Origin of the sequence: Anatilimnocola floriformis (assembly GCF_024256385.1) — a bacterium.
Taxonomy (GTDB): Bacteria; Planctomycetota; Planctomycetia; order Pirellulales; family Pirellulaceae; genus Anatilimnocola; species Anatilimnocola floriformis.
Map to the genome: position 1 here is coordinate 1,726,713 of NZ_JAMLFW010000002.1, position 461,373 is coordinate 2,188,085.

The window sequence follows — 461,373 nt, forward strand, 5'->3', positions numbered from 1 at the left end:
CACGCGGCGCGTGTAGCTACACTTACTTCAGCTTCAGTGAATAATTCCGCGTCGCCAGCGGCCGGGTGCCAGAATCCGAATCGCCGATGTAGAGCACATCTTTATCGGCAGCAACCGGTGGCGGCGCAGCGGCTTGAAACTGCGCTCGCTGAATCTGCTTGCGGATGTCGCGCACATCATAAAATAGCCCGCCCGACATCACCGCCAGCCAAACCAGCGATTGCGTCGGCATGTGCCACGAGAGCATCAGCAGAAACGGCACCGTGATCACGCCGATCCACGTCGCCGCGTAACCCCAGCCTTGCCACGTGATGGGTTTCAGCCCCCAGCCCACCGTCTTCGGCCGGAACCAATTCGGATCTCCAAACATGCCTCTGCTCCTATCGCTGCGGACGGCTCTCTGAGGGCACGTCCGATTTCATAGCCAACTCTGTCCCTCAAAGCCTTTATTCGCGTGCGGCGGGTGGATCTTGGCGGGAGTGGCGGAAATTTTTGGCATCCATCAGAACTGCAGAGACAGCTGCTATTAGTTAGGGCATCGGCTTAGGTTGGGAGAGGAATTCCGAAATGTCATCCCACGCCTGCGGCCGCACTTTCCGGTCGATCTTTTCTAGCGGCCAGAAAATTCGGCTGCAGACCGCGCTGGCCACGCGATAGTTGCCGCGATTAGCCGACCTAGTGAGCGTCACGAAAGCACTTGGCACGACCAGCGTCAAATAGCTCCCCACATACACGATCGGCAGGAGCAGCAGAGCGATAGCGACGATCAGGGGTGAGTAGGATTCGCGTTTCATAGCTCAAATGTGCCCGGGTAACGCAAATTAGTGTGCATAAATTACCCCATTTGATGGGCATGTACATCGTTTTTGGAGATTTCTGTACGAAAACCGGCGTCCGACCGCACTATTACCCTTAGACAAACGATCACAGCCCGAATCGACCGCCTGAGGCTCGACCACCATGCGACTCACATTAGCTACCCTGCTGGCCTATCTCGACAACGTGTTGGAACCCGCCGATGCCCAGGTCTTGCACGAGAAGATCGAGAAGAGCGACTTCGCCTCGGGCTTGGTGATGCGGATCCGCAGCATCAGCCGCAAGTTGCGGATGGGCGCGCCGAAGGTCGAGGGGAAGGGTCTCGGTCGCGACGCCAACTCGGTCGCCGAGTATCTCGATGGTTCGCTCGCCCCCGAACGGCTCGGTGAGTTTGAACGGCTGTGCTTGGAATCGGACGTGCAACTGGCCGAGGTTGCCTCCTGCCATCAAGTGCTGGCCATGGTGCTGAACAAGCCCGCCGAAGTGCCGGCCGCGATCCGCGAAAAAATCTACGCCCTCGCCAGCGCAGCCGAAGCAGCCCGCCTCGCCGCGCCGAACCGCATCGACGGCGCCCATGCCTCGAATGGCACCGACGTGCTGGCGACAACGGCGGGGACCGGCGCTCCGCCGCTGCCCCCCAAGCCATCGACTGCGTCGACCTCGGCTTCGATGCTTGCTGTTCCCAGCGACAACGGCAAGGCAGCAGCGCCCGAGCCCGTCGCGCCGCCCATGCCCAAGGAGCTCGAGGTTCCCGATTATCTGCGGGCCAGTCGAGGTTCTTCGACCTGGATTCGTTGGGCAGCCATTGCCGCGATCTTTCTGTTGGCGATTGCCGTGCTGCGAGCGATGGGGCCATTCGATAAGACGCATCCTATCGCGAAGATGATGGGTATGGGGCCCGAAGTCGCCGTCGCGCCGGTGAATCCCACTCCAGTTCCGAATCCAAATCCAAATCCAAATCCAGTCGTTCCCGCGACGATTCCCGGACCGCCGAAGCCGGTCCCCATGCCGAATCCAATGGACGTGCGGCCGGTTCCTGGCGAGACGCTCACGCCTGGGTTGCCGCCGGTGCCACCGGTCACACCCATGCCGCCCGAATTGCCGTCGAATCCAATTCCGCCCGAGCCGATGCCGCGGCCTGAAGTACCGCCGCTGCCGGTTCCCGTGCCAGGATCGATCCCCGGCGATGACCCGGTTGCACTCAAGCCCGTCGACCCGGTGAAGCCCACCGACAAGCCGCCGTTGCCCGTGCCGCCGCCGCCGGTCATTCCCGCCAATCCTTCGGAAATGGTCGACGTCGGCCGCTTCACTTCCGATGAGCAAGTCCTCGCTCGGCTGGCCGTCGATCCCAAGAACAACATGACCCTCTGGTATCGCCTGGCCCCGCGCTCGCTCCTCAATGCGGGCGAACGACTGGTGGTGTTGCCGACTTATCGTCCGCAGCTCACGCTCGCTTCGGGCGTGCAGGCGACCTTTGCCGGCGAGTCGGCGTTTCGCGTCGAGAAGCCTGCCAAGGCTGGTAACGCTCGCATGACCGTCGAGTATGGCCGCTTTGTGCTGACCTCGGTCGGCGCGATGGGTGGCCATGTCGAACTCGATTTGAACGGCATCACCGGCGTGGTTTCGCTCGCCGATGCCGATGCTGCGATCGCCGTCGAAGTGCGTCGCTTTCTGCCGCCAGGTGTTGCTGCCGAAAAGCCCGATGCCCCGCTGATTCGCGTCGTCGATCTGTTTGCCACCGGCGGCCGCGTGATGTGGAAGCCCAGCGAAGGACCTGCCATCGAAATTCCCGCGATGCACGTGACCACTTACATTGCCGAAGAATTTCCGCGCAACGCCGGCCCGTTCGAGCCGCCGGCCTGGACCGACGCCAAGAGCATGTCGGATATCGAACGTCGCGCCTCGCTCTCGATGGAAGCCGATCTGCGACTTGATTCGCCGCTCGATATTTCGCTCAATGAACAAGCCGCGGGGCGTCTGGTGGAAGTGCGTTCGCTGGCCGCCCGCTCGCTCGCCGCCCTCGATGAATACGCAGCCATCCTCGCCGAGCTGAACGACACCCGGCAGTATTCGTACTGGGCCGGTGACATCGATTCGCTCCGCCAGGCCATTTCGCGCAGCCCCGCCTCGGCCGGCAAAGTTTTGGCCACGCTCCAAAATCAACGGCCTCAAAATGCTCGGTTGATTTACGACATGCTGCTCGGCGCCAGCGACGAACAACTGGTCGGCGGTGTGGCGAGCATCATGGTGAAGAGCCTCGAGAGTAACGAAGTGGACGTGCGCGTGGTCGCGCTCGATACGCTCCGCCGCACCACGGGCCTCATGCTGATGTATCGGCCGGAAAAGCCCCTCGCTTCGAACACCACCTCGATTCAGAAGTGGAAAGAGAAGCTCAAGGACAACCTGATCATCAACCGCGTCGCCCCCACGCCGCAGAATGAATTCAAGGCATCGCCGAAGTAGCCTACAACTCTCCGGTTCGATCGCCGGCCGCGGCATCGAGCACGGAATCTTTTTGCACCACGGCAGCGTAGAACCAATCGTTGCCGGCGCCAGCGAACAGGCTGTCGGCGATCGAGTCGGTGAGGAAATCTGTGTTCACGGTGCCGAGTTGCGTCGGCATCGCTTGCGGCGCGGCTAGCCAGGCCGCGAGCGCCGCTGAGAGTGCATCGAGCACGCTTTGGCTTTCGGCCGACCAGGGCTTCGCGCCGACATTCGCCGCGGTGAAGGCCGGCAGGAAGTTATCGGGAGCCAATCGCAATTGCCCGCCGATCAGCAGGTCGTTGCCGACATCTCCCATGATCGAGTCCCGCCCGCCGCCGCCGATCAACAAATCGCTGCCGCCATAGCCGTAGACGTTGTCATCCCCTGCGCCGCCGACTAGCAGATCGGCTGCGCTGCCGCCGTAGAGCGTGTCGTTGCCATCGTTGCCATAGAACTCGACCGGGATCGGCAGGTTGAGGGCCATGATCGTATCGTTGCCCGCCTGGCCGAAAGCGACGACCTTAGCGACGTTCGTGAACGGGCCATAGCTCGCGCTGTTGATCCGCACCGTGACCTTGCCGGCGGAATCGCTACCGACGGAAATCTGATCGCCCGCTGGCGTGCCCGCGATCGTGAGCGTGCGCGTGGTTGCGTCGTAAACCACCGGCTGATTGACCGGCGTGGGATTGCTCGGCGGCGGATTCGTCGGCGGTGGGTTGGTAGGAGGAGGACTGGTCGGTGGTGGATCGACAACCGGTGGTGCACCGAGCGTGAAGGTCTTCGTCGCGCTGGAGCCCGCATTCGGCGCCGCTGGCAAAGCAATGCTAAGTTTCGTCACTTTCGTCGTGGCATTCCACGTCGCGCCGCTGCCGGTCACCTGGCGATTGATCTCGACCACGATCGGCGTGGTTAACTGCCGCGGATCCGCCGCCGTGATCGTCAGTTGATCGCCGTTCTGTTTGATGATCAGATTGCAAGGCTGCGTGACGGTGATCTTGGTCGTGGCATCGAGATAAAGCGAGCCCGCCGCAAAGAACGAAGCCTGTGTTTGGTTCAAACCGTTGTGCCGAACCGCTTGCAGATTCGCCGTGTTGCTAAGAACGGTGAACGGCAAGTTGTTGGTGTAGGCCTCGACTTCATCGGCCGACTTATCGGGAACCATCGCATACGCATAGGTGGCGTTTTGCACTTTCGTCCCGTGATCGATGACCGCGCTGAAAACCGGCAGCGACACGCCATCGCCAGTTTGCGTCGCGGCTTGCACGGTCAGCTTGCTCGAGCTGTCGAGATTGACATAGCCCATGTGGTCTTGCTCGATCCAGCTTTTGCCTTGCAACGTCGCCGAACCACCCAAGCCGAATGTCCGCCGGCCCGCCGCATCGGAAACGGTGACATCGCCGTCGAGCAGCACCTGATTCAGCGTGGTGAACACCGGAGACTTCGCAGCCGCATCGTCGATATCGGCGCCGAGGGCGATGATCTCGTCATCGAAGAAGAACCACGATTTGCGGGCCGTCAGCGTCACCCCCGTGCGCTTGTAATCCATCATGGCCACGCCGTACTGACCGTCCGACGCGCTGCCGACCAGGTTGCTCGAGCCCGAGCTGTTCGTGCCGCCGCCAAAGGCGTCGTAATTCGGAATCACGCCGTTGTGCTGAATCGTCGTGCCCGGCAACTCCTGCCAATCCCACGCCGGAAAAATCTCTTGCTCGCCCAACTCGCCATATTCATCACCATCCTGGAGCAGCATCAGCATGCCGTCTCCTTCGAAGTATCCCTTCTTGTTTTCACCGGCGGCGGTTTCGGGGCGCAGGCTGCGAGTCGAAATCATCTTCAGCGTGGCCGTGATGTCCTCTCGGCTGTGCAGCAGCCCATCGGTCACCCACAAACTCTTATCGCCGGCGAGAAAATTCGTGTCGTTCACGCCATGCTCGTAGCGATCGACAGCGGCCATCAACTCGGGCATTCGGCGGCCGAGCTTGAGCAAATCGACCGTGGCGTCGTACACCTGCTGCGCCCGGAGTTGCGTTGAACTGTCGCGCGTCACCGAACGCCCCATGGCTGCCACATCCATGTTGTCGCCGCGCGTGAGGTACTGCAGATGATCGAGCACAAACCGCAGCTCGGCATCGATCGAAGCCGAAGTAAAAGCAAACTCGGTGCCTTGCGTCCAACGCATCAACCGATCGACGTCGACGGCGAAGTTCGTTCCATAACTGCCGCTGGCAAAGTTCCACTTCGAGCCGCTGCCATGTTGCAGGAACGACTGATCGCGCCCGATCCCTTCGCCCGACATGCCAACGACTTCGCTCGACAGCGCACTTACCACAGTCTGTACGCGACTCGCGTTGTTGGTGAGAATGCCTTGGATCAGCGCGGGCGGCCCTTGCGAAGCCATGTTCGCGCCGGTGAGATTCGTCCACGATTGGCCGAAATACTTGGTCAGCACGGTATTGATGGTCGTCGTGCTCAGCTCGCTGTGAAACAAAATGAGCGGCGTCGCCAATACTTGCGGCGTGCCGATTTGCTTGTGCCACCAATTGGGCGCGGTCATCGGGCCGAGCGAACCCGCCGTGTAGGTCCACGCGGCCATCACTTTGGCCTTCAGCGCCGCGTCGTGGTGATACGGATTGCTGGCATCGTTCCACTTATAGGCGATCTCGAGCGCTTCGATACGAGCCGCGTGCGTGCGAAACTGCACGGCGCCGGCATCGGTCGACATGACATAGCTCAAGTCGCTGAACTTGCCATTCGCGCCGAGCAGCGACAGATCGGTCGAGATCTCGGGCATGACCCGCGGCGCTTGCTCCATCAGCTCGGCGATGATTTGCGTTTCAACTTGCGCAATCGTCGGCGTGGCGCGAATCTCGAGCGTTTCGAATTGCAGCCCGCGCGGAGTGAGCTTTGACGCCGCAGGTTTTAACGACTCGGGCTTTGCCGACGCAGGTCTTAACGACGAAGAAATCGAACGGCCCGGCAGAGGCAGTGACATGGAGCGACTCAAGATAGCGGCGCGGAATGAGTCCGTCCGTGAGTCAGAAGTCGCCACTCCTCGCTGGCGAGTTTCTCAGTCTAATTACGCGTCCAAGCGAGGCTAATGAAAGTTGACATTTTGGCCGTCAAACGTTGCGCATTCGTCATTTTCAGGCCGAATTGTCGCCGAATATTCCATATTCGGTGGTGGCGGTCACACGCCAAGAACCGCTGGAATGAGCGCCAGCGACATTCCAGCAAGTTCGGTGAGTTCAGCCAACCAGAAATCTGACAACCCGCGCCGTCACCTCGCGCCGGATCCAGAGTATCCGGCGACAAAGTCACGTAGCAGCAATTCCCAAGTGCACCGTCAGTCAGTTGTTGGTCGAACGGTGGAAGTGAACATGCTTCCAAGCGCCATTGATCTTTTGCCAGACGCGCGTTTCTTCGACCTTGGAAGTCTGCGGGCTGCCGGTTGCATCGAGCGACTGATTCAGGCGGACGTAGCACAGCACCGCGCCGCTGTCGCCGAGCAGGCGGACGTGCGGCTGGGTCATGGTCACGACCTTGGCTGGCTTTTGCGGAGTGCCGGGTTGATCAAAGTAGTACTTGTGAAATGGCATGCCGGCCACGAGTTGGCCGCGGGCTTCGGCTTCAAAGCAGGTGATCGACGGATCGCAGAGCGATTCATACGTGGCCCAGTCGCCGCTGACGATGGCGGTGAGAAGCTTTTGATTGAGGGCGAGAAGTTCTTCGGTAGCCGACATGATCTGAATCCTGCGCAATTATTTGGAAAGGCGATCGTAAATCGCAAACGTCGTATCGTACTGATTGCGGCCGTCGGCTGGGTAGCGGGTCTCTTCTTTCAATTTCCATTGCGACCAATCGACCGCGGGAAAATGGGTATCTCCGGCCGGCTCCGCTTCCACCCAGGTCCAATACAGCCGATCGGCCCGCGGCAGCGTGGTCGCATAAATCTCGCCGCCGCCGACGACGAACAGCTCGGCTGTGTCGCGGGCAAGTTGGGTCGCGGACGAAATGTCGCGCACATAAACCACTTCGCCGGGCTGATCAGCAGCAACCCGCGGCAACTGCGCCGGTGGATCGGCTGCGTTGCGAGAAAGGACCAAACTCACTCGCCCGGGTAGCGGTTTGCCGAGAGCGGCGACGATCGACTCGTGTGTCTTCCGCCCCATCAGCACCGACCGCCCGAGCGTCAGTTGCTTGAATCGCTTCAAATCGCTGCTCAACCGCCACGGCAGTTCGCCGCGCAGGCCAATCACGCCATTGCGAGCGACGGCGACGAGTAGCGAAAGGCGGAGGTTGGACATCGGGGACTCAATTTCAGGAGGAAGTCTTTCGTTGGTGATACAATCAAGCCCGCAAATCGTCGAGCCCCTGCACTCTGCGAGCGAGATTTCGATGGCCCAGGCAAAGTCGGACTTTTTTGTTTTCGTCGAGCAGGTCGTCGCCGCGGAACTCGGCGAAGTCTCTCGGCGATTGAAGGTAAGTCCTGCGCTGGCGACGGCCGTGGCCGATGTCGGCGCCTCGCGGCAGGAACCGGCCGATTATTTTTTCGCGGAGATCGCTCATTACTTCTACGCGGGCGATACCGCGCTCCATATGGCCGCGGCTGCCTTTCGGCCGTCGATCGCCAAGCTTCTCGTGAAGCACGGAGCCAATTGCCGGGCAAAGAATCGTCGCGGGGCCGAACCGCTGCACTACGCTGCCGACACCAACCATTGGCAACCGGCTGCCCAAGCCGAGACGATCGAATACTTGCTCTCAGTCGGCGCCGATCCGAATGCGCTCGACAAGTCAGGCGTGAGTCCTTTGCATCGCGCGGTGCGCACGCGTTCACTCCCCGCCGTCCGCGCACTGCTCGATGGCGGCGCTGATGCCCGCCTGGCCAACAAAGCCGGTTCCACGCCGCTGCACCTCGCCGTGCAATCCACCGGTCGCGCCGGCGGCGGCACCGATCTCGCCCGCGAACAGCAAGCCGGCATCATCACGCTGCTGCTCGAACGGGGCGCGAAACTGACCGACAAAGACGGCCGCGGCAAACAAGTTCGCCAAGCGGCGACTAGCGAGTGGACGCGATCGCTGCTGAGTAGTGCAGCCAGTGAGTGAAATCCGCGACAAGATTTGGCAGTCAGCAGCGAATCACCAGCACAACTATGAATTCGCCTGAATCTGCCGATCTCCCCACCTCCCTATCGCAGCGTCTCCAGCCGCGCTACACACTGCGCACGCTCTTGCTGATCATGACCGCGATCGGCGTGTTCTTGGGCGCATGGAACGCACCAAACTGCCTCTGGAGCGATGCCTGGCGAGCGGCTGTCACGTTTCTCGTCGTCTGTGGTCTCGCCGAACAAGCGCGCGATTGGTGGCGAGCCGATAGAACGCTGAGTCGTGCGCGGCGGAACTGGGAGATTGGCTGGCGCTGCGCGGTTGCCTTGAGTTTGATCTTTTTTGCCGGTGAGAAAATCTGCGAGCGGGTGTACCAAGACTGGTTTGGTGAATTGGAGTTCTTTTTCTTCTTTCAGAACAACACGACCTGCGGTTGGTTGCTCACACTCTTGATCGCAATCTCAGCAGCACCCGCAACCGAAGTTCAGGCCACGGAAATTCGCGCGGATCGGCGACAGAGGCTCGTTTATTCATCGCTGGCGATTCTCGCCGCGCTGATCCCTGTCTACTTCACCGTAGGAGACATGGGGCTATTGGAATATCTCGTCGCCGTCGCGATTACCGGCGTGCAGCACAACCGCCCAACGCATTGGGGCGGCCAGGCCTTTCCGCTTCAATCGCCAAACACTCAGGAGTGGGGCACATTTCACGTGATCGGCTATGTGGCGGTTCTCCTGCTGGCAACATGCTGGGTGGCAGGCTGGCTGGTTTTGAAGACTCAACATCGCGCCAGTCGTTGGTTTCTCGTCGCCTTATGGATCGCGCTGATCGGCGGATTGATTTATCTCAATCTCCAAGCCGATTCCCTGATGTGGCAAATCTATCCCCATCGCCAATCAAAATTGTTCGTTCCTTATTACATCGGTAATTTACTGTTGATCGTTGCGGTTTTCACTGCGGCAGCCGTCGTCTTCCTGTTGCGCGACTCGGGGCCGCGACCCGCGGCGGAATCGGAAATTTCACCGTTACTCCCCTTCGGCAGCTATTGGCACGAACGTCCGATTCCTCTGCTCCTCACCTTGGTGATTGCCGCCCTGCCGATCGTTGGCGTGTTTGTTCAACTGACGCAAAGCCATTTTCGTTTTGGGAGTTCTCTCTGGAACTTCGCACGCGGCCTGATGGAGATGCTGACGATGCCCATAGTGCTCCTCTCGATCGCCTGCGTGGCGCGAATCGCTCAAAACCTGTGGCGTTTACGTTGCCCACTCGCAGCCCGACAGCGGCCGGCGATCGCTGCCCGCTTGCCGGTGCTCCATGCGGGACTGCTCGCCCTGGCCATCGTCGCGCAAGTTTTCGTTACGCTCTTTACACTTTATTGGACCAGTGCGGCAATTGTTTCGGGTTGGTGACCTCCATTAGGCATCTCGGCAGGCTTTGAATAGAATCAAGCCATGCCAGCCACCGTGAAACATCTCGATATTGACGAAGCTTCTCCTTTTGTAGGCGATCGCGCCGATCGTGCGGTGCAGACGCTCTGCGGCTTGTCGCGTTCGCAGATCAACGGCCTGTTTGATCATCAGTGCGTGAAAGTCAACGGCTTGCCGTGCCCGGAAGCGGCGCGGCGACTGATGGCCGGCGATCGGATCGAGCTGACGTATCACGCCAGTCAGCGGTACCATCCGATCAACAAGCCGCGGCAGAACCTGGGCTTTGAGATTGTCTATGAAGACAAGCAGGTGATTGTCGTCAACAAGCCGGCCCACCTCCTCACCGTGCCGACTAAGAAGGGCGAAACCAACACGTTGCTCGACAAAGTGAGCGAGTATGTCCGCCACGTCAAACACGTGCGAGCGGCGTTCAACGCGCATCGGCTCGACCGCGGCGTTTCCGGCCTACTCGCGTTCGGCAAGAGCTTGGAAATCTCGCAAGCCATTCGCGATCAGTTCGCGCTGCACAAGCCCGAGCGCGAATATGCTGCCATTGTCGCCGGCCATCTGAAACGGAAGGAAGGGACGATCCGTAGCTTGCTCGCTACCGATCGTGATCTCAATCGCTTCTCGACCGACGACGAAGAAGTGGGCCAACTGGCGATCACGCACTTCAAACTCGCCGAGCCGCTGCTCGATACGTCGTTGATCACCATCTGGCTCGAAACCGGCCGGCGGAATCAGATTCGCGTTCACTTTGCCGAAGAAGGGAATCCTGTCCTCGGCGATCCGCGTTACTTGCCCGATCTGGCCGAGCACCGTCATTGGCCCGCGTCACGCATCGCGCTGCATGCTCGCAAGCTGGCCTTCGAACATCCGGAGACCGGCGAACTGCTGAAGTTCGAACTGCCGCTGCCGGAAGAGATGGTGCGGTTTATCAATGGTCAGCGAGCGAAGAAGGAAGCGGGGGCGGCGGACGGAGGCGAGAGGCGGGAGACGAGAGACGGGGGGAAGAGGCGGAAGTAGCAGCGGAGTCTATTCCACCACTGGCAACCAGATGCGGAATTGCGCGCCGTGGCTGCCGTCGGTATTTGCTTGTGGGTTGCGGGCGGCGCTGATGGTTCCTTGATGGGCTTCGACCGTGCCGCGGCAGATGGGCAGGCCCATGCCGCTGCCGTTTTCCTTGGTGGTGAAGTAGGGCTCGAAGAGTCGCTCGGCTACTTCCGGTTCCAAGCCCGGGCCAGTGTCAGTGACCGAAAGTCCCACGCCGGCGCCTTCGCGGTAAGTGCTCACTAAAATCTGCCGTTCGTCGGCGGGCGCTTCATCCATGGCTTCGGCACTGTTGCGAACCAGGTTGACGATCACCTGCTCGATGAGCGTGCGGTCGGCGAGGATCTGCGGCAGCGGCTCGGTCAGTTCGTAGCGAATGGTGGCTTCATGGCCTCGAGCGGCGACTTCGAGTAGTGGCTCGAGCGTGCGGACACATTCGGTCAGGTCGAAGGTGCTGGGATCGAGTTCGCCTTTGCGGACGAACGAATTGACGCGGCGAATGACATCGGCAGCGCGCCGGGCCTGGCGCGAAATCTCGGCGAGCCAATGCTGCGCCTTGCCGAGAGCTTCGGGCGAATCGCCGACGTGCGACAGAGCATCGGCCGACACGGTGGCAAAATTAGCGATGGCGTAGAGTGGTTGATTCAACTCGTGCGCGAGTTCGGCTGCCATCTGACCCATCGTGCTGATGCGATCGGCGTGGGCCAGATCGACTTCGCGCTGTCGCAAACGGCGAGCGGCTGCCACGCGATCGGTGGCATCGCGCACGGTGAGGAGCAGCTCGAACTCGGGTGCTTTTTGCGATGCGGTATCGACCGCTCCCCACGCCGGAATCGCCTGCAGCACGGCTTTGGCCTGCAAATCGAGCGACCGATATTCACCCGTGGCATTGCGAAACCGTGCGGTCAACGAAATCGTCTTGCCGCGCTCGGCGAGCGCTTCGCGAATGCCGGCCAGCCGCGGCGCATCGTCGGCGTGGACGCGCTCGTCGAAGATGCGACTCGACTTAATTTCCCGCGGATCGATACCAAGCAGCAGTTTGCTGGCCGGCGACGCATACAAGCACAGCCCGTCGGCATCGAGCCGCATGATCAAGTCCGACGAATTCTCGGCCAGCAGACGATAGCGCTCCTCGCTGTCTCGCAAAATTACTTCGGCCCGCTTTTGCTCGGTTACATCGCGCACAATGCCGCTGACACGATAGAGCTCGCCGCGACCGTTAAAAATCTTTGCCCCATGATCATGCACCCAGCGCAGCTGGCCATCGGGACGGCGAATGCGATACTCGACGTTGTAGTTCGATCGTTCGCCGCTCAGCCACGCGTCGAAGGCAACTCGCGTGCGCTCACGATCTTCAGCGATGATGCATGATTCGCCCACGCGCACACCATTGTAGAACACGTCTTCGGACAAGCCCCACATGCGCGTCAAGGCGGGGTTCACATACAGCAAGCGTTCGGGATTCAAACCAACCAACCAAAAGCCCTGATCGGTCGCGTCGGCCAACTGCGTGAAGCGTTGCTCGCGATCCTCCAGATCGGCCTGCATTTTTTTGCGATTGGAAATATCGCGGGCAATCATGATCGCCGATTCCACCCGCTCGCCGTCGATGATCGGGGCCAAGTGGACCGACCACCATTTCTTGCCTCCTGGTGCGCGACTCGACAACGTTTCGTAATTGCAGGGCTGACGGCCGTCGAACACTTGCTGAAAAGCCGATTCCACAATGTGTCGGTAATCCGAATCGACCCAGTCGACGCATTTCGTACCGACGACATCTTCCGGTCGCGCGGGGGGCGTGACGCGGTTGCAATACACAATCGAAGTATCGCGCTGCACTTGCAGTACCAGGTCCGGCGCAAATTGCAGCAGCGTGCGGAGTTGATTTTCCGACTTGCGGAGTAGCCCTTCGATGCGGCGTTGCTCGGTTACATCGATGTCGCAACCGAGCACGCCGATGATCGATTTACCCAAATGAATCGGCGCGACGAGGCATTGATCAACCTGCGGTACGCCCATGAAATCGTGCGATATTTCGGACTTCACGATTTCGCCGTCCAGGGCTCGCTGCACAAAGCTCTCGTGCTGCGCGGCGATCGCCGGCGGCAGCTTCATATCCTTCACTTTGATGCCGCAGACGTTGCCGAACTGCCGGAGCGAAACCGGATTCTGCAGAATCACACGCCCTTCAGGATCAGCCGCCCACAAGCGAAACGGCAAGCTCTTCATCACCGCATCGAGCAAGGCATCGCTGGCCCGCTGCGCAATTTCGGCTTGCTTGCGTTGCGAGATATCAACCAGATAGCCGCGCAGCCGATATGGCTTGCCGTCGCGACGAAAGACTGTCACGTAATCATGCACCCACACAATCTCGCCGTTCTTCGCCGGAATGCGGTACTCCGATTCGAAGTGCTCGCTCTTCTCCAAGTGCACAAAGTACTCGGCCAGGCAGCGCTCACGATCTTCGGCATGCACCAAGCCGTACCAAAAACCCGGGACGTACCAATCTTCGATCGGATAACCAAAGATCTCTTGCGCCTGCGGCCCAACGTAGGTGTAGCGATCTTCGCCGAGCTCGGCTTCCCAGGGCACGAGCCGGGCTTTTTCGGCCAACTCGCGGAATCGCAACTCACTGTGCAGCAACTGTTCGATGCGACGGCTGTTTTCGATCGCGAGCGCCGCGAGATTGGCAGCCAGCATCAACAGTTCAATCTCATCAGAACTCGGCGAATGGACCTGCAAGCGATAAATAGCGAGCGTCCCCAGCACCTCTCCCGCCGCACCAATGATGGGCTGCGACCAGACGCTGCGAATACCGGTCTCCTGCGCCAGCGATTCGAATCCCTGCATCCGCGGATCGAGATAAACATCGGGAATGATCACACGTTCGCCGAGCGCCGCCGCGCTGCCGCACGCGCCAATCGTGGGCCCAATCGGCAAGCCATTGATCCGCGCTGTCACGTGGCTCGGCAAGCTCGGCGCAGCCAGGTGTCGCAACGACTTGCGATCGGGGGCAACACCGAGCAGCGAAACGGCGGCTCCCACGTAATTGGCTTCGACTCCCTGGGCGAGTTCGCCTAGGACCTTGGTCAGCTGTTCGCCGCTGGCTAGTTGCTGCACGATGCGACTTTGCAGCGCGAGCAACTGCTCGGCCCGTTTCTGCCGCGTGATCTCACTCGCCCAGCAATGAAGTTGCGGCGGCGTCGGGCTGCTCTCGTCCGTGATTTCGATTTGCACGCGCAGCCGAAACCAACGCCACTCGTTGAGCTCCTGCCGCGCGCGAAATTCGCACACGACGGATGATTCGGCGCCGAGCAGCAGTGGATGCAAACATTGCTGCAAGCCTACGTCATCTTGCGGATGAACGATTTGCCCCTGCGACCAGTCGACTGGCAAGCTGAACCGCACGCCGTTCGATTTCGCGGACTGGCGGTGCTGCAGTGTCACCTGCCAATAGCGCGATTCCGTATTTTGCAGCAGTACCGAGAGGGGGTCGTACATGATGATTCACACGCAAGGATGCGAACTGGAGCAAGTCTGTAGTCTCTCATTTTCACGAGCCTTTGTCTCGATCCCCGTAGGACGGACCATTGGTCCGCTCCCGCGGCGGGCACTATGCCGAACGTCGCGCAATTGCGGCTTCTGACGGACCAATGGTCCGTCGTCCTGATAGAAGTTGCCGGCCTGCAAACGGAACTCCATAATCACACCACCCAGCTTTTAGCCAGGAACATTTTGGAGGCTCTTATGTTTCGCACGTTGCTTGCTTCGCTTGTGCTGCTCGGCGGCTGCTTTTCTATTTCTTCCGCACAAACGCGCGAACAGAAAGTCCGCAGCGACAAAGAAAAGTACGAAGCCACCGGCTTTTGGATCTACAATGATCTAGCCAAAGGTTTTGCCGAAGCCAAAGCAACCGGCAAGCCGCTGCTGGTCGTGCTCCGCTGCCTGCCATGCGAGCACTGCGTGAAGCTCGACGATGAGCTCGTCGAGTCCGATCCCAAGCTTCGGCCGCAGTTGGAAAAATTTGTCCGCGTGCGCGTGATCTCCGCCAACGGCCTCGATCTGTCGCTGTTTCAATTCGACACTGACCAGTCGTATGCCGTGTTCATGCTCAATGCCGACGGCACGATCTATGGCCGTTATGGCACGCGATCGGATCAAACGCTCTACGCCGACGATGTTTCGATCGAGGGGCTGAGTTCGGCCCTCGAAGGGGCGTTGACCTTACACCGCGATTATCCGGCCACTAAGAAATCGCTCGCCGCCAAGCGCGGTCCGGAACCATTGTTTGCCGCGCCGGAGAAATTTCCGCTGCTCGCCGGAAAGTATGGTTCGTCGATCAATTACCAAGGAAACGTGGTGCAGAGTTGCATCCACTGTCATCAAATCGGCGATGCGATCAAGCAACAAGTCCGCAGCACCAAGGTCGCCTTTCCCGACGACGTGTTGTTTCCTTACCCGCACCCAAAGGCCGTCGGCTTGATCTTGAATCCTCGGCAGCGCGCGACCATCACGCGCGTGGAGCCCAATTCGCTCGCTGAAAAATCAGGCTTCCTTGCCGGCGATCAGATTCATCAGATCGAAGGCCAAACGCCCCTTTCGATCGCCGATGTGCAATGGGTGCTGCACCACACACCGGCCAGCGGCGGAGCAGTGAAGACGATCGTCATTCGTGACGGCAAGGAAATCAATCTCGACCTCAACTTGCCCGATAAGTGGAAGCGGCTCGACGATATTTCCTGGCGAGCCTCGACCTGGCAACTGCGGCGGATGGGGCTCGGCGGGCTGTTTCTGAAGAAGATGCCTGATGCTGTGCGCGAAGAACTGAAACTTCCCGAAAGCAATTGGGTGCTGCGCGCCGAACATGTCGGTCAATTCGCGCCGCACAACGCCGCCAAGGAAGCTGGCGTGCTGAAGGGAGACGTTTTTGTCTCGTTTAACGGCCAGGAGTTTGCGCGCGAGACCGACTTGCTCGCGTACGCGCTCAACGAAGTCGCGCCCGGAACCGCCGTGCCATTGGTGATTTGGCGCGAGGGCAAGAAGCACGAACTGACATTGAAAGTGCCGAAGTAAATCGTCAGCAGGTCGCACTTGCGCTGCGGAGCAACCGGCTGCGGAATTGCTCGATTATAATTCTCGCTTCTGAGATCGCTCCGCTTCGTTCGCAGGTTGCTCCATGTTTCGCTGTTTCGTTGCTCTGCTGTTTTTGTTTTCCGGTGCGCTCGCTTCCTTCGCGCAAGACAATCCGCGAATCACCGAAACGACCAAGCTGGTCCAGAAATGCCTGCCTGCGGTGGTTTCGTTGCCGCTCGTCACGCCCGGTGAAAAGCCGGGGACGCAAACCGTACATTTCGGTAGCGGCACGGTGATTTCGCCACTGGGGTTTGTGCTGACCAACGCGCACGTTGTTCGCAATGCGAAGGAAGGGCCGGCGCTGTTCGTTGGCAATCGCGTGCTCAAGTATCAAACGATCTGCACGATGCCGCATTCCGATCTTGCCGTGCTGAAGTTGCAGACCGAAGGACCGTTGCCCGCGCTGCCGATCGGGCGCAGCCATGACCTGATGCTTGGCGAACCGACGCTGGTGATCGGCAATGCCGGCGAACTCGCGCATAGCGCGTCGACGGGCATTGTGAGCGGACTCGCACGGTCGACGCGGACCGAGCATTCGATTCTGCCCGATGTCATTCAAACATCGGCTGCCATCAACGGCGGCAATTCCGGCGGCCCGCTTATCAACGCTCTCGGCGAGATGATTGGCGTGGTTTCGTCGAAGAAGCAGAATGCCGACAACGTCGGCTTTGCGATTGCCGCCGATCACGTGCGCGTGATTCTGCCCGCAGTGCTAAAGCCCGAGGATCGTTACAACTTCTGGTTCGGCGCGAAGGCTGATCCGCTGTCAGCGCGCTGCCACATCAGCGATTTAGCCGCAGGTTCGCCAGCGGCCGAAGCGGGTTTGCAGCGCGGCGATGTGATCGTGAAGTTGAACGGCGCGCCATTGCAATCAGCCATCGATCTGGCCTTGTCGCTCATTCAGAAGAAGGCGGGCGATGTGTTGCAGTTGCAGGTCGAACGCGAGGGAAAAACGCTCGAGCTGAAGTGCGAACTCAAGCCGCTCGTCCTGCCCGAAGCGATCGCCGACGAGAAGGTGGTCCCCGGTCTGCTCCGCAAAGAATACGCGGGCCAATGGTCCGGCCTGCCGGACTTTGCCTCGCTCAAACCGGTCGAGGAAAAGGTCGTCGATAACATCGGCGAAGAGAAGAAGTTCAACTACGCGTTTCAATATCAGGGCTTGATCAAGATCCCCGAGGAAGGGCTCTACTCGTTCGCCATCCGCAGCGACGACGGCAGTCGCTTGCGCATCGCAAAGCAGCTAATCGCCGACAACGACGGCAACCACGCGATCCGCGACGTGAGCGGCGTCATCCGCCTGCCGGTCGGCCTGCATCCGATCGAGGTCGAGTTCTACCAAGGCGTCGGCGAGATGGAGCTCAAGTTATTCTGGGAAGGTCCAGGAGTACCGTGGCAACCGATGGCCAAGGATGTGTTGTTTACGAAGAAGGCGGAGGAAATGCAGAAGTGAGAAGGCACAAGGCAGAAGGCAGAAAAAGCGATCGATTTGATAGGCCGACGTTCAGTACGCTTCCACTTGTGCTACCGCACGTTGGTGAATCTTGAGTTCACGCGCCGCTCTCCGTCGGCTCACGCCTCGGGCTACTTGGCAGGCTCTACGTAACTTGGATCGCGATAGAATTCCCGTTTGCTGCCCTGATCATCGTGGAGTCTCAGGACGGTCCATTGCGGACTGGTTTGCGGGCTGTAGCGCACGACGGCAGTAAAAATGCAAAGGGGGCCGTCGCGGAGTCCGGGTTTGGTGGTGCGGTCGGCTTTCACCATTAGTTCGTAATTGCCGTTGTCGGTCCGATTGGGCTCGGTGAGCATTGTGAGATCGGCGAAACCTACTTCGCGGCATTTCGCGGCCACGACCTGCGGAATGGAGGCGACCGCAGCCTTCTCGGCATTCTCTTGGTTGAGCTTGTCCAGCGACTCGCCGAGTTCGGCGCGCCACTCGGGGCTGAGCACCGTCTGACTGAAGCCAATTAGCGCCACGCCGCTGCAGATGCACAGCGCGGGAATTCCCACAACGATCAGCATTACCCCGAGGATGATTGCTTTGAAAGCTGCCCGCCGTTTCGCGTGCTCCCAAAAGGCTTGCCAGAAGGAATTGGGATCTTGGGGTCGATTCATGCTGCTTCCGAGTTGAGCAAACTATGCCTTCACGCCCCGCCAGGTCCAATGACGATCGGTCGTCTGCTGCACGGCGTGCGGATCAAAACCGAGGGAGGAAACCAAACCGCGAATTTCATCCAACGATAATGCAGCGTGGAGGGAGTTGGCAAACATCTCGCGCGAGAATGGCGTTTCACTGCCAGCGTACGTTTGCACGAGTTCGTCGAGTTGCTCCTTCGTGTCGGGCCGCAGCAGGTCGCGGAAGAAGAGCAACCCGCCGGGCATCGTTACGCGGACGGCTTCTTTCAGCGCCGCCAGCGGTTCGGGGATGTGGTGGATCAAGCTATTGCTCATCACCACTCCGAATTGGCCGTCGATGTAATGCAGGCCTTTGGCATCGATCTGGTCGAGCTGAATGCGGTGGCGATGGCCACTGACTTCGACGTTGTAGAGGGCCAAGTCGAGCATCGACGCCGCCGCATCGGCGGCCATCACACGGCACTCGGCGACGCGATTGCAGAGTTCGATGACGATCAGCGCGGTGCCGGTGCCAAGGTCGAGAATATCGAGCGTCTGAGCTTCTTCATCGTCGGGCATCAACCGGCTGCGCGACAACGGCGGCGCGACGTCGGCAAAGAAGGCCAGCAGATCATCGACGAAAACGCGGTTTACGGTGGAGTGATCCATCGCGTTGTAGGACGAGGCCTCTTCGGGCGTGTCCATGACTTCGGGTTCGAGAACGCGTTCGAGTGGCATGGGTGGTTCGTTTAGTTCTGAGTTCTGAGTTCTGAGTTTTGAGTTTTGAGTTTTGAGACAGGAGTTTGAAGTTGAGTAGCTCCGTGTCCTGTCTCAGAACTCCCCAACTCAGAACTGTTCCTAGTGGTGTTCTTCAAGCGGTTTGAGATCATACCCGTGAAACTGCAAATGTCCGCCCCAGGCGGCGAGGAGGATCGCGACCAGGGCATAGCCAGAGGCGTATTGCGTGACGTACTTCAGCGGTTCACCGGTGAGGTTCCAGGGCCAGAACATTTCGCCGCTGGCCATCGGCGAATGCATCACGCCGAAGAGGGTCAGGAGTGCGGCGATGGCGAAGAACGCACTACTGCGGAACAGTTGCCGATCGATGGCAGCGGCCAGCGCCGAGGCCCAAATGACGCTGGTCACGATGAAGCCGTTCGAAAGAATTCGCACGGTATCGAGCGTGACTTTCAATTCGTGATTGGCGGCGATCGCATTGGTCACTTCCATGAAACCGAGCGGCCCGAAGAGTGCGCCCTGCACTTTACCGGCGAACATCGAGGCCAACAGCGCGAGCGCCGGTACGCAAGCGATGGCCACAGCAGGATAGTGTCGCTTCGGCGTGGCGAGAAAACTCTGCGACGAAATCTCGAGGCCGATGAAGACGAGAATCGGAAAGACCGTTGGCCGTGGAATGTAGAGATATAAAAAGGCGAAGTAACCAATTAGTCCCGCGCTGCCGATGAAGATGGCCGTGGCCAGCGTATAGGCCGCGCGACCGCCCATCGCTTTGTAGGCCGGATGGCCGATGTATGGTGTCGTTTGAATCACACCGCCGCAGAGAGCGGCGATGAGCGTTGCGCCCGATTCCACGCCGATGACAGTGGCCGTGTCGTATTCATCGCCGGCGGCTGCGGCGCTTTCAGTGCAATCGATGCCGCCCACGATCGTGCCGAGCGCGAAGGGAATCACGACGGGCAGATATTGCAACGTTTCCTGCAGCGCGCCCAGCCATTCAAATCGGAAGACCGTCAGCCACTCGGTGGGAAAGAGGGCCGCGCTGGCCTGTTCGGCTGTCAGCAGTTCGTGCGGCTGAACATAAAAGATCTCCGGCAAAACCCCCGAACCAGTCAGCCATTTCGTGACGTAGTGAAGAGTGCCAGCCACCAGCAAGGCGCCCAGGGCGCCGGGCATTTTGAACGGCAACGGCACTCGCGCGATGAGCGTGAGCAGAATGATGGCCAGCGCCACCAGTCCCACCATCGGCGCGGTCAAGGCATCGAGCAGCGGCAAGAAGCTGATGAGCACCAGCGCGATCGCGGCGAGCGAACCAAGCAGCCCCGCCCGCGGAATCAACCGGCGAATTTGATTGGAGATCAGCGCGCACAGAAACTTGAAAATCCCGCTGATGAACAGCGCGCAAATGCCAATGTGCCAGGTGCGCATCGCGGCGGCGTGTTCATCGAGCCCCGCGGCCTTGGCGGCGGTGAATGCGGGTCCGAGGACGAAGAAGACAATTCCGAATACGCTGGGCGTATCGAGTCCCAACGGCATGGCGGTGACCGTGCGGTTTCCCGTTTGTCGGGCGAGCCGAAATGCTAGCCAAAAGAAGAGTAGGTCACCTACTAGCACGCCGATAGCGGTGCCAGGGACCATGTAACGCAGGGCAAAATTTGTAGGAAATGCAAAGACCGCCGAAAGCGTCGCGACCGTCAAGAGCAATTGTGCGACGTTATCTAACATCAAGCCAAAAAAGGCGTTAACGTCGCCTGGGGCGGCCCACAGGTAGGGTTGTAAGGGCGATTTCATTGGTTCTGGCATAGCGAATGCTTTAAGTGCGTGCCGTGACTGTAACTCGCCCGCATGGCAGTTTAATCTGCTGTGTTCGGGAGGGCGAGGCTCCCGCCGAGCCGCGGTTTTCCCCCGCATTCGGCTCGGCAGGAGCCTCGCCCTCTCAGCAAACAAGGAAAAGGATGTCCTTTCTCCGCCGGTTTGCTAAAGTTAGTAAGGACGCTGACAGCGACAGTAATATCGCTGACAGCGTGGGTGAAAGCAGTCAAAAACTGCGGCGCACAACGAACTCTCGTCTCCTCTGGTTCGTAGATCATCATGAAAGCCACCCTGACCAACTTCGAAACTTCCACCGAATCGACCATCGCCACCATGACTGACGAGCAACTGCTCCTTGGTTATTGCGACGAATCGAACTCGGAACACGATCGCCGCGAATGGTTCGCCGAACTGGTACACCGCTACGAGCGGGACCTGTTCAACTACCTGCGGCGATACCTCGGAGATGCCGATCAAGCCGACGATGCCTTTCAGGCGACCTTCCTGCAAGTCCATCTGAAGCGCGATCAGTTCGAAGCCGGACGGGCCTTTCGACCCTGGCTGTATACCCTGGCAACTCACCAGGCCATCGACCTGCAGCGCCGCAACCGGCGGCACCGCATGCTCAGCCTCGACCGGCAAACCGCCGCCGATGGTGACAACGCCGATGGCAAGTTGCTCGACCTGCTCGCCAGCAGCGAACCGAACCCAGCCGTGCAGTTTACGGCTGAGGAACGGGGCCGCTGGCTCAGCGAAACCATCGCGGCCATGCCCGTTGGCTTTCGCGAAGCCATCGAGCTGGTGTACTTCCAAGACCTGAAGTATCGCGAAGCCGCGGAAGTATTGAATGTGCCAGTCGGCACCGTCAAAAGCCGCGTCCACGCCGCCGTGAACAAACTAACCGAAGCCTGGAACGAACTCTTTCCGGGCGAACCACTCGCAGCTGTCAAAGCCGACGAAACATGACCCGACTTTCTCACGAGCAATTGCTCGGCTATCTGCTCGGAGCACTAGACAGCAAGGAATGCATCGAAATCGAAAGGGCTCTCGCCGAGTGCCCGGTCGCGGCTGCGGAATTTGAAAAGATCCGCTCATCGCTCGATACCGTCGGCCTGCTCGATGAACCCACTCAAGAAGAACCACCTCTCTGCCTCGCGTCCCGCACTTGCGAATTTGTCGAAGATCAAATCGCCGCCTACCAAGCCGAAACCGTCGTGCTGCGGGCCGTGACTGCCGATGCGATTCAAGCCGCCGAAGAAACCGCACGACCAGCTGACGCCGCCGATAAGAACGCGGACAAAGTTCTCACCAAAGTCAAACTCTCTCCTGTCTCTCGGCTCGAAGCGCAAGGTCGCACCCTGCGTAAGCTCGACCTGGCCATTGCTTGCTCGGTGATTCTCACGGGCGCTGCTCTTTGCTTGCCGCTGCTGTTCACTTCGCAACTGCAAGCCAAGATCACCGGCTGCCAGAATCAACTCCGCCAGCTCGGCCTTGCTCTGCAAAACTACAGCGACCTGCAGCCCGATGGCTCTTTCCCCGCCGTCCTCGCTAACGGTCCGCGCAGCGTCGCCGGCGTGTATGCTCCCACGCTCCTCTCGAACAAACTGATCGAGAACCAACGCACATTCTTCTGCCCCGGCAATCCACAACTCGTCGCCAGCCTCGCTGGCAAACCGATTCCCACGCTCGAGCAACTCGACGCGGCCCCCGACGAACAACTCGAGATGTATCACCGCACCATGGGTGGCGGTTACGGTTACAGCCTGGGCTATCAACAAGACGAAACGCTCCAGCCGCCTCGCAACGGCCGCCGCACGAGCTACCCGCTGCTCGCCGATGCCCCGCACGATTCACAACCGGGCCGCGTGAGCACCAACCACGACCGAATGGGCCAAAACATGCTTTTTGAAGACGGCCAGGTCCGTTTCATCAAGATGAGCAACCCCGCCGAAGAAACGGCGCTCGACGATCCGTTCCACAACCGCCTGGGCGAAGTCGCCGCCGGCATCGACTTCAACGACGCCGTCCTCGGCCGCAGCAACGACCGGCCGATGCCGGTGGTGCTGCCCTAACTAAAAAGCTCCCTCGCCCCTGTACTCAGGGGAGAGGGTTGGGGTGAGGGGCTGAAGCGGGAGCAATCTTTCGACTTCGCGCGATGAGTCCGGCGCCCTCTAACACGCCCCAGCAAATCCAATGCATCACAGCCGCAAGTCCCAACATCAGCGGCGCAATCAGATTCCAGGATAACAGCCAGAATTGCGATCGCTCGTAAAGCGCGAGCAGCCCCGCCGTAATCGTCAGCAACACAAACAATCCGCGCAGCGTGAATTGAAAACTGCCGCAGCGCTGCCAGCGAATTCCACCAGCAACCGTTGCTCCAACTATCAGCGCTGCGAAACTGACATTGGCGATTGCCGGCAATAGGCGCCACCGGTCCCTTGTTATCTTCCTTGTGCGAGCGGCGAAATCGTGTAATTCCGAGTATTCTCGGCATGGCAATGGCCAGCCTTGTGAATAATCGGCTGCGACAAAACTGAGATTCCCCCCCAAGCCCGTCCATTCAGGTTCGCAATTCGCCATCACCACGCCGTACGCAACCCAAGCCGTCGCCAACCATGTGGCCGCAATCAGCAGGTACTTGAGCGCAGTCTTCATCCAGTAACCACCGGCAGCAACTTCTCTGCCGCGATGCTTCCCACTTGTTGATCAGCGACGATCACCGGAATCATTTCACCCGGCTGATAAATCCGCGGCTCGCCATAGCGAATGCCTTCCGGCGTCGCTGCCGGTTGCGAATAAACTTCGACTCGCCGCGCAGTGAGATTCACAATCCAGTACCAAGGAATGCCGGCCTCGGCGTAGATTTCGGCTTTGTAGCGATCGGTGACGAGGCTGCTCGCCGAAATCTCGACGACTAGCTGCGTATCATCCGGGCCCGGATGCCGCATTAAATATTCAGCGAGTTCGCCGCGGGCGATTGCTAGATCAGGTTCGGGCTCACTGTCGCGCAGCGTGATAGGCAACTGAGTCCGCGTGCAAAATCCTGCGGGCAGAACGCCGTCGATCAACTTCTGCAGAATCCCGATGAGCGCAGCATGCAGCGGATTGTGAGTCATCTTCTCAACCAGCACTCCTCTCAGCAATTCGATGCGGTTGCTTTGCGCGAGATGGCCGCCCGAAATCAAGCGATGGTAGTCAGCCACCGACAATCGCGCAGGCCGGTAAGGCACGACCAGCGGCAATGTTTCGGCAGTGGGATAAGCGATCGACATGCGTTGCTCCAAGTAGCTTAATTCTAACCAATGGCATGTCACGAAAGCGATGAAAAGGATGCGCCTTCCGGCAGGCCGGACCGTTGGTCCGACCAAGAACTACGAGTGCAGCAAATTCCGCGAGCGAACTCGCAGTAGAGGCTTGGTATCCGCTCTCTAGACGGACCAATGGTCCGTCCTACGGTCGTGCCGATCAGCCTTGCGAGAACTGCCGGACCATTCCTGCATATACACCGTTTTGTTCGGTTAGTTCCAAGTGATTGCCGCGCTCGATGATTCTGCCGTCTTCCAGAACTAAAACCTGGTCGGCTTTGCGAATGGTGCTGAGGCGGTGCGCGACGACGAAGCTCGTTCGGCCCGCGAGTAGTTTGGCGAGGGCCGTTTGAATGCGCAGTTCGGTGAGCGTGTCGACGCTGCTGGTCGCTTCGTCGAGGATGAGGATGCGCGGGTTGGCGAGGAGTGCTCGGCAGAAACAGACGAGCTGTCGCTGGCCGAGCGACAGCTGCGCGCCGCGCTCGCCGACTTGGGTTTCGAGGCCTTCGGGCAATGCGGCGAGCGTGTCGAGGCAGTCGAGTTGCACGCAGGCAAGCACCACATCTTCGTCGGTCGCGGTCGGCCGGCCGACGCGGATGTTTTCTTTCACCGTGCCGCTGAAGAGAAAGTTCTGCTGCAGCACCAGGCCCATTTGATGATGGAGCGAATCGCCGGTGACGCGCCGCGTGTCATGGCCATCGATCAGCACGAGTCCCTGCTGCGGCAGATAGAACCGCGCGATGAGATTGATGATCGAGCTCTTGCCGCTGCCGGTGCGGCCGACGAGTGCGATGGTTTCGCCGGGCTGCGCGGTGAGCGAAATCTCGTGCAGCACCGGCCGCTCGGCGTCGTAGCCAAATGTCACATTGCGCAGCTCGACATGCCCGACAACCGGCGGCAACGTTTCGGCGTCCGCCACATCGGTCCATTCCGGTTCGCGATCGAGCAAGGCAAAGACTCGCTCCGCGCCCGCCATGGCAGTGAGGGCCTGATTGTATTGATTGCCGAGGATTTGAATCGGGCTGAAGAAAATGTTCGCGAGAAAAAAGAACCGGATCAGCACATCGGACGGCATGTCCATATACAGCACGCGATAGCCGCCGATCAGCAGTAGGGCGACAATGAAAATCTGGCTGTTGAGTTCCAGCAGCGGCACGAGCAGCCCTTCGCGGCGGACGGCTTTCACCACGTTCATGCCGTGCCAATCGAGCAGCTCGCGAAACAGATCGGCGTTCACATCCTGCCGCACATAGCCCTGCGTCACCCGCACGCCATTGATCGACTCGGCCAGCGTCGCGGTCAGGCGGCTGAAGCTTTCCTGCACCACGCGATAAGCCACGCTTAACTTTTTGCGAAAGGCTCGATTCAGGATCCACAGAATCGGGCTCATCAACAGCACGACGCTGAACAACGCCCAGTCGTAATACAGCATGAACGTGCCAGCCACGATCATCTGAAAAATGCCGACCAGGCTGACGAACAGCACGTCCTGCACACCGACGCGGAGCGCTTCGCAGTCGCCCGTCACGCGGCTGATGATGCGGCCGATCTTCGTCTTGTTGTAAAAGCTCATCGGCATCTGTTGCAGATGCGTGAAGATCTCGCGGCGCAAATCGTGAATGACCGCTTCGCCCAGTTCGAGCGCAAATCGCTGCCGAAAGTGAAAGACAATCTGTGTGGTGAGCGCGAGCACGGCCAGTCCCAGGGCACCGAGCAAAATCGCCCGCACGGGCTGAGCATAGTCGTCGTGATGCGTGATCGGCCCGGAGATGACCTCGCCGATGGTCCAGGCAACCAGCGGCAACTGAATCGCTCGCAGCACGACGCAGACGAAGAGAATATTCCGCTTCAGCGCGTACGGCTGCATGTAACCGATCAGCCGGCGGATCAACCCAAGATCGAGCGGCCGCTTGTCGGGTTCCCGGTCCTCTTCTTTGCGCGGCGCGGTGATCGAAAGCTTGCGAATCGCGCGTTCAGGCGCAGGATGCGCGGCTGCGGTCATAGGCCGAGAACCTCGACGTAGACATTAAGCAGCGATTGATTGGGAGTGGCCATCACACCATTCTACCGTAGGCAAGCCACTTCGTGACTTGCGTCGTGGGCCGGTTCCGAGTGATTACTCATACGGCTAGCACGGTAATCGCAGCGCAGCAGATCACGCCAAAATTCACCACCCAGCGCGCCCCAAAATCGCACACCTTCATGGAGCGGTTCGTCAGCTATGTGCCTCGCTGCTTTTCCAATATGCGCATTCCCTTGATCGCGTTCGATTGCCACAGAAAGTCTGGGATATCTACTGCTATTTCACGCAGTGCTTCGAACTCTGACAACGCACAAGTGAGAACAACCTGAGAATCAATGTTCTCTGGGAACTTAGATTTTGTTCGCTCAAACCAGCCTAGGAACTCTTTCTTCCAAAACTCCACTTCAGCCTTTGCCAGGCAGCCACTAACATCGACGGGTGCATTCGCCAGCAATATACGGAACGGCAACAATGCTCCGAGCAGGCCGTCATCAGGCGTCTTACATTTTTCTAGTGATCGAACTCGCAATCGCACATCGTTGAGTATTTGCAGCACGGTCGCGTTATATGCACTCCATGCCAATCGGCAATAGATGTGCCCGGTAGGTACATTTGTGCTCACATCCAGAATCCGAACTGCCGGGGAAATAAGAAACCGATCCATACGGCAGTTGCCGTGATCAACACCAACAGCGATAGCAGCGAAAACTTGCCCTCGCGCCAAAAGCAGCGATACCAGACAATCAGCCCGGCCAGCGCTGCGAGCAACGGAGTGTAATCGGGTGCGAGTCCAAACATGGGCCGTTCTTACTGAGGCGTATTTCCATCATCGCGCAGCAGCGTCTGTTTGTGCACGATCGTGTCGATGCTGAATGGAATGTGTCGCACGCTGCCGTCGCAAAAGACCATCGAAAATCCGCCCGGATGGTTGCTGCCGAAGGCGTAGCTGTTGTCGCTCCCTTTGCGATCTCGGCTAGGCTTGATTTCGTTGCGGAGGGTGTCGCGGTCGCCGCCGATATAGGCGTTTTCGTTGTCGCCCTGATCGAGGGCATTCGTGTAGTTGTCGGGGTTGACGTACTTCTCGCCGAAGAGATACGTGTTCGTCAAACCGTCGCTTACCTCGCGCATCGCATACCACGTCGCGCGACCTGCCATGCCATCGGAATCGACTTTCGCCGGCGGCGTATTGGGATCGGCCGGACCACTATTGTCCAAGACTACCGTGCCGGCGTTCATCGCATAGTCGCCGCGGGCCACCTTCGGCGCGGTGCTGGCCAAGTACGGCATCCACATCGACGGCCCTGCTACATATGCCTTCGCCGGTCGTCGGCTGGGACAATTCATCACGGTGAACGACTGCTGCACGACAAACAGCGGATCGGTGTTGTCGAACAAATTCTTCTGCTCGATGAACGGCAGCAAGCTATACATCCAGCCCCCCGGTTGCCCCGGTCCAAGTCCCTTGCCAGGTACGCCAATGCATTGAAATCCCCAGCCCCCATGCGGAAAGGCCCCAACCGTGTCGACATGCAAATGCGCGCCGAGCCCGAGTTGCTTCAAATGATTGGCGCATTGCGTCCGCCGCGCTGCTTCGCGGGCGGCTTGCACGGCGGGCAACAACAGCGCGACCAAGACGCCAATGATGGCAATCACCACGAGCAGTTCAACGAGCGTGAACGCACGGCGCGAGCGAAGTGACCAGGAAAACAACATCCAGCACCTGGAGAGCGGTTGAGGAAGGCTGCAGCGAGTTCAATTCCGTCTCACAATGTACCTGCGGGTTCACGCAATGTCGCGTGATAGTTCGCCGCCGTAGTTTTTGGGTCGTTTTGCGCTCACTATAAACTACCCGAATTAGTGGCAATAAAGTGCGATAATTAGGGCGTGATATTGCTCTGTACTATCGTTGCTAAGCATTACATAGTAAAGGTTTGCGTCGAAACTCAGAGTCTTCGCAACTTGTTATATTCCAGGGGTACGAAAGGGGGGCGATGTCAGGGCGGTAGCCAGAGTCTAGCGCCCAAGTTACAGCAACTCAACTGTGATGGCGCCGAGCTTTCCTACGGGCGCGATAAAGCCTGAGCCGCCGTCACCATTTGCAAGAACTCATTCCGCTGACCTTGCTTGTCTTCTCCTGTGCAAGCCGACGCGATCTCGATCACGGCGCCGTAATTACTGTTGCCTTTGAATTTCGAATCTCGCAGTAGCATGCCGAAGGATGCCACTGCGGCAGCAAACTGAAAATCGGAAGAAGCTTTGCTAAAGCCTTGGCCATTGTCTTTGACGGGGAACGACAGCAGCGTGCTCTTGCCGCCGGCCGGCGGTTGGTAGCGGAGTTTCAAAGTGAGGAGCTCACCGCTTTTGGCTGCGGGGGTGAGCTCCAGTTTTTGGGCGGGTTCGGCACGTTCGACTTCGGCCTGATATTTCAGATCGTCGATCTCCGGCGAAGTAAATTCGCTATCGACCCCGGTCGGTACGATTTCGTAGAACGCCGTGACGCGATGTCCTGCGCCGATGTCGCCGGCGTCTTTTTTGTCATTGTTAAAGTCGCGGTGGGCGAGCTGGCGATTCTCGTAACCGATCAAGCGATAGGCCGCGACCTGCGCCGGATTGAACTCGACTTGAATCTTCACATCCTTGGCGATCGTCACCAGAGTGCCTGCCGCTTGTTGCACGAACACCTTGCGAGCTTCCAGGTCGGAGTCGATGAACTCATAGTTGCCGTTGGCTTTGGTCGACAATTGTTTGAGAAGCACATCATTCAAATTGCCGGTTCCAAATCCGAGAACGCTGAGAAAGACGCCCCCCTGCGACTCCTTCACGGCGAGATCGACGAGTTCTTGCGTGTTCGTCACGCCGACGTTGAAGTCGCCATCAGTGCACAAGATCACTCGATTGGTCCCGCCCTTCACAAAGTTCTCTTGAGCCAACTGATAGGCATTTTGAATTCCCTGGCCGCCATTGGTTCCACCCGAGGCCCGCAGCTCTTGTACGGCTGTGAGGATCTTGGCCCGCTCATTGCCCGGTGTCGCAGGCAGCACGCAGCCAGACGAGCCGGCATAGACGACGATCGAAACCTTATCCGTCTCGCTGAGTTGGCCGACGAGCATGCCGAGCGCTCGCTGTACCAGTGGCAACTTATTGGCTTGATCCATCGAACCAGAAACGTCGATCAAGAACACGAGATTGGCAGGCGGCCGTTTTCCCTCCAGCGGCCTCCCCTGCAATGCGCAGCGAACGAGGCGATGCTTCGGCTCCCAGGGGCAAGCTGCTGTTTCGAGATGCACCGCGAACGGATGCTCATCCTTCGGCCCCGCATAGCTGTAGTCGAAGTAGTTGATCAGCTCCTCAATTCGCACTGCATCGACGAGCGGCAGCTGACGACGTTCGAGCAACATGCTTCGCGCCTTGGTATAGCTGGCCGTATCGACGTCGACCGAAAACGTCGACAGCGGCGACTTTTTAACCGCATGAAATTCGTTGTCGCCGAAGTTGGCGAACTTGTCGCCGTTTGTGTAATCTCGCGCGCGAAGGTCTGCGCTGTAGGATTTCGAACCGCCGTAGCCTCTGATGGCTTCTCGCATGCCGCTGCCGCGGGCGCCTAAGCCCACGCCGATTTTTCCGCCGGCGCTTGACCACTCGGTAGTCGCCGTTTCATCATGAAGCTCCGCTGCCATCCCAGGTGCTTCCGTTAGCTCTAGCGTTTCGACGGTCAGTTCGTTCGGATCGAGGGGCGTTTCTGATGGTTCGAAGAACGTGATCTCCGGCTCGGAATTCGGGCTAAGACCAGCGACCGGAGTTGACTCTGCCGGTGGTGCTGTCGTTGCTGGCGGAGCAGGTTTCGATTGACAACCGACGATCGCGATCGCGGCGAACAAGAACGTAACCAGGCCAAATGCGCGGACCATAGGCGTCACCCTGAAACGAGTTGAGCGTTGGCGTCCATTCGGGACGCACCCATCGAGACCGCCGGCTGAACCAGCCGCGGCGCGCGGAAGCAACGTCGGCAAGAAATGAGCAAATGAAAATCTGGCTGCGGCGAGTCTGAAGCTCGCAGAAGCAATTGTGTACCCGTAGTTTCGCACCGCCCGGGCCAACTTATTCCCGGCGATTCCTACTGCTTAAGAAGGAAGCCAAAGTTTCGATGTGGTAGCAGAAGAAGTCGCTCCTCCTACACGACGGGCTTTGAGGCGAACGTAGGGAGCGACGAATTGACTGCGATGTTCCCACGAGCCAGGCGCTGCGTCGGCTTTGGCGTGCGCTGGCTCGACGAGATCTTCCAGCACGAAACCCGCCCGGCAGAGCAAGCCGAGAATTTCTTCCCAGCGGTGCAAGTATTCGAGCGTTCCTTCTTCGCGATGACGGCTGCCGACGACCGGCGGCAGCGGGCCGGTGCGATAATAGGGCTCGGTCAGTTCGTATCCTTTCGCCGCGGCGGTGGCATCGCACTGCAGGCTTTGCGGCGTTTTGTGCTGGCTGATGTAGAGCCCACCGGGTTTGGTAATGCGGGAGACCTCGCGATAAACGGGGCCAATCTGCGGTACGTAACAAGTGCTAACCGGTTGCACGACCAGGTCGAAGGTGCCGGCGGCAAAACAGGTGAGATCATCCATCGAGGCTTCGACGGTTTGCAGCTCCAGTCGCCGTTCCTTGGCGACCTCGCGATCGAGTTCGAGCATACCCGGGCTGATGTCGACGACGGTGACAGCTGCGCCTGCCGCAGCGTACAGCGGGCCATGCTTGCCGCCGCCGGCAGCGAGGCATAAAACGCGCTGGCCGTGAATGCTCGCGCCGAGCCAACCCAGGCCGTCGATCGTCTTCAGCGGATCGACAAAATCCTCGTCGCGCGCGGGCCTGGTAAATCGCTGGCGGTCGCGAACCATTTCGTCCCAAACGCGTCGGTTATGGTCGTGCATGAGGAGGAAGGGGCGAGGTGCAGGGGCGTGAGGCGAGGGAAATACAGATGACCGATGCAATCAGGTTTTATTCTACTGCCGATGAGTTCGGCGAGTTTTCTAACTTCGCGGGTTATCCAATCCAGCTCAAGGGGAAGAGCTGGCCGACGTCGGAACATTATTTTCAAGCGCAGAAATTTGCCGGCGAGCCCGACGAAGACGAAGTCCGCAAAGCCAACAGCCCGATGCTCGCCGCCCGCATGGGCCGTGACCGCAAACGGCCTCTGCGGCGGGACTGGGAATCGGTGAAGGTGGCAGTCATGCGCGAAGCAGTCCTCGCCAAGTTTACGCAGCATGCGGACCTGCGCGAGTTGCTGCTCAGCACCGGCGACGCCAAGATCATCGAGCACACCACCAACGACGACTACTGGGGCGACGGCGGTGGCAGCGGTAAGAACAAACTGGGCCAGATTCTGATGGAGGTACGCGAGCAGTTGCGGAAGGAGCCAGCCTAAGACATCAGGGACGTTTGCCAGTGCTGCCGGATGCCGATATTCTGTAGAGCGATTTTCCTCGTAATTTGTTGGTCATCACTATTGCGGTGATGACCGCGAAGCCTCGCTGATTTCGCCGCCAGATTTAGGCAGAATTCTCATGACGCGCTTACTCTTCCTGAGCGTATGCTTGGCCTGCGCGCAGCTCGCTGTTGCGCAAGACGCGGACAAATTGAATGCCGAAGTAGCCGCCGCTCGAAGTAGTTTGCCCGAGCATCCCAAATTTAAGAAGTATTACGACTTTCTCGCGACGAATCCGGAATCGCTGCCGGTGAATGGGCCCAAGCTGGCGGCCGTGCTCGCGGCCGAAGCGAAGTCGAGTGCGGCCATCCGAGAGCATGCCCCCTCACTCCTCGCGACCTGGCAGGAAGTGGTTCGTCTGGCCACTGCAGGCAATGATTATAAGACCGCGCTGCCGGCGATCGATGAGTTGCAAAATCATCCGAGCGCTTTGCTCACTCCCGCGGCGGCGCGGCTCGCGAAAGGGAAGCTGCTGACTGCGGTTGCCGAAGCGAACGGCGCCAAATTGACGGCTGCCGAGCGGGATGCATTATTCGCACTTGTTCGTGCGCTGCAGAAGGACGCACTGACCGCCAACGACTTGGAGGGTCTTCCCCTGCTGCTTGAATCCGATGCCAAGCTTTGCCGTTCCGTGGCCGAGAGCACCAGTTCTATTCAGTTTTTGTTACCTCTGGCGGAGCAAGCGATCGACGGCGATCGCGCTGCCGCCGGAAAACTCGTGCTGAATCATCTCGATGCCTTGGTCGTGAAAACTCCCACAGTGAAAAGTCGAAAGGATCTTGTCGAGGCAATTGCCACGGCTCGCGAGCGATTGACGCTGGCGGAAGGAGCATTGCAAGCGCAGCAGACGCTGGCGAAGCAACCGCTCGATCCGGCTGCCAATCAGGCCTATGGCATGTATTTGCTCAGCCGTGGCAACTGGCGCGAGAGCCTGACTTATGTCGCGCTGGGCAGTGACGCTGAATGGAAAAAGCTGGCGGCTGAGAGCCTCGAAGCAAAAACCGCTGCCGAGCGAGTCGGGCTCGCCGACCGCTGGTCCGCATTAGGAAAGGAGAAAAACGCCCCAAGCAAGGAACTCGCCCGACATCTCTATCGAGAAGCGCTGGCTGACACTTCGCTCGTCGGCATCGCGCGGGCGGCAGCCGAAGAAAAAGCCAAGGCGCTGGGTGAAACGAAAGTTACAGCGCCGCCTCTCGGTAGCGACGTGACGGCGAGGAAGCCTTTGCCCCTCAACCAATGGACGGAACTTCTGCCGTCAGTCGATCTCGATCAGGAACTGGTCCGAGGTTTTTTCGCCAAGGGGCCGCGCAACTCGATCTCGATGGACTCATCGCCCTGGTCGCGCATTCGGTTTCCGGTGCTCCTTACCGATTGCAGCTACGATCTGGCCGTGGAATTGACCACCGGTGCAGAAGGCCGCGACCTGAATTTGCTGTTTCCCGTGGGCAAAAAGAATGTCACGCTGATCGTCGACGGCTTTGCGAAGTCGGATGTCTGTTTCTTCGCAGGTCTGCAACAACGCGGGACGGTGACCAAGAAGCTGCTCAAGCCCAAGCAAGCCTATCGTTACGAAGTCAGTGTTCGTCTCAAGGATGATCGAGTCGCGGTGAAGTTTTTGCTCAATGGGGCAACCATTTTGGATCACGAAGGTCCCCTTTCCGCCGTTGGGGATTTTAAGGACTACTACCTCGGAACAGATGCGCAGCCTGGCTTTGCAGGTTCGGACTCGAGCGCCACGATTACCTCTTGCCAGCTTCGGCCCGTTAGCGGCACTGCGGAACTCGGTCGCGACGCGCCGATCCTCAAGCCCATACCGGCGAGTGTCATGCGGCTCAAGGCGACATCGCTGACGACTTTGAAATCGCTATCCGGCAGTTCAATCCGCCCCCTGCTAGTAAACCAGCTGGGTGGAGCCAACATGGAAAAGTGGCCGCTGGTGGGTGGCGCTCAGTGTCGCGAGTTTCTCTACGCTCATGCTCCCTCCGAGATAACCTTTGCCATTCCTCCCAAAACCAAATATTTCACCGCTGTCGCTTATTGCGTGTACAGCAACCATGTGAAGTTCATCGTCAAGGTGGACGGCCGAGAAATGTTTTCCAGCAGAGAAAGGCCGATCTCGCCCGTGCTGGTGGAAATTTCAGAAGGGGCCAAAGAGTTAAAATTGATTTGCGATTCGCTCGGGGATCCTGACACCGACCACAGCATTTGGTGCTACCCAGCGTTTCGTCAGTAGCGTCCGTAACCGTTGAGGCCGATCTTTCGTTGCGAGGAACCGATGGCGCAAAACTTCCGTCGTTACTCGGCGCATCCATTGCGAATCTTCTTTTTCATGCCGTTGCTGATGGCGGTAGCTTTTGCTCTGGCACAACCGCCGGCCGAACCACTTTCTCCGACCGCGATTGCCGAAATCAAACAGCTGATCCGCGAGCTTGACCATGAATCGTTCGCACTGCGCGAGCGCGCATCGCTACGACTAAAGCAGATGGATGAACGGTCCGCGCCGTTCCTCGAAGAAGCCAGCAAGAGCAACAGCCCCGAAGTGCGAATGCGGGCGACAGCCATTCTCGGCGTCATCTTGATCGATCCGGTTGAAAAGTTTTGCGCGCTTCCCGATGACAAACTCGATGATGAGCTGGGCATGGTCTACATCGCGCAGATTCTCAATCCGAAGGTGCGGAAAGAAGACATCGCGCGGCAGCTCGACGAAATCGCAGCCAAGGTTCGGGATCATCTGACGGAAAAACTGGGCAAGGATTTTAAAGCCGCCGATGTCGATCCGCAGGTCGGCGTGGCTGCTTTGCGCAAGGTGATCTTTGAAGATCTGAAATTCGGTGGCAACAAAGAGGACTACAGCAATCCGGACAACTGCTCACTCGAGCGTGTGCTGGTCACTCGCAAAGGGCTGCCAATCACGTTGTCGCGGCTGGTAGTGCTCGTTGCGCGGCGTGTCGAGATTCCGATTGTCGGCGTGCCGGCCACGGGCCGATATCTCGTAAAATACGATGGCGGTCAGGCGCCGAAAGGTTTTCCTGGTGATGATATTTATTTCCTTCCATTCGAAGAGGGCAGGCTGGTTACACGCGAAGATCGCCCGATGATTTTTCCCGGTCACGCTCTCGATGCAATCGAACCAACTGATACCAATCGCGAGATGCTGTTGCGGGCCCTCCGCAACTTGAGTTCCAGTCTCGATCACGACCCAACCAGATCCGCTCAGCTGACCCGCACTGTCCATATGTTGGAATGGCTTCGCGGCAGCAATCCCGGGCTCCGCTGACGAGGTATAATCGAACTAGTGCAACGCCTTCGCACCTTGTTCCACCTCTCTGGCTCTCTCGCTGCATGTCTCGCTGGCAACCTACTCCGCTGATTCTCGTCGCCTCCGGCGCGGTTGCCATTGTCGCGGCGACCATTGCCGGGCGAAATGTGCTCGGCTGGTGGCAGCTGGCCATTTATTTGGGAGTGGTTGCCGTCGTCGCTTCGGCGGCCTGGTTCCGGCGACGGCTGACGGCTGAGGAACTCGAGATCGAACGCCTGCGGCAGAATCTGGCCGGCGAAGAAGCTCGCGTCGCCCGTTTGAAAGCCGATTTTGAAGAACAGCAACAGCAGCTGCAAAAGCAGTTCGAATCGCAGGCCGGTCAACTTGATACTCGCGAAGAAGCGCTCGCCCGTCGGTTGCAAACGTTTCACGAATGGATGGAGTTTCCCGAGCCGCTCACGCTTAATGCAGCGCCGGTGCCGGCGGGAAATGTTTCGGAGCTGGTGCGCAAAGATCGGCAGTTGATGGAACTGCTGAAAGCCGAAACGCAGATTCTGTACGACAACATTACCAGTAACAAATATGTTGTCGAAGGAAAGCTCATTCCGCTGCTGATTCGCGACGATGCGCAGCAACTGGTGCTGAAAGTTGCTCGTCTGTATCAGCCGTCGGCCGAGAATCCGCTGCTGGAAGTGAGCCTCGATCAGATCATGCGGGCGGCCAGCCGAGGCTCGCTGAACCTGCTGATCGTGCTCGACGAGTTACCGCTGGCGGTGAAGGATTACAACCTTGCGAATCTGTACCAATACGTTCGCCGCGCGGTCGAAGCTTACCGTCTCTATCGCAAAACGGAGCCTTATTGGCCGTACGCCAACGCGGCTTACTATCTCAGCCGATTTGCGTTGGGAGCCAATCCGCTGACGCTCGGCGCTTGGTGGATTCTCGGTTCCTTCGGCAAGCAAGGCGCCACGGCCATCGCGCAGCAGGTGGTCAATCGACAGGCCCTCGCGCTTCTCTCCAGCGTGATCCGCGTCATTGGTTGTGAAGTCGCTTCGATCTACGGTGGCGACTTTCGCCATCGCGATGCCAACTGGATTTACGGCGCTGAATTGACCGAGCTCGTCTCGGCTTTTCCACTGTCGCGCGAAGGACTTTCTGCCGCCCTCAAAGAGATCGGCGCGCTGCAGTTTCGTAGCGAGTACGACCGCGTGTTCCTGTATCGTTGCTTGGCCGCGCATCGCAGCGCCCAGCCGGCGAAGTACAACGCGATGGATTGCCTGTTGAGCGACGAACGGCATGCAATCGCCACGCGACTCGAGAAATTTCTCGATCTGTATCTGCACGGCCGCAGCGCCGATCGGATTGCGGCCTGGAAGCAAGGCGTGGAAGCACGCCTGCAAGTGAAACTAGCCGTTGGCATCAAGCCGGCGCTCGCCAGTGTGCGTGAACAGCTGGCCGACGCGGTTCGCTCGCTCGCCAGTTACCTGGTGGGAGAAAAGGAACTCGAGGGGAACGATCTGCCGCCACTGCTGAGCACCAGTCGCACGATCATGCAGCTCCCCGCTGAACTGCGTCAGCCGTTGGTCGACAGCCTGCGCGATAATCCGCCGTATTTTTTCGAGCACCCCGATCTCGATCCCGACAGCGACCTGGTCACTATTTATCTCGACGATTTAGCAGCCCTTGAAGCGCGCATTCCGCCACATGATCCGAACCGTGATGAAGCCCTCTTTGCGGTGACGGCCTATCTGCGGAAAGATGCGAAGGTGATTGAAGGGCTCCTTAACAAACATCGCGGGGCTTACTTCGCCGATCGCTTGCATCCGGAATCGCAAACGCGGCGAGCGCCGCCAGATGTCACCCGGGCCGTGCTCGATCTGCTGACCGGCGATACCTCGCGGTTCTTTCTCTATCATCCCGTGCAACTCGAATGGCCCGAAGGAAAATCGCCGCTGACGATCAAGCAGGACGATCTCTGGTTGCTCGGCACAGCGGAACGGCTGCTCGTTTTCACGGCGGGGATCGAGCCGCAAGTGCTGTGGCGCGGCGATCCACAGGTACAAGCGACGGCCATTCAAAAGAATCTGTGGACGGCCTGCCAGTTGACCGGCGGCGAATGGCTGATGCCCGATGTGCCGCAGCCCCTTAGCATCCGTTTGCCGTTGCCGCTGATGTCGACTTACAACAACTACTTGAAGCCGCTCACCGGCATGCTGCGTCGCGGACCTGCCGAATCGCCGGCCACGTAACGCGCTGTTTCACTCGGCAATGCAGTACAGCCACTTCTTGCCGCGCAAGTAGAGTTCTTTACCGACAACCGCCGGCGAGGCATCGAATTCTTCATCGAGTTGATTCGAAGCGAGAATCTCTAACTCATCGGCATGCTTGATGACCGTCGTCACACCGCGACGCGATGTGAAATAGACTCGGCCCGCAGCGCCAATCGGTGAGCCATAAATCGTGCTGATCCCTTGCAGCCGAGTGCGCTCGATCAGAATCTTGCCGTTCGTCGCATCGACGCAGGAAAGAATCCCTTCGTTCGATTGCGTGAAGTAGAGGCGGTTGTCGTACAGCAACGGCGACGGAATGTAGGGCGTACCGCGGTCGAGCTTCCAGGCGATCTTGTCGGTGTCGGTCAGATCCCCCTTTTGATCGAACGGCAACGCGTACAGCGCGTAGCCGCGATAACCACTCATGCAATACACGAGTTTGTCATTCGCAACCGGCGACGGCGTGACGTTGGTCGCCTGGCCAGCGCACTGCCAGAGGATCTCGCCGGTGAACAGATCGTAGCTCCGCACCAGGTTTGTCGCGTTCGTGATCACTTGCGTCTTACCGGCGCGCTCGACGATCAACGGCGTGGCCCAAGCCGTTTTTTCTTCGCGATCCTTGCGCCACAGCAGTTCGCCCGTCTCGGCATTTTGTGCAGTGATGAACGATGGGCCGTCCTGATCCCAGGTCGTGACCAGAACATTGCCGTGCAGCGCCGAGGAACTCCCTTCGCCGAAGCTGTTGCGGGTCGTCAGCTTGCCGAACTCTTTCGACCAGAGTTCCTTGCCATCGAGATCGAAGGCATACACGCCGTTCGAACCGAAGTTGACAAACAGCCGTTTGCCGTCGGTCACCGGCGAGGACGATGCGTAGTCGTTATCAGGATGCACGCCTTCATGCGGCACTCGCTCGGTGGCCATCTTTTGCCACAGCGTCTTGCCGGTCGCGCGATCGAGACAGATGACAGTGAACTGAAAGTAGTTCTTCGGGAACTTGATTTTGAACGGCCCGACCGGCTCATCGATCGTCGCCGGCAGGTCGGTCGCCACCTTATCGGTCTTGATCGCCGTCAGCAGGAAAATGCGATCGCCCCAAATGATGGGCGTCGAACTTCCTTCGCCCGGAATGGCCACTTTCCATTTGATGTTTTCGGTCTCGCTCCACTTCGTCGGCGGATCTCCCTGCGGCGCGACGCCGTTGTGCTGAGGTCCGCGCCAGGCGGGCCATTGAGCCGCGAGATTGAGTTGCTGAGCGGACGAGATCGCCGGGAGGAGAGCAACGGCAATGAAGGCAAAATAACGAAGCATGAGGAGTCTCCAAGGATCGAAGGACGGCTTGATTCTACCGACTAAGAGCAATTTCCACCTTGATCGTTTCTCTCAACCTGCGAAAATAGAGGCATGAACTTCCTTCGCCACCGCCGAACCCCTCGCTGGCTCGTCTTGAGCCTGGCCATTTTGTCGCTGGCGGTGTTGCCGCCGCTACAAGCGGCCTGCGTGTGCGCGGATTGCGGTCAGACGCAGCAAACCAGTTGTTGCACGCCGAGCGAAAATGTCGCGACCGGTTCGTGCTGCTGTGCGGCGAAGACGTGCTGCTCGGTTCCGACCGCAGCTTCAGCCGATCGTTGCTGTTCCAGTGATTCCGCGGGTTGCGAATGCACTGCCGTTCCCGACAGTCGTGAACCAGCGCCCGTTCCTGCCGACTCGGCTGCCAAGCAGGCTCCCATTTCGACGGTTGTCTACGCCGATTGGACGCTTCCTGCCGCCGTTCCCACGCGGGTGGATGGAGCTGCGAAAATCAGCGGGCCGCCCTTCAAGCCCGTATCTTTGCAAATCGCCCTCTGCGTCTGGCGAAATTGAATTCCTGATCGCGCACAGTGTGATGCTGCGCGCATGTGTTTGAGTTCGTCTGTTTGCCTAACACATTTTTCAGGAATCAAGTCATGTTGAAATCCATTTCTGCGCTCGTTGGTCTCGTTACCGTTTCTCTCGCCGCGGTCTTCGCCGGCCCGGCGATCTCCTCGACCGCGAAGCAAGCGGCTTGCTGCTGCGGCGCTGCCTGTAGCTGCACCGACTGCGCGTGCGTCGAACAGAGTTGCGCCTGCACAACCGGCGGCCCCTGCGTTTGCGACGCCGGCTGCTGCGCGACAGGAGCTTGCTGCGAACCGAGCAACTGCTGCGCGAAGTAGCAGTCATTGAGAAGCGTCAAAAGCACGAAGGCGTCGCATTTCTGCGGAAGTGCGACGCCGTTTTTTTTAGCTGTGAAGTTGTGCGGTCAATAGCCGTCGCATTCGCGTTTCGCAAACTTGTCAATCGATTTGCAACTTCGTAGCGCTTTAAAAATCAAGAGCAGCAGCCAGAATATTTTCCGCAAGCATTACGATGTGCTGGCGTCGGCTTCAAGAAATCTTCGTTGGCCGTTACTTTCTGGTAGAATCATCTTGTCGGCATTCAACGCATCGCGTTAGGATGAAGAACGTCGTGGAGCTGATCACGTCCGGGTGTTTCAGCAACTCGCACGACGAGGTTGATGTCTTTCAGGGGTGGTTCGTATGCGTCACTACTCGTGTGATCGGTGCAAACGCGTGCTCGACCCGCAGGAGGATCTGCGGTATGTCGTCCGACTGGAAGTGCAAGCGGTGATGGAGCCGATTAACGACTGCGAACTGACCGACGACCGCGATCATCTGCTCGAGATCGAAGAGATTCTCGAGCGGGCCGATGACGAAGAGTGCGATGCAATCGCACCCGAAGTCTATCAAAAGAAATCTTTCGATCTCTGCTGCGACTGCCATCGCAAATTCATGCAGAATCCGCTCGGCCGCGAAAGCAAAGTCTCGCTCGACTTCAGCCAGAACTGATTTACCTCCTAACGCGCACCTGCTGCGCATCAGGAGTAACTCATGTGGGGCCGTTATCGGCGGTGGCCAAGGCTGAGGCTGTTTATCATCACGGCGTCAATTCTGGCGTTGGCGATTTATTTGCGCGCTGCCAAACATGATGCGCCGCAGCCCGGTCTGGTTGGGTTTACCGATCCTACCGTTTTGCGCAGCGGCCCCTGCGAAGTCATTGCCGTGATCGACGGCGATACACTGTTTGTCTCGCAGGGCGGGAAAGATTCGTCCGGACAATTCCGCGGCAAGGTTCGGTTGCTGGGAATCAACACCCCGGAGACGGTTCAGCGCGATATCGAACCGCAGCCGTTTGGGCAGGAAGCGACCGAATTCTTAAAAGCCAAGGTCGCGGGCGGGAATGTCCGCCTCGAACTGGATAAGCGGCGGCTCGATCGGTACGGCCGAAGCTTGGCCTATTTGTACGTGGGAAATGCCTGCCTGAATGAGGAATTGGTCGCCGCCGGCCTAGCCCGGGTGCATACCTATCCGGGCGATTCCACGACCATGAACCGGCAATTGTTGCGGGCTCAAGACGAGGCCCGGCGGCGGGAGCTGGGAATTTGGGGAAAAGAGCCCCGCACAAAGTAAGCGGATTGGCTTGGCTCTTGCGACTTGAAAAATATTCCCATTTTTCTGAATAGCCGGCCCAATATTGCCGCGGGGCCAGCGATTTACCTCTTACTAGTCAGGCCTGCCTGGGCGTTTCCAGTGAGTCTGACGCGTCATTTTCCAGATTTTTCGAATTGCTAAGGTGGCAATTGAGATGCTGAGTCGCATTGGGGAGGGCCATTCCATGGTCAAGAAGGGTTTGTTTGCGGGTGGTGCGTTGGTGTTGCTGTTGAGTCTGATGTTTGGTCGCGATGGATTCAGCTATGCCACCACGTCCCTCGGTTGGGTTCGTCAGTCGGTGAGTGATAGTGTGCCGGTGGCGTTCGAGCTGCAACGTGCTCGCGACATGATCAAGGGATTGGCTCCCGAGATTCGCAGCAACATCAGCCTGGTCGCCAAGGAGGAAGTCGAAGTTCATAAGCTGCGCGAACAGCTGGTCACCAGCGAAAAGAATCTCGCCAAGAGCAAGGGCGAGATCGATCGCCTGTCCAGCGATCTCAAGCGTGGCGAATCATTCGTCTACTGCGGCAAGAGCTACACGGCTCGCCAGGTGGAATCGGATCTGACGCAGCGGTTTGAGACCTACAAGGTCAAGGCTGCCACGATCGAGAAGTTGAATCAAATCATTTCGGCTCGTGAGCGGGGCCTGTCGGCCGGCCGCGAAAAGCTGAAGGCCATGCAAGCCGCCAAGACGCAACTCGAAGTCGATGTTGCCAACCTCGAAGCCCGCATGGAAATGGTTCGCGTCGCTCAAACGACCAGCGAATTCAACTTCGACGACAGCAAGTTGTCGCGCACCAAGGAATTGGTCAAGAACATCGGCACGAAGATCGACGTCGCCGAAAAGCTGGTGAATGCTGATACGACCTATCCCGGTCAGATCAATCTCGATGAGCCAGCCTCGTCGAACATCACCGAGCAGATCAGCAAGTATTTTGAGAGCACCGACGATAGCGTCGCGGTGAAGCTCGAATAACATTAGCTCAGAGGAGCTGATGCAAAGATTCGCGGACGAGGCAGCACACAGCTTCGTCCCTTTCAAAAACTCCCGGCAGGCGAATCCTCCCGCCTGCTTGGGAGTTTTTCATTTGGTAGAACTCGTAGCCGAGATTCTTTAACCGAGGCCCAGCTGGGCGAGAACATTCAAAGCCGAGCGGGCGTTTTCGATGCCGCCGAGTTGCTCGACCATCTTCTTGGCGGTCAGCAGTTGTTCCAATCCACCGCCAGCAGCAGCAGCTTTGCGACCGGGCTTGGGCCCACGCTTGCCGATCTTGCCGCCCTTTTTCTTGGCGTTCGAGAGGACCGTGCTCACGAATTGAGCGGAGACGACCAGGCCGTCTTTAGCCAGTGCTTCGGCGATTTCTTTGGGAGCAGCGGTTGGGTTTGCTGTCTTGTAATCACGAATTGCTGAAGACTTATTCGGTCCGCCCTTGGCTTTTTTTGCCATCTTTTTAACTCCTTGTTGATTTTAGGGTGACAGAAGATGTCACACTCAAAAACAAGGTGTAAAACTAATACATAGGTTAACACAACGCAATTGGCTGATGCCTTACGCTGGTGCTATTTGCGGAAAAGGCAACCATCGAACTAGTAAGTCCCGGAAATCGAGGGGTCCACATTACGTCTCCGACATCGAAATACTAAGTAGACGAAGTTGAGAATTGCACAGGCTGGGCCGCTGAAACTCATAATTAGGACGATTTGACATACTGAATCGGTGTCGCTCAAACGTAGACACGCCCTTCGCACCGGTCGCCGAGCCGGCGACCTGATCTGCCCGCCGGGAGCCGCAGCCCCCATTTTCCCGCAGCACGCTCGTTCGTAAAATCGAGCCCTCTGCTACGAAAACACCGTGTAATTTGATTGTCAGTCTGCCTCTTCATTCCGAACCAAGGATGCCCCATGGCCGTCGAAAAAACTTTGATCCTGCTCAAGCCTGACTGTGTGCAACGCCGCCTGATGGGCGAAGTGATCAGCCGTTTTGAGCAAAAGGGACTCAACCTGATCGCCCTCAAGATGCTCAAGGTCACGCCCGCCCTGGCCAAGGAACACTATGCCGAGCACGTGCAAAAGCCGTTTTATCCGGCCCTCGAGAAGTTCATCACGGCTTCGCCGATTGTCGCCATCGTGGTCGAAGGGCTCGAAGCCATTCGCGTAATCCGCGAAATGCTCGGCGCAACGAGCGGCCTGAAGGCTGCCCCGGGCACCATCCGTGGCGACTACAGCAGCAGCCGCCAGATGAACCTGGTTCACGCTTCGGATGGCCCAGAAGCGGCCGCCCGCGAAGTGGCCCTCTACTTCAAGCCCGATGAACTCCACTCGTACTCGCCGACTTTGACTCCTTGGTTCAAAGCCGACGACGAGTAATCTGCGTACTCGCAACTGAGAACCTCACATGCCGAACGCCAACTTCGAATCTCGCGGACGGGAACTGCTGAGCGGCCTCGCCGATGCGCGGCAACTCAAGCAGTTTCAATACCTGACCGGCTCGCTCGGTCCGACCGCGAACCTCGAAGGGCACGGCGAGGTCATTGTTCTTTGCTCCAACAATTACCTCGGGTTGGCTAACCATCCCGAGGTCATCGAAGCCGGACACGAAGGCCTGCGGCGCTACGGCGCCGGCACGGCTTCGGTCCGCTTCATCTGTGGCACGCTCACCTGCCATCGCGAACTCGAAGAAACGATCGCACGATTCGTCGGCACGCAGTCGGCTCTCAGTTATGTCGCCTGCTGGAATGCCAATGCGGCCGTGTTTCCGACGCTGGCGGGACCGGACGATGCGATCATCTCGGATGAGCTCAATCATGCGAGCATCATCGACAGCATTCGCCTCGTCAACAAAGCGACCGAGCGCGCGGTCTACAAACACAACGACCTCGCCGATCTCGAACAAAAGCTGCAAGCCACCCGCCACAAAGCCTGCCGCTGGGTGGTGACCGACGGCGTGTTCAGCATGGAAGGGGATCTCTGTCCGCTGCCGGAGATTATCTCGCTTTGCAAACAATACGAAGCGTTGCTCGTCGTCGATGACTCGCATGGCATCGGCGCGCTTGGCGCTACGGGCCGTGGTACGCCGGAACACTTCAATTGTTTTAAGCAGATCGATCTCCTCACCGGCACGCTGGGCAAAGCACTCGGCGGCGCTGCGGGCGGATATGTGGCCGCGTCGCAACTTGTGATCGACTTGCTACTGCAACGTTCGCGGCCGAGTTTGTTCTCGAATGCGGTTCCCGCCACGGTCGCTTGTAGCGCGCGAAAGGCGATTGAGATCATCGATCGCGAACCCGAACGCTCAGCTAAGTTGCGGCGAAACATCCAAGCCATTCGCAGCGGCTTTGCGAAGCTCGGCTTTGATTGTCACGACTCGCCGACCGCTATCGTGCCGATCATGATCGGCGACGAAGCCGAAGCCATTGCCAAGAGCAAACGGTTGCTCGAGCTAGGCGTGATGGTGATCGGCTTCGGTTTTCCGGTCGTGCCGAAGGGACAGGCCCGACTGCGGGTGCAAGTTTCCGCGGCCCTCGAGCCGCATCATATCGAGCAGGCGCTCGACGCGTTTGCCAAACTGTAATCTCTCATTCTTGCCGGGTCCGATTGGCGGACCGTAACCCACACGGATGTTGGTCCGCGCCGCGGCCCCAACGTTACGTGCTTTATTTGAGTTCGCACCATGTCCAGCGATTTAGCAATCACCACCGGCCAACCCACCGCCCGCGTCATTCTCAAGCCGCGCAAGGCCCTCCCGTTTTACGGCCGGCACCCTTGGGTGCTCGTCGGCGCGGTCGATCGCGTGGAACCTCTCACGCTGGCCGGCGAACACTTGGCCGAAGTCGATGGGCAGGTCGTCGATCTCTACAACGAGCGCAATAAGTTCATCGCCCGCGGCTTTTACAACGCCAATAGTCGAATCCGTGTGCGCCTCTTTACTTGGAAAGAAGGCGAGTTCCTCACCGCCGATTTCTTTCGCCAGCGATTACAAGCTGCGATCGCCATGCGCCGGCAACTTGGTTACGAACCGCATCGGGTGGCTGAGGCCCCCGCCGAGCCGAATGCTCGCAGCCAATCGGCCACTCGTCTTGTCTTCAGCGAAGCCGACGGCTTGAGTGGCCTCGTGATCGATCGCTACGGCGACTATCTCGTGGTGCAGCCCACTTCGCTTGCCATGACGCAGCGGGCCGATATGCTCGCCGAGATCCTGCAGCAAGAACTGCAGCCGAAGGGCATCGTCCTCCGCAGCGATCCGCAAACGGCGAAGCTGGAAGGAATCGAGAGTGGCGAAGAACGACACTGGGGCGAACTGCCGAACGCACCGATCGTGATTCGCGAGAATGATCTCGCGTTCGAAGTTGATCTCAGCGCCGGCCAAAAGACGGGCTTCTATCTCGATCAGCGTGAGAATCGCGTTGCTGCGGCCCGCTATCTGAAGGGAAGACGGCTGCTCGATTTGTTCTGCTACACCGGCGGCTTTGCCCTCAATGCAGTGAAGCTCGGCGCTGCCGAAGCGACCGGCATTGATGGCAGCAAGAAAGCAATCGCGCAGGCTCAGCGCAATGCGGAGATCAATGGTCTCAACGTGAAGTTCGAAGTGGGCGACGGCTTTCAAACGCTCGACCGCCTCGCCGGCGAAGGTCAGCAGTTCGATGCAATCGTGCTCGACCCACCGAAGTTCGCCAAGAGCCGCAGCGGCGTGAACTCCGCGCTGCAAGCCTATCATCGCCTGAACAAATCGGCCGTCGCGCTGTTGCCGCCCGGCGGCATCCTTATAACCAACTCCTGCAGTGGCACCGTGTCGCCGGAAGATTTTCGGCTGATGCTCAGCGGCGTCGCACAGAAGTCGGGCCGAGACATTCAGATCCTCGAACAACGTGGCGCTGCTGCCGATCATCCGGTCGCGGCCACTTGCCTCGAAACCGAGTATCTCAAGTGCTTCATCTGCCGAGTGTCGTGATCCTGTAGCTGAATTCGCCAGAATTCAGAGGGTTACGCTCAACTACCGTTTCTGAATTCTGGCGAATTCAGCTACTTTTCGGGATGCGCTGCACTTCTGCTTCCAGCAGCGCGAGTAGTCGATCGACTTCTGCTTGCGTCTCGCGATCGAGGCTCCAAGAGTTCGGCCGCCGCCGTCGATCGGTCGCGAATAGTCCGCGGCGATGAAGGATGTATTTCTCGATCGCCAAGAAGCCATCGAGCCCGGCTTGCAGCTGCAAGGCGACCAGCGCGCAAACGGGAAAATACAACCGATAAGCGGTCGCATCATCGCCGCGCTGCAATGCCTTCCACAGCGGCACGATGGCATCGAGATACTCCATTCCCGGCATAGTGCCGGCGATGCCGCGGCGGAAGCTATCGATCAGCAGGATGCCGCCGGAACCTTCGAAGACGCGCGCCTGGCCGTGTGTGTGCTTATGAAAATTCGATAGCAACGGCCCAATCGGCGAGGCCTCGGGCTTGAAGAGGATCTTCTCGTTGCCATAACGGCGGAGGAGTTCGATATTCACGTCGAGCGAGATGCTCTTACCGACGTAACCCGATGCGTCTTGCACAATCACCGGCAACGGCGAGGCATCGGCCAGGCCGCTGTAGTAGTGAATCAACTCGATGTCGGGCACGCTCCCCGAGATCGGCGGCACGGCCATCACCGCATCGCAACCAGCCGACGCGGCGCGACGTGTGTAGATCACCGCTTGCTTCACGCTCTCGGCGCCGACGCTCATCACCACGCAGCCGCGCCCCGCCGTGATGACCGGCAACTGGTCGGTCAGTTCCAAACGTTCGTCATGCGTCAGCCGCAGCAACTCGCTGACCATGCCCGTACACACGCCATCGGCGCCAGTCGCAAAGGCCCAATCGATTTGCTTGCGGAGGCTTGCGAAATCGATCGTGTCATCGGCCAAGAACGGCGTGTGAGCGATCGGCAGCACACCTTGAATCGGTCGCGGCATGTGTGGGGACCTTTCGGTGAGAAGTGATTCAATCAGGCAACCGCTCAGCCACTTTTGGAAATGCCGTCGAGCAGCGTTTCCAGCATCTGACTGTTTTCGCCGAACGCTTCATCAAATCGCCAACGTTGGCCGTTGATGAGCAGTAGTTCGAATTGATAGCGCGAGTAACCAGCGCCCCACAAGTCTTGCCAGCGAAACGCACCGCGGAGCGTATCCGAAACGTGAAAGAAAATTCCCTCACCGGTCATGATCATTCCGCGCTTGCCGCTGGCGTCGCTATTTGCCAGGACCAGGGCCAGCACACTGTGCGGATTCACACTCGGCGCGATCGAAGGGAGAGCAGTTTGCAAGATCTGCGGAGGGATGCCGTGGGCCGCCAGATAGCAATACTTATCCGGCAGGTGCTTTACCACGTGCGGCAAGGCTTGAGCAATTTGGTGCGGGGACAATGATCGCTGCCGCGGCGGTTTCAATTCCACTTTGAACAAACCTTCCGCGGGTGGTTGCGGCAGTTGCTTCAGACCGCGCGATAGTTCGTCCCAATCGCTGGCCTCGATCGAATTCTGAACCCGCTGAATCTCTCGTGCATTCCAAGTGACGCAATTGACCACTGTGGGCGAGAAGTATTCCCAGTGAGGGCACGCGTCGTCGGACGGCGTGTACAGAGCAACGGCTGCCAACCGCTGGCCGATCTGCGGTGGACCACCGGTCATGCTATTTAATGGCTGGTTCAAGATGCGGATGTAATTCCAATCGGTGTCGCTGCCGCCTTTGTTCAAGTTCGTGAGGACTGCGACCAAGGGTGGGTCGAGCGAAACGACCACGCCGGGATTGATGCAGCCAGCCACGAATTTGTTTCGCGTCACGCGCCAGTAGCCAATGTTCATCACCAGAAACAGCACGGCCATGATCCAGCCGAAGCAGGTGAAATAGCCGAGCAGGAGCGAGATGAGCAGCAGCGACATCCAGATAATGGGCCACTTGGGAAAGCTCATTAGATACTTCAGCATGCTCATGCGAAGCATGCCGGGATTCGATGCTGCCGAGTTCGTCTCGCGATTGAACTGCTCCACTTCTCGGCGAATGCCCTGGTCGGGCGGCTGTGGCGGAGCCCAGCCGCTGGGCTGAATGGCAGGTGCGTTCGGATAGGGTACGACCACCACTTGCTGACACGCAGTGCACTGCGCGGATTGTCCGGCCATTTGATCCGCGACTCGAAACCGAGCGCCACAGCGGCAGGAAAATTCGATCGGCATGGTTATTCCACTGGCGTTTGGGATAACTGGGCCGCCAGGCGAACGGCGGCGAACAAGCTGCTGGGATTCGCGATACCGCGCCACGCAATATCGAACGCCGTGCCGTGGTCGACGCTGGTCCGCACTACTGGCAAGCCGAGCGTAGTGTTGATCGCGGTGTCGAACGCGAGGGCTTTCAGCGGGATGTGTCCCTGATCGTGATACATGCAGATGAACGCGTCGGTATCGGCCCGACGCCAGGTGAGAAAGCAAGTATCGGGCGGCAACGGCCCTTCAATGTTTACACCTCGCGCGCGAGCTGCCGCGACTGCGGGAGCGATGATGCGTTCCTCTTCGCGATTGCCAAACAGGCCATCCTCGCCGGCGTGCGGGTTGAGTCCGCAGCAGATCAGTTTGGGTTCACGGCCACGAATGCGGCGCATTGCGGCGACCGTCAGATCGATTACTTCACCGATTCGCTCGGCACTGAGCAACTGCGGCACTTCGTGATAACCGACGTGCGCGGTGACGAAGCTGCAGGTGATCTCGGGCGCCGTGAGCATCATGCACCAGCGATCGACCTGCATCCGCTCGGCGAGAATCTCGGTGTGACCGGGATAATGATGGCCGGCGGCATGCAGGGCGGCTTTGTTGATTGGTCCCGTGCAAATGCCGTCGATCTCACCAGCCAGGCCGGCGGCGATTGCTCGCTCCAAATACTGAAACGCCGCGTGACCGGTGTTCGCCGCGACGCGACAAGGAATCACTTCGTCCGCAGCGACGTACTGCAAATCGAAGACAGTGCCCTGCGTCAGATGCTCCAGACCTTTCGGCCAATCGGCAGCGCGAATGATCGGCGCTGCGAAACTCCAGCCTAGATGCTTCGCGACGCGAGCGAGCACGCCTGCATCGCCGAAGACGATCGGTGTGAGCTCTTGCAGCAGCGACTCGTCTTGCAGCAAACGGACGCAAAGTTCAGGGCCGACTCCGGCGGGATCGCCCATGGTCACGGCGATCCGCGGTTTGCGGGCTGGAGAGGTAGCTGGCATCGATCTCAATTCTAGGAACGGGTCGTCAATTGCGGAGCAGTCAGCACGTGACCAATTTTAACCGAAGTACCCGCACCGCGCGGCAGCAGGCAGAGCCAGACCACTGAGGTCAATCGCAGCAATCCGCCGGCGTAGAAAAAGATCTCGAAGCGATCGAGCGACCAGCCCGCCAGGTTGAGTGCGTAATCCTTCGCGAGACTGTCGAACCACAGGCCGCAAAGGATCGAGCTCAAAGCGACGGCGAGACCACTAAGCGAGAAGTAGAGGCTGATATACGGCGGCGAGTTTTCGCCCGGCGAGAGTTTGAGCATCAAGTGAGGCAGGCAGACATTCAAGCCGGCGTAGGCAATCCAAAAACCATACGCCAGCCACATGCCGAGCGGAAACTGTTTACCGGCGAGGTTGGTGAGCACCAGCGGAAAAAAGAAGAGGGCCACCGAGACGAAAATCTGCGACACAATCATGATGCTGCGCGAGTAACCTCGATCGGCAAAGTACCCGATGAGCGGTGAGATCAAAATCTGACCGAGGTGCATGAGCGCCACCATCGCCAGCGTGGTCGACGGCGGCAGCTTGAGCACAATCAGCGGATACAACCCTTGCACCGCCTGCGACACGCCGTTCACCAGGCCCGCATAACACCAGAAGGTCAGCAGCGGCAGAAACCGCCGATCGACGACCGCGTTCAATAACTCGCGGGCATGATTCTGTTTGAGCGCACGAAAGGGAATGTCGGGCATCACTAGCAGCGGCAGCACGGCCAGCAGCATTGCAATTGCGCCCGCGAGCGCCGGCCAACTGAGAGCATCCCAGCGGACTTCGGCAGGACTCAATTGCGGATTCCACTCCGGATACTTGTACGCAAAAACTCCCGCCGCCACCAAGCCGAGGATCTGCCCGATCATCAGCCAGGCTTGCCGCACACCGATGAACTTGCCGCGCCTGCGCGAGGGAACCAAATCGCCGATCCACGACCAGAGCGCGATCGCGCCGGCGAACATGGCTAAGTGCCAACCGCCCCATAGCCCGACAAAGGCCCACAGCTTCCAAGCATTCTGCTCTTTCGCTCCCGGCTCGCAAATCTCCGGCAGAATCAGCAGCAGCAGGCAGCTCACCACAAATGTGCCGATGGAAAACCATTTGCGGCTGCCCGACCATTGCAAGATCCAGGGGGTGAAGAGTCGCAAGCCGCCGGCAATATTCTGACTGGCAAAGATGATTGCAAAGATCAAGCCAGCCGCACCGAGTTGCCGAGCCAGGTAACTGGCCAGCGTGGTGCTGACGAGGCCGTTGCCCAGTCCCCACAAGAATGCGTTGCAATGCGCTTGCCAGGCCAGCGCGAGGGGTTGTGCGGCCGTCGAGTGAATCACCGCGACGATAGGCTCTTCATTGGCCGCGAGGGCAGGCTCGGCAGGCATGGACGATCGATTCGTTTAGTACGAACTGGCAGTGAGGCTGGGAAGAACGACAGTCGAAGCTGTGTTCGTCGCAGGCTCTTTCAGATTGCGCGAGTTCGAAGTCATCAATTGGCAATACACGCGATAGTCGATCGCATCGGCGAGAAATTTTACCGTGCCATCGGCAAAGGTCACGTTAAAACCTCCCGAGTGTTGACTGCTCGGCCGGGCGTGAGAATTATTGAACGGCTCGCCGGTCTTACGGCGATTCTGATTCAAATTGTGCGTGGCCGTAGGGGGCGAAGTTGGTTCCCATACGACCGCAACATCGCGTTCGTTGTCGGCGCGGTTCCAGCCCATGACGTCGGCATTTTCCAAAAACAGCAGCGTGTTACTCGCGCCATCGCCACGGGTGAGCTCAGCCGAACTCATCGCGCGTTGACCAGAAAAGATCTCAAACGTATCGCTCGTCCCTTTCAGCCGATCGTCGAGGCAGCCGTTGGCTTGCCAATCGAGCGGCCAGTTGGCATTGGGCGCACCGTTGAAGCGCCCACCGTTTACGACGTACGAGCTGCGATTCTTGGCATTGACGTCCGAAATATCGGCTGGGCAGAAAGCGATAGCGATCCGCTGATCATCAAAGTTGGGGAGACTGCCGCTGGCAGTTTCAATCTGCTCATAAAGAGCGAGCTGCTCGATATGCGGCAAGAGCGGCATGACCCAACTCTGCGCGTTGGAATTCGACGCGGTAGCAGAAGTATCGATGTTTGTGGGCCGAGTAATGTTCGAGTTCGACGGCCAGCCGCGCGAAGCCGACATAAAATTCTGGGCCGTTTCGTAATTCCGCTCGGCCATGCCGAACTGCCGCATGTAGTTCGCGCACTGGATTCTTAGGGCAGTCCCCTTCGCCCTGATGACAGCGGCCAAGATCAAGCCCATCAGCGTGCTGATGATGGCAATCACCACCAGCAATTCGACCACCGTAAACGCAACTCGAGACTTGGCGGGAGACATGTCAACCTCCGGCAGCAGGTGAACGTCGCTCTGGTCTGAATTCGGATCTGGCGTTTAGTACGAACTCTGCGTGAGCACGGGCAACGAGACCGACGAGGCGTTGTTCGTCGAGGGCTCTTTCAGATTGCGCGAGTTCGAGGTCATCAGCTGGCAATACACGCCATAGTCGATTGCTTCGGCGAGAAACTTCACCGTGCCATCGGCAAACGTCACGTTAAAGCCATTCGCGTGAAAGCTGCTTGGACGGGCATGCATGTTGGTGAAGGAATCGCCGGTCTTGCGACGAAGTTGATTGAGGCCGTTGGTGTTCGTAGGTGGATTCGACGTATCCCACACCACGGCAACATCGCGCTCGTTGTGGGCTTTGTTCCAGCCCATCACGTCGGAGTTCTCAAGGAACAGCAACGTGTTGCTCGCACCGTCGCCGCGGACGAGTTCGGCTTTGCTCATCCCCTGTGGACCTTGGAAAATCTGAAACGTTTGTCCCATTCCCTTCAGGCGATCATCGAGGCAGCCGTTGGCTTGCCAGTCGAGTGGGTTATTGCCGCTGGGTTGGCCATTGAACCGCCCGCCGTTGGCGACGTATGAACTGCGATTGGCGGCGCTCATGTCCGAGATGTCGCTCGGGCAATACACGACGGGAATGCGATCGTTGTCGAAGAAGTTCGCCGCCAGATTGCCGCTGGCGGTTTCGAGCCGTTCGTAGAGAGCGACTTGCTCAAGGTGGGGCAGGAGCGGCGAGACCCAGCTCTGAGCGTTGTTGTTCGTGGCGCTGGCCGAGAGATCGGCAGCGGGCCGCGAAATATTTGCGTTCGCCGGCCAGCCGCGCGAGGCCGACATATAGCCTGCCGAAGTCTCGAAGTTCTGTTCGGCTACGCCGAACTGTTTCATGTAAGTCGCGCACTGAGTCTTGCGGGCGGCAGCACGGACCATGCCGACCGCGGGCAAGATCAAGCCGACGAGTGTGCCGATGATGGCGATCACCACCAGCAGTTCGACGACAGTAAACGCGGAGGCTCTTTGTTTCGCACGAATCATTTGCCAATCTCCCTCACATGCCGCGGCCTGGTTCTCTGTTCCGGTCGCTCGGTCCTTCTTATGCTCGCCGGCCCCAGTCTGTTTTATCTCGCGCAAGCATAGCCGCGACGAGTCCGCCTGGCATGCAGGGCGTGGCGGAAGACTGACGGTGGTCGAAGAGAAGAAAGATGAGCCAACTTGATTGTCGCAAAGCACGCTGGCAATGTCGAGTTCGTGTTAGCGAAAAATTCGCAAATCTTCTACGAAATGGCCTCTGTGGGCGAGCCACTATTTCTGCGCCGAACCGCTGTACGAAAGCGAACGGAAGCAAATCGGCAGGCAACTTAGATTTGATGGAGGCCCAGGGAGGTAAGCCAGGGCGCCGCTCGTGAGATTGTGCAATCGCCCCTATGACAAATCCAATTCAGCAGGCTCGCTACGAAGTGCAAGTCGGCCAGGCTTCCTATCCCGTTCGCCTCATGCTGGGCCGCCCAGGCTATTGGGGCGAGTGGCAATGCCCGCTGTGCGGGAAAGTTGGCCGGTCCATTCCAGCGGCCGACGAGCACGCTGCACGGGCCGCAGTGCTCCTCGTTATGGGATCGCATCACATCGATCAGCATTCTTGATAGCTTCCGCAGTCGAGATGTCGCGACCGTCGCCACCTCAATACCGCCGGTCTACGCCCATCCCCGCCGCTTGAAAATCCGGCGTCAGGTCCTCGCTGCTGGCGTAGAAATCGTCGTCGCCAGCGCCACCCAGAATGGTGTCAACCGCAGGATCGTCACTGACCACCGAGGGGGTCAAGACGCCGGTGGCGGGCCGGGCTGCAATCCAATTGCTAAGAATCGCGAGCAAAGCCGAATCGTATTGATCCAAGCGAGCTGTACTCGCGCCAAGATTCATGGCCGCCCCCACCAGCAAATCGTTGCCAGCATCGCCGCTGAGCTGATCGCCGCCGTTGCCGCCAATGAGCACGTCGCGACCGTTGCCACCAGCGAGCTGATCGGCGCCGGCCTGGCCATCGAGCACATCGTCGCCATCGCCGCCGAGCAAGGTGTCCTGCCCTTCGCCACCGTACAGCCGATCGTTACCGGTATCGCCGACGACGTAACTCCAGTCGCCGTTGCCGGCGTTCAAATAGTCATTGCCGCCACGGCCCAGCAGTCGATCGTTGCCGTTGCCACCCAACAGTTGGTCATCCGCAGCCCCGCCGACGAGCAAATCATCGCCGCCGTCGCCATTCAGTGCAGCGACAATCGGCAACCCGTTGATATAGGCCAGATCGTTCCCTTCACCACCAAAGAACAACACACGCGAGGCAGCCGCCGTGGTTGTACGCAAGCCGTTGACGCGGATCTGGTAGTCATCGCTGGGATTGGGTCGGGCAACGAACGCTGCATCATTTCGCCACGTCCCTTGCACCACCACGGTGTCATTGGACGTGGTCACCGGTCCATCGATCGTGAGAAGGTCCTGCTGATCGGCATTGAGCACCGTAAAGTTCGCATAGCCCGCCGCGGTCAACGAGCCGCTGCTAACCATGATGGCCGGCGTAGTCTCGGCCAGCGAAGTGATGTCCAGAAATAATTCGTCGGTATCAGCGCCGCCATCGATTCGCACTGCAGTCTGCCGGCTGGGGACAAAACGAATCGGTGCGATCCCAAAAATATCAGAACCGCTGCCGCCGTTGAGTTGTAGCGAAAGCATCCCATCGAGAGTGAGCGGGTAAAAAGTATCCTCGCCATCCAAACCATCGATGATCAGCGAACCGCGGATTTCTGAGAGCGGAATCGTCAGCTGCCGGCGGTCGGTGTTCAGTGTGGCGACTGCCGGAGCCAGATAAAATTGCTCGGTGGCATCGAGAATCGAAACCGTTGTTTCCGTGACATCAATCACGAACCGGTTATACGCGCCGAACTGATCGGCGATGATCAGATTGCCAAAACTATCGAACTCTGCCGACAAAGTTCCTGCCGCTGTATTGACCAGCCGAGCTACGAACGCATCGCCCACGTTCACGCCGGAAATGAACTCCGCATTCCTACTCTCGCCCGGATCGAAGTCGACTTCGCCGCTGAAGCTGCCCGTGACCCATACGTCACCGAGCGCATCGAGCGCGATGTTTTGGATCGTGGTGATACCAGCGGCCATGCCACTCCCCTCAAACGTTTGCACGTAGTCAAACGCTCCGCTGGTCTTCCAGCGCGCGACATAAGCACCTGAGGCTCGATTCTGTACTCCGCCGCCCGGATCGAAATCGGTTTGGCTGGAGCTTCTCCCGGTGAAATAAATGAAGCCGTCGTTGCTGAGCGCCAGGGAGACAGGCGCACCGCTCGCACGTAACGTGTTGGCCCAGGAGAACGCTCCCGCGGCATCGAGTTTGACAACGAACTGATCGCGAAAGCCGGCTGCCGTTCGCGCAGCAGTTCCGGGGCCTGGATCGAAATCGACCGTGCCCGCCATTTCGCCCACGACGTAGACAGCACCATTCGCATCGACGACGAGATCATCACTCACCGTCCAGCCGACGCCCGCAAATACCGCCGCATACATCAGGCCGCCAGTGGGGCTGAACTTCGCAACAAAACCGTCCGTTTCGCCGGCGCTGGTTCGCGACAATTGAGCGGCGCTCGGGTCGAAATCGACCGTGCCACGAAAATCGCCAGCCACGTAGATATTGCCGTTCCCATCCACGGCCAAGCCGTTGGTATCGATATCTTCGAGAGTCGGCCAGTTGATGACGAGCGTCGGCACAAACGTCGGTGAGTACTTCACGACAAACGCGTCGTAGTCGCCAGTCGCGGTGCGCGAAACTACGCCAGGACCTGGATCGAAATCGGCAGTCCCGCGGAATGTTCCCGTCCAATAAACATTGCCCAAGCTGTCGATCGCAACTTCGCCAGTGCTCCCATTTCGCAAAGTCGTCGCAGCCACGAAGTTGCCCGCAGAGTCGAGCTTCACGAGGAATGGATCGTGATCAACTCCCGCGCCGCGCAGCACCTGACCCGGCCCGGGATCCAAATCGGCCGTTCCGAAGATCATCCCCGTCACGTAAACATTGCCGCTCGCATCCACGGCCAGGCTGTTTACGTATTCCTGTTGAATGCCGCCAAAGCCGCGGGCCCAAATCAATTCTCGATTCGGGCCATACTTGGCCACGAACACATCGGGCCGCGAATTGTCGCCACCTGTCGCCGTGAGGCGAACTTCGTTCGGCCCTACATCGAAATCGACCGTCCGCGAAAACAAGCCCGCGACATAAACATTGCCAGCCGCGTCGACGGCGATCGCATCTCCTTCGTCCTGCCCCGAAAAGGGCGAGCCGAACGCGTGCGCAAACAATCCACTGCCACTCGCGGCCATCTTCACGACAAAGGCGTCGCCATATCCGAGCGCAGTTCGCAGGTTTTGAGCTCCCAGCGGATTGAGATCCATCGTGCCGCCAAATTGGCTCGAGACAACCACGTTCCCACTGCCATCGGTCGCGACCGCGATGGCTTCGATGGCGTAGTTTTGAACTTCCAGTATTTCGGCATGATCGAAGATGCCGTTGGAACTCAAACGCACAAGGAAGAATGAGTTGACGCCCCATAGCGAGCTACTCACATTCCAGCTGCCGGGTCCAGGATCAAGATCGGCATTCGTCTCGAACCGACCGGCAACCACAATGTCGCCAGTTGGAGTAATCGCCACCGACTGCGCAGCTGTGGCTCCCACGCCGCCGAAAGTTGCCGCGAAAACTAGTCCGCCAGTCGTGTTCAATTTGAGCACCACCGCATCGCTGGTTCCCACGGCGGTGCGCAGCGAAGTACCCGGGCCGAAGTCGACATCCAATTGTTCTTCGAATGCTCCCACTGCATACAGATTGCCCGTGGCATCGAGAGCGAGGCCCGATTGCAGCCCCGTCTGGAATGCGGCGTAGCCTTTGCCTGCCGAGACACCATAGGCAAAGTCCCCCTGCGGATTAAGGCGGACGATAAACGCGATCGCGTCGAAGCCAGTGCTGGTTTGCTCGCTGACTCCAGCGCCAGGATCGAGATCAACCGTGCCGTAATAACTACCAGAGAAAGCAATGTCGCCCGCCGGGCCAACGGCGAGCGCGCCCGGATAGGTGTAGGAGTTTCCGTGAATGAGATTGAGGCGCGTGAGCGTGCCGTGCGAATCGAAACGACTCACCGCCACATCATGAAAGCCAGGGTTGGTCGTAGCGATCGCGGTCGCCGGTCCCGGATCGAAATCGACCTTCCCCGCGAAGTCGCTGAGCACGTAGATATTCCCTGCGGCGTCGACCTGGGCCGCTTCGACGTTATCCACTTCGGCGTTGCCCCAAGCATTCACCCACAGAAAGTTCCCTGCGGCATCGAGCTTCAGCACATAGTTATCGGCCAAGCCTTGGCTCGTTCGCTCGGCGCGGCCAGGCCCTGGATCGAAATCGGCAGTGCGACTGAACTCCCCAGTGATGACGACATTTCCAGAACCATCGACGGCCAGCCCATCGACCTCATCGTTATCGACGCCTCCCCAATTCTTCACCCACAACAGCACTCCGCTGGGATCGTACTTGGCGACGAAGCCATCGAGCGAACCCGTCGACGTCAGCAAGCGAGTGCCAGGCCCATCGTCAAAATCGACGGTCCCGGTAAAAGAGCCCGCCAGATACGTATTCCCTGCGCTATCGGCTGCGACTCGCTTTCCCACGCTGTCAGAAACGCTGTTATCCGAACCAAAGGCGAATGACCCGCCAAACTCGCCGGCGAGCAAACTGCGGAGCTCGAACAGTTCAAAACGAAGAGGCCGAAAACGTCGCGGCGGACGTCGAGAGCGAAACGGATTTAGTACCTGGCTCACCTGGCTGATCACGCGGGGTGTAGAGATCGCTCCTAAAGGTAACCAAAACCACTCAGGCAAGCCAAGCGAAATCGGAGCTGATCAGGGCGTCTGGTAGCGATTATGCGGGCGCCGCCGGGCGATTACCGCCGGCGAAAATGCGCAACTCCCTGCCAAACAGGCCCCCCCTCGCTGGCGGTAACAAACGGCGATCTAGATTTGCCCAACGAGGAATCTGCCAACTCGCTGTGATCAGGATCGTTTCGCTTTTGGGTTGTTTGCGATGAGTTGGCTTGCGCTACTAACGAGCGGGTTCGCTGTCATCCTGGCTGGGGCCGGGTTGGGCTACGGCCTGGCCGCGATCAAGTATCTGGCCGAGCTGCGTGCGGCCCAGCGCGAACGACTCGATTTGCAGCAGCAACTGAAAACCGCGACGGTTCGCCAGGCCGCTTCAGTGGCTCGGCCAGCGCCCGTGCCAACATCAGTCGTTGAACTGCCAACCGATGTTCCAGACGTAGTTGCACCGCCGCCGGAATCACCGCTTGAGTTGGTTGCCGCGGGAGTGACAGCCGAGCCGCCGCCGAATTCCGCCTCCTGGCAGCAACTCATTCACGAAGCAGCCCAGCGTGCGCAGTCGGATGTGTTGTGCATTGTCGATATTGATTTTCTGCGACAGTACCGCGAGCGGTATGGTCAAGAGCTGGGCGACTACGTCAGCGATCACGTGCTGCGCGTGATGCAGGATTCCCTGCAAAGCTTGTTACCGGATTCGTCGACCGATGGATCGCCTGAAGGTGGCGCGCTCATCTCGCGCTACGAAGGGCAGGAGTTCATCATCGCCTGGCCTGCCGAAGCAGGTTCTGCGCAGCACCGCCTGTGGGCCGCGCGAAAGATGACCGCCAAGCTGCGGGCCGATATCGAGCGGGCCTTTTTGCAGATCGGCGCCGAACGTCTCACCATCACTGCCAGTCTCGGCCTGGCTTTGTGCGAACCGGGCCTGGCCGGTGAACACGTCATCGGCCGCGCCGACGAAGCTCTTGCGACCGCGAAGCGATCAGGACGCAACTGCGCCTATTATCACACGGGCGAAACCTGCCGACCGGTGGAACCGATCGTGGCCGAAACCTCGGCCGAAGACAAAGATGCCGCCACCAAACATCAGGCTCGCCGCGGCAAAAACGGCGGCCGCGAACGTCGCCGCCATGAACGGAAACGCTGCGACAGTATCAACCTGCTCGCTCCCTGCAGCGACGGCCTGTTGCCGTCGATGGACAAGTTTCAGCGGGTGCAGTTCTTCGATATTTCGAGCAGCGGCTTTTCGATGATCGTGCCCACGGTTCCCGCCGCCAATCAATTTGCGGTCGCCCTAATCAATAGCCAGGGCATGATCTTTCTCGCTGCCGAAGTCGCCAACATCCGCCAGGCCCACCGCCCCAGCGGCGTGTCCAAACCGCTGCTCATCGTCGGATGCCGCTTCCTGCAGCGGTTATATCCACACGACAAAAGCGAATCGTCTTCGCGGCTTCCGGGGTGCGACCTCACCAGCCCTCGGCTGGCCCCCGCCTAGCGGTGGTTATATTATAACAGGTTATTGCATTTCTGAATTGCTGCAACTAATTGCGCGGCATGAGTTTGCGAAAAAATGCACCCCCCAGCTCATAACCTTTTATAACCCCTCCGCCGCAGCTCGCTAAACTCGCACTACTCTCGGGGCGAGCGAATATTATTCGCAAATTTTTCTATGCCATCCCAACTCTTTGGTGGAGGCGCGACAAGCCTTGATGTGAATACGCCTCAAGCCTTTAGGCGGTTCTAACGGCCGCCATATCGCATTTGGTGGTGATAACAATTGCCAATTCTAATTCGCATCCATCAACATAAATAAATGGGTGGGGTGCTGACGAACTGTTGTCACCACAATTGCCGATACTCTAGCCGATTCTGCTAGGCATTTGGGGTGGCGGAGTTCGCTGCGCTGCCATAAGTTGTCACGCCTGGGGTATTAGCATTGAAGGAAGTTGATGAGCAACAAAGCCCATACGGCGGTCGTGAATCGGATTGTCACTCGCTACCAAGGAACTGCACTTAATGGCGGTCTATTTGATGTATCCGCAGGCGAATGGCTGATTGCAGTCGAAACTACGGCGACGCTCGCAACCACCTTCGCGCGCATTCAAGCTCTGACTGGTACGCACTACATTGCAGTTACCAATCAAGAATCATTAGATGAAGCGTTGCGCCTAACGGATGGAACTTCCGTGGGCGTGATGAATTCACAAGGTGATATTGTGAAAACGGCGGAGTAGCTGGACTTAATCGCCAATAAAATCGGCGCCAACAGTCACTTGCCGCGCCTGTCGCGTTTGTGGTTCGTACACACGAATGCGAACCTGAATGCCGCGGAGCGGTGACATATAAGGCGGCTGCGTCTGCCGTTCACCGGGATCATCAACGCCGTTAATGCCGTCGTCGTCGAGACCGTTCATCGCCTGGCCGTTGCCGGGACCGTTGGTTTCATAAGTTGTCGGCCAGGTGTCCCACATACCATAGCCAAAGAAGTTTGCCGCACGCGAGAAATGCGTCCAGGCACGCTGGCCACCTTCGCGATTAATACCGCTGTTGTAAAAGAGATCCACATAAGCGCCGACGCCGATCGAATTGGTTGGCATGTTGGCGATCAGTCGCGGTGGATTTTGCGTCATCGGGTCGGTTCCCTCATTGGCCGCCACGCTGCTATAGCCAGGATCGCCAGCCACCAGCGGCACGTTATTTATGGCGCCTGTACCGGAATAAACTCGAGCTTCGGGGTCCCACACGCGCACATCAAAAGCGAGGACGTTGGTCAGCATCCGCTCTTCGCCGAACCCGGCGTTTTGCATGGTATACATCGTCATCGACTGCGAGTTGTTGGGATTGATATCGAGCGGCCACGGCTGCCCGTTGTAAACGGCGGCAGCGCCATTGCCGCGCGGTGCATTGGCTGCAATTCCGCAGCCGAACCGATTTTGCCGCAACGACAACTCGGCGAGTGAATTGGCAACCGGTACGTAGTCGGTATCACCGCTCGACATTGGATCGGTGACCGGCGCCATATGCACCGAAATGTCATTGGTCTCCCAGAAATCAAACGTGTCCTCAAGCTCTTCATAGCGTCCAATCCCACCCAGATCGGGCCGGATCAGCAGCAAGCGACGGCATAGAAAACGATACTCGCCGACGTTCCAAGTATTGTCGCCGTTGGTATCGACAAACGATGTGAACCAAATCACCTCGGCATAGAGCGAGGTCGTCACACTGCCGTTGTATCGCCCTTGAAACGGTGTTCCCTTGGCGCGAATGGTGAAGGCCAGCACATCGTCGCCGTCGCCGAAGAGATTGGTGGCGTTGTTGTTCTGAATCAGATCCTTGATGTTGTCGTTGTTGCTGTCGTTTACCAGGCTGCGAGCCCCAGCCGTGATGCCCGCAGCTTCCGGATCGGCATCGTAGCCCGGCCCTTCATACACGCTGAAGTAACCCGGCGAAGTCGCCGGATTGATCCAGGGCGTGGGTCGCAGCGTGAGGCATTCCAGATCGTCGTTCAGTTGCTGCGCGGCAGCGCGCAGTTGGCCACCCATTTCGATCGTCGCGCGGCCGTCGCGCACGGCGTTGCCGATGTAGGCATAGAACTCCGCAATCGCGTAGACCAGGATCAATGTCAACGCCATCGCAATCAGCATTTCGACGAGCGTGAATGCAGCGCGAATGGATTTTGATTTGTGAGTGTGCGACTTCATAACGGATCTGCGCTTTTGATCGATGCTCTTGGTCGTTGCTTTGGAGCGGAGGCTACTCGCCCGCAAAATGTTCCGGGGCAGCAACGGCTAACTGAGGATATAGTTCGCTGGCCCAACGCCACTGAGTGTCACCTTCGCGGAGCACCTGGCTGCGGGCCGAAACCGCTCCCAGCCGCTGCCAGTAATCGAGCAAGCGGCGATCGACGGGGCCGTATTGCTTGCCGCTAAAGGTTTGCAGGTACCACTTCACGTCGTGCTCCACGCCCCCCGCATGCTCACCGGCCCAGTGCATAAAGTCGCTCACAGGTTCGCCTGCGCCGCCCGGCACGACGATGGGTGACTGGCATTGCGGACACTTGATCCGCTTGCCGGCCAGTCCGTCGTTGACGTGCAACGCATGCTGACAATGTTCGCACTGGAGCGCGATGGACATGACTTACCTCTGATTAATCCACTTGCCGCCGCAGCAAAATGCAGTTGTCGGTATTCAACTTCTGACCGGGCATGAAGCCCACGGGAATCGAACGATCGATCAGGTAGAAGCCGCGGTGCCGCTGCGCCTTGCCTTGATCGCTGTCGAGTTCCTGACCAAGTTGGAAACCATCCGGATGCGCCACGTCCGGGCCGGTCGGGACATCTTCTACTTCGAAGTAACCGACGGTTGCCCACACCGCATAGCAGTTCGACTGCGTGCCGATGATGTTCGGCAACTTCTGCAGCCCTTGATAGCGGAAGTAAGCGTTGCGTTCGCTGTCATTGGGAGCGAAGTTCGACCTGTTCTCGAACAGTGGCTCGCCCGTGCGCGTAATCGACCGCCGGAAGATCGTGGCATCGACAGGCGGAGTGTTCCGCATGCTGGTGCTACCCGCATTGGGCATCAGGTCGGCTGTATCGGCAGGGCGGAACGGATTGGCAAAAATCGTGGGGTAGCTGGCATCCATCATCCCCACCGTGCCCGGATAACCCTGACGACTGAGGAAGATCTCGTTTGCTGCCGTGGTTTGCACACCATTGAGCCCGTTGGTGTTCGTGGCGTCGTAACCGACGATCGCGCTCCAGATGGCAGGATCAAAGATCGTGTTGATGTTGATCTTGCCGGGATCACGGAACCGCGACAACTTGTTGAACGGCGGCCGATACAAGTAGGGCGGCGTGTATTGCCCCCGCAACGCCGGCGAAGGATCTGTATTCATCAGCGTGCTGGGATAATACCAACGCTCGGCGCCAACGAAGTTCGATGGCACCTCGACATAGTCGAGCATCCGGACCAAGTTCATGGCCTGATTATCGGCCTGCGAAGTTTGGAACATGTTCATCAAGTGCGAGAACGGGCGACGTAAGGCCAGGCCATCGGTCGCTGGCGCAGCATACGGATTGTTGGCGCCATTCGGGATGACCGGATTGTCTGGACCGATTTCCAACACAAGCCGATTTGGCGCACTCGTAGGCACGAGGAGTAACTCGGCCGCATTCATGTACGGCCGGTTGTGCCAAGTGATCCACGGGAAAGGCTTCCCGTTATTCGCATTCGAAGGATCTCCCGCATATGCGGCTCCGCCCGATGAATCGCGGGGTGCACCGACACTCTTATTGATGTAACCCAGCGTGTGATGGAAGCTTTGCGACAAATAGGTGGTCATCGACGTCGGTGGAGCAGGCATCAACTGCGTGTCGGTGAATGTGGGGAACCACATATTGCCGATTACCGCGCCTCGCTGGGCAGTGGCCAATTGAGTAATTCGATTACCAGCTCCTGGAGGATCACTGGGATCGACATCGATATCGGCCGAGTTCTGATCGTTTGGATTCTGTTTGACCTTCCGATTCGTATCTTCTTCACCAGTAAATACTGTGGCATCGAGCGGCGCGAAATCGACAGTAATGTAAGGATTGTCGAATGCATTCCAGGCTCGAGTAGGATCTGCAAGACGCTGGAGAAATAAGGCTGAGACGCTAGGATAAACCTTGGTTGGCAGCATCCCCTCGGTTCCGAGAAGCCTGCTGTTATCCTGCGGCGTATCAATCAGTGTGTTCAGCGGGGTTCCCGGATCGTCGTAAGCATCGATCGGTCGCTGCGTCACATTCTCCATCGTGTTGTATTCGGTGTAGTAATTTCCCGATTGCGGCAGTGGCTCGGTGATGTTCGCCCCAACCCACCAGCGGGTGTCGGCTTGCTTGTCGGCCCAGGCATCTGGCGGACGCATCATGGCGACCATCGGCAATACAGGTTGCACTTCGGCGGCGCCGACGGGCGTGGTGAGCTTCGACGTGCGATTGCCGGCCGCATCGGTAACCTCGATGCCGGTCGTGTTCGAGATGAAGATGTGCTGCGGCGAATTGTCGTGCCAATAGCCGTTGCTGGTACCCATGCCGGCGGCTTTGTTCGAGCCGAAGTGAGTCTGCTCACGCGGCCCGACTAGCATGTACTGGCCGGGACTGAGTTGCGCGTTGTAGCCGAGCTTGTTGTAGAAAACGTTGTTCCGCTTAGGATTTCCCGCGGGGTCGTTACTCGTAAACCATATGTATCGCTCGATCGCAATCGTTTTGTTGGGATCGTTATTGTCCCATTGAATTGCATAGTTCGCCTGGGTGGTGATGGTGTTGTTCACGGGATCAGAATATCCAGCTGTGGGCCATTCACCATTGTCTTGTAGGTGTGCCGCAGTCGGCAAACCCTGCTGAGGCTGACGCTTAAGCTGCGCAATTGCAATTTGCCACACCGGATTGCCGTCGGGTGCTTGTCGTCCAAGATCTAGTTTGCCAGTTGTTCGATCGTAAAGCTCAAACGGCATATGCGGGTTGTAGATCGATTCACCCGCACTCGTGTTGTAAAGCGGATGCGTCCGTGGGCAATACATTTCGAAGAATACAGATCCCTGCGGCACGCGAAACTGATCGACATCGTCGTCGGGATTCATCACCTCGCTACGTTCTTTTTGCGTGGTGTCGAACTTCGTGTCCTTCACCCGGCGATCGTGCATCGCGAAGCCTTCGGTCAAGACAAGCTCTGGCGCTTCGCAGCCCCACACCACGCCCCGTTCTGTTTCGCCGGCGGTCGTCGCAGGATTGCCGTCGACCTGCCAGCCGTTCCACGGATTCGTGTCGTATTCGAAGCAGGTCATGATGCTGTCGACATCGCGGAAGTCAACGATGTTGACCGCCCATTGAGCAAACATTCTGGCAGTGGCGGGAGAAGTGCCACCTGCGGGCCCATTCGGCGGATTGTAATTTGCCCCAGGTGCCGGACTTGCGGTATTTCCCGTGCCGTTGAGCGCGAGCATCAAGCAGTACAAATGACGCGCCAAGACTTGGCGAGCATAACCGCGGTCGTTGGTCGGTCCGGCTACGCCGTCCTGAGCGCCGTCGTTATCGGCGTCGACGCTGTTCGCGTGATAGCCACGAATCCCGCTAAAGCCGTTCGGCAGGTTGCCGCCCGAGGGAATGCTGCCATTCGTACCAAACGCGGTTTCATTTTGAATGGCTTCGAGTGGTTCGCCATTCGCAAAATTCTGCCCGTTGTTGTCATTCAAACCGTTACTCAAATAGCGATTCAGATCAATTGGTTTGCCCTGCCAGAATTCCCAAGGCAGGATTTGGTGAAGGATTCCATTGATTTGTGCCGGAGACAGCGCACCGCCACCATTTAGCTGGATCATCCGTCGGTACAAATTAATGGCGGATGGCGCATCCGCCGCTGACAGCGTGGCCGTATTGCCATGGGCACTGCGGTCGCCAAGACGAAGAATGCCCGGCACGACCGGCACATTGGAGCTCATCGTCGTCAGCATTTCGCGCACGCGCTGATAGTTGCCGCCCGATGCCGTGGGATCGCCCGAACCGCTGAACAGGTTGTTCGAGACAGTTGGCAGGCGCATTGGATAGCCCGTGATGTCGATATCGTTTGCGCGGGCCAGGCGTTCCATATCACCGGGCGAGTAGGGCGTGTCGTTGATCGCCGTACGCGAGTCCCATTGCATTTCGTAAGGATCGTCGATGGTTTCGCCCATCGGCGCGACGGCCAGAATCGACTCGCGATAGAAGAAGGGCCGGCCCGCGAAATCGACAGCTACGGCATTGCGGCCCCACACATCGGGCAGGCTGGCATACCACGAATCGTTGAGATAATTGGCTGGCACGCCGGCCATCTTCACCGTGCTGAGCGAGTCGTCGCCCGCGATGCCCGGCACGCCATCGCCGCCGTAGCGGGATGTGAGAATCGGTCCATACTCAGCCGTGAGCGAAGCCACGCCCAGCACATAGCGGAAGTCAACTTCGGCCGGGCCGAAGCCCATGCCGCGCGGCAACTGCACCGAGCCGACCGGAGTGATCGGCCCTGCTTTATTCTGCGGGAACGTCGCGGCAGCTGGTTGCACGCCGGAGCCAAACACTGGGAATGGATAGGTGATCGAATTGGTCGCGTTGACGTTGGCGTTCTGCTGGGCCAAGTTGCCGTGCACATTGAGATTGATCCGGCCGTCGAGGTCCTTGATCAAGTACGCAAACAACCGCTTGTAGCGCCGGCCCGATTGGCTGGTCATCACCGGCAAACCGATGTCGACCCACACGCTGTCGCGCACACCGTCGCCGTCGTTGTCGACATCCCAAATCGCTTCCCAATAAGGATTCGGGTTGCCGGGACTAGAAACGGCCGTCGATTGCGCCATGCGGCGCATGATCATGGGATAATCGCCGGTCCCGGTAGCGGTGAGCGATGGGTTGCTACCCGTAAAGTTCGGATGATCCCAGGGCATCGGCCGGAAGATGATCTGCCGGGCCAGATTCTTTTCCTGCGGCGTCGTCAATTGCACGTTGCCGCCAGGCCAGCGTGAATTGTCGAGCCAGTAATTGATGAGCGGCGCCGGATTGAACGAAGGGATCAGCGGCGAGGTGAAATGATTCGACGAACCCGACACACGCGAGGAGAGTAGGCCAGGCGGGACAACCGACAAGTGAGGATCCTGCGGTCCGGGAGAATCGTACGGTTCGTCGGCGCCACCCACATCGGGCGCGAGGGTCAAGGCGCCGCTTGTCGAGTAGACCTGCTGTTGCTGATAACCGGCAAAGTGCGGCAGCAGCACGACGGGACGACGAGTCGTAGCGTCGTCAACCGCATCCAGCCGATACGTTTCGGGATCGTAGCCAAAGCCCATGCCGTTGAACGGCGCGCCGTTGATGACAAACTGATCGCCGCTCTGCGGCATGACGCGCATACCGCTCGGTCCTACCAAGGGCTCGATGTAGAGTTCGGCTTGGCTAGTGCCCGGGTCGTTCGGTTCATAACCGGCAACGCGGGTGCTGATGCCCGCGGCCAGACCATTGATAAACGTCAGCACGCGGCCGTTGTAAAAGCCAGGGATGTTCGCGGCCTGGCCAGAGATCGCCGAGGTGTTCATCGGAAAGACGACGAACTGATTGTTGACCGTCTTGCGATTGTCAGTCAGCGGCGCGCCGCTGACCGTGGTGTGTACGAAATCAGTGCCGTAGAAATCTCGCAGCAACGACTGCCCACGCAACGAGCCGCGGCCCAGCGAATCGTAAACGACCGCGCCGACGCCCAATTCCAAATCGTCTGCTGCCAGGTCGCCGTAGCGCTCGATGCCGGCCTGGTTGCGGGCGGCTTCGCCGTATTGGATCGACAGAATGGCGAAGGTCACGCCCATCAACAGAAAGAGGGCCAGCAGGGCCACGACCATCAGCAGGACAATGCCCCGCCGTTTTCTGCGCTGCTTGACGAGTCGCCGCGGGAGGGGACTGCGGTCGGCGAGTGTGGTGGCCATGGACGGACCTCTTCCGCAAAAGGGAGTTGACCCCAGCCGTCTGTTCCAGAGCCGGCTGCAGTCTGAAAATCGCGAATGCTATCTATCGAAAAGTGAGACCTGCGCATCGGCCCGAGGGCTAATTGCGCGGATCCAGTTTGATGGTTCTTTCAAACACGGCGATCACGCCCTGACAAACCACGGCGCGAACCTGCTGATTGGTGTTTTCCCAGTCGGCTCCCGAGAGAGTGACCTCAACCGAGGCGCCGTTGGGTTCGTCGGCATCAATCACGCGATACCACCGGCACTGCGGCACCCGCCGACCGCTGATCAAGGTGAAACTGGCGAGCATAATCCATTGATCGCGACGCAGACTCAAACGACGAGCCTGCTCTTCCGTCGTGAGTCCAGTAGCCGTGTTTGTCAACTGCATGTCGCCGCCGCTGATGCCGCCGCCATACGTCCCACTCATACTGCTGGTCATGTTGACGGCCAAGTCCCATTCCGAGGCGTCGTAGCCGCCGGTGGCCTGCAGTTGGATCGGCCGATCGTAAAAAACCACGATCGACAGATTGAAGAGATTCTCGGAGGCTCCAGCAACTCGCTCCAGCTTGGGAGTGAGCGTCGCCATCCAGGACAAGTGCCCGTCCGACTCGCGCTTGAGCGCGTTGCCAGAACTGCCTTGCACGAAGATCGATTCCGAGTGATTGGTACGATCGACGTCGATACCATTCAAGCGGCCGGTGAAACGATGGTATGACAGGTCGTCGTCGATGCGAAAAATCGATTCCGCATGCAAGGGAGTCATGGGAGTCGTCGAATTCAGCGCGCCGTTGTTCAGCGTGACGCGGAGCATCGGACTGGTTGACTGACCGTAGGGAAAGTAATTCGCATTCGAGTCGGCGCTCATGATCGACGGCGGCGAATTGGCAGCAACGAACCGCGGATCGATGCAATAACCAAACTGCCCGTCGATGTACCACTGGCCGTCGATGCTGCGAGCAGGCATTCGCGGCAAAGGATTGGTGACTCCCGCTGTGGGCCAGTACGACGGCGGCGCGGTGGTCGAAGGCAGCAACCAACGGCCAGGCTGCTGCATGTTCATGGCGTAGAACATGTGAATGCCCGAGAGGCCGGCGGCAGCCGTCGCGTCGGCTTGCTGGCCACGCTTGATTTGCAAAAGCGCCGCGGGAAAAACCGCGATGGCTCCCATCAGGCCGATGGAAGTGATCAAGATCGCGAAGAGAACTTCGAGAATGCTCACGCCGCGGCGATTGGTCGATTGCCGAGTCATTTAGCGGCCTCCCTTTTGTTCGCGCGCGGTCGCGTACTGCCGGCATTGCTGGATGTAGCTTTGCCGAATCGCATTCATGCTCGGGTCGCCGCTAAAGGTCGGATTGGGAGCGTTTTCGTTGGTGGTCACCACGCCCGACGCTCGGCCGATCGAAACCCACAGAGCATTAAAATCGGCGATGTTCGATTTGCTCGCATCGGTGTAGGTGTACGCCCCCATCGCTTCTTCCTGACGGCCGGTTACCTTTTGCGGAACACCCACGAGGAAGTGTGCGGTGCCCAAAACCGGATTCGTTGCCGCGACGGGCGAGCCCATCATCTGGCGATTCATGCGCGTGTAATTAAGCAGGCTCCCTTCGGGCGTGAACATGATTCGCAGCGCCGACGTATCGGCAAAATCTTCGCCTTGCTGACCGATGCCGCTGAACATCATGTCGATGGCGGTTCCTCGCGGCAGTTCCACCGCATTGCCGACGCGTTGCGGCGGCCGGCGAATTTGAAACGGCGCCGAGCGGCAAAAGTTGTTCGGCGGGTTGGTCGAACTCATCACGCATGGTGGCGGATTGCCGGGAATGTCGACGGTGAAGCTTTCGGTCCCGATTCGATGACCGGTGTACCACGGGCCGCGAAAGTCGAAGCGGATCTCGAAGATGTCTTGATCAATCAGGTAGTTCGCGGTCTTCGTCGTGCTGTCAGAAGAGCTCGGCAAGCTGTTTCCAACCGGACCATCCATCAGGTAGAGCTTGTAGTTGTAAAAAGTATTCGGCGAGCGCGGCGAGCCCGATGGCGATTGCGTGTCGACATTGATCGTCGCTTGCGACAACGTCGAGTCGCCGGCATACATCGCCGGGACTTCGCACAGATACATCTGCGTGCACTGGTAAGTCGTCGGGTTCATCGTCGTGTCGCCGACGGCTTGCATGACGAACTCGACACCAGCCAAACGCGTGGTGAAGGCCGCGCGGCTCTTGGCGGTGAACAATGTCGAGTTCAAAATTCGCGACGCTTCGCGCGGGCGAGCATCGTCCATCACGGTTTTGACGACCGGCAGCGAGACCACCATCAGCAGCATGGCGATCATGATCACCACGAGGAGCTCGACCAGCGTGTAGCCCCGCCTCGGCGAGTGTTGCCTACGCATTACTCGGCCTCCTGATAGTGATTGGTGATGTTGTCGGCGGAGGCGGCGTAGGCAGCGGCATCGGTGATAGCGCCAGGAAGCGGATCTGATCCCATGTGGAAATAGGGATCATTTTTAGTTGGCGTCGTAACGGAATACTGGATGGCAGACACCGATGGCCCGGCCAATTGCCGGTCAGGGCCGTAGGAAAAAATTAACGGTTTGAGATCGTAAGGCTTGAGCGTGGAGTTGTTGGTTGGATTCCAGCGGTAATCGGCTTTGAGCAGATCGAAAGAATCGGGCGTGGTTTGATTCTGCATCGTCAGCGCGGGATAGTTCGTATCATCGCTGAGATAGCCTGCCGGCCAGCGAATGAACTGAATCGGCGTCCCCCAGGCGTCGAGAATCTCCGGCACGCCATCGTCATCGATGTCGCCAATCTCTTCCGGGCTGAAGAAATCGAGAGCTGATTTATCACCGTCACGCATCGAAGCGATGATCAGGTACAGGCATTCGGCTTGTTGCCAGGATTCGGTCCAACCGCTGGGCACGCGCCGCACGTAGCCTCGGCTAATCGCTGTCCGGGTGACTCCGGGAATCACCGGATTGTCATTGACATCCTGCTTGCTGCCCGGCAATTCCATTCGCATGATTTCGCGCAACGCGAGCAAGCGGTTCTGAGCCGAGGTGCGCACGTCCTGATTGGCGGGCGGTCGAATCGGAATGGGCCGGGTGCGGTAACCCTCATAACGTTCCATCACCAGTTGATCGAGCTTGGCGATGATCACCTTCGTCCGGCTGATTTTGGCTTGTGCGATGGCAGCCCCGAAGGCCGACATGCTGATGGCCATCAGCAGACCGAGGATCGCGATCACCACCATGAGTTCAATCACGGTGAAGGCGTCGCCTTGGCGATTTTTGAGTGAGTTTTTCATCGGCCTGTTCCCAATTCTGCCACTGATCTGGCAAAGCCTCACACGCTACTGCGGACGAGAGTCACCCAAGGTTTTTCCGCCGCTGAAGTTGGTCAGGTTGTCTTTGTCGCCAGGCTTGTAATAACCCCCGAGGTCCGTAGGGAACACCTTGGCTGGATACATGTTGCTCGCGGGCGCGGGCAGGTCGCCCCAGTCGCCATCCTGACCGGCGGTCAAGATTTGAAACGAGGTCGGGTTCATCGGTGCCGTCGGCGCGGAACCGTAGGGGAGCGTTTGAGCGTTGTTGCCGTTTGGCAACAGAGCGCGGGCATAGCAGTTCTGCCGCATGAAGCTCGTGTAGTTGCGGTTCTCGACGTAGATGAAAGGTTGTTCGCGCGTATAAGGCGACACATAAATTGGAATGCCATCGCTATCGCCGTTGTCCACCAACTGGCTTTGCTTGAACTCATAGTAGCCACTGCGAGTGGCCGTTGTTTCGAAGGGGTTCGCCGGATTGGTACTGATCAGGCTCAGCCAGAGCACGAGCGCTTCGGCTTGATCCACGTTCATCGCAGCCGTGTAGAACTGGTCCTTGAAATCGTTGGAATTCATCGGATTGTCGATGAACTTGGGATAGCACCGTTGCAAGTGACGTTCAACAACGCTGCTAGTGCGAGCGGCAGTACTATACACCAGGTTGCCACTGCTGTTGTAATCGCCGAAGCAGGGCGGAAACTCACCTCGCTGTTGCTTGTAGGTATTGAGCGCGGTGTCGAGATTCTTGATCTCCAGCGCCAAGGCAGCGTTGCGGGCAGTGCGCTGTGCATACATCACGGCAGGCAGCAGCAGCGCGATCAGCACGCCGATGATGCCCAGCACCACGAGCATTTCGACCAGCGTGAACGCTCGTCGCGAAGACCGGGTACTCCCGGCAATAAACCGGTGAGAGGTAGACATAGTAAGCTCCTGCAACCTGTGTCGTTTTTCGTAGCGATGAGATGATGAGTAGCCACGCTCGCCAGAGCGTGGCTACGACGAGAAGACTTACTTACGTCAAACCTTGGATGAGCGAGATCAGCGGCAAGAAGAGGCTCACCACGATGAACCCGACCGCCACGCCGAGGAACACGATGAGCAACGGTTCGATCAGCTTCATCAAACCATCGGTGAGCGTTGTCACTTCTTCATCGAACACGTCGGCTACCTTGTAGAGCATGGTGTCGAGTTCGCCGGTTTCCTCACCGACGTCGACCATGTTCACCACCAGTTCGTCGACCACGCGCTTGTTCATATTCAGGAAGTAGTAAGCCAGGCCGATGATGCCCGCCGCACAGGCAAACATGATGAACATGTGATAGCCGCCTGCCTTCTCGGCCACCTTGGGCAAGCACATGAGCAACAGCGGCCCGAACGCGCCGAGCGCGAACCACAGCCCCGCGGCCACCGGATGAAAACCAGGCTTGGCGTTGGCAGCCATCGGCTTGGCGATGGTATCGCCCTCGCGAATGGCGTCGCTCACCTTGCCGTACATCCGCTCGAACATGGCATTGGTTGCCGTTTCGCGAGTGATGTTGAGCGATTCCAGAATCGGCACACCGCTCGCCACCAGTGTTCCTAGTGTTCGCGATGTTCTCGCCATGATGTTCTTTTCGGTGAGCATGCCGATGATCGGCAACTTCAGCCAGAATAAGTCCCAGCCCATGCGCCCTTGTTTGAACTTGCGAATGATCTTGATGACGACAAAGACCACGACCGGGATGAGCGGCATCGACCACCAGCCGTCCTTGACCAGCCACTTCGAGAGATTGATGAGAATCTCCGTCGGCAACGGCAACTTGAGGCCGAACTCGTCGAACATCTTTTGGAACACCGGCACGATCTTGATCATGATGAACACGAGGATCATGATCGCGACGAGCACGACGACCACCGGGTAAATCATCGCGCCCTTGACCTTGGCCTTCAGCGATTCCGACCGGTCGAGGAACTCCGACAAGCGGCGAAGAATCACTTCGAGAGCACCGCCCGCTTCACCGGCTTTGATCATGTTCACAAACAGACGGCTGAAGACCGACGGGCTCTTGGCCATCGCTTCCGAAAGCGTGGCGCCACCTTCGATCTCATCGCCGACGTCCATCAGCGCGTTCTTGAGTTTGCCCGGCTTTTGTTGCAATTCGAGAATCCGCAAGCTGCGGAGAATCGGCAGGCCGGCGTCCTGCAGAATCGAAAGCTGCTTGGTGAACATCGCGAGCTGTTTGCTGCTCGCGCCACCCAAGGCCAGCGGACGTTTCTTTTTGCCGCCAGCGGTCTTCGCACCACCCGATTGCCGCTTGGCGGCGATCTTGGTGACGAAATAGCCCATCTGCCGAATGGTCTGCTGGGCTTCTTCCTCCGAAGGGGCCTCGATCACGTCGCGGATTTCCGCGCCGGTAGCGTCCATGGCTTCGAATTGATAGGTAGGCATCGGGAAACCCCCGCGGAGTAGAGGAAAACAAAAAGTTCTGAGTTCTGAGTTTCAAGTTCTGAGACAGGAGCTTTGACGTTCTGGTCTCAGAACTCAAAACTCAAAACTCAGAACTACTTCCTTACGCTTCCAAAATCGTTTCGCGCACAATCTCATCCAGCGTCGTCACACCTTCATAGGCCTTGGCCATGCCCGACTCGCGGAGCGTGGTCATGCCGAAGCCGACCGCGCACTTGCGGAGATCGTCGACCGAAGCGTTTTGCATGATCATGTCGCGGATCGTGTCGTTGACGATCATCAACTCATACAAACCGACGCGGCCTTTGTAGCCCGTGTTGTTGCAGGTCTCGCAGCCGCGGCCGCGGAAGAACCGCTTGTCGGCGACGTCGGCCACGGTCATGCCGAGATCGGACAGCAAGTCTTCCGAAGGAGCGACCTCTTCGCGGCAGCCCGCGCAAATGCGCCGCACCAACCGTTGCGCGAGAATCGCTTCGACCGTGGCCGTGATCAAAAACGTCGGCACGCCCATGTCCTTGAGACGCGTGATCGTGCTCGGCGAATCGTTGGTGTGGAGCGTGCTGAACACCATGTGCCCCGTGAGGGCTGCTTGAATGGCAATTTCCGCCGTTTCGAGATCGCGGATCTCGCCGACCAGAATGATGTCGGGATCCTGCCGCAAAATGGCCCGCAAGCAAGCGGCAAAGGTCACGCCGATTTCGTGATCGATCGGAATCTGCACGATGCCGTCGATTTCGTATTCAACCGGGTCCTCGGTGGTGATCAGTTTGTCTTCGACGTGGTTGAGCTCGGTGAGTGCCGAATAAAGCGTGGTTGTTTTTCCCGAACCCGTCGGCCCGGTCACCAGCACAATGCCGTTCGGACGATCGATGATTGTGCGGAACGTTTTGAGCATTGCCGGCTCGAAGCCGACCTTGGCGAGGCTGAGCGACACCACCGAGCGATCGAGCACCCGCATAACCACGCTCTCGCCGAACAGCGTCGGGAGCACGCTCACGCGCAAGTCGACCGGGTGACCACCGACCGTGAGCTCGATCCGGCCGTCCTGCGGCAACCGCCGTTCGGCAATGTCGAGATTCGCCATCACCTTGATGCGAGTGGTGATCGCAAATGCCAAGTGCCGCGGCGGCGGAACCATTTCAAACAACACGCCGTCGGCTTTGATGCGGATGCGGAACTCATCTTCGAACGGCTCGAAGTGAATGTCGCTGGCGTGATCCTTGATCGCGAGGAGCAACACCATGTTCAGCAGCTTGCGAACCGGCGCGCTATCGGCGAGCGACTCGAGATCGCCCAGGTCGTGCTTCCCCTTTTCCAGGGCCTTCATCGCCGCTTCGAGCTCTTTGTCGTTGCCGAGCTCGGCAACCAGGCTCGAAACCGTGTCCTTATCCGACGCGTAGTAACGGTCGAGCGTCTTTTTGATATCGGCTTCGGTGGCGATCACCGTCCGAATGTGATAGCCGAGCATCGAGCGGAGCTCGTCTTGAATCGTGATGTTCTGCGGATCGCAGGTTGCCACGGTCAGCGAGTTGCCTTCGAAGTGAACCGGCACCACGCGATAGAGCTGAGCCATCGACTCCGAGATCTTCGCGACCAGATCGACGCTGAGCGCGATTTCGCCCAGGTCGACGACCTTCATCCCCATCTGTTCCGACAGGGCCTGCGCGAGCTGATCTTCATTGACCAGGTTCAGTTCTTGCGCGATCTTTCCCAGCAACGTGCCGGGGCGGTTCTGTTGCTCTTCGAGCAACATCTCCAATTGCTCATCAGAGATGAAGCCTAAGTCGACGAGAATCTGACCGATGCGACGGATGGCCATAGGAGGAACTGGGAGCTAGGAACTTGGATCCGGGGAAAAAATTAGTGCCCACCATGGCCCTTAGGAGCGGAATTCAAATCGGGACCGCCTTGTTGCGACGGATCGTCCATGATGCCGCGCTGAGCGTTGTGAATGCGCTTGGCCAGTTCGTCCTGGTTCTGCGCTTTGCTGAGGACGTCTTCGAGCGTGACTTTTTGTTCGAGCCACAGCCGGAACAAGTGATCGTCCATCAGCTGCATGCCGAACTTCATACCGGTTTGAATCGCACTGTTGATGCGGAACGTTTTGTTCTCGCGGATCAAGTTCGCGATACCGGGCGTGACCACCAGAATTTCATAAGCTGCACAGCGGCCACCGCCGATCTTTGGCAGCAGCGTTTGAGCCACGACGCCGATGATCGACGTCGACAACTGGGTGCGGACCTGGTCCTGCAAGTTACCGGGAAAGGCATCGATAATACGGTTGATCGTGCCCTGAGCGCTGTTGGTGTGCAGCGTGCCGAACACCACGTGGCCCGTTTCGGCAGCCGAGATGGCGGCTTCGATGGTTTCCAAGTCACGCATTTCGCCGACGAGAATCACGTCGGGGTCTTGCCGCAGAGCACGGCGAATCGCTTCCGAAAAGCTCGGCACATCGACGCCGATCTCGCGCTGATTGACGGTCGACTTCTTGTGATAGTGATAAAACTCGATCGGGTCTTCGATCGTGATGATGTGATGGTCAACCGTCTCGTTGATGTAATTCACCAGGCTGGCCAGCGTGGTCGATTTGCCCGAACCGGTCGGCCCGGTCACCAGAAAGAGACCGCGGGGACGCATCACCATCTTCACGCAGACTTCGGGCAACCCGAGTTGCTGCGGGGTGAGCATGTTGTTCGGAATCTGCCGCAGCACCATCGAGACGTGGCCGCGCTGCTTGAAGATCGAAACGCGAAAGCGAGCCAGGTCGCCGAAGGCAAACCCAAAGTCGGCGCTGCCTCGTTCCTGCAGTTCGCGTTGGCAGCGTTCGGGGGCGATGCTCTTCATCAGGGCGACACTGTCTTCCGGCTCGAGAACCTTGGTCTCGAGCTTGCGCATGCGCCCGTGCAGCCGAAAGACCGGAGGCTGGCCGGTAACGATATGGATATCGCTCGCCCCTTGCTTGACGGCAGCCTGCAACAGTTTGTCGATGAGAATGGAAGCCATACGTACCTCAACCGCGTTACAGCCAAGCGCGCAGCACTAGCCGCGCGGTTCGCCTACCGCGGAAAACGTCCTTGAAAAATATGAATTCACACGGCGGGGAGAAAACGAATGCCTCTGGCCCGACTCGTGATTGGTTCCGAATTGCGAACGCTTGTCATGCCTAAGACGCCTGGAAAAAGATCCGCCTGCGTCGCCGGTTTAACAACTGTCCCTGCGTTTGTGCTCTTTGGTGATAAGACTCTGTTCCTGAGCACAACCGATTATTGATAGCGTCAGGACCCCAGGCAAAAGCCCGCGCGCGAAAAGCTGATTTTTCTGTTGAATTGACTTGAATGACTTTTCCGGCCGCCGGCTGAACTTCGTTCGCCGGCTGGCACCGATCTCAGACCGCACGACTAACTGCGAGCTCGCGATTTCGTCGTTTCGAGAACATCTGGTAATTAGTTTGCGTGCGAAATAAATGGCGGGTCGCCTGGGAGGCGACGCGCGGCGAATTACATCGAGATTACGTCCGTTTCGTTACGCTTAGCGTTGCGATAGACCTCGTCGAGCGTGGTGATGCCCGACATGACCTTGCGAATCCCGTCAACGTAGAGGGTGCTCATCCCCAAACGGCATGCTTCCTTACGTATTTCCAGGGAAGACATGTTCTTGAAGATCATCTCGCGAATCTTGCCGCTGATCATCATTAGTTCAAAGATTCCCTGGCGTCCGCGGTAGCCGCTCTTGTTGCAGTTGCCGCAGCCCTTCCCCTTCATGAACGTCGCCTTCTTGGCTAGTTCCAAAGGAATACCTGCGTCGTTCAAAACCGATTCTGGGAGCTGAATCGGGTGCTTGCACTTCGAGCAATTCAGGCGCACCAACCGCTGCGCCAGCACGGCTACCACGCTGCTCGCGACGAGGTAAGCCGGAACGTGCATGTCGACCATGCGCGTTACAGCACTGGGCGCATCGTTCGTATGTAGAGTACTAAATACCAAGTGTCCAGTTAAAGATGCCTGGATGCCCATCTGTGCCGTCTCTTCATCACGCATTTCGCCGACGAGGATCACATTGGGTGCCTGCCGCAACATCGACCGAATGATGCGGCTGAAATCGAGGCCGATGTTGTGCTTCACCTCAACTTGGTTGATGCCGGGAAGGTAATACTCCACCGGATCCTCGGCCGTGATGATCTTCTTGTCCGGCCGGTTCATCGAATTGAGCGCGGCATAGAGCGTTGTCGTCTTCCCCGAACCGGTGGGTCCGGTCACGAGGACAATTCCGTTCGGCCGTTTGAGCAGACTCTGGAACTTATTGAAGTCGGTCTCGTGCAGACCTAATTGCCGGACGCCGACTTTGATATTGTCCTTGTTCAGAATCCGCATGACCGCCGACTGACCGTGGGCGGTGGGAATGATACTGACGCGAAGGTCCAGGTCCTTGTCGCCGACGGTTACCTTGATCCGCCCGTCCTGGGGGCGACGTCGCTCGGCAATGTCCATCTTCCCCAGAATCTTGATGCGGGAGATGATCGCCGACAGCAAGCGGCGAGGCGGGCTGTCGCGCTTGTGCAAAATGCCATCGATTCGGTAGCGAATTCGAACTACTTCTTCGAACGGCTCGACGTGGATGTCCGAAGCCCGCAACTGGACGGCTTCCTGAATCATCAACTGGACCATGCGGACGACCGGCGCGCTGTTTTCGTCGACGGCTTCGTTGTTGCTGGCGACGGTCGCCGATTCGGTTTCGGTAAAGTCGATCGCCGTATCGGTGAATTCTTGGAGCACTGAGTCCGCCGATTCACCTTCTATCTGACTGTAATACTTGTTGATCGCTTCCAGAATCCGCTCGCGGGGGGCGAGGGCGATTTCGATTTTGCGGTTTAGAATGAAACGGAGCTTTTCGACCGTATCGATGTCGTACGGATCGCTGACAATCACCGTCAGCGTGCCGTCTACCTCCGAGTGGGGGAGTACCGATTGCTCGCGGGCGACCGATTCCGGCACGAGTTCGATGATCGCTTCCGGAATGTCGACCTCGCTCAGGTCGATATAAGCCCGGCCGTGCTCCTGGGCAACGGCTTGCATCACCTCTTCGCCGGTGGCATAGCCGAGCTTGATGAGCGTTTCGGCCAGGTTGGCGTTGCCGTCCTTGGCTACCTGACGGGCTTCGGTGATTTGGTCCTGACTGACGATGCGGCGGCGGAGGAGGATTTCGGTGAAGTCCCCCTTTTTCTTCGGTCCTGGTGCAGCCACGATGCGAAACTCCCAAAAGGCAACGATGCCATGAAGATGTGCGAGCGACGAAATTCGGCCGGGGCATCTTCTGCAGATGCTGCGCGGCTTTCCCAGTATGGGGCGTTCGTTTGAAGATGAGCCTGGGCAAGCGAACGTCTGTTCCGGAGCCGCGCGGGCGCAGTCAATGCGTGCGCAGCAACTTTATTCTCGGCTGGTGTGAAGGGCGTTGTCAATTCAAGGAAAATCCGGAATGCAGAGAATTTACGGATTTCACCTGCGTTATATCCCCCGGAAACCGCAAATCCGGTCCCGTACGGCCTTGGAGCAGCAAACGCTGCAGACCTATAATCGAGTGCGGCTATTTTCGCGCGTCCTGAGCAGCGCGCCAAACTGACGCACATCCCAGCGTCAGCAGACTTTTTTCGCGGAGCCCCTGAGTGGCCCGATTGTTTCGGTTTTTGGAGAAGAAGCGAGGCACCCGACGTACCGGTTCCAATCTGGCCGGCAGCGTGGGAGAAGCGCTCTTCTTCGCCGCTATCTTTTTGCTCGGCGTGGGCGTGATTGCATCGCTCATTAGTCTGCACGATCCCGCTGCGTATGGATTTGGTCTGGGGCGCTGGCTGATCATCATGGTCGCCGCTCCTTTCACCGTGCTCGGCAGCGCTGGTTTGATTTGGACCGTTCTGCGGATCGGCGTATCGGTCGAACGTCGCTCGGCAATGGCGCAAACGGCGACCGAGATCGATGCGCTCAGCGATGTCATTCCCGCCCGTCCCGAATATCCCACCATTCCCGATCTCGAAGGTTTGAAGAATAGCCCCGGCATTGAGCTGAGCTATCGTTTGCCGCGCACCGAAACGCCGGCCTGGCGATTGCTCGCGGCGACGATTTTTACGCTGGCTTGGAATGCCGTTGCTTGCGTGCTGACGGTCATTGCGGTTCGCACGCATGTTGCCCGCGAAAGCGACTGGTATCTCACCGCCGTGGTGCTGCCGTTTTTGGCCATCGGCGGTTGGTCGATCTATTACTTGCTGCGACTCATTGTGGTGCATACGGGCATGGGTCCCACCACCGTCGAGGTTTCTGATCTGCCGCTCGAAGCCGGCCGCGAGTATCGCGCGTCGGTCTGGCAGCAAGGACACATTCGCGTCTTCAAGTTCGAAGTCTGCCTGATCTGCGAAGAAGAAGCGACCTATCACCAAGGGACCGACTGCCGCACCGAAGTGCGCGAAGTCTTTCGCCGCGCTGTGTTTGAGCAGACCGATTTTCTGATCGAGCCCAGCCAGCCGTTTCAGTGTTCGTTTTTTGTTGCGGTGCCTGCCGACGCGATGCATTCGTTTCAAGGGCCTCACAACTCGGTCCACTGGCGACTAGTGGTGCGCGGCTCGGCCGAAGGCTGGCCGGAGTTTCGGCGGGCGTTTCCGCTCGTCGTTTATCCGAGCACTCAAACGCTGCAGGTGCAGGTGAGTTCCGAGCAGAGACGACAGGCCATGACACCGCCGCTTCGGGTCGTGGCCGGCGGAGCGGGGGTGCGGGCATGACCGGCACGAGCCTGCAAGATGAACCGCTCCTCAGCATTTGCCTCGGCGGGAACCGTAAGCAATACGCGGCGGGCGATGAGTTGATCTGCGAATACCAGATCGACGCCATCGATACCTCCGACATGCAAGCCGTCGAAGCCTCGGTCCTCTGGATCACCGAAGGCAAAGGCGAGGAAGACCTCGGAGTACACTACTTCGAACGTCGACTCCCTGCCGATGCCGAAGATGGCGACTTGCGGCCGTTGCGGCGATTCAAAATCTATCTCCCCAATAGCCCACTCACCTACGATGGCGCAATCCTGCGCATCCGCTGGTGCGTGCGCTTGCGACTCTTTGCTCGTCGCGGCAAGGAATACGTGCTCGAATATCCCTTTACGCTTGGCTCGGTCCCCGCCGTGCCCGTTGATCCCGCGTCTGCTGCTGCGGATGACGACGAGTAGTTCTGAGTTTTGAGTTCTGAGACAGGAGAGAACTCTTCACTCTTTCTTTTTCCTGTCTCAAAACTCAGAACCCAAAACTCAGAACTTGTCTCTCATGGAAGGCAGCAATCCTTTCGCCACGCGCTTCATCAAACCTGGCGCGCTCGATTATGTCTTTCCGTCAGGCATCACGGCAGGGAGTCTCGCCGCGGATTTGCAGTCGCAACACTGGCGCGGCTCGATCATCGGCCCTCATGGCAGTGGCAAAAGCTCGCTCCTCGCCGCGCTCCATCCTGCGTTCGAGCAACTAGGTCGCAAGATTGTGCAGCAGCAAGTGCAGGGACGCCGCGGTCTCGATTGGTCTGCGCTCGCCTGGCGAAATTGGAATGACCACACGCTGGTCATTATCGATGGCTATGAGCAGCTCAGTCTGTGGCAATGTCTGCTGTTGCGCGCTCGTTGCCGACAGCGCGGCGCGGGCCTGCTCGTCACGGCTCATCAGCCAGTTCGCCTGCCGCTTCTCTTCACCACCAAGCCCAAGCTCGAGCTGGCGCTCGACATCGTGCAACGGCTCTTGCCCGAGAGTGATGATCGCATCACGCCCTCTGATGTCGCCGAAGCTTACGTGCAACATCAAGGCAACCTGCGCGAGATGCTCCTCAGCTTGTTCGATGTCTTTCGCGCGCGAGCGTGAGAGCGACTTCGCGGCTCGAGCACTTAAGCAAAGACTTCGGTGCCAGTTAGCTTCGGTGGCGGAAACTCCACGCCGCATTCGGTGCACAACTCGCGATCGCGGGGCGACTGATGGTTGCAATTCGGGCAATCGTCGAGAACCGGCCAAGTACGATGCCAACGATACGTGAGGTAGCCCAATGGCCCGAACATTAGAACGAAGATTGCCCAGGCAATCGCGCCCGGCAGTCGATAGCTCACTTGCCGTCGATACGTGGCCCAGGCGACGCCGAGGCTGATGCACAGGATCACGACGAAGCCGGGCCAGCCGAGTGAAATTGCCCTGCCGAATGCGGTGGCGCCGGGATCTACTCCGGCTGCACGCAGGGGAACTTGCGAGAAGAAGCCGAGCATGCAGAGTTGCCAGACTGGAGCGGGAGCGACCAGCGAGCTCACCACGGCGACGGATGCCGGCTTCATCTCTCGGACCGAGCTGTTGAGCACGACCTCCTTTTCAGCAACCAACTTCCCTGCTTGATCGATCCACGCTACCGTTTGAATCGCGGGCGTTTGCCGGAACGCGAGGAGTTGGCCATCGGCCAACTGCACTCCGCCCACGAGCAGCGGTTGCAGTTGCTGCGGCAACGGGTATTTTTGCGACTTTCCCGTCTTCGACTCGACGACGATCAAAGCGTTCGGCGTCCGCAGCATGATGGCTCGCGGGGTCGTCTGGCTGCTTTGCTCCTGCGTGCCATCGGCCTTGGGTTCCGGAAGTTTAGCTGCCGTTTGCCATGCCCAACCAATGCCCACGGCCTCTGGGCAATCGAGTACTTCTTTCACGGTTTTTGTGCGGGTGTTCAGATCCCACAGCTTGCCGCTGGCCAGCAAGTACAGCGACGGCTGAACGTTCCAATAGGGTTCCCGGTAGACTCGCTCCGTCGTTCCATACGCGAGCGCGGCATTCCCCGCGAACTGAAACCAATCGTCGCGCGGCGGCAGGTGCTCGGTGAAGCCACTCTTGCCGATGTAGCCGACGACGCGCCGCGTTACGGAGCTGTAGCCCACACCGTATGCGTGCCCATCCGGTTCGCCATCATGAATCAAATACCAGTACGTCTGCGGCGAGCCGCCATCGCTGACCCAAGCTAAGCGCTGCGACCAGTCGCGGCCCGCAGGTTCCACCATCTCTCGGCCCGGTAGTGGCAAATGACTGAGATGCAGAATCTGGTAAATGTTTCCCGCCGTCGGCTGGCGGTCGAGCGTAAGTAACTGCTGTTGCACGCCGGTCGAATTCTGCTTGAGGATGACCGGTTCACCATCGGCGCGTACGGTGATTTGCTCAAAATCAGTCGGCGGTCCAGAGCGCTCGACGATGCTGATCAGCGTCGTCACGAGCATGAACCAAACGCCCGATAGGCCCGCGGCCACAACGGCGGCAAGTAAAAGCGTTCGCACTGGCGTAGAAGCAGTTGACATGTCGCACCCTTAGGCAAAATCTCTGGTTTCGGCAACGAACACGATCAACGAAATCAGTACACCGGCGACGACCACCGTACTGACCAAGCCCCACCACGCCGGCAGCATGCAAGCCACCAGCGCACAGCCAATCGCGGCGACCAGCGGCAGCAAACGCGTACCAATCCAAGCGGCAGGCCGAATGCCAGCTAACATCGCGCCGAGATAAATCACGCTCAGCGCGAGCCACGCAATCCAAGTGGGAATCGCCATCGACCATTCAAAAGGACTGGCGTGTGTTCCCGGGCTCGCTGCCCACCACGAATAAATCCCGAGCGGAACTGCAGCCAGCAGCAGATACAGCAACAAGCCAACGGCAACTTTGGTGAGATACACGCGCCGACGACTGACAGGCCGGTGCAGCCAAAACAAATGGGCCTCGCCCCACAGATCGCCCAGCGACTGCTTAAGGCCGAGCGCGATCCCCACGCTCGCGGCGGCTAAGCAATAGTTCCAGTGGAACGAATCAAACAAAAAGGGAATTCCGCCGCCGGCTCCACCACCGCGACCGAACACGAACCACAGCGGATTGCTGCCGATCGCGGCCAGCGCGAAGATCAGCAACCCGACGAAGGCCAGGGCTGCCAGGCCGGCGCTTTCGCGCAATTCTTTAAGCGTAAGTGCGCTCGACATTTCGGTTCTCCACGTTGAGCAGCGGGAGCGCGCGACGCGGCCCGCGGGTGTATTCGATGAACGCATCTTCTAGCGACAACTCGAGCACATCGGTCGACAACGGCCCGAGCGATTCGATCAGCTGTTCGTGCCTGGTTCCGTAACCGACGAGCACCACTTCCAGTCGATGGCCGACGCGCCAACTGCTCACCAGGCCGGCACACGCGGGAAACGTCGGTGGTTCGCCCGCGAATTCCAAGATCACTTTCCGCAGCGACAGCTTGAAGTATTCGGTCGGGCAATCAGCTCGCAGCACGCCGTCGACCATAATCCCGATTCGATCGGCGACCCGTTCGACATCGGCGAGAATGTGCGAACTGATCAAAATGGTTCGCCCCTCGCGTTGGATGATTTGAATCAACGATTCCAAAAAGTCGCGACGAACGACGGTATCGAGTCCCAGCGTCGGATCATCCAAGATCAGCAGTTCCGGATCGGGCGCGACCGCGAGCGCCAGCGACACTTGTGCCCGCTGGCCGTTCGATAAGCTGCGAATCTTGGCTCGTCGCGGCAGGGCAAAGTGATCGAGAATCTGATCGAGCAGTTCACTGTTCCAATGCGGATAAAAGGAACGCGTGAACCGTACCGCTTCGTCGACGGTCATCCATCGCAGAAACGGATGCCCTTCGGCGGTGAAGGCCACCCTCGCTCGCACTTCGGGCGCGAGCTGCGCAATGTTGTGGCCGAGCAAGTCAGCCGATCCTCGATCAGGGTGCACGAACCCGAGCAACATCTTGAGCGTTGTCGATTTACCAGAGCCATTGCGGCCCAGCAATCCATACACGGAGCCCGTGGGCACGTGCAGATCGAGCGAGTTGACGACGCACTTGCGTCCGTAGTATTTCGTCAATCCTTGAGTCGCAATGGCGGGTTGCATGACTATTCACTCGCGACGGATTCCGGAAATTGAAACTTCGCAATGCGCTCGGTGACGAGCGACAAAACTTCCTGCGCACTAAAGCCCAGATGGACGGCTTCGGTCAGCAATTGATCAGCGAGCGTAGCCAGCCGATCTTTCCGCGCGCGGCGCGTCAGGTCGTTGCGCGGCTGCGCGACAAACACGCCGAGGCCGGGCCGCGTATTGAGAACGCCATCACGTTCGAGCTCGGTATAAACCCGCGCGACCGTGTTGGGGTTGATAACAAGCGTGCGCGACAGCTCGCGCACGCTGGGAAGTCGCTCATCCGCGGCTAGCTTGCCGCGGGCCACTCCCTCGCGGATCTGCTGGGCCAGCTGCCGATAAATGGGCACTCGGCTGGCGACATCGATCTGAAAAATCATAACCGGCCCTCGCTTGTCCGTACTAATACTATTAGTACAGATAAGGCGAGTCAACGGCGAATTTGAGATTTGCTTGAGGCGGCCTACTTTTTCTTCGGCGTGAGTGGCGGCATGGCTGGCGGTTCGCGCCAGTCGTAGTCGCTTTGATACTTGATGTTCAAAAACGGCGTGTCGAGCCAACTACCGCCGTTCTTCTTGCTGACGAGCAGCGAATCGAGCAAGCCGCTGGTGAGATAGGTCCGCTCGGTTGACCAGGTCGGTTTGCCGGTGTGCATCATCTGCTCGGCCCCCTTCAGCAGGTTGGTGAAGTGGGCATAAGGGTGATCCTCCTGCAGCCGATACAGAAACGCATCGCCGCCGCCGTCCTGATAATTCCAGGCAGCGGCCCATTCAGCGAGGCCGTTGTCCATGGTCACGACGCTCGCCTTCAAGCCGTCGTTGTATTCGATCTGAAAAAGAGCCGGCTTCTTCGGCAACTCGCGAATCTTCTTGCCTGCCGGCAACGGCCTATCCTGAAATTTGCTCACTGCTTGCTCGAGCAGCGCGGCGCTAAACTCGCCCGCATCCATCGCCTTCCAGACTTCTTCTCCTTGCAGGCAACGAACTCGTTTCACGCCCGTCTCGCCACCCTGGCGGCGCTCGGCGAGGCACTGCAAACCTTCGAGCCCATGAAAGCCGTATGAATCGAGTCGATGATACGACGTGACGACGATCTCTTTGACGGCTTTCCCTTTTTCCAGATCGACCTGCGGAATCCGCCAAGCCTGCGGCAGCGACGAGCCGGCCATCAGCGGAATGTGGTGCTTCTTCGCCGTCTGCCACAGCCAATCGATGTCCGACCAACTCGCTTCCAGGTGCTTGTCGCTGAAAACGGGCACGACCTTTTTTGTTTTTTCGAAGGTCGCGACAATCTCGCCAAAGAGCCGCCGCTTGGGATACACCAGGCTGCCGGTGTCGTTCTCGGGATACTTCCCATGCTCGGCAATCATCAGCACGCCATCGACCGCTAGCTTATCGCCACCAAGCGTGAGCGCCTTTTCGATGGTGTCGAAAATCGGCACGTGATGTTTCTCGGCCAGCGCGCGACTTTTGTCATTCGCCGGCACTTGATCGGTGAAGATCGAAACCAGCTTAAGCTGCGGAAATTCACCCTCGCCGTTGAGGTTGTATCCCTCGAGCAACCGCCCGCCGATCACATCGGCGTGGGAGTTTGGATACCAAGCCGTGGTAATGACGGCGACGCGGGGGATTTTTTCTTGAGCGGTAGTGAATTGAATAAGGCCGATGAAGAGCAGAGCGAACAACGCGAATTGTTTCATGGTGGGCTCAGCTTCTGATTCAGTAGCAAGGCTTCTCTACGACTTTGCGCGAGTTGCTTCAAACAGTCTGATCTCTTCGAGATATTGCTTCTTCATCGCCTGATAAGAGGCCACGACTCGATGAAGATGCTCGGCGTTCAAATCGGTTCGTTGCTGAATCACCGCCAGTCGCGCGTCTAGCTGATGCAGCTTTGATTTGGTTTGTTCGTAACCAGTTTGATCAAGCAAAGTAGTCATAGGATTAACTCGACTACTGGGGAGAATTCGACGAAGAGTGGGCAACTACCAGGCTGAATGGCGCAGCATAGCCCCGTAGGACTTCGCGATCCACTACTCCACGTCAAACTTCACGCCCTGCGCCAGCGGCAGCGTCGTGCCGTAGTTGACCGTGCAGGTCTGCCGTCGCATGTAAGCCTTCCAGGCGTCACTGCCGGCTTCGCGGCCGCCGCCGGTTTCTTTTTCGCCGCCGAAGGCCCCGCCGATCTCCGCGCCGCTGGGGCCGAGATTCACATTCGCGATGCCGCAATCGCTGCCGGCCGGCGAGAGGAACTGCTCGGCTTCGCGCATTCGCTCGGTGAAGATCGCGCTCGAAAGTCCTTGCGGAACATTGTTGTGCAGTTCAATGGCCGCGTTCAGATCCTGGTACGTAAAGACGTACAGGATCGGCGCGAATGTTTCGTGTTTGACGATCTCCATCGCAGGTTTCGCCTGGACGATGGTCGGTTGCACATAGCAGCCAGGTCGATCGATGCGCGAACCGCCGCAGAGTACTTCGCCCCCTTGCTGCTTGATCGTGGCGATTGCGTCGGTGAACTGTTTGACGGCGTCTTCGCTGATCAGCGGTCCAAGCACTGTCCCTTCTTCCCACGGCAGGCCGACCTTCACGTTGCCGTAGGCTTTTTTCAAGCGCGCGATGAGTTCCTCCGCGCGCGATTCATGCACGATGAGTCGGCGGAGCGTGGTGCAGCGCTGGCCCGCTGTGCCGACGGCGGCGAAGAGGATGGCTCGTACCGCGAGATCCAGATCGGCGGACTCCGTGACGATGCAGCCGTTGTTGCCACCGAGCTCGAGCAAGCTGCGGCCGAGACGCTCGGCGACTTTCACCGCGACACTCTTCCCCATCGCGGTGCTGCCGGTGGCAGAGATCAGCGGGAAGCGAACGTCGGCTGCAATCGACTGGCCTACGTCGCGATCACCGACGATGAGATTCAGCACGCCGGCGAGGCCACGCGATTCGAGGACATCGTTGACGATGTTCTGCACGGCGATGGCAGTCAGCGGCGTGAGATGCGACGGCTTCCACAAAACCGGATCGCCGCAGACCAGCGCGAGGGCAGCATTCCAGGCCCAAACGGCTACGGGAAAGTTGAAGGCAGTAATCACGCCGACCGCGCCGAGCGGATGCCATTGCTCCATCAGGCGATGGTCGGGACGTTCGCTGGCGATCGTCAAACCATAGAGCTGTCGCGACAAGCCGACGGCGAAGTCGCACATGTCGATCATCTCTTGAACCTCGCCGAGCCCTTCACTGCGAATCTTGCCGGCTTCGAGCGTGACGAGCAGGCCGAGGTCGTCTTTCTGTTTGCGCAGTTGTTCGCCGATCAGCCGGACGATTTCGCCGCGCTGCGGCGCTGGCAACTTTCGCCAACTGGCAAAGGCCGCGTGCGAGTTGCTCGCAGCAACTTCAAAATCTGCGAGCGAACCGGTGTGCACTTTGGCAATGATCTCGCCCGTTGCCGGGTTGAGCGATTCAATCTCACCGCCGCTCGGCCGATCGAGCCAACGGCCTGCATAGACGCCGGAGTTGGTGCTGCGGAGGCGAAGACGGTTGAGGAGATCCTGCCACATGTGAAATTTCCTTCTGCTTCCGATCTCCCTCTCCCCGATACTCCGGGGAGAGGGCCGTGGTGAGGGATTGGGCTGCGAGTGGACCAAATCTTAGGCATGCTTGGAATCGGAGTTAGTACCCGCTTCGACCCCTCACCCTAACCCTCTCCCCGCGGCGGGGCGAGGGAACAGGAGGCTCGCTGCGCTCGCACTAAATTTCTCCCAGCACTTCATCGATAATCGCGACTGCTGTGTCTACTTCTTCGCGGGTCACCACGAGCGGCGGGCAGAAGCGAAGTGTACTGCTGCCGCAACCGAGCATCAGCAGGCCGCGGCGGAAACAGGCTTGGACGACGGCATCGCGCTCAGCGCTAGCTGGCTCTTTCGTCTCGCGATCTTTCACGAGTTCTGCGCCGACCATCAAGCCCAGGCCGCGAACATCGCCGATGATCGGGTGTTTTTCTTTCAGCGAATTCAACCGCGCAACGAGATGACTGCCGACGTCGCGAGCGTTGGCCATCAGCGATTCTTCGAGCAGCTCGATTGTCGTCAGCGCGGCAACGCAGCTGATCGGATTGCCGCCGAAGGTGCTCGCGTGCGAGCCGGGTCCCCAATCCATCAGATCATTTCGCGCGATGATCGCACCGAGCGGCAGGCCCGAGGCAATCCCTTTGGCGAGGCAAATGATGTCGGGCGTCACGCCCCAATGCTCGATCGCAAACATCTGGCCGGTGCGCCCCATGCCCGATTGCACTTCGTCAACGATGTACAAAATGCCGTGCTTCTCGGCGAGCTTTTTCAGCTCGCGATGAAATTCCGGCGGCGGCACGATGTAACCACCTTCGCCTTGAATCGGCTCGACGATGATGCCAGCCACTTCCGTTGGCGGCACCGTGCGACGGAAGAGATCTTCGAGTTGATTGAGCGTGTGCATACACGCGGCCGCGCCATCGCGATACGGATTGGCGTAGTCGATGTGCGTCACTTGCGGGATGAGCGGCGCGAATCCACGGCGCTGAATCATCTTGCTGCCGGTCAGCGACAGCGCACCCATCGTCCGGCCGTGGAACGCGCCGAAGAAGGCGATCATGTGTTGCCGGCCCGAGTGATAGCGGGCGAGCTTGAACGCGGCTTCGACACTTTCGGCGCCGCTATTGGTGAAGAAGACTCGCTTGTCGCTGCCGCCCGGCGCGAGTTCGGCCAATTTGCGCGCGAGGTTCCCTTGCGGGGCGTAATAGAAATCGGTCCCCGACATGTGGATCAGTTTTTTGGCCTGCTGCTCGATGGCAGCGACCACGCGCGGATGACAATGGCCTGTCGAGCAAACGGCGATCCCCGCCGTGAAGTCGAGAAAGCGGTTGCCATCGACGTCTTCGATCATCGCACCTGCGCCGCGTTCGACAGCGAGCGGGTAGACCCGCGTGTAAGAGGGCGACGTGTAGCGCTCGTCGTCGGCGATCAACTGCTTGCCGCGCGGGCCCGGCAGATCGGTGTGAATGAATGGGACTGGCCGATTTTCCCCTCCCGCTGAAGGTGCAGCGAAAAGTGGCGCAGCGGAAACTGGCACGGCCGGACTGATTTTGATCGGCGTGTTCATGGCGTCCATCTCCTCCTTTGAATACTACGTCTCGGAGGGGGAAGGGCAAGGGTCAGCCAGCAGCGTTAAGTGTCGTCGGCGACAGGTTTTCCCCAGTCTGGCGAGAGGGATGATCCGCAGAAAACGGCGAGTGCTATCGCTAGGGCTTCGATTTTTCCGCTGTGATTCGAATTGAGGGAGGGTCGCGCGTTACAATCAGCGTGGCCGCCCTTTTCCTGGTGTTCAGCGGTTCGAACGCTCGATTATCTCGGGTCCGCTTCGGCCCCTCACCCCGACCCCCTCCTGGTCGCTACGCGGAGTACGCGAGTGCCGAGGAGCGGGAGTTCTTGAAAATTGCACGGAGGACATATGTCGTCAGTACAGCGGAAAGACAAGCCGCAATTCAAAGGCTCGCAGAAAGACGACAAGCCTCCATCGCAGGGCGAGCTCTTCACCAAGCAGCCTCCCTTTGATCTGCAAGCCGAGATCGGCGTGCTGGGGAGCATCGTGCTGCTGCCTGACGTGCTCGACGACGTGATCATGATTGTGCGGCCGAGCGATTTTTATGACGAAGGGCATCAGAAGCTCTTTGAACATATGTGCGGGCTGCACGAGTCGAGCAAGAAGATCGATCCGACGCTGCTCATCGATCGCTTGAAGACGGCTGGCGATTTCGAAGCGGTTGGCGGGCAGGCCTACTTGGCCAAGATCATTAACGCGGTGCCGAATGCCGCGCACGCGACTTACTATGCGGAGATCGTCCGCGAGAAAGCGACTTATCGCGCGCTGATTACGTCGGCGACGGAAATTCTCCGCGACGCTTATGATGAATCGGCGGAAGCTGCGCAGCTGCTGGGACAAGCCGAGCAGAAAGTCTTCTCGATCCTCGACAGCCGCAGCGATAACGCGGTGAAGCCGATCAAAGACATTCTGCACGAAGCGATGGACCGCCTCGAAGCGATGATGATGGGGACGCACTCCGATGGTTCGGGCGACTATGGCTTTCGCGACATGGATAACAAGACCGGCGGCCTGCATCCGGGCGAACTGGTGATTCTCGCGGCCCGTCCTTCGATGGGCAAAACGGCGTTTGCCATGAACGTGGCCGAAAACGTCGCGCTCCATCAGAACATCCCGGTGCTGTTTGTCAGCCTCGAAATGTCGTCGATCGAACTCGCCGATCGTTTGCTGTGCTCGGTCGCGCGGGTGAACGGTTATCGGCTTCGTAACGGTACGATCTCGCAGGAAGATCGCCTGCGGCTCGTCGAGAAGGCCGCCGAAGTCGCCAAGGCGCCGTTGTATGTCGACGACTCGCCAGGCCGAACCGTTTCGGAAATCGCAGCCGCGGCGCGGCGGATCAAGCGACGTTCGGGCGGTTTGGGGTTGATCATCATCGATTACTTACAGCTGATCGAGCCCGACAATGCGAAAGATCCGCGGCAAGAACAAGTCGCCAAGATCGCGCGGCGTTTGAAAGGTATTGCCCGCGAACTAAAAGTGCCGCTGATGTGTCTGGCTCAATTGAACCGGCAAACCGAAGCGGGCAAAGACAACATTCCCAAGCTGAGCCATCTCCGCGAATCAGGTGCTATCGAACAAGATGCCGACGTGGTGATGTTTGTGCACCGCGAAGAATATTATGCTCGCGGCGAAGAGCGCGAACGGCTGTCGGGCCAGGCCCAGATCATCATCGCCAAGCAGCGTAACGGCCCGGTCGGCGACGTGAATATGGAATGGCACAAAGACTTCACGCGGTTTCAAGATCCGACACCGGAGCGCCTGCGCGAGTTTGATACATATAATGCGAACGACGATCCGCAGTTCGGTTAGGATCGTTAAATAGCTTTCGCGATCCTGCGACCACGGGGCTTGTCCCCGTGGAGCAATCACTGATGAGCTACAAGTGGTAGCGGTTCAGTGATCGCCCCACCGGCACAGGGCCGGTGGTCGCGAGAACGACGAAAAGGCCTTTGGTGGGACAAAGGCGAGTACTCGTTGCGACTACTGGGAGGGCCACTTTGCAGCCCCAAGAAGTAATCATCTACGACCAGCTCACTCCTTGTCCGTACCTGGAAGGAGAGACCGCTCGGTTGCCGCTCCGGCAACCGCTGGCCCATCTTACGCAGCGGCAAGTTGACCGGCGTTTGGATGTCGGCGATCGTCGCAGCGGCTACATGCTCTATCGGCCTCATTGTCCCAATTGCCAGGCCTGCGAACCGATTCGGCTAAATCTGGAAAGCTTCCGCCCGAATGCGACGCAGCGGCGCGTTTATCGTCGCGGGATGGAAATGCTCGAAACTCGCGTTGGCGAACCGATTGTGGACGACGAGCGGATCAAGCTCTTTAATCTGCACCGCGCGCTACGCAATCTGGAGCGCGACGACGGCCCGATCGATCAGATTGGCTACGAGGAGTTTCTCACCGATAGCTGCTGCGAAACGATCGAACTCAGCTATTGGTACGAAGACCGCCTCGCCGGCGTGGCCATCACCGATGTCGGCAAGTCGTCCCTCTCCGCCGTCTATTGCTTCTTCGATCCCACGATCGAAGGCTTGAGCATCGGCACCTTCTCGGTCCTCCGCCAAGTGGAATTCTGCCGCGCCCAGCGCCGGCAGTTCCTTTACCTCGGCTTCTTCGTGGCCGGCTCGGCGCATATGCAATACAAGGCGAAGTTCCATCCGCATGAACGGCGGCTGAATGGGGTTTGGACGACGGTGGAGTGAGAGGCGGGATGCGAGAGGCGGGATGCGAGAGGCGGGATGCGAGAGGCGAGGGAAAGAGATGAAGGGTTCAGTTTTATGCGACGCGAATCCCGCACACCGCTGATTTTGGCTGTCGTGCTGCTGATTCTGCTGGCACTTTATGTGGGGAGCTATTTGGCGTTGGTGGTGCCGCCAAGGGCGTTAATTCAGCGACGCGGATCGAGGCACATGCATCGCGAACAGGCGAAATATCACTACAAGCATCAAGAACCGCTTGCCAAATGGATTTTTTGGCCAGTGGAACGACTCGACGAGCAACTTCGGCCGGTACAGGAATGGTAGCTCCGTAAAGACTGGCTTCTTTCGCCCCTCGCCTCTCGTCCCCCGCCTCCCGCCCCCAAATTCCCCATTTTTCAAAAATCCAAGCCCCAGCGGCATTTGGAGTCGCTATGCGGGTTGTTTTCCGGCATAATACGTCCCCATAGTTTCGGCGGGGTGCGCGAATTCGGTCCTTACGATCGTGCAGCAGTTTAATCCGCCAAACTCTCGGTACCTTCTCGTTTCCCACTCACGATGTTGCCAACCTGGCCCATTTCGCTCCTTGTCCGACACACTGTGTCGGCCTGCGCGCGACCCGCTTTGCGGAGCCAGGTGGTATCGCGGCGCCTCATGCATTCGCGCAGCGGCCTGGACTCTTCGGCTGGGGAACCCGTGGTTGCCGAGGCCCGCACGCGGGCAGCCGTACACGTTGCGTTCATGTTTGTTCACAGCCCTGACGGTGATCGTGGCGAGCCCCGCGGCTTGCACGAGAACCAGTTGCAGCGCCGCCCCTTGTTCCACTGCTTGTGTCATCACAGCAATGATGTGGAACGCTTCGCATTCGATTTTCTGCCGGGATTACCCGGTAGCGACTCGACAATCGCCCGCGAAGCCACCCTCCGGCCGCACGCTGCATTTCCTTTCTCCGCGAGCCGGCAGCGATCGACGCTGCGGCCGCCACAGCCAGCACGCCAGGGCAGGCCCCCAAATCAAGAGAGAAGCTGTCAGTATGAAGAGCGAAATGTTGGTCAATGTCTCGCAGCCCGAGGAGTGCCGCATTGCCATCGTTGAAGATGGCCAATTGGAAGAGCTGTATATCGAGCGGGCGAGTGCTGACAATTACGTCGGCAATATCTACCGCGGCCGGATCGTGAATCTCGAGCCGAGCATTCAAGCGGCGTTCGTCGACTTTGGCGTCGGTCGCAACGGCTTTTTGCACATCAGCGATGTCGAAGCCCAATATTTCCGTCAGGGCGGTTTCGATCCTGCCGAAGCCATGATGGGTGGTCGCAATGCCGACATCGACACCGGCGAAGACGACAACGGCGGTGAAGAAGGAGAAGAGGGCGAAGAACGTCCTCGCCAACAACGGCAGCAACGCCATCGTCGTCCGCCCCGCGGTGGCCGGCCGCGCGTGAAGCCGCCGATCCAAGAAATCTTCCGCCGCGGCGACGAAGTGCTCGTGCAAGTCATCAAGGAAGGGATCGGCACGAAGGGTCCAACCCTGTCGACCTACATCAGCATCCCCGGTCGTTACCTGGTGCTGATGCCGGCGCTCGGCCGCGTGGGTGTTTCGCGCAAGATTGAAGACGATCAACTCCGCCGCCAACTGCGCGATACCCTGCTGGAACTCAACCCGCCGAAGGGGCTCGGTTTCATCGTCCGCACGGCCGGTCAAGATCGGGCGAAGAAGGAACTGTCGCGCGACATGGCCTACTTGCTGCGGCTGTGGAAGGTGATCGCTCGCCGGCTGAAGAAGACGAACGGGCCGGGGGTGATCTACGAAGAAAGCGACATGATCATCCGCACGATCCGCGACATCTTCACTGCGGATATCGATTCGATCTACATCGACCAACCCGATGCTTATGAGCGAGCCAAGGAATTTTTGCAGCTCGTCATGCCGCGGCACGTCAATCGGCTGCAACTGTACGATGGCCGCGAGCCGTTGTTCCATAAGTACAAGCTCGATGAAGAAATCGCCGGCATTCACAAGCGGAAAGTTCCGCTCCGTGGCGGCGGTTCGATCGTCATCGATCAAACCGAAGCCCTCGTGGCCATCGACGTGAACAGCGGTAACTTCCGCACCGGCGATGATGCCGAAACGAGCGCGTTCAAGTTGAACGTCTCGGCTGCAAAAGAAATCGCTCGTCAGCTCCGGCTGCGCGATCTCGGCGGCGTGGTGGTGAACGACTTCATCGACATGCGGCGCGAAAAGCATCGCCGCGGTGTGGAGCGGGCCCTTCGCGATGCGATGCGCCGCGACCGCGCTCGCACGAAGATTCTCCGCACCAGCCCCTTCGGCTTGATCGAAATGACGCGCCAGCGCATTCGCCCGAGCTTGAAGACCAGCGTCTACAGCGATTGCCCCTGCTGCACCGGCCGCGGCGTGGTGAAGACACCCGAGAGCATGGCCATCGAAGTGGTTCGCCTGCTGATGCTCTCCAGCCAACAGCCCAAGATCGCCCGCGTGACCGTAAAGGTCAGCGAAGCCGTCGGCGCGTACTTGAACAATAAGAAGCGCCGCGAAATCATGCGGCTCGAAGACGACGCCAACATGACGGTGCAAATCCTCACCTCGTCAAGCTTCTTCCCCGAGCACCTTGAGGTGGAACTCCGCGACGTCGAAGGCCGCGAGATGACACCGCCGGTGTAATGCACTGGTGCGTGTCACGCAGGGCGCAAGTAGCGATCTAGCTTGAGCTTCGACTCCCTGGCGGTTGCTGCCATTGCCGCCAGGGGCTAGATTGACCTGCAATTCGCCCGTGGAACGGGCGGCAATGGGAAGTTCCCGAGCAACTATGAGAGAAGCGACTATGTCCCACCCCCGTTGGCTGGTTTTTTCGTTGGTGATCGCAAGTCTGGCAGTTGCGGTCGGTTGCGATTTTGGGGGCGACGAAGAAACAACCGCGGAATTCAAGCTGGGCGACCTCGTCAAGCCTTTTGATCCGCCGCCGCTGGCTGAACTCGACGCGAAAGCCGATTGGCAAGACCGGCCGGTGCTCGATGGCTTGGTGCTGTTGCGTGAGAAGCAAGCTGCGGAACAGCCGCTGGCCACCGTCGCCGAGGCGCTCGCCTTGAAGAATGTGGGAACGGCCGAAAACGACAGGATCTTGAGCGCACTCGGTCGCTTGCCGACTGACGACAAACAAGTAAATTTCGACGCCGAAATCGTCCGGCACTCCAATTTCGAAGTGAAGTCGACGAACCCGCTCCTTTCCAGCTCGGTAACCGAGAGCGATATCAGTGGGCTCACCGGTTTCGGCTTGTTCGGTTTCGATTGGAACTTCAAGCCGTTCGCCAGCAAGGACTCGGTCGTTTCGTGGCAGACGAGCAAGGATGGGCTGTTCGAAAAGGTGATTTTGCGGAACGACCTGGTTTGGTCCGATGGCAAGCCGATCACGGCTCACGACGTCGAGTTCAGCTACAAGTTGATCATGACCGAAAAGGTCCCGGTGCCAGCCGTTCGATCGGGCACCGACAAGCTGAAGTATGTCAAAGCCTACGACGATCACACGGTCATCTTTTTCCATCCGGAATCGGCGGCCACCAACGTTTGGAACATCAACTTCCCGGTCGTGCCGAAGCATGTCTACGACAAGCCGAAAGAGCTGGCAGCTGATCCTACGCTGCAAAACAGCGACTACTGGGTCTCGACCGAAAAGTCACCGGTCGCCGGCGGTGCTTATTTGTTTTCGAAGCGCACGCTCGGCCAAGGCGCCGTGCTCGAACGTCGCGACGATTACTTCATGCACAAAGGCAAGCAAGTTCGCGACAAGCCTTACTTTAAGACGATCCGCTTTAAGTTCGTGAAGGATCCTTCGGCTTCGCTGTTGCAGCTAAAGGGCGGCGATCTGGATGAAATGATTCTCACGCCGCTGCAATGGCTGAAAGAATCGGACGACGACGAGTTCTATCGCAAGAACACCAAGGCCCGCGGGATCGAATGGACGAGCTTCCATTTCATCTGGAACATGAAGGTGCCGCTGTTTGCCGACAAACGCGTGCGCTGGGCGATGAGCTATGCGATGGATCACAAGCAGATGCTTGAGAAGAATCGTTACGGTCTCGACGAGCCCTGCAACGGCATGTTCCACCCCACTTCGCGCTGGGCGCCGAAGAATCCCCCGCAATTCATTCAGCAAGACCTGGCCAAAGCGAAGGAACTGCTCAAGGAAGCTGGCTGGGAAGATTCCAACGGCGATGGAATTCTCGATAAGGAAATCAACGGCAAACGCGAGAACTTCGACTTTGGTATCATCGTGGCCGATCGTCCCGATCGCATCGAGCTCTGCACCATTCTCAAGCAAAGCCTGGAAAAGATCGGCATTCGCTGCACGGTGAAGCCCACCGAGTTTTCGGTGCTGCAAGACAAGTTGCTGAAGAAGGAATTTCAAGCCGCGTTTGGCGGCTGGGGCACGGGCGCCGATCCCGATACCAGCGTCAACATTTGGGGAAGCACCGGCGAACGAAACTATGGCAGCTACGTGAACCCCGAAATCGATCAGCTGTTTGAAGCCGGCCGCAAAGAATTCGACGACGAGAAGCGCGCCGAAATCTACGGCAAGATTCACATGCTCGCCTGGGAAGATCAGCCTTACACCTGGCTGTATTACCAGAATGCGTATTACGGCTTTAGCAAGGAACTGCGCGGTTACATGTTCAGCCCGCGCGGCCCTTATCACTACAGTCCCGGTTTCGGCAGCATTTATCGCGCGGCGGAATGAGAGAGCAGTTGCTCACCTGATCCTTGGCCGGGATTGCCCGGTTGTTTTTTCCGCCGCCGCTCGCTGAAGCCTCATGACAAACTACCTCATTCGCCGCTTAGGATTTGCCGCGATCACGGTGCTGTTCATCACGTTCTTCGTCTACTTCCTCATCCGGATCATGCCGGGCGATCCGACGCAGAACGAAGCGGCGGCGATGAACCCCGACAAGCCGATCAGCAAGGAAGACTACGCTCGCATGCGGCGATCGTTCGGGCTCGATAAGCCCTGGTACATCGCTTATTTCCGCTGGGGAGGCAATCTGGTTCGCGGCAATCTGGGCTCGTCGTTTTTTTACAAGCGACCGGTCCGCGGCGTGATTGCCGAACACATCGGTCCCACGCTGCTCCTTTCCATCCCCTCGATTCTCATCGCCTACGTCGTCTCGATTCCCATCGGTTTGTATTCGACGGCTTACAGCGGCACGCTGCAGGAACGCGCGATCAGTGTGTTTCTCTACTTCTTATATTCGCTGCCGTCGTACGTGACTGCGCTCATGCTGCTCGTCTATTTTTACTTAAAGCTGCAAGGGACCATCTTTTCGCTCCCCTCGTCGCAAATGACCAGCGACAACTTCGAAAATCTGCCGATGTTCTCGCGCTTGTGGGACATCTGGACGCATTTGATCCTGCCCCTCACTTGCATGACGTACGGCAGCCTGGCCTACGACAGTCGCTTCACCAAAGCGAACATGGAAGAAGTCATGCGACAGGACTACATTCGCACCGCGCGGGCCAAGGGCGTGCATCCGTTCTGGATCATCGTCAATCACGGCTTTCGCAATACGCTCATTCCCTTCGTAACGCTGCTGGGCCTGTCGCTCCCTGGATTGCTGAGCGGAGCGGTCATCCTGGAAACAATTTTCAATTGGCCAGGCATGGGCAACCTGTTTTACAGCGCGATCGGCCACCGCGATTATCCACTCATCATGGGTCTGGTGTTGATGTTCACCATCCTGACGCTGGCCGGGCAACTGCTGGCCGACATCGCCTATGCCTTTGTCGATCCGCGGATCACTTACAAATAACCGGCCCACAGCGTTCATGAGCAGCGACCTGAAAACAACGCCTCCTTCCCCGCTCGGTGGACAGCCGACACAAACGCCGCACGTCGCCAAAGCGCCGCGCTCGCGCGGTTTTGCTGCCGATGCCTGGCGACGCTTCAGCCGGCGGCCGTTGGCGATGATGGCATTGTTCTTTATCGGTTTCCTGGCCGTCGTCGCTATCTTCTCGCCCGCCATTGCTGGCCGGCGACCGGTTGTTTGCAAGTACAAAGGCCGGCTCTATTTTCCCTGCCTCTATTACTTCAATGCCTCGCTCGAAAACCCGATCTTCTTCACCGATGGCTTTGAGCAAAAGTTCTACTACAATCTGAAAAACAAAGATCCCAACAGCTGGGCGATCTGGCCGATCGCTTATCAGGATCCAGCCGATCCCATTGTCGATGGCGAGTTTCCGGGCATTCCGGCAAATCCAAGTTGGTCTCCCCCCACGCGACAAAATTGGATGGGCACTACGGGCCGTGGCGTCGATGTCTTCGCTCAGATGGTGCATGGGACACAGATCGCGCTGCTTGTCGGTTTCGTTTCGACGGGCCTGGCCGCGGTGATCGGCATCGTGCTGGGGGGCATTGCCGGCTATCTCGGCGGCGTGGCCGATATGATCATCAGCCGCTCGACCGAAATCGTGATGTGCATTCCCACGCTCATTCTCATTCTCGCGCTGATGGCCATCGTCGAGAAACCATCGATCTGGTATACGATGCTGGTGATCGGCGTGACGAGTTGGCCGTCGATCTCGCGGTTGACGCGGGCCGAATTCTTGAAGCTGCGAATGGCTGAATACGTAACCGCGGCCCGGGCGATTGGCGCGAGTACACCACGGATCATCTTCTTTCATGTTTTGCCCAACGCGATGGCCCCCATCCTGGTGCCAATTTCGTTCGGCATTGCCGCCTCGATCCTGCTCGAAGCGGGCCTCAGCGTGCTCGGCATCGGCGCCCCGCCCGAAACGCCCAGCTGGGGAACCATTCTGAATATCGGCCGCGAGAGCAAATCGGCGTGGTGGATGATCGCCTTCCCCGGCGCCGCAATATTTCTCACCGTGCTCGCCTACAACCTGATCGGCGAAGGACTGCAGGAAGCGACCGACCCGCGATTGCGAGAATCGAAAAAGTAAGACGTATGACCACTGCTGCCCCACCTCCGAAACCTGCCGCGCCGTTGCTCGAAGTGCGCAATCTGGCGACGTATTTTCATACTGAGACGGGTCTGGTGCGCGCGGTTGATAATGTCAATTTGAGCCTGGACGAAGGAAAAACGCTGGGTATTGTCGGTGAGTCGGGATCGGGCAAGAGCGTCACTTCGTATTCGATCATGCGGTTGTTGGCCGGGGCGGGAAAGATTCAGCCGGGGAGCAAGATTTCGTTTCTCGGTCGTGACCTGGTGGGTTTGCCGGAGCGCGAGATGCGGCAGCTGCGCGGCAAAGATCTCAGCATGATCTTTCAAGAGCCGATGACGTCGCTCAATCCGGTCTTCACAGTTGGCGCGCAGGTGATGGAAGCGATTCGCCTGCACAACGATGTGACAAAGGCCGAGGCTCGCCAGCGGACGATCGAACTGTTTCGCGAAGTCGGTATGCCCGATCCGGAGAAGCGGGTTGACTCTTATCCGCATCAAATGTCGGGCGGCCAGAAGCAGCGCGTGATGATCGCGATGGCCCTGTCGTGCAATCCGAAGTTGCTGATCGCCGATGAGCCGACGACGGCGCTCGATGTGACCATTCAGGCGCAGATTCTCGACATTCTTCGCCGGCTGCGCGACGAGCGGGGCATGAGCGTGCTGTTCATCACGCATGATCTCGGTGTGATCGCCGAAATTGCCGATGACGTCGCGGTCATGTTGCAAGGCAAAGTCGTCGAGTACGGCAAGGTGCTCGATATTTTTTCGAACCCGCAGCATCCCTACACCAAAGGTCTGCTCGCCTGCAAACCGCGGCTTAATACGCCCTACAAAATTCTGCCGACGGTCGCCGATTTTATGGAGACGAGTGGCGAGGGTGATACGTTCAAAGTGACCGCCAAAACGATCACTCCCGAGCGATTGCAGCAACTCACCACGCAAGGCCGCGGCCGGCTGCTCCATCCACGCTCGGAACTGCAAGCCATCGGTCATCCGTGGGAAGAGAGTCAGCACGCGCCCGATACGAAGGCAGTACTCGAAGGAGAGCAGCCGCTGCTGAGCGTGAAGGATCTCAAGGTGCACTTCCCGGTGCGGAAGGGCGTGCTGCTTCGCGTTGTCGATCATGTGCGGGCCGTCGATGGGATCAGCTTCAATATTTATCGCGGGCAAACGCTGGGGCTCGTTGGTGAATCAGGCTGCGGCAAAACAACCGCGGGGCGGGCGATTCTGCGGCTGATCGAACCCGATGCCGGCCAGGTGACGTATGCGGGCGTCGATCTCAAGAAACTGAGCAGCGGCGAGATGCGGCAGATGCGCCGCAAGATGCAGATCATTTTTCAGGACCCCTACGGCAGCATGAATCCGCGCCTCACCATCGAAGCCGCCATCACCGAGCCGATGGTCATTCAAAAGATCGGCAGCGGTTCGAAGGACCGGCGCGACCGGGCTGTGGCGCTGCTCGAGGAAGTCGGTCTCAAACCCGAGCACCTCGGCCGTTATCCGCACGAGTTCTCCGGCGGTCAGCGGCAACGCATCTGCATCGCCCGCTGCCTGGCCGTCGAGCCGGAGTTTATCGTCTGCGACGAATCGGTCTCGGCGCTTGATGTTTCCGTGCAGGCGCAAGTGTTGAACTTGCTCAAGCGGTTGCAAGAGAAACGCGGCTTGACCTACATCTTCATCAGCCACGACCTGAGCGTCGTGAAATTCATGGCCGACATGATGGCCGTGATGCAGCCCGTCGAAATCGACGGCAAGATCGGCGGCCGGATCGTGGAGTTCGGCCCTTCGGAAAATATCTATGCGAATCCGAAGGAAAAGTACACTCGCAAGTTGATCGACGCGACGCCCAACGATGCGCTCGATAATATCCGAGCGCGACAAGCAGCCCGCGAAGCGGCGCTGGTGAAACGATCGAAGTGACCCATTGTCGACTTTCGCTCCGCGAAAGTTAAATGGAGGTCACGCTGCAACATCCCCGCCGAAAGAGCTTCGCGACTTTCGGCATGGTGGCGAATGTTGATCGCCGAATTCGGCGACTCACCGCTGCGACGTTCGTTCGCCGAAACCGAAACTTCGCGGGGCTCGTTCCTTGGCACGCGATAGGTTCAGCTCCACTCATCGTTCGCGGAGCGAACGACGACAATGACTATTGCAGCCGTCGACTCTGCGTGCCACGCAGTTGCAATGCATCGGCGATGGGCAAGCCGGCGTCGAGGCGGATGAGTTGCTCGATCATCCCTTGCGTGTCGCTCGCCGTGCGCGACATTCGTTCGAGCCATAGCGAACGACTCAAGCCGAAGCCGTCGAAGACCTGATCGCCGAAGCAGCCGAGCACGGCGGAGGCCACGTCGCGATTTTGTTCGACGTGATAAGTCGGTTGAGCGAGAGTTTGGAAAGAAACGCGGGCGGAAGCGGAGGCGAGGTTCCAGGCAAATTCGTTCGTCGTGCGCGAGGTGGCGAAGTCCTGCGCGAAGTCGAGTGCTCGGTCTGGGTCGAACGCTAGCGCGGCTGGATCGGTGTAGTGGGCGAGACGCCCGAGCAGCAGATCGGTCCAGCGTTCGACGCGGCGGCGAAAGCGGTTGCAATCGACGGCCGTCGCCAGGTCGGCGCCGCTGCCGCCGACCATCCATTGCAGGGCGTGATTGCGAGCTTCGAGATGCCCGACAAAAATGCTGTGGGCGATCGGCTCGAGTTCGATATTGCCGTTCAGTCGATCGTGACCACTGCACATCGAGAGGAAGACGCGGGTCAGCAGTTCGCTGGCCAGCACTTCGTGAATGACGGTCGACATCTCTTCGGCTGTGTGCGTGCCGCGGGCCTGGCGGAACAATCGATACCAACGATCCTGCCGGCATTTCGAAGCGGACCAGTATTGCTCGATAGCGCCGTGCGGCAGAGCAGCCCGGCATTCAATAAATACCGGCGCCTGTGTCGCAGTCACCAAGCCGAGCTCGAGCAAGTCGCACAATTTCATAAGGAGACGAATCAAAGCAACTGAGATGCCGCCGCGACTTTTGCCCACGGAAAACGCGAAAATGCCCTGAAAACACGGAGTTTACGTGCGTTTCGCTTTAGGCAGCCAATGTTGCCTTTCTGCCACGTGCGGCGGCGGTTTGTTGCTGCGAATCCGCAGACTGCTACACTCGAAGTGGGAACATTGGACGCAGCAGGCTCAGGAACAGAAGATGCGGATCGGCGTTGTCAGCGATACTCACGGCCATGTGCTCAATGCGCTGGCGGCGGCCCGGATGCTGGAATCTCTCGACGTCGAAGCCGTGCTCCACTGCGGCGACATCGGCTCGCCAGAGGTGCCGCCGATTTTTTCAAAGTGGCCGGCGCATTACGTCCTCGGCAACGTCGATCATTACGATGACGAACTCTTGGCCGTCGCGGTCGGCAACACTGGCGCGTCGTTTCACGGCCGTTTTGCCGATCTGAAATTAGGCGGCCGGCGGATCGCGCTATTGCACAGCGATGACGGACAAAAGTTTCATCAGGTGACAACCAGCGACGAGTACGATCTCGTTTGCTACGGTCATACGCATGTGGCGGAACAGCATCGCGAAGGGAAGACGCTGGTGCTGAATCCCGGCGCGCTCTATCGAGCGAAGGTCCATCAGATTGCGATTGTCGATCTGGCCAAGATGGAAGCGACGCATGTCTCGATTTAGACCAATGTTGATTGGCGTGCTGATTCTCGCGGCTGCGTTGTCGTTTGCGAATGCGGCGGAGAAGGAGTTGCCGCCGATGAAACTCGGCGTCGTTCGTCGCGAACCCGTCGCTGCCATTTTCTGGAACGACAAGCTCGCCGTCATCGCTTGCGCTAAAAGTGGCACGCTGATTTTTTGGAACATCGAACGCGGCGAGATCGAGCAGGAGTTTCAAGTCGGTAGGGGACTTCGTGGTGTGGCACGCTTTGATGACGAGCAGTTGTTGGCCATTGATGACAAGTCGCACGAACTGATTCTTTTGAAGTATGTGGATCGCAAGCTAACCGAACTCGCTCGCGCGGCAGTGCCGGCGTATCCAGTCAGTGTGATTGCCTGGGAAGACTTTAACGTCGGGCCGACGGCTGCGGTTGCCTCGCTTTGGTCTCGGCAGGTCAGTTACTGGTCTCGCGCTGGGCGTCGCGAATTAAGTCAGCGCGGCATCGTCGAGCTTTCCTTTGAACCCCGCCAGCTGATCCCATATCTGACTGACGATAGTCCGATTGCCCTGGCGGCATTCGGTGGTCGATCCGCCGTGGTCCAATCACCACTGAAGCGCGCAGCGGCGCTTGGAAATGCGGAGTTTTCCTCGATCGCGTTTCGCCGCAGGCTCTATGGGACACGTCAGAACCTCGATCAGAAGCTTCCTTTGACTTTTGACTATGTCAGCCAAGGGAGCATTATGCAAAATGAACTGTTGGTTGGTCTTCGGCAAATTCCTCTCGCACGAGAAGATTCTTGCGGCATCACCCACAACGATCAAAACGCCGATCCAGCCGGTATTGCGTTCGTCAACGATGGCATTCTGGTGTGTCTCGCCGGTGCTGATCAGGTTTGGTATCGTAGTTCGCTCGACGACGAACATCCGCAGCGCATCCCCGTCGGCAAACGACCGCGGACGATTATCAGCAATGACAAGCTCGCGTTTGTGCTTGGTGAACTCGATGACACGATTTCGCTGATTGAATTTAAAGATCCAGAGCGGCCCACGGTCACGACGAAGTTACTCGACCCAGCGCTCGAGAACCGCGAGCTTTCTCCCGCCGAGCGCGGCGAGCGGTTGTTCTTCTCGGCCAAGATGTCAGCCGGCGGCATGATGACGTGCAATACGTGTCATCCCGATGGTCACACCAATGGCTTGCTCGCCGATACGCTCGGCGATAACACGCACGGCACGCCGAAGCGGGTGCTCACGCTGCGGGGCACGCGGCTGACGGATTTGTGGTCGTGGAATGGCGAGATGAAGACGCTGCAGGACAACGTGCACAAGTCGCTGCGTGAGACGATGCACGCGCCGGAGATCAAGCCTGCCGATGTCGACGACATCGTGTCGTTCTTGCACACCCTGCCGCCGGTGCCGCCGCTCAAACCGGTTGCCCTGGATGCTGCCGATCGGGCCAGCGTGGCGCGGGGCGAAAAAGTTTTTGCTCGCGAAGGCTGCGTGAATTGCCACGTGCCGCCGCTGACGTTTACGTCGCACGGCGTGTTCGACGTCGGTCTGGCCGATGAAAAAAAGTTGAAGAAATTCAACCCGCCGAGCCTCCGCGGTGTGGGGCGGCTAAAGAAGCTATTTCACGATAATCGGGCCGATTCGCTCCGCGATGTGTTCGTGAACTTCGGCCATCAGTTGAATGGGCCGCTGTCGGAAGCAGACCTGACGGATCTGATTCGGTACTTGGAGAGCTTGTAGTTGCTGGTAAGACGGACCATTGGTCCGTCTGGGGCAGCTCTTGTAGCAAACCGGGCGTAGTACCCGCTTCTTGGTCGGACCAATGGTCCGGCCTACGGAAAGACGCGTCCTTTCACGGAGTGAAAGGCGACTGTGGCGACTTTACACCGTTTCGATGTACATGCCGCGGCGGCGGCGTTCGTCGCGGCGGACGTTGTCGATCATCGTGGCGATGCGTTTGGCGTCGTCGATGCCGCGGATGATGAGCATCGGGTCGGAAGTGTCGGACGAAAGAATCTTGATCGTGCCGACGCCCAGCAAGCGTTCGATGAACGTCTGATGAGTCGAGACATCGTCGACGTCGATCACTTCGATGCGGTTGGTGGTTTGGCTCAGCAAGCCGATCTTGTGAATCAGTCGCTGGCTAGTCAGTTCGTAGCTCATGCCGTAACGCAGGTACAGGTAATACAAACCCAAGCCGCCCCAGAGCGCGATCGATAGCAGACCGACGAGCAACCACACCGCGCCGGCGGTCGGCGCCGTGGCAAAGACGCCTACGATCACGCCGCCGATGGTGACGACGGCTGCCAGCAGCCAATAACCGATCATCGCCTTGGGCGAAAATCCGCCGGACCACAGTTTTGTTTCTGGTTCATCGGGCGTGGCCCGCGCTTGACGCATTTTTTCAGCAGGCCCTGGAACCGCGCCCGGCGAGTCCTGCAGCCGTTGGCCACACTTATTGCAAAAGAGGGCATCGGCTGGCATGGCGGCCTGGCAAGCGGGGCAATTCATCAGTCCGGGTCCCTGGGGAAATGGAGTCGGGCAGGTGGATATGCGTGTATTCGCTGCCGCGGCGCGATTATAGCGGTTCGCGGTTTTGGTCTACACTGGTGGAGTGGATAGCCTCAGCCAACTTCCGCAACTGATCTTTCTGAAGCACCACAACGTCCGGCCAGTCAAATTCAGCGACCGGTTCAACGAATAACAGCCGATTGGGGAACGCATTTTCTGAACGCACGGAATTTTGGGAGCTACGGGTGAAGATTCCGGCCTCGTTTGGTCAACGTGACGCGTCGACGACGCCGGCTGGAGCGCCACACCAGTTGCATCCTGGCTGGTTGTTGATGGCTGGTTCGGTGCCGGCGATCGTGGCTTACCTCGTGTTCGCGACACTGATTTGCGTCGTGATGCTGATCAGCTTCGATGGCTGGCTGATGGCGGCAGGTAGCTTGGGGGTTCTGTTCTGCAGCTATCTGACGTGGACTCATTATCGCGCGGTGTTTCGTGCCGAGCATCAGCCCGCGGTGCATCTGCTGGGTTGGCTTTGTTCGTTTTGTCTGCTGATCGCACTGAGCGTCATGGTGACCTTGGGCCTGCTGCTCAAGCCCACCTTAGCCCAGCCGTTCGTCACGCACGTCATCACGGCCAGCGTCATCGTCTTTGTGTATTTGCTGTTCCTCTGCTTATTGCTCCGGCAGTGGGTAAGCATGTTGGCCCAAGCTCGCTCGGACCAGGCGTTCTTGCAAACGAAGAAGCGCTATTCATTGCGCGAACTGCTGCTGGGCATAACGCTCGCCGGCTGCGTGCTCGGTGGGACTTCTTACTTGCTGCGAAAATGGGAGCCACTGTTGGTGGAGCATGTTACTCCGGCAGCGTGCCCCTTTTCGTTGCCCAAAGCCGCTTCGGATGTGACGTTTTGCGTTACGAGCACTGGGCGGGTGGCGTACGAGTTTTCGATCGACAAAGAAGGGGCAGCCGAATGGGCTGATGCGATGGAGTACCGGCCCCACGCGATTGCCGGAAGTTTCGAAGTGAGTCGCTTCGGCAGTCTGCATCGCCGACTCTTGCGCGACCGGCAAGTGACGATCGCCCGCGGCTGGTATGCGACACATAGCCTGCACGGCGAGAGTTTTCTCATCGCGTACGACGAAGAGAAACAGCGGGCGTATTACTTTCAAATGAAATAGACTACGACCACTGCAGCACGTCGAGCGACAGATTGGCTCGTTCGTTTTGCGCGATGGTCATGATGTCGTCGCGGGCGCTGAAGTACGCGCCGATGACTTGCGGGTCCCATTGCTTGCCGGCGCCTTCTTTGAAGATTTGATCGACGCGTTCGAAGGGCAAGCCTTTGCGGTAGGGCCGGTCGCTGCTCATGGCATCGAAGGCGTCGGCGACGGCGACGATGCGGGCGATCTGCGGCGTTTGGTCGCCGTTGAGTTTGAAGGGGTAGCCGCCGCCGTCCCATTGTTCGTGGTGATGAAGCACGGCGGGGAGGACATCGGCGAGCTGCTTGATGTCGGCGAGAATTCGATAGCCCAGCTCGGGATGTTCTTTGATGTGCTCGAACTCGGCGTCGGTCAGCTTGCCCGGCTTGCGAAGCACGGCGTCGTCGATGCCGATCTTGCCGATGTCGTGGAGCAGGCCCGACATGTAGAGCGTGTGGAGCGTTTCGGTCGAGCAGCCCATTTCCTTGGCGAGACGCACTGAAATGCGGGCCACGCGATCGCTGTGACCGCAGGTGTAAGGGTCTTTCGCATCGATGGCCGAGGTGAGGGCGCGCACCACGCTGGCGAGGAACTCGGCTTGCTCGCGATAGAGGTCGCGATTGCCGCTGTGAATGCCAAGCATCGCGCCGACGCTGTTCAGCAGGCTGGCTTCGACCGTGCCGAACTCTTCACCGGCGTTGTGATTGCAGACAGTCAGCCAGCCGAATAGTCGCGTGCCATCGCTCATCGGCGCGATGATCAGCTCACGAATTTCCGGAAACGGCCAATCGGCCCGGCCGGTGATGTTGGTGTTCAAAACGAGCGGCGCGCAGCCGGCTTCGAGGCGCAGATATTCGACCAGCTGCCGGAAGCGTTTGTCGTCGAGCGGGCAATTGCCCGCCGTGATAAAGGTCGACTGCGTGCGAGCCTTGTACGTGATGTTGCCTTCTTTGGCGACGGGCAGCAGTTGGATCGCGGCGCCGCGGGTCGGCAGGCAATCGAGAATCCAATTGGTGATCAGCGTGGCGAGTTCTTCTTCATCGCGCGAGATCCGCAAGTTCTGCGTCACACCGTGCAGCAGGCAAATTTCTTCGTAAGTGCTGGCCAGGCTGTTCGAAAGTTTTTCGACTTCGCGCGACAGGCGGCTCGATTGCCATTCGGCAGTGAGTTGCGCTTGCACGGCAGATGCCAAGCGCAGCAGCGATTCGGGAGTCCACAGCGATTGCCGGCTGAGCCATTGGCGGGCGCGGCGTTCGTCGACGGTGAGCAGATCGCAGAGGCTGCCGAGTGGTTCATCGGGGCTGAGCGAAGCGATGGCAAAGGCCGCCGTAGCGACGACGTTCGTGCCGCAGGGCAATTGAAATGGAATGCCCAACAGCAGCACGACGTCTTCGTCGGCGAGAAACTGCGGTTCGAGGCCGACCACGCCGCGGACGAGCGCGCCGCGCTGCGGATCGTTACTGCCGGGTTGTTGCAACGAGACGTGCAGCAGTTCGCCGGTGTCGCCATCCCATAGGCTGAAGGTCGCGCCAAAGGCCTTGCGCGCGGCGACTGCCACGGTCTGCAATTGCGCCGATAGTTCCGCTTGAGCTGGACCCATCGCGGCGAGACCGGCTTGGCCGGTGACCGCGGGAGTTTTCGCTGGCGTTTCCAAAATGCTCGACATGCCGTACCGCCCCGTTGCGGACGCTCGCTGGGAAAATGTCACTGCCTACTCGCAGCAACCCACTGCGTGTTCGCAGCGACCCTCAGCGCAGAGTGTCCAAACAGAACTTAGACCGCAGGTTTGCCGCAGGCGGCAAAGTCGTGGCGCCGGATGTCGCTTTTTTGCAACCTTAACGAAAGCCGTAGCGAGCGTAACGGTTGTGCGTCGCGACGAGCGAACTGGTTCGCGCGAAACAGTCATAAGCGCTCGCAGCCAGCGCGCGAGGCACGATCCTCACGACCGGCACGCGTGGCAGGGCGGGGTTGTTTTTGTCGCCCTGCATTTGCCAACGACAGATTGCCGCTCAAGCAGTCCGGCAGCGACTCCGATAAAGAAAGCACTCGGTGCACACAAGCACAACAAAACACGCCGCCGGTCTCTCGCGAAGCCGGCGGCACTACGGAGCCGTGCGGTTTGCTGCCCCAGCCGCACGGCTCTTTTTTTGCCTATGCAAGAGCTGCTGATCCATAACTGGCCGCTGCTTCTCTTCGCCGTCACTGGCGTGGTGCTGGTGATCTTGGCGCTCGCATCGCTCCGCGATGGCCCGCTGCCGTATGAACGCCGCGGCGTGTTGCTCTCGCCAGCCGAAGTCTCTTTTCTGCGCACGCTGCACGCTGCCGTGCGCGAGGATTGGTTGGTCTTCTCGATGGTCCGGCTGGCCGACATCATCAAGGTGCGGCAGAAGACGCGCAAGACCAGCTTCTGGCACGGCCGCATCCAGAATAAGCATCTCGACTTTGTGCTCTGCGATGCGGAAACGTTGGAAGTGAAACTGGCCATCGAACTCGAGGACGAAACGCCCAGCCGTCCCGACAGCAACCAGCGCGACAAGTTTCTGAACACGGCGCTCCACGCCGCCGGCCTGCCGCTGATGCGTGTCAAACCCGAAGCCAAGTACGAAACGGCGGCGGTACGCAAAGATATCGAAGACGCGCTGGGGATTCAGCGGAAGAAGAAGCGGTAACGGCGTTGCTAGCAGTTGTTTGTCTTCGCGCGTGATGTTCCTTCTGCAGCCATGGGCGAATTGGTCGCACCCCGTCGGCCATTCCTTCGCTTGCGCGTCAGGCTTGTGGGTTGTAGAGCGAGCGCTCCCTCTCTACCCATGCATCGTGAAAATCTCGGCAATAAATGCCTTGAGATCGGCAATTCTTGCCAGTTGGCCTGGGCGCGATGGGTGATTTCTGCGATATCGCTGCAGGGACTTCTATTCGACAGGGCTTCTATTCCACTCGGCGAGGCAGGCCTGACAATGCGGCGATGGATCGACGGCAACCGATGGCGGACGTGGTGTTGGAGCTGTTTGGTTCTGACCATGCTCGGCTACAGCGGTTGTGCGTGGTTCAACCAGAAGATGGAGCAGTTGAAGGGACCTGGCTTTCCTGGCTGGGAAGAAAGCGGCAGCGGCATGCGGGCGAAGAACTCCGACGCCAAGCCGAGCGGCATGTTTTTTGACAAGCGGGCAGATCAGATCGAGAAGAATCTCGGCGGAAATTTTTAGCGTGAGTCGCGCGATGGTTGCTTCCAAACTATCACACTGGTTGGCCTTGGCCCTGTGCACGTCGTTGCCGTGCGTGTTGGGCTGCGGACTCGCGGCGCGCGGGCAGAATGTCTCCGGCGTGCAGGCCTATCAGCAGGGAAATTACGCCCTGGCGATGCATCGCTTTCAATCCGCTCAGCAATCCGATCCGCGCAACGCCGACGGCTATTACAACCAAGCCGCGCTGCTGCACAAAAATGGTTTGCAAACGCGCAACTCCGTCGAGCTCTCGCAGGCCGAATCGCTCTACAACACCGCGCTGCTCTACGAACCGAATCACGTCGATGCTCACCGCGGCCTGGCCGTGCTGCTCACTGAAACGGGCCGGATCGATTCGGCCAATACACTGCTGCGAAACTGGGCAGCCACTAGTCCGAACAACGCCGATGCTCGCGTGGAACTCGCGCGGCTGAGCGAAGAAATCGGCGATCAGCGCAATGCCGAGACCTACCTGCTCGATGCCCTGCGGATCGACGGCGGCAACTGGCGGGCCCATGCAGCCCTCGGCCGGCAACGCGAACTGCAGGGCCGCTATGCCGAAGCGATTCAAAACTATCAGCGAGCGGCGACCATCAACCCGACGCAGCCGCAGCTCGCTGTGAAGATCCAAGAGCTGTCGACGCGCATGGCAACCAATGCCCTGCCAAGCACGCCCTCGCCAACGAACGTGGGAACCGTGGGAACTCTGCCGAACACCGGCAGCACGGGTTTTAATTGGAGCAATCCACCTGCTCCGAACACGATTCTCGCCAACCCTGCTGCCGCTATCGGAGCGCGGACGCCGGTGGTGCCGAATCCGAATGTTCGGTATTAAACGAGACGATCCTTCTCGGGTGACTTCGCCGAGCTGACTTTGGCCATTAATTTGCGCAAGTCGCCTTCATATTGATGCAGACGCCCAGCAATCGCATCGCGGTAGCCCTCTAAGATTGCCTCGCGAATTTCACTCGCGCTTTGCCGCTCCAGATCGTTTGAGTTGGGACTCGGAATTGATGGTTGCGGTTGGTTCATTGTGATTGCTGAATTAGCGGCGGCAATGCCAGTGGTTGAATGCTTGAATTGATGGCGTTATCTAGTATACCGCTATGATCTTGGTTCAACGATCTATGACCGATGGCGAATGCCGAGAGCAGATAAATGCCAAATGCCGTTCTTGAATTTGAGATATGCGGCACGCATCATCGCGAAAAGATCGAGACTGTTGATGCGCTGGTGCAGCGTATTGAGCAGCTGGCAGCGGATGGAGTGAAAAACGGCAAGCTGTCGGCCTTCTCGGCGAGCATTTTCCACGAAGGTGAAGGCTGGCTGATCGTGGGGGTCGGCAAAACGGAATGGCTGCTGTGCCATAGTACGCTCGATCACGAAGTGATCACGTCGGTTGGTGATCGCACGGCAACTGGATTCGAGGCTTTTTACATCGGTGACTACAGCGAGATGTCGCGAAAGTATTTGGTATCTCGCGATCTGGCCGTGAAGGCGATCACACTGTGGATTGAAACAGCAAAGCTGAGTCCAGAGATCGAATGGACTGATGAAATATTTTGGGAATAGCGTTTTGCCCTGCTAGGTTTGCGGGCGATTAGAATGCACTCGTGGTACGTCAGCAGCAGAGGGAGAAGCCCAACCCAGCAAGTGTTGCCAGAGGCCGACTTGCATGTCTTCGGGCAACCGAGACTTCGGTACTTCGCTTCCAGCGCCCTTATTTGCCTTCACGCCCGGCTAGCTGACCTGCCGCAGATTTCAAATGGCGCAATAGCCAAGACTCGGCGAGTAATCACCAAAAATCCTCGATGCCGCGATAGCCATACAGCGGCATGTGGCGGTAATAGACTTCGAGGATCATCACCGCCAGCGCGGTGTCGCACAGGCGGCCGCCGGAGACGGTGTGATAGTCGGGGGTGTACCAGCTGCCGGCTTCGTGGCCTTCTTTGACTTGCAGGGCGACCAGGCGATCGCGGAGGCGTTTGTTCCAGGCCTCCCACTGCGGGCCGTCGAAGTGATGCAGGGCTTGCGTGGCGTAGTAGGTGAAGTAGAGATCGTGCAGGTCGGGGCCGCGGGCGGCGAGGCGTTCGATGCCGAGCTTCAGTCGTTCGTCGCTCCTCGGCCAGCCGTGGTACATGCGGCAGAGCAAACCGACGGCGGACGGCGTCGCCTGGTCGCCGCTGGTTTGATAGCCGTAGGTCGCGCCCTGTTCGCCTTGCACGCGGTCGAGAAACTCGTGAGCCCGCGGCACGGTGTATTCGGGAATTTGCAGGCCGGCGAGCTTGCCACTTTGCAGGGCCATTAGTTGCCAACCGAGCACGGTGGTATCGCCCGGTTGGCCGGGAAAGTATCGCCAGCCGCCGAGCGGATGCTGCACGTTCACGATGAAGTCGATGGCTTGCTGCGCGGGCTTTTGCAATTCGCGATCGGAAGTGAGGGCGTAGGCTTCGCAGAGCGCGAGCGTGGCCAGGCCTTGAGCGTACATGGTTCCTTCTTGCAGATCGGCGCCGCGACTGCTGGGGACGATTCGCGAGCAAAGATATTCCAAACCGCGATCGACGACCGTTTGATATTCGCCGCTGCGGTGGGTTTGTCCCGCACCGAGATAAGCGAGCAGCGCGAGCGCCGTGGCGGCCGTTGTCGATTGATGAGTGCCGGCATGCGAGCATTGGCCGGCGCAGGGCGTGCCTTTGAGATCGAAACTCCAGCCGCCGTCGCTGCGCTGATGCGCGGCGAGCCAAGCCAGGCCGAGTTGCACGGCGCGTTCGCTGGCGGGAGATCCGCCGCGAGCCCCGGCAAGACGATCGCGCGCGGCGGCAGTCAGGCGACCTTCGTAGCCGCCGCCAACTTTCAGGTCGGTCGCCGTCAGCATTTGGGCGGCGCTGGGAACGGTGGATTGTGGAGAGTGTGAAGACTGACTCGCAACGGCAGCAGGTTTATCTCCCGGCGGTAGCGCGGGGATTTCGAGCGTTACCACGGGATCGCCGGGAGTTACGGCGAAGATCTCTGCCGCGTCGGGCAAGAGAGTCGGGAACGCCTGCACGTCGGGTTCGAGCGGTAAGCCAATCGGTGTTTCGGGCGTGGTGAATGCCAGCGTCATTTCTTCGACGGGCGTTTCGTAAGGTTCGTGGAAGGACGACTCGAAATTGGGTTCGAATGTCTTGGCCGGAGCGACCGGCATGTGGTGCCAGAGCGAAGCCAGCACAATCAGCAGAAGCAAGTTGGCGGGAATGGTGATGAGTGTGGCCAGCGCCGTCCGCCGAGTCGCCGGGTCGAGCCAGGGCTGACGGCGGGAAGTTGCATCGCGGCTGGTAGGACGGACCATTGGTCCGTCCGAGGGGGGCGAGTTCACTGGTTTGGCTCCCTCGCTAACGCGTCGGGCAACCTTTTCATGGCGGTACCCGCTTCTCGGCCGGACCAATGGTCCGGCCTACGGGACGCGGGGGCGCGAAACTCTACCTCACGAAACGGCTACGAGCGGGAGACTGGGGTGTGGCCGTCCCTCTTTGGGGCAGGCTGGTCGGGCATTTCGTCGTTGTTTTCATGGCGTCTTCACTCAGGAAGGAGGCCGAATCGGTAAAACCGATATAAACCCTTCCGAATATGCCAGCGATTTCGTGAAGATTGCTGCCAGTTGCTCGCATCTTTGGGAGGCCCCGGATAAAGTGGTACGGAATCGTTCCTTTTGCCGCGGTCACGCAGGGATGCCTCCGAACCTTCGTTTTCGTGCTTTTCCCGTCATGCCATCTTCCCGAATTGCTGCCATGCGAAAAAACCGCCTTTCCGTTCAAAAAGGTCGCCAATCGAGCCAAAAACCGCGCCGAATGATGCTCGAAGGGCTGGAAAATCGCCTGGCGATGGCCATCGCTGGTTTGGCGGTGGCTGGCGACTCGTGGAGCGACGAATACGCCGCCGAATCGTACAACTACGGCCGCAACTGGGCCGAATTGCTGGCGAGCCAGCGGGGTATCAACCTCGGTGCGGCTGGCAACTATACGAGCGACAACCGCGGCGCCAACGGCACGGCATTTAACTGGGCCGAGGTCGGTGCTTCGTCGATCGATCTGCTGCTGCAACTGCAGGACATTAGCATTACCGATCAGTACACCGCGGGCGACGTGAGCCATGCCGTGCTGATGATCGGCAATTCGGAATTTGCCCCCGGCAGCGAAGCCTTCACCAAGATCGCCGACGGCACTTGGACGCAATCGCAAATCGACAGTACCGTGGCCTTCACGGCAGCGAGCGTGCAATCGGCCATCGCCGTGCTCACCGGCACGCCGATCAAAGCCATCGTCACGACCATTCCCGATCCGACGATGACGCCGCAAGGCCGCACGTTGTTCACTGATGCTGGCCGGGCCAAGGTCCGGGCTGCGGTCGACTTTGTGAATACCAAGATCAAGGAACACGCAGCCACGTATCACATTCCGGTGGTCGATCTGGCAGCACTTTCGACGCAGATTCTGGGTACGCCGGCCGCGCCAGCTGCCTCGCGAACGATCGGTGGCAATGTCTACACCACGACCGGCGGCACCTCGAAGACCAATCTCTTTATCTCTGGCGGCGTGCTGCCGCACACGGTCTTTCAAGCCTACGTGGCGAACGCAATCATCGAAGGTCTGAATGTTGCTTACAACGAAAACATTCCGCGCCTGACCGAACAGCAGATCGTGTCGCTGGCGGGACAAACCTACGGCGGTTCCGATACGTTCACGGTGAACTACAGCAACCTGGTGATCGTGCCGCCAGTGACGGTCTTCTTGAGCTATGGCAACACCGGCACGCCGAACGATTCGTTCACCGAGCGGATCAACGAATGGGCCAACGGTCGCGGCATTGCTCAGCTGACCTCGGATGTCGGCAGCACTCCCGGCGAACTGTCGATTCTCAAAGCCAACATTCTCAGCCGGCTGCAAACTGCCTTCGCCGGAACCGCGGTGAACTTCACTGCCGACTTACCGAGTGACACGCGTTTCGAAGCGATCAAGTTGGGCGTGCTCTCCGACAGCGTGCCGGGCGCGCTCACCAGCCGCATCGGCCGCAGCTCGTTCGACTGGCTCAACTCGAGCGAATCGAGCACGGGCTATGTGTTTGTCGACCTGGTCGCTCGCAACGATCCTCGCGGCGTGCCGAACTTCGATAATCTCACACTGTCGACGCTGACTCGCGCCGAGCAGTTGCGCTATATCGAAAACATCATGACGTTTTACATTGGCAACGAAGTTGGCCGCGGCATGGGCCTGCAAGCCTCCGATGCTTATGGCTATTCTTCGATCACGACCGCGAACGCAGCCAACACTGGCGGCGTGCAATATCTCGACTTCATGTCGGGCGATCCGGCCTTGGGCTTTAACGTTGGCGTGTTCAATGGCACGCCGACCTTCACCTATTCGCCGCTGGCCAAGGCCAAGCTGCAGTTTGGCCATTGGTTGACCAAGCCCAGCCTGGCGACGATTGCCGAAGCGGGCGCGGCTCACGCGACGGCTGCCACGGCGCAAACGCTGGCCCTGGTCAATTCATTGGCCCCGAGCCAACGCGTTGGCCTGGTGAAGGGCGCTGCCATTTCGCTCGGCGGCCAGGTGGATCTCTACAAGATCACCGGCGCTGTCGTCGGTGACAAGATCACCGCGCAAACGATTGCGGCGGGCGTGTATGGCAACGCGATCAACACCAAGATTCGCATTCTCGCCGCCGATGGCACGACCGTGCTCGCGACCAACGACGACACGCTGCTCGGCGCCAATAGCATCGGCCAGGCCGGCACGACGAACGTCAGCACCGATTCGCTGGTGATGAACTACGTCGTTGCTACCGCTGGCGACATCATCATCGAAGTCACCGCGGGCGCTGGCCAAACCGGCAACTACGACCTGATGGTCGCCAATACGGTGGTCAACAACTTCCCCTGGCACAACGTATCGAATCCGTTGAACGTTACGGGCAACACCACGGGGACGTTTGTGACGGCCTTCGATGCCATCACCATCATCAACGAGTTGAACAATCCCCAGATCATGAATCCGATCACCAACCAGTTGCCGGTTCCCAACGGCACGACGGCCCCGCCGCCGTATCTGGATGTGAGCCCGACTGGCACGCTGACGGCCTTCGATGTGATTCCGATCATCAACTACTTGAATGCGAATCCGCTCGGCGGCACGGGCCTCGAGTTTATTCCGTTCGACGAGAGCGCCGGCGAAGCCATCGAAACAGAATCGAGCAGCCAGTCGGTCAGCACCGCAGCCGCTGTGGCCTTGCCGCTGCAGTCGAGCAGCAGCGCGAGCTCGCTCGTGGCCAGCCCTTCGTCGAGTGGCGCGGTGAGCAATGTCGTCACGAATCCGCTCACTTGGCTCCTCCTCGCTCCAGTTGTTGGTGCGAGCGCCGAGACCGAAGAATCGAGCAGCGCGTCGAGCCAAGAGCACGCCGCAGCCCTCGCTGACCTCCTCGGCCTGGAATCGTAATCATCTTACTGGTAATTCCGGCGAAGCCTGGATAAAGTAGGGCTAAAACCACTATCTGGACGGTCGCCTCATGCCTAAATCTTTCTTCTCCCGCCGGCGGAATTCGCAACCTTCATCGCAGCAGCGTCGGAAGATGCTGCTGGAAAGCCTGGAAAACCGGCTGGCGATGGCCATTGCCGGGTTGGGCGTGGCCGGCGATTCGTGGAGCGACGAATACGCGGCTGAGACTTATAACTACGCCCGCAACTGGGCGGAGTTGCTGCGCAGCGAACGCGGCGTGAATCTCGGCGCACCGGGCGACTACTCCAGCGACACCCGCGGCGCCAATGGAACGGCGTTCAACTGGGCGGAAGTCGGCGCGACCGCCAGCGACATGTTGAATCAGATCCAGGATTTCAACATCATCGATCAGTATACGGCCGGCAATGTCAGCCACGCCGTCTTTATGAGCAGCAACGCCGACTTTGCGCCTGGCAGCGAGGCCTTCAACAACGTCGCCAGCGGCACTTGGAATAAAGACAGCTTCGAAGTCAGCTTCTTTATCATGAACTTTACGGAGCTGATGATCAGCTCCATGGCCAAAGAAAATCTGAAGACCATCGTCACCACCATTCCCGATCCGACGATGACTCCGGCCGGGAGCGCCATGTCGGATCCTGTCGGGCGTCAGCGTGTTCGCGATGTGATCGACGCTTACAACACCCGCATCAAGGCAAAAGCTGCCGAGCTGCACTTGCCCGTGGTTGATCTCGCCGCGCTGCAAACGCAGTTGCTCGGCACGGCGGCAGCGCCAGTGGCGTCGCGCACCATCGGCGGCAATGTGTACAACGTTTCGGGCGGCACGGCCTCTTCGAATCTCTTCATCGCCGGCGGCATTTTGCCGCACACGGTGTATCAAGCTTACGTCGCCAACGCGATTATCGAAGGGCTGAATGTTGCTTACGGCGAAAACATTCCGCGCTTGACCGAGCAGCAGATTTCGACGCTGGCCGGACGAACCTATGGCGGCACCGATACCTTCACGGTCAACTACAGCAATCTGGTGATCGCGCCGCCGGTGACGGTGTATCTAAGCTACGGCAGCACGGGCACCCCGAACGATGACTTCACCTCGCGCGTCAGCGAATGGGCCACGGCCCGCGGCATTGCGGCGCTCACTCCCGACGTCGGTTCCACGCCCGGCGAACTCTCGCAAGTGAAAGCCGCCATCCTCGCCAACCTGCAATCTAGCTTCGCAGGCACGGCGGTGAATTTCACCGCAGCCCTGCCGGCCGATCCTCGTTTCGAAGCCATCAAGCTCGGTGTCTATTCCGATGGCGTGAACGGCCCGCGCACGAGCCGCATCGGCCAGGGAACTTTCGATTGGCTTAACGCCGGCGATCAGAGCACGGGGTATGTCTTCGTCGATCTGATCACACGCAATGATCCGGGTGGCAAACCGAACTTCGACAACATCGATCTGTCGACCCTCAGCCGGGCCGATCAGCTGCGCTATCTGACCAATGTGATGTCGTTCTACATCGCCAACGAAGTGGGCCGCGGCATGGGCCTGCAGGCCGCCGATGCCTACGGCTATCCTTCGATCACCACTGCCAACGCGGCGAACACCGGCGGCGTGCAGTTCAACGACTACATGTCGGGCGATCCGGCCCTCGGTTTCGATACGAGCGTGTTCAATGGCACGCCGACGTTCACCTTCTCGCCGCTCGCCAAGGCCAAGCTGCAGTTTGGCCACTGGCTGACGACACCGAGCCTGGCCACCGTCGCCGAAGCAGCCGCTGAACACGGCACGACCGCGACGTCGCAACTGCTGGCGTTCGTCAATTCCTCGACCCCCAGCCAGCTGGTGGGAGTGGTGCGCGGCGCTGCGATCTCGGATGTCGGCCAGGCCGATCTGTATACGGTTTCGGCTGCAGTGGGCGACAAGATCACCGCGCAGACTTTTGCTGCCGGCGTCTATGGTGCGCCGATCGATACAGTCATTCGCATTCTCGCCGCCGATGGCACCACGGTGCTGGCCTCGAGCGACAATACGTTGCTGGGCAACAACAGCATCGGCCAGACCGGCACGACCACGGCCAGCACAAATTCGTTGGTGCTGAATTACACCGTGGCGACGGCGGGCAATATCTACGTCGAAGTCACGTCGAAAGCCAACGGCACTGGCGCCTACGATCTGATGGTCGCCAAAACGGTCACCAACAATTTCCCCTGGCACAATGCCTCGAATCCGTTGAACGTGACCGGCAATACCACGGGAACGTTTGTGACCGCCTTCGACGCGATTGCGATCATCAACGAGCTGAACAATCCCCAGATCATGAATCCGATTACCAACCGGTTGCCGGATCCCAATGGCACGACGGCGCCGCCGCCGTATCTGGATGTGAGCCCGAGCGGCACGCTGACGGCTTTCGATGTGATTCCGATCATCAACTACCTGAACGCGAATCCACTCGGCGGCACGGGCCTGGAATACGTCCCGTTTGAAGACAGCGCTGGCGAAGCAACGGAACCAGCAGTAGTATCGGTCGCGCCTCCCGCGGTAGCTCAGCCCGCGCCTGTCAGCAGCAACTCGGGATCGAGCACGACTTCCATCTTGCTGCCGTATCAAGCAACGAACAGCAACTCTTCGCCGGCAACTGCCACGACTTCCGCTGCTGTCAGCAGCGTCGCCAGCAATCCGCTGACCTGGTTGTTGCTCGCTCCCATCACCTCGACCGGCGAAGAAGCCGATGCAACGAGCGGCAGCAGCGAAGAGCACTCCGTAGCGCTCGAAGAGATTCTCAGCGAAGTCTAATTACTCTTCCGCCTTCCACTCCCTCGCCCCGGTACTCCGGGGAGAGGGCTGGGGTGAGGGGCCGAGCTGCGCGACACCCTCTTCTCTGAGTTGTTCTCAAAATAACTCTCATCTCGGGATGGTGTGTTGTCAATTTGAATACGCGTCTCCCGGCGCTCTCTCAGCGGTCATTTTTGCTTAAAACGCCGCAAAAATCGCGTTTTTCACAGCCGCCAGCTCCTCGCCGCGCAAACTTTCTGCCTCTGGCACAGCCCGTGCTTTTAAGGTCCTTCGTGATCGCGACAAGGTGTTGCGATCACGCCCACCTTCACTTGTCTGCTCGAGGAGATTCCCCATGTTCCGTTTCACTACCACTCGCATCACTTCTGCTGTCGCCCTGGTTGCTGCTCTCGCTCTCGGCGGCTTGTCGGCTGCTCCCGCACAAGCTGCCAACGGCTTTGGCAACCAGTTCAATCAGCATCACCACAACGGCCAGTTCAACAACCAGCGCAACTTCTACGGCAACAACGGAGGCGGCTTCAATGGTGGCAACTGGAACAACAACAACTACTGCCAACCCAACTTCCGCCCTGTCCAACGGCCGCCGCAACACAGCAGCTTTTACTTCCAAACGCCGAACTTTGGTTTCATCTTCGGCCGGTAGTTCGATAGATCCAGTGGATCACTTCCGGAGTCGCCTGGTTGCGAACCAAGTTCGCAGCCAGTGCGACTCGCTCGTTTCTTGCCGCGCGTAAGATGCTTTCGCCGCGTCGCCTAGACCCTTTCGCAGGTCTTCGTTCTCGATCAATCGCGAGATGCACTGCGACAGCGAACCGCGCTCAGCCGTCGCATAAAGCAAGCCGTTTTTCTCGGGTGTGATCAGTTGCCGATGTTCCGGCTGATCGCTGGCGATCACCGCCATGCCCGCGGCCAGGCCTTCGCGCAGCACCGTGCTCGTGCTTGGTTGCGGGGCGGGGGCGATGAGCATATCGGCGGCGGCGAGCAGATCTTCCCAATAGTCGAACGCGCCGGGAATGACGACTCGATATCGCAAATCAAGATCGCAGATCAGTCTGAACAGCGGCTCGCGATCGGGGCCGTCGCCGAGAATCCACAGCCGGGCATGCGGCCAGCGCTGCTGAATCGGAATCCAGGATCGCACCACGTTTTCCAAGCCGCGGTCGCGCTGCAGCGGCAAAATGCAAACCGCGATCGGCGCCCCGCCCACGACATGCAAATCGTGATTCACATTCACGAGCGCTTTGCGGGCCGATTCGCGCTCTTCTTCGCTCCGCGGCAAATGTTCCTGGCTGGCAAGCGGTGGAAAGACGTGGAGCTTGTCAGCCGAATAATTCGCCGCTTGCAGTTCAGCGGCTACAAACGACGAAGCCGCGACAATCGCCTCGGCCTGCTGACACTTCGCTGCAATCCGTCCGCCGAAGCGGGCTTGCCGTTGCCAGGCCACTTCGCCGTAATCGCCCGCTTCGGTCGCGCGCAAAACGATCGGCGGGCCCTTCGCGCCGAGCGAAATCAGCGCGGCATAAGCTTCGGCCCGCAGGCCTTGCACCACCACGCCATCGAACTGCGTTTGATTCTGCCGCAAGAATCGCGACAGCGAATACAGGTATCGAAGCATGCCCCAGCCAGGAGTCGCCGGCCATGGTAAACGCGTGAGGGGAATACCGCGCAGTGTGGTTCGCTCGGACCACTCTTTTTGCCAGCGCGCGGTAACCAGCGTTGGCCGCGCACCTTGCTCTTGCAGTTCGGTCGCGAGCCGCAGCACATCGCGTTCGGCTTCACCGGCGAGCGGCCACAAACGACGGCTGACAATGGCGATCCGCGGCGCCGTTTCGGCAGCCCCATTTTCTGCAGGCTCTGCCGAGAGAGATTCGCGCGCCGCGCGAGCGGGATTTGGCAGCGTGCCGGACATTCAGTTTCGCCGTAGCCACGATCGTCTGGCGAGCATGGCTACCAGCGCCGATGCTAGGCGTGATCGACCAAGTCGCTCTCTTCGAGCGCGGCCAGGTAGGGAAGATTGCGATACATGTCACGATAATCCAAACCGTAGCCTACGACGAACTCGTCGGGAATTTCAAAGCCCACATAATCGGGCCGCATAGTCACTTCCTGCCGGCCACGCTTCAGCAGCAGCACCGCGCTCTTGATCGACTTCGGCCGGAGCTCGTCGATCATCTCGATGACTTTTTCCAGCGTATGGCCGGTGTCGAAAATATCGTCGACGAGCAATACGTCGCGTCCTTCGACGTCGAGCATCATGTCGGAGTTGATCGTCAGTGTGCCGCGGGTGGTGCCCCCTTTGTAGCTGCTGGTTTGCACCACGCCGACGCGCATCGGCAGATCGAGCTTGCGCATCAGATCGGCCAGAAATACGATGCTGCCGGTCATGATCGCGATGACGGTCAGCGGTTTGCCCGCCTCCCGCGCACGAATGTCCTCGGCAACCTTATTAATAGAGTCCTGAATCTGCTGTTCAGTGACCAGAATCTTCACGGCAACACTCTCGGCTGAGGAAAAGAAGAATGGAGCATTGTAAAGTTCGCCAGCCACGCCGAAAAGTTGCCTGCCCGGCTATCTGTGTAGCCCTCACGCTCCGCGTGGTGTGCCACTGGCCAGAGCCAGTGCTGAGGTGGCGAGGGAACGGCGGTTGCTCGGCTCACCGGTGCCACTGGCCGTTTTGGCAAGAGGTTATCTGGCGAACTAACGGTCGTTTCACGCCAGCGGCGCTGTCGCGGTGAGAGCGACGGGAGGGCGAGGCTCTGTCACGCGACATAAAGTTATGCCGTTAATCGCGACACATAGTTTTGCCGTTAATCGCGACATAAAGTTTTGCCGGGTTGTGGGATTCGGTAGCATGAGTTCGTCTCGGGCGTCTGGTGAATTCGTTGCTGCGGAGATTCGATCATGCCTCGTGCTTTGGCTTTGGCGGTTCGGCGGGCGATTTGGCGACGATCTAAGAATGGGCAGTCGGTGGCGCTCATCGCCCAGGAGTTGGAGTTGTGCGAGCGGACGGTGAGGAGCTTTTTGCAGCGGTTGCGGGCGCGGGGCGAGGCTGCGTTGGCGGCCAATTATCAGGCGTGCGGCAGAGAGCGTTCGCAGGATGCGGAAGTGGTGCGGCGGCGAACATTGCGATTGCGTGAGCAGCATCGGCGCTGGGGCGCTGAGCGTTTGCGAATTGAATTAACGCGGTGGTTTGTTGCGGCTCAACTTCCCAGCACGCGCACATTGCAGCGCTGGTTGCGGACCACGCGGCCTGCGCCGAGTGGTCGTCGCCAGGGCACGCGCGTGACGCGAGCAGAGCAGCCGCACCACGTTTGGCAGATTGATGCTGCGGAGCAGAAGCGACTGGCCAGCGGCGCGCCGGTGTCGTGGTTGCGCGTGGCCGATGAGTGCAGCGGCGCGGTGCTAATGTCGTTTGTTTTTTCCCCTCGGTCACTTCACGCAGGTTCCCGTGGTTCGCGTGCAGGCCTGTTTGCGGCAGGTTTTTAGCGAATATGGAAGGCCGCACGTGATGCGTGTCGACAACGGCGCACCGTGGGGTTCGTGGAGCGATCTCCCCACCGCGCTCGCGCTATGGCTCATCGGCTTGGGTATTGAGATGCACTGGAACACGCCGCGCCGACCGCAGGAGAACGGCGTGATCGAACGAAGTCAGAGCCTGGTGAATACTTGGGCGGAACCGCGGCAGTGCCGAACTGTGCGTCAGTTTCAATCGCGACTGCGGCATGAAGATCGCTTGCAACGCGAAGTTTATCCCGCAATTCACAAGCAGCCGCGAGTCGTGGCGTTCCCCGAGCTGAAGCATTCGGGGCGCACCTACACGGCAGGTTGGGAACGACGTCACTGGAACTGGGACCGCGTGCTTGAGCATCTCAGCACCTATTGCGTGCCCCGTCGTGTCGATCAGTCGGGCAAGATCGGGCCGTATCACCGCAAGCTGTTTATCGGCGCCCGACACGCCGGCCGCGACGTGTACCTGAGCTTCGACCCCGATCGCTTGGAATGGCTGGTGACCGATGAACCAGGCAACCAACTGCGAGCGATATACGCCTCCGACTGGACTCCACACGCCGTGCGCACTCTCCAAGTGCCAGGGCCGGCGCAGCGTCGCAAATGAAAACACTGGCGTAGACAAGTGAACATGAAAGCTAGCTAGATCGGCAAAACTTTATGTCGCTATTAACGCGGCAAAACTTTGTGTCGCGTGACAGGCTCCTGCCGAGCCGCCGAGGTGGAATTGCGAAGGCCGCCAGCGACTGCTTTCGACCGGCGCGGCTCGGCGGGAGCCTCGCCCTCCCAAAGGCAGCGACAGCGTGAGCGGTTACCCGTTGGCTCGCTGACCCACCTCCCGTCGCCGATCGGCACTGGCCAACGAGCCAGTGGCACGCGAAAAATATCGTCAAGAAACTAGTGGACAACCAGCCACTACTCTCCTCTAGTGGGACGTCGCGTCGTGGATTTTCAGTTTCCCAAACGAGGAGCAGAGTCATGGCCGAGGATCAAAAAATCGAGGGGCAGAAACCTGACGGCAAGAAGCCAAAAAAGGAGAAGGACATCCTCAAGCCGATGCATGTCAGCGAGCGCGATAAGAGGATTTTTCACGAGGTGCGTGTCGACGGCCGATCGCAGACGGAGGTCGGCAGTAAGTACGGCCTCACGCAGCCGCGGGTGAGCAAAATTATCACGCGCGTCGAGCTTTGGTTGTCGCAGCCCGTCGCGAAGGATTTTGCCGAACTGCCGCGGGCCGATCGCCTGCGAGCCGCCGCGCGCCTTCACAAGATGCGACTCGAAAAAATGTACGACGAAGCTCTCTCGGCGTGGGAGGCGTCGCGCAAACCGCGGACCATTCGCAAGACGAAAATGGTCAAGGGCGAGTCGGTTCCCGACCCTGAAGTGCAATCGCAAAACGGCGACGCTCGGCTGTGGAAGTGCGTGATCATCGCGATGAAAGAGCTGTCGGCGTTCGAGGGTTTCAATGGCCGCGGCGAGGTCGATGCCTCGACGGCAGGCCGCGTGTGGGAACCGGTGCTGAAAGACGAAGCCGTGAATCGCGAAGTGAAACGCCGCACGATGCTCGGCATGTTCGACTCGCCCGGCGATGAAGGAATTCTGGGAGCGTGGGGGAATGAGATGGCAGCGCGCAATGCGCAGCTTGCTGCCGAACCGGCTGACGCTGGTGGAATCAATCCATCGACGGCGAGCGATGATCGCGCGGAGGAATATCAATCGGCCTGCGACCACGGCTCGGCGGGAGCCTCGCCCTCCCTGAGCGACGACTGTGTAGAAGTTTGCGACCCACCCGTTAGTGGCTGTTATAAAAGGTTATACGAAAACGGCAGTGAATCGACGAAAAGTGTTGAACAACAATGCGTTACGACGAAAGAAAAAAGTGATAACCTGTTATATATAACAGGGGCAGTCGCCGGGAGGGCGACGCTCCCGCGGAGCCGCGCCGGTGAACCAGCCGCCGCCGGTGGAACCAATCCATCGAGCGGGAACGGCGATCGAGCGGAAGCAACTCGAGCGGAGGGAAATCAACCGGCATTCGACCACGGCTCGGCAGGAGCCTCGCCCTCCCGAGAAACGCCCGCCCAGGGAACGCCGTTCCGGCAATTCCCTTCGCCGGAATTCATGGCGCGAAATTCCGGCATGCCGATCGTCACCATTCGCCAAATGACGCCACCCTCGAAACGAGAATTCGGCATGCCCTATCCGCCGTCCCTTAGTGAAACGTCTGGCTGACGCGGCGCGGTTATGACTCCGATTTTGGCTGGTCTCATTAGCCGCCGGGCGCTAGCCCCCGGCTTTGAATGAGCTGTAGAGCCGGGGGCTAGCGCCCGGCGGCTGATTCGTCGGAGCGGAATTTAGGTCTAACCGGAGACTAGTCGCCAGGGGCGGTTTCACCCGCTACCTTAAGGGGCGGATTATTTACCCATTGAATGTAGAGGGCCAGATCATGATGGGCTTTGGGGCTGCTGAACTCACAATCATGCTGATGTTCTTGGGAGGCTTCGGCCTGCCGCTGGGAGTGCCGCCGGCGCCCGAGAATCCAGCCATGCATTACGTCGCGCCGGAGAAGTGCGTGCTGTACTCGAGTTGGGCTGGCATGGCCACGCCCGATGCGTCGAGCGCCAATCAAACGGAGCAGCTCTTTGCCGAAGCTGAGATTCAGGAATTCGGCAAGTCGCTCGAGAAGACCATTGGCTTGGCCGTGCGGCACTTCGCGCAGCAAAACGGCGATCCCAAAGCCGACCTGATGGCAAAGGTGATTCCCAACTGGACGAAGACAGTTATCACGCGGCCGGCGGCGGTCTTCGCCACGAAGATCGAAATGGCTGGCGGCAAGCTGGCCTTCGAAGGTGGGCTGTTGCTCGATGCCGGCGCGACCGAAGCGCCGCTCCTCGCCGATGGTCTCATTCAAATGATGAAGTCCCCCGACCATCCGCCACAGATGGTGAAGATCGGCGCGGTGCAAGTCGCGCAGTTTGCGCCGCTCAAAGGTTCGCCCGTGGAAGCCGAGATTTCGATCGGCGCTGCAGGACCGTATGTGCTGATTGGTTTCGGCAAAGGTTCGGTCGCTGGCATGATGGACCGCGTCCGCGCGAAGCAAGTGCCGGCCTGGCTGGCTGCGATCGGCACGCGCTTGCCCGTCGAGCGCCGCGCCAGCATTTCCTACCTCAATACCAAAGCGATCTCGCAGGCCTTTTTGCCACTGGCTGGTCCCGATGGCGAGAAGGTAGCGAAGGCGCTCGGCCTCGAGCAGATTGGCGAATTGGTGTCGGTCACCGGGCTGGATAAGGACGGCATGGTCAGCCGCAGCTTGCTCAAGATCGACGGCAATACGACGGGCCTCCTCGCGCTGATCGATACGGCAGGGATCAAAGCCGAGCAGGTGGCGTTCTTGCCGAAGGATGCGACGTTTGCCACGGCGTTCACGCTCAACACGCAACAGGTTTACAGCTTTGCGGCGCACCTGGTTTCGCAACTCGATCCGAACGGCGGCGAAGAATTCGAAGAGATGGCGAAAGGCTTTCGGCAGAATTTCGGCATGCGATTGCAGGAAGATGTGCTGGCTTCGCTGGGCGAAACGTGGACCCTGTCGATGTCGCCCACCGATGGTTTGCTCGGCGTGATTGCGACCGTCGAAGTGAAAGACCCGATCAAGCTGAATCAATTTGTCGAGCGCGTTACGGGCATGTTCAGCGATGGTCCGCCAGGGGCTGCTCCACGGATCGATACCGCACAGTTCCAAGGCAACGCGATTCGCAGCGTAGCCGTGCCCGGCATGCCGTTTCGGCCGGCCTGGTCGATCTCGGGCAATCGCTTGATCATCGCCCTCGCGCCGCAATCGATCAAAGCGCAGCTCGGGGCGAAGGCGACCGAAACCGGGCTGTTCAACACGCCCGCATATGCTGCGGCCTTTCAAGGTGATTCGCGCGTGATCGCGCTCTCGCATCAGGACTCGGCGAAGATTTTTGAAACGACCTACGGCTATCTGAATATGTTTTTGCCGATGATGCTCGACGCCCGGAGCCCGTTTGACGAAGGTCCACCGACACCGCAATTCTTCGACTTCGCCACGTTGCCGTCGTCGCGGTCGATTCATCGCCACTTGCGGCCGAGCACGTCGATCACCAAGCGCGCGACCGACGGCATTGAAACGGAGTCGCGACAAACGTTTCCGACGCTGAACGTCGGCACTTCGGGGCCGATCGCGGTCGCACTGCTGTTGCCCGCCGTGCAAGCTTCGCGGGCGGCGGCGCAGCGGATGCAATCGTCGAACAACCTGAAGCAGCAGATGCTGGGGTTGCTGAATTATCACGACACGTTTCTGCACATGCCGCCGGCGTATAGCGTAAGCAAGGACAAGGACAAGAAGCCGCTGCTGAGTTGGCGCGTACACATCCTGCCATTCGTCGAGCAGCTTCCGCTCTACGAACAGTTCAAACTTGACGAGCCGTGGGATAGCCCGCACAACATCAAGTTGCTCGACAAGATGCCGCAGGTTTATCGCTCACCGGGAAGCTCGGCTGCGCCGGGGAAGACGACTTACCTGGCCGTTGGCGGCCCGAAAGGCATGCTGGGCAAGCCCGACGCCATGGGTCGTGGAATCACGCTCGCCGCCGTCACCGACGGCACGTCGAACACGGTCGCCATTGTCGAAGCGGGCGATGGGCGAGCGATCGAATGGACCAAGCCCGACGAATTTGTGCCGGAAGAAAAAGATCCGATGAAGGGTTTGGCGGGGCCGTTTCCAGGCGGTTTTCTCGCCGCGTTTTGCGATGGCCACGTGCAGTTCATCAAACTCAAGATCGACCCAGTCAACGTGTGGCGTGTCTTTGACCGAGACGATGGTCAGCCGTTTAACATTGATGATTAGAAGGAATCGAGTGTGTCAGCAGGTGTAAGGGCTGCGCACGATGATGCGATCGGGTTTGCGGCGGTAGATCAAGCCGCTGGTGCGGGCGGCTTGTTCGATGGCGTCGAAGTCGCCGGCAGAGAATTCGATGTCGACGGTGTGATAGAGCTTGTAAGGGAAGTCTGGCCGGTCGAGCAGTTCTTCCTCGCCGATTTGTTCGGCGGGAGGAATGCGGAGGTCGATGAGTTGCCCGTCGGACATTTTCCAGCGGGCGGCAAGTTCATGATCGCCCGTGGGATTTAATTTGCGGAGAAACTCAGCCCATTGAGACATGCTGGCCTCGCGAAGTTCTCAAGCATTGCCACGGGCGGCGGTGATCAACTCGGTGGCGCCGCGGCTGAGCAGGTCATCGGCGACGCGTTGGCCAAGGAGCGCGGCATCGGAGGCTGGGGCAGTTCCCGTGGCGGTGAGTTTGGCCGTGCCATCGGGATGAAGCACGACGGCATCCATCTGCAGCAAGTTCTTTTCGAGCCGCGCCCAAGCGCCGACCGGCGCGAGGCAACCCGCGCGAAGAGAGTTCAGCAGCGTGCGCTCGGCAGTGATGGCAGCGAACGTAGTGGGATGATTGAGTGGCTGCAGCAGTTGGCGGGTCGTGGTGTCGTCGGCGCGTGTTTCCAAACCGAGCGCGCCCTGGCCGACGGCGGGGAGCATGACTTGGGGTGGAATGATGTAAGTAATGCGATCGGCGAGGCCGAGGCGCGAGAGTCCCGCTTGCGCGAGGACGATGGCGTCGTAGTCGCCGGCGTCGAGTTTTTTCAAACGCGTATCGACATTGCCGCGGATTTCGAGGAGTTTCAGATCGGGGCGTTGATTGAGAAGCTGTGCCCGCCGGCGGAGACTGCCGGTGCCAATGCGAGCTCCTTCGGGCAATTCATCGAGCAGCCGAAACGGCCCGACGAGCACATCGTTCACACTTTCGCGAGCAGGCACAGCGGCGATCGCCAGTCCCGGCACTTCAGCAGTCGGCAAGTCTTTCAGGCTGTGAACTGCGAGATCGATCTCATTGTCGAGTAGAGCGCGCTGGATTTCTTTGGTGAAGAGTCCTTGTCCGCCGATCTGGCCGAGCGGACCGGTCTTTACATCGCCCTGGGTGGTGATGTGGATCATCTCGACTGCGATGCCCAGCGCGGCGAGTCGCGCGGAGACCCATTCGGCTTGCCAGCGTGCGAGAGGACTCGAACGCGTGCCGAGACGAATGCGCGGCTGACTACTGCTGACTCCCATTGGATCCGTCCGACCTTCCTATGTCTTCGCGGCGCTAATCGCGCGGCGGACTACTTGCCGCATCAATTCCAGGGGCGCGGGCTGACCGGTGAACAGCTTGAACTGCAGCGCGGCCTGGCCGACGAACATGTCGATGCCGGTGATAGTATGACTGCCGATTTCGCGGGCCTGTTTGATGAGGAGCGTTTGCTCCGGATTGTAGACCGTATCGAAGACGGTCATTTCGTGCGTCACGTGCCGCGTATCGAAGGGCGTTTCGTCGACGACCGGATGCATGCCCACCGGCGTGCCGTTGACGACCAGTAGCGGCCGAATGGTGTGTCGGTTTTCCCATGGTACGCTGCGAGCTTGAAAGGCCGCAGCAAGTTGCTCGGCCTTTTCATCGGTGCGCGAAGCGATCACCACATCGGCGGCGCGGCGTTTGAGGCCATAGACCAGTGCTCGCGACACGCCGCCGGCGCCGAGGACCAGCATCGTTTTGCCGTTGAGGGCTGGGTTGTTTTCGTCACCACCGAAGGCTTGATCGATGCAGGCCATGGCAGCGCGATAGTCGGTATTGAAGCCGGTCGCGCCTTCGGGCTTGAAGACTACCGTGTTGCAGGCGCCGATTCGTTGCGTCGCTTCATCGGCTTGCTTGATGTGCTTGAGAATTTCCTCTTTGTGCGGAATGGTGACGCTCAGACCTTTCACGCCCAGCTCGGCACAATCGGCGAGGAACGACGGCAGTTGATCGCTCGAGACGCGGAACGGTAGATAGACCTTATTCAATTTCAAATGAGCAAAGCCGGCGTTGTGAATGAGCGGGCTGAGGCTCTGCGCGACGGGGTCGGCCACGACGCCGTAGAACTCGGTGTCGGCATTGATCTGCTCGTAGCGATAGATCTCTTTCATCTGCTGAAAGCTGAGTTGCCCCGGCGCGAGCGCCCGCTCGGCATGAAACGTCGCATAGGTGAACGGAGCGCCGAAGCGCTTGGCGAGCACGCGCGACGGCGTGCCGATTTCGCCCATGCCGATGGCCACGGTGGGGATCTTACTATCGCGGCAGAGCCGCAGAAGGCGAAGGTTGTCGTGGGGATGATTGACCATCGTGGCAATCTTCACCACATCGGCATCGAGGGCCGCGAGTCGAGCATGCAGACCGGCGAGATCTTCGGGCGTTTCGCGAAAATTGTGATAACTGATAATCCGCTTTGTTTTGCCGAAACGCGGAATCTTGCTGGCGATGTCTTCTTCGAGATCGACATATTCAATGCCGGCGACAATCGCTTGTCGCAGCAACATCTGTCGTTGCTCTTCGCTGTGCGCCCACTTGCCGCCATCGGCTTCGCGGCGGCAGGTGATAACAACCGGGCAAGGCCGTTCCGGCAGCAAGCGGTTGAGATTGACTTTGCTTTGGACGTAATCGAGCCGCAGCTCGACAAGCTTTGCGCCAATCTCGGCCAGGTGTTTGTGCTCGGCAATCAAGTAGCGGTGGCGGCCGCGGCCAATACTGACGCAAATCATGAAAGAAACACCCGAGCAGAGCCCCCTACGGAGAAGGGCCAGGTTGCAAATTCCAGAGACCGTAAAGTTGGATTAAGTGTACCACGCCGATCGCCTTTTTTCAGGGGATTTCGAGTTGCTGACGATTCGCCTCTCGTCGGCGGTTTGTCTCTTCCCTTAGAATGCTCGCTATGGCAACGCTGTTCGTGATGCAAGGCCGCGATCGCGGCAAACGATATGAGTTGAAACCGGGTTATCCGCAAACCTTGGGGCGGGACGAGTCGAACCGCATCCAGTTGGCGGACAACGAAGTTTCGCGCCGGCATGTCGAGGTGCGCGACCATCTAACTGCCGATGGCAAGCACGCCGGCTACGACGTTGTCGATCTGCAAAGTTCCAACGGAACTTATGTCAACGATCAACGGATCGCGCTGCATCAGCTGCGCACTGGCGATCGTATTCTCATCGGCCGTTCGCTGTTGCTATTTACGGAAACAGCATCGGGTACGCACGAACAGCTATCGAATCCCGTCGACATTGTCGGCACCGCTCGGGCGAACAGCGAATCTCGGATTGTGAAATCGATGGGCCGCGAGCAAGGGAGCATGCTCCTCTCGCCGCCGTCGGCACTCGATAGCCCTTGGCTTGCGCGGGCTCGCAGCAATTTGCAAATCATGTATCGAACGGCGCTCGCCGTTAGTCACACGCTCGATATTGATCAGCTGCTGCAGCGGATTTTGGAACTCATTTTTGAATGGGTCGAAGCCGATCGCGGCTGCGTGATGATCGTCGATCAAGAGACGGGCGAATTGACGCCCACGAGCAGCCGAAATCGGACTGGTTCGAAAAGTGACGAGCGGCTGAGCGTGAGCCGGACGATTCTCGATTATGTGATGGAGCACAAAGAAGGTGTGCTCACCAGCGACGCCCGCGAAGATCAGCGGTGGGACCAGGCCCAAAGTATCGTGCAATCGGGCGTGCGCGAAGCGATTTGCGTTCCGCTGCAAGGACGATACGGAACGGTCGGCGTCATTTATATAGACACCTACACGCCGCCGGCTCAGGTCCTGACTAAAAAATCGAACCGTTTTAACGAAGAACACCTCAAACTGATGGTCGCCATCGGCCATCAGGCGGCATTGGCGGTCGAAGATACGTCGTATTATTCTGCGATGGTGCAAGCCGAACGCCTGGCCGCGGTCGGGCAAACCATCGCGACGCTCTCGCATCACATCAAAAATATCCTGCAGGGCATTCGCGGCGGCAGTTATTTGATCGAAGAAGGGCTGAAAGTCGGCGAAAACGATGTTGTTCGTCGCGGATGGCGGATTGTGGAGAAGAATCAGGAGCGGATTTCTGCCCTGGTGATGGACATGCTCACGTACAGCAAGGATCGCGAGCCCGATTTGCAACGGGCCGATTTGAACGAAACGGTCGCCGATGTCGTCGAGCTCATGACCACGCGCTCGCATGAGGCCGGGGTCGCGCTGCAATTCAGCCCGTCGGCTGATGTGCCGTTGCTGATGTTCGATGCCGATTTAATGCATCGGGCCATTTTGAATATCGTGACGAATGCAATCGACGCCTGCGAAAAGCGGGATGCAGCCCGGGTGACGCTGCGGATCAATTATCAAAAATCCGAAAAGACGACCGACATCGTGGTCGAGGACAACGGCGAAGGAATCGCGCAGGACGACATCGAAAAGATTTTTTCGGTTTTTGAATCGCGCAAGGGTTCGCGCGGCACCGGCCTGGGGTTGCCGGTCAGCCAAAAAATCCTGGAAGAGCACGGCGGCTCGATCCGAGTCGAAAGCAATCTCGGCGTGGGCAGCAAATTTATTCTGACGCTGCCGGCCAAACTTGCGAGCCAACCCGTGACGAGCGAAACGCTCCGGGGATAAGTCTTCTTCGCTAGTTGAACTTCAAGTTCGCCTGGCAACGCTGCGAGAATCTCCGCAACGAAAGTCGCGGTCAAGAAATAAAAAAACCCGCCCAGGTTGGCTAACCTGGGCGGGTTTATCAATTCAATTTGGTTGGATTGTCAAATAGGCTCAAACGAGCTGTTTCTGACTGACCTCTCACAACATGAGTCTATGTGCACTTGTGTTATTCGACGGTAAGTACGAATAACGGATATTCCTTAGAAAGGAGGTGATCCAGCCGCAGGTTCCCCTACGGCTACCTTGTTACGACTTAGTCCCAATTACGGAGTTCGCCTTAGGTACCTTGCTCCTTGCGGTTGCGACAGTACTTTTGGGCGCCCCCCATTTTCGTGGCTTGACGGGCGGTGTGTACAAGGCTCAGGAACACATTCACCGCGGTATGCTGACCCGCGATTACTAGCGATTCCGGCTTCATGCAGGCGGGTTTCAGCCTGCAATCCGAACTGGGGCGCGATTTTTGCGATTTGCTGGCTCTCGCGAGTTTGCATCGCTTTGTGCGCGCCATTGTAGGACGTGTGCAGCCCTAGTCATAAAGGCCATGAGGACTTGACGTCATCCCCACCTTCCTCCGGTTTAACACCGGCAGTCTCCTTAGAGTCCCCGACATTACTCGCTGGTAACTAAGGACAAGGGTTTCGCTCGTTAAGGGACTTAACCCGACATCTCACGACACGAGCTGACGACAGCCATGCAGCACCTGTGCAAAAGCTCCCTTGCGGGCACTCTCTCCTTTCAGAAAGATTCTTAAGCATGTCAAGACTAGGATAAGGTTCTTCGCGTAGCCTCGAATTAAGCCACATCCTCCACCGCTTGTGTGAGCCCCCGTCAATTCCTTTGAGTTTCAGCCTTGCGACCATACTCCCCAGGCGGAGCACTTAACACTTTCGCTACGACCGAAACCCTGTGCAGAGCTCCGGTCCAGTGCTCATCGTTTACGGCTAGGACTACCGGGGTATCTAATCCCGTTTGCTCCCCTAGCTTTCGTTTCTCAGCGTCAGAAGAGACCCAGTGAGCCGCCTTCGCCTCTGGTGTTCCTGATGATATCAACGCATTTCACCGCTCCACCATCAGTTCCGCTCACCTCTATCTCCCTCGAGCCCGACAGTTTGAAGCGCAATTCCTCGGTTGAGCCGAGGGCTTTCACACCTCACTTGTCGAACCGCCTACAAACTCTTTAAGCCCAGTAAATCCGAATAACGTTTGGGCCTCTCGTATTACCGCGGCTGCTGGCACGAGATTAGCCGGCCCTTCCTCCAAGGATCGGTCAATATAATGGGTGAACCCACTACAATTTCCTCCCCTTCGACAGCGGTTTACAACCCGAAGGCCTTCATCCCGCACGCGGCGTCGCTCGGTCAGGCTTGCGCCCATTGCCGAAGATTCTCGACTGCAGCCACCCGTAGGTGTCTGGGCAGTGTCTCAGTCCCAGTGAGTGGGGGCACGCTCTCACGCCCCATATCCGTCTTTGCCTTGGTAAGCCGTTACCTTACCAACTAGCTGATAGACCGCAGGCTTCTCCTAGGGCGGAATCACACCTTTGATCCGGAGATATCATCTGGTATTACCGGCAGTTTCCCGCCGCTATCCCAGACCCCAGGGTAAATACCTACGTATTACTCTCCCTTGCGCCACTAACCATAATATTGCTACCATGGTCCGTTCGACTTGCATGCCTAATCCACGCCGCCAACGTTCATTCTGAGCCAGGATCAAACCCTTCAATTGTTTATTTGCTTACTGGATGGCATTGCAAACTTTCATTTGCAACACTTCACCAGTTTTAATAGCCAATCTTCTGTGGTTTTAGCTGGTTTTGCAACTTGGTCAAAGTTGCGATATAGCCAAAAATTCCATAGCCTCATGTAACTGCTGCTTATACAACAGCGACTACAAGAGTCATGAATTCTTTGCGTCTTTGACTCTAACGAGTCAGAAACTCAAATGAATTTTGAAGAGGTCACCAACCAAATTGTCAAAGATCAAACTTTCAAAGCTGCGAATCCGCAGGTCGCAACCGACCACGATTCACAACAGATTTCTCCACCACTGCTGAATGACCGAAGTCAAGGTTCCTCAGCGGCGAGTCACGTATCTTACTGAATCTTAGATTCAGGTCAACAGGGGTCAGAAGATTTTATTTCTTCGTCTTCGGTTCAACTCTGCGAGTTCGACTTCCCAGTGGGGCGAACTCAGTGAACCGCCTGTTGCAGGACACGTCAGGCGGAATCGAATCAACGATTCATTGCTTGACGTCTTTGCTCAGTACGTCCCGAAATCTTAACGCATCTTGGGTTTCGGAAAAGGGGGTAGCTCACGCTTTTTCACAATTCCTTTCTGGTTTGCTTCGGTAGGCCTACAAACAGGCTGTAAACCAGCGAAAACAAGCCAGTTACCCGTGATGAGGAGCCCCTTTCATCGTCGAGCTGTGCTGCATTTCTTCAGAGAAAATCCTGCGGTCGCAGGCTTTGCCTCGGTGGAAAAGTTGGCGCTTGCCGATTGTGGTCGGAGATCAAGATCCTCTCTGCACCAGCAAAAACTAGCGTAAATCACGTAAATCGCTCGCTTCCTGGTTGCAGCGCCAACTCACGCAGCGGCTCGCATAGCTCGCGGATAGAGCACGAGGATCGTTAATCGTTGAATGCTCGTTCAGTTCATCGCCACACTTTTCAGGAAACGCGTATCGCACATAGGCGAGCGTGGCTCTTTGTTGCGAGCTGCAGAGCAGCGTCCCTGCGGCACGCGAACTTTCTGTTGATTGCGTGCGTCCAGATTGCGTGGCATAATTGCCGCATCGTCTTCGCGAGTGTAACTCAGTGGTAGAGTAGTACGTTCCCAACGTACCTGTCGTGGGTTCGATCCCCATCACTCGCTCTTCAAACCCCGGTAATTGCCGGGGTTTTTTCGTTAGTGCGCGAGCTTGCGACGCTTGGCGACTGAAGGCTACTCAAAGATCCACAGCCCAAAGCCCTCGGGGCGAATGGTGGCCGTGGCGGGATGGGTGAAGGACTGCAGCGGTTGCCCGGGGATGACGCGTTGAATTCCCACGGCCCAGAGATCTTTCGGCTGCGGCGGTTGGTCGGTGAGTTCGATCCAAGCGATCGCTATTTCAGCCGTCCAGTAGTTTTCATCGCCGGCAGCAGCGACAAACCACGTAGGATTCCACGATTTGTCCCCCGCGCAGGCGTCTGTCGTAAAGCCGCGACTGTCGATGGCCAGCGTGTAGCAGGTGCTGTAATCGCGATCGAGGTCGAGATGGATCTGCACGTGATCGAAGGCCGCTAAATCGCTGTCGCGAGGCCGCGGCGAATCATCGGTGGCGTATTTCACGCCCGGCGATTTCGCGGCACTTACGGCAAGATACAAAAACTCCTTGTCCCAAGCGGCGACCACGACGGCAGCCGTGTTGGCGTCGGTTTCGGCGGTTCGCAGGGCGACGGGTTTGGCGTTTTGCCAGAGCGGATCGTCGAGCATGCCGTCGAGTTTCGGCCGTGCCGAGGCGGTCACACAGGTGAGGTGCTTTTTCGGGGGAATGCCATTTCCATGGCGACGCCATTGTTCGGCGGCGACGGCTTGCGACCAGGGATTGTTTTCGCCGAGGTTCGTCAGTGGTTCGAGCAACCGATCGGCCTGGCGATCGTTGCCAGCCAGGCGATGGGCGACTGCTAGCGGAAAGCGGACGTGTGGCTCGGCGTAGAGTGTGGGCTTTGATTTTTCCAGCAATTTGCCGATCGCAATCGCTCGGTTGGCTCGTTCGGTGGGCGAAGAATCAGGGGCTGCCGTGGTGCGCTGCGTGTCGCCGGCGACTTGTGCTTTTACGGCGGGTAACGCTCGCGGCAGCTTCTTCTTATCACCATCCAGTGAAGGTCCTTGCACGGCTTCCTCCAGCGGCGTGGTTGCGGTCGCAAGCTTCACTTCATACGACGTGGTTCGCCGATCTCGCCAGGCGATTTCGCTGCTGATCGATTGCTGAATGAGGAGCACGGCAGCACGATCGGCAAGCGGATGCTGCGGATGCCGTTCAAGCAGCAATTGCAGGGCTTCGGTCGTGGCCTGGGGACGGCCTGCTTGTTGATATTTTTGAGCCAGTTGATAAAGAACCTCGCCGGCACTTTGGCCCGAAAGTCCCTTCGTCAGGTCCTCGATCTGGCCCAGCCAGCCGGTATTGGCTGGATCGTTGTTGTCGGCTTGGGTCAGCAATTGCTGCACGTTGTGTCGCTTCTGCGCGGCTCGGCTGAGGGCATCGAGATTGTCCTGCACCACTTCGGGCAGATTGCGCCTCGCTCCACCGCCGGGCGACAGAGGAATGCCGCTGAACAGATCGCGCCGGCCGGTTTGCTGCGGCAAATGATCGAGCAACAGCGAAAGTGTGATCTGCGCCGGGCCTCGTTCGTAGTCTGCTAGCACCAGGCCACTGCCGCGCTGAGCATATTCGCCAATCGAACCGCCGAGCCGAGGCGCCCATTGAGCGGCCGAGAGCGTGACCGCGCCCGTGCGGCCGTTGTTTTGCACGCTATAGACCTTCTTCACTTTCCAGACTTCCAGGCCGGCGTGGCTCGTGAGTTCCGAGGCGAAAGTTGGATCGGCGGCCTGCTGCACGGCGGCCAAAACGAGTTGGTTAGTGAGGTGGCTCAGCGGGTTATCGCCCCGCGGACTGACGTCCTCGGTGAGGATGACATCGGGCCGCCAAGTGCGAATGCGGCGAACGAGATGGGCAATTGCATTGCGACTGGCCTGGCCGTCGCTCAGTTCATTCCAATAGGCGAGCGTGGCTTCCGCAGTTTGCGTGTCGGCGTTGCTGCGGAGCGGAAACTGCCAGGAAGTATCGGCGCCGCTCGCACCAATGGCGACCAGAGCTTCGTGCGTGCGGCGGGGCAGCGAAACATTCGTCGTGGATTGAGAATCACGATCCTGCCGGCCGAGGATTTCGCAAATCGTCAGATAACCGTCGTTGCCAGCATTGGCTGCCAGCACTTCAAACGGCACGCGTTGTGGCTGGCTGAACACGCCCATTAGCGCTGCCCGATTGCCACCGCTGCGTTGCGGACGCCACGACTTTCCGCCGTCGCGCGTATGCAAAATCGTGCCGAGCGCGCCGACGGCCCAGCCGCGGTTTTCATCGAGAAAAGTGAGGGATTTGAGGGGGGCGAACTGATCGGTCCGTTGCTGCTGCCAGGTCTGGCCGTTGTCGGCAGAGTGAAAGATAAACGTTCCCGGCGAACCGGCAATCCAGCAATGCGAGCCGTAAGTTGCGAGGGCCCGAAAATCGAAATAGGTGGCCGCCGACGGCAGCGCGCTGGGCGGCGATGTCCATGTTAATCCGCTGTCCTTCGTCAACAGCGCCAGGCCGCCGTCGCCGATCAGCCAGCCGTCGGTGGCAGTGCCGAGCTTCATGTTTCGCAGATATCGCAGGCCGAGATCGGTCGTGCGCGAGGGCCTGATTTCCACGCCCACCACCACGCCAAGTTCACCCGCTTGGCCGGCCACAGCACCGCTCCGCGCATCGCGAAAATCGCCAGCAATCCAGCCCGTGGTGTTTCCTTTCGAGATCGGCGTCCAGGTTTGGCCGCTGTCCTGCGTGCGGAAAACACCGGTCGGATACAGGCCCGACGAGTCGCCCCAAATCCAGCCGTTTTTGGCATCGAGAAATTTCACGCCACGCAGACCGGGCAGCGTATCGGTGCGGATTTCGGTCCAGCTATCGCCGCCGTTGCGGGTTTTCAGCAGCACTGCGCGGGTCAAATGCGTGTGCGGTTGCGTGATGGCACCGACCACAAAACCGGTGTTTTCATCGAGAAATTGCACCGCTTCCCAGCGACAGTTGAACGGCGTTTCTTGCAGCTTCCAGCCGCGGCCGCCGTCGCGGGTGTGCCAGATCGCCCCGCGATCGCCCACGGCCCAGCCGCGGTCGGGGTTGGCAAAAAAGACACTCGTCAGCTCGGCATCGTCCAAAAACGACAGGGCCACGGGATTGGCAGCCGAGGCGGTCGAGGCAGCGATCGTAACGATCAAAGCAAAGAGCCAGCGCGCAATTCGAGCGCGGGGGTGGGTATTCAACTCGGCAGTCCCTGCACGCATCGCCTTCTCCCTTACGTCGCCTTCCTGGCGTTTGGGAGTGTAACTGGTGGTGGCGCAAGGAACTATGTCAAATCCTTGCATCGGCCGATCCGCCGACATGAGTTTTTGGGATTCTGTGTCCCTAAGTCGATAACCGGCAGCAATTTGCAACCGGCGGTGGCAGCGGTCGCGGTTCGGCCAGTCGACGCGTCTCCGTAACCTAAACTTAAGCAGCAGAAGGGGCTGCTATGTATTCCTGCCGACGCTTTGCAGCCGGCATTTTTCTATTGGGGCGGACATGACCACGATTCGTAAACTGAACCTGTTTGTTGTCGACGACGATCCGGCGCTGACCCGCCTGGCCGATAAGTATCTCCGAGCCTCGTTCGCCGATCGCGTGACGCTCGTGACGTTTAATGATCCGCGCGACGCTCGCCAGCAGATCGAAGACACCGGCTGCGACCTGCTGATTTCGGACATTCAAATGCCTGGCCTGGGCGGCATGGAAATGCTTCGGATCGCCAAACGGCGGAACGCCTGGACGCAGGTCATCTTTATGACGGCGTTTTCGACCTGGGATTGCATCGCCGAAGCCATCGAAGCCGGGGCCTGCGATTACCTGCTGAAGCCGCTGGTCCGCGAGGATCTGCAGCGCGTGGTCGATCAGTCGTGCGAACGCCTCGCCCGCTGGCAAAAGGTTGTCCGCGAGACCTGGCAGCAACCGGCCTGCGTTTAGGCCTGCCTTAGCTGCGGCGTCAGTGGGAAAGTCCTACCCGCTTCCCCCTGGCTGACGCTGCGGGGTATGAAATACGAACAAGGGGAAACAGTATGACCACCGCCGTCGTTCTTGCAGCTGGCATGGGCACACGGATGAAGACCGACCTGCCGAAGGTCCTTTGTCCCGTTCTAGGCAGGCCGATGATCGAGTACGTGCTCGACGCACTCGAAACGGCCGGCGTCGAACGCGTCATCTGCGTCATCGGCTATCGCGCCGAAGACGTGCAGCAAGCGCTCGCCGCGCGCAAGAACCTCGAGTTCGTGCTCCAAACCGAACGTCTCGGCACCGGCCACGCGGTGAAGATGGCCAAGGACAAGTTGCAGGGCGTGAACGGGCCCGTCGTGATCGTGGCCGGCGATTCGCCGATGCTGCAAAGCTCGAGCTTGCAGAAGTTGCTCGCCTATTTCAGCGAGAAACAGCCCGCCTGTTTGCTCGGCACGCTCCACAAAGACAATCCGCACGGCCTGGGCCGAATTGTCCGCGATGCCAGCGGCGGCTTTGAAAAGATCGTCGAAGAAAAAGACGCCACCGACGAGCAACGGCAAATCACCGAAGTGAACATGAGCACTTATGTGTTCGCCGCTCCGGAATTGCTGCATGCTCTCGATCTGCTGAAGAACGAGAACCGCCAGCGCGAATACTATCTCACCGACTGCCCCGCCATTTTGCTGGGCGAAGGCAAATCGGTCGCCGCGTTGCCCGTTCTCGAGCCGTGTGAAGCCATGAGCATCAACACGCCCGAAGAATTGACCGTCGTCGAAGACGCATTGCGACCGATGCTCGCAAAATAATTACGCCGATTCGCCGTTGCTGAAATCTTGTTGCAGCCGATCGAGTGCGAGGAGCAACCGGCTCCATTCGGCAACCACCGGCAGCGTGGCCAATTGCTCTTCATCGGCTCCGCCGAAGCCGCGCTCGCTCACGGCGATGGTGTCGCCGAGAAAGTAGTGCGAATCTGCGGCTTGGAACGACCGGCCCGGTTTTTCGTCGGCTTCTTTGCCGGCGAACGGCATGGCTTCGCTCAAGCAGCGGTGCACGGCCCAGATGGCAGCAGCCCGAGCGTGGTCGGCTTCGATGACGAGGTTCAGGTTACCGGTGCTGATGTAAAACTTAGCCATGATGAACTTCCTTATTCGGATGAGATGTTGGAGTAGCGTGAGTGTTTGCCTCACACCCATCTCATCGCGAACTGTTTGACAACTCAGGTCAACGGCGACACGATCCTTTCAGCACAGGCCGGCGCGGTAAGATGTGACGTTGCTAGCGATTGTTCCGCAGGCCGGCGAATTTCCAGGATCTGATCATGAAAATGTTCGTAGGTGGCGAGTGGCTCGCCGGCACCAAACAAGCCGAGGTAAGGCATCCGTTCGACGGCCACGTCGTTGATACCGTGCCGCAAGCGTCGGCTGAGGATGTTGAACGCGCGCTGGCAGCCGCCGTCGAAGGCGCGCGAATCATGGCCAAGGTCACGGCCTACGATCGCTTTGTGATGTTGCGCAAGGCCGCCGATGCGTTGCTGGCGAAACAAAAGGAGCTCGGCAGGCTGATCAGTCTCGAGGAAGGAAAGACAATCACCGAAGGCGAGTTTGAAGTGACTCGCGCGGCGACGACGCTGGAGGTCTCTGCCGAGGAAGCGAAGCGCTTGACCGGTGAAGTGCTGCCGCTCGACGCGGCTCCCGGCGCTGCGAACAAACTGGGCTTCACGCTGCGGGTGCCGTGCGGTGTGGTGGTGGCGATCGCTCCCTTCAACTTTCCCCTGAATCTCGTTTGCCACAAAGTGGGCCCCGCGCTCGCGGCTGGCAATGCGGTGGTTCTGAAACCGGCGAGCAACACGCCCCTCTCGGCGATCCGCCTCACCGAGATCTTGCTCGACTGCGGCGTGCCACCCCTCGCGCTGCAATGCGTCACCGGCAACGGCGGCGAGCTCGGCGTGCAGCTGTGCAAAGACGAACGCGTGCGCAAGATCACGTTCACCGGCAGTGGCGAAGTCGGCAAGAAGATCTGTGCGGTCGCCGGTCTCAAACGAGTGACGATGGAGCTCGGCAGCAACAGCCCGCTGATCGTGCTCGACGATGCCGATCTGAATAAAGCGACCGACTCGATTCTCGCCAGCGGTTACGGCAATGCCGGCCAGGTTTGCATTTCGGCCCAGCGGATCATTGCTCTGCCGAAAGTCTATGACGAACTGATCGCGCGCTTGCTGCCGAAGGTCGAAGCGTTGACGTGTGGCGATCCGCTGAAATCGTCGACGCGGATGGGCCCGATGATCCGCGAGACCGATGCGGTGCGCGTCAACGAATGGGTGCATGAAGCCGTTTCGCAAGGAGCGCGGCTCGTCACTGGCGGTTCGCGCCGCGGCACGTTGCACGAGCCGACGCTGCTGGTCGATGTGCGGCCCGAGATGAAGATCTCGCGCGATGAATTGTTCGGCCCTGCCGTGGGTGTGCTGCGGGCGGCGAATGTCGACGATGCGATTCGGCTGGCCAACGACAGCCGATATGGATTGAGTGCGACGCTCTTCACGCAGGATATCGATGCCGCGATGAAGTTTGCCCGGCACACGGAATGCGGGAACCTGCACCTCAACTGGGGCCCGGCTTGGCGAGCCGATTTGATGCCCTACGGTGGTTTGAAAGAAAGCGGCCTGGGCAAAGAAGGACCCAAGTACGCGATCGAAGAAATGACCGAAACCAAGACGGTAGTGATTCACCTGCCGGCCGATCATTAGACGGACTTCATTCGACGGAACTCGTGATGCAGCGACTACGGGCCGCAATCAAACTCGTTTACAAAACGTTGAAGGAAGCGACCTTCGAATGGCTGCAGGACAACGGCCCGCGCATGGGCGCGGCCCTGGCCTTCTACAGCATCCTGTCGATCGCGCCGCTCCTGCTGATTGCCATCGCCATCGCCGGGCTCTTCTTCGACCAGTCCGTAGCGCGCGAGCATCTCGAAACGCAAATCAGCGAACTCGTCGGCAAAGAAGGAGCCAGTGCGATCAAGGTGATGCTCGAAAGTGGCACGCGACAAGGAGGTCGGTTGGCGACGCTCCTGGGCATTGGCACGTTGCTCTTCGGCGCGTCGGGCGTCTTCGGCGAACTGCAAGCCGCCATGGATGCCGTTTGGGACGTCAAACCAAAAACGCTCGGCGTGTGGGGTTTTCTGCGGACTCGCTTCCTGTCGTTCACCATGGTCATCGGCACCGGCTTTCTGCTCCTCATCTCCCTGATCATCAGCACGCTGATCGCCGGGTTGCATGAGTCGCTGCAAGGCGCCGTGCCGCAGCTCGAGTTCGTCTGGCATACGACGTCGTCGCTCATCACGCTGTTCATCGTCACGCTCCTGTTTGCCCTCATTTTCAAACTGCTGCCCGATGTCAAAATCGCCTGGCGAGACGTCTGGTTCGGCGCGTTCCTAACCGCGGCCCTGTTTTCGATCGGCAAGCTGGCCATCAGTTTGTATCTGGGTAAAAGCGGCCTGGCCTCGGGGTATGGGGCGGCTGGTTCGCTCGTGGTGCTCCTGGTCTGGGTCTATTACTCCTCGCAAATCCTCTTCTTTGGCGCCGAGATCACCCACGTCATCGCTCGCCGTCGCAATCGCCGCATCGAGCCCGCCCCCCACGCCGAAATGGCTCATTGCAAGGATTAATTCGCTGGCGAGCTATCGTCCGGAGGCCGCCGCGCTCGGCAGGTGTTATATTATAACAAGTTATATGGAATTGATTTTGTCGTAAGTTGTTTTATGGTATGGCTTTGTGTTGGCTTGGTGTTGCCAGGCCATAACCTTTTATAACCCCTGTGTTCGCCGGGCTGAAACATCTGTCTGCGAATTATTCGTGCGCGATTTGGCCTTCGACAACTCGCGACCAGCGGCGATTTTTCGACGGCCGGGCCGACTTTTCGTCCTCGGTCTGTCCGGTGACGGCGGCTAATTGCCGGGCTGCCATCATGGCCAGCTTCAGATATTGAGGGTCACCGTCGGGGTTCTGTACGGCCGTCTCCTCGGTCGTCTTCAACTCGCCATTCACCCACTTCTGCTTGATCCGCCAAGCAGGCTGTTTCGACTGCTCGAAGGCAGAGGTCGCTTCGTTCATGAGGAACTCAAGACGCTGGGCGTAGATTCGCTGCGCCTGTCGCCTGGATTCCTCGGGTGTCAGGTCCGAAACTTCCTCGGCGAGCATCCGTTCTACTCGCTGAATCGCTTGTTTGGCCCGCAGCAGACTCACGCCGTACGCGTTGGCCACTTCCTGCACGTTGCGGCCGCAGATCATCACGAGGTGAAAGATCTCTTGGTCGGTGCGGAGTTTTTGAGTGTCGGATTTTGCGTTCTGAGACAGACGAGAAGGTTCTTTTGCCACTGCCGATCCTCCGTTCCAGCGTCCATTGAAATCACCATGTAGGCCACAAAACTGACGATATCGGACAAGTGGCATTTTGTCCAGTATTTATGAAAGATTGGTGTCGCTGGATCGGATCGTCGCGTACGTTTCCGTACACTAGTTTTCCGCGGCTAAAAACGCGAAACTGCAGGGACACATCTATTCGCCGCGGGCCGCTAGAAGGATTTTGGCCCCTCGCTCCGAATTCTTTTTCCGGGAGCAAGTGATGAGCGGATCGGCCACTACCAAGCGTTTCGTTTGGCGACCATTGACTAACGATGCTGGCCAGCTGGAATTGTTCGACACCGGCACCAGCCGTCAGGTTGCGGTGATTACCGGCGAGGGAAGTCATTATCAATGGACTCGCAGCACGAGCCTGCTGCTTCACGGCGCACCGCCGGCAGCTGGCGAAGAGACCACGCTGTTGCGAGCCAAGATCGCCGTCCTCACGGGAATACCAGGCTGACACGGAAGTGCGACCCGCGGCGTGTGTGGATGCAATGGTTGTTGTTTTCTTAGCCACCAGCTTTAGCTGGTGGAGTGAACGCGCAGAGTGCCCGGCTTTAGCCATTGATGCCTGCGGTCCTCTGGAATGGCTAAAGCCGGATGCGTTGATTGGCTGACACCACCAGCTAAAGCTGGTGGCTAAGTGAGACGAGTGCCCGTTCTAGTGCCGACTCGCCGAAATATCGCGGGTGCTTAATCCCGTGGCAGCGAACAGGGGCAAGATTGTTAAGTTGTTGCACCCGACTATATTCATAGATTCTTATAAACTTCAGAGTTTTTGCCAAAGAGCCGCCGCCCCGATACGATGCGGGGATGCTTCGTTATGAGTGGAAAAAAGTCGCGGACGATCTCTATCAGCTGATCGATTCGATTTCGCGCCGGCCGATTGCCAGCGTGCAGCAGCAAGGCGAGCGCTGGCATTGGATCCGCAATACCACGGTGAAGTTGCAGGGAGCGCCCGCGGGCGAGGGTGACTGCGAAACGTTGGAATTGGCCCAGGCTGCCGTTCTCGCAGGATTGCCCAATCAACTTTAGGATGCGGTTATGAATACCAGTCAAGTCATCGAAGTGCTCGCGGCTCATCGCAACGCCCGGTTGCATGTCATGCTCCCCAGCGGCGAATTTGTGCCGGCGCATTTTCACGTCACCGAGATCGGCCGGGTGCAAAAGTCGTTTGTCGATTGTGGCGGCGTGCGGCGCGAGTCAGAGACGTGCGTCATGCAGGTCTGGACCGCCAACGACGTCGATCATCGTCTAAACGCCGGGCGATTGGCCCAGATCTTTAGCATTGCCAGGCCGGTGCTGGGCGAGCACGATCTGCCCGTGGGAGTCGAGTACGGGCCCGAGGTGGCTTCGCAGTACTTCGTGTCGGATATCGAAGTGACGCCGAAGGGGCTGTTGTTTGTGCTCGTTGGCAAACAGACAGAATGTCTGTCGCCCGATCGTTGCGGTGTTGGCAGCGGATGCTGCAGGAACTGACGTGAGCTAATCGAGAAACGCAGGATCGTTGAGTTCCTGCTCTTGGATTACCGCGAGGAGTTGTTCAACGCGGGTGATCTTCTCGGCGATCAGTGTTCCCTGCGGATTGCTACTGGTGGGATCGATATCGAGCCGGTTGCCGACATAGACGTTGCCATCTTTCCAGCGCAGCCATCGCTCCGGGCCGAAGTGGCTTTCCCACCAACCATCGGCTAGTTGATGAAAATCGTTCACCTCGAACCAACTGGGCGTGAGCGGTGTTCTTGTCATCGCCTCATCTTACGAGTTCTGGCAGAGGCGCGTGCGAGAATAGTTTGCGGCAAAGGAGCAGCGTCGGTTTCTGCGAGCTAAATGAACGCCCTGTTCGGAGCTGGTATTTCCGCGTCGCGAGTCTTCCCGGTTTACGTCGTTTGGTTGCGGTTTGAAGCAAGAATATGCGGCTCGAAAGTTCCGCCGACGAACCCAACGAATTCTGACGCAATAGCTAGATAATTGGTTCCATTTTTTGACTCGAATCATGACAAGAACCACAGGAATTCTGCCCGCTGCTAGTTGACGCGGGATACCGCCGACCGCTACCATCCTACCCAAATTGCCGGTATTTCCAGTTGTGACGATTTGTCAGTGCTGGGGACGCGGCTGTCCGCTGCGATTATCCGCACATTCTTTGAATTGGGTTTGTTCCCTGCCCGTATTACTCGGCTTAGGAGTTCTTTCGTGAGCACCCGTCAGTCCAACCGCCGCTCTTCATCTCGCCCCACCCAGCAGACGCACGGACGTGCCCGCGAGCAATTCTTCAGCCCTCTCAAGAAGCGCCGCTCGCGCACGCTGCAATTCGAAAAGCTTGATGAGCGACGAGTTTTGACTTACACGGCCACCTTGGCCGGAGCGGCCGCCGTTCTGACTGGCAACGGGACCGGTGACACGCTGATCATCGATCAGTCGGGCGGTCTGCTACGCCACAACCGGCTAGGCGACGCGGGTTTCAACAGCGCATTCGACTTCGACACTACGGTGGCTGGCGACCAGACGCTGGCCGCTTCGGCTGCGTCGTCGATCACGGTCAACACGGTTGGCGCTGGCGCCGATATCGTGCAATTCGGCACTGCGGCGGCTCCCGCCAGTACGTTGCTGGCGCAGTTGATCAACAACAACAACAGCACCGGTGCCGATCAATTGATTGTGGATGATTCGACAGGGGCAGCGAACACCTACAGCTACTCCACGTCTGGAGTCACGGGCACAGGCATCAACGTCGTCAACAACGCGGTGAGTGATGGTGGCGTGACGTTGCGGACGGGTGGAGCCGGCTCGACCGTTAACGTCCTCTCGACGTTCACCGGCGAAGCGCTGACGCTCGTCGGTTCGGCAAGTACCACCGTGAACATCGGCAACGGCGGACTGACGGCGAACATTGCTGCAGCGGTAAACATCTCGAACCCCTCGGCGTTCACGTCGGTAAACATCAACAATGGTTCCGATACGACGGCTCGGACTATTGCGGTGAGCAACGGCAGTGTCACCGGCATCTCGGCCGGTGCGATTAACTTCAGTCAAAACGACATCAGCAATCTCACGGTGAACGCAGGTAGCGGCGCCGACACGTTCAATATCACCAGCACGCAGGGACTCGGTGGCACGAACGTCAACACGTTCAACGGCGGCGGCGGCAACGATGCCTTCAACATCACCTCGACCGGACTGGCCGGGGCCAACAACTTCAACGGTGACGGTGGCGATGATGCCTTCAACTTCGCCGGTGTTCCGGCTGTCACTCCGGTGAATGTCGATGGCGGTCTGCAAACGACGGCCGATGGCGACGTAATCAGCATTCTGACGGGAACGGTCGCCAACACGGTGCGGCACTTCTTTACGAATGCCTCGTCCGGCAGCATCGAACTCGACGGCGACAACGTCGACAACGGTGGCGCTTTGGAAGCAGTGATCAACTACACCGGCCTCGAACCGATTAATGACAATACGAATGCCGTCAACCGCGTATTCACGTTCAACGGCGGCGCCGAGACGATCACATTTGGCGATAACGCGACCGTGGGCGACAACATCTCGCGGCTGTCGTCGACGCTGGCCGAACAGGTCGACTTCCTCACCCCTACGGGAACGATGGTGGTCAACTCGGGCGCTGGTCCGGACGTGATTACGCTGAATGCCCCGGACTCGCTCTTCAACACGCCGACGATCACCGTCAACGCCAGCACTTCGGCCGACACGATCAACGTGATTGCCACGCGGGCTGGCACGACGACCACGATCAACGCAGGCGATGGCCTCGACAGCGTTAACGTCGGCAACACGGGGACGGTGGGCGTGCCTGGTGCGCTCACGCCTGTCGCTGGCGCTGTAGTTGTCAACGGCCAAGTGGGCGGCGCGAATCTGGTGGTCGATGGCAGCGGCGCTGCCGTTACAGCCAACTACGCGCTCAGCGCCACGCAAATCACGCGGAGCTTGCCGGCTGGTTTCGGCGGAGTTACCTATTCGAATCTGAACACGCTGTTGCTGACGGTGGGCTCGGGAGCCAACATCGTCGATGTGACCGGCACGCCCGTAGGTGTAACGACGACGGTGAGCACGAATGGCGGCGCGGACGTGGTGAACGTCACTGCTCCCGCCTTGCAATCGATCCTCAATGTCAACGGCGGCGATGGTGACGACACTTTCAATATCACTGGGGTCGCGCCCCCGGTCGCGGTCATCAACATCGACGGCGGTTTGCAAACAACCACTGACGGCGACTTGATCAATATCGTGGCCGGCACCGTGTCGAACACCGTTCGTCACTTCCTCGATACCACTTCGAGCGGCCGGATTGAGTTCGACGGCGACGCAACCGACAACGGCGGCGCTGCCGAATCGACCGTGAACTACGTCGGTCTCGAGCCGATCAACGACAATGCCAATGCCGTGAATCGCGTCTTCGATTTCGGCACGGGGAACGACACCGATGTGGTGATCAGCGACGACGCGACGGCGGGCAACAACATTTCGCGGATTGCCGCCCCGTTGAATGCCGAGCTGGTGAACTTCCTCAGCCCAACGGGCACGCTCACGGTGAACTTGGGTGTCGGCGACGACATCATGGCGGTGAATGCCTTCGACTCGGCTTTCCCAGCCGGCGTGACGTTTAACTACAACGGCGGCGATGGTAACGACGAAATCCGCGTCGGTGTCACTACGACCACTTCGACCACGAATGTTTTCACCGACATTGGCCTTACCGACCGGACGACGATCGGTCGCACTGCGGCGGGTACGGCGGTGAGCTTTGCTCAGTTCAACCAAGTGGCGAATGGCACCACGCTCGCAGGAATCGTGGGCACTTCGCTGAACATCCACGACAACGGCTTGGGCCAGGTTTACATCGATGATTCGGGCGATGCGACCGCTCGCACGTTCAATTTCAACGCGAATGCGTCGATTCCAGGTTTCGCGGTGCCGGGCATTTCGGTGACGGGTGCTCCGTTCACCGGCTCGATCAATTACTCGACGTTCATGGAGATCGCGCAGTTTGCCGCTGGCACGGGCAGCGACACGCTGAACATCAACGCCACGCACAACAATCCGAATACCGGCAGCGATTCGTCGACGTTCTTCGGCAATGCCGGCAACGACACGTTCAATATCAACGCTGGCGCCTTGGCTGGCGAAAGCAACAACATGCAGGGTGATGCGAACGATGACACGTTCAATGTCAACCTGACGAATGCCAACCTGATTACGGCTCCGCTGTTTATTCGTGGTAATGCCAATGACTTTGGCGGCGGTGTGGGAAGCCGCGATGTGGTGACGATCAACGACCTGGCGAGCAACACGCTCAATGTGTCGATGACGTATACAGGCGCCATCGGCGGCAGCGAAGTGCTCGTCACGGGCCTGAACCAGACGCTGAACGTCAGCACGTCTGAAACGATCGACTACAACGGCTCGGCGGCGAACAACGATACCGTCACGGTCTTTGGGACCACAGCTGGCGCCGATCTCATCTCGGTCGTACCGGTGGATCCGGCTCGCGCGCTCGTCTTCAACGGCGGCAATCCGTTTGATAGCCCACCCGAAGTGAATGCTACGAGCCTGCCCGGTGTTGCCGGCGGCAGCGCTGCTCCGGACTTGGATCTGTCGGGTTTGACCACGGCCACCGGTTTGACCATTCAAGACAACGGCGCCACGACTGGCGACCGGCTGTATGTCTACGGCGAAAGCGAAGTTGGCCTGAGTGATGGCAACACGTTCAATCCGTTCGGCTTCGGCGCTGGGTTGATCACGCCAACCGTTGGTGCTGGCAATGCCTACGACGTGATTACCTCGAGCGATACTCAAACCGTCGTCAACAACTACGTGGTCGTGAATTACGACGCCGCGGACTTTGTGCAAGCCGTGCCGAATGTCGATTCGGCCATCGTGGTGAATGCCGGCTTTGAAGGAAATCCGCCGGCCACGGTTGGCATTGATCCAGCCGATCAAATTTCGCTGACCTTGTCTTCGGCTTACAAGTTTCAAGTGAACGGCGGCGATCCCGATCCGGCCACGACCGGCATCGTGCCGCCCGATGGCGACGCGCTGGCGATTGCTGGATTCTTCCCGGTCATCAATGTCTACAGCACGAAGAATCCCGGCGGTCAGCCGGTGGTGACGATGCAGTTCCCGGGCTCGGGCAACCTCGGCTTCTCGTATAGCTCGATCGAGAACCTCGGGCCGTTCTCGGCTGGTACGGTGAATCTGATCGGCGACAACAACGATCCTGCCGTCGATCAGAACGACAACTTTGTTGTCGTGGGCCGTGACGTCGATTCGCAATTCGGCGGCGATGTGGATGGCACGAACGAATTCACCTTGCAGATCAACGGCAGCCAGCCGATTGCCTTTGCTGGTGTGCAGTTCCTGAATGCATATGGTGACGATCAGAACCCGGCTCCCGGCACGCCGAGCGTTGGGCCGAATGACATCGATACGCTCGAAGTCACGCCCTATGCCGACGACACCCCGCGGGGCTGGGGCATTGATGTGGGCTTCAATGAAGGTAACCCGGTTGGCGCTGATGGCGCGCAGGCCGATTTGCTTATCCTGCACACGGCCTTGTTCGGCGGTCAGGTGAGCGAGAACATCGTCATCAAGCCCTCGGGCACCGATGACGGCGAAATCATTGTCACGAACGCCAGCTTCGGCACGCCGATCGTGGACATCGATTTTGTTGCCAACACGGACATCATCATTCGCGATGACGACGGCTTCCTGAACGACACCGATACGGTGACGCTGCTCGGTACCAATCCGAACACGGCGCAAGTGAGCGGTAACGATACGTTCACGTTCAATGCCGACGCGGATATGACGGTGGCTGAACCACTGGTGACGGTGGTCGATTCGAACGCACCGGCCAACATTCTTTATCGTCTGCGTGAATACACCACCGCGGGCAACCCAGCGGGCTTCCACGACAGTCTGACGATCAACGGCCTGGCTGGCAACGACACGATCAACCTGATCGGTGGTTCGGAGCCGCAGCAGGACAATCAATACACATTCCTCGGTGGCGATGGCGACGACGCGCTAAACATCGACATGCCGAATGGGGTCATGTTCAATGGCACGGGCTTGTTCTTCGACGGCGGCAGCGGTCGCGACTCGCTCTCGATTCGCAATTCAGCGGCGCTTAACAACGCCGTGACCTCGTCGATCTATACGGTCGGCGCGGCCGTGGGCGCGGGACAACTGCGATACATCGACGGCTTTTCGTCCGACATGGTGGTCGACTTCGTCAATCTCGAACCGGTGGTCGATACGGTTGTTTCGGCGAACCTGATCGTCAATGCGACCAACGCGAACAACGCGATCAACTATGCCGCGGGCGTGGTTGCCACGAACGGTCTGGTGTCGGTTGATGATCACGAAACGATCGAATTCAGCAATAAGACGACATTGACGCTCAACGCTTTGGCTGGCGCCGACACGATCAATCTCAACAATCCGAACGTGCCGACCGCGCTGACGACGATCAACGTCAACGGCGGCGATCCAGCCATCGGCGATACGGTGATTGTCGCGGGGACGACGGGAACCGATACGGTGGCCTTCACGGCGACCGATTTCAATACGGCCAGCATCACCGTCGCCACGCGACCGACCGTGAACATGGATCTGGTCGATCACATTGTCTACGACGCCAACGAGCAAGTCGGCTTCGATCAATTGACGGTCAACGGTACGATCATCGACGACGTATTGACCTATTACGCGGGAAATGGACCGATTTCGTTCGGCGGAACTTTCCGCTCGATCGTCAGTCCCGACTTCGATTTCCTCCGCACAGGCCGAGTGACGTTCAACGGCGGCGGCGGGACCGACACTGCCAACTACATTGGTACCGAAGGGGCGGACGTGGTGACTTCGACCGCGACTGCGGTTACGTTGGACGCCCCTTCGTCGCTCACCGTGCTGACCATGGATGCGTCCGTCGAATTGCTCAATCTGAAGCTACTCGGCGGTGACGATACGGTCGATCTCGATCTGAACCTCGGAGCGCAGGCCCGCGTGATTGATGTGGGCGCTGGCAACGACAACGTTGATTTGTCGGGCGTGCTCGACACTGGCATTTCGACAATCTACGGCGGCGATGGAAACGACAGCATCCTCGGCAGCCCGAATGTCGATTTGATCTACGGCGGTTCGGGCAGCGATTTGCTCCGCGGTGGCGGTGGCGTTGACACGATCTACGGCGAAGACGGCGACGATACCTTTGGTGTCGCTGGCGTTGGCGCTCAGGACGCCGGCAACGACTTCTTCTACGGCGGTGACGGCAGCGATCTCTTCATCTGGAACCCGGGCGACGGCAACGACCTGATCGAGGGTGGCGCCGGCGAAAGCGATCGCTTGCTGTTCCTGGGAAGTGCGGCGGCCAATACGTTCGTCATGAATCAGGTCGGCACGCGACTGGAGTTCCTCTTCGGCGCGGTCGATCTCGATCTGGCGGGCACTGAAGAAGTCGTGGTCAATACGTTGCCTGGCGCAGACAACGTCACCATCAATGATCTGTATGCCACCGATGTGCGGCACATTACCGTCGACCTCAACCCCGGCGATGCCGACATGGTCACGGTGAACGGTCGCGATGTGACTGATGCGGTGAACATCAACACGACCGCGGGCGTGACGGCGATCACCGGGCTGCGGTACGACGTGCGGATCACCACGGCGGTGCTGGCCGACAACGACGTGTTGATCTTCAATGGCAACGATGGCAACGACAACATCGTGGTCAACGAAGCCACTTCGGCCTTCTTTGCGGCGCCTAACCTCCGCGTGAACGGCGGCAACGGCAACGACTTCATCAGCGGTCACGGCTCGCTGAGCGGCGACGCTGGCGACGACACGCTGATTGGTGGCCTGCAAGCTCAAACGCTGAACGGCGGCACGGGCAACGATTATCTCAGTGGTGGTGCTGGCGTCGATCTGCTCAATGGCGATGCCGGTGAGGACACGTTCCTCGTCAACTTCGATGGCTCGACCGACGTGATCAACGGCGGCGCCGATTACGACACTGTGGTGATCCTGGGCACGGCGGCCAACGATTTGATCGCCGCCAACCAGACGGCGGCGGGCACCTTGGTGTCGTCGCTCAACGGCGTGAACGACACCGATACGATCAGCGACGTCCAGCGAGTTCGCATCGAAGCCAACAGCGGCGACGACATCATCTTTGTGCAACACCTCGAAGCGCTGAGCACTGATGCCACGGTTAATAGCGTGCTGTTCGACGTCGACGGTGGTGCGGCCTACACGGCTGACCGCCTGGTGGTGCAAGACAATGGCGCTAGCAATGTGATCATCTATCGCAAGTCGGAAACGGCGGGCGCTGGGTCGATGACAATTGCTCCAACCTTCGCCGAACCGCTGTACACGGTCTTTACCGGCATCGAGTATGCCGATCCGATCACAAGCAATCCGAACAACATCTATCTCTTCAAAGCCGATCCGTACGAATGGAACGGCAACTTCCAGAATGCCACGCACCTCGGCGCCGGCAACACGCTGAACGTCGATCCGGTGATCGATCCAGGTATTCCGAACGTCGTGCTGCCGCCGGGCTTCAACAATCCGCCAGCCGATGAAGACTACTACCGCATCGAAGCGAATGTCACCGGCACGCTCGACGTGCAAGTGTTCTTCCGCCAAAACGCCGGCTTGCCTGGCAGTGGCGACCTCGACATCAACCTGCTCGACGCCGCTGGCAATGTTGTCGCCAACGACCTCGACGTCGACGACGATGCTCGCATCCGCGTCCCTGCCGTCGAAGGCCAGATTTATTACCTGCGCGTCTTCCAAGGAACCGCCGGCGCGCTGAACACCTACAGCGTGACGATCATCAACGAAGCGGCCCCAGTGCCGTTCTCGTTGGAACTGGACGACGATCCGGTCAACGGCACGCCGAACCCACCGGGACAAACCGACAACAGCGATACCGGTCGGTCGCAAAACGACAACATCACGTACGACAACACGCCGACGATCATTTTCCGCGTGCCGGATAACAAGCTGATCAACGACGTGCCCGACAACAGCCCGGGTCAACCTGGTCTGCCGGTCGATGGCGACATCATCACCATTCCGTTCCAAGCCGATACCGGTAATGTCGCGCTGCTCGCCGGCTTCCGCGTGGCCGTCTATCGCACTGAGAACAACGTTCGCGTGCACGTTGGTTATGCCACGTCGCTCGGCAACGGCTTGTACTCGTTCACGTTCCCGGCTGCGATTCCCGATGGCTCGAACTTCATCTCGGCTCGCGTCGAAATGACCGATCCATCGCTGCCGCACAACCAAGGCTTTGGCGCGTTTGCTCAAGACCTCGAGATCTTTGTCGATACGGTTGCTCCGCCGGTGTTCTTCGGTCAACAGTCGATCGCGACGGATGGCTTGCATCCGAATAGCGACTCGGGCGTCCTCGGCCCGCAGCCGTCGAACATCGCGACCCTCAGCGATCGGATCACCAACGACACGACGCCGACCTTCTGGGGTCGCGCCGAAGCCAATTCGATCATCCGTGCTTATGTCGACGTCAACGGCAACGGTGCTGTCGATCCGGCGACGGACATCTTCATCGGCTTCACCACGGCGGTTCCTTACGACGGCACGAACCAACTCGGCAATGCAACTGGCAATGAACCGAACGGATATTGGGAACTGACCTCGACGGTCAATCTCGATTCGCAAGCGGTTCTCACCGCGCTCGGCGTGCCGGCCGGTCAATCGGGTGGTTTGCGGCGGATCCTGGTTTCGGCCGAAGACGTCGCGGGGAATATCACCAGCGGTGCTGCTCAAGTGCAGCTGCTGAACATCTTCATCGACGAACAAGGTCCGCAGGTCACTGGCGTGACCATCACGGGCAATCCGGGCTTCGACATCTTCGATCCGAAGTCGAGCAACGTCGGTCAATCGCCGACGCCGCTGGTCAACTCGCTGTCGATCGGCGTGCAGGACTTCCCGGCCCGGTTGGTTCCGCCGCCTGTGGGTGGCCCGGCCACCGATTACCCGGCGTTGCAGGAAACCATCGCTGAGATCGCTGCTCACTACGAAGTGCGCGGCGACTTTGTCGGCCTCGTGCCGATTCAAAGCGTCAACTTCATTCCGAACGCAGCCGTCAACGGCCAGCCTGCGACCGGCACGATTGTGATCACGTTCTTCAAGCCGCTGCCGGACGATCGCTTCACGTTGACGATTCACGACGACGTGGTCGATCCTGCTGGCAATCGGCTCGACGGCGAAGTGAATGCAGCTGAACCGCAAGAGAATCCGATCTTCCCCAGTGGCGATGGCGTCCCGGGGGGCGACTTTGTAGCTCGGTTCACGGTCGACACTCGGCCGGAACTCGGCACTTGGGCGGCTGGCTCGGTGTGGGTCGATACGAACGGCAACAGCATCTTCGATCCAGACAATCTCGATTTCACCAATCGCGACATTGCCTACTTAATGGGTTACACCAGCGATGAACTGTTCGCCGGTAACTTTGCCAACCTGGGCGTAGCCGACGGCTTCGACAAGTTGGCCGCGTACGGCAAGGTTGGCAACGTTTGGCGTTGGCAGATCGATACCGACAACGACGGCGTGCCGAACATCAATCTGGTCGATCCAGCGGGCATCAACGGCTTCCCGGTTTCGGGCAACTTTGCTCCCGGACTGGCCGGCGATGAAGTTGGCTTGTTCACCGGCAGCCGCTGGTACCTCGATACCAACGGCGACTTCAACCTGCAAACGGGTGTGACTCAACTCGGTTGGACGTTCAACGGCGTGCAAGTGACGGGTCACGGCTTCACCGGTGACTTCGACGGCGACGGTGTGACCGATCTGGCCAGCTGGTCGAACGACGTGATGTATCTCGACGTGAGCACGCTCTCGGGCGGTGCGCCGAACGGCATCATCGACCGCGCGTTCCGCTTCGGCTTCCCAGGCAACCGCGAACGGCCGATCGCCGCCGACTTTGATAAGGACGGTTTCACCGACATCGGTCTGTGGACGCCGGATCGCACGACGCAAACTCCGGGCGACGATGCCGAGTGGTACATCCTGGTGTCGGGCGGCACGAGCCTGCTCAACCGGATCGTGGTCGATCCGATTCCGGCGCCGGGCGCTGTCACGTCGAACATCATTCCGTTCAAGCCCACGCCGTTCGGCAACGACTTGTACTATCAATACGGCGATGAGTACTCGCTGCCGGTCGTGGGGAACTTCGATCCGCCGCTGACGCCCGTGACTCCTGCGACGCTGTCGGCGTTGCAGAATCCACGCAACGCGCTCGACGTGAACAACGACGGGCGAATCACGGCCTTCGACGCGATTGAAATCATCAATCGGCTGAATCAGTCCAGCACCGGAGCGCTCGAAGCACCGCGTTCCTCGTTCATCCGGGCGCCGTTTATCGACGTTGATGCCAACGGCTACGTCACGGCCTTCGACGTGATTCCGATTATCAACTACCTGAACCTGCATCCGACGGGTGGCGCTGCCGAAGCAGTCGCAGGCGAAGCTTGGAGCGCCGGCGAAGACGCAGGCGTCGACGAAACATTGCTGTACCTGCTCGCCAGCGAGCAAGAACAGTTGCGTAACAAGCAGGACTAACCTGTTCGCGAGTTCGCTCGCTGCAGAGTTGTGAAAATAGAAGGCTGCATCTTGAAAGAGATGCAGCCTTTTTTGTTGACGCCAGTCAGGGAGGGCGAGGCTCCTGCCGAGCCGCTTCGGTGGATTTGCGAGTGCCGCCGGCGATTGCTTTCGACCTACGCGGCTCGGCGGGAGCCTCGCCCTCCCTGAAATTGCGTGCAGCGTTGGAGTACCGAGGAGAGGGGGATTTCGACACGTGCGCAAACCGCAACATGGGCGGCATTCCCACCGTTGGCTCGTTTGGTTATAATCACTCACGCAACGTTCACGCGTTCCACACACCCACCTTTCAAACTCAACCAGGCAGCCTCGGCGATTGCAGGTGTCGTAAAAGACGCGGTAATTGTCGGCCACCCACCCGGCACTGGTTTCCTCTCCGAGCCGCACTCTCCAGATGCGTGCGTGTTGGATACTCGTTATCCAGCGGCAGGAACTCCCCCTTTGCGTTAGCAAAGATGACAGCTTCGTGAGTTGGCAATCCAACCAACAACGGCGATGCTATCAGCCTTGTGCACGAGAGCGGTGTGACCGGAGGAACCACGGATGAGCGACAAACTTTTAACGAAATACCCAGTCATTCTGGAATGGCCCGTGCAATGGGGCGACCAGGATGCGCTCGGGCATGTAAATAACACGGTTTATTTTCGCTGGTGCGAGTCAGCCCGCGTGGCTTACTTGCAGCGGCTCGGTCTAGAAGCATGGATGAAGCCGACTACGCTCGGCCCGATCCTGGCCAAGATCGAATGTAACTACAAACGGCAGTTGCACTTCCCCGATACGGTGCGAATCGGATCGCGGATCAGCCAGCTAGGCCGTAGTAGCTTGACGATGGAGCATGCCCTGGTGAGTAAAACACAAAATGCCCTGGTGGCTGAGTCCACTTCGGTGATTGTGGTGTTTAACTATCAGACGCAACGCCCCGTGCCGATCCCCGCCGAAGTGCGGGAGGCGATCGAGCGCTTGGAACAGATTAATAAATAAAGAGTTATGAAATAAAGGAGCGAGCACGGGACGAAACACAACAGGCGATTGCGTCGTTAGTTGATCGGAACAAGTTTGAGGCACGCGTCGAGGCCAGCCGCCGGAACGGCTGACCGACAGATTTTTGCTGCTCCCGGCAAATCATCTGCGCCGCAGAAAGAAGGGAATCCATCCTATGTGGGAATCGACTACATCGGCCGCCATCCATGTGCACGCTGTTGCGCTGGCTGTCGCTGCCGCCGGAATTTGCTGGGCCGCCCTGGTGGCGGGTCTCAGCCGTTGGCATTGGTTCTATCGAATCGGCGCGCTCTGTGCGCCGCTGGTGTTGCTCCTGCCGATTCGGGCTTACGAGCCCCTCGTGCTCTTGTGCCCCGTCGTGTTGGCGCTGGCAGGAACCGCCGCGCTGCTGCGTGGTAGCTGGGAACGCCAACTGAGTGTTCGCCAAGGCAAGCCGCTGCAAACGACCAGGCTGCGTTGGCGCTGGAGCCTGCGCGATTCGATGCTCGTCATCACCGTCTTCGGCGTGGCCTTGGGCGTGCTGGTGCAATTGCCCTGGCGGGGCCTGAACATCTTCTGGCCGGGCTTGGCCTTTGACGGATTGCTGTTGTATTTGATGTGCGTCTTTGCCCTCGGCGTGATCGGCCTGCGCTTTGGTTTGGTGTGGGTGGTGGCGCTGTTCGTCGCCGTTTCGACCGGCATCATTCTGGAATCGACGCTGGGCGACGGTTTGCGGGCCGCGTACTTGATCGGAGTGTCGGGGCCGCAACATTTGAATTGGCCGCCGCTGGCAGAATTCTACCTGGTGTTCACCGCGCTCCTGCTGATTGGTTTGTGGCTGGTGCGGTGGTGCTGGTCCGTGGCCGATCGTCCCGTGCAGTTGGCGCAGCGATATCGGCTGGTGGGTTCACTCGCGGCAATCACGGCAGCGCCGGCCGTCGTGCTGTATATGGCGATGTTCGTTGGGCCGCAGCCGGTTGTCACTCCCAAGATTCGCAACAACAGCCTGCCGCAGTTTGTGGCTGTTTTGCAGGAGATCGAGAAGCTGGGTTTGGGAGACATGAGCCTCGAAGAGGTTCGGCGGACTCATCCTCAGCAGCAGTTTGACCAGGCGATCGAGGGTTACTATCAGCAGGCCCTGCGGATCGTGAAGCAGCCGGGGAGTGTCTCGCTCGAAGGAAGTTTGCAGGTCAACGAACATTCGCTTTCCGTGCAAGAAAAGCAGCTGTCGCTCATTCGCATGCTCGCGCGGAAGTGGTCGAAGGAAGCAGATTATTCGATGCGTCACGGCGATGTTCGCCGGGCCGTCGACTTCGATCTGGGTATTCTCCGCGTCGGTAACTATTTGGCCCGGGGCGGCATTCGCATGCACGTGCAAGCCTCTCACGCGCTCAAGCTCGACGGCTTGACGCACTTGAGTATGCTCCGCGATCGGCTGCCAGCCGATCTGTTGCCCGCGGTGCTCGACGTGTTGCAGTTGCTCGACATGGGCGATGAAGATCCAGAGCTGACGCTGCTGCGCGATCACTACTGGACCGACGTCGCTCAGGGTTGGCGAAACCGCTTGGAAATGGTGGTGCAGCGCGTGCTGCATGTGCCGAACAGCGAAATCACCGCGCTGCAGGCCTTGAAACAACCGTTGCTGCGCGAGACCACGCTGCGGCGATTGCTGGGGACGGATCTGGCCCTGCGATCGTATCGGCAGGACACGGGCGCCTATCCGCCGTCGCTGGCCGAGCTCGTGCCGCAGAGGTTGCGTTCGCTGCCGACCGATCCTTATTCTCAGCAACTGCTGATCTATCGACCCGATCAGCAACACTTTGTGCTGTATAGCACGGGTCCCGATACCAAAGATGACGGCGGCAAGTTCAGCCGTTTCGGCGAGCACCCGACCGTCACCGGTTACGACTGGAATCTGGAAAGCCTGCTCCGCTTCGGCTGGCGCGGCAATGGCCGCGGTCCTGGCCCGAGTCGCCCCGGCTTTGGTCCTGGCGGCCCTCGTCAGCCTGGCACCTGGGCCTCGCCCGGTCGCGATGGCGGCCGGCGGTTTGACCGGCCGGGGTATATTCGGCGCGAGCGCGAACGGGAAGAAAAGCAGTAGCGCTCATCGCCCAAGTTTCCTCGAGTTCATTTGCTTGTATTGCAATTTGCAATACAATTGGATCAGGAGCTCAGCATGGCGAAGGCGAAATCAAAGGCGAAATCAAAGGCAAAAAAAACCAGCCCACTAATGGTGCGACTGGATGAACGCAGTAAATCGGCGCTGGCAAAAGCGGCCAAGTTGCGCCAGGTGAGCGTGAGCGACTATGTGCGATTGGTAACTGTTCCACAGGCTGAGCGGGAAATCGAGGCCGAGGAGCAGCAGACGATTTTACTTTCTCCAACAGAGCAGTTGGAGTTCTGGCAGGCGCTTCAAGCCACTCCTCGACGAACCCCGGCACAACAGGAATTGGGGCGCTTGATGCGAGGGAGCAAGTGAAGTCGGTTGAGTTACTTGCTTGTTATCGTTGGTCCACGCTGCACCGCGACCAGCCTCGAAAGGCATTCTCATGTGGGCAGGTCGATGTCGACGTGTGGCTGAAGACCAAAGCACTTCAACATCAAGATAAACGTCTTTCCGTCACCAAGGTCTTGCTTGCGCAGAATGCAATTGCGGGTTTCTACACACTCGCAACTGGCCAAGTCGATTTCGGCGATTTGCCCACAAGTATCGCGAAAGGACTTCCACGGCGTGCGTTGCCGGTAGCGGTGCTGGCGTGGCTTGGGATCTCCAGCCAGGTTCAAGGGCAGGGGTTGGGACGAATCTTGTTGTCTCAGGCTCTGCTCGACTGCCACACTGCTGGACAGACATTTGCATTTACTGCTGTCGTTCTCGACTGTGTAAATGATCAAGCCAAAGCGTTTTATCAGCGTTTTGATTTCCAGGAAGTTCCTGGCAGGCCCTATCGCCTATATCTGTCGGCAGCAGAACTCGCGAGTTTGTTAGAAGCGGAATCGCAAGCCTGAGCGCGACCCAGTCCTGATTCATTGAGTCAATCAATGTTGCTATGAATTCCAGCACATGGCAATCGACTCCGTTTGCTTCTGGCGTTGCTGCTGCTGTAGGTTGAGTTGTGCTTCCATAACTCGCTTCCAGCAGGAGTAACGATCATGCAGTTTCATTTGCGATTGGTATGCGCGGTTGCAATTTGTTGCGCTGGGTCTGTCGCCTTATTTGCGCAAGACGCCAAGAAACCCAAAGTCGAACTCCGCTGGGTGGAGGCGAAGAAGATCGCCGGCGTGACTGAGGACGAAGGATTTCAGACGAGTTGCGATCCCGACTCGATTATGTATCCGCACAAGAAGCCGGCGCTGGTGCTGACGGCCGAAGAAGTGGAGCGGACGACGCTGCAGCATCTCGATCTGTCGGGCAATGGCTTGTCGAGCCAGAACTATCAGGTGACCATGCATCTCACTCGCGCAGCTCGCGAGAAGTTGGCTGCGACTTACGAAGGGAAAGAGATGCGTTATCTGACGGTGCTGATCGACGGCAAGTATTGGGGGCTGCGGCGGTATGAAAAGGTCGATAAGCCCGGCGTGCCGCCGGTGACGCTGGCGGAAAACTTCACGCCCGACGTTGGTTATTTTTCGTCGAAAGGCGAAGCCCTGCTGCTGATGGATGCGCTGGCGCGGTGAGCCGATGGAAACAGTGCGTTAGTCGTCGTGTATACTTCGCCCTGGTGTTCCCCTACTGCGAACCTCGGCGGAGATGATGGACTGTTTGATTGTTGGCGGCGGCGTGATTGGGTTATCGTTGGCCTGGCAGCTGGCGCGGCGCGGGAAGAAAGTGCGCGTCCTCGATCGCCAGGAACTGGGGCGTGAAGCCAGTTGGGCCGGCGCGGGGATCCTTCCACCGGCGAATCGCGAAGCGCTCGCCCATCCTTACGATCAACTGCGCGGGATGAGCTTTGAACTGCATCGAGAATGGGCCGAACAGCTACGTGCCGAAACGGGTATCGAGACCGGCTATCGTCGCTGCGGCGGCATCTACTTGGCGCGAGCGGCAGGAGAGACGGCAGCGCTGGCGGCTTGGGCGGAGACGTTGCGCGAGGAGCGCGTCGAGGTTGAACGGCTGAGTGTGAGTGGTCGGGAGCTGGGGCGACCGGGAGCTGAGGGGCAATCAATTCCTTCCCCTATCACCCCACCGCCCCATCGCCTGCTCTCCGAACTTGAGACAGGCATTTCCCTCGCACCGCCCGGTGGCATGCCAATCCGCGCCGCCTGGCTGTTGCCCGATGAGTGCCAGCTGCGAAATCCGCATTACCTGCAGGCGCTCGTTCGCGTTTGCGAACAAGCGGGAGTCGAACTGTCGCCGAATGTTGAAGTTCAGGATTTTGTGTTAGCCGGCGATCGAGTTCGTGGCGTCGTGACTGCGGCGGGCGAGATCTCAGCCGATCAGGTTTGCGTGACGAGCGGCGCTTGGACCGGTCTGTTGTTGCAGCGGCTTGGTTTGACGCTGGGCGTGGTGCCGGTGCGGGGACAGATTGTGCTCTTTCGCGGTGAACGACCGGCGGCGAAGTGTGTCATCAACGAAGGCCCTCGCTATCTCGTGCCGCGCGAGGACGGCAGGCTGCTCGTCGGGTCGACCGAAGAAGAAGCCGGGTTCGAGAAGCGGACGACGGAAGTCGTCATCGCCGAGCTGATTGCGTTTGCCAGATCGCTGTTGCCTGTGTTGAACTCGGCTGAGATCGAAAAGACCTGGGCGGGACTGCGTCCGGCGTCGTTCGATGGGTTTCCTTATTTAGGACCGATTCCGGGAATGAGCAACGCGTTTGTCGCCTCGGGGCATTTTCGGAGCGGGTTGTATTTGTCCCCGGGAACTGCGACCGTAATGGCGGAACTGATGTGCGGGGCAGAAACGAGCATCGATTTGAGTGTGTTTCGGGTCGGGAGATAGTTAAAGTCGGCTTTCACTCCGTGAAAGCACGCGTCTTGTGGTCGTGGAGAGTGTGGCGAGATGGAAGCTCAAAAAGACGCGCCCTTTCACGGAGTGAAAGGCGACAGTAAAGGTCGACTCTCGCTGCTCGATACCACCTCGATCATCGTTGGCATCATCATCGGCTCGACGATTTTCAAAATGTCGCCGACGATTTCGTCCTCGGCGGCGAATCTCGCTTGCTGGCTGCTGCAGGACAATTCTTACTGGGTGCAGATCGCCGGTATCAGTGCGATTTGGATCGTGGGCGGCCTGATCGCGCTGATGGGGGCGGTCTGTTATGCGGAGCTCGCCACCGCGCTGCCGCAAGACGGCGGGAGTTACGTCTATCTGAAAGAAGCCTTCGGCCGGCGAACGGCGTTTGCGTTTGCCTGGACGGAATTTTGGATCGTGCGGCCGGGAAATATCGGCGCGATCGCGTTTGTCGCGGCGATTTTTGCTTTGCAGTTGCTCCCTGCTGAAGTGAAGGGCCTGCTTGGGTCGCGGCCGGAGACGGCGCTGTCGCTGATCTTTATTTGCGTGCTGACGGCGATCAATCTGCTCGGCATTCAGATGGAACGCTGGACGCAGAACTTGCTGACGGCAGCCAAGGTGCTGGGATTGGTGATCGTCGCGTTGCTGGCCTGGCTTTGGCTGACTGCTGGTGCAGGGACGAATGACGTTGCCCCGCCGAGCGAGACTAGTTTGTCGTTCGCGATGATCATGGTGATGTTTGCTTATGGCGGCTGGAGCGACATGTCGTATGTGGCTGCCGAGGTTGATCAGCCGCGGCGGAACATTTCGCGGGCGCTGCTGCTGGGAACCGGCTCGGTGCTGGCAATTTATTTGTTGCTTAATCTAGGCTTTGCCAGAGCGCTGGGTTTGGCCGGGCTATATGGCTCGCAGAATGTCGCCAGCGACGTGCTGCAGCGATCGCTGGGGGCAGTCGGCGATAAGTTCATCAGCCTGCTGGTGGCCGTTTCGTGCCTGGGGGCCATTCACGGCATGATCTTCACCGGCGCGCGGGTTTATTACAAACTCGGCAGCGAGCATCCGCTCTTTGGTTGGCTTGGTGCGTGGCATCCACGGTTGCAGGTGCCGCTGCGCTCGATCCTGGCGCAGTCGGCGGTGACCGTGGTGCTTGTCGCTATCTTCGGCGCGAATGCCGCTGCTTTCGACAGATTGGTGATGTTCACGGGCCCTTTTTATTGGGGCTTTATTTGTCTGGTGATCGTGGCCCTCGTGGCGCTGCGCTGGCAACGGCGCTTGTCGGCTGAGCGTTATCGTGTGCCGCTATATCCGCTGCCGCCGCTGCTGTTCAGCGCGGCGTGTATCTGGATGGCGTATTCCGGCATCATGTATGCATGGACGAGCGGAGGCCGTGAAGGCTACTGGGCACTCGTGGTGGTGATCGTCGGGTTGTTGATCGTGGTGAGAGATTCGCTTGTGTTAAGACGATAGAAATCGGCGCCAGATCGGTGCGAAGTGCGCTCGCAACAGCCCGCGAAGATGAAGATCATGACTTTTTTTCAAAACTTTGCCCATCTCGCCGGAATGACCATTGACAGCACGCCAGCATCCCCCTTTAATTCCGCGCTACGACGAAGTGTCACTGTCAGGGATTGCTGGCCATGGATATCCAGCGTTGACAGTTGACGGGTTCGTTTGGTCGGTCCGGTGATGAACTCCGGACTATCCCATGGTTTCTTATCAAGCCAATTCGGGTAATTCAGGATCCGGCGCCGCGGAGTGCGGAGGCGTTGCCGGTTTGAATTCCCTCGTTTACCGAGCCTTCGGTTCTAAAAAGGACTGGCCGGTGAATTTCTTGGCTGCGAATCGCCGCGTGTGCGATTCGGCGTCCCACGGCAAGGAGACCGTGCCGGGCGTATCTCTACTGGCTCCTGAGGATTACCCTCGGTATGAACAGCTCCGATTGCGAGCAGTCGTTGACGGCCGTTGACCTGGAAGAACCTCCGGGTACTTCGTACCAAAACACATCCACCAGTTACACCCTTACGCTCTCCCCACCGCAGGTCACGCAGTACAAAATCGCTGCGGGCGCGCCTTCCGCCGAGGCGAAACCTGCTGAGTCGCCGCCACCGGTTGCTTTCAACCGTCGCGCGCGCACCACGTCCAAGACTCGCGCCTTCCGGAAGCGATTCTTTCCGGATGTGCCCGACAAAGATTGGAACGACTGGCGCTGGCAAAGCCGCCATCGCATTCGCACGGCAGACAAGTTCGAGCAAATGCTGGAGCTCTCCGATGCCGAACGCGAAGGCTTGTCGAAGGGTGGCAACTTGCTCCCCGTCGGCATCACGCCCTATTACATGAGTCTGCTCGATCAGGCCGACCCGCTGCAGCCATTGCGCAAGACGGTCGTCCCCGTGAAGGATGAATTCATCCGCACGCCGGGCGAGTCCGACGATCCGCTCGGCGAAGACGGCCACAGCCCCGTGCCGGGTCTGGTCCATCGCTATCCCGATCGCGTGTTGCTCCTCGCGCTCGATTTCTGCTCGACCTACTGCCGTTACTGCACGCGTTCGCGCGTTGTCGGTCACGGCGAAATCATGCCGAACGAAAAACGGCTCGAACAAGCCTTTGAATACATCCGCCAAACGCCGACCATCCGCGATTGCCTCATCTCCGGCGGCGATCCGCTCGCTCTGTCGGATGAGAAGCTCGATTGGATGCTCGGTCGGCTGCGGGAAATTCCGCATCTCGAGTTCATCCGCATCGGCACCAAGATGCCTGCCGTGCTCCCGCAACGGATCACGCCTAGCCTTTGCCGCGTGCTGAAGAAGCATCATCCCCTGTGGATGAGCATCCACTTCCTGCACGGCGAAGAGTGCACGCCCGAAGCCTATCAGGCTTGTGCTCGGCTGGCCGACAGCGGCGTGCCGCTCGGCGCTCAGACGGTGCTGCTGAAGGGTGTGAACGACAGCGTCAACGTGATGAAGGACCTCTTTCATCGCCTGCTGATGATGCGAGTCAGGCCGTACTACATCTACCAGTGCGACCCGATCAGTGGCAGCGCCCACTTCCGCACCACGGTGAGCAAGGGCCTGGAGATCATCGAAGGGCTGCGCGGACACACCACGGGTTACGCCGTGCCGCAGTACGTCATCGATGCTCCCGGCGGCGGCGGCAAGATTCCGCTGCAACCCAACTACATCGTAGGCCGCGACGGCGACGACCTGCTGCTGCGGAACTACGAAGGCCAGGTTTATCGGTATCCGGACCCGGTGTAACGAACGGATTGTAGGGTGGGTCGAGCAGTACTCTGCGAGGCCCACCAAACCGACGTCGCACGCGGTGGGCCTCATGAGTACATTCGACCCACCCTACGTTTAGCTTCCTATGTCTGAAGAATTTCTCTGCATCCGCTGTTCCCGGCACATGAAAACCTGTTGCCAGACGGCGGATATTTACACGACGCTGGGCGACCTGCGGCGGATCGAGGAATACAACGGCCAGACGGGCTTCACCGAGTTCCGCGGGCCGAGTAACCCGGCCTACGCCGATCAGGACGACGACCCAATCTGGCGCGACAACGTCTTTCGCGCCGACGGCACGCGGCGCGTCGTCAAAAAGCAAGCCAACGGCGACTGCACCTTCCTCGGCTCGGCGGGCTGCGTGCTGCCGCTCGAAACGCGGCCACTCATCTGCCGCATCTACCCGTTCGACTACACTGCCGACGGTATTGCCGATGAACTTGCCGAAGGCTGCCCCACGGAGCTACTCCGCCCCGGCCAAGGCTTGATCGAAGCCCTCGACATGAAGCTCGACGACGCCCGCCGTTGGCACGCCCAACTCTACGAAGAACTGCCGCGCGAACGTTTGTAGTTCATGGGCCGGAACTGCGCCGAGTACAGCTTGTTCCGGCCTACTTACTGATGGCAGATTGCCGCGACTTCAGTCAGAATGAGAGGCGACCCCTCTTCATCCTCTTCTGCATCCCAACTCCATGAGTGTCGCGACCGGTTCTGCTTCTCGACCTGCTGCTGGCCCATCGCAGCAACAATCGGTCCTCAACGACCTGGTTTCGCGGCTCGAAAACAACATCTGTCAGGTCGTTCTCGGCAAACCCGAAGTCGTGCGGATGTGTCTGGTCGCCCTTCTCTCCGGCGAACACGTGCTGCTCGAGGATGTTCCCGGTGTCGGGAAGACGCTGGTGGCGAAGGCCTTGGCGAAAAGCGTGTCGGGGCATTTCTGCCGATTGCAGTTCACGCCCGATTTGCTTCCTAGCGACATTCTTGGCAGCAGTGTGTATGACGCCAAGGAATCGCGGTTTGTCTTTCATCGCGGGCCGATCTTTGCCAACATCGTGCTGGCCGATGAGGTGAATCGGGCGCCGCCGCGGACGCAAAGCGCCTTGCTCGAAGCCATGAGCGAAGGGCAGGTTTCTGTCGACGGCCAAACGCTCAAGCTGCCGTCGCCGTTTTTGGTCATCGCCACGCAGAATCCGTATGAATACGAGGGAACCTATGCTCTGCCCGAGAGCCAACTCGATCGCTTCCTCGTGCGGTTGTCGGTCGGCTATCCCGCCGCGGCCGACGAACGGCAGGTGCTGTCGAGCCATCGCTTGAAAGAGCCCGTGCAAGATTTGCAGCCAGCCGTGACCGGCGAACAGATCCTGCAGCTGCAACACGCCGTTCGGCAGGTGCGGTTCGACGACTCGCTGGGAAACTACTTGCTGGAGATCGTGCATCTCACCCGCCAGTGCGACGAGTTACGCGTCGGCGTGAGCACCCGCGGTGCGTTGAGCTTGTATCGCGCGGCCCAATCGCTCGCGCTCATCGAAGGCCGGGCGTTTGTGATTCCGGAAGATATCAAACGACTCACGCCGGGAGTTCTCGCCCATCGCGTGCTGCTCAAGGGCCTTGCGCGGACTTCGCAGCGTGATGTGGCGGAAGGAATTATTCGGCGGCTGACCGATCAAGTCGCCGTGCCACGCTAATGACACGCAACAGCCATCTCCGCGCCCGACTCACTCGCGAAGGCTGGTATTACCTCGCCGTTCTTACGTTCATCGTTGGCGGCGCGGCCCTCTGTCATGTCAACCTTCTCGTCGTGCTCGGCGGCATGATGCTTGCGCCCCTGCTCATCAATTGGCGGTTGGCGCTGGCGAGTTTGCGCGGCATTCAGATCCATCGGCTGCCGTTGCGCAGCGTGCATGCCGCGCAGCCGCTCGTGGTGGAATTCGAAATCACCAACCGCCGACGCTGGTTCGCGGCTTGGCTGGTGGTGGTTGAGGATCGTTGGCAATTGCTCGAGGAGGATCCGCCTTCCTCACGCGCGGGCTTTTGGCCGATTGTTTATCGCGGCCTGAACCGCTTGTTCGGCAAATCGTCGCTGACTAGCGCGACGACATTCGTACCGTCCATCGAACCCGGCACCACAGCGAGGACCAGCTACGAGTTGCTCATTCCCCGTCGTGGCCGTTATGCCTTGCAAGCGAGTTTCGTACGGAGCTGTTTTCCGCTCGGTCTGGTCGAAGCCATCGTCACGATCCGCGAGCCGCGCGAGGTTCTCATCTTGCCGCGCATCGGCCGACTGAGTGCTGAGTGGACGCATCGGATCACTGCCGCCTTGCAAGGTGAAGGAGAACGTCAGCTGCGCCACCGGTCCGGCGATGGCGACTTCTTTGCGGTTCGTCCCTGGCAAAGTGGCGACAGCATGCGTTGGATGCATTGGCGGACCACCGCTCGCGCCGGCAGGCCCATGGTCAGGCAGTTTGAGCGCGAATCGACTTCCACGGTGGCGCTGATTCTCGATCCCTTTCTGCCAGCCCAGCCCACCGCCGGCGAACGAGCCCGCTGCGAAGCGGCCATCAGTTTTCTCGCCACAGCGCTCGCCGATCTGGCCCAGCGCGATACGGCCCGCCTGGCGGTCTTTGTGGCGAGTGCGTCCCAGCCCAGCTGGATCGGCGGCCGGTCGCCAGTCTTTCTCGAAGAAGTTCTAGCCGGGCTCGCCGAACTTCGCGGTTCGCCGGAGGACTTTCGGGCGGCAGCGGCCGAGCAGTTGGACGAGCAACTCCCCGAACCGGCCTGCGTGCTGGTGATCAGTTCCCGACCGGGAAACACGGTGGCGAATTCGGCCAAAAATGCGGGTGAAAACGGCTCCGCGGAACTTAAACCGGCCGAAGGGCGTCCTGGATTTAACGCCGGGCAAATAATTTCTATCGCGAGTCCAGAGTTCGCTACGTTATACTCTCTGGAGTAGCGAACCCCGCACAATGGGCCAGCTGACTCCGCAAGATGGGCCAGTGGTCGGTCGCGAGTTCCCTTTCCAGTTTTCTTTCTTGTTATCCCGTTTCACAGGCGGACCAGCGGTCCGTCCTTCTCTTGGTTGGCGAGACGTCGATGAACTACTACGAAGAGCCGCCGCGGAGAATCATCAACACCCGAAAGCTGACGTTCTTTCTGATTGGTCTCGTCATTGGCGTTCCGGGGCTGTTGAGCACGGTGGGCCTGGTGCTACTGTGGGCCATCATGGGGTTCCCCATGAGTGGCCGCGCGATTCCCGGCAAGCACACCACCTGGAACGATGTGGTCGTCGAGCGGCAAGCCATTCAAGATGAGTTTGCGGGACTGATCACGAACCTGCATTCGTCTTATCCCAATGGCATTCCTGAACAGCAGGTTCGTAAGCTGCGCGGCAGATTAGCCCTGCGCACGACGAACTACATAAAATTGATCGACGCCGCTCGTGAAAACCACGGCTTGCCGACACCCGACATTCAGTTGGCGCTGCAATCGCACATCCCGTTTGAATTTCTGATCGCCAATTCGCCGGCACGCGTCGCTGAACTCAAGGCTGAACGAGAGCGACAGAAAGCCGAGTACGAACAACGAATCGCCCAGCAGAAAGTCGACCGTGAGGCTTACCTGGCTAAGCTGGAATCGGACCGTCAACTGTACGAACAAGATCGAATCAGACGCGAACAGGATCGGCAGAACCAACTGGCGGCCGATCAACAGCGGTTGCGCGACCTGGCGAACAGTCGTCCTGTGTTCAACATGCCCGCGCCACCGGTTTTTAATCCGCCAGTGTTCAATCAACCGAATCGTGTAAATCCTTCGATGCCTGGGAGTTCACCCAGCGCACCATCGCAGCCAGCCGTCGAAGAGCCGCCGCCGGGTTTTCCAGCGACGGATATCTCTCAAGTGAAACCTCGCGACATCGTCTTCGTCCAAGCCGGCGATAAGAAGTGGGTGGAAGCGCTGGTGCAAGCGAAGCGTGGCAAACTGGCTCAGGTGAAAGCAATCAACGGTGATGTCGCCACGGTCACCGTGGATCGGATCCGCTTGAAAATGGAACCATCGGCCAAACCGGAGACCGGTCGACCAGCCGCGCTGCAAGTCGCCGAAGTGCCGAAGAACACTGGCAAAAAAGAGGAAGACGAAGACGACTCGCTCTTCGTCGCCAAGCCCAACGACGATCCGCCGCCGTCAGCAACTCCCTCGGTAACCGCCGCCGTGCCGACGCAACCGCAGCCGGCTACCAAACGGCCCAATTTGCCCGAAGCTGAATTCCGCATTTGGACCAGCGACGCTGGCACCACCGTCGAAGCCGAGCTGCTCAGTTTCGAATTCGATCTGGTCCAACTCCGCCGCCGCAGCGACGGCAAGCTCCTATCCTTCCGGATCGAAAAACTCTCCGCCGAAGACCAGCAAATCGTGCGCGACAAGTTTCCGTAAGGGGCCGCCCGCGACATGCGGCCATCAATGGCGGTATGGGAATTTCTGTCGTCTCCTGCTATGAACAGGGGCGATGGCAGCCAATTCGCGACTCGTGAAAGCCGATTCTCGCCGCAGCAACAAGGACGCGCCGGCGAAGGTCGCCGCGCGCCCCGAACCAGCCGTTCCCTGGCCGCAGCGAACCTGGGTGCTGATGCTGGCCGGCTCGCTCCTCCTCTGGGCTTCCTTTCCGCCGCTCGATCTTTGGCCGTTGGCGTGGCTTGCGCCGCTGCCGTGGTTGCTGCTGATTCGCCGCGAGCAACTCGCAGGCAAGCGACCTTACTTGCACGTGGCCGTCGGCGGGTTTGTCTTTTGGTTACTAATGCTGCAGGGCGTTCGGTTGGCGCATCCGCTGCTCTATGGCGGTTGGATTGCACTCGCGGCGTACCTGACGACTTACCTGGTGCTGTTCATTGCCATCACCCGTGTCGCCGTGCACCGCCTGCGCTGGCCGTTGTTTCTCGCGGCGCCGATCGTGTGGACCGGCCTCGAGTTCTTGCGGGCGAATCTGATCTCCGGTTTTGCCTGCGGGATGCTCGCCCATACGCAAACAGCATTGCCGATCCTGCTGCAGATCGCTGACCTCGGCAGCGCGTATCTGGTGAGCTTTGTGATGCTGCTGGTGACCGCTGTGATTGCGGAACGCCTGCCCGCAAACTGGTTGGGCGAAACAAACAAACAGCATGGACCGGTGGCCGTTGTGATCGCGGTAGTCTGTGTTGCGCTGACGCTCTCCTACGGCTGGTATCGCCTGGCAGAAAAGCTTCCTGAGAACAATCGCAAGCCGCTGCAAGTCGCGCTGATTCAGGGTTCGCTCGATACGCGGTTCGATCAGCATCCGCAGGAACGCATGAAGGAAACCTTCGGCCAGTACGATCCACTCACGCGCGAGACCCTCGCCAAGTCGCCGCAGATCGATCTGGTTGTGTGGCCGGAATCGATGTTCGCCGTAGCCGAGTTTCAAACGAAGTCGGCGAACCAGCTGACCGACTCAAGCATCAATGCCGAGAAGCGACAGTTCATCAAGAGTTGGCAGGGGCTGTTTGAAACTACGCTCGGTGAAGTGCAACGCTTCCTGCCGGAGAGTCAGTTCCTCTTTGGGACGACGACGTTGCAGTTTGATCTGCGCGACGAGAATCCACAGCCGAAGAACTACAACGTCGCGCTGCTCGCCGCGCCGGGCAAGGGCTTAGTCAATCGCTATTACAAAATGCATCCGGTCATGTTCGGCGAATTCGTGCCGCTGACCGATCTCTTTCCTGCTTTGACGAGTCTCACTCCGATTGGCGAAGGAATGTCGGTCGGCAATGAGCCCGTGCTGATGGAAGTGCGTGATTACGCGCTCGCGCCGAATATCTGTTTCGAAAGCACCGTGCCGCATCTGTTGCGGCAGCAAGTGAGCCATTTGGAACAGGAAAACAAACGGCCGATCGATGCCATTGTGAACATCAGCAACGACGGCTGGTTCAAGGCAAGCGGGATTCTCGATCTCCATTTCCGCTGCAGCGTGTTTCGCGCAATCGAAAACCGCAAGCCAGTGATCATCGCAGCCAACACCGGCATCTCGGCCCACATCGACGGCAACGGCCGGGTGATCGAGCGCGGCCCGAAGCGTTCGCCGAAACCGCTCGTTGCCAGCGTCGTTCCTGACGGCCGACGAAGTCCGTATCACTCCGTCGGCGATCTCTTTGCCTGGCTCTGTGCAGGCGCGACCTGGGGCGTGGCGCTGTTCGCCACGCTGAAGCGTTGAGTGAGAATCGATTACTTCAATTCCAAGCCGATCAAATAGGTATCCAGGCTCTGCCGCAGCTTTTGTTCTTCGGCCAGCGAAGCCGTGATCTGCGTTCGCAGCCCTTCGATGGTGTCTTCTTGTTGCGTGAACTTCGTCACGTAACGGCGGAAGAGATCGGAGTCCTTCGGCAGCTGAGCCATGTTGTCGCGAATCCGCTTCTGCTCTTGATCGATGACCGTGACCTGCCGTTCGAGCTCTTGTCGTTTGGCAACGGCCTGCGCGATCACACCCTTGCGCGTGATGACTTCGCGGAGAGCCTTCTTCACGTCCTCGCCGACCACGGTGGCGTTCAGATAGTACTGAATCGTGTTTGAATCGAGATTGTTGATCGCGACTTGCTCGTTCGAAGTGTATTCCTCTTTCACATCGAGCGTCGCCGGTTTGCCCGGTTCTGCCGTCACGGCGAAGCGATATTGATCGCGGGTTTTTTCGTCGGCTTCTTTCGGCGAGACGAGCGTCCAAGGCTGTTGCAGCGGATGTTCGATGAGCACCTTCTTGCTCTTCTTGCCGCTGTTCTTCACCAGGAACGATTTGGTGCGCACGTTCTTGTGACTCGTGTAGAGCGTTCCCTTGCTGATGCGCACCGTGGTGAGCGATTGCGGATCTTGCTTGTTCGACGGCGCGACTTCGGTATCGAGATCCATTGCATAGCTGATGAGTCGTTCGGTGCCGGGCTGCAGGGCTTGGATCTGTGCGTCGCCGGCGTAGGCGTTGTCATCGAAGACCGTGATTGGACCTTGCATCAAATGCAGATCGGTCGTGTTCTTTAGTTTCAGCCCATTCAGCGGATGCTTGGCGTGCTGCGATTCGTTGTAGATCGAAACTTTGTCGCCGGCCACCGATTCGTTGACGATCGGCAGCATCGCGCTTTGACTGCGCTGCAGCTTCACTGGTGTGGCGATTTGGTAGCGGAACATTTCGCCGACGTCGCCGGCCTGCGCGACCGACTGACCGCCGCGCTGCAGATCCATCCGGTATTCGCCCTTGGCCGCCTGACCAGCATTGGCTCCGAACGCATAACCATCGCCGGGCTTTCCGGGAGCCTGCGGAACGGCTGCCGCCAACGCGGGAGCACGGCGCATTTGATCGCCTAATTGCTTGGCCTTCTCCTGCACTTCGCCAGCGCGGCGGAACTCATCGTCGGCCGAGGCCAAGTCTTGTTCGTACGTGCGTGGACGTAGCGAAGAGTACAACTCGGGCTTCACTTCCGGACGATTGACATAAAGGGGCTGATACAGATCCATCACAAACGAAATGGGCCGGCCGCTGACGAGCGTGAGCGTGACGTTGTCCCAATCGGCTTCGGTGGTGTTCTCGACAATCGCCCAGCCTTGCAGGAACGGCTTTTCGTCGTCCGACAACACGAGCCGATAGCTGGTCTTCCAGATCGGCGCTTCCTGGATGTAGCCGATGTTGACGTCGCGTTTGCCGCCGCCGAGGAACGACAGCGAAACGGTTTTCTTTTCGGAGTCCTTGCCCATTGCGAGCACCATCAGCGCTTGCCGCAGTTCGGCATCGAGCTTGGCGTTGCTCAGTTTGATGCGACCGACATTGCCGAGCGACACGCTGCGCAAACCATCGGCAGTCAGCAGGTTGACGAACTTCTCATCGACCACCTGATCGCCAGCGGGGACCTTGCGCGTTTCGACGCCGAGGATGGTGCCGGTAACTTTGGTCGGCGCGTCGATCTCGATCTGTTCGCCGCGGATCTGCTGCAGCAAATCGCCGAGCGTGGGATTGCGCGTCAGGTCGATCGAAAACGTCCCAAGGGTTCGCGTGATCGGCTCGCGGCTGCCGTAGCTGACCGTCGAGATGCGGCCGCCACCCAGATCTTGCAGCACCATGCTCTTCAGCAAGTCGTTGATGTCCTTCACATTGAACTTCATGTCGACCGAGGCATTGCCATCGACCTTGCCAGCGTGCTCGAAGAACGCCACGCCGCTGCTGAACATCACCACCCGCTTCACCGGAATGTCGGCGGCCTTGTCCTTCTCTTGTGCCGACAAACTCATTGAGCCTGCCGACAGAAACATCGGTCCCAAGCCGACAGCCACGGCAATCGCCGCCCGGGCCAGCCACCTTTTGAACGGGTTCGAAATCGCCATGACAGGAGCCTTTGGAGAGGTGAAAGATTGTTCTTTAAAATTGACGTGAGTCGTGTGCGATTCTGAGCCGATTTGGGTGATCCCCAACGATTTTAAGAGAATTACATCACAACCCTGAGCGCGCAATGTCCCATGTAAACCTAGCTCACGACCCGTGGCCGCCCCTGCCAGAGTCGGCAACCACGGCGGATTGCTGTGAATAAGACGGCCGGGCCGGGCTGTCGGTTTCGCCCATTCGGCTATTTTTTGAGCGTTTGGGAGCCGTCTGAAGCAGTGGTGTCATCATTGCTGCCATCCGGGTTTTGCGGCGGACTCAACTTCTGGGCAAGATAAATCGCCCCAAGGAGAATGCCGAGGGGCGGAAACAACACGCCGACCAGCCACGGCCAGAGGACGAAGTTACTCTTGTTGGCCATAGCCTCGCACGGGCCGACGGCGTGGATCTGAGCACCGCCATCAGGCATCGCGCAGATTGGGCATTCGACGCAGTTCGTCAGTAGGTTCGCTCCGCACTGAGGGCATTTACGCACGCTTCACCAGGCAACTAAGGTCGCGGCTCTCTTGCCTGCTGATACTTCTCGTACAACTCGCGATAGTTATTGACGTGCAGTTCGGCGTAGCCGCAATCGCCGCAGACGGTTAGCGATAACTGCCCCTTCGATGTTTCCTTAAAGAACCAAGCCTCGGGCTTGCCATGCACGGCAACCTCGGCGGGCCGGGTTTTGCTGCCCATATCACCATAGTGATCTTGCAGCGGCATGTTGTGCATTAGCTTTGGCGAACCGCAGCGAAGACATTCGGGTGTTTTCATTTTCCGCCCTCCACTCTCGATTTTCTTCTCGCTGCTCTCCTTTGCCTGGCTGGCAAATGAAGTAACAGGCCGATCGTCAGTAGAGAGCAGCGGTGGCGGCCGTACCACTCGGTGTCAGTTTTTTCCCGAGCTAAGGTAAGGGCTGCGACTGCACGCACTTCTCATACAGTTCGCGAAAGTTTTTGACGTACATCTCGGCGAAGCCACACTCGCCGCAGATAGTCAGAGAGATCTGCCCCACCGCGGTTTCTTTGTTGAACCAAGCTGCGGGGTTGCCATGAATTTCGACTTGCGCGGGCCGCGAAATCTGGCCACCAACATGATCCGCCATCGGCACGTTGTACATGATCTTTTCGGAACCGCAGCGCAGGCACTCAGTTTTCTTCATTCCACACCTTTTGTACTTTCAATCTTCTTTGCACTTGCGAAAGGCAGAGCAGAATAGAAAGCAATTCGGATAGGAAAGCGACGTATTAGGCTTCTTCCCGCGGCAAATTCACTTCAAACTCCGTTCCCTGTCCCACCGCCCGATCGCGGACCTGAATTTGGCTGCGCAGCCGAGAGAGCAACGTCCGCACGATATACAGTCCCAAGCCGGTGCCGGGCTTGTCTCTCTCTAATTCGCTGCCGAGGCGCACAAATCGGCCAAAAATCTTGCGACGCTGTTCGGCGGGAATTCCCTTGCCATTGTCGCTGACGCGCACGATCACGCGCCCCGGTTGCGTGAGATCCATTTTGATCTCGACTTCGGGCTGATCCGTCGCGGCATATTTCACCGCGTTGTCGATCAAGTTGCGGAAGACGAGTTCCAGATCCACTCGCCGGCAGCGGACGATGGCTTGTTCTAGTTCGCAGCGAACCGTTTCTGGCGGCACCTGGTGCCGATGGCAAACCTGCTGAGCGCAACTCCGCAGCACATCGTCGATATAAACGTCTTCATCCTCGCCCGGCTTGGCGACTCGTTCCAGGCGAGCGACATCGAGCAGGTGATTGATCAGCGTATCGAGTCGCTCGACGTCTTCGAGCATCCCTTTGAAAAAAGCCTCTTGTTCATCGGGAGGCAGTTGTCGGCGGTTGAGTGTTTGGATGTAGAGTTTGAGCGAGGCGATCGGCGATTTCAGTTCATGCGTAACACTGTCGATGAAGTTCGACTGCCGCTTCGTCAGATTGACTGCGCGGATCGACAAGACGAGATACATCACCACGCCGAGCAAAATGAATGTCAGCAGCGTGCTGCCGATCGCCAGCCAAGCCCAGTACCAGGCCGCGCTCGTCGGCGAGTTGAGGGCGGCGACGATCAGCGTGAGGATCGAGCCGACGAGCATCACCACGACCATTACGATCAGCACGACGCCGAGCGAGATCGGCCAGCGGAGACTTTTGCGCTCGAACATAGGTCTATTTCGCCGTGAATCGCTGGTAGAAGTACCACGCCGACAGCGTGAAGCCGATCACAATCACCAGCCAGCGAATGTAAATCGGCTTCACCTTGCGACCAAAAGCCGCGGCCAGGTAACCTCCCGCAATCGCAGAGGCCATCATCATCGCCGCGATCGGCCAATGGATCTTCTGCTTGTAAGTAAACACCAGCACCGACATACAATTAATGCAGCCGGCGAGTACCGTTTTGATGGCGTTCATCTCATGCATGTTCGACAAGCCGATGAGCGACAGCGCCGAGAGCATGAGAATGCCGATCCCCGCGCCGAAGTAGCCGCCGTAGATGGCCACCATAAATTGAAACAGCACGATGGCCATCAACTTGCCCAGCGAATGCTCCGGCACCGGTTGCGGCAGGTCCGCTTTCTCGATCGCTTTCTTTTTGGTCAACAGCGGCTGTAATGCAAACAGCAGCGACGCGCCAAAGATCAGCCAAGGGACCAGTGCGCCGAAGTATTTCGGGTTGGTGCTCGTCACCAACCACGTGCCGAGTACACCGCCGACAATGCTCGGGCCGATCAGCAACTTCAGCCATTTCCACTCTTTCATCAGGTCCTGGCGATATGCCCAGGCACTGCTGAACGACGCTGGAGCGAGCGCGACGGTGCTCGTCCCATTGGCGAGCACGGCAGCCAGATCTTCTTCGTAGCCAAGCGCTCGCATCGCCGCGATGAGCGCGGGAAACGTCAACAACGTGCCGCCGCCAGCCAGCGCATTCACGCCCCCCGCCACCGCCGCGGCCAGGCAGAGCCAGATGCATTGAGAAATGTCAGGCACGAAATATTTTCTTAACTATTGCCAGGTTGTAACTGATTTGAGTCTACCTTAATCACCAAGGGCTTTGCAGGCAGTAAGGCTCGCCGCTGGGATGTAGCTGAATTCGCCAGAATTCAGACAAATGCCACGGGTTTGTCATGCGGTTCGTTCGTTTTTTTTTAAAGCGACAAGCCTGCGGACTTCAGTGCTTGCGAGTCACGGAGTGCCTCGCCTACGTTAGAGTCACCTCTCATCCGTTCCTGCTCGCCAGAACGCTGCTCGCCAGGACTCCGCCATGATCGATCTCAAAGGCCACTCTGCTCTCATCACTGGTTCCACCAAAGGGGTCGGCCGTTCGATTGCCGAAGCGTTTGCCAAGGCCGGCGCGAATCTGGTTTTGCACGGTCGGCAGCGCGATGAAAATGCCGAGGAGGTGCTGCAGATCTGCCAGGAAACCGGCGTGCAGGTCGACTTCGTCACCGGCGATCTCGCGGCGCCGACGATCGAAGCCGTCGACACACTATTCGACCAGGCCATTCGCGTGCAGCCGAAGCTCGACATTCTGGTGAACAACGCCGGCACGTACATCGACCTGCCGTTCCTGGAAATGGATTGGCAAACCTGGGAACAAACCTGGCGACTGAACGTAGCGAGTGTTTATTTTCTGACGCAGCGATTCGCCTGGCGGTGGACGCAGAACCGCGTCGCCGGCCGCGTGCTGATGATCGGCTCGATCAACGGCCGACTCGCTGAGCCGACGCACACTTGCTATGACTCGACGAAGGGCGCCATCGAAGCCATGGTCAAGTCATTGTGCGTGGCCCTCGCGCCGCACGACATTCGCGTGAATGGCCTCGCCCCCGGGCTGGTTCGCACGCCGCTGACCAGCGTGATCGATCGCGACCAACGTTTCCGCCGTTGGATGGAACTGCACACGCCCAACGGCCAGGTGCCGCACAGCGATGTCTGCGGCGGGGCCGCAGTTTTTCTTTGTTCCGATGCCGCCGAACACGTCCACGGTCAAATGTTGCTCGTCGACGGCGGCATGAGCGCCTGGCAACAACCCGACATGCCGCCGAACTGGCAAGGGTGATTTCATCCGCAGGCCGGACCATTGGTCCAGCCAAATGCGGCGAGTGCGCCTGGTTTGGCACGGTGCCCGCTTCCGAGACGGACCATTGGTCCGTCCTACTTAAGGCGGTCCTCCGCCCGATTGACCCCTTGGCTAGCGGGCGATATGTTCAAAGCGCGAACCCAGACGAAAGATGGGTTTTCTTCGGATTGGGGCTTGTGATAAGATTCACAAAGTCCAGAAGAAACATCGCAACCGCTTGGAAGTTTTGGGGTTATGGAACTCAAACTGCTCCCCATTTTGCTGTTTGCCGTCGCGGCGGCGGGCCTCGCGCTCGTCATGCTGTTTGCCGGTTCTCTATTCGGACCGAAGCGAAATTCCGCGGTCAAACGCATGCCGTACGAAAGCGGCATGGATCCGATTCACGACGCACACAAGAAATTTGACGTCCGTTTTCACCTGGTCGCCATCGCGTTCCTAGTGTTCGATGTCGAACTCCTCTTCTTATATCCCTGGGCTGTCGCCAGCCGGAACGATGCAGGCCTTGATTCTGCCGTTCGGGCGGCGAACGCGGCCGGCGCAAGTCTTTCCCGCGGCTTGATTTTCGGCGAAGCCATGGTCTTCATCGCCCTGCTGGCGGTGGGTTTGGTTTATGCCTGGCGGAAAGGGGTTTTCCAATGGCGCTAGAGCATTCGCCCGATCTGCCCGAGAACGTCGTTGTTACCAAGCTCGATGAGCTGGCCAGTTGGTGCCGCAAGAACAGTCTGTGGCCAATGCCGTTTGCCACGGCTTGCTGCGGTATCGAGCTGATGGCCACCGGTGCTAGCAAGCACGACTTGGCCCGTTTCGGCGCCGAAGTCTTTCGCTTTAGCCCGCGGCAATGCGACCTGATGATCGTCGCCGGCCGGGTGGCGATGAAGATGCTCCCCGTTCTGCAGCGAATCTGGCAGCAGATGCACGAACCCAAGTGGTGTATCTCGATGGGTGCGTGCGCCTCGACCGGCGGCGTGTTCGACACCTATGCCGTTGTGCAGGGGATCGATCGCTTCATTCCCGTCGATATGTACATCCCCGGTTGCCCACCGCGGCCCGAACAGCTGATTCAAGCGATCATGGACCTGCAGGACAAGATCCAGCGGGAGGGGACGATCGGCGGCGCTGAGTTCGAAACCGCGGCCGCTCAAGAGACCAAGCGGGCTCTGCAAGAATTGCCCATGTACGGCCAAACGGCGTATTTCCATCCGGAGTCCGTTGTCCTCAAAAAATAGTCCTCAAGAAATAAGTCGCGCAGCGACGCAGGTAGCCCGACGCGTAAGCGAGGAGGCGGCGGGTACCAACGAACCATTGCACACAACCTCGCCAGCCTTGTTCACCTTAAATCAAAGCTCAACCACCAGTCGCCCATCCCCTCGCTCACGCGTCGGGCTACCTCCGATGCTTCGCATCGGGAATCAACAGATGCCAGCCACACCTGAAACAATCACCGCGATGGAAAGCCGCTTCGGCAAGGAGCAGGTGACCACGTTTCGCAACGAAACGCGCGTCGTCGTGCCGCGGGCCGATTTTGTGTCGACGATGCGGATGCTGAAGGAAGCTCGCTCGTTCGATCTGCTGTCGGAAGTGACCTGCGTCGACTACCTGAACTATCGCGACGCAAGCGACCGCTTCGGCTTGGTCTATATCCTGACCAACACGATCACCAACGAACGACTGATCGTGCGGGCCTTTTTGAATGAGCCCGACCTGAAGATCGAGTCGATGTGCCAGTTTTGGAACGGCGCGAATTGGCTCGAGCGCGAAGTGTACGACATGTTCGGCATCGAGTTCGTCGGTCATCCCGACCTGCGCCGCATTCTGATGCCCGAAGAGTTCGCCTCGTTCCCGCTGCGGAAGGATTACCCAATGCAGGGCCGCGGCGAACGGCATAATTTCCCAGTCATCACGAGGAATCAGGCCTAGTCCCATCCCTAGCCCCTAGTTCCTAGCCCCCAGCCCCTTCCCCCATGTCCATCGCCACCGAAAACCCGACGGCAGCCAAGCAGGACTACCTGTGGACGCTCAACTTCGGCCCGCAGCATCCGGCCACGCACACCACGCTGCGCATCGTGCTGAAGCTCGACGGCGAACGGGTCGTCGATGCGATGCCCGACATCGGCTATCTGCACAGCGGCTTCGAAAAGCTCGGCGAACACCTCGATTACAACCAATACGTCACCATCACCGACCGGATGAATTACATCTCGCCGGTTGCGAATAACGTGGCCTGGCACTGTGCGGTCGAAAAGCTGCTGGGCATCGAGATCACCAATCGCTGCAAATACATTCGCGTGATCGTCGCCGAGTTGGCCCGCATTAGCGATCACTTGCTCAGCACTGGGGCCATGGGGCTCGATACCGGTGCGTTCACGTTTTTTCTGTACGCCTTTTATCAGCGCGAAGTCATCTACGACATTTTCGAAACGCTGAGTGGCCAGCGGTTCCATCCGAGCTTTACTCGCGTCGGCGGCTTGTCGCAGGACTTCACGCCGCTCGTGATCGAAAAGATCCGCAAGTTCCTGAAGACGTTTCCCGATACGCTCCGCGATATGGAAGCGTTGCTGAATCGCAATCGCATCTACGTCGACCGTACCAAAGGCGTGGGCGTGCTCACCAAGGAAGAAGCCACCAACTGGAGCGCGACCGGCCCGGTCGCTCGCGCCAGCGGTGTGACCCGCGACCTCCGCAAGGATGAGCCATATCTGGCTTACGCTGACTTCGATTTCAATGTTTGCTGCGCGAAGTCGGGCGATTGCTTTGCTCGGTACTACGTGCGTCTTGCCGAGATGAAGGAGAGCCTGAAGATCATTCATCAGGCCCTCGAGAATCTGCCGGCTGGGCCGATCAATGTGGGCGTCGATGAGCGGACGACGTTGCCGACGAAGGCGCAGGTTTATCAAACCATCGAAGGGACGATCACGCACTTCGAACTGGTGATGCTCAATCGCGGTTTCGTCGTGCCGAACGAAGAGATTTACAGCGCGATCGAATCGCCGAACGGCGAGCTCGGTTTTTATGTGGCCGGCGATGGGAGCGACGTGGCTTATCGGGCTCGTTGCCGACCGCCGTCGTACATTCACTTCGCGCTGTTCCCGAAGCTCATTCGCGGACACACGCTCTCGGACGTCGTCGCCGTGCTCGGCAGTTTGAACATCATCGCCGCGGAACTCGATCGTTAAAGCTATGGCAGAACGCATCCTTACCGACGAAATGATCGCCGAGATCAACGAGTTTGTTTCGCGTTATCCGTCGAAGCAAGCCGCGACCGTGCCGGCGCTGCACATCGTCAACGAAAAGCTCCGCTGCGTGCCGCGGCAGGCAGTGGTCGAGATCGCGCAGATCCTCGAGCTCCATCCGTCGCAGGTGCAAGACACGCTCACGTTCTACGGCTACTTCAAGCAAGACAAGCCGGGCGGCAACTGCCGCGTGTGGGTTTGCCGTTCGATCGCTTGTGCTCTGCGCGGCGCCGATGAATTGCTCGAACACATGGAGCACAAGCTGCACGTGAAGGCGGGCGAAACGACGGCGGACGGCCGGATTTCGCTCGAATATGCCGAGTGCCTCGGCGCGTGCGAACATGCCCCGTGCATCCTGGCCGGCGACGATCTGCATAAGAGCGTCTCGCAAGAACAAGCAGACAAGTTGATGGCAGGGATTAAGTAATGGCCGAATTCGAACCAGTCCTGCTCGCCAACGTCGGCAAAGACGAAAGCTGGACCCGTCGTGTCTATGAAGAGACCGGTGGCTACCAAGCCGTGCGCAAAGTCCTCGGCAAGATCGCGCCCAAAGACGTCGCCGAAACGGTGAAGGCCAGCGGTCTTCGTGGCCGCGGCGGCGCGGGTTTTCCGACTGGTCTGAAGTGGACGTTCCTGCCGCAAAATCATCCCGGCCCAATTTATTTTTGCCTCAACGCCGACGAGAGCGAACCGGGCACCTTCAACAACCGCGTGCTGATGGAAGACGATCCGCACCAGGTTCTCGAAGGGATGATGATCAGCTGCTACGCGACGAATTGCAAAACCGCGTACTACTTCATGCGCTGCGAATATCCGCTGGCTTACAAGCGGACGCTAAATGCGATCAAGGAATGCTACGCGGCAGGCTATCTCGGCAAGAACATTTTCGGCAGCGACTATTCGCTCGATATCTTCCTGCATCGCGGGGCCGGCGCTTACATCTGCGGCGAGGAAACCGGCCTGATCGAAAGCCTCGAAGGGAAACGGGCCTGGCCGCGGATCAAACCACCCTTCCCCGCCGTCGAAGGCGCGTTCCGCAAGCCGACCGTCGTGAACAACGTCGAGACTGCGGCCTGCGTGAAGCACATTTTCGATCGCGGCGTCGATTGGTTCAAATCGATCGGTGTGCCGCCCGATCCGAACAACCCGCGCGATGCCGGCAGCTACGGCCCGAAGCTGTATTGCCTCAGCGGTCACATCAACAAGCCCGGCTGCTACGAAGCGCCGCTGGGCATCACGGTGACCGACCTGATCGAAAAATATGGCGGCGGCATTTGGAAGGGTCGCAAAGCCAAGGCTTGCATTCCGGGCGGTATTAGCATGGGCATCCTCAAGGCGGATGAGTTCCACTGCCCGCTCGATTTCAACGGCCCCGGCAAATTCGGCTGCCTCGGTCTCGGCACGGCAGCAGTCGTCGTTATGGACGAGACCGTGCAGATGGTCGATTACCTGATGAACAGCGCCCGCTTCTTCTCGCACGAGAGCTGTGGCCAATGCACGCCGTGCCGCGAAGGAACCAGCTGGGCGACGAAGCTGCTGACCCGCATCAAGGCCGGAAAGGGCCGTTTGAAGGATCTCGACCTGCTTGCCGAAATCGGCGACACGATCGGCATCATGCCGGGGACGACGATCTGCGGTCTGGCCGACGGCGCCGCCTGGCCGCTCAAGAACACGCTCAAGAAGTATCGCGGAGAACTGGAAGAATACATCAAGCGCACGAACCCCGACGGCTGGGCGAACACCGAGCCGGTGCGGGCGTTGCAGTTGCTGAGCATTCATTAATCAAAAGAACTTATGCCAGTCGTCATTGTTGATGGAAAAGAAGTCGAGATCGGCGCGAACGAGCGGCTGAACGGCATTCAGGTCGCTCGGCGGGTCGGCGCGGAAGTGCCGCATTACTGCTGGCATCCGGGCCTGTCTGTCGTTGCCAGTTGCCGCATGTGCCTCGTCGAATGCGGACAAAAAGATGCCGCGACCGGCAAGATCGCGATGCAGCCGCGGCTCGTTCCTGCCTGCCAAACGCCGGCCAAGGACGGCACGGTCTTCGTCACCAACAGCCAAAAGGTGATCGATGCCCGCGCGATGGTCGAAGAGGATTTGCTCCTCCGCCATCCGGTCGATTGCCCCATCTGCGACAAAGCGGGCGAATGCTCGTTGCAGGATTATCACTTCGAACACGGCCGCGAATCGCGTCGCGCCGACATTCAACCTTTCACGAGTCGCCGTCGCGATCTGGGCGACACGGTCACGCTGTTTGTCGATCGTTGCGTGATGTGCACCCGCTGCGTGCGATTCACCCGCGAGATCAGCGGTACCAGCGAATTGATGGTGATCAACCGCGGCGCTCACGAAGAGATCGACGTCTTCCGTTACGAGAACGGCGAGATTCATTTCCCGCTCGAGAATAAGCTATCGGGCAACGTTTGCGACCTCTGCCCCGTCGGCGCGCTCGGCGATAAGGATTTCCTTTACAAGCAACGCGTCTGGTTCATGAAGAGCCACGACAACGTGTGCGCCGGTTGCAGCACTGGTTGCTCGATCAAGGTCGAAGAGAATCAAGATCACGTCTATCGTCTCAAGCCGCGCGAGAATCCGCACATCAACACCTGGTGGATGTGCGACGAAGGTCGGTACGACTGGAAACACGTTCACGATCCGAACCGCTTGCTGGAACTTCGTCGCAAGTCGACGACTAGCAGCAACGGCGATTACTCAAATCTCGATTGGCATCTGCTCCCTGCCGAACTCGATAAGTCGCTGAAGGCTGCGGGCAAGCTCGGCGTTGTTCTGTCGCCGCATTTGACTGTCGAAGAAGCGTACCTCCTCGCGAAGTATGTGCGCGGTCTCGATCCGAATGCCGTTGTCGCGATGGGGCCGATTCCCGTCGAAGGCAAGGACGAGAAATTCAAGAACGGCTTCGTCATTCACAGCGAAAAATGCCCGAACCGCCGTGGCGTGGAAGCGGTCGCTGCGTACTTCGCTGGCAAGTTGATCAGCTGGGAAGACTTTTTGAACGACCAGGCCGCGTCGCTCGGCGGCGTGTGGATCAGCGGCGGTTATAAGAGCGCCTGGCACACCGATGCCGATGCCGCGAAGCTCGCCGGCGTGAAGACGCTCGTCGTACACGACTGCTTTGCTTCGCCACTGTGGAATGCCGCGACCTTCCAATTGCCCGGCGGCACATTCGCCGAGCGCGAAGGTTCGTACGTCAATTATCAAGATCGGCTGCAGTCGTTCCGCTGGGCCATTCGCGCTCCGGCGGGCGTGAAGGTCGAAGGACAACTCTTCTGGCAGCTGACCGGCGGCAGCGGATTGTTCCGCGCCAAGCAAGTGCTGGCCGATGTCTCGCGCGAGATTGGTTATTTCTCGGCGGCGATGGGCGACATTCCCGAGGTGGGTGTCGATTTGAAAGTGAATCAACTGGCTGCCGCAGGGCAGCAATTGGCAGGAGCAGCGACCTAGGATGACGCAACTCCTTCTCGAAACCGGAATCAAAATCGCCATCATCCTCGGCGGGATGATGACGGCGGCTGCGTACTTCGTGCTCCTCGAGCGCCGTATGGCCGCTTGGGTGCAGGACCGCATCGGCCCGAACCGCGTCGGCATTCCCGGCACGAAGGTCCGCCTGTTCGGCCTCGGTCAACCGCTGGCTGACGGCATCAAGTTCATCTTGAAAGAGAACTACACGCCGGCTCACGTCAACCACGCGCTCTATGCGATCGCGCCGGTCGTGATCCTGACGGCGGCACTCACGACGTTCGTCGTTATCCCGATGGGGAGCCTGATTCCGCACTTCAAGGTCGGCGTTCCTCAGGTTGGTGTGGTCGATAGCGGCCACAACGTCGAGATGATCGCCGCGCCGGGAATCGACGTCGGCCTGATTTTGATCTTCGCGCTCAGCAGCATTGCCGTTTATGGCGTGATCCTGGGCGGCTGGTCGAGCAACAACAAGTACAGCTTCCTCGGTGGCCTCCGCAGCAGCGCCCAACTCATCGCGTATGAACTGCCGCTGAGCCTCGGCATTCTCGGCGTGGTCCTCGCGGCTGGTTCACTCGATATCGATACGATTACCAAGGCTCAGGCCGTGCAAGGTTGGTATGGCATTCTGCAGCCGCTGGGCTTCATTGTGTTTTTGATCGCCGCCTTTGCCGAAGCCTCGCGTTTGCCGTTCGACTTGCCCGAAGCCGAACAGGAACTGATCGGCGGTTATCACACCGAATATGCCGGCATGAAGCTGCTGCTGTTCCTGGTGGCTGAGTTCCTGCACATGATCGCGGCGTCGTTCCTCATCGTGCAGTTGTTCCTCGGCGGCTGGCACTTGCCGTTTATCACGGGGGATCTCGATAACGAAAAGATCACGTGGTTCACGGCTGCTCTGCGCATTGGCGTGTTGCAAGCCAAGATCTTCGGCGTGATTGTGTTCTTCATGCTCGTCCGCTGGAGCTGGCCGCGGTTCCGCTTCGATCAGCTGATGTCGCTCGCTTGGAAGATCATGCTGCCGCTCGGCATTTTGAATTTGGTCGCCGTCGCCGTCGTGCAAGAGTTCACCAAGCCCGAAACACTGAACGGCAAAGTCATCGCCATCGCCGTCGGCTGGATCGTGCTCGTCGCCGGTTGGTTGTGCATGGCCCTTAGCAACCCACTCGTGACCGACAACCGCCCGCGCCGCGATCTGTCCCTCGCCGAAGTCGACGCCCAGATCTAAATCGAATCTGCAATCTGCGTACTCGCAGCAAAAACTCGAAATCTGACATCTGCAATAAACAATGAAACCCGACGACCCGAACATCACGTGGATCGAAGAGCCCAAGCTGGGTTTGGCGGGGATGCTCTATCTACCGCTGTTCGTCCAAGGGCTGACGACGACGTTCAAGCACATGGCGAAGTCGCTCGGCGGCGGCGTGGTCACGGTCAGCTATCCCGACGAAGAACCCAAGATCGGCAACCCGCTCATCTATCGCGGCGTGCATCGCCTCAACAAAGATGAGCAAGGCCGCGTGAAGTGCGTCGCCTGCTTCCTCTGTGCGACGGCATGCCCAGCTCACTGCATCGACATCATCGCGGCCGAAAGCCCTTGGCCGGATCGCGAGAAATACCCGCAGAGCTTTGTCATCGACGAGCTGCGGTGCATTTACTGCGGCATGTGCGAAGAAGCCTGCCCGGTCGATGCGGTGGAACTCACCAGCCTGTACAACCTGACCGGTCGCAGCCGGGAAGAAATGATGTTTGACAAGGAAAAGCTCCTCAGCGTCTATGACGCGACGAAGGACAAAGAGCCGATGAAATCGCCGGCGCTGGGAGGAACCGCCACATGAGTTCCTTCTTACTAGCTGCGACCGAATCGCTGACGCTCGCCGAAATTGTGAAGTGCCCGACGTCCTGGGGTTTGTTCCTCGGCTGCATCGGGTTGTGGATGATGATGGGCATTCGCTCGCTCACCGCCTTTGCCACAATGCTCGGCTCGAGTGCTCCACCCGTCGAAGCACCGAAGTCGCGCTTCGGCAAAACGCTCGGCGGTTTGCTGCTGATTATCGCGCTCGGTTTGCTCGGCGCCGATCTTCCTTGGCTGTCGAATCCCGCCGCGCAAGGCGTCTTCTGGCTGATGGCTGCCATCACGCTGATTTCAGCCATCGGCTGCATTACGGCGCAGAGCCCGGTTTACTCGGCCCTCTGGTTTGCAATGTCGCTCCTCGGCACATCGGGATTGTTTTTTCAACAAGGCGCGCAGTTTCTAGCGGTGGCGACGATCGTCGTTTACGCCGGCGCCATCGTGGTGACATTTCTGTTCGTCCTCATGCTCGCTCAACCCGAAGGGCACGCTGCTTACGATCGCATCAGCTGGGGTTGGTTTCCGCGGACCATGTCGGTCCTCACGGCCGCCGCAATCGTGGCCATGCTCACGATGTTGCTGGGTGGTTTGAAGCAACAGGCCGTTGCGGCTGGGCGGGATATCAATGCTCGCGAAGCGCTGGCTGCGGCCGCGCTGAAGAAATCTGATCAGGCCGAAGCACCTCCGGCCTTGCCAAAAGAAACGAACGACGTGCTGAACTCGCAGCACATGGCCCGCTTGGGCGGTTACTTGTTCTCGCGTCACTTGATCAGCATTGAAGTCGCCGGCACGTTGTTGCTCGCCGCCCTCGTCGGCGCCGTGGCGATCGCCATTCAAGGCAAACAGCGCGACCGCGTTGAAGAAGCCCTGAGCTCTGGGAATACAGCGCAGGGAGCCAACCCATGAACGAAGTAAGTCTCCTCTACAACTATTTGATTGTCGGCAGCCTGCTGTTTGCGATAGGGCTGATCGGCTTTCTCGTGCGGCGGAACATGATCGTCATGTTTCTCTGTGCCGAAATGATGCTGCAAGGCGTGGCCGTGTGCCTCGTGGCCTTTGGCCGCTTTCACGGCAGTCTCGGCAACCCGACGGCCTGGGATGGCCAGACGCTGGTGATCTTTATGATCACGGTCGCCGCCTGCGAAGCGGGCATTGCGATGGCCCTGATCCTGATGCTCGCGCAGCGGACCGGCAATCTCGATTCCCTCGTGTGGCAAGACCTGCGCGAAGAAGGTCAGCCCGCTTTTATCGATCAACAAGTGCCCGAAGAACGGGCCGAAGATCAGGTTTGGCCCACGCTCACTCCCGCCGGCCGCGAGCCCCTGCCGAACGAAGACGAACAAACGCATCGGAGCCGGGTGTAACGCATGGACACGATCACACTCTGCCTTCTGCTCATCCCCGCGCTGCCGCTGGCCGCTGCGATCCTGATCGGATTGTTCGGCGCCCGCGTGCTCCGCGAGAACAGCCATTGGCCTGTCATTGCCGCGATCGGCGGTTCGTTTCTCTGCAGCCTGCTGTTGCTGCAGCAGATTCAACTGGAACAACCAAAGCATCCCGAAGGCTTTGAAAAAGTCGTCACGCTCTGGAACTGGGCGACGGTCACGAATGCTTACGATCTGAAGCCGACTGCTCCGACGGAATCAGCTCCTGCCGATGCTGCGGTGAAAGCCCCCAGCGATGCCGGTTGGAAAGACTTCCGCATCGATGTCACGCTGCGGGCCGACGGTTTAACCAGCATGATGCTCTCGATGGTCACGTTTGTGGCCGCGCTGGTGGCGATCTTCGGCGCTGGCTACATGCATGGCGACCGCGGCTATTGGCGGTTCTTTGCGTTTGTCGGTTTGTTCGTGTTTTCGATGACGATGCTGGTTTCGGTCAGCAATTTCATTCTGCTGTTTGTGTTCTGGGAAGCGGTCGGTGTCTGCAGCTATCTGCTCATCGGCTTTTGGTATCAAAAGCCCGAAGCAGCCGCAGCCGGCATGAAGGCGTTCCTGGTCAATCGCATCGGCGACTTTGGTTTTGCCCTCGGCATCTTCTTGATTTGGATTACGTACGGCACGGTGAACTATCACGATAGCCTGCGCGACGGCACGACCGATCCGGAAAAGATTGCCGCAGCCACTGCAATGTCGGAACGGGAACTGATCGATACGTTCGGCCCGACTGCGGTTGCCGACAAATCGCTCGTCCGCGGCGTGCTTGGTCAGATCCGTTTGAAGGACGCCTTGTACGTGGGCGGTGGCATCGCCACGGCGATTTGCTTGTTGTTGCTCGTGGGTGCTTGCGGCAAGAGTGCTCAGTTCCCGTTGCATGTGTGGTTGCCGGACGCGATGGAAGGTCCGACTCCCGTTAGCGCGCTCATCCACGCGGCGACGATGGTTACGGCCGGCGTGTATATGGTGACTCGCTGCACGCCGCTGTTCATGATGTCGCCGACGGCGCAACTGGTGGTCTCGTGCATCGGTGCGTTGACCGCGCTCATTGCCGGCTTGATCGCGCTCACGCAATTCGACCTCAAGCGAGTCCTCGCTTACTCGACGGTCAGCCAGCTGGGTTTCATGTTTCTCGCGCTGGGCGTGGGCACGTTCTCCGGTATTACGGCGGGCATGTTCCACTTGTTCACGCACGCGTTCTTCAAGGCGTTGTTGTTCCTCGGCGCTGGTAGCGTGATGCATGCGATGGGTCACATCATCGACATGCGTCAATTCAGCGGCTTGCGAAAGCTGATGCCTTACACGCACTGGACGTTTTTGTGCGGGTGCTTGGCCCTCGCGGGTATCGTGCCGTTTGCTGGTTTCTGGAGCAAGGATTCGATCCTCGGCGCCGTGCACGACAAGGTGCATGAGCTCGAGCACATGGCCCATCCGCATGCGGGTGAACATCATCCCATGGAGAGCCACAGCGATCAGAAGCCGGTTAACGCACCGCTGGCTGCCCTGAGCCATGAGCAGCTTGCGCGGTTCGCGACGATTTACAACGTGCTCTACTACTCCGCGATCTTCACGGCCTTTTTGACGGCGTTCTACACGTTCCGCGCGTTCTTTATGACGTTCTATGGCGAGGAGAAAATCCCGCCGCAGGCCGGTCATCACGCCCATGAATCGCCGCCCATGATGACGGGGCCGCTCATCGTGCTGGCCTTTGCCGCCGTGCTCATTGGGGCGGTGTGGTTGCAGAATGGTGCGTCGACGAATTTGCTGGCCAACTACATTGGCACCACGCCGTCGCTGGCGACGGGTTTGGTCGCTGCCACACGGCCGGCCCATCCGGAATTTCACTTGAGCGTCGCTGCCATCAGCACCGTGGTCGCGGGCGCAGGCATCATGCTCGCGCTGTATCTGTATTTGGGTTCGCGCAGGGAAGTCGATTATCTCCGCGGGTTTTTTGAACTCCGTGGTGTCGAACGCTTCACCGATCCGCAGTGGGTGCTGCAGCTCGAACGCGTCTGGTGGATCGGCGGGCCGGTTCGCTGGTTGCGGAGCGTTGGCCTCGGGTTCGTAGTGTCGTTCCTTGGCTTGGTGCTGGGCATCGTGTCGATGGTGCTGGCGTTGCCGCTCCTGATGTTCCAATTCATTTCGCCCTATCGCTTGTCGCAAAACAAGTTTTACTTCGACGAGTTGTTCTACGGCATGATCGTGTGGCCGTTGAAAGTGCTCGCTCAAGTTTTGTATTGGGTCGATCGCTGGATCATCGACGGCCTGGTCAATGTGGTCGGCTGGATTCCGCGCGAGTTCGGCGGGCTGATGCGGGCACTGCAGATGGGGCTCGTGCAGTTTTACGCAGCCGCGATGGTCTTGGGCGTGGTGATTTTGCTCGCTGCCCGCATGCTTTGGGCAGGATAAGGTGTCATGGATACGCTGAGTACACAGCTGCTGATTGCAATCTTCCTGCCGCTGCTTGGAGCTGCGCTGATGTGGGTGGTGCAGCCGCTCGGCCGCAACGCCGTGCGCTATACCGCGCTGGGCATCACGCTGCTGACCATGCTAGTGGTGATCAACGTCTGCACCGGCTACGTGAGCGAAGCCGAGAAGAATCCCGCCGCTGCCGCGGCAGGTGGCATCGCTGGCGTCGATTATGCCTGGCTCGCGCCGTCGATCGGCTCGATCGATGTGAAGTTCAGCGTGGCCCTTGATGGCCTCGGCGTGTGGATGTTCGGTTTGTCGTCAGTGCTGATGGTTACTGCGGTACTCGTCAGCTGGGAAGCGATCAAAGAGCGCGAAGCACTGTTCTACGGCATGCTGCTGTTGCTGGAGTTTGGTTGCCTCGGGGTATTCACTTCGCGCGACTTGTTGCTGTTTTATATCTTCTTCGAATTCACGCTCATTCCGCTCTTTTTCCTGATTGGTATTTGGGGGAGCGAAGATCGGCGGTACGCGGCGATCAAGTTCTTCTTGTTCACGCTCGCGGGAAGCATGCTGACGTTTCTCGGTTTGCTGGCGATCGTGATGTGGGATTACCAGCATCAAACCGGGGCCAGCAAAGTCCTCGATTTCGAAATCGCCAACCTCGTGCAACGCCTGCAAGCTCAGCCTCTGCCGCTGGTCTGGCAGCTGACGATCTTCATTGCCTTGTTTGCCGGCTTCGCGATCAAGGTGCCGCTGTTCCCACTGCACACCTGGTTGCCGCTGGCCCACGTGCAAGCGCCGACGGCAGGCTCGGTGATCCTCGCGGGCATCTTGCTCAAGATCGGCGTCTACGGCTTTTTGCGGTTCAGCATTCCATTGCTCCCCGATGCCACCGTCGTGGCGATGCCGTATCTGCTTTGGCTGTCGGTGGCAGGCATTATTTACGGCGCGCTGGTCGCGCTCGCCCAGGCCGATATCAAGCGGTTGATTGCTTATTCGTCGGTCAGCCACTTGGGTGTGTGTATGCTCGGGCTGTTCGCTTTGAATCCGCTCGGCGTGCAAGGGAGCGTGCTGCAGATGGTGAATCACGGCATCAGCACAGGTGCACTCTTCGCTCTGGTCGGCATGGTGTACGAGCGGTATCACACGCGGCAGATTGCCGATCTGAGCGGCCTCGCTTATCGCACGCCGTGGATCGGCTTCTTCATGGTCTTCTTTACGTTCAGCAGCATCGGTGTGCCGGCGCTGAATGGCTTTGCCGGCGAAATCATGATTCTCTGCGGTATGTTCCAGCGGGCCTTTGCTCAGGCGCCTGCCGTGATGAAGACGCAGTGGATGGTGATCTCGGTGTTGTCTGTCAGCAGCGTCGCTCTGGGCGCGTGGTACATGCTTTATCTGGTTCGCCGCGTCTTCTTCGGCCCGCTGAAGGAGCCGGAAGAAGCGGCGCATCATCACATCGAAGATATGAACTGGCGGGAAATCGCCGCCCTCGCGCCGCTCGTGATTCTGGCGGTTTGGATTGGTCTGGCGCCGCAGCACTTTCTGAAGCCGATGGCTCCGGCCATCGAGCAAGCTTACAAGTTGGCTGCCGAGCGCGTGAACCAGCCGTATCAAGCGGTGGAGCCGCGGGCCGAGCTGAAAACAGAGCAGAACACGACGGAGAAAATCGCCCGTGTACGTTGAAACTAGTACCCTGGGCCTCCTCGGTCCGGAAATTCTGCTGCTCGCCATCGCCACGCTGTTGTTTGTCGGCGGCGCGTTCGTTCGTCAGCGCGAAGCCTGGTCGCTCGTCGCCCTCGTATCGTATGTGGTTGCCTTCGGCTGGATTCTCTGCCGCGTTTACACCGGCACCGAAGCACAAGTCTTCAGCGGCCCGATCAGCAGCAGCGGCATGAGCACTTGCTTGCGGTTGCTGGCGATTGTGCTCGGCATTGCTTACACGCTGGTCGCTTCTCAATCGACCGACAAGTTGCTGGCCACCGAGTATCTCGGCTCGCTGATGTTGATCGTCGTCGGCCTCATGCTCGTGGCCGGCGCGAACGAACTGGTGCTGCTGTTCCTCGGTTTCGAATTGATTTCGATTCCCACCTACGTGCTGCTCTTCATCGGCCGTCGCGATCGCGCAACGAGCGAAGCGACGATGAAGTATTTCTTCCTCAGCATCATGTCGTCGGCGCTGCTCCTCTTCGGCTTGGCGTTTTTGTTCGGCATGGCCGGTACGACGACGATTCAAGGCACGGCGAAAGCGCCCGGCATTCGCGAGGTGCTGCTGAAGAACGCTGCCGAAAATGCCGCCGAAGCAAAAGTCAGCGGTAAGGTAACTGTCGAGGATCAGTTTGTAACGACGGTCGAGCCTGTTCAGAAAGTGGTGGCATTCAAGTTAGCTCCGAACGTTTCTTACAGCACGCCGACGACGGCGACTCGGGCGCTGCTTGCCTTGGCTCCGGTGGCACTCGTGCTGATCCTGGCCGGTCTTGGCTTCAAGCTCACGGCAGCGCCGTTCCACTTTTATGCTCCTGATGTTTATCAAGGCACGACCGCAGCCAACGCAGGTTTGCTGGCCGTCGCGCCGAAGATTGCCGGCGTGGTGGGTATCATTCGCCTGGTGGTCATCGCTCTGCCGATCTCGGCCGACTTTGCCTGGCAGTTGGCCCTCGTCCTCGCCATCGTGACGATGACCATCGGTAATGTCTGCGCTCTCTGGCAGAAGAACATTCGCCGGCTGATGGCCTACTCGGCGATCGCCCACGGCGGTTACTTGTTACTCGGCTTGGCCGCGGCGACCGGTGCGGTTGCCATTCCTGAATTGAAAGCCACTGGTGGTGTCACGGCGATGGTCTTTTACGTCGTCGTTTATTCGCTGGCTTCGCTCGGCACTTTCACCGCGCTCGCCTATCTCGGCTCGCAGCGGCGTGAGATTCAATCGATCAACGAACTCGCCGGCCTCGGCAAATCGCAGCCGCTGGCCGCCGCGGTCATTGCTGTCTGCATGTTCTCGATGGCTGGCTTGCCGCCCCTCGCGGGTTTCTGGGGGAAGTTTGGCCTGTTCATGAGCGCTCTCGAAATCTCGCTCGGCAATGTCGATCCGAATGTGCGGTTCGCCTTCCTGGCCCTGCTCATTATCGGTGCCCTAAACGCCGCGATTGCTGCCGCGTATTATCTGCGGCTCGTCAGCGTGATGTTCTTCCAGTCGTCGACCGAGCCAGTTCCCGCCGGCGGCGGCATGGGTGCATTGGTGGCCGCCACATTGTGCGGCGCTCTGGTGGTGCTCGCTGGTGTCGCGCCTGGTTCCATCATGCATCTGGCCGGGCAATATGAAGCAGAGATGTTGCAGGTCGCTGACTCGTTGCCCGTAGAGCCCGCGACATCCGCGACGGCTGTCCTCGCCGAAAAGTAACTTGCATCTCGCGCTCGCAGGGAGTTAACTGAAGGACCCGCCTTGGTCCGCACTCTCCTGCGATGACTCTTTGATGAGAACGCTTGCCTTCTTCTTTGCCCTGCTGCCGATGGCGCTGTTGCGCCCGGCGCTATCTGTTGCCGCGGAACCGGCCAAGCTCTCCGCCGATGAACAGGCTGCGGGTTGGAAGCTGCTCTTTGATGGCGTGACGCCGAAGGGTTGGCGCGGCTTGGGGAGCGAAGAGTTTCCCGCCGGTTGGAAGATCGAGGACGGCTGTTTGAAGTGTCTGGGCGATCGCAAACTGGCCAGCGATCTGACGACCGTCGACGAGTACGAAAACTTCCAGCTGGCCTTTGAGTGGCGGTTTCCTGGGAAGAAGGGAAACAGCGGCGTGAAGTATCGCGTGCAGGAAGAGAAGGGTAAGACCTACGCGTTCGGGCCGGAGTATCAGTGCTTCACCGACGGCGACAAGATCGATCAGCATTCCACCGGCTCGCTGTATGACCTCATCGCGCCGCAAGATCACAAACTGGTTGCAGCTGACGAATTCAATCAGGGAATGATCGTCGTCCAGGGCAATCGCACGGAGCATTGGCTCAACGGTGTGAAGGTTGTGACGGCAGAGTTCGGCAGCGAGGAACTCAAGACGCTGCTCGCCAAAAGCTACTTTCGCAACAGCACCTGGGGCCAGCGGCCGCGTGGGCGAATCGTGCTGCAGGATCATCACACGCAGGTTTATTTTCGGAACATTCGTATTTTAGAAATGGCTGCCGAGAACGAGCGACGTAGCGCGAACCCCTAGGTTTGTGTGAGTCGTTGTCGCTGAATATTGACCAAACTTTATCCACGCTCGCACGAACCTAGGGGTTCGTGCTACGCGACCTAAGACCCTCTCCGAGTACTAATCATGAGCACTTCCCGTCGATCGTTTCTGCAGCAATCAGCAGCCGCCGTTGTCAGTGTCAGTGCGCTCAGCATGTTTGCACCGCGCAGCGCGCGGAGTGCCGAGGAGAAACAGAAGCTCAACTGCGCAGTGATCGGCTGCGGTGGCCGAGGGAGCACGCACATTGCGACGGCAGCGGGACAGAACCTGGTGGCGCTCGTCGATGTCGATGAAAAGCGGCTCGATACGGCCAAGGCTCTCGCGCAAAGCAAAGGGGCCGAGGCCGACAAGGTGCAGACCTTTACCGACTATCGCACGCTGTTCGACAAAATGGCGAAGCAGATCGATGTGGTCTTCATTGCCACTCCCAATCATCAGCATGCCCTGCCGTCGCTGATTGCGATGCAGCTGGGCAAGGGCGTGTATTGCGAAAAGCCGTTGTGCCACACCGTGGGCGAAGCTCGGCAACTGATTGCCACGGCGAAGAAGTACAACGTGACGACGCAGATGGGCAATCAAGGGCATTGCGAGGAAGGTTATCGCAAGCTGTGCGAGCTGGTGTGGAGCGGCGCGGTGGGCAAGATCACCGAAACGCATAGCTGGACCGATCGAGCAAACGGCGGCATCGGGCCGCGGCCGGCGTCGAGCACTCCGCCAGCGAATTTGCACTGGGAAGAGTGGATCGGGCCGTCGCCATATCGTGACTTTCACGTCGATCTGCATCCGCACGAATGGCATGGCTGGCATGACTTCGGCAATGGTTCGCTGGGCAACATGGGCTGCCACGTGCTCGACGGCGTGTATTGGGCGCTGAAGCTCGAGCATCCGACCCGCATCGAAGCCGAGCAAATCATCGGCGGCAGCAACGAACGAACGCCAACCGGCTGTCGGCTGCGCTGGGATTTTGCGGCGCGCAGTTCCAAGGAAGGCGACATGCCACCGGTAAAGGTCTATTGGTACGACGGCCGCACCGGCGAGGGGGACACGGGCGATTCGAACAAAGCCGTAAAGAGCGTGCGCAACGGTGTGCAGAACGTGCCGCCGCTCCTCACGGAACTGAAGAAGCAATATCCGAATGAAAAGTTCGATTCCAACGGCACGCTGTATGTCGGCGAGAAGGGTATTCTCTTCACCGGCACTTACGGCGGAGGCGTGCGCATCGTCGGCCAGGAAACGCCGACAGCGCCCAAGGTGCTGCCGCGCACATCGGGCGCCGCCGGTGATTTTCTCCGTGCGGCTCGCGAAGGAAAGACCGACACGGCTTCGCACTTCGAATATTCCGCCCGGCTCACCGAGTTCACGCTGCTCGGCAATCTCGCTCAGCGAGCCGGCGCCGGCAAACCCATCGATTGGGACGGCGAGAATATGAAAGTGACGAACCTGACGGATCTCAACCAGTGGTTGAACCCTGAAAGCCGCAATGGCTGGCGGTTTACGGGTTAGACTACGGTCATGCGTTCCACGCCTGCCAGTCTCGAAGTCCGCAGTCCGTGGCGGATCAGCTTGCGGGCAATGCTGATCGTGTTGCTGGTTCTGGCCGTTCCCTTGGCTTGGGTTTCGCATTGGCGACGGGGTAAGCTGCGCGAGCATGCGGCTGCAAAGCAGCTTCGCAAGCTTGGGTTCGAAGTGAAGATGCGCCGTCCCGAGTTGTCGCAGTCGGGCAAGGAACCTTGGTATGCGAGCTTGTTGCCGCCGGATCATCTCAATGAGGTGATGTGGGTCCAAGCGCCGCGGCATGTCCAGCTCGACGCTGAAAGTATCGGCCTGCTGTGCGAGCTACCGAATCTCGTCCGCCTCGATCTGAGTTCGGATAACTTCCGCCTGGACATTCTTGGCGGAGATGCCGACCTTTCCGGGCTGCGTTCGCTCGCGCAACTCGAAATACTTTCGCTCGACTGCAGGCCGCGGCAGCTGGCGTACTTTGCCAATCAACACAGTCTCAAAGAGTTATGGTTGATGGGTCCCCGCATCGACGACGACTGCCGGCAATTGCTGCACAACAATCCGCGACTCACGCATGTATCTCTAGGTTTAACGCAAACTAGCGATGCGCTCGCTCCGGAGTTGGCTCGTCTGCATCAGTTGGAGTTTTTGCAGTTGCTCGATGCGCACGTCACTTCGCAAGGAGTTGCTCAATTGAGCGAGCTTCGCAACTTGCAGCAGTTGCTGTTGGTCGGAGCGGAGATCAACGACACAGCCGTGCCCGCGATCCTTCGGCTGCAAACGCTCCGCTTTTTGGCGGTGCGCAGCACGGGGATTTCCGACGCCGGCCGCGAGCAACTGCAGCGCGGCTTGCCGAACTGCAAATTCGATTAGCCAGAGCTGCTAGCAGCCGCACAGGTTTCCGGCGCGACATAGTTTCGCTATGTCGCAATCTTTCCGCAACCGGAACAACAGGAACTACCGCAATATTCCGATAAGCGTAATACAGATAATCGTGCGCAAAATTGTCCTGGCAGGTAGTTACCAGCCCAGCGGCGATCACCGCGCCTGCTAGCGATGGATTGCTAGTCTGATTTGTTGAATTTGCCTGTGGATGGCGGAGCTAACCAATGGCTTGGATTGTGCGCGCTCGGGGTATTCTCGTTTCGGCCAGCAGTCGGCAACGCCGGATGTTCTTGGAGTCGCTCGAGAAGCGCGAGTTGATGGCCGCCGATGCGGTGCTCACCTGGAATGAGCACCTGGCCGAAGTGGTGCAGACCGACGACGCTCAGATGGGTCCCACGCGTTCGTCGCGAGCCTACGCGATGATGCACGTCGCCATCTACGACGCCGTGAATGCCATCGATCAAACGCACACACCCTATGCACTCACGCAGACGGCGCCGGCGACGGCTTCGATCGATGCTGCCGTGGCGGCTGCGGCTCGTGAAGTGATTATCGCGCTTTATCCCGAGCAGGAAGCGGTTGTCGAGCAGTGGTATATCGATGAGCTCGCGCTGGTGACCGATGGCCAGGATGAAGACGACGGCGTGGCCATTGGCGAGGCAGCGGCCAATTTGATTCTTGACCTGCGCGAAGCCGACGGTAGCGACGCCGTAAAACTTTATCGTCCAAACAAAGCCGTGGGCCATTGGCGGCCTGATCCGACAATCCTCGGCACGCCACAAATGGCACTTGATCCAGCCTGGGGCGCCGTCAAGCCGTTTGTGATCAACAAGACCACCGACTTCCCGATTCCGCCGCCGCCGGCGCTGACCTCGCCTGCCTATGCGGCGGCCTTCAACGAAGTGAAGTCGTTGGGCGCGCTCAACAGCACTACGCGCACCGCCGATCAAACCGAGATTGGCCTTTTCTGGGCTTATGATCGCAAGTACTTCGGCCCGCCGCTCGTTCTGTACAACCGCAACATGGCCGAGATCTCCGCAGTCGAAGGGAACACGGTCGTCGACAACGCGCGGCTGTTTGCCCTCGGCAATCTGGCGATGGCCGACGCGGGCGTGGCGATTTGGGACTACAAGTACAAGTACGATTTCTGGCGGCCGGTCTCGGCGATTCGCGAAGGGGCTAAGGATAATAATCCGCTCACGACCGGCGATCCCAACTGGGTGCCGCTCGGTGCGCCGGGCAACGGCACGACCATTCCGGACTTCACGCCGCCGTTTCCCAGCTACGCTTCGGGGCATGCCGGCTTCGGCGCCGCGTTGTTTCAAGTGCTGACGAATTTCTACGGCACGGATACGCTCGATTACACGCTGACCTCCGATGAAGGTGGTGGCCTTTCGCGCGACTATCACTCGTTCAGCCAGGCCGCCGAAGAAAACGGCCGCAGCCGCATTTATCTGGGCGTGCATTGGGAGTTCGACAACCAGCAGTCGCAGGATCAAGGTCGGCGCATCGCCAATTTCATCACCGACAAAATGTTTCTGCCCGTTGGCCAGAACGACACGTTGGTCTCGGTGCGGAAGAACGGCGGCGGCTTGCAAACGGTCTCGCTACCGGACGATGCCAATCTGTTTATTCGCCGCAACGGCTCGAACATCATGGTCGTCGATTTGGCGACGAACACGCTGATTCAAAGTTGGCCGATGGCGCAGGTGCAGAGCATCAACCTCGATCTCCGCAACGGAAGCGCGAACAATGTGACCATCGATCTGAACAACGCGATCACCACGCCGTTCACGATCGATATCACCAGCGATACGAGCGACCACGACTCGGTGTCGATCGTTGGCACCGCAAAGAACGATGTGTTCCGCTTGAACGGTAGCTTGCTGCAGGTTGCTACGGTCGGCCCTTATATCTATCTGGGCCACACCGAAACGCTGACGATCGCCGGTCGCGCGGGGAACGACACGTTCCAGATCGACGGCGACCAGGTCGATCGCATCATCAATTTGCAAGGCGAAGCGGGCAACGACACTTACAAATTCGGCACGACCGGCGCAACGATCAATGTGGTCGATAACGCCGGCTCGGAACTGATTAGTTTTGCGAACGCGACCACGGGCGTGGAGTTCGATCTGTCGCAGAACGCCGGCCAGGCCCAGAGTGATGCCGGCGGCAATACGGTGAAGATCACCGGCAGTATCGAAAAACTCGAAGGCTCGCCGTTCGATGACAAGCTCACTGGTAGCAACGTGGCCAACACAATTCAGGGGCTCGGCGGCAACGACATTCTGCAAGGGGCTGGCGGCAACGACACGCTGCAGGGTGGCGATGGCGACGACATTTTGCTCGGCGGCATCGGCCTCGACAAACTCTACGGCGGCAATGGCCGTGACCTGCTGATCGGCGGAATGGGGGCCGATCTGCTGTACGGCAACACCGGCGATGACCTGCTGATTGGCGGCGCCACGACGCACGACGGCAACGAAGCCGCCCTGCTCTTGATCATGGCCGAGTGGACCTCGGCCAATTCGAATGTAGACCGCGTGAACAATTTGAAGAATGGCAGCGGCGTCGCGGCCAAGCACAACGGCACGACGTATCTCGATAACGCAACACTCGTCAACGACTACGCCATCGATACGCTGTTTGCCAACACGGGCGACCTGGTGCTGAAGCAAGCCAAGGACGTGCAAGCGAAGGGGTAGTCGCCTTTATTTGATCAACCACCGCGCGAGCCAACTCCGCGGTAGATCGGGCTGCAGGATCGTTACTTTCTCGCCGAGCAATTGCTCGACGATTCGCTCGGCTGCGCGATAACCGCTGCGGACAGCCCCTTCCATCGTCGCGTACCAACCGTCGTTCAGCCAATCGCCGGCAAAGGTGAGTTGCGGCAATGACGACGTCGCCGACAACTGCGCGAGTGCGTTGCCGTCGACTTCTTCGCGAAACACTGCTTCACGCTGCGTGATGAGCCGCGCTCGCAGCAGCCTGGCGTTGCGGGCCGCGGGAAAGACAGCCTGCAGATCGCGCCACACTTCGTCAATGATCGTTTGCTTCGGCTGGCCCGCGAGTGAGTGCTCGCCGCTGATGACGACCTGATAGTTGAACTCGCCGCTGCTGAAATTCTTTCTGGCGAAAACCCATTGGCTGAGGCGCTCGATCAACACCGCGTGCGGTAAGTCCATGATGGGCCGATCGGTCCACAAATGAACGCTGGCGATCGGCGAACTGCTGAACTCGTTTAAATGGTTCAATTGCGGCAAAGCGGCGCGTAGTTCCGGCGCTAGCATCTCTCGCACATGTTGCCACGGCACGGCAGAGATCACAGCATCGGCGGTGAGCTCGCGAGTGGTGGTTTGGACGAGCAGTTGCTGATTGCTCGATCGCGAAATCTGCTTCACCGCCTCGCCACAGCGAATGGTCGCTCCCTGTTCGCGCAGCCAACTGGCCATCCGTTGATCGTACAACTCGCCGAGCGAGGCTTGCGGAATCAGCACATCGGCGGCCGATGGATGGGCGAGAAATCCTTTGACGAAAACCTGCCGTGCGCCTGAATACGAAATGTGATCGAGCGAATCGGCCAGGGCGCTGACGAGGACGACTTTCCAAAATCGTTCGATCGCCGCCGGAGTTTGCCGCTGCTGTTCCAGCCAAGCCTGAATGCTTTGTGAATCGTGCGCAGGGGTGCGCATCATCGTTTGCATCGCGCGGCCGATGCAAAAAATATCCCGCCAGGAGAGATGCTTCATCCGCAACAACGTCGGCAACAGATGGAGCGGCGCGGGAAGCCAGCCGGCAGCGGCGAAATCGCTCCGCTGGCCGGCAGCCGAGAAAAAATACAGCCGGCGATGACGTTCCAGCAGATTCGAACAGCCGGTCCGTTTGCACAGATCAAGAAAATTCGTACAGCCGCCCAACGCGACGTGCTGGCAATGATCGATCAGTTCGCCCGATTCGGCATCGCGATACGAACCGGCCCGGCCTCCCAGCGATTGTTTGGCCTCGAGCAATTCCACCTGCAGCCCGCGCCTCACCAGGCCGGCCGCAGCAGCCAATCCGGCCAGGCCGCCGCCGACAATCACGACTTTCTTCCCACCGGCGATGTTCTGCTCCTCCAGGTTCATGCGTTAAAACATACACATTCAACTCGTTCCTTTGACATGCCTCGTCTCATGAAACATTTGCTCCTTCCGTGCGCATTGGCCTTGGTCACAACCTTTCTCACGGGTTGCGACAACAAGGTGAAAACCTATCCTGTGACCGGCACCGTGAAATTTACCGACGGTAAGCCGCTCGCTGGCGGCACGGTGGAGTTTCGCAGCGTGAACAGCGATGTCGCCAAGCAGGTGAACGCGCGCGGCGAAATTGGCGCCGATGGTAAATATCAGCTGACGACATTCAATCCGAACGACGGTGCGATCGCTGGCGAACATCAGGTTTGCGTCTTTCCGCCGTCGCGCGACACGCCCGGCAATTTCAGCAGCGAACCGCCGCCGAGTCCGTTGCAGCGCAAGTTTCTGGCCTATGAAACGTCGGGTCTGAAGTACACCGTGCAGACTACCGGGCCGAATGTGTATGACATTGATGTTGGGCAGAAAGTGCCGGGGAGTCCGTAGTGTAGTCGCCACACTCCGTGTGGCGTGTTTGCCGGTTGCAAACTCCGCACCCCAGGCGGAGCGTGAGGACTACACTAGAGGCATGCTCATCGGCATTCTTTCTGATACGCACAACGAAGCCGACCGTGCGCAGCGGGCCGTGGCATTGCTACGCGATCATGGCGCTGAAGTGTTGATTCACTGCGGCGATATTTCGGAACCGGAGATGATTCCGGTCGTTACCATCCTGCCGAGCTATTTCACGTTCGGCAATCATGATGCCGACATGACGCCGCATCTCGAACGGGCTATTGCCGCGTGCCATGCAGTTTCGCTGGGCTTGGGGTGATGTAATTGAACTTGCCGGCAAACGAATCGGTGTCGCTCATGGCCATACGCACATCGATATCCGGCGCTTGATGCGCTGCAGCCCGACTACCTCCTATCGGGGCATCTGCATTTTCCGGTTGATCGCCTGCAGGATGGCGTGCGGAGGATTTGTCCTGGCGCGTTGCATCGCGCGGATGAATTCACCGTCGCGACGCTGGAACTGAGTAGCGGTGAGTTGCGGTTTTTGGCGGTGGAGTAGTCGCAAGGGCGGTGGCGAGGATTATTCGGCGGCCATGGCGGCAAGTTTGGCGACGGTGTTCATGTTGCGCGCGGTGCCGGTTTTGGCGGCGGGGATTTTCAGTTTCGATTGGCCCATGGTCGGGCCGTAGCTGACGTAGATTTCTTTTTTGCCGAGGGCGACTTCTTCTTGGTCTTGGCCCGCGATGTTCTCTAGCATTGCCGGCTTCGTCGGAGTGTCGAGAAAGATCGCCACGGTGTGGTTCTTCGCGGCGCTGGGAAACGGATTGTCGGCGGCGACGGCAGCCATTTCAGCCGGCGTGCGAATGTGTACGCCGACCGGTTTGCCGGCGTATTCTTCCAGCGCCTGTTCGAGCGACTTCTTCACCTTCGCAGCCGATAGCTTGCTGCGGAACACCACGTTGCCGCTGGCAATGTAGGTGCGGACGTTTTCGAAGCCGAGCTCCTCGCACATGGCAACGAGTTCGGTCATTGGCAGTTTGCCAGTACCGCCGACATTCACGGCGCGGAGCAGGGCGATGTAGGTGGGCATCGGTTATGTTGGCTGGGGCTTCGCGGTCTAAGATTGGTCCCGTAGTTTACCGCATCTCCAGCCTTCCTCGATCGCAGGCCGAACGACGACAATCATGCCGCGCAGTTATACGCTCGTTCGCGAGCAATTCATTCCGTTACCGCTTGACCAAGTCTTTCCCTTTTTCGCCGACGCGGGAAACTTGCAGCGGATCACGCCCCCTTGGCTAAATTTCAAAATCCTCACGCCGCTGCCGCTGGAAATGAAAACCGGCGCGCTGCTCGATTACCAGATCAGCCTGTTTGGCGTGCCGATGAAGTGGAAAACGCGGATTGAGGAATTCACGCCGCAGGAGCGCTTCGTCGATGTGCAACTCCGCGGCCCTTATCGCGTGTGGCATCACACGCACGAGTTCACTGCAACCGCCGATGGCACGCAGATGCGCGACACGGTTCGTTATGAAATGCCGTTCGGTCCGCTGGGAACGATCACGCACGCGCTGATGGTGCGCCACATGCTGAAGCGGATTTTTGATTATCGGTTCGAAACGATCGAGCGTGAGTTGGTGAAAAGGTAACCCGACGCGTGAGCGAGGGTTTGGGCGTTTAGACTCCGGATCCAACCAACGTGCGGGAGCACAATTCTCGGGTGCGAGTTCTCCTCAAACTTTGTGTCAAATTCGCCGCCGCGAATGGTGCTGTCGCACGTTGCCAAGAAATTCGGTTGCGCGCCCAAACCCTCGCTCACGCGTCGGGCTACCTGCGCGGCAAATCTATTTGGCGGACGATTGCTGGTCGGCGCGGCGGATGACTTCCAGCATTTGCTGGTGGACGCGCGGGGAGGATGCGGCGAGCATTTCGGGGTTGTCGATGTTCAGTGGCTCGCCCTGAATCCCGGTGAGGGTGCCGCCGGCTTCGGTGATGATGAGAATGCCTGCGGCCACATCCCAGGCTTGGATGCCGCTGGTGGCGAAGTAGCCGTCGAGCCGGCCGGCAGCAACGTAGCAGCAGTTGAGGGCGGCGGAGCCGAGGCGGCGGATGCTTTGGCAGGCGTGCATCGTCTCGATGAACCGCGTCACGTCCTGCGAGCCGCGGGCGATGTTGGCTCGGAAGCTGACGGCGACCAGGGCCTGCGCAATTTCCTGACAGTCGCTCACGCGGATCGGCTGGCCGTTGAGAAAAGCCCCGCAGCCCAGACCGGCGGTGTAGCATTCGTCGCTGATCGGATCGACGATGGCGCCAGCGATCAACGTTCCCCGATGTTCCAGGCCGATCGAGGTGGCAAACGTCTGGAGCCGGTGGACATAGTTGGCCGTGCCGTCGAGCGGGTCGACGATCCAGCGAAAATCGCTCCGCCTCTCGGTCGCGCGGCCACCCAAGCTGGCATCCTCTTCGCCGAGGAAGTCGTGATCGGGATGGGCGTCCAGAAGTAGTTTGCGAATCGCCACTTGCGACGCGAGATCGGCTTCCGTGACCAGGTCTTTGGGACCTTTTTCCCGCGGCGTGAACTTGTCGCGCCACTCCATCAAAATGCCGGCGCCGACGCGGGCCGCGTGTTCACACAGGGGCAAAAACTGACGGGGATCGGGTGTGCTCATGGGCCGATTATCCCAGGGGGCTGGGGTCAGGGAATAGGGGTCTGGGACAGGGCGGAAGGCGGGTGTGAGGGGCGGGACATTAGTCGCCAGACGGAGACCTGCCAGCTGATTTTCGGCCTGCTTCGCAATTTTTTCACAAAAGTCTGGACACCGGTTCCGATCCTGCTAATATGACTGAAGGTGATGAGGTTTCCGCCAGTTGCCAAGGTTTATCAGTCCTCATATTTTTCATACTGGTTGGTTGATAAGCAACTACGGCCTCTTCTCTGTTCCGGCCCCGCCGACTTACGCAAGTGAGCTGGCGGGGTTTTTTGTTTCTTGCCTGCTTCAATCGTGACCGGACTTCACATGGCCACTTGGGATCTCAACGGCACGCTCGCCACGGCCACCCTCGGCGAATATCAAATCAGTGTCGATGCGGCTCTGCCTACCAGCGGAGTGGCTTGGTCGACGGCAGATAGAAAAGGCTTTCAAGGAACTACGCTGCAATTCAGGCCGCCCGTGAGTGCGCGAGCCGCGCCCGTGCTAGTCGATCTGTATGTTCGCGGCAGCGATCTGGTCGCCACGTACGAAGAACTTTCCGGCGCTGCTGTGCAACCGCAACTCTATTGGCGGTTGCTGGAACATCCGGCGATGAAAGCGATTGGCGTGCAGTTGTTGATCTCGATGCAAACGAGCTTGCTCAACAGCGAGCCGCGCTGCACGATCGTCTCAGAACTTCCCGAGGCGCGCACAGCGATCTGGAATTGGAAAGAAAAGACCTGGTGGGGATCGGACAAGGATCAGCAGGGATTCGACCTTCGCTCCGATCCTTCGGCGGGGGGCTTTGTGACGTGGTTCAGCACGCAGCAGGAACCGAACTCGTACGTCGAAGTGATTTATCCCGACGATCGAGTTACTCAAAAAATCACGCTCGGCCGCAGCGAAGCCTGCTTCTTCAGCGAGCCACTCGAAAAAGGTGTGATCCGCCGCGGCCGGATTGCGGGCTGGCTCGTGCCGAATGCGAAGCTGATGGAAAGCAAAGTCGAGCCGCTGCGACTGTTTGAACTGGCTCAAAAAGAGGCGTTGCCGCTGACGACATAACTGCAATGGCGTGGGATCCTGCTATGACTACCCTGGCCTTCGTCGGACAAATTATCTTCCCTGATCGGGTTTCACCCGGCGTCGTTCTCGTGCGCGAGGGACGCATCGCGGAGATTCTTCCGCAGGGAGCACATCTGCCGGCGGATGCGACCGTCATCAGCGCCGGCGACGGTTACATATCGCCCGGCTTCATCGACCTACATGTGCACGGCGGTGGCGGCGGCGACTTCATGGATGGGACGGCGGAGGCCTTTCGCGCGGCGCTCACCACGAACGCTCGGCATGGGACGACGCGACTCGCGGCGACCACGACTGTCGCAACGCATGAACAAATCCTGGCCACGCTCGAGCAAACTCGGGCCTTTCGCCTGAATCCGGAACCGAATGGCTCGCGCGTTCTCGGCGCTCACTTCTACGGCCCGTATTTTCGCTACGAAGCCCGCGGCGCGCATCCGGGTGGGCCAATTCGCCCGCCGATTGAGGAAGAGTTTTCGCAGTACCTCGCGTATGCCGATTCGCTGGTGACTTGCACCGTCGCGCCGGAGTTGCCGGGGGCGAAGGAGTTCGCCTTGGCGTGTCGCGACCGCGGCGTGCGAACGAATGTGGGGCACTCGTGGGCGACCTTCGACCAAATGACGCAAGCCGTCGAGTGGGGCGTGCGACACGTCGATCATTTGTTTTGCGCGATGTCGGACAAAAGCAAGTTGCGGCAGTTTCAGATGTATCCGATGCAAGGCGGCGTGCTCGAAGCGACGCTCTACTACGACGAACTAACCACCGAAGTGATCGCCGACGGCAAGCATCTCGACACGAGCTTGCTCAATCTCGCGCTCAAAATCAAAGGCGCCGACCGCCTCGCGCTGGTGACCGATACAAGTCGAGCTCTCGACATGCCCGACGGCGAATACTTGATCGGTCCACTCATCGGCGGCGAACGGCTCATCAAGCGCGACGACGTCGGGATGACGCCCGATGGCAAAGCGCTCGCATCGAGTTGCGTGGGCATGGATCACATGGTCCGCACTTTTCAGCGGCTGACCGGCAGGCCGTTGTGGGAAGTGATCCGGATGGCATCGCTCACGCCGGCGAGGATCGCAGGCCACGAGCGCGAGATTGGCAGTCTCGAATTCGGCAAGCGGGCCGATGTGCTGGTGCTCTCGGCCGAGTTGGCCGTGGAGCGAGTTTTTGTGGACGGCAGCGAGCTAGCGCTGTCGCCATCGTGAGCTTTAGAACCTGAAGACGAGCGGCGTGATGATGATCGTGACCACGCCGATCAGGAAGTCCAGCGGCAGGCCGACTTTCACGTAATCGCTGAAGCGATACCCGCCAGGGCCATAAACCATGAGGTTTGTTTGATAGCCGATCGGCGTGGCGAAGCCCGCCGACGCGCCCATCATGATCACGATGACGAACGGGAACGGGCTCACGCCGAGCTTCGCGGCAGTCGCCATCGCGAACGGGAACATCAGCGCGGCGGCGGCGTTGTTGGTAATCAACTCAGTGACGAGAACGGTCGTGAAATAAATGATGGCCAGCGACAGATAAGGATTCGTGCCGGCGAGCGACAGCAAGCCATCGGTCACTTGCTTGGCGGAACCGCTGGCTTCGAGCGCTTTACCCAGAGCAAAAGCAGCAGCGATGGCCAGCAACACTTCCCAATTGATGCTTTTCCGTGCGGCTTCGACCGAGACGCACTTCGTCAAAACCATCAGGCCAGCGACCACAAATGCGGCTACGATGACCGGCACAATCTCAATCGCGCTCGCAATGACCATTACGCCGAGGAGCGCTGTCGCGAGCAAGGCTTTTTCGTGATGCGGCGGCGAACTGTTTTCGACGGCAGAGACGAGGAAGAAGTCGCGGCTGCTCCGTTGCTGTTCGGCAAACGACGGATGGGCTTCGACCAGCAGCACGTCGCCCGGCTTGAGGACGATGTCGCCGATCTTTTGATGCAGCCGTTCGCCGTTGCGAGCAACGGCAACGACTACCGCGTTGTAATGATTGCGGAACCGCGATTCGCGAATCGACTGGCCGACGATCGGGCAAGTATTGCTGACCACGGCTTCGATCAGGCAGCGCTGCGGCCGCGGCGCCGAAAGCTTGAAGACTTCATCCGTCGCCGGCGCGAGACCGCGGATCTTCTGCAACTCGACCACGGAATCGACGTTGCCGACAAACAGCAGCCGATCGCCGCCATGCAAAATTTCCAGCGGCGACACGGCGGGAATCACCACGCCTTCGCGTTCGATCTCGGCGAGAAACAAACCGGGCAGATGTCGCAGGCCGGCGGCTTCGATGCTCTTGCCGGAAAGTGGACTTCCCGGCTGCACGAGCATTTCGACGGTGTATTCGCGCGGGTCGTCTTGCGTGCTGACGGCAGGGCTGCGATCGGGAAGTAGAAAGTACGCAGCGAAGACGACATACAAACCGCCGATGATCGCGGCCGGCAAGCCGACCCAAGTGATGTCGAACATGCCGAGTGGCGAGTGGCCCGATTTGATCCACAGGCCTTGCACGACGAGGTTGGTGCTCGTGCCGATCAGCGTACACGTGCCACCAAGGATCGCCGCGTAGCTGAGCGGGATCATCAGCTTGCTGGCCGGGATTCGTTCGCGTCGCGCGAGGTCGCTGACCGGTGGAATGAGCATGGCGACCAGCGGCGTATTGTTCATGAACGCGCTGAAGAACATCGTGGGAAAGACGAGCCGAAAGATCGCCGCGAGTTGGGTCTTCGGTCTGCCGAAGAGTCGCTTGGCAATCCAGTCGACGCCGCCGGTCTGCTGCACGCCAGCGCCGACCACAAACAGAATCGCGACCGTGATCATCCCTTCGTTCGACATGCCCGACAGGGCTTCGCCGGGCGAGAGAATGCCGGTGAGCACCAGCACGCACACGCCAATGATCAGCACGACATCGGGCGCGAGATTGGTGAACGTCAGGAGCGCGAGAATGCCTAGCACAAGGCCTAGGGTGAACTGCCCTTTGGAAAGATATCCTTCCAGGCTGTTCCAGATGTCCTGGGTGGTAATGCCCTGCAGCCGCTCCAGAAATTCTCGAGCGAGCTTCAGATTGAACCAAGCTGCAAGCAGTGATGGCATGTCGCTGACGCGTTTTCACGTTGTCGTGTACGCGGCGGAGGGGCTAGGGGCGAGGAACTAAGGGCCAGGGAAGAGGCATAATGCCCCCGGTCCCTATTCTCAGACCTCTGGTCCCATTCTCATCGACATCCAAGCCGAAAGTTCATCATGTTGATTGGCAAGACGAACATTCTGGTTGCTAGCGACGACGGCGCGAAGGGGAGAGTCGTCTTTCACTCCGTGAAAGCACGCGTCTTGGATCGTGGAATCTTGAGGCAACGCTACGCGCACAACAGCGGTCGAAAGACGCGTCTTTTCACGGAGTGAAAGGCGACTGCCTAAATCCTCTCACTCAACTTCGCCGCCAATCGCGTCAGCGCATCACTCGCTTCGAGCCGCGGAATGTGGGCGTGGATCAAGCTCATGCCGCTGCGATCGGCCCAGGCTTTGGTCAGCGCGGTTTCGAATTCTCCCTCGGTGCTCACTTCATAGCCGGTGCCGCCGTTGTAGATCTCGGGAAGTTTGCTGTAGCGCCAGGGATGGACGTTGTTGTATTCCCATTCGCCGGAATGCAGGAACCGCTCCGTGCCGTAGCCTTCGTTATCGAGCACGATGATCAGCGGATTCAGCTTGCGGCGGACGATGGTCGAGAGTTCGTTGCCAGTCATTTGGAACGCGCCGTCGCCGACGATGACGATGACGCGGGCTTCGGGCCGGGCCGTGAGAGCGCCGAGCGCGGCGGGAACCGAAAAGCCCATCGAGGTGTAATACGCCGGGCTGATGAACTCGGTCTTGGCGTGAATGGTCAGCTCGGTCGCGGCGAACAGGCTGTTGCCGATGTCGGCGATGACGATGGTTTCATCATCGAGCTGATCATCAAGCCGCGCGATGAGCCGCCGCGTCGTCAACTGCGCATCGGCATTCAATACAAATGGCTTGCGCTCGGCGCGAATGTCAGCGGGAATCGCCCGCACTGGCGGCGTGGGTTTGCGCTGGGCCAGACGATCGATGAACTCTGCGAGTCCCACGCCGTGATAGTGATGATGACGGATACGGAGTTGCTCGCTCGTCGCGTAGATGCATTTCGCGGGATCGAGGTTCGCCGTGAAGATGCCCAGGTTCAGATCGGTCATGAACGCGCCGAGCAGCAGCACGCAGTCGCTCTCCTCGACGAGCTTGGTTACTTCGGCCCGGCCCATCGCGCCTTCATACAAGCCGATGTAGAGAGGGTGCTTTTCGGGAATGACGCTTTTACCCAGCAGCGTCGCCGCGATCGGCGTCTTCATTTGCTCGGCGAGCGCAACCACTTTGTCCTGCAAGCCAAAGCGGTGGATCTCGACGCCGGCGATCACCACAGGCCGCTGCGATTTGGTCAGCAGCGTGGCTGCTTCTTCGGCGGCTTCGTCGGCAGCGCTCGTGTCGGGATCGGGTGTGTGCTGATGGAAGTCGTAAGAAATGTGCGGCACGACGTCGACCATGTCGCGCGGGATTTCGATATAGCCAGGCCGTTTGAAACGGGCCATCGCATCGAGCACTCGATCGATCTCGCGAAAAGCGACAACCGGATCGTTGAGCTCGGCACAGGCGACGCACAGCTTTTCGAAGACTTCGATCTGTGTGCGGAAGTCGCGGACCTTGTGATGGAGCAGCGGATTATTGACTCGCTCCTCGAGCCCCGGCGAACCGCTGATCACGAGCACAGGAGATTTTTCGGCGTAGGCCCCGGCGATGGAGTTGCAAACGCTCAGCCCGCCGACGCAATACGTGACGCAGACCGCTCCCATGCCATGCACGCGAGCGTAGGCATCGGCAGCAAAGCCCGCGCAGTCCTCGCGCGTGCAGCCCACGATATTGATCGGGCTTTTTTCCAGCATGCCGTAGAACGTGAGGATGTAGTCGCCCGGGATGCCGAAAACATCGTCGATGCCGCACTGCCGCATGCGGTGGATCAGATATTGGCCGATCGACATCCCTCGCGGCGGCGGGCCATGGTGGGTGGCTTGTTGCGACGCGTGGGGCATTGCTTCCAACTTGCTCATGCTGCAGTCCTCCTGCGGGAATTATACGCCGTGGGGAGCAGAAAGAAGTGTGTGTGGCGGGCCCCTGTTCTCCCGGCCATTCGGCCCCGTAAACTATCCCTCTTTCCCGCAACCGAAGAAAAACCCTCTCCCCACACCAGGAGCAGCACACCATGGCCCCTAAACCTCTCAACATCGGCATGATCGGCTACGGCTTCATGGGCCGGGCTCACAGCAACGGCTACAAGCGGGTCAACGACTTTTTCGACCTGCCGTACCGCCCGGTGCTGAAGGCCGTTTGTGCTCGCGATGCCGGCAAGGCCCAGGCCTTCGCTGACCAATGGGGCTATGAGTCGATCGAGACCGATTGGAAGAAGCTCCTCGCTCGCAAGGACATCGACGCCGTCGATATCTGCACGCCGAATAATCTGCACAAGGAAATCTCGATCGCCGCCGCTCAGGCCGGCAAGATGATCCTCTGCGAAAAGCCGCTCGCCATGAACACGGCCGAGGGTGAAGAGATGTGCGCTGCCGTCGAAAAGGCCGGCGTGCCGAATATCGTGTGGTACAACTACCGCCGCATTCCGGCCGTGACCTACGCCAAGCAAATTATCGATAGCGGCAAGCTCGGCCGGATCTTTCACTATCGCGCCAACTTCCTGCAAGACTGGACGATCAATGCCGACCTGCCACAAGGCGGCGCTGCTCTGTGGCGGCTCGACGCTGCCGCGGCCGGCAGCGGCGTGACCGGCGACTTGCTGGCTCACTGCATCGACACCGCGCTGTGGCTCAACGGCAGCATCAGCGATGTGACTGCCATGACCGAAACGTTCATCAAGGAACGGAAGCACCAGCTTACCGGCAAGTCGGAAAAGGTGACCATCGACGACGCCTGCGCCTTCCTTTGCCACTTTAAGAACGGCTCGCTCGGTCTGTTTGAATCGACCCGCTACGCCCGCGGCCACAAAGCCCTCTACACCTTCGAAGTGAACGGCGAAAACGGCTCGCTGAAGTGGGACCTGCACGATCTGCACCGCCTGCAATGGTTCGACTACCGAGTGGAAGGCCCGCTCCGCGGCTGGGCCAGCATCCACGTCACCGACGGCGATCACCCTTACATGGGCAAGTGGTGGGTGCCGGGCCTCGCGGTCGGATACGAACACAGCTTCGTCCACCAGGTGAAGGATTTCCTCGAAGGCCTCGGCAACGGCAAGCCCGCTGGTCCGACATTCCGCGATGCGCTCGAAACCCAAAAGGTCTGCGACGCCGTGCTCGACAGCGCCAAGAGCGGCGCCTGGAAGAAGGTCTAAACGGTACGCTCATCTCGCTCCGCGAGCTGCCATCCTCGCACCCTCGCCCCTATACTCAGGGGAGAGGGGCCGAAGCGGATTTAATCTCGTAACCATTACTCCAGCAACGCGTCGCGGCGAGCCAAGGGAGGGCGAGGCTCTGTCACGCGACATAAAGTTATGCCGTTAATCGCGACACATAGTTTTGCCGTTAATCGCGACATAAAGTTTTGCCGTTAATCGCGACATAAAGTTTTGCCGGGTTGTGGGATTCGGTAGCATGAGTTCGTCTCGGGCGTCTGGTGAATTCGTTGCTGCGGAGATTCGATCATGCCTCGTGCTTTGGCTTTGGCGGTTCGGCGGGCGATTTGGCGACGATCTAAGAATGGGCAGTCGGTGGCGCTCATCGCCCAGGAGTTGGAGTTGTGCGAGCGGACGGTGAGGAGCTTTTTGCAGCGGTTGCGGGCGCGGGGCGAGGCTGCGTTGGCGGCCAATTATCAGGCGTGCGGCAGAGAGCGTTCGCAGGATGCGGAAGTGGTGCGGCGGCGAACATTGCGATTGCGTGAGCAGCATCGGCGCTGGGGCGCTGAGCGTTTGCGAATTGAATTAACGCGGTGGTTTGTTGCGGCTCAACTTCCCAGCACGCGCACATTGCAGCGCTGGTTGCGGACCACGCGGCCTGCGCCGAGTGGTCGTCGCCAGGGCACGCGCGTGACGCGAGCAGAGCAGCCGCACCACGTTTGGCAGATTGATGCTGCGGAGCAGAAGCGACTGGCCAGCGGCGCGCCGGTGTCGTGGTTGCGCGTGGCCGATGAGTGCAGCGGCGCGGTGCTAATGTCGTTTGTTTTTTCCCCTCGGTCACTTCACGCAGGTTCCCGTGGTTCGCGTGCAGGCCTGTTTGCGGCAGGTTTTTAGCGAATATGGAAGGCCGCACGTGATGCGTGTCGACAACGGCGCACCGTGGGGTTCGTGGAGCGATCTCCCCACCGCGCTCGCGCTATGGCTCATCGGCTTGGGTATTGAGATGCACTGGAACACGCCGCGCCGACCGCAGGAGAACGGCGTGATCGAACGAAGTCAGAGCCTGGTGAATACTTGGGCGGAACCGCGGCAGTGCCGAACTGTGCGTCAGTTTCAATCGCGACTGCGGCATGAAGATCGCTTGCAACGCGAAGTTTATCCCGCAATTCACAAGCAGCCGCGAGTCGTGGCGTTCCCCGAGCTGAAGCATTCGGGGCGCACCTACACGGCAGGTTGGGAACGACGTCACTGGAACTGGGACCGCGTGCTTGAGCATCTCAGCACCTATTGCGTGCCCCGTCGTGTCGATCAGTCGGGCAAGATCGGGCCGTATCACCGCAAGCTGTTTATCGGCGCCCGACACGCCGGCCGCGACGTGTACCTGAGCTTCGACCCCGATCGCTTGGAATGGCTGGTGACCGATGAACCAGGCAACCAACTGCGAGCGATATACGCCTCCGACTGGACTCCACACGCCGTGCGCACTCTCCAAGTGCCAGGGCCGGCGCAGCGTCGCAAATGAAAACACTGGCGTAGACAAGTGAACATGAAAGCTAGCTAGATCGGCAAAACTTTATGTCGCTATTAACGCGGCAAAACTTTGTGTCGCGTGACAGGCTCCCGCCGAGCCGCCGAGGTGGAATTGCGAAGGCCGTTGGCGACTGCTTTCGACCGGCGCGGCTCGGCGGGAGCCTCGCCCTCCCGAAATCAGCGCCAGCGTGGGCGGCTACTGGATCTCGACATCTCTGACCTAAGTTGTCACCACATACGCATTTAATTAGCGGGTGATCTTTCTCAATTAGGTCGATGTTTTTGAAAATGACAGTCGTCGCGGCGCTACCCGTGCGCGCTGAGAGCAACCGACCGATTTCGAATGGAGTACCGCCGGGCAGGGTTTTGTTCGCGTGCGAATAATCTGCTCTGGTTATAAAAAGGTTATGGACTTGGCCCGATATAACCGCCATGTTTTGTCGCAAAGCGTTGGATGGAAAGTCTTTGCCGAATCGCAGAAAATTTGATAACCTGTTATATATTCCACCGCGCGGATTCAAGACTGCTACGGTGGCGAAGAGTAGGGGCTGGCCTCGGGCTAGTGGTTGATCATTGGGCTTTCGCGCGCTTGAGCAGTTTCTTCGCGGCAAAGTACCATTCGCCTTCTTGGTGTCGCCAGACGCGAGTGCCGCGGCGGTATTGGTGCAGAATGTCTTGTAGGATCTTGATGGCTTCCGGGTTTCGGCGCGTCGCGAGCAGGAACTCGGCGTAGTAGTAGCGCGATGCTTCGCTGCGACGTTGCTTCAGCAGTTCCTGGAACTGACTCTCGGCTTGGTTGTTTTCGCCTTGCGCGCCGAGCAAGCGGGCCTGGTGCAGTTTGTAGCGGGCTTGAAACTCACTGGAGCGCTCGGGAGTGATGCGGGCCGCGATGGTAACCGCTTCGGCGACGCGACCGGCTGCTAGGTGAGCTTGTGAGAGTCGCAGCAGCAGTTCGCCGTCGTCCTTGAACGCCCCCTGCAAGCCATCGGCGAGAACATCGCACTCAGCGCCGTACTGCTCCGCCGCGTGCAACTCTTCGGCGAGCAGGAAGCGATTCTTCACGGTTGGAGCGTATTCGAGTTGTTCGCGGCGATGAGCAATTCGCTGCGCGGGGCTTTTGAGTTTCCACAAGAACGACTCCCAGTTCAGCTTGCCGAACGTGGGGCGAACTTCGAGGAAGACATAGGCCGCGATGCCGATGAACGGAAAGCCCATGATGACCCAGATCCACCAGTACGGCCGGCCCGTGCGAATCGCATGGATCACGCAAAACAATTGCACACCGACCAGCAGCCAGCCGAACGACGAAAAGAAGATCCAATACGCCGGCCAGTATTGTTCGATGCCATGCGGGCCAAAATCATGCGGCCCATGCAGGGGCGGAATGGGCGTTTCGGGAATGGCAGGAGTATCGTCCACAACACAACTCGATGCAGGGTTGAGATTGACGGAAGAAGTTTAAATGGGGTTATTGAAGGACGCAAACTTTGCGCGGCGCTTTGCAATTGGTTCCGGTCGCTGCCACCGCAGAGAGGTAAGAACTCACGTTGTGGACTCGGCATCGCGGACGAATCCGCCTTCGTGAATGGTGCTGTCGCACGTTGCCGATAAGTTCGTCGATTTCGCCCAAGCCCTCGCTCACGCGTCGGGCTACCTTCGTTGCTTCGCGACGAGCGTTCATAGGCGGTGCGAGTTGAGTTCTGAGGGGCCGATTATAGGGCGCGAATCGCTGCCACGCATTTTTTCTGGTTGGCGGGCCGATGGAACCTGTAGCGATCATGGAAGCTGGATGGCCTGCGGTGTTTTTGATGCTGCGGGGGCGCGATCGTCGTTGAGAACAATGGACTGCCCGTTTGGCGCATTACGCTCAAGACAACCGTGGCTCAAAACCCCGCCTCTCAGAATCAAATTGCGCTCAAACTGCACATTGAGGAGCTCCCGGGCGCCGCGCCAGCGGGAGTCGTCGGCGATCCGCAGTTTCTGCTGCTGAGCGAAGCCTTTGCCCGGGCCACCGGTTGGCAACTGCAGTATCACTTCGGCTGCGTGGATGATTGTGGTGAGCGCTGGAGCGCACCTGTCGCCGGCGGCGTGAATCAGGTCGGGCGGCTCGCGCTTGTGCCCGCGACTCCCGCGCAGGATGCGCAGCGAGGCAACTTCAAACCGGCTTGCGATCTGGAAGCGGCCCGTCCTTTGGCCCTGGCCATCGCCAACCTGATGGGCGAAGTGAATCAGACTCGTCATGCCCTGTGGCAACGCGAAGCCGAACTTGCGGCCGGCGTACCGGTTGCGGTTCGTGCCGATGAACGAAATCATTTGGCCGAACGGCTGCAATGCGTGCTGCAAGGTGGCGCCGAAGCGCTGAACTGCGAAGCGGCAGCGCTCTATCTGCTGGATGAAGGAACTTCGACGCTTAAGTTGCGGGCGATGTGGGGCTTGCCGCAGAGCAAATTGCTCGAGCCCGCGCGTCAGTTGCGCGGCGCGGTCGCCGATCTCGAGGCGCTCGTCGGTCATGCGGTGGTGCTCGAAGATACTTCGCTGCTGCCGCATTGGCGCTGCCCCGAAGAAGACTTTGCCGCGGCTGTTTGCGTGCCGGTTTCGACGTCGTCGACGCCGCTCGGTACGCTGTGGCTCTTTAGCCGATCGCAACGCGACTTCAGCGATTCGCAAACCAACTTGGCCGAGATCGTGGCGGGCCGCTTGGCTGCCGATCTCGAACGGGAGATGTTATTAACGGCCGGCGCGACGGCGAAACAAAACGATAAGCAGCTGGAAGTTGCCGCCCGGTGGCAGCAAGATCGTTTGCCCAGTGTCACGCCACTGCTGAATGAGTTCGAAGTCTCCGGCTGGACGCAGCAAGCCCACAATGTGGGCGGAGATTTCCACGATTGGACGGTTCTCAACGACGGCAGATTGGCGCTCGCGGTCGGCGACGCGCAGGGTGCGCCGCTGCAAGCCAGTTTGAATGCTGCCTCCGTGCAAGCCGCGCTGCGAGCTCACACGAGCTATCGGCACAGCGCCAAGGATTTGCTCTCGCGACTCAACGACACGCTCTGGCAAGGCTCGGCTGGCGATCAGTTTGCGTCGTTTGGTTACGGCATCGTGAATCCTGAGTCCGGCGAAATCGATCTGGCCTTGGCAGGAACTGTTGCGGCTTGGATCATTCGCGAAAATTCACGCGAGCTGCTCGCGGCCGATGGCGCGCCGCTGGGTACAGGCATCGAACCGCCGATGAAAAATCTCATCCTCACGCTCGAGCCGGGCGAACTCTTAGTGCTCCTCAGCAACGGTGTTCGCACGGCCACCGATCAGGCCGGCTTGCGAATTGGTGAAGCCGTGATGGCGGCTACGCTGCGGCGACATTGGTGTGAACCAGCCGAATCGTTGGCCGGTTGGTTGCGGCGATTGCTGGAGCGTGCTGGTTCTGCGATTGAAGACGATCGCAGCGTGCTGGTTTGCAAACGCCGGAATGAACCGCTGCCGCCGAGGAAGCGACGCCGCTAGAAAACACGCGCTGAAAATGTCGCATGCGAACGAATATTCACTGCGACTAATTGTCACCCCATGACCGCGTAATTAGACTTCGACCCTACATCTGTAGGGTTTTTGTCTACTAACGAAGGTCATCTCGTGAAGATTCGCAAGTCGCCGGTCAAGCCAGTTTTTTCGCGTCCGCGTGTTGAGCAACTCGAAAGTCGCGACTTGCTCGCCAATCTGGTGTGGGCGAATCGAGGACAAGCTTCCGATCGATTTGCTGAAGTCTTCGGCGCCAATGCGGAAGGTGCGCGGCGCGTGGTCGATGCCGTGCTCGCCTCGTGGGCCACCGTGCTGGTCAATCTCAATCAACCGCCCGTCGATGCGCCGGCTGACCGCAATACGATCAGTTTCAACATCAGCATGTCGCAAACCGATCCAGATTTCGGCGGTGCTGCCGCCATCACTCGTTACGCATTTCCGACCGAAGCCGACAAAGCCGCCAATCGCAACGGTCATCCCATTGCCGGTGATTTTACGCTGAATCGCGGCACCGTCGGTCAACCCAACAACGGCTGGTGGATCGATCCGACGCCGAACGAAAGTTCCGAGTTCACGAACATACTTAGCCCGTTCGCGGCCTCACGGCCCGACGATGCGGTCGGCGTGGATTTGTATGGCACGATCAATGCCGAGTTTGCTCACATCCTAGGGCTGTATGACACAGCTCCGGCCCGGTTGCCGACACCGCTGACCGGTACGGTTACCAAAACGACCATTCCCGATCAGGCACATGGCGGCGGCGTGGGATTTTATTATGTGTTTGACGGTCCGAGCGGCACGCATCTGCTGACGAGTTGGGACAGCGGCGGTGGTCCGCGCGGCCAAGATGTGAATGGCCCAACGCACACGGCTGGTCCGACGGCAGCGAATTATCCGGTCGCTTTCACCAGCCAATATCGCGGCGCGGTGAGTTTGCGCGGTGGCATGGATCCCGGCAACGCATCTTTGAGCGCCGGTGCCCGTGTGCTTGCGAGTGACAACGTCGCTCAAGTGCTCAAAGATGCCTACGGCTACGAGATTCGCCTCCCTTCGACGATCCCTGGCGGCACGTTCAACGTGGGAGTCGCTGCCAACACGCTGAACGTGCGTGGCGGTCCAGATGGCGACGGCCCGGCTGCGGCAGCTGCGAATGCCGCCGGCGCGGTTGGCAATCCGAACCTGCGCAACGACAACATCATCGCGGCCTATCGCGATAACGGTGGCGTGAGCGCGGATTCGATCACCCTGAAGCGCGATGGAAACGATGTGGTGGTGACGTATGACCTGGGCCGCGATGGCCCGGTGGGTGGTCTCGATTCGGATGGCGACGGCAATGCGCCGCCGTTTGTGACGCGCGTGCCGCTCAGTTCGTTCACGTCGATCAAGCTCGACAGCGATGGCGGCAATGACACGATCACGCTTGATTTCAGCGGCGGTGATTTTCTCCCCGCCGGCGGTTTGCGATTCGACGGCGACCTCGGCGTGGATAAGCTGATCGTGACCGGCGCGACGACGTATCGCGTTGATGGTGATGTGCTTACGCTGACAGGCTTAGGGACGGTTGCTCTCGATAGTGTGGCCGAATTGCAACTCGTGGGGACCGCGGCGGCAGATACTTTTGAAGTTCGCAACTGGGCCGGCGCGATCACGCTCGACGGCCAGGGTGGCAACGACAGCTACACGATCGACTGGTCAGCCGGCGCGAAGGGAACAGCGCGGATCGTCGACAACGGCGGAACGGCTGACCAGGTGCAAGTGATCGGCACGGCAGGCGCCGATGCGATCCTGGTGACCGGTAGTGTGCTGCGATCGCTGGCGGCGGTTGTTGACTTCCGCAACACGGGGATTGAGCAACTGACGGTCGACGGTGGCGCTGGATCCGACACGATCTTGGTGCTGGGATCGCCAGTAGGGACGTTCGTGCGACTGCTCGGCGGCCAAGGCAACGACGTGCTGCAGGGCTCCGATGGCTCAGAATTCATTTCAGGTGGCGATGGCAACGATATCATCACCACGGGCCAGGGTGACGATCTGGTTCTCGGCGGCGCAGGCAACGATGTGATCACAACACTGCCGGGCATCAGCCGCAGCCTGGTGATCGGCGGCCTGGGAAGCGACACGATCACGGCAGGAGGCACCGGCACTCTGTTGATCGGCGGCACGACCAACTACGACAACAACGAAGCCGCTCTGCGCTCGCTGCTCGCCGTTTGGGCTCGCCGCGATTTGAGCTACGCCTTGCGTTTGGCTCAGCTACGCGTCGGCGGCGGAGCAAACGGCGCGAATGTCTTGACGGCTGCGACGGTCAAGGAAGACAACGCCCGCGACATCCTCTTCGGCTCCGTTGGCCAAGATTGGTACTGGGCGACCGGGTTGGATTTGGTGGTGGGTAAGGCGGCGAATGAATTGGTGAACTGAGCCGCAACCTACCAAATTGCACGGACCGGATAGCGCGAGAAAATTGCGTCGCTCGTGACGATGGCCATTCCCTCAGCGATGGCTTGCGCCGCCAGAATTCGATCGAATGGATCTCGATGGACTGGCGGCAGAGCGTTGAGTTGCAAAACGTGGCTTGTCTGAATCGGCAGTTCCTGGAATCCATGGCTCAGTTGATCGGCAATGATCTGAGCCAGAGAGCCGCGTAGCGCGAGCTTGCCGATTGAACTCTTGATCTGCATTTCCCAGATCGAGGCACTGCTGCACCAGCGTTCGTTCAGTGGATCAAGGATCGCTTGATACGCAACTTGAGAGAGGTTCGCGGCATGGCTGTCCCACCAAATAAACGCCGTTGGTATCGAGCAGCAGTTTCATTACTGAGTCGGCCAAACGTCTTCGGAAAGCGGCTCATCGAAGTCCGGTCCCATAACGATGGCGCCGGGATGTAAATCGGGAGTTGGCACGCCTCTCTTCATCACCGAAACAAGTTGTGCTTGCTCACCATTCGCGACAACGACGATCTCTTGCCCTGATTTAATCAGGGCAAGAGCTTCATGGAACCGCGCCGGCAGTTCATTCACATCAATCTCAGTGCGCATCGGAAAAGCCTCCGAAGCTATTGTACCACCCGCGCTGCGAGGTTCGCTATTTCACCAACTTCTTCAGCTCGGTTTCAATCTCGCTGGCGTGGATGTTGCGATTTACGACGCGACCGTTTTTGTCGATGAGGAGCATCGTGGGCAGCGAGAGAATGCCCATCTCGTTGGCCAGTCGGCTTTCGAGGCCCCCTTCGTCGTACAGTTGAGGCCAGGCGAGTTTCTTTTGCGTCACGAACGCTTTCGCGGTGTTGAGTTCATTGTCGAGATTCACGCCGACCGGGGCGAACTCCTTTGGATAGCGATTCAGTAGCGTACTGATGAGCGCCATGTCTTGTTTGCAGGGCTCGCACCAAGTGGCCCAGTATTGAACGAGAATCACTTTGCCGCGGTAGGCGCTGATGTCGAACTTGCGGCCATCGACCATGTTGCCTTGCAGTTGCATCGGTTTGCCAACCGACTCGAGACGGCGCTTGGCTCCAGTTGCCTTCTTGGCGATCTCGGTAGTGCCGAAGTCGGTCACGATTTTGCCGAACCACTCGACGGCTTTTTCATCGTCGCCGTTGAACTCATAGCCGATCGCCAGTTGCAGCATGGCTTCGGCGGTGTCAGGGCTGGTGGAGTACTGTGAAATAAATGCTTCGAGGTTGTTCAGCCATTTCTTGTTGATTTTCGCAAAATCGGGCTCTTCGTTACCCTTCGGCTGCAAGCTCAAGTTGTAGTCCGCCGACATTTGCCGGAATTCAACGAAGGGAACCAGATCCTTCAGCTTGGCGTCGCTCTTCACGGTTTCGAGTAATTTATCGAGACGGCGCACGCCGGCTGGATAATTGCCGGATTGAACAGCAGCCGACACGGTTTCGGCATATTGGCGAACCCAAATCGTGCGATCTTCGCCAGCCGTCAAACGGACGAGTTGATCGAGCACGTCGCAGCGATCGTTGTTTAGCTTGGCGAGTTGCGTCGGTGTGGCATTACCATTCAGCGATTTGTCGATCTTTGCCAAGTCATCGATTTGCTTCTGAATTTCAGGGCTAATTCCGCGGTTTTCTGGCCCTTCTTCGCCACCGCGGCGTTCCGGTTCGGCTTGGAAGAAGTAACCAACGGCAGTTTGCGAGTTCGGATCGCTGAGCAAATTCTTCGGCAAATCGATCATCCGCCAACGATCGCCGACGCGAATCAACGTGCCGACAATCAGCTGCGAAGTTTTGTCTTTGCTGTTCTGCACAATGGCAGTCACGTTGTCATAAACGACGATGTCTTTCGACGAACCGCCGCTGCCGGCCGTGACCACGCCAGGCTTACTCGCGCCGAAGGAGATCCACTCGGCGCCTTTGCCGATGAGCGTTTGTTTGCGAGCGGTGTCGGTGAATTTTTCCGCTGCGATCGCGAGCTTGGCTTTGATGTCGTCAGCGCGCTCGCTGCCGAGACCAAGCGTTTGCAGCTCATCAGCCGTGAGCAACAACCGCTGAAAGCGAGCGCCATCGGCTTCACGAATCGCGGTAACGAGCTCTTCGGTCACTTCTTCGGGCGAAATCGCTTTCCATTCGTCGATGCGACCGTCTTCGTTGGTGTCGACGCCGTGCCGAATGCCAGCCGTGCCGAGCCAACGATATTGGTCGGCTTTGTTGTTGAAATTGGCGTCAATATCGCGGTAAACCTCGATGCCGTTGGCGAAATAGCACCACTGATCGACCTTGTTGTCGCCGTTGGTGTCGAGAAAACGGCGAAGAACCTGGCCGCCGGCGTCGCGAACCACCCAGCCGGTGATTCCCCCGACGGTTTCGACATCGACTTTGCACTTGGCGATGTCGGCTTTTTCGGGCGAATCGAAGTCGATTCCCTGCTGTACGGGCATCAGGCGGAGAGCATCGGCAGCCGATGGCTGCTGAGCGCCGGCTGTTCCCAGAAACATGAGGGGAGCTGCGGCACCTGCCCAAAAACTCCAGCGGCGAAAAGATCGCAACATGGCTTCCGTTCCTTACTTAAGTGCGATTCTGGCGGCGGCAATCTCGGGCCGCGGGGCCAGGGTCGAGTGAACCAGCGCAATAAATTTCGTGTCTGTTCCGATATCCTGTTTTCGGCGGCCGGAGGGGCTGAAAACCAGAATCGCCGGCAACATTTCCGGATTGTATGGATTGCAAACCGCGAATTTCCAGAGAAATTTCAGAAACATTCGAGTTGCGGTGAAATCCCGTCGATAACTGGTTTTCTCGGCGTCACGCACCGGAATAACTGCCTCATTTGCACTGCCCCGTTTGACAGCGAAACAGGCGGTGATTTACAATTTGGAGCTTCCGATTTGCGGAATGCGCGGCTAGCTCAGTTGGTTAGAGCGCGTCGCTGATAACGACGAGGTCACAAGTTCGAATCTTGTGCCGCGCACTGCAGGGTTTGGTTGGTTCTGTCGGGGACGTAGCTCAATTGGGAGAGCACTGCCTTTGCAAGGCAGGGGTTGAGGGTTCGACCCCCTTCGTCTCCACTTTGGAATTGTTGCCGCGAAAAACAAGTGCTTCAAAACACTGGTTTTTCGCGGCGAAACACGCATCGAAAGGATGGTTCTCAAAAAAGCCTGATAGAATTCGCGAAGTACCCCTTGTCGGCGTTTCGCAAATTCATATATTGGCACCATACGAAGGAATCACTGCTCTCCGCATTACTTGCGGGCGACTTCCCTTCCGGAAGTCAAGTTCCCAGTCGGTTAAAAAAAGAGAAGTGATTTTTTTGTCGGTGGTGTTGACGAGGTTGGCCAAGAGTTGTAAATTCGCTCTTTCCCACTTTGGTCGACCTGAAACGAAAGACGAAGTGAAGTGAGTTGCTAATCGCGAGAAAACGCTTGTTTTTACGAGTTTTTTCTCCTGAATAGCAGGCAGGATTGAGACCGGTTTCGGCCGGCTCCGCCTGGTTGATCTTTGACAATTTGGTTGTTGGGTAGATGGCATCTTCGTGAGGATGCTACTGAACGAGCTGGTTGCTTCGGCAGCTGGTGAGTGAAGTGGTGATCCTAGACGAACTCTTAAGCGTTGTCTGGTTGATGCACTGCAAGGTGTGTTGATTGGATGAGATGAAATAAGAAGTTATCGTTACTAGAAAACGCTGGATTGATCGGCACCGCGATTTCACAATCGTGCTGTTGGGTCACAAAAGCGTAGCTGCCTCAATCCAGAATGCTCTACTAAACAAAGCTGTTTAGGTCGCAAGGCCTAGATGGTGGTGGTTGGTGGAGAGTTTTGAATAATTGTGGTCAAGCTACTAAGGGCACATGGGGGATGTCTTGGCGTTAGAAGGCGATGACGGGCGTGGAAGACTGCGAAAATTTTGGTGTAGCTGTCAAACAAGCGTTGATACCAAAGTTCCCTAATTATTTAATGCTGAATCCATAGGCATTAAAGGCCAACCCGGAGAACTGAAACATCTTAGTATCCGGCGGAAAAGAAGGAAAAATCGATTTCGTCAGTAGCGGCGAGCGAAAGCGAAACAGCCTAAACCATGCAGGTTTTCCTGTGTGGGGTTGTAGGGTCCTTCACATGAGAGTTACAAAATTAATCAATAGCAGAATGGTCGTGGAAACACCAACCACAGAGGGTGACAGTCCCGTAAGCGGCATTGATTAATCTCTCGAAGGATACCTGAGTAAGCTGGGTCACGTGAAACCCCGGCTGAATCTACGGGGACCATCCCGTAAGGCTAAATACTCTCTAACGACCGATAGCAAACTCAGTAGGGCGACTGAAAGATGAGAAGAACCCCGTTGAGGGGAGGAATGTGAACCTGAAACCATGTGCTTACAAGCTGTCGGAGTCCTATGCCCTTCGGGGAATGGATGACGGCGTGCCTTTTGCATAATGATCCGGCGAGTTACCGTCAGTGGCTTGGTTAAGGTCTTACGGACTGAAGCCAAAGGGAAACCGAGTCTGAATAGGGCGACAATTGGTCACTGGTGGTAGACCCGAAACTGCGTGAACTACCCATGGGCAGGATGAAGCGCGGGTTAAACTGCGTGGAGGTCCGAACTCGTCTGGGTTGAAAACCGGTGGGATGACCTGTGGGGAGGAGTGAAAGTCTAATCAAACGCAGAGATAGCTGGTTCTCACCGAAATATATTGAGGTATAGCCTCAGGAAACTACATTGTGGGGGTAGAGAGACTGAATTGGTATGGGGGTCATTCCCGACTACCCGGCCGAGCCAAACTCCGAATACCATAATGACTATCCTGGGAGACAGACTGCGAGGGATAAGCTTCGTAGTCGAGAGGGAAACAACCCAGACCAACAGCTAAGGCCCCAAATTCATACTTAGTCACTAAGGAAGTGACGTTACTGTGACAGCCAGGATGTTGGCTTAGAAGCAGCCACCATTTAAAAAGTGCGTAACAGCTTACTGGTCGAGTAATGTCGCGCCGATAATGAACGGGAGTAAGTATGAAGCCGAAGCTTTGGAATCGCAAGATTGGTAGGTGAGCGCTGTATAGTAGATACAAGTGACACGGTAACGAGTCATGTCGGACTATACAGGTGATTATGCCGGAATGAGTAACGATAATGCAGGTGAGAATCCTGCACGCCGAAAGCCTAAGGTTTCCTGGGGAAGGGAAATCCGCCCAGGGTTAGCCGGTACCTTAGTCGAGGCCGAAAGGCGTAGACGATGGATAGTAGGTCAACATTCCTACGCTGCTAACGTGAACTGATGGAGGGACGGCGTCTCGAAAGTGAGCGGTACGACTAGAAATGTCCGTGGAGTACAGCAAGGTGAGGAATAGGCAAATCCGTCCTCGTAAGCCAAGTTGTAAGCCCGAGAGCGTTTATGTTCTCGAAGTCACTGGAGGGACGTCCAAGAAAATCTTCTAAGGGTTAAAGCGTTAGTAACCGTACTAAAACTGACACAGGTAGGCGAGACGAGTAGTCTCAGGCGCTCGGGAGAACGGTGGTTAAGGAACTCTGCAAATTCACCCCGTAACTTCGGGATAAGGGGTGCCAGCGCAAGCTGGCCACAGAAAATCGGCTCTAGCAACTGTTTATCAAAAACACAGGACTCTGCCAACTCGTAAGAGGATGTATAGAGTCTGACGCCTGCCCGGTGCCAGAAGGTTAAGGAAGAGGGTTAGTCGCAAGACGAAGCTCGCAACCGAAGCCCTGGTAAACGGCGGCCGTAACTATGACGGTCCTAAGGTAGCGAAGTTCCTTGTCGGGTAAGTTCCGACCTGCATGAATGGCGTAATGACTGGAGCACTGTCTCAACCACCGACCCGGTGAAATTGTAGTCGTGGTGAAGATGCCACGTTCCCATGGTTAGACGGAAAGACCCCATGAACCTTTACTGTAGGCTGATATTGGGTTGAGGTACGTTTTGTGTAGGATAGGTGGGAGGCTGTGAACCGGTAGCGCCAGCTATCGGGGAGCCAACGTTGAAATACCACCCTGAATGTGCTTTAATTCTAACCCCATCCCGTGAATCCGGGTGGGGAACAGTGTCAGTTGGGCAGTTTGACTGGGGCGGTCTCCTCCAAAAAAGTAACGGAGGAGTCCAAAGGTACCCTCAGCCTGGTTGGCAATCAGGCGCCGAGCGCAAAGGTAGAAGGGTGCTTAACTGCGAGATCCATCAATCGAGCAGATACGAAAGTAGGGCTTAGTGATCCGGTGATTCCGTATGGAAGGGTCATCGCTCATCAGATAAAAGGTACTCTGGGGATAACAGGCTGATCGCTACCGAGCGTCCACAGCGGCGTAGCGGTTTGGCACCTCGATGTCGGCTCATCACATCCTGGGGGTGAAGAAGCTCCCAAGGGTTTGGCTGTTCGCCAATGAAAGTGGTACGTGAGCTGGGTTCAGACCGTCGTGAGACAGGTCGGTCCCTATCTGCCATGGGCGTACGAAATTTGCGGAGGTTCTTCTTTAGTACGAGAGGATTTAGAAGGACGCACCTCTGGTGTACCAGTTGTCACGCTAGTGGCACGGCTGGATAGCTAAGTGCGGAAAAGATAAACGCTGAAAGCATCTAAGCGTGAAGCTCTCTCCAAGATTAGATTTCGTAGGCTTTGCCGTAAGTCCCCTCGAAGATGACGAGGTTGATAGGCCAGATGTGTACGCGTAGTAATATGCTTAGCTAACTGGTACTAATGGACGAACGCTTGGCCACATTTATTCACAATTCTCCTGAGGCAGCTGAAGTATGATAGCTTCGAAAGCTTCTCAGGCCTAAGAATGGGTTATTAAACATTGCAACCTAAGTTGCAGTCTGACCTGGTGCCATTTACCCAACAACCTTTGTTATACGGGGGTGCAAATCTTTACCGGTTTGCATTCCATTCCCGGTGACTACATCCGAAAGGCCACACCTGTTCCCATCCCGAACACAGTAGTTAAGCTTTCGGAGCCGATGATAGTGCTACAAACGCGAAAGTAGGTATCGCCGGGGTTTTTAAAACACTAGACCTCTTGCAAGGAAACTTGCAAGAGGTTTTTTTATGCGCACATTTGATCCACATGCAGAACCAACTCTTGCCGAGTTGACCGCCGGCCGTGAGGTCGCGCGGGAAGTCGGTCTTTTTTGGAAAGAGCAACTGCCCGCTTGGTTGCGATTGAATCTTGATGTCGGTGCAATTCTCGATCGCGGCCTGGTGCAACTGGCGAGCACCAATCTTTGGGGGCCGGCAAACCGCGAACCTTCGCAAATCATGTGGGATTCGGCCGGCGAAATTCTGCGCCACGGCTGGCTGCAATTGCGAGCGCGCGAAAAGCCGCGCGGATATGCCGGCGATCATGAGATGCTTGGTGCGATTTATCAAAATCGCGTGACGGCTGATCCGCTAGGGGGTGCTTTCGATCAATATTTTCTCCGCCAGGCAGCGCCGCAAGCTGTTCGTAATCGGATGGATTTGGTGCGGTCGGAAATTGAAGGCGGCCGATCGGCAAAATGTGTATTTATTGGTAGCGGCGCTGGCTTGGAAATAGTGTCTGCCTTCGAAAACGATTTGCCGCGAGAGAGTGAGCTTTGGCTGTTGGATCTCGATCCCGCAGCGATCGATCTTGCCGAAAAGAATCTGCTGCCATTCGTTTCGCCGGAGAGATTGCACTGCCTGGCAGAAAATCTGGTCCGACTGCCCAAAAAAAAGAGGTTGCTTGAGCAGCTGGCCGGCGCCGATCTCGTGGTGTGCACGGGATTCTTTGATTATCTCGAAGACGAAGCCGCAGCCGAGTTGCTGAAAACCTTCTGGCAACTGCTTCGGCCGGGTGGCCAGGCGTTGATTTTCAATTTTGCTCCTTGGAATCCGACGCGGGCCTACATGGAATGGATCGGTAATTGGTATCTGCTCTACCGAACTCGGGATGATTTGGTCTCGCTCGCAAGAAAATCTGGGATTGAGGCCGGTGATTTCGCAGTGACCGCCGAAGCCAGCGGTATCGATTTGCTGCTGCGACTGTCAAAACCTCGATAATTTCTGGATTGCCGAGGGCAACTGCGGCATAATGCGGGTCTACTCAGCTACTGGCCGGGGTGTTTTTATGTTTTCCGCGCATCTGACTCGCCGCGATTTGCTGCTTTCCGCCGCGGCGGCGACGTTTTTTGTTTCCAGCGGAGAATACGGCCTCGCTCAAGGTCTGAAAGATTGCGAAGACTGCGGCGGAATTGGCTTTTTGCCGATGCAAAATCGCAAGCCTTATTTTCATATCGAGGGTCAGCCGGCTCCCAAAGCTGCCGATGCGGTGCCGCATCGCTACTGTCCGAAATGTCAGCCGGACAAAAAAGACGCGGATCTTGTGGAAGAGCAGGTCGCTCGGTTGAAAACGGCCCAGGATGCTCACAAAACCTGGGAAAAAGAATTCGGCTCGCCGCTAGTGCGGATTGAAACGAGGCATATCACCGTTCACACCCAAGTGCCTCTGCCAGAATGCAAGGAAGTTGGCCAGGGCTTTGAAAACTACGCAGCCCACGTGCAAAACCTCACCGGCACTATGGAATTGACGCGCAGCCGGCCCGAAAACTACGAAATGATGAGTTTGTTGGGGCAGCCGGCGTACAACAAGTTTCGCGAAGTGATGGAAAAGCTCTTCACGCCGGAGCAGCGGGGCGAACAATGGTCGTCGGGCCGCAGTGTGATGGCCTTCGACCATCCGCTGATCCCGGTTTTTTATGAAAATCAGCCCACTCTTCGTCAACGGCCGCCCGCCCATGGGGTCGCTTTCATCGGCGGCCGCAAGCAATTGAGTTTGCAAACCGACGGAAAAACGCCTCTTTGGTTGGCCGAAGGGTATGCGGAGTACAGCGAGTACGTCGCGCTCAAGAAGAATTTGTGGCATACGGTCTACAACGCCAATCCGGCCCCGGTTCCCGGCGATTGGGTTTCGCAGCTGCGGCAATTGGCCGTGGCCAAGCAACTTCGGCCTTGGTCGGAGCAGATGACACGCGATTTGCGGTCCTGGGAAGCGGCCGATTATCTGCAAACTTTTGGGATGGTGACTTTTCTTATCCAGGCGGAACCGAAAAAATTCCTCAGCTTCACGCGCAAGTTGCGCGAGGGGGCCAGCGATACGCAGGCCCTGGAAGAAGCGTACAGCAAAAAGCTCACGCAACTCGAAATCGACGGCAATAAATGGATCGCCAGCCGTCGCTAGGGCGAATCCGCTAATCTGGAACTTGAAATGACCACTGCTGAACCGCAATCGCCGCAACCGATCACGCCGATTAGTTCGATGACTGGCAACCTAGTTTCCGTCATCGGCCTGGTTTTGGCCGGCATTTACCTGGCCAATCCTACGGCGGGGATGGATTTCATTCCCGATTTTCTCCCCGGCGTTGGCAATATCGACGAAGTGGTCGCGACGACCATTTTTCTGACGTGCCTTAGTCGGCTGGGCATCAACATTATTCCGCATCAACTGCCGCAGCGAAAATCGACCGTTGTCGAATCGCATGTGGCGAAAGACTGATTCATGCTCTTACGCTGGCTGGTGAACAACTATTTGCGCGATGCTGCCGAACAAGTCGTGCGGCAAACGATCAACGATGTGACGTCGCCGCGGGGCGAACCAACTGGTGACGTGGTCGAGGGATCGCTCGCTGACGAAGATCTGAGTTGCGAAATCGCCGTAATTTTTGCCCTCGGCATCGAAGCTGGGCCGCTGGTCGACAAATTGAAAGATGCCGCGACTACCCGCCGGCCAGAACTGATCGAACATGCCGGCTCGCTTGCCAACCGCCTGGCCGTGATCGCCGAAGGTGGTGTTGGGCAAAAATCGGCCGCGGCGGCAACTCGCGAAATCATTGGGGCCTACGAACCAAAGTGGGTGATTTCGGCCGGCTTTGCGGGTTCGCTTTCGAGCGAAGTTCAAAAAGGTCATCTGCTGATGGCCAATTCGGTGGTCAATTCCGCCGGCGAACACTTAGAAATCGAGCTCCGCATGCAACCGCAGCCCCGGCTGCACACCGGCCGACTAGTAACCGTCGATTCGATCATTCGCACGGCTGCCGAAAAAAAGGCGCTCGGCGAAAAGCACCACGCGATCGCCTGCGACATGGAAACCTTTGCCGTCGCACAGGAATGCGCGCGGGCGAATACGAAATTTCTCAGCGTGCGGATCATCAGCGACGGGCTCGCGGATGAATTGCCCAAGGAAGTCGAGCAGCTGTTGCAGGAAAAGAACTTTGCCCGGCAGGCAGGCCGGGCGATTCAGGCACTCATGAAGCGGCCGTCGGCGGCGCTCGATTTATGGAAACTACGCGACGAAGCGCATAAAGCCGCCGATCGTCTGGCGAAATTTCTGCTGCAGGTGATTCCGCAATTGCCGGCCTAGTCGGTCCAAACGCGGCAAACTACTGCGCCGCGTGCTTGGCTGCCAGCACTTCTTCGAGTTTCGTAACGAGCTCGTCGGCCGTGTGGGCCTTATTCGTCGGCAAGGCAAAATCAGCCGTGCGCGGATCGGCGGCCAAACGCTTCGAGATCTTTGCGAGTTGCTCGGCAGTCTGCAGTTGTTGCAGTTGGGCCGGGCCATCTTTCGCTGCGATGATGGTGTCGATCAACTTGCGGCCATCGGGCGACCAGCTGAGGCGTTCGAGGCGATCGTAGGCTGTTTTGTCGGTGGCGATCTTTTTCATAAACGCCCGGCCCACCGGTGTTTTCAGCCGGCCGACGAGAAACGACGAATCCGAAAGCAGTGTCTCGACCAGATCTTCTTGATCATCGGGCTCGGTCACGCCGTCGGTCAGCAGTTTGCTGAACAGTGTTTCGACATCGCGGCGGGAAATCAGGAAACCGGGCGAGTAATAAGGATTCTTCGCCAGCGTTTGTTCGACCATGGTCCGCAGCTGCGCAGTAGTCGGCTTCTTCTTCTCAGTTTCCTTCGCTGCTTCCTTCACCGGGGTGTGCTGTGTCTGGGCCGGAGTTTTCGCCGGCGTCTTTCCTTGGGCGAACACGGGTGTAGCAACCAGCGCCAAAACGAGCCCAAGCGAGCAACGGCAAAGATGGCTTGAAGTGAATTTCGTCATGGCAATTGGTGCAGTCGGACAGATGGCGGATGGTTTGTAGCGATTGATGGGGAAATGACGCACTGACACGCGGAAGTTCCTCTCACAACGCTTGAGAAAATCTAGCTTGTTCTTTGCGGAATTCCGGCAAAGTTCTGAATTCGACATAGGTTTCAACTTAGAACGTCTGCCACACCCGCAGTTGTGTTTCTCATCTGGAATTACTGCCAAACGGGTTTCGGAAACGTTGTAGTGAAGCAAGTCTGCAACGGATTCAGCGCCGTCCAGCGCAGGGGAGATCGAAAATGTCTGCTAACGATCGTCGAAATCTCGTTTCTCGGGTAGCGCGGCGCAACCGTCGCGGAAAAATTGTCGTCATGACGGCCTTCCTCATGACCATGTTCATGGCCATGATCGCCTTCGGCGTCGATGTGGGTTACATCGCTGTCGCTCGCACCGAAATTCAAATCTGCACCGATGCAGCCGCCCTCGCGGGAGCTTCCGGCCTGGTCGATGGTACGACCGAGGCGCAAACCCGCGCGAACGCTTACTTGTCGAAGAATAAAGTCGCCGGCCAAACGCTGGGCACTTCGAACGCGGCGATCGAGTTTGGTGTGTGGAGCGACACCACTCGCGTCTTCACCCCCGGCGGCAGCACCACGCCGAACGGCATTCGCATCAATACATCCCTCTCGAGCGTGCCGCTCTTCTTCGGCAAAGCTCTGAATCGAAACAGCTTTGATGTCAGCGCACAATCGATCGCGGTCTATCAGCCGCGCGATATCGTGCTGGTGCTCGATTACTCGGGCTCGATGTCGTACGACAGCCAATTCCGCAACATGAGCCTGGTTGGCAAATCGGCCATCGAAACCAACCTAGCCCAGATGTATACGCAGCTCGGCGCCACGTTTGGAACCTTGCCAGCCACGGCAACTACTTACGGCACGACCAGCACCAGCAACAGCACGATCAAGTCGAACTTCAAGCTCAACACCATCAGCTATCCCTATCCGGTTGGCTCGTGGGATGAGTACATCGACTATGTGCAGACGGATAGCACGCTGAACTCGGCCGGTTACCGGTGCAAGTACGGCGGCATCACGTTCGTGTCGTATCTGCTCGCCCTGCGCGATGGTTACAACGAAACGCCGGTGCTGTGGAAGACGAGCGAACAACCTCTGACCGCTCTCAAAGATGCTGTCGATGCGTTCCTCGCTTATCTGACCACCAACAGCACTGACGACCGCGTCGGCTTTGCGATCTACACCTCGAGCGACAACACGGCTTTGCTCGAACAATCGCTGACCAAGACCTACACCAATGTTTCGACCAAGGTTCGCCAACGTCAGTCGGGGCACTACGTCGGCAGCACCAACATCTCGGCAGGTTTGACCAAGGGACGTTTGGAACTGCAGAACAACGCTCGCGTTGGCGTGGCCAAGCTCATCATTCTGATGACCGACGGCGAAGCCAATTTGCCGACCGGCAATGCGACCACCGATAAGAACAAGGTGTTGCAAGAAGCGGCCCTGTGCTCGGCGGCCAAGATCCCGGTCGTGACCATCACCGTCGGTGCTGGCGCCGATACCGATCTGATGGCCAACGTTGCCACGACCACCGGCGGCGCCTCGTTCATCGTGCCGGGTGGCCAATCGATCGATCAGGTAAAAACGCAGCTGGAACAGGTCTTCAGCAAGGTGGCCTCCGATCGGCCGCTGAAGCTGGTGCAGTAAAAGCGAGGAAAACTCGCAGTTTGAAACTCGGGCAGTTGGTCTCCACGAGAGCCCTCGTTCCTTCGGGAGCGGGGGCTTTTTTTCGTTGCCGGATGACGCTTTGGCAATCTTCGGCAATAAAACTTGACCGCCGCGCCGACCGCATGCGAGACTGATCTTCCGTAGGGGCTCCTCTTCGGAACAAAAGGTATTCTTATGGCGGCTCGACGTGTGCGCGCTCGCGCACTGTTGGCGGGCGGACTCTTTTTGCTGCTCGGCTCGGCATTTCAGCCCTACGCAGCGGCCCAATTTGTGGGCAATCCTCAAGACGGCAATCCTCAAAACAAAGTGCAGGCCCATCTCGCGGCGGGCGAATTCGGCCCCGCGCGAAATGCAGCCCTCGCTGCCGGTAACGCCGGTGTTCGCGATCGCCTGCTGGGCGACATCGCCGCTGCGCAAAGTCGCGCGGGTGCGCAGCAAGGCTCGTTGGCGACAGCCACCGACATTGGCAGCGACGTCGTTCGCAGCGGCGCGCTGCAACAAATGAAGAACTCGCGCTGGTTCGGCCGCGGCGGTGGCGTGAAAGCTGACTTCGATCCACTCATCGATTTGATTACCTCGACGATCGAACCCGACAGCTGGCAAGACGTCGGCGGGCCTGGTTCGGTCAGTGGTTTCGATGGCGGCGTGCGCGTCGATTCGCTCGGTCTTTTGCGGCGGATCCCGCCGCGCACCGATGCCGCACTCGAAAGCGTGCGACACTCGGCGAGCAAAATTGTCTCGACCACCAACCCGCGCAAGGCCGTGGCTCTCCGCAAGATTTCGCTCAATCGTCTCGAGCGCGAGCTGCAACTTCGCCAGGCCGCTGGTCTGCCGCCCGATGAAACGATGAAGCTTCTCGCCGGTTTGCAGCGCATCAAGTATGTGCTCGTCTATCCCGAAACGGGCGACATCGTGATTGCTGGTCCGGCCGGCGATTGGAAACAAGATTTCGAAGGCCGCTGGGTCGATACCGTCAAAGAACAGCCCGTTGTGCAGCTCGACGATCTGGTCGTCGCCTTTCGCAATGCCTTTGGTAAGGAAGGGAAATTCGGCTGCTCGATCAATCCGACCAAGCCGGGCCTGGCTGCGGCGCAGGAAGTGAACGATCGGTGGGCCAAAAAAGGTGGCATCAAATCGACTTCGCAGCGTGGTGACTTTCTCGAAGAGATCCGCGCCGGACTCGGGAAGCAAGACATTGTCGTGTACGGCATTGATCCGCAAACCCGCGCCGCTCGCGTGCTCGTTGAAGCCGATTACCGCATGAAGCTGGTCGGCATGGGGCTCGAAGAAGGGACGTTGGGAGTGACCAGCTATCTGAAAGCCCTCGATCCGAAACGGGATGATCTCGCCAACCTGAGCGTGCTCCGCTGGTGGTTCACACTCAACTACGATGCGCTCAGCGCCACGAAAGAGCGCGACGGCTTTGAGTTGAAAGGCCCCGGCGTGAAAGTGCTCAGTGAAAACGAAATGCTCACCGAGCAGGGCGACCGCGTGCACACCGGCCGCAGCAGCGAAGCCAACAGCGAATTTGCCGCCAGCTTTACGCGGCAGTTCGAGATCCTGGCGGCGAAGTATCCGATCTATGCCGAGCTGCGAAATGTCTTCGATCTGGCCCTCGTCGCCGCCGTTGTGCGCAGCCATGAGTTGCCCGAAAAGGTGAATTGGCACCTGACCCACTTTGGTCCCGATGGCACTTACGAGCCGCAGCTCGACGTCGCGCCGACCAAGGTCGACTCGGTGATCAATCACCGAGTCATCGACGGCAAACATCTGGTCGCCGGCGTCAGCGGCGGCGTGACGGTCGATGCCCGTTCGCTCGCCACCAGCGCGGCAGTGAAAACCGACGAGTACGGCGTACTCAAAGCCGAGCGCCGCACCAGCCAGCCGAAAGATCTGCCCCGCAATGGTTGGTGGTGGGATTAATCGACTGCTAATCGCCTGGGTGCTTAGGAGATTATCACGACCACGAAGCCCGCGACTGGAATCGCCAGTCACGGGCTTCACTCGTATAACGCCTGGGGCAGGAACCGCCGGGGTTATAATATAACCAGTTATATGGTTTCGTTTCGTGCGTAAGTCATTGCTGGGTAGTTCCTTAGCGTAGATCGGCAGCGAGCGTCTATAACACCTGATAACGACTCTCGTGGGCGATGTGCGACGAACTCGTGGTGTCGTTATAACCATGTAATAGCGATCTAATGACGGTGTGGTTGCTATCTCTATTCGACTTTCCGACCGCGCAGCCAGAACCGGCCTCGTCATGACGCTTGGTCAGCGGGGTCGTCGGTAGTGGACAAGTGTGCATTTTCGGTGGCTGGTAGTCAAGCGATTTTTGTTGCTCGCATTCAATGAAAGGAGCTGGCACGTGTCTCGCTTTGGTATCCAGCGCACGCTGTGGCTGCTCGTCGTTCTGGGGCTGGCCGGGAGTGCTCTGTCAGCCGAGCCAACTCCCTTGGAAAAAGTGCTGACGAAGAAAATCAGTTTCAACGCAGGGACCGGTGCGAAGGAATTCGCTTTTCGCGACTTGGCCGATGATGTGCAAAAGTTCGAGCCGACCTTTGCGATCGAAATTCGAGACAAGGATTTTCTGAACGAGGGCTTTACCAGGGTCAACCATCGCCTCGAACGGCGTTATGTCGATCAAACGGTGGCCGAGATCCTCACGGCTCTCGTGCTGCGCGAGAACCCCATCCCGAAAGTCAAGCCACACGATCCCGATCAAAAAATCGTCTGGGTCATTGCGGCCGATCCAGCCGACCCGGCCAAGCAGATTATCCTGATTACAACCCGCGCTGCGGCGAAGAAGCGGGGCGATAAGCTGCCGGAAGTGTTTGAGCGTTCGCCGACAGTCGAGCCGTAAGACGATAGATGTCCGCGGCCCCCACTGAGCTTGCTCAGTGGAGCCATGATTTTGCACTAGTTCGGCGATTGGGCGCGGGATTCGCCCCCACCGACCTTGGTCGGTGGAGCGGGTGATTTCGCCGTGTGACCGCAATCACGTGCTCCACCGAGCAAGCTCGGTGGAGTCATAACGCGACGTTGCCCCCTGCTTGAGAAACGCCTCGCGGCTACTTTTGCGGCAGCAACGCGACACCCGCGCGTTCGCCGATTTTTTCTAGATGGTGTCGCAAATGCACAACATAGTCGGCGATGAGAAACTCGAGTGTCACCGGTTCGTACGGCCCGATGATGCAGATTCGCGGCAGGGCTGCGGGGTTTGCATGGCGGATGAGGTGGGCCAGCAATTGGTTGTAGCTTGACCAAAGATCAACCAGCACTGGCCACGGCGCGGCCTGATATTGCGCCGCGGCCACCCATTGGTTTTGTTCATACTTGGGAAAGACGAGCTCGGCGGTAAATTGCGCCCGCACGAACCGTTGATGATTGTTGGCCGCGGAGTCGATCAGGTGGCCGAGAACTTCTTGGATGGTCCAGCGATCAGCGGCCGGACGATGGGCGATGATTTCGCCGGGCAGAATCCGCAGCCGAGGTTCGGCTGCGGCGATGATTTGCTCTAGCTCAGTGGCAGTCTGTGCGAGCATTCCTGTCTCAAAACTCGGAACTTAAGACGCAAAACCAAGCCGTTTAGCGGCGGTTGCTTTCGAACTTCTTGGCCAGCGACAGCGGCGTGGAGAGCCCAGTGTGGAGGCTTTCCAGATTGGCGAGTTGAGCCGTGATTGCGGCGTCGAAGGCGACCCAAGCCGGGTTCGTCGTGTCGTATTCGACGGCAGTTACTTGCACGGCGATGGCGGCCCGGGCGGCAGCTGTTTGCGGAGCTTTGTCAGTCTTCGGAGTTGGCTTGGTCATGGCTGGTGCTCCTTCAATCGAGCAGGAGAGGCTTTCTTCGCCACTGCTGGTTGGCAGTCTGGCGAATCTGCTTCCTGATTATGCAAGTGCGATGCCGATTCCGTTCGGATTTCAGTAGAAACGCCTTAAACTGATTGCCAGCAAGGGTTAATCAGCACTTGCTGGCCGCCTCGACCAGATCGACGGTAGCTGGCAGTGTTCCCAACATGCGACAACTGCCGTCTCTTTTTAGAACGGCAGGATTGTACGGGCGGTTAACTAGATTCCGTCCACAATTTGACAAATTCCAAATCGTGGTCAAGGGCGGCTTCGACACGAGCGCTGCAAGCCGCGAAGTTTGCCAAGGACGTGCGCGCTTTTCTCGCAAGACGCTGGTCAGCTTTTCAGCAATGCGCCGAAACCGCAGCAGCAACACAGCCGTCATACATTTGTGGGTCGAAACTGCCGGTCGGCGTACAATCACCGTCTGTTCTCACTTCCGCTGACTGGAGCTTTTGCGATGTTGTGGCGTTGTCTATTCGTGTTTTTGCTGGCGCTGATCGTCCTTCCCGCGCAGGCCGCCGATGAGCCCGCGGCCAGTCCGCTCACGGCGAAACTGATCGCCAAAAAGGACACCTACACCTTGGCTGCCGATCAGCAGGGCGAGGCCTTTCGCAAGAAGTTGGCAGATCCCAAGAGCGGCGAAGTCTACATGCCGCCAGCGGTCGATTTGATTTTGGAACTGACCAATCCCACCGATAAACCGATCACGATCAAGGTGGGCGCCGATTCGGGCGGGCTCGACCTCGAGTTGAAAGGACCGGGTGCGATCAGCATCAGTCCGCGGATCGCCATGACGCGCGAGTTTCGCGGAGGCAAGCCGCAAGAGATCGCTGCTGGCGCGACCTTCGAGATTCCGATTGCGAAGCTGTCGTACGGCATGCGCGGTGTGAGCAAGCAGGCTTTCTGGACCGAGCCGGGCGAATATGCCTTGGGCGTTAGCTATCGCTATCCCGGCAATGACCGCACGATCAGCAAGGTCACGGCCGAGCCGATCAAGGTCACGGTCGAGGCAGCCAAGTAGGAATCGCTGGCGACTACTTCAACCGGCTGACGAGTTCTTTAGCGGCGTCGCTGATCGTTTTGTCGGCGTCGCCCTGGGCTTTTTCGATGGCTGGCAGCACTTCCTTCGCGGCCGGCCCGAGGGCGGAGAGACAAGCCAGCGAGAGCTTCTTGGCGTTGGCATTGCCGGTTTCGAGCGCGGTGCGCAGCGGCGTGAGAGCCGGCGGGCCGATGCGAACAAGGGCTTCGGAAGCGGCGAGGCGGACGTCTTCGCTGTCGTCGGCGAGCGCCGCGGCCAAGTCGGGCGCAGCCGCTTCGGCTTTGGTAGCAAGACTCCGCAAGCGGCCGGTCGCGACAAGGCGAACGGAGGGCTTGGAATCTTTGAGCGCCTTCTGCAACAACGGCACGGCGGTTTCTGGCGAGGCAGCGACCTGCATGTAAGCAAAGATCGCGGCAGCGCGGACACGGTCGTCGCTATCACTAGTGGCGGCCTTTTGCAGAGCATCGGCGAACGGCGCACCCTTTGCGCCGAGCGTGCCGGCCAGGCGAGCGACGGCGGCGCGGTTTTCGGCTTTGGTTTCGTGTGTGGGATCGAGCAGCGTTGCCAGCTGCGGGCTGGCCGCGGCGATCTCTGCTTGTGGCAGTTGCTTCACGGCTTGGAAGCCGATGTTGCGGACGGTGGCATCTTTGTCGTCTAGCAGTTTCTTGAACGCAGTGACTTGCTCGGGCACGGCGGGATCGAACGAACTGAGGAGATGAAACGCCGCGCCGCGGCGAACTTCGAGCAGCGGATCGCCCAGCAGTGGCAACAGTTTTTTGGAAGCATCGGGGCCGAGGCGTTCGAGCTCGAGCGCGGCTGATTCGCTGATTCGCCAGCCGGCTTTGTCGGTGGGCTCGATGAGTCGTGCAGCCAGATCGCGGAGCGAGTTCTTTTCCGGCGCAGCCGTGGTCGCTGGCGTCGGCGGTTTTGGTTTGTCGACGCTTGGCAGTTTCGTGGGCGTCGGCTGAACTGGTGGTGGCGTGTTTGCCGGCTGAGCAGGCGGGACTGGCTGCGCGCTTTCGTTCACCGGCGCAACAGGCGGGGGCGAAGGTCGGCAACCAAGAAACAGCGCAACCGCAGCGCCGAGCATTATCCGCGAGACGTTCATCGAAAACTTCCTGGAGAGTTTGCAGCCCCTACATCAGCAGATCAATCGTGCCGACGATGAGCAATCCCAAGCTGATGATCGCGTTGACGTTGAAGAACGCCGCGTTCACGCGCGTCAGGTCGCCCGGTTTGACGAGTGCGTGTTCGTAGGTCAGCAACCCTGCCACCACCAACACACCGCTGCCATAGATCCAACCTAGCCCTATTTGCGGGCAGAGCAAGGGCAAGATCGCGAGGAGCACGAGCGTGACGAAGTGACACGCCGCGGCCAATCGCAAAGCCCCCGCCACACCAAGCCGAGCCGGCACACTGTGCAGCTTGGCCTGCCGATCAAAATCGGCATCCTGGCAGGCATAGATGATGTCAAAACCACTCACCCAAGCGAGCACGGCTAGACCGAGCAGCACAGCGGGCAAAATATCAAGCGGTTGGTGCAACAGAACCAATCCGCGAATCGCGATCCAGGCACAAACCGGCGCCAGCGCCAAAGCGACACCCAACCAAAAATGTGCCAGCGAGGTGAATCGCTTCGCATAGCTGTATCCCAGCAAAAACAACAGCACCGGCGCGCTCAGCACAATCGGCAACCAGTTCGGCAGAAACAGCAGAGTCCCCGCGCAGAAGATCGCGGAGGAAATCAGCGTGAACCAGATCACCGTCGGTAACGACAACAAACCGGCTGGAATGTGCCGCTGCACCGTGCGCGGATTCTTGCCATCGATATCGCGATCGACCAGGCGATTGAACGCCATGGCAGCGCTTCGCGCGCCGACCATGCAAATCAGAATTCCCAGCAAATGTTGCCAGTGAAACTTGGTATCGACCACGAGACCGGCCGGGACGCGCGTCGTCCACGCCATGATGGCCGCAAGCAGCGCAAAGGGGAGCGCAAAGATGGTATGGCTGAAGCGAATCAACCCAAGCAAATGACGGATCGTGGCGAACATGCTGCATTTACCGCAGGAACGGACCGAGGCTTCACTGCATTGTGGCCGCCGCGGCCGAAATTGGGAATGCCGCTGCCAGCAGCAGACGATAGCTAGAAGAACCACGCACGCAGTGAGTGCGGCATCGCTCGGGAAAGGACGCCATGAAACGTACGATCATCAAAGCCGCTTCCCTCGGGCTACTGCTCGGTGCGTTGGCTCTTCCTGCGCGGGCCGATTGGCTCAACTACATTGTGCGCACCTCGGGCCTGGCCTGGAGCGACGGCTATCACGCCTACGACCAGTGCCCGCCCAAGCAGAAGCCTTTTCACCAGTACTCGGTGATGCCAGGAACGACGACGTACGGCAATAGCCATGCGCCAGCGCACGAGCCGTATTACTTCGAGCTGAATAACAAACAGCAAGAGCAGGAAGCCATCCCCACGCCGGCCGGCATGCTTCCGGCCGCGCCGCAGACGACGGCTCCTAATCCGCAAGCGCAGTACAAACCGCGCAGCCGGTATTTTCAGGCGCTCGAGCAGAACACGCAGCAGCCTTTGCAAGCCCGACAACCCGCCACCACTCGGCCGTATTAAGCTCGTAGGCCGGACCATTGGTCCGTCCGCGCCGAAGTTCGCCTTGCTTGACCAACAATCACTCGCAGTTCAAGACGGACCAATGGTCGTCCTACGAACCCCCATCTTCGTACGAAGTTTTCAACTTCTTTTGCCCACCCATCAACCATGACCTAGAGTTTCATTGACAGACAGTGTTCTTTGCCGTGAATACGCAGTGCCATTTACTGCGGATACGCGGCGCGTTCTTCACACTGTCTGCTTTGACTCCCCGGCTGCGATTGCCTGCGTGCATCTCGTCGCCGATCTATTCTTCGTTTTGGGTAAAGGGCAAACACCATGAGCAAAATGTTGCTCCGCTTGTTATGGGATGAAGACGGACCCACCGCCGTGGAATATGCGGTGATGCTCGCCCTCATCGTCGGTGTGTGCGTCGCGGCCATCACGTTCCTCGGAACGCAGACCAACGCCGCCTTCACCGATAGCAAAAACAAAATCAGCACTGCGATGGGCAGTTAAGTTTTTATTCGGCCGTGACTTCGGGACGCTCGGCTGCTGCCCACGACGTATGCTTTGCTAGTCTCTTGTAGCCCTAGCGAAGACACCTGCGTACTCGCAGCCGAAGACACAGCCATGCAGCCGAAGCTCAGTCCTCTCGATCGACTGGCCCACCAGGCCGAACAACTCTATTCACTCCCCGCGGTCGCGCTCGAAGTGTTGCGACTGGCGGGGCAACCGCAAGTCGATCCGCGGCAAATCAAGCTCTGTCTCGAAAGCGATCCTGCGCTCTCCGCTCGCATTCTCAAGGTCGTCAACAGCAGCCTGTTCGGCCTCAGTCGTCAGGTCAGCGATCTGCAACAAGCCATCGCCCTGCTCGGCCTCAAACCGCTCAAGGCTTTGCTCCTCGGCTTCAGCCTGCCGCCCCAATTGCTCGAAAGCGAACACACCGCGGCCTTGCAAAAGTACTGGCAACACTCGTTGCTGAAGGGACTCGCCTGCCGCTTGCTCGAACAACACGTTGCGCCGACCGACGATGAAGAAGCCTTCGTCGCCGGACTGTTGCAAGACGTCGGTGTGCTCGCGCTGCTGCAACAACTGGGCGAGAACTACGCCAGCCTCTATTTGCAATGCGAAGAGCGCAGCGAAAATCTGCTGCAAACCGAATCGGTCACGCTCGGCTTCGATCATCTCGCGCTCAGTGCGCGACTGCTGGCCATCTGGCGATTGCCGACGCTGCTGTGCCAGGCCGTTGCCGTGCCGCCGCTGGAATCGGCCGTTGCACACGCGCCGTCACTGTGTCGGCCGTTGTGCCAGATTCTGCACTTAGCTGAACTGCTGACTTGCTACATCGAACAACCGAGCGAAGGCGATCTCGCCCGCCTACTGATGCTCAGCGAGCGCTACTTCAATCTCGGACCAGTTCGTTTGCACGCTTTGCTGACCGAACTAACGCCGCACTTCGAATCACTCGCGAAAACGCTCGCTGTGGAACTGCCGAGCGGTCCAAGCTCGCAAGAACTATTGCTTGCCGCGCATCGCCGCCTTGCCGCGATCACCACCGAGATGGTACCGGAACTGCTCGCCGCCCAGCGACAAACCGACGACGGCGCCGCGCTCGAAGCCATTCTCAATACCACGCGCGAACTGCAACACACGGCGGCGAGCGCAACGCGATTGCACGTTGAACACAAGCTGGCCGAACGTCGTGCCGACGGCGCGAGCGAGATTCGCTCGCCGCTCGTGCCGCCGCGAAAACCTTCGACACCGCCATCGACGAGTTCCGCCGCGCAAAAAGCCGCCGCCGATCCCGGCCTGATCGGCCGATTGTCTGGCGTGCTGCAAACCTGCCGCCAACAGCGGACACCGGTCACGCTCGCGCTACTTCAGATCGATCATCTCTCCGACGCGCAATTCCTCTGTGGCGTGCCGACATCGTTGTTATTCCTCGAACGCTTCCGCCGTCACCTCGCCGAAGCCACCGGCGGCCTCGGCCCCTGCCTGCAACTCAACAGCGGCCACTTCGCCCTCCTCTGGGGCGACTGCACCCGCAGCGACGCGCTGGCCACTCTCCGCACCGTCCAACAATCGCTGCCAGCCTGGCAAGAAGAATGCATGCCCAGCGACAACGTCCACTTAAGCCTCAGCGCCGGCGTCGCGACGCTCGCGCTACCAAGTCGCAACTTCCCACCACAAGAACTCGTCACTGCAGCCGAACGTTGCCTCGACGCCGCGAAACTCGCGGGTGGAAACCAACTCAAGAGCATCGAGTTGTAGACGCACCGACTGTCGACTTTCGGTCTCCGAAAGTTGAATGCAAGTGACTCGCCGGCGCCGAGCGACTAGTCCTCTTCGGACATCAAGAGAAAAGCTCGCCCCGTGTCGATTCGGCGAATCGCCGAGAACCACCAAATTAGCCTAGCGCGACAATAGACGAGTAACGCGCCGTTCGTGGTGAAGAGTTGTACGAACTCAGTTCCTAAGCGATTGGCGGTGAGGGCAGAACGGTCCATCAGGTATTCAGGCTGTGACGGCCACCGCAGCGCTACGGCTGGAGCGCCGACTCTTCCAACAGCATCGCACAGCGCGGGTTCACCATCTGTTAGTTGCCAAGACAGAATTTCGTCTGCCACGAACACATGCAGGAAGAGTCCATTCGAAAAGCGTATGACGCACGCAGTGTCAGTCCAGCATGCGTCTTCAATGTGCGAGCCGAGCAGTCGCGCGGTATCGGCCTTGGCTTTCGATTGCAGAGGCGCGTTCAGCACGCCGGCGATTGCGCCCGCGAAACTGTCATAGGTTTCGCGTAATGGATAAGGGTCAACCGGGATTATTCGCACGCTAGCATCCCAATTAATCAAACGTCCGGCATAACATTCCGCCATCGGCGGAAACCGTAGTTCCGGTAATGAATGCTCCCGCGTCGGTGCACATCATCATGACCGGGCCGACCATATCGGTGACCGTACCCCAACGTTTCACGGCCGTGCGGTTGGCGAAGATTTCTTTCTGCGCGGGAGAGAGAAGGCTCATCGGCAGATCGGTGGCAACCGGTCCCGGCGCGAGGCAGTTGACGGTGATGCCACTTGGGCCGAGCTCGAGTGCTTGGGCGCGCGTCATGCCGATGAGGGCGGCCTTGGTGCCGGAGTAGAGTCCGCGACCGGCATTGGAGGCGAGGGCCATGACCGAGGCGGTGTAGATGATGCGGCCCCATTTCCGCTCGATCATTTGCGGGGCGAGGTACTTCGAGAGCAACATACAGCTGGTGAAGTTGAGTTCGAGAATCTGATCCCACACATCCATTGTCGTATCGACCAAATTTTGCGGACGATTGCTGCCGGCGTTGTTGAACAGCACGTCGACGCGGCCGAATGTGGCCAGCACGTCATCGGCGAGCTTTTTCACTTGGGCTCGGTCGTTCATGTCCGAGACGAAGTACTCGACTTTGACGTTCAGCCCTTCGCCAATTTCCTTGGCAGCTGCGCGGAGTTCATCTTCATGACGAGCGCTGATGGCGATGTTGGCGCCGGCCTCGGCCATGCCACGGGCGCAGGCCTTACCGATTCCCTTGCTACCGCCGGTGATGAGCGCAGTCTTGCCTTGAAGGTTGAAAAGTTCTTTGAGCATGGCGGGATCCTGAGTGGAGGGAATGCGGTGAAATCGAGCGGATTATCGTGCGCTCAATTCGCTCCGCATTCAAGTATCCCGTGTCGCTCTTCGGCGAGGACTACGCCGTCTCGACGCCGGCTTTTCCGCTCTCCACCACAAACGACGCACGGGTGAGAACCTCGCCGCCCGGCTTGGTGACGACCGGAACGACTTGATAATCCGATCGCCATTCCTTGTCGGTCACGTGGCAGCGCACGTAGCCTCGCTCGGTGTTGAAAAATTTCACGAAGGGATTTTCGCTCATGGTGCTAGCGTGATCCTTCGGCTTATCGACGCCGTCGCCACCGGACGAGAGCGAGGTGCCGACGAATTCGCTGGCCACGACGCGCGAGTCCAGATCGTCGAAATCGGCGATCAGGTTGTTCGCCCAGTTGCTGTGAATGTCGCCGGTCAGCACGACCGGGTTTGGGATCTTCTGCTCGTGCAGGAACTTGAGAATCCGTCGGCGATTCATTTCGTAGCCAGGCCATTGATCCATGCTGTAGCCGTGCTTCTCGTCCGGCACGCGATCGACCCGGGCCATCATCACTTGCTGAGCGAGGATGTTCCACTGCGCTTGCGAGCTCTTTAGCGATTCCTTCAGCCAGGCTTCCTGCTTGTCGCCGAGGATGGTTTGCTTCGGCGAGAGAGCCTCCTCACCTTGATCCTTACGGCCGTCGCCGTGCGGTTGATCGCTGCGATATTGTCGCGTGTCGAGCACGCAGAACTCGGCCAATCGGCCGTAGGAGACGCGGCGATAGAGCAACATATCGGGCCCCTTCGGCAGCGTGGCCCGCCGCAGCGGCATGTGTTCGTAATAGGCTTGATAGGCCCGCGCGCGCTGCGCTAGGAACTTCTCGCGCGTGGGCGGAGGATTCTTTCCCTTGCGCTCTTCGGGAATATCGGCCGAGTAATTATTTTCGAACTCGTGATCGTCCCAGGTCACCAGCCAGGGCGCTGCCGCGTGCATCGCTTGCAGATCTGTGTCGGACTTGTACTGAGCGTGTCGATTGCGGTAGTCGGCGAGCGTGAGCAACTTGCCGCCGACGTGCTTGCGCAGTTTCTTTTCTTGGCCGGCGCCTTCGTAGATGTAATCGCCGAGATGAACGACCAGGTCGAGGTCATCCTTCAGCATGTGTTCGTAGGCGGTGAACAAACCACTTTCGAAATGCTGGCACGATGCGAACGCGAACTTCAGCTGCTTGGTCGTTGCTTCGTGAGTCGGGAAGGTCTTGGCTCGGCCGAGCGGACTCTCATCCATGCCGACGCGAAAGCGGTAGAAGTACCAACGATCCGGCTGCAGGCCTTCGACCTCGACGTGTACCGAATGGCCCCACTCGGGAACGGCTGAGGTCTTGCCGGTTGCGGTGATCTTGGCGAACTTTTCGTCCTCGGCCACTTCCCACTGCACCGCGATCGGCTCGTTCGGCAGGCCGCCGCCGTTCAGCGGATCGGTGCAAAGGCGGGTCCAAATCACGAAGCCAGTGGGGGATGGATCGCCCGACGCCACGCCGATTTGAAACGGATAATTTTCGTTCTTCAGCCGGGTTAGTTCGATGCTTTGCGCGCGATCGGCCCAGAGTGCGGCCGCGGCCAGAGAAGTGCCTGTCGCGAGAAACGAACGGCGGGAAGCGGGTTGGTCGAGATACGGAAAGAGCCAGCTTTTCATCGGAGGGATCCAGTCAGGCGGGAACGCAATCGTGCAAGTATCAATCGAGCGAATATGAATGAAGAAAGCGAGAAGAAATGTCATTCGTTGGAAGAAGCGGTCAGCCGCACACGGTCCGTCGAAAGGAGTTACGCTTTCTCCACGCCGGGCTTGCCACTTTCCACGACGAACGAAGCCCGTGTCACCACCGGCGAACCGGGCTTCGACACGATCGGCACCGTTTGATAATCGGTCCGCCATTCTTTCTCATTCACCTGGCAGCGGACATAACCGCGCTCGGTGTTGTAGAACTTGACGAATGGATTTTCGCTCATCGTGGTCGCGTGATCGGCGGGCTTGTCGACGCCGTCGCCGCTCGAGGTGATCGACGTGCCGACGAACTCGCTTCCCACCACTTTCGAATCGAGATTGTCGAAATCGGCGATCAGGTTAGTCGCCCAGTTGCAGTGAATGTCGCCGGTCAGCACGACCGGATTGCTCACCTTTTGCTCGTGAAAATACTTCAGCACGCGGCGGCGATTCATTTCGTAGCCGGGCCATTGATCCATGCTGAAGCCGTGCTTCGGCCCGGCCGCGCGATCGACCTTGGCCATCATTACTTGTTGGGCGAGGACGTTCCACTGCGCGGTCGAACTCTTGAGGCACTTCTTCAGCCAGGTTTCTTGCTTCGTGCCGAGAATCGTTTGTTTCTGCGCGAGGGCTGCTTCTCCCTGCTCAATCCAACCATCGGCAACCTGATCGGCTCGGTACTGCCGCGTATCGAGCACATTGAAGTCGATGAGCTTGCCGTAGGACAAATTCCGATACAGCTGCATATCGGCTTCATTCGGCAGCTGTGCGCGCCGCAATGGCATGTGTTCGTAATAGGCCTGATAAGCGCGAGCCCGCCGGGCAAGAAACTGCTCGCGCGTGGGCGGTTGGGCTTTGCCGGTTCGCTTCTGCGGCACATCGCCGGCGTAGTTGTTTTCAAACTCGTGATCGTCCCACGTGACGATCCACGGCGCTGCGGCGTGCATGGCTTGCAGCGCCGAATCGGATTTGTACTGCGCATGCCGATTGCGATATTCGTTGAGCGTGCTCAGCTTGTCGCCGACGTGTTTGCGAACTCGGCCGTCCTGACCGGCGCCCTCGTAGATGTAGTCGCCGAGATGCACGACCAGGTCGAGATCATCTTTCAACATGTGCTCGTATGCCGTGAACCAACCGGTTTCCAAATGTTGACACGATGCGAACGCAAACTTCAGCGGCGTCGCTGCGTCTGCGGCGGGAAATGTCTTCGCCCGGCCGATGGGGCTCTCTTCCATGCCGACGCGAAAGCGGTAGCAATACCAATGGTCGGGCTTGAGGCCCTCGACCTCAACGTGCACCGAATGGCCCCAGTCGTGCGTGGCGGTCGTTTTGCCCGAAGCCACTATCTTGGCAAACTTCTCTCCCGGCGCGACTTCCCAATGGACCGTGACCGGTTCCTTCGGCATGCCGCCGCCGTTGAGCGGATCGGTGGCCAGCCGCGTCCAAATCACAAAGCCATCGGACGATGGATCACCGGCGGCCACGCCCAGCTGAAACGGATACTTCTTGAGCTTGGTGAGCGCGACCCCTTGCGCCCGATCGGCCCAGATTGCAGCGGCCGCCAGCGACGTGCTCGTCGCCAAAAAAGATCGCCGCGACGTCGGTTCATCAAGATACGGAAATTGCCAGCCGGGCATGATTTCACACCAGTTCACGCTTGCCGAAGTGCTACCGTCGTCGCCAGAAGTCCTTGCTGCTGCGACAGTATCGATTGACCGCTGCAGAGGGTCAACGAATTCTGTCTGGCATGTAATCGAAGACGGGGAGCGGCTCTTTTAAGGCTAGGGCCATCAAGGAAATTATTTTTTTAGATTCTTCGTGCGATCGGCAAATCTTTTCGCTCTAGGAGCGGTAATTGCTCCTCACCTCCTGCTGGTTGATCTGCCATGGCACACTCGCGTCAAAACCGCTCCACGTCTCGGCGTCTCTTTTTGGAACAGCTCGAAGGTCGCACGGTGTTCGCCGGCGGCCTGGGGCTGACTCACGAATTGCCGCCCGAGGGTTTTCAAGCCGCCGTGAAGCTGGAGATTGTCGATGTCGCCGGCAATCCGATTACGTCGGTGCGGGTCGGCGAGAAGTTTCGGGTGCTCGCTCGGCTGCTGGTGCCCGCGGGAACGGAACCGTTTGCTGGGGCCGCCGATGTCAACTTTCCGTCGGAACTCGTCGTGCCGGTAAATGATCCGCACGACTTCGGCTTGACCAATGCACGGATTCTGAATGGCGAGATCGATGAGGCGGCCAAGCTGGTCTATTGGACGAAGACGCCGGATATTTTTCTGAGTAAAACCTTCCAGGCGACCGCCGAAGGGACGATCACGTTTGTCTCGAGTGCGCCCGATCAGGTCGGTTCGGAGATCCTGTTTACGGGGCTGACCGATATCCTCGATTTTGCTGAAGTCAGCTTCGGCAGCGCGACAGTGGAAGTGGCCGGAGTGAGTGCGAATCCGATTCTGCCCGCCGATTTGCAGCCGGAGTTTCTCCGCACGAACCTGAAACGCATCGATTTCCAGTTGTACCGTGTTGCCGAGGAGTACGGGCAGCATCTGCAATCGGGCTCGCCCGAAGCTATTCAGTGGCCAAACTCGACGGCCAATGGCTGGATCTCGATCATCGCTCGCACCAATGAAGCGGGGCATTTTGGCACGGAAGCCGAGCTGCAGGCCTTGGCCGATAGTTTGGTTAGCGAGGTCGGCGCACAAATCGCCAGCACCGAAAAGGATGTCTCCGCTTGGATTCCGATTGCCAGGATTCGTGACTTGTCGAAAGTGACTGGCTTCACTTCGATCCAAAGGTGGCCGTCGTCGAAGTCGCCTCCCGCCGATCCGCCGGTGATCGACGATGTGCTACCGGAACCAACCGTGCCGCTGCCGCCGAATGCCGAGGCGGGTTACCTGGCCGAAGTGGAACTCGAAGTTGTCGATCTCAATGGCAACGTCATCACCACCGTCGAGATCGGCCAGGAGTTTCGCCTCCGTGCGCGATTGCTGGTGCCGGCCGGCACGCGCGCATTCTCGGGCAATGGCGATTTCCTCTTTGATGAAAACTTGCTCGATCTGCTACTCGATCGCGATGATCCAGGCCTGAAGCCGGCGATCATCCATCCGGGAGAAATCGACGAAGCGGGCCGGGTCATGTATCAGACGGCAGAGGGGACCATCATGCTGAGCGCGAAGTTTCGCGCAACGGCGACCGGCACCGCGACGTTCACTTCCAACCGAGCCGAAACCGACGGCTTTGAGATTCTTTACACCGGGGTGAGCGAGCATCTCGATCCGGCGAAGATCAAATACGGCACGACGACTGTGGAAATCGTCGCCGCGAGTGGGGCGACCAAAACGCCGCCGGTGGTTCCCCCCTCTAGTCCGTCGCCACCATCGCCAACCGTCGTTCGACCGGATTACGTGGTAATCGGCGCGATGCCTCCCCAGCCGGAAGTTCCTTTCGACGAGAATGGAGAGTTCGTAGACGTCGTTCCGGTGGACATCGGCGGCATGGAAACGGTCAAATACATTGGCGACTTCGTTTCGGTGAGTTTGGCCGAATCGCTGGAACAGCCGACACAAGCGCCTCTCGCGACTCTTCAGTTGCTCCCGTCGTTCGCAGCTGCTGCTGCGGCGGCGCGATTCGCATCAACTCCGACTGCATTGCCGGTCCGGTTGCCCGTGGCTAGTTCGTCGCCCAACCTCAATCTGCTGATCTTGCAAACCAAAGCCGATCGCAACAGCGCACTGTTTGCTGCCGACGTCGCGCCGTCGGGCGGGCATGCGATTGATTTGAAAGCTGCTCCGGAAGAAACGGAAACAGTCGAAGAGGAACAGCCGCCGAGCGTCGTGAAAACGGCGAGGAGTTACTAAGGCTTTTCGTCTTTCGGTTTCGACACCGGGCCGCGGCTGATCGTTGTAAAGGTGTCTTTCACCTTGGCGTCGCCGTTCACGGTGTTGTAGGCCCAGAAGTGATGCAGGTTGAGCACCGCGTTGCGCCGCTGCCGTTCCACGGCAAGGTAGATCGGCCGCAGATCGTTAAAACTGGTCGGAGTATCGAACTGCGCATAGATCGGGTCGAACGGCACCCAGCCGTACTCTTCAAAATAAACTTCGGCCCAGTCGTGCTTGGGCGTATCTTTGGTTGGGCCCAACAAATAGCCCGTGCAATTGCGGGCCGGAATTCCCTTCGCCCGGCAGAGAGTGATGAAGGCGTCGGAAAACTCGGTGCAGTCCCCTTTCTTTTCGTACAGCGACCGCAGCCCGCCGACTTCCTTTTCAATGTAAGGTTTCCGCTGCATGTTTTTCACGACGTGATCGAAACAGGCCCGCGCCACGGCCACACGGTCGTCGCCGCGCAGTTGCTTGGCGATGTTCTGGACAAACGGCGCATCCTTCTCAAGATACCGTTCATGCAACAACCATGGCGCGAGTGACTCGGTCGATTCTTTGCCGACTTGCGGCTTCGAGCGGACGGTAGCCAGGTCGTAGCGATAGATCTCGACGTCGAACGTAACGGTGAGCTTGGCTGGCACACCATCGAAGCGAAACTGCGCGTACCGCTGGCCATCCTTTTCGAACACGACTTGCGGCTCGGTCGAGTACTCGATCGCCAACACCTTTTGCCGCCGCGCTTCGGTCTTTGGCAGCAAGACATCGAGCGTCAGCAGTTCCACGTCCTCGCCGGTGATTTCAAACTTCAGCTCGGCGGCGAAATGGCCAGGTGCGAATTGGGCGCAGCAGTAATTGGCCGAGGAGCACAACAGCAAGGTGCATGTCGCCAACAGCCAGCGGTGAATCAGCATGCGAATTAATCCACTATCCACGCTTCGCCACTCTTCAAGCGAAAGCGAACGTTATGCAGGTCAATCCGCGATTTCCAAGTGAGCAGGCCCAGGCGGCCGCCGCGCCACCACGAGTCCGGCACGAGCGTATCGGCTGCGCCGGACCATTGAAAGTAAGGCTTGTCGTCGACCCTCACCACGCAAGCACACTGGCCATCCTTCTGATCACAGAAGAGTGACATCAAATGCGGTTTGCCATTCGGCAAGTTAGCTGGCGCTCTGCCTGTGCCATTCTCATGCGGATTCTTTCCCTTGATGTTGCCCATTCCGCTTGTCTCGCCGGCCAGGCAATCGTAGACGAAATGCGAATTGTTGCCCGGCAACGACAAGCCGACGCGAAACTGATCCGGTCCCCAATGGCGAGTCGAATGAACATGCAACTCGTAAGCGCCGTTCACCACAATCGGAAAATTGATGATGGCTAAGTCCATGTGACCTGTCTTGATTTGCCCCCGTTCACGCCGCCAGATTTTAGGATCTGCGTCAGCTCCCAGGCGCACAAAGTCGAGGAGTTCAAACCATTGATTCGTAGGAATCGGCTCGCCGGTTCGGTGAGCTTCGTCCAAGCGATTTTGCACCTTGCGTTTGTTGAGGGCCGCCAGATCTTTGATAGCGGGCTCATACCACTCCGCGCTGCGGGCGAGCAATGCATTTTTCACCAGGCCTTCGCGTGACTGCGCTTCGTCGTACCAGGCATCGCCCAGGGCGACCTGCTCGTCAGTAGTTTTTGCTCCGGCTAACTCTTTGCCGGCTAATTTTTGCAATGCCGAAGGTGGCCCAAGTGCAATCATTGGCAGGCCGCGAATCCAGTCCTTGCGATAGAAGCAGGCGTACTCGCCGCAAGTTGCATTCGCGGCAGGGTCGGCAGGTTTAGTCTCCAGCACCTTTTCGGCGAGTCGCAATTGCTCTTGAGCCTTTTGCCGGACGGCTAGTTTTTCTTGGCGGCTAACCCACTGTTTCACCGCGTCCGGATCGTTCGCTTTTTTGGCCGCGGCGAGAGCCAGATCAAGCATCTCTTTCGCTTCTGCCAGTTGATCGTCGCGAACGGATTCGAAATAAGCGACTGTCAGATAGCGCAGCAGCAATTGGCGTTCGGGAACCGTGCGAACCAGGGGCGAGATCTTCGCAAAGATCTCGCGTGTGAGTGTGTTCTCGTCAATTTGAAAGCCCTCGGCCGATAGACGAACGGCGTCGAGCGCGACATCAATGTCGCCGATCTTGGTCGAGATGTTGCGAGCGATTTCGTACAACGCAAATTGATCTGCCGATCCCGGTTTGCTTTGCTTCGCATCCTCCAGCATCTTGCCGGCGAGCTTCTTCTGATCGGCGGGCGTCTTGGCCGCTTCGTATTCTTTTTTGTAGACGTCGGCCACCAGCTTTTTCGCAGCCGTTACCTCCGCTTCGGGCGGAGCGGGTTTGCGCTCTTCGGCTGCATTCGCGATAGAAACGAACGAGACCGCGACGAGCGCAGAGAAACACAGCGCGATCAGCGAGCGAGTCAGCATGTGCTACTCCGCTTAAATCAATTCTTTGATCGGCTTCACACCTGGATCGACCAGATACTGTGGCCGGCCGCGGAAGTCGAACAGCCGCGGCGCGGTGGCAAGATTGATGCCCAGGTTGCGATAGAGGGTCGCGTGCACTTCTTCGAACGAAACAGGCCGCAGCACCGCTTCGCCGCCGAGACGATCGGTGGCGCCGATGGCCTGGCCGGTTTTCATGCCGCCGCCAGCGAGCAGCGCGCAGCTGACGCCCGGCCAGTGATCGCGGCCGGCGTCTTTATTGATCTTCGGTGACCGGCCAAATTCGCCCCAAGCGACCACGCTGGTGTCTTCGAGCATGCCGCGCTCATCGAGATCTTCGACGAGGGCCGAAACCGCCTTGTCAAAAATCGGCAGCTCTTCCTTGGCGTTCTTAAAGTTCTGGCCGTGCCAATCCCAGAAGCTGTAGTTGATCGTCACAACCCGCACGCCGGCTTCGACCAACCGCCGAGCCATGAGCAGATTCTGCGGCACACGTGGAGCGCCATCACCTTTGGCACGCGAGGCATCGTAGTTGCCATAGCGAGCGCGGGTCTTTTCCGATTCCTTGGTAATATCGAGCGCATCGAACAGCTGCGACGAAGTGAGAATGCCCATCGCCCGTTGCGTGAAGACATCGAGGCCGTCCATCGAGCGCGAGTTGTCCCACTGCCGGCGGAAGCTGTCGACGCCGGCCAGCAGGTTGCGACGGTCATCGAGCCGCGTGGCATCGATCCCTTGCAGCACCAGATCGTCACGACCTTCTCCCATCGGCCTGAAGGCGGAATGACCGAGGCCGAGGAAGCCACCGTGCGGCTCGTTGTATGGTTTGTGTTGCGTCACATAGCACAGGCTTACGAACGGCGGCACACCCGGCTGCGTCGGCCCTTGCAAACGCGAGACCGCGGAGCCAACGTGCGGCCAACCACCGGCTGGCGCGTTCGCGCTGAGATGACCCGTGAAGCATTGGTAGCCAGCGTGATCGTCGCGCGCACCGACAATGCTGCGGATCGGCACGAGCTTGTCCATGATCCGCGCCATGTTCGGCATCAGTTCACAGATCTCGATACCCGGCACTTTCGTCGGAATCGGATCGAACTCGCCGCGGATTTCCGACGGCGCGTCGACCTTGATTTCATACATATCCTGATGCGGTGGCCCACCACAGCAGTAGATCATGATGACCGACTTCTGCTTTTTCGGAGTTTGGCCGGCTTGGGCTTCGAGCTCGAGCAGATTCGCCAGCGACAACCCACCCAGGCCGAGCGCGCCGATCTTCAAAAAGCTCCGCCGCGACTGACCATTGCAGAGTCGGGCTTGTTGAGGACCAAGGAGGTTGAGCATGAGGAACTCGGCAGGCGGGAAACGAGAGGCGAGCGGGCGGGAATGCGACGATCCAACCTTTTATCGTCATATTTCGCCCCCGCCGATGCAAGAGCGCGCGAATAAGTTTGATTTACAAGCGGTTTGTGATCACCGTCATAACCCGCGGCGTAAGTCAGGGATCGGGCGAGAAAAGTCGGTTGCTTGGTCAGTGGACGCCGCGGGTTATGAAAATGCCGCCTAGACCTGCCCGAGTGCCGTCTTTACGAGATCAATCGCCCCCAGTGGCCGAACGCTGACGAAGGCTTCGCCGGCACGAAAGCCGCTGGCGGCGCCGGCGATCAGAGCGGCACCTTTGACGCGGTCGTAGACGTGGGCTTTCTCGGGCGGGAATTGCGTGGCATAGCAGGCGATGGCGGCCAGTTTGTCGTCAAGCGTATCGCCAATGTCGACGGTGAAGTTGCCGGGAAAACCGTTGAGCGTTTGCGGCTCAAAGGCGAGGCGAAAGTAGAGCTGCGAAATGATGGTGTGGACCGGCAGATGATCGAAATGGTCGTCCCACTTCGTGAGGCGGGCGTAAAAGATGGCCGCGTCGGTAATCTGCATCGCTTGCCAGTGATCGGGCGAAGCCAGGGGCGTTTTGTCGCCAAAGCCGATCACCACGCGCGGGCGATATTTGCGAAATTCCTTGGCGAGCGCAACACGGGCTTCGAACGTATCGAACAGCCGGCGGTTCGGTAGCTCCATCGTCACCCGCACGTGCACGCCGAGCTTATCAGCCGCAGCCCGCGCTTCGGCCAAGCGAACTTCGGGGCCGGGCGAACGCGGCGTTGGTTCACCGTCGGTTAGATCGATGATGCCGACGCGGTAGCCTTGCTTGACGAGCTTTGCGAGCGTTCCGCCACAAGCGATTTCGACATCATCGGGATGAGCACCCACGGCGATGACATCGAGTTCGGGCCATTGATCGAGGTTAGGCATAGGGAGCTGGGAGCTAGGAACTGGGAGCGAGGGAAGATGCGTGATTGTACCAAGCCGATGCGAACTCTCGCAGATACTTGCGAGCGTCCTGCAATCGACCAATGATGACGGACGGTTATTGAAGATTCCCGTCTCAGTTTTGCACTCACCATGTCCGACCGGTCCGATTTCGATCACGAACAATTCATCCGCCGAGTCGGTCGCCCGATGAAGGTCCATCCGGAAGCACTGCTCCGGCAACTTCAGCCGCAGGGCTTTGTGCTCACCGCTGCTAGTCGCACTTGGGGATTGAACGAACTGCAGTATCTGCGACCGACGCCGGACTCGCCGGGGCTGTTCGATTTGCTCGAGCTCAAGGGTGATACCACGGGCAATCATCTGGCCGTGTATGTCGCGCAGGGACTCGTCGCACATCCCACCCCTTTTGCTAGGGTTTCGCAGTTTGTGCCAGTCGCGAATTATGGCCGGCGATCCGACAAGATTTTTTCAGACAATCAAGCAATCGAAATGGAAAACGGCTTGGGACAAGCAGTCCCCGCGCTGTTCGCCGAACTTCACGAACGCGCAGGCCGAGCCTTCTATGAAGAAACCGCCGCCGCTCGCGCTGCCGCAGAACGCTATTTGCAAACGCTGCAACCATCGGCCGACTTGAACGAAACGCTGCAGCGGTTGCGGTCGATGGCTTCGGAGGAACAGTGGCAACAAACGCTCGAATATATCCGCCGCGATTCGATCACGCCCTTGAACATGGTCGACTTCCGCACGGTGTGGGAAATCGCTGGACTCTGCCAGGTACTCTACTGGGACCGTGACGCTGAGTTTCGCGGCATTCCCGGTGAAGTCCCCGCGAAGCAGGCAACGGCCGACGATCGTGAAGCTCACTTCCGTTTACACATCGTTGCGAGCCGCTTGGCCCGCGCGCCCGGTTGGCCGATCGTCGATCCGCTCGTGCCGAATCGCTGTGATCTCGAAGACACGATTGTTTGGCGCGACATGAAGCCCCGGTATGTCGCGCAGGTGTTTGACAAGTACCTGGCCACGATCGATCGCCGCTGCGCGTGTGGCAAGTGTTTGTATTATGTTCGTCACAACCTGCACGACCAGGAGCCGCGAACAGCCGAGGTCCTCGCCCGCTGCAACAACGGCCACGAAGAGACCATCGAGTTCGCCGCCGCCGGCCTGGGAAACCTCTCTTCAGCGGCAGAGGGCGAATGAATCCCTCTCGCGAACCGCTGCAGGCTGCACATCCGTTACAGAGAGACACTTGCCCGAGAAATTTTCGCCAACCCGCAGACTTTGCCTCATGGTCAAATTTGACTAAGGCCGGCTAGCGCATAAAGTTCAGTGTACGCAGTTCGCACCCGCTGCTGCGACAAAACACAGGCTTTCTCACTCCCGTGTTGGGCGGCATTCATCAGGATCGGTGATCGCCGCCCGTTTTTATTTCTTGGCGACAGTGCAGCGAATCTACTTCGCTTTAGAAGCTCACGCCCACGGTGCCACGCAACGTGATCGGGGCGCCGGGCGTAATCGAGGTGCTGTTGTTGCCGCTCACCGCATAGCGCTGGTCGGTCAAGTTTTCGATGAATAACATGCTCCGCCACCGGCCCACGTCGTAGTAGAGGGCCATGTCGAAGCGAGTGTAACCCGGCAGCGAATAGTTATTGTCGGCAGAGATGAACCAGGAATCGGTGTAGAGCATCCCGAAGCCGGCGCCGACCACTCGGTTACTCTCCTGGATAAAGTTGTAGCGCGTCCACAGGCTCCCTTGCCAGTTGGGCGTGTTGGTCAGTTGCTTGCCGATGTTCGCTGCGACGCGGTCGTTTTCGATGCGGGCATCGGTCATGCCATAGCCGTTGATGATGCTCCACCGCTCGGTGATTTGGCCGAAGAGTTCGACTTCGAAACCGGTCGAGCGTACCAGGCCGATCTGTGTCGAGGCTGGCGGCACACTCAGGGGAATCGCTTGGACAACATTTGTCCGCTCGATGTCGAAGTAGCCGACCGTCAGCCAGAGTTGATCGATCACCTGCATCTTCGTGCCGACATCAAAACCGAAGCCCGACTCAGGAACCAGCGGATCGCCGTTGATGTCGTTGCCTTGGACTGGATTGAACGTCTCGCTGTAAGCCGCGTAGAACGACAACTGCTCCGGCAAGGGTTCGTAGACAAGTCCATACCGCGGCGTGAGGATTTGCCACGACTGGTCGGTGCGGTTGCCGTTGCTAAAGTTCTTCGAGTCGTAGGCGTTGCCGCGCACGCCGACGAGCGCTTTGACCGTCGACGTAAGCTCGATCAGATCCTGAAAATAAACGCCGTATTGATCTACTTCGCTACCTGAAGTGAGCGGCGCTGCGAGCGCGGGAACGGCGGGATACAGGCTGTAGTTCGCGCCAGGCGTGTTGTAGGGGTCGTTCACATTCAGCGGGAAGCCAGTCACCACGCTATTCCGCGAAGAAACGTCGTTCACCGTAGTGCCGAGTTCGGTTCCCACCAGCACACGATGTTTGAACAGCGGGCCATCGACCTCGCCGGTGATGTCGGCAATCGCGTAATGATCTTGCGCAATCGATTGCTGCTGCACATATTGCCGCGTCACGTTGTTACCAACCACGCCGCGTGTGTCGTAGTTGCTGCGATGTTCACCCGACCAGTTCGAAACGTAACCCATCCGCCAGAACCAGTTGTCGTTCACCCAGTGGTTCAGAAACAGATTGAACTGGCCATCGTTGTACTCGTTGCCGTCGGTCGGTTGGCCGAGAAAAGTATTGATGGGCAACGCCAGGGGATTGCCGACGGGCGTGTTCGGCAAAAACACCAGGCCGCGATCAGTCGGCCGTGTGTCGTGCAAATACTCACCTTGGAACGTCAGCGTCGTTTGATCGTCAAGCACGAATGTCAGCGACGGCGCGATGAACTGCCGGTCGACATTCACGAAATCGCGGAAGCTCCCCGAGTCTTGCACCGCATAATTCAAACGGCCGAGAACATTCTCGTTCCCAAGCAGCGGCGTATTGAGATCGCCGACGGTGCGAAACAAGTTGTCGCTGCCGACCATGAAATCGACGTCAGCAAAGCGAGCGTTGATCGCCTTCTTGGTGATCACATTGATCACGCCGGCCGGCTGTGACGCCGAACCATACAACGCCGACGCCGGTCCCTTCAGCACTTCGATTCGCTCGATATTCTGCACTTCGCGCCGCACCCACGAACTGTCGCGAAAGCCATCCTTGCGAAAGTCACTGCCGGCAAAGCCGACATTGAAACCGCGAATGTTGTACTCATCCGAGCGGCCGCCCGTGCCATTGCGCGGCACGACATTTGGCACGGTTTGCAGCGCTTGATCGAAGGTGATCGAGCTCCGATCCCAAATCAGATCTTGCGTCACGGTGTTGACGACGCCCGGAAATTGCAAAATCGGCAAATCGAACCGCGTCGGCGTTGTAGTGCTGGGCGCGGCATAGCCTTGCACCGGCAACGAAGCGAACGGCGAGTCGTAACTCGTATTCGCAAAGGGATCGTCAAACAGCACGAAGTCGGACGTGTCGTTGTTGACCGCAACCGCAGTCGGCTCCGGCGCGGGAGGCTGCGACAATTCATCGCCGCGAGCAGTCCCCGACCATGCCAGCACACCGCACGCCAAACCAGCGCCGATCCAGGCGCGAAGTTTACGGAGATTCGGTCGCTTCATCTTGGGAACGATCATCGTGACCCCGCGCAGGCAGTGATTGCGGCACGACGGTTACCTTCGGCATTTCATGTAGTCGCGTTTGCTACATAACATTTCCGGAAGTATCCCCTCACTAGCCGTTAAATTTTCAGCTGCTAGCGGGTCAAGTTTTGTGATAGCTGTTCCTCTGCCGCGAGGCACTTACGCCAGGATCTCTTTAATCCCCTTCCCTTCAGCAAGCTTAATGGGCCGACCTTGGTCGGAGATGTTTTTCGCTTCGGGGTCGATGCCAACTGCCGTGCACAGCGTGGCGAGGACATCGCCGACGTCGACTTTTCCCTCCTCAACTTCTTCGCCGCTAGCGCTCGTCTTGCCGAAGGCCTGGCCACCCTTGATGCCGCCGCCAGCGAGGACGCAACTCCAGGCAGCCGGGAAGTGATCGCGGCCGCCTTGCGGATTGATCTTCGGCGTGCGGCCGAATTCGCCCATCCAGAGAATGGTGGTTGATTCGAGCAGGCCGCGATCTTTCAATTCTTCCATTAGCGTCCCCCAGCCGTTATCGAGCTCGGCTGAAAGGGACTTCACGGCGGCGAAGTTGCCGAGATGCGTATCCCAGCCGATGCTATTGCCGCCGAGATCGCCGAGCGAAACCTCGACAAATGACACGCCGCGCTCGATCAATCGCCGAGCCATCAAGCAACCCTGACCAAATCGACCGCGGCCATACGCGTCGCGAACGACAGCTTTCTCTTGCGACAGATCGAAAGCCTCGGCCGCCTTGCTATCCATCAGCTTGATCGCCCGCTGATAAACCGTGTTCTGCGCGAGCGGCACTGGTCCTGGATGATTGGCCAAAAAGTTTGTCTGCAGCGCTCGCCACAATTCGAGTCGGTCCTGCAACTCCTGCTTATTGACCGACGACGGCGGCGCCAGATCGTCGACCTTCATCTCGGCATAACTCATCGCGCCGGGCATCGGCGGTTGCAGCGAATCACTCGCGCCGACGGTCAGCGGCGCATACTTCGGTCCGAGAAAGCCAGCGCCGAACGCTTGCGGATTGAAGGCCCGATACGGCGCGATGGCCACATGCTGCGGCACCGCGTCATCCTCGCTGCCGAGCGCTTTTGAGAGCGACGCGCCGAGCCCCGGATATTGAATCGGTCCTTGCGGCTGATGGCCGGTCCGCATCAGGTAAGTGCCGCGGCCGTGATCTCCTTCCTTGGTGCTGAGGCTGCGCACGACGGCCAGATGATTGGCCAGCTTGCCGAGCTTCGGCAGATGCTCGCTGAACTTTAGTCCCGCCGCGGCGGTCTCCACTTCCCTAAACTCACCGCCGTTGGCATGCCCCGGCTTCATGTCAAAGGTATCGGTCTGCGTCGGTCCGCCGGTCATCCACAGCACGACGCAATGTCGCCGCTGTTTTGCCGGCTTGTCTTCCGCGGCCCGAGCCAGTGGCGCGAAACCACTTCGGCTGAAGCCGAGCAAACCCAATCCAGCTGCGGCCAAGAGTTGCCGACGAGGAAGCAAGCCGTGAAACATGAGCGGGCTCCACCAACAGATTTTCGAAGAGTCTGTTTATTTGCGTCTGTAGCAGCGTAAAAGGCAAGAGCAGACTACGCGTTCACGAAAAATCGCCCAGCCGAGTTTTTCTGGCTATGGCCCAAAAAAGAGTTACAATCCCGGCTGCCTTCCTGTTCACCCGCCCTCAGCCTGCCATCCAGCGCCGATTCGCGGGACCTACCTTTCCCAGATTTCGATAGGGAGCTCTCTATGTTCGTGCGTCTCGCGAGTGCGGTGGCGATCTTGTTCGCGCTCGGCCAGGTGGTTCATGCTGCCGATGCCGTGCCGGTCATTCAATCGGCGAAGTCGGGTCCTTGGTCAGCCGCGGAAACTTGGACCGGCGGTAAGGTGCCGGGATCGAACGTGAAGGTGCTGATTCAGTCGGGCCACACCGTGACATACGACGTGAAGGCGAAGGCCGATGAAGTGATTCGCTCGTTGCATATCGCCGGCACGCTGCAGTTTGATCCAAATAAAACGACGCAGCTCAACGTGGGGCTGATCAAGATTCAGGATAGTGACGATACCGCCGAAGAAGGCTTTGATTGCGAAGGGCACGTCGCCGAACCGGAGCCGGGAAAGCAACGGGCCGCGCTTCTCGTTGGAACTCCCGACAAGCCGGTTGCCGCTGAGCACAAAGCGCTGATCCGTCTGACATACGTCGAGGGGCTCGATAAGAATTCCTGCCCGGCGATTGTTTGCTGCGGCGGACGGATGGATTTTCACGGCCAACCGATGAATCGCACGTGGGTCAAACTCGGTGTGACGGCAGCCAAGGGCGACAAACAAGTCACGCTCGGCGAAAAGGTGACCGGCTGGCGCGTTGGCGATCGAATCATTCTCACGCCGACGCAAACGGACTATCGCAGCGATCCAATCAATGAAGAACGCACCATTGCTGCCATCGAAGGCGAAGTGGTGAAGTTCGACGAAGCGCTCGAGTACCTGCATCTCGGCGAAGCCGACACCCGCGGCGAAGTGGCGAACCTGAGCCGCAACGTCATCGTTGAATCAGCCGATCCCGCCGGTGAGCGCGGCCACACGATGTACCACCGTTATTCGCAAGGAAGTATCAGCTATGCGGAGTTCCGGCACCTCGGCAAAAAGAATGTCCTCGGCCGTTACTCGCTCCACTTCCATTTGATCGGCAACACGATGCGCGGCAGCTATGTCGTCGGCGCGTCGATTCACGACAGCCATAATCGCTGGCTGACGATTCACGGCACGAACTACCTCGTGGCCCGCGACAACGTCGGCTACGGCAGCATCGGCCACGGATTCTTTTTGGAAGACGGCACCGAAGTTTACAACGTCCTCGATCGCAACCTGGCCGTCGGCGCTGTCGCCGGCAAGAAGTTGCCGAAGCAGGTTCTGCCCTTTGATCAGAATGAAGGAGCCGGTTTCTGGTGGGCCAATAGTTTGAATACGTTCACGCGAAATGTCGCGGCTGGCAACGATTTGTATGGATTTCGCTTTGAAGCGACTTCGAGTAGCTCCTTCAAGACGCTGTTCCCCGTGATGCAAGCCGATGGCACCGATAAGCTCACCGATGTTCGCACGCTGCCGTTCGTGCGGTTCGAGGACAACGAAGTGCATAGCAACGGCGGGTTGTATGGCATCAATCTTGGCGAAGGAGTGAATCGCGTCGGGCCCGACGAGAAGCATCCGTTCGTGGTAAAGAATACGAAGATCTGGGACGTGCATTACGGCTTTCGTCCACAAGTACCGTCGCTGCTCGTCGAGAATCTGTCGATTCAATCGCACTACGGCATTTACCATCCGAATTTTGATCGGCATGTGTATCGCGACGTGACGATTCGCGCTACGAACACCGAGCCGTTCAATCGGGGCCATGACGACGCCAGCGAACAGCATGGCGTGGTGACCGTCGATGGTCTCACGTTCGACAATATCCGCTCGGGCGGCATGCCGCTGATTCAGATCTCGGACGATAATCCGACCGGCAATGCGGCGTCGCACTTTCGCCATGTGAACGTGACGAATTGGAAGGACAATTCGAAGGCCAAGGCTATCGTCAATCTCGGCGGCGGCCCTCGGCCGCAACCGAAGAGCGAAAAGGGTGTGTCGATCGTCATTCACGATCACTACGGCCCCGGCCGGCATGCTCTCGTCGTCAGCACCCGCTCGCCCGAATACAAAGCGAACCCGAATAGCTTCCACAGCGAACCGCCGCTGACCGGTAACGAATCAGCCGTGCGCGAAGTGACCGACGTCGAGTTCCCCAAGGTCCTCAATCCCGTCGATGATCTGCCGCCGGCGACCGTGATCACTCACATCGCTCGCAAGGGCGATCAACTGATCGTCAGCGGCAACTGCACCGACAACGGTGAAGTGAAAAGGGTCGTTGTGAATGGTCAGGATGCCAAAGCCACCGCGGCCAACTTCGGCCAATGGGAAGTTACGATTCCCGCGGCGAAGAAAGTGACTGCGTTTGCTGCCGATGCGGCCGGGAACACAGAGCAACTGAAGCACGAAGTGGCTATGCAGTAGCAAAATCGTCAATCGCTCCCGCGAAAGAACATGTCTTTCGCGGGAAGACGCTTAGGGCCTTCGTTCCAGCTTCACCTTCACCGATTCTTTTCCGCCCGCTCGTTCCACTTCCAGTGTTACTTCCTGGCCGGCGTCTTTCTGCTCCAAGCATTGACTCAGATCGCTGGGCGCGAACAGCGCTCGGCCGTCGCACGTCAGCACCACCTCGCCCGGCTTGAGCCCTGCCGCGGCGACGGCTGGGGAATCGATGGTTTCGATCGCGACGCCCGGTTCGGTCGATCCGCTGCGACGTTTGACGGTGAAGCCGATCAACGGTTCGGTGCCGAGAGGCCAGCTGCCGAAGACGTCGCCGCCGCGCAGCCGATTCGTCGGATCGAGTTGGTCGCCTTGAATGGGCCGTTCAAAAATAAAGCCGCCGCGCGGATGCCGGCCGACGTGCAAACCCATTAGGTAACCATGCCGGTGAAACAGCACGCCGCCGGGAATCCATTCGGGCGTTTCGAGTGTGCTCCACAAACGGCCACGCACGGCTTGGCGCACTTCGACCTGCACCGCTTCGATCTTGAAACCGCCACTTGGTTTCGGCGGCATGATCATGGCCACATAATCGTCGGCCAGCTTCGCTTCCTTCACATCCCAAAACGGCACAACGACCAGCTGCTGTGCCTTCTCGGCCTTCACCATGCCCAGGTCGCGATCGCGGCAGATGCCCTTTGTTTTTGCGGCAAACGTTTTGCCGTCGTGCAGATGCACGGTCACATCTTCATTCACGCTGCCCAATAGGTGACCGGGAACGAGGATTTCCCCTTCGGGCCGAATCGCCACGCCGCCGCACCAGCGACCACCAGCGAACTCAACGCCGACGAGCGCTGGCGTCATCCGCTTGGTGATGTCCTTCGGCCAATTGTCGAGCGTCTTGGTCGCGTCTTCCCACGACGAAGGGCGCGGCGGCAAGCGATCGAGATCACTGGGGCTGCGGCCGAGATAAGCGTGATCCATATACACGCTGTCGCCATCGAAGCAACTGACCAGCATGTCGCGAATCTCGAACTCACCGAAGTCCGCAAAGAGATCGCGCGTGACAACAATCCAGTGCTCCGGCAGATCGCCGTCCCACAAGCGCACGGCCGAGTCGAATGCCGGTTTGCCTTTGCCGGTGTCGAAGCGATAAGGGCGTCTACCTGCAGCGGCCGCTTCGAACTCCAGTGAGAACCGCCCTTTCGATTTTTGCTTCTGTGGTCGACGGACCGCGAACCGCACGAAGCGATATTCGCCCCACTGAGGCCGTTCGCGAATCTGCAAGCTGGTCTTCAAGCCGACCCGATACACGCCGTTGCCGGTGAGTTGCATGCACCCACGCCCCGAAAAACGATCGGCGGTCACGTATTCCGCGGCGCTGGATGAGTTCGTCGACTCGGCAGTCAGTTTGGGATTGTCCTCATACAAATCGAACGAAGTGGGATGCTGACTCGCAAGCGCGATCGACCGCCAGCGCACCGGCGCGGCATCGGGCGGTGCGGCCAGCTGACGAATCTCCACCGCGAGCGTTTGCGGCTTGGCTTGCTGATAGGGCGCGAGGGGTACAACTAGCGGCGGCGTTTCATTCCATTCGCCGCGCAGCTCCGGAATTTCAAATTCGGCGGCGGGCTGCCCTGCGATGCGAACTTCCAGCTTCACAGGCGCGCCTTGCGGCCGAACGCGGGCGGCAGCGATCACCAGCCAGTTGTCGCCAGGTTTGAGCGCCAACTCGCGGGCGAGGGACAACGGCCGATCCTTCATGCTGATCGCGGTGAGAAAACCCTTTTCGGTCTTATCATTGACGACGCGCTCTTGCGACAAGTTCAGCTCGCGATTGGGCGCTGGGCTTAGATTGCGCGCCGGCGAAACCTGCCAACCCTTCCACGCCGCAAATCGTTCCGGCACGCGGCGCTCGAGCTCACGCGCAACGGCAGCGGGCTCCAACTCCAAGTAGCCATCGGCGAGATTGACGTGATCACGAATATCAAACGGATCAGCCCCCGGCGGCCGTCCTTCGTGCAATTGATCGAATTCAAACGTTAGTTGCGTGGTAGCGGGGGGCAACGCGATCCTGCCGGTATCGGCCACCACTTCGGAACCCTGCAGCAACGGACTTTCCCACAACACATTGCCGCCGGGCAGGCGTAGACGGACCTTCGCACAACCACCGCGTCCAGCGAGCCGATCGAGGCAGGCATTGAATCGTACCGCGAGGCAATCGGTCGTCAGCGGCAACGCGAGTTGGGCCGGCGCTTGAATCCCCACGCCGAAGCCGAAGTCGGTTGTCAAACTGCGGAGCGGGCCACCGAGAATGTTGCGGTTCGACAGCCAGCGAACTCCCGCGAGTTGCTTCGCGCCGCGATGCAGGTCTAGCGCCCGCTGCAGCGGCACCTCGTTTTGAGCGAAGAACCGCCAGGCGGTCACTTCGCGGATGGGAATCCACAGCAGATCGAGCGACCACGCCGGTTGCAGCGCATGGACCCAGCGAATCGATTCGTTCGGGTTCCCTTCAAATCGCGGCGCAAACCGCTCCGGTGAACTTGTCACAATCAGCCCGCTGCCGGTTTCGAGTTGCCACAAGCGCGTTTCCGGCTTGGTGCAGAGCGTCGCTAGTTCGCTGAAGTGCAAATTCCACGGTTGAGCGATTGCCGGCAAATGGAGTTCGCTGATCTCGCTAAACGGCACACGCTGCGCGCCATCGGCGAGGAGCACCTGCACGACCGCGCCTTCCAGGCGAAATGCTTGAAACTGCTGGATTCGGCCGTCGCGATAAAAAAGGGTGCCCGGCTGATACTCTAGTTTTCGCCGCCGTTGCCAGACGATTCGCCGGACATAACTCGTGTCGACTCGCAGTTGCGAAACGGGCCGTTCGCGCGGAGGTTCGAGCGTGCAGCGCGGCTCCACAATGAGATGCGGCGGCTGCGGATCGAATTTACTTTCCTGCCCGCTGCGAGCCTCGCTCACCATACCGGGCAGACAATCGCCGGTGTGCATCTCGACACAAGCCGGGGGCGCTTCGCTCAGCGGTTGTGTGCGGTCGCGCAGCCAGCGCGCGGGGTTGCCTGCTTCGAGCAAAGACTGGTTGTCGAGCCGCGGCGTGCGCTGCGCTTCATGCCAATCGGTTAGCGTTTTGCCTTGCACTCGCTGGCCGTTTTGCAGCAAGGCCTGGTACCGCGGGGGCGATTGAGCGAGGCCGATCGAGCAGCTGCAGAGGATCAACAGCGCGACGAAGAATTTATTCACCTTCGGCCCACGCCCGCACGGTGCCGTCGCTTTCGATGTTGATCTGCACGACGTTGGGACGACAACAGACGGGGCAATCTTCGACGAACGACTGTTCGTCTCCCTGAGACGGATCGACGGGAATGACGATTTCTTCTCCGCACGCATCGCAAACATACGAGACCTCCTGCTGCATCTCGCGGACGCGCGGACGACGATGTTTCTTCTTGGCCATAGCTGAACAGTATAGTCCTGAGTGGCGCAAGCGGGGCCGATCGTTACAGTCGTCGACCGCGGAGCGGTCGACGACTGAAGGCAATTAGAAGAGCGAGATCAACCCATATGCGACGGCTGCGAGGACGGCGGCGCAGGGCACCGTGGTGATCCAGGCGATCAAGATCTCAATCACCTTGCGCCAATGCGCCTGTCCCGTGATGGTGCCGATGCCCATGAGCGAGCCGACGCTGACATGCGTGGTGCTGACGGGATAGCTGTGCAGACTGGCAGTCGTCACCAGGCCCGCCGTCACGAGGCTGGCAGCAAAGCCCTGGCCTGGATCGAGGTCGGTCACTTTTTTGCCGAGAGTTTCGGCGACGTTTTTGGCATCGAGCAGCCCGCCGAGGGCGATGCAAACGGCGACGATGATAAAGGCCCAACGGCTGTCGAAATTGGAGATCACCAGCAGCAGCGCCACCATCTTCGGCGTGTCGTTCAAGCCGCGGGCAAAACTGGCGGCGCCGGCGCTGAGGTAGTGGAGTCGATCAAGCAGAGAATTTCGTTTCTTCGGCATCTTCACCAGGCCGTACAGGAGCGCGCCAAGCAACGCCGAGATGGCGGGACTGGAAATCAGCGGAACAACGAATCGCCAGATGACGGCGTCGAAGTGGACCTTGCTGTGCATGAGGTTGCCGCTGCCTGCCAGGCCGGCGCCCACGAGCGCGCCAACCAGCGCATGCGTTGTGGAAACCGGAAATCCAAATCGCGTCGCGAGAAAACTCGTGAGCGCGGCACCCAGAGCGACGGCGGTGAGGAACTCTTGTTGCTGTGCGATTTCCTTGTCGACGATGCCAATGCCGCCGAACTGCTTCAGCAGTTCCTGGGAATGAAAGCCCCAGTAGTCGAGCAACCCTTGCGCGAGAAACAACGCCGCGATCGAGCCCGCGAACGTCATCGCCGTGCCCCAGTAGAGCGCGCCGCGCAGCGAGGTCGTGCCGCTGCCGTAGAGCGACGCGACACCCTTGAAGTTGGCATTTGCGCCGTTCGTGAATGCCACGAAGCAAACGGCAATAAAGAGAAGTACAGTTAGCACAGCCTGCCGCCTCGCAACTACTTGGCCTTGTTCTCGGTCGTTTCGGCGGGATGCTGCTTCAGCGATACGTATTCCTTCCACGAGCCTTCGTACAACCGCACGTTTGGATACTTCGCGACGTGCTTCAGATAAAACCGCAGCAAGCTTCCCTCGCGCGAGGTGCCGCAATAGACCAGAATCTCTTTGTCTGCCGTCAGCCCCGCCGCCTTCAGATCGGCTTCCACTTTTTCGAACGGCTTGAAGGCGTGCGTGTTGTCGCTCTCCATCAGGCGAGCCCAGTGAAAGCTGATCGCGCCGGGGATGTGTCCTTTGCGGAGCCAGATTTCGTCGTTGCCGAGATATTCATTGTGCGGGCGAGCGTCGACCAGAATCACGCCCGGCTTCCCTTTTCGTTCGAGAACGTCTTCGACTTTCAAGCTGATCTCGGGCTTCATCTTTTCCGGCAGCGTGCCGGCTGGGTTGCCGAAGTATTCCTGTGTGACCGGCAGCTTGGCTTTTTTCCAGGCCGGCAAACCGCCATCGACGATGCGAATGTCGGTGACGCCGAATTTTTCCAGGACATAGGCGACCATGCTTGCGCTGAGGATCTCGTCGTTGGGCAGCGCTTCGCCGGTGGCGTAGATCAAGTGCGTGCGGTTGCGATCAACGCCGGCGCGGACGAGCAATGTCTCCGTAAGATCGTCCGGCAAGTACTGCACCGGCACGCCGTGGTCGGTGCCGCGGAGCGTGTCGAAATTCAGATGATGGGCCGTCGGCAGATGCCCGCGAAAATAATCCTTATAACCGCCGCGGGTATCGAGCACGATCGGCCGCTGCGCCGCGTCGGCAGCCGTGATGAGCTTGTTCGCCTCAGCAGGCGAAATAATGCCGATCTCGGCTTGGGCGATGCCTGCGCACAGGAGCAGCAGGGCCAGGGCGAACAATTTCATGGGAAGGATCGCGGTTGAAGGAGAGCAGAAGGCGTGCGATCATTCTAGCTTCGGTGAGAATGAATGCCAGGGTTAGCACGAGCGCGCAGGCGGAGATCATGGCACGCTGCGATTCTTGCCGGAACTGCGCAGAGTACTACTTGTTCCGGCCTACGTAAGCACGACTATTTCGCGGTCGCTTCGGCTTCAGAGAGAATGTCGTCGCCATTCGTGTCGAGCCGGGTGAACGCCGCGGCCGGGCCGGTGAATTCGCGGCGAGAAACTTCGCCATCGAGATTGCGGTCCATGGCGAGAAACCAAGCCGGGCCCGAGCGATGCGAAACTCCCAGGACCGATTGCGGGTAACCGGCGCTCGCGGTGATCACAATCGTTGTCGGGAGTTTGCTCAGATCGAGTTGACCATCTTGAATCGCGCCGGCCTTCTCGGCGCGTTCGACAGCGGCGCGAAGTTCCGCCGCTGAGAGCGCTCCGTCACGATTGCCATCGAGTAGTTCGAACAAGCCACTGCCGCCGTCGAGCAAGGTGAGCAGCACCTGACCCGCGGCGAATTGCTTCTGCAGAGCCAGCCAGGCCTTCAGTTCGGTTTCGGCAAGTTGCGAATCCGCGTTGCGATCGGCGATGGCGAGCAAGTTCTTCCACTCGGTCCCTTGTGATTTTTCGATCTCGGCAGCATCGAGTTGAGCGTCGTCGTTCGTGTCATCATCACCAAAACGGCGTTCCAGTCGCTTGTAAGCGCCGTCCGACGTCTCCTGCAAACGGCCCGGGTCGGCTCGCAACACAAACTGCAGCCCCGGCTTGGTCAGCGTGAGCGATCCACCGCTCAACTTGGCCTCGGCTGGCGAAGCCGCAGACAAAACAGGCGGCTTGGCTTTGTCCGCTTCGGCAGCAACGATGCGAATCGCGACGACGAACTCGGCGGACGTTTCTTCTTTGCTGGCCGGCAACACAGCTGCGGCAAACTTTGGTTTGGAAGGGGCTTCTTTGGCGGCGGCCTTCAGCAAATAACTTCCCGCAGCGCCTGGATACTTCAAGCCGGCCACGAGTTCACCCGCGCCGATCATCTCATCGTCATTGCGATCAAATTTGGCAATCGCCGAGGCGGCCTTTTTCAGTTCATCGATACTCACCTGGCCGTTGCCGTCGGCGTCGAGCATTTTGACGAGCGCGGCATTCAGGCTCTTGGTGTGTGTCATTTTACCAGCGCCGACGAAGGGCTGACCGAGACCGGCTGCCCGATAAAAGGCGGCGACTTCGCTGGCGTCGACGAACTTATCGGAATTGGCATCGAGTGCGGCGAACTCCGGCACGTCGCCAAAGCTGGGCGTGAAGCCGGCGGCCAGAACTTCGCGAAACGCAGCAACCGATGGCAAGCGAGCGGCTTCGGCGGCATTCAATTTTTGATCTCCGTCGAAATCGTAGAACTTCGTGAGCTCGGCGAAACTCTCCTGCCAGACATCGACGAACTTGCGGTCGCCGATCTGGATCTCGAGGCGCGCGCGAACCGGACCTTGCAGGCCGGTCAACTGCAACTCGCAATCGCCGGCGAGCGCGGTTGTCGCCAGGCCAATGACACAGCACAAAACAGCCAATCGCCCGACGATCATAGAATCTCCGAGATCACTTTCGCAGTCGGATCGGCAATGCGGATCGGCCGGCTGACGTTGGAAATGTTTTGCTTCATGGGATTGATGCCGACCGCGGTGCAGACCGTGGCCAGCAGATCGGGAACGCTCACCGGCCGATCTTCGACTGTCGTGCCGTCAGCGCTCGTCTTGCCGATGACCTGGCCACCCTTGATGCCGCCGCCAGCGATGACGGTGCTCCACGAGTGCGGCCAGTGATCGCGGCCGGCTTGGCCGTTGATCTTCGGCGTGCGGCCGAATTCGCCCATGCAAAGGATGAGGGTCGAGTCGAGCAGGCCGCGCTGTTGCAAATCGGTGAGCAACGCGCCGAAGCCTTGATCGAGCGTGCCCGACAATTGCTTGACACGCTCGAAGTTGCCGCCGTGCGTATCCCAGCCGTCGAGTGTGACTTCGACAAACGGCACGCCGCGCTCGACCAGTCGCCGCGCGAGCAAACAGCCTTGGCCAAACGAACTACGGCCGTACGTGTCGCGGAGCTTTTCGTCTTCGTCGTTGATATTGAACGTCTTCGCCGCTTCGGGCTTCATCAGGCTCACCGCTTGAGCAGTGGCCGAACGCATCGTTTCGACCACGCGGCTATCGGCGCCGGCGGCAAAGCCTTGTTCCATTTTGCTGAGCAGGTCGAGCCGATTGCGCTGCGCTGTTTCGGTCACACCATCGGGTCGCGACAGATTCGGCACCTTGAGCGAGCCACCGTCATCGTCTTGCGCGTTCTGCAATCCGCGTCCACCACCGCCGACTTGCAACGGCGAATAGCGTGGGCCGAGAAAACCGCCGCCGATGGTCCGCCGTGAATTGACGCTGACGTAACCGGGGAGATCGGCTGCTTCGACGCCGCCGAGTTCTTTCGAAACGAGCGCGCCGATCGCGGGGAACTGCAACGCACCGACGGGCGTGTAACCCGTCACGCCCAGGAATGTCGCCCGGCCGTGATCCCCTTCCTTGGTCTTCATCGAGCGGATGATGGCCAGGTGGTTGGTCGCCTTGGCGAGGTTCGGCAAGTGTTCGCTGATGCGGATGCCAGCGACGTTCGTATCGGTCCCTTGGTATGGACCGCCGTTTTCATTGCCGGTCTTCAGATCCCACATGTCGATCGTGGCCGGACCGCCGCTGAGCCAGAGAACGATCACCGACTTGTTGCGCTGCGGCGTGGCAGTCGCGCCGGCGGCCAGGCCTTGCAGCCAACTCGATTGCGAAGCACCGACCGTCACAGCAGCGCCGAGGCGCAGAAGGTTGCGGCGGGAAAGTTCTAGTTTGCGCGACATGCGGCGTCCTCGAGAAAAGAGTGTAGGAAGTCCGTTTGCGTTGAATGATTAATGATTCGTGTTGAACTCGCTGCTATTCAGCAGCACCCACAGCACATCGGCCAGGGCTGCGGTCTCGGTGCGGTCGTCGTCCTTGCTTGTCACGTACGTGAGCAGCGTCTTGGTTTCGTCAGCCGTCGGGCGACGATTGAGCGCGCCGTAAAACAGCATCTCCACTTTCTCTGCCGTGCTGAGAAAGGGCGAATCGGTCGCGGCAGCGAGGAGCGGACTTGTTTCGGACTTCGTCAACTCTTGTACCAGCGTGCCATTCATCAGCGTGAGGGATTGCACGATCGACCGTTCGGCAGCCACCGCGCGCTCGATGTGCAAGAGCGAGGCGAATTGCTCGCGGCGGTTTCCTTCGCGGCCCGAGAGCAAATCCTTGCGGACCGATGGCAAGGCGGCGGCCACCACCAGGCTGTCGTACAGTTGTTCGCCGCTGAGGCCGCGAACGGGCATCCGTTCGAACAGTCGCAACTCCGGCGGCGGAGTGGTTCCGCTGCTGATGGTGCTCAGCTGATAGGCCCGCGTTTGCACCAGCGCTTGCGTGAGAAACTTCAGGTCGTAGCCGCTGGCGACAAACGCATCGGCCAAGGCCTGATGCAGTTCAGGATTGCTGGAAGGATTGTCATCGCTCAAATCATCGAGCGGTTCGACCAAACCGTAGCCGAAGAAGTTGGCCCAGAGGCGATTCACTGCGTTGCGAGCGAAGTAGGGATTCTCACGCTCGATGATCCACTTCGAAAGTTCTTTCCGGCCCGAATCGGGTGCAATCGACGTGGGAAACTCCGGTACGCGATCATTCAGCAACTTGGGCCGCATGACCTTTTCGGTTTCCGGAATTTTCACTTCCAGCACATCGCGCTTGCTCTCGGCGTCCATCTGAGGAGCGGCAAAGAACGCTGCCGTTTCCCAGAACTGATTGCGAGTCCAGCGCGAGAAAGGATGATCGTGGCACTGCGCGCAGTCGAGGTTCAGTCCGAGGAACGCGCGAGTCGTGTTGGCGGCGAGATTCTCGGCGCGGAATAGGCTGGCTGCTTGAAAGCCGATGGGATTAACCGCTTGTTGCAGGTCTTGCGCGCTGTTGGCCTGACGGGTGCGACTGGCCAGGAGGAGTTCCTCGACGAGCTTGTCGTACGAAACATTGTCGCGAAGGCGAACGGCGGCCCAGGCTTCAAATTCATTCGAGAGGCGAGCGAACTCTTGCGTGTCGGTCTGCGGCACCCAGATCCGCCGCCACACCGTGGCAAAGTGCCGGGCGTAACCGCCGGAGTTGATCAGTTGCTCGGTCAGGCGAGCCCGCTTGTTCGGCTGGGCATCGTCGAGAAAGGCTTGCGTTTCGGCGACCGTGGGAATGCGGCCGACTAGATCGAGGTAAACACGCCGCAGGAACGTGCCATCGTCGACGCCTTTGGCTGGCTGCACGCCGGCGCGTTGCCAACCCTTGGCGAGTTCCGCATCAATTCGTTCGGCGAGCTGCGCCGGATCGGCAGCGCGAACGCTGCTGGCGATAAGCACGAGCCCACAGAACAGAGCGATGGCTTGGCAAAGCTTCACGGCTTCGATCCTTCCCAGCAAAACCAGGCAGCGAACTTAGAACGCTTCGTCGGCAATCAATTGACCATCGTCACGCGTCGTCAAGCGGCCAAACGTCAAGCCATCGAGCTTAGGCGTGACAAACCGCACAGCGCCGTCGCAGAGCAGGATGTTTGCGCCCTTTTCATGAAAGCCGTAAATGCCGAACGTGTTGTTGCAGTTCACCGAGCAGTCGGTGCTGTCGCCGCGAGCGCTGCGGAGCACATCGGAAGAAGTGGGATTCATCGGGGCATAGGCAATCGAACCATAACCGGCCCAAGCGCCGCGCGAATTATTCTGCCCGGCGAACATATCGTCGTTGCCGATCTTTTTGCCCACTCGCCAGGCTGCCGGCGCGCCCGCTTTCTCGACGATCAAGATCGTCAGCGACAGGCCATCAGTGATGTCGGTCAGCGGACGATTGTCGGTATCGGTCATGGCTTGGCGTTGATTGCCGCCGTTTTGTCCGCCGTCGTTCCATGCCATGCCATAGCCGGTCCGCGGCATGAAGAAGCCATTGCACGAGATGTAGTCGTTGGGGCCGGCATCGACTTCAAACAAGGTGTCTTTGTTGGCGTTGATCGACGCGGCCGAGGCATTCGAACGAATCACCACTTTGCGATCGGCAGGCGCGGCCGGGCAGATGAACTCGGAGATCCGAGTCTCGACGACCTTCTTATTGATGGGATCAAAAAAGTCGTAGTCGCCTTTGAATTCGCCGCCGAGTTTTTCATTCAGCTGCGGCAGAATCTGAGCGCCCCAACCGCCGTAGGGGATGTTGCCAAAACCGCCGGTCCGCCGCGGCGGCAAACCACCGTGCGATCGCTCGAAGGCGAGGAACGACTTGCCGAGCGCCTGCAGGTTTGCCGTGCAACCATTCACGTCCGAGAGTTGCCGGCTGTCGGCCAGCGCTGGCAACAGCAGGCACGCGCCGATCGCACCCATCGCCACCACCGCGAGACAATCGATCAGCGCGCCGCCTCGACGCGGGCGCTGCAACAGAACGCGAGTCATGGGCAAGTCCCTTCACGATGAACTAGCGAAGATCAAAGACGGGGATCACATTGTCACCGGCTTTGACGGTGGCTTTAAACGTAGAAGTAGCTTTGTTGGCATAGGCGCCGCGGAATTTGTCTACTTCGGGAACAGGATCGGGATTCTCTGGTTTATTGATTTGATCGGGCCACAGAAACGTGACCACGTATTCACCTTCCGGCGCACCGTCGTCGGGCTTCTCCGTCGTCAACTTATAGCCGCCCGCATCGTCCGTCACGGTCTGCGGGAGAATGTCGTATTTGCCAATCTTGGTGACCGGATTGAAGATCACTCGAAAGCCGGTCGCAGGCCGGCCCTGGTAAGTGACCGTCCCGGAAACGGGATGCAACTTGGGTAAATCAAGTTGTGTCGGGTGCTTCTGGCTGCAGCCTGCCACGAGCGCAACCGCGATCAGCAAGCCGCTGCCGAGCAGCAAGCGGCGGGAAGCATTGCCAAATGAAAACACGAGCATCGTGAACTGCGACTCCTGCAGATTTCAAAGATTAGTTTTCAGCCAGCACGCCGCCGTCGTCGATGGTGCAAATCTGCGCGAAGAGCAGCCCCGACATCGTCTCGGAGGCGAATTTCACTGAGCCATCGCAGTACAAAACATTCGCGCCGCCGGGATGAAAGCCGTAGATTTGGTTCTGGTTTTTGCAATTCACCGCGCACGGAAACAAGTCGGCGGAAGACGAGCCGCCAGCTGCAGTACCGGTGGAGTTGTACATGGCATAGACAAACGCCTGCCAACCGGCCCAGTGACCGCGATTCAAGTTCGTCGGCCAATTCGTCATGCGTTGGCGTGGCTTGCCGACAAAATTCATCGGCCAGCCGGCCATTTCGTTGACGAGCAAAGTGTTTGACGTCCCGTCCTTGATCTCCCGAATTTTCCGCGGAGCAAGATTTGGAGTCCAGACCGCAGCGTTTTCTCCAGGAGCGTAGAACGATGGCGAACTGTCCCACAGGGCTTGCGTGTAGTTGTCCGCCGCGCCGTTGCGGGTGAAGTTCACCGTCCAGCCACCAGTAGGTACCGTGAAGCCGTTAGGCACCATGTAGTCCATGAAGGCCGAGACTGTGGCCGTCGCGCCGGGGTTCAACGACCCTGCCGAAGTCGTACCGCCAGTCACCATCATTTCACTCATGCTACGGGGCGTGGTGGGGCACATGTACACCTTCGGCACTGAGCCGCCCTTGCCGGGCGTGGCATCGGTCACGGGTGCGTTGAAGGGATCATAAAAATCGTAATCGAGGCTGTACTTGTCGTACTGACCGCCGCCTTCCATGTACCCAAGAATGAAGTAGCCCCAGCCGGCCTGCCCACCCTTGGGACCCGTGCTCTTCGACCAACGACGCGGCGGAAATCCACCGATCGCGCTCTCATAATTCAAGAAGCCCAGCCCCTGCTGCTTCAAGTTGTTCGAGCATTGCATGCGGCGGGCAGCTTCGCGGGCGGCCTGCACGGCGGGCAACAGGAGAGCCACGAGCACACCGATAATCGCAATCACAACCAGCAACTCGACGAGGGTAAAACCCAAACGCCTTTTCATGACAGATCCTCAGAGATAGGGGGAGCGAACAAGCTCCACTAGCAGATGGCGGGAGCGAACGGCAGGAATTCCGCTGTTAGGCGAGTCCCCGAAGATAAGCAAATGATGAGCCGGGCTTTAAAAAGTAATAATCTGCCCCACTGACAGGACTTGTGCGCACCACGCGTTATGTATCGCGAAAAGACTGTCGCTCAAGGTGACAAGCGTGTCGGAGAGCGCGGCGCGAGAAGTTTCGCCACAGTAATTTGTAGCTTAACAAAGCCGTAAGAAATGAGTGCGATTCCCGAGCCGTTCGGCACGGCTCGGGGCTGATTCCAGGCAGTGATCAGCAACTCAGTTTTGCGAAATCTTGTGGGGCGTGAGTTCCTTTTGCCCATGCACATCTTCGGCAACTGCTGAGATTTCCCAGGCAGCGCCATTGGCGGGCGCTTCGAGGGTGATTTCCCATTCGGCAAAACTATCGCGAGTCGATTTGGCCGGCTGGCCATTGACCAGGACCTGCTTGATATCGCTGGTGTCGGCCACCGATCCGCAGATCTGAACCACACTGCCAGTCCGAACCACCTTGGTGATCATCGTGATCGGCGGCGTGCTGTCTCGGAAGCTCGACACACCACCGGAAGTCCGCGGAGCCTCGCCCGACGTTGCCGCGCTGAGTGGGCCCACGCTGATGGGGTTGTGAATGTCATTCACTTTCATTTCCCGTGACCGCAGCCCGCGGAAGCCTGAGCGATCCATGATCGAGCGCCAGATCGCCACGTCGTTGCGGAACGTATCGAGCCCGTCGACGAACACACCGGTCGTTCCCAGGTGGATCGAGTAGTTCGACTCCCACGAACGGAAGTTGCGAATCCAAAACGGCTTGCCTGCTGCGGGCATCGCTTCCGCGGCTTCCTTCAGCAGAATTGGGTTCCCCTCGGGCATTCCGCCAGCGCCACCGAAACGAGGCACGCCGCGAATGTTCAAGCCGAACTGGCGGAACGAATGGGCTTCGTTGTTTTCGAAGCGGACGAACGGAATCGTGCGCGTATCGAGCAGTTTAATCGAGCCGTCGGGCTGACGGATCGGCTGGACCGGATTGAAGTCCTCAGTCTTGATGGATTCGAACCGATAACCGTATTCGCCGCAGTCCACGGCGACATTCCGCGTGAAGCTGTTCTGGCAGTTCGCCCACCAAAAGCCTGCGCCGAGATTCAGATCGAACGGAATGACCTGCTTCGGCAACGGCTTTCCTTCCTTGGCATAGATGGCCATGTTGTGGTCGAGAATGTTGTTGGTCTCGGTGCCATCTTCGAGAAAATAGCCGTGGCCGATGCTTTTGAATCCGACGCAATCGCGAATGACGAGGTCATCGGTTCCGTGGATCGTGATCCAACGGTTGTCGCTGTTCCAGATCGAAGCGCCGATGACCGAGCTGCCTCGCATCGTGTCGCCACAAAGGTGGAAGTGAATGCTGTATTTTCCCAGTACGTCGCGCTTGCCCAGGTGGCGGAACTCGGCATAGCTGATCGAACCAGCCGAATGCTTGTGATACATGGTGTGCCCCCGTACGCCTTCCGGATCGGCAGACTCGACGACCACATTGCGGGTCAGGTTGGCGACTTCCCCCTGAAAACCTTCCTTCTCATCGGCGAAGTGAAAAACCTTCAGCGGCGCATCGAGCTTGAGTGAGTTGCCACCGGTGAAATCGCGACCGCCAGTCGAGACAAGTTTACGTTCCTCGTTGTGATCGATTGATTCGTCAGGGCGAGCGCCACCTCGGGGCCCACCGCGACCCGGACGCTGGGTGCGGGTGATCACCAAATGGTCGCCCGCTTTCCAATCAGTGACAGGTTCAACCAGGCTCAGCGTATCGGCGCCGATCTCGGCTTCCTTTTTCAATTTGCCCCAGGTCGTCCGTAGCGGCTGGCCGTGCAATTCCATCCGGCCCGCGCAGCAGATGATCGCGGGGCAGGTTTCTTTGTTCATCCCCTCGACGTAATGCAACCGAATGGTCGCCGTAAAATCCTTGCCAACCGGTGTGCCAGGTTTGCCCACTAGTAGTGTCGGCCGTTGCTTTCCTGGTGCTGGCGCCGCCGGCTCGATGTGACAATCAAAACCATCTTCGCTCGGCTCTTCGCTGGCCAGCAGGGTCAGCAAGCCAACGTTCAGGAGCGTGTTTTTGTTGGTTGCAAAGTCAAGCGTGCCGGCGATCTGAACCAACCGAATCACATCAGGCGATTCGACGTCGTAGTCCACCTTATGACCTTCGCGCACAATGACCTGGTCGCCTGTTTTCGGCAGGCGGTTCAAATCCCACGTCGACTTGTCCGACCAGGCGCCGGAACGCGCGGAGCGAATGACGGTCTCTTTGCTAAAGCTCAATTGGGTGCAACAGGCAACGAAAGCGATTGCGACGAGGCTTCGCAGGCTGAAATGAATCACGGATGGATCCCTAAGAGGCAAGACTCAGACAAGTAGTGAGATCGACGGGCCAGAGCGGTCCATGGTTGGCTCGGGCGAAAGCGATTGCGGATGCTCAAAGGCAAGCCAGCATCGAGATCGAATTTAACCTAGTGGGACTCAATGGCAATGGCTAAACAGCTGGTTTTGCCGCGGTTTCACGCTGGTTTCACTGTCGAGAAATATGACACTCGCGTCGATTTGCGCGACGTTTGAGTTTACGGTTTCGGCGCGATGCATTTCTCAACAAACCGCAGCAGCTCTTTGGTCGCTGCATCTTCGGGCAATCCCAGGTCGGCGTTCAACTTGTTGTGCGTCGTTTCCTTGGCCCCAAACACCGTGACCGGCACCTCGGCTTTCTCCAGCACTTGGCCGAACCGGCGGGCCTGTGAGCTCACGTCAGGATGACCCGCTACGTGCAAGATAAGGAACGGCGGAATGTTCTTCCCCTTGGCGACATGTGTGACCGCGCTGAAGTCGAGGTGCTTCTTCGGATCGTTGCCGAACTTCACTCGATGGCCATACTCGGGCATCGCCAGGCCGTGGGCGAGATTGCGCATTTCCACCGTCGTGATGATGGCGGGAATATCGTAGGTGTCGCCATCGACGGGAACGCAACCCTTGAGCACGGTGAACGGCACGCCCTCGGTTTTCAAGTAGCGATCGTCGGTACACAGGATCGCCGCGAGTTGTGCGCCGGCCGAATGGCCCATCACCAGAATCCGCTGCGGATCGCCACCGTGCGCGGCGATGTTCTTGTGAACCCAGCCAAGCGACTTGGCGACATCGCCGATGAGCGTGCTCATATCGACGTGGGGCAGCAAGCGGTAGTTGGTCGAGACAAACACCAGTCCTTGCTCATTGAAAATCTTCGGCTTGATTTGCACGTCGCTCTTATCGCCACCCTGCCAACCGCCACCGTGAATCCAGAAGACTACCGGCAGGTTCTTCGCCCCGGCCGGCGAATAGATATCGAGCACGTGCCGCTCGTGGCCGTTCTCGACATACGGAACATTCGTCTTCGGCAGCTGACCCTGCGCGAGCGACGCGAATTGGAGAAGAGCAAGCGTGAGGATGAACGTGCGCATGAGGTGAACCTTTCGCAGGACAACTACGGCTTGAGGAATTGTGAAGGCTTGAGGACCGTCGGCGAGACGCGAATCAGGCGGACCGCTCCCTGGAACCAATGAACTTTGTTGAAGCGACAGCCGATCGAAGTTTGCCCTTTGCTGAGTTGCATGAATTTCATTTCCGCCGCCAATTCCTCTTGGCCATTCACGTAATGCGTCATCGTCTTCCCATCGACAACCACGGCAGCGTGATACCAACGATCGCACGGATGCGGCGAGTCCTTGGCAAACAGGGTTTGCTTTCCCGCCGAGGTTTGCACGTAGGTATCGAGAAACCACTGATCGTCAACTGGCAACCGCGTTTCAAACAGCAACCGGTCTTCTCCTTCGGCTGGCTGAAAATGCAAAAACCGCTGCTCCTTCGGCCCTTTCGACGCTGGCCGAAAAATCACTTCGGCAGTAAACACCGGCCAGCCCGCAAGTGGATTGCTGTCGACAAACAGAGCATCGTCTTGGCCGTTGAACTCGACTGCTTTTCCTTGCTCGGTTTCAATCACCTTCGGCTTACCGACCACGGTTACGCGCGCCCCGCCGATCGATTCCAGATTGTCGATCTTCCAAGTGACGGCCGTCGGCTCGGCAGCGATTGCCGCACTGCTGGCGATGACCAGATACACAACAAGAGCAGCGCGAACCATGGAGAGGCTCAGGTTCAAATGATGAAAACAGAACCGCGGATAGGATAATGCATTCGCGAACACGTTTCTTGCGAAAAAATTTCACGAGTGCGAACTCTTCATGGTTGTGAGTTGCCGATGTCCGGCAGCTGCAGTCCAAAACCTGGGGAGTCTTTCACGTGTTCGCCACTCATCTCTACGCGATCGCACCCGTCGAGTTGCGGCGTCAATTGCTCGACCGCACGTACAATGCCTTTTCCGTGCATTGCCCAATCTTTCCGCTTGCGGCCAAGCTGCAGCAGCTGGACGTGGAAGTTCAAGTTCATCCGCTCACCGGCCCCGATCGCGGCGTTCATCTCGTCAACCATGAAATCGAGCGGGTTGGTCTGCAGGGGGCCGCGCTGCCGATTTTGCAATCGACCGGTGTGATTGCGGTGGATGGGAACAAACGCACCCGGTTCCCGGGGATGTTTGATCCAGCCGACGGTGGTTCTGGTTGGACTCCGTACGCTGACGGCGTGCATGTGCTGGTTGCGTCGCCCGACGATGAGGCGTCGACGCTGCAAGCTGCCTTGGACCGGTTGCCTGCGAACACGATCTACGTGCCCCAGCAGTCTTTGGGCTTGGACTTTTACGATCATCAGAAGCTGTTCAAGTCGGCTGCTGCGGTGGTGTGTGACGAAGACCACCTGGCTGAGATGGTGAAACAATCCGACCCGGTTGCAGCGCTGACGGATCTGCTCGACCGCGGCGTGCTGGCTCCCGTTGTTGCGTTGGGCCGCGATCGGAATTGGTCGGCCATCGCCGGCCAAACCCGAACGACCTTGGCAGCGGAGGTCTCGCCGCAGGATCGCCTGGCGCGGCTGCTGGCACTGGTGGCCGAACGGATTGGCGATGGCCAAGTTCTCAATGCGGCGCTGCTGGCTGCTCTGCTGGAACTCGACAACGCGGCGGTCCCGGAAGCTGTCGGGGTTGCAGGATCTTTCCTGGCAGCGGTGAACGCCCTCTGGTCGTAAGCCAAACGGCACTTCTCGGCCGAGTCCGAAAAAAACCGGCAAAACCTCGGCCTGAAGTAGGCAGTTGCTTTATCAGGAGAAAAACGTCCGTAAGCCCAAATCCGAGATGCGTTGGGTAACATTTCCACCCCGCCGGGCCATTCCTTATCACACCCGGGAAAAAGTTGACATAAAGCTGATTTGATGGTTATCATCCCGGTTGCGGTTACCCGTGCTGCCACTGAGTGCCGCCCTGCCTAGGCCATTCAACTGCCGCCCTCCCCGCCTGATTCGCGATTTGCTGCGAGTATGAAGGAGTTGAAAGTGAAGCGTTTTGGCTTTCTCTGCCTGTCTCAATTAGCACTGACTTTGCTGACCTTAGCGATGGTCACGCCGGTTCAGGCTGCAGGTCGCGTGGATGAACTAATTGCCGAAGCTAACAAGGCCGCCGGCCTGAAGTTGCCGCAGCAACCCGTGGTGGACGATGCCACGTTTATTCGCCGCATTTATGTGGACATGATCGGCCGCATTCCGACCGAGGGCGAGGTCCGCGAGTTCGCCTCAATGCCGCCCAACGGCCGCCGCGAAAAACTAATCGACAAACTGCTGAAAGACGGCCGGTTCACCGACCGCTGGACGATTTTCTTCGCCGATATGCTTCGCATGCGTTCGAACGCCACCGGCGGCCAAGCGATGATCGCTTACGTCCACCAAGCCATTGAGCAGGGCATGCCTTACGACGAGCTCGCCCGTCGACTGATCTCGATCAACGGCAAGGCCGGCAAGATTCCCGAAGCGGGTTTTGTCCTTTCCGACGAAGCCGATCCCCTAGCCATGGCAAGCATTACGTCGCAAGTGTTCCTCGGCGTGCGGATCGCTTGTGCTCAGTGCCACGACCACCCGTTCGACGTTTGGACTCGCAAAGACTTCTACGACTTGGCTGCTTACTTCGGCAAGACTCGCCGCTATGAAAGTCAGCTGACCAAGGTCGTCTACTCGACCGAAATGGACCAAACGGCCATCCTCTGGCCGCCGGAAGGCGAAGTCCCCGCCAAGGATCGTAAACCGCTCAATCCGCGGTTCCCGTTCGCGCTCGACAAGTTCACCGCCAAGCCGAAGCACATCGTGCGAATGGAAGCAGTTCGCAAAGCCAAGGCCGACGCGATCGCTGCCACCAAAAAGGGCCCGAGCATCGACGATCTGCTGGCCGAATCGTCGGTCAACGCCACGCAAGTCGCCGCCGGCAAGATCGGCGAAACGGGTTCCGCCAAGGAGACCAAAAAGGACCTCCGCGGTATCGACATTCAAGGAAGCTTGTATAAGAAGAGCGACTACCGCGAGCAGTTGGCCGATTCGATCACCGCGCCGGGCAACCGCTACTTCAGCCGCTCATTTGTCAACCGCGTGTGGAAGACGCTGATCGGCCGTGGCTTTGTCGAACCGGTCGATGATTTCCGCGAGGACAATCCTGCCGTTCATCCAGCCGCCATGGATTACCTCGCCGATGAATTTGTCGCCAGCGACTACGACCTGCGGTCGCTCGTCCGTCTGGTAGTGACCAGCGATGCTTATCAACGCGCCCACGCACCGCGCGAAGCCGACGAACTGACCCGCATGGAAATGGAAACGAACATGCTCGCCACGCCAATGCGGCGAATGATTGCCGAAGCGCTGTTCGACAGCGTGATCACGGCGGGCCACTTGTTCGGCCAAAAGCACTCGCCGGGCAAGAACGAAAAGACCATCTACGAAAAGATCCGCGTCGCGAAGGCTGGCACCGGCAAACCGGGCGACCTTGCCAAGGCCGGCTCACTGGTCGCTGGCGGTAACAATCCCGCGATGATGGCGGGAGGAATGGCCGGCATGAACGCACCCATGGCGATGGCTGGCGGCGGTTACGCTCTCGAAAACGCGATTGAAGTCGACTTCGGCGCCGTGCTGCGAGAAGCAGCCAAGGACGAAGTGGAAGTTGAAGCGATGCAGGCCCAGTCGCGTGAAGAAATCGAAGCGATGCGGATGCAACGTGAAGGTGGCAACAACCGGATGCAGTATGAAGAGAAGACGATCGCCAAGGTGATCGACGACAACCCCTCGTACAACACTTCGCTGCGGATGCAATCGCCGGCCCCGAACGGCCACTTTCTGCAAGTGTTCGGCCAGCCGAACCGTAGCGACCTGGGCGATCTGCGCGACGACACCGCCAACATGCGGCAAGCCCTGATGATGCTCAACGGCAAGTTTGCCCACGAAGCCGCCCGCGTCGGCGATCTCGAACCGATGCACAAGCTCCTCACCGGCAAGGCCCCCGACCTCGACGCCGCCGTGAAGCTCGCTTACCTCGAAATCATGACTCGCCGCCCCTCGGCGGAAGAACTGACCGAAGCCAAAGAAATCATCGCCGGCGGCGCTAACCCGCTCGAAGGTATGGCCGACCTGCGTTGGGTCCTGCTCAACTGCAACGAATTCCGTTTCCTGCCTTAAATTTTGGGAGGGCGAGGCTCCCGCCGAGCCGCGCCGGTCGAAAGCAATCGCCGGCAACCCTCAATATTTCACCGTTACGGCTCGGCGGGAGCCTCGCCCTCCCGACTAAGAACCACGAACCTTTCCCCAGGAGTTTTCCCATGACTGGTTGCCTCGATTATCGAATGTCGCGCCGGGCCATGTTGGCCGCGAGTGGTGTTGCCTCGGCTTCGCTCCTGGGCATGAACGTGCCGAGCCTGCTCGCTGCGGCGGGCAAGGATCACCTCGCCAAAGCCGAACACGTGATTCTGTTTCACAACGGCGGCGGCATGTCGCACATCGATACGTTCGATCCCAAGCCGGGTCGGCCGACCGGCGGCGAGCTCGCCCCGATCAACACCAGCGCCAGCGGCGTGCAGATCTCCGAGATCTTCCCGCTCCTCGCCAAGCAGATGCATCATTGCTCGATCATCCGCTCGGTCGCCGGCACGCAGGGTGATCACGGCCGCGCGACGCATCACGTCTCGACGAGCTACCTGCCGTTCCCCAACTTGATTTATCCCGGCATCGGCTCGGTCGTTTCCCATGAACTGCCGAAGCTCGGCGATCTGCCGGCCTTCATCACCATCAGCGGCAACGCTCACCGCGCTGGCTATCTCGGCCAGAAGTGCGAAGCCTACTTCGTGCCGCAACCGGGCGACAAAGATCCTTACCTGGCCTTCCCCGAAGGAATCGCCGAGGTCCGTGGCAACAAGCGGCTGGAGACTCTGGAGCGGTTCAACACGCGTTTCCAAGGGACCAACAAAGACGAACGCCTGACGAGCACGAAGACCAGCATCGACGAAGCCGTCAAGCTGATGCGCAGCCCGGCCCTCGAAGCCTTCGAATTCAGCAAGGTGAAGCCGGAAACCATCGAACGCTACGGCAACAACGCCTTCGGCCGCGGCTGCTTGCTCGCCAAGCGACTTGTCGACAAGGGGGTGCGGTTCATTCAGATCAATCGCGGCGGTTACGACACCCACATGAACGTTTTCCCCGCGATGCGCAATCACGGCGAAGTGATGGACTCGGGCATGGCTTCGCTGATTCAAGACCTGGCCGATTCGGGCCAGCTCTCGAAGACGCTGGTGCTGATGATCAGCGAGTTCGGCCGCACGCCCGTCATCAACAAGGACGCCGGCCGCGATCACTGGGCCTCGGTCTTCAGTGTGTTCATCGCCGGCGGCAGCATCAAGGGCGGCACGGTCTACGGCTCGTCGGACGAAGACGGCGCTCACGCCAAAGACAACCCGGTGAAGGTGCAAGACATCCACGCCACGGTCTGCCAACAGCTGGGCATCGACCACAACAAGGAAGTCATGACCCCACTCCGCCGCCCGATGAAGCTCGTCGACAACGGCACCCCGATCAGCGGTTTGATCTCGTAGATTCAGTATGGCCTGTAGCACGAACCCCTAGGTTCGTGCGCCAGGTCCTTGAATAGCGCGATGAACAAACCGCGAAAGAACGCCGCCCCGTTGCTCATTGCCATCGGGCTCTTGCTCCTCCCGGTGTTATACATGGGGAGCTACTTCGCGTTGGTAGTGCCAGGCTGCCAAGGGTGGCGGAACAGCATCATGCCGCCCTACCGACCTCCCTATCGAATGGGCGGAAGGTGGTCGTCGTCGGTCTACTGGCCGCTGGAACAGATCGACCGAAGGATAAGGCCGAATGCGTGGCGATTTGTGCTGCCAGACGGTACAGTATCGCCATCTCAGGGCGGGCAAATTCCTGGTCCTACATGATTCGTTATTTGGGCAACATCTTCGGCCTAATTTTCAGCGTCTTGCTAGGCGCTGGAGTCGCGCAATTATGCGTCAATCCAATCAGTAGCGGGTGGTTTTCGGAATATGAGTTATTTCGCTATTTCCTGCTGCCGCCGATCGTCGGGGCATTTGCTGGGGCAATCTCCTGGAAACTGCTGTGGAGACACGGAGTAGACGTAAACAACTCGCGATAGTCGTGTGAGCGCTCACTTCCGCACTGGAGGCCAGGAGTAGGGAGGCGCTTTGGGAAACGTGGCCGTCGTCTGCTGGCCGCTGGCAGTCCAAGTCTGAAATCCGTGCGGATTGACGATGGCTTTCAAGTCGTCCGCAGTGACTGTAATTGCCTGGCCATCGTCGGTAACTGCAACTCCTTTGTTGCGGAGAAATTGATCCTGCACTCGGATTTTCCAATCGGTTCGCACGGCCGCGCTGCGGAGCTGCACTTCATCACGCCGCGATCGGTATAGCGCGAAGACCAGGCCAAGAACCAACAGCAGCCAGAACAGGTCCCGTAGATTGAGTTTCATGACCGACCCTTGGAATTCGAGTTCGGAATATCAGTCGCAAACTGCGAACTTTACTTCAATGAACCGGCGAATGCTTCACGGAGATCGGGCAGTAATCTAAAGATTGTTATTTGGAATATGTCAGCTGCCGACGTACGTCGCAATTGCACTGCGAAACTCTGCAAGGTCCGCCTCAAGCATTCCTAGTGATGTTTCGGAAGCCTCCAGAGTCACGGTCGATTGCGCGGATGGTGAGGCGGTACCACTCGGCGTAGAGGCCCACGCCTCCACTCGGTATGAGTTAAGGCCACGCCGTGTGAAACGCAAGGGAACCTTTGGGGCGGCCGCCCTCGCTGCAGAGTACGACGGGAAGCAAAAACTATCCAGCAGATTCCGACGTGCTAAATCATCTGCCAGCTGCGAAATGATATCGAGCTGTCCCTCGACAACCTGCTCGCCCCCAATGTTGTCCAGGCAGCTATCGATCCTTACCACAATCCATGCGCCTTCAGTATCGGGCCACATAACACGTAGCGGAGTAATGCTAATGAGATCTTTGTCGTAGTGTCTTACAACGCGAAGGGTAATGCCCTGAAAGCATAAATACCCCTCATTGTCTAAGAATAGATCGCCTGTCATCTGCTGGCCCTTCTGCGCCAGTTTAGGACTTTTCGACGCGTTCCATCAGGCTAGCTTACTCATCCTTAGCCCCGCCCAGCGTCAGGAAGATCTTGTACTTGTTGTTGAGATGCGTGTGGGCCGTGCTGGCGTGTGAGTCGCTGGGGAACTTTTTGCAGACTTGCTGGAAGGCCTTGATGGCTTCTTCGTTTTGGCCGGCTTCTTCGCGGGTGTAGCCGATTTGCAGCAGTGCCCACGGGGCCGAGGCCGGGTCGCTGGCGACCTGGTTGTAGAGCACGATGGCTTCGTTGTATTGCTTCAGGTGGCGATGGCACCAGGCCATCATCTTGTACTGCTCGGGGAAGTTGTCGCACTGGCGATAATGGCCGATCGCTTCCTTGAGCTGGTTTGCTTCACGATAGGTTTCGCCGATCGCGTAGCGCCAACGATTGGCGTTCGTGGCGTCGGCGCGATAGAGATCTTCATAGACGGCGACGGCTTCGGGGATTTTTTTGGCGGCTCGCAAGGTCTGAGCCAGTTCGGCCTGATAAGCCTTGCGCGGTGCTTCTTCAGCGGCGGCGATGGCTTGGTTGTACGACTCGATCGCGAGAGGCCAGTTCTGTTGTTCGCGATAGCTGTAGGCGACCTGGTTGAGCCCTTCGGCTTTGTTGGTGTAACGCCGATAGGTCGCGCGGCCTTCGTCCCACTTCGTGCGCGATTTGTAGAAGCCGGCCAGGCGACCAAGCAACTCATCGTCAGTGCCGCCGAGTGTTTTCAAAAGAGCTTCATACGCGGCGGGAATGGCATCGTCCTTTTTGGCGACGGCCATCAGGTCGAGGGCATCGAGCCCGCACTTTTTGGCGAGCGTTTTGTCTTCCGGTTTGGTCAGATCGGTCGGCGCTGCTTGCTTCAGCCAGGCGATGGCTTGAGTCGCGAGTTTCTCGCCCTTGGCGGTCGTTTCTTTCGCAGCCATCAGCTCGGCCAGCGGCTGGCGGACATATTCATGGACGCGATGAGCGATCAGCGGCGGCTTGTAGGTGGTTTCCAGGGCTTTCACGCCGTCGTCAAAAGCACCTTCTCGGAAGCTTTGCGCGGCGAGCGCGACTGAAGCGTTGATGCAGGTCTGGTTGGAGTCGCGGTTGCGCTTGGTGTCGAACGTGAGTTTCTTCCACAACTCGCGTCGCGTCGGCAGGTCGTCTTCGATCGTCGAAATGTCGATCAGATCGTTCATCGCGTAGATCGCGACCAGGTGCTCCGGATATTTCGCGACGACATCGCGGAGAGCCTTTTTTGCTTCCTTGATACGACCGATGTCTTTGTACGTGCGGCCGATGAAGAACGCGGCCGAGGTCGCTTGCGGCGAATCGGGCCAGTAGTCGATGACCGCTTGAAAGCCATCCTTGATCGCAGTGTTCTGCTTGCGGAGCTGCACCTGGCAGAGGCTCCACTTCAGCTGCGAGTAGGGCGCACCGTTGCTCATTTCATACAGCTCGAGAAACTTTTCGTACTCGGCGGCAGCGATTTTGAAATTGTTCTCGCGGAAATACTTGTCCGCAATCTGCAGCTGATAGCGCTCGACTTCCTTGAGTTGCTTCCAGCCATCGAGCGAGAGCTCGTTGAGCTCGTCGGCGCGGGCGGAAGTCAGCAAACCTCCGAGCACAAGGAGAGCAGCGACTAGCGTGCGATAACCTGCGTATTCGCAGCAAAAACTCGTCGTCGTCATTGCTACTTCCCCTTTTTCGTCTGCTGTTTGCCGAGGAGCCATTTGCTCCGCTCGACATAGGCGTAGGTCATCACATTCGTGCCGAGTTGATAGCAGGCTTCATACACTTCGGGTTTGACGCCCGAGTGACCATCGGCCCAGGCATCGCCGATGTCACCCGGATGATAATAAACGAGCCAGCGGCCATCGAGCGCCCAACCGAGCGCCTGCTTGCCGCCGTGCGGAGCGACGTAAGGGAGGAACGGCAGCGGATAAGGAACACGATGGATCGTATCGTCGAGCGGCACTGGCACAGGGCGAATTTCGGGAAGCACGCGGTTCATCGCGGCGAGAAACTGATTGTGAAAGTGCTTACTTCCGCCGTTGTCGCAAAAGATCATGCCATGGCGGTCGATCAAATACTCGCGGAGGATTTTTACATCTTTGTTGGCGAGGCTAATGTTGCCTTGGCCAGTCATGTACATGAACGGCGGCGTGGCCTCGGGGGCAAAATTGGCCAGCTGGGCGATGCTGCGAAACTCGGTGTTCTTCTCGATCTTGTGTTGCTTGTTGGTGAGGATGTCAAACTGGATCAGCATGTTCTCGTCGCCGCCGATGCCGAACTCCTGATCCCAGTCGCCGCCGTCGTACTGCAGACGGATGAAGCGGATCTTGCCCCCCTTGGTGCCGCCGCCGAAACCTGCACCGCCCGTGCCATCGCCACCACCGTAGCCGACGGTGTAAGCGTGGTCGGTGACTTCCTCGAGTTGCAGCCGCACCTGATCGATCGGCGGCACGTCGAACTTAATCGCGCTATAAGGATTGACCACGAACTTTTTGCGGACCACCTTTTGAATCTTTACCGACTGCGGCCTGGCGATCTGTTTATACTGTCCACCGCCGCCGGGAATCTCGGCAGACTCTTCTTCACCGCAGCCGCGAAACGTGGCTAGGTAAAGGAGCCCCGACCAGCCAACCCAGAAGGCCGCGCTATAACCCATGCTGACCAGCGTCGACTGTTTGAGCTTGCCGTTTGACCTGCCGTAATACCAGGCGTGTGGATCGAAGGGATTCCAACCGCGTTTGGCAGTCAGCGGCGCGAGAGCATTTTCGTCTGTCGCCGTATGCACGATTTCGCCGCGACTCAGTCGTTCGTTGAGCCGTTGCGTTTCGATCGCGCCCGAGGCGAAATCCAAATACCAGATCGCCCAGAGCAGGCCGAGCGTGAAGAAGACCCAGGGCGAAAACTCACGCAACACAGCCGACAGGCCAATGATGCCGAGGGCATCGCTGAGATAACAGAGCGCCGGCCAACTGCCGATAAGGGCGAGCGTCATCGCGCGGGTCCAAACCAGCCGCGGCGTACCCTTGGCGCGAACCTGCAGCCAAGCCACGAAGCTGAGCAGCAGCGCAGGGACCAGCAGCACACCGACCGCGGTGAATGCCCAGGCAACGCCGGGATACAAATGCCAGAGAATCACACCGAGCAACCACAGCGGGCCGTAAAACAGCACGCTGAGTTGGAGCGGAGTTCGAGATGGATGGGGAGCGGTCACGAGCGATTACTTTTTGTCGAGCAAGTTATCGATATCGAGCGGGTTCTTGTTCGGGTCGGCGGTTTTCGTTTCATCGACGCCGAGAGCTTTTTTGTAGCGGCCTTCATTGTCGGCGGGCTTCGCCGTTTCTTCGGCGTTGCTGGGAGCTGCGGCAACTGGCGCGGCAGCCTTTGCGCCGGGCCCCGATTTGGCTTGCTTGACCTGCGGTGGACCATACATGAGGTAAGGGCCGACAGTGAACGCAACCATGATGGCCAACGAGCCGAGCGTGGCGATGACCATGCTTTGCACGAGCAGGCTGGTCGAGACCAATCCGACGACCTCTTGCGGACTGCGACCCTGCAAGCGACTGAGGAACTGCTTGAGTTCCACCAGCGACGCCGAGCCGTTGTGCTTGATGTTTTCCAAGTCTTTGAGCATTGCTATTTCACCTTTGAATGCGCGCAGGGGTACGCACTATTTTTTATCTTTGATTTCGACTTCTTGCTGAAGAATATGGATCAGTTCGCCACCGGCCTGACTGATGGCTTCGATGACAGGTTCGAAGCGTGGGGCGGTGGTGTCTTTGTCGACTTTGAGTAGCACGGTTCGTTCGCCGACGGGCGCTTCGCCCAGTTCGCGGCCGATGGCATCGCTCAGTTCAGTCTCGCTTTTCTGATTGCCGTTGAGATAGATCTTGCCGTCGACATCGATCACCACGGCAACTTTGCCGCCCTTGTGATTCTCGAGATTCTTCGCCGTGGCAGGATTCCATTTGACGTGACTGTCGTCCTGGCCCTGCGCGAGAATGACGTAGAAAATCAGCAGGTTGAACGCAATGTCTCCCATCGCCGTCGACGGCACATCCGCTTTCAAAGCTCGGCGAGGAATTTTCATGGGGCGTTAAATATCTGTGCTAGTTGCCGACGGTGACGGTTTGTTCTTCTTCTCGCTGGATCGTGATGCTGCCGCCCGCATCCTGCACGATCGAGGTAACCTCGATCCAATTCTGATACGGCGTGTCCGGACGCGACTTGATCACCACGACGCGATCTTCCAGCCGCGGCTTGCCTTTGAAATGCGTTTCCAACCGCCCGGGCAGATCGGCACTGCGAACCGCCGCGCCGTTCATCACGATGCCGGCCTTGGTCACCAGGATTTCGGTGTGTTCCTGCTTCTGTTCTTGATTCGCCTGCTGCTGGCTCGACGGAATGTCTTGCTTGCGGCCACTGTCGGGTTGCGACGAAGCGCAGACGAGGAAGAACACAATCAGGTTGAACGCGATATCGCCCGTGGCGACAGCGGCAGGTTCAACGAGCAGTTTGCTGGTTCCGCGAGCGACCATGGTTTGAAGGCAGAAGGAAGAAGTGAGAAGGCAGAAGTAGGGGCCGAAACGAAGACTAACGATGAGTACTCACGGGTGACTCTGCCGCAGCGCCGGCTCTCTCTGCTAACGCCAATTGAAACGTCACCGCTTCGATTAGCTCTGCCGCCGACTCTTGCACGTCGAGCACAAAGCCGTTAATCGCGCTGGTGAAGTAGTTGAAGGCCACGAACGCGGGAATGCCCACGATCAGCCCGAACACGGTGGTGAGCAGCGACACCATGATGCCTGCCGCGGCGGCTTCCACGATGTTCACTTCGCCGAGCGTGTCGACGATGTCCTTGAACGAGAACACCATCCCTTCCACCGTCCCGAGGAAGCCGAGCATCGGCGCAGCCGAAGCGACCGTCGCCAGAATCGGCAGATGCTTTTCCATGGCGGCCACGATGTGCGCCGAATAGTCGTCCATTCCCTTGTTCACCTGGTCTTCGGTCTTGGCTGCGTCGTAACCCAGGCGGCGGGCGATCAAGTACTTTCGCAGGCCGGCGCCGAGGATGGCCGGAACCGGGCCGCGGTGACGTTCGACAAGTTGCAACGCTTCTTCGACGTGATCGTCCTGCATCAACTTGAGCACGTCGGCGCGGAGTTTTTCATCCTTGCTGTTGAACACCAGCAAAGCCCGATAACGTTCGATGATCACGCCGGCGGCGAGCACTCCCAGCACGAGAATCGGCCACATGAAAATGCCGCCTTCGATCATGTAACCCATCGCGCCGGTCTTGCACAAATCGCTGAAGACCTTGGCCAGGCCAGTTGGCTGCACGTCGCCTTTGGCCGGTGGAGGGGCTGCCGCGGCGCTGCTTTCTTCCGTTGCCAGTTTTCCCGCGGAAATAGTCTTTTTGCCTTTTCCCGCTTCGCCTTTGGCCGCGTTCACGGCATCAGCCGTTGGTTCCGTTTCGGTTCCTGCCGCAGGAGCTTTCGGGGCAGGAGTTGCCGGCGCCGCAGCTGGTGGCGGCGTTGGTTTCACGCCCTTTTGCGCTTTGGCTTCATCGGCCAGGATGTCGTCGACCTGACCGAGCAGGGCGAGAGAGAGGAGGAGGGCAGAGAGGGTCATGCGTTTATTCCGAAAGGGAGTCTGTTCTTAATTCAATTGCAGATTTTTGATTTCAGATCGAGGAGGAAGGTTCGCTTTGTCTTCTAATCTGCCATCTTCAACCTGCAATCCATCACTCGTCCACACTATTGGCTTCGGCTTCGAACTGATTGAGCATTTCTGGCAGGGCGAGGCGGCCGCGGGCGTACTTGGCGGCTTCGCTTTCCTGATGTTTCCAGCGGCAGTTGTTGTAGCGAATGAAGGCTTCGCGATTGGCTCCACCCATGCGATAGCTTTCGCCGGCCCAGAAGAGCGAATCAGCGGCGAGCGCATCGTCGGGGAACAGCTTCGTGAAACCGTCAAAGCTCTTGCCGGCCACGGTGTACTTCTTCGATTTGTAGTAGCACTGCCCGACGCGGAAAGCCATGCGCGGCGCGTTCTGATGGGCCGCAAACCGCTCCAGGAACTTCTCGCCGACCTGGGCGCTGATGTCGTATTTTTCGGTCTTATAGAAATAGTCCGAGATGCGGATCATCACGTTCGGAATTAGCGGGCTCTTGGGATGCGTCGCGGCGAGCGTCACGTACGCTTCCAAGGCCTGATCGAAGTCGCCGGCTTCTTCGTAGGTCTGCGCCAGTTTGTACTGAGCATCGGGTGCGAGCGTGTGATCTGGGAACTGCCGCAGGATCATGTCATAAGAACGAATCGCTTCGTCCCACTGACCGAGTTCCTGAGCGAATTGACCGAGCAAGTAAGCCACGCGCGGGGCGTACTTCGGATCGGGATAGTCCTCCATCACTTCACGCAGAATCCGCCGGCCGGCTTCGAGGTCGAGTTTCTTCTCGTCATCGCGGCCGAGCGTTTTGTGGCTCTTGAAGAGCTCGAAGTAACTCTCGGCCACGCGGAACTTGGTTTCGACGGCGAGCGTTTCGTCGTTGAAGGCCTTACTGAAGGCAGCGACCAGGCCGTTCGTGCCGACAACGACGGGAACCTCGACTTGCATTTCGAGCTCACCCGATTCGGTGCTGGCCGCGAGGTCCTTGAACTTCACGATCACGTTGTCGCCGAAGTAGGTCTCGATGATCGGATCGGCAGGATCGAGATTTCCTTGCGTCGGTTTGTCGACCGCTTTCAGCTGCAATGAACCGGTGAAGACGCCGCTATGGGCGAGTGTTTCTTCGAGCCGGACCGTTTCCTTTTCACCGAGTTCGGTCATGACAACCACTTCGGCAACGTCGCGAGCATCGGAGGCATCGAGATCGGGATCGGTCACCTTGAGAAATAGCTTTTCGCCGACGTGCAGATGTTCGATCGGCTTTTCGTAATCGCGATCGGTGCAAACCAACACGCCGTTGGAAATGAGACGCCCCTTGGCAGCGACGTTCGCCGGCTTGTTGTCAGGACGGCGAGTATCGGCGTACGTCGCCGAGATGATGTCCTTGCCAGTGACGTTGAGGACGTGCGTGACCAGATTGGCGCCGGCCGTGGCTTCGCTCTTTTCGTCGCTGAGTTTCACCTTGCCGATCAGATTGCGCGGCATCGACGTGGTGAGGGCGACTTCGGCGGCGCTGTTTTTGCCGCCGAGTTGCAAGATCACCTGACCGATGAAACGGCCTTCCTCGAGTGCCCAGGCTGGGTCGACCGTCGTGGGCGTTTGCGAAAGCTGATTCGAAATTTGGCACTGCACCTCGGCCGTCGCGCCGTCGGTGGTCGTGAGTTTTACGGTCACCGTGCTGCGGCTATCTTTGGCGGCGTCAGGATCGATCACTTCGACAGTCAGCGGCGCTTCGAAGGCTACGCCGCTGATTTCTTTTCCTTCGACCGGCGCTAGAACCGTCGCCCGTGGCGGCGCGGTCGACTTCTTCGGCGGCGGCACGAGTCGCGTTTCCAACACGCGCACCTTGGCCAGCGACGGCTCGGTGACATACACGGCGGCTTCGCGCGGCACGCTATGGCCGGGGAAGGTGTTGTGCGTATCGAGATAGCGAATATAAACGCGATCCCCCTGTTTCACCTTCAGCTTGTCGGTTGCAGCGGTGACCGGCTGTGAACCAGCCTTGCCCTTGGTGTTCACCATCGGCGGCGGATTCAGCGCGGCTGTATCCACTTCTTTGGTGAAGACGCCCGTGTTGGCTTCGGTCTCGGTCGCAATGAGTTCGATCGGTTCGCCATCGTTGACGACCACTTGCAGCTTGACGGTGTCGCGCTGATTGGTCGTGTCTTGATCATAGTCGGTTACTTCGACCGTGATCCGCTCGCCCGGATCGATCCGCTTCAACTCCTTGCGCAGGTTGACCACGTTGCCGTTGTTCTGCCGTTCGAAGTCATAAGCGATCGCGTGGATCGAAGCGTTGAAATAGGTCGCTTGCAGTTTGCTGCTGAGCAGCTGGCTGCCGCCTTGTTCGTTGAGTGTGAACTCATCGGTATAAGTGCCGACGACATTGTCGCCAGCAGCGATTTCGAGCGACTGATTGGCCGCAAGGGCCAGCACGTCTTCCTTGGTGGGAATGTGGACCTGCGTGGGATCAGCAGCCGCGATTTCGATATTGCTGAATTCAACCGCTTCGCCCAGATATTCCTGGCAAGTGAACCGCACGTAACGCAGGCCTTGCTCGGGGAAGTGAAATTCCCAGTCGTTGCCGACGGTGATCAAGCTCGCGCCCTTGGTGGGACGAAGTTCGAGCCCCTTCAGATCCAGCAGGCCATCACCCTTGATCTCGATCGGCTTGATCGTGACGGTGTGTTTGCCCGCCTTTTGAAATTGCAGGCGAGCGACACGTTCCTGGCGATAGTTATTCCAGCCGCCGGTATCGGGAACTTGCACGATTGCGTCGTGCCCGGCGGTTTCGATCTTGTACGAGCCGCCAGGTCCGCCGTGAGTATGATTGGCCCAGACTTCGTAAATGCCCGCAGCGGGAACTTCGATTTCCCAGGCCGCGGAATCGTCGGGCGATTGCCAGTAACCAATGTGATCGACATTGCTGCCGTCCTTCGTCACGCCGAACTTTTCGGTCTTCTTGTTGACCTTCACATCCGCGAGACCGAGCACCAAGTTGCCGGCCGTGGGAGCAGCTGCCGCGGCCGCGGCGGCTTCGAGCGACTTCTTCGCGGCGGATTGTTCAAGATCGAAGTCGGCCGCGCGGAAGGGCACGAGGCTGATCGTGCTCTTGTTGAGATCAGCCCGCGCGATGAGAGCTTCGACCGGATTTTGTCCACCGGCAGAAGAAGCAAACATCGTCACATCGTGCGCGCCCGCAGGGAGCCACACATCGACCGTACGACCACCGTTGCCGAGGGGCAATTGCTCGCGGCCGTTGATCACGATCATCGAACGGAAGCCGTTGACTTGCAGGCGAACCGCGCCATCGCGCGGCTGCACGAGTTTGCCGTGCCAGACAACCGCGAACCGCTTGGCAGCATCGTCACCATCGGCGGCGCGGACCCACTTGAGTTGCTCGGGTTCGGTGTCTTCGATGGCCTTGCTGTTCTTGGCCAGCGCGGCGATCTGATCCCATGTTGTGTAATTCGTGTAATCGCCGCTGAAGACCTTTTGCTTCATCCGGCCCGATTCGCCAGCCGTCGTCATCGACGGTTTTTCGGGTTGGCTGGCAATGCGGAACCAGAATTCACCGTCCTGGCTGCCGAAGAGCTCGCCGCGCACCGGCGCTCGCTTCGTCGGCTCGGGAATCGCCAGCCGCACGCGGGCGGTTGGCTTGAGATCTTTCATGTCGATCGTTAGCGACTTGGGAGCACCACCATCGGGCTGGCTCATCCAGGTGCTCTTGGGATCGCGATCGATGGCCATCAGTGGGCTGTGATCGATGGCAGTGTCGGTAGCGAGCGCGCCGGCGGGGAGTTCACCCGTCTTCGCGTGTCCTTCAAAGATGCCCGTGTGCGGCCCGGTTTCCTTGAGCTTCACTTGCACCTGGTCGCCGCTGTCGGCTGCGAGCTTGACGACGATTTCATCGGCGTCATTGGTCACGTCACGGTCGCCATCCTTCACGCGGAGATAAACCGGATTGCCGGGTTTGATCTGCGTCTTGGGACGAATTTGTGAACGGCGTTCATCAGCAGTTTCGGCCGCGGTTTCGCGGGCCAGCTTTTCGCTGAACGACTCCAGTTGTTCATCAATGATCGGATTGCTCGCCATCTCGAACCTGGCATCGGCGGCGACGCGAATTTCGACATCCGACAGCGGCACGTTCTTGAACTCGGCTTTGAACTCTTCGGGATAGTCGCACTTGATCACATCGTTGCCCATCAACTGCAACACGCGATCGTCCTTCGTGGCCTGGCCGAGACGGGTTTCGACATCGACGCGGAACAAACCCTTCCCCGCGCCGGAGCCGGTGAGGTAAACCATTTCGCTGTCGCCGCCGGGAACGGTCGTGACGCGAACAGGAATGCGGTTATGACCGCGGCTGATGCCGAGGTCGCTATCGTGAACCACGATCGACAGCGGCATGCCGGGAACGTGGCGGCGTTTGCTGGCTCGGCCGAGGCGACCGACCGTGCGGAGCAAATTGAGCTGATCGATGTAACGCTCTTCCGCGCCGTAGACTTCGGCCAGATTGAACAGGGCCTGATTGGCGAGCTCGACGTTCGGAACGCGTTCGAGCACGGAGCGGAAAATATCGCGGGCTTCATCGCGATCGCCGCGGCGGAAGGCCAGCACACCACGGAGAAACTCGGCGCGAACTACGACGTCGATCTCGGCGCTGCGGGCCAATTTTTCGAAGACCGCTTCGGCCTGATCGTAGACTTTTTGTGCGAGATACGTTTCGCCGACGCCGAATTCACCTTCGATGGCTTGCGGCGTCTTGGCGTAGCGATTGACGACGGTGGTGAATTCGCTGCGAGCGATGTCGTAGCGCTGCGCCTTGAAAAAGTTGCGCGCCAGGGCCAGCTGCATGCGGGCCTTAGTGGCATCTTCGACCTGCATCGATTCGCTGAAAGCCACGAGCCAACCGCGGAGAATTTCCTCGACCTTGTCATGGTTGGCATCGCCGCCGGCAGCCATCAGCTTTTCACAGACAAACGTGATCAGGTCAGGCGGCAACTGGTTGCGATTTTCGTCAAACAGCTTTTTGTTGGCCAGATAAGCGTCGAAGGCCAGGCGTTCATCGCCCAAACGATAGTAGAGCGCGGCCTGCAGCAGCGGCGCTAGCGGGCTTGAATCGTCAATCGTCAAACCGACGGCGCCCATGCGAGCCAACGACTGCGTGGCCAGATCGCGAACCGCTTTTTTGCGAGGCTCATCGACATTCGTAATGTTGGAGAGCATGCCCGTGGCCAGCGTGGCTGCCGAGAGAAAATCCTTGCGACCAACCGCACTTTGCACGAACGGCGTGATGCGATCGAAGTCATACCATTCGTTGCCGACGACCCGCGTGAACCGCTGCAGTTCGAGCAGTCGTTGCATCTTTTTATCCGGCGCAACGGCTTCGTTTTCGAGCAACGCCAGGGCAGCGCCAGCCGAAGAAGGATAGAACTGCAAGTCGCGAACGGCGACGAGCACCCGCTTCTTGTCCTCGTCCTTCAGCATGGCATTGGCACGAACGCCATCGCCCCAACCGTTGACGGTATTGAAATCGAGATCAGCACCACGGAAGGGGCGTTCCTTTTGACGATCGTAAATTCCCTTCAAGTAGCGTTCGAAGGCCGCGAAATCATTTGCCGCGAGAGCATCGCTGGCGAGCACCATGCCGTAACGGCCGAAGAAGTCCGTATCTGCCTTGATCAAATCGACCAGCAACGGAAAACGTTGGGCCGGTTCTTTCAATCGGCTCAGTAGTCGGTTTGCGCATTCACGAGCTTCGGTATGCTGGCGATTGAATGTGGAGTAATGCGTCCACCAGGCGACCGCTTCGTTTTCGAGCTTGTACTTCATCAGCAGATCGCCGATGCCCGAGGCATATTGCGTCTCGAAGCCGTTTTGCTGTTCGCAGGCTTTGATCCAAGCAAAAACTTGCTTGATCAGCGCTTCGTCGTTGTTCTTATCGGCTGCAATCATCAGCCGGCGCCAAACGTCGCCGTTCGACGTGGTGGGTGGGAACTTCATGAAGTGCAGCGCCGCCGCTTTGCCATCTTCGGGCTTGCCGTAGTCGATGGCAGTTTCCAGCCAGTAATAAGCGACCTGGGCATCGGTCGGAAATTTGGCGGCGTACTGCGCGTAGATGCGAACTTGCTCGCCGCGCTTGGGGCCGGGAGCGTAATGGCGGTAGTAATCGGCCTGCGTTTGCAGCACGTTCCGGGCGGCCCGCTCATTCAGCGTGTTGAAAACCTCGGGCTTGAGAATCTTTTCGCGGATGTCGTCAGCGAGATTGGGATTGCCGGTTCGCTGTTCGACGAACTGCGCAATGATCGGCACGGCGTCGCTCTTCTTCAATTCTTCGGAGGCAATCGCGGCCCGATCCTTCAGGTCTTTGTTCTGCCGGCTGGCCGTGTACCAGTTGCGAACCCATTCGCGAATGTTGACGAGGTGCGGATTCTGCTGACGGGCAGTCAAAATCAAGTTCAGATCGCTGCGGAACTCATTGTCGTCGGCTGCATTGGTGAGGAGCCATTCGATCGGACCCGCCGTGTGTCCATCTTCGGTCGGCGACTGCTGGATCAGCTCGCGGGCCATCGCTTTTGCTTTGGGAATGTCTTTGAGGCGATCGCGATAGAGATCGAAGGCGAGAACGTAGCGGAGGTAATAAGCGCCGTCCTTATTCGCGGCGAGCGCTGCGCGAAGTTTCGCTTCGCTGTCGGCGAGTTGCGGTGGTTCGGCGCCGTTCTCACGAACGAAGATCGAGGCGTTACTGTTGAAGGCCGGTTCGATCGGTAGGAGAGTGGCGAGGAGCGCGACGCCGGCGGGCTTGTTGCCATTGTTGATGAGCGAGGCGGCGAGATACGACTGCAGCTGAAAGCGATCGGGCCGCTGCGGATATTTTTGCACGTACTGATCGACGAGCGGCTGCATTTGATCGGGCTTGCCGCCGCCGTGATACAGGCGATAGACCTGATTGAAGTGCGTGAACTGATCGTCGCGCAGCGCACGGGCCTGGCGATAGCTCTCGGCGGCGTTCGCATGCTGGCCGAGGTTGCCGTGGTTTTCGGCGAGCCACAAATGATATTGCCGTTGTCCTTCGGCGTCGCCGGCGAGATTCTTTTGCAGGATCTTGTTGCCGACGACGGTCGATTTAGCCCATTGGCTGATTCGTCGCCAATCGTGAAACGCTTGGTAACCGACTTCCTTGGCAAATTCGCCGCCGGGCAACTTGTCGAGCATCTCTTCGCCGAGCGTGGCGGCTAAGGTAGTCGATTCGCCGTTGTTGATGCTGTTAAAAAACTGAATCGCCTGCACGCCATGGCGACGACCAATTTCGTTGGCTCCCTGGCGACTCCACACCGCGCGAGCCGCTTCGGCAGCGGCCTTCTTATCTTCCATCTGACCAAGCGCGGCGGCGAGACGAACCTCGATTTCGGCCACCTGCGGCGCTTGTGGATAGCGGGCAATGAACTGCCGGCAGGTGGAACTCATTTCCTTATTGCGCGACAGCGCCTCGAGGCCGTCGATCAACTTCAGCATCACCGCTTGATGGCGAGCATCGCCGACGTGAGCCACGACAAACGTCTGACCGACCCGCACCAGGCCGAACAAGCGGCCTTCCTTGTGGTAGAGGTCGACCAGCTTGACCATCACTTCGGCGGCTTCGCTCGAGTTGTCTTTGTGCTTTCCCAGTTCAGCTTCCAGGGCTGAGGCCTGGCGACTGATGTCGTCGTTCACCGCTTCTTGGTTGGCAACAGCCGGCGCTGCCATCGGTGCGGGCGCTTGGGCAAAGACACTCAGCGGCAGCGAAGCGGTGGCAACGGCGATCCAGGCGGTGGCGAGAGAGCGACGCATGGGGAATTCCTGACGGAGTTTTTTCTGTGAGTGAACTGATTGTCGCCGTTCGCTCCGCGAACGGCCGGTCTTTCGCGGAGCGAAAGACGACAATGGGGAAAACTAGAAACCAGCTTTGGCGAGGGCTTCGGAAATTTTCTTCGCGTCGGCGGCGAGCGGGCTTTCGGGGAACTCGCCGATCAATTGATCGAAGCGGCGGCGGGCATCGGCCTTTCGCTCCATGCGATACAGGCAGCGGCCATAGTTGAACAGAATCACATCGAGGAACTTGGCATCGGGGTGATTGTTCAACACGGTTTCAAACGTATCCACCGCGCGGGCGTAATCCTTTTGCGTGTAGTAGTAGTTGGCCATCTTGGCGACGGCTTCACCGACGCGGCCACTCTCGGGGAACTGATCGTAGACCTTCTTGAACTCTTGAAAGGCCCGATCCTGCATCTGCGAAGCGCTCGCCGGGTTCGGCGCTTTGTTGGCCATCGTCTCGTAGCACTCGGCGATGCCGAACTGCGCTTCGCCGCGGAGCTGGCTCGTCTTCATATCTGCCAGGCGCGAGTAGATGCTAATGGCGCGTTGCAGGTCGCCACTCTTCTTGGCGACGTCGCCGAGCTGCAGCATCGCGTCGTCGACAAAACCGCTGCTGGGAAATTCGTTCTGCAATCGGCTGCACATGGCCGCGGCCAGGTCGAGCTTGTCCATCGCAAAGTAGATGTTCCACAGCTGCACGTAAGTCGATTCGAGCAGCGTGCCGCCGAGCTTGCGAGCTTCGTCGGCAACATCGTCACAGACTGCGAGGGCCTGGTCGTACTTTTCGAAGGCCTTTTCTTTTAGGCCGAATTCCTTGTAGCGATTGCCGATCTGCGTGAGGGCATCGGCCGTTTTGAGCTGCGTCTGCACCCGGAGCTGTTGATCGGTGATCTCGGCCTTCGTCACCCGCACACCGCCGATGTTCCCTTCGAGACACGCGACCTTACTGATGACGATGCGCGGCTCATCTTTGAAATGCAGCTGGTCGACATAAGTCACCCGCACCTGATCGGCGGGGAGCGCTTGCAGAATCTGATCGCCGGCAATCGGCTCTTCGGCTTTGACGAGCGACACGGTCGCTTGAAAGATGCCAGTGTGGAGCGAACCGTCATCGACGGGTTCGTCGGCGGCGGCTGCAGGAGTGGCCGTTGGAGCGGGATCAACGAGCGATTCCGCCGAGCCCGCTTTGGGGTTCACCGGCTGATCGCCCGACTTGGTCGGCGAAGTTCGCGAGGCCGCACTGACGGCGCCCTTGGCTTCCGTCAGCGTTAGCTCGAGCTTATCGACCAGCTTGAAGCGTTCGATTTCCTGTTCGTTCTTAGGGGCATCACCAGCCGCGGCTGCGGCAGGCTTTCCTTTCAAGGCTGCGATTTCGGCCTCGATTTCAGGTTCGCTCTTCTGCCGCCAGACTTCCACGACGGCTTTGATCTGATCGGGGCCATCCGATACATCGCGGTCGCCGTCGCTGATCCGCACGTTGACGGTTTTGCCAAGCACGACGCCATTTACCGTTTCAGCGAACGCGCCATCGGTCAGCGAGACATTCGCAGTGCCGACGATGGTCACTTCGCGAATGACAGGCACCTTCAGTTTCTTGTCTGCGGTGTGCTCGTCGGTGTAGACCACGCTCACTTTGTCGCCGCCGCGCACATCCAGCATGCCGTTGTTTTTGGTCGGCTTGCCCAACCGCGATGGCAGACTGCCGAGGACCAGTCGCACGTTGCGGCCGACGGGGAAGCATTCGATTTGCTCCTCGTCGCCCGAAGTTGTCTTGGCGAGAACTTTGATCGTTTGATTGGCTTCGAGCACGGCTAGATCGGCGTCTTCGATCTTCAGAAAGAATCGCTTGCCCGCTTCGAGCTTCGACGATTGATTGGCTTCGCCGCTCAGCGTCGTGCCGACCTTTTCTAAGGCTTGAATCGCCCGGCTGTAGTGGCCGAGTTGAAAATGGCCGAGGCCGATATAGTAGTACGCTTCGTTGACCTGCGAGCTGACGGGAAACTTTTCGATCACGTCGCGCATGATCTGAAAGCTCTTGCCGTAGTTGCGATTGTGGTAATAGCAAATGCCCAGCTTGAGTGTTGCTTCGGCCCGCTGCTCTTCATCGCGATTGTCCTCGGCTGCCGTCGCTTCAAAGTGAGGCCGGGCCCGTTCGTAAGCCCGTTCTTTATCGAGGAAATAGTTCCCCAGTCGCAGATGCGCCTCGAAGCGATGTTTGCTGCGCGGATAGCGCTCGATCACCGACTTCCAAATTTCGACGGCCTTCGAGCCTTCGTCGGCATCGACGCGAGCGTCGCCGGCTTCGATCAGCTTCTTGGCCAGACGATCTTCGACGATCGAGCCACGAACGGCAGTCTCTCCCTCCTTAGGAGCTTCCGGCTGCTGAGCCCCAGCGGAGAGCGTCAATAAACACGCGGCTGCCAGAACGGAGAGCGTGCGACAAAACGAGCGAAGCAGCATGGGAAAAACCCACTGGAAATAAGGTCTACGACCGCGCAGCCGAGGAAGCCGGGCGAACGATGGTTGCACAAAACTGCAGGGCAGGTGGGCCAACTGGCGGGATGGATCGCTGATGCTCCGCCTGCGCACACGCAGCAGAAAGCCCATTGCTGTTGCACAAACCCGCAAGGGAGCATTCAGTTACGTTATTTGCCCGACAGGGGGGAGTCAAGCAGCACTAATCGCTTTAGCTTGCCCGGCTGACACCACCCCTACAGACGCTCTGATATGACCTGGCGCTGGATGGTTGTTACGCCAACTGCAGGGAATGCTGGAAATAGAGTCGCCCGGCAAAGAAGACCGCGACCCGGTTACTTCCGACTATTTGCTGTCTGAAAGCCGTTAGTAAACAGCGGGATCAAACCTTCGGCGACGGTGGGATGCGTGAAGATTGCATCGCGCAGCGCGGTGTAAGGCAGGCCGCCGAGCATTGCGGTTTGCACCGCGGCTAACAGTTCGCTGGCTTCGGCGCCAAAGGCAGTAAAGCCCAAGATGCGATCATCGGCACCGACTAACGCTTTCGCAAATCCGCGAGTTTGCGACAGCGTGCGCGTGCGTAATACGTGCGACATCGGAACTTTAGCGAGTCGATACGGCACGTTCTGCGTTTGGGCTTCGGTTTCACTCAGGCCGACGTGGGCCAATTCGGGGTCCGTGAACAGGCAGTAAGGAATGAGTCGGCCATGCGTGGTGCGGTTGCCACCCGTAAGGTCGCTCAAGACGACGCGAAAATCGTCGTAGCCGACGTGCGTGAACTGTGGGCTCCCCGCGCAATCACCCATCGCCCACACATCGGCAGCGGTCGTGCGCAGCCGCTCATCGACTTGGATGAATCCCCGCGAATTCAATTCGACGCCGCCGAGAGCTACGTCGAGCCGATCGGTGTTGGGCGTTCTGCCGGCCGCGACCAGAATATCGGTTGCAGCGATTTGCTTTTGTTCGCCAGCGATGTCGACGGTCAGGTTTACGCTAGTTCCCGAGTGTCCTGTCACGCTGAGCAATTTGGACGACAGCAGAACTTCGATGCCTTCGTCCTGCATCAAAACGAGCAGCGCCTGCGACACATCGGGGTCTTCACGCTCGAGCAGTCGTTCGCCGTGCTGAATGATTGTCACTCGACTACCAAAGCGGCGAAGCGCTTGGGCAAACTCCAAGCCGACATAGCCGCCGCCGAGGATCACCAGATGCGGAGGCAAACGCTCGAGGTTGAGCGCTTCGACATGCGTCATCGGCGCAGCGGCGACGAGTCCCGGCACATCCGGAATGCTGGCTCGCGAACCCACGCAGAGAAAGATTCGCTCGCCCTGCAGTTGGCGTTCTTCGCCGGAATTCAGCGCGACCTTGATGGTCTTCGCTGCCGCGAAGCGCGCTTCGCCCATGATCAGTTCGGCGCCACTGGCTTTGAAGTTGGCGAGGTGCAGTTCAACCAACTCGTCGACCATCTGCCGTTTGCGACGAGCCACGCCGGCCATATCTACTTGAAACTGACCAGCGATCACACCAAGGCCGTGCTGCGGATCGACAAGGGCAGCAGCTTTCGCGCTGTAAATGACATTCTTACTCGGCAAGCACGCGATGTTGGGGCACGAACCGCCAATCAACGACCGTTCGACAACGGCGGTCTTTTGTCCGAGCTTGGCCAGATTCCAGGCCAAGTATTTTCCGGCCTCACCGCTGCCGATGATGAGGTTTTGATAGTGTTCCCGACTCATCGTGCTTGCCCTTCGCAGGAAAACAAATTGCTTTAGCCCATCGCCTTCACGGCGGCGTCCGTGGTCAGCACCGCATTGGCCAGAAAGCCGTAGTTAATCACCGCGGCTGCGTAACCATCGCCGATTTCCGGATGCCTCGGTCCTGCCGTCGCATCCTTCACGACGGCTACTTCAAAGCCTTGCTCCAGCAGCTCGCGCAGATGACTTTCGACACACAGATTCGCGAGCATCCCACAGAGAATCACTTTGCTGATCCGCCGTTTCCGCAGCTGAAAGACCAAGTCATTGGTTTGCGGTCCCCACATTTTATGCGGACTGACCACTATGGTTTTGCCGTCCTCGATGAACGGCTTGTAGCGCGCGAGCCAATCGGCGCCGGAGCTGGCAAAACCTGCCAGGCTAAGTGGTGCTGGGCGATAAAACTCCTTGCTGTCGAGCATCATCTTTTCTACCGCTCCGCCAAACTGCCAGGCCTGATCGTGCGGATAAAGGTAGTGCGGCGAAACGAAGACCGGAAAGTCGCGCAGCTGCGCCGCTAGAAAGAGCGAAGCGAGATTTTCCACGGTGTTGTTTTGCTTGATGCTCTCGCCTACGAGTCCCCAGGAGATTCCTTGTTCGCTCAGCACATCGTTCTGTGGATCGATCACCACCAGTGCAGTATCGCCATTGTGGAATTGCATCGGACTATTCCTTGTTGGGCGTTGCTTGCTCGTGAACTTTCAGACGCAAGCGTTTGTTTTCCGCTTCTAATTCGGCAATCCGACTTTTCAATTGTTCGATGACCGGCGCAATCTGCCGCTGCGAGAAACGTGGATGAATATGTTGCTGACAGTTCACATCCCAAGCCTCGACGGTAAAGAGAATCGCCCGCTCGACTCTGCCAGGATAGGCAGGATCGCTGAGCCTGGCTTCGAGCGCCGCGTCACCTTCGACAACCCTCGCCGTGCCCCAGACTTTAATGCGCCGACGGTTGGCATAATCCATCAGGAAGAGGAAGGCCCGTGAATTTTCCGACAGGTTCCCCAGTGTGATGAACTGTTGATTGCCGCCGAAATCAGCAAAGCCGAGCGTCTGCTCGTCAACCACTTTGAGGAACCCGGGCGAACCGCCGCGATACTGAATGTAAGGCTGCCCCGTGGCATTCGCGGTGCCGAGATAGAACATGTCCAACTCGGCAATGTATTCGGCAAGCTCGGGCGTGACCTTGGTCTCCCACGCTCCGCCCCGCTCCATGCGGGAGTACCCTTTGCGCGAACCCTTTTCGGCTTGAATCGCCTTCACCGCGGGGGTGAAGGCGATGTCGCTGGAGAACTCTCGCGGTGTCAGGTTGGTGGTTGTGGTCGACATGGGATCATTCCTACTACTTCACATTCTTGCTCAGAAACGTTCGCATCAAATCGGCGATTTCATTGCCATTCGATTCGAGAGCGAAATGGCCGGCGTCGATAAGATGAAACTCCAGGTTCTTAAGGTCACGCTTGTATGGCTCGGCCCCAGCCGGCGGAAAGATCTGATCGTTCTTTCCCCACACGATCAGCATGGGTGGCTGATGCTTGCGAAAGTAATCCTGCCACTTCGGATACAGCGGCGGGTTGCTGCCGTAGCTGAGAAACAGATCTAACTGAATCTCATCGTTTCCCTTCCGATCGAGCAGGAACTGATCGTGAGCCGCACCGTCGGGGCTGATCAACTCAGGATTCTTCGCGCCGGTCAGGTACTGCCACTTCGTGGCTTCATAAGTCACCAGATTGCGAATGGCATCGCGTTTCACTTGGCTCTTCGGTTCGTTCCAATAAGCCTTGATCGGCTTCCAGAAATCGTTGTCGATTCCTTCGTCATACGCGTTGCCGTTCTGCACGACGATCGCCGTGATCCGTTCCGGATGTTGCGACGCGAGTCGATAACCGACCGGCGCGCCGTAATCCTGCACGTAGATGGCGTACTTGGTGAGCCCAACTTTCTCCGTAAATTCGTCCACGACCTTCGCGAGATTGTCGAAGGTGTACGTAAACTTGTCGTGCAGCGGCATCGAGCTATGGCCGAAGCCGGGATAGTCCGGCGCGACGACATGGAACTTATCCGCCAGGGCGGGAATCAAATTGCGGAACATTTGCGAACTGGTCGGAAAGCCATGCAACAGCAGAATAGCAGGGGCGTCTTTCGGCCCGGCTTCGCGATAAAAAATATCGAGGTCACCGACTTTCGCGGTCTTATGCAGCACCACCGGTTGCTCCGCCAGAATCGCAGGCGAGCTTCCGAGCATTAGGCCGACAGTTGCCAGCAGTGCGAACGCCAGATTTCGTTTCGTGCAGGTCATGGTCAGTTCTCCCCAATTGGAACCGTGTGAAGTTTGCGAGCAGCTGAGCGTAAATACCGCGCCAGCGAAAAAACCTTACAGCGACCGAGCGCCGCCGCGGGCTCACTATCTAAAGCGTGGCAGGTGGACAGTTCGTCGGCCAGAATCGGCCGCAACAGCGTCTAGGGAATGTCCACGCGCGTGTCCTGGGCCTACGCTTATAAATACACGTACGCACACGAACTTTTCTAGGAGTTGCAGATGACATCGACGCCGGCCCGCAAGCCGATCGTGCCGCCGTTCAGTCTCGAGGATGCCGTTCGCAAAGTTCGGCTCGCTGAAGACGCGTGGAATTCGCGCGATCCCGCGCGCGTGGCCCAGGCCTATACGGAAGATTCTGTCTGGCGCAACCGGAGCGAGTTCATTGTGGGCAGGGCCGCCATCGAGCGATTCCTGACTCAGAAATGGAACCGGGAACTCGATTACCGTCTCTGCAAAAGCTTGTGGACGTTCGGCGATGATCGAATCGCCGTTCGCTTTCAATACGAATGGCATGACTCCGCCGGCCAGTGGCATCGTAGCTATGGCAACGAGCTGTGGGAGTTTGATGCGAGCGGCTTGATGAAACGCCGCGAAGCCAGCATCAACGATACGGACATCACTGCCGCCGAACGTCGCTTCTTGTGGACTGCGCCGGGGCCTCGGCCGGAAGATCATCCCGGCATTCCCGAAGTCCGTTAGTCACTCGCCGGCTGTGCTGACTCGGCGCGCTTGAGCAGTTCGGTCGCGGCCATTCGCTGTGGATCCTCGGCTGAAATCAACTTCAGGCAATCGCGAAATTCCACGGCAGCCGCGGCGAGCTTGTCGTCTTTGAGTAACGCTTCGCCCAATGAGAAACGGGCCGGCGCGTAGTGAGTGTCCCGCTCCAAAGCCAACCGGTAATGCGCAATGGCATCGTCCGCGCGACCAATGGCTGCCAGCGAGATGCCCAGATGATGATAGGCGGCCGCCGTGGGCCGAATGGCGAGAGCGGCCTGGTAATAACGAATCGCTTCGTTTGGCGCCGATTCGCGGAGAGCATTAGCTAACAGAAAATTGGCGAGAAAATCCGTCGCAAATTCCCGTTGCACCTGCTGACGAAAAGGGATCGAGTCCAAACCTAAATCGTCCAGGCGGTCGCCGATACTTCGCAGCAGTTGCTCCGAAGGCTTGGCCGTCCATGCTGTTTCTGCAAACCGCGACACGGCTTCGCGGTCCGACCACTTCGCTGCCTCTCGAACTTGCTCCCGCCATTCCGAAGCATCGGGATCGGCCCACCTTGCCACTTCTAGCAGCCAGGCTCGTCGCCGATCGTCGGTCGCGCAAACGGTCCAGTCGTCGAGCGCTGCGACGAGAGAGCGGTTGATGTCGGAAGCGCGAATGCGCTGCGCCACACGCTGGGCATCGTCGAAAACCTGGCCCATGCTAATTCTCGCAAAGATCGCGGCATACGCGCGATCGGCTTGTTGCTTTTGAAACTGCCTGTCCGCAAGTGCGTGGGAAACCGGAATCCGCCGCAGCCCCAATTGGTCAAGCTCTTCGACGAGTTGCAAATCGGCGAGCGCGTGATCGATCCGTTCGCGCAGGTCGTGTGAACCACCATCACCGAGTCGCCCGAGGATTGCTTGCGCTTCCGAGATGCGTCCCTCTTGCGCCAATTGAATTCCCGATTCGAGTCGCGTCGTTAATCGCGCTCGCTCCGCGCGGCGCATCGAGCCGAGCGCCCATTCCCGCGCAGCTTCGCCCAGAATGAAAGCAAACAGAACCATGGCCGTCATGAATAGCGCAGCGACGGCTGGGTTGCGCCGGATCCAACGCCAAGAGCGTTCGATTCTTCCGCTGGGCCGAGCACGGATCGGCTCATGATGGAGAAATAGTTCGAGGTCCGCAGCCAAGTCGCCTGCCGTGGCGTAGCGTCGCGCGGGATCCTTTTGCAGGCACTTCAAACAGATCGTATCGAGATCGCGCGGGACTTTGGCATTCGAACGCGAGGGAGGAAGTGGATCTTCCGAGATGAGTCGCCGCTCGGTTTCGGTGATCGTCTCGCCCCGAAACGGCGGTTGGCCGACCAGCATCTCGTACAACATCGCGCCGAGCGCATGAATATCGACGCCGGGGCCGATGGCCGACTTCGCGCCGGTCACTTGTTCAGGCGCCATGTAATTCGGCGTTCCCATTCGAGCGCCGGTCAGCGTCAGCCCTCCGTCGCCATCAAGTCGTCGGGCCAGGCCGAAGTCGCCGATCTTCAACTGACCATCGGGCGTGAGCAGAATGTTGGCCGGTTTCAGATCGCGATGAATGATGCCGTTGCGATGGGCAAACTCCACGGCAGCGGCCAGCGTGGCGAGGGTCTTCGCGGCATCGCGAACGGGCTGCGGTGTGCCGGCGAATCGCTGGGCCAGATTTTCGCCTTCGATGTACTCCATCGTGTAATAAGGTCGCGTGTCGACTTCGCCGACGTCGTAGACCTGCACGATGTGTGGATGCCGCAGCCCCGCGGCTGCTTCGGCTTCGCGCAGAAACCGCAGCAACTCCGGCTGACTGGCGTAGGAGCCTGCCAGCAACATCTTGAGCGCGACCAGGCGATTGAGTTTGATCTGCCGCGCTTTGTAGACGATGCCCATTCCGCCGCGGCCAAGAATCGCTTGCACTTCGTACCCTGGCACCGCTGGCAAACCAGCCGACGCCAGACTAGGAATGAACGCCGCCGTCGGCGTCGAATCGGCGTGCGGAAAAAGTGCTTGGAACTCCGTTTCTAGCCGGTGAATCTGCTGCAGGCGTTGCTTCACGACGCTGAGATGTTCGGGACACGCAGCGCACACTTCTTCCGGAGTGCGATCCGTTTCGAGAGCCTCGTGCAGCAGTTCGCAAATCTTCGCTTCGTCAGGCATGTCACTCATGGCTTGGGCGAAGTCGATTCAGGATTGAGGTCGCCCAGTTTACTGGCCAGCAGCATCAAGCCACGATTCAACCGCCGCTGCACTGTTTTTGTCGAGACGTTGAGCAGGTCGGCCACTTCGGAGTGGGCCATCCCTTGAAAGCGAACGAGGCTGAAAACCTCGCGCTCTTCCTCGGGCAAACTATCGATCGCCTCGAGCATGCGGACGGCGTTGGGGCTCAGACGCGAAGCGCTGCTCTCCTGAACGGCTGCAAATTCATCTTGAAATACTTCGGCGGCCTTTTGACTATCCAATTGTCGCGCCAGGTCGTTCAGTTCCCATCGCATGTGCTGATTGGCGAGCCCAAAAAACTGTCGCACTGTGGCGGGCCGGACTTCCCTCATTGCTTTCAGCAAGCGATCGACAACGGCGCTCAACATTTCTTCGGCCTGCAGATTGAGCGGCGGATGCATCAGCCGCGGATAACTGCGCGCGAGCAGCGAATGGCAGAGAAGGTTGAGCCGCTTGACCGAACGGTCGATGAGGGCCCGCACAATCGGCTCGGCGGGGGAATTCCCGCCGAGATTGGCTAGCTCGACCAGGTAGCGTTCCACAGCAATGGTAGTGCGGTCTTCGCTCATTGCCGCGAATTATAGAGTAGTCGCGAAAGGTGTTAAATCCCTTGGCTTTCGGCTGGATGGTTGTCGGCTAACGAGGAAATTTCGCAAGAGCTGTCCACACGCCACGCCTAGTTCAGCAAGGCGGCAAAAAGTCTTTACATCAGTTCAGCTCGAAAGGAAATGTCATGCGTACCACCGAAACCATCTCGAATAACTCCTCGGTAAAATCCGTCCTCGCCACGCCCACCGATCTGGCAGCCGAAGGAGTTGCCCTGATCGCAGCGCAACTTCGCGAATTGCTGGCCGATGTCTTCACGCTCTACGTGAAGACCAAGAACTTTCATTGGCATATGAGCGGCTCGCACTTTCGCGACTATCACCTGCTGCTCGACGAGCAAGCCGATCAGATCTTTGCGATGACCGACGACATCGCCGAGCGGGCCCGCAAGATTGGCGGGACTAGCTTGCGCTCGATCAGCGATATCGCGCGGCATCAGCGTCTGTCGGACAACAACGAAACCTTCGTTGCGCCCGAAGAAATGCTGCGCGAACTGACGGCCGACAATCAGTTGCTCACCCGACTGCTGCGTGAAACCCATGCGGTGTGCGACGAGCACAACGACGTTGCCACGGCCAGCTTGATCGAGAACTGGATCGACGAAACCGAACGGCGAACCTGGTTCCTGTTCGAAGCCGCCGGGCGTGGATAACGGCGGCGAAAAATCTTGTCCACCGGTTTCGCTTAGCTCTGCGGAACCAACGAGTCCTTCGCCCACTTCACCTGTCACAGGAGTTTCTGCCATGTCGGTTTTTCAACGTCGAGAGTTTTTCGCAGGCACCACGGCCCTTGCTGCTGCGGCGGCCGCGGCTTTGATCTCCACCCGGCAGGCCGAGGGTGGTGATCCGAGCTTTATGAATAACGTGCCGGATCCGGAGGTCTCTGGTTCGGAGCTTCCTACGTTTAAGTTCGCCCTCGACAAATCCAAAGGCAAAGTCATCGGCAACAGCTACGGCAAGGAAGCGACCGTCACGCAGTTGCCGATTTCGAAAGGATTGGCCGGAGTGTCGATGCAAATCGAGCCCGGCGCGATGCGCGAATTGCACTGGCACGCCACGGCGGCGGAGTGGGCCTTTGTGCTCGAGGGACAAGTTCGCACCACGGTGATCGCCCCCGATGGCACTGCCGAGACAAATGACTTCAAGCCCGGCGACGTTTGGTTCTTCCCACGCGGTCACGGACACGTGCTCGAATGTCTCGGCAACAAACCGGCGCGGTTCATCCTGATCTTCGACAACGGTTACTTTTCCGAATTCGGCACATTCAGCATTACGGACTGGCTTGGTCACACGCCGAAGGCGCTGCTGGCCAAAAACTTCGGCCTTCCCGAATCGGCTTTCGAAGGTTTTCCCAAGGAAGAGGTTTATTTCGCCCGCGGCGAAGTTCCTCCTGCGCAGCAGAGCACGCCGCTGCAGGGTTGGAAAAAGCCGAAGCTGACGCACAAGTATGAAATGATGAAGCAGCCGCCTCATCGCGTTTTTGCTGGTGGCCGCGAATGGCGAGCCGACTCGACGAACTTCCCGATCTCGACCACGGTGACCGGAGTCGTGCTGGAGTTGGAGCCGGGCGCCCTGCGCGAACTCCATTGGCATCCCACCGCCGACGAATGGCATTACGTCATCACCGGCAACATCAGCGTCACGATGTTCGGCTCGCATGGCCGCTACCGGACCGAAATGCTCGAGAAAGGTGACGTCGGTTACATCCCGCAAGGTTACGGCCACTCGATCGAAAATGTCGGCAGCACCCCCTGCCGAATCCTGATCGGCTTCAACACAGGCGTTTATCAGACGATCGATCTCGCGCAGTGGATTGCTGGTAACCCGGTCGACATCCTGGCCACGAACTTTTCGAAGCCGGCCGCGCTCTTTCAGAAGTTCCCTAAGCGCGACGTCTTCGTGGCCGGTGAAAACGGCCCTGATAAATAACGCCCCGTTAAATAACGCTCCGGTGAGCAATCAGCCGCCTGCAACAGCGGATGCAGGCGGTTCAGTCTGTCGAAGTTGTAAGCCCAGCATGAGCGCCAGGCATAACCTTTGCCTTTGTTGCTGCGTAGGAAGGAAAGCTGCCGCGCAGCGCATTCGCTGTGGAGCTGGCAAATCCACACTTTCCGGGCGAGGGCATATCCATGCCCAACAACAGATCACATCTCGAAGAAGACATCTGTATCCACATCTTCACCGTCTCTGCCTCGATGGTCGGTGTTTGTCTGACCGTCATTGGGTTGTTGCGAGTGGTGATCGCAATCCGTCAGATCGATAGCTTCGCCGACGATTTGCTGGCGCTCACTGCCATTCTCTTTCTCGTTTCGTGCCTCTCTTCGTACTGGGCACTGCGCACGCGCAGCAAAGGGCGAATGCATCAGGTCGAGCGTTTTGCCGATGTCGTTTTCATCATTGCCATGCTGTTGATGGTGGTGGCCTGCATCATCATTACGTTCGCCGTCGCCATTTCGTGAACTGGCAAACGGGCCAAATTTGCCCAGTTTCGCTGGCAGGCATATGATTCTCTCGTCTTACTCAGAGGGATGCTTATGTCAGTCCACAATCCATTTCAGCCGTTATCGGGGCCGACCGATCGCAACGATGGCAACCGCCAGGTTCCAGCCTCCGCGCGCGGCGATGCCGAGATTCTTGATGCTTATTCCGAAGCCGTCATTCACGTGGTGGAAACGGTCTCGCCAACGGTGATCAGTTTGAGTGGCGCTGCCGGCGGCCCCGCAGCCGGTTCGGGATCGGGAGTCATCATTTCGCGCGACGGCTTGGCCATCACCAATAGCCATGTGGTCGGCGGTCGCCACAAAATGCTCGCCGAGACCGACGATGGCGATCGCATCGACGCTACCGTCGTCGGCGACGATCCAGCCACCGACATTGCAGTGTTGCGTTTGTCCGCTCGCGATCTCCCCAGCGCCGAATTTGGAGAGTCCGCCGCGGCGCGCGTCGGTCAACTCGTCATCGCCATGGGAAGCCCTCTAGGTCTGCATTCGTCCGTTTCCACCGGTGTGGTAAGCGCGCTCGGACGCACCCTGCGCGGGAACGATGGCCGATTGATTGAAAACATTATTCAGCACACTGCCCCGATCAATCCCGGCAATAGCGGCGGCCCGCTCGTCGATTCGCGCGGTCGCGTGCTAGGGGTGAACACGGCCATCATCGCGCTCGCTCAGGGTCTGGGCTTTGCTGTCTCGAGCAATACCGCGAAGTGGGTCGCAGCCGAAATCCTCGAGCATGGCCGCGTGCGCCGGCGTCAGCTGGGCGTGGTGGCTGCGGTCGAGCGTCTGCCCCGGGCGATGGTCCGCGAATTCGATTTGCTCTCCGACCAGGCCGTTCGTGTTGTCGAAGTGTCGCCGGGTGGCGTTGCGCAGAAAAGTGGAATACGTTCGAACGACCTGATCGTGGCCATCAATGACCGGCTGATCACGAGCGTCGACGACGTTCATCGCCTCCTGGCGTCTGCTCCAGCTCACACCGCGCTGACAGTGACGCTGATTCGCGGTCATTCAAAACACGACGTCGAAATTGCCTGGCTACCCTAGTCGGCCTTTGCAGCAAGGAAGTGAATCATGCCCGACCTCGCAGCTGAAAAAGCAATGGCGGCTGAGCACGCCGTGGCAGAAATCCAAGACGGCATGATCGTGGGGTTGGGCACCGGCAGCACCACCGCCTTTGCGATTCGCGCGTTGGGCGTGCGCGTCGCCGCCGGACTGCAAATCGTAGCGACAGCGACGTCCATCGCAACCGAACGACTCGCGCGATCGCTCGCCATTCCTCTACGGCCTTTCGACGAACTATCGAAAGCCGATTTAACGATCGACGGCGCCGACGAAATCACTCCGGCACTGCAAGCCATCAAAGGAGGCGGCGGCGCGTTGCTGCGCGAAAAGATCGTGGCCGCGGCTTCTACTCGCACGATCATCATCGCCGATTCCAGCAAGCTCGTCTCAACTCTCGGCCTGGGCTTTCGGCTGCCGCTGGAAGTCCTGCCGTTTGCCACGGCCTTCGTCGAACGTTCACTGACAGAACTTGGATTTGCCGTAACCCAGCGTCGCCAGGCCGATGGTACGCCGGCCATGACCGACCAACAGAACTATCCCTTCGACGTCACTGTCGGCGCGATCCCGGATCCGGCAGCACTAGCCGCTCGTCTGGCCGCAATTCCCGGCGTGCTCGAACATGGTTTGTTCTTATCCGAGATCGATGAACTCTTCATCGCGCGCGGCGGGCAGGTCGAAGTGATCCTGCGCGGCCCCAACCATCCTCAATGACAAACATGCCGGCAGTCATTCCACAAGCGAATGACAGGCCGCGTGCGATCGTGTTCGTAACCGAGCGCGCACACGCTGGCCGTGCTTAGCAGAAACAGCTTGCCTTCTGCTGGCGCGAGTCCCAACCAGCGAGCGGCCAGCACTCGCAAAAAATGCCCGCTCGAAAATAACAGCACGTCCCCCTCGATCGCCCGCACGCGCTGCACCATCTGATCGGCCCGCGCGCCAACGTCACTCGGTGTTTCTCCTCCCGGACAACCATCGCGAAACAGTTGCCAGTCGGGCCGCTCCTGCCGAATCTCCACCGAGCGCAAGCCCTCGTACTGTCCGTAGTCCCATTCGACCAGCAACCGCTCGCTCTCGGCCTGACCGCCAAACCCCGCCAGTTCGCAGGTGCGCGTGGCCCGCTGCAACGGGCTGGTAAACACTTTTGCAAACGTCAGGCCCGCGAGTCGCCCCTCAAGATTGCGCGCGTTCTGTTCGCCACGCGGAGTCAGCGGCAAATCGGTCAAACCCGTGTGCTGGCCCGAGACGCTCCACGCCGTCTCGCCATGCCGTGCTAGATAAATGGTGGGAAGTGGCCCGTCCATAAGAAAGCCGCTCGTTGTGTTCCAAGGGTACCGCCGCCGCACGTGAATAACGTGCAGTTTGCCGGTGAAAACCAATCATTCGAGTGTACTTGTTCGCGGCCATCCGGGGCAGCCAACCACTCCGGTGCGCCTCTCGCGTGCGAACAGAGGTTGCAACGTGATGTTTCTCTTCATTTTCTCCCGTTTACACACAATGTGATACGTTTCATCGTGGCTTTCGAAACATGTGTGTTTTGAAAATAAACCTAAAAGTTAGCGATTGCGGGGTAGTAACCACTTCTTTTGTCTTGTGGCTGTCGCCCAATCCAGATAGCCTGCAGTATTACCAGATTTTCACGGGAGATCATGCAATGGCCAAGAAGTCGTCGAAATCCGATCGTTCAGATCCAAAACAGAACAAAAGTTTGGCGACTCGTCTCGTCATGAACGCGCTCCCCGGAGCAAAAGCCTCGGAGATTGTTGCAACGGTCAAGAAAGAGCACGGACACGTCATCAATCCAAATATGGTCTATATGATCAAAACAAAGACCAACATGGCCGGTGACGGTCGTGCGCAAAAGAGCAAGAAACTAGCTCAAGACAACACGCTGACCTCGGCTGCGTTGTGGGTCGATGCGATTAAGTTGGGCCGACAGTTGCTCAAGTCGACCGGAAGTCTGGCAAACGCGATCGCGTTGCTGAAAGCCATTGAAGGCTGAGAAGCGAGCGCATCGATGCGATTCGCCGATCGGCCCATGTCAATTCTCACCGCTCCCTGTACACTGACACCCAGGAACGGCGACTGCTTGGCAAATTGCCAGGTGGCGCTCGTCCACAAATTATTGGAAAATGGCAATGGCTGAAGGCACTATCAAAAAGATCACCGACAAGGGATTCGGTTTCATTTCTCTTGGCAACGGCAAGGATCTGTTTTTTCATTCGTCGGCCGTACAAGGCGCTAGCTTCGACGACCTGCGCGAAGGCCAAAAAGTAACCTTCACCGAAGGCCGCGGCCAAAAAGGCCCCTGCGCCGAAAACGTCAGCCCTGCCTAACGTCGGCTGCTCAACACGACCCAAAGCAGCACCATCAACTCCGGTCAGCGACCTGCCTGACATCGAGACCGGAGTTGGCGAGTGACGGCTGCCCTTCTTCATTGCGCTACGGTAGCGACTCACTTGAGCGTCCCCGCGGCTTCCGCCATGCTCCCTATGAAATCACCATCGCGGTAGAGGGTGATCGTTACTTCGCTCCCCTTCTCACGCCCTTGGGCGACAATATGCAGAAGGAACTTATCCTGCGATTTGCCGGACTCAAGGTACACACTGGTGAAGTTCGCCTTGGAACCCGTTCCATACTTCACGCGTAGAATCTTCAGCGGTGCAGAAAATGGGATGTAATTGTGGTTGCCGCGCTTTGACGTGAGAAGAAGTTTTTCTTTCGGTAATGCACGCAGGTCTAACTCGAACGTATCGCCGACTTCTGGGCGGCCATGAGAGCTAAACGTTCCAATCGCCTGCTTCAGTGTGCCTGAAATAATCAGGCCATGCAGCGGGTCGGGGTCAACGCCATCCCCATCATCTGCAAGTACGGGGACCGCGAACAACCCGATGCAGATCGCCAATAGCCAGCAACGCATAGCACATCTCCGTTTGACAGGACAACACATCGCTCGGAGTGTAGCTCTTTGCCACTTACTTAGGCGCAACAAGTTCGTAACGATGCCGCTCGGAGATCGCTGAGATTGAATTGACGAATAAAGCCAGATATGAAGATATGATCAGTCACTCATTCGGCACTGACTGGTGCCAAGCCCTTCGGCAGGTACTGAAGGTGGGCTGGATTCGCGGTTGTGCAGCACAACCGCGAACCGCTAACACTCTTGCTAACGCTTTCCACGGAACTGAAACCGAAAGCCGAAGCCAGAAAAGTCCAGACCGAGATTGCGAAAGCGATCAGCCAAGCAAATGATGAGGACTGAACCGCCAATCAATAGCGCAAGAAACGACAAAGTATCCACAGCGAAAGTTCCTTAAAGTAGAGGTTGTGTTAGCCGTTCAAGGCTTCAAGAGAAGCCAGGAACTTTGAGACACGGTCCTTCACCTTGGGAACGTAGTCCTTTGTAGTTTTCAACACTTCGGCATAGAGTTTGTCGAAGTGGTCAAGCATCTCAAGCCGCACGTCGAGCGGACAGTCTTCAATAGCTCGTTCGTAGGACTCGTTTTGACAATCTATTTCAACGGTAACTTCGCAAATGCGCCATTGGCCGCCGAGCCTGACGTAGCCAAGATATATTGACTCTTCCGGTGATTCTTCGTTGTGTCCGAAATCGTGGACTAACACCCGTACTTCCTTGGGCACATGCGACAATGACAAGAGTTGTTCGGCCTTCACCCACGCCTCTGCAATTTCCTTGTAGCATTCAAGCAATTCATTCCCAGCAGCGGCGAGGACTTTGCCACGGGACAGCCTAACCATTGGCGGCCTTACGATTTGGCGCACAGGTGGTGGAACTGACGGGTTTACTGTGGCAGCTGGTCGCCGTGGGACTGGCGGCGGCTTGGGCGCAGATGGGCGCGATTCTTCAGGCTCAGGCATAAAGCCTCCTGGGGGTTCTGACCGGTTTCACGGGTCACGTTATTTTTCTTCGCCACAAGCCGTTAGGCTGTGTTTGATTGCGAAGGGCGGCGGCGTTATGCCGACGCTGCCAGGCTTCTATCGCGCCTTGCAGTAGAGTCAAGCGACCTACGAATCAAGCGTTTACAATCACCGCATTGCAGTCTCCTGCCCTGACTTGCGAGTATCGCGAATGTACGACTTCACCTCCCTATCTCCGACCGAATTTCAAGACTTGTCATGCGACCTTCTTTCCAAGCAGGAAGGAGTCAATTTTCACACTTATTCACAAGGGCGAGACAAGGGAATCGACTTTCGCCACACAACCCGAAAACTAACCGACTGGATCGGCCAGTGTAAGCATTGGCGCAGAAGCGACTTCAGCACTCTTTATTCAAAACTAAAAAGTAGCGAACTCCCCAAGGTTCAAAAGCTGAAACCGGAAAGGTACTTCCTGACGACAAGTGTTTCGCTTACACCCCAAAACATCGACAGCCTTTTTGAGTTATTCTCACCGCACTGCCAGTCAAAGAATGATATTTACGGCTGCGAGCAACTCAACGACCTACTGCGACTCTTTCCTGAAGTCAACAAGCAGCATTACAAGCTGTGGCTGACAAGCGCAGAACTGATTGCGCATTTAGTAAGCAATGAGTCGTTCAACTACAAAATGCTCACAGAAGCACAGATTAAACGGCACCTGGAGCTATGCGTCTATACAGAAGACTTCCGCAAAGCTCTTCAAAAACTTGAAGCAAGTCGCGTTTGTATTCTCACAGGAACGCCTGGCGTAGGTAAGACCACCCTCGCACACATGCTCGCAGCACGGTACATGCAAGAAGGATGGGAGCTGGTGGTTGGGAGTCAGAATGTATCGGAGCTTTTGAAGTCGCTTGACCGGTCGCCAGACAAGCGGCAAATCCTCCTCTACGACGACTTCCTCGGCACAACCACACTTGGCGACAAGCTTGCCGCGAAGGAAGATGCGCCACTTATTAGCCTGATGCGGCACGTTTCCGCAGACAGTAGCAAGCGATTTATCCTGACCACCCGCGAATACATATTGGCAACTGCGCGGCAAACCCATGAGCGCCTTGCTAGTGAAGACTTATCTATTTACAAGTTCGTGCTGCAATGCAGCGGATACTCGCCCCTTGAGAAAGCTAAGATTCTTGCAAATCACTTATTCTTCAATGGCGTTCCATCTACTCATATTGATGCTGTTATAGACTCGAAAACGTATTGGAATGTTATCAATCACCGCAATTACACGCCACGTATCATTCAGATCGTGACACTGCCGGAACGCATCGCCAAGGTGACTGCTGCGGACTATTCCGATCATATTTTGAAGCTGCTGGATAATCCAGTTGATATATGGCAGCATCCGTTCGAGAATCAGCTGTCAGAAGCTGCGAAGCATGTAGTCTTGTGCCTCGCGACCTGTGGAACAATGTGTGATATTCAAGAATTGCGGAGTGTTTTTGAAGCGACGTACCTGGCTGCTGCCACCAAGTACAATTTTTCTACGAAGCCGGGAGACTTTGAGAAAGCACTTGACGAGCTAGAAGGGAACTTTACGAACGTGCATGGTGTTGGAAACTTACGGAGTGTGGCATTTCACAATCCATCTGTGCTGGACTTCGTAGGGGGATTTCTTCGGTCACAGACTGCTTACTCTATTGGCATCTGCGAGAATGTGCAGTTTTTTGAACAGGTGAATCGGCTTGCCCTATCGCTGTCTACCGGTGCATGGGGATCGGTGGCCAACTATCACAATCTCAACGCTGCAATTCCTCTTGCGGAGGCGTTCATACGCGCGTTTCACAAAATCCCCATGAAGAATATCAGATTTATTCAAAACGCGGGCCAAGTGATCGGAGTACAGGAAGGAACTCCGAAGATTGACTATATCGAGCGGCTGCACTTCGGCGCTCAATTGGCTGGTGGCCCCCAAAAATCGAAGATGCTGCCCGCACTGCTCGCGTTCTCTGGCGAAGTGATCCCTGGGAAGCTGCGCGAGGGATACACTTCCGCTGAGGCTTGTCTTGATCTGCTTTCAATAATGACACCCGCGCGATGGTTCGGCCACCAGGACGCCACTTCGTTCGACGCAATAGTGATTGATTTTGCACTAGACAACACGGGCTCTGTGGGGGAATGCGTCGAGTTGCAGAGTTGGTTGCTGTCACATGGAGATGCGCTGACGGAAAAGTCCAAAGATGAACTGCTGGAACGCGTCTACGATCTTGCGTGCGAGTGTGTGTCAGATCAAGCGAGTGAGGCGACCACACCGGCAGATGTGGAGGGGCTTATGGGAGAAATGGAGGAAATCTGGGACGGTGCGGGCATTTCGGAGGACGGTAGATACTCGTTGCGCAGTAGTCTCTACGAACGGATTGACGAGATAAAAGATCGCGACAGACAGCGGCACGACGCTGAGGATGGCTATTGGGGCCATTCAGGCGGCGGAGGTGGAGCTACCGGGATTGATGGGATTTTCGACTCACTGCGAGACTAGGCTTCTCCCGCGGCGATGTTGCGCGTGGTTGGTGCCAGTCGGCCCACGGACCGAAGTAATGCAGTCGCCCCCCGGAATCTTCTTGCGCCATTGGCCGCAAGGATGGGCGGTTAAGGGGAATTCCAGATAAGGTTTGTCCGGTCGAATCTTCGACATTTCCACAACTCCGAAAGACAGTCCAAAGATAGGTCTCTGTCGCTGCGGTTGTGGGATCGGTTGTACAAGCCTTTTTGAGCGTTTTCGGAATCGTCGTAAGTCGTTACGCTGTAAGTGGTCAGGGCCGGAGTTGAACCGGCGACACATGGATTTTCAGTCCATTGCTCTACCAACTGAGCTACCTGACCGACCGGATGTCGATTTGTGGTCGGCATCGATCGCCGCGGGTTGTCCTCGCGGGAATCATATAGGTTAGCAGCCGCAGGGGGAATTTCCAGGGGGTGGAACGGCGGTTTTGGGGTTGGCGGCGGCAGTTAAGCTGTTGTGCGGACGGGGTTTGACGGTTTTTTCGGTTGGGATGGCGGGCGGATTGTTTTTGCCGGGGTAGCTCGCCAGTGATCGCTCCACTGGGGCAAGCCCAGGTGGTCGCGAGATTGTGCCGGCTGGCGATGCAACAATCAGCGCCCGCGTGAATGGTTGCATAGTGCAGTAGCCATTCACGCCACCGACGCTGTTGTGGCGAACCAAGGGAGGGCGAGGCTCCTGCCGAGCCGCCGAGGTGGAATTGCGAAGGCCGCCAGCGACTGCTTTCGACCGGCGCGGCTCGGCGGGAGCCTCGCCCTCCCGGTGGGGCGTTATGACGCATGACGCATCTTCGCCGGACCAGAGTTGTCTGCGCTGGCGTGTCTTTGTTGCGCTGGATGGGCGGTCGGCGAACTGGTGGGTCGACGCCACGGGGTGATATGGCTATTGTGATATCACCCGAATTGGTGGCAATAAAGTGTGATATTCGAGATCTGATATTGCACTCGATTTTAGCCGTTAAGTATTTTGTGGTAATGACTTGCGGAGCAAATTGAGTTTTGCATCACCTGTTATATTCTGGGGGTATGAAAGAGGGGGTGAGGTTCACGCCAGGATGGGTTTCACGATCTTGCCGTGGACGTCGGTGAGGCGGAAGTGGCGGCCTTGGAATTTGAAGGTCAGGCGTTCGTGGTCGATGCCGAGGAGGTGGAGGAGGGTGGCTTGGAAGTCGTGGACGTGGACGGGGTCTTTGGCGACATTCATGGCCAAGTCGTCCGACTCGCCGAAGGTGATGCCGGGCTTCACGCCGCCGCCGGCCATCCAGACGGTGAATGCGTAGGGGTGGTGGTCGCGGCCCCATTTCACTCGGTCGTTGAGGTTGCCTTGGATGAACGGCGTGCGGCCGAACTCGCCGCCCCAGATGACCAGCGTGTCGTCGAGCAGACCGCGGGCTTTCAGATCTTTGACGAGGGCCGCCGACGGCTGATCGGTGTCGCGGCATTGGTTGTAAAGCTCGGTGGTGATGCTGTTGTGCTGATCCCAGCCGGCGTGCATCAGCTGCACATAACCCACGCCGCGCTCGATCAGGCGGCGGGCCATCAGGCAGTTGTAAGCAAACGTGCCGGGCTCCTTCACCTGCGGGCCGTAGGACTCGAGCGTGGCCGCGGTCTCGTCCGAAAAATCGGTCAGCTCCGGCACGCTGCTCTGCATGCGATAAGCCATTTCGTACTGCGCGATGCGGGTCGCGATTTCGGGATCGGCGAATTCTTGCAGGCGCAGATCGTTGAGCTGTGCGAGTGCATCGAGTTGGGTGCGGCGGACCTCGCGCGACAGGCCGGCAGGGTTCGAAAGATAAAGAACCGGTTCGCCGCTCGCGCGGAATTTCACGCCTTGAAATTTGGAAGGGAGAAAGCCGCTGCCCCAATAGAAGTCGTAGAAGATCTGGCCGCAGCTGGTGCCTTTGCTGATCGACGTCATCACGACGAAGCCCGGCAAGTTGTCGGTTTCACTGCCGAGTCCATAGCTGAGCCACGCACCGAGCGACGGTCGGCCGGGCAGCTCGCCGCCGCTGAGAAAGAAGCAGATCGCCGGCGCATGATTGACGGCTTCGGTGTGCATGCTCTTGATGAAGCAGAGCTCGTCAACAATGCCCGCCGTGTGCGGCATGAACTTGCTGACCCACGCGCCGCTGTTGCCATGCTGGGCGAACGGCTCGACCGGCGCGAGGAGCAGTTTGCCCTGCGGATTGCCGGTCATCGTGCTAAAGCGTTTGCCCTTGGTGTATTCCTCGGGAACGGGTTTGCCGTGGAGTTCCTTCAGCTTTGGTTTGTAGTCGAACAGGTCGGCGTGCGTCGGGGCGCCGTTTTGGAAGAGATAGATGACGCGTTTGGCTTTGGGGGCGAAGTGCGGAAGATCGGGGAGACCGCCGAGGCGTTTGGTTGCGGGTTGGCCTCCGGCGGACTCCCTCGCTAACGCTACGGGCTTCCTTTCCTGCGCGAAGCCGTCGCGCGCGAGGAGCGAGGCGAGCGCAGCCGTGCCCAGACCGCAGGCCGAGCGGCCGAAGAACTCGCGGCGGTTGACGTTTAGGTGAGACTGAAGGAGAGGATTCATATAGTTTGCCGAGTAGCTGAATTCGCCAGAATTCAGAGGGTAGCGACGATCTGCGGGGCTCTGAATTCTGGCGAATTCAGCTACTTTTCATTCTTTTGTGAGGGCTTCATCGAGGTTCAGCAGCAAATTGCAAATGGCGGTCAGCGCTGCGTGATCGGCGAGGTTCAGTTTCTCATCACGCTTCGAAGCACCGATGGCGAGCAGTTTTTTAGCGGCTTCTTCATCGGCGTATTTGCTTTGCAGTTGTGCGAGAGCGGCGAGAACGATTTTCAGTTCTTGTGCGCTCGGTTCGCGAGAAAGGAGTTGACGATAGGCGAGTTGCAATCGCTTTTCGGGCGACTCTTCGCTCTTCATCAGTTTCTCCGCCCAGGCCCGCGCGGCTTCGACGTAGGTCACGTCATTGAGGGTGGTGAGCGAATGCAGCGGCGTGTTGGTGCGGTTCGATTTGACGGAACAAGTTTGCCGATTGGCGACGTCGAAGAAGACGGTCGGACCGACGATGCGTCGCCAGAATTGGTAGAGGCTGCGGCGATAGAGAGCTTCGCCGGTGTCGGGCGTGTAGCGGATGCCGCCGAAGCTCGCTTCTTCCCACACACCGGTCGGCTGATAGCCCTTCACCGGCGGACCGCCCGCTTTATCGACGAGCAATCCGCTGACCGCGAGGGCTTGATCGCGGATCATCCACGACGGCCAGCGTTGGCGTGGCGCGCGAGCCAGCAAACGGTTGGCAGGATCGCGCTCGTTGAGAGCGGGCGTCGACTTCGACGATTGCTGATAAGCGGCCGAGGTGACGATGAGGCGATGGATGTGCTTGACGTTCCAGCGATTGGGCTCGTTTGTGTGCGCGACGGTCGGTTGCGAAACGGTCGGTTCACGGAATTCGCAGGCCAGCCAATCGAGCAACTCGGGATGCGGCGGCCGTTCGCTTTGTACGCCGAAATCTTCGGTAGTTTTTACGAGGCCGGTGCCGAAGAACGATTGCCAGTAGCGGTTGACGACGACTCGCGAAGTGAGCGGATGCTCGGGCGAAACAAGCCAGCGGGCGAGTGCGAGACGGTTGGCCGGCGCGTCGGCGGGAAGGGGAGGCAGGATCGCTGGCGTGCCGTGGCTGACCTTGGCTTCCGGTTTGTCGTAGGCGCCGCGGGTGAGAATGAAGGTCTCGCGCGGTTGCGCTCGTTCGCGCATGACCATCGTGCGCGGCAGGCCTTTTTCGAACTTGTCGCGGGCATTGCGGGCTTCGTCCGATTGCGTCTGCACGATGAGCCAGGGGGAATGACTGGCGCGGAAATGGTCGCTGAGGAGTTTCTTCTGTTCGGCATTGCGCTGGTCGCGAGAAACTTTCATTGCGGCGAGCACTGCTTCCGGAGTCGTTTTCAGCAGTTGAATCGGCGAATCGGTGGCGAGAATTCGAAAATGGCCGAGCGTGTGTTGCCGGCCGAATTGGAACGAGAGCTTGATGGTGATCGGCTGATCTTTGGCGAATTTCGTCGGCAATTTCAGCGGCAGCGTGAGCGTGTGAATCTTGCCAAAGGCGGGCATTACGGCCCAGCCGGTGGTGGGATTGGCATCGATCACGCCGCGGGCGGGCCAGCCGTCTTGAGCGAAGTCGGCCGTCGCGGAATCGAACAGCAATGGCTTTTTGGCTTGGGCGAGCGTGACTTCGGAGAGAACGAAGTTGCCGTTGTCGGCTCGGCCGGGGCCGTTGTTGATCAGCGATTCGTGCGGCAGGGCTTCGAGCTTGAGGGCTGTGACTGTCAGGTCTTCTGTGGGGCGAAATTCGATTTCGTAGCTGCTTTTATCGGCGTTCGTGCCTTCCGCGAGTATGCTGCCGTCGTCAAGCTTCTTCAGTGTCACGCCGTCGGTGGCGTTAAGCTCCTTGATTGCGAATGCTTGCCACTTTGGCTCGGCGGGGCCGTCGCCACTGGTGAGATTCTGCTCCCATTCTTTCTGCAGTTCGGGCAGTTTCTTTTCAAACTCATCGCGGGCGGTCTTGGATTCTTTTTCGGCGGCACGCAGCTTGTCGAGTTCGGTCTGTTGCTCGGGAGAGGCAAAGCTGAGGATCGGATTGGCGAGGCCGCCGGCATCGTTGCCGCCGCTTTCTTCGATCGAGTTGAAGTAGGCCGACAGCTGGTAATACTCACGCTGCTTGAGCGGGTCGAACTTGTGATCGTGGCAGCGGCAGCAGTTGAAGGTGAGGCCCATCCAGACCGCGCCGGTCGTTTCGACGCGGTCCTGTACGTAGTCGACGCGCGACTCCTCGGCGATGCGGCCACCTTCGCCGTTGATCATGTGGTTGCGATGAAAGCCGCTGGCGATCAGTTGCTGCTGAGTCGCATTCGGCAGCAGATCGCCCGCGAGTTGCTCGATGGTGAACTGGTCGAACGGCTGATTGCGATTGAGGGCTTCGGTCACCTGATCGCGCCAGTACCACATCGCCCGGGTGGGATCGCCTTGATAGCCATTCGTGTCGGCATAGCGGGCCGCATCGAGCCAGTCCCAAACCATTCGCTCGCCGTATTGCCGCGAGGTAAGAAGGCGGTCGACGACTTTTTCGTACGCTTGCGGAGAATCATCTTTCAGAAACGCATCGACTTCGGCGAGCGACGGCGGCAGGCCGGTGAGGTCGAGTGTCACGCGGCGGATGAGCGTTTCTTTCGGCGCGATCGGCGACGGCTGGAGTTGTTCGCGCTCGAGCCGAGCTAACAGGAATGAGTCGATCGGATTCTTCGGCCAGGCTTTGTTTTTGACTTCCGGCAGGGCGGGGCGCTGCGGTGTTTCATACGCCCAGTGCTTGCCCCATTTGGCGCCAGCGTCGATCCAACGTTTGACGAGTTCAATTTGCGCTGCCGTCAGTTTGCGATTCGACTTTGGTGGCGGCATTACTTCGTCGTGATCGCTGCTGATGAGCCGCTGATAGAGTTTGCTATCGGCGCTTTTGCCGGGAATGATCACGGCGTCTTCCGTTCGCAGCGCGCCCGCTTCGGTATCGAGTTGCAGATCGGCTTCGCGGGCTTTGGGATCGGGGCCGTGACAATGAAAGCAATTGTCGGAGAGGATCGGCAGGATATCGCGGCTGAAGTTGGGAGCGTCGGCGGAAGCAGAAATGCTGTTGCCGACAACGACCATGGCGACCAAAATTCGCGTCCAGCGAGACATGTTAGCTCAGCGGTAGGAAGAGGTGAGCAGGAAGGCAGCTCTTACCTTACTCGCTGGACCCCAGCGTTCTCAACCCAAATGGTTCGGTCTTTGGGCCAAGGCGCTGGCCAGCCGTTCTTGCCATTGTTGAGCGTTGCCGAGGATTTGAGGGTATTCCAGCTGAAAATTCTGCCAGTCAACTTCCCATGTCAGGGGCCAATCGGCGATGGTGCGTCGTCCATAGGGCTGGATCATGATTTGCAGTCGCTCTCGCATGTCGTCGGGCAGTGCATAAGCTTCAGCGAGCAGCACTGCGTCGTACAGGTCCTTTCCCTGGGCGTAGGCGTCTTCTTCGAGCCACATCAGTTTCCACGCCAGCGACTGCGCGGGACTGGCGGCATAGAGCTGAACGGTTTGCTGGTTATGCAACCGAACTTGCGTTGTCACTGGCGGCGTCCACAGTGCTTCGCCAAAGACAAAATCGAGTTGCACGTTGCCGGCTGGCAAGTCAGGCGCCAGCCAGTTGATCGTGAGGCGTTTTCCGGGGGCGCGCGAATAGATCCAAATGTCATCCTCGGCAAATCGGCCCCAGGTAATTTGCGTGCCGGGTATCGAATTTGTTTCTTCGATCAATTGCCGGATTGACGCGAGCAGTTCTCGGCCTCGACTATCGTCAGGTGCGATCGATTCGGGCTGCACCACCCAATCCATGTCGCCGGGCTCGCGGGCAGAATCGCCAAGATAAGTGCGCAGCAAGCTGCTGCCGCGCAAGACGAGGTTCGAGCCGACGGAGGAATTCGCGACCAGCTGCAGCCAATGATCGGTGGCCGCACGCCGGGCTGCATACCAACCGGTGCGCATCGCAGGATCGCGAAATTGCGGCTCGCCTTTGCGAAACCCGCAGGGATGATGCTGCAAGGCGGGCTCAAAAACATCGGGGCGTTTGACGCGCTCGTCATCCCAAAGCAATTGATAGCCATGGGGATACTTTGAGTATGGTTCCGCCATATTTATTCCTTTGAGAGCCAACCGGCGTCGAGCGCCAGATTGCTATCGTAGACCACATACTCTTCTTCCGCTTCCAATAGTTCGTACTCAGCACGCTGCAAGTCTTGCAGTAGTTGCTGCCACGCGGCGCGTGCTTCGATTTGGCCCATCGTTGAGCAGCGCTGCGTGATAAACCGTTCTTCCAAGCCATCGTCGCGACGTCGGCGCGCATTGCGCGAGAGATGCGCTCCATGCGGCTGCGTAAATTCTTTCAATGACCGTAAATCTGTTCCCTCGGCCAGCAACAGCTTGAGGTGAAATTCGAAGTAGCGGTCGGCCGGTTCGCGGATTGCTGCCGCGCAAGTCTGCGGGATGCCCTGCGCGGTTGGCTCGGCTTCGATCTTGACGCGAACGACAGATAAACCAGCTTCGGCGAGCGTCGATGTCTCGATTCGAACGTTCGACATCACTTGGGGGAGAGAACCCCGCGCTCTGGCCGTGAGCATCGGTTGCGAGCGATTTGCGCCGCGCTCGAGCTCGATCCACAGCCATTTCATTCCCATTCGCTCGGCGGTCGCTTGCAGTGCGCTTGGCTCGGTAACCGCCGCCAGCGTGAAGTGAATTTCGAAGCTACCAACAATCTCAGTCATGAGGTTTGAGTTACGTCGATGCACCAGCTTGAAAGCCGATGCGAAGTTTTTCCTTCGTCTTGTCATCGGCAGGGGCCATCATTTGTTGCAGTACTTGGGTGATCGCGCGGATTTGTTCGTCGTGCAGATCGACGGTCTTGGCCAGTTGCTGCAGCTGTTCGACGAACTCACCCGGAGCGGCGAGGAGCCGGCGCAGCCGCACGAAGGCGCGGACGATTTCAATATTTACCTGCACAGCGCGTGGCGAACGCAAGACGCTGCTGAGCATGGCGACGCCATGCTCGGTAAAGACCCAAGGGAGGGTGCGCCGACCACCGCGTGGGTTTTTATTCGACTCTAGTCCCGCGGCTTTAACTTCTTTTGCTGAAGCAGCTTCTGGTTTTGAAATCACAATTTGTGATTTCAAATCTCTAAGTTCTTGCGAAGTAAGAGTATGCGCAAAATCAGCTGGAAAACGATCGATATTTCGCTGTACGGCTTGGTTCAACGCAGAAACGGTGACGCCGTACAATTTCGCCAGATCGACATCGAGCATAACTCGTTGCCCACGCATTATATAAATCAACCGACTGACACGTTCGACGTCGACTTTCGCGACCGCTGATTTGCGTTTTGCCATCGTGATTGACTCTCGGATCTAAAACTTGAGGTCGCAAATTGCGATTCCAAGTTTGCAAGATGTTTATTCTTAATAACTTATGTTCACCGCCATGGTCGCACTTGCGTTGGATCCACCGTATCGGGCAGCGATGTGTGAGCAGCCGTAGACGATGGTGGCGGTGGCGGGGCCATGGCGGGATCGATGAACCACAGCATTCGGCCGAGCAGTCGGAAGTAAAGAAATAGCGGAGTGACGACGAGGACGGCTGCGAGCGGCGCGACGATCACCGTGCCATAGGCTAAGAGGGACATGCCGCCGGCGCCGACCACGCTGAGGAGTAATGTCTCGAAGGCGAAGGTTATCCAGCCGCTCCCCGAATGGCGAAAGCTTTGCCAGAAGGTTTGCGATTGCAGCGGCCCTTGCAGCGATTTTTCGAGCAGCATCGGCAACCAAGTGATCGGCAGGAGGAACAGCAGCGAAACGAGCACCACGATCCAACCCCAGGCTGTTTCGCCGCCCAGCACCAGGAAATACATCAGGCCGGGCAACACGGCAGCGGCGGCGGCGACGGCGAGGAACTTTGGATTGCCGGGGGGCAACAGGTTGGGTGGATTGCCGACAAGGGGCCAATCTTCGATGGCGTCGCGGCCGCGAGCGGTATCGCCGACGATGGCCATCGCGTGTGCGCCGAGAACGGCCAGCCAAGGAAGGCCGAGGATTGCGGCGAAGAACATGCCTGCCGAACCGCTCGATACTTCGATGGCAGCAATCGGAATCGCCGCGAGCGCAGTGAGCGCCAACCACCGCGGCAGTGTGCTGGGATAGAGCATGTATTCGAGAATGCCCACAAGAAACGGACTTCGCTCGAAGGGGGGCCGGCCATTGTCAGCAGGTTCGCTCCACAATTCGTCGCCATAGGTTTCGGCGTGCGTGCGCACGGGCGGAGGCGCTGGCGGTGGAGGTTTGTTGCCGGGTTTATTCGCAGTGCTTTGGGGCGAGAATTGCGACGGCTGCGGGATGGCAGAACCGGGAACTGGCGAAGCTGGTCGACCAGCGGCCGGCTGCGCACCGGGATGAGCGGCCTGCGTGGGTGTGACCGTCAACGGCTTCATCGGCAGATCGCCCTCATCATCCTCGGGCGGCTTGGGTCGTTCGATCGGCTCGAACTTCGGCCGCTCGAAAGTTGGACTCAGGGCAAAGTCTTCGGCATCGTCCATTGATGGCCCGTCGGAGGGCTTTTGCCAATCCTGCTGTTTCGGCGGCCGCACTTCGTTGGGCGAATGACAATCGTGGCAATTGATCATGCCGCCGATCTGTTCTTCGCGGGCGTAGAGCAAGGATCCGCAGAGAAAGCAATGGAAGCGAAATTCAGTCGGCTTCGGCGGAGGCTGTTTTTTCTCGGGCTCCTTTTTTGATGCTTTTTCAGCGGGCCGTTCACTGGGTGAAATCGCCGCGGGTTTGGGTGCTGCCACCGGCTCGGTGGGATCAACAATCATCGGCCGCGCGAGTTCCTCGTCGGTGGGGACCGTATCGAGCAACGGCTTGAGCACGGCTGGCGCAACCGGCGTTGGAGGCGCAACTGGCACGTGAGGAGTAGCGGGCTTCGGTGCTGCGACAGGAGTCGCAGCAGGAACGCCCGGAGCAGCTGCAGGAACAGCAGCTTCAGTCGATCCCCCAATCGTAAACGGCTGATTGCATTTGGGGCACAAACACTTCGAACCCGCCGGCTGCGCAGGGCGCTTGATCGACTGGCGGCAATTCGGGCATTCCATCCGATCGGCGGAACTCAAGCGAAAGACCTTCGGCGACGAGGGGCGAGAGAAGAGCGAAAACAGCTCTGCCATTGTACCAAGGCGGCCGCGGGCACGGCGGGTATTCAGGCGGGCTCGAAAACGTTTACGATTGAGGAATCTTTGCCTTTGAATTTCAGACTGGTTAATCGCAGCCAAAACCACACATGACAGCTTCCTACAACGAACTTTGTTTTCTCGCCCGCGAAGGGGCCCTTATCGAATCGATCGATGCCGTGATCGGTTGGGACGAACGGACCTATATGCCCGAAGCGGCCGGTGAATATCGGGCTGAGCAGCGGACATATCTTTCCGGCCTCGCCCACCAAAAACGGACGCAGCCGCGGTGGGGTGAGTTGCTGAACGAATTGGCCACGAGTGACCTGGCCAAGGATACGCATAGCGACACGGGCACGAATATTCGGCAGATGAAGCGGGAGTACGACAAGCGTTGCAAGCTGCCGCAGAAACTCGTCGAAGAGCTGACGCGCACGGCAGCGCTCGGCGAGCAGGCGTGGGTCAGAGCTCGTCAGGCCAATGACTTTGCGCAGTTCGAACCGCACCTGACCAAGATGGTCGACCTCAAGCGACAGCAAGCAGCGGCGCTCGGTTATGCAGACGTCCCGTACGACGCGCTGCTCGATGATTACGAACCTGCAGCGAAGACCAAGGAAGTCGCCGCCGTGCTCGGTAAGTTGCGCGAGCAACTCGTGCCGCTCGTGCACGGGATCATGGAAAGTGGCCGGCGGGCGCCGCTGGAAATCATTCAGCGAAAATATCCGCAGCCCGCGCAAGCCGCTTTTGGCCGCATGGCAGCGACGGCGATCGGTTTTGATTTCAACCGGGGCCGTCTCGATGTAACGCACCACCCCTTTTGCACGGAACTCGGTCCGAACGACTGCCGCATTCTCACTCGCTACGACGAGAACTTTTTCAACGGCGCGTTCTTTGGCACGCTGCACGAAGCCGGCCACGGAATTTACGATCAGGGCCTGCGTACGGAACACTTCGGCACACCGGCCGGGCAATACGTTTCGCTCGGCATTCACGAGTCGCAGTCGCGGATGTGGGAAAACCTGGTTGCCCGCAGCGAAGCCTTCTGGCAACACTTCTTTCCGCAGTGGCAGCAGCAATTTCCCGAGGCCGCCAGTGGCGTGACCCCGGCGCAGCTCTTCGCCGCGGTCAATCACGTGCAGCCGTCGCTCATTCGCGTCGAAGCCGATGAGGCGACCTACAACCTGCACATCATTGTTCGCTTCGAGCTCGAGCAAGCACTCCTCAACGGCGATCTCGTGGTGAAGGATCTTCCCGGCGCCTGGCGGGAGAAATATCGCGAGTATCTGGGCATCGAGCCGGCGACTGATGCAGAAGGTTGCTTGCAGGATGTCCATTGGTCGGCGGGGCTGTTCGGTTACTTCCCCACGTACTCGCTCGGCAACTTGTACGCTGCGCAGTTCTTTGAACAAGCCGATGCTGATCTCGGCGGCTTGAACGACTTGATGCGCCGCGGCGAATTCCTGCGACTGAAGGCCTGGCTGAACGAAAAAATCCACCGCCCGGGGCAATGCTACTCGGCAACGGAACTGGTGCAGCGCATCACCGGCAAGCCGCTGAGCAGCGACGCCCTGATGCGACATCTGAACAACAAGCTGTTGCCCTTGTACGGCCTGAAGGGCTAATTACGATCAAACCTCCGCTCGACTTCCCACCGCCCATTTCTCTCCACACAAGGATTCAGCCATGCTCGCCTCGCGCCGTTGGCTTGCCTTTGGTTCGTTGCTCTTGATCTGCCTGTTGACCGGCCCTGCCTTCGCCGGCAAGTACAACAAGGCGCTCAGCGTCGGCGATGCGGCGCCGGAGTTTAAAGGTCTCGAAGATGCCGACGGCAAGACCTACTCGCTCGCCGATTACAAAGACAAGGACGTTGTCGTGGTCGTTTTCTCCTGCAACACGTGTCCGACGGCCGTCGACTATGAGGATCGAATTATCGCGCTGACGACGAAGTTTGCGGACAAAGCAGCCGTCGTGATGATTAACTCCAACAAGGTCGAGGGAGACCTGTTGCCGCAACTCGGCGAAAAAGCGAAGGCCAAGAAGTTCAACTTCCCGTTCGTGCACGATGACGATGCCCAATCGACCGCGAAGGCTTACGGCGCGACGTTCACGCCGGAGTTTTTTGTGCTGAACAAAGAGCGGAAGGTCGTCTACATGGGTGCCTTCGATGACAAGACGAAAGCGGGAGAAGTAACTGCGCACTACGTCGCCGACGGAATCGCCGCGGCGCTCGCAGGCAAAGAGCCAGCGGTGACCGAAACCGTCGCTCGCGGCTGCACGGTCCGTTACGTGCGTCAACGCACCAAAAATAGTAAGTAGAAAAATAACCAAACATGAATCTCCGCCATCTTTACGCCGGCCTGGCCATCCATCTCGCTTTCATCGCCGCTGCAATTGCGCAGCGTGACTTGAAAAACATTCCCGATCCCGATCCGGAAGAAGAGCGTAAGACTTTCGTTGTGCCGGAAGGTTTTGAAGTCAGCCTGTACGCTGCCGATCCGTTGCTGGCCAAGCCGATTCAGATGAACTTCGACGCGCAGGGCCGGTTATGGATCGCCTCGAGCGAGGTCTATCCGCAGATCAAGCCCGGCCAAAAAGCCGTCGATAAGATTCTGGTCATCGAAGACAAGGATAAGAACGGCGTCGCCGAAACGACGACTGTTTTCGCCGATGGCTTGCTGATTCCAACGGGTGTGATTCCCGACGATCGTGGCGGTTGCTACGTCGCCAACAGTACCGAGTTGGTGCATTTTGCCGATACCGACGGCGATTTGAAGCAGGACAAACGCACCGTCATTCTCACCGGCTTCGGCACCGAAGACACGCATCATCTGCTGCACACGCTGCGGTGGGGCGTCGACGGTTGCCTCTACATGAATCAGTCGATTTATATCCACTCGCACATTGAAACGCCGTATGGCGTGAAGCGACTCAACGGCGGCGGCATCTGGCGGTTTCGACCCGAAACGCTCGAGCTCGAGGTGCTGGCCTACGGCTTCGTGAACGCCTGGGGCCATCATCAAGATCGCTGGGGTCAGTCCTTCGCCACTGACGGCGCTTACGGCGAAGGGATCAACTACGTCTTCCCCGGCTCGGTATTTGTTTCGGCTCCGAACGCGAAGCGGATCATGACCGGTTTGAATCCCGGTCAGCCGAAGGAGTGCGGCCTCGAGATCATCGGCGGTCGTCATCTGCCGCCAGAGTGGGACGGCTCGATGATCACGAACGACTTTCGTGCCCATCGCGTCTGCCGTTTCACCGTCACCGAGGACGGCAGCGGTTATGCATCGAAGCAAGAAATGGACTTGATCAAAACGCCGCACGTCGCGTTCAGGCCCATTGATGTGAAGATGGGCCCCGACGGCTGCGTTTACGTCGCCGATTGGTACAACCCAATCATTCAGCACGGCGAAGTCGACTTTCGCGATGAGCGCCGCGATCACACGCATGGCCGCATTTGGCGCGTGAAAGCGAAAGGTCGGCAGCTACTCCGAACCGAAACCGCGGCCGATACTTCGACCGAAAAACTGCTTGATCAACTCCGCACGCCGGAGGAATGGGTTCGCCAGCATGCCAAGAACATGCTGAAGAACCGCCATTGGTCCGGTACGAGTGTCGCGGAAGCACTCGCAAAATGGGTCGCAGCGATTCCAGCCACCGCGACCAACCGCGACGCCCTGCGGCTCGAATCGCTCTGGGTTTATGAATCGATCGATAAGGTGGAGCCCAAGCTGCTCGGTGAGTTGCTGCAATCGAGCGATCATCGCGTGCGGGCAGCTGCCGTACGGACCGCCGTTCATTGGCAGAAGAAACTTCCTGCCGGTGAACTGCTGCAGATCGCGTCGCAGGCCTGCAGTGATGAAAATCCGCGAGTTCGCCTCGAAGGCATCCGCGCTGCCGCCGAAGTGCCTGACTCGCGCGCTGCCGAAGCGGCGCTAGGTGCGCTCAATCGACCAATGGATCGCTTTCTCGACTTTGCACTGTGGACGACGATGCGCGATCTGAGCGAAGTCTGGTTACCGGCGCTTAAGGAAGGAAATTTCAACGTCGGCGATGTCAACCAGCTCACGTTCGCGTTGAAGGCAGCTGATTCGCCGGAAGTCGTCGCGCCTCTGTTGACGTTGATCAAACAAGGCAAGATTCCTGCCGATCGCGTCGAAGGCGTGCTCACGCTTGTGGCTAGCATGGGTGGGCCGAAAGAGCTTGGTGCGGTGTTTGAACTGATTGTCGCGGGCGACGGTTCCCTTGCCGATGCCAAGAAGGCCGCACTGCTCGATGCCCTGCGCGATACGACGCGGCTACGCAAGATTCAGCCTGCCGGTGATCTTGCTCGCGTGATTTCGTTGCTGCAATCGCCAGACGAAAAATTGCGCGCCGCAGCCCTGCGAGCAGCCGGTCAGTGGAAGCTCGCCGCAGCTACAGCAGCCATCGCTGCTCATGCCGAAGCCGACAATCAACCCGCGGCTGTTCGCCAGGCAGCCATCGAAGCACTTGCGCTTGCTGGCAATTCGAATCAGCAACTCCTCGCTGCCCTGGCTGGCAAGGGGCGTCCGCTGGCCGATCGTCAGCAGGCGATTGCCGCACTCGCGTCGCTCGACGTGAAGGCCACGGCGGACAGCGCGGTCGTGCTTTTGGCAGAAGCGCCGGCCGGCCTCGATCCAGTTGCCGCGTTGCAACCTTTGCTCGCTCGCAAGGAGGGAACGGCTGCGCTCACGACAGCGCTCGCCGAGCAAAAAATCTCCGCCGATGTTGCCAAGCTCGTCATTCGCGCAGCGCAAAGTGCTCCGCAGCCATCGCTGGAACTAATTGCCAGCGTGCAAAAGGCCGGCGGCCTCGATGCGGCTGGCTGGAAACTCACGCCGGCGTTTTCTGCCGAGCTCGTGACGCTTGCCCGTGAACAAGGGAACGCGCAGCGCGGAGAAGCCATCTATCGTTCGGCGCAGCTGCAATGCCTCAAGTGCCACGCCATCGCTGGCGCTGGCGGCGTTGTCGGTCCAGATCTGGTGAGCATCGGCGCGAGTGCTCAGCCCGACTACATTCTCGAGTCGCTGATTACGCCGGCCGCTAAGGTGAAGGAAGGCTATCACGCGAAACTGGTGCTCGAAGCGAGCGGCCAGGTTTACACCGGCCTTGTCGTCCGCGACAGCAAGGATGAACTGGTGCTGCGAACGGCAGAAGACAAGCTGATCACGCTCGCCAAGAGCGACATCGAAGGAATCAAGGACAGCCGATCGCTCATGCCCGATGGCGCGGTCGACTCGCTCACCAAGACCGAGCTCACCGATCTGGTCCGCTTCCTTTCCGAGCTTGGCAAGGTCGGCGGAGAGTTCACCGTCGGTCAGCAGCGCGTCGTGCGCCGCTGGCAGGTGCTGGAAAATTCCCCAGCTGCTCAGCAAAAGCTGAGTCGCACGCTCGACGCCGCGGCCAGCGACGATGCGGCGTTCACCTGGCAGAGCGCTTACAGTCGAGTCGCCGGCGAGTTGCCGCTCGATAACCTGCCGATTCTCAAAACCGAGGCAAAGATCGCCCGGCCGACGTTACTGCGGGCCCAGCTGGAAGTGAGCACCGCGGGCAAAGTGGCTTGGCAGCTCGAAGATGCGAAGGGTGTGCAAGTTTGGGTCGACGGCAAATCGCAAGCAATCGCCGACGGCAAATTTGCGCTCGACCTGAAGACCGGCCTGCACACGATCACACTCGCCGTCGATCGTGATACCCATCAATCGCCGGTTAAGTTGTCGCTAGTAGAAGGTGCTGCGTCGACGGCGAAGGTACAATTGGTAGGTGGGAAATAGCGGCGAGGGATGCGGGCCGGCAGTCGGGGAAAAATCATGAGTTCGTTCGAACAAGCTCAACCTGCTTCACGTCCTGCTCACGTTACCGCGGAGAGCACGCAGCGCGATGTGCGTAGCTCCGAGCCGCGCCGTGCTATCGGCGGCGGGCCGACGTGGTCGATTTCGACGAAGGAACTCATTGGCCTGTGCCAGCGCGTGGGCCAATCGCTGAAGGCGGGCGTCGAGATTCGTCGCGTCTGGCAGCAGGAAAGTACGCGGGGCAACGCCACACATCGGCAGCATATCGACTCCATTTTTCGGCACGTCGCAGCCGGCGGCACGGTGGCCGATGCGATGCGAGCTTGCGGTGGGTTCTTTCCGCGGCTCACTTGCCAGATGGTCGAGATCGGCGAGAAGACCGGCCAACTCGACGAAGTTCTGCTGAAACTGGCGAAGTACTACGAGCAGCAAGAGGCGATGAAGCGGTCGTTTTATCTCGGCATCGCCTGGCCGATGCTGCAGCTCGGCGCCGCTACCATAATTATCGCCGCCGTGATCTGGATCAGTGGGATGATTGGCAGCTTCATGGGAACGGGCCAAGGGGTCGATATTCTCGGCTTGGGTCTGACCGGCGGTTGGGGCGCGATTTTGTTTTTACTTTCGGTCGCGACGGTGGTCGGCGGTGTAGTGCTGGCGATCAACGCACTGTTGCGAGGTTGGTTCGGCGGTGGACCGTTGCGCATGGCGATGCGGTTGCCGGTGCTCGGCACTTGCTTGGAATCGTTCGCGCTCTCGCGCTTGACGTGGTCGTTTGCCCTGGGACTCGAAAGCGGGATGGACGCTCGGCGCGTCGTCGAACTCGCGCTGAGTGCGACGCAGAACGCACACTACGAGCAGCATACGGCGGAGATTGTCAGCGGCATTTCGCACGGGCAAACCTTTCACGATTCGTTTGCGCAGTCGAACGCGTTTCCTTCCGACTTTTTGTTCGCGCTCGAAACGGCTGAGATTGCCGGCGCGACGAGCGAGTCGCTGTTGCGGCTCGCGAAGCAGTATGAAGAGAAAGCCCACGAAGCCATGCGCTACGTGACGATGGCTTGCACGGCAGCGACCTTTGCGCTGGTCGCGCTCATCATCATCATGGCCATCGGACGGTTGGCGATGTTCGTCTTTCAGCCGTACCGTGATGCGATGGATATGATCAACAACGGCGTGTGATCGGCCGAGTTATTTCTTTGTTTCGGCTTTGCCCTTTTGGCCGAACTCGGCGCGGGCGGCAGTCTTTTCTTCTTCGCTCAATTTGCCGTCGCCATCGCGATCGAACCGCTTGAGGAGCAGTTCTTCGCGCTTGCTCAGTTTTGGAGCAGCGGGCGGGGCCGGCGGTGGCGGTGCGGCAGAGCCCGGACCGGTTTGTGTACCGCCGTTGCCGCGGCCGACCATGTTTGGTTGGCCAGGAGTGCGGATGCCGTGCTCTTGCATCGCGCGAGTTGCGGCGATTTGTTCTTGAGCATTCAGCCGGCCGTCGCCATCGCGATCAAAGCGTCGCATAATTTCAGCACGGGCGGCCGCTTGGGCAGCTGCGGCCTGACCGTTGTTCACGGGCTGGCCGAATTGACCATTCGGCACCTGGCCGGGCTGCGGATTGGCGGGCAAGTTCGGCAGCTGCGGATTGGGTTGTGGATTCTGCGCGCCAGCCACCGAGACCAACATGCCGCAAACCAGAACGAAACCAAAGGCAATCTTCATAGCCAACCTCCGCACCGCTCAAACAATGTTCGCCGAGAGCCGGAGCCCTCGTGTTCAATTCTCGAAACATCTTTCGATCGTAATTCGGCCGCGGCAGAAAGCGAGCATTTTCCCGCCCGCCGATGCGCTAGTTGCTGCAACCCGCACAAACGGAAGCTTGGCCTCACGGGAATTGCGTTACATCACTTCCCGCCGTGCTGCGAGCACGTGCGTGATGACCGAGCTCATCCGGCCTTCATCGGCGAAGGGAGAGAGGACGTAGGATTTGAGCGCAGAGATCGGTTCGCCGCAGTCCGCCGTGCGGCAGTGGTCGGTATAGCCGAGGGCGACGCCGCGGCCAGCCATGGCTTCGGCGTGGACGCGTTCGAAGATGCGGCGGTTGAGGTCGTTGTTCTTTTTCAACTGCTCGCGGAATGATGGATCGTGCTGTTCGCGGTGCTTCACGGCGAAGGTATCGGTCCCTTGTGGATAAGCCCGGAAGAGCGTGACCGGGCCGTGGTTCTGATCGTTCATCACCGACAGTTCGGGGCGAGCGCCGATCTGCTCGCGCAGCAATTCGGCCATCTCTACCGCATGGCCGATCAGCGTTTGAAATCCCTCGCGACCGAGCAGCAGCAGATTGGCGAGAGCAGCGAGCACACCGGTTGCGCTGCGTGACGTTTCGAGCGAGAAGAGTCCCGGATGATATTCGCCGGTGTGAAAGAGGTATGGCGTGGTCGAACGCTGCCGCACGATTTGACTGAAGTCTTCGCGATCGCGCAACATGAACAGCGACGAGATGTACGGCGCGAAACCTGTTTTGTGAAAATCAATGCCGATGGAATCGGCCAGGTGCAAGTGCTGCATTGCGTTCTGCGTGCCAGCGAGCGCCCGCAGCGTGCGGCCGCGAAAGCCGAGCGGATTGGCCGCGAAATCGTAACCGTTGAAAACCGACCAGGCCCAGCCGATCACGGCGTCGGCGTGAATGTGCGGACGATAGTCGAGCTTGAGTTCAGCGACGAGTCGTTCGCGCAGCGCATGTACTCCGGCAAGATCGTCAACGCCGAAGGCATCGGTGGTTCCCATCGTGGCGACGATGGCGGCGATTCGTTCGCCGGCAGCATGGGCAGTTCGGCAGGCTTGTTCCAAGGCAACCAGATCGATGCCGTTGTCGTCGCGCGCGGCCACTTTGCGCACGCTCTGCTGACCAAGGCCGAGCCAGCCCGCGGCTGTCGCGCAGGCGTAGTGACTCTGCCGCGAGCAGAGAATGATGGCGGGTTGCTTCAGCCCTTGTTCGAAAACATCGGGCACGGCTTTTTCAAGGCCGATCTTCACGCCGTACAGCAGCGTGCCGGTGCCGCCGAAGGTGAACAGACCGCCGGCCCGCTGCGGGTCAAAGCCGACCAGATCGGCGATCATCGCGGCCACGCGAACCTCGGCTTCGGAGCAACCGAGATTGGCTTCGTCGCTGCACAGGTTGGGGTTGTACATCGACGGCAGAACGACGCCGACAATGCTCGCGATCGAGGGAGTCGCGACAACATTTACCTGGCTGCGAGGATGGCCGAAGATCAACTGGCCGTCGAGACAGTGGACTAGTTCGCTGATGACTTCTTCCAGCGGCCGAGCGCCCGAGGCAAGCTTTTCGGTCGCCGCCACGTCATAAGCGGCCGGGCGGGGTGTGCCGAGAATTGGGGCCTGGCTCTTCAGCGCGTCGACTCGGTCGAGGGCTTTGAGAAGGGAGAAAACGACATAGCCGTCGTGCACCGGATTCGAAACCGGCGTGGGAAAGGCTTGCCGCAGTTGCTCGAGGAGCTCTTGGTAGCGCGACATGAAAGAATTATACGCCGGAACTCACTCGTGGGAGTTCCGGCTTTTTTTGCCGACTGATTCGCTGTGTAGTCACCACACTCTGCGTGGTGAGAACGCCACACGGAGTGTGGCGACGGCACTTATCGGCGAGGAGGCCGACGGCCGCGATTGCCGCCGCCGCGATGTTCGGGGCGTTCGGAACGCATGCTCATGTTGCCTTCGATGAGGACGCCGACCGTTTCATTCCAGGTCGGAATCTTCTTGTGGGCATTCCCTTCGCCACCCTCTTCGTCGAGTTCGGCTTGGAGCATTTCATCGACTTCGTCGTCCTCGGGGTTCACCGAGCGGCGCGGTTCGCGCTGCGGGCGACGCGACGAGGAAGGCGCGGGACGCTCCTCGACAAATCCGCCTTCAAAGTCTTCCTCGAGATCCGAATCGTCGGCATCGCGGGCAGGTGCATTGCGATCGGCGCCGCGTGCTGGCGGAGCGGAGCGAGCAGCTTCGGCACCTTCCTCACGACGACCGCCTCGGCCGCGGCCACGACGACGGCGACGACGCGGGCCGCGATCCTCGCCATCTTCGCTGTCGCCAGGAGCGCGACGCGCGGGGCGATCTTCGCCGCGCGGCTCGTCGTGGTGCTCGCTGTCGCCATGTTCGTCATCAACGGGCGCCACTTCGGCGAACTCATCGTCGACGAAGGGTTCTTCGTAAGAGTCGGCCGGAGCATCGTGTTCGGCGGCACGAGGCGCGTGTTCGCTGCGGGCACCTTCTTCGTCGCGGTGACCACCGCGACGACGGCGACGACGACGGCGGCGAGGTTCGCCACCTTCTTCGTCGGCAGGCCGGTCAAAACCGAGGCGTTCTTCGCCGGCCGGGGCTTCGTCACCCAGCTCTTCGCGCGAGGGAATGAAATCATCCTCAAAATGTTCGGCGGCTGGTTCGGCGTGGGTATCGGCTGCCCAGCTTTCGTTCACCCCATCGCCAAAACCACGGCGGGGAGCGCTTTCGCGCGGTTGATTTTCACGCGAGGGGCTTTCGCGGCGCGGACGGCGGTCGTTTTCTTCACGGCGTCCTTCGGGGCGTTCATCGCGACCACGCGGACGATCGCCGCGGCTGCCGCGCTCGGATCGTTCGGCAGAAGAGCGCTCGGGGCGGTCATCACGCGAATCGCGGCGACCTTCAGGCCGTTGTTCGCGACCACGCGATTCGTTGCCACGACCTTCGCTGCGCGGCTCGGCGCTGCGAGATTCGCCACGATCACGATCGCGGCCACGTTCAGGGCGATCCTGGCGTTCGGGGCGAGGCGTTTCAGCACGGGCTTCCGCGCGAGCGGGCGGCGCGAACAGATCGGCGGGGAGGTCATCCAGCGGCGGAGGAGCGGGCCGAGCAGGAGCTGGTGCGGCCGGTGGCGGAGGAGGCGAAAACGCGACTGGAGGTTCAGGAATCGGCTCCGGTTCGGGCTCGGGTTCCGGCTGAGCCACGCTCAAGCCGAGCATGCCAGCGAGCTTGCCCCAGTGGCCCGAAGTTTTGGCGGGCTTCTTCGCAGCAGGCTTGGCCGGTTCGGCGGCTGGAGCAGCGGCTTCGGGGGCTGCAGCAGTTGCAGCGCTCACGATTGGCGGCGACGGCACTTCTGCGGCCAATTCGCTAGCGGTTTCGGCCGCGGGCTTTTGTGGCGACGCGGTGGCCAGGCCGATGCTTTCGAGAAGCGAGGACCAGTGATCTTTTCGTGGTGTTTCAGCCATGCCCGTGATACAGTTCAATAAGGAGAAGACGCAAACAAGCCGTTCAATATAATGGTTAGCTGGCGCGGTGGAAAGTCGTTTCCTCACTTAATCTTGCGCTTTATCGGTACGCTCGATCCATGTTCCCCAAGTTCTCGTATGGCGGGTTTGGCGTGCTCATTGCAGCCTTGCTGCTGGCCCGTTTTTCGGCTGCCGCCGAGCCCGAGCGATTCAGCCAGACCCAGCCGCACATGGGCGTGGAGTTCGAAGTCATTGTCTACGCGGTCGATGATTCGGCGGCGAAAAATGCGATCGCGGCCGCTTTTCAGCGGATTGCCGAGCTCGACAAGAAGCTCAGCGACTACAGCCTGACCAGCGAACTTTCGCTGTTGAGCGGTGCCTCGCCGACGGCGGAACCGGTAAAGCTAAGCGATGATCTGTTCACGGTACTGCACGCAGCCCAGCTGATGGCGGTTGAGTCGGATGGGGCCTTTGATGTCACCATCGGCCCACTGACGAAGCTCTGGCGGCGGGCGCGCCGGCAAAAAGAACTGCCTGATGCCGAACTGCTGAAGCAAGCCTTCGCCGCCGTTGGCCATCGTAATTTGGTCGTTGATTCGCGGGCAACAACGGCTTTGTTGAAGAAACCTGGCATGCGTCTCGACCTGGGGGCGATCGCCAAGGGATTTGCCGCCGATGAAGCCCTCGCCGTGCTGCAGAAGCAAGGATTCAAACAAGCACTGGTCCGCGCGAGCGGCGATATCGCCGCCGGCGAGCCACCGCCGCAGGAATCAGGCTGGAAGGTCGGTCTCGCGCCGCTCAATCCCGACGATCCGCCGACGGTCTTCGTTTCGCTGCGTAACCAGGCCGTTTCGACCTCGGGTGAAGCGCGGCAGCATCTTGTCGTTAACGGCAAGCGATACTCGCACCTGATCGACCCGCGGACCGGTCAGCCCACGACCGGCCGCACAAGCGTCACCGTCATCGGGCCCCGCGGCATCGATACCGACAGCCTCGATTCGGCCATTGCGATTCTTGGACCCGAGAAAGGGCTAAAACTCATCGCCGGCCGGAAGGATACGCACGCCTACATCGTTACCGCTGATGATGACGGCGGAAATGTGCGGACGCTGATGTCGCCGGGATTTCCGCACGTACAAGATTAAGGTGGCAAGTAATGAGATCGCCGTTACTTACGTCGCCGTCGTAGGGCGGACCATTGGTCCGTCCAAGACGCGGTACCCGGTTAGGTTTGCTCAACTCGCGCCCCCGAACGGACCAATGGTCCGTCCTACGAAAAGCAACCGGCACAATCTGGGTGTGAACCTGCCGGGAGTGGACGGCCTCCATTACAATTGGCGTCCACGCAGTATTTACGCTGCTGCTGCGCAGTAATTTACGCTCGCGAATTGAAAAGGATGAAGTCGTTCGTGAACCACCCCGCTCGCATTCTCGTTACGTCGGCGCTGCCGTATGCCAATGGGCCGATCCACATCGGGCATCTGGTCGAGTACATCCAGACCGACATTTGGGTCCGCTTTCAAAAGTTGTCGGGCCGCCGCTGCGTTTATGTCTGTGCTGACGATACGCACGGCACGGCGATCATGATCAGTGCGCGCAAGGCCGGCATTTCCGAAGAAGCGTTCATCGCCCGCGTGAATGAAGAGCACCAGCGCGACTTTGCTGGCTTTCAAATTCAGTTCGACAACTACGGCAGCACCAACTGCCCCGAGAACCGCGAGCTGTGCGGCATCTTTTGGAAGAAACTGCGCGACGCCGGGCTGATCAAAGAGAAGAGCATCAACCAGCTCTACGACGTGACGGCAGGGACGTTTCTGGCCGATCGTTTCGTGAAGGGAACCTGCCCAGTTTGCAAATCGCCCAACCAGTACGGCGATAATTGCGATAAGTGCACGGCCACCTACACCCCGGCCGATCTCATTGATCCGGTGAGCACGCTCAGCGGCACGAAGCCGGAGATTCGCTCGGCGACGCACCTATTCGTCGAGCTCGAAAAGTTGCACGGCTTTCTTCACGACTGGACGCAGTCGGGCGAGCACCTGCAGTCGGAAGTGGCCAACTACTTGAAGGGGCACTTTCTCGGCGACGAGCTGCGCGACTGGGACGTGAGCCGGCCCGCCCCGTACTTCGGCTTTGAAATTCCCGATTCGCCCGGCAACTACTGGTATGTGTGGTTTGACGCGCCCATCGGGTATATCGCCAGCACCTGGCAATGGTGCAAGACGCACGGCGAGCAGCTGGCCGATTGGTGGCAGTCAGCCGATTGCGAAGTGCATCACTTCATCGGCAAGGACATTCAATACTTCCACACGCTCTTTTGGCCCGGCATGCTCAAGACGGCGGGTTACAACCTGCCGGAGCAGGTACACATCCACGGATTCTTGACCGTGGGTGGTGAGAAGATGAGCAAGAGCAAAGGAACCTTCGTCCGCGCCGCGACGTTCCTCAAGCATCTCGATCCGGCAGCGCTCCGTTATTACTACGCGAGCAAGCTCGGCCCGCGATTGGACGATCTCGATCTGAATCCAGACGAATTCATCGACAAGGTGAATAGCGATCTCGTCGGCAAGGTCGTGAACCTCGCCAGCCGGACGGCGAAATTCGTTTTGGAAAAAGGCTTGTCGGAAAAGTATCCCGACGACGGTGGGCTCTTCGCACAAGGAGCTGCAGCCGGCGCTGCGATTGCCGAGGCGTATCAGAATTGCGACTTTGCTCGCGCGACGCGACTCATCATGGAACTCGCCGATCGGGCCAATCCCTATATCGATACGCAAGCGCCGTGGAAGCTCGCCAAGGATCCAGCCAAGGCCAGCGATGTGCGCGATGTTTGCACGGTTGGTCTAAATTTGTTCCGGCAACTCGTCGTCTATCTCACGCCGATTCTGCCGAAGCTGGCCGAAGAAGTCGGTCAGTTGCTGAACGAGCCGATTACCGGTTGGGAGCAGTCGCAACAACCGCTCATTGGCAGCAAGATTCAACCGTACGCTCACCTTTTTAAACGAGTCGAGAAGAAAGATTTCGAAGCCATGATCGAAGAAGAAAAAGTTGCGGCTGCGGCCATCGAAGCTGCGAACGCGCCTGCCAGCACTGCTCCCGCCGCTGCTCCGCAAGACACGGCTGCCGCGCTCGAAGCCGAACCGCTCCTGACCGAACAGATCAGCATCGACGACTTCACGAAAGTCGACCTGCGCGTGGCCCGCGTGCTCGAAGCCAGCGAAGTGCCGGAAGCCAAGAAGCTGCTCAAGCTCAAGCTGAGCATGGGTGGCGGCGTTGAACGACAAGTCTTCGCCGGCATCAAAGCTGCGTACAAGCCGGAACAACTCGTCGGCCGGTTGGTCATCATGGTCGCCAATCTCGCGCCGCGACAAATGAAGTTCGGTTTAAGTGAAGGGATGGTAACGGCCTGCGGACCTGGTGGCGCGGAAGTGTTTCTGCTCGCGCTCGACGAAGGCGCCACGCCTGGCATGCGCGTGCACTAGAACTCGCCGATTGTTGTCCGATCAGCCGCCAGGCGCTAGCCTCCGGCTTCTCACGGTAATTATTGAGAAGAGAGCCGGAGGCTAACGCTCTGCGGCTGATTTCGTCACTCGCTACTCAGCGGTCTAGTTCGCGCCGATTAAAACGAGCGGCGCCCAAAAGTACGGATGTTCGAATTCGCTTTGCTTGCGGAGCGAACGCTTGGCGTCACGCAGGCACACGCCATAGCTGAACTCAGATTTTTGCCAATCCTTGGCGACGTCGGCGGCGAAGTAGCTGAGGAGCACGGCCGAGGCTTTGTCGTCGACCAGCCAGTTGTTGGCGACGACGCGCTTGCTGCCAGCGCCGAGGAAGCCGCGCGACAACGACCAAACACCTTCGGCCCGTTGCGTGGGACCGGCGTTCGTTTGGCAAGCGCTGAGCAAGGCCAATTCGCATTGCGATAAGTCGAGGGAATAGATTTCGGCCAGCGTGAGATAGCCGTCACTCGTGCCGACACTGCCGTCGGCTGGTTTTGCTAAGGCAAGCGCGCCGAAGAAGTTGCCATTGCGATTATCGACCAGGCCGTGGCAGGCGAAGTGAATCAGCTGTTTGCCGACGATCGATTTTCGCACGGCATCTTCGGTCGCTTGCGGGCCGGTTAGTTTCGTTGCGGCAAAACCGACTTTGCCGAGCCATTGGCAGAGCCAGTTCGATTCGAGTTCGGTGTGCGGCAGATCAGCCAGTTGTCCGCCGGCGGAGCGGAAGCGTTCACCGGCCGTCAGCGAACTGCCACGCGAACTGGCGACCATCGCCGTCAGGGCTGAGGTCTGCGGCCGGCTGACCGACAGGACGGCTGGCGAGGCAGCCTTGGTCATCGCGGCTGCGTTTCGCCGGAGCGTGGTGAAAACGTTGATCGAAGGCGTGTAGGTGATCGGTGGGCAGGAATCGAGAGCGAACTTCACTTCGCCTTCATTGTCGGTCACGAGAGCTTCGAACGGACACAGACAGATCGCACCGTCGGGTACAACGACCCACGATTCATAGCCGTTGGTCAGCAGCTTCTCGCGATACTTCGCGGGCACGAGCACATCCCACAGCACGCGCAGATCGGCATACAAGCCGCTCGCTTCCTTGCGGTTTTGCAGTTTAAAGAGCATGCCGTCGCGATACTTGTTGGCCGCGCTCCCCAGCATTACTTTTTGAATCGCTTCGTGATGCAGAATGCCTGCTTTCGTGCCGAGCGCTTGGGCTTGTGTCTCATCAAGTTTCAGTTCGTGCAGTTCGGCCGAGCTGCCATCGATGCACAGAATATAGGAATGAGTTTCGCCGGCGAAAAAGACGAGGGCCAATCCTTTTTGGTCGCGCAGCGTTCGCTGAAATTGCCGCAGATGCGTGGTGGAAGTCGAAGCCGACAGCAATCGGCGATAGACTTCGCTCGACGTGCGAGCTTCGCGATGAAGGGCATAGAGTTGATCGCGAGTGGCGGAGATTTTCGCGGCGATCGTTTCTTGTTCTTGCTGGCTGAGCGACGGCGTGAGCTGTTTTTCGAGCCGGGCGATTTCGCTTTGCAGTTGGCTGGTTCGATCGGCGAATTGCTTTTTCTCTTCCGGCGAACGGGCTGCGAACAAATCGGAGCCGCTGCAGTTGAGCTCGTCGATCAGCGAACGAGCGCGGCAGCGATCGATGACCGTCAGGCACTCATCGAGATCGGCTGCGGCTCCTTGTTCGAATTGCCACGTTAGCATGCATTCAAAAACTTCAAGACTCTCCTCAAAAGCATCGGCCCGTTCATGTTCGGCGCCGGCGCTACGGACGCGGACTTCTTCGGCGCTGTTGATGGCTTTGCGCAGATCGGCGAGAGCTTCGGATTTATTACCTTCTTTGCGGTGGATGCGAGCCCGCAAGAAGTAAGCGTCGAGCATTGACTTGGGCGAGGCCCGCGTCGATTCGTGAATCTGCAACGCATCGTCGACCAGATCGAGCGCGGCTTCGTCTTTGCCCTGCGCGAGGGCGATTTCGGCGCGGAACTGCAGAATGTTCGCATACTCGACGTGCAACTTTCCGAGCCGGGAAACAACGAGCTGCTGCGCGACGAGGCATTGTTCTTCGGCTTCGGCGGGCTTCTTGCTGTTGAGGAGCAGGCCGGCCAGAGACATGCGGGCCGTGGCATGAAAGAGCGATTCCACGCCACGATCCCATTTCGAATAGATGTCGATCGCCTCACGCAGCAGAGCCGTTGCCTGATCGTAGTTTTTGTCCATGCGCTCGACGTGAGCGAGGGCCTTCAGCGTACTGGCATATTCGGGATGTTTCTTACCAAACAGGCCGATGATTTCGCGCTGAGCTTCGGCGATCAACTCGCGGGCTTCGGCAATGCGATTGGAGCCAGACAAGATGTTGGCCAAGCCAATCTGAGAGTTGGTGGCTTCGCCGAGATCGAGTTTTTTAGAAATGGCAATCACCCGGCGATGCATCACTTCGGCTTCGCCCAAGCGTCCTTCTTCTTCGTAGAGCTGCGCGAGGTTACTAAGGACCAGGCCCATGCCGCGGCTGTCGGGACCCGAGCGCTTTTCGATCAGCGCGAGCAAGGCACGCATCGCGGCTTCGGCTTCGGAACGACGGCCGACGTGAAACAAGTTGTGGGCCAGCAGCCGCCGAGCATCGATCAAGTGCGGAGTGGAGGTTTTCTCCAAGATTGCCACCGACCGCTGGGCTGTCGAGATCGCATTCGCAAAATCTCCAGCCGAGTGATAGGCCTGAATCAGATTCAGCATGCGAATGCCCGCGGTCGTGGAGTTGGCTCCTTCGAGCCGTTCCATCACCGCGATGGGTAGCTTGGCGTGCTCGATTGCCTCGTCGTATTTGCCGAGGCCCATCTCGGCATAGCTCAGCACGTGATAGGCGAAGCTCAGGTCTGGAGAATCTTTCTGCGGCATGACCTGGAGCGCGCCGTTGCTCAGTTTGATCGCCTCGGGATAGCGATTCAAATTGTTCAGGGCGCAGGCTTGTGAAACTGACAGGCGAGCCGTCGCGGAATGCTCGGCACCTAGTTCGTGCTCGGCGATCTTGCGGGCAGCGCCGTAGCAGGACTCGGCTCGCTTCATGTCCCAGATTTCAAACGCCAGCTCCCCGACCCATTCCAGCAGTTCCAGTCGTTTTCGCGAATCGCCGAGCTGGCGCACGAGCTCTTCCATCCGCGGCAAGGCCGCCCGGATGTCCGCTTCGCGGCCGAGGCGTTTGGCCTCGTTGACACGGTCCTCGAACGGCAGGAGAGCTTGCAGAATATCGTTGTCATCAGCGCGGGCTGCGGCGGGCAGAGCAAAATAGCTAAGCACAGCAAGCAGGAGTGTTGTTCGCCACATAAGAGCCTCGGGCAGGGATGTGCGCAGATGATGGTTGCCAGACATACAACCAGTACGGAGAGGTGTGACACCATTCTCAGGGCCAAAATCGGTGGGTGCAAGAAAAAGCATCGCTCCCTCGTTATGGGTGCGCCCTGGATTGCTGTTTCCGCGCCGCCAGCATTTTCCTACAGTCCGGTTCTGGGGCACCCGGCCGGCGCGAAAGCCCCCTGACGAATTACCCATTTTCCCTGGTACATTGCAGATTGGCCTCGGTTTTGCCGGTTCTGCCTTTTGTCCTCGGTCCTATCACATTTGCTGACCCCCTCCATGACTGGTTACTCCCTCACGCACTTGAAGCAGCTCGAAGCGGAGAGCATTCACATCATCCGCGAGGTTGCTGCCGAGTTCGAAAACCCGGTGATGCTCTATTCGATCGGCAAGGACTCGGCGTGCATGGTCCGCCTGGCCCAGAAGGCGTTTTATCCCGCCAAACCGCCGTTCCCGCTGATGCACGTCGATACGACGTGGAAGTTTCGCGAGATGTACGCCCTGCGCGACAACTACGTTGCCAAGGAGCTGGGCCTGAAGCTGATCGTGCACGTCAACGAGGACGGCGTGCGACAAGGGATTAACCCAATTACGCACGGCAGCAAGAAGCACACTGATATCATGAAAACCGAGGGCTTGAAGCAAGCTCTCAACAAGTATCGCTTCGATGCGGCCTTTGGTGGTGCTCGCCGCGACGAAGAGAAGTCGCGGGCCAAGGAACGAGTCTTTTCGTTCCGCGATGAATTCCATCGCTGGGACCCGAAGAACCAACGGCCTGAATTGTGGAATCTCTACAACACCAAGGTCAACAAGAACGAAAGTATCCGCGTCTTCCCGATCTCGAACTGGACCGAACTCGACGTGTGGCAATACATCCACCTCGAGAACATTCCGATCGTGCCGCTGTACTTCGCGAAAGAGCGGCCCATCGTCTATCGCGATGGCACGATGATCATGGTTGACGACGACCGGCTACCGCTGAAGGAAGGCGAGAAGCCCGAAATGCGCAAAGTGCGATTCCGAACACTCGGTTGCTATCCGCTCTCGGGTGCCGTTGATTCGAACGCGACGACGTTGCCGGAGATCATTCAGGAAATGTTGCTAACGACGTTCTCGGAACGCCAAGGACGTTTGATCGACAGCGATGAAGCGGGGTCGATGGAGAAGAAGAAAAAAGAAGGGTACTTCTAAGCCGTGTGTCCTTAGCCACCAGCTTTAGCTGGTGGGCCCGGCCCTGAGAACGACCGGCTTTAGCCATCTTCGTCAGGTCATGGCTAAAGCCGATTAGTCGAGCATCGCAAACCACCGGCTAAAGCCGGTGGCGAACAAGAAAAACAACAGACAATACTCACCAGCAACGGCGAACCTTTGAAACGACCAGGTTCTCCTATCCACGGAATCTTCGATTTCGAGATTAAATATCCATGTCGCACCAGTCGGCTTTGATCGCTTCGGACATCAACGAATACCTCGCTCAACATGAGCGCAAGGAGATTTTGCGCTTCATCACCTGCGGATCGGTTGATGACGGCAAGAGCACGCTCATCGGCCGGTTGTTCTACGAAGCCAAGATGATCTACGAAGATCAACTCTCGGCGATCACCAAGGACTCGGCCCGCTACGGCACGACCGGCGGTGAGCCAGACCTGGCTCTCTTCACCGATGGTTTGCAGGAAGAACGCGAGCAGGGAATCACGATCGACGTCGCCTATCGGTATTTCTCCACCGACAAACGCAAATTCATCATCGCCGATACACCGGGGCACAAGCAGTACACTCGCAACATGGCGACCGGCGCCTCGACGGCGGACCTGGCCATTATTTTGATCGACGCTCGCCACGGCGTGCTGGAGCAGACCAAGCGGCACTCGTTCATCGTGTCGTTGCTCGGTATCAAGCACATCGTTGTCGCCATCAATAAGATGGACATCGTCGACTATAAGCAAGAAGTCTTCGAAAAAATCAAAGCCGATTACACCGAGTTCGCATCGCGGCTTGATTTGCCGCACGTTCACTTCATGCCGATCAGCGCGCTGAAAGGCGAGAACGTCGTCGAGCCGAGCAAGTTCATGCCGTGGTACCAGGGCCAGCCCCTCATGCCGTTGCTCGAGACGGTTTATATCGGTTCCGATCGCAACCTCGAAGATCTCCGTCTGCCGGTGCAACTTGTGCTGCGGCCGAATCTCGATTTCCGCGGTTTCAGCGGCACGATTGCGTCGGGCATCCTCCGCAAGGGTGACGAAATCATGACGCTGCCGTCGCGCAAGACGAGTCGCGTGAAGAGCATCGTCACGTACGACGGCGAACTCAACGAAGCCTTTGCCCCGCAGTCGATCACCGTCACGCTCGAAGACGAAATCGACTCGAGCCGCGGCGACATGTTGGTCCGACCCGGCAATGTGCCGCGCGTCGACAACAAATTCGAAGCCATGGTCGTGTGGATGTCGGAAGGGGCGATGGTTCCCGGCAAGCAGTACCTCTTCAAACAAACGTCGCGCGTGGTCCCCGGCATGGTCGGCACGTTGCGCTACAAGGTCGATGTCAACACGCTCCACCGCCAAGATGCGCCGACACTTGAGCTCAACGAAATCGGCCGTTGCCAGATCACGCTCTCGCAGCCGATCTGCTTCGACGCTTACAAACGCAACCGCTCGACCGGTTCGTTCATCGTCATCGATCGTCTGACCAACGCAACCGTCGCAGCAGGGATGATTCTCGATCGCTCGGGCGATGGCCACAAAGACCATTGGGACGACGAACCAGCTTCGACTCACCTACATGCCGAGAAGAGCAAGGTAACGGAAACTGAACGGGCCAATCGCCTCGGCCAAAAACCGGCCACCGTGCTGCTCACTGGTTTGACCGGCGCCGGCAAGACGACGATCGCTTACGCCCTCGAACGTCGCTTGTTCGACGAAGGCCGTTCCGCCGTCGTCCTCGACGGCCAAAACATGCGCCGCGGCATTAGCAAGGACCTCGGTTTCACGGCCAGCGAACGAAGTGAAAATCTCCGCCGCAGCAGCGAAGTGGCCAAGCTCTTCAACGAATCCGGTGTGATCGTCCTCGCCGCGTTCCTCGCGCCCGAAGAAGCCATCCGCACCAAGGTTGGCGATGCCATCGGCCGCGACAAGTTCATCGTGGTCCATCTCGATGCCCCGCTCGAAGTCTGTCGCCAACGCGACACTGAAGGTCACTACGCTCTCGCCGACAAGGGCGAAGTCACGCTACCGAACTACGAACCGCCGGTGAAGCCGGATCTGAAGCTAGCGACCGACAAACTGAAGGTCAGCGAATGCGTCGAGAAAATTATGGAGTTGCTGCAAACCAAAGGATTTATCTAAGCGTAGAGTGGGGCGAACGGCATATTTTTGTAATGCGCCCGGACGCCGATCAGGACAACTTTGCTAAGGAGAGCTGGTGATGTCCCAAGATGCTATTCGCGCAGTCCTTTTTCTTTTGGCGACGCTACTTGTAGCGGCTGAATTGCCCATTGCGGCCGCCACGCCTCCACGTCCGCAACCGGTTCTTCCGGCAGCACCCGCCGAACCGCTGAACCCAGAAGATACTTCGCTCAAGAAAGTTGCGACAATCAATTGGCAGGTGGGCGGCCACCGTGTCACAGGTCGAAATAGCGGGATCGTGCAGGCCGTTAATATTCGTGAGTTGCCGCCCCCAGAGCCATCCCCCTTCCCGCGGCCAGCACCTACGAAGTACCAGCTATTTTCCAAGAAGTTCGATGATCCTGATCTGCTGCGATACAGCAATGGATACGCTTCGGTTGTCGATGAGCAGGTTTTCTCGGACCTCAGAACCGGCAGCGCGCACTCAGCTAACGAACTCGGCACCAAAGGTTGCGTGATTGGTCGTGTGAAGTTGAAGGAGTTCGACTCGACTGAAGTTGCTCGTTTCCTGCTGAACTCCAGCATTATTCAAGCCCACATCCATTTGGAATGCACCGCTGTTGGCAACCACTACAAAGGGGATTCCGGCGACTGGTACGCGCTGCACGGTGAAGCCGCCTTCATGACAATGGAGCGGTATGTCAGCAAGTTCGACTTTGGAGTGCATGTGGCGCCAGAAGGAGAAATCCGATTGATCAACTATCGCGATGTCGGCCGGCCCGTGCCCAAGGACGCGCCGGAACAGAAGTAATCTCCGAGTCCGAGTTATCAGCGCCTCTTAAATCAGCGACAGCGGATTCTCCCGCGTCTTCAGCGGCAAACTCACCGGCGCTTTGACACGGTGCGATTCAAACACCGCGCTGATCATTTCGATCGTCGTGCGCCCTTCGTACATGCTGCATTCGGGATGGCGGTCTTCTTCGATCGCTTGCAGCAGATCGACGACGGCCATGATGTTGCCGGCATCGAGGCCGCCGTCGGTCATCGTTTCGGCGACGCCGACGCCTTGCGACGTGATGGGTTGCCACTCGACTTTGCTGCGGCCGGGGGACCAGGCGGGATCGGCGAGGAAACTCGCACTCGGCAGCGAACCGGTCAGGATTTCGACGACGCCCTTGCTGCCGTAGATCTGCAGGCCGAAGCGGTTGCCGAGGGCGTCGCGCTGGCTGGCGAAGTAGGCCTTCGCGCCGCTGTCGAGGCCGTAGATCGCCGAGACGCTGTCGCCGGCGAGCGGGCCGATTCCTTCGTTGCCCGGTTTGACGTGTTCCTTGCCGACCGGTTGGCCACCTTCCTCGACGCGGGCAAAGCACCACTTCGGATCGCCGCCGAAGTAATGGATGAGATTGAACACATGGCTGCCGAGGACCCACAGATCTTCGCCGCCACCGCGTTTGTCTTCCTTGCCGCGGCCGCGAAGTTCGAGCAGAGTGCCGAGCTTGCCGTCGTCGATCAGGTCCTTAATGACCTGCAGCTTCGGGCTGTACCGCGTTTGATGCGCGAGGGCCAATTTCACATCGGCCTTCTCGCAAGCCTTGATGATCTCATCGGCCTCGGCAGGCGTGCGGCAGAACGGCTTCTCCATATACATGTGCGCGCCGATCGCCGCAGCGGCGAGGCACATGTCGCGATGCTGATCAAGCCAGCGAGGGCAAATGGCAACAATGTCGGGCTTCACTTCCGTCAGCATGGTGCGGTAATCGGCAAACGTCTTCGGCGCTTTCAGCCGCTTCGCTGCAGCTTCGAGCCCCTTCTCGTCGGCATCGGCCACGGCGACGATTTCGGTCTGTGGCACTTTGAACCACACCGTGTCGACGCCGTGCCCCCAATTTCCTTTGCCCGTGTGCCCGATCACCGCGACGCGATACGTTTTCGCCATAGTTCACCTGAAAGTGCGAGAGGCTGTGTCAACGCAGCCGAGACAACGCAGGCAGCATAATGTTACAACTGGCGAAATGAAACGAGATGCAGCCAACTACTCAGCCGATCGGAGCCCGGTTTATCGAATGCTGTGGGGCCCCGTCGAAGCAGAGCAGCAAGAACTGTTTGCGCCGACGGTGGACGCCGTGCCGCAGCACATCCAGGAAGTAATGGACCGCTCGAGTGAAACGCTTCTCACGTTCCGCGCGAATGACCAATTGCGTGGCGCCGATGGAAAACACAGCCAACAAGTTATCTCGGCGTTGGGTCTGGCGCGGTACTGGGGTTTGCTCGTCGAACGCGAATTCGGCGGCAGCCAATGCGAATTGCGACACTTTTTGCCGTTCCTCACGCAAGCTGCAGTCATCGATGCACCGCTCGCCGGACTCGCCGCGGTGCACGGATGCATTGGCGCTGTAGATCCATTGCAAGAGTTTGGCAATCGCTCGCAGGCATCGACCTACTTGCCGGATTTGGCAACCGGAACTCGGCTCTCGGCATTTGCTTCGACCGAGCCAGGCGCCGGCTCGGATCTGCGTGCAATTCAAATGACAGCAGTGAGAACGGCAGACGGCTTCGCGCTCACCGGCCGCAAAGCATTCATCACAAACCTTGCCCCTGGTCGCACGATTGGCATGCTTTGCAAGCTAGAGGGCCAGGCGGCCGTGTTTGTCTTCACGCTGCCGGATCAAGAGAACGAGCACTTTCGCTTTATTCCCAACCCACTTCATCCGCTGAAGCGCACACATAACAGCGGCATGGAGTTGAGCAACTTTCCGGTCGAGGCTGTTTCCCTGCTCGCTCCGCCGGCGGGCAAAGATGGCAGGGCGATTGTCTTTCATGGGCTGAATCGGGGTCGCGCGGCGATCTGCGCTCTTGCGGCGGGACATCTGCGCGTGATACTCGCCGGCATGATTGCTTGGGCCAAGCAGCGATCGGTGCAAGGAAGAATGTTGGCTGACCTCGAACTGATTCAAGCACGCTGCGGACAAATCGGCGCGCTCATCGTGGGTTGCGATGCTATGGCGCAGTGGTGCGGCAGTTTGCTCGATGCTGGTTATCGTGGTGAGCTGGAGTGCATCATCGCGAAGGTCTTCGCCAGCGAAGCTGTGAAACACGCTGCTTTTAACCTGGCCTTGCCGACGCATGGCGGAAGATTTTTTTTGCAAGGTCACGCATCCGGTGACATGGCGTATGACTATCTCGCGCCGTGCATTTACGAGGGAGAGAATGATCTGCTGCGACTTGCGCTGGTTCACAATCTGGCGAAGTCGCCGCCGCGAAACTTCGGCCGCGCGGGCCGGCTCAGGATAATTCGCGAACAACTCAAGGCTGGAAAGTTGCGGCAGCCGGAGATGATCGCCGTCAGTCGGCGGATTGAATCGATTGTCGTTTCGACGGTGGCACAATCAGCGCTGGCAGCACAACCAGTCGAACTGCGGCCTGCTTATCACTTGCTACACAAGCTGCTCTTCAGCAATTCTTTTTCGGCAGACCATGCTGCTGAAGAAATCGACCTCGGCCGCCAAGTCATCGAGCATGATCTCTTCCGTCTCGGCGATGCGCCTGCCTTTGCCGATCCGTTGTGTCGCGAATAATCCGCACCGGCGGTGAATTTTGCTCACCTGTCGCAATTTCGCAACGTAGAGTTGCCCATCACCGTGAGATGCTGCGCGCAAACGTTCTGCGCTCGGCCTCTCACAACTAAGTGATGCGGAATCTGCGGCATGATCGTCATCGTCGGTTTTATCATCGTTATCGGTTGCGTTCTCGGCGGCTTTTCCATGGCCGGTGGGCACGTCGGTGCGCTGTGGCATCCGTCCGAAGTCGTGACCATCGGTGGTGCGGCCCTCGGCGCTCTCGTCGTGATGTCGCCCAAGAAGGTGCTCATCGACCTTGTGAAGGGCTGCATCGCGTCGCTCAAGGGAAGCCCCTTCGGGAAGAAATCCTACGAAGAGCTGTTCTGTTCGATGTATGAGGTGTTTCGCCTCGTACGCCGCAATGGTTTGCTTACGCTCGAGTCGCATCTCGCCGATCTGCATCACAGCAGCATCTTTAGCAAATACAAACTCATCTCGCACAACCATCACGTCAGTGAGTTTATTGTCGGTGCGTTTGCGCCGGTGATGGACGGCAGCGCGACGCCCGAGCGTCTCGCGCAGATGATGGACATGCAACTCGCGAAGATGGAAGAAGAACATCATTACCCGATCAGCGTGCTGCAGAAGACGGCGGACGGTTTGCCGGGGTTCGGAATCGTGGCGGCGGTGCTCGGTATCGTGATCACGATGGGTCACATCAACGGCCCAGTGGAAGAGATTGGTCACAAGGTGGGTGCGGCCCTCGTCGGTACGTTCCTCGGGATTTTGCTTTCGTACGGCTTCTTTGCGCCGATGGTGACGAAGCTCGAATTCATGGGTCACGAAGAACTCGCGTTCTTCAAAACGATCGCCGCGCTCGTGCAAGGATTTGTGAGCGATCTGCCGCCGAAGGTTTGTATGGAAATGGCTCGTCGTGGTTTGGGCGCCGAAGTGAAGCCGACCGCGGAGCAGATGGAAGCGCTGCTGAAGTCAGTGGAACAAGCAGGCGGGTAGTTTTGAATCGTAGGGTGGGTCGAAGGTACTCCTGAGGCCCACCTGAACCTCGAATATGGTGGGCCTCGCGGAGTACCGCTCGACCCACCCTACAAAATGTGAGAACTGAACAATGGCTGGTGGCGGTGGTGCATGGAAAGTTGCCTACGCGGACTTCGTGACCGCGATGATGGCGTTTTTCATGGTGATGTGGCTCGTCGGTCAAAAGGAAGACTTGAAGGAAGCCGTCGCGCATCACTTCAATCATCCCTTTGAAGCCTTTCCAGAAGAGCCCAACGACGATGCGACCGGCGCCGGCGGCCCGCGTTCGGGTAAGGCTGGCAAAAAGCATTCTGGTTTTGCCCATCGCCTTTCGCCGACGAACAGTCCGACCGATCCCGAAGCGCGCAAACCGAAGATGCTCACTATGCGTGAAGGACAACGGACCGGCATCGGCACGTTGATTTTCTTCAATCACGCATCGACCAAGCTGAACGACGAAGCCGAAGAGCGGCTCAATCTGCTGTTGCCGCGAATCAAAGGCATGCCGCAGAAAATCGAGATTCGAGGGCATGCTTCCCGCCGACCGTTGCCGGCTGCAAGCGAGTTCGACGATGCCTGGCAACTTTCGTATGCCCGCGCGCTGGCCACGATGAAGTATCTCGAGGAAGGTGGCGTGTCGCTGGAAAATATGCGACTAAGTCAGGGCGGTTCGTACGAGCCCTACACCACTCAGGTGAAGGAAGAGCAGAAGTACGATCCCAATGATCGCGTCGAAATCATGATGCTCAGCGAGTTCGCCAACGATTTTAAGGGGACAAGCGCGGAACGCGCGGCTGAAGCTGGCGAAGAGAAACCGCCCGCCGCTGCGCCTGCGGGACATTAGCTCAGCCGAAGCCCCAATAGCGGGGCCGGAGTTGGCGATCGATCTTTTCTAGCGGCCAAAAGATCCAAGCCGCGGTGTGCCCGCCGCGACGGTAAGGGACCGCATCGCTCTGCGATGAAATGAGCGCCGTCATCGGATCGACGCAGTACAAATAGCTACCGACGTAGGCTGCGAACAGAAGCAGCAACATCAATACGCAGGCGATGACGATGGCAGGACGAGAATTCTCCATGACGGGAGAATAGCAACGCCGCGCGGTGGGAACAAACGGTTGTTACACAAGCGATAATCGCGTAGCGGTTACTTCGTCATCTTCTGCAACTGACGAAACTCCAACGGATAATCGGTCAAGATCGCGTCGACACCAGCAGTTGCGCATTGCGACCAGTTTCCTTTTCCAAGCCGCTGACTTTCGCGCCAGCAATCATCGACTTTTTGCCGGCTTGGCGGATGCGGGCAATCCGCTCTGCAGTGGGGACGAAGCGGAGATAGACCCAATCGGAGTTCTTATCGGCGAGTCGCTAGGAAAATTCTTGCGTTGACGAGTGCGCTGTAGAATACAATCGTCGGAAGAGTTTTTCTGGAGGAGAATGCAAGATGTCATCCTTAATCACCGCTCTTGGCATCGATCGCCTGACTGCAGCCGAACAAATGCAACTTGCCCGAGAGCTACTCGATAGCCTGGCGCCGGAAGCCGAATCGCCACCTATACCAGATAGTCAGCGTGCCGAACTGGACCGAAGAGTTGCGGCCGTCGAAACAAAGACTGCGAAACTGTCCACTTGGGCGGAAGTTGAGGCCCGTGTGCTGGCAAGGATTTCGTCGTGAAGCCCATTGAGGTTACCGACGAGGCTGAAGAGGATTTAGCCGCGGCCGCTATTTGGTACGAAGAGCAAGCCGTTGGTTTGGGCGTGGATTTTGTCATCAAGGCTCGCGAAGCGATTCAACGGGTTGCAGTGGCGCCGCTTCTCTATCCTCGAGTACACGGCGAAACAAGACGCGCTGGAGTAAAGCGATTCCCTTACGGAGTATTCTATCGCGTCGTTGATTTCCAAATCGTCGTGGTCGCGATCTTTCATGATCGTCTTGATCCAACGCTTTGGCAGTTGCGTTGATTGCTTCTACGGTTTCGGCGTGAGCGAATCAAATTCTGCCACCGTGCCGTCGTCCTTGTACTGCTTGCGCAGTTCTTCGAGTTGTCGCTTGAGATCCGCGACTGTCTGTTCGTAGGCTGGATCCATGTAACGGCTTTGCATTTCGTTCGGATCTTTTTCCAGGTCGTACAGTTCCCATTCGTTGATCGTGTAGAAGTGGATCAGTTTGTGCTTGTCAGTCCGGATGCCGTAGTGCGGATGAACGTGGTGTGGCTGAGGGAATTCGTAGTAGTGGTAATAGACACTCTTCCGCCAATCGCTGGGAGTTTTGCCTTCGAGCACTGGCACCAAGCTGCGGCCTTGCATGTCGGCGGGAATCGGCAGGCCGGCTGCTTCGAGGAATGTCTCTGGATAATCGAGGTTCATCACCAGGTCGGTGTTCACGCTGCCGGGCTTGATCTTGCCGGGCCAGCGAATGAGGAACGGCGTGCGGAACGATTCTTCGTACATCCAGCGTTTGTCGAACCAACCGTGTTCGCCCAGATACCAACCTTGGTCGGACGTGTAGATCACGATCGTGTTTTTCGCGAGATCATTGTCGTCGAGATATTTTAAAACGCGGCCTACGTTATCATCCACGGCATCGACGCAGCGAAGGTAGTCCTTCACGTAGCGCTGAAAGTTCCAGCGAATTAAGTCGTCGCCTTGCGGCTTGGCTTCTTCAAATTTCTTGTTCTCTTCTTCGTAGGCTTTGTTGAAGATCTCGAGTTGCTTCGGCCCGAGGCCCGCCTGGGTCGTGAGCTTCAAATCGTTAGGCGTCAGATGCTTCGCGATGCTCATCTGATTTTCGCGGGCCGCGGTGCCGCGACCTTTGTAGTCGTCGAACAGATTCGCCGGTTCGGGGATCGTGACGTCTTTGTATTTATCGAGATAACGCGGCGGCGGCTGCCAGTTGCGATGCGGCGCTTTGTGCTGATACATCAGCAGAAATGGCTTGTTCTTGTCACGCGTTTTGTCGAGCCATTCGAGAGCCTGGTCGGTGATGATGTCGGTCGTATAGCCCGTGTGCTTCACCACGCCGTTCGGCGTCTTCATGGCTGGGTTGTAGTACGGTCCTTGCCCTTGCAGGATGCTCCAGTGATCGAAGCCCGTCGGATCGGTCACCAGGTGCCACTTGCCGAGCATCGCCGTTTGGTAACCGCCGGCTTGCAGCAACTTGGCGACGGTTTGCTGCGCGCCATTGAACTTCTTCTCGTTCGTCGTGAAGCCGTTCAAGTGGTTGTACTTGCCGGTGAGAATCGTCGCGCGGGCCGGACCACAAATGCTATTGGTCACAAAGCAGCGATCGAACCGCATCCCTTCCTTGGCCAGACGATCAATGTTCGGCGTTTGATTCACCTTGCTGCCGTAGGCACTAATCGCCTGGTAGCCGTGATCGTCCGACATGATGAAGAGGATGTTGGGGCGCTGCGGCTGTTGCGAATATGCCGCAGACGCACTAATCAGCAGAGCGAAACAAAGGGCGAGCGGGCGCATGGAAGAGCGCTTTCTGACAGAAGGAAGGCGAAGTCAGGCAGGAGCGAAGCGATTCGGCCATTGTTGCTGAGCGGCTTGCGGTGGTCAATTTGGCGACGGTTTTTGCCGGACTACGCCGCGTACTTTACTTCCCCACACACAATCGTGTGCGTCGCGCGGCCGATAACTTCCATCCCAGCGAGCGGTGTGTTGCTGCTCTTTGATTTGAACTGCGTGGGATCGATCGTCCAGCGCGTCGTCGGATCTATGATGGTGATGTCGGCATCGGCGCCGATGCGGAGCGTTCCCTTCGAGCCTTTGGTTAACCCCAAGACTTTGGCTGGGTTGATGGTGAGTTTCGAAAGAGCCGTAGACCAATCGAGATGGCCTGGCTCGATGAGCTGCGTGATGACCAGCGGCAACGTCGTTTCCAAGCTGCTCATACCGAAGGGGGCGAGGTCGAGCTCTTGCATTTTCTTTTCGGAAGCTCGCGGCGCGTGGCCGGAGGAAATGCAGTCGAGCGTGCCGTGCTTCAGACCGGCGATGCAGGCCTCGACATGGTCGCGCGAGCGGAGCGGCGGATTCAGCTTGTAGTGCGAATCGAACGAACGAAGCTTTTCGTCGGTCAGCGTGAAGTTGATCGCACAAACGCCGGCGGTCAGCTTCACGCCGCGAAGCTTGGTGCGGCGAACGAGCTCGACGCTCACGGAACTGCTGATGTTGAGCAAGTGCAGTCGGCCGCCGGTGGCTTCGGTCAGGCGGATGTCGCGGCTGGTCATCACGTCTTCGGCTTCGGGTGGCATGCCGGCAAGACCGAGGACCAGCGAAACCTTTCCCTCGTGCATCACACCACCGCGCGAGAGTTCGATCGACTCCGGATGATGCAGAATTGGCTTGTCGAACATCAAGCTGTATTCGAGCGCCCTCCGCAGCAACTCGCTGCTTTGGATCGAGTTCAAGCCATCGCTAAATGCCACGGCTCCGGCTTCCGCCAACGAACCGAGCTCGGCGAGTTCTTTTCCTTCGCGATTCTTGCTCACGCAGCCAATGACATAGACATTGCAATTGCCAGCACGAACGGCCTTCTGCCGGACGAACTCCACACTCGAGTCGGTGTCGATCGGCGGATCGGTCTCCGGCAAACAAGCGATGGTCGTGTAACCACCGGCCAGCGCCGCAGCCGTGCCTGACTCGATCGTTTCATCTTCTTCCAGCCCCGGTTCGCGCAGCTGTGTGTGCAGATCAATCAAACCCGGCGCGACAATCTTGCCGCCGGCATCGATGACTTCGGCGCCGTCCGCGTGGTCGATGTCGTAAGCGATGATCCGTTTGTCTTCGACGAGCAACGAAGTAACGCGATCGAGGCCCTGGTCGGGACAAATCAGGCGGCCGTTTTTAATGAGAAGTTTTGGCATTTCGATGTCGTCAGTTTCAATGCCCGAACAATCGGGCGGGCCCTTGGCCTTTGGATGCTTCGCTGTTTTGATTGGACCTAAACCGCCGCTGCGTTCATTGTCAGCCATAGCACTGCCATGCGCACCGCGATGCCATTGGTGACTTGCTCGAGAATGACGCTATGCGGCCCGTCGGCGACGTCGGGCGTAATCTCCACGCCGCGATTAATCGGGCCGGGGGCCATGATCAGGATGTCCTGCTTCGCATGCCGCATCCGATCGCGGTTCATGGCATAGAGGAGCGCGTACTCGCGGACGCTGGGGAACGGCCTGGTGTATTGGCGTTCGAATTGAATGCGGAGCAAGTTGAGCACGTCGCAGCGCTCGATAATATCGTCCAGCCGATACGCCACTTCCACGCCGAATTCTTCCCAGCGGCGCGAGACGAGCGTGGCCGGTCCGCAGAGAATGACGTGAGCGCCGAGTTTCTTAAGACCCCAAATGTTCGAGCGGGCAGTGCGACTGTGAGCGATGTCGCCGACGAGGGCCACCGTCAGTCCTTGCAGACTGCCGCGGCGTTGGCGGATGGTGAGAATATCGAGCAGCCCTTGCGTCGGGTGCTCATGCGGACCGTCGCCGGCGTTCACCACCGCACAGTCGACACTCTTGGCAAGCAGGTACGGCGAGCCCGGCGTGCGATGCCGGATGACCATGGCATCGACGTTCATGGCTTCGATGTTCTTCGCCGTGTCGATGACCGTCTCTCCCTTGGCCGTGCTGCTCCCCGAGGAAGAAAACTCGACGGTATCAGCCCCGAGGCGCCGCGCGGCCAGCGAAAAACTATTCCGCGTCCGCGTGCTGTTTTCAAAAAAGAGATTGGCCAGCGTCCGGCCGGTGAGGACACTGATTTTGCGGCGGCAATCGTCGGTGGCCGCTTTGAAGCGATCGGCGGCGTCGAGGATACAGGTCAATTCCTCGGGCGACAGACTTTCCAAATCAAGCAAATGCCGGCGGGTCCAAACGGCAGGGATCTTCTCAAACTCAGCCGCGGCGGCAGTCATCAAACCTCACCTTTTTGGTGCAGACAGAGATAGTTCGGGCGCACCCGGTGAATAGCCCGGGTATTCCCGGCTCATAACCCGGGTACAAAATTGCGAGGATTCTAGCAGCCGACAGCATTCACGCAAGGACGCAGAAATGGCGAATAACGGCTGGCGAAATAGGGGGCGGCGACGAGTTTCGGCTGGCAATCTCACCGAAAACGTCAAAAACGGGTTTTCCATCCCGCGGACTCCCCCTGACTGACGCCCGATTTGCCAAAATTCTGGCAAATCTTTTTGCGGCCGGCCGGTTTGCCCGTCATATTGAAGGGGCTACCGTTTGAACCAAATCACCCCTTGGTTCGACTAACAGACCAGTTGCCACGGCGAGTACGCGGTTCTCGTGCGTGAAAACGGTTCTGGTGCGCGCATTGGATGTTCGTTCGGAGTTACGACTTATGTTGCGTTCGACTCGCTGCTGGCTGGCCTTATTTCTGTTGTGTGGAGCGTCGTCGGTTGGGGCTCAGGATGCCGCGGCTCCGGCAACTCCTCCGGCATCGCCGCCCGCTTCTGGTTCTCAGCCAGCCGAAAATGACCCACTAAAGGTCACGCCCCTCGGCGTTCGCCAGGCCCGCGTCGAGCGGATGGTGGAAGATCTCGAACGCAAATTCAATCAGCTGGCCCAAGCCCTCGCCAAAGCCGAGCCGGAACGGGCTCAGCGCTTGGCCGATGCTTTGAAGCAAGCTCAAGCCCTCGGCATCAAGGGACGCATGTCGGCGATCACGCGGCTGCTCGATCAGCAGCAGCTCGATCCCGCCAAAGCCGAAGAAACGAAGATACTCACCGATCTAAAGGACTTGCTCGCGCTCCTGCTCGACGAAAAGAGCGAAAAGGACAAGAACCTCGAAGAAGCCAAACGGCTGGAAGAGTGGAAGAAGAATATCGAAGAGATCATCCAGGCGCAAAAGGGTGAGAAACGCGAAGCCGACAAAGTCGCCAATAAAGATGACACGCTGAAGTCGCTCGAAGCCAAGATCAAAGCCATCGAAGCCCTCGTTGAACAGCAAAAAGGGGTGATCGCCGGCACCGAAGCCGCCCGTAACGACGGCATCCAAGGCCTCGGCAAAATCGCCGCCGAACAAAACAAAGTCCAGCAAGGCACCAAAGCCGTCGCCGAACAAATCGCCAAAGAAGCCGGCGACAAGAATGGTGAAGGCAAACCGGGTGAAGGCAAACCGGGTGAAGGCAAACCGGGCGAAGGCAAACCGGGTGAAGGTAAGCCGGGTGAAGGCAAGCCGGGTGAAGGCGAGCCGGGTGAAGGCAAGCCGGGTGAAGGTAAGCCAGGTGAAGGTAAGCCAGGTGAAGGTAAGCCAGGTGAAGGCCAACCGGGCGGTGGATCACAACCACAGCGTCCGCCAGAAGCTGGCGAAAAGCCATTGAAGCAAGCCATGCAAAATCAGCAGCAGGCCGAAGCCAAGCTGCAAGAAGGTAAAGGCAAAGCTGCTCAACAAGACGAGCAAGCCGCTCTCGAAAACCTGCAGCGGGCGCTCGGCGAATTGAAGAAGGAATCGCAACGCATCGCGTCGCTCCCGCCTGAAGCTTTCGAAAAGATGGCCGGCAAGCAGGACGACATCAAGAATCAAACGGCCAAGATTCAGGAGAAGATGGAAAAGGGTGAGCAAGGCGGCAGCCAATCGGGTGGACAGCCCGGCGGTGGCGGCGAAGGTGGTGAATCGGGCGGTGGCGAATCGGGCAAACCCAAGCCCGGTCAGCAGAAAGTTCAGCAAGCTCAGAAGTCGATGCAGCAAGCCTCGGGCGATCTCCGCAAGCAAGATCCCGCCGATGCCTCACGCAAGCAAGGTAAGGCCATTAAGGATCTGGAAGAAGCTCTGAAGGAAATCGAAGAGCGTCTCGCCCAACTCCGCGAAGAAACCCAAGTCGAAAAGCTCGCCAAGCTTGAAGCTCGCTTCCGCGAAATGCTGGCGGTGCAAAAGGAGCTGTCGGCCAAGGCGTTGGTGCTCGACAAGAAGAAGACCGACAACTTGGGCCAGCTCGCTCGCAGCGATCGCAACGCCCTGAAGTCTCTCGGCGAGGATGAACGCGGTCTGGCCGTGATCAAGCAAGAAGGTCAGCCCGATCGTGTGCCGCTGGCGTTCCGCGCTCAGCAGGCTCTTGAGATCATTCTCGAAGATGGCACGAGCGTGGTCTTCCCCGATGTGGTGGAACAACTCCGCGATGACCTGATGACGGTCGGCGGTTTGCTCGCCGACAATCTCCGCACCGACAACTACACGCAGACCATGCAGCGAGAAGTGGAAACCACGCTCGAAGAACTCATCGAAGCGTTGCAAAAAGCTCAGAAGCAAAAGGATGGTGGCGGCGGTGGTGGAGGTGGCGGCGGCGGTGGTGGCAACGAGCCGCTGTTGCCGGGTTCGGCCGAGCTGAAGTTGCTGCGGGCTGCTCAGCTCCGCGTCAATCGTCGCACCACATCGCTCGAAGCCGCCCGGCCTGAATCGGGAGAGTTCGACAACGTCCTCAAGCAAGAAGTGCTGAAGGTCAGCGAACGGCAAGCCGACATCGGCGAAATGACCATTCGCATTCTCGAACGCAGCGGCAAGTAGTTTTCACGCTAACCAAACTTTAGGATCGAAAATATGTCTCGCAATCTTCGCACTTGGTTGGCGCTCGTGCTGCTCGCGCTCGCTGCTCCCGTGTTCGCGGCCGAAACGACCGATCAATTGCTCGATCGTTTCGTCAGCGAGCTCTCGACTCGCAAAAATCTGCCCGCCGAAGCGGTCAAGCAAGTCACCGATCTGGTGAAAATCCTCCGGGCCGATTCCGAAGGAAAATCACTCGCGGTTACCGAAGCCCTCCGAGCTCTCGACAAAGATTATCAGCAAGCACTGACCGACCTCGGTGATGAAAACCTCGCCGCCGCCCTGCCAGCCCTTGCCAAGCTCTCGGCTTCGGAAGATCCCTGGCTGGCTGCCGATGCAGCGTACTTTCTCGCTCGCGGTTACTTGATCGGCGAACGCTTTGAAAGCGCCATGCCGCTCCTCGATCAGCTCCGCACCAAGTTGGCCGATCGCTCGCTCCACCAGGGCGAAGCGCTCTTCCTGCAAGGTGTCGCGCAGATCCAGTTGCTCAAGCACAAAGACGCGATGGCTTCGCTCAACAAGTTCATCAAGGACTATCCCGATGCTCCCGAGCGGATGCGAGTCGCTGCCGCCCGTCAGGTGGAACAGCTGAAGCTTGTTGAAGAAGGAACCCTCTCGGACGTGCAGCTCCGTATGGACTACAGCCGCCGTAAGCTCGGCCTTGAAGATACCGGCAAGGACACTCGCGAACAGCAAGATAAAATCATCTCGATGCTCGCCAAGCTCATCAAAGAAGCCGAAGAGAAAGAATCGCAAGGCAAGGGGAGCGGCAAACCGATGGGCGAAAAGCAGCCCGGCCAAGGCGAGGGTGGTGAAGGCGAAGGCCAAGGGCAGGGCGAAGGCCAGGGACAGGGTGGCAACTCCGGCGGCGGCAGCAAAGGCACCGACGGCGAAGCGGTGAAACGCCTCCATCGTGGCGGCCCACAAAGCCCCTGGAGCCATCTCCGCGACAAGGATCGCGATCCGGTCTACAACGCCATTCGCGAAAAGTTTCCCGGCCGTTATCAACAGTTGATCGAGCAATACTACAAGAGCTTTCAGGACGAAACCGACGGCTAGTCCTTTGTCCGCTGGCTCACACCGCGGTTTATGACTTTAGTCCCACCAGCAAGTACAATAGCGGCATGCAGCGCAACGCACGAACTCGACTCGTCTCCCTTGTGCTCCTGTCACAAGTGGTGGTTCTCTTTCTTATCGCAGCATCTGTGGCTCAGGAACAAACTCCTGAGCATCCGCAGATAACATTGCTCGACGGAAAAACCGTTGCCACGCCGAACCTGAGTGTCGCCGCGGGCGCTGTTTCCGGCACCGACATTCCCGCCGGCACCACGCTCGACGACCTGCAACTGATTCAACTGACGGCAGCGCCGGTTCTGCCACCCCTCGAGAAGCCCGCCATCATCGTCGATCTGGTCGGCGGCGGTAGCATCGGCGCCAAGCAAGTCACACTGGCTGACGATCAATGCATCATTACCTGGGCCGGTGGCGATCCGCTCAAAGTCTCGATCGATGCCCTCCGCGCCATTCGTTTACAACCGACGATCGACAGTGAAGAATTCAACAAGTCCCTCGCCGCGCCGGCTGCCGATGTCGATCGCCTGTTCGTGAAGGTCGAAGGCAAAATCGACAGCCTGACGGGCTTGATGAGCAAATTGACGGAAACCGAAATCTCGCTCGAAATCGACGGTCAGGTTCGCAACTTGCCTCGCGATCGCGTGCTGGGTGTGGTCATCTCTCAAGCCGCTCCGGAAACACGTTTGCCGCGGTGCACGTTTCATTTGCGCGATGGCTCGGTCCTGGGTGGCGATCTGATTTCCCTGCAAGGAAACAAAGCTCAGGTGCAGGTCGGCGGCAACAGCCAAATTGCCCTTCCCTGGGATACTGTGCAACGCGTGGTTGTTCGCTCCTCACGCGTGCTGTTCCTTTCCGATCTCAAGCCCACTGCCGTCAAGCAACAAGCGTTCGTCACTCTCGCTCGACCCTGGCAAAAAGATCGCAGCGTCACCGGCAAGCCGCTGACACTCGGCACACGCGTCTTTGACAAGGGCATCGGCGTGCAATCGCACAATGAGTTGACCTTTGATGTCCCCGATGATTTCGACTCGCTGAATGCCACCATCGGCATTGATGCCGACGCGGCCGGCAAGGGTGACTGCCTCATTGAAGTTATGGTCGATGGCCAGAAACTCCTTTCCGAACGAGTTCGCGGCAACGAGCCGCCGCGCGACATTCAAGTGCCGTTAAAAAACGCCCGTGCTAGTTCGCTCGCTGGCACTCGACAAATCACGCTCGTCGTCCTGCCCGGCGCCGATCTCGATCTTGCCGATCATGCCGACTGGGCTCTTGTCCGCTTGCTGAAGAACAAAAAATGAACGTCCGCACTTGGTTGCGATGCTTCGTAGCTTTGTTGATTACAGCGTCTTCCACGCTGTCTCCACTAGCAAACGCCGCCGATGAAGAAATCACGCCGGCCGAACTGGCTGCCATCCGCGCCGCTGAAGAAGCTCGCATCACGGCGATCAGCAATGTTTACGGCTCGGTCGTGGCTATCTACGGGAACGATCGCAAAGGTGGCGGCTCGGGCGTGCTCTACGATCCCGCCGGTTACGCCCTGACGAATCACCACGTTGTCGCCGGCGCTGGTGTCGATGGCTGGGCCGGTCTCGCCGATGGTTTGCTCTATCGCTGGAAGTTAATCGGCACCGATCCCGGCGGTGACGTCGCCATCATTCAGCTCGAAGCCAAGGAGAAGGGGAAGAAGTTTCCAATTGCACCCCTCGCCGATTCCGAACGCGTGCGCGTCGGCGACTGGGCGATGGCCATGGGCAATCCGTTTGTCCTCGCCGAAGATCAGCGCCCCACGGTCACGCTCGGCATCGTCAGCGGTGTGCATCGCTTTCAAGCCGGCTCGGGCCTGAATCAACTCGTCTACGGCAACTGCATTCAGGTCGACAGCTCGATCAACCCGGGCAACTCCGGCGGCCCGCTGTTCAACCTGCACGGCGAGGTGATCGGCATCAACGGTCGCGGCAGCTTCGAAGAGCGCGGCCGCGTCAACGTCGGCCTGGGCTACGCGATCTCGGCCAATCAGGTTCGCAATTTCATTCCTGAGCTCCTCTCCACCAAGCTCGCCCAGCACGGCACGCTCGACGCTCAGTTCGCCAATCGACTGGGCGGCGTCATCTGCCAGTCGGTCAATCTCGACTCGCCTGCCGCGAAGGCCGGGCTCGAGCTCAGCGATCGCCTGGTTTCGTTCGAAGGCGTGAAGATCGCCGACGCCAATCAGTTCACCAACATCGTGTCGACCTATCCTGCCGGCTGGCCGGTGACGTTCACGGTCGAAAAGGAAGGGAAGAATCAGCGCACGATCACCGTGCGTCTGACTTCACTCCCCTACGAACCGATCGTCAAGGAACAGCCGAAGATCCAGCCGGTTCCCGAAGAAAAGAAATCCGAAGACAAAAAGCCCGACGATAAAAAACCGGAAGAGAAACCTGCCGAGAAGAAGCCAGAAGAAAAGCCTGCCGAAAAACCAGCGGAACCAACAGCGGCTCAGGAAGAAAAGAAGAGCGAAGAAAAGAAAGACGAAGAGAAAAAGGAAGAACCGAAAAACGACAAGCCAGCCGACAAGCCCGACGTACCGAAGAACCCGATGCCGCAAATCAAGATGCCGCCGGCCAAGCCTGACTTCGGCAAGGCTGGTGAAGTGCGCAATAAGAAGCTGAACGAGACGATCGCCCGCGAATTGGCTGGATGGTGGCAGGCAACGAGTCGTGAGAGCAGTTCGTCCGAGTCAGACGGCCTCAGCATCGCCAGCGATATTTTCCGCCAACAGGAAAAGGTCGGCACGCAATCGATGCACATCAGCTCGGAAGGCGGAATCCTCGTCAGCTATGAGATCGATGGTAAGCAGACACGCGTCGGCTATGACGGCAAAGTCTATTGGCTGCAGTCTGGCGATAATGCTTCACAGGAAGTGACGACGGCGAAGGCTCATCGCGATCCGCATTTCGCCCAAGCTGTCGTCCTCTGCGGTTTGCTGCAGCCGGAGATCTGGCAGGCGGCGGGCAAGTTGAGTCTGGCTGGTTCCGACAAAGCAGCCGGCCGTCTCTGCTATCGTCTCGAACTGACCGATGCTGACAGCGAAGAGCTGTGCGTTTGGCTGAGTGTGGTCAACGAACAACTGCAACCGCAAATCCAACTCGTAAAGACCGGCGTCGGTATTGATGACGACGAGCCGATCGCGAGCACAATTTATCGCCAATGGAAACGGGCCGGCAACTACGACCTGCCAACCGAGCGCGTCCTGGTGAGAAAGCTCGCTGAAGTGGAACAGCTGCGGATCGTGACGACACAGATCGCGACGCTTTCTCCTGCGAAAGCAATTTTCCAAACGCCGAAGAAAGCCGACTAACCATGAACACTCCTGCAATCAAAACGATTTGCCTGATGTTGTCGCTCGTGAGTTTGTCGCTTACATGCGGCAGGCCTACTCGCGCGCAAGAGCCCGACAACGGCCCCTTTGCCGATGCGGTGGCCGCGGCGCAGAAGCGTGTGGTAAAGATCTACGGCGCGACGATCGGTCGGTCGCCCGGTTATGCGACCGGAATCATTGTTTCGCCTGATGGCCAGATCATTACTGCCACCGGCGTGCATCTGTCGGAGGGAAGCGTCCGCGTGACGATGCCCGACGGCAGTCAGCAACATGCGGAAGTGGTGCGTCGCAGCAATTCGTTGCAAACCGCGCTGATCAAAGTGAGCGTGCCCACACCGGACTTCTTTGCCATTCCGGAGCAACCCGCCGCCAAGAAAGGCGATTGGGTTCTCGCGGTCAGCAATGCATTCAAAGTGGCTGAAGGGGCCGAACCGCTGAGCGTGAATATCGGCGTCCTTTCGCTCCGTGTGCGTCTCGATGCTCGCCGCGGTTACAACGATTTTCCCTATGAGGACGACGTCTTTCTGATCGATGCCATCACGAGCAACCCTGGCGCAGCCGGCGGCGCGGTGGTGAATGCCCAGGGTGAACTTGTCGGCCTTGTTGGCAAAGTGATCGAAGGCAAAACAACCGGCACCAGGCTCAATTACGCGGTCCCTGCCGATCTGCTGCAGCGATTCATCCGTGGCGAAGAACCAGCGCCCGCCGTGGTCGAAAACACCACACCCTCGGGTGGCAAAGGCGAACTCGGCATCCGCCTGTTCGCCCTCGGCGGTCGCAAGAGCCCGGCTTACATCGATCGCGTGTTGCCCGGCAGCCCTGCTGCCGAAGCGGGCTTCAAGACCGATGATCTGGTCACCTCGATCAACGGCGAAGTGGTCCGTGACTCCGGCGATTTCCGCCGCCTGACCGAAGCGTTGCAAGCCGGCGTAGACGTCAAAGTGGAAGTGAAGCGAAAGAATGATCTCATCAGCGTGGTGGTGAAGCCCGCAGCGATCAAAGCACCTTAAAGCAGGCTCCGTCTGCGGATCAGAACCATGCCGACCAAATATCTCTCGCGTTTGCTGTCGCTCGTCCTCGCCGGCTTGCCGGTCCTTGGCAGCGCTCAGGAAAAGCCCGCCACCAAAGCTGATCAACTCCAGATCGTCCAAGGCACGCTGCTCGCGCCCAAGGCCTTTCGCGCCGCGGCCAAGCGGGTGCTGCCTTCGATGGTCACCATCGAAGGAATCGGCGGTCTGGCTTCAGGCGTTTCGGCGGCCGGCATCCAGGCTCCCGGCGAAGGACCGACGAGCGGCTTGATCATTTCCGCCGACGGCTACATCGTGACGAGCACTTTCAATTTCATCCGCAAGCCACCGATCATTACCGTGACTCTGGCCAGCGGCGAACGGAAAGTCGCGACGCTGCTCGGCCGCGACGAAACTCGCAAGATCTGCCTCCTCAAAATCGACGGCATGAATAATCTGCCGGTTCCGACCTGGGCCGAGCGCCAGCAGTTGCGCGTGGGCCAGTGGACGGTCGCACTGGGCATTGGTTTCGGCGGCAATGAACCGGCTCTTACGGCGGGAATTATTTCCGCAACCAGTCGCATCGGCGGCAAAGCCGTGCAAACCGACGCAAATCTCAGCCCGGCCAACTACGGCGGACCCCTCATCGATCTCGAAGGCCGCGTCATCGGCATCAGCGTGCCGCTAAATCCGCAATCGAAAGAAGAAGGCTCCGGTGTCGACTGGTACGACTCGGGCATCGGCTTCGCAGTGCCGATCGGCGGCAACGAAAAGATCATCGATGCGTTGAAGGCCGGTAAGACGCTCCAGCCGCCGTTCCTCGGCGTGCAAAGCGAACCGCGCGGTACTCCGCCCAGCGGCGCTCACGTGCTGCAAGTCGTTCCCAAGTCGCCAGCCGAAGCGGCGGGGATCAAATCGGGCGATCAGCTGCAAGCCATCGACGGCACCGAGATTCTCGACGTCACGCATTTGCAGTCGGTCATCGCCCGCTATAACGCCGGCGACAAAGCGACGATCAAGATCGTGCGCGGCGAAGAAAAACTCGAAGTCACCCCCGAGTTCGGAACGCCGCCGGCGCAAGCAAAACCGGCGACGCCAGGCAAAAAGTAACCGACGGTTAGTCGATGACTTTGAGCTCGAACTTGTGAGCGACGGGCTTTTTGAGCGTGGCGATTTCCTTCTCCTGCTCCGTGATCAGCGGATCGAACTGCGGAATCTCGACCGCATTGTTGCCTTGTTCGTGTTTGCGAAAGAGAAACAGGTAAGTCTCGTTCTGAGGCCGATGGCGGTTGAAGAAGAGAGCATTCTTTTCGGCGATCAGCTGCCGCAATTTTGCGGCGCGAGCAGAATCGAGATCGACTGCCACTGCCGTTCGCCACTGCTGCCCCGTTTTTTTCGCCAGGCTTTGGCCGTCCAGCTGCAGTTCGTACGTTTTGTTCGGCTGCAGGCCACTGAACGCGAGCGAGCTCGTCAGTTCGGTTGCTCGCCAGATGGCGGAGAAACTGACTTCGTCATTGCCGCTCTTCAGGTCGAAGATTTGTGCGCCGGTAGCGCTCAGCGAAGGCCGCGCGATGTCGATTTCGATTTGCACTTTGCCGACGGGCACGCCGAGTTGCGGTAGCAACTGCTGCGCGACGAGCAGCTCTCCTTCCGCAGTCAGGTGCAAACCATTCTGCGTGAGTCGCGATTTTTTCGCCGCCGAATCGGGCGCGGCAATGTCATACAAATCGATGAACGGATGTTCGCGCGTCTCCGCAGCTTCCGAAATCACATCGCGATACAGCTTGAGGCTCTCGTTGTATTCCTTCGCATCCGGCAGCGGATAACCGAGCGACTCGTGCTGGCGGGGACTGAGTAACAGCAGGCGGGCGCCGGTCGCTTCGAGCGAATCGAGCAGTTTGTTCAGGCCGCGACGGAATTCGTCGATGCCGTTCTCGCCAGCGTAGGCTTCATTCTCGCCGTAGCAAACGATGATGACCGTCGGATTGCACAGAGCGATATCGCTGAGGAGCCGTTTAAACCCATCCGTCCGGCCGCCGAACACCGCGCGGGCATCGCCCCACACGTTGTCTCCGCCCCAACCGAGATTGCGAAACGTGATATTGCGGTCAGGAAGTCCCGCAGTGATCATCGCTTCAAGATAGTTGTGTTGTTGCATCCGCTCGAAGAATGCGCTGCCGAGCAGCACGACGCGGTCGCCATCGCGAAAGTCGAAGAAGCCCAGTTCGCGAGCCCGCGGCTTGTTCGTCAGCGTCGGTTGCTGCGGCGTCTGCACACCGCCGGCTGCTCCCCAAGGTGCGGTCTTCCCGTACACGCCGAGGACGGTCGCAGGTTCCCACTTGCTGTCGTCGTAGTCGGTGCGGGCCCAATTGCCCCACTGCTTCGTGGTGAATCGCCACTCAGCGTCAGTGACGATTTCGACCGCCGGTTTGTCTTTTTGTTCGATGCTGGCTTTCACGACGAGCCCGGCTGGATCCTCACCGTCGTTCGTGCCGCGCACAGCGATCAAGTTTCGTCCTGGGACCAAGAGCGGTGTGATGTCGTACCTGGTGCGAGTTTGCCACGTGGCGCCCGCCCCCACGCTCCGGCCGTTCACGAACAAGTCGAAGCGATTGTCGGCCGTGATTTCAATCGAGCCTTTGCTCGGCGCGTCGGCGTTGAACCAGCGGCGGAAGTAGACATCACCGGCCGCGGCGCTTTGGTTGGCGTCCTTGGTCGACCAGATCCAGTTGGGCTCGGCGGCTTGGAGGGGAGCGGCGGCGAGGAGGATGAGAAATGAAAGGGCAAAGTGTTTCATGGTTCGGCGTTTAAAACGATGCTGTTGCCTCGACTCGCCAAAGCCAAAAACTCGCGGACTCGTTTTGGCAAAGTCGGGTGGACAACCTCGATTCATCGTTCGCGGAGCGAACGACGACAATGGGTGACACTCGATTCTATTCGAGTCGCCGCACCATTGTGTAATACGCGCCGCGGCTTTTTCCCTCAGCCGTGGTCAGCCAGGTTTGTAGTTGCACGTGGTCGGTGGGCTTCAGATCCATTTCGATTGTTGCATGATCGGCCCCTTCGGCGATTTTGGCGGTTGCTTCCTGATCGCCGATTTTCACGCGAGCTTCGCCGGCAGGAATCTTGTAGTCGACTCCCTCCGGCCGCATGCGGAGTTCAAATCGATAGCGGCCTGGCCGATCGACCTTCACTGCCCACCAACCGTTGACGAAAGGGTTGCCGGCCACGCCGGCCTGGCCGCTTTGATTCCAAGGAGTCGCCGGATCATCTGGATGCCAATCGTGGCAGCAGAGTTCCTGCGCGGGCGCACCCTTCGCGCCGAGCGGCACGTCGCTGTAGAGATCGAATTTCTGGGAAACGTGCTTCCACCATTGGTCGTATTCGCCGCGCAGTTTTTCGACAACCTCGGTGTTCGCGGCCGCGATGTCGTTTTGCTGGGCAGGGTCCTTGGTCATATCGTAGAGCTCTTTGCCATCGACGAGCCGATACTGATCGGTCATCACCGCGCACTTATGGAGCTTCTGTGGATGCTCCATCCGTTGCGAGTGCACGACGAGCGTCCGCTGCGGCCAACTTTCGGCCTGTTCATGCGTGAGCAGCGGCATGAGCGACGTGCCGTCGAGCGGTTCACTTTCCCGTTTCTGAACGGCGGGCGGCAGATTGCACATGGCTTGCAACGTGGGCAGCAAGTCGAAGTGTGCAGTGAGCTCTTTCACTTCCTGATTGGCGGCAATCGACTTGTTGAACGGCGCCCGAATGAAGCACGAGGTGCGATGACCGCCATCGTATTGCGAGCCCTTTTGTGCGCGCATGCCGGCGGAATAACCCGGCCACTTGGCCTCTTCGGCTGCGGCCTTTTTCTTCGCGCCGCCCATACCGGGCCGCAGCACGCCCTCGGCTGTACCGTTGTCGGTCATGTAAATCACAACGGTGTTCTCGGCGAGCTGCAGGTCGTCGAGCTTCTTCATCAGCCCACCGACGTTCTCGTCGATCTTTTCGATCATGCCGTAGAAATTCGCCATCGGCTGTGGCACGCCCTGATCGAGATAAGTCTTCGCGTATTTGGGTTCGATGTTGTACGGCGAGTGCGGCGCATTGGTGGCGATGTAGCAGAAGAACGGCTTGTCTTTGTTTTGCTCGATGAACTTCGTCGCCGCGGCGAACCACACATCGGTGCAATAGCCGGTTTGCTTCTCTTTCACACCGTTACGCGAATAGGTGTCGTCGAAATAATCGTTCCCCCAATGATCGGGTGTTTGCCCCACGCCGCCGCCACCGCTGAAGAGGGCTTCGTGAAAGCCGCGCTCGTGCGGGCGATACGGATAGTTATCTCCCAGGTGCCATTTGCCGAACAAGCCGCAGCGGTAACCGGCTTCGGCAAAGTACTGCGGCATGATCTTCTCATCGAGCCGCAGAATCGAGCGACCCATGATCGTGTGCCAGACACCCACGCTGCACGAATACTTGCCGGTCATGAGCGCCGAACGTGTTTCTGCACATGTCGGATCGACATGAAAATTCGTCAGCCGGGTGCTCTGCTTCGCGAGCGCGTCCAGGCTCGGCGTGCGAATCATCGTGTTGCCATTCGCGCCGAGATCGCCATAGCCTTGATCATCGGTGATGATCAGCACGACGTTGGGAGATTTCGAATTGGCAGGCGGCGCGATCAAGGCGCAGAGAAAAACAGCGAAAATCAAACGCGAAACAAACATGACATACTCGCGGAAAGAATCGATAAGACGACGTGCCGTCAGTATCGGTTTGCGAGTTTCAAGGGTCAATCGACTGCGTCAGCAGCCGGCGCAGTTTTGCGGCGAAGGCCACAACTTGCGACACTGGCTGGCTGGGGTTAGTCGATTTCGGGCCGTTCCAGACGATCAGTCGTCCTGCGACAACTTGGATCGACCAATTCGGAGTGGAAGCGAGTAAGTCACGAAACTCCCGACCGAATAAGTGTCGCTGCGTGCCTGCCACGGCGAGCAGGTAGTTGTTCGACCCGCCGGCATCGATCGGCGACAGCCGTCCCGGAAACGTCCGTTCCAGGTGCGTCTTCTGATAGCCACTGACATTTGGCGTGACCACAAAATCAGGAACTCGAATCAGCTCATCCAGATAGTAGGTGAGCAGATAACTTTGCCAGATCTGGGGACGATCGCCGAAGGTCGAGGGCTTGACGATTGTTTGGATAGTCTTGAGCGCAGCACCGAACGGCATGTGATCGTTCGGGTCAAAATGATGAGCGTATTCCACCACCAGGAGTTCCTGGCCGTCGATCACTCCCACTGCCAGCAAGTCGACCACAGAGCGGGCTGATTCCTTCTCGAAGGTGCTGTCCGGTGGTGTGGGACAAATCACGGGAAAGGCTGCATCTCCCAACTCTGCGGGGACGCGGACTGACGGAATGAACTGCAGGCCCGCCTTCTTTGCCTCGGCTGCCATCAAGCGAATGTGCTTCTGTTGGTAATGACTGTAAATCCCGGAAATGGCGAAAGCTATTCCGCCTCCGGCCAGAACCGTGCCTGTAACGAACAGGACGATTCCGAAGACGTTGGGGTTTTCTGGCGGATCAAGAGCCAACGCAAAGATAATAAACATGATGAGAAAGAATCCCACCATGATCCCAGCGCCTCCCAAAGTCCAACCGAGAATGAAGCCCAGGCCGCTTCCGTTGTTGGGGAGTGCACGGCAAGCAAACGCTCGCGAGCAGGTCGGCACATCGCATCCAAGCGAATTTGGGCAGGCCAAGGGATGGCGAGATTTTTGGCGTTCGAGCGCGACGAAATCTGTGAGCGTTTGAAGCGCGCGGTCGAAACCATCGTAATTGATGAACCGCGCAGCAGGCCGAAAGTAATCCAACGCCTCCAGCGCGTCCAGCGACGACTCGTCGCGAATCTTGCGCGACTGTGGCTGTCGGGTGCTGCTGATCTGCGGAAAGCGTGACAGTCGCTCACCGGTCCGCGGAGGAGTTGGAGAATTTGTGTTCTCGGCGAGCGGTGGTGGGGCTGCAGGCTGATTAACTTCTCGCGGTGGCGGAAGAGGCTTTGTACCCAGCAAGTGCCCATTATCGCCGAGCGTCAGAGGTCGACGGCAGAATGGACAACTGGTGCGCGGCGTTCCGTTGATGAGAAAGGGAGCAAAAGACTCGCCACACTCACAGACAACACGCGTCATCGAGACACTCGAATTTGGCGAATCGGAAACGATGGATACCGCTCACATAGTTGAGCAGCATCTGTTTGCCGATTCAATCGAGAGTCGTGGATGGCAGCTGTTTAACGCCCAGTGCGAACGACGGCAGAAAGCGCCGAGCCGGGCTTGGCAAAACGCTCGAGCAGCCCGGGATGGGCCGCGATGTTGAAGAGGACTCGGCTGCATAGCACATTGCCGCGGCCGAGCACGTCGCAGCGCTGCGACGGATCTTGCGCATAGGTGAGCATCGAGCCGCAGGGATCGAGTTGCCATTGCGCGGCGCGATAGCCGCGGAGCGTGGTGCCGCGCTCGGCAAACCAGCTGCCAAGGGCGAAGGTGACTTCGGCTTGTTGCGGAGGTTGGTTATCGCCGAGGAAGCGGGCATTGATCGGCAACAGCCCTGCCATGTTCGCCGTCGTGCCGTTCGGCAAAATCATTTGTCGACAGAGATACGACGCGCCGCTGGCTTCGGCATAAATTCTTCCCCCAGTGCCGGAAAAGCTGCGCAGCGATTGCATGAGGCAATGATTGCGCGACAGCGCTTCAGCATATCGCTCGGGATGGCCACAGCCGATGTAGACGAGATCGGTCCGCTCGGGAATTTGCTCACTCCGCAGCGGCGAGAAATCACACAGCGTGGCGCCGGCCCGTTCGAGCGCATCGAGCGCCTCTGGAAAACACCAGCCAAAGGCTTCGTCCTGGGCAATGGCGATGCGCGTGCGCGGTCCGATAGGCGAGTGAGTACCAATTTCAAATTCGCGCGGCCAGGCAGGCCGCTGCATCAGCTCGCCCATTAGTTGTTCGTCCCAATGGGGCGAGAGGTGGTCGGCGAGCAAATCAAACAGATCGGCGCTCGGAGGCTGATCGCCATTCCATTGATCAACGAGCTCACGGAGCGACGGCGGCAATTGCAAATAGCCGAGCACCGGAATTCGCCAGAGGGCTTCGAGCTCGGTCTGCACGGCCATCGCCTGGCGGATGTTTTCAACGCCGTCGAGCAACAGCGCGTCGACATTGACCGGCGGATGCGGCTGACGACAAACTTGCAGCTGACGAACATCGATCATGCCAACGCGGGGCAGATCGAGCCATAGGCAAAGTGTTTCGAAATTTCGGACCTGCGGACTCTTGGCTCGGCCGCCGGTGCTGCAACCCGACAGCTCGCAGGCGGGGCAGTCACCCGACTCGGCAGCATCGATCAACACGCCGGTTTCGGCCCGGGCCACGGCTGACGTAAACACGTCACGGCAACGGTCCCGCGGCATCGACCAGCTGTCCAGGTGCCGGGGGCACTTGCCGGTTACGCGCTGCAGGGCCTGATAGGGGTACGGACAAGCGCGCGACAGGAACGGCACGGGGCGGGCGCCGGCACTGCGGAGGCGGGCCAAGATGGCCCAGATCAGGCCTCGGCACGCTTGCTGACCACTCTGTCCCGGCAGCACATTCGTGAGCCCCAGGCGAGCAGCGGCGGAACCAGGACGAAGAGCACCCATAGCGGAAAATGTTCCAGCGACACGAGACGAGCGGGCGGGTGCGCTCGCGAGGCCAAACCAAACCTCGCTGGCTCCATTGTTCGAGGGGGGGGCCAGGGGGTCAAGCGACAAAAAGGCGGGCGGAATCGAAGAATCTTGTAATTTTGCGCCAAAAACTACCGCCGGCAGTTGGGGCAGATCTGCTGATACCGGCTCACGCCGTCGCGGCGAACTTTAACGACCATTGGCGTGCCGCAGTGCTGGCAATAATCGTCCCCCGACAACTGCCCGCCGTTGTCGACCTTGCCCTGGCATTTGGCGCACAGATCCTGGTCGGGAAACAGTTCGAGGCGCTCAGCGGGAATCTCCGTCCCGCAGTTGGCGCAGGGTTTGCCGCGGCCCCAACCGTCTTCGCTCGGATCGATCGCTTCCGCCGTGTAGCCCACCTTGCGGCAGTTCGGGCAACGAAGATCTGGCTTCTTGATACGGGCCAGTTCGAGCAGCAGCGCGACGTCGGCTTCTTCCTCGCGCTTGATCATGCCCAACGAACGAAGCTTGCTGTCGAGCTCCGCCACAGTGCCATCTTCCTGCCAAGAGCAGTAAGGGCAGAACCAACGAATAATGCTGCGGGAAGAAGGCATAGGAAACTGACTCTTAGGTAGGACGGGCGTTTGGTCCGTCTTGATGCCGCAACTGCGCCGGTAGTTACTTAGTACCCGCATCTTGGCCGGACCAATGGTCCGGCCTACGGTGAGACGATTACTCGCGCCGTGGCGCTGGTTTGATCTTCAGCAGTGCAGCGACGAAATCGCTGAAGTAACCGCGCAGCTCGAAATCGCCTCGTCCCATCGACCAGAATCGACTGTTCGACGATACCAGCACTCGATACGACTTGCCGTGCTTGAGATTGATGAAGACTTCATACTTCGCTTCCCAGGCGCCGGCTTCGCTGGCTTCGGGCTGCGTGCGGTAACCGGGAAAGTACGATTCGAGAATGGCCAGCTGCCGTTCCCCTTCCACGCGCAGCGCCGTCGTCTGGCCGTTGTGGTCGAAGACGATCAAAGCACTGAGGGGCTTTTCGGGCGGCGCATCTTCCGCGCGTCCGACCAAGGGAAGGGCTGCCAACAGGAAAAGCAGAACGGCGATTCTTAACATGCGAGTGGCTCCGAGATGACGCTTGCAGTTTATCAAACTTCCCGCCACGCAAGTTCGCCGAGCCTCGCCGGCGAGGCTCGATGCCTTGCGAACCCGCACAGATCATGCAGAATCAACGAACTGCGTCTTGGCAAATCCTCGCAACTCTGGCTCACGCCGCGGTTTGTGACAGCATAGAAAGTTAGAACCATGCCGAATACGGTCGTGATCTTTGGCGCTTCGGGCGATCTCACCAGCCGCAAACTGATTCCCGCGCTGTATCTGTTGCATCAAAAGGGACGGTTGCCGAAAGAGACTCGCGTCGTCGGCGTCTCGCGCACGCCATTCACGCATGAAGCCTGGCGTGCAGAGCTCGCTGGCACTACAGCCAAGTTCTGCGGCAAGGAATTCGACACCAAGAGCTGGGAAGCTTTTGCCGGCAACATCTTTTATCATCGCGGCGACATCGACGATGCGGCCAGCTTTCAATCGCTGAAGACCTTCCTCGAAACGGAAGTTGAAAACAACGCCCCCGCCAGTCGCTTGTACTATCTTTCAACCAGTCCCACGCTCTACGAAATGGCCATCGGCCAGCTTGGCGCGGCCGGCATGGCCGAGGAATCGAAAGGGCTGCGGCGGATCATTATCGAAAAGCCGTTCGGCACGAACCTCGCCACGGCGAAGTCGCTCAACCAAGCCACGCACAAGGTCTTCAACGAAAAGCAGGTCTACCGCATCGACCACTACCTCGGCAAAGAGACCGTGCAGAATTTGCTCGTGCTCCGGTTTGCCAATTCCATCTTCGAGCCAATTTGGAATCGTAACTACATTGACCATGTGCAGATCACCGTGGCCGAAGAAGTCGAGGTCGGCAGCCGCGGCGGTTACTACGACAAGGCCGGCGTGCTCCGCGACATGTTTCAGAATCACCTGCTGCAACTGCTGATGGTCACGGCCATGGAAGCTCCGGCCCGCTACCAGGCCGATTTTATCCGCGATGAAAAGGTGAAAGTGCTGCGCTCGATTCGGGCGATGCACGGCGCTGAGTTCGCGCAGCATACATTTCGCGGACAGTATGAAGGCTATCGGCAGGCCAAGGATGTGCCCCCCGAGAGCAACACCGCCACTTTTGCGGCGCTGCGGCTGCACGTCGACAATTGGCGCTGGAACCGCGTGCCGTTTTATCTCCGCAGCGGCAAAGCCATGAGCTGTCGCACTTCGCAGATCGTCATTCAATTCAAAGAGCCGCCGCAATTGCTCTTCGCCGATGGTCCGCGGACGACGAACATCGACGCCAATAAGCTGGTGATTCAAATTCAGCCAGCCGAAGGAATTCAAATTCACTTTCAAACCAAAGTTCCCGACGCCGGTATGCGGCTGCGGACGACCGATTTGAACTTCAGCTTCCAGCGCGAATACACCGGCGCACTGCCTGACGCTTACCAGCGCCTGCTGCTCGACGCGCTCAACGGCGATGCAAGTCTCTTCGCTCGTAGCGATGAAGTGGAACTGGCCTGGGGCATTATCGATCCGATTCTCGCCGCTTGGGAAAGCCCGGCGGCTCCGCCTCTGGAGTTCTACCCCGTCGGCAACTGGGGACCAGAACAATCGAACGAATGGATGGAATCGCAAAAGCGAGCCTGGTTCGACGTTTGCCCTGTGTTGCACTAAGCTGCGGTCGGCTCTCGCAGACGGTTTATTTTCCTCTCCGCGCAGCAGTAGCGCCCATTTCGTGAGCAGTCAGCCATGTCGAGTCTCGAAAAACTGCTGCTTCCCGAAATTCGTGAACTCATTCACGATAAGGACCTCGACACCCTGCGTGAGGTCCTCAATCGTTGGCTCCCGGCCGATCTGGGCGACTTGCTCGATGACCTCGGCAACTACGAGGACACGGTTGCCTTTCAGTGCCTTGAAGCCGAACTCGCCGCACTGACATTCGCGCATCTCACCTGGGCTGCGCAGGATCAGCTGATTCATTGCCTGCCGGAGACGGAGCTCGCGCGCATTCTGAATGAACTCGCGCCGGACGATCGGACGGCGGTTCTCGAAGGTCGCGATCATGCCGACGTCGAGCGTCTGCTGACGCTACTCAGTCCAGAAAATCAGCGAGTGTCGCGGTCGCTACTGTCTTACGGCGCGGGAACGGTCGGCCGATTGATGACGCCCGACTTCATTGCCGTGAAAGAAGAGTGGACGATCAGCCAGGTGCTGGAACATGTTCGCCAAGTCGGCCGAGACAGCGAAACGCTGAATGCGGTCTATGTGTATGACACCGAGCATCATTTGATCGACGATATTCGGATGCGGCAGATCCTGCTTGCCAATCCCGAATCGCAAGTGCGCTCGCTGATGGATCGGCATTACGTGGCCCTTAACGTAACTGATGCAGAAGCGGCCGCGGTCGAAACGTTTCGTAAATACGACCGCTCAGTGCTGCCAGTGATCGATCGCCGTGGCGTGTTGCTGGGTGTAGTGACCGTCGATGACGTGCTCGATGTCGCCGAAGAAGCAGCGACGCGCGACGCTCAAAAATTCGGTGGCTTGGAAGCGCTCGAAGAAGCTTACGTGGCAACGCCCGTACTGCAGCTCGTTCGCAAGCGGGCCACCTGGCTCATCGTCCTCTTTCTGGGCGAGATGCTCACCGCGTCGGCGATGGGTGTGTTTGAAAGTGAGATCGAAAAGGCGGTTGTGCTCGCGCTGTTTGTTCCGCTCATCATTTCCAGCGGTGGCAACTCAGGCTCGCAAGCGGCAACTCTCATCGTGCGGGCGATGGCGGTGGGCGAATTGAGACTGCGCGATTGGTGGATGGTGATGCGCCGCGAGTTGCTCTCGGGCCTGCTGCTCGGTCTCGTCCTGGGGGGCATCGGCTTCGGCCGGATCGCACTTTGGACAGTATTCACGCCGATGTACGGACCGCACTGGGCGTTGGTCGGCATCACCGTAGCGATCTCGCTGGTATTCATCGTGCTCTGGGGAACGCTCTCTGGCTCGATGTTGCCGTTTTTGATCAAGCGGGCCGGCCTCGATCCGGCAACCAGTTCAGCGCCGTTTGTCGCTACGCTTGTCGATGTAACCGGCCTGGTGATTTATTTCAGCGTGGCGATGCTCGTACTGCGTGGCACACTGCTGTGAGATGAGGCGTATTCCTCAGTGTGCCACTGGCGTCCTTCGCCAGTGCTGGCGTTGTGAGGGAACGAAGAATCGCAGCACAACATCAGCCACTTCGACTTTTGGCAAGACGCGACCGCTCCAACCAGCGGTAATTTCACTGGAATAATCGCCAACGTTCAACTCGGCAGCAACTGCAGTTCCAGCCGCGGCGCGCGTTTGCGCGTAATCGAAGTCGCCACTTCCGCCCGCAACCAACCCGCCGCTGCACCCAGGGCGTCGAGCACTTCCTGTCGCTCTTGCTCATCGAGCGGATCATTCGAAGTGAGCAAGACCAGCAACTGCGACTCATTCGGCGCGGGGAGAACTTCGCGCACGTCGAGCGCTTGCAGTCGTTCATTGACGGCAGTTCCCAAGATCAGCCGCAGCGAATCGCGGACCTGACTGCACAGTTGCCAGGCCTTGCGACGATCGGTCTGTTCGCCGCCCGCCCGCGCCAAGTGCCGTGGATCAACGCCATCCTCGGGCGAAAGATCTGCGCACAGGGCGCGCAGCTGCCTGCTATTCGGTCGTTTTCGAGAACGTGATGTCATATCCAGAAAGGAAGCGAATTGCAGCGAAAGGTTCGCGCGGCGCACGGCATTCTGCGGGCTACTCAACCATGTGGCGCATCCAAGCTTCCGGCCGAATTTGTTGGTCGATCTGTTCGAGCGGCCAAAAGATCTCGTGGCAAGGATGCTCCGACAAGCGATAGTGCTCATCTGGAAAGTGAGACAGCGCAGTTCGCAACTCACCGTCCGCTTCCCGAAATTGCACGGGCCTGGTGCGACCAGCAGGAACCACCAAGGCCAGATAACTGCCGATGTAGATGACCGGCAGCAATAGCAATGTGATGACGATGAAGAGCGGCGATCGCGATTCAACCGTTGTACGCATGATCGACTCATTGTATCGCTCGCGGCTGGCGCGAGCGTGTTATATTCGCGAGCGAGAGTGTTGAATTAGAAGAAGTTCTGAGTTTTGGGTTCTGTGTTCTGAGGCAGGATGAGGAACTCACTTTGGCAACTCTTGTCTCAAAACTCAGAACTCAGAACTTCTCCCCCGGTACTTCGCCATGCCCAATCGCCTAACCGCCGAATCCAGCCCCTACCTCCTCCAACACCAAAACAACCCTGTCGATTGGTATCCCTGGGGAAGCGAAGCTCTTGCGCGCGCGAAGGCCGAGGCCAAGCCGATTTTTTTATCGATCGGCTATTCGGCTTGCCACTGGTGCCATGTGATGGAGCATGAGAGTTTTGAGAATGCGGAGATCGCTGCCGAGCTGAATCGACTATTTGTCTGCATCAAGGTCGATCGCGAGGAACGGCCTGACCTTGATCAAATTTATATGAACGCGGTGCAGTTGATGACGGGCCGCGGCGGTTGGCCGATGTCGGTCTTTCTCACGCCCGAGCTCACGCCGTTTTACGGCGGCACTTACTGGCCGCCGACCGCGCGGATGGGGATGCCGGGGTTCATCGATGTGGTGCGGGCCGTCGCCGATGCCTGGCAGAATCGCCGCGAGATGGCCGTGCAGCAAGCGGCCGAGATGACGCAGCATTTGGAAAAGATCGGCAGCGACGAAGCCAATGGCGATCCGCTCGAACTTGATCTGCTGAATCACGCTGCCACTCAATTGCAACAAGCGTTCGATCCGCAGTGGGGTGGCTTTGGCCGCGCGCCGAAGTTTCCGCACTCGCTCGACCTGCAGGTGCTGTTGCGCGTGTGGAGTCGCAATCGTGATCCGCAGCTGCTGCATGTCGTCACGCACACACTCGAGCAAATGGCCCACGGCGGAATTTACGATCACTTGGCCGGCGGCTTTGCCCGCTACAGCGTGGACGAGCGCTGGCTGGTGCCGCACTTCGAAAAGATGCTCTACGACAACGCGCTGCTCACTAACGCTTATCTCGAAGCCTACCAAGCCACGGCGAATCCTCTTTTCGGCCGCATTGCCCGCGAGACCTGCGATTACGTCCTCGGTTGGATGACCGACAAGACCGGCGGCTTTCACAGCACCGAAGATGCCGACAGCGAAGGGGAAGAAGGAAAGTTTTACGTCTGGAAGCCCGAAGAAATCGCAGCGATCCTGGGCGAAGACCGCGGCCGAGTGTTCTGCAAAGTTTACGACGTCACGGCAAGCGGCAATTTCGAACATGGCGCGAGCATTCTCCATCTGCCGCGACCGCTGGAACAAATTGCCGCGGAAGTCGACATTGAGTTGAACCAGCTTGAACGAGAACTGGAAGCCAGCCGTCAAGAATTACTCCACGTGCGCGAACAGCGCATCCGCCCCGGCAAGGACGACAAGATTCTCGTCAGCTGGAACGCGCTAATGATCGACGCGCTCGCGCGCGCTGCAGTGATTCTCGATGAGCCCCGCTACCTGCAAGCCGCGGAAAAAGCGTCGCTCTTTCTCCACCAGCAACTGCGCGACACCAATGGCCGGCTGCTGCACACGTGGCGACATGGCCAGGCGAAACTGGCGGCTTATCTTGACGACTATGCGTATCTCGCCAATAGTTGGATCTCACTCTACGAAGCCAACTTTGCTGCCGTGTGGTTAGAACGAGCAGCGGAACTTGCTGATCATTTACTAACGCACTTTGCTGATCCGGCCGGCGGGTTTTTCTTCACTGCCGATGATCACGAGCAGTTGATCGTCCGTAATAAAGACCTTCACGACAGCAGCGTGCCGAGCGGCAACGCGATGGCGGCGACAGCGCTGCTCCGGCTCGGCAAACTGACCGGCGAAATGAAATATCTGCAAGCTGCCGAGAGCACACTGCAATCTGCAGTGGGCGTGATGCAACGCCAACCGACGGCAGCAGGGCAGTTGCTGCTCGCGCTCGACACCTATCTCGGGCCGACCGCGGAGCTAGTCTTCGTCGGTGATCGTGCGGTGGATGAAACAAAGAACCTGCTGCGCGAGTTTCGCCGGCGATTCATTCCGCGACAGGTGTTCGTGGCGCACCAGCCAGGCGAAGCAGTCCCGAAGATTTTGAATCCGCTACTGGAAGGCAAAGAAGGAGCGCCAGACAAACAGCCGCACTTGTACGTCTGCCAGGATTTTGCCTGTCAGGCCCCGGCGGTTGGTGCCGAGGCCATTGAAAATGCTTGGGCGCGGTTGCAGGAGTAGGTCAGGCACTTCAGGGCTTGGCCTACGCTTACTTCCCAAAGCGTTTTTGCAACTGCACGAGTTGAATCTCGCGATCGCTCAAATCGCCGATCGGATTGAACGCGAGTGGCTTGCCGAAGAGGACGCTGAGGTGGTTTGTAGCATCGACGCGGACATCCAGATTGTCATGCCGCAGCAACGCGAGCCAAGCACAGCGATCATCGACCATCCAAGCCGCGACACGTTGTGGCGAGTCGGTCGAGAGATCGGCCAGGCCCTGGCAAATGTCTTGAATGCGAGCTGCTTGCTCGGGCGTCAGACTTTTGCGGTCGAGTCGTTGCAACCAGGCCACCACGCCTTGTCCCGCGGCTCGTAGTCGCCGGTCGGCAAGTTGACGTTCTTGAAAATCATCGCTGTTCAACTGCGCCACCCAATCTCGCCATTGGGCTCGTTCGGTCAGCACATCGCGGCCGGCCTGGCTGCGCAGTTCCTGCAGAATGCCATTCGAGAGTTCCTTCAGTTGCCAGTGAGGACGCAATGTTTCCAGCAGTGGAAAGAGTGTTTCTTCGCACAGTTGCGGTTGCGCGAGCGACAGGTGCCACAGCGTGGCAGCCGTGTATGTTTGCGGTGAATCGCGGCCGATGGTCAGCGTAATCGGCCCGCGAAACGGTTGCGAGAATTTCAGATCGGCCGACGGGCTGCTGCCGGTGCGGGTCAGCGTGATCCGCTGTTGATCATCGAGATCCAGCTTGATCTGCCGTTCGGTTTGATTGTCTTCGTAATGTAGCAGCAGCGTTTCGGTTTGCAGTTGCACCGACAGTTGCTCATAAGGCAACTCGTTCGGCTCGCCGACCTGCACGATGCGACTTTGGCCGCAGCGATGGCCCAGCATGGCAATGCGCCCGCCGACGATTTCCATTCGCACCCAAGCCATTCGCGAAATGAGATTTCGCTCCGGCTTGCGCTCGCTGGACTTGTTGTTGCTCGTCGAAGTCGCCGAGGCGGGCGAATCCTGAGCCGTGGCCCGCTGTGTTGCGTGGAGCAATACGAGCGTGGCAAAGAAGATTGTCGCCGGGCAGAGTCTCAAAGAGATGCTGCCGCGCGCGATGTCGGTAGAACTTCCCCTCATGGCGAACCCCCATGCTTCGTGCAGTTCACGAGTGTGGAGAGGAAGTGAAAACTGGCTTGAATGCTGCGGATCGGCGAAATCCGTTCGCCAATCTCAGTCGAGCTGCGGCGTCATGGTTGTGCAGGCTGCCCCTTCATCGCCCAACAATCGCGGGGTAACCGGTTATCTGACTTATCGAGATTCTTGAGCTTTGGCTCAAGAGCAAGATGAAGTTTCGGACAACATTTCACCAAGCTTTTCGCAACCAACAAGATACGAGCCTAATAACCGCTAGCGTCGATGGCAAGAGCGGCCTGATGGTTCGTAATGCTACGGAAACGCGACGTTATGCGAAGGGAAAGGTGACCGCCGTTACCCCTTTTCTGCGGCTGCGCGATCGGCGAAGAGCAGCAGCACTTGCGGAAAATACTTTTGCCACAACCTACGGCAGCTCTTTGATGCGAATGTTCTTAAACTCCACCGGCGAGCCTTCAGACTCCAGGCAGAGATAACCGCTGGCCGGCGTGATGTCTTTGCCGCCCGAGACTTGTTCGCCGTTGACCGAGAGTTTAATCACGCCGTCGATCGCGCTGATGTGATAATGATTCCACTCGGGCGTTCCTTTGCTCAGGTTCTTCGTGGGAAAGCTCCGCTGACCGTTTGGCGAAACCGGCGGGAACGGCGTCATCTTGGCGCGACCGACCGGGAACACATCGCCATTGGTGGTGAACCAATCGGGCTTCTTCTTGGTGCTCTTCTCATATTGCTCGGCATAACCATGATCGAGCACCTGCACTTCAATCCCTTGCGGCAGCGCGCCGGGCTTCAGTCCCTCGAGTGAAGCGGGAATGCCCCAAACAAAAATGCCGCTGTTGCCGGCGCTCTTCAAGTGTCGCCACTCGGCGACTAGCTCGAAATTCTTGTACTCCTTCAGCGTGCGAATCACGCCCACCGGTTTGCCGGTGCAATGCGCGACGCCTTCCTTCCAGCTCCAGGTGTCTTCGGCGCAGTTGACGTTCTTAAAATCCTTTTCGCCGAGTTCGATCCAGCCCTCGCCCTTGCCTTCATTCAGTTTGGGAGCTTCTTGAGCGAGCGAGATCTGCGCCAACAACAGAGCGAGCGTGACCAGCAACAGCGTGCGCGACATGGTTCGATTTCCGAGGTGGGATGTACGGAAGGGGATGCCGCGCATTGTAGTGCACCCCAAGTAGGACGGAACATTGGTCCGTCGATGAAGCAGACGCCAACGTCGCTTAACGCATCGCCTCAGGTTGCGGCAGCGCGGCAAAATTGTGCTGTCGCGCGGCGAGCTCGCTGCGGAGTTGGATGGCCGCCGGATGATAAGGATCCATTTGCAGCGCGCCGTTATTGGCAAGGGTCGCACTGCCGACATCACCGGCCTGCAAGCGAGCGCGAGCCAGTTCCACCAAGAGTTCTGGAGTCGGCTTGAGACGGGCCGCGGCGGCTAGGCAATCGGCGGCGTCTTGATGGCGGCCGAGCCGATTTAGCACGAGCCCTTCGCGAAAGAGGACATCGGGTGGCACCGAGCCGGGCGGAAATTGATCAGCCAGCGATTGCAGCGTGGCAAGCGCCCGTTGCGGCCGACCACTGCCGTCGTACAGTTCTGCCACGGCAATTTGCGCCGCCGGAAAGTGGGGCTGCAAACTCAGCGCGCGGTGATAAGTAGCGAGCGCTTCTTCGTTTTGCCCTGTCGCCCGCTGCACACTCGCCTTCAGCGCCCAGGCATTTGGCAGGTGCTTATTCGCGGCGATCGCTTTATCAGCTTGTCGGGCGGCGGCTGGTAGATTGCCGAGCGTGAAATACATCTGGCCGAGTTGCACGACTCGCTCAGGATCGTCGCCCGAGAGCTTGACGGCTTCGGTCATGTGGACGACCGCTTGCTCTTGCGCGCCGCGTTGCCAGAGCGATTCTGCATAGCCGTAGCGCGCTCGTTCATCCGTCGGCAACCGCTGCACGGCCTCGGCAAAGTAGGCTTCGGCTTGATCCCATTGCCCCTTCTGCTGGGCATCTTTTCCTTGCAGCGACAGTTGCCGCGTGACGGCGATGGTTTCGTCGGAATCTTTTTTGCAGCGGAGTGAACGACAGCCACTGCCGCTGCCAATCAAACAAAGAAGCGTGACCGCCAGGCAAACGATTCGTGCTCGATTCCGCCGGGCTATATCAACGAAGACGCTGCTAGTGGCGCGATGATCGCGCAGCAACGTACCTGGTCGTTGAATTTGGAGCATCCGTGCTCTGCCAGAAGATGAAGTGCAAGCCTGCCGCCGGTTATCGAACGCATCGACCTTCGCCGCGCGCATCTTGAGCGCGGATAAGCCGATTCCGGTGGATTGCGGGTGAATAACAAAATCACACTAGACGGACAAGAAGAAACCGTGCGCGATGGCCGCTAGCGTCGACCGAAGGGGCCACTTTTCACTTCTGCATGCAAGCATTAAGGTGGCTAGTAGCACTTCGATTCGTGTCTTCAGTAGGTAAGCCCATGCCGGCGGTGTTCGAAAAATTCGGTGTCCGCGTTCTCTATCCCGAGAACTGGGATCTCATCGACGTGGATGGCGAGAGCACGCCGCTCTGCTTCACCCTGCAAAGCAAAGAAACGGCCTACTGGACTCTTTACATCTATCCGCCTGGTCACGAAGTGCGGCCCAAGGTGAAAGAGATTGTCGAAGGACTGCAAGCCGAGTACAAAGAGGTCGAAGTCATCCCTGTCGAAGAAGAAATCGGCGAGACGAAGACCAAGGGCGTCGACCTGGCGTTCTTTTATCTCGACCTGCTCGTCGAAGCCAAGATCCGCACGCTCCGCACGCCGTCAGCAACGCTCATCTGGCACTACATGGCGGAGAGTCGCGAGTTCGAAGAGCGCGAACCGGTGTTCAAGGCAATCGCCACTACGCTGCTGCAAACGCAAGTGGCGCTGCCGGAATAACCGCCGAGTGTGCCAGGCACACGGCAAACTCACCTTCAGGCAGCTTCCCGCTTCTGGTCGCCGGCTTCGTTTTCGATGTCGTCGTCTTCGACACTGGCGATTTTCAGAGTAGCCTTGCGGCTGATGCGGCGTTCTTGCACGAAGCCCCGCTTGCCCGACTTCAGGAACTCATAGAATTCCGCACAAGGGCCTTCGTTGAATTCGGCTTTGAGAATGGTCAGCACTTCCGACCACCGCAGGCCTTGGCGATAGATCACGCGGTAGGCTTGCTTGAGTTGCAGGATTTGTTCGGGTGTGTAGCCATTGCGACGCAGACCGACGCGGTTCAAGCCGACGACTTCTGTCGAGCCGCCGCCTTCGACCATCATGAACGGCGGGACGTCTTGCACAATCTTGGCGATCGCGCCGACCATGGCCAGGCGACCGACGCGGCAGAACTGATGCACACCCACGCCACCGGAGATGTAAGCGCGATCTTCGATGTGCGTATGACCGCCGAGCATCGAGTTGTTGACCAGCACGCAGTTGTTGCCGACGCGGGCGTCGTGGCCGACGTGAGCGTTGACCATCATCAGGTTGTGATTGCCGACGATCGTGGCCGCGTCATTGGCATGGCCGCGGTGGAACGTGGCGTTTTCGCGAATGCGGTTGTGATCGCCGATGATCAGCGTACCGCCGGGCTGAGCTTCAACCAGGTGCTGAGCCTTGGCGCCGAGGATGGCGCCTTCGCCGATCTCGTTATTCACACCGAGCGTCGTGCGGCTTTTGACCACCGCGCGAGCTTCGAGGCGGCAATCGTCGCCGATGCGTGTTTCGGCTTCGATGATGCAGTACGGGCCGATGGAGACATTCCGGCCGATCTCCGCACGAGGATCGACCACCGCTGTTGGATGAATGTGGGCCACAGGTGCTCTTTCCTACGACCGTCCTTGGTCGCACTGGGTTTTGTTCCGCGGGTTTAAATCCGCAGGTCTTGATCCGACCGATGTCCGGCGTCGCTGGGTATCGTCGCGGGACATTCCATCGTTCGCGTCACATCCTGTGACGGGCACTCGCTCTGCATTTCATTTGCTTCTTAGCCAAAGCATCGGAAATCGACAGCCTGGAGATTGAAGCGCAGGTCCGAATTATGCCAACTTTGCAGGATGTGTCGACATCAGTTTTTTTGGAGAGATTTCCGAAGATCGATTGGCGGGATTGAGCGATGAAGTGCTAGCGTTTGGTGCTAGTAAAATTTGCATGAGTTGGAGACGAACCCATTTGTGGACGACAGCGCTCTGCGGTTCCGTTCGCAATGGTTAGGTACTTCGGTCTGCAAAACTCGTGAACAGTCTTTTCTGAGTGATGTGTAGTGTCGCCTTGAATTATCGAGATCATCTGCGGATTTGGGAGTCGGACTATGGCCGTTCGGACGGATGGGATGTGGAACTCGATGGGAAGCTTGTAGCTTTGTTGGATGAGCCGCAATTTGAGGACATGTTCTGGTATAGCTACCGCCTATCGGTGACGGCGGATGATCCAACGCTGAAAGAACGCATGCTGACTGCGGAGTTCTGGAAAGGGGATGATTGTTTGCGGCTCGTTTGTCGTAGTCGAGCCACCGGGTTTGTTGTTGAGCATCCCTTGCCCGCTCCTGGGTTCAATCAATCTAACCGAGTACTGATGCGTTTTTTGTATATTTCCATACGTGATCCGCTTCCCTGGGACTGGATCGTTCTGAAGTTTCGCAAAGTGTTTCGTTCTAGTTTCAAGCGTCAGACACATAAATTCGCGAAGTAAGTCTCGTAGGTAAGGTCTGGCGCTCCAGTCTTAACGAATCGAAAGTACGCGGCCATTTCTGGCGGAACCAGAACCTACTTTGTCTTTTGCCGGCAGCGCAGTAATCGAGTTGCTGACCAATAGGACTCTCGCTGATCTGCAAAAACAGATCCTGCCGCCCACCTGTGCATACGCCGCTTTCATACCAGTTGATTCGCTGCCCTGGCGATGGCGAACCCTCGGGCATGGTATGGCGGAAGCTTTTCAGCTCCCTCCAACCCCAGACCGCGGCGACATGATTTAGATTTCGCAACATTTGCGATCTGTCCCGCAAGGCTACCAAAGTCTTTTGATGCCGTAAGGATCAAGGGCCGCATCGATGCTGACTATCGGCATGTGCTCGACGATGGACTGAGCGATTAGCAGGCGGTCGAAGGGATCGTTATGGTGCCGCGGAAGTGAGGTAAGCGGCTCGCAATGCTTCGGTTCAATCGGCAAGATCGAGATGCCGAGGTCGCGTATTGCCCGTTGCATGAAGTCCGGAAAAGGCTCGGTCAGCGTGAGTTTCTGTGTGCCGAGTTTGATTGCGATCTCCCAATAAGATGCTGGGCTAATCACGCATTGATTGGCAAGATCAAGGATGAGGTTGCCGGCAGTCGCGCTAAGCTTCGGGTCGCTGGTGTATGCCCAGATGAGAGTGTGTGTATCGAGCAGTAGCCTCACTCCATGTACTCCTTGAAATCCTCCAGGTGGGACTTGTCCTCGTGATCGTAGAACAGGACTTTCCCTTTTCCGCTTCCCAAAATGCGCGGCTGGGCTGATGCTTCTGGTGTTAAGCGAGCAATCGGTTTGCCGTCACGTGTGATGATGACGCTTTCTCCGGTCGCCAGTTTCTCTAACAATTCGGGCAAGCGTGATTGAACTTCTTCGACAGTGGCTGTGGACATTCATTGGCCCTCCGTACTTCCTAAGATAACCTAACTGCGGCGCTAGTTCACACAAACCACGAAGTACACAACGTACAAAAGAAAACCCCGCGGGTTTTACTCAGCGGGGTTCTGTGTTAATCAGGATCAAGTCGAACGAACGGCCTAAGCCTTTCCTTCGTCTCCCTTGTCGCCAGCGGCCATCGTGGGGCTGATGAGCGGGCCGCCGCCACCGAGGCCACCCTTCAGTTCGCCGCTGCCCTTGCTCTTCTTCTTCGGCGAGGTTTCTCCACCGGCGCCATCGACTGGCGGTTCGGCGGCGGAATCTTCTTCGCTCCATTCGACGCGCTTGCGGCTGAGGCCGATCTTGCGCTCGTCGATATCGACGCGGAGAATCTTCACATCGATCTTGTCGCCGACCTTCACCACTTCTTCCGGATTCTCGACCTTATGGTCGGCGAGTTCCGAAATGTGGAGCAGGCCTTCGAGGCCGTCTTCGAGGCCGACAAAGACGCCGAAGTTGGTGATCTTGGTCACCGTGCCGCTGACAACCTGGCCGGGGTTGTACTTGCCCGGGATGTCGCGAGCCCATGGATCTTCGTCCAGTTGCTTCAGGCCGAGGGCGATACGCCGACGTTCCTGATCGACCGACAGGATCTTGCACTTCACAACCTGGCCCTTTTCGAGCATTTCGCTCGGGTGACCAATCTTGCGAGTCCACGACATGTCGCTGACGTGCAACAGACCGTCGATGCCTTCTTCGAGTTCGACAAACGCGCCGTAGTTGGTGAGGTTGCGAACCTTGCCTTCGACCAGCGAGTCGACAGGATATTTTTCCGCGACCTTGGTCCACGGATTTTCCTGCGTCTGCTTCATACCCAGCGACAGCTGCTGACCATCCTTGTCGACACCGAGAATCACGACGCTGATTTCGTCGTTGATGTTCACGAGTTCGCTCGGATGATTGACGCGGCGGGTCCAGCTCATTTCGCTGATGTGCACCAGGCCTTCGATGCCCGGCTCGAGCTTGACGAACGCACCGTAGCTCATCACGTTGACGACCGAACCCTTGTGGGTCGAGCCGACCGGATACTTTTCGGCCACGTTGGTCCAAGGGTTGTGACCCTTTTGCTTCAGGCCGAGCGCGATCTTTTGCTTTTCGCGATCGATGTGGAGCACCATCACTTCGAGCTCTTGGTCGATCGAGACCATTTCGCTCGGGTGACCGATGCGGTCCCAGCTCATATCGGTGATGTGGAGCAGACCGTCGATGCCGCCCAGGTCGACGAACGCGCCGAACTCGGCGATGTTCTTGACGACGCCCTTGCGCGACTGACCGACTTCCAGTTCCTTGAGCAACGATTCGCGAGCTTCCTGGCGCTGACGTTCGATGAGCGAACGACGGCTGACGACGATGTTCTTGCGAGCTTCGTCGATCTTGAGCACTTCGCACTGCACCGTGCGATTGATGTAATCGCCGATGTCGGCAGGACGACGGATGTCGACCTGGCTGGCCGGCAAGAACACGTTCACGCCGCTGACGTCGACGAGCAAACCACCCTTGATCTTGCGGGTGACGAGACCGGAGACGACGTCACCTTCCTTGATCTTCTTGAGAATATCGAGCCACTGGTCCATCTTGCGCGCTTTGCGCTTGCTGATGCGGACCATGCCACCGTCATCGGGCGTGGCAGTTTCATCTTCGAGGTCTTCGATGAGGACGCGGACCAGATCGCCCACTTGCGGCGGCGGATCTTCTGGATCCCATTCATCGACCGGAATCGAGCCTTCGCTCTTGAAACCGATGTCGACGAGGACCATGCCGTCGCCGACGCGCAAAATGCGGCCTTCGACGATTTTGTTGACGTCAAACCCGATGGTGTCACCACCAGGAATGATGCCGATGTCGTCGTCGCCAATGTCTTGGACGGCGAGGGCGTACATCGACTCGATGTCAGGGTCGTTCTCCAGGTCGCGAATCAGTCTGCGATTAACCATAAACCAAAAACATTACCTTCCTCCCGGCAACTTCAGCCGAGCTTCGGTTCTTTTGTTGATGCGCAAACGACGATTTCTCATCGCGGTGCATCAACATAGGAGCGCGAGAGAAACTGGGGAGGCTTAGAGGTGCCCGCTAGCTGCCGCGCGAACCAACTTGGCGCGCAATAATCCCGGCGTTTAGCGAATCGGGCAATCTATCACGATTGCCGGTTGCGTACAAGGCAAACTGGGTAAGGACGCCGCTGCGCTATCGCAGAAGGTGTAGCTGGATTCGCCAGAATTCAGATGGTTACGTCCAATAGCCAAGTCTGAATTCTGGTGAATTCAGCTACTTCGCATTACTCGTCCGACTTATCAAACAGAATGCTGATCGATTGATCGTGGTGGATCCGTTTGATGGCTTCGGCGAGGAGCGGGGCGACCGAGAGAACCTTCATATTGGGAAGGAGCTTTTCGGGCGGGATCGGAATCGAGTCGGTCACGGCCAGCGTGTTGATTTTCGACTTCGAGATTTTTTCGATCGCGTTGCCGCAGAGCACGCCGTGGGTGGCGGCAGCGTAGATCTCTTTGGCGCCGGCTTCGAAGACGGTTTTAGCGGCGCCGGTGATCGAGCCGCCGGTGGTGATCATGTCGTCGAACATGAAGGCCACTTTGCCTTCGATGGGGCCGCCGATGATGTGTTCCTGGCGGGTCTCGGTGGCGTTGTCGCGGCGTTTGTCGACGATGGCGAGCTTGCCGCCCATCCGCTTTTGATATCCCAGCGCTCGCTTGATGCTGCCGACGTCGGGGCTGACGACGACGCGATCGTCCTCGGCAAACGGCAGGCCTTGAGCCCACTCTTGAAGGACCGGCGCGGCGTACAAGTTATCAACGGGGCAGTCGAAAAAGCCTTGAATCTGCGGCGAATGGAGGTCCATCGTCAAAACGCGATCGGCCCCGGCTCGGGTAATGAGATTGGCGACCAGCTTGGCCGTGATCGGCACGCGGCCTTCGTCCTTGCGGTCTTGGCGGGCGTAGCCGAAGTATGGAATGACGGCGGTGATTCGCTCGGCCGAGGCTCGTTTGCAACTGTCGATCATGATCAACAGTTCGAACAGGTTGTCGTTGACCGGCGGGCAGGTCGGTTGGATGAGGAAGATATCGCGGCCGCGAATGTCTTCTTCGATCTTGCAGAAGTTTTCGCCGTCGGGAAATTTTCCCAGCGTGATTTCGGCCAAGGGCAAGTGCAGGAAGTTGCAAATGCTTTTTGCCAAAGGGCGGTTGGCTTGGCCGGAGAAGATTTTCAGTTCACGCATTTTGTTCTTAGGTAGCCCGACGCGTGAGCGAGGGGGAAGCGGGTACAACTTTTCAAGGCAAGTGAAGGTAACTCGCTGCTCAACCCCTCACCCCAGCCCTCTCCCCGAAGCGGGGCGAGGGAGCAAAACGTTTGCTAACGCAAACAAAGAAAACAATCGATTACAGCAGCCCGTAGTTCGTCAGCGTCTTCTTCAGCTTCGCTTCGCCGGCTGCATCCAGCGCCGTCATCGGCAAGCGCAGTTCGCCGGTGTCGCGGCCGAGCATTTTCATGGCGGCTTTGAGCGGGATGGGATTGGTCGAGAGGCCCAACATGTCGCGGCAGAGGTGGAACAACTTGTGATGCCACTTTTCTGCTTCGGCGACATCGCTCTTCTTCCAGGCATTCAGCAGCGCGATCATATCCTTCGGCACGATGTTGCCGACGACGGAAATGACCCCTTCGCCACCGACGGAGAGGAGCGGCAGCGTCAGGCTGTCGTCGCCACTGAGAATCGAGAGCTTGGTCGCGCTCAGGATTTGCGAAGCCTGATCGAGCGAACCGGTCGCTTCCTTCACGAGCGTGATGTTCGGCAGTTCGTCGAAACGAATGAACGTTTCCGGCTCGATGTTCTTGCCGGTGCGGCCCGGAATGTTGTAGACGCAGAGCGGAATGCCGACCTGTTCGGCAATGGCTTTGTAGTGCTGATAAAAGCCTTCTTGCGTCGGCTTGTTGTAATAAGGACCGACCACGAGGGCGGCATCGGCGCCTTCTTTGGCAGCCCACTTGGTCAGACGCAGGGCTTCGGCCGTGCTGTTCGAGCCGGTGCCGGGCATGACCTTGCAACGGCCGCGGGCGGTTTGCACGACGATCGAAATGACCCGCTCGTGTTCTTCGTGCGAGAGGGTGGGCGATTCGCCAGTCGTGCCGACGGGGCACAGCCCGTGCGTGCCGGCGGCGATCTGGAATTCGACCTGTTCCTTGAGTTTGGCTTCGTCCAACTGGCCATCTTTGAGAGGCGTGGTGATTGCAACCCACAAACCCGCGAACTCCGAACCTTTCCGAGCCATATCCGCAGCACCCTGTGTAGAACCCGAACCATCAAAGCGAGAGGACCCGCGGCAAAAGGCTCGCGGGCAAACGAACATCATACGTCCGCGGTGCGGGAATGGGGAGAGGCAGAAACCCTGTTTGACGCCGCTAGCGAGGCTATTTACCTTAGCTGCGACGACGAATCCTGCCGCTATTCGCTGGAGAATCAATCGAGATGGGTGCACAACTCTGGTATCACGAAGCCCCCTGGTATGCCAAGCCCGCCGACGCCCTGCAGGAACTGCAAGCCAGGTTCCTTGCCGAAAATTACGACTTGGCGAAGCTCCTCCCGCAGCATCTTGGCTGGGAGCGAGAATCGATTGCGGCCTGCAGGGAGGACGGCGACCCCTACGACTTGCTGGAAATGATGGAGCAAAAATTAGCGCTGCTGGAAGACCTGTGCAGCAAGCCGATTCCGAACAAGCCCGCGGAGCAGATCAAGATCCTGCAACAGCTCAACGCCGACAGCGGCGAAGGGATCGGCAATGTGCTGGATTTGACCGGCGTGTCGAAAAAACGGCAGATGCACACCGCTACGCCGCTCTCCGACAAAGAACTCGTCGAGCTCGTCGGCAGCACCCAGCCCGATCTGCCCCAGGCCCAGAAATCGATCTACAAGATCAACGGCGTGCTCGAGCGTGGCGATTGTGTCTGCTTTGCGTTCTATGCAGAGGGCCAACCGGCGGGCTGGTACTTCGTGGGTAATACGATTGATTAAGTGAGGTCGGATTTTAGGGACACTTACTCCGCTTCTTCAGACCACACCAAATGTCCCTGCCGGATGCACGCGATGAGATAAACGGCCACAGCGCAGCCGGTGGCAACGATTCCCCAGCGATAAATTTGTGGTTCGTCGGGGAAGTAGAACTGCGCGACTCCGATATCCACCACAAGGCGTCCAATCACCAGCAAAACAACAAGCAGCGCCACGGACGAATAGATCCGAACTTCTGCAGGATTGCTCATTCCCTGAGTCTATCGGCCTGCGAATATGCCCTGCAACGGACACAAGCCTGACGCGCAAGCGGAGGAATCGCCTCAATTTCTTCGCTGGCGCGTAAGGTTCATGTGAGCGAAAAGACGGCACTCTACGCCCAATCGTCGTGCATCAGAAACCGCCCCGGAAATCAACGGCGGTTTACTTTTGCCCGTTCCGCTGCGAAAAACGATCGATTCGGCCGAATTCCGCCGATCTGCCTCGCCTGGAATGCCACTTGCTGTTGCGCGCGCCTGCCGCCGCGTGACGCCTTGTTCTTGCGGCGACGAAACTGCAATGCGTGCTGCCCACAACGGTCGCAGCGCTTGCACAGCGGCCATTCGTTTTGCCCAAGCCGATCCCTTTTCCCTGCCGATACATTCGATCCACAGCCCCTCTTGCCGCGAGTGATTTGAACCGATGGCCATCCGCGTTGCTCTGCACCACCGTACTTCGTATCGCTTCGACCGGCCTGTAACGCTGCTGCCGCACGTCGTTCGCCTGCGGCCGGCGCCGCACTGCCGCACGCCGATTTTGAGCTATTCGCTGAAGGTGCAGCCCGAGGAGCAATTTCTCAACTGGCAGCAGGATCCTTACAGCAATTACCTGGCGCGGCTCGTCTTTCCCAAGCCGGCCACGGAAGCCGTCTTCGAAGTCGACCTCGTCGCCGAGATGACGACGCACAACCCGTTCGACTTCTTCATCGACGACAGCGCTCAGCAGTCACCGTTCAAGTACGACGCCATCCTCACCCGCGAATTGCAGCCCTACCTCGAAGCCGAAGCGCCTGGCCCGCTCCTCAGCCAGTTGATTGCCGAGAGCCGCAAGAGCGCCATCAAGACGATCGATTACCTCGTCGAGCTCAATCAGAAAATTCAAAGCCGGCTGAAGTATCTGATTCGCCTCGAGCCCGGCATTCAATCGTGCGAAGAAACGCTCACGCTCGGCTCGGGCAGCTGCCGCGATTACTCGTGGCTGCTCGTGAACTTGCTGCGGCATCTCGGTTTGGCCGCGCGGTTTGTCTCGGGCTACCTGATTCAATTGACTGCCGATGTGAAGTCGCTCGACGGCCCGAGCGGCACCGAGGTCGATTTCACCGACTTGCACGCTTGGACCGAAGTCTTCATTCCCGGCGCGGGCTGGATCGGCCTCGATTCGACGAGCGGTCTTCTCGCCGGCGAAGGTCACTTGCCGCTCGCCTGCGCCGCCGATCCGACTTCGGCAGCGCCGATCACCGGAAGTTGGCAGAAGCTGGAAGGGGACACCGGCGATGTCAAAGTCGAGCAGGAATTCAAGTTTGAAATGAAGGTCACGCGGATCCACGAAGATCCGCGCGTGACCAAGCCTTACACCGACCGCCAGTGGAACTCGATCGAAACGCTCGGCGCACAGATCGACGATGAACTGCGGGCCGGCGATTGCCGACTGACGATGGGTGGCGAACCAACGTTTGTGGCCATCGACAATCGCGATGCCGACGAATGGAACACGGCGGCGCTCGGGCCGCACAAGCGCAAGCTCGCCGGTGTGTTGTTTCGCAAAATGCGCGATCACTTCGCGCCGCAAGGTTTGCTCCACTTCAGCCAAGGAAAGTGGTATCCCGGCGAATCGTTGCCGCGCTGGGCGTTCAGCTGTTATTGGCGCAAAGACGGTCAGCCGCTGTGGCGCGATCCGGCGCTCGTCGCCGCGGATCATGGTGAGTACAAGTTCACCGATCGCGATGCGCAGAAATTTACGCAGGTTCTCGCGCGGCGATTGGGCGTCGAAGCCGGCCACGAAATTCCCGGTTACGAAGACGTTTGGTATTACATGTGGCGTGAGCGGCGGCTGCCGACGAATGTCGACCCGCTGCAGAACAATCTCGCCGATAAAGAAGAGCGGGCCCGCCTCGCCAAGATTTTTGACCACGGCTTGGAAAAGGTCATCGGCTATGCATTGCCGGTGCAGCGGATTCACACTCGCGAAGGTTCGTACTGGGTCAGCGGCAGTTGGTTCCTCCGCCGCGAACACATGTTTCTGATCCCCGGCGATTCGCCGATGGGTTTCCGTTTGCCGCTCGATAGCATTCCTTGGGTCGCCCCCGGCGACATGTTCAAGCCGGAAGAGATCGATCCCACCGCGCCGCTGCCGCCGTTGCCGTCTGCCGTCGACGGCAATTATTGGTCGCCGCAGTCGGGCGATTTGTTGGCCCGCTACAACCCGCCCTATCCGAATCAGGGTTACCCCAATCAATCGCCGCGCTCGATTTGGGAACAGAACTTCGGTCCTGGTGCTGGCCCTGGCAATGGTTCGGCCAATGGCCGAGGAAATCCCAACGATCGCCGCGGCGAAACGCTCGTGCGTTTTCAAACGCAGGGCGACAATCGTCCAGAGCCCGGCAAGTCGGCGGCGGGCATTGTGCGGACCGCGCTATGTGTCGAATCTCGCAACGGCACGATGTTTGTCTTCATGCCGCCGCTCGGTTTGCTCGAGGATTATCTCGATCTCGTCGCTGCCATCGAAGCGACCGCGAATGAGTTGAACATCCCAGTCCAGCTCGAAGGCTATGGCCCGCCGCACGATTCGCGGCTGCAGAATTTCTCGGTCACGCCCGACCCGGGTGTCATCGAAGTCAACATTCATCCCGCGACGAACTGGGAAGAACTCGCCGCAAACACCGAGGCGCTCTATCAGCTGGCCCATGAGTCGCGACTGTCGGCTGAGAAGTTCATGCTCGACGGCAAGCACACCGGCACCGGCGGCGGCAATCACATTGTCATCGGTGGTCCGACGCCGACCGAAAGCCCGATTCTGCAGCGGCCTGATTTGCTCCGCAGCCTGGTTTCGTACTGGCACAACCATCCGTCGCTGTCGTACTTGTTCTCAGGCTTATTCCTCGGCCCGACGAGTCAGGCGCCGCGCGTCGATGAAGCCCGCAATGATTCGCTCTACGAGCTCGAAATCGCGTTTCAAGAACTGCGGCTCGAAGGCAATGTGAAGCCTTGGCTTGTCGATCGTGTTTTCCGTCACTTGCTGACCGATCTAACGGGCAATACGCACCGCGCCGAGTTCTGCATCGACAAGTTGTATTCGCCGGATGGCTATGCTGGTCGCCGCGGCTTGCTTGAAATGCGAGCCTTCGAAATGCCGCCGCACTGGCAGATGAGCCTGGTGCAACAATTGTTGTTGCGTTCGCTCATCGCTCGCTTCTGGCATGAACCCTATCGCGCCAAGCTCGTCCGCTGGGGCACCGAACTGCACGATCGTTTCGCACTGCCGCACTTCATTCAACATGATTTGCAGGATGTGCTGTACGAACTTCGGCAGGCCGGTTTCCCGCTGCAAGAAGCCTGGTTTGCGCCGCACTTGGAATTCCGCTTCCCGTTACTCGGCGAAATCTCGCAGCGCAACGTGAAGCTCGAATTGCGGCAAGCCATCGAACCGTGGCACGTCCTCGGCGAAGAAAGCTCGAGCAGCGGCACGGCCCGGTATGTCGACTCGTCGGTCGAACGACTGCAAGTGAAAGTCACCGGCCTGACCGACTCGCGACACGTCATCGCGTGCAATGGCCGCCGTGTTCCGCTCCATCCGACGGGCGTGAATGGCGAGTTTGTTGCCGGCGTTCGTTATCGCGCCTGGCAACCACCATCGTGCTTACATCCGACCATCGGCAGCCACGCGCCACTGGTGTTCGACCTGCTCGATACCTGGCTGAACCGTTCCATCGGCGGCTGCACTTATCACGTCGCTCACCCGGGCGGCATGAGTTACGACACCTTCCCCGTCAACGCCAACGCAGCCGAGGGGCGGCGACATAGTCGCTTCCTGGCGATGGGGCACACTCCTGGGAGCGGCTTTGTAATGCCAACCGAAGAACGTATTCCCGAAGCCCCCCTGACGCTCGATCTGCGTACCACGCCGACGATGCAACAGGACCTGATCGCTCCCGACCTGCAAAACGGCGCGGCGCGCTACCTCGGCAACGGCTCGGTTGCCAACGCCAATCTGCAACCGGGAATGGAACGCAAGATGTCGCCATCCGGGCCATTCCGTAGTCGTCTATCGGCAGCCTTTGAAGGTGAACGTTACGACTGATCGCGGCCGGCGTCAGCCGCCGCTCCTGTCACCACCCGCGGCGTGAGCACCTGCTAAAGCTGTGGCTAAAAAACGCGGCAGCAACCATCGCGCTGATCCGCTCCCCTGCGCCGCCGCATTCGCCGCTGAACCCCATTAGTCACCAAGAGCGTGAGCGAGAGGGGCTATAAAAGGGTTATAGCCCCTTGATTGCCAAATTCAGCAATTCCTTTCGCAGAAATAACTTACGGCGAAATTAAAATCTTCACAGGGGTTATATAACCCGCTACACCAGACCGGGGGGCTGGTTGGAGACGCTGGTTGGCGAGGCTTTTCGGCTGCCGAGTTTGCCGCTGTTTTGTTACCATCCGGTCGGTCGCAGGAGGCTGAATTGGCGGTAAGTCATTGAGAACAAGCAGTTTGCGCCCCCGATGGAGTTTTTCCGGACAACTTCGTCGAAACGAGGGTTAGCAACCTAAGATTGTAGACGGACAGGAGTTGTGGCGGCCTGATCCAACAGACCGAGCAACTGGACGTAGAGGAGCATTGGCATGTGCGGCATTGTGGCTTACGTGGGGCATCGGCAGGCGGCGGAGTTTTTGATCGACGGGTTGCGGCGGTTGGAATACCGCGGCTATGACTCGGCCGGCCTGGCCACTGTCTCGAGCGATCGCCGGTTGCACGTGCTGAAGGCTGTCGGCAAGGTCGACGCCCTCGCCGAGAAATTGAAGCGACACTGGGCCCCGGGCACGATCGGCGTCGGTCACACCCGCTGGGCCACGCACGGTGCGCCGACAGAAGTGAATGCTCACCCGCACCGCGGCGGCGACGATTGCGTGGTGCTCGCGCACAACGGCGTGATCGAGAACTATCGCCTGCTGAAGGATCAGCTGGAAGAAGAAGGTTACAAGTTCGTTTCGGCGACCGACACCGAAGTGGTTGCACATCTGGTTGCCAGTTGTTACGACAAGTTGCGAGCGCTGGAAACGGAAGCCAACGACGATCCTTATGCGCTGCCGATCGCGGCGATCAATGAAGCGACCAGCAAGCTCCGCGGCACTTATGGCTTGGCCATTTTGCTGCGGGATTATCCCGGCGTGATCTTTGCCGCCCGGCAAGGAAGCCCGCTGGTGATCGGCGTGGGTAATCATGAACACTGGGTGGCCAGCGATGCTTCGCCGCTCGCGGGCCGCACCGACAAGATCGTCTATCTGGCCGATCGGCAGTTAGCCGTGATCACTGCTGATTCGCTGCATGTGCTAGAGCGCGATATCGGCACGGTTTCGCACTCGGTCGAAGCCCTCAACATCGTTGCCGACGACGTCGGTCTCGAAGGCTTTCCGCATTACATGCTCAAGGAAATCTATGAGCAGCCCGATTCGCTCACGGCTGCCATGCGTGGCCGGTTGAACGATGTCGATGCCACGGCGGTCTTCGGCGGTTTGAACCTCTCGCCGCAGCAGCTCCGCTCGGTGAATCGGATCATTCTTACCGCCTGTGGCACGAGCTGGCATGCAGCCCTCGTCGGCGAATACTTGATGGAAGAGCTGGCCCGCATTCCCGTCGAAGTGGAATATGCCAGCGAGCTGCGTTATCGCAATCCGCCCGTCGATCAAGGGACGCTCCTCTTTGCCATCACGCAGAGCGGCGAAACGGCAGACACGCTCGCCGCGCTCCGCGAGATGAAACGCAAAGGCCATCCTTCGCTGGCCATCTGCAACGTCATCGGCAGCACGATCGCTCAAGAAGCCGACGGCGGCGTCTATTTGCACGCTGGTCCCGAAATCGGCGTGGCTTCGACCAAGGCTTACACGTCGCAGGTCGTTACGCTCACCATGCTCGCGCTCTACTTCGGTCGGCTGCGGCATCTCAGCTTTGAAGCCGGCCAGCGGATCATTGCTCAGCTGCGGAAGCTGCCGGATCTGGTGCGCGAGACGCTCGAGGTCAACAACGAAGTTCGCCGCATCGCTGCCAAGTATTGCCACGCCGACAACTTCCTCTACCTCGGCCGGCAGTTCAATTTCCCGACAGGCCTCGAAGGCGCTTTGAAGCTCAAGGAAATCAGCTACATCCACGCCGAGGGCTACCCCGCCGCGGAAATGAAGCACGGGCCGATCGCCCTCGTCGACGAACACACGCCGAGCGTCTTCGTCATGCCGCAGGGTGGCGTGTATGAAAAGGTGATGTCGAACCTGGAAGAGATCAAAGCCCGCGGCGGTCCGGTCATCGCCATCGCCGCCAAGGGTGACAAGGAAATCGCCCGCCTGGCCGACGACGTGATCTACGTGCCCGAGTGCGAAGAGTTTCTCTCGCCGCTGATCAACATCGTGCCGCTGCAGCTGCTGGCCTATCACATCGCCGTCCTCCGCGGCTGTGATGTGGATAAGCCGCGTAATCTGGCGAAGAGTGTGACGGTGGAGTAGTTCTGAATTTGGGATGTTCTGAGTTCTGAGAACAGGAGTTGGGGCCTTCCTTCCTGTCTCAAAACTCAGAACTCAAAACCCAGAACTTTGTCCCGGCCACCCCGCGCGCAAATGGCCGAAATTCACGACTTTTCCTGAAACGAATCTGGCCCGATAAAGCCATAAAAATGGTTGCAGGTGGCAATTCTGCGGGGTAGCATAGCCGGGAGCTTCATGCCGGCCGCGACTCCGTGCGCTTGCTGATCTCGCCTATTTATTCCTGCCGTTCCGCACAATTTCTTGAAGAGTTTGGGAGAATCTTTCCATGCGAAAGCTCTTTCGCCAGCTGTACAGGCCCGGGGTGGTCTGGCTGATGATCCTGACGTTCGGCCTGAACACGGCCCTGGCTTGCCGTTGGCGTGCCTCGCGCTGCTGTGCTCCTTGCTACACCATCTGCCAGCCAGCTCCTGGCTGCGGAACCGCAGTTCCGGCCGGTGGCTCGGCTGCCATGCCGGGTGCTCCTGGCACCACGGTGCAACGCCCCGAACTGGCCGACCCGGCCGATGTGAAGCCCGCGCTGCCGCCGGCTGAACCGATGCCTCCGGTCAAGCCTGTGAAGCCCGTCAAGCCGGTCGCTCCCGTACCGCCGAAACCAGTCGATCCAGCTCCTCCGGTCAAGCCAGCTGACCCGGTTCCCGCCGTGGAACCTGTTCCGCCCAAGCCGGCTGATCCAGCTCCGCCGGTGAAACCCGCCGATCCAGAACCGATGCCGCCGAAACCGGCCGATCCGGTTGACCCGGCCCCGCCCGTGAAGCCCGTCGATCCGGCTCCCGTGGACCCAGTTCCGCCCAAGCCCGCCGATCCAGTGGATCCGGCCCCGCCGAAACCGGCTGACCCGAAGGCCATGCCGCCAGAAGTCGACCCGTTCGCTCCGCCGGCCAAGCCCGCTGATCCAAAGCCGGCCGCTCCGCCAGCTGAAGTCGATCCATTCGCCCCGGCTCCAGCCAAACCGGCTGACCCGGCCATGCCAGCTCCGCCGAAGCCCGCTGCTCCGCCAGCCGAAGTCGATCCGTTCGCTCCGGCCCCGGCCAAGCCCGCTGATCCAGCTCCGGCCAAGCCTGCCGCTCCGGCCGAAGTCGACCCGTTTGCTCCCGCCGCTGCTCCGGCCCCCGCCCCAGCTCCAGTGAAGCCAGCTGCCCCAGCCGAAGCCGATCCGTTCGCTCCGGCCGCAGCCCCTGCTGCTGCACCAGCCCCAGCTCCGGCCGCACCGGCCGAAGCTGATCCGTTTGCTCCGGCTCCGGCCAAGCCTGCCGATCCAGGCAAGACGGAACCGATCAAGGTCGAACCGAAGGCCGATCCGGTCGATGATCTGTTTGCCCCGGAAAAGCCAGCGGCTCCGAAGCCGGCTCCGGCCCCAGCCCCGGCTGAAGCCGATCCGTTTGCTCCGGCTCCTGCTGCCCCGGCCGCACCTGCTGCTCCCGCCGTGCCGGCGCCAGCCGCTCCGGCCAAGCCCGAAGCTGATCCGTTTGCCGATCCCTTCAAGATCTCGGCCGAAGGTCAGTTGCCGATGCGGACGTGGAATGACAACACCGGTACCTTCACCATCGAAGGTCGCTTGATCGCGATCATGGATGGCCAGATCCGCGTGCTGAAGACCACCGGCAAGACCACCACCGTGCCGATGCGTCGCTTGAGCGATGCCGACAAGAAGTACGTGGAAGAAATCGTCAACCGCCACGGCACAACGCTCATCGGCGTCGTCGCTGCTCGGTAGATCAAGAGACGTAGCACGAACCCCTAGGTTCGTGCGAGTCGAGTTGAGTTGAAAACAGAATCGGCTGCCGTAAGGCAGCCGATTTTTTTATGCGCAGGAAGCCCGACGCGTGAGCGGAAGGGAGAGGTGTGAGCAAATTCGTAAATTGGTAACGTGCGGCAGCACCAAGAACGGTTGAACGGCAAGTACACGCGGCTGTGCATCAAACTCGCTTCGAGTTGTGCTTCCGCACGTTGGTGAATCTGGAATACGCGCGCGATTCCCCTTCCGCTCACGCGTCGGGTTTCCTGCACGCAAGAAAACAAACAGCCCGCCGATATTGTCAGCGGGCTGAGCGGAATGACTTCAGTTGATCGACTGCGAGCTATTTGTTGAGCAGCTGATAAATGACATTGATGGCAGCGTCGCGGCTTTTGATCCTGTCGGCGTCATTGCCTTGAAACATCGCGTCCAGCGTGTTGCGCAGATTGATATCGTCGTCGAGGTTTTTACGCAGTTCGTCGAGCGTCTTCTTCGTGCTCGCCGAAGGCTTCTTCATATCTTTGAGTTCGGCCATGATCGCGCCGAAGGCTTCGCCGTGAGCTTGCACGGTCGAATTGATGTTTTCGATCCGGGCGTCAAGATGCTTCAGGCTGTCCTTCACTTCAGCGATGTCGGCCTTGAGTGTGGAAAGATCACCCGTGTTTGATCGAGGAGTTTCGCCGCTAATACCAGCGATGATCACCTGAGTCGGCACCGCTGCCGGCATGTAATAGGCCGGGTAGGCATAGACGGCTTGTTGGTGGTGATGATGCCAGCCTGCCTGGGTCGTGGCGGCGCCGAAGGAGACGAGTGCCAATACGGCAGGAATCAGGGTGCGTTTCATGAAAACTAAACCTCGCGGCCGATCGCCGAATAGGGAAGCTGGGAAGTACTGGTAAAAGGTAGGACACTCGCCCCCTGATTGCAATAGTTTGACTGGCAAATTCAGCGAAAGAGACCCGGGGAGAATTATGGAGATTGTTGGTCCATAAGTGGGGAAGAAGCTGCTTGTTTGTGATGTTTGGAGTAATTAAATTGATTGGGCAATTTAGACTAGGAATCTCAGGCTAAAAGCAAGGAACCGCCGCCATGACTAGCGACTCTCAGCCTATCTCATCCAAATGGACTCGCCGCGCAGCCTTACAAGTCGGCGCAGGCCTCGCGGCATATGCAGCCTGCCCGCGGAGCAGCCGGGCAGCTACTGCGAATGCCACAAATGTTTGTATTGATCGGCCCATCACATCTCGCAGTATGTCGGACGCCGAAATCCGCAAGTCTCCATCTGCCGCTGCATTGCATGGACTTTCGATCGCCAACGAAGACCCGAAGCGTCTACATGCATTGCGAGCCCCCTCTTCGGGTCCTACTGAAATTCCTACCCTGCCTTCTCAGGCAGCATTCTTAAACAAATGGGATACCGACACGCTCAACGTGTTTTTCATCAACGGAAGCACGAAGATGCAAGACCGGGTTTTCGAGCAGGTGCAGAAATGGAGCGATGTCTGCAACTTGAAATTCAAGCCGTCCACGTTGGCGAACTCCCATGTCCGCGTCACTTTCAACCGCGGAGAGGGGCACTTCTCCTTCGTCGGCATCGAAGCCTTACAAATGCGTGGCCAGCAAACGATGAATCTCGACATGACCCAGGACACCATGTTGGGTGACTACAACCTGTCCGTCATCTTGCACGAGTTTGGGCACGCGATGGGTTTGGTACACGAACATTCGAGTCCCGACAGCAATTTGAAGTTCGCTGGCATGAACCAGTTAATCAATTTCTTCCGTGGCAAGTTCGGTGAGGGAACCACCAATACCGCCAAAACTCAGGAGCTAATCGAACACAACATTCTGAAAAAATACCGAGAGGGTGAAGTCACGAAATTCAGCAAGTTCGATCCCGAATCGATCATGATCTATGCTCTGCCTGCAGAAGTCCTGGCACCCGGTTCTGGACCGATGCGCGCCAATCTCGAGTTGTCAGCAACTGACAAAAAATATGCTGCCGATCTTTATGGACCGTCCTCGAATCCCAATGGCAATCAAGGAGGCAAGGATCAAAACAGCGGCGACACCAACTCCAGCAAAAAATCTTCCGATCCAAAGCAGTTCACCGCCGGCGGTGAAGCCGTAGGGTGTTATCTGAGCGCCGGTTCAACTGTTGAATTAAAGCTAGTTGTTCCCAACAGCCAGGCCGACAAAAGGTTGGCCATTTATACGACGGGCACGACGCGCGTGATGCTCACGCTAAAGACATCTTCCGGCACGGAGATTTCGCTCACCGACAAGTCCGAGCATGGCTCGCCCGACTTCATGAACGAGGTGATTATGAAGAATTTGTCGGCCGGCGATTATAAGGTGTCTATCAAGCATCCTTCGTCGAGCGGCGGCGGCAGCTTCAAGATCCAGGCCAACTCGGAGAGTTTTGATAAATACCTGTTCGGCCGTAATAAAGCCCAGTGAAGAAAGTTCTGAGCTGGGAGTTCTGAGTTTTGAGACAGGAGAAGAATATCACCTATTCCTGTCTCAGAACTCAAAAATCAGAACTCAAAACTTTTCTGCTAGCACCGGCACTGCCAAACCCCGTCACTCCCACTGGTAAGGCTTGCCGATCGCGTTGCTTCCACCCGGCATGGGGAAGTGGGGGAAATTCTGGTTTCTTCCGCTGCCGATGAGGAGTTTAATCGAACGGGCTTTAGCAGCTCTCACTGCGATATCTCGCGCGATTCCCCCAAATTTCTTCCAGGAGTTCCCGCCATGTCCCGCCGTCCGTTCGTTCGCCTGGCCGCAGGCCTGGCTGCCGTGGCGTCGCTCTCCTTCAACATCGCTCCGGCCCAAGCCGGCGGCGGCGGCTGCGGCTGCGAAGCTCCGGCCCAGACGGTGTATCACGTCCATCAGCGCTGTGGCCATTGCTGCCGCAGCGCCCCGCCGGTAGGCATGATCGTCCCATCGGCTCCGATGATGGCGGCCGCTCCCATGATGGCAGCGCCGATGATGGCCCCTGCCATGCCCGTGCAAATGGTTTCGGCCGCGCCGACCTTTGCGATGGCTCCCGTGCAAACGGTCACTGTGGCACAAGCGCCAGTTGCGGCGCCGCAGTTTCAACTGAGCCTGGCTCCGCAGCCCGCGAGCGCCCCCACTTCCAACTGCGGCGGTGATCGGTTGCGTGCTGCCGTGCTGCAAGCCGTGCAAAACAGCAGTTCCAGCTCCGGATCGTCGGCGCTGTCTGCTCCCAGCAGCAACACGGAAGACCAGTTGTCGCAGCTTGAAAAACGAGTAGCAAAGCTTGAGGATGACACCAAGGACATCCAATCCAAAGCTCGGGACATCTTGGAGCTGTTGCGCGAGATGAAGAATAAATAGTAGACGCGTTGTTGGAAGAGCGCGATGACAAAAGCTGTCGCGTCCTGGTTTGCAGGCCGCGATTTTTTGTTTCTTGGCCGAAATCGCTGCAGATTGAGGCGTTGTTGCTACTGGCAAACTTTGCGGAATATGCCTGTCGTGCCGCAGGGTATCTTTAATACTCTTCTGCTGGCTGTAGCAAATCTTTTAGATGTGCGTTTCGCACCGCCGATGCTCTATGGAACACCCAGGCCCCTGACATGTAGGGGTAGTAGCAGTTTACCGCTGCGGGTTTGCAGGCCTTCCACCGGAACATCCGATGACCCGGCACTTTACTCTCGCAGTTGTTTGCCTGTTTGCCGCGCCCCTCGTGGCAGCCGCTCAATCGCGTTTCCCACCGCGCTGCTTCACCAACTCCGCGGCCCAGCCGTCATGCGAAGCTCGCCCCACGTGCGAGGCGCCAGAACCCAACTGCGAGTGTAAGCCACCCTGCAAACCGCCCTGCAATCCACCACCGCCGCCGCAGATGCCCATGTATTACCAACAGCCGGGCGTCTTTGTGCAGCCCCCCGCCACCGGCACCGTGCAAGGACCGATCGAACAAACCACCGTGGAAGGGGCCGAACTCAGCTTTCCCGAATTGCGGCTGCGCATGCCTTCGCTTCGCATGCCGACAGTTTCGCGCTCGCGGCAGAACGCGCGGATGGTGCTCGATCAGGCCCATGCTCCCTTTGTCGAATCGCCCCCAGTCGCGGCCATGCCCGCAGCTCCCGCAGCCGCGCCGATGGCGGCTCCTGCTGCTGCGCCCATGATGGCTGCCGCTCCCATGGCAGCGCCGCAAATGATGATGGCCCCCGCCGCCGCGCCTCAGATGCAAATGATGATGGCGCCAGCGGCCGCACCCCAAGTCATGATGGCTCCAGCCGCAGCGCCGCAAATGATGATGATGGCCCCCGTGCAAATGGCGCCGCAGCAATACTACATTCCGCAGCAGGCTCCGACGCCTCAGGCTCAGCCGCAGCAAAATCCCGTGCAGCCGATGCAAGCGCCGCAGCCCGAGCCCGATTACTCGCCGCGGCAATACTCTCCGCAGCCTTGCCCGCCGCAGCCGACCTGCGATGCTCGCGGCAATCCGATCGCCTACAACGCTGCCGAGGAAAAGATCCGGCAGCTCGAAGTCGCCGAACAACAGCTCAAGCAGCGAATGGAATCGCTCCGTCGTCAACTCGAGCAAATCGAACTAACCAAGCGGCCGCCGACACCGACGCCCGACTTGGGCGCACGCTCGATTCAACTCACTCCCACGCAGCAACTGCGCCCGACTGGTGTGCAGCCGGTCAGCCAACCAATCGCCCCGCCGGTCAAGCAGCCAACTGCCGCGCAGCCTGCGCCCGCTGGCCAGCGAGTGTATGAAGCGCGGCCCGCGACGTACATCAGCGAACCGCAGTACCTGCCGCAATATCAGCAGCCGCAGCAATCGCAAGTGATTCGTGAGCCGCAAGCGCCAACGGCTACGATCGTTGGCTTGCGAACTCGTTAAGGATTCGAGCCTGGTGGCATTACCCTGCTGTCAATGCTCGTGCAATCACGGCGGATTTTGAGTAAACTGCAGAGATTCCAGCCTCCGTCTCCGGGAGTTTATTCCCATGAAGTTTGTCGCTGCCCTCGCCTGTGCCTTGTCGCTGATGTTTGCCGTCGGCTGCAACCGCGTTGCCGCCCCCATGGGTGAAGCCGCTGCCGAAGTCACGCCGCCACCACCAGCGGGCGTGCAACTCGTAAAGCTGAAGTTGCCGGGCATGGTTTGCGGCGGCTGCGCGATGGAAGTGAAAGACACGCTGGTCAAGGTCGACGGCATTTCGCATGTCGCGACCAACCCCGACAAGCACGAGTGCACCTTTTGGTTTGCCAAGGGGAACGACGAGATCAAGACGAAGCTCGACGATCTCGCCAAGACGAACGACAAGATCGCGGGCTGGGAACGCGAGAATTAATCGCAAAACAGGCCGCTATTTGGCCTGTTTCTTCACTTCGGCGACGATCACCTCTTCGACCTCCGGCGCCCAGCTCGCGGGCAAGCCGTAGTAAACCATCGCGCCGCCTCCCTCGTAGCCGCCTTCGATCAGAACCCGGCGGCTCGGGATATACGCCATCACATCGTTCGCGTACCCAGCGACCCAAACGTGCTGACCGCCGGTCATCGGCTTGGCGAGATCGCTCTTGAGTCGCAGCGCGTAATCGACGACGACTTCACCGCCGAGCATGACCCACGTCACTTCGCGGCCAAGTTTCCACACAGCAACCGGATACGGATAGTCTTTCGCCAGCGGTTTGCCGGCCGCGAGATCGGCGAGCAACATCTGAGCGCGAGCGGCGACAAACTTGTCTTTCCCTTTCGCGGCTTCCTCGAGCTCTTCTTTGCTCGGCAATGCGCCGAGCGGCACATTAATTTCGCGATAGGTGAGCTTTAGTTCCGGCGCGATCACTTCCGGCACGCGAGTGAGCGCGGCATCGACGGCGTCGGCAGCCTGAGCGCCGTATTTTTCCGCGAGTTCCACCTTTCGCCGCGGCAACGGATTCTGATCGGCGCCGCAGCCAGCCCAAAAGAGGGCGAGACAACCTGGATGCCGCTTTTCGATTTCCAGCTGCGCATAGCCGGGCCAATCGCCGCACCATTCGTAACCTGACAACACGGTCGCATGACAGGCATAACCAAAGAGCACGCCCCGCAGCTCATCGTTCGTCGAACGAATCATCAGCACTGGAAAGTCGTGATCGTGCGGGCCCTGGATTTTTCCCTCGGCTTGCAGCTGCGGCACGTCGGCTTCTTTGTTCGCGCGGCGATTCACGGCAAAGGTGCATTTGGTGTGCTGCCAGGTCAACTTCGTAGGCTGCAGATCTTTGAGCGCCGCACCGGCCAGATCAACGATTTGCCCTTCCAGCGTGCGCGAGTAAGCGGCGATCAACTCTCTTTGCTCGGCTGGCAACAGAAACTCATGCATAGCCCGCAGATTCTTGCCGACGACCGGTCCGCTGTGCGTGTGCGAGCAAAACAGGGCGATCTGCTCCCGCTTCAGGCCATGTTGCTTTTCGATCTTCTCGCAGATGGCCTGTGACAAGTCGCGATCGATGCCGACCAGGTCGAGCGTGATCGCCAGCGCGCGAACTCCCTTCGCATCCTCCAGCACGACGGCTTTGGCCCACAGCTCGGTGAGCTTCCCTTCGGCGGGCTTGTTCCGTGCGCCGTAACCCGCCATCCACATCGGCTTTTCCGGCGTGATGATTTGCTTGGCGAGACCGACCTGCCAGGAATCCGCCGCGCGGGATATGGGCAACAAAACCAAGATCAACAGAGCTGCGGCGAAATACGATTTGAGCATGGCTGCGCCGAAGGAAAGTGGAAAAAGGTAGCTGAATTCGCCAGAATTCAGACCTAGCTGAACCTCTTAACGAACGGTCGTCAATGAAAATCGCACAGCGTCTACTCAACAACATCACTTCACTCGCACGCAGCGTGCTACCGAGCCGTGACAATGGCTACGCGGACCTGGTGGCGGTGGCAAAGCAAGTTCGTCGCTGCCCGGAGATCGCGCCGTGGCACGACTTCGACAAAGAGTTGGCTGAGAAGTACGTCGCCGAGCATGCCGAGCAACTCGCCGCGGCTCGTGCTGCACTGCAGCGACCTTGCCGAATTGAAATGCGGATGGTGAAGGAGTTTTATGAAGAGCATTGGCCGGAGACGCAATCGCTGCGGCAGTTGGCCACCCTGTTTTGCACGGAGGCGCGGCTGGCGAACACGCAACAAGATCTGCCACGCTTGATCCGCGCCGGCATCGACTTGCTGCGACTGGGAAATGCGACGCGAAATGGCGGAATGATCCTGGATGCCTTGGTTGCCCAGAGCGCGTCAGGAATGGGAATCGATTTGCTGAGGCGACAACGGGCCAATTTCAACGATGAACAACGCCAAACATTGATCGAGGCGTTACTGCGAATCGAACCAGCTGCCGAATCGATCGAGGCGATCATCACCCGTGACCGCGAATGGGAAAATGTGACCAACCATGCGGCCACGGAAAACCATGATTTCATACCGATGGATCCGGAGGAGATTGGCATCTCGATCGCCGACCAGCAGGAGTTTCACGATCTGATTCGAGCTTCGGTTGAGCACGAAGCTCGTTTGCCACCCGACCAGCAGCGACAGAAGGAACGGGGAATCGAATATACCGGGCAAGCCTTGTTGCGAATGCTCATCACCGATCTGGCGCTGCGGCGATTTCAAACAGCACAGGGCTTATTGCCAGAGCGATTGCAGTTGCTCGTGCCGGAGTTTTTACCGGCGTTGCCCCTCGATCCTTTCACCAATACGCCGCTCATCTATCGTCCGCATGGTGAGACGTTCGAACTTTACAGCACCGGGCCGAAGCAAATCGACGGCGGCGGTTTGTTCACCAGCCGCAGTATGGTCAGCATGCACCAAGGCGATCTGTGCCTTGATGTGCACGATATTTCAGATCCGGAGAATGTCTGCGAGATCGCCGCGGAGAACATCTCTCGTAGTGCCTAAGCTAATACCCGCATCGACCCCTCACCCCAGCCCTCTCCCCGAAGCGGGGCGAGGGAGCTTACGTACGCTGCGCGTACACTTTTGAAACGACAGCTTCCGGCGCCGGAGCTTTCAGACGCTACAGCTTTGCAGACTCAGCTTAAACGCTTACAGTCGATAGTTATCCGGAATCACGCCATCTTTCACGACGCAGGGGATGCCGTCGCGGATGATGCAGGGTTCGTGTTCGCCGCGGTCTTCGACGCCTTGTTCGTTGACGATTCGCACGCCACGGCCGATCTGGACGTTCTTATCGATGATCGCTCCTTCGATGTACGAGCGATCGCCGATGCCGAGTTGCGGTCGGCCGGCGGCAGCGTGCCGTTTCTTTTGATCGTCGGTGTCGAACATATCGGCGCCCATGATCACGCTGTTCCGAATCGTCACTCCCTCGCCGATGATCGTCCGCAGCCCGATCACGCTGTTTTCAATCACCGCGCCTTGACCAATCTGGCAGCCGTCGGCAATCAAGCTTCGTTTGATCGTCGCACCATCAAAGAGCGTCGGCGGCAGGAAGCGCGGCCGCGAATAAATCGGGGCGACGGCAGCCGATAGATCAAAGGGAGGATGCGTGCCGGCCAGGCTGAGGTTGGCTTCGTAGAACGCCTTGATCGTGCCGATGTCTTCCCAGTAGCCATCGAAGAGGTGCAGCATGCAGCGCTTCGAGCGAACGACGGCAGGGAAGATTTCCTTGCCGAAGTCGCGATAGTCGGTCTTCTCGAGCGCATCGACGAGCATGTCGCGATTGAAGAGATAGATGCCCATGCTCGCGATCAGGTCGCGCCCCTTGCTAGGAATGCCGCGGCCATCGATCCACGATGGCGACATTTTCACGATGTCCATTTCCTGATGCGTTTGCGGCTTTTCCAAAAAGCCCTGCACGCGACCTTCGTCGTTGATCCGCATCACACCAAAGCCCTTGGCGGCTTCGCGATCGACCGGGATGCCCGCGATAGTCACATCGGCTCGGCTTTCCTGATGCGTCTTGATCATCTCGCGATAATCCATCCGGTAGAGCTGATCGCCAGAGAGAATCAGCACGTAGTCGATGCCCGGCTGTTGCAGGTAGCGCAGATTTTTGCGCACCGCGTCAGCCGTTCCTTGGTACCAGTCTTTATTTTCGTCATTGGTCGTTTGTTGAGCAGCCAGGAGCTCGACAAACCCGCCGCTGAAATGGTCGAAGCGGTACGTCTGCCGAATGTGGCGGTGCAAGCTCACCGACATGAACTGCGTGAGAACGTACATCCGGTTCAAGCCGCTGTTGATGCAGTTCGACAGCGGAATATCGATGAGCCGATATTTGCCCGCGAGCGGCACGGCTGGCTTCGAGCGGAACTTGGTGAGCGGATAAAGACGAGTGCCCCGGCCGCCGCCGAGGACGAGCGATATGACGTTGCGCATGATTGGGGAGGGAGAGGAATAGAGAGCGAAATACAAAGAGGCAGAACGAGGTGCAGATGGTGTGCAACTGGCAGGCCCGCGCGTTTAATCAAACGGGCTCGGCCTTAACATAGCGGCCGCGGCGCAATGGAGCAAGAAGTGCCGCAGTTTGCCATCTGTGGATCAAGGGTTGCCAATGCTTTCAGCTTCGACAGCTATTTTGCCTGTCTTGCCTACCTCCGCCGCAGCCTGATTCGAATCTTCGGCGTCGAACTGCTCGACCAGGTTGGACGGACAGACGTCTTGCTTGCCGCACTGCTTGCACACGATGTGAATCAGATCGGAGCTCGATAGCCTGAGCTCGGAATCGTGACAGAGCTGCACGAGTTGCTGGAGATGAACGCACGTCATGATTTGCTCCTCGGTAATGAACCGGCCCTCTCGGCATTTTACGCCTGCCCAGCTACCCACGCCAATCGGCTGCATGATCGGTACGGTCGTTACCGTTGCGAGAGTGCTGAGAGAAAGACGGAGTCGCACACACTTTTCCCGTGCGCGAGGGGGCAACGATTACGAAGAGTCTTCTGGTAGCGAAAACGCTGGGGAGTTGTTTTCGTTGCTTGGCGCGCTGGCGACTGCCAGGCCCGACGCTGAACCAGCCTCGGCAGCCGCGGCGCGCGTGTTGGTGTTGACTGTCCGTGGCAGGATGGTGACGCGACGATTAAGCCGACGGCTGCGCGGTTTTGTATTCCGCCGGCCAAAGTTTGAGCGCTCCCGGCCGTCTGAGAATCAACGTCCTGCCGCGGACTCCTTTATTAACGCATGTAGCTGAATTCGCCAGAATTCAGTTGGTTGCGTCCAACGAGCAGGTCTGAATTCTGGCGAATTCAGCTACTTGTCGTCACTCCCATCGCTCGCGCCCTTGCGTGCAACTCGTCCGCCCATGGTTTATCATCGGCGGCAGTTCTGTTCGCTGTTTCTTGCGCGCGAGGGTTTGCTGATGTCGACCATCATTCGCCGTTCCGTTCTCGGCCTGCTTTTCATGTTCAGCGGATTCGGTCTGGCTGCCGCGGCAGACATTGCCATCCACAAGCAATCACGCAAGCAAACCGGCGAGGGCCCATGGTCGCTGCAGCAAGCCGACGAGAATTGGAAACCCGCCGAGACGGCGATCATTGTTTGCGATATGTGGGACGCTCATCACTGCCTGAATGCAGTTCGTCGCGAAACTGAGCTCGCGCCGCGGATGGAAAAAGTGCTGCAAGACGCCCGCAGTCGCGGCGTGCTCATCGTGCACGCTCCTAGCAGTTGCATGGATGCGTACAAGGATCATCCTGCTCGCAAGCGTGCCCAAGGTTTGCCGACGGCGGTGAACCTGCCGCCTGACATCAAGGATTGGTGCCGCAACATTCCCGCCGAGAAGACGTATCCCATCGATCAAACCGACGGCGGTGAGGACGACGATCTGGCCGAGCACAAACAGTGGCACGAGATCCTGGCCGGCAAGGGCGTGAATCCGAAATCGCCGTGGAAGCGGCAGATCGATGTCCTTTCGATCGACGCCGACAAAGACGTGATCAGCGACAGCGGCGTGGAGATCTGGAATCTGCTCGAAGCCCGCAGTGTGAAGAACGTCATCCTGATGGGCGTGCATACGAATATGTGCGTCCTCGGCAGGCCGTTCGGTTTGCGGCAGATGGCCAAGAATGGCAAGAACGTCGTGCTGATGCGCGACATGACCGACACCATGTACAACCCCGAGCGCTCGCCCTTCGTGCATCACCACGGCGGCACGCAGTTGATCATCGAACACATCGAGAAGTTCGTCTGCCCGACGATCACCAGTGTCGATTTTGTCGGCGGCAAACCGTTTCAATATTCCGATCAACCGAAATCCGTCGTCATGCTGATTGGCGATGATGAATACAAAACCGAAGTCACCCTGCCTGCCTTTGCCGAGACCGAACTCAAGCCGCTCGGCATCAGTGTGCAGATCGTTCACGCCGATGCGAAAGACAAGAACCAGTTCCCCGGCATGGCCGAAGCCGTGAAGAACGCCGATCTCGTGCTGGTGAGTGCCCGCCGCCGCACTCCGCCGAAGGATCAGCTTGATGTGCTGAAGGCTCACGTCGCGGCCGGCAAACCAATCGTCGGCATTCGTACGGCCAGTCATGCCTGGTCGCTGCGTAAAGATTCTGACGTCGCCGCGATCGAAAAGCTCGGTCTCTCGACCTGGGATCAATTCGATGCCGATGTCCTCGGCGGTCACTACACGGGCCATCACGGCGCTGGCGCAAAGACAGCCTTGAAACTCGCCGACGGAGTTGAGAAGCATCCGATCCTCCGCGGAGTCTCGCTCGACAAGTTCCAAGGCAACGGTTCGCTCTACAAAGTCTCGCCGATTGCAACTTCGGCAACTCCGCTCTTGATCGGCACGATTCCGAATCAAGAGAGCGAACCCATCGCTTGGACGAATCTCAGCGGCGACAAGAAGGCCCGCGTCTTCTACTCCTCGCTGGGCCATGCCGAAGATTTCGAGAATCGCGCCTTCCGCAAACTGCTGCAAAACGGCGTGCTCTGGTCACTGGGTGTGCTCGAACCAAGAACTGGCGGTGCGCCGCTCGTGGCGAAGTAACGAGCATGTCGCGAATCCGTTCGCTAATGACGTCGTTTCGTTTTTGTGAAGACTGCGGCTGGGAGATAATTCCGCAGACGCAGCAATGTCGTGGTTGTGGAACGCCAGTGACGAGCCCGCAGGATTATTGGTCGCCCACGATCGTCGACTTGACCGCTTGGTTTGACCGGCGTGAATTCTGGTTCGCGCACCTGCAATTCTCTTGGCTGGATTTCGAGCGATTCCTTGACGACCTGAGCGTGCCGCTGGCGAGCGTGTACGAAATGTTTGCTGAGCTGTGGCAGGAGCGCATCTGGCCGACGGCGGAGATCCCACTGCGCGGCGGTTATTCGGTTGCCTTTGTTTATTTCGATTACCCGGAGGATGCGGACGGGCCGATTTACTTCGACCATCCAACCTGGCCGGAGCCGATCTGCCTTGGCCGCTGCGGCGGAAACTGCCAATTGCCCGCGCTGCGCGATGAAGAATTGGAACTACTATCGCGATCTGCCTTCGATACGTCGCTGCCGCCGTGGCAAATCTATTTGCTGTTCCTTCCCGGTGCTCTCCGTCCCGAATTGCCGGCTGCGCTAATCGAAGCAGTTGGGCACATTAGTGACCTTCCTGCCGATCGCATCGCGGCCGTTGTCCACTCCCAATACAACAGGCCAAGCCAGTTTTCGTGGTCGCATAACGGTTCGCATTGGGTCCATAACTGCCAGCACTCTCTCCGCAACCCCGCAGAGTCCGGCTACTGTTTGACGCCTGCCGAATTTGACCGCATCGAAGCGATGTTTACCGAACTTTTCGAAGCGATAAAATGACAGGTGACGCCTAACCCCCGGAAGGCGGCATGTAGCCGAAGAGTTGGTAGCCTTCTTAGCCACCGGCTTCAGTCGGTGGTAACGTGCCGGCTCAGAACTCCCGGCTTCAGCCATCTTCTTTGAATGGCTAAAGCCAGAGCCTTCATTGCGCGACACCACCGCCTAAAGGCGGTGGCTAACCAGATTCGTGTGTGTCTGCAAAGCAAACTAAGCAAACCGCAGCAGCGCGTACGTCTTCTTCCCACTCCGCAGCACCATCACCGTTTCGCTGGCGAGATCGGTGAGCGAGAGCTTTGTATCGACGCCGCTTTGCCGGCGGTTGTTGACGTAGGCACCACCTTGATCGATCACGCGGCGGGCGTCTCCCTTCGATTTGCAGAGTCCCGATTCAACGAGAGCATCGACGAGCGGCAAACCTGCCGTCGCGAGCGAGTCGCGCGTTAGCTGTTTGCTTTGCACATCGGCAAAGATCTCGCCCAGTTCGGCGTCGGAAAGGTTTTCGATTTCCGCGCCGAAGAAAATCGCCGTCGCGCGGCGAGCTGCATCGAGACCAGCCTCGCCGTGGACGAGCTTCGTCAGTTCTTCGGCCAATCGCTTTTGGCTTTCACGTTTCTGCGGCTCGGCAGTCCGCTGCGTGTCGAGCGCGGCGATTTCTTCATGCGATAGCTCGGTGAGAAACCGCAGCGCCATCCCCGCATCGGCATCAGCCGTGTTGATCCAGTATTGGTAGAACGCGTACGGGCTCGTCTTCGCCGCCGAGAGATACACGGCCCCCTTTTCGGTTTTGCCCATCTTCGTGCCGTCGCTTTTCAGCAGCAGCGGGCAGGTCATGCCGTAAAGTTGCGTGCCGTCCATGCGGCGGGCCAGGTCGATGCCTGCCGTGATGTTGCCCCATTGGTCGCTGCCGCCGATTTGCAGTTCGCAACCGAGCTTCCGCTTCAGCAGCACAAAGTCGTAGGCTTGCAGCAGCATGTAGCTGAATTCGGTGTAGCTAATGCCGCTGTCGCGTTCGAGGCGGCCCTTTACCGAATCCTTACTGAGCATCACGTTCACGGGAAAATGCTTTCCCACGTCGCGGAGAAATTCCAGGTACGTGATCGGCCCCATCCAATCAAAATTGTTCACGAGCGTCGCGCCGCCCGACTTCGCATCGCCGAAGTCGATGAAGCGTTCGAGCTGCGAACGAATGCCGGCCACGTTGTGACGCAGCGACTCTTCGTCGAGCAACTTCCGTTCGTCGGTCTTACCGGTGGGATCGCCCACCATGCCTGTCGCGCCGCCGACCAGAGCGATCGGCCGATGTCCCGCCTTTTGAAACCGCCGCAGTAGCATCACGGGGAGCAAGCTGCCGACGTGCAAGCTGTCGGATGTGGGATCGAAGCCGCAATACACCGTCCGCTGTCCCGTGGCGAGCCATTCGGGAAGAAACTCGGGCGCCGTCGTTTGATTGACGAGGCCCCGCCAGGTGAGGTCGGCGAACAGGGACATAGTGCTTCGCGGGAAAGAGGATGGAATGCGGATATCTTCGGAGACACCATTGTGCCGCGAGGGTTCGCTCTGCGGCAGTAGGGTCCCTCGACGGATTGCATCGGCTGGGCTTTTGCTGTTTCATACCATTCTTCCCGAATTGAACGGCTTAGGCGAATTGCGCACATTGCGGAGACCTCTCGATGCGTTACGGAATGAATCTGCTCCTCTGGTCCGGCGAACTCAACGACAGCATGTTGCCGGTTCTGCACATGCTGAAGAACCTGGGTTACGACGGCGTGGAACTGCCGATCTTCAACCTCGATCTCGACTACGCGAAGTGGGGCAAAAAGCTCGACGAACTTGGCCTGGCGCGCACTGCCGTCACCATTCGCCTCGCCGACGACAACCCGATCAGCAGCGACGCCAGCGTGCGAGCCAAGGGCGTCGAACTGAATAAGAAGACTCTCGACTGCTGTGCCGCCGTCGGCGCCACGACCATCGTCGGTCCTTATCACTCGGCCCTCGGTCACTTCAGCGGCAACGTCCGCACTGCCGACGAATGGAAGTGGGGCGTCGACTCGATGCGACAAACGGCCGAACACGCTGGCAAAGTGAACGTCACTCTCGGTGTCGAACCGCTCAATCGTTTCGAAACGTATCTGCTCAACACGCATGCCGATGCGGCGAAGTTCTGCCGCGAAGTTGGCCATCCGCGCTGCCGCATGATGTACGACACCTTCCATTCGAACATCGAAGAAAAGTCGATCACCGAAGCCATTCACAGCTGTGCCGACATGCTCACGCATGTGCACATCAGCGAAAACGACCGCAGCACTCCCGGCCGCGGCAACGTCCGCTGGTGCGAAAACTTCGACGCCCTCCGCGAGATCAACTACAACGGCTGGCTGGTCGTCGAAGCCTTCGGCCTCGCCCTGCCCGAAATCGCCGCCGCGACGAAGATCTGGCGGCGGATGTTTGATAGTGAAGAACAACTGGCGCGAGACTCGTTGGCGTTTATGAAGTCGCAAGTAGCGAAGCGCTGGTGCTCGTAGTCTTCTTTCTTACTCCCTCTCCTCTGTACTCAGGGGAGAGGGCTGGGGTGAGGGGCTGGAATTGCAAATAGAGATTGCTCCCGCTTCACCCCCTCACCCTATCCCTCTCCCCGGAGTACCGAGGAGAGGGGACTCACATGGCCTGCGGCCACACCAATCACTAACGCGAGAGCGAAACCATGCCCCGCTTTAAAGTTCTCATCACCGACTACGCCTGGCCCGATGTCACTATCGAGCGGAACACCCTCGCCGAGATCGATGCCGAACTCGTGGTCGCGCCCAAGGGTGACGCCGAAACACTCGCGGGACTTGCCGCCGATTGCGATGCGATCATGACGAACTGGGCCAAGGTGCCGCAGGCCGTGATCGAGGCCTGTAAGAACTGCAAGATTGTTTCCCGGCTCGGCATTGGCCTCGACAACATCGACGTCGCCTACTGCAAGAGCCAGAACATTCCGGTGACGAATGTCCCTGACTACTGCCTGATCGAAGTCGCCGAGCATGCGCTCGCGCAGCTGTTGTCGCTGTCGCGCAAGGTTGCCTTCTATCATCACGAAACCAAAAACGGCCGGTATGTTTTGCAATCCGGCCCGAAGCTTCGTCGCATCGAAGGGCAAACGTTGGGCATCGTTGGCCTGGGCAACATCGGCCGCAAATTGGCCGAAAAGGCGCTCGGCTTGAAGATGAAAATCATCGCCTACAGCCGGAGTCGCAAAGATCCAATGCCGGGTGTCGAGTTCGTCGAAATCGACGAGCTGCTGCAGCGCAGTGATTACGTTTCGCTTCATACGCCGCTCACCAAGGACAACAAGTACTGGCTCAACGCCGACAAGTTCAAGCTATTTAAGCCGAGCGCTTATCTCATCAACACTGCTCGTGGCGCGCTCATCGATGGCCAAGCCCTGCAAAATGCCCTCAATGCCGGTCAACTCGCCGGCGCGGCGCTCGATGTGCAAGAAGTCGAGCCGCCGGATCTCTCGCAGGCTCCTTACAACGATCCGCGCGTGGTTGTCACTCCGCACGCGGCGTTTGTTTCGGAAGAATCGTTACAAAACCTCCGCTCGCGCGTGGCCAAGCAAGTCGCCACGCGTCTCACCGGCGGCGTGCCCGAAAATATCGTCAACGGCGTTACGGTCGGTTGATTGAGTCTCCCCCGCTGGCGTGATGTCGGAACACTTCGCTGCCGCAGTTTTGACGGCAGGGGCATTTCGACGTAGATACTCAATAGAAGATTGCGCCTTGATCACGACTCCGCGGTTGCAGTGGGGCTTAGTCTGCGCACCATCTTTGCGCCGCACGCGGGTAGCGGCGCTCCAGGCAGCCCCACACGTCAGCCACGAGCGCGCAGTACCACATGGACGACCAAGCTTTGGAAGTCGCCGCCGCCGATCAATGGCACGCGAGCATCGCGCTGCGATTGGAAGAGCGCCGCGCCCAGGCTCAGCAAGCTCTCGATGAGCAGCGCGGCCGCATCAAGCAACTAGAATCGCAACTCGATCAAAGCCTCGAGATCCTCGCCGGCCAACTTCGCGAGCATTCGCAGCAGCACGATCAACTGACTCGCGATCAAGAACAGCAAGACACCGCCCAAGCCGAACTCGCCGCCGCTCGTCAGCAACTGCACGCCGATCAGCAACAGCTCAGCCGTCAGCGGCAAGAGTTCGAACAAGTCCAGATCCAAGCCGTCGCCGATCAGCAGCGCTTCACCGCCGATCTGCAGACCCGCACGCTCGATCATCACAATCGGCAAACCAAGCTCGCCGAGCAAGCGCGGCAGCTTTCGGACCAGCAGCAGTCCCTGGTTCAGCGCGAACAGGCCCTCAGCCACAAGCAGGCCGAGCTTGAACTTCAGCTCGATCAACTCGAACAACAACGGCTCGCGCTCGCCCAATCCGAACAGCAACTCGCCCAGCGCGTCGCGGCCTGCGAAGAACAGCAGTCTCGCCAGTTGAGCGATCAGCTAGAGCTGCAGCGCTCGCGCGAAGAACTCGCCCGCGAACAGCAGGCCCTCGCCGAAAAATCGCGCGACTCGCAAAAGCAACGGCGACACATCGCCCAGCAACTGCGAGCGCGAAAGAAAGAGCTGTCTGCCGAAGTCGAGCTGCACCGCAGCGAGATCCTCTCCAGCGCTCAAGGCCAGGAACTGCAACTGCAGATCCGGCTCACTGAACTGCAGGCTCGTTTCGAACGACTGCAGGAAGACCTGGTCGTTCGCGACACGCAACAAGAAGAGTTGCAACAAAAACTCGGTCAGCAACAGCCAGCCCTCGAACAAGCCCAGGCCGAAGCCCGCCGTCTGGCCGATTCGCTCCGCCAGGCCGAGATGCAACAGCAGGTGGCGCAAGGCGAATCGCAGCGTTATCGCGACATGCTCGCGCAAGAGCGCGAGACCGCCGATCGGCAGCGCGAGTCGCTCCGTCAGCAAGCTGCCCTCGCCAGCGAGAAGTCGCGCAACGAGTCGCAAGCCGAACTCGATCAACTCCGCACGCAACTGAGCCAGGCTGCTGCCCGACAGGCAACGCTCGAGCAAGAGATGTCGAGCGCGCAAGTCGCCGCCGAACAACGGCTCGATGATTTGCGGCAGGAACTCGCCCAGTCTGGCGCCGGTCAATCGGAAAATGCTCAGCGGCAATTCAAACAATGGGAAGACGAGCGTTCGCGCTTGCAACTTCGCCTCGACGAACAGATGCAAGAGCGCGCCGGCCTCGAAGCCGAACTCACTCAACTGCGCGACGAACGGAATCAGCATTCCAGCGATTCATCCTCGGCACAGAGCCAGTGGGATGCGGAACGCAATCGTTTGGAAGAGGAGCTGGCCGAAGCCCGCGAACGCGCCGCTTCAGCGAGCCAGCAGATCGTGGCTCCGAGCGAGCAAGTCGATGTCGAACCCCTCCACGAAGAAATCGAGCTGCTGAAAAAGGAAAAGCGGCAGCTCGAGCATGCCCTGACCATCGCCCAGCGCGAAGCCGATTCGGCTGGCAATCCGCAAGAGATCGACGATCTTCGCCGCCGCTTCGAGATGGCCGTGCAGGACGTTCGCGAGCTCAAAACCAAGAACGCTTCGCTCAACGAGCAACTCGCCAAAGCCAAGGCAGCCGGCGGCAAACCGGGAGCTGCTCCCGCGGCTGGCGGTGCGACCGACTGGGAAACCCGCAAGCAGCAAATGCTCGCCAAGCTGCAAGCCGAGTCGGACGACGAAGCCGACGAAAAGGCGCAGGCCGATCGGCTGACGATCGAGGGAACGATCCGCATGACGGATCAGATCGTTGCCGACAAGGAACGCGAGCTGATCGAGCTCCGCAAACTGCTCGAAGATCAATCGAGCAACATCGGCGGCTTGGCCGTTGGCGCCGCAGCCATCGCGAGCATGCTCGATGGCGACGAACTCATCAAGCAAGAGCGCGAGAATCTCAAGCAGTTGCAAGCCCAACTGCAAGAGCAACTCAAGCAAGCCGAAATCTCGCACTCCCTCGAGCGCGCCCGCCTCGGCCGCGAACGAACCGAGCTCGACGAAAAACTCCGCAACCTCGAGCAAGAAAAAACGAAGCTGCCGCCGAGCACCAAAGACGCCGGCCCTGCCGACAAAAAGAAATCCAGCAGCGGCGGCCGCTGGCTCTCGCGCCTCGGCTTACGCGATGGTGATGCGTAACTGGCGGAGTTAAATCACTAAGCGTTGCATTGCGTGCGTGCTTTGCGGCGCGCTGCCGGCCCAGGCTTGCAGGTAGTAGTCGACGACTTCCAGCACTTCTTCTTTTTGCTTGCCCCAGTGCAGATAAAGGCCACGGAGTGGCGCGACGCGGGTCAGCTTTTCATCGGGGAAGAGAAGCACGCCGTGGCGGCGGATTTCATAAGAGCGGATCGCCGTCCAGTTGATGCGGCGCTCGAAGCCGAGGCAGCGCTCTTTGATGCCGGTCGCGCTGAGTGTCACTTGTACGGGGAGCCAGTTGCGCCAGATCACGGCGTAGCCGATGATGGCGACAATCACGCCGCTCCACCATTGTTCGAAACGCCACGAGATCAGCAGGCCTGCGAGCAGCGGCACGACCATCGCGACCCACGCGCCGAGCCGGCGATCGCGCAGCGGAAAGTGCCAGAGATGTACTTCCTCGGGCGCGACGCGAATGTGCAAGCTGACGCTTTTTTCCAGCATGGACGGCTCGCTAGTTGTTGGGCGGCAACGGCAGTGGTGCTGGGCTGTTCGGCGCTAGGCTATCCGTCGCCGGATTGGGAAACGTCGCCGGCGGCAACGGCTCGGGAACGTTGATCGTCGGCGTTGGCGTCTGGAAAGTAGGATTCAGCGCGGGCGGTACGAGCGACGGCGGGGCCGGCTGTTGTTCGATCAGCGATTGCATGAGCGCGGGAACCGCGGCGGCCGCATCGGGACCGATGCGACCCAGCGTGCGAACGGCGACCTTGCGAACTTCCGGATCGGCATCGTTGAGGAGCACGATCAAGTCGTTCACGGCGGGCTTGGCATCGGAACCCATCCGCGCGAGGACTTCGGCGGCTTGCTTCTTCATTTCCGAATCAGGACTGCGGAGCGCTTGCTGCAAATAAGGAATCGCCGGCGCACCAATCCGGCCGAGAGCATCGGCGGCGGCTTCCTTTTCGCTCCACTCTTCGTAGGGCTTGATGATGGCCACCGCGGGACGCTCGACGCGAACCACCGGAGCGACCGCGCTGACGTGAGCCACCTGGCCATTATTCAGCCCGTCGTAATTGGCCCGCTGCACCACAAACGGCGAATCGCCAATCGGTGAACGAACCGGTTTGGGAGTCGGGTAAGGATCGTAGCCGCAGCCGGCAAGCGCCAGCGCCGAGCCAACCAGCAAAGTTAAATTCCAGCGACGATTCATATCCGTTCTCCACAACGTTTTTTCGTAACCTTCAGCATTGCCGCTCTCCCGGGCAAAGTCCACTGCATTTCGGATGCCGCTAGCAGCCGACTAAGATTTCCTGCAGCTGGCCAATCCGCACAATCAGCACAACCGGCAAAGTGGAAAACCGCCATGGGCGACATCAAGAGTCCCACGCTCCTCTATTTCAAAGGAGCTCTGTTCGTGTTGCTCGGCCTCGTGGCGGTGACGGCCATCTTGCTGAAGTATCCCGACCTCACCTTGGCCGCTCTGCTCGCGATCGCCATTTGGTCGTTCTGCCGAGCGTATTACTTCGCCTTCTATGTCATCCAGCACTACGTCGATCCGGAGTTTCGCTTCGCGGGGTTGCTGGCGTTTGCGCAGTACTTGGTGCGGCGAAAGGGCGATCGCTGAGCTGAATTTGCGGCCGACTGTCGCGTGGTAGAATTTCTCGCATGAAGACAACTCCGGAAATCTTTAATGGCGAGATTGTCGGGGCAGCGCCCAATGGTGGGCGGATAGTTCGTTTGGCCAATGGACAACTCGTTACGGCAGTTCTCATGCGCACCCGTCGATTTGGTTGCCTGTTCGGGGATCAAGTCGGTTGGAAGGTTAAAGTTGCCCTGCGGGATCAAACTAAAGCAACAATCGTCGAGCTGATGCCACCAATCGGCTGACATTCTCCAGAAGCGAAAACGTGGAAAAAGATCGAGGCAGATGCTCCGGTCGCGAAAGTTGTGGATTGTTGCGGCCGCCGTGCAAAGTTGTTGAGGCGGGGATGGCCAACGCTTCTGGACTTGCGAATCGCAAAACCGCAGCAAGTCATTTCACATAAATTACTTGCATCACACCCAAGCTACGCAAGTGCCGAGTCACGCGTACAGTCGGTGTTGTACGAATACGTCAAATCAGGGGTCGTTTTCCGTCGCAAAGCTATTCCAGGCCAAGAGTTGCGACGATTTCAGTTTTCGCGCACAAGTGTTGTGAACTTGCCCCCCAAAAAAAATCGCAGGGCCCGGACCTAAGTTGTCCACCGCCTCGCGATTATTTGAGTATCAAGCAGTTGACGTCGATATGGAATTGTGTACAGTATCCGCATGTCCACTATCGAGTCGCTTCCACGACGGAAGCCGGGCTGTTGCAAGTCGCCCGCCGCTTCCCCATAAAGGAGAATTCCGATGGTTGCTGGTGAAAAGGTGAATGGTCGCATGGCGAAAAAAGATAAGGCTTCGAAAGATAGCGGCAAGGCCAAGCTGGCCGCGCTGATCGAGGGGAATGAGGTTCTCAAGACGACGCTTCAGCAAATCGAAAAGCAGTTCGGCGACGGCTCGATCATGCCGCTCGGTGGCGAGCGGACGCTGGAGATTCAGGGTGTGCCGACGGGCAGCTTGGCTCTGGATGTGGCCCTCGGCGGCCAAGGGATTCCGCGCGGCCGGATCATCGAGATCTTTGGCCCAGAATCGAGTGGTAAAACGACGCTGGCTCTGCACACCATTGCCGAAGCTCAGAAAAAAGACGGCGTGTGCGCCCTGATCGATGCGGAACATGCGTTTGACCCGACCTGGGGCAAAAAGCTGGGTGTGCAGCTCGATACGCTGCTCGTCAGCCAGCCGACCAGCGGCGAAGAAGCGATGCAAATCGTCGAAATGCTGGTGAAGTCGAATGCGGTCGACGTGATCGTGATCGACTCGGTCGCGGCCCTCGTGCCTCGCGCCGAACTCGAAGGGGACATCGGCGATTCGCACGTCGGTTTGCAGGCTCGCTTGATGAGCCAATCGATGCGAAAGTTGACTGGTGTCATCGCCAAGAGCAAGACGGCGGTGATCTTCATCAATCAGATCCGCGAAAAGATCGGCGTGACCTACGGCAGTCCTGAAACGACTCCCGGTGGTCGGGCGCTCAAGTTCTACTGCTCCTGCCGCATCGATGTTCGCCGCGTCACACAGATCAAAGAAGGTGAAGACGTGGTCGGCCAGCGCGTGCGGGCCAAGATCGTGAAGAACAAGGTGGCGCCGCCCTTCCGCGTGGCCGAGTTCGACATGATGCACACCAACGGCATCAGCTTCGAAGGTGATATTCTCGACATGGGTGTGGAACAGAAGATTCTGGTCCGCAGCGGCTCGTGGTTTAAGTACAACGACGCCTATATCGGGCAAGGGAAGGAAAAAGCCCGCGCCTACCTGGCCGAGAACACCGCGATTCGTGACGAGATTCGTGATAAGATTCTGGCATCGGGCGTCGGTGGTAAGGAAGTCACCCCGGAGGCCGGCGAAGAAGACGAAGGCAGCGCCGACGAGTAATGTAGGACGGACCACTGGTCCGTCTGAGTTGGTGATTCGCCGCACGGTGGCGAGTACACTAACGAAGAAGGGCTCCACGATGGTTCGCTATCTTCAAATCGGGTTACTCGCCATCGGCTGTTTGTTTGCAAACAGCCTAGGTAACCCGCTGCTCGCACAAGAACCGAGCGGCTTGTCTGCAGCCGCCGCGATGGAATCGCTCCTCGTCGAAGCCATCGCCAAAGCGGAAAAATCCGTGGTCGCGGTGGCGCGACTTCGCAAATCGACCGACTCTTCCCCTTCCGCCGATTTGCTGGAAGGACTCGGGCCCGAAGGGGCTGATCTGCTGAGCGATCCAACTCGGCCTGACTTTGTGCCGCACGATTTTGGTTCCGGCATTGTCATCGATAGTCGCGGCCTGATCCTGACGACCTATCATGTCGTCGGTGATATTCCGAATTCTCGCCATCTAGTTTGGATCGGCAAAAAGCCGTACCCAGCGACCGTCAAAGCGGCCGATCCCTGGCTGGACCTCGCCGTGCTGAAGATCGAAGCCAGCGATCTCACGCCGCTGACTTTCGGCGATGCCAAGAGTTTGAAGAAGGGCCAAATCGCGATCGCCCTCGGCAATCCTTACGCGATTGCCCGCGATGGCGAACCGAGCGCGACTTGGGGCATCATCGCCAACCTGGCCCGGCCCGCACCACCTGCGTCGGATCGCGCCGGCGGCAGCAGCGAAGGCCGCGTGACATTGCATCACTACGGCAACTTGATTCAAACCGACGCTCGCCTCGAACTCGGCTGCAGCGGTGGCGCGCTAGTCAATCTCAAGGGAGAACTGATCGGCATCACCACTTCGCTCGCAGCGCTCGCCGGCTATGAGAAGAGCGGCGGCTTTGCGATTCCCGTGAACGAAGATTTTCGCCGAGCGCTGGACACGCTCAAAACAGGCCGCGTGCCGGAGTATGGTTTCCTCGGCGTGGCGCCGACGTTTCTCAATGCCGATGAACGGCGGCAAGGCCGCTTCGGCGCCCGCTTGCTCGATGTCGTTCCGGCGACTCCTGCCGCAAAATCGGGTTTGCAGGCCGGCGATGTCATCACGCATGTCGAGGGGGAGGCAATCAGCGACGAGTTGCAACTCATTCGTCGCTTGAGCGGCCTCGCTGCCGATACCACGGTCTCGCTCACACTCGAGCGCGGCGGTGGCGCGAACCGTCGCGGCAAAGTGATGACCTCGAAAGTTACGCTCTCGAAGAAGCGTGTCGAAGGGCCGCGGCCAGCATTTGCCGAAGTTGCCGATCCCGTTTGGCGTGGCATGAAAGTGGAATACGCCACGGCAACGAATCAGTTTCGCGATCACAGCCGCGATCTCGATCCCGAGGGTTGCCTCGCGGTCGTGGATGTGGAAAAAGACTCTGCCGCTTGGAAGGCTGGCTTTCGTCCGGGCGATTTCATCAGCCATGTCGGCAAGCTGCGCGTCGCCACGCCGAAGCAGTTTCAGCAGGCCACGGCAGACCTGCGCGGCAACGTTTCGCTGAAGCTCAGCGGCGTGCTGAATGGTAGCGACACTCGCACGGTCGCTGCCGAGTGATGCCGCGCAAGCCTACGATCATCGTCCTCAGCGCCATCGTTGTCCTGACCGTTATTCTGCGCGGCTGGCAATTGGGCGAGAGTTTGTGGCTTGATGAGTTGCACACTTCCTGGACCGTCAGTGGTTCGCTCAGCGATGTCGCCCAGCGCGCGGCCGTAGGCAATCAATCGCCCGTTTACTTTTGGCTGACTTGGTTCTCCGCGAGATTGCCGCTTCCTGGCGAAATTGCATTGCGACTGCCGAGCATGCTTGCCGGCTGCGCACTGCCTGTCGCGGTCTTCTGGCTCTGTAAAAAGTTGTTGCCGAAGAAAGGGAGTGAGTCGGCTGACGACACCGTACCGTTGCTGGCGGCAGCGCTGGTGGCCATCGCTCCTCGGGCGATCTTCTATTCGCAGGAAGCCCGGCCCTATGCGATCCTGATGCTCGTCGCGGCGCTGCACTACGGCGTTTTGCTGAAGGGCCTCGAGCGAGCGACATGGCAGATGCGAACCTACTGGGTGATTACGGGTGCGCTGCTGGTGCATTTGCATTACACGGGCGGGCTGATACTGCTGGCCGAATTGGTTGCACTCCTACTGCTCGCCATCAGCGACGTCCGCCAGCGTTCTCCCTCGGGCGCGGATTGTTCGCCATTCAAGATGTGCACGAACTGCCTGGTCGATATCGGGGCATTGGTGGTGTTGCTCCTCCCCGCTATTCCCGGCATGCTCGCTGTTTCCGCGCGGCGAGAAAACTGGAGCCACTTTGTCGAGCCGCAGCCATGGGAAGCGATCCTGCTGTTGTTTCCTTGGACGACGGCGGTCGTGGTTCTCATCGTGCTCAAATGGTGGCGACCGGTCCTGCAACAGCCAAGCCTGATCCTGCTGGCGTGCTGGATTTTCGTGCCGCAGATCACGGCCTGGCTGACTACGCAGGTTGATGTCGCGCGGCTGTTTCATTCGCGGTATTTGATCGCAGTGATGCCGGCGACTTTGATCGCGGCTGCCCTGTGCGTGCGACTTTGCGGCAACGCGGCGACACAATCGATTGCGGCGGGCATCATTCTCGCCATTGCTTTTGCTACCAGCGGCATCATGCACAACTGGCGGCAGGATGGCAAAGTCTTGCACGATCGGCGCGAAGATTGGCGCGGAGCCGTCGCGGCATTGAACGACAAACTGAAGAACGACTCCGCGACCAATCCGCCAATTCTCGTGCGCAGCGGTCTGATCGAAGCCGATGCGCTACGTGACAACGGCGAACCATTTTTCCGCGACTACTGTCTCTGTCCGGTGAAAGGAATCTATCGGCTGAACTCGGATAATCTCATTCCGCTGACAACCGATGAGCCAGGACTGCTACAGGCGGAGTTGAGCGAACGGTTGCGGAGTGAAGATAGTCTGTGGCTGTTAGTGCGCACCTCGCAAGCAAGCGTGCGAGAACAATTGCTGAAGGACTTGAAAAAGTCGCTCGGAGTCGAGATCGAAGCGAGTGAACCACAGTTCTTTGGCAACCTGTATTTGCAGCAGATCAAGCTGCGGCAGTTACCGGTCCGGCGCTGATCTGACGACAACGGTTGCCGAGCCTTCGTTGTCGGCGAGCTTGGCTGGCGAATCGTTCAGACACAGATAGAGCGTGCCGCTTTTTAGCGGCTTGATGCGGCCGGCCGAGCCGATGACATCGGGTTGCGACAGCGGCGTGACCATCGTGTCATTGTGCTTCGGATCGCTGACCGCAGCCAGCAGAATGCCAAGCGGCTGATGCTGGTGGTACTCGAGCGTAATGCCGTTCGGCTCGCAGACCCACGGCTTGGGTTCGCGAGCGAGCGTGTAGCGACCGGTGGCGGTCAGTTCATAAGTCTGGCCCGCTTCCACCAGAATGCCCGTCGATTGCCAGGCTCGATCGGCCACCACCGTGACAGTCGTCGGCTCGGTCAGAGGCTGAGCTGGCTTGCGGACGGTGGCGGCTCGCGCCACGTCATAGCCGTATTCGAGGTTGATCACGTACAGCTGCCAGTCCTCCACGATTTGCGGCCAATTGGCGTGCAACTCCTTGAAGAACATCCGCGTAAAGTTGTAGGTACTGTCGGCTGTCTTTTTGCGAAGATCCTGAAAAGGAGCCGTCGTTTGCGGATGCGCATTGAGAAAGGTCGTCGCGGCCCAGCACCAACCGTAGGCTTCGTTTTTGAGATGAGCCTGCGCATCGTAAGTCAGGATGCCGGAGAGAGTCATACCGCGATTGGCGGCAAACTCATCCCGAACGATTTTCACCCGGCCCCAGTACGGCACCTGCGTTTTGTCGGGCGGGTTGTATCCCAGCACCAGTCGCTGGCCGTCCCACAAATGCGTGCCGAGGAGCTCGGCCATCCCTTCGCTGTACCACGGCGGACCGGCGCCGCCGAGATGATGACTCATGAAGGCATGCGTTCCTTCGTGCAGCAGAAGATGGCGGCGGTAGTAATCGCTGGGCTGATCGAAGAGCCAGAACTGGGCTCCCGTCTGATAGCCGTTGGGAAAATCGGGCACGTCGCTGCCGTAGAGGCCGGCACCTTGAAACCGCTCTTTGCTCACCATCACGCAGCCGACCATTTTCCAGTTGGCGAGCTTGGCCTGGTCGATCGAAAAATACTTCCCCCACTCGACGACGGCGGCATCGAAGATCGTCGGCAGGTTTTTGATGTCCTCGACTTTTTCCGGCACATCGGTGTAGAGAATCAAATGCTTGCCGGTCAGTTTACGAATACCAGCCGCGGCAATCTTGCCGTCGTCGAGTTGCGGCAGCGGATACTCGCGAGGCACGCCGCGATCGGTGATCTCGGGCACAGCGGGCGCGGGAACGGCGAGTTCTTGCGGCGTGAGTGCATTCTTCCGCTGAGCGAACTCGTTCGTTGGTTGCTCTTCGGTGGGCTGCTGCGGAACAACTTTTGGCGGCAGCGCAGCCTTCTTAGTAGGCGCTACTGGTTTGGGCTGCGTAGTTTGTTTCGTCGACTTCGCGACGAGTTTTTTCGACTGCTTCGCCACGGGTTGATTGGCGGGAGCACAGCCAGTGCAAAGGGCAAGGCCGCAGCTCAAAACGATGCCGATGAAAAGGTGCTTACCGAAATCCATGCCGCGGCCCGCCTGTGTGAGATGTCCCTGGCGTTTATTATAGGACAAACGCGGGAAAGTCGGCGCACGAAAAAAGCGACTTGTCCGGAAGAGGTGGGACAAGTCGCCGGGATGTTGAACGAGAGTCTCGCCCCTGCCGTTGTGGGCAGGGGTTCAACGACTTCTCCCACTAGACCGCAGGCGCGAGGGTGGTGGCGGTTGGTTAGCGACGGTCGCCTTCAGCTTTAGGGCGGTCACCGTCACGAGCACCTTCGCGCGGCCGATCTCCACCCTCACGAGGCCGATCACCTTCGCGGCGAGGTTCGGCGCGGAGATCGCCATCACCAGGACGACGCACGTTAGCGCCGCTAGCCCCCTTGAGGCGAGCTACTTCGGCACGGAGTTCTGCCATTTCCGCTCGCAGTTGGCGGATGATCGCGAGTAGTTCGGCATTGTCGCCAGTCGCTGGACGAGCACCTTCGCGAGTTAGTTCTCGCGGCCGATCGCCGTCACGGGCTCCTTCGCGCGGAGCACCTTCAGCACGGTTCGGATCTGGCTTGCGGGCTTCAGGGCGGCGTTCGCCATCGCGGGGGGCGCCTTCGGTGCGGGGGCGATCGCCGTCACGGCGAACCTCGCCTTCGCGTGGCTTGTCACCATCACGACGGACTTCTGCACCTTCCCGAGGACGATCACCATCACGACGCACTTCCCCATCGCGACGTTCTCCTTCACGGCGAGTTTCGGTCCGTGGAGTATCCTTCGCACCTGCCTTTGGCGCGTCATCGTCGGCTTGCGCCGGCGATGTGGCATAGATCGCGGCCAGCAAGGCCAGCGACAAGCTGCCGAGCAGCACGCCGGCGGGGACGAACGACGCTGGTCGTTCGCTGGAAATTCCGAGCACACAACGGACGCGATGGAGCAGAGTCATTTTGCCTTCTCCGAAAAAGCCCGTTGCTAGCGCCGGTCGCCCGCCGACCAGCGCCCACCGGGCCGTGAATTCCAATGCTTCGGCGTAGTCGAGCCGCAGACCGGTCGCCGACACAGCCAGTTCATCGCAGCACAGTTCGCGTTCCCGCCGCAGCCGCGCCGACAGCCACCAAATGGCCGGATGATAAAAGAGAAACGCTTCCGCGATTCGCTGCAAAAAGTTCACCCACAAATCGCACCGCCGCAGATGCGCCAGCTCGTGAGCGACGACGGCTTCGAGCAGATTGGGCGGCAACTCAAGCAACCAAGCCGCTGGCAGCAGCACGACCGGCTTGAAGAAGCCCACCGCGATAGCTTGCGAAACATGTTCGCTGGCGAAGACAACTTGCTTCACCGAATAACGCAATCGCCAGCTGACGCGCGACAGACTCGCGGCAATCTCATCAGGCAACCGCGCGCGACGGCGCATCAAGGTTTGCGTCGCCAGCCAACCTAGCAACAGCCGCAAACTGAGCAGCACGCTCCCCAGTAACCAAGTGCAGAACAGCAAGGGCTGAAGAATGATCCACCAGGAAACACTCGACGATGCTTCGGTTACTTCGACGACTTCCGCAGTCCAAGCTTCCGAGAACAACGGCGTGGCGGCAGCGCGAGAATTGCTTTGCCAACCGATCGCCATCCAGGTGAAGACCACCATGGTGAGCATCAAAATCAGCGCCGACAGCGACAGTGCGTAGCGGACGTTTGCGCTGCGTGGCCGGAGGACTTCGACGATCACGGCGAGGACTGCGGCGATGAGAAAGCCTTGCCACACGAAATGAGCGAGCGTCCAAGTCAACCGCTGCGCCAGCGGATGGGAGAGGAGTTCGATGGCAGTCATGATCGCCTCGCTACAGAACGGAGATTATTGCCGGCCTTGCTGCTTGTATTGTTGAATCGCTTTGCGAATCTCATCGAGCTCGCCCGAATCGGGCCGCGATTGATCGAGCAGATGCGCCACCAACTGACTGGCCGAACCCTCAAAGGCTCGCCCTAGCAAATCGGCGACCATGCCGCCCAGAGTTTCCTCGCGCTCGCACGCCGGAGCATAGACAAACGCCCGCCCCTCTTCGCGCCGCACGAGCTGCCCCTTGTCGGCCATCACGTTCATCAGACTCATCACCGACGTATAGGCTCGCGGCCGAACGGTGTTGAGTTCTTCGAGCACGTCGCGCACCGTACTCGGTCCGCGCTGCCAAAGAACTTTCAGCACTTCAAGCTCGGCAGACGTCGGATGTTCTTCTTTGGGCCTGGCCATGCGGGGATTCTACTGGTTTGGCCGTAGATGTCAACTGTTTTTGCCGTAGATAAAAATCGTCGAACGCTCTGCGGTCGATGAAGGGAGGTAAACTCCGCAACGAGCGCAGGAATAAGCGTCAGCGAAATTCCGCCCCTCACCCGAACCCTCACCCCGGAGTACCGAGGAGAGGGAGTTAGGAATGAAGGCATCTTAAAATTTCGCAATCGTGACCCAGGTTAGGCTTTTGCCGACTTCGAGGGTTTCTTTTCTTTCGAGCAAACCGCTCTTGGGTCCGACTGCGTAGAGAGCCAGTTTGCCGTTGCCTTCGCCGGCGCTGAGGAGCCAGTTGCCGCTGGGGGAGAGGGCGAAGGAGCGAGGTGTTTTTTCGGTCGGCGTTTGGCCGAGGGGCGTGAGGTTGACGGCGGCGGCGTCGAAGCGGAAGCCGGCGAGGCTGTCGTGGCCGCGGTTCGAGACCCAGATGAATTCGCCGCTGGGATGGACGTGCACATCGGCGGTCGAATTCTTGCCGGTGAAATCAGCGGGCAATGTCGAGATGGTCTGCACCGGCTTGAGGCCTTTCTCCCCGTCAAAGGCGTAGAGCGTGACGCTGCTGCCGGTTTCATTGGAGCTGAAGGCGAACTTTTGCGAAGGGTGAATCGCGAGGTGCCGCGGGCCGGCTTTTTCCTGACCGCCGGCGGCCATGCTTTGCTGCGTGAGCTTGCCGGTTTGGGCGTCGAACTGAAATTGAAAGATGCCGTTAGGTTGCACGTGTGGCACGAAGAGCCATTTTTGATCGGCGGAGAGAACGGCGGCGTGTGCGGTGTTAGCCGTGGCGATGGTTTGCAACGGCTGATCGCCGAGCAGGCCGTTCTTGGCGATCGAGTGGACGGTGACTCGGCCACCGGAGTAAGAAGCTGCGAGGAGGAAGTTGCAGTTCTGATCGGCGGCGACGTAGGCCGCGTTAGCGCTGCTCTGGAGTTTGGTCCGATTCACCTCGGTTAATTTTCCTGCGTCACCAATTTTGAACGAACCAATCTCGGCGTGCGTACGAAGAGAAGCGAATAACAGTTTCGCGCCCGGATGCACGAAGAGTGACCCGGGCGCGGCGCTCACATTCGTACGCGAAACTTCCTGCAGCTTGCCGGTCTCTTCATCAAGGTGATAGAGCACGATCGCCTGCGAGCCGGCGTCAGAAACGTAGACGCACGTTTCGGCGCCGCGCGCAACGCAAGCGAAGAGGGCGAGCCAGGAAAGCAACAGCGGCAGGATCGCACGTACAGTCATGGAGGTTCTCACATTCAGGAGTAATGAGTCGCGATGTGAATTGTCCGGCAGCCGACATTACATCGCAACAATGTTCGCTAGCAAACGGTTGCATTGCTCTGGACGATCAACTCGATCTGTATACAATCGCATGAGTCCGGGCGATGCAAGGAGGTCACATGCAGTGCAAATGGGCCCTTCGATGGGCTGCCCTTCAGTGGGCGAGGCGGGCAGTGCTTGTCGCGCTGGTAGTGTTTGCAGGAAGCTTCTCTCTTCCAAACTGTTGTTTTGCCGTTGATCCTTCGCCAGTGAATATGACTGAGCGAGCCATTGCGAATGTCTTGGGTTTGCCGCAGGGAGCAATGGCCGGCGGCGGCACCTTGATGGTGTGCGGCGGCGGGGCGTTGCCCGAAGAAGTCTACGACGAGTTCGTCAGACTCGCCGGCGGACCGAAGAGCCGATTGGTGCTCATTCCCTCGGCTCATCCTTACGAGAGCGCCGAAGAAATGCGAGCGCGTTTCAACGGCTGGCTCGATTATCCGACGGCTTCGTTTCACTTCCTCGATGCGGCGACGCGTGAAGAAGCGGAGTCCGAAGAATTTGCCAAGCCACTCGCCGACGCCACGGGCGTGTGGATGAGCGGCGGAGCGCAAGGCCGTCTGGCCGATCTGTATAAAGGGACGCGCGTCGAAGCGTACCTGCAAAAGATGCTGGAGCGCGGCGGCGTGATTGGTGGCACGAGCGCGGGCGCGGCCATCATGTCGCAAACGATGATTCGCTACGGCACGAGTCGCGAAGCCGTGCTCGACAACGGCTTTGGTTTGCTCTCGGGCGCGGTCGTCGATCAGCACTTTACCGAGCGAGCCCGGCACACCCGGTTGCTGGGGGCGCTGCGAGAAAATCCGCAGAAGATCGGCCTCGGCGTGGATGAGCAAACCGCGCTCATCATCCAAGCCAATAAGGTTCGCGTGCTGGGACAGAACCGCGCGACGCTGATCATGCCGGCGCCGAATCGCACGATGTCGCTGTATCTGCTTGGCAGTGGTGAAGGAGCCGAGTTCGTGCGGCGGGATGAAGAAGCCGATTCGCCGTTGAGTTTGCTGCTGAGTGACTTGGCGAAGAAGTAAGCTTGGGGACGTTGGCTGATTCTCGCCGGCAGGGAAACGTAGTCCGAAGCCATGCTTCGGACGAATCGCAAACGTCGCCCGAGTGATGTTGTCCCTCATTCGAAGCATGGCTTCGAACTACGGGATCCTGACATCGCGAACGGCTATGGCAACCATTTTTTGATCATGGCGGCGGCGACATCGTCGCAACCTTTGGTGGCCGCTTCGCCGCCGATGTTCGCAGCGCTGATCACGCCGAATTGCTTGTTCGGCGCGAGCCACATCACGGCGTACCACATGGTGTTCGAGCCGTTGTGATTCAGCGCTTTGCCGCCAGCCCACGGGCGATCGACCACGACCCAGCCGCAGGCATAGTCGCCGCCAGGAGCGGGCGTGTGCAGTCGCTGCAGCGTTTCGGGCTTGAGAAGTTGCGGCACTTCTTTGCTTTGCAAATGCAGTTGCACATAGCTGGCGAAATCGGGAAGGCTGCAATGCACGCGGCCAGCGGGGCCGATGGCGGGCGGATTGTCGCCTTGCGAGGGCTTCTTCTCATTCTTGGCCAGCGTGTGTCCCCAGGGTTGCTGCACTTTGCCGATGACGCCGGGGGGACCGAAGCCGGCCGATTTCATTTTGAGAGGCTTGAAGAGTTGCTCGGCGATGAGGTCCTCCCAAGGTTTGCCGCCGACTTTTTCGAGCATCGCGCCAACGATCGTGTAGCCCTGATTGGAATAGATCATTTTGCTGCCGGGCGACGCGGCGGGCTTTTCGGCGAGCACGGCGGTGATGAATTCCCGGCGCTGCGCGGCGACGGATCCCTTCTCCTGCCAGGCCCGCGACCAAGCCGCGGCAGGTGGTTCGGTGGGAACACCGCCGCGGTTTTGCAGGAGTTGTTCGACCGTCACGGCAGCGTATTCGGGCTGCATTTTCGCTTTCAGATCGGGAAAAGTTTCGCCGATGGTGGTATCCCAGCGCAACTTGCCTTGATCGATGTAGATGCCTGCCAGCGTGGCCGTCATCGATTTGGTGCACGAGCCAATGTGAAACTTGTCGGCCGTGGTGACCGGCGTTTTGTCTCCGCTCTTTCGCACGCCAACGGCGGCTTGATCGCAAACTTTGCCATCCTTGATGACGATCGTCGCGAGCGCGGGGAGATCGTGCTTGCTGCGAATCGTTTCGAGTATCTCAGCGGTTTCGGCGGCTGACGACACCGATGCGAATAGAGCCAGGCACCAGCCCATGAAAAAGAAACTTGACCAATTAGTGTACATGTGTATAATATCCTGCGTCGTTGAGCGGGAGAGGTTGCGCGCTGGCGGCAGGGAATGAATGTTGTTGGTCGGTGGCGAAACTGTTGTACGAGCGATTTGGAAGTGTTGTGAGCAATACAGCCAAGAATAAGGGTTTGCGTCCGAACAGCTTCCGGCAATCTGTTGCTCCGCAAGAGCTTCGGTTGTCGGCCTGGTGCGCAAGAGATTGAGAATGAGTTGTTGTGAAAGTGTTGTATAAAAACTGCGATACTGAAGCCTGTTTTGTGCGTAATTGTCGATCAGTATTAGGGTTGAGACAGATTCAAATTGTGCCAACAACTGTTGTGAAGGTGGTAGCCGATGGCTGTTAAGGGAAAGCCTATGCGGCCGGGAGCCGAGTTTGGCGAATGACTAGCGTAACGCTTACAATCGGTGGGAACTAGTTTGGAGGATTGCCGATGCTCTCCCATTTGCTGCTCTCTCGTGTTTCAGGCTTGGTGGCGCTGTTTATTGTCGCGGCGTGCGTTGCGGTCCGGGCGGACGAAAGTGAACGAGCCGACCGTGAGCAGGCCCGTGCCGAAATAGTTCGCAAGGTCGATGAGCGAATCGATGCCGCCCTCGTGCGCGCAAAGATCGTCGCGGCGGAACAGGCCGAAGATGCGGAGTTTGTGCGGCGGGCTTATCTCGATCTGACGGGCTCGGTGCCGCGAGTGGCCGATGCTCGGAAGTTTCTTGCCGATCAACGGGCCGACAAGCGAGCGCGGTTGATCGAGGATTTGCTCACATCGCCTGCGCATGCCAATCATCTGGCCAATTTGTGGCGGTCGATCATGCTGCCGGGCGGCGTGAATGTGGAGCAGATCAACAGCGTGGTGGGGGTGCAAAATTGGCTGCGGCAGCGGTTTGTCGAGAATCTGCGGTATGACAATCTGGTGTCGGAGTTGCTGGTGGCCACGGCGGGGGATGATGCGGGGCCGGCGCTGTATTACACATCGCTCGAACTCGCGCCGGAGAAACTGGCATCGAGCACGGCGCGGATTTTTCTCGGCTTGCAGATTGAATGTGCCGAGTGCCACGACCATCCGTTTGATAAATGGAAGCAGCGTGACTTTTGGGGTTATGCTTCGTTCTTTGCCCAGTTGCAACGGCCCGACGCCAATGCGCCGGGGATGCAGGCGCGACTGGTCGATATCGATCGAGGCGATGTAAAGATTCCGAATTCGGAAGAGATCGTGTTGCCGAAGTTTCCCAGTGGTGGCGCGCCGGGCGCCGAAGAGCTTGGCACGCGGCGGATGAAGCTCGCGGTGTGGATGGCCTCGCGCGATAATCCATATCTGGCGCGGGCGGCAGTGAATCGGGCCTGGTCGGTGCTGTTTGGTCGCGGCCTGGTTGAGCCCGTCGACGACATTGGCCCGCACAACGCGGCATCGCATCCGGAGTTGTTCGACGAGCTGACGCAGTACTTTATCGAGAGTGGTTTTGATCTGCGCGAGCTGTTTCGCACGATCGCCATGACGCAGGCGTATCAGCGGACGAGTCGCTGGACTTCCGCGCCGCCACCGGTGGAGTTGTATGCACAAATGCCGGTGAAGGCGCTCAGCGCCGAGCAGTTGTATGACTCGCTCAATCGGGTTTTGGCTCGTCGCGGCGCGGGGCAGATGCCGGGTTTGAATGTGCGCAGTTCGCTGCTCGATCCGCAGCGGCAGCAATTTCTCATCAAGATGCAAGGGCAAGGGCGATCGCCGCTCGATTACCAAGCCGGTGTGCTGCAGGCGCTCACGCTTTTGAATGGCGCTGATCTGACGGAGGCAACGACGGCGGAGCGCGGGCCGTTGTTGCTCGCGCTCGATTCGCCGCTGTTTGCCGAAGGGGATCGGTTGGAAACGATGTTTCTGGCGACGCTCACGCGCACGCCATCGTCGCCGGAGCGGGAGTTGTTTTTGAAGCACGTCAACAGCCGTTCGCCGAGTGAAAAAGGAAAGGCTTGGAGTGATGTGTTGTGGGCGTTGCTCAACACGGCGGAGTTTGCGACGAATCACTGAGTTGTCGAAGTGAGTTCGCCCGATGGTTGGAGCCGCCACGTATTGCCAGAATGGCCCTTGGGCTGCGGTTAGAATGGCCGGCTTCGGTTGCGGCTCAGCACTGGCTGGGCCAGTGGCACACACAGGAAAAATTGAAAAGCTCTCCATGGCTCGTATTCTCATTACCTCTGGTCCCACGCGGCAGTATCTCGATCCTGTGCGTTATCTCACCAATGGCAGTAGCGGCCGGATGGGGAAGGCGCTGGCGCAGGCGGCGCTCGATCTGGGGCATGAAGTTGTCGTGATTAGTGGGCCGGTGAATGTGGATTATCCGGCTGGTGCGCGAGTCGTTCCGATTATTTCGACGGAAGATCTTTTGAAAGCATCGCGTGACGAGTTCGCGCGGTGCGATGGTGTGATCGGGGCGGCAGCGCCGTGCGACTATCGGCCGATGCAGGTGGAGGAGCACAAGATTGCCAAGAACGGCCAACCGTTGTTGTTGCAGTTGGTCGAAACGCCGGACGTGATTGCCACGCTCGGCAGCGAGAAGCGGCGGAATCAGTGGGTGGTTGGTTTTGCGCTCGAGACCGATGATGCGCGGTTCAAGGCGATTACGAAGCTCGAGAAAAAGCACTGCGACTTGATTGTGCTCAACGGCCCGACGGCGATGGATGCGGGTGACAACGAAGTGGAGATGCTCAATCACGCGGGAGAAGTGGTGCTCGCGGCGAATGGTTCGAAGGACGAAGTTGCGAAACGGATTTTGCAAGTGATTCAGGCGCAACTAATCGACGTTTTTTCGGCGGCGGTGTCCGAATAGTTGGCAACTTGAGACGGTCTTGTCTCTGGGGCAAATTTGCATTCCTCATTGGCAAACTCTGCCGATGAGGACGGATAGCGATTGGCAGAATGAGGCTCGGCGGAACCTTGTTCGCAGGTTGTTGCTGCGACTACGCAGGCTGCATATTCGCAGTAGCGGTCCCGCCCCAGATTTGCTATTTCACGCCAATCGCCACTGCATAACCCTGCTCGCGCTTGTCAGTTGGCATAACAGTTGCCAAATTGGGGAAACCTGTGCTTTGCGACCTTGCGCCCACCTATTCTGCCAATGACTTTGTCGTTGGCTGCTCAAAAGTTGGGCAGTTCATTCACAGCACGCGTCCCAGCGGAGGGTCAGTGATGGATTTTAGTGCGTATCAGACGGACGAATTCTACGACGAGATGTTCGAGGCCCCTGGTCGGCCTCGGGAGCGGAGCCAACATCTGGTTAGTCGGCTCCAATCTCTTTCGGCCGGCGAACTGCAGCGCCGCCAAAAATCGGCTGAGCTCGCACTCCTCAACATGGGGATTACGTTCAACGTCTACGGCCACGAAGCCGGGACCGAAAAAGTGTGGCCGTTCGACCTAGTTCCGCGCATCATCGAGGGTGGCGAATGGGACATGATCGAGCGGGGGCTGAAGCAGCGCATCACCGCGCTGAATATGTTCATCGACGACGTGTATAACGCGCAGTATTGCGTGCGCGACAAAGCCGTTCCCGAATGGCTGATTGCCTCGGCGAAAAATCTGCTAGGTCCGTGTCGCGGCATGACACCGCCGAAGGGAATTTGGTGCCACATCACCGGCACCGATCTCGTTCGCGATACGAACGGCCAGATGTATGTGCTGGAGGATAATCTCCGCTGCCCATCGGGCGTGTCGTACGTGCTCGAAAACCGCGAGATCATGAAGCGGACTTTTCCGCAGGGCTTTGACGGCTTCAGCGTGCTGCCGGTCGAAGACTATCCCGATCGTTTGCTCGATATGCTGCAGCACATCGCGCCGCAGGGCGTGACCGATCCGAATGTAGTGGTGCTCACGCCCGGCATTTACAACAGCGCTTATTTCGAACATTGTTTCCTCGCGCAGCGGATGGGCGTCGAACTCGTGCAGGGTTCCGACCTATGCGTGCTGAACGGCCATGTGTGGATGCGCACGACGAAGGGGCTGGAACGCGTCGACGTGATTTATCGCCGCATCGACGATGAGTTCCTCGATCCGAAAACCTTTCGGGCCGATTCGACGCTCGGTGTGCCCGGTTTGATGGATGTCTATCGCGCAGGACGCGTTGCTCTGGCGAATGCGCCGGGCACGGGTGTGGCCGATGACAAAGCGGTTTACGCTTTTGTTCCCGACATCATCAAGTTCTATTTGGGCGAAGATGTGATTCTGCCCAACGTGCCGACGTTTGTCTGCGGTGAAGACAAACAGTGCGAACACGTGCTGATGAACATGGAAAAGCTGGTCATCAAGCCAGCCAATGAATCGGGCGGTTACGGCATCTTGCTCGGACCGCGAGCGAGCAAAGCCGAGATCGATAAGTATCGCGATGTGATTCGCGCCAACCCGCGCAATTACGTCGCTCAGCCGATGCTCGGCCTGTCGCGCGTGCCGACGATTGTCGAGGATCATTTCGAGGGTCGACATGTCGACCTGCGGCCGTATATTCTCTACGGCAAGGATATTTTCGTCCTTCCCGGTGGCCTGACGCGGGTGGCCTTGCGAAAGAATTCGCTAGTGGTCAACTCTTCGCAAGGTGGCGGCAGCAAGGATACTTGGGTGCTGCGAAACGGCTACAACGGTGGACGGTTCCAAACACAAAAGCAAACCTTGAGCGGCCAGTCGCAGTATCAAACGAGCTAAGCAGTAAGGCAATTGCAGATTTCAGATTGCAGATTAAAAATGCGGGTTGAGGATTCTTGCCTTCAATCTGCAATCAAAAATCTGCCATCGGCAATTCCCAGGCGGGGGACATGTTAAGTCGAGTCGCAGATTCCATCTTTTGGATGAGCCGTTGCATCGAACGGGCGCAGAACGTTGCGCGGTTCATCAATGTCAATCTCAAGCTCTCGATCGAGCTCGGCGCAGCCACGCACAACCAGTGGTCGCCGCTGATCTACACGACCGGCGATCAAGAACGCTTCGAAGAGCTCTACGGCGAGTACAACCAGCGGAACGTCATCGACTTTCTTGCCTTCGATTCGAACAACGGCAACTCGATTATCTCGTGCCTCCGCGCCGCTCGCGAAAACGCCCGCACGGTCCGCGAAATGATCTCGTCGATGATGTGGGAAGAGCTCAACAAGTTCTTCCTCAGCGTGCGGGCCGCAGCCAACGACCAGACGATCCTCGAAAGCCCCTACGAGTTCTTCAATCAGATCATTCTGGCCAGCCATCTGGTCGAAGGGATCACCGACGGCACGATGTCGCACGGCGAGCCGTGGCACTTCGCGCATCTCGGCCGTATGCTCGAACGGGCCGATAAGACCTCGCGCATTCTCGATGTGAAGTACTTCATCCTGCTCCCCAACGTTGGCGATGTGGGGACCAACATCGACACGATTCAGTGGGGCGCGTTGTTGGAATCGGCCAGCGCCTTGGAAATGTATCGTAAGCGGCATGGGCGGATTTCGCCCGAAGATGTCGCCGAGTTTTTGATTCTCGATCGGGAATTTCCCCGCGCGATGCATCACTGCCTGATCGAAGCCGAAAAGTCGCTGAATGCCATCTTCGGCCGGCGCGACGACCGCATCTACAACTCTGCCGAACAACGGCTGGGGCGGTTGCGGGCGGATGTGAACTATTCGCAGATCCGCGAAATTATCGACGGCGGGCTGCACGAGTTCATCGACGACTTCCAGGTCAAGTTGAACGCCGTCGGCGCCGCGATTCACGAGACGTTTTTCGCGGAACCACCGGCATCTTCGTTAGAGATGTCGACTCAATGACCATAGATTCTGGTCGGTTGCCGGCTCGGTAGCAATCTGCTCTTGTCCGGCGTTCGCTATCACCCTTATGCTGGCAGTCACGTAAGTCGGTCGCTGTTCCCGCCAACATCTCTTTCCAGAAAACTATGTCGCCGGGTGCGGTAACCAGCGAAGCTCACGTGCAGCGAGATCTGCTCCAGGGGTACGTTCCCTACCAGCAGGTTCACGATGAGCTGTTGGGAGCCGATGGCACGCTCCGCGGGCAGTGGCAAAAGTTCGTTCCCGCCCTCGCCCAACTCGGCAGCCCCGAAATCGCCCGCCGCTGGGAAGCCTCGCGCAAGCTGATCCGCGAAAACGGCGTGACGTATAACGTTCACGGCGATCCCGCCGGCCTGGCCCGACCGTGGGAACTCGACGCGGTTCCGCTCCTGCTGCCAACCTCGGAATGGAACACCATTTCCGAAGGTCTCGTGCAGCGAGCGACATTGCTGAACATGGTGCTGGCCGATCTGTATGGTCCGCAGCGGTTGCTGAGCGAAGGGCTGCTGCCGCCGGAATTGGTATTTGCCCATCCGGGCTTCCTGCGGTCCTGCAAAGATCTGCCAGTTCCTCGCAATCGCTACTTGTATCTTTCCGCAGCCCACTTGGCTCGCGACCGCAGCGGCCAATGGTTGGTGATTGCTGATCGCACGCGTGGGCCGACTGGCGCTGGTTATGCGCTCGAAAATCGCCTGGTGATGTCGCGGATGATGCCCGACGTCTTTCGCGATTGCCAGGTGGAACGTCTTGCGCGATTTTTCGCTACGCTGCGCGAAACATTGCAGACGAGCGGCCGAGTTCACGATCAGCCGCGGATCGTGTTGCTCAGCCCGGGCCCGACGAGCCCCACTTATTTCGAAGACGCCTACCTGTCGCGCTACTTGGGTTTCACGCTGGTCGAAGGTGGCGATCTGACGGTCCGCGAGAACAACGTTTATCTCAAAACGCTCGGCGGGCTGATGCGGGTCGATGTGATCCTCCGCCGCGTTCGCGACGAGCTGTGCGATCCGCTGGAACTCCACGGCGACTCGCTGCAAGGCGTGCCAGGTTTGACGCACGCAGCCCGCAGTGGCACCGTGTTGCTGGCCAATGCTCTCGGCTGCAGCGTGGTCGAATCGGCCGCCCTCGTGCCGTTCATGCCGACGCTGGCGCACTTCTTTTTGCGCGAGGAGCTGAAGCTCAACTCCGTTCGCACTTGGTGGTGCGGCGACGGCGAGTCGCTGCAGTACGTCATCGAAAATTTTGACAAGCTGGTGGTCAAACCGAGCTTTCCCTCTGCGCGACACACTGCCATTTCAGGTGGCCAGCTTCCGAAATCGCAGCGCGAAGAGTGGATCGCGAAAATCAAACACCGGCCGCAGAATTACGTCGCTCAAGAACTCGTGACCGGTTCATCGGCCCCGATGTGGGCCGGCGGTACGCTGCGGGCCTGCCATGTCGCGGTCCGCACGTTTGCGGTGGCGACTGGCGATACCTATGAAGTGATGCCTGGCGGCCTGGCCCGCGTCTCAACCTCCTCCGACCCACTCGCCGAATCGGCGCTCGGCGGCCAAGGGAGCAAGGATGTGTGGGTTCTGGGCGACGGCCCGGTGGCGAATGTTTCGCTGCTCCATCCCGCCGGCACGATGATCTCGCTGCAACGCAGCGGCAACGATCTTCCCAGCCGCGTCGCCGATCACTTGTTCTGGCTCGGCCGGCACGTCGAACGGCTCGAAGGAATCGCCCGTGTGCTGCGGACGACCCTCACCCGGCTCACCAGCGAAGCCTCTTTCGCTGGTTCGCAGAGTATGGGCCCGCTGCTGAAGATGCTTGCCGAATTGATGGCCTTCCCCGCACCGCTCCGGCCGTCGCTCACCGCGCCGGCGATGGCGGCGCTCGAAGCCGAACTCAGTCGTTGGATTTCCGATCCCACGCGCAACAGCCTGGCCAGCATGGTGAGTGCGATGCGCGGCGCTGCGACCGTCGTGCGCGATCGCTTGTCGCTCGACAGCTGGCGGATTTTGAATCGCCTCGGCCAAGAGCTGGTAAATCAGGGGAAAGAGCCGTCGCCGTCGCTGACCGATTCGCTGCCGATGCTCAATCGCTTGATCCTCGATCTGGCGGCGTTCAGCGGTATGGGCACCGAAAGCATGACCCGCGGTCCGGGTTGGCGTTTTCTCGATTTGGGCCGCCGTCTCGAACGAGCGCTGCAAGCGATGACCGTGATCAAGGTCGCGCTCGTCGAACCCCCTGCCGATGAAGATTCACTGCTCGAGGCGCTGCTGGAAATTGGCGATAGCTCGATGACCTATCGCAACCGCTACCTGACGATGCTGCAGCTGCCACCGATTCTCGACTTGCTACTGACCGACGAAACGAACCCGCGCTCGGTCGGCTTTCAAGTCGCCGCGCTCCTCGGTCACGTCGATGCCCTGCCGCATTCCAATCGGCAACTCCTCCGCAGCACCGAGCAACGGCTGATTCTCGATACCTGCACGCAACTTCGCCTCGCCGATGTCTATGCCCTGTCGCATCTCGATCGTCAGGGCCGACGTTCATCGCTGGAGCGGTTCCTGCTGCGACATAGCGAGCAACTGCGGCAACTGTCGGATGAGATCAGTCGGAATTATTTGATTCATGCTGGTCCGGCGCGGCAGCTCAACGAGATTCGTCCCTCCTCCACGTAGATTGAAGGTGACTCATGAAATACAAAGTCACGCATACCACGATCTACGATTATTCCGACGCGGTTCCAGTCTGTCACAACGAGATCCGCCTCTGGCCTCGCGATCATCGCCGGCAGGTTTGCCTGCAGCATCGCTTGCGGGTTCGTCCGGAACCGGCTCACACCGATCATCGCACCGACTACTTTGGCAATCACGCGGGGCAGTTCGCCATCGAGCAGCCGCACAACCGCTTGACGGTCACCGCCGTCAGCCAGGTGCAAGTCACGCCGCCGGAAGTACCCGCGCCGAGCAGCACGCCGCCCTGGGAAGACATCCGCGACCGCTTTGCCATCGGTCAGCCACCCTGGTGGCTTGAGGCGCGGCAGTTTGTGCTCGACTCGCCTTACGTGCAAGCAAGTTCCGCCCTCCGCGCGCTCGCCGAACCCTCGTTCACGCCGGGCCGGCCTTGGCTCGAAGCGGTGCTTGATCTGACGCGACGGATTTATACGGAGTTCAAGTACGATCCGGCGGCGACGAACGTGAACACCGCTCTTGAGACCGTGCTGCGAATTCGCCGCGGCGTGTGTCAGGATTTCGCCCATCTGCAAATCGGCTGCTTGCGTTCGCTAGGATTGCCGGCGCGGTATGTGAGCGGTTACTTGCTCACGCAACCGCCACCAGGACAGCCGCGACTGGTTGGCGCCGATGCCTCGCATGCCTGGGTTGCGGCGTTTTGTCCCGAGGCGGGCTGGATCGATTTCGATCCTACGAACAACGTCATCCCCGGCGTCGGCCATGTGACGCTCGCCTGGGGACGCGACTACGGCGACGTCTGCCCGATTAAGGGCGTGGTTGTCGGCGGCGGCCAACACCGCATGCGCGTGGCGGTCGATGTCGCGCCGATGCTAGATTGATTCGGAGTTGTCTACGCCGCTTCTGCAGGGCCTTTTGGCTTTACGGGCATAGTATGCAGCAATGCTTTGAGCACTGCATTTACCGTTTCCGACCCAGCAAACGCGGCTGCAACTTCAGGATCGAGCACGACGAGTCGCCCCCCCTTTTGTAGCTTCGCTGCAAATCGGTTTGGCTTCGCTTGCTTATAGTCGAACTGGTAGTCGTCTCGAAGTTCATCGGACATTTATTAACTCTCAGCGGTTGTCCGATCAGCCGCCAGGCGTTAGCCTCCGGCTTGTAAACGGTGTCGGCAGGAAGCCGGGGGCTAGCGCCCTGCGGCTGATTTTACTTACCGAATACTGACCTACTTCTTAAACATCGCATCCCGCGGGTTGCCGCGCGAGAGCAAGTAAGCGAGCAGGTCGAGCACTTCGTTTTCGTTTAGCTGCTTCAACAAATCCTTCGGCATGAGCGAGACCGACGAGGGTTTACTTTCCTCGATGTCGCTCTTCTTGATCGTTTGGATCTTCGCTGCGTTCTCGGGATCGATCACCATCGTGATGCTCTCGGGCAGATCGGTGATGACGCGGCCCGTGAACGTCTTGCCGTCGGTGGTGGCCACGACGGTCGCTTTGTACTGATCCGAAATCACCTTGCTCGGTTCGATGATCGAATCGGTGAGATCCTTCAAGCTGAAGCGGCCGGCGAGTTGCGTCAGATCGGGGCCGGTAGCGCCGCCGTCTCCGCCGTAGCGATGACAGACGACGCACCGCGCCGCCGCAAACATCTTCTGGCCGTTCTTGAAGTCGCGGCCCGTTAGTTTGCCATCGGCAAGCGCGACGACATCGGCAGCCGTGTAATCCTTGCCTGGGCCTTTCGCCTTCGGCAGCTCGGGTGCGACGTAAGGCTTGCGAAGGCCGAGGGCTTCGACGGCGAGACGTTCGGAATCGGTGGAGTTGCTGAAGGCGTCGTTCTCGATATTCGTGAGAAACTTCTGGTAGCTATTGCCGCCACTCTTCTTCCGGGCCGTTTCAAACCAGCGGAAGTAGTTCAAACGCTGATCGACGGTCCAGCCGGTCTTCAGATTTCGCAGCGTAAACGCATAGTGATACTGCTGCTGATCGACCTGATTGGCGAGGACCGAAGCCACCGTGCCGCCGTAACCGCGGTTGCGGGCCAGCAGTTCTTCCGAAACGGCAGTCGCCGAGTCGTGCTCCTTCGTCAATTCCGGCACGATCTTGGTGGCGGCTTGAGGCGAGCTCAAACCGACCATCAGGATGGCCAGTTCGCGATCGTGAGGATTCGAATTGGTGGGAAAAAGCGAATCGAATTTGGAGCCGAGCTTCACGCGCTCCGGGTCGGCAGGCAAGCCGAGTCGCGTGAAGACGAGTTGGTAAGCGCGGAGATATTCCAGCCGTTGAAATTCGCTGAGCTTGGCGTAGCTGAGCTTCTCCAAAGCAGCCAGGATTCGCGGCTGCAGCGGCGCATCGGCTTGACGAGCCAGGCCGACAACGCCGGTGATGATCGTTTCGGTATCGTTCGAATTCAACACCTGATCCTGCCAGGCAGCAACCGGCAACCGCTCGAGCGCCACCCGCGCCGCATAGCGAATGTGTCGATCGGCATGAGCCAGATGCGGCACGAGAAACGCCGCGGCCTTTTCGGGAGCAGCATGATCGGCGACATGGTAGGTCTCGATCTCGCGACGAAGAGCGCGCAACTGTGCTTCGCGCGGGTCTTTGCGTTCGATCGGTGCTGTCGATTCCTTGCCGACGTAGGTCACGCGAAATAGTTCGCTTTGCGCGCCACGGCCACCAATCGTGAAATAGAGTGCGCCATCCGTACCAACAACAGTGTCGGTCAGCGGTAGTGGCGTGCGCGAAACGAATTCTTCCTTGGTGGCTTTGTAGCTCGCGCCATTCGGCTCGATGTGAATCGCATACATCGTGGCGAAGGTCCAGTCGCAGATGAACAGCGCCTGCTGATACTTCGCAGGGAACTTCGTGCCATAGCCGAACTCGACACCTACCGGCGAACCAGGGCCGATGTCGACGAGTTGCGGCAGGCTATCGACATAGTAAGGCGGCCATTTGCCCGTGCCGCTCCGCCAACCTAACTCGCTGCCGCTCGGAGCATGCACAACGCGCGTCGGTCGGTACCAAGGCGAACCAAAATCCCATTCCATGTCGGCGTCGTAGACAAACATCTCGCCGTCGCCGTTGAAGGCGAAGTCGTACTGATTGCGATAGCCGACCGAGATCATCTCCCAGGTCTTGCCATCGGGATCGGTCTTGGCGATCCAGCCGCCCGGCGCGACAATGCCCGCCGCATGGCCGTTGGCATCCCACTGCCGCGGCGTGAACAGGTCTTCGTCCCAGTTGGGAGCGATGCGGCTGCTGATCCCTTCTGGCAGCTGGGCGTGGAGTTGCTCTGACCGCACGCCGCCCATCGTTTGCACGGGCGAGTTTGTCGTTCGATCGAATGGCGGCGAAGTGTGGTTGCCGCAGTCGACGTAGATGCTCTTGCCGTCGGGAGAGAGACGCAGCGCGTGCGGACCATGTTCGCCGCCGCCGCGAAACTCCTTGAGCTTCACGACTTCATCGAACTGATCGTCGCCGTTCTTATCGCGGGCTCGATACAAACCGCTGCCGGGACCTCCGTTGCAGCAGATGTAAAGCGAGTCAAAAGCCCAAAGTAGCCCTTGCGCGCCGGAGATTTGCTTGCCATCGATCTTGATGTCGAGCAATTCGACTTTCGTCTCCCCGCTGCTGCCGATCGCCGGTGGCGTGATGCGACAGAGCCCGATGTTGCCTTGATCGCTGGCGATCAATCGGCCCTTACCGTCCACGGCGAGGCAAACCCAAGAACCGAGTTTGTCCTTCGGCACGGTAAAGAGGCGTTCGGCTTGGAAACCAGGGAGCAAATTGAATGTATCGCGTTGCGGACCGCCGGCCAAAGCGCTGCCGCTGAGTACTTCGCCCCACGGCCCGGCGCCGTACTTTGCCACGACGCGCGGCTTGCCCCAATCCTTGGCTTTGCGCTGTTCGGCGATTTCCCAGCTGTCGTCGCTGACGATGTAGGTCGCTTTGTCGTCGGCGCCGGTGATCATCATTTTCAAAACGAAGGCAGCCGCGCCACCTTCGTTTTCAATTTCGGCTTCGAGCAGATTCTCGCCCGCTTTCACATGCTGTTGCACATCGACTTCGGTCGCCGATTGCCATTCGTTCGAGCGGAGGACCATTTGGCCGTTGACGCGGACTACCACGACGTTGTCGCACGAGGCCTTTAGCCGGGCCGCCTTGCCGCCGGTGAATGTCTTGCGGAGAAAGTATTTCTTATTGTTGTCGGCACCCCAGATCCAAACCGGCGCGGGTCCTTCGGTGACCCACGCCTTATTCGCGGCTGGCTTGGTAACTTCGGCTGGGGCCGGTTGCCCGGTCGCTTCGGCGACTTCGGGTTTTTGTGTGAAGTGCTTGCCGTCTTTCGATTCCGCGCCCAGCGCGAATGCACCAACCAACAACCAAGCCGCGCTAACAATCCAATACCGCATCATTGCTCAACTCCGGAGAGAAAATCTGTCGCCGAAGTTTAACAGATTAATCCGAAGGAGTGGCCATTTCACCTGTCACCGCTCAAACAGGCTAGGCCTTCCGCTTCGGCCGCCGCGGAATGCGTGTGGCAGCTTTCCCGCCACCAGCGCCGCTGATGATCTGGCCGAAATTAAAACGAGAATAGATCAGCCAGACGCCGAGCATCAGCACCGGAATCCACCAGAGCAATTTGGGTTGCAAGGCGAACACGACGACCGCGCCGACCAGCGCGATCAATAGCCACTTCGGCGTTTTCGAGAAAATCGCCGTGAGCTGCGGCATGGCGAGCCAGAGCGCGGCCAAGACGATGCCCACGCGGAACATCACCCATACAGAGTTCGCCATGGTGCTCACGGCGTAACCCATCGTCCACAGGACCAGCGCGCCGAAAATGAAGGCCAGCGCGACCAGGCCGATTTGCATTCGCTTCATGCGAGCTATCCGCTTACTTCCCAATCGCGTAGAGCGATTTATAAGTCCGCAGATATAGACGTCCGCCAGCGATCGCCGGCGAAGACGCGATCGAATCGACCATGTCGTTCTTGGCGAGAATCTCAAAATCCTTACCGGCTTTCACCACCGTGACCGTGCCTTTGCGTGCACAAAGATAGATCTTGCCGTCGGCGTAAACGGGCGATGCGCGATGGCGGTCCGCCGTCGTGCGCTGGTTGTAATATTCCTCGCCGGTCTTGGCATCCATGCAGATCAAGTTGCCATTCTCGCGGCAAAGATAGACCAAGCCATCGACGATCAGCGGCGATGGCACGTCTGGGGTTTCTTTAGCTCGCTTCCAGAGATAGGCGTTTTCGTTTTCGGTTACATCGCCCTTGCCGTCGGCCTTCAGGGCATAGACAGGACCGTTCTTCGCCGACGGGACGACAATAATGCCATCGGCAGCAACCGGCGTCGCGACGAACCGCAATGTCGGGTTGTAGTTGCCCTTGGGATTCAAGTCGCCGCAGCGCCACAGCTCGTGGCCATCTTCCAGGCTATGAGCAGTGACATAGTCAGCGCCGTGCGTCACGAGAAAACTCTGCGTGGCGTCGCGATACAAGATGGGCGAGGCGTAGGAGTGTTCGCATTCGTCTTTGCCGTCGCTCTCGCGATCGTGCTTCCACAGCTCTTTGCCCGAGGCGGCGTCCAGACAGACGATGACGGCTTCACGCGTCTTGGGATTTCCTTCGCCGTGAATCAACTGCAGGTATAACTTGTTGCCATCGATCACCGGCGTGCTGGTCATGCCGAACGCAATTTTTAGTTTGCCGTAGCGATCCTGCACGTCGATCTTCCAAACCTGTTCACCATCCTTGGTGTAGCAGCCGAGCACACCGTTGGCGAAGAACGCCCAAACGTGTTTACCGTCGGTGCAGGGCGAAGGCGATGCACTGTTGCCTTCGTCGCCGCGAACGTCCTTGTTGCCTGTCGCCAGGGTTTGCCGCCACAGCTCCTTGCCGTCGGTGCTCACGGCGATCAGCACCAGCTTGTCATTGTCGACACTGGTGACATAGATCCGGTCATCGAACACCACTGGCGTCGATCCGGCAGGGCCGGGCATGTCGAGCTTCCACGCCACGCCCTCAGTCGGGCTGAACGTTACCGGCAAGTTTTTCTCGTGGCTAATACCGTCGAGCTTGGCTCCGCGCCACTGTGGCCAATTTTCTGCCGAGGCAACCAGCGGAACTGCCAAAGCGAACGAAGTGGCGAGCAAAGCCATGAAATCGCGACGGTGGGACATGAGCGATTGACCTATCGGATGGTGAAGCAACAGCAGGCGGGAGGTGAGAGGGAACTGCCTAAGCAGTATCCTCTATTTCTGTTGATGGCTAAAGCGATGTCAATGGTCAGCGAGGCGAATGTAACGGAAATCATTCTAGACTCGCGAATGCCAATAACCGGGCCGTCGGCTACCATGTGCGACCGCGACAATGATGATTTTCGAGGGCGAAGCGAGAAAAATGAGCGAATAGGGAAACGGCCGTAGTCCACAGCGCTGACAACCGTGTTTCACTCGTTCAAATCGCTGAGGATCCGCCACGATTCCGCTAATTGCCTCTTGGACCTTCAGTACGAATGAGTTCGCAGCCTTTGCACTTTGGTGGCGGTACCACTCCGTGGCACGATCGAATTCGTCGCCGGCTTCGGCGTTGAACTCAACGATCATCGACTGGTCCGATGCGCTTCAGTGCTCGGTCGCGAATAACATCCCAAGAAGTCAGGACTGCAGTCTCGTCATTGACTGCTGAGACGCGCCGTTCAATTTCCGCATCCCATTCCTCATGAAGCGGTTCGACCTGGTTTGGGACGGAGTCGCGCAGCATGTCGCTGAGGCGCAACTGCTCTTCTTCCGTCAGCTGCCGGGCTGCGTCTAGCACTGCCTTAAAATCTACCATCGCATTTCCTCCACCAGGCATTTTACGTGCAACTGGTGAGGCGTTCTACAGCTTCAGCAGCGAGATGCTCACCTGCAGCAGCCGATCGTCGATGACCAGCGATTGCTCGTCGGCATGTTCGAACGTGAGGCAGACAAACTCGAGGCCGCGGGCGTAGGCGATTTGATAGCCCTGGCCGACGATCACCGAAGGGATGGTGATGTGCGAAAAGCTCCAGGGAGTGCCGGCCAGGTTCGACTTGATGCCGCCAACGATCAAGTTGGTAATCTCGCCGGCGCCGTCAACGACTTGGGCCGTGAGTTGACCGAAGCGGTCTTGCAGCAGGCCTTCGACCGCGCGGATGGCCACGCGCTCGGCGAGGTTGACCGTGACAAAGCCCGACACCCGTCCATGCACGCCGATGAGGCCAGTGATCTTCCCCACTTCGCGGCCGGGGACGCGCGAGATGCCCACGCAGCGAGCCTGCGTGGCGCACATCATCAGCGCGCTGTCGACGGCTTCGCGCAAGGCCCGCACCAGGTGCGGATCGGCCAATTCCTGAACAACATCCATTTCGGCGAGCAGCGACATGCGAAAACTCCTCGGATAACAGCGGTCTTCTATCTTGTTCGCCCTTCTGGCGTCGACAGCATGATGCCGCTTTCGGCGAAATCGTCGGCCTTTCGCGGCAACGTCCTCGTTCCTGGCAGACTTTGCCGAGCGGCGCGGTTATTCTGGACATCATGTCCTCTCCTCAGCCGACGACCGACGCTTCCCGCCCCAGCCTGACCGATTCGCCTTGGTTTTGGGCTTATGTCTTTGGGGCCGCCGCGCTCATCGCGCTCGTGGTTGCCAATTCCAAGTTTGGAACACGCCAGGCACAGATCGAGCGGGAGTTTCAAGCCCGCACTCGCGCTGCCCAAAGGCTCAACGGACAGGAACCGACCGTCGAACTCTCGACGCCGCAGAACACGCTGATTACGCTCGGACCCTTGTGGATCGTTCTCGCGGTCCTCACCATCGGCGGCTGGCTGCTCTTCTGGCAATCGCGGCGCGGCTCAGCAAACTCATCTCCTCCATCCTCTCCGGCGGACGCTTCTCATGTGGATCCTGGACAATGAATACAACCCGTTCTTACTCGCGTTTTTCGGCTGCGTGGTTTGCTTGGGTGCGTTCGTAGCTTGGATCTCGACGGGCAGAAAAGAAGCGCTCTACGCAACTGCCGGGTTCGTCATCTTCTTCATTGGCCTGATCATCGCCGAGCGATTGATGATTTCCGACCGCGAAGCCATCCAAGAAGCGCTGGTCAAAATCGCGCGTAACCTAAAGGCCAATCATCGCGACGCCGTTTACGCGTCGATTCACCCCAAAGCCACCGCGCTCGACGAGCAGGCTCGCGCGGAACTGCCGAATTACACCTTCGAGGATTGCCGGATCACGCAGATCATCGAAACCAAGGTGGACTCCGCGGCAAAACCCAAAACAGCCGTGACCGAGTTTTATGTCGCGGCCAAAGGAAGCTTCAATTATCAGGGACAGCCCTATACCGGCGCCCCACGCCGGATCATCAGGCTTACTCTTGAGCAAGACACCGACGGAAAATGGAAAATCATCAACTACACCCACCGCGCTCCGCTCGAAGCTGACGATTTCAGCGGGAAAAATTCAGGATTTCCCGGATCCAATTAACGGAGTTCATTCTGCCACAAAGGTAGTTTCATTGTGGTGCAAAGTCGCCTTCGCTAGCGTTCACACTGGCGAATCTGCGAAACTTGAGGGAATCAGTATCTGTCTGGCTGATTTTAATGTTGCAGCGGATTTGAATATCCGATAGAAGAAGATAACGCGTCAGCCCGGGCTTCACCGCCAACAGAACTCTATCACCCCTAAAAGGAGGTGACCGGTGAATCCCTTGTTCCTTACCGTTACGCTTGCACTTTCTTCCTTCGCTATCTCTCCTCGCGAAGATGTTGCTACTGAACGTGTTGACCTGATAGAGGTTAACCACTTCTACGACGACCAAGGCCGGCTGGTTTTCGATCAGCTGTTGTTCTACGACTGGAGTCATGACGACGGCCGCTACCAGCTGCGGGCCTGGCGGATGGTGAAGAACAACGCCCAGCTGCCGCAGCGCAACTGGCAATCGGGTGGCTACGTTGCGATCTGGCAGGACGGCGACTTGCTGCGGAAGATCAGCGCCCCAACGATCCGCGAGTCGTGGACTCAGTACGACCCCGAACTGACCGAGCGGGAGTTCCTTCCCAAAGAACGGCGAAGGGAACTTCGTTCGCCCAAAACACTAGTGGCCAAGGCGAAGTAATCGCTCATCTGAAAGTAGCTGAGTTCGCCAGAATTCAGATAGCCGGTTTCCATTTGCCAGGTCTGGATTCTGGCGAATTCAGCTATAGAAAGAGCGTTTAGCCCTTGGCGTTCAATGCTGCTTGCAGTGGACAACCTGCCGCGGCGGGCAATCCACGGCGGTAGCCATCGAGGAGTTGCCGCGATTGCTCGGCGAGTTCTCGGCGGACGGCGCGGCGTTCGCCTTTGATCCGGGCGATCTTCATTTCATCGTAGGCCGTCGTTTGATGGCGCATCCAGGCGATGGTCGCGGCTTGAGCTCGTTCCTCGATCGGGATCCGTTCGGTCCGCGCAACAGTGCCGCTACCAACGGGCGTGGCATGCTCGGTGATCGCCGTGGCGAGTCGTTCAGCCAGCGATTGATGAACGGGCGCAAATCGCAAGAACGATAAGACAGCGCCGCGGAAGTTTTCGACGTAGTCGGCCTGCTTTCCGGCGCGCTTCTCCGCGGCTGCCGCTTGCTTGCGAGCATACTTGGGATCGGCCCGTTCGATGGCCAGTTGCGCGCGAATCGTGGCCACATCTTTCGAAGAGCACCACAGGCCCTTCGAGAAAATCTTCCGGCCCCGTTTCTCTTGCAGGGCCCAGGTTTGGCCAGCTGCTTTTACGCGGCGGGTAAGCGCGGGATCGCCAGGCGGCAACAGTTCCCAATCGGCCGGCACGGTCAGCACGCGGCCTTCGGCAGTGATCACCGTTCGATCGGCGGGACCGGGAGCAACGACGATGGAATTCTTGGGCATTGCTGCTTTAGGTTTACAAGGAGTGCACAAAGCCGACAACCACCGCCGCGGGGGTGGAGTTTGCCGGATTGGCTTAACCGCCACGGTTGAGCGTGATCGAATAGAGGATCACGATCGCACCGGTCGAGAGCAAGCTCCAGGGGGCCCATTCGGCAGGCCGCCAATCGCGATTGGCCATAATGGGCGTGCTACTTTGAAAGAGCGACGATTGCCCCGGCGGCGTCATCGGCGATTCGCCGGCCATCACGTAGGATTCGACGACCAGGCATTCGCCGCCGAAGATACAGGCATAAATGCCGAGAGCGAGAAAGAGTGCGCGCCACATGGTGGATGACTCGAGAGAAGGGAGCGAGGGAGCCATCCTGGCGCGGGACCGTCCTTATGACATGTATATCGAGACGAAGAGAACTTACGATTTACTTTCTTCAAGGAAGGCGTCAAATCCGCCGCAGCCCTTCACCCCAACCCTCTCCCCGGAGTATCGAAGAGAGGGAGTAAATCTTTTCTCCCCACTCAACCCCATCTCCCAATCGCCCGTCCCTACCCCACGCGGAGCGTGAGGACGACACTACTGCCGGGCGCCGCCATTCACGGCTGCGGAGATTTGCCGGATTTGCCGGCCTTGCAGATCGACTTCAATGATTTGCTCTGCGGTGGTGATGAGCGTTCTGCCGCCGGGTAGGCGGAACGCATCGCTGGGGCGGGCGATTTTGTATTCCCAAGTGACTTGCCCTTGCTCGTCGAGTTCCACAACGCGGCCTTGGCCATAGTTGGCGGTGAGGAGGCGACCGGAGGGCAGCACCTGCAGGCTGTTGATCCGTCCCTCGATGGTCCATTGCCGCACGCTCGCACCGCTGGGTGAAACTTCGCGGATCAGATTGGGACAAGCGAAAATGGTGTTGCCGCTGACGAGGCGTTCGGCGTCGAAGCACTGATCGGGCGTGGCCTGTTGCCACACGATCGTGCCGTTGCGATTGGCTTCGACAACGCGGTTGCCGCCGAAATCGGCGATCAGCACATGACCACTCGGCAGAGGTTTGGCGCGGATCGCGTTCACTCCTTCGAGTTGCCAAACCACTTGGCCACGCTCATCGACTTCTATCACGCGGTTTTCCCAGTGCGAGGCAATCAGCACGTTGCCGCCGGGCACCTTCTCGGCGCTCCAGGCCTGCATGCTCCGTTGCCACAGCACTTGCCCTTGGGCATCGACTTCGCTGATCTTCCCCATGCCGCCAGTCGCGACGAGCGTGTGGCCATTCAAATTGCCGCGGCCCGGCACGGCCATGCGCTGCGGCGGTTGAATTGCTGCTGTTGCGCCAGGACCGTTTAACCAATCGCGCCAGCGAGCCATGGCAGCGTGGCGATCGGCGGCGGCGGCATAAGGCGAATAGTCAAACTCCTGGCCGGTCAAACCGCACAGCCAGGTGGCGCTTTGACTCCGAATTTCCAATTGCGTCGAATCGAGCAAGCGAATGAGCACCGGCAGCGCGCGAGCGTCGCCACGCTGAGCAACTCCCTGCGCCGCTAGGAACGAGACTTCATCCTGCTTGTCGCTGAGGAGTTTGGCCAGCAACGGCTGATCGACTTCGTCGGCACTGCGACTGAGAACGACAGCAGCCGCTAATCGCGAAGCCAATCGCTCGTCGCTGGCTGCCTGCCGAAACTGGGGCACCAGCGCAGCCGTCACATGCTGACGGAGAAAGGATACATACTCATCGCGCAGATCGGCCCGTTCCAGAATGATTGCCGCGGCCAGCCAATCGCTATCGCGGAGCACGCTCGGATCCTGCGCGAGCAGCTGCAACGCAGCCCGATAAACGTGCGTCGATTCCATTTCGTGCCGATCGAGAATCCGCCGCAGTCGCCAGCGACGTTCGGGGCCTGCCGTGGCGATCTGCTGCTTCCATTCCTCACGGGGAATGTGCGGCAGTTGCATTAGCTGCTGCATCGAAGCTTCGCGCACGCGATAGTCGTCGGCATCGAGATCGCGCAGCCAGCCGGTCCGCTGCTCGCTCGTATGATTCGCGCGATTGCGCAGCAACTCTGCCGCCGCGGCCGGCGTACTGGGAAGTTGTTGCATTTCGGCGAGCGTGCCAGTATTCAAGCGAAGCTCGCCCGGAGGATCGGTCGCCCGCTCGATGAGATCGATCAGCGGACCAAAGTCACTCTCGGCGGCGCAAGTCGCTGGAATCAACAACCACAGCAACAACCAGCCGCGACAGGCTCGGCTCATGGTGCGTTCCTTTCCGCGGCAGGTTCGGCGGGCGCTTCTTGGACTGCCACGGCAGGAATTTCGCTCGGCTCGAACAATCCATTCTGATTCTTGTCGAGCGCGGCAAACTGTTCGGCGGTTCCCAAAAACTCGCGAGCGCTGATCACGCCATCGCGGCTCGTATCCATCGCGGTGAACCAGGCCGGCAAGTTGCCGACCGGGGGCGGAGGTTCGGCGGTCGTGAAGGTGAACAGCTGATTTGCATTCTCGATGCTGCCGCGAGCGACGATGACGGCAACCGCGCCGGGGAGTTCATCGCCGGTCAGTTTGCCGTCGGCGTTGGCATCGAGTTGTTTCAAAACGTCGGCTGCTGATTCGAGCTCGCGAGCATCAAGCCGATCGTCGTTGTTCTGGTCGAGCGCGAGAAAGAGTGCGTCTTCTTGATCTTGCGCGCGGGCGTGAACTTGGGCTCGTTGGGCCCCTTGGCGTTGCCGCAGGAAGGCTGCGATCTCGCCCGGATAAACCTTGCCGTCGTTGTCGCTATCGAGAGCTTCGAAGCGGGCGAACTGGGCTTGCACCTGTTCGTTGACTTCCTTGGCTTCGAGATAGCCGTTGGCGTCGGCGTCGTACATGGTCAACCCTTGCTGGGCCTGGGCTTCGTAGTCGACGGTGGCCACGGTATCGTTCCGCACAAAGGTGAGGGTGACGCCCGGCCAGCGGAGCAAGGTTCGGCCCGACAACTCTAGCACCTGCGGCGGAGCCCCGCCGGTCTGTTGGGGCGTCAGCCGCGACGAAATCAGCTTGATGGCGAGCGGTTTCGGGGCCTCCTTTTCCGCCTGATCGGATTTTGCGGCCAGGCCGAAGTCGATTCGAAAGCGGAGATGCGCCGCCACGTTGTTGAGTTCGGCAAACTCCTTCTTGAAGAGCTTGCCGTCGTGATCCTGGTCGAGCTGCTGAAAGACCTCTCCCATCAGCAGAAAGTCGTCGACGCCCAAATTGCCGCCGAGCGCGTATTGCTGCTCGAGCGCGTTGCGAATCGAATCCCAATCGGCGTTCTCGCCCAGAATCCGCGCGAAGTGTCCCATCTGACCGCGAACGCGGTTGACGCTGGCGGGGTCGACATCGACGGTCGGCCGCAGTTCATCGAGCACGAGAATCTCGTCATCGTCGACATCGTGCAGCTTCAGTTGAGCAAAGGCCTGCTGCAGTTCGGCTGCGGTCAGCTCACCATCGCCATCGACATCGAGCGCTTTCCAAGTGGGACTGCCGCGGCGGTTGCGGCCGTGGAATTGTTCGATGCTGCGCAGCGAAAAGGCTCGCGCGCCGCCGGCATTGCGGGTGAGGAACCGCGGCAGCTCAGCGCGATCGACCTGGCCGTTGCCGTTGGTGTCGTACTGCTGAATGATTTGCTTCGGCGCGTTCTCGCGTTCGAACGGCAAGTTGCCGAATTGGCCGTAGCGGAACTTTGGGCTGCTGACGACTTCCTTCCACATCGGTTGGCCGTCGCCGTCGGTATCAGCGAGCTTCAGCACTTCATCGAGCAGCTGGCCGAAGACTTGCGATTGCGGTTGGCCATCGATCCAGATCTCGAACTCCACCACCAGCGGCCCGCGCGGCGCGAGGAGCAGAAATTTCTCGGCAGGGATTGGTGGCGGTGCAGGAGGAGCCGGTTCCATCGGCGGTGCCGGTGGTTCAACGGCAGCCTCCATCGGCGCGGGCTTCACCGGCTCTTCCACAACCGTTTTCGGTTCTTCAACAGCTTGCTTTACGACAACCGGCGGAGGCGGCGCGGTCACCTGCTGTTGACGCCAACACCCAGTCGCCGCGATCAGCATTGCGGCGAACAACAAAACAAGTGCGCTGTGGGAAGAATGGCGCATCGGTGGGCAGGGAAAGAGGTGGCGCTGCGACTTACAGTTTGATCTCCGAATCGCTCGTCTTGCGGTTGTGCTGCGTGCGGAGCTCGTTCATGAGGAACGTGATCGATTTGCAAAGCTGGCGAACCGCATCGACCGGATTGGCCTGCTGAGCGGCCACGGCTTTGCGTTGCAGTTCGTCGTATTCGGCCCAGTCGACGTTGTAATGACCGTCGACGGCGACTTGTTTCAATTCAGCTGCCGTGTGTTGAATCTTGCTGAAGAAGGCCGGCGTCGGACCGCAAGGCGTCGAAGTGTAAGGGCCTTTGCCCAACCGGCGATTGCCGGTCAGCTGCGTTCCCTTGGAATAGCCGCTGTAAAGCTTTACTAATCCGAAGATGCCCGCGATGAGCGCTGCCAACAGCGAAACGCCGGCGGGAATATACAAACTGCGCAGCGGCAACAGCACGGCGGCCAAGGCAAACACACCAGCCACGATCCAGATGATGGGATTCACGGGCTTGAGATCTTTTTTGCCACCCAGCACCAGCGGCGGCGATTGGTTGCCGGCCGTGGCGGCATCGGGCTTCACGATTTTGGCGATGAGCACCGTGATGTTGTCAGGACCACCGCGGAGGTTGGCCAGGTCGACGAGAACCTTCACAGCTTCGTGCGGCGGCAGGCAACCCATGATCGTGCCGAGCTCGTTGTCCTCGACGCGGCCCGTCAAACCATCGCTGCAAAGAAGGTAGACATCGCCAACTTCGATCGGGTGCGGCCCTTCGAGATCGATTTGCACATTGGCATTCGGGCCGAGCGACCGCGTGATCACGTTCTTTGGCACGGCAGCGGCAAGCTCGCTTCCCTCGGTCAATTGGCCCGAGGCTCGCAATTCCCACTGCAGGCTGTGATCGAACGAAAGTTGATTCAGCTGACTACCGCGGAGGCGATAAATACGACTGTCGCCGACGTGGGCACAGACGGCGCCCTGCGGCAGCAGGACCAGCGCGCTGGCCGTTGTTCCCATGCCGTGAAAGTCGGTGTTCGCCGTGCCGCGGTTATGGATGGCGGTGTTGCTTTCGCGGATGGCCCGTTCCAGGGCTTCCGGCGCCGACATGTCGACATATTTGTTGTAGAGGTAAGGGCTGCTCTCGACGGCCATTTTGCTGGCAAGTTCGCCGGCTGCGTGCGCGCCCATCCCATCGGCGACCATTAGAAAATGGCCCCGCTGCTGCCACAATTCGTGGGTATCGGCGACGATCAGAACGTAAGAATCCTGATTGACGCTTCGGCGCATGCCGACGTTCGTCAATGAAGCCGTCTGCACGCCGCAATCAAAAGCCACCGCAATCTCCTGGCGAAGATGCCTGTTGGTCCGCCATCGCCCCGGCGGCGGACTTCCCTTTCATATTAACCAGTTCGAGGCGTGGGAGCGAGCGGCGTTTTATTGCGTGAGCAGACGATGAGGTGATTGGGCGATCGGGTGAGCCTATGAACCGGACAAAGTGTCCGATCCTGCAATCCCATCGCCCGGTCGCCCCATCTCCACAGGCTGCCGCCCGCCCACTCCCCGCATCGGCCGCCGCTCCTATAATCACAGAACAACTTTTCCCAGCAAAGACACGATTTTTTCAGGACGAATTCATGCCCGAGCATGTGGTAATCATCGGAAGCGGCCCTGCCGGTTGGTCGGCAGCCATTTATGCAGCGCGGGCCAATTTGCATCCCATCGTGTTCGAAGGGGCCATTACCGAATCGAACCGCATCGCCGGCACACTCCCCCTCGGCCAGCTGAATCTGACGACGGAAGTCGAGAACTATGCGGGTTTTCCCTCGGGCAACCTGGCTGGTTACATCAAATCGGCCATCCCTGAGGATCGGCAGAACGAATTCATGATCGAAGAACATCCGCACGCGGTGACGGGCCCTGAGCTGATGAACCTGATGCGGCAGCAAGCGACCAACTTCGGCGCCAAGATCATCACCGACGACATCGTTTCGGTCGATCTCAGCAAGCGGCCATTCGTGGTGAAGTCGTCGGAAGGTCAAACCGTCGAAACGCACACGATCATCATTTCAACCGGCGCCCGGGCCAATTACCTCGGCCTGCCGTCGGAAGAACGCTTCAAGAATCGGGGCGTGAGCGCGTGCGCCGTTTGCGATGGTGCGTTGCCGCGATTCCGCAACAAGCCGCTGGTCGTTGTCGGCGGTGGCGACTCAGCCGTGGAAGAAGCGACCTACTTGAGCAAGTACGCCTCGACCGTTCACATGCTGATGCGGCGCGACGTATTCCGCGCGTCGAAGATCATGAAAGACCGCGCCGAATCGAACCCGAAGATCAAGATCCACTTCTTCCGCGAAGTCGACGAGGTCCTCGGCGACGACAAGACTGGCGTGAGCGGTATCCGCCTGAAGAACAATCAGGACGGCACGCGCGACGAGATCGCCGCGACTGGCCTGTTCGTGGCGATCGGCCACACGCCGAACACGGCGTTCCTCAAGGGCCAACTCGAGCTGAACGAGAAGGGCTACATCAAGTACAGCACACCCTTCCGCACCTACACGAGCGTGCCGGGTGTGTTTGCCGCGGGCGATGTGGCCGACGATTACTATCGCCAGGCCATCACTTCGGCAGGGACCGGCTGCATGGCAGCCCTCGATGCCGAACGGTTCCTCGCCGCCGAAGGCCTCTAATACGAAGCCAAATCGCCGATGATCGAGCACTTGATGTCGGCGGCAGCGCTGCAACAGCTCAAGCTGTCGCTGCTGCTCGCCGTCGGCTCGGCGGCGATTGCAATTGCGTTTGCCTTGCCGCTCGCTGTTCTCTTGATGCGAGCGCCGGTTGTCGGTCTGCGGGCCGCGTGGTTTGTATTGGCCCTGCTGCTGTTCGCGCCCCTCTATGTGCAACTCGCCGGCTGGGATGCCGTCGGCGCTTGGACCGGTTGGTACGGCCGCATGGCGCCCGAAGCGTTCTTGAGCGGCATTGCCGCGTCCACCTGGGTGCATGGAGTCGCTGCCGTTCCCTGGGCGACGGTTGTGATCGCGGCAGGTATTCAACAGTTGCCGCGCAAGGAAGAAGAACTCGCGCTGCTCGAAGCGCCGCCGCTGACGATGTTCTGGCACGTGATCCTGCCGCGACTCGCTCCTTGGATGGTTGTCGCCGGCAGCCTGGCCATGGTCACCGCCTGGCAAGACATGACTGTGACCAACGTCTACCTCGTGCCAACGGTCACCGAGGGGATCTACAACCAGCTGGCCCTCAACGCAAGTGACTCGGCCATTTATCTGCTGCCGGGCTTCGTGGTCGTCGGCGGCTTGTTCGCGCTCGGCATGTTCGCCGCCCACTTTTTGCTGACGGCTGACTTTCCTACCACTTCGCCGGGGCGAATCGACTGGTCGAAAGGTCGCTTGGCGACACTTGTCGTTTGGACTTTTTTGTTATTCCTCGCCGGCGTGCCGTTATTCGTTTTGATTCGACAAGCCGGATTGCAATTGCGTCTGGAAGAAAATCATCTGGCGCGGCAGTGGAGCTTTCAGCACTTCGGCAGCTCTCTGTGGCGCACCGTGCGCACGATGCATCGAGAATATCTGTGGACGCTACTCACCGCTGCCGTGGCCGCGAGCTTGTCGCTATTCATCGCGACAACCGCTGCCTGGTGGGCGCGCAGCGGCGGTTGGCGATTGCTCATCGTGGGACTTATCTCCGTAATCCTGCTCGCCACGCCAGGACCGCTCGTCGGGATGGGGGTGATTCAAGTGCTCAATCGGCGAGAGATTCCCGGCTTCACCTATCTCTATGATCGAACGATCGCGGCGCCGGCGCTAGCACAAGCGGCGCGATCGCTGCCGATTCTGCTGCTCATTGTCTGGCATGCAATCGCACACTTTGATCGCAGTCAGCAAGAAGCAGCCGCTCTTGATGGCTGCGGGCCGTGGACGATTCTCAGGAAAATCGTGCTACCGCAGCGCTGGCCGGCGCTCGCTGCCGCTTGGGGATTCGCCGTGGCGATCGCGCTTGGCGATGTCAGTTGCTCGCTGCTGGTCATTCCGCCCGGCATGGACACAGTCGCCCGACGCATCTTCGGCTTGGTCCATTCCGGCGTCGACGATCAGGTCGCCGCCGCTTGTTTGCTGCTGATGACCTTGCTCGCTGGCCTGGCCATCGCGGTTCGCAGTTTTACCGCGCGGGCTACGGCTTAATCATTTTCTCCAGCGCGCTCGCCTGCTCTTCCGTCATCGGTTTGAAATCGATCGTCACGTTCGGCAGATCTTTTTTGAGCAACTCAATATCCTCCACGCTGATGGCGATTCGCTCGAGCGACAGCTTTTT

Annotated in this window: 359 protein-coding genes, 4 tRNA genes, 3 rRNA genes and 1 pseudogene (1 of these 367 cut by a window edge); 185 read left to right on the top strand and 182 right to left on the bottom strand. The window is 58.9% G+C overall.

Going from position 1 to position 461,373, the window contains the following annotated elements:
- Nucleotides 1-22 precede the first annotated feature (22 nt).
- Nucleotides 23-370 (bottom strand): hypothetical protein, encoded by a 348-nt coding sequence (locus M9Q49_RS31435; protein WP_254513272.1) that lies wholly within the window; start codon nucleotides 368-370, stop codon nucleotides 23-25.
- A 160-nt stretch (nucleotides 371-530) separates the two neighbouring features.
- Complete coding sequence (locus M9Q49_RS31440) at nucleotides 531-794, bottom strand: hypothetical protein (RefSeq protein WP_254513273.1); 264 nt, start codon at nucleotides 792-794, stop codon at nucleotides 531-533.
- A gap of 166 nt (nucleotides 795-960) precedes the next feature.
- On the opposite strand from M9Q49_RS31440, the gene M9Q49_RS31445 reads away from it, so the two are divergent.
- Complete coding sequence (locus M9Q49_RS31445) at nucleotides 961-3,279, top strand: hypothetical protein (RefSeq protein ID WP_254513274.1); 2,319 nt, start codon at nucleotides 961-963, stop codon at nucleotides 3,277-3,279.
- 1 nt (nucleotide 3,280) lies between these two features.
- On the opposite strand, the gene M9Q49_RS31450 is transcribed toward M9Q49_RS31445, so the two are convergent.
- The 3 genes from M9Q49_RS31450 to M9Q49_RS31460 form a co-directional block, all read right to left on the bottom strand.
- A complete protein-coding gene (locus M9Q49_RS31450; protein ID WP_254513275.1) occupies nucleotides 3,281-6,292 on the bottom strand; it encodes a polysaccharide lyase family 8 super-sandwich domain-containing protein in 3,012 nt (1,003 codons plus the stop codon).
- Nucleotides 6,293-6,647: 355 nt separating this feature from the next.
- A complete protein-coding gene (locus M9Q49_RS31455; RefSeq protein ID WP_254513276.1) occupies nucleotides 6,648-7,040 on the bottom strand; it encodes a DUF4440 domain-containing protein in 393 nt (130 codons plus the stop codon).
- 18 nt (nucleotides 7,041-7,058) lie between these two features.
- Nucleotides 7,059-7,604 (bottom strand): dihydrofolate reductase, encoded by a 546-nt coding sequence (locus tag M9Q49_RS31460; RefSeq protein ID WP_254513277.1) that lies wholly within the window; start codon nucleotides 7,602-7,604, stop codon nucleotides 7,059-7,061.
- A 91-nt stretch (nucleotides 7,605-7,695) separates the two neighbouring features.
- Here M9Q49_RS31460 and M9Q49_RS31465 point away from each other — a divergent pair, with 91 nt between their 5' ends.
- Genes M9Q49_RS31465 through M9Q49_RS31475 form a run of 3 tightly spaced genes read left to right on the top strand, consistent with a single transcriptional unit; the run spans nucleotide 7,696 to nucleotide 10,856 of the window.
- The gene (locus M9Q49_RS31465) at nucleotides 7,696-8,403 is read left to right on the top strand and encodes an ankyrin repeat domain-containing protein (RefSeq protein ID WP_254513278.1); all 708 of its coding nucleotides are present in this window, start codon (nucleotides 7,696-7,698) and stop codon (nucleotides 8,401-8,403) included.
- Nucleotides 8,404-8,450: 47 nt separating this feature from the next.
- The gene (locus tag M9Q49_RS31470; RefSeq protein ID WP_254513279.1) at nucleotides 8,451-9,812 is read left to right on the top strand and encodes a hypothetical protein; all 1,362 of its coding nucleotides are present in this window, start codon (nucleotides 8,451-8,453) and stop codon (nucleotides 9,810-9,812) included.
- A 42-nt stretch (nucleotides 9,813-9,854) separates the two neighbouring features.
- On the top strand, nucleotides 9,855-10,856 hold the full coding sequence (locus M9Q49_RS31475; RefSeq protein ID WP_254513280.1) for an RluA family pseudouridine synthase: 1,002 nt from the start codon (nucleotides 9,855-9,857) through the stop codon (nucleotides 10,854-10,856).
- A gap of 9 nt (nucleotides 10,857-10,865) precedes the next feature.
- Here the strand turns inward: M9Q49_RS31475 and M9Q49_RS31480 are convergent, their stop codons facing one another.
- The gene (locus M9Q49_RS31480) at nucleotides 10,866-14,381 is read right to left on the bottom strand and encodes a PAS domain S-box protein (protein ID WP_254513282.1); all 3,516 of its coding nucleotides are present in this window, start codon (nucleotides 14,379-14,381) and stop codon (nucleotides 10,866-10,868) included.
- Nucleotides 14,382-14,627: 246 nt separating this feature from the next.
- Between M9Q49_RS31480 and M9Q49_RS31485 the strand changes: the two genes are divergently transcribed.
- Nucleotides 14,628-15,953 (top strand): Trx7/PDZ domain-containing (seleno)protein, encoded by a 1,326-nt coding sequence (locus M9Q49_RS31485; RefSeq protein WP_254513283.1) that lies wholly within the window; start codon nucleotides 14,628-14,630, stop codon nucleotides 15,951-15,953.
- A gap of 103 nt (nucleotides 15,954-16,056) precedes the next feature.
- Complete coding sequence (locus tag M9Q49_RS31490) at nucleotides 16,057-17,463, top strand: trypsin-like peptidase domain-containing protein (protein ID WP_254513284.1); 1,407 nt, start codon at nucleotides 16,057-16,059, stop codon at nucleotides 17,461-17,463.
- Nucleotides 17,464-17,594: 131 nt separating this feature from the next.
- Here M9Q49_RS31490 and M9Q49_RS31495 read toward each other — a convergent pair whose 3' ends face one another.
- The 3 genes from M9Q49_RS31495 to M9Q49_RS31505 form a co-directional block, all read right to left on the bottom strand.
- Nucleotides 17,595-18,128 carry a hypothetical protein gene (locus M9Q49_RS31495; RefSeq protein WP_254513285.1) on the bottom strand — a complete coding sequence of 178 codons (534 nt, stop codon included), beginning with the start codon at nucleotides 18,126-18,128 and terminating at the stop codon, nucleotides 17,595-17,597.
- Nucleotides 18,129-18,149: 21 nt separating this feature from the next.
- The gene (locus M9Q49_RS31500; protein WP_254513286.1) at nucleotides 18,150-18,866 is read right to left on the bottom strand and encodes a class I SAM-dependent methyltransferase; all 717 of its coding nucleotides are present in this window, start codon (nucleotides 18,864-18,866) and stop codon (nucleotides 18,150-18,152) included.
- Between the two features lie 120 nt (nucleotides 18,867-18,986).
- On the bottom strand, nucleotides 18,987-20,657 hold the full coding sequence (locus tag M9Q49_RS31505; RefSeq protein WP_254513287.1) for a permease: 1,671 nt from the start codon (nucleotides 20,655-20,657) through the stop codon (nucleotides 18,987-18,989).
- A gap of 300 nt (nucleotides 20,658-20,957) precedes the next feature.
- Here M9Q49_RS31505 and M9Q49_RS31510 point away from each other — a divergent pair, with 300 nt between their 5' ends.
- Together M9Q49_RS31510 and M9Q49_RS31515 are read left to right on the top strand one after the other, a co-directional pair.
- The gene (locus tag M9Q49_RS31510; protein WP_254513288.1) at nucleotides 20,958-21,644 is read left to right on the top strand and encodes an RNA polymerase sigma factor; all 687 of its coding nucleotides are present in this window, start codon (nucleotides 20,958-20,960) and stop codon (nucleotides 21,642-21,644) included.
- Nucleotides 21,641-22,750: an anti-sigma factor family protein gene (locus M9Q49_RS31515; protein WP_254513289.1), complete on the top strand. Its 1,110-nt coding sequence runs from the start codon at nucleotides 21,641-21,643 to the stop codon at nucleotides 22,748-22,750. Before M9Q49_RS31510 ends, M9Q49_RS31515 begins: the two co-directional genes overlap by 4 nt.
- A gap of 25 nt (nucleotides 22,751-22,775) precedes the next feature.
- Here M9Q49_RS31515 and M9Q49_RS31520 read toward each other — a convergent pair whose 3' ends face one another.
- The 8 genes and pseudogenes from M9Q49_RS31520 to M9Q49_RS31555 all read right to left on the bottom strand — a co-directional run bounded on the left by M9Q49_RS31520 (nucleotide 22,776) and on the right by M9Q49_RS31555 (nucleotide 30,922).
- Nucleotides 22,776-23,333 (bottom strand): hypothetical protein, encoded by a 558-nt coding sequence (locus M9Q49_RS31520; RefSeq protein WP_254513290.1) that lies wholly within the window; start codon nucleotides 23,331-23,333, stop codon nucleotides 22,776-22,778.
- On the bottom strand, nucleotides 23,330-23,950 hold the full coding sequence (locus M9Q49_RS31525) for a Uma2 family endonuclease (protein ID WP_254513291.1): 621 nt from the start codon (nucleotides 23,948-23,950) through the stop codon (nucleotides 23,330-23,332). The genes M9Q49_RS31520 and M9Q49_RS31525 overlap by 4 nt, the downstream gene beginning before the upstream one ends.
- A 193-nt stretch (nucleotides 23,951-24,143) precedes the next feature.
- A pseudogene (locus M9Q49_RS31530) lies at nucleotides 24,144-25,988 on the bottom strand (ABC transporter ATP-binding protein); the annotation flags it as partial.
- A gap of 214 nt (nucleotides 25,989-26,202) precedes the next feature.
- A complete protein-coding gene (locus M9Q49_RS31535; protein WP_254513293.1) occupies nucleotides 26,203-26,628 on the bottom strand; it encodes a hypothetical protein in 426 nt (141 codons plus the stop codon).
- Nucleotides 26,625-26,804 carry a hypothetical protein gene (locus M9Q49_RS31540; RefSeq protein WP_254513294.1) on the bottom strand — a complete coding sequence of 60 codons (180 nt, stop codon included), beginning with the start codon at nucleotides 26,802-26,804 and terminating at the stop codon, nucleotides 26,625-26,627. Before M9Q49_RS31540 ends, M9Q49_RS31535 begins: the two co-directional genes overlap by 4 nt.
- Before the next feature lie 9 nt (nucleotides 26,805-26,813).
- Nucleotides 26,814-27,719 carry a DUF1559 domain-containing protein gene (locus M9Q49_RS31545; RefSeq protein ID WP_254513296.1) on the bottom strand — a complete coding sequence of 302 codons (906 nt, stop codon included), beginning with the start codon at nucleotides 27,717-27,719 and terminating at the stop codon, nucleotides 26,814-26,816.
- A gap of 347 nt (nucleotides 27,720-28,066) precedes the next feature.
- Nucleotides 28,067-29,914: a vWA domain-containing protein gene (locus tag M9Q49_RS31550; protein ID WP_254513297.1), complete on the bottom strand. Its 1,848-nt coding sequence runs from the start codon at nucleotides 29,912-29,914 to the stop codon at nucleotides 28,067-28,069.
- A gap of 213 nt (nucleotides 29,915-30,127) precedes the next feature.
- A complete protein-coding gene (locus M9Q49_RS31555) occupies nucleotides 30,128-30,922 on the bottom strand; it encodes a class I SAM-dependent methyltransferase (RefSeq protein ID WP_254513299.1) in 795 nt (264 codons plus the stop codon).
- A 47-nt stretch (nucleotides 30,923-30,969) separates the two neighbouring features.
- Between M9Q49_RS31555 and M9Q49_RS31560 the strand changes: the two genes are divergently transcribed.
- From M9Q49_RS31560 to M9Q49_RS31575, 4 genes are all read left to right on the top strand, one after another.
- A complete protein-coding gene (locus M9Q49_RS31560; protein WP_254513300.1) occupies nucleotides 30,970-31,416 on the top strand; it encodes an NADAR family protein in 447 nt (148 codons plus the stop codon).
- Between the two features lie 139 nt (nucleotides 31,417-31,555).
- Nucleotides 31,556-33,709, top strand: coding sequence for an NPCBM/NEW2 domain-containing protein (locus M9Q49_RS31565; protein WP_254513301.1), 2,154 nt, complete (start codon nucleotides 31,556-31,558; stop codon nucleotides 33,707-33,709).
- 42 nt (nucleotides 33,710-33,751) lie between these two features.
- A complete protein-coding gene (locus M9Q49_RS31570; protein ID WP_254513302.1) occupies nucleotides 33,752-34,753 on the top strand; it encodes a transglutaminase-like domain-containing protein in 1,002 nt (333 codons plus the stop codon).
- A 65-nt stretch (nucleotides 34,754-34,818) separates the two neighbouring features.
- Complete coding sequence (locus M9Q49_RS31575) at nucleotides 34,819-36,984, top strand: hypothetical protein (RefSeq protein ID WP_254513303.1); 2,166 nt, start codon at nucleotides 34,819-34,821, stop codon at nucleotides 36,982-36,984.
- Between the two features lie 9 nt (nucleotides 36,985-36,993).
- On the opposite strand, the gene M9Q49_RS31580 is transcribed toward M9Q49_RS31575, so the two are convergent.
- Nucleotides 36,994-38,313 carry a PQQ-like beta-propeller repeat protein gene (locus tag M9Q49_RS31580; RefSeq protein WP_254513305.1) on the bottom strand — a complete coding sequence of 440 codons (1,320 nt, stop codon included), beginning with the start codon at nucleotides 38,311-38,313 and terminating at the stop codon, nucleotides 36,994-36,996.
- Between the two features lie 93 nt (nucleotides 38,314-38,406).
- Between M9Q49_RS31580 and M9Q49_RS31585 the strand changes: the two genes are divergently transcribed.
- Nucleotides 38,407-38,865, top strand: a complete 459-nt coding sequence (locus tag M9Q49_RS31585) for a hypothetical protein (protein WP_254513307.1) — start codon at nucleotides 38,407-38,409, stop codon at nucleotides 38,863-38,865.
- Nucleotides 38,866-38,941: 76 nt separating this feature from the next.
- Here the strand turns inward: M9Q49_RS31585 and M9Q49_RS31590 are convergent, their stop codons facing one another.
- A complete protein-coding gene (locus tag M9Q49_RS31590) occupies nucleotides 38,942-39,220 on the bottom strand; it encodes a hypothetical protein (protein ID WP_254513308.1) in 279 nt (92 codons plus the stop codon).
- Nucleotides 39,221-39,557: 337 nt separating this feature from the next.
- Between M9Q49_RS31590 and M9Q49_RS31595 the strand changes: the two genes are divergently transcribed.
- From M9Q49_RS31595 to M9Q49_RS31605, 3 genes are all read left to right on the top strand, one after another.
- Nucleotides 39,558-39,866 (top strand): hypothetical protein, encoded by a 309-nt coding sequence (locus M9Q49_RS31595; RefSeq protein WP_254513309.1) that lies wholly within the window; start codon nucleotides 39,558-39,560, stop codon nucleotides 39,864-39,866.
- 42 nt (nucleotides 39,867-39,908) lie between these two features.
- Nucleotides 39,909-40,487, top strand: coding sequence for a thermonuclease family protein (locus M9Q49_RS31600; RefSeq protein WP_254513310.1), 579 nt, complete (start codon nucleotides 39,909-39,911; stop codon nucleotides 40,485-40,487).
- A 205-nt stretch (nucleotides 40,488-40,692) separates the two neighbouring features.
- Nucleotides 40,693-41,484 (top strand): hypothetical protein, encoded by a 792-nt coding sequence (locus tag M9Q49_RS31605; protein WP_254513311.1) that lies wholly within the window; start codon nucleotides 40,693-40,695, stop codon nucleotides 41,482-41,484.
- Nucleotides 41,485-41,622: 138 nt separating this feature from the next.
- Here M9Q49_RS31605 and M9Q49_RS31610 read toward each other — a convergent pair whose 3' ends face one another.
- Complete coding sequence (locus M9Q49_RS31610) at nucleotides 41,623-41,955, bottom strand: hypothetical protein (protein ID WP_254513312.1); 333 nt, start codon at nucleotides 41,953-41,955, stop codon at nucleotides 41,623-41,625.
- 455 nt (nucleotides 41,956-42,410) lie between these two features.
- On the opposite strand from M9Q49_RS31610, the gene ndk reads away from it, so the two are divergent.
- The 3 genes from ndk (at nucleotide 42,411) to M9Q49_RS31625 (ending at nucleotide 45,456) form a co-directional block, all read left to right on the top strand.
- Nucleotides 42,411-42,875: a nucleoside-diphosphate kinase gene (gene ndk / locus M9Q49_RS31615; protein ID WP_254513313.1), complete on the top strand. Its 465-nt coding sequence runs from the start codon at nucleotides 42,411-42,413 to the stop codon at nucleotides 42,873-42,875.
- Between the two features lie 28 nt (nucleotides 42,876-42,903).
- A complete protein-coding gene (locus M9Q49_RS31620; RefSeq protein WP_254513314.1) occupies nucleotides 42,904-44,079 on the top strand; it encodes a glycine C-acetyltransferase in 1,176 nt (391 codons plus the stop codon).
- A 99-nt stretch (nucleotides 44,080-44,178) separates the two neighbouring features.
- The gene (locus M9Q49_RS31625; protein ID WP_254513315.1) at nucleotides 44,179-45,456 is read left to right on the top strand and encodes a class I SAM-dependent rRNA methyltransferase; all 1,278 of its coding nucleotides are present in this window, start codon (nucleotides 44,179-44,181) and stop codon (nucleotides 45,454-45,456) included.
- 67 nt (nucleotides 45,457-45,523) lie between these two features.
- Here the strand turns inward: M9Q49_RS31625 and M9Q49_RS31630 are convergent, their stop codons facing one another.
- Genes M9Q49_RS31630 through M9Q49_RS31655 form a run of 6 tightly spaced genes read right to left on the bottom strand, consistent with a single transcriptional unit; the run spans nucleotide 45,524 to nucleotide 52,183 of the window.
- Nucleotides 45,524-46,450: a dihydrodipicolinate synthase family protein gene (locus M9Q49_RS31630; protein ID WP_254513316.1), complete on the bottom strand. Its 927-nt coding sequence runs from the start codon at nucleotides 46,448-46,450 to the stop codon at nucleotides 45,524-45,526.
- A gap of 44 nt (nucleotides 46,451-46,494) precedes the next feature.
- Complete coding sequence (locus tag M9Q49_RS31635; RefSeq protein WP_254513317.1) at nucleotides 46,495-47,652, bottom strand: DUF3239 domain-containing protein; 1,158 nt, start codon at nucleotides 47,650-47,652, stop codon at nucleotides 46,495-46,497.
- Nucleotides 47,653-47,708: 56 nt separating this feature from the next.
- Nucleotides 47,709-48,734 (bottom strand): 4-hydroxythreonine-4-phosphate dehydrogenase PdxA, encoded by a 1,026-nt coding sequence (gene pdxA / locus M9Q49_RS31640; protein ID WP_254513318.1) that lies wholly within the window; start codon nucleotides 48,732-48,734, stop codon nucleotides 47,709-47,711.
- A gap of 11 nt (nucleotides 48,735-48,745) precedes the next feature.
- Nucleotides 48,746-50,152 carry an MFS transporter gene (locus M9Q49_RS31645; RefSeq protein WP_254513319.1) on the bottom strand — a complete coding sequence of 469 codons (1,407 nt, stop codon included), beginning with the start codon at nucleotides 50,150-50,152 and terminating at the stop codon, nucleotides 48,746-48,748.
- A 15-nt stretch (nucleotides 50,153-50,167) separates the two neighbouring features.
- Complete coding sequence (locus M9Q49_RS31650; RefSeq protein WP_254513320.1) at nucleotides 50,168-51,145, bottom strand: DUF1559 family PulG-like putative transporter; 978 nt, start codon at nucleotides 51,143-51,145, stop codon at nucleotides 50,168-50,170.
- Between the two features lie 54 nt (nucleotides 51,146-51,199).
- Nucleotides 51,200-52,183 carry a DUF1559 family PulG-like putative transporter gene (locus M9Q49_RS31655; protein WP_254513321.1) on the bottom strand — a complete coding sequence of 328 codons (984 nt, stop codon included), beginning with the start codon at nucleotides 52,181-52,183 and terminating at the stop codon, nucleotides 51,200-51,202.
- A gap of 389 nt (nucleotides 52,184-52,572) precedes the next feature.
- On the opposite strand from M9Q49_RS31655, the gene M9Q49_RS31660 reads away from it, so the two are divergent.
- A complete protein-coding gene (locus tag M9Q49_RS31660) occupies nucleotides 52,573-52,788 on the top strand; it encodes a hypothetical protein (protein ID WP_254513322.1) in 216 nt (71 codons plus the stop codon).
- Nucleotides 52,789-52,825: 37 nt separating this feature from the next.
- Here the strand turns inward: M9Q49_RS31660 and M9Q49_RS35860 are convergent, their stop codons facing one another.
- Nucleotides 52,826-57,010, bottom strand: a complete 4,185-nt coding sequence (locus M9Q49_RS35860; protein WP_254513323.1) for an SBBP repeat-containing protein — start codon at nucleotides 57,008-57,010, stop codon at nucleotides 52,826-52,828.
- Nucleotides 57,011-57,272: 262 nt separating this feature from the next.
- Between M9Q49_RS35860 and M9Q49_RS31670 the strand changes: the two genes are divergently transcribed.
- A complete protein-coding gene (locus tag M9Q49_RS31670; RefSeq protein ID WP_254513324.1) occupies nucleotides 57,273-58,556 on the top strand; it encodes a GGDEF domain-containing protein in 1,284 nt (427 codons plus the stop codon).
- A gap of 454 nt (nucleotides 58,557-59,010) precedes the next feature.
- Nucleotides 59,011-59,295: a hypothetical protein gene (locus tag M9Q49_RS31675; RefSeq protein WP_254513325.1), complete on the top strand. Its 285-nt coding sequence runs from the start codon at nucleotides 59,011-59,013 to the stop codon at nucleotides 59,293-59,295.
- A 6-nt stretch (nucleotides 59,296-59,301) separates the two neighbouring features.
- On the opposite strand, the gene M9Q49_RS31680 is transcribed toward M9Q49_RS31675, so the two are convergent.
- The 11 genes from M9Q49_RS31680 to M9Q49_RS31730 all read right to left on the bottom strand — a co-directional run bounded on the left by M9Q49_RS31680 (nucleotide 59,302) and on the right by M9Q49_RS31730 (nucleotide 77,567).
- Entirely contained in the window at nucleotides 59,302-60,762 is a 1,461-nt protein-coding gene (locus M9Q49_RS31680) for a prepilin-type N-terminal cleavage/methylation domain-containing protein (RefSeq protein WP_254513326.1), read from the bottom strand.
- Nucleotides 60,763-60,814: 52 nt separating this feature from the next.
- Nucleotides 60,815-61,195 carry a hypothetical protein gene (locus M9Q49_RS31685; RefSeq protein ID WP_254513327.1) on the bottom strand — a complete coding sequence of 127 codons (381 nt, stop codon included), beginning with the start codon at nucleotides 61,193-61,195 and terminating at the stop codon, nucleotides 60,815-60,817.
- Between the two features lie 13 nt (nucleotides 61,196-61,208).
- Nucleotides 61,209-66,539, bottom strand: coding sequence for a hypothetical protein (locus M9Q49_RS31690; RefSeq protein WP_254513328.1), 5,331 nt, complete (start codon nucleotides 66,537-66,539; stop codon nucleotides 61,209-61,211).
- A gap of 118 nt (nucleotides 66,540-66,657) precedes the next feature.
- Nucleotides 66,658-67,812 (bottom strand): type IV pilus modification PilV family protein, encoded by a 1,155-nt coding sequence (locus tag M9Q49_RS31695; RefSeq protein WP_254513329.1) that lies wholly within the window; start codon nucleotides 67,810-67,812, stop codon nucleotides 66,658-66,660.
- Nucleotides 67,813-68,952, bottom strand: coding sequence for a prepilin-type N-terminal cleavage/methylation domain-containing protein (locus tag M9Q49_RS31700; RefSeq protein WP_254513330.1), 1,140 nt, complete (start codon nucleotides 68,950-68,952; stop codon nucleotides 67,813-67,815).
- A complete protein-coding gene (locus M9Q49_RS31705; RefSeq protein ID WP_254513331.1) occupies nucleotides 68,952-69,866 on the bottom strand; it encodes a type II secretion system protein in 915 nt (304 codons plus the stop codon). The genes M9Q49_RS31700 and M9Q49_RS31705 overlap by 1 nt, the downstream gene beginning before the upstream one ends.
- A 45-nt stretch (nucleotides 69,867-69,911) precedes the next feature.
- On the bottom strand, nucleotides 69,912-70,802 hold the full coding sequence (locus tag M9Q49_RS31710) for a type II secretion system protein (protein WP_254513332.1): 891 nt from the start codon (nucleotides 70,800-70,802) through the stop codon (nucleotides 69,912-69,914).
- A gap of 91 nt (nucleotides 70,803-70,893) precedes the next feature.
- Nucleotides 70,894-72,309: a type II secretion system F family protein gene (locus M9Q49_RS31715; protein WP_254513333.1), complete on the bottom strand. Its 1,416-nt coding sequence runs from the start codon at nucleotides 72,307-72,309 to the stop codon at nucleotides 70,894-70,896.
- Between the two features lie 121 nt (nucleotides 72,310-72,430).
- Nucleotides 72,431-74,146 carry a GspE/PulE family protein gene (locus tag M9Q49_RS31720; protein ID WP_254513334.1) on the bottom strand — a complete coding sequence of 572 codons (1,716 nt, stop codon included), beginning with the start codon at nucleotides 74,144-74,146 and terminating at the stop codon, nucleotides 72,431-72,433.
- A 41-nt stretch (nucleotides 74,147-74,187) separates the two neighbouring features.
- Nucleotides 74,188-75,330 (bottom strand): type IV pilus twitching motility protein PilT, encoded by a 1,143-nt coding sequence (locus M9Q49_RS31725; RefSeq protein ID WP_254513335.1) that lies wholly within the window; start codon nucleotides 75,328-75,330, stop codon nucleotides 74,188-74,190.
- A 494-nt stretch (nucleotides 75,331-75,824) separates the two neighbouring features.
- Entirely contained in the window at nucleotides 75,825-77,567 is a 1,743-nt protein-coding gene (locus tag M9Q49_RS31730) for a GspE/PulE family protein (protein WP_254513336.1), read from the bottom strand.
- Nucleotides 77,568-77,986: 419 nt separating this feature from the next.
- On the opposite strand from M9Q49_RS31730, the gene M9Q49_RS31735 reads away from it, so the two are divergent.
- From M9Q49_RS31735 to M9Q49_RS31745, 3 genes are all read left to right on the top strand, one after another.
- Nucleotides 77,987-79,090, top strand: coding sequence for a hypothetical protein (locus M9Q49_RS31735; RefSeq protein ID WP_254513337.1), 1,104 nt, complete (start codon nucleotides 77,987-77,989; stop codon nucleotides 79,088-79,090).
- Complete coding sequence (locus M9Q49_RS31740) at nucleotides 79,087-79,530, top strand: hypothetical protein (RefSeq protein ID WP_254513338.1); 444 nt, start codon at nucleotides 79,087-79,089, stop codon at nucleotides 79,528-79,530. Before M9Q49_RS31735 ends, M9Q49_RS31740 begins: the two co-directional genes overlap by 4 nt.
- Before the next feature lie 85 nt (nucleotides 79,531-79,615).
- Nucleotides 79,616-80,203 (top strand): ATP-binding protein, encoded by a 588-nt coding sequence (locus tag M9Q49_RS31745; RefSeq protein ID WP_254513339.1) that lies wholly within the window; start codon nucleotides 79,616-79,618, stop codon nucleotides 80,201-80,203.
- Nucleotides 80,204-80,226: 23 nt separating this feature from the next.
- Here M9Q49_RS31745 and M9Q49_RS31750 read toward each other — a convergent pair whose 3' ends face one another.
- The 8 genes from M9Q49_RS31750 to M9Q49_RS31785 all read right to left on the bottom strand — a co-directional run bounded on the left by M9Q49_RS31750 (nucleotide 80,227) and on the right by M9Q49_RS31785 (nucleotide 88,392).
- Complete coding sequence (locus M9Q49_RS31750; RefSeq protein ID WP_254513340.1) at nucleotides 80,227-81,657, bottom strand: hypothetical protein; 1,431 nt, start codon at nucleotides 81,655-81,657, stop codon at nucleotides 80,227-80,229.
- Nucleotides 81,658-81,666: 9 nt separating this feature from the next.
- The gene (locus M9Q49_RS31755; protein ID WP_254513341.1) at nucleotides 81,667-82,329 is read right to left on the bottom strand and encodes a hypothetical protein; all 663 of its coding nucleotides are present in this window, start codon (nucleotides 82,327-82,329) and stop codon (nucleotides 81,667-81,669) included.
- A complete protein-coding gene (locus tag M9Q49_RS31760; protein WP_254513342.1) occupies nucleotides 82,307-83,245 on the bottom strand; it encodes an ABC transporter ATP-binding protein in 939 nt (312 codons plus the stop codon). Before M9Q49_RS31760 ends, M9Q49_RS31755 begins: the two co-directional genes overlap by 23 nt.
- A 2-nt stretch (nucleotides 83,246-83,247) precedes the next feature.
- Nucleotides 83,248-83,649 (bottom strand): GntR family transcriptional regulator, encoded by a 402-nt coding sequence (locus M9Q49_RS31765; protein WP_254513343.1) that lies wholly within the window; start codon nucleotides 83,647-83,649, stop codon nucleotides 83,248-83,250.
- 83 nt (nucleotides 83,650-83,732) lie between these two features.
- Nucleotides 83,733-84,968 carry a hypothetical protein gene (locus M9Q49_RS31770; protein WP_254513344.1) on the bottom strand — a complete coding sequence of 412 codons (1,236 nt, stop codon included), beginning with the start codon at nucleotides 84,966-84,968 and terminating at the stop codon, nucleotides 83,733-83,735.
- Between the two features lie 36 nt (nucleotides 84,969-85,004).
- Complete coding sequence (locus M9Q49_RS31775) at nucleotides 85,005-85,205, bottom strand: hypothetical protein (RefSeq protein WP_254513345.1); 201 nt, start codon at nucleotides 85,203-85,205, stop codon at nucleotides 85,005-85,007.
- 93 nt (nucleotides 85,206-85,298) lie between these two features.
- Complete coding sequence (amaB, locus tag M9Q49_RS31780; protein ID WP_254513346.1) at nucleotides 85,299-86,816, bottom strand: L-piperidine-6-carboxylate dehydrogenase; 1,518 nt, start codon at nucleotides 86,814-86,816, stop codon at nucleotides 85,299-85,301.
- Between the two features lie 190 nt (nucleotides 86,817-87,006).
- A complete protein-coding gene (locus M9Q49_RS31785) occupies nucleotides 87,007-88,392 on the bottom strand; it encodes an acetyl ornithine aminotransferase family protein (RefSeq protein WP_254513347.1) in 1,386 nt (461 codons plus the stop codon).
- A gap of 348 nt (nucleotides 88,393-88,740) precedes the next feature.
- On the opposite strand from M9Q49_RS31785, the gene dnaB reads away from it, so the two are divergent.
- The 8 genes from dnaB (at nucleotide 88,741) to M9Q49_RS31825 (ending at nucleotide 99,977) form a co-directional block, all read left to right on the top strand.
- On the top strand, nucleotides 88,741-90,201 hold the full coding sequence (gene dnaB / locus M9Q49_RS31790) for a replicative DNA helicase (protein ID WP_254513348.1): 1,461 nt from the start codon (nucleotides 88,741-88,743) through the stop codon (nucleotides 90,199-90,201).
- 188 nt (nucleotides 90,202-90,389) lie between these two features.
- Nucleotides 90,390-91,094, top strand: coding sequence for an arginyltransferase (locus tag M9Q49_RS31795; protein WP_254513349.1), 705 nt, complete (start codon nucleotides 90,390-90,392; stop codon nucleotides 91,092-91,094).
- 75 nt (nucleotides 91,095-91,169) lie between these two features.
- Entirely contained in the window at nucleotides 91,170-91,415 is a 246-nt protein-coding gene (locus M9Q49_RS31800) for a hypothetical protein (RefSeq protein WP_254513350.1), read from the top strand.
- A 706-nt stretch (nucleotides 91,416-92,121) separates the two neighbouring features.
- Nucleotides 92,122-93,768, top strand: coding sequence for an Rne/Rng family ribonuclease (locus tag M9Q49_RS31805; protein ID WP_254513351.1), 1,647 nt, complete (start codon nucleotides 92,122-92,124; stop codon nucleotides 93,766-93,768).
- Nucleotides 93,769-93,928: 160 nt separating this feature from the next.
- Nucleotides 93,929-95,839 carry an ABC transporter substrate-binding protein gene (locus M9Q49_RS31810; protein ID WP_254513352.1) on the top strand — a complete coding sequence of 637 codons (1,911 nt, stop codon included), beginning with the start codon at nucleotides 93,929-93,931 and terminating at the stop codon, nucleotides 95,837-95,839.
- 73 nt (nucleotides 95,840-95,912) lie between these two features.
- Nucleotides 95,913-96,905, top strand: a complete 993-nt coding sequence (locus M9Q49_RS31815; protein WP_254513353.1) for an ABC transporter permease — start codon at nucleotides 95,913-95,915, stop codon at nucleotides 96,903-96,905.
- Nucleotides 96,906-96,921: 16 nt separating this feature from the next.
- Nucleotides 96,922-98,055, top strand: a complete 1,134-nt coding sequence (locus tag M9Q49_RS31820; protein WP_254513354.1) for an ABC transporter permease — start codon at nucleotides 96,922-96,924, stop codon at nucleotides 98,053-98,055.
- A 5-nt stretch (nucleotides 98,056-98,060) separates the two neighbouring features.
- On the top strand, nucleotides 98,061-99,977 hold the full coding sequence (locus M9Q49_RS31825; protein ID WP_254513355.1) for an ABC transporter ATP-binding protein: 1,917 nt from the start codon (nucleotides 98,061-98,063) through the stop codon (nucleotides 99,975-99,977).
- 226 nt (nucleotides 99,978-100,203) lie between these two features.
- Here the strand turns inward: M9Q49_RS31825 and M9Q49_RS31830 are convergent, their stop codons facing one another.
- Entirely contained in the window at nucleotides 100,204-101,031 is an 828-nt protein-coding gene (locus M9Q49_RS31830; protein ID WP_254513356.1) for a hypothetical protein, read from the bottom strand.
- Between the two features lie 85 nt (nucleotides 101,032-101,116).
- On the opposite strand from M9Q49_RS31830, the gene M9Q49_RS31835 reads away from it, so the two are divergent.
- Together M9Q49_RS31835 and M9Q49_RS31840 are read left to right on the top strand one after the other, a co-directional pair.
- Nucleotides 101,117-101,728: a YfcE family phosphodiesterase gene (locus M9Q49_RS31835; protein WP_254513357.1), complete on the top strand. Its 612-nt coding sequence runs from the start codon at nucleotides 101,117-101,119 to the stop codon at nucleotides 101,726-101,728.
- The gene (locus M9Q49_RS31840; protein ID WP_254513358.1) at nucleotides 101,715-103,454 is read left to right on the top strand and encodes a cytochrome-c peroxidase; all 1,740 of its coding nucleotides are present in this window, start codon (nucleotides 101,715-101,717) and stop codon (nucleotides 103,452-103,454) included. Before M9Q49_RS31835 ends, M9Q49_RS31840 begins: the two co-directional genes overlap by 14 nt.
- Before the next feature lie 141 nt (nucleotides 103,455-103,595).
- On the opposite strand, the gene M9Q49_RS31845 is transcribed toward M9Q49_RS31840, so the two are convergent.
- On the bottom strand, nucleotides 103,596-104,225 hold the full coding sequence (locus M9Q49_RS31845; RefSeq protein ID WP_254513359.1) for a PH domain-containing protein: 630 nt from the start codon (nucleotides 104,223-104,225) through the stop codon (nucleotides 103,596-103,598).
- Nucleotides 104,226-104,470: 245 nt separating this feature from the next.
- Between M9Q49_RS31845 and M9Q49_RS31850 the strand changes: the two genes are divergently transcribed.
- Nucleotides 104,471-105,400, top strand: coding sequence for a hypothetical protein (locus M9Q49_RS31850; protein WP_254513360.1), 930 nt, complete (start codon nucleotides 104,471-104,473; stop codon nucleotides 105,398-105,400).
- 1 nt (nucleotide 105,401) lies between these two features.
- Here M9Q49_RS31850 and M9Q49_RS31855 read toward each other — a convergent pair whose 3' ends face one another.
- Nucleotides 105,402-107,087, bottom strand: a complete 1,686-nt coding sequence (locus M9Q49_RS31855; protein ID WP_254513361.1) for an HD-GYP domain-containing protein — start codon at nucleotides 107,085-107,087, stop codon at nucleotides 105,402-105,404.
- Nucleotides 107,088-107,574: 487 nt separating this feature from the next.
- Here M9Q49_RS31855 and M9Q49_RS31860 point away from each other — a divergent pair, with 487 nt between their 5' ends.
- The 3 genes from M9Q49_RS31860 to M9Q49_RS31870 all read left to right on the top strand — a co-directional run bounded on the left by M9Q49_RS31860 (nucleotide 107,575) and on the right by M9Q49_RS31870 (nucleotide 109,477).
- Nucleotides 107,575-108,090: a DUF2726 domain-containing protein gene (locus M9Q49_RS31860; protein ID WP_254513362.1), complete on the top strand. Its 516-nt coding sequence runs from the start codon at nucleotides 107,575-107,577 to the stop codon at nucleotides 108,088-108,090.
- 348 nt (nucleotides 108,091-108,438) lie between these two features.
- Nucleotides 108,439-108,624 (top strand): hypothetical protein, encoded by a 186-nt coding sequence (locus tag M9Q49_RS31865; protein ID WP_254513363.1) that lies wholly within the window; start codon nucleotides 108,439-108,441, stop codon nucleotides 108,622-108,624.
- A 13-nt stretch (nucleotides 108,625-108,637) separates the two neighbouring features.
- Nucleotides 108,638-109,477, top strand: a complete 840-nt coding sequence (locus M9Q49_RS31870) for a tetratricopeptide repeat protein (protein WP_254513364.1) — start codon at nucleotides 108,638-108,640, stop codon at nucleotides 109,475-109,477.
- Here the strand turns inward: M9Q49_RS31870 and M9Q49_RS31875 are convergent.
- Nucleotides 109,474-109,674, bottom strand: coding sequence for a hypothetical protein (locus M9Q49_RS31875; RefSeq protein ID WP_254513365.1), 201 nt, complete (start codon nucleotides 109,672-109,674; stop codon nucleotides 109,474-109,476). The genes M9Q49_RS31870 and M9Q49_RS31875 overlap by 4 nt on opposite strands.
- 126 nt (nucleotides 109,675-109,800) lie before the next feature.
- Here M9Q49_RS31875 and M9Q49_RS31880 point away from each other — a divergent pair, with 126 nt between their 5' ends.
- Nucleotides 109,801-110,214, top strand: coding sequence for an Imm1 family immunity protein (locus M9Q49_RS31880; RefSeq protein ID WP_254513366.1), 414 nt, complete (start codon nucleotides 109,801-109,803; stop codon nucleotides 110,212-110,214).
- A gap of 223 nt (nucleotides 110,215-110,437) precedes the next feature.
- Here the strand turns inward: M9Q49_RS31880 and M9Q49_RS31885 are convergent, their stop codons facing one another.
- Nucleotides 110,438-111,970, bottom strand: coding sequence for a prenyltransferase/squalene oxidase repeat-containing protein (locus M9Q49_RS31885; RefSeq protein WP_254513367.1), 1,533 nt, complete (start codon nucleotides 111,968-111,970; stop codon nucleotides 110,438-110,440).
- 439 nt (nucleotides 111,971-112,409) lie between these two features.
- Here M9Q49_RS31885 and M9Q49_RS31890 point away from each other — a divergent pair, with 439 nt between their 5' ends.
- From M9Q49_RS31890 to M9Q49_RS31900, 3 genes are all read left to right on the top strand, one after another.
- The gene (locus tag M9Q49_RS31890; protein WP_254513368.1) at nucleotides 112,410-115,109 is read left to right on the top strand and encodes a hypothetical protein; all 2,700 of its coding nucleotides are present in this window, start codon (nucleotides 112,410-112,412) and stop codon (nucleotides 115,107-115,109) included.
- 70 nt (nucleotides 115,110-115,179) lie between these two features.
- Nucleotides 115,180-117,909, top strand: coding sequence for a dockerin type I domain-containing protein (locus tag M9Q49_RS31895; RefSeq protein WP_254513369.1), 2,730 nt, complete (start codon nucleotides 115,180-115,182; stop codon nucleotides 117,907-117,909).
- A gap of 334 nt (nucleotides 117,910-118,243) precedes the next feature.
- Nucleotides 118,244-118,552, top strand: coding sequence for a hypothetical protein (locus M9Q49_RS31900; RefSeq protein ID WP_254513370.1), 309 nt, complete (start codon nucleotides 118,244-118,246; stop codon nucleotides 118,550-118,552).
- 18 nt (nucleotides 118,553-118,570) lie between these two features.
- Here M9Q49_RS31900 and M9Q49_RS31905 read toward each other — a convergent pair whose 3' ends face one another.
- Both M9Q49_RS31905 and hpt read right to left on the bottom strand, forming a co-directional pair.
- Nucleotides 118,571-119,818: a glycosyltransferase family 4 protein gene (locus M9Q49_RS31905; RefSeq protein WP_254513371.1), complete on the bottom strand. Its 1,248-nt coding sequence runs from the start codon at nucleotides 119,816-119,818 to the stop codon at nucleotides 118,571-118,573.
- A gap of 53 nt (nucleotides 119,819-119,871) precedes the next feature.
- A complete protein-coding gene (gene hpt, locus M9Q49_RS31910; RefSeq protein WP_254513372.1) occupies nucleotides 119,872-120,399 on the bottom strand; it encodes a hypoxanthine phosphoribosyltransferase in 528 nt (175 codons plus the stop codon).
- Nucleotides 120,400-120,810: 411 nt separating this feature from the next.
- Between hpt and M9Q49_RS31915 the strand changes: the two genes are divergently transcribed.
- The 4 genes from M9Q49_RS31915 to M9Q49_RS31930 all read left to right on the top strand — a co-directional run bounded on the left by M9Q49_RS31915 (nucleotide 120,811) and on the right by M9Q49_RS31930 (nucleotide 126,286).
- Entirely contained in the window at nucleotides 120,811-121,395 is a 585-nt protein-coding gene (locus M9Q49_RS31915; protein WP_254507121.1) for a helix-turn-helix domain-containing protein, read from the top strand.
- Nucleotides 121,396-121,414: 19 nt separating this feature from the next.
- Entirely contained in the window at nucleotides 121,415-122,023 is a 609-nt protein-coding gene (locus tag M9Q49_RS31920) for a hypothetical protein (protein ID WP_254507120.1), read from the top strand.
- 371 nt (nucleotides 122,024-122,394) lie between these two features.
- Nucleotides 122,395-123,648 (top strand): hypothetical protein, encoded by a 1,254-nt coding sequence (locus M9Q49_RS31925; RefSeq protein WP_254513373.1) that lies wholly within the window; start codon nucleotides 122,395-122,397, stop codon nucleotides 123,646-123,648.
- Nucleotides 123,649-123,862: 214 nt separating this feature from the next.
- The gene (locus M9Q49_RS31930) at nucleotides 123,863-126,286 is read left to right on the top strand and encodes a DUF1559 domain-containing protein (RefSeq protein WP_254513374.1); all 2,424 of its coding nucleotides are present in this window, start codon (nucleotides 123,863-123,865) and stop codon (nucleotides 126,284-126,286) included.
- Between the two features lie 15 nt (nucleotides 126,287-126,301).
- Here M9Q49_RS31930 and M9Q49_RS31935 read toward each other — a convergent pair whose 3' ends face one another.
- From M9Q49_RS31935 to aroE, 3 genes are read right to left on the bottom strand one after another with little or no spacing between them, the layout of a single operon-like run.
- Nucleotides 126,302-126,598, bottom strand: a complete 297-nt coding sequence (locus M9Q49_RS31935; protein WP_254513375.1) for a hypothetical protein — start codon at nucleotides 126,596-126,598, stop codon at nucleotides 126,302-126,304.
- 18 nt (nucleotides 126,599-126,616) lie between these two features.
- Nucleotides 126,617-127,549, bottom strand: a complete 933-nt coding sequence (gene hemC / locus M9Q49_RS31940; RefSeq protein ID WP_254513376.1) for a hydroxymethylbilane synthase — start codon at nucleotides 127,547-127,549, stop codon at nucleotides 126,617-126,619.
- Nucleotides 127,550-127,567: 18 nt separating this feature from the next.
- The gene (gene aroE / locus M9Q49_RS31945) at nucleotides 127,568-129,052 is read right to left on the bottom strand and encodes a shikimate dehydrogenase (RefSeq protein ID WP_254513377.1); all 1,485 of its coding nucleotides are present in this window, start codon (nucleotides 129,050-129,052) and stop codon (nucleotides 127,568-127,570) included.
- Nucleotides 129,053-129,222: 170 nt separating this feature from the next.
- On the opposite strand from aroE, the gene M9Q49_RS31950 reads away from it, so the two are divergent.
- Nucleotides 129,223-130,932: an ATP-binding protein gene (locus M9Q49_RS31950; protein WP_254513378.1), complete on the top strand. Its 1,710-nt coding sequence runs from the start codon at nucleotides 129,223-129,225 to the stop codon at nucleotides 130,930-130,932.
- Between the two features lie 243 nt (nucleotides 130,933-131,175).
- Here M9Q49_RS31950 and M9Q49_RS31955 read toward each other — a convergent pair.
- Nucleotides 131,176-132,699 (bottom strand): 16S ribosomal RNA (locus M9Q49_RS31955).
- A 1,074-nt stretch (nucleotides 132,700-133,773) separates the two neighbouring features.
- Here M9Q49_RS31955 and M9Q49_RS31960 point away from each other — a divergent pair.
- A tRNA-Gly gene (locus M9Q49_RS31960) sits at nucleotides 133,774-133,845 on the top strand.
- 69 nt (nucleotides 133,846-133,914) lie between these two features.
- Here the strand turns inward: M9Q49_RS31960 and M9Q49_RS31965 are convergent.
- Entirely contained in the window at nucleotides 133,915-137,049 is a 3,135-nt protein-coding gene (locus tag M9Q49_RS31965; RefSeq protein WP_254513379.1) for a YCF48-related protein, read from the bottom strand.
- Between the two features lie 277 nt (nucleotides 137,050-137,326).
- Here M9Q49_RS31965 and M9Q49_RS31970 point away from each other — a divergent pair, with 277 nt between their 5' ends.
- Complete coding sequence (locus M9Q49_RS31970) at nucleotides 137,327-137,764, top strand: response regulator (protein WP_254513380.1); 438 nt, start codon at nucleotides 137,327-137,329, stop codon at nucleotides 137,762-137,764.
- Nucleotides 137,765-137,856: 92 nt separating this feature from the next.
- Entirely contained in the window at nucleotides 137,857-138,597 is a 741-nt protein-coding gene (locus M9Q49_RS31975) for a sugar phosphate nucleotidyltransferase (protein WP_254513381.1), read from the top strand.
- Here M9Q49_RS31975 and M9Q49_RS31980 read toward each other — a convergent pair whose 3' ends face one another.
- On the bottom strand, nucleotides 138,598-138,924 hold the full coding sequence (locus M9Q49_RS31980; RefSeq protein WP_254513382.1) for a hypothetical protein: 327 nt from the start codon (nucleotides 138,922-138,924) through the stop codon (nucleotides 138,598-138,600).
- A gap of 185 nt (nucleotides 138,925-139,109) precedes the next feature.
- Here M9Q49_RS31980 and M9Q49_RS31985 point away from each other — a divergent pair, with 185 nt between their 5' ends.
- Nucleotides 139,110-140,534: an aldehyde dehydrogenase family protein gene (locus M9Q49_RS31985; RefSeq protein ID WP_254513383.1), complete on the top strand. Its 1,425-nt coding sequence runs from the start codon at nucleotides 139,110-139,112 to the stop codon at nucleotides 140,532-140,534.
- A gap of 26 nt (nucleotides 140,535-140,560) precedes the next feature.
- Entirely contained in the window at nucleotides 140,561-141,454 is an 894-nt protein-coding gene (locus M9Q49_RS31990; RefSeq protein ID WP_254513384.1) for a YihY/virulence factor BrkB family protein, read from the top strand.
- Nucleotides 141,455-141,635: 181 nt separating this feature from the next.
- Here the strand turns inward: M9Q49_RS31990 and M9Q49_RS31995 are convergent, their stop codons facing one another.
- Entirely contained in the window at nucleotides 141,636-142,163 is a 528-nt protein-coding gene (locus M9Q49_RS31995) for a hypothetical protein (RefSeq protein ID WP_254513385.1), read from the bottom strand.
- A gap of 247 nt (nucleotides 142,164-142,410) precedes the next feature.
- Here M9Q49_RS31995 and M9Q49_RS32000 point away from each other — a divergent pair, with 247 nt between their 5' ends.
- The 3 genes from M9Q49_RS32000 to M9Q49_RS32010 all read left to right on the top strand — a co-directional run bounded on the left by M9Q49_RS32000 (nucleotide 142,411) and on the right by M9Q49_RS32010 (nucleotide 143,669).
- Nucleotides 142,411-142,650 carry a hypothetical protein gene (locus tag M9Q49_RS32000; protein WP_254513386.1) on the top strand — a complete coding sequence of 80 codons (240 nt, stop codon included), beginning with the start codon at nucleotides 142,411-142,413 and terminating at the stop codon, nucleotides 142,648-142,650.
- A gap of 353 nt (nucleotides 142,651-143,003) precedes the next feature.
- Entirely contained in the window at nucleotides 143,004-143,225 is a 222-nt protein-coding gene (locus M9Q49_RS32005) for a hypothetical protein (RefSeq protein ID WP_254513387.1), read from the top strand.
- 9 nt (nucleotides 143,226-143,234) lie between these two features.
- Entirely contained in the window at nucleotides 143,235-143,669 is a 435-nt protein-coding gene (locus M9Q49_RS32010) for a DUF6428 family protein (RefSeq protein ID WP_254513388.1), read from the top strand.
- Nucleotides 143,670-143,675: 6 nt separating this feature from the next.
- Here M9Q49_RS32010 and M9Q49_RS32015 read toward each other — a convergent pair whose 3' ends face one another.
- Nucleotides 143,676-143,939, bottom strand: coding sequence for a hypothetical protein (locus tag M9Q49_RS32015; protein WP_254513389.1), 264 nt, complete (start codon nucleotides 143,937-143,939; stop codon nucleotides 143,676-143,678).
- A gap of 447 nt (nucleotides 143,940-144,386) precedes the next feature.
- Between M9Q49_RS32015 and M9Q49_RS32020 the strand changes: the two genes are divergently transcribed.
- The 14 genes from M9Q49_RS32020 to lnt all read left to right on the top strand — a co-directional run bounded on the left by M9Q49_RS32020 (nucleotide 144,387) and on the right by lnt (nucleotide 170,253).
- A complete protein-coding gene (locus M9Q49_RS32020; protein ID WP_254513390.1) occupies nucleotides 144,387-154,793 on the top strand; it encodes a dockerin type I domain-containing protein in 10,407 nt (3,468 codons plus the stop codon).
- A 582-nt stretch (nucleotides 154,794-155,375) separates the two neighbouring features.
- Nucleotides 155,376-155,813: an acyl-CoA thioesterase gene (locus M9Q49_RS32025; protein WP_254513391.1), complete on the top strand. Its 438-nt coding sequence runs from the start codon at nucleotides 155,376-155,378 to the stop codon at nucleotides 155,811-155,813.
- A gap of 175 nt (nucleotides 155,814-155,988) precedes the next feature.
- Nucleotides 155,989-157,911, top strand: a complete 1,923-nt coding sequence (locus tag M9Q49_RS32030; protein WP_254513392.1) for a hypothetical protein — start codon at nucleotides 155,989-155,991, stop codon at nucleotides 157,909-157,911.
- 75 nt (nucleotides 157,912-157,986) lie between these two features.
- Complete coding sequence (locus M9Q49_RS32035; RefSeq protein ID WP_254513393.1) at nucleotides 157,987-158,289, top strand: type II toxin -antitoxin system TacA 1-like antitoxin; 303 nt, start codon at nucleotides 157,987-157,989, stop codon at nucleotides 158,287-158,289.
- Complete coding sequence (locus M9Q49_RS32040) at nucleotides 158,286-158,816, top strand: GNAT family N-acetyltransferase (protein WP_254513394.1); 531 nt, start codon at nucleotides 158,286-158,288, stop codon at nucleotides 158,814-158,816. The genes M9Q49_RS32035 and M9Q49_RS32040 overlap by 4 nt, the downstream gene beginning before the upstream one ends.
- Before the next feature lie 144 nt (nucleotides 158,817-158,960).
- Entirely contained in the window at nucleotides 158,961-159,485 is a 525-nt protein-coding gene (locus M9Q49_RS32045) for a hypothetical protein (RefSeq protein WP_254513395.1), read from the top strand.
- 76 nt (nucleotides 159,486-159,561) lie between these two features.
- Nucleotides 159,562-160,746, top strand: a complete 1,185-nt coding sequence (locus tag M9Q49_RS32050; RefSeq protein WP_254513396.1) for an NAD(P)/FAD-dependent oxidoreductase — start codon at nucleotides 159,562-159,564, stop codon at nucleotides 160,744-160,746.
- A 60-nt stretch (nucleotides 160,747-160,806) separates the two neighbouring features.
- Nucleotides 160,807-162,225, top strand: a complete 1,419-nt coding sequence (locus tag M9Q49_RS32055; protein WP_254513397.1) for an APC family permease — start codon at nucleotides 160,807-160,809, stop codon at nucleotides 162,223-162,225.
- Between the two features lie 458 nt (nucleotides 162,226-162,683).
- Entirely contained in the window at nucleotides 162,684-164,012 is a 1,329-nt protein-coding gene (locus M9Q49_RS32060) for a KamA family radical SAM protein (protein ID WP_254513398.1), read from the top strand.
- 109 nt (nucleotides 164,013-164,121) lie between these two features.
- The gene (locus tag M9Q49_RS32065; RefSeq protein ID WP_254513399.1) at nucleotides 164,122-164,607 is read left to right on the top strand and encodes a YkgJ family cysteine cluster protein; all 486 of its coding nucleotides are present in this window, start codon (nucleotides 164,122-164,124) and stop codon (nucleotides 164,605-164,607) included.
- Nucleotides 164,608-164,824: 217 nt separating this feature from the next.
- Nucleotides 164,825-165,721, top strand: coding sequence for an AAA family ATPase (locus M9Q49_RS32070; RefSeq protein WP_254513642.1), 897 nt, complete (start codon nucleotides 164,825-164,827; stop codon nucleotides 165,719-165,721).
- Nucleotides 165,721-166,986 (top strand): DUF58 domain-containing protein, encoded by a 1,266-nt coding sequence (locus tag M9Q49_RS32075; RefSeq protein ID WP_254513400.1) that lies wholly within the window; start codon nucleotides 165,721-165,723, stop codon nucleotides 166,984-166,986. Before M9Q49_RS32070 ends, M9Q49_RS32075 begins: the two co-directional genes overlap by 1 nt.
- 140 nt (nucleotides 166,987-167,126) lie before the next feature.
- Nucleotides 167,127-168,464 carry a hypothetical protein gene (locus tag M9Q49_RS32080; RefSeq protein ID WP_254513401.1) on the top strand — a complete coding sequence of 446 codons (1,338 nt, stop codon included), beginning with the start codon at nucleotides 167,127-167,129 and terminating at the stop codon, nucleotides 168,462-168,464.
- A gap of 73 nt (nucleotides 168,465-168,537) precedes the next feature.
- A complete protein-coding gene (gene lnt / locus M9Q49_RS32085) occupies nucleotides 168,538-170,253 on the top strand; it encodes an apolipoprotein N-acyltransferase (RefSeq protein WP_254513402.1) in 1,716 nt (571 codons plus the stop codon).
- 11 nt (nucleotides 170,254-170,264) lie between these two features.
- Here lnt and M9Q49_RS32090 read toward each other — a convergent pair whose 3' ends face one another.
- The 6 genes from M9Q49_RS32090 to M9Q49_RS32115 all read right to left on the bottom strand — a co-directional run bounded on the left by M9Q49_RS32090 (nucleotide 170,265) and on the right by M9Q49_RS32115 (nucleotide 175,428).
- On the bottom strand, nucleotides 170,265-172,400 hold the full coding sequence (locus M9Q49_RS32090) for a DUF4139 domain-containing protein (protein ID WP_254513403.1): 2,136 nt from the start codon (nucleotides 172,398-172,400) through the stop codon (nucleotides 170,265-170,267).
- Nucleotides 172,401-172,639: 239 nt separating this feature from the next.
- Nucleotides 172,640-172,864, bottom strand: coding sequence for a hypothetical protein (locus tag M9Q49_RS32095; RefSeq protein WP_254513404.1), 225 nt, complete (start codon nucleotides 172,862-172,864; stop codon nucleotides 172,640-172,642).
- Nucleotides 172,865-172,944: 80 nt separating this feature from the next.
- Nucleotides 172,945-173,211, bottom strand: a complete 267-nt coding sequence (locus tag M9Q49_RS32100; protein ID WP_254513405.1) for a hypothetical protein — start codon at nucleotides 173,209-173,211, stop codon at nucleotides 172,945-172,947.
- 130 nt (nucleotides 173,212-173,341) lie between these two features.
- Nucleotides 173,342-173,599, bottom strand: a complete 258-nt coding sequence (locus tag M9Q49_RS32105) for a hypothetical protein (protein WP_254513406.1) — start codon at nucleotides 173,597-173,599, stop codon at nucleotides 173,342-173,344.
- Nucleotides 173,600-173,684: 85 nt separating this feature from the next.
- Nucleotides 173,685-174,605 carry a sensor histidine kinase gene (locus M9Q49_RS32110; RefSeq protein WP_254513407.1) on the bottom strand — a complete coding sequence of 307 codons (921 nt, stop codon included), beginning with the start codon at nucleotides 174,603-174,605 and terminating at the stop codon, nucleotides 173,685-173,687.
- A 4-nt stretch (nucleotides 174,606-174,609) separates the two neighbouring features.
- Nucleotides 174,610-175,428: a sulfite exporter TauE/SafE family protein gene (locus M9Q49_RS32115; protein ID WP_254513408.1), complete on the bottom strand. Its 819-nt coding sequence runs from the start codon at nucleotides 175,426-175,428 to the stop codon at nucleotides 174,610-174,612.
- A gap of 274 nt (nucleotides 175,429-175,702) precedes the next feature.
- Between M9Q49_RS32115 and M9Q49_RS32120 the strand changes: the two genes are divergently transcribed.
- From M9Q49_RS32120 to M9Q49_RS32210, 19 genes are all read left to right on the top strand, one after another.
- Nucleotides 175,703-176,500, top strand: a complete 798-nt coding sequence (locus M9Q49_RS32120) for an SDR family NAD(P)-dependent oxidoreductase (protein WP_254513409.1) — start codon at nucleotides 175,703-175,705, stop codon at nucleotides 176,498-176,500.
- Between the two features lie 255 nt (nucleotides 176,501-176,755).
- Nucleotides 176,756-177,166 carry an NADH-quinone oxidoreductase subunit A gene (locus M9Q49_RS32125; protein WP_315861214.1) on the top strand — a complete coding sequence of 137 codons (411 nt, stop codon included), beginning with the start codon at nucleotides 176,756-176,758 and terminating at the stop codon, nucleotides 177,164-177,166.
- A complete protein-coding gene (locus M9Q49_RS32130) occupies nucleotides 177,157-177,747 on the top strand; it encodes an NADH-quinone oxidoreductase subunit B (protein ID WP_315861215.1) in 591 nt (196 codons plus the stop codon). The genes M9Q49_RS32125 and M9Q49_RS32130 overlap by 10 nt, the downstream gene beginning before the upstream one ends.
- Before the next feature lie 190 nt (nucleotides 177,748-177,937).
- Nucleotides 177,938-178,438: an NADH-quinone oxidoreductase subunit C gene (locus M9Q49_RS32135; protein WP_315861216.1), complete on the top strand. Its 501-nt coding sequence runs from the start codon at nucleotides 177,938-177,940 to the stop codon at nucleotides 178,436-178,438.
- 44 nt (nucleotides 178,439-178,482) lie between these two features.
- Complete coding sequence (nuoD, locus tag M9Q49_RS32140; protein ID WP_254513410.1) at nucleotides 178,483-179,694, top strand: NADH dehydrogenase (quinone) subunit D; 1,212 nt, start codon at nucleotides 178,483-178,485, stop codon at nucleotides 179,692-179,694.
- A 4-nt stretch (nucleotides 179,695-179,698) separates the two neighbouring features.
- Nucleotides 179,699-180,178, top strand: a complete 480-nt coding sequence (locus M9Q49_RS32145) for an NADH-quinone oxidoreductase subunit NuoE family protein (RefSeq protein ID WP_254513411.1) — start codon at nucleotides 179,699-179,701, stop codon at nucleotides 180,176-180,178.
- Nucleotides 180,178-181,533, top strand: a complete 1,356-nt coding sequence (gene nuoF, locus M9Q49_RS32150; RefSeq protein ID WP_254513412.1) for an NADH-quinone oxidoreductase subunit NuoF — start codon at nucleotides 180,178-180,180, stop codon at nucleotides 181,531-181,533. The genes M9Q49_RS32145 and nuoF overlap by 1 nt, the downstream gene beginning before the upstream one ends.
- A gap of 12 nt (nucleotides 181,534-181,545) precedes the next feature.
- Nucleotides 181,546-183,213, top strand: a complete 1,668-nt coding sequence (locus M9Q49_RS32155; protein WP_254513413.1) for a 2Fe-2S iron-sulfur cluster-binding protein — start codon at nucleotides 181,546-181,548, stop codon at nucleotides 183,211-183,213.
- Between the two features lies 1 nt (nucleotide 183,214).
- Complete coding sequence (nuoH, locus tag M9Q49_RS32160) at nucleotides 183,215-184,456, top strand: NADH-quinone oxidoreductase subunit NuoH (protein WP_254513414.1); 1,242 nt, start codon at nucleotides 183,215-183,217, stop codon at nucleotides 184,454-184,456.
- Nucleotides 184,457-184,517: 61 nt separating this feature from the next.
- Nucleotides 184,518-185,066: a NuoI/complex I 23 kDa subunit family protein gene (locus M9Q49_RS32165; protein WP_254513415.1), complete on the top strand. Its 549-nt coding sequence runs from the start codon at nucleotides 184,518-184,520 to the stop codon at nucleotides 185,064-185,066.
- Nucleotides 185,063-185,986, top strand: a complete 924-nt coding sequence (locus M9Q49_RS32170) for an NADH-quinone oxidoreductase subunit J family protein (RefSeq protein WP_254513416.1) — start codon at nucleotides 185,063-185,065, stop codon at nucleotides 185,984-185,986. The genes M9Q49_RS32165 and M9Q49_RS32170 overlap by 4 nt, the downstream gene beginning before the upstream one ends.
- Nucleotides 185,983-186,444 (top strand): NADH-quinone oxidoreductase subunit NuoK, encoded by a 462-nt coding sequence (nuoK, locus tag M9Q49_RS32175; protein ID WP_254513417.1) that lies wholly within the window; start codon nucleotides 185,983-185,985, stop codon nucleotides 186,442-186,444. The genes M9Q49_RS32170 and nuoK overlap by 4 nt, the downstream gene beginning before the upstream one ends.
- A gap of 3 nt (nucleotides 186,445-186,447) precedes the next feature.
- On the top strand, nucleotides 186,448-188,925 hold the full coding sequence (locus M9Q49_RS35865; RefSeq protein WP_315861217.1) for an NADH-quinone oxidoreductase subunit L: 2,478 nt from the start codon (nucleotides 186,448-186,450) through the stop codon (nucleotides 188,923-188,925).
- Between the two features lie 6 nt (nucleotides 188,926-188,931).
- Nucleotides 188,932-190,611 carry a complex I subunit 4 family protein gene (locus tag M9Q49_RS32185; RefSeq protein ID WP_254513418.1) on the top strand — a complete coding sequence of 560 codons (1,680 nt, stop codon included), beginning with the start codon at nucleotides 188,932-188,934 and terminating at the stop codon, nucleotides 190,609-190,611.
- The gene (locus M9Q49_RS32190) at nucleotides 190,601-192,325 is read left to right on the top strand and encodes an NADH-quinone oxidoreductase subunit N (protein WP_254513419.1); all 1,725 of its coding nucleotides are present in this window, start codon (nucleotides 190,601-190,603) and stop codon (nucleotides 192,323-192,325) included. The genes M9Q49_RS32185 and M9Q49_RS32190 overlap by 11 nt, the downstream gene beginning before the upstream one ends.
- 73 nt (nucleotides 192,326-192,398) lie before the next feature.
- Entirely contained in the window at nucleotides 192,399-193,127 is a 729-nt protein-coding gene (locus M9Q49_RS32195) for a 3-keto-disaccharide hydrolase (RefSeq protein WP_254513420.1), read from the top strand.
- 105 nt (nucleotides 193,128-193,232) lie between these two features.
- The gene (locus M9Q49_RS32200; protein ID WP_254513421.1) at nucleotides 193,233-194,651 is read left to right on the top strand and encodes a Gfo/Idh/MocA family protein; all 1,419 of its coding nucleotides are present in this window, start codon (nucleotides 193,233-193,235) and stop codon (nucleotides 194,649-194,651) included.
- A 9-nt stretch (nucleotides 194,652-194,660) separates the two neighbouring features.
- Nucleotides 194,661-195,524: a hypothetical protein gene (locus M9Q49_RS32205; protein WP_254513422.1), complete on the top strand. Its 864-nt coding sequence runs from the start codon at nucleotides 194,661-194,663 to the stop codon at nucleotides 195,522-195,524.
- Between the two features lie 236 nt (nucleotides 195,525-195,760).
- Nucleotides 195,761-198,244 (top strand): phosphatase PAP2 family protein, encoded by a 2,484-nt coding sequence (locus tag M9Q49_RS32210; RefSeq protein WP_254513423.1) that lies wholly within the window; start codon nucleotides 195,761-195,763, stop codon nucleotides 198,242-198,244.
- Between the two features lie 6 nt (nucleotides 198,245-198,250).
- On the opposite strand, the gene hpnE is transcribed toward M9Q49_RS32210, so the two are convergent.
- Nucleotides 198,251-199,663, bottom strand: a complete 1,413-nt coding sequence (hpnE, locus tag M9Q49_RS32215; RefSeq protein ID WP_254513424.1) for a hydroxysqualene dehydroxylase HpnE — start codon at nucleotides 199,661-199,663, stop codon at nucleotides 198,251-198,253.
- 48 nt (nucleotides 199,664-199,711) lie between these two features.
- Between hpnE and M9Q49_RS32220 the strand changes: the two genes are divergently transcribed.
- Nucleotides 199,712-200,155, top strand: coding sequence for a hypothetical protein (locus tag M9Q49_RS32220; RefSeq protein ID WP_254513425.1), 444 nt, complete (start codon nucleotides 199,712-199,714; stop codon nucleotides 200,153-200,155).
- 82 nt (nucleotides 200,156-200,237) lie between these two features.
- The gene (locus M9Q49_RS32225) at nucleotides 200,238-200,483 is read left to right on the top strand and encodes a metallophosphoesterase family protein (protein WP_254513426.1); all 246 of its coding nucleotides are present in this window, start codon (nucleotides 200,238-200,240) and stop codon (nucleotides 200,481-200,483) included.
- A gap of 261 nt (nucleotides 200,484-200,744) precedes the next feature.
- Here M9Q49_RS32225 and M9Q49_RS32230 read toward each other — a convergent pair whose 3' ends face one another.
- The gene (locus M9Q49_RS32230; RefSeq protein ID WP_254513427.1) at nucleotides 200,745-201,254 is read right to left on the bottom strand and encodes a DUF1697 domain-containing protein; all 510 of its coding nucleotides are present in this window, start codon (nucleotides 201,252-201,254) and stop codon (nucleotides 200,745-200,747) included.
- A gap of 94 nt (nucleotides 201,255-201,348) precedes the next feature.
- Here M9Q49_RS32230 and M9Q49_RS32235 point away from each other — a divergent pair, with 94 nt between their 5' ends.
- Nucleotides 201,349-201,810: an SRPBCC family protein gene (locus M9Q49_RS32235; RefSeq protein WP_254513428.1), complete on the top strand. Its 462-nt coding sequence runs from the start codon at nucleotides 201,349-201,351 to the stop codon at nucleotides 201,808-201,810.
- Nucleotides 201,811-202,005: 195 nt separating this feature from the next.
- Here the strand turns inward: M9Q49_RS32235 and M9Q49_RS32240 are convergent, their stop codons facing one another.
- Nucleotides 202,006-202,830 carry an inositol monophosphatase family protein gene (locus tag M9Q49_RS32240; protein WP_254513429.1) on the bottom strand — a complete coding sequence of 275 codons (825 nt, stop codon included), beginning with the start codon at nucleotides 202,828-202,830 and terminating at the stop codon, nucleotides 202,006-202,008.
- Nucleotides 202,831-203,178: 348 nt separating this feature from the next.
- Between M9Q49_RS32240 and M9Q49_RS32245 the strand changes: the two genes are divergently transcribed.
- Nucleotides 203,179-203,913 (top strand): hypothetical protein, encoded by a 735-nt coding sequence (locus M9Q49_RS32245; protein ID WP_254513430.1) that lies wholly within the window; start codon nucleotides 203,179-203,181, stop codon nucleotides 203,911-203,913.
- Between the two features lie 23 nt (nucleotides 203,914-203,936).
- Nucleotides 203,937-205,136, top strand: a complete 1,200-nt coding sequence (locus tag M9Q49_RS32250) for an N-acetylglucosamine-6-phosphate deacetylase (RefSeq protein WP_254513431.1) — start codon at nucleotides 203,937-203,939, stop codon at nucleotides 205,134-205,136.
- 3 nt (nucleotides 205,137-205,139) lie between these two features.
- Here the strand turns inward: M9Q49_RS32250 and M9Q49_RS32255 are convergent, their stop codons facing one another.
- Nucleotides 205,140-207,011, bottom strand: a complete 1,872-nt coding sequence (locus M9Q49_RS32255; RefSeq protein ID WP_254513432.1) for an SLC13 family permease — start codon at nucleotides 207,009-207,011, stop codon at nucleotides 205,140-205,142.
- A gap of 317 nt (nucleotides 207,012-207,328) precedes the next feature.
- On the bottom strand, nucleotides 207,329-209,029 hold the full coding sequence (locus M9Q49_RS32260) for an alpha-keto acid decarboxylase family protein (RefSeq protein ID WP_254513433.1): 1,701 nt from the start codon (nucleotides 209,027-209,029) through the stop codon (nucleotides 207,329-207,331).
- Nucleotides 209,030-209,181: 152 nt separating this feature from the next.
- Here M9Q49_RS32260 and M9Q49_RS32265 point away from each other — a divergent pair, with 152 nt between their 5' ends.
- The 3 genes from M9Q49_RS32265 (at nucleotide 209,182) to M9Q49_RS32275 (ending at nucleotide 211,840) form a co-directional block, all read left to right on the top strand.
- Nucleotides 209,182-210,318, top strand: a complete 1,137-nt coding sequence (locus M9Q49_RS32265) for a Gfo/Idh/MocA family protein (protein WP_254513434.1) — start codon at nucleotides 209,182-209,184, stop codon at nucleotides 210,316-210,318.
- Nucleotides 210,319-210,627: 309 nt separating this feature from the next.
- Entirely contained in the window at nucleotides 210,628-211,212 is a 585-nt protein-coding gene (locus tag M9Q49_RS32270) for a helix-turn-helix domain-containing protein (protein WP_254507121.1), read from the top strand.
- A gap of 19 nt (nucleotides 211,213-211,231) precedes the next feature.
- A complete protein-coding gene (locus tag M9Q49_RS32275) occupies nucleotides 211,232-211,840 on the top strand; it encodes a hypothetical protein (RefSeq protein ID WP_254507120.1) in 609 nt (202 codons plus the stop codon).
- A 578-nt stretch (nucleotides 211,841-212,418) separates the two neighbouring features.
- On the opposite strand, the gene M9Q49_RS32280 is transcribed toward M9Q49_RS32275, so the two are convergent.
- Nucleotides 212,419-213,267 (bottom strand): tetratricopeptide repeat protein, encoded by an 849-nt coding sequence (locus M9Q49_RS32280; protein WP_254513435.1) that lies wholly within the window; start codon nucleotides 213,265-213,267, stop codon nucleotides 212,419-212,421.
- A 459-nt stretch (nucleotides 213,268-213,726) separates the two neighbouring features.
- Between M9Q49_RS32280 and M9Q49_RS32285 the strand changes: the two genes are divergently transcribed.
- On the top strand, nucleotides 213,727-215,349 hold the full coding sequence (locus M9Q49_RS32285; protein WP_254513436.1) for a PP2C family protein-serine/threonine phosphatase: 1,623 nt from the start codon (nucleotides 213,727-213,729) through the stop codon (nucleotides 215,347-215,349).
- 126 nt (nucleotides 215,350-215,475) lie between these two features.
- The gene (locus M9Q49_RS35870) at nucleotides 215,476-217,779 is read left to right on the top strand and encodes a calcium-binding protein (protein WP_254513437.1); all 2,304 of its coding nucleotides are present in this window, start codon (nucleotides 215,476-215,478) and stop codon (nucleotides 217,777-217,779) included.
- Nucleotides 217,780-217,787: 8 nt separating this feature from the next.
- Here M9Q49_RS35870 and M9Q49_RS32295 read toward each other — a convergent pair whose 3' ends face one another.
- The 4 genes from M9Q49_RS32295 to M9Q49_RS32310 are packed head-to-tail and all read right to left on the bottom strand — an operon-like array spanning nucleotide 217,788 to nucleotide 220,620.
- Nucleotides 217,788-218,156 carry a type II toxin-antitoxin system VapC family toxin gene (locus tag M9Q49_RS32295; protein WP_315861226.1) on the bottom strand — a complete coding sequence of 123 codons (369 nt, stop codon included), beginning with the start codon at nucleotides 218,154-218,156 and terminating at the stop codon, nucleotides 217,788-217,790.
- 15 nt (nucleotides 218,157-218,171) lie between these two features.
- The gene (locus M9Q49_RS32300; RefSeq protein WP_254513439.1) at nucleotides 218,172-218,396 is read right to left on the bottom strand and encodes a hypothetical protein; all 225 of its coding nucleotides are present in this window, start codon (nucleotides 218,394-218,396) and stop codon (nucleotides 218,172-218,174) included.
- Between the two features lie 46 nt (nucleotides 218,397-218,442).
- The gene (locus M9Q49_RS32305; RefSeq protein WP_254513440.1) at nucleotides 218,443-220,362 is read right to left on the bottom strand and encodes a TlpA disulfide reductase family protein; all 1,920 of its coding nucleotides are present in this window, start codon (nucleotides 220,360-220,362) and stop codon (nucleotides 218,443-218,445) included.
- A gap of 12 nt (nucleotides 220,363-220,374) precedes the next feature.
- Nucleotides 220,375-220,620 (bottom strand): hypothetical protein, encoded by a 246-nt coding sequence (locus M9Q49_RS32310; RefSeq protein WP_254513441.1) that lies wholly within the window; start codon nucleotides 220,618-220,620, stop codon nucleotides 220,375-220,377.
- An 84-nt stretch (nucleotides 220,621-220,704) separates the two neighbouring features.
- Here M9Q49_RS32310 and M9Q49_RS32315 point away from each other — a divergent pair.
- The 8 genes from M9Q49_RS32315 to M9Q49_RS32350 all read left to right on the top strand — a co-directional run bounded on the left by M9Q49_RS32315 (nucleotide 220,705) and on the right by M9Q49_RS32350 (nucleotide 228,185).
- Nucleotides 220,705-220,778: transfer RNA gene (locus tag M9Q49_RS32315), tRNA-Ile, on the top strand.
- A 24-nt stretch (nucleotides 220,779-220,802) separates the two neighbouring features.
- Nucleotides 220,803-220,875, top strand: a tRNA-Ala gene (locus M9Q49_RS32320).
- A gap of 760 nt (nucleotides 220,876-221,635) precedes the next feature.
- Nucleotides 221,636-224,529: ribosomal RNA gene (locus M9Q49_RS32325) — 23S ribosomal RNA — on the top strand.
- 171 nt (nucleotides 224,530-224,700) lie between these two features.
- Nucleotides 224,701-224,808: ribosomal RNA gene (rrf, locus tag M9Q49_RS32330) — 5S ribosomal RNA — on the top strand.
- Nucleotides 224,809-224,857: 49 nt separating this feature from the next.
- A complete protein-coding gene (locus M9Q49_RS32335) occupies nucleotides 224,858-225,829 on the top strand; it encodes a class I SAM-dependent methyltransferase (protein WP_254513442.1) in 972 nt (323 codons plus the stop codon).
- Between the two features lie 67 nt (nucleotides 225,830-225,896).
- The gene (locus tag M9Q49_RS32340) at nucleotides 225,897-227,006 is read left to right on the top strand and encodes a hypothetical protein (RefSeq protein WP_254513443.1); all 1,110 of its coding nucleotides are present in this window, start codon (nucleotides 225,897-225,899) and stop codon (nucleotides 227,004-227,006) included.
- A 27-nt stretch (nucleotides 227,007-227,033) separates the two neighbouring features.
- The gene (locus tag M9Q49_RS32345) at nucleotides 227,034-227,321 is read left to right on the top strand and encodes a DUF1232 domain-containing protein (RefSeq protein ID WP_254513444.1); all 288 of its coding nucleotides are present in this window, start codon (nucleotides 227,034-227,036) and stop codon (nucleotides 227,319-227,321) included.
- 3 nt (nucleotides 227,322-227,324) lie between these two features.
- Nucleotides 227,325-228,185, top strand: coding sequence for a phosphorylase family protein (locus tag M9Q49_RS32350; RefSeq protein WP_254513445.1), 861 nt, complete (start codon nucleotides 227,325-227,327; stop codon nucleotides 228,183-228,185).
- Between the two features lie 19 nt (nucleotides 228,186-228,204).
- Here the strand turns inward: M9Q49_RS32350 and M9Q49_RS32355 are convergent, their stop codons facing one another.
- The gene (locus M9Q49_RS32355) at nucleotides 228,205-228,804 is read right to left on the bottom strand and encodes a hypothetical protein (RefSeq protein ID WP_254513446.1); all 600 of its coding nucleotides are present in this window, start codon (nucleotides 228,802-228,804) and stop codon (nucleotides 228,205-228,207) included.
- A 356-nt stretch (nucleotides 228,805-229,160) separates the two neighbouring features.
- Here M9Q49_RS32355 and M9Q49_RS32360 point away from each other — a divergent pair, with 356 nt between their 5' ends.
- From M9Q49_RS32360 to M9Q49_RS32370, 3 genes are all read left to right on the top strand, one after another.
- Nucleotides 229,161-230,588 (top strand): VWA domain-containing protein, encoded by a 1,428-nt coding sequence (locus tag M9Q49_RS32360; protein ID WP_261365345.1) that lies wholly within the window; start codon nucleotides 229,161-229,163, stop codon nucleotides 230,586-230,588.
- Nucleotides 230,589-230,783: 195 nt separating this feature from the next.
- Nucleotides 230,784-232,532, top strand: coding sequence for a DUF1598 domain-containing protein (locus M9Q49_RS32365; RefSeq protein WP_254513448.1), 1,749 nt, complete (start codon nucleotides 230,784-230,786; stop codon nucleotides 232,530-232,532).
- 442 nt (nucleotides 232,533-232,974) lie between these two features.
- Nucleotides 232,975-233,469 (top strand): hypothetical protein, encoded by a 495-nt coding sequence (locus M9Q49_RS32370; RefSeq protein ID WP_254513449.1) that lies wholly within the window; start codon nucleotides 232,975-232,977, stop codon nucleotides 233,467-233,469.
- A gap of 208 nt (nucleotides 233,470-233,677) precedes the next feature.
- Here M9Q49_RS32370 and M9Q49_RS32375 read toward each other — a convergent pair whose 3' ends face one another.
- On the bottom strand, nucleotides 233,678-234,151 hold the full coding sequence (locus tag M9Q49_RS32375) for a DinB family protein (protein WP_254513450.1): 474 nt from the start codon (nucleotides 234,149-234,151) through the stop codon (nucleotides 233,678-233,680).
- A gap of 43 nt (nucleotides 234,152-234,194) precedes the next feature.
- Entirely contained in the window at nucleotides 234,195-234,416 is a 222-nt protein-coding gene (locus tag M9Q49_RS32380; RefSeq protein WP_254513451.1) for a hypothetical protein, read from the bottom strand.
- A 499-nt stretch (nucleotides 234,417-234,915) separates the two neighbouring features.
- Here M9Q49_RS32380 and M9Q49_RS32385 point away from each other — a divergent pair, with 499 nt between their 5' ends.
- Nucleotides 234,916-235,479 carry a hypothetical protein gene (locus M9Q49_RS32385; RefSeq protein WP_254513452.1) on the top strand — a complete coding sequence of 188 codons (564 nt, stop codon included), beginning with the start codon at nucleotides 234,916-234,918 and terminating at the stop codon, nucleotides 235,477-235,479.
- Nucleotides 235,480-235,492: 13 nt separating this feature from the next.
- On the opposite strand, the gene M9Q49_RS32390 is transcribed toward M9Q49_RS32385, so the two are convergent.
- Nucleotides 235,493-236,605: a HEAT repeat domain-containing protein gene (locus tag M9Q49_RS32390; protein ID WP_254513453.1), complete on the bottom strand. Its 1,113-nt coding sequence runs from the start codon at nucleotides 236,603-236,605 to the stop codon at nucleotides 235,493-235,495.
- 28 nt (nucleotides 236,606-236,633) lie between these two features.
- On the bottom strand, nucleotides 236,634-237,551 hold the full coding sequence (locus tag M9Q49_RS32395) for a UbiA-like polyprenyltransferase (RefSeq protein WP_254513454.1): 918 nt from the start codon (nucleotides 237,549-237,551) through the stop codon (nucleotides 236,634-236,636).
- Nucleotides 237,552-237,694: 143 nt separating this feature from the next.
- On the opposite strand from M9Q49_RS32395, the gene M9Q49_RS32400 reads away from it, so the two are divergent.
- The 3 genes from M9Q49_RS32400 to M9Q49_RS32410 all read left to right on the top strand — a co-directional run bounded on the left by M9Q49_RS32400 (nucleotide 237,695) and on the right by M9Q49_RS32410 (nucleotide 240,379).
- A complete protein-coding gene (locus M9Q49_RS32400) occupies nucleotides 237,695-238,126 on the top strand; it encodes a hypothetical protein (protein WP_254513455.1) in 432 nt (143 codons plus the stop codon).
- A 318-nt stretch (nucleotides 238,127-238,444) separates the two neighbouring features.
- Nucleotides 238,445-238,624, top strand: coding sequence for a Flp family type IVb pilin (locus M9Q49_RS32405; protein WP_254513456.1), 180 nt, complete (start codon nucleotides 238,445-238,447; stop codon nucleotides 238,622-238,624).
- A gap of 114 nt (nucleotides 238,625-238,738) precedes the next feature.
- On the top strand, nucleotides 238,739-240,379 hold the full coding sequence (locus M9Q49_RS32410) for an HDOD domain-containing protein (protein WP_254513457.1): 1,641 nt from the start codon (nucleotides 238,739-238,741) through the stop codon (nucleotides 240,377-240,379).
- A gap of 65 nt (nucleotides 240,380-240,444) precedes the next feature.
- Here the strand turns inward: M9Q49_RS32410 and M9Q49_RS32415 are convergent, their stop codons facing one another.
- From M9Q49_RS32415 to M9Q49_RS32430, 4 genes are all read right to left on the bottom strand, one after another.
- On the bottom strand, nucleotides 240,445-240,615 hold the full coding sequence (locus M9Q49_RS32415; RefSeq protein ID WP_254513458.1) for a hypothetical protein: 171 nt from the start codon (nucleotides 240,613-240,615) through the stop codon (nucleotides 240,445-240,447).
- A 340-nt stretch (nucleotides 240,616-240,955) separates the two neighbouring features.
- A complete protein-coding gene (locus M9Q49_RS32420; RefSeq protein WP_254513459.1) occupies nucleotides 240,956-241,729 on the bottom strand; it encodes an SDR family NAD(P)-dependent oxidoreductase in 774 nt (257 codons plus the stop codon).
- A 100-nt stretch (nucleotides 241,730-241,829) separates the two neighbouring features.
- A complete protein-coding gene (locus M9Q49_RS32425; protein WP_254513460.1) occupies nucleotides 241,830-243,419 on the bottom strand; it encodes an alkaline phosphatase D family protein in 1,590 nt (529 codons plus the stop codon).
- Nucleotides 243,420-243,547: 128 nt separating this feature from the next.
- Nucleotides 243,548-245,125, bottom strand: a complete 1,578-nt coding sequence (locus M9Q49_RS32430) for an alkaline phosphatase D family protein (RefSeq protein WP_254513461.1) — start codon at nucleotides 245,123-245,125, stop codon at nucleotides 243,548-243,550.
- 249 nt (nucleotides 245,126-245,374) lie between these two features.
- Between M9Q49_RS32430 and M9Q49_RS32435 the strand changes: the two genes are divergently transcribed.
- Nucleotides 245,375-247,342: a hypothetical protein gene (locus M9Q49_RS32435; RefSeq protein ID WP_254513462.1), complete on the top strand. Its 1,968-nt coding sequence runs from the start codon at nucleotides 245,375-245,377 to the stop codon at nucleotides 247,340-247,342.
- Here M9Q49_RS32435 and M9Q49_RS32440 read toward each other — a convergent pair.
- The 4 genes from M9Q49_RS32440 to M9Q49_RS32455 form a co-directional block, all read right to left on the bottom strand.
- Nucleotides 247,339-248,274, bottom strand: coding sequence for a transglutaminase-like domain-containing protein (locus tag M9Q49_RS32440; RefSeq protein WP_254513463.1), 936 nt, complete (start codon nucleotides 248,272-248,274; stop codon nucleotides 247,339-247,341). The genes M9Q49_RS32435 and M9Q49_RS32440 overlap by 4 nt on opposite strands.
- A 5-nt stretch (nucleotides 248,275-248,279) precedes the next feature.
- Complete coding sequence (locus M9Q49_RS32445; RefSeq protein WP_254513464.1) at nucleotides 248,280-249,818, bottom strand: hypothetical protein; 1,539 nt, start codon at nucleotides 249,816-249,818, stop codon at nucleotides 248,280-248,282.
- 12 nt (nucleotides 249,819-249,830) lie between these two features.
- Nucleotides 249,831-251,177, bottom strand: coding sequence for a DUF1501 domain-containing protein (locus M9Q49_RS32450; RefSeq protein WP_254513465.1), 1,347 nt, complete (start codon nucleotides 251,175-251,177; stop codon nucleotides 249,831-249,833).
- Nucleotides 251,178-251,396: 219 nt separating this feature from the next.
- Entirely contained in the window at nucleotides 251,397-252,137 is a 741-nt protein-coding gene (locus tag M9Q49_RS32455; RefSeq protein WP_254513466.1) for a PIG-L family deacetylase, read from the bottom strand.
- Nucleotides 252,138-252,287: 150 nt separating this feature from the next.
- On the opposite strand from M9Q49_RS32455, the gene M9Q49_RS32460 reads away from it, so the two are divergent.
- The gene (locus M9Q49_RS32460) at nucleotides 252,288-253,352 is read left to right on the top strand and encodes a hypothetical protein (RefSeq protein ID WP_254513467.1); all 1,065 of its coding nucleotides are present in this window, start codon (nucleotides 252,288-252,290) and stop codon (nucleotides 253,350-253,352) included.
- Nucleotides 253,353-253,614: 262 nt separating this feature from the next.
- On the opposite strand, the gene M9Q49_RS32465 is transcribed toward M9Q49_RS32460, so the two are convergent.
- The gene (locus M9Q49_RS32465) at nucleotides 253,615-255,843 is read right to left on the bottom strand and encodes a TonB-dependent receptor (RefSeq protein WP_254513468.1); all 2,229 of its coding nucleotides are present in this window, start codon (nucleotides 255,841-255,843) and stop codon (nucleotides 253,615-253,617) included.
- Between the two features lie 165 nt (nucleotides 255,844-256,008).
- Nucleotides 256,009-257,346, bottom strand: a complete 1,338-nt coding sequence (locus M9Q49_RS32470) for a DUF1501 domain-containing protein (RefSeq protein WP_254513469.1) — start codon at nucleotides 257,344-257,346, stop codon at nucleotides 256,009-256,011.
- Nucleotides 257,347-257,577: 231 nt separating this feature from the next.
- Between M9Q49_RS32470 and M9Q49_RS32475 the strand changes: the two genes are divergently transcribed.
- Nucleotides 257,578-259,878, top strand: a complete 2,301-nt coding sequence (locus M9Q49_RS32475) for a G8 domain-containing protein (RefSeq protein ID WP_254513470.1) — start codon at nucleotides 257,578-257,580, stop codon at nucleotides 259,876-259,878.
- Nucleotides 259,879-259,929: 51 nt separating this feature from the next.
- Here the strand turns inward: M9Q49_RS32475 and M9Q49_RS35875 are convergent, their stop codons facing one another.
- From M9Q49_RS35875 to M9Q49_RS32545, 13 genes are all read right to left on the bottom strand, one after another.
- On the bottom strand, nucleotides 259,930-263,139 hold the full coding sequence (locus tag M9Q49_RS35875) for a PDZ domain-containing protein (protein ID WP_254513471.1): 3,210 nt from the start codon (nucleotides 263,137-263,139) through the stop codon (nucleotides 259,930-259,932).
- Entirely contained in the window at nucleotides 263,132-263,353 is a 222-nt protein-coding gene (locus M9Q49_RS32485; RefSeq protein ID WP_254513472.1) for a CPXCG motif-containing cysteine-rich protein, read from the bottom strand. The genes M9Q49_RS35875 and M9Q49_RS32485 overlap by 8 nt, the downstream gene beginning before the upstream one ends.
- A gap of 84 nt (nucleotides 263,354-263,437) precedes the next feature.
- The gene (locus tag M9Q49_RS35880; RefSeq protein ID WP_254513473.1) at nucleotides 263,438-264,427 is read right to left on the bottom strand and encodes an inorganic phosphate transporter; all 990 of its coding nucleotides are present in this window, start codon (nucleotides 264,425-264,427) and stop codon (nucleotides 263,438-263,440) included.
- 17 nt (nucleotides 264,428-264,444) lie between these two features.
- Nucleotides 264,445-265,356, bottom strand: a complete 912-nt coding sequence (locus tag M9Q49_RS32495; protein ID WP_254513474.1) for a sulfurtransferase — start codon at nucleotides 265,354-265,356, stop codon at nucleotides 264,445-264,447.
- 164 nt (nucleotides 265,357-265,520) lie between these two features.
- Nucleotides 265,521-266,960 carry an EF-hand domain-containing protein gene (locus M9Q49_RS32500; protein WP_254513475.1) on the bottom strand — a complete coding sequence of 480 codons (1,440 nt, stop codon included), beginning with the start codon at nucleotides 266,958-266,960 and terminating at the stop codon, nucleotides 265,521-265,523.
- Nucleotides 266,957-268,264: a DUF1501 domain-containing protein gene (locus M9Q49_RS32505; protein ID WP_254513476.1), complete on the bottom strand. Its 1,308-nt coding sequence runs from the start codon at nucleotides 268,262-268,264 to the stop codon at nucleotides 266,957-266,959. Before M9Q49_RS32505 ends, M9Q49_RS32500 begins: the two co-directional genes overlap by 4 nt.
- Before the next feature lie 48 nt (nucleotides 268,265-268,312).
- Nucleotides 268,313-269,860: a DUF1549 and DUF1553 domain-containing protein gene (locus M9Q49_RS32510; protein WP_254513477.1), complete on the bottom strand. Its 1,548-nt coding sequence runs from the start codon at nucleotides 269,858-269,860 to the stop codon at nucleotides 268,313-268,315.
- 36 nt (nucleotides 269,861-269,896) lie between these two features.
- Nucleotides 269,897-270,892, bottom strand: coding sequence for a DUF1559 family PulG-like putative transporter (locus tag M9Q49_RS32515; protein WP_254513478.1), 996 nt, complete (start codon nucleotides 270,890-270,892; stop codon nucleotides 269,897-269,899).
- Nucleotides 270,893-270,914: 22 nt separating this feature from the next.
- Nucleotides 270,915-271,385, bottom strand: coding sequence for a hypothetical protein (locus M9Q49_RS32520; RefSeq protein WP_254513479.1), 471 nt, complete (start codon nucleotides 271,383-271,385; stop codon nucleotides 270,915-270,917).
- A gap of 31 nt (nucleotides 271,386-271,416) precedes the next feature.
- Nucleotides 271,417-272,460: a DUF1559 domain-containing protein gene (locus M9Q49_RS32525; protein ID WP_261365347.1), complete on the bottom strand. Its 1,044-nt coding sequence runs from the start codon at nucleotides 272,458-272,460 to the stop codon at nucleotides 271,417-271,419.
- Nucleotides 272,461-272,793: 333 nt separating this feature from the next.
- Complete coding sequence (locus M9Q49_RS32535) at nucleotides 272,794-274,884, bottom strand: G8 domain-containing protein (protein WP_254513480.1); 2,091 nt, start codon at nucleotides 274,882-274,884, stop codon at nucleotides 272,794-272,796.
- A 236-nt stretch (nucleotides 274,885-275,120) separates the two neighbouring features.
- Nucleotides 275,121-275,990 (bottom strand): alpha/beta hydrolase, encoded by an 870-nt coding sequence (locus M9Q49_RS32540; protein WP_254513481.1) that lies wholly within the window; start codon nucleotides 275,988-275,990, stop codon nucleotides 275,121-275,123.
- 23 nt (nucleotides 275,991-276,013) lie between these two features.
- Nucleotides 276,014-276,670, bottom strand: coding sequence for a LamG domain-containing protein (locus M9Q49_RS32545; RefSeq protein WP_254513482.1), 657 nt, complete (start codon nucleotides 276,668-276,670; stop codon nucleotides 276,014-276,016).
- Nucleotides 276,671-276,828: 158 nt separating this feature from the next.
- Here M9Q49_RS32545 and M9Q49_RS32550 point away from each other — a divergent pair, with 158 nt between their 5' ends.
- From M9Q49_RS32550 to M9Q49_RS32560, 3 genes are all read left to right on the top strand, one after another.
- Complete coding sequence (locus tag M9Q49_RS32550) at nucleotides 276,829-277,665, top strand: hypothetical protein (protein WP_254513483.1); 837 nt, start codon at nucleotides 276,829-276,831, stop codon at nucleotides 277,663-277,665.
- A 303-nt stretch (nucleotides 277,666-277,968) separates the two neighbouring features.
- Entirely contained in the window at nucleotides 277,969-280,125 is a 2,157-nt protein-coding gene (locus M9Q49_RS32555; RefSeq protein ID WP_254513484.1) for a DUF1553 domain-containing protein, read from the top strand.
- 140 nt (nucleotides 280,126-280,265) lie between these two features.
- On the top strand, nucleotides 280,266-281,531 hold the full coding sequence (locus M9Q49_RS32560) for a DUF1501 domain-containing protein (protein ID WP_254513485.1): 1,266 nt from the start codon (nucleotides 280,266-280,268) through the stop codon (nucleotides 281,529-281,531).
- 584 nt (nucleotides 281,532-282,115) lie between these two features.
- Here the strand turns inward: M9Q49_RS32560 and M9Q49_RS32565 are convergent.
- The 13 genes from M9Q49_RS32565 to M9Q49_RS32625 all read right to left on the bottom strand — a co-directional run bounded on the left by M9Q49_RS32565 (nucleotide 282,116) and on the right by M9Q49_RS32625 (nucleotide 303,073).
- Nucleotides 282,116-282,436 (bottom strand): hypothetical protein, encoded by a 321-nt coding sequence (locus M9Q49_RS32565; protein WP_254513486.1) that lies wholly within the window; start codon nucleotides 282,434-282,436, stop codon nucleotides 282,116-282,118.
- A gap of 673 nt (nucleotides 282,437-283,109) precedes the next feature.
- On the bottom strand, nucleotides 283,110-284,756 hold the full coding sequence (locus M9Q49_RS32570; protein WP_254513487.1) for a tetratricopeptide repeat protein: 1,647 nt from the start codon (nucleotides 284,754-284,756) through the stop codon (nucleotides 283,110-283,112).
- 2 nt (nucleotides 284,757-284,758) lie between these two features.
- Nucleotides 284,759-286,291, bottom strand: a complete 1,533-nt coding sequence (locus tag M9Q49_RS35885; RefSeq protein WP_254513488.1) for a DUF4159 domain-containing protein — start codon at nucleotides 286,289-286,291, stop codon at nucleotides 284,759-284,761.
- A 6-nt stretch (nucleotides 286,292-286,297) separates the two neighbouring features.
- Nucleotides 286,298-286,711, bottom strand: coding sequence for a hypothetical protein (locus tag M9Q49_RS32580; protein WP_254513489.1), 414 nt, complete (start codon nucleotides 286,709-286,711; stop codon nucleotides 286,298-286,300).
- A gap of 36 nt (nucleotides 286,712-286,747) precedes the next feature.
- Complete coding sequence (locus M9Q49_RS32585; protein ID WP_254513490.1) at nucleotides 286,748-287,167, bottom strand: ExbD/TolR family protein; 420 nt, start codon at nucleotides 287,165-287,167, stop codon at nucleotides 286,748-286,750.
- A 19-nt stretch (nucleotides 287,168-287,186) separates the two neighbouring features.
- Complete coding sequence (locus M9Q49_RS32590) at nucleotides 287,187-287,615, bottom strand: ExbD/TolR family protein (RefSeq protein WP_254513491.1); 429 nt, start codon at nucleotides 287,613-287,615, stop codon at nucleotides 287,187-287,189.
- Between the two features lie 55 nt (nucleotides 287,616-287,670).
- Nucleotides 287,671-288,708 (bottom strand): MotA/TolQ/ExbB proton channel family protein, encoded by a 1,038-nt coding sequence (locus tag M9Q49_RS32595; protein ID WP_254513492.1) that lies wholly within the window; start codon nucleotides 288,706-288,708, stop codon nucleotides 287,671-287,673.
- 112 nt (nucleotides 288,709-288,820) lie between these two features.
- Nucleotides 288,821-296,575 carry a tetratricopeptide repeat protein gene (locus M9Q49_RS32600; protein WP_254513493.1) on the bottom strand — a complete coding sequence of 2,585 codons (7,755 nt, stop codon included), beginning with the start codon at nucleotides 296,573-296,575 and terminating at the stop codon, nucleotides 288,821-288,823.
- A gap of 102 nt (nucleotides 296,576-296,677) precedes the next feature.
- Nucleotides 296,678-299,059: a tetratricopeptide repeat protein gene (locus M9Q49_RS32605; protein ID WP_254513494.1), complete on the bottom strand. Its 2,382-nt coding sequence runs from the start codon at nucleotides 299,057-299,059 to the stop codon at nucleotides 296,678-296,680.
- A gap of 350 nt (nucleotides 299,060-299,409) precedes the next feature.
- Nucleotides 299,410-300,810 (bottom strand): FAD-dependent oxidoreductase, encoded by a 1,401-nt coding sequence (locus M9Q49_RS32610; RefSeq protein WP_254513495.1) that lies wholly within the window; start codon nucleotides 300,808-300,810, stop codon nucleotides 299,410-299,412.
- Nucleotides 300,811-300,842: 32 nt separating this feature from the next.
- Nucleotides 300,843-301,490: a cysteine hydrolase gene (locus tag M9Q49_RS32615; RefSeq protein ID WP_254513496.1), complete on the bottom strand. Its 648-nt coding sequence runs from the start codon at nucleotides 301,488-301,490 to the stop codon at nucleotides 300,843-300,845.
- Nucleotides 301,491-301,494: 4 nt separating this feature from the next.
- Nucleotides 301,495-302,157, bottom strand: coding sequence for a pyridoxamine 5'-phosphate oxidase family protein (locus M9Q49_RS32620; protein WP_254513497.1), 663 nt, complete (start codon nucleotides 302,155-302,157; stop codon nucleotides 301,495-301,497).
- A 13-nt stretch (nucleotides 302,158-302,170) separates the two neighbouring features.
- On the bottom strand, nucleotides 302,171-303,073 hold the full coding sequence (locus M9Q49_RS32625) for an alpha/beta fold hydrolase (RefSeq protein ID WP_390845505.1): 903 nt from the start codon (nucleotides 303,071-303,073) through the stop codon (nucleotides 302,171-302,173).
- 294 nt (nucleotides 303,074-303,367) lie between these two features.
- Between M9Q49_RS32625 and M9Q49_RS32630 the strand changes: the two genes are divergently transcribed.
- A complete protein-coding gene (locus tag M9Q49_RS32630; RefSeq protein WP_254513499.1) occupies nucleotides 303,368-303,847 on the top strand; it encodes a nuclear transport factor 2 family protein in 480 nt (159 codons plus the stop codon).
- On the opposite strand, the gene M9Q49_RS32635 is transcribed toward M9Q49_RS32630, so the two are convergent.
- A complete protein-coding gene (locus M9Q49_RS32635; protein ID WP_254513500.1) occupies nucleotides 303,844-306,045 on the bottom strand; it encodes a serine/threonine-protein kinase in 2,202 nt (733 codons plus the stop codon). The genes M9Q49_RS32630 and M9Q49_RS32635 overlap by 4 nt on opposite strands.
- Nucleotides 306,042-306,665 carry a sigma-70 family RNA polymerase sigma factor gene (locus tag M9Q49_RS32640; protein ID WP_254513501.1) on the bottom strand — a complete coding sequence of 208 codons (624 nt, stop codon included), beginning with the start codon at nucleotides 306,663-306,665 and terminating at the stop codon, nucleotides 306,042-306,044. The genes M9Q49_RS32635 and M9Q49_RS32640 overlap by 4 nt, the downstream gene beginning before the upstream one ends.
- A gap of 164 nt (nucleotides 306,666-306,829) precedes the next feature.
- Between M9Q49_RS32640 and M9Q49_RS32645 the strand changes: the two genes are divergently transcribed.
- From M9Q49_RS32645 to rpiA, 5 genes are all read left to right on the top strand, one after another.
- Nucleotides 306,830-307,354: a Dps family protein gene (locus M9Q49_RS32645; protein WP_254513502.1), complete on the top strand. Its 525-nt coding sequence runs from the start codon at nucleotides 306,830-306,832 to the stop codon at nucleotides 307,352-307,354.
- A 91-nt stretch (nucleotides 307,355-307,445) separates the two neighbouring features.
- Nucleotides 307,446-308,630 carry a cupin domain-containing protein gene (locus tag M9Q49_RS32650; protein WP_254513503.1) on the top strand — a complete coding sequence of 395 codons (1,185 nt, stop codon included), beginning with the start codon at nucleotides 307,446-307,448 and terminating at the stop codon, nucleotides 308,628-308,630.
- Between the two features lie 200 nt (nucleotides 308,631-308,830).
- Nucleotides 308,831-309,160 (top strand): hypothetical protein, encoded by a 330-nt coding sequence (locus M9Q49_RS32655; RefSeq protein ID WP_254513504.1) that lies wholly within the window; start codon nucleotides 308,831-308,833, stop codon nucleotides 309,158-309,160.
- Between the two features lie 75 nt (nucleotides 309,161-309,235).
- Nucleotides 309,236-310,240 (top strand): S1C family serine protease, encoded by a 1,005-nt coding sequence (locus M9Q49_RS32660; RefSeq protein ID WP_254513505.1) that lies wholly within the window; start codon nucleotides 309,236-309,238, stop codon nucleotides 310,238-310,240.
- 27 nt (nucleotides 310,241-310,267) lie between these two features.
- On the top strand, nucleotides 310,268-310,969 hold the full coding sequence (gene rpiA, locus M9Q49_RS32665) for a ribose-5-phosphate isomerase RpiA (protein ID WP_254513506.1): 702 nt from the start codon (nucleotides 310,268-310,270) through the stop codon (nucleotides 310,967-310,969).
- On the opposite strand, the gene M9Q49_RS32670 is transcribed toward rpiA, so the two are convergent.
- Nucleotides 310,963-311,559 (bottom strand): histidine phosphatase family protein, encoded by a 597-nt coding sequence (locus M9Q49_RS32670; RefSeq protein WP_254513507.1) that lies wholly within the window; start codon nucleotides 311,557-311,559, stop codon nucleotides 310,963-310,965. The genes rpiA and M9Q49_RS32670 overlap by 7 nt on opposite strands.
- Nucleotides 311,560-311,909: 350 nt before the next feature.
- Between M9Q49_RS32670 and M9Q49_RS32675 the strand changes: the two genes are divergently transcribed.
- Complete coding sequence (locus tag M9Q49_RS32675; protein WP_254513508.1) at nucleotides 311,910-312,257, top strand: hypothetical protein; 348 nt, start codon at nucleotides 311,910-311,912, stop codon at nucleotides 312,255-312,257.
- Between the two features lie 136 nt (nucleotides 312,258-312,393).
- A complete protein-coding gene (locus M9Q49_RS32680; protein ID WP_254513509.1) occupies nucleotides 312,394-312,591 on the top strand; it encodes a cold-shock protein in 198 nt (65 codons plus the stop codon).
- A gap of 119 nt (nucleotides 312,592-312,710) precedes the next feature.
- Here the strand turns inward: M9Q49_RS32680 and M9Q49_RS32685 are convergent, their stop codons facing one another.
- Both M9Q49_RS32685 and M9Q49_RS32690 read right to left on the bottom strand, forming a co-directional pair.
- A complete protein-coding gene (locus M9Q49_RS32685; protein WP_254513510.1) occupies nucleotides 312,711-313,175 on the bottom strand; it encodes a hypothetical protein in 465 nt (154 codons plus the stop codon).
- Between the two features lie 410 nt (nucleotides 313,176-313,585).
- A complete protein-coding gene (locus M9Q49_RS32690; protein ID WP_254513511.1) occupies nucleotides 313,586-314,134 on the bottom strand; it encodes a hypothetical protein in 549 nt (182 codons plus the stop codon).
- 211 nt (nucleotides 314,135-314,345) lie between these two features.
- On the opposite strand from M9Q49_RS32690, the gene M9Q49_RS32695 reads away from it, so the two are divergent.
- Complete coding sequence (locus M9Q49_RS32695; protein ID WP_254513512.1) at nucleotides 314,346-316,673, top strand: nSTAND3 domain-containing NTPase; 2,328 nt, start codon at nucleotides 314,346-314,348, stop codon at nucleotides 316,671-316,673.
- 271 nt (nucleotides 316,674-316,944) lie between these two features.
- On the opposite strand, the gene M9Q49_RS32700 is transcribed toward M9Q49_RS32695, so the two are convergent.
- The 7 genes from M9Q49_RS32700 to M9Q49_RS32730 all read right to left on the bottom strand — a co-directional run bounded on the left by M9Q49_RS32700 (nucleotide 316,945) and on the right by M9Q49_RS32730 (nucleotide 326,203).
- Nucleotides 316,945-317,017 (bottom strand) — tRNA-Phe (locus M9Q49_RS32700).
- A gap of 721 nt (nucleotides 317,018-317,738) precedes the next feature.
- Nucleotides 317,739-319,244, bottom strand: a complete 1,506-nt coding sequence (locus M9Q49_RS32705) for a DUF1501 domain-containing protein (protein ID WP_254513513.1) — start codon at nucleotides 319,242-319,244, stop codon at nucleotides 317,739-317,741.
- Between the two features lie 87 nt (nucleotides 319,245-319,331).
- A complete protein-coding gene (locus M9Q49_RS32710; protein ID WP_254513514.1) occupies nucleotides 319,332-322,400 on the bottom strand; it encodes a PSD1 and planctomycete cytochrome C domain-containing protein in 3,069 nt (1,022 codons plus the stop codon).
- Nucleotides 322,401-322,469: 69 nt separating this feature from the next.
- Nucleotides 322,470-323,387: a nucleotidyl transferase AbiEii/AbiGii toxin family protein gene (locus M9Q49_RS32715; RefSeq protein ID WP_254513515.1), complete on the bottom strand. Its 918-nt coding sequence runs from the start codon at nucleotides 323,385-323,387 to the stop codon at nucleotides 322,470-322,472.
- A 2-nt stretch (nucleotides 323,388-323,389) separates the two neighbouring features.
- Complete coding sequence (locus M9Q49_RS32720; RefSeq protein ID WP_254513516.1) at nucleotides 323,390-324,016, bottom strand: hypothetical protein; 627 nt, start codon at nucleotides 324,014-324,016, stop codon at nucleotides 323,390-323,392.
- Nucleotides 324,017-324,026: 10 nt separating this feature from the next.
- Complete coding sequence (locus tag M9Q49_RS32725) at nucleotides 324,027-324,635, bottom strand: ORF6N domain-containing protein (protein WP_254513517.1); 609 nt, start codon at nucleotides 324,633-324,635, stop codon at nucleotides 324,027-324,029.
- Nucleotides 324,636-324,718: 83 nt separating this feature from the next.
- Nucleotides 324,719-326,203, bottom strand: coding sequence for a hypothetical protein (locus tag M9Q49_RS32730; RefSeq protein WP_254513518.1), 1,485 nt, complete (start codon nucleotides 326,201-326,203; stop codon nucleotides 324,719-324,721).
- Nucleotides 326,204-326,574: 371 nt separating this feature from the next.
- On the opposite strand from M9Q49_RS32730, the gene M9Q49_RS32735 reads away from it, so the two are divergent.
- The 4 genes from M9Q49_RS32735 (at nucleotide 326,575) to M9Q49_RS32750 (ending at nucleotide 333,450) form a co-directional block, all read left to right on the top strand.
- Nucleotides 326,575-328,086, top strand: coding sequence for a carboxypeptidase M32 (locus M9Q49_RS32735; RefSeq protein WP_254513519.1), 1,512 nt, complete (start codon nucleotides 326,575-326,577; stop codon nucleotides 328,084-328,086).
- A 61-nt stretch (nucleotides 328,087-328,147) separates the two neighbouring features.
- Nucleotides 328,148-328,780, top strand: coding sequence for a redoxin family protein (locus M9Q49_RS32740; RefSeq protein WP_254513520.1), 633 nt, complete (start codon nucleotides 328,148-328,150; stop codon nucleotides 328,778-328,780).
- A 14-nt stretch (nucleotides 328,781-328,794) separates the two neighbouring features.
- Nucleotides 328,795-332,253 (top strand): PVC-type heme-binding CxxCH protein, encoded by a 3,459-nt coding sequence (locus M9Q49_RS32745; protein WP_254513521.1) that lies wholly within the window; start codon nucleotides 328,795-328,797, stop codon nucleotides 332,251-332,253.
- A 36-nt stretch (nucleotides 332,254-332,289) separates the two neighbouring features.
- The gene (locus tag M9Q49_RS32750) at nucleotides 332,290-333,450 is read left to right on the top strand and encodes a type II secretion system F family protein (protein WP_254513522.1); all 1,161 of its coding nucleotides are present in this window, start codon (nucleotides 332,290-332,292) and stop codon (nucleotides 333,448-333,450) included.
- Between the two features lie 9 nt (nucleotides 333,451-333,459).
- On the opposite strand, the gene M9Q49_RS32755 is transcribed toward M9Q49_RS32750, so the two are convergent.
- From M9Q49_RS32755 to M9Q49_RS32765, 3 genes are all read right to left on the bottom strand, one after another.
- On the bottom strand, nucleotides 333,460-333,978 hold the full coding sequence (locus tag M9Q49_RS32755) for an EF-hand domain-containing protein (RefSeq protein ID WP_254513523.1): 519 nt from the start codon (nucleotides 333,976-333,978) through the stop codon (nucleotides 333,460-333,462).
- A 177-nt stretch (nucleotides 333,979-334,155) separates the two neighbouring features.
- A complete protein-coding gene (locus M9Q49_RS32760; protein WP_254513524.1) occupies nucleotides 334,156-335,790 on the bottom strand; it encodes a pyridoxal phosphate-dependent decarboxylase family protein in 1,635 nt (544 codons plus the stop codon).
- A 119-nt stretch (nucleotides 335,791-335,909) separates the two neighbouring features.
- Nucleotides 335,910-337,511, bottom strand: a complete 1,602-nt coding sequence (locus tag M9Q49_RS32765; protein ID WP_254513525.1) for a hypothetical protein — start codon at nucleotides 337,509-337,511, stop codon at nucleotides 335,910-335,912.
- A gap of 119 nt (nucleotides 337,512-337,630) precedes the next feature.
- Here M9Q49_RS32765 and M9Q49_RS32770 point away from each other — a divergent pair, with 119 nt between their 5' ends.
- Both M9Q49_RS32770 and metG read left to right on the top strand, forming a co-directional pair.
- Nucleotides 337,631-338,656: an FAD:protein FMN transferase gene (locus tag M9Q49_RS32770; protein WP_254513526.1), complete on the top strand. Its 1,026-nt coding sequence runs from the start codon at nucleotides 337,631-337,633 to the stop codon at nucleotides 338,654-338,656.
- 252 nt (nucleotides 338,657-338,908) lie between these two features.
- Entirely contained in the window at nucleotides 338,909-340,990 is a 2,082-nt protein-coding gene (metG, locus tag M9Q49_RS32775; RefSeq protein WP_390845460.1) for a methionine--tRNA ligase, read from the top strand.
- A gap of 123 nt (nucleotides 340,991-341,113) precedes the next feature.
- Here the strand turns inward: metG and M9Q49_RS32780 are convergent, their stop codons facing one another.
- A complete protein-coding gene (locus tag M9Q49_RS32780; RefSeq protein ID WP_254513528.1) occupies nucleotides 341,114-344,332 on the bottom strand; it encodes a CHAT domain-containing protein in 3,219 nt (1,072 codons plus the stop codon).
- 309 nt (nucleotides 344,333-344,641) lie between these two features.
- On the opposite strand from M9Q49_RS32780, the gene cysD reads away from it, so the two are divergent.
- The 3 genes from cysD to M9Q49_RS32795 all read left to right on the top strand — a co-directional run bounded on the left by cysD (nucleotide 344,642) and on the right by M9Q49_RS32795 (nucleotide 348,514).
- Nucleotides 344,642-345,553: a sulfate adenylyltransferase subunit CysD gene (cysD, locus tag M9Q49_RS32785; protein WP_254513529.1), complete on the top strand. Its 912-nt coding sequence runs from the start codon at nucleotides 344,642-344,644 to the stop codon at nucleotides 345,551-345,553.
- Nucleotides 345,554-345,786: 233 nt separating this feature from the next.
- Nucleotides 345,787-347,703, top strand: a complete 1,917-nt coding sequence (gene cysN, locus M9Q49_RS32790) for a sulfate adenylyltransferase subunit CysN (protein WP_254513530.1) — start codon at nucleotides 345,787-345,789, stop codon at nucleotides 347,701-347,703.
- Between the two features lie 79 nt (nucleotides 347,704-347,782).
- Nucleotides 347,783-348,514, top strand: a complete 732-nt coding sequence (locus tag M9Q49_RS32795; protein WP_254513531.1) for a hypothetical protein — start codon at nucleotides 347,783-347,785, stop codon at nucleotides 348,512-348,514.
- Nucleotides 348,515-348,541: 27 nt separating this feature from the next.
- On the opposite strand, the gene M9Q49_RS32800 is transcribed toward M9Q49_RS32795, so the two are convergent.
- Nucleotides 348,542-349,639, bottom strand: coding sequence for a Gfo/Idh/MocA family protein (locus M9Q49_RS32800; protein ID WP_254513532.1), 1,098 nt, complete (start codon nucleotides 349,637-349,639; stop codon nucleotides 348,542-348,544).
- A 76-nt stretch (nucleotides 349,640-349,715) separates the two neighbouring features.
- Between M9Q49_RS32800 and M9Q49_RS32805 the strand changes: the two genes are divergently transcribed.
- From M9Q49_RS32805 to M9Q49_RS35655, 3 genes are all read left to right on the top strand, one after another.
- The gene (locus M9Q49_RS32805) at nucleotides 349,716-351,278 is read left to right on the top strand and encodes an acyl-CoA dehydrogenase family protein (protein ID WP_254513533.1); all 1,563 of its coding nucleotides are present in this window, start codon (nucleotides 349,716-349,718) and stop codon (nucleotides 351,276-351,278) included.
- Between the two features lie 129 nt (nucleotides 351,279-351,407).
- Complete coding sequence (gene motA / locus M9Q49_RS32810) at nucleotides 351,408-352,274, top strand: flagellar motor stator protein MotA (protein ID WP_254513534.1); 867 nt, start codon at nucleotides 351,408-351,410, stop codon at nucleotides 352,272-352,274.
- Nucleotides 352,275-352,386: 112 nt separating this feature from the next.
- Nucleotides 352,387-353,139, top strand: coding sequence for an OmpA/MotB family protein (locus M9Q49_RS35655; protein ID WP_261365348.1), 753 nt, complete (start codon nucleotides 352,387-352,389; stop codon nucleotides 353,137-353,139).
- 1 nt (nucleotide 353,140) lies between these two features.
- Here M9Q49_RS35655 and M9Q49_RS32825 read toward each other — a convergent pair whose 3' ends face one another.
- Nucleotides 353,141-353,371: a hypothetical protein gene (locus tag M9Q49_RS32825; RefSeq protein ID WP_254513535.1), complete on the bottom strand. Its 231-nt coding sequence runs from the start codon at nucleotides 353,369-353,371 to the stop codon at nucleotides 353,141-353,143.
- Nucleotides 353,372-353,736: 365 nt separating this feature from the next.
- Between M9Q49_RS32825 and M9Q49_RS36260 the strand changes: the two genes are divergently transcribed.
- Together M9Q49_RS36260 and M9Q49_RS32830 are read left to right on the top strand one after the other, a co-directional pair.
- Nucleotides 353,737-353,967, top strand: coding sequence for an addiction module protein (locus M9Q49_RS36260; protein ID WP_390845464.1), 231 nt, complete (start codon nucleotides 353,737-353,739; stop codon nucleotides 353,965-353,967).
- Nucleotides 353,964-354,254: a type II toxin-antitoxin system RelE/ParE family toxin gene (locus M9Q49_RS32830; RefSeq protein ID WP_254513536.1), complete on the top strand. Its 291-nt coding sequence runs from the start codon at nucleotides 353,964-353,966 to the stop codon at nucleotides 354,252-354,254. The genes M9Q49_RS36260 and M9Q49_RS32830 overlap by 4 nt, the downstream gene beginning before the upstream one ends.
- A 6-nt stretch (nucleotides 354,255-354,260) precedes the next feature.
- Here the strand turns inward: M9Q49_RS32830 and M9Q49_RS32835 are convergent, their stop codons facing one another.
- From M9Q49_RS32835 to M9Q49_RS32845, 3 genes are all read right to left on the bottom strand, one after another.
- The gene (locus tag M9Q49_RS32835) at nucleotides 354,261-355,769 is read right to left on the bottom strand and encodes a sulfatase family protein (RefSeq protein ID WP_254513537.1); all 1,509 of its coding nucleotides are present in this window, start codon (nucleotides 355,767-355,769) and stop codon (nucleotides 354,261-354,263) included.
- Nucleotides 355,770-355,879: 110 nt separating this feature from the next.
- Nucleotides 355,880-357,163: a dihydroorotase gene (locus M9Q49_RS32840; RefSeq protein ID WP_254513538.1), complete on the bottom strand. Its 1,284-nt coding sequence runs from the start codon at nucleotides 357,161-357,163 to the stop codon at nucleotides 355,880-355,882.
- Nucleotides 357,164-357,240: 77 nt separating this feature from the next.
- Nucleotides 357,241-358,203, bottom strand: coding sequence for an aspartate carbamoyltransferase catalytic subunit (locus M9Q49_RS32845; RefSeq protein ID WP_254513539.1), 963 nt, complete (start codon nucleotides 358,201-358,203; stop codon nucleotides 357,241-357,243).
- Nucleotides 358,204-358,640: 437 nt separating this feature from the next.
- Here M9Q49_RS32845 and M9Q49_RS32850 point away from each other — a divergent pair, with 437 nt between their 5' ends.
- The 6 genes from M9Q49_RS32850 (at nucleotide 358,641) to M9Q49_RS32875 (ending at nucleotide 367,391) form a co-directional block, all read left to right on the top strand.
- Nucleotides 358,641-360,803, top strand: a complete 2,163-nt coding sequence (locus tag M9Q49_RS32850) for a hypothetical protein (protein WP_254513540.1) — start codon at nucleotides 358,641-358,643, stop codon at nucleotides 360,801-360,803.
- A gap of 33 nt (nucleotides 360,804-360,836) precedes the next feature.
- Nucleotides 360,837-361,898 (top strand): tetratricopeptide repeat protein, encoded by a 1,062-nt coding sequence (locus tag M9Q49_RS32855; protein WP_254513541.1) that lies wholly within the window; start codon nucleotides 360,837-360,839, stop codon nucleotides 361,896-361,898.
- Between the two features lie 146 nt (nucleotides 361,899-362,044).
- Nucleotides 362,045-363,211, top strand: a complete 1,167-nt coding sequence (locus M9Q49_RS35890) for an NPCBM/NEW2 domain-containing protein (protein WP_254513542.1) — start codon at nucleotides 362,045-362,047, stop codon at nucleotides 363,209-363,211.
- Nucleotides 363,208-365,253, top strand: coding sequence for a S1C family serine protease (locus tag M9Q49_RS32865; RefSeq protein ID WP_254513543.1), 2,046 nt, complete (start codon nucleotides 363,208-363,210; stop codon nucleotides 365,251-365,253). Before M9Q49_RS35890 ends, M9Q49_RS32865 begins: the two co-directional genes overlap by 4 nt.
- Before the next feature lie 2 nt (nucleotides 365,254-365,255).
- Nucleotides 365,256-366,284 (top strand): S1C family serine protease, encoded by a 1,029-nt coding sequence (locus tag M9Q49_RS32870; protein ID WP_254513544.1) that lies wholly within the window; start codon nucleotides 365,256-365,258, stop codon nucleotides 366,282-366,284.
- A 27-nt stretch (nucleotides 366,285-366,311) separates the two neighbouring features.
- Nucleotides 366,312-367,391 carry a S1C family serine protease gene (locus tag M9Q49_RS32875; RefSeq protein WP_254513545.1) on the top strand — a complete coding sequence of 360 codons (1,080 nt, stop codon included), beginning with the start codon at nucleotides 366,312-366,314 and terminating at the stop codon, nucleotides 367,389-367,391.
- 7 nt (nucleotides 367,392-367,398) lie between these two features.
- Here M9Q49_RS32875 and M9Q49_RS32880 read toward each other — a convergent pair whose 3' ends face one another.
- The 6 genes from M9Q49_RS32880 to M9Q49_RS32905 form a co-directional block, all read right to left on the bottom strand.
- Entirely contained in the window at nucleotides 367,399-369,078 is a 1,680-nt protein-coding gene (locus tag M9Q49_RS32880) for a GDSL-type esterase/lipase family protein (protein ID WP_254513546.1), read from the bottom strand.
- Nucleotides 369,079-369,214: 136 nt separating this feature from the next.
- Nucleotides 369,215-370,996: an arylsulfatase gene (locus tag M9Q49_RS32885; protein WP_254513547.1), complete on the bottom strand. Its 1,782-nt coding sequence runs from the start codon at nucleotides 370,994-370,996 to the stop codon at nucleotides 369,215-369,217.
- A 58-nt stretch (nucleotides 370,997-371,054) separates the two neighbouring features.
- Nucleotides 371,055-372,455, bottom strand: coding sequence for a hypothetical protein (locus M9Q49_RS32890; RefSeq protein WP_254513548.1), 1,401 nt, complete (start codon nucleotides 372,453-372,455; stop codon nucleotides 371,055-371,057).
- 101 nt (nucleotides 372,456-372,556) lie between these two features.
- Nucleotides 372,557-373,966: a hypothetical protein gene (locus tag M9Q49_RS32895; protein WP_254513549.1), complete on the bottom strand. Its 1,410-nt coding sequence runs from the start codon at nucleotides 373,964-373,966 to the stop codon at nucleotides 372,557-372,559.
- A gap of 155 nt (nucleotides 373,967-374,121) precedes the next feature.
- Complete coding sequence (locus M9Q49_RS32900; RefSeq protein ID WP_254513550.1) at nucleotides 374,122-374,586, bottom strand: TraR/DksA C4-type zinc finger protein; 465 nt, start codon at nucleotides 374,584-374,586, stop codon at nucleotides 374,122-374,124.
- Nucleotides 374,587-374,704: 118 nt separating this feature from the next.
- On the bottom strand, nucleotides 374,705-375,100 hold the full coding sequence (locus M9Q49_RS32905) for a hypothetical protein (protein WP_254513551.1): 396 nt from the start codon (nucleotides 375,098-375,100) through the stop codon (nucleotides 374,705-374,707).
- A 189-nt stretch (nucleotides 375,101-375,289) separates the two neighbouring features.
- Here M9Q49_RS32905 and zwf point away from each other — a divergent pair, with 189 nt between their 5' ends.
- Both zwf and mgtE read left to right on the top strand, forming a co-directional pair.
- Nucleotides 375,290-376,750: a glucose-6-phosphate dehydrogenase gene (gene zwf, locus M9Q49_RS32910; RefSeq protein ID WP_254513552.1), complete on the top strand. Its 1,461-nt coding sequence runs from the start codon at nucleotides 375,290-375,292 to the stop codon at nucleotides 376,748-376,750.
- Between the two features lie 75 nt (nucleotides 376,751-376,825).
- Entirely contained in the window at nucleotides 376,826-378,211 is a 1,386-nt protein-coding gene (mgtE, locus tag M9Q49_RS32915) for a magnesium transporter (protein ID WP_254513553.1), read from the top strand.
- Nucleotides 378,212-378,366: 155 nt separating this feature from the next.
- On the opposite strand, the gene M9Q49_RS32920 is transcribed toward mgtE, so the two are convergent.
- Nucleotides 378,367-378,780, bottom strand: a complete 414-nt coding sequence (locus tag M9Q49_RS32920; RefSeq protein WP_254513554.1) for a ribosome-binding factor A — start codon at nucleotides 378,778-378,780, stop codon at nucleotides 378,367-378,369.
- Between the two features lie 58 nt (nucleotides 378,781-378,838).
- The gene (locus M9Q49_RS32925; protein WP_254513555.1) at nucleotides 378,839-379,123 is read right to left on the bottom strand and encodes a hypothetical protein; all 285 of its coding nucleotides are present in this window, start codon (nucleotides 379,121-379,123) and stop codon (nucleotides 378,839-378,841) included.
- A 178-nt stretch (nucleotides 379,124-379,301) separates the two neighbouring features.
- Between M9Q49_RS32925 and M9Q49_RS32930 the strand changes: the two genes are divergently transcribed.
- Nucleotides 379,302-381,365 (top strand): thioredoxin domain-containing protein, encoded by a 2,064-nt coding sequence (locus M9Q49_RS32930; RefSeq protein WP_254513556.1) that lies wholly within the window; start codon nucleotides 379,302-379,304, stop codon nucleotides 381,363-381,365.
- Nucleotides 381,366-381,393: 28 nt separating this feature from the next.
- Here M9Q49_RS32930 and M9Q49_RS32935 read toward each other — a convergent pair whose 3' ends face one another.
- From M9Q49_RS32935 to M9Q49_RS32945, 3 genes are all read right to left on the bottom strand, one after another.
- The gene (locus tag M9Q49_RS32935) at nucleotides 381,394-382,473 is read right to left on the bottom strand and encodes a hypothetical protein (protein WP_254513557.1); all 1,080 of its coding nucleotides are present in this window, start codon (nucleotides 382,471-382,473) and stop codon (nucleotides 381,394-381,396) included.
- Between the two features lie 421 nt (nucleotides 382,474-382,894).
- Entirely contained in the window at nucleotides 382,895-383,599 is a 705-nt protein-coding gene (locus tag M9Q49_RS32940) for a 3-keto-disaccharide hydrolase (RefSeq protein WP_254513558.1), read from the bottom strand.
- A gap of 106 nt (nucleotides 383,600-383,705) precedes the next feature.
- Nucleotides 383,706-384,701, bottom strand: coding sequence for a tetratricopeptide repeat protein (locus M9Q49_RS32945; protein WP_254513559.1), 996 nt, complete (start codon nucleotides 384,699-384,701; stop codon nucleotides 383,706-383,708).
- A gap of 254 nt (nucleotides 384,702-384,955) precedes the next feature.
- On the opposite strand from M9Q49_RS32945, the gene M9Q49_RS32950 reads away from it, so the two are divergent.
- The gene (locus M9Q49_RS32950; RefSeq protein ID WP_254513560.1) at nucleotides 384,956-385,399 is read left to right on the top strand and encodes a hypothetical protein; all 444 of its coding nucleotides are present in this window, start codon (nucleotides 384,956-384,958) and stop codon (nucleotides 385,397-385,399) included.
- 35 nt (nucleotides 385,400-385,434) lie between these two features.
- Here the strand turns inward: M9Q49_RS32950 and lpxA are convergent, their stop codons facing one another.
- The gene (gene lpxA, locus M9Q49_RS32955; RefSeq protein WP_254513561.1) at nucleotides 385,435-386,304 is read right to left on the bottom strand and encodes an acyl-ACP--UDP-N-acetylglucosamine O-acyltransferase; all 870 of its coding nucleotides are present in this window, start codon (nucleotides 386,302-386,304) and stop codon (nucleotides 385,435-385,437) included.
- A gap of 454 nt (nucleotides 386,305-386,758) precedes the next feature.
- On the opposite strand from lpxA, the gene M9Q49_RS32960 reads away from it, so the two are divergent.
- Complete coding sequence (locus tag M9Q49_RS32960; RefSeq protein WP_254513562.1) at nucleotides 386,759-387,178, top strand: hypothetical protein; 420 nt, start codon at nucleotides 386,759-386,761, stop codon at nucleotides 387,176-387,178.
- A 315-nt stretch (nucleotides 387,179-387,493) separates the two neighbouring features.
- Here the strand turns inward: M9Q49_RS32960 and M9Q49_RS32965 are convergent, their stop codons facing one another.
- The 5 genes from M9Q49_RS32965 to dapA form a co-directional block, all read right to left on the bottom strand.
- Nucleotides 387,494-387,880, bottom strand: a complete 387-nt coding sequence (locus M9Q49_RS32965; protein WP_254513563.1) for a type II toxin-antitoxin system VapC family toxin — start codon at nucleotides 387,878-387,880, stop codon at nucleotides 387,494-387,496.
- Nucleotides 387,877-388,104 carry a type II toxin-antitoxin system Phd/YefM family antitoxin gene (locus M9Q49_RS32970; RefSeq protein ID WP_254513564.1) on the bottom strand — a complete coding sequence of 76 codons (228 nt, stop codon included), beginning with the start codon at nucleotides 388,102-388,104 and terminating at the stop codon, nucleotides 387,877-387,879. The genes M9Q49_RS32965 and M9Q49_RS32970 overlap by 4 nt, the downstream gene beginning before the upstream one ends.
- Before the next feature lie 144 nt (nucleotides 388,105-388,248).
- On the bottom strand, nucleotides 388,249-390,081 hold the full coding sequence (locus tag M9Q49_RS32975; protein ID WP_254513565.1) for a 30S ribosomal protein S1: 1,833 nt from the start codon (nucleotides 390,079-390,081) through the stop codon (nucleotides 388,249-388,251).
- A 341-nt stretch (nucleotides 390,082-390,422) separates the two neighbouring features.
- A complete protein-coding gene (locus M9Q49_RS32980) occupies nucleotides 390,423-391,379 on the bottom strand; it encodes a ribose-phosphate diphosphokinase (protein WP_254513566.1) in 957 nt (318 codons plus the stop codon).
- Between the two features lie 160 nt (nucleotides 391,380-391,539).
- Nucleotides 391,540-392,427 (bottom strand): 4-hydroxy-tetrahydrodipicolinate synthase, encoded by an 888-nt coding sequence (dapA, locus tag M9Q49_RS32985; protein WP_254513567.1) that lies wholly within the window; start codon nucleotides 392,425-392,427, stop codon nucleotides 391,540-391,542.
- Nucleotides 392,428-392,624: 197 nt separating this feature from the next.
- Between dapA and M9Q49_RS32990 the strand changes: the two genes are divergently transcribed.
- Nucleotides 392,625-393,167 (top strand): hypothetical protein, encoded by a 543-nt coding sequence (locus M9Q49_RS32990; protein ID WP_254513568.1) that lies wholly within the window; start codon nucleotides 392,625-392,627, stop codon nucleotides 393,165-393,167.
- 23 nt (nucleotides 393,168-393,190) lie between these two features.
- On the opposite strand, the gene M9Q49_RS32995 is transcribed toward M9Q49_RS32990, so the two are convergent.
- Nucleotides 393,191-393,415 (bottom strand): hypothetical protein, encoded by a 225-nt coding sequence (locus M9Q49_RS32995; protein WP_254513569.1) that lies wholly within the window; start codon nucleotides 393,413-393,415, stop codon nucleotides 393,191-393,193.
- Between the two features lie 430 nt (nucleotides 393,416-393,845).
- On the opposite strand from M9Q49_RS32995, the gene M9Q49_RS33000 reads away from it, so the two are divergent.
- The 3 genes from M9Q49_RS33000 (at nucleotide 393,846) to M9Q49_RS33010 (ending at nucleotide 401,654) form a co-directional block, all read left to right on the top strand.
- On the top strand, nucleotides 393,846-397,499 hold the full coding sequence (locus M9Q49_RS33000; RefSeq protein WP_254513570.1) for a transglutaminase family protein: 3,654 nt from the start codon (nucleotides 393,846-393,848) through the stop codon (nucleotides 397,497-397,499).
- A gap of 530 nt (nucleotides 397,500-398,029) precedes the next feature.
- Entirely contained in the window at nucleotides 398,030-399,901 is a 1,872-nt protein-coding gene (gene glmS / locus M9Q49_RS33005) for a glutamine--fructose-6-phosphate transaminase (isomerizing) (RefSeq protein WP_254513571.1), read from the top strand.
- A gap of 304 nt (nucleotides 399,902-400,205) precedes the next feature.
- Nucleotides 400,206-401,654, top strand: a complete 1,449-nt coding sequence (locus M9Q49_RS33010) for an SHD1 domain-containing protein (RefSeq protein WP_254513572.1) — start codon at nucleotides 400,206-400,208, stop codon at nucleotides 401,652-401,654.
- Between the two features lie 364 nt (nucleotides 401,655-402,018).
- Here M9Q49_RS33010 and M9Q49_RS33015 read toward each other — a convergent pair whose 3' ends face one another.
- Entirely contained in the window at nucleotides 402,019-402,519 is a 501-nt protein-coding gene (locus M9Q49_RS33015; protein ID WP_254513573.1) for a hypothetical protein, read from the bottom strand.
- Between the two features lie 407 nt (nucleotides 402,520-402,926).
- On the opposite strand from M9Q49_RS33015, the gene M9Q49_RS33020 reads away from it, so the two are divergent.
- The 4 genes from M9Q49_RS33020 (at nucleotide 402,927) to M9Q49_RS33035 (ending at nucleotide 407,005) form a co-directional block, all read left to right on the top strand.
- Nucleotides 402,927-404,135 carry a M12 family metallopeptidase gene (locus tag M9Q49_RS33020; RefSeq protein ID WP_254513574.1) on the top strand — a complete coding sequence of 403 codons (1,209 nt, stop codon included), beginning with the start codon at nucleotides 402,927-402,929 and terminating at the stop codon, nucleotides 404,133-404,135.
- A 294-nt stretch (nucleotides 404,136-404,429) separates the two neighbouring features.
- Entirely contained in the window at nucleotides 404,430-405,035 is a 606-nt protein-coding gene (locus M9Q49_RS33025) for a hypothetical protein (RefSeq protein WP_254513575.1), read from the top strand.
- Nucleotides 405,036-405,546: 511 nt separating this feature from the next.
- Nucleotides 405,547-406,554: a hypothetical protein gene (locus M9Q49_RS33030; protein ID WP_254513649.1), complete on the top strand. Its 1,008-nt coding sequence runs from the start codon at nucleotides 405,547-405,549 to the stop codon at nucleotides 406,552-406,554.
- Nucleotides 406,555-406,660: 106 nt separating this feature from the next.
- Nucleotides 406,661-407,005 carry a heavy-metal-associated domain-containing protein gene (locus M9Q49_RS33035; RefSeq protein WP_254513576.1) on the top strand — a complete coding sequence of 115 codons (345 nt, stop codon included), beginning with the start codon at nucleotides 406,661-406,663 and terminating at the stop codon, nucleotides 407,003-407,005.
- Between the two features lie 15 nt (nucleotides 407,006-407,020).
- Here the strand turns inward: M9Q49_RS33035 and M9Q49_RS33040 are convergent, their stop codons facing one another.
- A complete protein-coding gene (locus M9Q49_RS33040; protein WP_254513577.1) occupies nucleotides 407,021-408,391 on the bottom strand; it encodes a neutral/alkaline non-lysosomal ceramidase N-terminal domain-containing protein in 1,371 nt (456 codons plus the stop codon).
- Between the two features lie 83 nt (nucleotides 408,392-408,474).
- Between M9Q49_RS33040 and M9Q49_RS33045 the strand changes: the two genes are divergently transcribed.
- Nucleotides 408,475-409,581: a hypothetical protein gene (locus tag M9Q49_RS33045; RefSeq protein WP_254513578.1), complete on the top strand. Its 1,107-nt coding sequence runs from the start codon at nucleotides 408,475-408,477 to the stop codon at nucleotides 409,579-409,581.
- A 147-nt stretch (nucleotides 409,582-409,728) separates the two neighbouring features.
- Here the strand turns inward: M9Q49_RS33045 and M9Q49_RS33050 are convergent, their stop codons facing one another.
- Both M9Q49_RS33050 and M9Q49_RS33055 read right to left on the bottom strand, forming a co-directional pair.
- Nucleotides 409,729-411,021 carry a glucose-1-phosphate adenylyltransferase gene (locus tag M9Q49_RS33050; RefSeq protein WP_254513579.1) on the bottom strand — a complete coding sequence of 431 codons (1,293 nt, stop codon included), beginning with the start codon at nucleotides 411,019-411,021 and terminating at the stop codon, nucleotides 409,729-409,731.
- A gap of 162 nt (nucleotides 411,022-411,183) precedes the next feature.
- The gene (locus M9Q49_RS33055; RefSeq protein ID WP_254513580.1) at nucleotides 411,184-411,411 is read right to left on the bottom strand and encodes a hypothetical protein; all 228 of its coding nucleotides are present in this window, start codon (nucleotides 411,409-411,411) and stop codon (nucleotides 411,184-411,186) included.
- Nucleotides 411,412-412,000: 589 nt separating this feature from the next.
- On the opposite strand from M9Q49_RS33055, the gene M9Q49_RS33060 reads away from it, so the two are divergent.
- Nucleotides 412,001-413,635 (top strand): ThuA domain-containing protein, encoded by a 1,635-nt coding sequence (locus tag M9Q49_RS33060; RefSeq protein ID WP_254513581.1) that lies wholly within the window; start codon nucleotides 412,001-412,003, stop codon nucleotides 413,633-413,635.
- A gap of 5 nt (nucleotides 413,636-413,640) precedes the next feature.
- Nucleotides 413,641-414,438 (top strand): hypothetical protein, encoded by a 798-nt coding sequence (locus M9Q49_RS33065; RefSeq protein WP_254513582.1) that lies wholly within the window; start codon nucleotides 413,641-413,643, stop codon nucleotides 414,436-414,438.
- 207 nt (nucleotides 414,439-414,645) lie between these two features.
- On the opposite strand, the gene tyrS is transcribed toward M9Q49_RS33065, so the two are convergent.
- Nucleotides 414,646-415,926, bottom strand: coding sequence for a tyrosine--tRNA ligase (gene tyrS / locus M9Q49_RS33070; RefSeq protein ID WP_254513583.1), 1,281 nt, complete (start codon nucleotides 415,924-415,926; stop codon nucleotides 414,646-414,648).
- A gap of 182 nt (nucleotides 415,927-416,108) precedes the next feature.
- On the opposite strand from tyrS, the gene M9Q49_RS33075 reads away from it, so the two are divergent.
- The 3 genes from M9Q49_RS33075 (at nucleotide 416,109) to M9Q49_RS33085 (ending at nucleotide 420,609) form a co-directional block, all read left to right on the top strand.
- On the top strand, nucleotides 416,109-416,960 hold the full coding sequence (locus M9Q49_RS33075) for a sugar phosphate isomerase/epimerase family protein (protein ID WP_254513584.1): 852 nt from the start codon (nucleotides 416,109-416,111) through the stop codon (nucleotides 416,958-416,960).
- 179 nt (nucleotides 416,961-417,139) lie between these two features.
- Nucleotides 417,140-418,102: a C-terminal binding protein gene (locus M9Q49_RS33080; protein ID WP_254513585.1), complete on the top strand. Its 963-nt coding sequence runs from the start codon at nucleotides 417,140-417,142 to the stop codon at nucleotides 418,100-418,102.
- A gap of 212 nt (nucleotides 418,103-418,314) precedes the next feature.
- On the top strand, nucleotides 418,315-420,609 hold the full coding sequence (locus tag M9Q49_RS33085) for a hypothetical protein (RefSeq protein ID WP_254513586.1): 2,295 nt from the start codon (nucleotides 418,315-418,317) through the stop codon (nucleotides 420,607-420,609).
- A 9-nt stretch (nucleotides 420,610-420,618) separates the two neighbouring features.
- Here the strand turns inward: M9Q49_RS33085 and M9Q49_RS33090 are convergent, their stop codons facing one another.
- Together M9Q49_RS33090 and M9Q49_RS33095 are read right to left on the bottom strand one after the other, a co-directional pair.
- A complete protein-coding gene (locus M9Q49_RS33090) occupies nucleotides 420,619-421,110 on the bottom strand; it encodes a hypothetical protein (RefSeq protein WP_254513587.1) in 492 nt (163 codons plus the stop codon).
- A gap of 10 nt (nucleotides 421,111-421,120) precedes the next feature.
- Nucleotides 421,121-421,816: a HEAT repeat domain-containing protein gene (locus M9Q49_RS33095; RefSeq protein WP_254513588.1), complete on the bottom strand. Its 696-nt coding sequence runs from the start codon at nucleotides 421,814-421,816 to the stop codon at nucleotides 421,121-421,123.
- A gap of 153 nt (nucleotides 421,817-421,969) precedes the next feature.
- Here M9Q49_RS33095 and M9Q49_RS33100 point away from each other — a divergent pair, with 153 nt between their 5' ends.
- The 5 genes from M9Q49_RS33100 (at nucleotide 421,970) to M9Q49_RS33120 (ending at nucleotide 427,227) form a co-directional block, all read left to right on the top strand.
- Entirely contained in the window at nucleotides 421,970-422,230 is a 261-nt protein-coding gene (locus M9Q49_RS33100) for a hypothetical protein (protein WP_254513589.1), read from the top strand.
- A 41-nt stretch (nucleotides 422,231-422,271) separates the two neighbouring features.
- A complete protein-coding gene (locus M9Q49_RS33105; protein ID WP_254513590.1) occupies nucleotides 422,272-422,493 on the top strand; it encodes a hypothetical protein in 222 nt (73 codons plus the stop codon).
- A gap of 531 nt (nucleotides 422,494-423,024) precedes the next feature.
- Nucleotides 423,025-424,116, top strand: coding sequence for a recombinase RecA (gene recA, locus M9Q49_RS33110; RefSeq protein ID WP_254513647.1), 1,092 nt, complete (start codon nucleotides 423,025-423,027; stop codon nucleotides 424,114-424,116).
- A 79-nt stretch (nucleotides 424,117-424,195) separates the two neighbouring features.
- A complete protein-coding gene (locus M9Q49_RS33115; protein ID WP_254513591.1) occupies nucleotides 424,196-425,686 on the top strand; it encodes a trypsin-like peptidase domain-containing protein in 1,491 nt (496 codons plus the stop codon).
- A complete protein-coding gene (locus M9Q49_RS33120) occupies nucleotides 425,686-427,227 on the top strand; it encodes a glycosyltransferase family 39 protein (protein WP_254513592.1) in 1,542 nt (513 codons plus the stop codon). The genes M9Q49_RS33115 and M9Q49_RS33120 overlap by 1 nt, the downstream gene beginning before the upstream one ends.
- Here M9Q49_RS33120 and M9Q49_RS33125 read toward each other — a convergent pair.
- From M9Q49_RS33125 to M9Q49_RS33140, 4 genes are all read right to left on the bottom strand, one after another.
- The gene (locus M9Q49_RS33125; protein WP_254513593.1) at nucleotides 427,210-428,772 is read right to left on the bottom strand and encodes a hypothetical protein; all 1,563 of its coding nucleotides are present in this window, start codon (nucleotides 428,770-428,772) and stop codon (nucleotides 427,210-427,212) included. The two genes, M9Q49_RS33120 and M9Q49_RS33125, sit on opposite strands and share 18 nt — an antisense overlap.
- A 202-nt stretch (nucleotides 428,773-428,974) precedes the next feature.
- Nucleotides 428,975-430,558 carry a M56 family metallopeptidase gene (locus M9Q49_RS33130; RefSeq protein WP_254513594.1) on the bottom strand — a complete coding sequence of 528 codons (1,584 nt, stop codon included), beginning with the start codon at nucleotides 430,556-430,558 and terminating at the stop codon, nucleotides 428,975-428,977.
- Between the two features lie 24 nt (nucleotides 430,559-430,582).
- The gene (locus M9Q49_RS33135; RefSeq protein WP_254513595.1) at nucleotides 430,583-430,975 is read right to left on the bottom strand and encodes a BlaI/MecI/CopY family transcriptional regulator; all 393 of its coding nucleotides are present in this window, start codon (nucleotides 430,973-430,975) and stop codon (nucleotides 430,583-430,585) included.
- A 192-nt stretch (nucleotides 430,976-431,167) separates the two neighbouring features.
- The gene (locus M9Q49_RS33140; RefSeq protein ID WP_254513596.1) at nucleotides 431,168-432,241 is read right to left on the bottom strand and encodes a lactonase family protein; all 1,074 of its coding nucleotides are present in this window, start codon (nucleotides 432,239-432,241) and stop codon (nucleotides 431,168-431,170) included.
- Nucleotides 432,242-432,534: 293 nt separating this feature from the next.
- Between M9Q49_RS33140 and M9Q49_RS33145 the strand changes: the two genes are divergently transcribed.
- A complete protein-coding gene (locus tag M9Q49_RS33145; protein ID WP_254513597.1) occupies nucleotides 432,535-433,347 on the top strand; it encodes a cyanophycinase in 813 nt (270 codons plus the stop codon).
- A 143-nt stretch (nucleotides 433,348-433,490) separates the two neighbouring features.
- On the opposite strand, the gene M9Q49_RS33150 is transcribed toward M9Q49_RS33145, so the two are convergent.
- Nucleotides 433,491-434,594 (bottom strand): serine hydrolase domain-containing protein, encoded by a 1,104-nt coding sequence (locus M9Q49_RS33150; RefSeq protein WP_254513598.1) that lies wholly within the window; start codon nucleotides 434,592-434,594, stop codon nucleotides 433,491-433,493.
- A gap of 437 nt (nucleotides 434,595-435,031) precedes the next feature.
- Here M9Q49_RS33150 and M9Q49_RS33155 point away from each other — a divergent pair, with 437 nt between their 5' ends.
- The 6 genes from M9Q49_RS33155 (at nucleotide 435,032) to M9Q49_RS33180 (ending at nucleotide 443,938) form a co-directional block, all read left to right on the top strand.
- Entirely contained in the window at nucleotides 435,032-436,615 is a 1,584-nt protein-coding gene (locus tag M9Q49_RS33155; protein ID WP_254513599.1) for a DUF1549 domain-containing protein, read from the top strand.
- A gap of 145 nt (nucleotides 436,616-436,760) precedes the next feature.
- The gene (locus M9Q49_RS33160) at nucleotides 436,761-437,414 is read left to right on the top strand and encodes a phosphopantothenoylcysteine decarboxylase domain-containing protein (protein ID WP_254513600.1); all 654 of its coding nucleotides are present in this window, start codon (nucleotides 436,761-436,763) and stop codon (nucleotides 437,412-437,414) included.
- 359 nt (nucleotides 437,415-437,773) lie between these two features.
- On the top strand, nucleotides 437,774-439,276 hold the full coding sequence (locus tag M9Q49_RS33165) for a circularly permuted type 2 ATP-grasp protein (protein WP_254513601.1): 1,503 nt from the start codon (nucleotides 437,774-437,776) through the stop codon (nucleotides 439,274-439,276).
- A gap of 110 nt (nucleotides 439,277-439,386) precedes the next feature.
- Complete coding sequence (locus M9Q49_RS33170) at nucleotides 439,387-440,361, top strand: alpha-E domain-containing protein (RefSeq protein ID WP_261365349.1); 975 nt, start codon at nucleotides 439,387-439,389, stop codon at nucleotides 440,359-440,361.
- A gap of 125 nt (nucleotides 440,362-440,486) precedes the next feature.
- A complete protein-coding gene (locus tag M9Q49_RS33175) occupies nucleotides 440,487-443,045 on the top strand; it encodes a circularly permuted type 2 ATP-grasp protein (protein ID WP_254513603.1) in 2,559 nt (852 codons plus the stop codon).
- Nucleotides 443,046-443,059: 14 nt separating this feature from the next.
- Nucleotides 443,060-443,938: a transglutaminase family protein gene (locus tag M9Q49_RS33180; RefSeq protein WP_254513604.1), complete on the top strand. Its 879-nt coding sequence runs from the start codon at nucleotides 443,060-443,062 to the stop codon at nucleotides 443,936-443,938.
- 11 nt (nucleotides 443,939-443,949) lie between these two features.
- Here M9Q49_RS33180 and M9Q49_RS33185 read toward each other — a convergent pair whose 3' ends face one another.
- From M9Q49_RS33185 to M9Q49_RS33210, 7 genes are all read right to left on the bottom strand, one after another.
- Entirely contained in the window at nucleotides 443,950-444,162 is a 213-nt protein-coding gene (locus tag M9Q49_RS33185; RefSeq protein ID WP_254513605.1) for a hypothetical protein, read from the bottom strand.
- A 120-nt stretch (nucleotides 444,163-444,282) separates the two neighbouring features.
- Nucleotides 444,283-447,471 (bottom strand): c-type cytochrome, encoded by a 3,189-nt coding sequence (locus tag M9Q49_RS33190; protein WP_254513606.1) that lies wholly within the window; start codon nucleotides 447,469-447,471, stop codon nucleotides 444,283-444,285.
- A gap of 88 nt (nucleotides 447,472-447,559) precedes the next feature.
- Complete coding sequence (locus M9Q49_RS33195) at nucleotides 447,560-447,940, bottom strand: hypothetical protein (RefSeq protein WP_254513607.1); 381 nt, start codon at nucleotides 447,938-447,940, stop codon at nucleotides 447,560-447,562.
- Between the two features lie 13 nt (nucleotides 447,941-447,953).
- On the bottom strand, nucleotides 447,954-449,243 hold the full coding sequence (locus tag M9Q49_RS33200; protein WP_254513608.1) for an outer membrane protein assembly factor BamB family protein: 1,290 nt from the start codon (nucleotides 449,241-449,243) through the stop codon (nucleotides 447,954-447,956).
- Between the two features lie 135 nt (nucleotides 449,244-449,378).
- Nucleotides 449,379-449,669, bottom strand: coding sequence for a type II toxin-antitoxin system RelE/ParE family toxin (locus M9Q49_RS36265; protein WP_390845492.1), 291 nt, complete (start codon nucleotides 449,667-449,669; stop codon nucleotides 449,379-449,381).
- On the bottom strand, nucleotides 449,659-449,898 hold the full coding sequence (locus tag M9Q49_RS33205; protein WP_254513609.1) for an addiction module protein: 240 nt from the start codon (nucleotides 449,896-449,898) through the stop codon (nucleotides 449,659-449,661). The genes M9Q49_RS36265 and M9Q49_RS33205 overlap by 11 nt, the downstream gene beginning before the upstream one ends.
- Nucleotides 449,899-449,943: 45 nt before the next feature.
- On the bottom strand, nucleotides 449,944-450,468 hold the full coding sequence (locus tag M9Q49_RS33210; RefSeq protein ID WP_254513610.1) for a chemotaxis protein CheX: 525 nt from the start codon (nucleotides 450,466-450,468) through the stop codon (nucleotides 449,944-449,946).
- Nucleotides 450,469-450,620: 152 nt separating this feature from the next.
- Here M9Q49_RS33210 and M9Q49_RS33215 point away from each other — a divergent pair, with 152 nt between their 5' ends.
- The 3 genes from M9Q49_RS33215 to M9Q49_RS33225 all read left to right on the top strand — a co-directional run bounded on the left by M9Q49_RS33215 (nucleotide 450,621) and on the right by M9Q49_RS33225 (nucleotide 452,197).
- Complete coding sequence (locus M9Q49_RS33215) at nucleotides 450,621-450,998, top strand: hypothetical protein (protein ID WP_254513611.1); 378 nt, start codon at nucleotides 450,621-450,623, stop codon at nucleotides 450,996-450,998.
- Nucleotides 450,979-451,566 (top strand): hypothetical protein, encoded by a 588-nt coding sequence (locus M9Q49_RS33220; RefSeq protein ID WP_254513612.1) that lies wholly within the window; start codon nucleotides 450,979-450,981, stop codon nucleotides 451,564-451,566. The genes M9Q49_RS33215 and M9Q49_RS33220 overlap by 20 nt, the downstream gene beginning before the upstream one ends.
- 214 nt (nucleotides 451,567-451,780) lie before the next feature.
- Nucleotides 451,781-452,197, top strand: a complete 417-nt coding sequence (locus M9Q49_RS33225; RefSeq protein ID WP_254513613.1) for a hypothetical protein — start codon at nucleotides 451,781-451,783, stop codon at nucleotides 452,195-452,197.
- A 97-nt stretch (nucleotides 452,198-452,294) separates the two neighbouring features.
- Here the strand turns inward: M9Q49_RS33225 and M9Q49_RS33230 are convergent, their stop codons facing one another.
- The 5 genes from M9Q49_RS33230 to M9Q49_RS33250 all read right to left on the bottom strand — a co-directional run bounded on the left by M9Q49_RS33230 (nucleotide 452,295) and on the right by M9Q49_RS33250 (nucleotide 458,388).
- The gene (locus M9Q49_RS33230; RefSeq protein ID WP_254513614.1) at nucleotides 452,295-452,975 is read right to left on the bottom strand and encodes a DUF2293 domain-containing protein; all 681 of its coding nucleotides are present in this window, start codon (nucleotides 452,973-452,975) and stop codon (nucleotides 452,295-452,297) included.
- A 73-nt stretch (nucleotides 452,976-453,048) separates the two neighbouring features.
- The gene (locus tag M9Q49_RS33235) at nucleotides 453,049-453,300 is read right to left on the bottom strand and encodes a hypothetical protein (RefSeq protein ID WP_254513615.1); all 252 of its coding nucleotides are present in this window, start codon (nucleotides 453,298-453,300) and stop codon (nucleotides 453,049-453,051) included.
- A 243-nt stretch (nucleotides 453,301-453,543) separates the two neighbouring features.
- Entirely contained in the window at nucleotides 453,544-455,208 is a 1,665-nt protein-coding gene (locus M9Q49_RS33240; protein WP_254513616.1) for an outer membrane protein assembly factor BamB family protein, read from the bottom strand.
- Nucleotides 455,205-457,067, bottom strand: a complete 1,863-nt coding sequence (locus M9Q49_RS33245; protein WP_254513617.1) for a hypothetical protein — start codon at nucleotides 457,065-457,067, stop codon at nucleotides 455,205-455,207. The genes M9Q49_RS33240 and M9Q49_RS33245 overlap by 4 nt, the downstream gene beginning before the upstream one ends.
- 31 nt (nucleotides 457,068-457,098) lie before the next feature.
- The gene (locus M9Q49_RS33250; RefSeq protein ID WP_254513618.1) at nucleotides 457,099-458,388 is read right to left on the bottom strand and encodes a PP2C family protein-serine/threonine phosphatase; all 1,290 of its coding nucleotides are present in this window, start codon (nucleotides 458,386-458,388) and stop codon (nucleotides 457,099-457,101) included.
- A gap of 299 nt (nucleotides 458,389-458,687) precedes the next feature.
- Here M9Q49_RS33250 and M9Q49_RS33255 point away from each other — a divergent pair, with 299 nt between their 5' ends.
- Together M9Q49_RS33255 and M9Q49_RS33260 are read left to right on the top strand one after the other, a co-directional pair.
- Entirely contained in the window at nucleotides 458,688-459,737 is a 1,050-nt protein-coding gene (locus M9Q49_RS33255) for a thioredoxin-disulfide reductase (protein ID WP_254513619.1), read from the top strand.
- A gap of 18 nt (nucleotides 459,738-459,755) precedes the next feature.
- A complete protein-coding gene (locus tag M9Q49_RS33260) occupies nucleotides 459,756-461,243 on the top strand; it encodes an ABC transporter permease (protein ID WP_254513620.1) in 1,488 nt (495 codons plus the stop codon).
- Here M9Q49_RS33260 and M9Q49_RS33265 read toward each other — a convergent pair.
- A protein-coding gene (locus M9Q49_RS33265; protein ID WP_254513621.1) for a hypothetical protein crosses the window boundary here: on the bottom strand, nucleotides 461,233-461,373 show its 3' portion. Its footprint extends 765 nt past the window's final position; 141 of the gene's 906 nt are visible here — the last part of the coding sequence; the start codon falls outside the window, past its right edge — the gene reads right to left on this strand; the stop codon is at nucleotides 461,233-461,235. The two genes, M9Q49_RS33260 and M9Q49_RS33265, sit on opposite strands and share 11 nt — an antisense overlap.

Coding starts and splice junctions, on each gene's coding strand:
- M9Q49_RS33095 (WP_254513588.1), bottom strand. CDS start 421,816: ATGAATCGTCGCTGGAATTTAACTTTGCTGGTTGGCTCGGCGCTGGCG.
- M9Q49_RS31495 (WP_254513285.1), bottom strand. CDS start 18,128: ATGAATCGACCCCAAGATCCCAATTCCTTCTGGCAAGCCTTTTGGGAG.
- M9Q49_RS31720 (WP_254513334.1), bottom strand. CDS start 74,146: ATGGCCATCCGTCGCATCGGTCAGATTCTCGTCGACTTAGGCTTCATC.
- M9Q49_RS35655 (WP_261365348.1), top strand. CDS start 352,387: ATGGCTGGTGGCGGTGGTGCATGGAAAGTTGCCTACGCGGACTTCGTG.
- M9Q49_RS31500 (WP_254513286.1), bottom strand. CDS start 18,866: ATGCCACTCGAACGCGTTCTCGAACCCGAAGTCATGGACACGCCCGAA.
- recA (WP_254513647.1), top strand. CDS start 423,025: ATGGCGAAAAAAGATAAGGCTTCGAAAGATAGCGGCAAGGCCAAGCTG.
- M9Q49_RS33125 (WP_254513593.1), bottom strand. CDS start 428,772: ATGGATTTCGGTAAGCACCTTTTCATCGGCATCGTTTTGAGCTGCGGC.
- M9Q49_RS32420 (WP_254513459.1), bottom strand. CDS start 241,729: ATGCTCAAAGAACTTTTCAACCTTCAAGGCAAGACTGCGCTCATCACC.
- M9Q49_RS32800 (WP_254513532.1), bottom strand. CDS start 349,639: ATGGCGAAAACGTATCGCGTCGCGGTGATCGGGCACACGGGCAAAGGA.
- M9Q49_RS32185 (WP_254513418.1), top strand. CDS start 188,932: ATGGATACGCTGAGTACACAGCTGCTGATTGCAATCTTCCTGCCGCTG.
- M9Q49_RS31565 (WP_254513301.1), top strand. CDS start 31,556: ATGACGCGCTTACTCTTCCTGAGCGTATGCTTGGCCTGCGCGCAGCTC.
- M9Q49_RS31705 (WP_254513331.1), bottom strand. CDS start 69,866: ATGAAAAACTCACTCAAAAATCGCCAAGGCGACGCCTTCACCGTGATT.
- M9Q49_RS32230 (WP_254513427.1), bottom strand. CDS start 201,254: ATGCCCACCTACATCGCCCTGCTCCGCGCCGTGAATGTCGGCGGTACT.
- M9Q49_RS32305 (WP_254513440.1), bottom strand. CDS start 220,362: ATGTTGCGATCTTTTCGCCGCTGGAGTTTTTGGGCAGGTGCCGCAGCT.
- M9Q49_RS31855 (WP_254513361.1), bottom strand. CDS start 107,087: ATGTCGAGCATTTTGGAAACGCCAGCGAAAACTCCCGCGGTCACCGGC.
- M9Q49_RS32435 (WP_254513462.1), top strand. CDS start 245,375: ATGGCACACTCGCGTCAAAACCGCTCCACGTCTCGGCGTCTCTTTTTG.
- M9Q49_RS31510 (WP_254513288.1), top strand. CDS start 20,958: ATGAAAGCCACCCTGACCAACTTCGAAACTTCCACCGAATCGACCATC.
- M9Q49_RS32625 (WP_390845505.1), bottom strand. CDS start 303,073: ATGCTCGGAAGCTCGCCTGCGATTCTGGCGGAGCAACCGGTGGTGCTG.
- M9Q49_RS32565 (WP_254513486.1), bottom strand. CDS start 282,436: ATGAAACTCAATCTACGGGACCTGTTCTGGCTGCTGTTGGTTCTTGGC.
- M9Q49_RS32570 (WP_254513487.1), bottom strand. CDS start 284,756: ATGACGACGACGAGTTTTTGCTGCGAATACGCAGGTTATCGCACGCTA.
- M9Q49_RS33000 (WP_254513570.1), top strand. CDS start 393,846: ATGGCCATCCGCGTTGCTCTGCACCACCGTACTTCGTATCGCTTCGAC.
- M9Q49_RS32440 (WP_254513463.1), bottom strand. CDS start 248,274: ATGCTGATTCACCGCTGGCTGTTGGCGACATGCACCTTGCTGTTGTGC.
- M9Q49_RS31520 (WP_254513290.1), bottom strand. CDS start 23,333: ATGAAGACTGCGCTCAAGTACCTGCTGATTGCGGCCACATGGTTGGCG.
- M9Q49_RS32125 (WP_315861214.1), top strand. CDS start 176,756: ATGGAACTCAAACTGCTCCCCATTTTGCTGTTTGCCGTCGCGGCGGCG.
- M9Q49_RS31700 (WP_254513330.1), bottom strand. CDS start 68,952: ATGCGTAGGCAACACTCGCCGAGGCGGGGCTACACGCTGGTCGAGCTC.
- nuoH (WP_254513414.1), top strand. CDS start 183,215: ATGACGCAACTCCTTCTCGAAACCGGAATCAAAATCGCCATCATCCTC.
- M9Q49_RS33140 (WP_254513596.1), bottom strand. CDS start 432,241: ATGACTGTACGTGCGATCCTGCCGCTGTTGCTTTCCTGGCTCGCCCTC.
- M9Q49_RS31620 (WP_254513314.1), top strand. CDS start 42,904: ATGCCGAACGCCAACTTCGAATCTCGCGGACGGGAACTGCTGAGCGGC.
- M9Q49_RS33130 (WP_254513594.1), bottom strand. CDS start 430,558: ATGACTGCCATCGAACTCCTCTCCCATCCGCTGGCGCAGCGGTTGACT.
- M9Q49_RS32630 (WP_254513499.1), top strand. CDS start 303,368: ATGACATCGACGCCGGCCCGCAAGCCGATCGTGCCGCCGTTCAGTCTC.
- M9Q49_RS31770 (WP_254513344.1), bottom strand. CDS start 84,968: ATGAAACAATTCGCGTTGTTCGCTCTGCTCTTCATCGGCCTTATTCAA.
- M9Q49_RS32595 (WP_254513492.1), bottom strand. CDS start 288,708: ATGACCCTCTCTGCCCTCCTCCTCTCTCTCGCCCTGCTCGGTCAGGTC.
- M9Q49_RS31810 (WP_254513352.1), top strand. CDS start 93,929: ATGTCCCACCCCCGTTGGCTGGTTTTTTCGTTGGTGATCGCAAGTCTG.
- M9Q49_RS32410 (WP_254513457.1), top strand. CDS start 238,739: ATGCAGCCGAAGCTCAGTCCTCTCGATCGACTGGCCCACCAGGCCGAA.
- M9Q49_RS31755 (WP_254513341.1), bottom strand. CDS start 82,329: ATGTCGAGCGCACTTACGCTTAAAGAATTGCGCGAAAGCGCCGGCCTG.
- M9Q49_RS32845 (WP_254513539.1), bottom strand. CDS start 358,203: ATGACTGCCGCCGCGGCTGAGTTTGAGAAGATCCCTGCCGTTTGGACC.
- rpiA (WP_254513506.1), top strand. CDS start 310,268: ATGCCCGACCTCGCAGCTGAAAAAGCAATGGCGGCTGAGCACGCCGTG.
- M9Q49_RS33025 (WP_254513575.1), top strand. CDS start 404,430: ATGTCCCGCCGTCCGTTCGTTCGCCTGGCCGCAGGCCTGGCTGCCGTG.
- M9Q49_RS32690 (WP_254513511.1), bottom strand. CDS start 314,134: ATGCCTGAGCCTGAAGAATCGCGCCCATCTGCGCCCAAGCCGCCGCCA.
- M9Q49_RS33245 (WP_254513617.1), bottom strand. CDS start 457,067: ATGCGCCATTCTTCCCACAGCGCACTTGTTTTGTTGTTCGCCGCAATG.
- M9Q49_RS31925 (WP_254513373.1), top strand. CDS start 122,395: ATGGCCGAGGATCAAAAAATCGAGGGGCAGAAACCTGACGGCAAGAAG.
- M9Q49_RS33100 (WP_254513589.1), top strand. CDS start 421,970: ATGGGCGACATCAAGAGTCCCACGCTCCTCTATTTCAAAGGAGCTCTG.
- ndk (WP_254513313.1), top strand. CDS start 42,411: ATGGCCGTCGAAAAAACTTTGATCCTGCTCAAGCCTGACTGTGTGCAA.
- M9Q49_RS33045 (WP_254513578.1), top strand. CDS start 408,475: ATGAAAATCGCACAGCGTCTACTCAACAACATCACTTCACTCGCACGC.
- M9Q49_RS32100 (WP_254513405.1), bottom strand. CDS start 173,211: ATGAAAACACCCGAATGTCTTCGCTGCGGTTCGCCAAAGCTAATGCAC.
- M9Q49_RS33180 (WP_254513604.1), top strand. CDS start 443,060: ATGAAATACAAAGTCACGCATACCACGATCTACGATTATTCCGACGCG.
- nuoD (WP_254513410.1), top strand. CDS start 178,483: ATGTCCATCGCCACCGAAAACCCGACGGCAGCCAAGCAGGACTACCTG.
- M9Q49_RS32970 (WP_254513564.1), bottom strand. CDS start 388,104: ATGTCCACAGCCACTGTCGAAGAAGTTCAATCACGCTTGCCCGAATTG.
- M9Q49_RS31985 (WP_254513383.1), top strand. CDS start 139,110: ATGAAAATGTTCGTAGGTGGCGAGTGGCTCGCCGGCACCAAACAAGCC.
- M9Q49_RS32430 (WP_254513461.1), bottom strand. CDS start 245,125: ATGCCCGGCTGGCAATTTCCGTATCTTGATGAACCGACGTCGCGGCGA.
- M9Q49_RS31595 (WP_254513309.1), top strand. CDS start 39,558: ATGCGTCACTACTCGTGTGATCGGTGCAAACGCGTGCTCGACCCGCAG.
- M9Q49_RS32475 (WP_254513470.1), top strand. CDS start 257,578: ATGTTCGTGCGTCTCGCGAGTGCGGTGGCGATCTTGTTCGCGCTCGGC.
- M9Q49_RS32750 (WP_254513522.1), top strand. CDS start 332,290: ATGAGTTCGTTCGAACAAGCTCAACCTGCTTCACGTCCTGCTCACGTT.
- M9Q49_RS32095 (WP_254513404.1), bottom strand. CDS start 172,864: ATGCCTGATGGCGGTGCTCAGATCCACGCCGTCGGCCCGTGCGAGGCT.
- M9Q49_RS32670 (WP_254513507.1), bottom strand. CDS start 311,559: ATGGACGGGCCACTTCCCACCATTTATCTAGCACGGCATGGCGAGACG.
- M9Q49_RS32235 (WP_254513428.1), top strand. CDS start 201,349: ATGCCGCGCAGTTATACGCTCGTTCGCGAGCAATTCATTCCGTTACCG.
- M9Q49_RS31915 (WP_254507121.1), top strand. CDS start 120,811: ATGCCTCGTGCTTTGGCTTTGGCGGTTCGGCGGGCGATTTGGCGACGA.
- M9Q49_RS32240 (WP_254513429.1), bottom strand. CDS start 202,830: ATGAGCACACCCGATCCCCGTCAGTTTTTGCCCCTGTGTGAACACGCG.
- M9Q49_RS32075 (WP_254513400.1), top strand. CDS start 165,721: ATGACACGCAACAGCCATCTCCGCGCCCGACTCACTCGCGAAGGCTGG.
- M9Q49_RS32995 (WP_254513569.1), bottom strand. CDS start 393,415: ATGAGCAATCCTGCAGAAGTTCGGATCTATTCGTCCGTGGCGCTGCTT.
- M9Q49_RS31610 (WP_254513312.1), bottom strand. CDS start 41,955: ATGGCAAAAAAAGCCAAGGGCGGACCGAATAAGTCTTCAGCAATTCGT.
- M9Q49_RS33135 (WP_254513595.1), bottom strand. CDS start 430,975: ATGGCCAGGCCCAAAGAAGAACATCCGACGTCTGCCGAGCTTGAAGTG.
- metG (WP_390845460.1), top strand. CDS start 338,909: ATGAAGTCGTTCGTGAACCACCCCGCTCGCATTCTCGTTACGTCGGCG.
- M9Q49_RS32935 (WP_254513557.1), bottom strand. CDS start 382,473: ATGAGGGGAAGTTCTACCGACATCGCGCGCGGCAGCATCTCTTTGAGA.
- M9Q49_RS32865 (WP_254513543.1), top strand. CDS start 363,208: ATGAACGTCCGCACTTGGTTGCGATGCTTCGTAGCTTTGTTGATTACA.
- M9Q49_RS33030 (WP_254513649.1), top strand. CDS start 405,547: ATGTATTACCAACAGCCGGGCGTCTTTGTGCAGCCCCCCGCCACCGGC.
- M9Q49_RS32585 (WP_254513490.1), bottom strand. CDS start 287,167: ATGAAAATTCCTCGCCGAGCTTTGAAAGCGGATGTGCCGTCGACGGCG.
- M9Q49_RS31605 (WP_254513311.1), top strand. CDS start 40,693: ATGGTCAAGAAGGGTTTGTTTGCGGGTGGTGCGTTGGTGTTGCTGTTG.
- M9Q49_RS32930 (WP_254513556.1), top strand. CDS start 379,302: ATGCCCAATCGCCTAACCGCCGAATCCAGCCCCTACCTCCTCCAACAC.
- M9Q49_RS32615 (WP_254513496.1), bottom strand. CDS start 301,490: ATGCAATTCCACAATGGCGATACTGCACTGGTGGTGATCGATCCACAG.
- dapA (WP_254513567.1), bottom strand. CDS start 392,427: ATGGCTCGGAAAGGTTCGGAGTTCGCGGGTTTGTGGGTTGCAATCACC.
- M9Q49_RS33165 (WP_254513601.1), top strand. CDS start 437,774: ATGGATTTTAGTGCGTATCAGACGGACGAATTCTACGACGAGATGTTC.
- M9Q49_RS31650 (WP_254513320.1), bottom strand. CDS start 51,145: ATGTCTCCCGCCAAGTCTCGAGTTGCGTTTACGGTGGTCGAATTGCTG.
- motA (WP_254513534.1), top strand. CDS start 351,408: ATGATCGTCATCGTCGGTTTTATCATCGTTATCGGTTGCGTTCTCGGC.
- M9Q49_RS33010 (WP_254513572.1), top strand. CDS start 400,206: ATGCGAAAGCTCTTTCGCCAGCTGTACAGGCCCGGGGTGGTCTGGCTG.
- M9Q49_RS32760 (WP_254513524.1), bottom strand. CDS start 335,790: ATGTCGCGCTACCAAGAGCTCCTCGAGCAACTGCGGCAAGCCTTTCCC.
- M9Q49_RS32875 (WP_254513545.1), top strand. CDS start 366,312: ATGCCGACCAAATATCTCTCGCGTTTGCTGTCGCTCGTCCTCGCCGGC.
- M9Q49_RS32660 (WP_254513505.1), top strand. CDS start 309,236: ATGTCAGTCCACAATCCATTTCAGCCGTTATCGGGGCCGACCGATCGC.
- M9Q49_RS32050 (WP_254513396.1), top strand. CDS start 159,562: ATGGACTGTTTGATTGTTGGCGGCGGCGTGATTGGGTTATCGTTGGCC.
- M9Q49_RS33200 (WP_254513608.1), bottom strand. CDS start 449,243: ATGTCCCACCGTCGCGATTTCATGGCTTTGCTCGCCACTTCGTTCGCT.
- M9Q49_RS31775 (WP_254513345.1), bottom strand. CDS start 85,205: ATGACTACTTTGCTTGATCAAACTGGTTACGAACAAACCAAATCAAAG.
- M9Q49_RS32220 (WP_254513425.1), top strand. CDS start 199,712: ATGAAACATTTGCTCCTTCCGTGCGCATTGGCCTTGGTCACAACCTTT.
- M9Q49_RS31820 (WP_254513354.1), top strand. CDS start 96,922: ATGAGCAGCGACCTGAAAACAACGCCTCCTTCCCCGCTCGGTGGACAG.
- M9Q49_RS32455 (WP_254513466.1), bottom strand. CDS start 252,137: ATGCCTAACCTCGATCAATGGCCCGAACTCGATGTCATCGCCGTGGGT.
- M9Q49_RS33060 (WP_254513581.1), top strand. CDS start 412,001: ATGTCGACCATCATTCGCCGTTCCGTTCTCGGCCTGCTTTTCATGTTC.
- M9Q49_RS32755 (WP_254513523.1), bottom strand. CDS start 333,978: ATGAAGATTGCCTTTGGTTTCGTTCTGGTTTGCGGCATGTTGGTCTCG.
- M9Q49_RS32685 (WP_254513510.1), bottom strand. CDS start 313,175: ATGCGTTGCTGGCTATTGGCGATCTGCATCGGGTTGTTCGCGGTCCCC.
- M9Q49_RS32360 (WP_261365345.1), top strand. CDS start 229,161: ATGTCTGCTAACGATCGTCGAAATCTCGTTTCTCGGGTAGCGCGGCGC.
- M9Q49_RS31600 (WP_254513310.1), top strand. CDS start 39,909: ATGTGGGGCCGTTATCGGCGGTGGCCAAGGCTGAGGCTGTTTATCATC.
- pdxA (WP_254513318.1), bottom strand. CDS start 48,734: ATGCCAGCTACCTCTCCAGCCCGCAAACCGCGGATCGCCGTGACCATG.
- M9Q49_RS33215 (WP_254513611.1), top strand. CDS start 450,621: ATGTCCTCTCCTCAGCCGACGACCGACGCTTCCCGCCCCAGCCTGACC.
- M9Q49_RS32030 (WP_254513392.1), top strand. CDS start 155,989: ATGTGGGAATCGACTACATCGGCCGCCATCCATGTGCACGCTGTTGCG.
- M9Q49_RS36265 (WP_390845492.1), bottom strand. CDS start 449,669: ATGATCGTTGAGTTCAACGCCGAAGCCGGCGACGAATTCGATCGTGCC.
- M9Q49_RS32505 (WP_254513476.1), bottom strand. CDS start 268,264: ATGTCGCGCAAACTAGAACTTTCCCGCCGCAACCTTCTGCGCCTCGGC.
- M9Q49_RS31635 (WP_254513317.1), bottom strand. CDS start 47,652: ATGGCCGGACAATCCGCGCAGTGCACTGCGTGTCAGCAAGTGGTGGTC.
- M9Q49_RS32335 (WP_254513442.1), top strand. CDS start 224,858: ATGCGCACATTTGATCCACATGCAGAACCAACTCTTGCCGAGTTGACC.
- M9Q49_RS33080 (WP_254513585.1), top strand. CDS start 417,140: ATGCCCCGCTTTAAAGTTCTCATCACCGACTACGCCTGGCCCGATGTC.
- M9Q49_RS32650 (WP_254513503.1), top strand. CDS start 307,446: ATGTCGGTTTTTCAACGTCGAGAGTTTTTCGCAGGCACCACGGCCCTT.
- M9Q49_RS32710 (WP_254513514.1), bottom strand. CDS start 322,400: ATGTCTCGCTGGACGCGAATTTTGGTCGCCATGGTCGTTGTCGGCAAC.
- M9Q49_RS31480 (WP_254513282.1), bottom strand. CDS start 14,381: ATGTACGACCCCCTCTCGGTACTGCTGCAAAATACGGAATCGCGCTAT.
- M9Q49_RS32515 (WP_254513478.1), bottom strand. CDS start 270,892: ATGACTCGCGTTCTGTTGCAGCGCCCGCGTCGAGGCGGCGCGCTGATC.
- cysN (WP_254513530.1), top strand. CDS start 345,787: ATGTCGCACCAGTCGGCTTTGATCGCTTCGGACATCAACGAATACCTC.
- M9Q49_RS32265 (WP_254513434.1), top strand. CDS start 209,182: ATGGCCCCTAAACCTCTCAACATCGGCATGATCGGCTACGGCTTCATG.
- M9Q49_RS31930 (WP_254513374.1), top strand. CDS start 123,863: ATGATGGGCTTTGGGGCTGCTGAACTCACAATCATGCTGATGTTCTTG.
- M9Q49_RS32025 (WP_254513391.1), top strand. CDS start 155,376: ATGAGCGACAAACTTTTAACGAAATACCCAGTCATTCTGGAATGGCCC.
- M9Q49_RS32895 (WP_254513549.1), bottom strand. CDS start 373,966: ATGGGTGCTCTTCGTCCTGGTTCCGCCGCTGCTCGCCTGGGGCTCACG.
- M9Q49_RS32260 (WP_254513433.1), bottom strand. CDS start 209,029: ATGAGCAAGTTGGAAGCAATGCCCCACGCGTCGCAACAAGCCACCCAC.
- M9Q49_RS32465 (WP_254513468.1), bottom strand. CDS start 255,843: ATGATCGTTCCCAAGATGAAGCGACCGAATCTCCGTAAACTTCGCGCC.
- M9Q49_RS31975 (WP_254513381.1), top strand. CDS start 137,857: ATGACCACCGCCGTCGTTCTTGCAGCTGGCATGGGCACACGGATGAAG.
- M9Q49_RS31625 (WP_254513315.1), top strand. CDS start 44,179: ATGTCCAGCGATTTAGCAATCACCACCGGCCAACCCACCGCCCGCGTC.
- M9Q49_RS32725 (WP_254513517.1), bottom strand. CDS start 324,635: ATGGCAAAACGCAAATCAGCGGTCGCGAAAGTCGACGTCGAACGTGTC.
- M9Q49_RS31980 (WP_254513382.1), bottom strand. CDS start 138,924: ATGGCTAAGTTTTACATCAGCACCGGTAACCTGAACCTCGTCATCGAA.
- M9Q49_RS31825 (WP_254513355.1), top strand. CDS start 98,061: ATGACCACTGCTGCCCCACCTCCGAAACCTGCCGCGCCGTTGCTCGAA.
- M9Q49_RS31560 (WP_254513300.1), top strand. CDS start 30,970: ATGACCGATGCAATCAGGTTTTATTCTACTGCCGATGAGTTCGGCGAG.
- M9Q49_RS32640 (WP_254513501.1), bottom strand. CDS start 306,665: ATGAGCGAAGACCGCACTACCATTGCTGTGGAACGCTACCTGGTCGAG.
- M9Q49_RS32060 (WP_254513398.1), top strand. CDS start 162,684: ATGAACAGCTCCGATTGCGAGCAGTCGTTGACGGCCGTTGACCTGGAA.
- M9Q49_RS31785 (WP_254513347.1), bottom strand. CDS start 88,392: ATGAACACGCCGATCAAAATCAGTCCGGCCGTGCCAGTTTCCGCTGCG.
- M9Q49_RS31490 (WP_254513284.1), top strand. CDS start 16,057: ATGTTTCGCTGTTTCGTTGCTCTGCTGTTTTTGTTTTCCGGTGCGCTC.
- M9Q49_RS31840 (WP_254513358.1), top strand. CDS start 101,715: ATGTCTCGATTTAGACCAATGTTGATTGGCGTGCTGATTCTCGCGGCT.
- M9Q49_RS32705 (WP_254513513.1), bottom strand. CDS start 319,244: ATGAATCCTCTCCTTCAGTCTCACCTAAACGTCAACCGCCGCGAGTTC.
- M9Q49_RS32375 (WP_254513450.1), bottom strand. CDS start 234,151: ATGCTCGCACAGACTGCCACTGAGCTAGAGCAAATCATCGCCGCAGCC.
- M9Q49_RS33155 (WP_254513599.1), top strand. CDS start 435,032: ATGCTCTCCCATTTGCTGCTCTCTCGTGTTTCAGGCTTGGTGGCGCTG.
- M9Q49_RS31540 (WP_254513294.1), bottom strand. CDS start 26,804: ATGTTTGGACTCGCACCCGATTACACTCCGTTGCTCGCAGCGCTGGCC.
- M9Q49_RS32400 (WP_254513455.1), top strand. CDS start 237,695: ATGAAACGTACGATCATCAAAGCCGCTTCCCTCGGGCTACTGCTCGGT.
- M9Q49_RS33055 (WP_254513580.1), bottom strand. CDS start 411,411: ATGACGTGCGTTCATCTCCAGCAACTCGTGCAGCTCTGTCACGATTCC.
- M9Q49_RS31690 (WP_254513328.1), bottom strand. CDS start 66,539: ATGGCCACCACACTCGCCGACCGCAGTCCCCTCCCGCGGCGACTCGTC.
- M9Q49_RS31660 (WP_254513322.1), top strand. CDS start 52,573: ATGACAAATCCAATTCAGCAGGCTCGCTACGAAGTGCAAGTCGGCCAG.
- M9Q49_RS32250 (WP_254513431.1), top strand. CDS start 203,937: ATGACTACCCTGGCCTTCGTCGGACAAATTATCTTCCCTGATCGGGTT.
- M9Q49_RS32445 (WP_254513464.1), bottom strand. CDS start 249,818: ATGCTGACTCGCTCGCTGATCGCGCTGTGTTTCTCTGCGCTCGTCGCG.
- M9Q49_RS32825 (WP_254513535.1), bottom strand. CDS start 353,371: ATGGAGAATTCTCGTCCTGCCATCGTCATCGCCTGCGTATTGATGTTG.
- M9Q49_RS31760 (WP_254513342.1), bottom strand. CDS start 83,245: ATGCAACCCGCCATTGCGACTCAAGGATTGACGAAATACTACGGACGC.
- M9Q49_RS33260 (WP_254513620.1), top strand. CDS start 459,756: ATGATCGAGCACTTGATGTCGGCGGCAGCGCTGCAACAGCTCAAGCTG.
- M9Q49_RS32745 (WP_254513521.1), top strand. CDS start 328,795: ATGAATCTCCGCCATCTTTACGCCGGCCTGGCCATCCATCTCGCTTTC.
- M9Q49_RS32000 (WP_254513386.1), top strand. CDS start 142,411: ATGAGCGGATCGGCCACTACCAAGCGTTTCGTTTGGCGACCATTGACT.
- M9Q49_RS32870 (WP_254513544.1), top strand. CDS start 365,256: ATGAACACTCCTGCAATCAAAACGATTTGCCTGATGTTGTCGCTCGTG.
- M9Q49_RS32205 (WP_254513422.1), top strand. CDS start 194,661: ATGCGTTCCACGCCTGCCAGTCTCGAAGTCCGCAGTCCGTGGCGGATC.
- M9Q49_RS31470 (WP_254513279.1), top strand. CDS start 8,451: ATGAATTCGCCTGAATCTGCCGATCTCCCCACCTCCCTATCGCAGCGT.
- M9Q49_RS31865 (WP_254513363.1), top strand. CDS start 108,439: ATGCTCGGCTACAGCGGTTGTGCGTGGTTCAACCAGAAGATGGAGCAG.
- M9Q49_RS31440 (WP_254513273.1), bottom strand. CDS start 794: ATGAAACGCGAATCCTACTCACCCCTGATCGTCGCTATCGCTCTGCTG.
- M9Q49_RS32350 (WP_254513445.1), top strand. CDS start 227,325: ATGCTCTTACGCTGGCTGGTGAACAACTATTTGCGCGATGCTGCCGAA.
- M9Q49_RS31545 (WP_254513296.1), bottom strand. CDS start 27,719: ATGTTGTTTTCCTGGTCACTTCGCTCGCGCCGTGCGTTCACGCTCGTT.
- M9Q49_RS31905 (WP_254513371.1), bottom strand. CDS start 119,818: ATGTCCGGCACGCTGCCAAATCCCGCTCGCGCGGCGCGCGAATCTCTC.
- hemC (WP_254513376.1), bottom strand. CDS start 127,549: ATGGGAGTCAGCAGTAGTCAGCCGCGCATTCGTCTCGGCACGCGTTCG.
- M9Q49_RS32545 (WP_254513482.1), bottom strand. CDS start 276,670: ATGGTTCGCGCTGCTCTTGTTGTGTATCTGGTCATCGCCAGCAGTGCG.
- M9Q49_RS33235 (WP_254513615.1), bottom strand. CDS start 453,300: ATGTGGCGCGCACTCTTTCTCGCTCTCGGCATTTATGCCTGTATCTTC.
- M9Q49_RS32645 (WP_254513502.1), top strand. CDS start 306,830: ATGCGTACCACCGAAACCATCTCGAATAACTCCTCGGTAAAATCCGTC.
- M9Q49_RS32245 (WP_254513430.1), top strand. CDS start 203,179: ATGGCCACTTGGGATCTCAACGGCACGCTCGCCACGGCCACCCTCGGC.
- M9Q49_RS31900 (WP_254513370.1), top strand. CDS start 118,244: ATGTTCCGTTTCACTACCACTCGCATCACTTCTGCTGTCGCCCTGGTT.
- M9Q49_RS32065 (WP_254513399.1), top strand. CDS start 164,122: ATGTCTGAAGAATTTCTCTGCATCCGCTGTTCCCGGCACATGAAAACC.
- M9Q49_RS32145 (WP_254513411.1), top strand. CDS start 179,699: ATGGCAGAACGCATCCTTACCGACGAAATGATCGCCGAGATCAACGAG.
- M9Q49_RS32675 (WP_254513508.1), top strand. CDS start 311,910: ATGGCCAAGAAGTCGTCGAAATCCGATCGTTCAGATCCAAAACAGAAC.
- M9Q49_RS31950 (WP_254513378.1), top strand. CDS start 129,223: ATGGCAACGCTGTTCGTGATGCAAGGCCGCGATCGCGGCAAACGATAT.
- M9Q49_RS32975 (WP_254513565.1), bottom strand. CDS start 390,081: ATGGTTAATCGCAGACTGATTCGCGACCTGGAGAACGACCCTGACATC.
- M9Q49_RS32105 (WP_254513406.1), bottom strand. CDS start 173,599: ATGAAGAAAACTGAGTGCCTGCGCTGCGGTTCCGAAAAGATCATGTAC.
- M9Q49_RS33115 (WP_254513591.1), top strand. CDS start 424,196: ATGGTTCGCTATCTTCAAATCGGGTTACTCGCCATCGGCTGTTTGTTT.
- M9Q49_RS32805 (WP_254513533.1), top strand. CDS start 349,716: ATGAAACGAGATGCAGCCAACTACTCAGCCGATCGGAGCCCGGTTTAT.
- M9Q49_RS31475 (WP_254513280.1), top strand. CDS start 9,855: ATGCCAGCCACCGTGAAACATCTCGATATTGACGAAGCTTCTCCTTTT.
- M9Q49_RS31485 (WP_254513283.1), top strand. CDS start 14,628: ATGTTTCGCACGTTGCTTGCTTCGCTTGTGCTGCTCGGCGGCTGCTTT.
- M9Q49_RS31725 (WP_254513335.1), bottom strand. CDS start 75,330: ATGGCTTCCATTCTCATCGACAAACTGTTGCAGGCTGCCGTCAAGCAA.
- M9Q49_RS36260 (WP_390845464.1), top strand. CDS start 353,737: ATGTCATCCTTAATCACCGCTCTTGGCATCGATCGCCTGACTGCAGCC.
- M9Q49_RS32945 (WP_254513559.1), bottom strand. CDS start 384,701: ATGCTCCAAATTCAACGACCAGGTACGTTGCTGCGCGATCATCGCGCC.
- M9Q49_RS32415 (WP_254513458.1), bottom strand. CDS start 240,615: ATGGACCGTTCTGCCCTCACCGCCAATCGCTTAGGAACTGAGTTCGTA.
- M9Q49_RS32035 (WP_254513393.1), top strand. CDS start 157,987: ATGGCGAAGGCGAAATCAAAGGCGAAATCAAAGGCAAAAAAAACCAGC.
- M9Q49_RS32005 (WP_254513387.1), top strand. CDS start 143,004: ATGCTTCGTTATGAGTGGAAAAAAGTCGCGGACGATCTCTATCAGCTG.
- M9Q49_RS31890 (WP_254513368.1), top strand. CDS start 112,410: ATGCGAAAAAACCGCCTTTCCGTTCAAAAAGGTCGCCAATCGAGCCAA.
- M9Q49_RS35865 (WP_315861217.1), top strand. CDS start 186,448: ATGGACACGATCACACTCTGCCTTCTGCTCATCCCCGCGCTGCCGCTG.
- M9Q49_RS32850 (WP_254513540.1), top strand. CDS start 358,641: ATGTTGCGTTCGACTCGCTGCTGGCTGGCCTTATTTCTGTTGTGTGGA.
- M9Q49_RS32795 (WP_254513531.1), top strand. CDS start 347,783: ATGTCCCAAGATGCTATTCGCGCAGTCCTTTTTCTTTTGGCGACGCTA.
- M9Q49_RS32225 (WP_254513426.1), top strand. CDS start 200,238: ATGCTCATCGGCATTCTTTCTGATACGCACAACGAAGCCGACCGTGCG.
- M9Q49_RS31465 (WP_254513278.1), top strand. CDS start 7,696: ATGGCCCAGGCAAAGTCGGACTTTTTTGTTTTCGTCGAGCAGGTCGTC.
- M9Q49_RS32920 (WP_254513554.1), bottom strand. CDS start 378,780: ATGACATCACGTTCTCGAAAACGACCGAATAGCAGGCAGCTGCGCGCC.
- M9Q49_RS32485 (WP_254513472.1), bottom strand. CDS start 263,353: ATGGCCAAGAAGAAACATCGTCGTCCGCGCGTCCGCGAGATGCAGCAG.
- aroE (WP_254513377.1), bottom strand. CDS start 129,052: ATGATTTGCGTCAGTATTGGCCGCGGCCGCCACCGCTACTTGATTGCC.
- M9Q49_RS32270 (WP_254507121.1), top strand. CDS start 210,628: ATGCCTCGTGCTTTGGCTTTGGCGGTTCGGCGGGCGATTTGGCGACGA.
- M9Q49_RS32600 (WP_254513493.1), bottom strand. CDS start 296,575: ATGCGTCGCTCTCTCGCCACCGCCTGGATCGCCGTTGCCACCGCTTCG.
- M9Q49_RS32390 (WP_254513453.1), bottom strand. CDS start 236,605: ATGAACGTCTCGCGGATAATGCTCGGCGCTGCGGTTGCGCTGTTTCTT.
- M9Q49_RS32165 (WP_254513415.1), top strand. CDS start 184,518: ATGAAACCCGACGACCCGAACATCACGTGGATCGAAGAGCCCAAGCTG.
- nuoF (WP_254513412.1), top strand. CDS start 180,178: ATGGCCGAATTCGAACCAGTCCTGCTCGCCAACGTCGGCAAAGACGAA.
- hpnE (WP_254513424.1), bottom strand. CDS start 199,663: ATGAACCTGGAGGAGCAGAACATCGCCGGTGGGAAGAAAGTCGTGATT.
- M9Q49_RS32720 (WP_254513516.1), bottom strand. CDS start 324,016: ATGACTGAGATTGTTGGTAGCTTCGAAATTCACTTCACGCTGGCGGCG.
- M9Q49_RS32925 (WP_254513555.1), bottom strand. CDS start 379,123: ATGCGTACAACGGTTGAATCGCGATCGCCGCTCTTCATCGTCATCACA.
- M9Q49_RS33145 (WP_254513597.1), top strand. CDS start 432,535: ATGACTGAGCGAGCCATTGCGAATGTCTTGGGTTTGCCGCAGGGAGCA.
- M9Q49_RS31460 (WP_254513277.1), bottom strand. CDS start 7,604: ATGTCCAACCTCCGCCTTTCGCTACTCGTCGCCGTCGCTCGCAATGGC.
- M9Q49_RS32015 (WP_254513389.1), bottom strand. CDS start 143,939: ATGACAAGAACACCGCTCACGCCCAGTTGGTTCGAGGTGAACGATTTT.
- M9Q49_RS32715 (WP_254513515.1), bottom strand. CDS start 323,387: ATGGCGGAACCATACTCAAAGTATCCCCATGGCTATCAATTGCTTTGG.
- nuoK (WP_254513417.1), top strand. CDS start 185,983: ATGAACGAAGTAAGTCTCCTCTACAACTATTTGATTGTCGGCAGCCTG.
- M9Q49_RS33065 (WP_254513582.1), top strand. CDS start 413,641: ATGTCGCGAATCCGTTCGCTAATGACGTCGTTTCGTTTTTGTGAAGAC.
- M9Q49_RS32380 (WP_254513451.1), bottom strand. CDS start 234,416: ATGACCAAGCCAACTCCGAAGACTGACAAAGCTCCGCAAACAGCTGCC.
- M9Q49_RS31750 (WP_254513340.1), bottom strand. CDS start 81,657: ATGTCAACTGCTTCTACGCCAGTGCGAACGCTTTTACTTGCCGCCGTT.
- M9Q49_RS32460 (WP_254513467.1), top strand. CDS start 252,288: ATGTCCGACCGGTCCGATTTCGATCACGAACAATTCATCCGCCGAGTC.
- M9Q49_RS31445 (WP_254513274.1), top strand. CDS start 961: ATGCGACTCACATTAGCTACCCTGCTGGCCTATCTCGACAACGTGTTG.
- tyrS (WP_254513583.1), bottom strand. CDS start 415,926: ATGTCCCTGTTCGCCGACCTCACCTGGCGGGGCCTCGTCAATCAAACG.
- M9Q49_RS31455 (WP_254513276.1), bottom strand. CDS start 7,040: ATGTCGGCTACCGAAGAACTTCTCGCCCTCAATCAAAAGCTTCTCACC.
- M9Q49_RS32135 (WP_315861216.1), top strand. CDS start 177,938: ATGCCAGCCACACCTGAAACAATCACCGCGATGGAAAGCCGCTTCGGC.
- M9Q49_RS32170 (WP_254513416.1), top strand. CDS start 185,063: ATGAGTTCCTTCTTACTAGCTGCGACCGAATCGCTGACGCTCGCCGAA.
- M9Q49_RS32010 (WP_254513388.1), top strand. CDS start 143,235: ATGAATACCAGTCAAGTCATCGAAGTGCTCGCGGCTCATCGCAACGCC.
- M9Q49_RS33205 (WP_254513609.1), bottom strand. CDS start 449,898: ATGGTAGATTTTAAGGCAGTGCTAGACGCAGCCCGGCAGCTGACGGAA.
- M9Q49_RS31695 (WP_254513329.1), bottom strand. CDS start 67,812: ATGACTCGGCAATCGACCAATCGCCGCGGCGTGAGCATTCTCGAAGTT.
- M9Q49_RS31860 (WP_254513362.1), top strand. CDS start 107,575: ATGCAAGAGCTGCTGATCCATAACTGGCCGCTGCTTCTCTTCGCCGTC.
- M9Q49_RS33085 (WP_254513586.1), top strand. CDS start 418,315: ATGGACGACCAAGCTTTGGAAGTCGCCGCCGCCGATCAATGGCACGCG.
- M9Q49_RS31680 (WP_254513326.1), bottom strand. CDS start 60,762: ATGAAGTCGCACACTCACAAATCAAAATCCATTCGCGCTGCATTCACG.
- M9Q49_RS31815 (WP_254513353.1), top strand. CDS start 95,913: ATGACAAACTACCTCATTCGCCGCTTAGGATTTGCCGCGATCACGGTG.
- mgtE (WP_254513553.1), top strand. CDS start 376,826: ATGTCGAGTCTCGAAAAACTGCTGCTTCCCGAAATTCGTGAACTCATT.
- M9Q49_RS33105 (WP_254513590.1), top strand. CDS start 422,272: ATGAAGACAACTCCGGAAATCTTTAATGGCGAGATTGTCGGGGCAGCG.
- M9Q49_RS32340 (WP_254513443.1), top strand. CDS start 225,897: ATGTTTTCCGCGCATCTGACTCGCCGCGATTTGCTGCTTTCCGCCGCG.
- M9Q49_RS31630 (WP_254513316.1), bottom strand. CDS start 46,450: ATGCCGCGACCGATTCAAGGTGTGCTGCCGATCGCTCACACGCCGTTC.
- M9Q49_RS33195 (WP_254513607.1), bottom strand. CDS start 447,940: ATGAAGCGAATGCAAATCGGCCTGGTCGCGCTGGCCTTCATTTTCGGC.
- M9Q49_RS33160 (WP_254513600.1), top strand. CDS start 436,761: ATGGCTCGTATTCTCATTACCTCTGGTCCCACGCGGCAGTATCTCGAT.
- M9Q49_RS32210 (WP_254513423.1), top strand. CDS start 195,761: ATGGCTTGGATTGTGCGCGCTCGGGGTATTCTCGTTTCGGCCAGCAGT.
- M9Q49_RS32495 (WP_254513474.1), bottom strand. CDS start 265,356: ATGAAATTGTTCGCCCTGGCCCTGCTGCTCCTGTGCGCAGGCATCGCC.
- M9Q49_RS32525 (WP_261365347.1), bottom strand. CDS start 272,460: ATGAAAAGGCGTTTGGGTTTTACCCTCGTCGAGTTGCTGGTTGTGATT.
- M9Q49_RS31990 (WP_254513384.1), top strand. CDS start 140,561: ATGCAGCGACTACGGGCCGCAATCAAACTCGTTTACAAAACGTTGAAG.
- M9Q49_RS31765 (WP_254513343.1), bottom strand. CDS start 83,649: ATGATTTTTCAGATCGATGTCGCCAGCCGAGTGCCCATTTATCGGCAG.
- M9Q49_RS32765 (WP_254513525.1), bottom strand. CDS start 337,511: ATGGCTGAAACACCACGAAAAGATCACTGGTCCTCGCTTCTCGAAAGC.
- M9Q49_RS32405 (WP_254513456.1), top strand. CDS start 238,445: ATGAGCAAAATGTTGCTCCGCTTGTTATGGGATGAAGACGGACCCACC.
- M9Q49_RS32610 (WP_254513495.1), bottom strand. CDS start 300,810: ATGAGTCGGGAACACTATCAAAACCTCATCATCGGCAGCGGTGAGGCC.
- M9Q49_RS31550 (WP_254513297.1), bottom strand. CDS start 29,914: ATGGTCCGCGCATTTGGCCTGGTTACGTTCTTGTTCGCCGCGATCGCG.
- M9Q49_RS32425 (WP_254513460.1), bottom strand. CDS start 243,419: ATGAAAAGCTGGCTCTTTCCGTATCTCGACCAACCCGCTTCCCGCCGT.
- M9Q49_RS32980 (WP_254513566.1), bottom strand. CDS start 391,379: ATGCGTGAACTGAAAATCTTCTCCGGCCAAGCCAACCGCCCTTTGGCA.
- M9Q49_RS32300 (WP_254513439.1), bottom strand. CDS start 218,396: ATGCGCACTGAGATTGATGTGAATGAACTGCCGGCGCGGTTCCATGAA.
- M9Q49_RS32470 (WP_254513469.1), bottom strand. CDS start 257,346: ATGTTTCACGGCTTGCTTCCTCGTCGGCAACTCTTGGCCGCAGCTGGA.
- M9Q49_RS32780 (WP_254513528.1), bottom strand. CDS start 344,332: ATGTGGCGAACAACACTCCTGCTTGCTGTGCTTAGCTATTTTGCTCTG.
- M9Q49_RS32590 (WP_254513491.1), bottom strand. CDS start 287,615: ATGGTCGCTCGCGGAACCAGCAAACTGCTCGTTGAACCTGCCGCTGTC.
- M9Q49_RS32990 (WP_254513568.1), top strand. CDS start 392,625: ATGGGTGCACAACTCTGGTATCACGAAGCCCCCTGGTATGCCAAGCCC.
- M9Q49_RS31580 (WP_254513305.1), bottom strand. CDS start 38,313: ATGCTTCGTTATTTTGCCTTCATTGCCGTTGCTCTCCTCCCGGCGATC.
- M9Q49_RS32855 (WP_254513541.1), top strand. CDS start 360,837: ATGTCTCGCAATCTTCGCACTTGGTTGGCGCTCGTGCTGCTCGCGCTC.
- M9Q49_RS33050 (WP_254513579.1), bottom strand. CDS start 411,021: ATGCGCAACGTCATATCGCTCGTCCTCGGCGGCGGCCGGGGCACTCGT.
- M9Q49_RS32940 (WP_254513558.1), bottom strand. CDS start 383,599: ATGTCGCGCACGCTGTTGCTGGTCACGCTCGCTCTGTTGTTGGCGCAG.
- M9Q49_RS32880 (WP_254513546.1), bottom strand. CDS start 369,078: ATGAAACACTTTGCCCTTTCATTTCTCATCCTCCTCGCCGCCGCTCCC.
- M9Q49_RS33035 (WP_254513576.1), top strand. CDS start 406,661: ATGAAGTTTGTCGCTGCCCTCGCCTGTGCCTTGTCGCTGATGTTTGCC.
- M9Q49_RS32345 (WP_254513444.1), top strand. CDS start 227,034: ATGACCACTGCTGAACCGCAATCGCCGCAACCGATCACGCCGATTAGT.
- amaB (WP_254513346.1), bottom strand. CDS start 86,816: ATGTGGCAGGATCTCCTCAACCGTCTTCGCCTCCGCAGCACCAACTCC.
- M9Q49_RS32740 (WP_254513520.1), top strand. CDS start 328,148: ATGCTCGCCTCGCGCCGTTGGCTTGCCTTTGGTTCGTTGCTCTTGATC.
- M9Q49_RS32130 (WP_315861215.1), top strand. CDS start 177,157: ATGGCGCTAGAGCATTCGCCCGATCTGCCCGAGAACGTCGTTGTTACC.
- M9Q49_RS32155 (WP_254513413.1), top strand. CDS start 181,546: ATGCCAGTCGTCATTGTTGATGGAAAAGAAGTCGAGATCGGCGCGAAC.
- M9Q49_RS32560 (WP_254513485.1), top strand. CDS start 280,266: ATGACTGGTTGCCTCGATTATCGAATGTCGCGCCGGGCCATGTTGGCC.
- M9Q49_RS32890 (WP_254513548.1), bottom strand. CDS start 372,455: ATGACGCGTGTTGTCTGTGAGTGTGGCGAGTCTTTTGCTCCCTTTCTC.
- M9Q49_RS32635 (WP_254513500.1), bottom strand. CDS start 306,045: ATGAGTGACATGCCTGACGAAGCGAAGATTTGCGAACTGCTGCACGAG.
- M9Q49_RS31800 (WP_254513350.1), top strand. CDS start 91,170: ATGCGACGCGAATCCCGCACACCGCTGATTTTGGCTGTCGTGCTGCTG.
- M9Q49_RS32520 (WP_254513479.1), bottom strand. CDS start 271,385: ATGCTCGTGTTTTCATTTGGCAATGCTTCCCGCCGCTTGCTGCTCGGC.
- M9Q49_RS31525 (WP_254513291.1), bottom strand. CDS start 23,950: ATGTCGATCGCTTATCCCACTGCCGAAACATTGCCGCTGGTCGTGCCT.
- M9Q49_RS33020 (WP_254513574.1), top strand. CDS start 402,927: ATGTCGGACGCCGAAATCCGCAAGTCTCCATCTGCCGCTGCATTGCAT.
- M9Q49_RS32080 (WP_254513401.1), top strand. CDS start 167,127: ATGAACTACTACGAAGAGCCGCCGCGGAGAATCATCAACACCCGAAAG.
- M9Q49_RS31505 (WP_254513287.1), bottom strand. CDS start 20,657: ATGAAATCGCCCTTACAACCCTACCTGTGGGCCGCCCCAGGCGACGTT.
- cysD (WP_254513529.1), top strand. CDS start 344,642: ATGACTGGTTACTCCCTCACGCACTTGAAGCAGCTCGAAGCGGAGAGC.
- M9Q49_RS33090 (WP_254513587.1), bottom strand. CDS start 421,110: ATGCTGGAAAAAAGCGTCAGCTTGCACATTCGCGTCGCGCCCGAGGAA.
- M9Q49_RS31715 (WP_254513333.1), bottom strand. CDS start 72,309: ATGCCTACCTATCAATTCGAAGCCATGGACGCTACCGGCGCGGAAATC.
- M9Q49_RS31740 (WP_254513338.1), top strand. CDS start 79,087: ATGACCGGCACGAGCCTGCAAGATGAACCGCTCCTCAGCATTTGCCTC.
- M9Q49_RS32385 (WP_254513452.1), top strand. CDS start 234,916: ATGTTGTGGCGTTGTCTATTCGTGTTTTTGCTGGCGCTGATCGTCCTT.
- M9Q49_RS33075 (WP_254513584.1), top strand. CDS start 416,109: ATGCGTTACGGAATGAATCTGCTCCTCTGGTCCGGCGAACTCAACGAC.
- M9Q49_RS33120 (WP_254513592.1), top strand. CDS start 425,686: ATGCCGCGCAAGCCTACGATCATCGTCCTCAGCGCCATCGTTGTCCTG.
- M9Q49_RS33210 (WP_254513610.1), bottom strand. CDS start 450,468: ATGTCGCTGCTCGCCGAAATGGATGTTGTTCAGGAATTGGCCGATCCG.
- M9Q49_RS32655 (WP_254513504.1), top strand. CDS start 308,831: ATGCCCAACAACAGATCACATCTCGAAGAAGACATCTGTATCCACATC.
- zwf (WP_254513552.1), top strand. CDS start 375,290: ATGCCGAATACGGTCGTGATCTTTGGCGCTTCGGGCGATCTCACCAGC.
- M9Q49_RS33255 (WP_254513619.1), top strand. CDS start 458,688: ATGCCCGAGCATGTGGTAATCATCGGAAGCGGCCCTGCCGGTTGGTCG.
- M9Q49_RS32365 (WP_254513448.1), top strand. CDS start 230,784: ATGGCGGCTCGACGTGTGCGCGCTCGCGCACTGTTGGCGGGCGGACTC.
- M9Q49_RS31555 (WP_254513299.1), bottom strand. CDS start 30,922: ATGCACGACCATAACCGACGCGTTTGGGACGAAATGGTTCGCGACCGC.
- M9Q49_RS31870 (WP_254513364.1), top strand. CDS start 108,638: ATGGTTGCTTCCAAACTATCACACTGGTTGGCCTTGGCCCTGTGCACG.
- M9Q49_RS32045 (WP_254513395.1), top strand. CDS start 158,961: ATGCAGTTTCATTTGCGATTGGTATGCGCGGTTGCAATTTGTTGCGCT.
- M9Q49_RS32395 (WP_254513454.1), bottom strand. CDS start 237,551: ATGTTCGCCACGATCCGTCATTTGCTTGGGTTGATTCGCTTCAGCCAT.
- M9Q49_RS31885 (WP_254513367.1), bottom strand. CDS start 111,970: ATGGTCCGTCCTACCAGCCGCGATGCAACTTCCCGCCGTCAGCCCTGG.
- M9Q49_RS31875 (WP_254513365.1), bottom strand. CDS start 109,674: ATGAACCAACCGCAACCATCAATTCCGAGTCCCAACTCAAACGATCTG.
- M9Q49_RS32055 (WP_254513397.1), top strand. CDS start 160,807: ATGGAAGCTCAAAAAGACGCGCCCTTTCACGGAGTGAAAGGCGACAGT.
- M9Q49_RS32605 (WP_254513494.1), bottom strand. CDS start 299,059: ATGCTGCTTCGCTCGTTTTGTCGCACGCTCTCCGTTCTGGCAGCCGCG.
- M9Q49_RS31570 (WP_254513302.1), top strand. CDS start 33,752: ATGGCGCAAAACTTCCGTCGTTACTCGGCGCATCCATTGCGAATCTTC.
- M9Q49_RS32450 (WP_254513465.1), bottom strand. CDS start 251,177: ATGCTCAACCTCCTTGGTCCTCAACAAGCCCGACTCTGCAATGGTCAG.
- M9Q49_RS31830 (WP_254513356.1), bottom strand. CDS start 101,031: ATGAAATTGTGCGACTTGCTCGAGCTCGGCTTGGTGACTGCGACACAG.
- M9Q49_RS32500 (WP_254513475.1), bottom strand. CDS start 266,960: ATGATCGTCGGGCGATTGGCTGTTTTGTGCTGTGTCATTGGCCTGGCG.
- M9Q49_RS31645 (WP_254513319.1), bottom strand. CDS start 50,152: ATGCCTGCCGAGCCTGCCCTCGCGGCCAATGAAGAGCCTATCGTCGCG.
- M9Q49_RS32840 (WP_254513538.1), bottom strand. CDS start 357,163: ATGCCAAAACTTCTCATTAAAAACGGCCGCCTGATTTGTCCCGACCAG.
- M9Q49_RS31670 (WP_254513324.1), top strand. CDS start 57,273: ATGAGTTGGCTTGCGCTACTAACGAGCGGGTTCGCTGTCATCCTGGCT.
- M9Q49_RS33170 (WP_261365349.1), top strand. CDS start 439,387: ATGTTAAGTCGAGTCGCAGATTCCATCTTTTGGATGAGCCGTTGCATC.
- M9Q49_RS32905 (WP_254513551.1), bottom strand. CDS start 375,100: ATGTTAAGAATCGCCGTTCTGCTTTTCCTGTTGGCAGCCCTTCCCTTG.
- M9Q49_RS31685 (WP_254513327.1), bottom strand. CDS start 61,195: ATGTCCATCGCGCTCCAGTGCGAACATTGTCAGCATGCGTTGCACGTC.
- M9Q49_RS33220 (WP_254513612.1), top strand. CDS start 450,979: ATGTGGATCCTGGACAATGAATACAACCCGTTCTTACTCGCGTTTTTC.
- M9Q49_RS33040 (WP_254513577.1), bottom strand. CDS start 408,391: ATGCTCAAATCGTATTTCGCCGCAGCTCTGTTGATCTTGGTTTTGTTG.
- dnaB (WP_254513348.1), top strand. CDS start 88,741: ATGTCGTCAGTACAGCGGAAAGACAAGCCGCAATTCAAAGGCTCGCAG.
- M9Q49_RS31965 (WP_254513379.1), bottom strand. CDS start 137,049: ATGCGTGCAGGGACTGCCGAGTTGAATACCCACCCCCGCGCTCGAATT.
- M9Q49_RS31935 (WP_254513375.1), bottom strand. CDS start 126,598: ATGTCTCAATGGGCTGAGTTTCTCCGCAAATTAAATCCCACGGGCGAT.
- M9Q49_RS31655 (WP_254513321.1), bottom strand. CDS start 52,183: ATGATTCGTGCGAAACAAAGAGCCTCCGCGTTTACTGTCGTCGAACTG.
- M9Q49_RS31895 (WP_254513369.1), top strand. CDS start 115,180: ATGCCTAAATCTTTCTTCTCCCGCCGGCGGAATTCGCAACCTTCATCG.
- M9Q49_RS33015 (WP_254513573.1), bottom strand. CDS start 402,519: ATGAAACGCACCCTGATTCCTGCCGTATTGGCACTCGTCTCCTTCGGC.
- M9Q49_RS33240 (WP_254513616.1), bottom strand. CDS start 455,208: ATGAGCCGAGCCTGTCGCGGCTGGTTGTTGCTGTGGTTGTTGATTCCA.
- M9Q49_RS32090 (WP_254513403.1), bottom strand. CDS start 172,400: ATGGCGATTTCGAACCCGTTCAAAAGGTGGCTGGCCCGGGCGGCGATT.
- M9Q49_RS32735 (WP_254513519.1), top strand. CDS start 326,575: ATGACAGCTTCCTACAACGAACTTTGTTTTCTCGCCCGCGAAGGGGCC.
- M9Q49_RS32110 (WP_254513407.1), bottom strand. CDS start 174,605: ATGTTCGAGCGCAAAAGTCTCCGCTGGCCGATCTCGCTCGGCGTCGTG.
- M9Q49_RS31575 (WP_254513303.1), top strand. CDS start 34,819: ATGTCTCGCTGGCAACCTACTCCGCTGATTCTCGTCGCCTCCGGCGCG.
- M9Q49_RS33175 (WP_254513603.1), top strand. CDS start 440,487: ATGTCGCCGGGTGCGGTAACCAGCGAAGCTCACGTGCAGCGAGATCTG.
- M9Q49_RS32195 (WP_254513420.1), top strand. CDS start 192,399: ATGAGAACGCTTGCCTTCTTCTTTGCCCTGCTGCCGATGGCGCTGTTG.
- M9Q49_RS33230 (WP_254513614.1), bottom strand. CDS start 452,975: ATGCCCAAGAATTCCATCGTCGTTGCTCCCGGTCCCGCCGATCGAACG.
- glmS (WP_254513571.1), top strand. CDS start 398,030: ATGTGCGGCATTGTGGCTTACGTGGGGCATCGGCAGGCGGCGGAGTTT.
- M9Q49_RS31515 (WP_254513289.1), top strand. CDS start 21,641: ATGACCCGACTTTCTCACGAGCAATTGCTCGGCTATCTGCTCGGAGCA.
- M9Q49_RS32255 (WP_254513432.1), bottom strand. CDS start 207,011: ATGCCATCACTGCTTGCAGCTTGGTTCAATCTGAAGCTCGCTCGAGAA.
- M9Q49_RS32835 (WP_254513537.1), bottom strand. CDS start 355,769: ATGCGCCCGCTCGCCCTTTGTTTCGCTCTGCTGATTAGTGCGTCTGCG.
- M9Q49_RS31675 (WP_254513325.1), top strand. CDS start 59,011: ATGAGCAACAAAGCCCATACGGCGGTCGTGAATCGGATTGTCACTCGC.
- M9Q49_RS31585 (WP_254513307.1), top strand. CDS start 38,407: ATGAACTTCCTTCGCCACCGCCGAACCCCTCGCTGGCTCGTCTTGAGC.
- M9Q49_RS32620 (WP_254513497.1), bottom strand. CDS start 302,157: ATGTCGACCACAACCACCAACCTGACACCGCGAGAGTTCTCCAGCGAC.
- M9Q49_RS31805 (WP_254513351.1), top strand. CDS start 92,122: ATGAAGAGCGAAATGTTGGTCAATGTCTCGCAGCCCGAGGAGTGCCGC.
- M9Q49_RS31710 (WP_254513332.1), bottom strand. CDS start 70,802: ATGTCTACCTCTCACCGGTTTATTGCCGGGAGTACCCGGTCTTCGCGA.
- M9Q49_RS32120 (WP_254513409.1), top strand. CDS start 175,703: ATGATCGATCTCAAAGGCCACTCTGCTCTCATCACTGGTTCCACCAAA.
- M9Q49_RS32580 (WP_254513489.1), bottom strand. CDS start 286,711: ATGCTCAAAGACTTGGAAAACATCAAGCACAACGGCTCGGCGTCGCTG.
- M9Q49_RS32200 (WP_254513421.1), top strand. CDS start 193,233: ATGAGCACTTCCCGTCGATCGTTTCTGCAGCAATCAGCAGCCGCCGTT.
- M9Q49_RS31845 (WP_254513359.1), bottom strand. CDS start 104,225: ATGAATTGCCCCGCTTGCCAGGCCGCCATGCCAGCCGATGCCCTCTTT.
- M9Q49_RS31435 (WP_254513272.1), bottom strand. CDS start 370: ATGTTTGGAGATCCGAATTGGTTCCGGCCGAAGACGGTGGGCTGGGGG.
- M9Q49_RS33150 (WP_254513598.1), bottom strand. CDS start 434,594: ATGTACACTAATTGGTCAAGTTTCTTTTTCATGGGCTGGTGCCTGGCT.
- M9Q49_RS32695 (WP_254513512.1), top strand. CDS start 314,346: ATGTACGACTTCACCTCCCTATCTCCGACCGAATTTCAAGACTTGTCA.
- lnt (WP_254513402.1), top strand. CDS start 168,538: ATGGCAGCCAATTCGCGACTCGTGAAAGCCGATTCTCGCCGCAGCAAC.
- M9Q49_RS32680 (WP_254513509.1), top strand. CDS start 312,394: ATGGCTGAAGGCACTATCAAAAAGATCACCGACAAGGGATTCGGTTTC.
- M9Q49_RS32950 (WP_254513560.1), top strand. CDS start 384,956: ATGCCGGCGGTGTTCGAAAAATTCGGTGTCCGCGTTCTCTATCCCGAG.
- M9Q49_RS33185 (WP_254513605.1), bottom strand. CDS start 444,162: ATGTCCGATGAACTTCGAGACGACTACCAGTTCGACTATAAGCAAGCG.
- M9Q49_RS32885 (WP_254513547.1), bottom strand. CDS start 370,996: ATGTTTGTTTCGCGTTTGATTTTCGCTGTTTTTCTCTGCGCCTTGATC.
- M9Q49_RS31450 (WP_254513275.1), bottom strand. CDS start 6,292: ATGTCACTGCCTCTGCCGGGCCGTTCGATTTCTTCGTCGTTAAGACCT.
- M9Q49_RS32900 (WP_254513550.1), bottom strand. CDS start 374,586: ATGCCTTCTTCCCGCAGCATTATTCGTTGGTTCTGCCCTTACTGCTCT.
- M9Q49_RS32540 (WP_254513481.1), bottom strand. CDS start 275,990: ATGCGCACGTTCATCCTCACGCTTGCTCTTCTCCAATTCGCGTCGCTC.
- M9Q49_RS32770 (WP_254513526.1), top strand. CDS start 337,631: ATGTTCCCCAAGTTCTCGTATGGCGGGTTTGGCGTGCTCATTGCAGCC.
- M9Q49_RS31880 (WP_254513366.1), top strand. CDS start 109,801: ATGCCAAATGCCGTTCTTGAATTTGAGATATGCGGCACGCATCATCGC.
- M9Q49_RS33190 (WP_254513606.1), bottom strand. CDS start 447,471: ATGATGCGGTATTGGATTGTTAGCGCGGCTTGGTTGTTGGTTGGTGCA.
- M9Q49_RS31970 (WP_254513380.1), top strand. CDS start 137,327: ATGACCACGATTCGTAAACTGAACCTGTTTGTTGTCGACGACGATCCG.